This is a genomic window from Vibrio sp. 1CM24A, assembly GCF_023161725.1.
Lineage (GTDB): Bacteria > Pseudomonadota > Gammaproteobacteria > Enterobacterales > Vibrionaceae > Vibrio > Vibrio coralliirubri.
Window position 1 is genome coordinate 57,672 of record NZ_JALNTS010000001.1, and the last position, 461,373, is coordinate 519,044.

At 44.0% G+C, this 461,373-nt stretch carries 376 protein-coding genes, 11 tRNA genes and 2 pseudogenes (2 of these 389 running past the window's edge); 209 read left to right on the plus strand and 180 right to left on the minus strand.

The window, feature by feature from the left end; genetic code table 11:
• Nucleotides 1-1,642, plus strand: partial view of a transporter substrate-binding domain-containing protein gene (locus tag MSG38_RS00275; protein ID WP_348983498.1) — the 3' end only. Its footprint begins 3,320 nt before the window's first position; the window shows 1,642 of its 4,962 coding nt (coding positions 3,321-4,962); its start codon lies off the left edge, out of view; its stop codon occupies nucleotides 1,640-1,642.
• A 94-nt stretch (nucleotides 1,643-1,736) separates the two neighbouring features.
• Here the strand turns inward: MSG38_RS00275 and MSG38_RS00280 are convergent, their stop codons facing one another.
• Nucleotides 1,737-2,627 (minus strand): LysR family transcriptional regulator, encoded by an 891-nt coding sequence (locus tag MSG38_RS00280; protein WP_050650832.1) that lies wholly within the window; start codon nucleotides 2,625-2,627, stop codon nucleotides 1,737-1,739.
• A 291-nt stretch (nucleotides 2,628-2,918) separates the two neighbouring features.
• Here MSG38_RS00280 and MSG38_RS00285 point away from each other — a divergent pair, with 291 nt between their 5' ends.
• A complete protein-coding gene (locus tag MSG38_RS00285; protein ID WP_048610925.1) occupies nucleotides 2,919-4,094 on the plus strand; it encodes an MFS transporter in 1,176 nt (391 codons plus the stop codon).
• A gap of 226 nt (nucleotides 4,095-4,320) precedes the next feature.
• Here the strand turns inward: MSG38_RS00285 and MSG38_RS00290 are convergent, their stop codons facing one another.
• The 3 genes from MSG38_RS00290 to MSG38_RS00300 form a co-directional block, all read right to left on the minus strand.
• Nucleotides 4,321-7,077 (minus strand): immune inhibitor A domain-containing protein, encoded by a 2,757-nt coding sequence (locus MSG38_RS00290; RefSeq protein ID WP_248400686.1) that lies wholly within the window; start codon nucleotides 7,075-7,077, stop codon nucleotides 4,321-4,323.
• Between the two features lie 47 nt (nucleotides 7,078-7,124).
• Nucleotides 7,125-7,451, minus strand: a complete 327-nt coding sequence (locus tag MSG38_RS00295; protein WP_248400688.1) for a hypothetical protein — start codon at nucleotides 7,449-7,451, stop codon at nucleotides 7,125-7,127.
• Between the two features lie 501 nt (nucleotides 7,452-7,952).
• The gene (locus MSG38_RS00300) at nucleotides 7,953-8,918 is read right to left on the minus strand and encodes a hypothetical protein (RefSeq protein ID WP_248400690.1); all 966 of its coding nucleotides are present in this window, start codon (nucleotides 8,916-8,918) and stop codon (nucleotides 7,953-7,955) included.
• Nucleotides 8,919-9,071: 153 nt separating this feature from the next.
• On the opposite strand from MSG38_RS00300, the gene MSG38_RS00305 reads away from it, so the two are divergent.
• Nucleotides 9,072-9,539: an Lrp/AsnC family transcriptional regulator gene (locus MSG38_RS00305; RefSeq protein ID WP_048606174.1), complete on the plus strand. Its 468-nt coding sequence runs from the start codon at nucleotides 9,072-9,074 to the stop codon at nucleotides 9,537-9,539.
• Between the two features lie 165 nt (nucleotides 9,540-9,704).
• A complete protein-coding gene (locus tag MSG38_RS00310) occupies nucleotides 9,705-11,267 on the plus strand; it encodes a PAS domain-containing methyl-accepting chemotaxis protein (RefSeq protein WP_248400692.1) in 1,563 nt (520 codons plus the stop codon).
• Nucleotides 11,268-11,375: 108 nt separating this feature from the next.
• Here the strand turns inward: MSG38_RS00310 and tkt are convergent, their stop codons facing one another.
• Together tkt and tal are read right to left on the minus strand one after the other, a co-directional pair.
• Entirely contained in the window at nucleotides 11,376-13,367 is a 1,992-nt protein-coding gene (tkt, locus tag MSG38_RS00315) for a transketolase (RefSeq protein WP_102530387.1), read from the minus strand.
• An 87-nt stretch (nucleotides 13,368-13,454) separates the two neighbouring features.
• Nucleotides 13,455-14,405: a transaldolase gene (gene tal / locus MSG38_RS00320; protein ID WP_009845571.1), complete on the minus strand. Its 951-nt coding sequence runs from the start codon at nucleotides 14,403-14,405 to the stop codon at nucleotides 13,455-13,457.
• Nucleotides 14,406-14,864: 459 nt separating this feature from the next.
• Between tal and MSG38_RS00325 the strand changes: the two genes are divergently transcribed.
• Both MSG38_RS00325 and MSG38_RS00330 read left to right on the plus strand, forming a co-directional pair.
• Nucleotides 14,865-15,872 carry a sugar-binding transcriptional regulator gene (locus MSG38_RS00325; RefSeq protein ID WP_017061711.1) on the plus strand — a complete coding sequence of 336 codons (1,008 nt, stop codon included), beginning with the start codon at nucleotides 14,865-14,867 and terminating at the stop codon, nucleotides 15,870-15,872.
• A 169-nt stretch (nucleotides 15,873-16,041) separates the two neighbouring features.
• The gene (locus MSG38_RS00330; RefSeq protein ID WP_248400694.1) at nucleotides 16,042-17,409 is read left to right on the plus strand and encodes a glycoside hydrolase family 18 protein; all 1,368 of its coding nucleotides are present in this window, start codon (nucleotides 16,042-16,044) and stop codon (nucleotides 17,407-17,409) included.
• Nucleotides 17,410-17,487: 78 nt separating this feature from the next.
• Here MSG38_RS00330 and MSG38_RS00335 read toward each other — a convergent pair whose 3' ends face one another.
• From MSG38_RS00335 to moeA, 7 genes are all read right to left on the minus strand, one after another.
• Nucleotides 17,488-19,782 carry an EAL domain-containing protein gene (locus MSG38_RS00335; protein ID WP_248400696.1) on the minus strand — a complete coding sequence of 765 codons (2,295 nt, stop codon included), beginning with the start codon at nucleotides 19,780-19,782 and terminating at the stop codon, nucleotides 17,488-17,490.
• 386 nt (nucleotides 19,783-20,168) lie between these two features.
• Nucleotides 20,169-21,017 (minus strand): sulfurtransferase, encoded by an 849-nt coding sequence (locus MSG38_RS00340; protein ID WP_248400697.1) that lies wholly within the window; start codon nucleotides 21,015-21,017, stop codon nucleotides 20,169-20,171.
• A 123-nt stretch (nucleotides 21,018-21,140) separates the two neighbouring features.
• Nucleotides 21,141-21,455 (minus strand): hypothetical protein, encoded by a 315-nt coding sequence (locus MSG38_RS00345; RefSeq protein ID WP_248400698.1) that lies wholly within the window; start codon nucleotides 21,453-21,455, stop codon nucleotides 21,141-21,143.
• A gap of 207 nt (nucleotides 21,456-21,662) precedes the next feature.
• Nucleotides 21,663-22,298, minus strand: a complete 636-nt coding sequence (locus MSG38_RS00350; protein WP_248400699.1) for a hypothetical protein — start codon at nucleotides 22,296-22,298, stop codon at nucleotides 21,663-21,665.
• 11 nt (nucleotides 22,299-22,309) lie between these two features.
• Nucleotides 22,310-24,445, minus strand: coding sequence for an LruC domain-containing protein (locus tag MSG38_RS00355; RefSeq protein ID WP_248400700.1), 2,136 nt, complete (start codon nucleotides 24,443-24,445; stop codon nucleotides 22,310-22,312).
• Nucleotides 24,446-24,700: 255 nt separating this feature from the next.
• Nucleotides 24,701-25,450: a molybdopterin-synthase adenylyltransferase MoeB gene (moeB, locus tag MSG38_RS00360; protein ID WP_172378845.1), complete on the minus strand. Its 750-nt coding sequence runs from the start codon at nucleotides 25,448-25,450 to the stop codon at nucleotides 24,701-24,703.
• A gap of 12 nt (nucleotides 25,451-25,462) precedes the next feature.
• Nucleotides 25,463-26,698, minus strand: a complete 1,236-nt coding sequence (moeA, locus tag MSG38_RS00365) for a molybdopterin molybdotransferase MoeA (RefSeq protein ID WP_086968280.1) — start codon at nucleotides 26,696-26,698, stop codon at nucleotides 25,463-25,465.
• 216 nt (nucleotides 26,699-26,914) lie between these two features.
• Between moeA and folE the strand changes: the two genes are divergently transcribed.
• Nucleotides 26,915-27,568, plus strand: a complete 654-nt coding sequence (folE, locus tag MSG38_RS00370) for a GTP cyclohydrolase I FolE (protein ID WP_017061725.1) — start codon at nucleotides 26,915-26,917, stop codon at nucleotides 27,566-27,568.
• 441 nt (nucleotides 27,569-28,009) lie between these two features.
• On the opposite strand, the gene MSG38_RS00375 is transcribed toward folE, so the two are convergent.
• The 4 genes from MSG38_RS00375 to MSG38_RS00390 form a co-directional block, all read right to left on the minus strand.
• Entirely contained in the window at nucleotides 28,010-28,648 is a 639-nt protein-coding gene (locus tag MSG38_RS00375; protein WP_248400701.1) for a hypothetical protein, read from the minus strand.
• Nucleotides 28,641-29,180 (minus strand): YaeQ family protein, encoded by a 540-nt coding sequence (locus MSG38_RS00380; RefSeq protein WP_017061727.1) that lies wholly within the window; start codon nucleotides 29,178-29,180, stop codon nucleotides 28,641-28,643. Before MSG38_RS00380 ends, MSG38_RS00375 begins: the two co-directional genes overlap by 8 nt.
• A gap of 117 nt (nucleotides 29,181-29,297) precedes the next feature.
• Nucleotides 29,298-29,507: a cold-shock protein gene (locus MSG38_RS00385; protein WP_010430417.1), complete on the minus strand. Its 210-nt coding sequence runs from the start codon at nucleotides 29,505-29,507 to the stop codon at nucleotides 29,298-29,300.
• 448 nt (nucleotides 29,508-29,955) lie between these two features.
• The gene (locus MSG38_RS00390; protein ID WP_248400702.1) at nucleotides 29,956-31,041 is read right to left on the minus strand and encodes a PQQ-dependent sugar dehydrogenase; all 1,086 of its coding nucleotides are present in this window, start codon (nucleotides 31,039-31,041) and stop codon (nucleotides 29,956-29,958) included.
• A 270-nt stretch (nucleotides 31,042-31,311) separates the two neighbouring features.
• Here MSG38_RS00390 and MSG38_RS00395 point away from each other — a divergent pair, with 270 nt between their 5' ends.
• Nucleotides 31,312-32,505 (plus strand): multidrug effflux MFS transporter, encoded by a 1,194-nt coding sequence (locus MSG38_RS00395; RefSeq protein WP_248400704.1) that lies wholly within the window; start codon nucleotides 31,312-31,314, stop codon nucleotides 32,503-32,505.
• A 130-nt stretch (nucleotides 32,506-32,635) separates the two neighbouring features.
• On the opposite strand, the gene MSG38_RS00400 is transcribed toward MSG38_RS00395, so the two are convergent.
• Both MSG38_RS00400 and MSG38_RS00405 read right to left on the minus strand, forming a co-directional pair.
• A complete protein-coding gene (locus tag MSG38_RS00400) occupies nucleotides 32,636-33,421 on the minus strand; it encodes an ABC transporter ATP-binding protein (RefSeq protein ID WP_048614161.1) in 786 nt (261 codons plus the stop codon).
• 77 nt (nucleotides 33,422-33,498) lie between these two features.
• A complete protein-coding gene (locus MSG38_RS00405) occupies nucleotides 33,499-34,260 on the minus strand; it encodes a siderophore ferric iron reductase (RefSeq protein WP_248400706.1) in 762 nt (253 codons plus the stop codon).
• 264 nt (nucleotides 34,261-34,524) lie between these two features.
• Here MSG38_RS00405 and MSG38_RS00410 point away from each other — a divergent pair, with 264 nt between their 5' ends.
• The 7 genes from MSG38_RS00410 (at nucleotide 34,525) to MSG38_RS00440 (ending at nucleotide 43,819) form a co-directional block, all read left to right on the plus strand.
• Nucleotides 34,525-35,433: an AraC family transcriptional regulator gene (locus MSG38_RS00410; protein ID WP_052878624.1), complete on the plus strand. Its 909-nt coding sequence runs from the start codon at nucleotides 34,525-34,527 to the stop codon at nucleotides 35,431-35,433.
• 206 nt (nucleotides 35,434-35,639) lie between these two features.
• Nucleotides 35,640-37,787 carry a TonB-dependent siderophore receptor gene (locus MSG38_RS00415; RefSeq protein ID WP_248400708.1) on the plus strand — a complete coding sequence of 716 codons (2,148 nt, stop codon included), beginning with the start codon at nucleotides 35,640-35,642 and terminating at the stop codon, nucleotides 37,785-37,787.
• Nucleotides 37,788-37,878: 91 nt separating this feature from the next.
• Complete coding sequence (locus MSG38_RS00420; RefSeq protein WP_248400710.1) at nucleotides 37,879-38,832, plus strand: iron-siderophore ABC transporter substrate-binding protein; 954 nt, start codon at nucleotides 37,879-37,881, stop codon at nucleotides 38,830-38,832.
• Nucleotides 38,832-40,826 carry a Fe(3+)-hydroxamate ABC transporter permease FhuB gene (gene fhuB, locus MSG38_RS00425; RefSeq protein ID WP_248400712.1) on the plus strand — a complete coding sequence of 665 codons (1,995 nt, stop codon included), beginning with the start codon at nucleotides 38,832-38,834 and terminating at the stop codon, nucleotides 40,824-40,826. Before MSG38_RS00420 ends, fhuB begins: the two co-directional genes overlap by 1 nt.
• A 237-nt stretch (nucleotides 40,827-41,063) precedes the next feature.
• Nucleotides 41,064-41,876, plus strand: a complete 813-nt coding sequence (locus tag MSG38_RS00430) for a crotonase/enoyl-CoA hydratase family protein (protein WP_248400713.1) — start codon at nucleotides 41,064-41,066, stop codon at nucleotides 41,874-41,876.
• A gap of 93 nt (nucleotides 41,877-41,969) precedes the next feature.
• A complete protein-coding gene (locus MSG38_RS00435) occupies nucleotides 41,970-43,130 on the plus strand; it encodes an outer membrane protein transport protein (protein ID WP_248400714.1) in 1,161 nt (386 codons plus the stop codon).
• Nucleotides 43,130-43,819, plus strand: coding sequence for a hypothetical protein (locus MSG38_RS00440; protein ID WP_050633008.1), 690 nt, complete (start codon nucleotides 43,130-43,132; stop codon nucleotides 43,817-43,819). Before MSG38_RS00435 ends, MSG38_RS00440 begins: the two co-directional genes overlap by 1 nt.
• A gap of 113 nt (nucleotides 43,820-43,932) precedes the next feature.
• Here the strand turns inward: MSG38_RS00440 and MSG38_RS00445 are convergent, their stop codons facing one another.
• The 3 genes from MSG38_RS00445 to MSG38_RS00455 form a co-directional block, all read right to left on the minus strand.
• Entirely contained in the window at nucleotides 43,933-45,531 is a 1,599-nt protein-coding gene (locus MSG38_RS00445) for a bifunctional aspartate transaminase/aspartate 4-decarboxylase (RefSeq protein ID WP_050633009.1), read from the minus strand.
• Nucleotides 45,532-45,679: 148 nt separating this feature from the next.
• Nucleotides 45,680-47,398 (minus strand): aspartate-alanine antiporter, encoded by a 1,719-nt coding sequence (gene aspT / locus MSG38_RS00450; protein ID WP_017082038.1) that lies wholly within the window; start codon nucleotides 47,396-47,398, stop codon nucleotides 45,680-45,682.
• 147 nt (nucleotides 47,399-47,545) lie between these two features.
• Nucleotides 47,546-47,806 carry a hypothetical protein gene (locus MSG38_RS00455; RefSeq protein WP_050620726.1) on the minus strand — a complete coding sequence of 87 codons (261 nt, stop codon included), beginning with the start codon at nucleotides 47,804-47,806 and terminating at the stop codon, nucleotides 47,546-47,548.
• Nucleotides 47,807-47,978: 172 nt separating this feature from the next.
• Here MSG38_RS00455 and MSG38_RS00460 point away from each other — a divergent pair, with 172 nt between their 5' ends.
• The 4 genes from MSG38_RS00460 (at nucleotide 47,979) to MSG38_RS00475 (ending at nucleotide 54,192) form a co-directional block, all read left to right on the plus strand.
• On the plus strand, nucleotides 47,979-49,202 hold the full coding sequence (locus MSG38_RS00460) for an efflux RND transporter periplasmic adaptor subunit (protein WP_059020804.1): 1,224 nt from the start codon (nucleotides 47,979-47,981) through the stop codon (nucleotides 49,200-49,202).
• Between the two features lie 9 nt (nucleotides 49,203-49,211).
• Nucleotides 49,212-52,259, plus strand: coding sequence for an efflux RND transporter permease subunit (locus MSG38_RS00465; RefSeq protein ID WP_248400716.1), 3,048 nt, complete (start codon nucleotides 49,212-49,214; stop codon nucleotides 52,257-52,259).
• A gap of 126 nt (nucleotides 52,260-52,385) precedes the next feature.
• On the plus strand, nucleotides 52,386-53,066 hold the full coding sequence (locus MSG38_RS00470; RefSeq protein WP_248400717.1) for a DUF3313 family protein: 681 nt from the start codon (nucleotides 52,386-52,388) through the stop codon (nucleotides 53,064-53,066).
• 4 nt (nucleotides 53,067-53,070) lie between these two features.
• Nucleotides 53,071-54,192 (plus strand): phospholipase A, encoded by a 1,122-nt coding sequence (locus MSG38_RS00475; protein WP_248400718.1) that lies wholly within the window; start codon nucleotides 53,071-53,073, stop codon nucleotides 54,190-54,192.
• 96 nt (nucleotides 54,193-54,288) lie between these two features.
• Here the strand turns inward: MSG38_RS00475 and MSG38_RS00480 are convergent, their stop codons facing one another.
• Nucleotides 54,289-56,217 (minus strand): winged helix-turn-helix domain-containing protein, encoded by a 1,929-nt coding sequence (locus MSG38_RS00480; RefSeq protein WP_248400719.1) that lies wholly within the window; start codon nucleotides 56,215-56,217, stop codon nucleotides 54,289-54,291.
• Nucleotides 56,218-56,448: 231 nt separating this feature from the next.
• Here MSG38_RS00480 and MSG38_RS00485 point away from each other — a divergent pair, with 231 nt between their 5' ends.
• The 6 genes from MSG38_RS00485 (at nucleotide 56,449) to MSG38_RS00510 (ending at nucleotide 64,884) form a co-directional block, all read left to right on the plus strand.
• Complete coding sequence (locus MSG38_RS00485; RefSeq protein ID WP_248400720.1) at nucleotides 56,449-57,084, plus strand: SDR family oxidoreductase; 636 nt, start codon at nucleotides 56,449-56,451, stop codon at nucleotides 57,082-57,084.
• Nucleotides 57,085-57,362: 278 nt separating this feature from the next.
• On the plus strand, nucleotides 57,363-58,475 hold the full coding sequence (locus tag MSG38_RS00490; protein WP_282450244.1) for an NADH:flavin oxidoreductase: 1,113 nt from the start codon (nucleotides 57,363-57,365) through the stop codon (nucleotides 58,473-58,475).
• Nucleotides 58,476-58,894: 419 nt separating this feature from the next.
• Nucleotides 58,895-59,530 carry a CatB-related O-acetyltransferase gene (locus MSG38_RS00495; RefSeq protein ID WP_102499846.1) on the plus strand — a complete coding sequence of 212 codons (636 nt, stop codon included), beginning with the start codon at nucleotides 58,895-58,897 and terminating at the stop codon, nucleotides 59,528-59,530.
• A gap of 152 nt (nucleotides 59,531-59,682) precedes the next feature.
• Nucleotides 59,683-61,329, plus strand: a complete 1,647-nt coding sequence (locus MSG38_RS00500; protein ID WP_248400721.1) for an ABC transporter ATP-binding protein — start codon at nucleotides 59,683-59,685, stop codon at nucleotides 61,327-61,329.
• Nucleotides 61,326-63,578, plus strand: a complete 2,253-nt coding sequence (locus MSG38_RS00505; RefSeq protein ID WP_050650796.1) for an ABC transporter transmembrane domain-containing protein — start codon at nucleotides 61,326-61,328, stop codon at nucleotides 63,576-63,578. Before MSG38_RS00500 ends, MSG38_RS00505 begins: the two co-directional genes overlap by 4 nt.
• A complete protein-coding gene (locus MSG38_RS00510; RefSeq protein ID WP_248367632.1) occupies nucleotides 63,571-64,884 on the plus strand; it encodes an HlyD family type I secretion periplasmic adaptor subunit in 1,314 nt (437 codons plus the stop codon). Before MSG38_RS00505 ends, MSG38_RS00510 begins: the two co-directional genes overlap by 8 nt.
• 96 nt (nucleotides 64,885-64,980) lie before the next feature.
• Here the strand turns inward: MSG38_RS00510 and MSG38_RS00515 are convergent, their stop codons facing one another.
• The 3 genes from MSG38_RS00515 to MSG38_RS00525 form a co-directional block, all read right to left on the minus strand.
• Nucleotides 64,981-76,350, minus strand: a complete 11,370-nt coding sequence (locus tag MSG38_RS00515; protein ID WP_248400722.1) for a VCBS domain-containing protein — start codon at nucleotides 76,348-76,350, stop codon at nucleotides 64,981-64,983.
• Nucleotides 76,351-76,630: 280 nt separating this feature from the next.
• Complete coding sequence (locus tag MSG38_RS00520) at nucleotides 76,631-78,652, minus strand: FAD-dependent oxidoreductase (protein ID WP_248400723.1); 2,022 nt, start codon at nucleotides 78,650-78,652, stop codon at nucleotides 76,631-76,633.
• 154 nt (nucleotides 78,653-78,806) lie between these two features.
• Complete coding sequence (locus MSG38_RS00525; RefSeq protein WP_061038141.1) at nucleotides 78,807-79,835, minus strand: AraC family transcriptional regulator; 1,029 nt, start codon at nucleotides 79,833-79,835, stop codon at nucleotides 78,807-78,809.
• Nucleotides 79,836-80,072: 237 nt separating this feature from the next.
• Here MSG38_RS00525 and MSG38_RS00530 point away from each other — a divergent pair, with 237 nt between their 5' ends.
• From MSG38_RS00530 to MSG38_RS00570, 9 genes are all read left to right on the plus strand, one after another.
• A complete protein-coding gene (locus tag MSG38_RS00530) occupies nucleotides 80,073-81,380 on the plus strand; it encodes an acetyl-CoA hydrolase/transferase C-terminal domain-containing protein (RefSeq protein WP_048606246.1) in 1,308 nt (435 codons plus the stop codon).
• Nucleotides 81,381-81,389: 9 nt separating this feature from the next.
• Nucleotides 81,390-83,543 (plus strand): fatty acid oxidation complex subunit alpha FadB, encoded by a 2,154-nt coding sequence (gene fadB, locus MSG38_RS00535; RefSeq protein WP_248400724.1) that lies wholly within the window; start codon nucleotides 81,390-81,392, stop codon nucleotides 83,541-83,543.
• Between the two features lie 15 nt (nucleotides 83,544-83,558).
• Nucleotides 83,559-84,719, plus strand: coding sequence for an acetyl-CoA C-acyltransferase FadA (fadA, locus tag MSG38_RS00540; protein WP_248400725.1), 1,161 nt, complete (start codon nucleotides 83,559-83,561; stop codon nucleotides 84,717-84,719).
• Nucleotides 84,720-85,003: 284 nt separating this feature from the next.
• Nucleotides 85,004-85,573 (plus strand): hypothetical protein, encoded by a 570-nt coding sequence (locus MSG38_RS00545; RefSeq protein WP_248400726.1) that lies wholly within the window; start codon nucleotides 85,004-85,006, stop codon nucleotides 85,571-85,573.
• Nucleotides 85,574-85,673: 100 nt separating this feature from the next.
• Entirely contained in the window at nucleotides 85,674-87,101 is a 1,428-nt protein-coding gene (locus MSG38_RS00550; RefSeq protein ID WP_248401072.1) for a TolC family protein, read from the plus strand.
• A gap of 10 nt (nucleotides 87,102-87,111) precedes the next feature.
• Nucleotides 87,112-88,824, plus strand: coding sequence for an efflux RND transporter periplasmic adaptor subunit (locus tag MSG38_RS00555; protein WP_248400727.1), 1,713 nt, complete (start codon nucleotides 87,112-87,114; stop codon nucleotides 88,822-88,824).
• Nucleotides 88,821-91,964 (plus strand): efflux RND transporter permease subunit, encoded by a 3,144-nt coding sequence (locus tag MSG38_RS00560; RefSeq protein WP_248400728.1) that lies wholly within the window; start codon nucleotides 88,821-88,823, stop codon nucleotides 91,962-91,964. Before MSG38_RS00555 ends, MSG38_RS00560 begins: the two co-directional genes overlap by 4 nt.
• Nucleotides 91,965-92,071: 107 nt before the next feature.
• Nucleotides 92,072-92,641: a cupredoxin family protein gene (locus MSG38_RS00565; protein ID WP_248400729.1), complete on the plus strand. Its 570-nt coding sequence runs from the start codon at nucleotides 92,072-92,074 to the stop codon at nucleotides 92,639-92,641.
• Nucleotides 92,642-92,753: 112 nt separating this feature from the next.
• Nucleotides 92,754-93,239, plus strand: a complete 486-nt coding sequence (locus MSG38_RS00570; RefSeq protein ID WP_004731489.1) for a hypothetical protein — start codon at nucleotides 92,754-92,756, stop codon at nucleotides 93,237-93,239.
• Nucleotides 93,240-93,400: 161 nt separating this feature from the next.
• Here MSG38_RS00570 and MSG38_RS00575 read toward each other — a convergent pair whose 3' ends face one another.
• The 3 genes from MSG38_RS00575 to MSG38_RS00585 form a co-directional block, all read right to left on the minus strand.
• Complete coding sequence (locus MSG38_RS00575) at nucleotides 93,401-93,658, minus strand: hypothetical protein (RefSeq protein ID WP_061038148.1); 258 nt, start codon at nucleotides 93,656-93,658, stop codon at nucleotides 93,401-93,403.
• Between the two features lie 324 nt (nucleotides 93,659-93,982).
• Nucleotides 93,983-94,057, minus strand: a tRNA-Gly gene (locus MSG38_RS00580).
• A gap of 38 nt (nucleotides 94,058-94,095) precedes the next feature.
• Nucleotides 94,096-94,170: transfer RNA gene (locus tag MSG38_RS00585), tRNA-Gly, on the minus strand.
• A gap of 525 nt (nucleotides 94,171-94,695) precedes the next feature.
• Here MSG38_RS00585 and MSG38_RS00590 point away from each other — a divergent pair.
• The 6 genes and pseudogenes from MSG38_RS00590 (at nucleotide 94,696) to MSG38_RS00615 (ending at nucleotide 100,164) form a co-directional block, all read left to right on the plus strand.
• Entirely contained in the window at nucleotides 94,696-95,859 is a 1,164-nt protein-coding gene (locus MSG38_RS00590) for a threonine/serine exporter family protein (protein ID WP_004731486.1), read from the plus strand.
• Nucleotides 95,860-96,039: 180 nt separating this feature from the next.
• Entirely contained in the window at nucleotides 96,040-96,378 is a 339-nt protein-coding gene (locus tag MSG38_RS00595) for a zinc ribbon domain-containing protein YjdM (protein ID WP_004731484.1), read from the plus strand.
• A gap of 72 nt (nucleotides 96,379-96,450) precedes the next feature.
• Complete coding sequence (locus tag MSG38_RS00600; RefSeq protein ID WP_248400730.1) at nucleotides 96,451-96,945, plus strand: GNAT family N-acetyltransferase; 495 nt, start codon at nucleotides 96,451-96,453, stop codon at nucleotides 96,943-96,945.
• An 89-nt stretch (nucleotides 96,946-97,034) separates the two neighbouring features.
• A complete protein-coding gene (locus tag MSG38_RS00605; RefSeq protein WP_248400731.1) occupies nucleotides 97,035-97,466 on the plus strand; it encodes a GNAT family N-acetyltransferase in 432 nt (143 codons plus the stop codon).
• Nucleotides 97,467-97,606: 140 nt separating this feature from the next.
• Nucleotides 97,607-98,968 (plus strand): annotated as a pseudogene (locus MSG38_RS00610) (DUF1800 domain-containing protein).
• Between the two features lie 8 nt (nucleotides 98,969-98,976).
• Nucleotides 98,977-100,164 (plus strand): DUF1501 domain-containing protein, encoded by a 1,188-nt coding sequence (locus tag MSG38_RS00615; RefSeq protein ID WP_248400732.1) that lies wholly within the window; start codon nucleotides 98,977-98,979, stop codon nucleotides 100,162-100,164.
• Nucleotides 100,165-100,233: 69 nt separating this feature from the next.
• Here MSG38_RS00615 and MSG38_RS00620 read toward each other — a convergent pair whose 3' ends face one another.
• A complete protein-coding gene (locus tag MSG38_RS00620) occupies nucleotides 100,234-100,845 on the minus strand; it encodes a LysE family translocator (protein ID WP_248400733.1) in 612 nt (203 codons plus the stop codon).
• Nucleotides 100,846-100,947: 102 nt separating this feature from the next.
• On the opposite strand from MSG38_RS00620, the gene MSG38_RS00625 reads away from it, so the two are divergent.
• The gene (locus tag MSG38_RS00625) at nucleotides 100,948-101,832 is read left to right on the plus strand and encodes a LysR family transcriptional regulator (RefSeq protein ID WP_248400734.1); all 885 of its coding nucleotides are present in this window, start codon (nucleotides 100,948-100,950) and stop codon (nucleotides 101,830-101,832) included.
• 66 nt (nucleotides 101,833-101,898) lie between these two features.
• Here MSG38_RS00625 and MSG38_RS00630 read toward each other — a convergent pair whose 3' ends face one another.
• From MSG38_RS00630 to MSG38_RS00655, 6 genes are all read right to left on the minus strand, one after another.
• Nucleotides 101,899-102,843, minus strand: a complete 945-nt coding sequence (locus tag MSG38_RS00630; RefSeq protein ID WP_248400735.1) for an ADP-ribosylglycohydrolase family protein — start codon at nucleotides 102,841-102,843, stop codon at nucleotides 101,899-101,901.
• A 192-nt stretch (nucleotides 102,844-103,035) separates the two neighbouring features.
• Nucleotides 103,036-103,962, minus strand: a complete 927-nt coding sequence (locus tag MSG38_RS00635) for an amino acid ABC transporter permease (protein WP_248400736.1) — start codon at nucleotides 103,960-103,962, stop codon at nucleotides 103,036-103,038.
• A gap of 128 nt (nucleotides 103,963-104,090) precedes the next feature.
• A complete protein-coding gene (locus tag MSG38_RS00640) occupies nucleotides 104,091-104,900 on the minus strand; it encodes a transporter substrate-binding domain-containing protein (RefSeq protein WP_248400737.1) in 810 nt (269 codons plus the stop codon).
• A 12-nt stretch (nucleotides 104,901-104,912) separates the two neighbouring features.
• The gene (locus MSG38_RS00645) at nucleotides 104,913-105,710 is read right to left on the minus strand and encodes an amino acid ABC transporter permease (RefSeq protein ID WP_248400738.1); all 798 of its coding nucleotides are present in this window, start codon (nucleotides 105,708-105,710) and stop codon (nucleotides 104,913-104,915) included.
• Complete coding sequence (locus MSG38_RS00650) at nucleotides 105,710-106,456, minus strand: amino acid ABC transporter ATP-binding protein (protein ID WP_048606287.1); 747 nt, start codon at nucleotides 106,454-106,456, stop codon at nucleotides 105,710-105,712. Before MSG38_RS00650 ends, MSG38_RS00645 begins: the two co-directional genes overlap by 1 nt.
• 224 nt (nucleotides 106,457-106,680) lie before the next feature.
• Nucleotides 106,681-107,829, minus strand: a complete 1,149-nt coding sequence (locus tag MSG38_RS00655; RefSeq protein WP_248400739.1) for an iron-containing alcohol dehydrogenase — start codon at nucleotides 107,827-107,829, stop codon at nucleotides 106,681-106,683.
• Between the two features lie 193 nt (nucleotides 107,830-108,022).
• Here MSG38_RS00655 and MSG38_RS00660 point away from each other — a divergent pair, with 193 nt between their 5' ends.
• A complete protein-coding gene (locus MSG38_RS00660; protein WP_017067592.1) occupies nucleotides 108,023-108,907 on the plus strand; it encodes an AraC family transcriptional regulator in 885 nt (294 codons plus the stop codon).
• A gap of 83 nt (nucleotides 108,908-108,990) precedes the next feature.
• Here MSG38_RS00660 and MSG38_RS00665 read toward each other — a convergent pair whose 3' ends face one another.
• Complete coding sequence (locus MSG38_RS00665; RefSeq protein WP_050648334.1) at nucleotides 108,991-109,515, minus strand: hypothetical protein; 525 nt, start codon at nucleotides 109,513-109,515, stop codon at nucleotides 108,991-108,993.
• Nucleotides 109,516-109,527: 12 nt separating this feature from the next.
• A complete protein-coding gene (locus tag MSG38_RS00670) occupies nucleotides 109,528-109,962 on the minus strand; it encodes a glycine zipper family protein (protein ID WP_061038173.1) in 435 nt (144 codons plus the stop codon).
• A 780-nt stretch (nucleotides 109,963-110,742) separates the two neighbouring features.
• Here MSG38_RS00670 and MSG38_RS00675 point away from each other — a divergent pair.
• From MSG38_RS00675 to MSG38_RS00695, 5 genes are all read left to right on the plus strand, one after another.
• A complete protein-coding gene (locus tag MSG38_RS00675) occupies nucleotides 110,743-111,990 on the plus strand; it encodes a RidA family protein (protein ID WP_248400740.1) in 1,248 nt (415 codons plus the stop codon).
• Nucleotides 111,991-112,204: 214 nt separating this feature from the next.
• Nucleotides 112,205-112,561 carry a hypothetical protein gene (locus MSG38_RS00680; protein WP_248400741.1) on the plus strand — a complete coding sequence of 119 codons (357 nt, stop codon included), beginning with the start codon at nucleotides 112,205-112,207 and terminating at the stop codon, nucleotides 112,559-112,561.
• Nucleotides 112,562-112,655: 94 nt separating this feature from the next.
• Nucleotides 112,656-112,805, plus strand: a complete 150-nt coding sequence (locus MSG38_RS00685) for a hypothetical protein (protein WP_248335957.1) — start codon at nucleotides 112,656-112,658, stop codon at nucleotides 112,803-112,805.
• 118 nt (nucleotides 112,806-112,923) lie between these two features.
• Nucleotides 112,924-113,388, plus strand: a complete 465-nt coding sequence (locus MSG38_RS00690; RefSeq protein ID WP_248400742.1) for an acyltransferase — start codon at nucleotides 112,924-112,926, stop codon at nucleotides 113,386-113,388.
• Between the two features lie 65 nt (nucleotides 113,389-113,453).
• The gene (locus MSG38_RS00695) at nucleotides 113,454-113,972 is read left to right on the plus strand and encodes a GNAT family N-acetyltransferase (RefSeq protein ID WP_248400743.1); all 519 of its coding nucleotides are present in this window, start codon (nucleotides 113,454-113,456) and stop codon (nucleotides 113,970-113,972) included.
• Between the two features lie 116 nt (nucleotides 113,973-114,088).
• Here MSG38_RS00695 and MSG38_RS00700 read toward each other — a convergent pair whose 3' ends face one another.
• Nucleotides 114,089-114,535, minus strand: coding sequence for a DUF417 family protein (locus MSG38_RS00700; RefSeq protein ID WP_050651721.1), 447 nt, complete (start codon nucleotides 114,533-114,535; stop codon nucleotides 114,089-114,091).
• A gap of 281 nt (nucleotides 114,536-114,816) precedes the next feature.
• Here MSG38_RS00700 and MSG38_RS00705 point away from each other — a divergent pair, with 281 nt between their 5' ends.
• On the plus strand, nucleotides 114,817-115,179 hold the full coding sequence (locus MSG38_RS00705) for a RidA family protein (RefSeq protein WP_017062654.1): 363 nt from the start codon (nucleotides 114,817-114,819) through the stop codon (nucleotides 115,177-115,179).
• 129 nt (nucleotides 115,180-115,308) lie between these two features.
• Here the strand turns inward: MSG38_RS00705 and MSG38_RS00710 are convergent, their stop codons facing one another.
• On the minus strand, nucleotides 115,309-116,895 hold the full coding sequence (locus MSG38_RS00710) for a BCCT family transporter (protein ID WP_048606304.1): 1,587 nt from the start codon (nucleotides 116,893-116,895) through the stop codon (nucleotides 115,309-115,311).
• 451 nt (nucleotides 116,896-117,346) lie between these two features.
• Between MSG38_RS00710 and MSG38_RS00715 the strand changes: the two genes are divergently transcribed.
• Nucleotides 117,347-120,514: a glycosyl hydrolase family 18 protein gene (locus MSG38_RS00715; protein WP_248400744.1), complete on the plus strand. Its 3,168-nt coding sequence runs from the start codon at nucleotides 117,347-117,349 to the stop codon at nucleotides 120,512-120,514.
• Nucleotides 120,515-120,809: 295 nt separating this feature from the next.
• Entirely contained in the window at nucleotides 120,810-122,273 is a 1,464-nt protein-coding gene (locus tag MSG38_RS00720; RefSeq protein WP_248400745.1) for a sensor domain-containing diguanylate cyclase, read from the plus strand.
• Nucleotides 122,274-122,408: 135 nt separating this feature from the next.
• On the opposite strand, the gene MSG38_RS00725 is transcribed toward MSG38_RS00720, so the two are convergent.
• A complete protein-coding gene (locus MSG38_RS00725; RefSeq protein WP_017068159.1) occupies nucleotides 122,409-122,663 on the minus strand; it encodes a YgjV family protein in 255 nt (84 codons plus the stop codon).
• A gap of 268 nt (nucleotides 122,664-122,931) precedes the next feature.
• On the opposite strand from MSG38_RS00725, the gene MSG38_RS00730 reads away from it, so the two are divergent.
• The 3 genes from MSG38_RS00730 (at nucleotide 122,932) to MSG38_RS00740 (ending at nucleotide 125,351) form a co-directional block, all read left to right on the plus strand.
• Nucleotides 122,932-123,519 (plus strand): DUF4136 domain-containing protein, encoded by a 588-nt coding sequence (locus MSG38_RS00730; protein ID WP_248400746.1) that lies wholly within the window; start codon nucleotides 122,932-122,934, stop codon nucleotides 123,517-123,519.
• A gap of 178 nt (nucleotides 123,520-123,697) precedes the next feature.
• A complete protein-coding gene (locus MSG38_RS00735) occupies nucleotides 123,698-124,882 on the plus strand; it encodes a D-alanyl-D-alanine carboxypeptidase family protein (protein WP_048606313.1) in 1,185 nt (394 codons plus the stop codon).
• Between the two features lie 175 nt (nucleotides 124,883-125,057).
• A complete protein-coding gene (locus MSG38_RS00740; RefSeq protein ID WP_081090056.1) occupies nucleotides 125,058-125,351 on the plus strand; it encodes a YkgJ family cysteine cluster protein in 294 nt (97 codons plus the stop codon).
• A 51-nt stretch (nucleotides 125,352-125,402) separates the two neighbouring features.
• Here the strand turns inward: MSG38_RS00740 and MSG38_RS00745 are convergent, their stop codons facing one another.
• Nucleotides 125,403-126,299: a LysR family transcriptional regulator gene (locus tag MSG38_RS00745; RefSeq protein WP_248400747.1), complete on the minus strand. Its 897-nt coding sequence runs from the start codon at nucleotides 126,297-126,299 to the stop codon at nucleotides 125,403-125,405.
• A gap of 117 nt (nucleotides 126,300-126,416) precedes the next feature.
• Between MSG38_RS00745 and MSG38_RS00750 the strand changes: the two genes are divergently transcribed.
• Nucleotides 126,417-126,797, plus strand: coding sequence for a DoxX family protein (locus MSG38_RS00750; RefSeq protein ID WP_048613424.1), 381 nt, complete (start codon nucleotides 126,417-126,419; stop codon nucleotides 126,795-126,797).
• 79 nt (nucleotides 126,798-126,876) lie between these two features.
• Here the strand turns inward: MSG38_RS00750 and MSG38_RS00755 are convergent, their stop codons facing one another.
• The 6 genes from MSG38_RS00755 to MSG38_RS00780 all read right to left on the minus strand — a co-directional run bounded on the left by MSG38_RS00755 (nucleotide 126,877) and on the right by MSG38_RS00780 (nucleotide 132,495).
• On the minus strand, nucleotides 126,877-128,553 hold the full coding sequence (locus MSG38_RS00755; RefSeq protein ID WP_248400748.1) for an RluA family pseudouridine synthase: 1,677 nt from the start codon (nucleotides 128,551-128,553) through the stop codon (nucleotides 126,877-126,879).
• A 150-nt stretch (nucleotides 128,554-128,703) separates the two neighbouring features.
• The gene (locus tag MSG38_RS00760) at nucleotides 128,704-129,324 is read right to left on the minus strand and encodes a glutathione S-transferase (protein WP_048606327.1); all 621 of its coding nucleotides are present in this window, start codon (nucleotides 129,322-129,324) and stop codon (nucleotides 128,704-128,706) included.
• A gap of 44 nt (nucleotides 129,325-129,368) precedes the next feature.
• Complete coding sequence (locus MSG38_RS00765) at nucleotides 129,369-130,391, minus strand: NADP-dependent oxidoreductase (RefSeq protein WP_248400749.1); 1,023 nt, start codon at nucleotides 130,389-130,391, stop codon at nucleotides 129,369-129,371.
• Between the two features lie 143 nt (nucleotides 130,392-130,534).
• Complete coding sequence (locus tag MSG38_RS00770) at nucleotides 130,535-131,125, minus strand: TetR/AcrR family transcriptional regulator (RefSeq protein WP_050654287.1); 591 nt, start codon at nucleotides 131,123-131,125, stop codon at nucleotides 130,535-130,537.
• 193 nt (nucleotides 131,126-131,318) lie between these two features.
• A complete protein-coding gene (locus tag MSG38_RS00775; protein WP_086775967.1) occupies nucleotides 131,319-131,792 on the minus strand; it encodes an FKBP-type peptidyl-prolyl cis-trans isomerase in 474 nt (157 codons plus the stop codon).
• A gap of 76 nt (nucleotides 131,793-131,868) precedes the next feature.
• The gene (locus tag MSG38_RS00780; protein ID WP_004731367.1) at nucleotides 131,869-132,495 is read right to left on the minus strand and encodes a thioredoxin domain-containing protein; all 627 of its coding nucleotides are present in this window, start codon (nucleotides 132,493-132,495) and stop codon (nucleotides 131,869-131,871) included.
• 258 nt (nucleotides 132,496-132,753) lie between these two features.
• Between MSG38_RS00780 and MSG38_RS00785 the strand changes: the two genes are divergently transcribed.
• Nucleotides 132,754-133,389 carry an OmpA family protein gene (locus MSG38_RS00785; protein WP_017631828.1) on the plus strand — a complete coding sequence of 212 codons (636 nt, stop codon included), beginning with the start codon at nucleotides 132,754-132,756 and terminating at the stop codon, nucleotides 133,387-133,389.
• A gap of 109 nt (nucleotides 133,390-133,498) precedes the next feature.
• Here MSG38_RS00785 and MSG38_RS00790 read toward each other — a convergent pair whose 3' ends face one another.
• Nucleotides 133,499-133,858, minus strand: a complete 360-nt coding sequence (locus MSG38_RS00790; RefSeq protein WP_017062638.1) for a glutaredoxin — start codon at nucleotides 133,856-133,858, stop codon at nucleotides 133,499-133,501.
• Between the two features lie 89 nt (nucleotides 133,859-133,947).
• Nucleotides 133,948-135,540: a nitric oxide reductase transcriptional regulator NorR gene (gene norR, locus MSG38_RS00795; RefSeq protein WP_017072223.1), complete on the minus strand. Its 1,593-nt coding sequence runs from the start codon at nucleotides 135,538-135,540 to the stop codon at nucleotides 133,948-133,950.
• 368 nt (nucleotides 135,541-135,908) lie between these two features.
• On the opposite strand from norR, the gene hmpA reads away from it, so the two are divergent.
• Nucleotides 135,909-137,105, plus strand: a complete 1,197-nt coding sequence (gene hmpA, locus MSG38_RS00800) for an NO-inducible flavohemoprotein (RefSeq protein ID WP_048606333.1) — start codon at nucleotides 135,909-135,911, stop codon at nucleotides 137,103-137,105.
• 157 nt (nucleotides 137,106-137,262) lie between these two features.
• Here the strand turns inward: hmpA and MSG38_RS00805 are convergent, their stop codons facing one another.
• Together MSG38_RS00805 and clcA are read right to left on the minus strand one after the other, a co-directional pair.
• Nucleotides 137,263-138,210 (minus strand): TDT family transporter, encoded by a 948-nt coding sequence (locus MSG38_RS00805; RefSeq protein WP_248400750.1) that lies wholly within the window; start codon nucleotides 138,208-138,210, stop codon nucleotides 137,263-137,265.
• 239 nt (nucleotides 138,211-138,449) lie between these two features.
• Entirely contained in the window at nucleotides 138,450-139,856 is a 1,407-nt protein-coding gene (gene clcA / locus MSG38_RS00810) for a H(+)/Cl(-) exchange transporter ClcA (protein WP_248400751.1), read from the minus strand.
• A gap of 551 nt (nucleotides 139,857-140,407) precedes the next feature.
• On the opposite strand from clcA, the gene MSG38_RS00815 reads away from it, so the two are divergent.
• The 3 genes from MSG38_RS00815 (at nucleotide 140,408) to MSG38_RS00825 (ending at nucleotide 143,647) form a co-directional block, all read left to right on the plus strand.
• Nucleotides 140,408-141,391 (plus strand): GTP-binding protein, encoded by a 984-nt coding sequence (locus MSG38_RS00815; RefSeq protein WP_248400752.1) that lies wholly within the window; start codon nucleotides 140,408-140,410, stop codon nucleotides 141,389-141,391.
• Nucleotides 141,392-141,573: 182 nt separating this feature from the next.
• Nucleotides 141,574-142,860: a DEAD/DEAH box helicase gene (locus tag MSG38_RS00820; protein WP_019821956.1), complete on the plus strand. Its 1,287-nt coding sequence runs from the start codon at nucleotides 141,574-141,576 to the stop codon at nucleotides 142,858-142,860.
• A gap of 166 nt (nucleotides 142,861-143,026) precedes the next feature.
• Nucleotides 143,027-143,647 (plus strand): LysE family translocator, encoded by a 621-nt coding sequence (locus MSG38_RS00825; protein WP_248400753.1) that lies wholly within the window; start codon nucleotides 143,027-143,029, stop codon nucleotides 143,645-143,647.
• 256 nt (nucleotides 143,648-143,903) lie between these two features.
• Here MSG38_RS00825 and MSG38_RS00830 read toward each other — a convergent pair whose 3' ends face one another.
• Entirely contained in the window at nucleotides 143,904-145,940 is a 2,037-nt protein-coding gene (locus MSG38_RS00830) for a PhoX family phosphatase (protein ID WP_248400754.1), read from the minus strand.
• A gap of 254 nt (nucleotides 145,941-146,194) precedes the next feature.
• Here MSG38_RS00830 and MSG38_RS00835 point away from each other — a divergent pair, with 254 nt between their 5' ends.
• The 6 genes from MSG38_RS00835 (at nucleotide 146,195) to MSG38_RS00860 (ending at nucleotide 150,561) form a co-directional block, all read left to right on the plus strand.
• A complete protein-coding gene (locus tag MSG38_RS00835) occupies nucleotides 146,195-146,536 on the plus strand; it encodes a YggL family protein (RefSeq protein WP_048606344.1) in 342 nt (113 codons plus the stop codon).
• Nucleotides 146,537-146,801: 265 nt separating this feature from the next.
• A complete protein-coding gene (locus tag MSG38_RS00840; protein WP_162926777.1) occupies nucleotides 146,802-146,942 on the plus strand; it encodes a hypothetical protein in 141 nt (46 codons plus the stop codon).
• Nucleotides 146,935-147,618 carry a spondin domain-containing protein gene (locus tag MSG38_RS00845; RefSeq protein WP_248400755.1) on the plus strand — a complete coding sequence of 228 codons (684 nt, stop codon included), beginning with the start codon at nucleotides 146,935-146,937 and terminating at the stop codon, nucleotides 147,616-147,618. Before MSG38_RS00840 ends, MSG38_RS00845 begins: the two co-directional genes overlap by 8 nt.
• 9 nt (nucleotides 147,619-147,627) lie before the next feature.
• The gene (locus MSG38_RS00850; protein ID WP_248400756.1) at nucleotides 147,628-148,308 is read left to right on the plus strand and encodes a spondin domain-containing protein; all 681 of its coding nucleotides are present in this window, start codon (nucleotides 147,628-147,630) and stop codon (nucleotides 148,306-148,308) included.
• 81 nt (nucleotides 148,309-148,389) lie between these two features.
• Nucleotides 148,390-149,121: a response regulator transcription factor gene (locus MSG38_RS00855; protein ID WP_248401073.1), complete on the plus strand. Its 732-nt coding sequence runs from the start codon at nucleotides 148,390-148,392 to the stop codon at nucleotides 149,119-149,121.
• A gap of 66 nt (nucleotides 149,122-149,187) precedes the next feature.
• Nucleotides 149,188-150,561: a HAMP domain-containing sensor histidine kinase gene (locus tag MSG38_RS00860; protein ID WP_248400757.1), complete on the plus strand. Its 1,374-nt coding sequence runs from the start codon at nucleotides 149,188-149,190 to the stop codon at nucleotides 150,559-150,561.
• 49 nt (nucleotides 150,562-150,610) lie between these two features.
• Here MSG38_RS00860 and MSG38_RS00865 read toward each other — a convergent pair whose 3' ends face one another.
• The gene (locus tag MSG38_RS00865; protein WP_248400758.1) at nucleotides 150,611-151,075 is read right to left on the minus strand and encodes an exoribonuclease R; all 465 of its coding nucleotides are present in this window, start codon (nucleotides 151,073-151,075) and stop codon (nucleotides 150,611-150,613) included.
• A 158-nt stretch (nucleotides 151,076-151,233) separates the two neighbouring features.
• Nucleotides 151,234-152,163 (minus strand): DMT family transporter, encoded by a 930-nt coding sequence (locus MSG38_RS00870; RefSeq protein ID WP_248383220.1) that lies wholly within the window; start codon nucleotides 152,161-152,163, stop codon nucleotides 151,234-151,236.
• Nucleotides 152,164-152,312: 149 nt separating this feature from the next.
• Here MSG38_RS00870 and MSG38_RS00875 point away from each other — a divergent pair, with 149 nt between their 5' ends.
• A complete protein-coding gene (locus tag MSG38_RS00875; protein ID WP_017062622.1) occupies nucleotides 152,313-152,771 on the plus strand; it encodes an Lrp/AsnC family transcriptional regulator in 459 nt (152 codons plus the stop codon).
• A gap of 169 nt (nucleotides 152,772-152,940) precedes the next feature.
• Here MSG38_RS00875 and MSG38_RS00880 read toward each other — a convergent pair whose 3' ends face one another.
• Together MSG38_RS00880 and MSG38_RS00885 are read right to left on the minus strand one after the other, a co-directional pair.
• Nucleotides 152,941-153,183 carry a hypothetical protein gene (locus MSG38_RS00880; protein ID WP_248382430.1) on the minus strand — a complete coding sequence of 81 codons (243 nt, stop codon included), beginning with the start codon at nucleotides 153,181-153,183 and terminating at the stop codon, nucleotides 152,941-152,943.
• Between the two features lie 269 nt (nucleotides 153,184-153,452).
• A complete protein-coding gene (locus tag MSG38_RS00885; protein ID WP_248400759.1) occupies nucleotides 153,453-154,028 on the minus strand; it encodes a hypothetical protein in 576 nt (191 codons plus the stop codon).
• Between the two features lie 96 nt (nucleotides 154,029-154,124).
• Here MSG38_RS00885 and MSG38_RS00890 point away from each other — a divergent pair, with 96 nt between their 5' ends.
• The 5 genes from MSG38_RS00890 (at nucleotide 154,125) to phaC (ending at nucleotide 159,697) form a co-directional block, all read left to right on the plus strand.
• Nucleotides 154,125-154,808, plus strand: coding sequence for an SH3 domain-containing protein (locus MSG38_RS00890; protein ID WP_017069149.1), 684 nt, complete (start codon nucleotides 154,125-154,127; stop codon nucleotides 154,806-154,808).
• A gap of 530 nt (nucleotides 154,809-155,338) precedes the next feature.
• Entirely contained in the window at nucleotides 155,339-156,079 is a 741-nt protein-coding gene (locus tag MSG38_RS00895) for an SDR family oxidoreductase (RefSeq protein WP_048613548.1), read from the plus strand.
• A gap of 26 nt (nucleotides 156,080-156,105) precedes the next feature.
• Nucleotides 156,106-157,317 carry an acetyl-CoA C-acetyltransferase gene (locus MSG38_RS00900; RefSeq protein WP_050620678.1) on the plus strand — a complete coding sequence of 404 codons (1,212 nt, stop codon included), beginning with the start codon at nucleotides 156,106-156,108 and terminating at the stop codon, nucleotides 157,315-157,317.
• 130 nt (nucleotides 157,318-157,447) lie between these two features.
• The gene (locus MSG38_RS00905; protein ID WP_017062616.1) at nucleotides 157,448-157,795 is read left to right on the plus strand and encodes a phasin family protein; all 348 of its coding nucleotides are present in this window, start codon (nucleotides 157,448-157,450) and stop codon (nucleotides 157,793-157,795) included.
• Between the two features lie 75 nt (nucleotides 157,796-157,870).
• Nucleotides 157,871-159,697, plus strand: coding sequence for a class I poly(R)-hydroxyalkanoic acid synthase (gene phaC, locus MSG38_RS00910; RefSeq protein ID WP_248400760.1), 1,827 nt, complete (start codon nucleotides 157,871-157,873; stop codon nucleotides 159,695-159,697).
• Between the two features lie 127 nt (nucleotides 159,698-159,824).
• On the opposite strand, the gene MSG38_RS00915 is transcribed toward phaC, so the two are convergent.
• The 6 genes from MSG38_RS00915 to napF all read right to left on the minus strand — a co-directional run bounded on the left by MSG38_RS00915 (nucleotide 159,825) and on the right by napF (nucleotide 164,466).
• Complete coding sequence (locus MSG38_RS00915; protein WP_010430103.1) at nucleotides 159,825-159,962, minus strand: TIGR02808 family protein; 138 nt, start codon at nucleotides 159,960-159,962, stop codon at nucleotides 159,825-159,827.
• Between the two features lie 11 nt (nucleotides 159,963-159,973).
• Nucleotides 159,974-160,555, minus strand: a complete 582-nt coding sequence (locus tag MSG38_RS00920; protein WP_009845456.1) for a NapC/NirT family cytochrome c — start codon at nucleotides 160,553-160,555, stop codon at nucleotides 159,974-159,976.
• A 29-nt stretch (nucleotides 160,556-160,584) separates the two neighbouring features.
• The gene (locus tag MSG38_RS00925) at nucleotides 160,585-161,046 is read right to left on the minus strand and encodes a nitrate reductase cytochrome c-type subunit (protein ID WP_017062614.1); all 462 of its coding nucleotides are present in this window, start codon (nucleotides 161,044-161,046) and stop codon (nucleotides 160,585-160,587) included.
• A 125-nt stretch (nucleotides 161,047-161,171) separates the two neighbouring features.
• Entirely contained in the window at nucleotides 161,172-163,661 is a 2,490-nt protein-coding gene (gene napA, locus MSG38_RS00930) for a periplasmic nitrate reductase subunit alpha (RefSeq protein WP_248400761.1), read from the minus strand.
• Nucleotides 163,658-163,963 carry a chaperone NapD gene (locus tag MSG38_RS00935; protein WP_019824440.1) on the minus strand — a complete coding sequence of 102 codons (306 nt, stop codon included), beginning with the start codon at nucleotides 163,961-163,963 and terminating at the stop codon, nucleotides 163,658-163,660. The genes napA and MSG38_RS00935 overlap by 4 nt, the downstream gene beginning before the upstream one ends.
• A 23-nt stretch (nucleotides 163,964-163,986) precedes the next feature.
• Nucleotides 163,987-164,466 carry a ferredoxin-type protein NapF gene (napF, locus tag MSG38_RS00940; RefSeq protein ID WP_248400762.1) on the minus strand — a complete coding sequence of 160 codons (480 nt, stop codon included), beginning with the start codon at nucleotides 164,464-164,466 and terminating at the stop codon, nucleotides 163,987-163,989.
• Nucleotides 164,467-164,719: 253 nt separating this feature from the next.
• On the opposite strand from napF, the gene narQ reads away from it, so the two are divergent.
• A complete protein-coding gene (narQ, locus tag MSG38_RS00945) occupies nucleotides 164,720-166,450 on the plus strand; it encodes a nitrate/nitrite two-component system sensor histidine kinase NarQ (protein WP_048613535.1) in 1,731 nt (576 codons plus the stop codon).
• Nucleotides 166,437-167,069, plus strand: coding sequence for a response regulator (locus tag MSG38_RS00950; protein ID WP_008219279.1), 633 nt, complete (start codon nucleotides 166,437-166,439; stop codon nucleotides 167,067-167,069). Before narQ ends, MSG38_RS00950 begins: the two co-directional genes overlap by 14 nt.
• A gap of 192 nt (nucleotides 167,070-167,261) precedes the next feature.
• Here the strand turns inward: MSG38_RS00950 and dcuC are convergent, their stop codons facing one another.
• From dcuC to MSG38_RS00965, 3 genes are all read right to left on the minus strand, one after another.
• Nucleotides 167,262-168,629 (minus strand): anaerobic C4-dicarboxylate transporter DcuC, encoded by a 1,368-nt coding sequence (gene dcuC, locus MSG38_RS00955; protein WP_017062608.1) that lies wholly within the window; start codon nucleotides 168,627-168,629, stop codon nucleotides 167,262-167,264.
• Nucleotides 168,630-169,091: 462 nt separating this feature from the next.
• Entirely contained in the window at nucleotides 169,092-169,598 is a 507-nt protein-coding gene (locus MSG38_RS00960; protein WP_050634228.1) for a hypothetical protein, read from the minus strand.
• A complete protein-coding gene (locus tag MSG38_RS00965) occupies nucleotides 169,591-170,295 on the minus strand; it encodes a winged helix-turn-helix domain-containing protein (RefSeq protein ID WP_248400763.1) in 705 nt (234 codons plus the stop codon). Before MSG38_RS00965 ends, MSG38_RS00960 begins: the two co-directional genes overlap by 8 nt.
• A gap of 358 nt (nucleotides 170,296-170,653) precedes the next feature.
• Between MSG38_RS00965 and MSG38_RS00970 the strand changes: the two genes are divergently transcribed.
• From MSG38_RS00970 to MSG38_RS00985, 4 genes are all read left to right on the plus strand, one after another.
• A complete protein-coding gene (locus MSG38_RS00970) occupies nucleotides 170,654-172,885 on the plus strand; it encodes a lipase (RefSeq protein ID WP_248401074.1) in 2,232 nt (743 codons plus the stop codon).
• Complete coding sequence (locus tag MSG38_RS00975; protein ID WP_248400764.1) at nucleotides 172,875-174,068, plus strand: outer membrane protein transport protein; 1,194 nt, start codon at nucleotides 172,875-172,877, stop codon at nucleotides 174,066-174,068. Before MSG38_RS00970 ends, MSG38_RS00975 begins: the two co-directional genes overlap by 11 nt.
• A 194-nt stretch (nucleotides 174,069-174,262) precedes the next feature.
• Complete coding sequence (locus MSG38_RS00980; protein ID WP_248400765.1) at nucleotides 174,263-175,600, plus strand: efflux RND transporter periplasmic adaptor subunit; 1,338 nt, start codon at nucleotides 174,263-174,265, stop codon at nucleotides 175,598-175,600.
• Nucleotides 175,587-178,664, plus strand: coding sequence for an efflux RND transporter permease subunit (locus MSG38_RS00985; RefSeq protein ID WP_248400766.1), 3,078 nt, complete (start codon nucleotides 175,587-175,589; stop codon nucleotides 178,662-178,664). The genes MSG38_RS00980 and MSG38_RS00985 overlap by 14 nt, the downstream gene beginning before the upstream one ends.
• A gap of 96 nt (nucleotides 178,665-178,760) precedes the next feature.
• Here the strand turns inward: MSG38_RS00985 and MSG38_RS00990 are convergent, their stop codons facing one another.
• The 4 genes from MSG38_RS00990 to MSG38_RS01005 form a co-directional block, all read right to left on the minus strand.
• Nucleotides 178,761-179,672, minus strand: coding sequence for a 2OG-Fe(II) oxygenase (locus MSG38_RS00990; RefSeq protein WP_248400767.1), 912 nt, complete (start codon nucleotides 179,670-179,672; stop codon nucleotides 178,761-178,763).
• A 235-nt stretch (nucleotides 179,673-179,907) separates the two neighbouring features.
• Nucleotides 179,908-180,672 (minus strand): DUF481 domain-containing protein, encoded by a 765-nt coding sequence (locus MSG38_RS00995; RefSeq protein WP_248400768.1) that lies wholly within the window; start codon nucleotides 180,670-180,672, stop codon nucleotides 179,908-179,910.
• A 197-nt stretch (nucleotides 180,673-180,869) separates the two neighbouring features.
• Nucleotides 180,870-181,766: a hypothetical protein gene (locus tag MSG38_RS01000; protein WP_086968140.1), complete on the minus strand. Its 897-nt coding sequence runs from the start codon at nucleotides 181,764-181,766 to the stop codon at nucleotides 180,870-180,872.
• A 232-nt stretch (nucleotides 181,767-181,998) separates the two neighbouring features.
• On the minus strand, nucleotides 181,999-182,715 hold the full coding sequence (locus tag MSG38_RS01005) for a GntR family transcriptional regulator (protein ID WP_009845448.1): 717 nt from the start codon (nucleotides 182,713-182,715) through the stop codon (nucleotides 181,999-182,001).
• A 317-nt stretch (nucleotides 182,716-183,032) separates the two neighbouring features.
• Between MSG38_RS01005 and mngA the strand changes: the two genes are divergently transcribed.
• The 4 genes from mngA to manA all read left to right on the plus strand — a co-directional run bounded on the left by mngA (nucleotide 183,033) and on the right by manA (nucleotide 190,260).
• On the plus strand, nucleotides 183,033-184,967 hold the full coding sequence (gene mngA / locus MSG38_RS01010) for a PTS 2-O-a-mannosyl-D-glycerate transporter subunit IIABC (protein ID WP_248400769.1): 1,935 nt from the start codon (nucleotides 183,033-183,035) through the stop codon (nucleotides 184,965-184,967).
• Between the two features lie 236 nt (nucleotides 184,968-185,203).
• Nucleotides 185,204-187,858, plus strand: a complete 2,655-nt coding sequence (gene mngB / locus MSG38_RS01015; RefSeq protein WP_248400770.1) for a mannosylglycerate hydrolase — start codon at nucleotides 185,204-185,206, stop codon at nucleotides 187,856-187,858.
• 45 nt (nucleotides 187,859-187,903) lie between these two features.
• The gene (locus MSG38_RS01020; RefSeq protein WP_248400771.1) at nucleotides 187,904-189,070 is read left to right on the plus strand and encodes a glycerate kinase; all 1,167 of its coding nucleotides are present in this window, start codon (nucleotides 187,904-187,906) and stop codon (nucleotides 189,068-189,070) included.
• A gap of 2 nt (nucleotides 189,071-189,072) precedes the next feature.
• On the plus strand, nucleotides 189,073-190,260 hold the full coding sequence (gene manA, locus MSG38_RS01025) for a mannose-6-phosphate isomerase, class I (RefSeq protein WP_248400772.1): 1,188 nt from the start codon (nucleotides 189,073-189,075) through the stop codon (nucleotides 190,258-190,260).
• 225 nt (nucleotides 190,261-190,485) lie between these two features.
• Here manA and MSG38_RS01030 read toward each other — a convergent pair whose 3' ends face one another.
• From MSG38_RS01030 to MSG38_RS01040, 3 genes are all read right to left on the minus strand, one after another.
• Nucleotides 190,486-190,776 (minus strand): putative quinol monooxygenase, encoded by a 291-nt coding sequence (locus MSG38_RS01030; RefSeq protein ID WP_050634215.1) that lies wholly within the window; start codon nucleotides 190,774-190,776, stop codon nucleotides 190,486-190,488.
• Nucleotides 190,777-190,979: 203 nt separating this feature from the next.
• Nucleotides 190,980-192,350 (minus strand): endonuclease/exonuclease/phosphatase family protein, encoded by a 1,371-nt coding sequence (locus MSG38_RS01035; protein ID WP_050634214.1) that lies wholly within the window; start codon nucleotides 192,348-192,350, stop codon nucleotides 190,980-190,982.
• Between the two features lie 279 nt (nucleotides 192,351-192,629).
• Nucleotides 192,630-193,772, minus strand: a complete 1,143-nt coding sequence (locus tag MSG38_RS01040; protein WP_059018370.1) for a fatty acid desaturase — start codon at nucleotides 193,770-193,772, stop codon at nucleotides 192,630-192,632.
• 167 nt (nucleotides 193,773-193,939) lie between these two features.
• Here MSG38_RS01040 and MSG38_RS01045 point away from each other — a divergent pair, with 167 nt between their 5' ends.
• Nucleotides 193,940-194,485 (plus strand): GNAT family N-acetyltransferase, encoded by a 546-nt coding sequence (locus MSG38_RS01045; protein WP_050651679.1) that lies wholly within the window; start codon nucleotides 193,940-193,942, stop codon nucleotides 194,483-194,485.
• A gap of 169 nt (nucleotides 194,486-194,654) precedes the next feature.
• Here MSG38_RS01045 and MSG38_RS01050 read toward each other — a convergent pair whose 3' ends face one another.
• From MSG38_RS01050 to MSG38_RS01100, 11 genes are all read right to left on the minus strand, one after another.
• Nucleotides 194,655-195,680: a GGDEF domain-containing protein gene (locus MSG38_RS01050; RefSeq protein ID WP_248400773.1), complete on the minus strand. Its 1,026-nt coding sequence runs from the start codon at nucleotides 195,678-195,680 to the stop codon at nucleotides 194,655-194,657.
• 282 nt (nucleotides 195,681-195,962) lie between these two features.
• Nucleotides 195,963-196,898 (minus strand): ribosome biogenesis GTPase YlqF, encoded by a 936-nt coding sequence (gene ylqF, locus MSG38_RS01055; protein WP_029405588.1) that lies wholly within the window; start codon nucleotides 196,896-196,898, stop codon nucleotides 195,963-195,965.
• A gap of 255 nt (nucleotides 196,899-197,153) precedes the next feature.
• A complete protein-coding gene (locus MSG38_RS01060) occupies nucleotides 197,154-197,843 on the minus strand; it encodes a response regulator transcription factor (RefSeq protein ID WP_248382390.1) in 690 nt (229 codons plus the stop codon).
• 95 nt (nucleotides 197,844-197,938) lie between these two features.
• The gene (locus tag MSG38_RS01065; RefSeq protein WP_248382389.1) at nucleotides 197,939-198,820 is read right to left on the minus strand and encodes a hypothetical protein; all 882 of its coding nucleotides are present in this window, start codon (nucleotides 198,818-198,820) and stop codon (nucleotides 197,939-197,941) included.
• On the minus strand, nucleotides 198,810-201,194 hold the full coding sequence (locus tag MSG38_RS01070; protein ID WP_248401075.1) for a fimbria/pilus outer membrane usher protein: 2,385 nt from the start codon (nucleotides 201,192-201,194) through the stop codon (nucleotides 198,810-198,812). The genes MSG38_RS01065 and MSG38_RS01070 overlap by 11 nt, the downstream gene beginning before the upstream one ends.
• A gap of 91 nt (nucleotides 201,195-201,285) precedes the next feature.
• Nucleotides 201,286-201,972, minus strand: a complete 687-nt coding sequence (locus tag MSG38_RS01075; protein WP_248400774.1) for a molecular chaperone — start codon at nucleotides 201,970-201,972, stop codon at nucleotides 201,286-201,288.
• Nucleotides 201,973-201,974: 2 nt separating this feature from the next.
• On the minus strand, nucleotides 201,975-202,700 hold the full coding sequence (locus tag MSG38_RS01080; RefSeq protein ID WP_050651675.1) for a molecular chaperone: 726 nt from the start codon (nucleotides 202,698-202,700) through the stop codon (nucleotides 201,975-201,977).
• 95 nt (nucleotides 202,701-202,795) lie between these two features.
• The gene (locus tag MSG38_RS01085; protein WP_017080976.1) at nucleotides 202,796-203,293 is read right to left on the minus strand and encodes a hypothetical protein; all 498 of its coding nucleotides are present in this window, start codon (nucleotides 203,291-203,293) and stop codon (nucleotides 202,796-202,798) included.
• Nucleotides 203,294-203,370: 77 nt separating this feature from the next.
• Nucleotides 203,371-203,895, minus strand: coding sequence for a hypothetical protein (locus MSG38_RS01090; protein WP_248400775.1), 525 nt, complete (start codon nucleotides 203,893-203,895; stop codon nucleotides 203,371-203,373).
• Nucleotides 203,896-204,685: 790 nt separating this feature from the next.
• Nucleotides 204,686-205,690, minus strand: coding sequence for a low-specificity L-threonine aldolase (gene ltaE, locus MSG38_RS01095; protein ID WP_248400776.1), 1,005 nt, complete (start codon nucleotides 205,688-205,690; stop codon nucleotides 204,686-204,688).
• Between the two features lie 39 nt (nucleotides 205,691-205,729).
• Nucleotides 205,730-206,245: an NUDIX hydrolase gene (locus MSG38_RS01100; RefSeq protein ID WP_248400777.1), complete on the minus strand. Its 516-nt coding sequence runs from the start codon at nucleotides 206,243-206,245 to the stop codon at nucleotides 205,730-205,732.
• Nucleotides 206,246-206,533: 288 nt separating this feature from the next.
• Between MSG38_RS01100 and MSG38_RS01105 the strand changes: the two genes are divergently transcribed.
• From MSG38_RS01105 to MSG38_RS01130, 6 genes are all read left to right on the plus strand, one after another.
• On the plus strand, nucleotides 206,534-208,189 hold the full coding sequence (locus MSG38_RS01105; protein WP_050651673.1) for an ATPase RavA domain-containing protein: 1,656 nt from the start codon (nucleotides 206,534-206,536) through the stop codon (nucleotides 208,187-208,189).
• Between the two features lie 11 nt (nucleotides 208,190-208,200).
• Nucleotides 208,201-209,646 carry an ATPase RavA stimulator ViaA gene (viaA, locus tag MSG38_RS01110; protein WP_122080996.1) on the plus strand — a complete coding sequence of 482 codons (1,446 nt, stop codon included), beginning with the start codon at nucleotides 208,201-208,203 and terminating at the stop codon, nucleotides 209,644-209,646.
• A 199-nt stretch (nucleotides 209,647-209,845) separates the two neighbouring features.
• Nucleotides 209,846-209,919, plus strand: a tRNA-Cys gene (locus MSG38_RS01115).
• 46 nt (nucleotides 209,920-209,965) lie between these two features.
• Nucleotides 209,966-210,041, plus strand: a tRNA-Gly gene (locus MSG38_RS01120).
• Between the two features lie 80 nt (nucleotides 210,042-210,121).
• Nucleotides 210,122-210,208, plus strand: a tRNA-Leu gene (locus tag MSG38_RS01125).
• Nucleotides 210,209-210,272: 64 nt separating this feature from the next.
• Nucleotides 210,273-210,346: transfer RNA gene (locus MSG38_RS01130), tRNA-Cys, on the plus strand.
• A gap of 75 nt (nucleotides 210,347-210,421) precedes the next feature.
• Here the strand turns inward: MSG38_RS01130 and MSG38_RS01135 are convergent.
• On the minus strand, nucleotides 210,422-211,210 hold the full coding sequence (locus tag MSG38_RS01135; protein ID WP_248400778.1) for a lipase: 789 nt from the start codon (nucleotides 211,208-211,210) through the stop codon (nucleotides 210,422-210,424).
• A gap of 349 nt (nucleotides 211,211-211,559) precedes the next feature.
• Between MSG38_RS01135 and MSG38_RS01140 the strand changes: the two genes are divergently transcribed.
• The 9 genes from MSG38_RS01140 (at nucleotide 211,560) to cobA (ending at nucleotide 217,723) form a co-directional block, all read left to right on the plus strand.
• Nucleotides 211,560-211,646: transfer RNA gene (locus tag MSG38_RS01140), tRNA-Leu, on the plus strand.
• Nucleotides 211,647-211,713: 67 nt separating this feature from the next.
• Nucleotides 211,714-211,787: transfer RNA gene (locus MSG38_RS01145), tRNA-Cys, on the plus strand.
• Nucleotides 211,788-211,832: 45 nt separating this feature from the next.
• Nucleotides 211,833-211,908, plus strand: a tRNA-Gly gene (locus MSG38_RS01150).
• 80 nt (nucleotides 211,909-211,988) lie between these two features.
• A tRNA-Leu gene (locus tag MSG38_RS01155) sits at nucleotides 211,989-212,075 on the plus strand.
• Between the two features lie 66 nt (nucleotides 212,076-212,141).
• Nucleotides 212,142-212,215, plus strand: a tRNA-Cys gene (locus MSG38_RS01160).
• A gap of 617 nt (nucleotides 212,216-212,832) precedes the next feature.
• Entirely contained in the window at nucleotides 212,833-215,391 is a 2,559-nt protein-coding gene (gene nirB, locus MSG38_RS01165; protein ID WP_050646228.1) for a nitrite reductase large subunit NirB, read from the plus strand.
• A 15-nt stretch (nucleotides 215,392-215,406) separates the two neighbouring features.
• Nucleotides 215,407-215,730 (plus strand): nitrite reductase small subunit NirD, encoded by a 324-nt coding sequence (gene nirD / locus MSG38_RS01170; protein WP_017066844.1) that lies wholly within the window; start codon nucleotides 215,407-215,409, stop codon nucleotides 215,728-215,730.
• Nucleotides 215,731-215,853: 123 nt separating this feature from the next.
• On the plus strand, nucleotides 215,854-216,669 hold the full coding sequence (locus tag MSG38_RS01175) for a formate/nitrite transporter family protein (protein WP_017062558.1): 816 nt from the start codon (nucleotides 215,854-215,856) through the stop codon (nucleotides 216,667-216,669).
• A gap of 277 nt (nucleotides 216,670-216,946) precedes the next feature.
• Nucleotides 216,947-217,723, plus strand: coding sequence for a uroporphyrinogen-III C-methyltransferase (cobA, locus tag MSG38_RS01180; protein WP_017071487.1), 777 nt, complete (start codon nucleotides 216,947-216,949; stop codon nucleotides 217,721-217,723).
• Nucleotides 217,724-217,774: 51 nt separating this feature from the next.
• Here the strand turns inward: cobA and MSG38_RS01185 are convergent, their stop codons facing one another.
• Nucleotides 217,775-218,326, minus strand: coding sequence for a DUF4174 domain-containing protein (locus MSG38_RS01185; RefSeq protein WP_248400779.1), 552 nt, complete (start codon nucleotides 218,324-218,326; stop codon nucleotides 217,775-217,777).
• A 270-nt stretch (nucleotides 218,327-218,596) separates the two neighbouring features.
• On the opposite strand from MSG38_RS01185, the gene MSG38_RS01190 reads away from it, so the two are divergent.
• The 3 genes from MSG38_RS01190 (at nucleotide 218,597) to MSG38_RS01200 (ending at nucleotide 221,198) form a co-directional block, all read left to right on the plus strand.
• Nucleotides 218,597-219,070 (plus strand): NYN domain-containing protein, encoded by a 474-nt coding sequence (locus MSG38_RS01190; RefSeq protein WP_004731130.1) that lies wholly within the window; start codon nucleotides 218,597-218,599, stop codon nucleotides 219,068-219,070.
• Nucleotides 219,071-219,150: 80 nt separating this feature from the next.
• Entirely contained in the window at nucleotides 219,151-219,816 is a 666-nt protein-coding gene (locus tag MSG38_RS01195; protein WP_017062555.1) for a response regulator transcription factor, read from the plus strand.
• Nucleotides 219,813-221,198 carry a sensor histidine kinase gene (locus MSG38_RS01200; protein WP_248400780.1) on the plus strand — a complete coding sequence of 462 codons (1,386 nt, stop codon included), beginning with the start codon at nucleotides 219,813-219,815 and terminating at the stop codon, nucleotides 221,196-221,198. The genes MSG38_RS01195 and MSG38_RS01200 overlap by 4 nt, the downstream gene beginning before the upstream one ends.
• 185 nt (nucleotides 221,199-221,383) lie before the next feature.
• Here MSG38_RS01200 and MSG38_RS01205 read toward each other — a convergent pair whose 3' ends face one another.
• Nucleotides 221,384-222,688: a dicarboxylate/amino acid:cation symporter gene (locus tag MSG38_RS01205; protein WP_248400781.1), complete on the minus strand. Its 1,305-nt coding sequence runs from the start codon at nucleotides 222,686-222,688 to the stop codon at nucleotides 221,384-221,386.
• A 559-nt stretch (nucleotides 222,689-223,247) separates the two neighbouring features.
• On the opposite strand from MSG38_RS01205, the gene MSG38_RS01210 reads away from it, so the two are divergent.
• The 7 genes from MSG38_RS01210 (at nucleotide 223,248) to MSG38_RS01240 (ending at nucleotide 230,442) form a co-directional block, all read left to right on the plus strand.
• A complete protein-coding gene (locus MSG38_RS01210; protein ID WP_248400782.1) occupies nucleotides 223,248-225,344 on the plus strand; it encodes a TonB-dependent siderophore receptor in 2,097 nt (698 codons plus the stop codon).
• A 178-nt stretch (nucleotides 225,345-225,522) separates the two neighbouring features.
• Nucleotides 225,523-226,290 (plus strand): DUF3450 domain-containing protein, encoded by a 768-nt coding sequence (locus tag MSG38_RS01215; RefSeq protein ID WP_050622345.1) that lies wholly within the window; start codon nucleotides 225,523-225,525, stop codon nucleotides 226,288-226,290.
• Nucleotides 226,290-227,666, plus strand: coding sequence for a MotA/TolQ/ExbB proton channel family protein (locus MSG38_RS01220; protein ID WP_050647179.1), 1,377 nt, complete (start codon nucleotides 226,290-226,292; stop codon nucleotides 227,664-227,666). The genes MSG38_RS01215 and MSG38_RS01220 overlap by 1 nt, the downstream gene beginning before the upstream one ends.
• Entirely contained in the window at nucleotides 227,666-228,226 is a 561-nt protein-coding gene (locus tag MSG38_RS01225; RefSeq protein WP_004731144.1) for a MotA/TolQ/ExbB proton channel family protein, read from the plus strand. The genes MSG38_RS01220 and MSG38_RS01225 overlap by 1 nt, the downstream gene beginning before the upstream one ends.
• On the plus strand, nucleotides 228,223-228,627 hold the full coding sequence (locus tag MSG38_RS01230; protein WP_004731145.1) for a biopolymer transporter ExbD: 405 nt from the start codon (nucleotides 228,223-228,225) through the stop codon (nucleotides 228,625-228,627). Before MSG38_RS01225 ends, MSG38_RS01230 begins: the two co-directional genes overlap by 4 nt.
• 19 nt (nucleotides 228,628-228,646) lie before the next feature.
• Nucleotides 228,647-229,267, plus strand: coding sequence for an energy transducer TonB (locus MSG38_RS01235; RefSeq protein ID WP_048608210.1), 621 nt, complete (start codon nucleotides 228,647-228,649; stop codon nucleotides 229,265-229,267).
• Complete coding sequence (locus tag MSG38_RS01240) at nucleotides 229,264-230,442, plus strand: hypothetical protein (protein WP_248400783.1); 1,179 nt, start codon at nucleotides 229,264-229,266, stop codon at nucleotides 230,440-230,442. Before MSG38_RS01235 ends, MSG38_RS01240 begins: the two co-directional genes overlap by 4 nt.
• 164 nt (nucleotides 230,443-230,606) lie before the next feature.
• Here the strand turns inward: MSG38_RS01240 and MSG38_RS01245 are convergent, their stop codons facing one another.
• Nucleotides 230,607-230,927, minus strand: a complete 321-nt coding sequence (locus MSG38_RS01245; protein ID WP_248400784.1) for a hypothetical protein — start codon at nucleotides 230,925-230,927, stop codon at nucleotides 230,607-230,609.
• Between the two features lie 451 nt (nucleotides 230,928-231,378).
• On the opposite strand from MSG38_RS01245, the gene MSG38_RS01250 reads away from it, so the two are divergent.
• The 9 genes from MSG38_RS01250 (at nucleotide 231,379) to MSG38_RS01290 (ending at nucleotide 238,104) form a co-directional block, all read left to right on the plus strand.
• Entirely contained in the window at nucleotides 231,379-232,008 is a 630-nt protein-coding gene (locus MSG38_RS01250) for a PepSY-associated TM helix domain-containing protein (RefSeq protein WP_050646237.1), read from the plus strand.
• A gap of 97 nt (nucleotides 232,009-232,105) precedes the next feature.
• On the plus strand, nucleotides 232,106-232,624 hold the full coding sequence (locus MSG38_RS01255) for a DUF2271 domain-containing protein (RefSeq protein ID WP_248400785.1): 519 nt from the start codon (nucleotides 232,106-232,108) through the stop codon (nucleotides 232,622-232,624).
• 111 nt (nucleotides 232,625-232,735) lie between these two features.
• Entirely contained in the window at nucleotides 232,736-233,572 is an 837-nt protein-coding gene (locus MSG38_RS01260) for a DUF4198 domain-containing protein (RefSeq protein ID WP_052879538.1), read from the plus strand.
• A 116-nt stretch (nucleotides 233,573-233,688) separates the two neighbouring features.
• Nucleotides 233,689-234,024 carry a hypothetical protein gene (locus tag MSG38_RS01265; protein ID WP_052879539.1) on the plus strand — a complete coding sequence of 112 codons (336 nt, stop codon included), beginning with the start codon at nucleotides 233,689-233,691 and terminating at the stop codon, nucleotides 234,022-234,024.
• On the plus strand, nucleotides 234,021-234,617 hold the full coding sequence (locus tag MSG38_RS01270; protein ID WP_248400786.1) for a hypothetical protein: 597 nt from the start codon (nucleotides 234,021-234,023) through the stop codon (nucleotides 234,615-234,617). Before MSG38_RS01265 ends, MSG38_RS01270 begins: the two co-directional genes overlap by 4 nt.
• A 16-nt stretch (nucleotides 234,618-234,633) precedes the next feature.
• Nucleotides 234,634-235,569 carry a zinc ABC transporter substrate-binding protein gene (locus MSG38_RS01275; protein ID WP_248400787.1) on the plus strand — a complete coding sequence of 312 codons (936 nt, stop codon included), beginning with the start codon at nucleotides 234,634-234,636 and terminating at the stop codon, nucleotides 235,567-235,569.
• Complete coding sequence (locus MSG38_RS01280; protein ID WP_248400788.1) at nucleotides 235,569-236,303, plus strand: metal ABC transporter ATP-binding protein; 735 nt, start codon at nucleotides 235,569-235,571, stop codon at nucleotides 236,301-236,303. The genes MSG38_RS01275 and MSG38_RS01280 overlap by 1 nt, the downstream gene beginning before the upstream one ends.
• Nucleotides 236,303-237,178, plus strand: a complete 876-nt coding sequence (locus MSG38_RS01285) for a metal ABC transporter permease (RefSeq protein ID WP_065206162.1) — start codon at nucleotides 236,303-236,305, stop codon at nucleotides 237,176-237,178. Before MSG38_RS01280 ends, MSG38_RS01285 begins: the two co-directional genes overlap by 1 nt.
• A gap of 2 nt (nucleotides 237,179-237,180) precedes the next feature.
• Entirely contained in the window at nucleotides 237,181-238,104 is a 924-nt protein-coding gene (locus MSG38_RS01290) for an ABC transporter substrate-binding protein (protein WP_248400789.1), read from the plus strand.
• Nucleotides 238,105-238,219: 115 nt separating this feature from the next.
• On the opposite strand, the gene MSG38_RS01295 is transcribed toward MSG38_RS01290, so the two are convergent.
• Nucleotides 238,220-238,429 carry a DUF2986 domain-containing protein gene (locus MSG38_RS01295; protein WP_248400790.1) on the minus strand — a complete coding sequence of 70 codons (210 nt, stop codon included), beginning with the start codon at nucleotides 238,427-238,429 and terminating at the stop codon, nucleotides 238,220-238,222.
• A 97-nt stretch (nucleotides 238,430-238,526) separates the two neighbouring features.
• Here MSG38_RS01295 and MSG38_RS01300 point away from each other — a divergent pair, with 97 nt between their 5' ends.
• Both MSG38_RS01300 and MSG38_RS01305 read left to right on the plus strand, forming a co-directional pair.
• Nucleotides 238,527-239,042 (plus strand): GNAT family N-acetyltransferase, encoded by a 516-nt coding sequence (locus tag MSG38_RS01300; RefSeq protein WP_248400791.1) that lies wholly within the window; start codon nucleotides 238,527-238,529, stop codon nucleotides 239,040-239,042.
• Nucleotides 239,043-239,044: 2 nt separating this feature from the next.
• A complete protein-coding gene (locus tag MSG38_RS01305; RefSeq protein WP_248400792.1) occupies nucleotides 239,045-239,440 on the plus strand; it encodes a nitrous oxide-stimulated promoter family protein in 396 nt (131 codons plus the stop codon).
• A 102-nt stretch (nucleotides 239,441-239,542) separates the two neighbouring features.
• Here the strand turns inward: MSG38_RS01305 and MSG38_RS01310 are convergent, their stop codons facing one another.
• On the minus strand, nucleotides 239,543-240,940 hold the full coding sequence (locus tag MSG38_RS01310; RefSeq protein ID WP_248400793.1) for an MATE family efflux transporter: 1,398 nt from the start codon (nucleotides 240,938-240,940) through the stop codon (nucleotides 239,543-239,545).
• Between the two features lie 50 nt (nucleotides 240,941-240,990).
• On the opposite strand from MSG38_RS01310, the gene MSG38_RS01315 reads away from it, so the two are divergent.
• The 3 genes from MSG38_RS01315 (at nucleotide 240,991) to MSG38_RS01325 (ending at nucleotide 242,874) form a co-directional block, all read left to right on the plus strand.
• Entirely contained in the window at nucleotides 240,991-241,884 is an 894-nt protein-coding gene (locus MSG38_RS01315; RefSeq protein ID WP_050650368.1) for an AraC family transcriptional regulator, read from the plus strand.
• 148 nt (nucleotides 241,885-242,032) lie between these two features.
• Complete coding sequence (locus MSG38_RS01320; protein ID WP_048608241.1) at nucleotides 242,033-242,365, plus strand: winged helix-turn-helix domain-containing protein; 333 nt, start codon at nucleotides 242,033-242,035, stop codon at nucleotides 242,363-242,365.
• Nucleotides 242,366-242,538: 173 nt separating this feature from the next.
• Entirely contained in the window at nucleotides 242,539-242,874 is a 336-nt protein-coding gene (locus MSG38_RS01325; RefSeq protein ID WP_048608244.1) for a winged helix-turn-helix domain-containing protein, read from the plus strand.
• A gap of 151 nt (nucleotides 242,875-243,025) precedes the next feature.
• Here the strand turns inward: MSG38_RS01325 and MSG38_RS01330 are convergent, their stop codons facing one another.
• The gene (locus MSG38_RS01330; protein ID WP_029235229.1) at nucleotides 243,026-244,177 is read right to left on the minus strand and encodes an MFS transporter; all 1,152 of its coding nucleotides are present in this window, start codon (nucleotides 244,175-244,177) and stop codon (nucleotides 243,026-243,028) included.
• Nucleotides 244,178-244,439: 262 nt separating this feature from the next.
• On the minus strand, nucleotides 244,440-245,471 hold the full coding sequence (locus tag MSG38_RS01335; RefSeq protein WP_248400794.1) for an AraC family transcriptional regulator: 1,032 nt from the start codon (nucleotides 245,469-245,471) through the stop codon (nucleotides 244,440-244,442).
• A gap of 368 nt (nucleotides 245,472-245,839) precedes the next feature.
• Here MSG38_RS01335 and MSG38_RS01340 point away from each other — a divergent pair, with 368 nt between their 5' ends.
• Both MSG38_RS01340 and MSG38_RS01345 read left to right on the plus strand, forming a co-directional pair.
• Complete coding sequence (locus MSG38_RS01340; RefSeq protein WP_248400795.1) at nucleotides 245,840-247,447, plus strand: long-chain fatty acid--CoA ligase; 1,608 nt, start codon at nucleotides 245,840-245,842, stop codon at nucleotides 247,445-247,447.
• Nucleotides 247,440-249,089: a GMC family oxidoreductase N-terminal domain-containing protein gene (locus tag MSG38_RS01345; RefSeq protein ID WP_248400796.1), complete on the plus strand. Its 1,650-nt coding sequence runs from the start codon at nucleotides 247,440-247,442 to the stop codon at nucleotides 249,087-249,089. The genes MSG38_RS01340 and MSG38_RS01345 overlap by 8 nt, the downstream gene beginning before the upstream one ends.
• 132 nt (nucleotides 249,090-249,221) lie before the next feature.
• On the opposite strand, the gene trxC is transcribed toward MSG38_RS01345, so the two are convergent.
• Complete coding sequence (gene trxC / locus MSG38_RS01350) at nucleotides 249,222-249,656, minus strand: thioredoxin TrxC (protein ID WP_248400797.1); 435 nt, start codon at nucleotides 249,654-249,656, stop codon at nucleotides 249,222-249,224.
• Between the two features lie 122 nt (nucleotides 249,657-249,778).
• Here trxC and MSG38_RS01355 point away from each other — a divergent pair, with 122 nt between their 5' ends.
• The 5 genes from MSG38_RS01355 to MSG38_RS01375 all read left to right on the plus strand — a co-directional run bounded on the left by MSG38_RS01355 (nucleotide 249,779) and on the right by MSG38_RS01375 (nucleotide 253,834).
• Nucleotides 249,779-250,876 carry a ketoacyl-ACP synthase III gene (locus tag MSG38_RS01355; RefSeq protein ID WP_248401076.1) on the plus strand — a complete coding sequence of 366 codons (1,098 nt, stop codon included), beginning with the start codon at nucleotides 249,779-249,781 and terminating at the stop codon, nucleotides 250,874-250,876.
• Between the two features lie 22 nt (nucleotides 250,877-250,898).
• Complete coding sequence (locus tag MSG38_RS01360) at nucleotides 250,899-251,363, plus strand: GNAT family N-acetyltransferase (protein WP_248401077.1); 465 nt, start codon at nucleotides 250,899-250,901, stop codon at nucleotides 251,361-251,363.
• 109 nt (nucleotides 251,364-251,472) lie between these two features.
• Nucleotides 251,473-252,705 (plus strand): glycosyltransferase, encoded by a 1,233-nt coding sequence (locus MSG38_RS01365; protein ID WP_248400798.1) that lies wholly within the window; start codon nucleotides 251,473-251,475, stop codon nucleotides 252,703-252,705.
• Nucleotides 252,706-252,917: 212 nt separating this feature from the next.
• Entirely contained in the window at nucleotides 252,918-253,403 is a 486-nt protein-coding gene (locus MSG38_RS01370) for a YeeE/YedE family protein (protein ID WP_248401078.1), read from the plus strand.
• A complete protein-coding gene (locus MSG38_RS01375; protein WP_248400799.1) occupies nucleotides 253,403-253,834 on the plus strand; it encodes a YeeE/YedE family protein in 432 nt (143 codons plus the stop codon). Before MSG38_RS01370 ends, MSG38_RS01375 begins: the two co-directional genes overlap by 1 nt.
• A gap of 101 nt (nucleotides 253,835-253,935) precedes the next feature.
• Here the strand turns inward: MSG38_RS01375 and MSG38_RS01380 are convergent, their stop codons facing one another.
• Nucleotides 253,936-254,811, minus strand: a complete 876-nt coding sequence (locus MSG38_RS01380; protein WP_248400800.1) for an endonuclease/exonuclease/phosphatase family protein — start codon at nucleotides 254,809-254,811, stop codon at nucleotides 253,936-253,938.
• 303 nt (nucleotides 254,812-255,114) lie between these two features.
• Between MSG38_RS01380 and nrdD the strand changes: the two genes are divergently transcribed.
• Complete coding sequence (gene nrdD, locus MSG38_RS01385) at nucleotides 255,115-257,235, plus strand: anaerobic ribonucleoside-triphosphate reductase (protein WP_048613547.1); 2,121 nt, start codon at nucleotides 255,115-255,117, stop codon at nucleotides 257,233-257,235.
• Between the two features lie 154 nt (nucleotides 257,236-257,389).
• A complete protein-coding gene (nrdG, locus tag MSG38_RS01390) occupies nucleotides 257,390-257,860 on the plus strand; it encodes an anaerobic ribonucleoside-triphosphate reductase-activating protein (protein WP_017058260.1) in 471 nt (156 codons plus the stop codon).
• A gap of 153 nt (nucleotides 257,861-258,013) precedes the next feature.
• Here the strand turns inward: nrdG and MSG38_RS01395 are convergent, their stop codons facing one another.
• Entirely contained in the window at nucleotides 258,014-259,441 is a 1,428-nt protein-coding gene (locus tag MSG38_RS01395; RefSeq protein ID WP_248400801.1) for an MATE family efflux transporter, read from the minus strand.
• 135 nt (nucleotides 259,442-259,576) lie between these two features.
• Between MSG38_RS01395 and MSG38_RS01400 the strand changes: the two genes are divergently transcribed.
• The 4 genes from MSG38_RS01400 (at nucleotide 259,577) to MSG38_RS01415 (ending at nucleotide 264,439) form a co-directional block, all read left to right on the plus strand.
• The gene (locus MSG38_RS01400; RefSeq protein ID WP_248400802.1) at nucleotides 259,577-260,413 is read left to right on the plus strand and encodes an AraC family transcriptional regulator; all 837 of its coding nucleotides are present in this window, start codon (nucleotides 259,577-259,579) and stop codon (nucleotides 260,411-260,413) included.
• Nucleotides 260,414-260,624: 211 nt separating this feature from the next.
• Complete coding sequence (locus tag MSG38_RS01405; RefSeq protein WP_048612657.1) at nucleotides 260,625-261,809, plus strand: amino acid aminotransferase; 1,185 nt, start codon at nucleotides 260,625-260,627, stop codon at nucleotides 261,807-261,809.
• A gap of 11 nt (nucleotides 261,810-261,820) precedes the next feature.
• Nucleotides 261,821-262,507 carry a RimK/LysX family protein gene (locus MSG38_RS01410; RefSeq protein ID WP_050622371.1) on the plus strand — a complete coding sequence of 229 codons (687 nt, stop codon included), beginning with the start codon at nucleotides 261,821-261,823 and terminating at the stop codon, nucleotides 262,505-262,507.
• Between the two features lie 324 nt (nucleotides 262,508-262,831).
• Entirely contained in the window at nucleotides 262,832-264,439 is a 1,608-nt protein-coding gene (locus MSG38_RS01415; protein WP_282450262.1) for an ABC-F family ATPase, read from the plus strand.
• A 168-nt stretch (nucleotides 264,440-264,607) separates the two neighbouring features.
• On the opposite strand, the gene MSG38_RS01420 is transcribed toward MSG38_RS01415, so the two are convergent.
• Both MSG38_RS01420 and MSG38_RS01425 read right to left on the minus strand, forming a co-directional pair.
• Nucleotides 264,608-265,132 (minus strand): hypothetical protein, encoded by a 525-nt coding sequence (locus tag MSG38_RS01420; protein WP_019822713.1) that lies wholly within the window; start codon nucleotides 265,130-265,132, stop codon nucleotides 264,608-264,610.
• A gap of 98 nt (nucleotides 265,133-265,230) precedes the next feature.
• Nucleotides 265,231-265,608 carry a NirD/YgiW/YdeI family stress tolerance protein gene (locus MSG38_RS01425; RefSeq protein WP_048608277.1) on the minus strand — a complete coding sequence of 126 codons (378 nt, stop codon included), beginning with the start codon at nucleotides 265,606-265,608 and terminating at the stop codon, nucleotides 265,231-265,233.
• 278 nt (nucleotides 265,609-265,886) lie between these two features.
• Between MSG38_RS01425 and MSG38_RS01430 the strand changes: the two genes are divergently transcribed.
• From MSG38_RS01430 to modC, 4 genes are read left to right on the plus strand one after another with little or no spacing between them, the layout of a single operon-like run.
• Nucleotides 265,887-267,353, plus strand: a complete 1,467-nt coding sequence (locus MSG38_RS01430) for a cobyric acid synthase (protein ID WP_248400803.1) — start codon at nucleotides 265,887-265,889, stop codon at nucleotides 267,351-267,353.
• 56 nt (nucleotides 267,354-267,409) lie between these two features.
• Complete coding sequence (gene modA / locus MSG38_RS01435; RefSeq protein WP_172378998.1) at nucleotides 267,410-268,168, plus strand: molybdate ABC transporter substrate-binding protein; 759 nt, start codon at nucleotides 267,410-267,412, stop codon at nucleotides 268,166-268,168.
• Nucleotides 268,169-268,867 (plus strand): molybdate ABC transporter permease subunit, encoded by a 699-nt coding sequence (gene modB, locus MSG38_RS01440; protein ID WP_172378999.1) that lies wholly within the window; start codon nucleotides 268,169-268,171, stop codon nucleotides 268,865-268,867.
• Nucleotides 268,864-269,970 carry a molybdenum ABC transporter ATP-binding protein ModC gene (gene modC, locus MSG38_RS01445; protein ID WP_248400804.1) on the plus strand — a complete coding sequence of 369 codons (1,107 nt, stop codon included), beginning with the start codon at nucleotides 268,864-268,866 and terminating at the stop codon, nucleotides 269,968-269,970. Before modB ends, modC begins: the two co-directional genes overlap by 4 nt.
• 312 nt (nucleotides 269,971-270,282) lie before the next feature.
• Here the strand turns inward: modC and MSG38_RS01450 are convergent, their stop codons facing one another.
• Nucleotides 270,283-270,720: a DUF3069 domain-containing protein gene (locus tag MSG38_RS01450; RefSeq protein WP_017069091.1), complete on the minus strand. Its 438-nt coding sequence runs from the start codon at nucleotides 270,718-270,720 to the stop codon at nucleotides 270,283-270,285.
• Between the two features lie 131 nt (nucleotides 270,721-270,851).
• On the opposite strand from MSG38_RS01450, the gene MSG38_RS01455 reads away from it, so the two are divergent.
• Both MSG38_RS01455 and MSG38_RS01460 read left to right on the plus strand, forming a co-directional pair.
• The gene (locus MSG38_RS01455) at nucleotides 270,852-271,823 is read left to right on the plus strand and encodes a diguanylate cyclase (RefSeq protein WP_193840422.1); all 972 of its coding nucleotides are present in this window, start codon (nucleotides 270,852-270,854) and stop codon (nucleotides 271,821-271,823) included.
• A 78-nt stretch (nucleotides 271,824-271,901) separates the two neighbouring features.
• Nucleotides 271,902-272,912, plus strand: a complete 1,011-nt coding sequence (locus tag MSG38_RS01460) for a Solitary outer membrane autotransporter beta-barrel domain (protein WP_029235605.1) — start codon at nucleotides 271,902-271,904, stop codon at nucleotides 272,910-272,912.
• Nucleotides 272,913-273,055: 143 nt separating this feature from the next.
• Here MSG38_RS01460 and MSG38_RS01465 read toward each other — a convergent pair whose 3' ends face one another.
• Nucleotides 273,056-274,297, minus strand: a complete 1,242-nt coding sequence (locus tag MSG38_RS01465; RefSeq protein ID WP_248400805.1) for a GGDEF domain-containing protein — start codon at nucleotides 274,295-274,297, stop codon at nucleotides 273,056-273,058.
• A 394-nt stretch (nucleotides 274,298-274,691) separates the two neighbouring features.
• On the opposite strand from MSG38_RS01465, the gene MSG38_RS01470 reads away from it, so the two are divergent.
• The 9 genes from MSG38_RS01470 (at nucleotide 274,692) to MSG38_RS01510 (ending at nucleotide 283,313) form a co-directional block, all read left to right on the plus strand.
• Entirely contained in the window at nucleotides 274,692-275,060 is a 369-nt protein-coding gene (locus MSG38_RS01470; protein WP_017060104.1) for a late competence development ComFB family protein, read from the plus strand.
• Between the two features lie 39 nt (nucleotides 275,061-275,099).
• Nucleotides 275,100-275,381, plus strand: coding sequence for an HlyU family transcriptional regulator (locus tag MSG38_RS01475; protein WP_004731023.1), 282 nt, complete (start codon nucleotides 275,100-275,102; stop codon nucleotides 275,379-275,381).
• A 300-nt stretch (nucleotides 275,382-275,681) separates the two neighbouring features.
• Nucleotides 275,682-277,229: a Re/Si-specific NAD(P)(+) transhydrogenase subunit alpha gene (gene pntA / locus MSG38_RS01480; RefSeq protein ID WP_248400806.1), complete on the plus strand. Its 1,548-nt coding sequence runs from the start codon at nucleotides 275,682-275,684 to the stop codon at nucleotides 277,227-277,229.
• 10 nt (nucleotides 277,230-277,239) lie between these two features.
• The gene (gene pntB, locus MSG38_RS01485; RefSeq protein WP_017064580.1) at nucleotides 277,240-278,637 is read left to right on the plus strand and encodes a Re/Si-specific NAD(P)(+) transhydrogenase subunit beta; all 1,398 of its coding nucleotides are present in this window, start codon (nucleotides 277,240-277,242) and stop codon (nucleotides 278,635-278,637) included.
• 289 nt (nucleotides 278,638-278,926) lie between these two features.
• Entirely contained in the window at nucleotides 278,927-280,399 is a 1,473-nt protein-coding gene (vxrA, locus tag MSG38_RS01490) for a sensor histidine kinase VxrA (RefSeq protein ID WP_048608294.1), read from the plus strand.
• Nucleotides 280,374-281,033 carry a response regulator transcription factor VxrB gene (vxrB, locus tag MSG38_RS01495; protein ID WP_017060099.1) on the plus strand — a complete coding sequence of 220 codons (660 nt, stop codon included), beginning with the start codon at nucleotides 280,374-280,376 and terminating at the stop codon, nucleotides 281,031-281,033. The genes vxrA and vxrB overlap by 26 nt, the downstream gene beginning before the upstream one ends.
• A complete protein-coding gene (locus MSG38_RS01500; RefSeq protein ID WP_248400807.1) occupies nucleotides 281,033-281,920 on the plus strand; it encodes a DUF2861 family protein in 888 nt (295 codons plus the stop codon). Before vxrB ends, MSG38_RS01500 begins: the two co-directional genes overlap by 1 nt.
• Before the next feature lie 50 nt (nucleotides 281,921-281,970).
• Nucleotides 281,971-283,119, plus strand: coding sequence for a conjugal transfer protein TraF (locus tag MSG38_RS01505; RefSeq protein WP_248400808.1), 1,149 nt, complete (start codon nucleotides 281,971-281,973; stop codon nucleotides 283,117-283,119).
• 41 nt (nucleotides 283,120-283,160) lie between these two features.
• Complete coding sequence (locus MSG38_RS01510) at nucleotides 283,161-283,313, plus strand: YoaH family protein (RefSeq protein ID WP_004731009.1); 153 nt, start codon at nucleotides 283,161-283,163, stop codon at nucleotides 283,311-283,313.
• Between the two features lie 717 nt (nucleotides 283,314-284,030).
• Here MSG38_RS01510 and MSG38_RS01515 read toward each other — a convergent pair.
• From MSG38_RS01515 to MSG38_RS01530, 4 genes are all read right to left on the minus strand, one after another.
• A complete protein-coding gene (locus MSG38_RS01515; protein WP_248400809.1) occupies nucleotides 284,031-285,299 on the minus strand; it encodes a GGDEF domain-containing protein in 1,269 nt (422 codons plus the stop codon).
• A gap of 708 nt (nucleotides 285,300-286,007) precedes the next feature.
• Nucleotides 286,008-286,268, minus strand: coding sequence for a hypothetical protein (locus MSG38_RS01520; protein ID WP_248400810.1), 261 nt, complete (start codon nucleotides 286,266-286,268; stop codon nucleotides 286,008-286,010).
• A gap of 322 nt (nucleotides 286,269-286,590) precedes the next feature.
• Nucleotides 286,591-286,902 (minus strand): stress response translation initiation inhibitor YciH, encoded by a 312-nt coding sequence (gene yciH / locus MSG38_RS01525; RefSeq protein WP_008221404.1) that lies wholly within the window; start codon nucleotides 286,900-286,902, stop codon nucleotides 286,591-286,593.
• 3 nt (nucleotides 286,903-286,905) lie between these two features.
• Nucleotides 286,906-287,274, minus strand: coding sequence for a DUF3319 domain-containing protein (locus MSG38_RS01530; protein WP_052879566.1), 369 nt, complete (start codon nucleotides 287,272-287,274; stop codon nucleotides 286,906-286,908).
• A 100-nt stretch (nucleotides 287,275-287,374) separates the two neighbouring features.
• Here MSG38_RS01530 and MSG38_RS01535 point away from each other — a divergent pair, with 100 nt between their 5' ends.
• Nucleotides 287,375-288,343 carry a tyrosine-type recombinase/integrase gene (locus tag MSG38_RS01535; RefSeq protein ID WP_248400811.1) on the plus strand — a complete coding sequence of 323 codons (969 nt, stop codon included), beginning with the start codon at nucleotides 287,375-287,377 and terminating at the stop codon, nucleotides 288,341-288,343.
• Nucleotides 288,344-288,500: 157 nt separating this feature from the next.
• On the opposite strand, the gene MSG38_RS01540 is transcribed toward MSG38_RS01535, so the two are convergent.
• Nucleotides 288,501-289,496, minus strand: coding sequence for a D-alanine--D-alanine ligase (locus tag MSG38_RS01540; RefSeq protein ID WP_248400812.1), 996 nt, complete (start codon nucleotides 289,494-289,496; stop codon nucleotides 288,501-288,503).
• A 179-nt stretch (nucleotides 289,497-289,675) separates the two neighbouring features.
• A complete protein-coding gene (locus MSG38_RS01545) occupies nucleotides 289,676-290,239 on the minus strand; it encodes an SPOR domain-containing protein (protein ID WP_017069919.1) in 564 nt (187 codons plus the stop codon).
• 216 nt (nucleotides 290,240-290,455) lie between these two features.
• On the opposite strand from MSG38_RS01545, the gene MSG38_RS01550 reads away from it, so the two are divergent.
• Nucleotides 290,456-293,137: a bifunctional acetate--CoA ligase family protein/GNAT family N-acetyltransferase gene (locus tag MSG38_RS01550; protein WP_248400813.1), complete on the plus strand. Its 2,682-nt coding sequence runs from the start codon at nucleotides 290,456-290,458 to the stop codon at nucleotides 293,135-293,137.
• Here the strand turns inward: MSG38_RS01550 and MSG38_RS01555 are convergent.
• Nucleotides 293,129-294,016, minus strand: coding sequence for a LysR family transcriptional regulator (locus MSG38_RS01555; protein ID WP_048612676.1), 888 nt, complete (start codon nucleotides 294,014-294,016; stop codon nucleotides 293,129-293,131). The two genes, MSG38_RS01550 and MSG38_RS01555, sit on opposite strands and share 9 nt — an antisense overlap.
• Before the next feature lie 225 nt (nucleotides 294,017-294,241).
• Between MSG38_RS01555 and MSG38_RS01560 the strand changes: the two genes are divergently transcribed.
• The gene (locus tag MSG38_RS01560; protein WP_048608313.1) at nucleotides 294,242-296,389 is read left to right on the plus strand and encodes a TonB-dependent hemoglobin/transferrin/lactoferrin family receptor; all 2,148 of its coding nucleotides are present in this window, start codon (nucleotides 294,242-294,244) and stop codon (nucleotides 296,387-296,389) included.
• A 339-nt stretch (nucleotides 296,390-296,728) separates the two neighbouring features.
• Here MSG38_RS01560 and galE read toward each other — a convergent pair whose 3' ends face one another.
• The 4 genes from galE to MSG38_RS01580 all read right to left on the minus strand — a co-directional run bounded on the left by galE (nucleotide 296,729) and on the right by MSG38_RS01580 (nucleotide 302,387).
• Nucleotides 296,729-297,742 (minus strand): UDP-glucose 4-epimerase GalE, encoded by a 1,014-nt coding sequence (galE, locus tag MSG38_RS01565; protein ID WP_248400814.1) that lies wholly within the window; start codon nucleotides 297,740-297,742, stop codon nucleotides 296,729-296,731.
• Nucleotides 297,743-297,824: 82 nt separating this feature from the next.
• On the minus strand, nucleotides 297,825-299,801 hold the full coding sequence (locus MSG38_RS01570; RefSeq protein WP_248400815.1) for a diguanylate cyclase: 1,977 nt from the start codon (nucleotides 299,799-299,801) through the stop codon (nucleotides 297,825-297,827).
• Nucleotides 299,801-300,334 (minus strand): YfiR family protein, encoded by a 534-nt coding sequence (locus tag MSG38_RS01575; protein WP_248400816.1) that lies wholly within the window; start codon nucleotides 300,332-300,334, stop codon nucleotides 299,801-299,803. Before MSG38_RS01575 ends, MSG38_RS01570 begins: the two co-directional genes overlap by 1 nt.
• Nucleotides 300,324-302,387: a TonB-dependent receptor gene (locus tag MSG38_RS01580; RefSeq protein ID WP_248400817.1), complete on the minus strand. Its 2,064-nt coding sequence runs from the start codon at nucleotides 302,385-302,387 to the stop codon at nucleotides 300,324-300,326. Before MSG38_RS01580 ends, MSG38_RS01575 begins: the two co-directional genes overlap by 11 nt.
• A gap of 170 nt (nucleotides 302,388-302,557) precedes the next feature.
• On the opposite strand from MSG38_RS01580, the gene MSG38_RS01585 reads away from it, so the two are divergent.
• The 3 genes from MSG38_RS01585 (at nucleotide 302,558) to MSG38_RS01595 (ending at nucleotide 305,173) form a co-directional block, all read left to right on the plus strand.
• Nucleotides 302,558-303,301, plus strand: a complete 744-nt coding sequence (locus tag MSG38_RS01585) for a 5-oxoprolinase subunit PxpA (protein WP_248400818.1) — start codon at nucleotides 302,558-302,560, stop codon at nucleotides 303,299-303,301.
• A 176-nt stretch (nucleotides 303,302-303,477) separates the two neighbouring features.
• Nucleotides 303,478-304,230 carry a carboxyltransferase domain-containing protein gene (locus MSG38_RS01590; RefSeq protein ID WP_050650400.1) on the plus strand — a complete coding sequence of 251 codons (753 nt, stop codon included), beginning with the start codon at nucleotides 303,478-303,480 and terminating at the stop codon, nucleotides 304,228-304,230.
• Nucleotides 304,223-305,173 (plus strand): biotin-dependent carboxyltransferase family protein, encoded by a 951-nt coding sequence (locus MSG38_RS01595; protein WP_050650401.1) that lies wholly within the window; start codon nucleotides 304,223-304,225, stop codon nucleotides 305,171-305,173. Before MSG38_RS01590 ends, MSG38_RS01595 begins: the two co-directional genes overlap by 8 nt.
• Nucleotides 305,174-305,353: 180 nt before the next feature.
• Here MSG38_RS01595 and MSG38_RS01600 read toward each other — a convergent pair whose 3' ends face one another.
• The 3 genes from MSG38_RS01600 to MSG38_RS01610 form a co-directional block, all read right to left on the minus strand.
• Nucleotides 305,354-306,808 carry an FAD-dependent oxidoreductase gene (locus MSG38_RS01600; RefSeq protein WP_050650402.1) on the minus strand — a complete coding sequence of 485 codons (1,455 nt, stop codon included), beginning with the start codon at nucleotides 306,806-306,808 and terminating at the stop codon, nucleotides 305,354-305,356.
• Between the two features lie 532 nt (nucleotides 306,809-307,340).
• On the minus strand, nucleotides 307,341-309,779 hold the full coding sequence (locus MSG38_RS01605) for an ABC transporter permease (protein ID WP_248400819.1): 2,439 nt from the start codon (nucleotides 309,777-309,779) through the stop codon (nucleotides 307,341-307,343).
• Between the two features lies 1 nt (nucleotide 309,780).
• Nucleotides 309,781-310,455 (minus strand): ABC transporter ATP-binding protein, encoded by a 675-nt coding sequence (locus tag MSG38_RS01610; RefSeq protein WP_004730959.1) that lies wholly within the window; start codon nucleotides 310,453-310,455, stop codon nucleotides 309,781-309,783.
• Between MSG38_RS01610 and MSG38_RS01615 the strand changes: the two genes are divergently transcribed.
• The 5 genes from MSG38_RS01615 to mrdA all read left to right on the plus strand — a co-directional run bounded on the left by MSG38_RS01615 (nucleotide 310,454) and on the right by mrdA (nucleotide 318,489).
• Nucleotides 310,454-311,071, plus strand: a complete 618-nt coding sequence (locus tag MSG38_RS01615) for an arylesterase (RefSeq protein WP_048608336.1) — start codon at nucleotides 310,454-310,456, stop codon at nucleotides 311,069-311,071. The two genes, MSG38_RS01610 and MSG38_RS01615, sit on opposite strands and share 2 nt — an antisense overlap.
• Before the next feature lie 81 nt (nucleotides 311,072-311,152).
• Nucleotides 311,153-312,352 (plus strand): enoyl-ACP reductase FabV, encoded by a 1,200-nt coding sequence (gene fabV, locus MSG38_RS01620; protein ID WP_248400820.1) that lies wholly within the window; start codon nucleotides 311,153-311,155, stop codon nucleotides 312,350-312,352.
• Nucleotides 312,353-312,530: 178 nt separating this feature from the next.
• Nucleotides 312,531-314,438: a GGDEF and EAL domain-containing protein gene (locus tag MSG38_RS01625; RefSeq protein WP_248400821.1), complete on the plus strand. Its 1,908-nt coding sequence runs from the start codon at nucleotides 312,531-312,533 to the stop codon at nucleotides 314,436-314,438.
• Nucleotides 314,439-314,558: 120 nt separating this feature from the next.
• Entirely contained in the window at nucleotides 314,559-316,214 is a 1,656-nt protein-coding gene (locus tag MSG38_RS01630; RefSeq protein WP_248400822.1) for an ABC-ATPase domain-containing protein, read from the plus strand.
• A gap of 376 nt (nucleotides 316,215-316,590) precedes the next feature.
• A complete protein-coding gene (gene mrdA, locus MSG38_RS01635; RefSeq protein WP_248400823.1) occupies nucleotides 316,591-318,489 on the plus strand; it encodes a penicillin-binding protein 2 in 1,899 nt (632 codons plus the stop codon).
• Between the two features lie 125 nt (nucleotides 318,490-318,614).
• Here mrdA and MSG38_RS01640 read toward each other — a convergent pair whose 3' ends face one another.
• Nucleotides 318,615-319,235, minus strand: a complete 621-nt coding sequence (locus tag MSG38_RS01640) for a DNA-J related domain-containing protein (RefSeq protein ID WP_048612688.1) — start codon at nucleotides 319,233-319,235, stop codon at nucleotides 318,615-318,617.
• A 576-nt stretch (nucleotides 319,236-319,811) separates the two neighbouring features.
• Complete coding sequence (locus tag MSG38_RS01645; protein WP_004730947.1) at nucleotides 319,812-320,651, minus strand: 2OG-Fe(II) oxygenase family protein; 840 nt, start codon at nucleotides 320,649-320,651, stop codon at nucleotides 319,812-319,814.
• Between the two features lie 201 nt (nucleotides 320,652-320,852).
• Here MSG38_RS01645 and MSG38_RS01650 point away from each other — a divergent pair, with 201 nt between their 5' ends.
• Nucleotides 320,853-321,461 (plus strand): DUF2238 domain-containing protein, encoded by a 609-nt coding sequence (locus MSG38_RS01650; protein ID WP_248400824.1) that lies wholly within the window; start codon nucleotides 320,853-320,855, stop codon nucleotides 321,459-321,461.
• Between the two features lie 125 nt (nucleotides 321,462-321,586).
• On the opposite strand, the gene MSG38_RS01655 is transcribed toward MSG38_RS01650, so the two are convergent.
• The 5 genes from MSG38_RS01655 to MSG38_RS01675 all read right to left on the minus strand — a co-directional run bounded on the left by MSG38_RS01655 (nucleotide 321,587) and on the right by MSG38_RS01675 (nucleotide 325,434).
• A complete protein-coding gene (locus MSG38_RS01655) occupies nucleotides 321,587-321,838 on the minus strand; it encodes a hypothetical protein (protein ID WP_248400825.1) in 252 nt (83 codons plus the stop codon).
• Between the two features lie 21 nt (nucleotides 321,839-321,859).
• Nucleotides 321,860-322,765, minus strand: coding sequence for a DMT family transporter (locus tag MSG38_RS01660; protein WP_248400826.1), 906 nt, complete (start codon nucleotides 322,763-322,765; stop codon nucleotides 321,860-321,862).
• Nucleotides 322,766-322,833: 68 nt separating this feature from the next.
• Nucleotides 322,834-324,525, minus strand: coding sequence for an SgrR family transcriptional regulator (locus MSG38_RS01665; RefSeq protein WP_248400827.1), 1,692 nt, complete (start codon nucleotides 324,523-324,525; stop codon nucleotides 322,834-322,836).
• A 154-nt stretch (nucleotides 324,526-324,679) separates the two neighbouring features.
• Nucleotides 324,680-324,913 carry a DUF3389 domain-containing protein gene (locus MSG38_RS01670; RefSeq protein WP_017064605.1) on the minus strand — a complete coding sequence of 78 codons (234 nt, stop codon included), beginning with the start codon at nucleotides 324,911-324,913 and terminating at the stop codon, nucleotides 324,680-324,682.
• 95 nt (nucleotides 324,914-325,008) lie between these two features.
• The gene (locus tag MSG38_RS01675; RefSeq protein ID WP_248400828.1) at nucleotides 325,009-325,434 is read right to left on the minus strand and encodes a hotdog fold thioesterase; all 426 of its coding nucleotides are present in this window, start codon (nucleotides 325,432-325,434) and stop codon (nucleotides 325,009-325,011) included.
• A gap of 140 nt (nucleotides 325,435-325,574) precedes the next feature.
• Here MSG38_RS01675 and MSG38_RS01680 point away from each other — a divergent pair, with 140 nt between their 5' ends.
• On the plus strand, nucleotides 325,575-326,363 hold the full coding sequence (locus tag MSG38_RS01680) for a M48 family metallopeptidase (protein ID WP_017060066.1): 789 nt from the start codon (nucleotides 325,575-325,577) through the stop codon (nucleotides 326,361-326,363).
• A 137-nt stretch (nucleotides 326,364-326,500) separates the two neighbouring features.
• On the opposite strand, the gene MSG38_RS01685 is transcribed toward MSG38_RS01680, so the two are convergent.
• Nucleotides 326,501-327,583: a site-2 protease family protein gene (locus MSG38_RS01685; RefSeq protein WP_048613669.1), complete on the minus strand. Its 1,083-nt coding sequence runs from the start codon at nucleotides 327,581-327,583 to the stop codon at nucleotides 326,501-326,503.
• A 357-nt stretch (nucleotides 327,584-327,940) separates the two neighbouring features.
• Here MSG38_RS01685 and MSG38_RS01690 point away from each other — a divergent pair, with 357 nt between their 5' ends.
• From MSG38_RS01690 to MSG38_RS01700, 3 genes are all read left to right on the plus strand, one after another.
• The gene (locus MSG38_RS01690) at nucleotides 327,941-329,200 is read left to right on the plus strand and encodes an outer membrane protein transport protein (RefSeq protein WP_248400829.1); all 1,260 of its coding nucleotides are present in this window, start codon (nucleotides 327,941-327,943) and stop codon (nucleotides 329,198-329,200) included.
• 13 nt (nucleotides 329,201-329,213) lie between these two features.
• Nucleotides 329,214-331,646, plus strand: coding sequence for a VolA/Pla-1 family phospholipase (locus MSG38_RS01695; protein ID WP_248400830.1), 2,433 nt, complete (start codon nucleotides 329,214-329,216; stop codon nucleotides 331,644-331,646).
• A 223-nt stretch (nucleotides 331,647-331,869) separates the two neighbouring features.
• Nucleotides 331,870-332,427: a PhnA domain-containing protein gene (locus tag MSG38_RS01700; RefSeq protein WP_017060062.1), complete on the plus strand. Its 558-nt coding sequence runs from the start codon at nucleotides 331,870-331,872 to the stop codon at nucleotides 332,425-332,427.
• An 82-nt stretch (nucleotides 332,428-332,509) separates the two neighbouring features.
• Here the strand turns inward: MSG38_RS01700 and MSG38_RS01705 are convergent, their stop codons facing one another.
• From MSG38_RS01705 to aspT (MSG38_RS01735), 7 genes are all read right to left on the minus strand, one after another.
• Complete coding sequence (locus MSG38_RS01705) at nucleotides 332,510-333,661, minus strand: BamA/TamA family outer membrane protein (RefSeq protein ID WP_059018532.1); 1,152 nt, start codon at nucleotides 333,659-333,661, stop codon at nucleotides 332,510-332,512.
• 307 nt (nucleotides 333,662-333,968) lie between these two features.
• Nucleotides 333,969-334,883, minus strand: a complete 915-nt coding sequence (locus MSG38_RS01710) for a LysR family transcriptional regulator (protein ID WP_059018535.1) — start codon at nucleotides 334,881-334,883, stop codon at nucleotides 333,969-333,971.
• A gap of 158 nt (nucleotides 334,884-335,041) precedes the next feature.
• A complete protein-coding gene (locus MSG38_RS01715; RefSeq protein WP_059018537.1) occupies nucleotides 335,042-335,467 on the minus strand; it encodes a hypothetical protein in 426 nt (141 codons plus the stop codon).
• Between the two features lie 17 nt (nucleotides 335,468-335,484).
• Nucleotides 335,485-336,657 (minus strand): patatin-like phospholipase family protein, encoded by a 1,173-nt coding sequence (locus tag MSG38_RS01720; RefSeq protein WP_248400831.1) that lies wholly within the window; start codon nucleotides 336,655-336,657, stop codon nucleotides 335,485-335,487.
• 212 nt (nucleotides 336,658-336,869) lie between these two features.
• The gene (gene pdxY / locus MSG38_RS01725) at nucleotides 336,870-337,727 is read right to left on the minus strand and encodes a pyridoxal kinase PdxY (RefSeq protein ID WP_248400832.1); all 858 of its coding nucleotides are present in this window, start codon (nucleotides 337,725-337,727) and stop codon (nucleotides 336,870-336,872) included.
• Nucleotides 337,728-337,933: 206 nt separating this feature from the next.
• A complete protein-coding gene (locus MSG38_RS01730) occupies nucleotides 337,934-339,532 on the minus strand; it encodes a bifunctional aspartate transaminase/aspartate 4-decarboxylase (protein ID WP_248400833.1) in 1,599 nt (532 codons plus the stop codon).
• A 154-nt stretch (nucleotides 339,533-339,686) separates the two neighbouring features.
• Nucleotides 339,687-341,402: an aspartate-alanine antiporter gene (gene aspT, locus MSG38_RS01735; protein ID WP_248400834.1), complete on the minus strand. Its 1,716-nt coding sequence runs from the start codon at nucleotides 341,400-341,402 to the stop codon at nucleotides 339,687-339,689.
• A 472-nt stretch (nucleotides 341,403-341,874) separates the two neighbouring features.
• Here aspT (MSG38_RS01735) and MSG38_RS01740 point away from each other — a divergent pair, with 472 nt between their 5' ends.
• From MSG38_RS01740 to MSG38_RS01765, 6 genes are all read left to right on the plus strand, one after another.
• Complete coding sequence (locus MSG38_RS01740; RefSeq protein ID WP_059018547.1) at nucleotides 341,875-342,087, plus strand: DUF1656 domain-containing protein; 213 nt, start codon at nucleotides 341,875-341,877, stop codon at nucleotides 342,085-342,087.
• A 10-nt stretch (nucleotides 342,088-342,097) separates the two neighbouring features.
• Entirely contained in the window at nucleotides 342,098-342,958 is an 861-nt protein-coding gene (locus MSG38_RS01745) for an HlyD family secretion protein (protein ID WP_248400835.1), read from the plus strand.
• 13 nt (nucleotides 342,959-342,971) lie between these two features.
• Entirely contained in the window at nucleotides 342,972-344,327 is a 1,356-nt protein-coding gene (locus MSG38_RS01750) for an FUSC family protein (RefSeq protein ID WP_248400836.1), read from the plus strand.
• A gap of 326 nt (nucleotides 344,328-344,653) precedes the next feature.
• A complete protein-coding gene (locus MSG38_RS01755) occupies nucleotides 344,654-346,315 on the plus strand; it encodes a hypothetical protein (RefSeq protein ID WP_248400837.1) in 1,662 nt (553 codons plus the stop codon).
• Nucleotides 346,316-346,528: 213 nt separating this feature from the next.
• Nucleotides 346,529-348,628, plus strand: coding sequence for a carboxylesterase family protein (locus tag MSG38_RS01760; protein ID WP_248400838.1), 2,100 nt, complete (start codon nucleotides 346,529-346,531; stop codon nucleotides 348,626-348,628).
• Between the two features lie 84 nt (nucleotides 348,629-348,712).
• Nucleotides 348,713-350,170, plus strand: coding sequence for a phospholipase D family protein (locus MSG38_RS01765; protein ID WP_248400839.1), 1,458 nt, complete (start codon nucleotides 348,713-348,715; stop codon nucleotides 350,168-350,170).
• 137 nt (nucleotides 350,171-350,307) lie between these two features.
• On the opposite strand, the gene MSG38_RS01770 is transcribed toward MSG38_RS01765, so the two are convergent.
• The 7 genes from MSG38_RS01770 to MSG38_RS01800 form a co-directional block, all read right to left on the minus strand.
• Nucleotides 350,308-351,189 (minus strand): amino acid racemase, encoded by an 882-nt coding sequence (locus MSG38_RS01770; protein ID WP_248400840.1) that lies wholly within the window; start codon nucleotides 351,187-351,189, stop codon nucleotides 350,308-350,310.
• A gap of 111 nt (nucleotides 351,190-351,300) precedes the next feature.
• Nucleotides 351,301-353,019, minus strand: a complete 1,719-nt coding sequence (locus MSG38_RS01775) for an autotransporter assembly complex family protein (protein WP_248401080.1) — start codon at nucleotides 353,017-353,019, stop codon at nucleotides 351,301-351,303.
• Between the two features lie 232 nt (nucleotides 353,020-353,251).
• Nucleotides 353,252-354,541 (minus strand): DEAD/DEAH box helicase, encoded by a 1,290-nt coding sequence (locus MSG38_RS01780; protein ID WP_248400841.1) that lies wholly within the window; start codon nucleotides 354,539-354,541, stop codon nucleotides 353,252-353,254.
• Nucleotides 354,542-354,742: 201 nt separating this feature from the next.
• Nucleotides 354,743-355,483 (minus strand): DUF1223 domain-containing protein, encoded by a 741-nt coding sequence (locus tag MSG38_RS01785; RefSeq protein WP_248400842.1) that lies wholly within the window; start codon nucleotides 355,481-355,483, stop codon nucleotides 354,743-354,745.
• A 175-nt stretch (nucleotides 355,484-355,658) separates the two neighbouring features.
• Nucleotides 355,659-355,847 carry a hypothetical protein gene (locus MSG38_RS01790; RefSeq protein ID WP_017059812.1) on the minus strand — a complete coding sequence of 63 codons (189 nt, stop codon included), beginning with the start codon at nucleotides 355,845-355,847 and terminating at the stop codon, nucleotides 355,659-355,661.
• A 313-nt stretch (nucleotides 355,848-356,160) separates the two neighbouring features.
• Nucleotides 356,161-357,162, minus strand: coding sequence for a TerC/Alx family metal homeostasis membrane protein (locus tag MSG38_RS01795; RefSeq protein WP_048612514.1), 1,002 nt, complete (start codon nucleotides 357,160-357,162; stop codon nucleotides 356,161-356,163).
• Nucleotides 357,163-357,723: 561 nt separating this feature from the next.
• On the minus strand, nucleotides 357,724-359,463 hold the full coding sequence (locus MSG38_RS01800; RefSeq protein WP_248400843.1) for a bifunctional UDP-sugar hydrolase/5'-nucleotidase: 1,740 nt from the start codon (nucleotides 359,461-359,463) through the stop codon (nucleotides 357,724-357,726).
• A gap of 238 nt (nucleotides 359,464-359,701) precedes the next feature.
• Between MSG38_RS01800 and MSG38_RS01805 the strand changes: the two genes are divergently transcribed.
• A complete protein-coding gene (locus MSG38_RS01805) occupies nucleotides 359,702-361,468 on the plus strand; it encodes an ATP-dependent endonuclease (protein ID WP_248400844.1) in 1,767 nt (588 codons plus the stop codon).
• A 171-nt stretch (nucleotides 361,469-361,639) separates the two neighbouring features.
• Here MSG38_RS01805 and MSG38_RS01810 read toward each other — a convergent pair whose 3' ends face one another.
• Both MSG38_RS01810 and MSG38_RS01815 read right to left on the minus strand, forming a co-directional pair.
• Nucleotides 361,640-362,134 carry a DUF1097 domain-containing protein gene (locus MSG38_RS01810; protein ID WP_017059817.1) on the minus strand — a complete coding sequence of 165 codons (495 nt, stop codon included), beginning with the start codon at nucleotides 362,132-362,134 and terminating at the stop codon, nucleotides 361,640-361,642.
• Nucleotides 362,135-362,339: 205 nt separating this feature from the next.
• Nucleotides 362,340-363,245: a LysR substrate-binding domain-containing protein gene (locus tag MSG38_RS01815; protein ID WP_010429535.1), complete on the minus strand. Its 906-nt coding sequence runs from the start codon at nucleotides 363,243-363,245 to the stop codon at nucleotides 362,340-362,342.
• A gap of 273 nt (nucleotides 363,246-363,518) precedes the next feature.
• Between MSG38_RS01815 and focA the strand changes: the two genes are divergently transcribed.
• Complete coding sequence (focA, locus tag MSG38_RS01820) at nucleotides 363,519-364,970, plus strand: formate transporter FocA (protein WP_061038301.1); 1,452 nt, start codon at nucleotides 363,519-363,521, stop codon at nucleotides 364,968-364,970.
• Nucleotides 364,971-365,244: 274 nt separating this feature from the next.
• Here the strand turns inward: focA and MSG38_RS01825 are convergent, their stop codons facing one another.
• The 3 genes from MSG38_RS01825 to MSG38_RS01835 form a co-directional block, all read right to left on the minus strand.
• Nucleotides 365,245-365,814, minus strand: coding sequence for a YceI family protein (locus MSG38_RS01825; protein ID WP_017059819.1), 570 nt, complete (start codon nucleotides 365,812-365,814; stop codon nucleotides 365,245-365,247).
• Nucleotides 365,811-366,350: a cytochrome b gene (locus tag MSG38_RS01830; protein WP_017059820.1), complete on the minus strand. Its 540-nt coding sequence runs from the start codon at nucleotides 366,348-366,350 to the stop codon at nucleotides 365,811-365,813. Before MSG38_RS01830 ends, MSG38_RS01825 begins: the two co-directional genes overlap by 4 nt.
• 153 nt (nucleotides 366,351-366,503) lie before the next feature.
• Nucleotides 366,504-366,749 carry a DUF2164 domain-containing protein gene (locus MSG38_RS01835; RefSeq protein WP_017059821.1) on the minus strand — a complete coding sequence of 82 codons (246 nt, stop codon included), beginning with the start codon at nucleotides 366,747-366,749 and terminating at the stop codon, nucleotides 366,504-366,506.
• A gap of 252 nt (nucleotides 366,750-367,001) precedes the next feature.
• Here MSG38_RS01835 and MSG38_RS01840 point away from each other — a divergent pair, with 252 nt between their 5' ends.
• The gene (locus MSG38_RS01840) at nucleotides 367,002-367,637 is read left to right on the plus strand and encodes a hypothetical protein (protein WP_052879599.1); all 636 of its coding nucleotides are present in this window, start codon (nucleotides 367,002-367,004) and stop codon (nucleotides 367,635-367,637) included.
• Nucleotides 367,638-368,214: 577 nt separating this feature from the next.
• On the plus strand, nucleotides 368,215-368,952 hold the full coding sequence (locus tag MSG38_RS01845) for an EAL domain-containing protein (protein WP_082152295.1): 738 nt from the start codon (nucleotides 368,215-368,217) through the stop codon (nucleotides 368,950-368,952).
• 182 nt (nucleotides 368,953-369,134) lie between these two features.
• Here MSG38_RS01845 and MSG38_RS01850 read toward each other — a convergent pair whose 3' ends face one another.
• Genes MSG38_RS01850 through MSG38_RS01860 form a run of 3 tightly spaced genes read right to left on the minus strand, consistent with a single transcriptional unit; the run spans nucleotide 369,135 to nucleotide 374,334 of the window.
• Complete coding sequence (locus MSG38_RS01850) at nucleotides 369,135-372,194, minus strand: efflux RND transporter permease subunit (RefSeq protein WP_248400845.1); 3,060 nt, start codon at nucleotides 372,192-372,194, stop codon at nucleotides 369,135-369,137.
• Nucleotides 372,191-373,246, minus strand: a complete 1,056-nt coding sequence (locus tag MSG38_RS01855) for an efflux RND transporter periplasmic adaptor subunit (RefSeq protein WP_248400846.1) — start codon at nucleotides 373,244-373,246, stop codon at nucleotides 372,191-372,193. Before MSG38_RS01855 ends, MSG38_RS01850 begins: the two co-directional genes overlap by 4 nt.
• The gene (locus MSG38_RS01860; protein ID WP_048612522.1) at nucleotides 373,246-374,334 is read right to left on the minus strand and encodes an efflux RND transporter periplasmic adaptor subunit; all 1,089 of its coding nucleotides are present in this window, start codon (nucleotides 374,332-374,334) and stop codon (nucleotides 373,246-373,248) included. Before MSG38_RS01860 ends, MSG38_RS01855 begins: the two co-directional genes overlap by 1 nt.
• A 150-nt stretch (nucleotides 374,335-374,484) precedes the next feature.
• Between MSG38_RS01860 and MSG38_RS01865 the strand changes: the two genes are divergently transcribed.
• On the plus strand, nucleotides 374,485-375,228 hold the full coding sequence (locus MSG38_RS01865) for a TetR/AcrR family transcriptional regulator (protein ID WP_248400847.1): 744 nt from the start codon (nucleotides 374,485-374,487) through the stop codon (nucleotides 375,226-375,228).
• Nucleotides 375,229-375,343: 115 nt separating this feature from the next.
• Here MSG38_RS01865 and MSG38_RS01870 read toward each other — a convergent pair whose 3' ends face one another.
• The 3 genes from MSG38_RS01870 to MSG38_RS23960 all read right to left on the minus strand — a co-directional run bounded on the left by MSG38_RS01870 (nucleotide 375,344) and on the right by MSG38_RS23960 (nucleotide 377,618).
• On the minus strand, nucleotides 375,344-376,615 hold the full coding sequence (locus tag MSG38_RS01870; RefSeq protein ID WP_248400848.1) for a DEAD/DEAH box helicase: 1,272 nt from the start codon (nucleotides 376,613-376,615) through the stop codon (nucleotides 375,344-375,346).
• Between the two features lie 57 nt (nucleotides 376,616-376,672).
• A complete protein-coding gene (locus MSG38_RS01875) occupies nucleotides 376,673-377,284 on the minus strand; it encodes an ACP phosphodiesterase (RefSeq protein ID WP_248400849.1) in 612 nt (203 codons plus the stop codon).
• Nucleotides 377,285-377,489: 205 nt separating this feature from the next.
• Nucleotides 377,490-377,618 (minus strand): hypothetical protein, encoded by a 129-nt coding sequence (locus MSG38_RS23960; RefSeq protein ID WP_017059831.1) that lies wholly within the window; start codon nucleotides 377,616-377,618, stop codon nucleotides 377,490-377,492.
• A 447-nt stretch (nucleotides 377,619-378,065) separates the two neighbouring features.
• Between MSG38_RS23960 and MSG38_RS01880 the strand changes: the two genes are divergently transcribed.
• Nucleotides 378,066-379,289: an aromatic amino acid transport family protein gene (locus tag MSG38_RS01880; RefSeq protein ID WP_248400850.1), complete on the plus strand. Its 1,224-nt coding sequence runs from the start codon at nucleotides 378,066-378,068 to the stop codon at nucleotides 379,287-379,289.
• Nucleotides 379,290-379,437: 148 nt separating this feature from the next.
• Nucleotides 379,438-380,862, plus strand: coding sequence for a methyl-accepting chemotaxis protein (locus MSG38_RS01885; protein WP_248400851.1), 1,425 nt, complete (start codon nucleotides 379,438-379,440; stop codon nucleotides 380,860-380,862).
• Between the two features lie 407 nt (nucleotides 380,863-381,269).
• Here MSG38_RS01885 and MSG38_RS01890 read toward each other — a convergent pair whose 3' ends face one another.
• From MSG38_RS01890 to MSG38_RS01900, 3 genes are all read right to left on the minus strand, one after another.
• The gene (locus MSG38_RS01890) at nucleotides 381,270-381,995 is read right to left on the minus strand and encodes an HAD-IA family hydrolase (protein ID WP_048612527.1); all 726 of its coding nucleotides are present in this window, start codon (nucleotides 381,993-381,995) and stop codon (nucleotides 381,270-381,272) included.
• Between the two features lie 305 nt (nucleotides 381,996-382,300).
• Nucleotides 382,301-384,109 (minus strand): HD domain-containing phosphohydrolase, encoded by a 1,809-nt coding sequence (locus MSG38_RS01895; protein WP_248400852.1) that lies wholly within the window; start codon nucleotides 384,107-384,109, stop codon nucleotides 382,301-382,303.
• Nucleotides 384,110-384,169: 60 nt separating this feature from the next.
• On the minus strand, nucleotides 384,170-384,664 hold the full coding sequence (locus tag MSG38_RS01900; protein WP_248400853.1) for a hypothetical protein: 495 nt from the start codon (nucleotides 384,662-384,664) through the stop codon (nucleotides 384,170-384,172).
• 248 nt (nucleotides 384,665-384,912) lie between these two features.
• Between MSG38_RS01900 and MSG38_RS01905 the strand changes: the two genes are divergently transcribed.
• The 4 genes from MSG38_RS01905 (at nucleotide 384,913) to MSG38_RS01920 (ending at nucleotide 391,007) form a co-directional block, all read left to right on the plus strand.
• Complete coding sequence (locus MSG38_RS01905; RefSeq protein WP_017059837.1) at nucleotides 384,913-385,389, plus strand: CreA family protein; 477 nt, start codon at nucleotides 384,913-384,915, stop codon at nucleotides 385,387-385,389.
• Nucleotides 385,390-385,517: 128 nt separating this feature from the next.
• A complete protein-coding gene (locus tag MSG38_RS01910) occupies nucleotides 385,518-386,822 on the plus strand; it encodes an inosine/guanosine kinase (RefSeq protein ID WP_086967973.1) in 1,305 nt (434 codons plus the stop codon).
• Nucleotides 386,823-387,116: 294 nt separating this feature from the next.
• Complete coding sequence (locus MSG38_RS01915) at nucleotides 387,117-388,865, plus strand: formate--tetrahydrofolate ligase (RefSeq protein WP_248400854.1); 1,749 nt, start codon at nucleotides 387,117-387,119, stop codon at nucleotides 388,863-388,865.
• Nucleotides 388,866-389,102: 237 nt separating this feature from the next.
• Nucleotides 389,103-391,007, plus strand: a complete 1,905-nt coding sequence (locus MSG38_RS01920) for a diguanylate cyclase (RefSeq protein WP_248400855.1) — start codon at nucleotides 389,103-389,105, stop codon at nucleotides 391,005-391,007.
• Nucleotides 391,008-391,043: 36 nt separating this feature from the next.
• On the opposite strand, the gene MSG38_RS01925 is transcribed toward MSG38_RS01920, so the two are convergent.
• Nucleotides 391,044-391,649: a beta-phosphoglucomutase family hydrolase gene (locus tag MSG38_RS01925; protein ID WP_248401081.1), complete on the minus strand. Its 606-nt coding sequence runs from the start codon at nucleotides 391,647-391,649 to the stop codon at nucleotides 391,044-391,046.
• Nucleotides 391,650-391,736: 87 nt separating this feature from the next.
• Here MSG38_RS01925 and arfB point away from each other — a divergent pair, with 87 nt between their 5' ends.
• Entirely contained in the window at nucleotides 391,737-392,147 is a 411-nt protein-coding gene (gene arfB / locus MSG38_RS01930) for an alternative ribosome rescue aminoacyl-tRNA hydrolase ArfB (RefSeq protein WP_050620793.1), read from the plus strand.
• Between the two features lie 207 nt (nucleotides 392,148-392,354).
• On the opposite strand, the gene MSG38_RS01935 is transcribed toward arfB, so the two are convergent.
• Nucleotides 392,355-392,996 (minus strand): outer membrane beta-barrel protein, encoded by a 642-nt coding sequence (locus MSG38_RS01935; protein ID WP_248400856.1) that lies wholly within the window; start codon nucleotides 392,994-392,996, stop codon nucleotides 392,355-392,357.
• Between the two features lie 417 nt (nucleotides 392,997-393,413).
• Nucleotides 393,414-393,731, minus strand: coding sequence for a helix-turn-helix transcriptional regulator (locus MSG38_RS01940; RefSeq protein ID WP_248400857.1), 318 nt, complete (start codon nucleotides 393,729-393,731; stop codon nucleotides 393,414-393,416).
• A gap of 201 nt (nucleotides 393,732-393,932) precedes the next feature.
• On the opposite strand from MSG38_RS01940, the gene MSG38_RS01945 reads away from it, so the two are divergent.
• Nucleotides 393,933-394,259, plus strand: a complete 327-nt coding sequence (locus tag MSG38_RS01945) for a hypothetical protein (RefSeq protein ID WP_086969399.1) — start codon at nucleotides 393,933-393,935, stop codon at nucleotides 394,257-394,259.
• 101 nt (nucleotides 394,260-394,360) lie between these two features.
• Here MSG38_RS01945 and MSG38_RS01950 read toward each other — a convergent pair whose 3' ends face one another.
• The 3 genes from MSG38_RS01950 to MSG38_RS01960 all read right to left on the minus strand — a co-directional run bounded on the left by MSG38_RS01950 (nucleotide 394,361) and on the right by MSG38_RS01960 (nucleotide 397,908).
• On the minus strand, nucleotides 394,361-395,422 hold the full coding sequence (locus tag MSG38_RS01950) for a trypsin-like serine protease (protein WP_086967965.1): 1,062 nt from the start codon (nucleotides 395,420-395,422) through the stop codon (nucleotides 394,361-394,363).
• 280 nt (nucleotides 395,423-395,702) lie between these two features.
• A complete protein-coding gene (gene gcvT / locus MSG38_RS01955) occupies nucleotides 395,703-396,836 on the minus strand; it encodes a glycine cleavage system aminomethyltransferase GcvT (RefSeq protein WP_061038316.1) in 1,134 nt (377 codons plus the stop codon).
• A gap of 448 nt (nucleotides 396,837-397,284) precedes the next feature.
• Nucleotides 397,285-397,908, minus strand: a complete 624-nt coding sequence (locus MSG38_RS01960) for an XRE family transcriptional regulator (RefSeq protein ID WP_017064652.1) — start codon at nucleotides 397,906-397,908, stop codon at nucleotides 397,285-397,287.
• Between the two features lie 441 nt (nucleotides 397,909-398,349).
• On the opposite strand from MSG38_RS01960, the gene MSG38_RS01965 reads away from it, so the two are divergent.
• From MSG38_RS01965 to gcvP, 3 genes are all read left to right on the plus strand, one after another.
• On the plus strand, nucleotides 398,350-399,642 hold the full coding sequence (locus tag MSG38_RS01965; protein WP_017064653.1) for a serine hydroxymethyltransferase: 1,293 nt from the start codon (nucleotides 398,350-398,352) through the stop codon (nucleotides 399,640-399,642).
• Between the two features lie 51 nt (nucleotides 399,643-399,693).
• Nucleotides 399,694-400,074: a glycine cleavage system protein GcvH gene (gene gcvH, locus MSG38_RS01970; RefSeq protein WP_017064654.1), complete on the plus strand. Its 381-nt coding sequence runs from the start codon at nucleotides 399,694-399,696 to the stop codon at nucleotides 400,072-400,074.
• An 89-nt stretch (nucleotides 400,075-400,163) separates the two neighbouring features.
• Nucleotides 400,164-403,043 (plus strand): aminomethyl-transferring glycine dehydrogenase, encoded by a 2,880-nt coding sequence (gcvP, locus tag MSG38_RS01975; RefSeq protein ID WP_048608445.1) that lies wholly within the window; start codon nucleotides 400,164-400,166, stop codon nucleotides 403,041-403,043.
• Nucleotides 403,044-403,382: 339 nt separating this feature from the next.
• Here gcvP and MSG38_RS01980 read toward each other — a convergent pair whose 3' ends face one another.
• Nucleotides 403,383-403,643, minus strand: a complete 261-nt coding sequence (locus tag MSG38_RS01980; protein ID WP_059018611.1) for a hypothetical protein — start codon at nucleotides 403,641-403,643, stop codon at nucleotides 403,383-403,385.
• Nucleotides 403,644-403,996: 353 nt separating this feature from the next.
• Between MSG38_RS01980 and MSG38_RS01985 the strand changes: the two genes are divergently transcribed.
• The gene (locus tag MSG38_RS01985) at nucleotides 403,997-405,346 is read left to right on the plus strand and encodes an MATE family efflux transporter (RefSeq protein ID WP_248400858.1); all 1,350 of its coding nucleotides are present in this window, start codon (nucleotides 403,997-403,999) and stop codon (nucleotides 405,344-405,346) included.
• A gap of 144 nt (nucleotides 405,347-405,490) precedes the next feature.
• Here MSG38_RS01985 and MSG38_RS01990 read toward each other — a convergent pair whose 3' ends face one another.
• Nucleotides 405,491-406,054: a type II secretion system protein gene (locus MSG38_RS01990; protein ID WP_122080890.1), complete on the minus strand. Its 564-nt coding sequence runs from the start codon at nucleotides 406,052-406,054 to the stop codon at nucleotides 405,491-405,493.
• Between the two features lie 415 nt (nucleotides 406,055-406,469).
• Entirely contained in the window at nucleotides 406,470-407,525 is a 1,056-nt protein-coding gene (locus tag MSG38_RS01995; protein ID WP_122080889.1) for a DUF1254 domain-containing protein, read from the minus strand.
• A 403-nt stretch (nucleotides 407,526-407,928) separates the two neighbouring features.
• Here MSG38_RS01995 and MSG38_RS02000 point away from each other — a divergent pair, with 403 nt between their 5' ends.
• Genes MSG38_RS02000 through MSG38_RS02030 form a run of 7 tightly spaced genes read left to right on the plus strand, consistent with a single transcriptional unit; the run spans nucleotide 407,929 to nucleotide 414,470 of the window.
• Nucleotides 407,929-408,897 (plus strand): MoxR family ATPase, encoded by a 969-nt coding sequence (locus MSG38_RS02000; RefSeq protein ID WP_193840373.1) that lies wholly within the window; start codon nucleotides 407,929-407,931, stop codon nucleotides 408,895-408,897.
• Nucleotides 408,898-408,911: 14 nt separating this feature from the next.
• A complete protein-coding gene (locus tag MSG38_RS02005; RefSeq protein ID WP_248400859.1) occupies nucleotides 408,912-409,844 on the plus strand; it encodes a DUF58 domain-containing protein in 933 nt (310 codons plus the stop codon).
• A gap of 19 nt (nucleotides 409,845-409,863) precedes the next feature.
• Nucleotides 409,864-410,403 (plus strand): DUF4381 domain-containing protein, encoded by a 540-nt coding sequence (locus MSG38_RS02010; RefSeq protein WP_248400860.1) that lies wholly within the window; start codon nucleotides 409,864-409,866, stop codon nucleotides 410,401-410,403.
• Nucleotides 410,396-411,421, plus strand: a complete 1,026-nt coding sequence (locus tag MSG38_RS02015) for a VWA domain-containing protein (RefSeq protein ID WP_248400861.1) — start codon at nucleotides 410,396-410,398, stop codon at nucleotides 411,419-411,421. Before MSG38_RS02010 ends, MSG38_RS02015 begins: the two co-directional genes overlap by 8 nt.
• Nucleotides 411,414-412,394: a VWA domain-containing protein gene (locus MSG38_RS02020; RefSeq protein ID WP_248400862.1), complete on the plus strand. Its 981-nt coding sequence runs from the start codon at nucleotides 411,414-411,416 to the stop codon at nucleotides 412,392-412,394. Before MSG38_RS02015 ends, MSG38_RS02020 begins: the two co-directional genes overlap by 8 nt.
• Nucleotides 412,388-413,107, plus strand: a complete 720-nt coding sequence (locus MSG38_RS02025) for a hypothetical protein (RefSeq protein ID WP_248400863.1) — start codon at nucleotides 412,388-412,390, stop codon at nucleotides 413,105-413,107. The genes MSG38_RS02020 and MSG38_RS02025 overlap by 7 nt, the downstream gene beginning before the upstream one ends.
• Nucleotides 413,094-414,470: a BatD family protein gene (locus MSG38_RS02030; RefSeq protein ID WP_248400864.1), complete on the plus strand. Its 1,377-nt coding sequence runs from the start codon at nucleotides 413,094-413,096 to the stop codon at nucleotides 414,468-414,470. Before MSG38_RS02025 ends, MSG38_RS02030 begins: the two co-directional genes overlap by 14 nt.
• A 77-nt stretch (nucleotides 414,471-414,547) precedes the next feature.
• Here MSG38_RS02030 and MSG38_RS02035 read toward each other — a convergent pair whose 3' ends face one another.
• Together MSG38_RS02035 and MSG38_RS02040 are read right to left on the minus strand one after the other, a co-directional pair.
• Entirely contained in the window at nucleotides 414,548-415,498 is a 951-nt protein-coding gene (locus MSG38_RS02035) for a LysR family transcriptional regulator (RefSeq protein ID WP_248400865.1), read from the minus strand.
• Between the two features lie 149 nt (nucleotides 415,499-415,647).
• A complete protein-coding gene (locus MSG38_RS02040) occupies nucleotides 415,648-416,535 on the minus strand; it encodes a LysR family transcriptional regulator (RefSeq protein WP_248400866.1) in 888 nt (295 codons plus the stop codon).
• A 153-nt stretch (nucleotides 416,536-416,688) separates the two neighbouring features.
• Between MSG38_RS02040 and MSG38_RS02045 the strand changes: the two genes are divergently transcribed.
• Nucleotides 416,689-417,294, plus strand: a complete 606-nt coding sequence (locus tag MSG38_RS02045) for a short chain dehydrogenase (RefSeq protein WP_048608466.1) — start codon at nucleotides 416,689-416,691, stop codon at nucleotides 417,292-417,294.
• 76 nt (nucleotides 417,295-417,370) lie between these two features.
• On the opposite strand, the gene MSG38_RS02050 is transcribed toward MSG38_RS02045, so the two are convergent.
• The 4 genes from MSG38_RS02050 to MSG38_RS02065 form a co-directional block, all read right to left on the minus strand.
• Nucleotides 417,371-417,997 (minus strand): LysE family translocator, encoded by a 627-nt coding sequence (locus tag MSG38_RS02050; protein ID WP_248400867.1) that lies wholly within the window; start codon nucleotides 417,995-417,997, stop codon nucleotides 417,371-417,373.
• Between the two features lie 109 nt (nucleotides 417,998-418,106).
• Nucleotides 418,107-418,748: a trimeric intracellular cation channel family protein gene (locus tag MSG38_RS02055; protein WP_248400868.1), complete on the minus strand. Its 642-nt coding sequence runs from the start codon at nucleotides 418,746-418,748 to the stop codon at nucleotides 418,107-418,109.
• Nucleotides 418,749-418,841: 93 nt separating this feature from the next.
• Entirely contained in the window at nucleotides 418,842-420,410 is a 1,569-nt protein-coding gene (locus MSG38_RS02060) for an amidohydrolase family protein (RefSeq protein ID WP_248400869.1), read from the minus strand.
• Between the two features lie 319 nt (nucleotides 420,411-420,729).
• Nucleotides 420,730-421,494 carry a hypothetical protein gene (locus MSG38_RS02065; protein WP_248400870.1) on the minus strand — a complete coding sequence of 255 codons (765 nt, stop codon included), beginning with the start codon at nucleotides 421,492-421,494 and terminating at the stop codon, nucleotides 420,730-420,732.
• Nucleotides 421,495-421,781: 287 nt separating this feature from the next.
• On the opposite strand from MSG38_RS02065, the gene MSG38_RS02070 reads away from it, so the two are divergent.
• Entirely contained in the window at nucleotides 421,782-422,267 is a 486-nt protein-coding gene (locus MSG38_RS02070) for a DUF3299 domain-containing protein (protein WP_248400871.1), read from the plus strand.
• A gap of 147 nt (nucleotides 422,268-422,414) precedes the next feature.
• On the plus strand, nucleotides 422,415-423,332 hold the full coding sequence (locus MSG38_RS02075) for a LysR family transcriptional regulator (protein ID WP_048612554.1): 918 nt from the start codon (nucleotides 422,415-422,417) through the stop codon (nucleotides 423,330-423,332).
• Nucleotides 423,333-423,433: 101 nt separating this feature from the next.
• Here the strand turns inward: MSG38_RS02075 and MSG38_RS02080 are convergent, their stop codons facing one another.
• The 11 genes and pseudogenes from MSG38_RS02080 to MSG38_RS02130 form a co-directional block, all read right to left on the minus strand.
• A complete protein-coding gene (locus tag MSG38_RS02080) occupies nucleotides 423,434-425,500 on the minus strand; it encodes a carboxylesterase family protein (protein WP_248400872.1) in 2,067 nt (688 codons plus the stop codon).
• A 198-nt stretch (nucleotides 425,501-425,698) separates the two neighbouring features.
• Nucleotides 425,699-427,333 carry a hypothetical protein gene (locus MSG38_RS02085; protein WP_248400873.1) on the minus strand — a complete coding sequence of 545 codons (1,635 nt, stop codon included), beginning with the start codon at nucleotides 427,331-427,333 and terminating at the stop codon, nucleotides 425,699-425,701.
• A gap of 280 nt (nucleotides 427,334-427,613) precedes the next feature.
• Complete coding sequence (locus MSG38_RS02090; RefSeq protein WP_248400874.1) at nucleotides 427,614-428,801, minus strand: BamA/TamA family outer membrane protein; 1,188 nt, start codon at nucleotides 428,799-428,801, stop codon at nucleotides 427,614-427,616.
• A gap of 203 nt (nucleotides 428,802-429,004) precedes the next feature.
• Entirely contained in the window at nucleotides 429,005-430,186 is a 1,182-nt protein-coding gene (locus MSG38_RS02095; RefSeq protein ID WP_052879631.1) for a C45 family peptidase, read from the minus strand.
• Between the two features lie 315 nt (nucleotides 430,187-430,501).
• On the minus strand, nucleotides 430,502-431,365 hold the full coding sequence (locus MSG38_RS02100) for a delta-class carbonic anhydrase (protein ID WP_248400875.1): 864 nt from the start codon (nucleotides 431,363-431,365) through the stop codon (nucleotides 430,502-430,504).
• Between the two features lie 357 nt (nucleotides 431,366-431,722).
• Entirely contained in the window at nucleotides 431,723-432,184 is a 462-nt protein-coding gene (locus MSG38_RS02105; protein ID WP_248400876.1) for a hypothetical protein, read from the minus strand.
• 136 nt (nucleotides 432,185-432,320) lie between these two features.
• Nucleotides 432,321-432,698, minus strand: a complete 378-nt coding sequence (locus tag MSG38_RS02110) for a VOC family protein (RefSeq protein WP_248401082.1) — start codon at nucleotides 432,696-432,698, stop codon at nucleotides 432,321-432,323.
• Between the two features lie 124 nt (nucleotides 432,699-432,822).
• A pseudogene (locus tag MSG38_RS02115) lies at nucleotides 432,823-433,011 on the minus strand (hypothetical protein); the annotation flags it as partial.
• A 47-nt stretch (nucleotides 433,012-433,058) separates the two neighbouring features.
• On the minus strand, nucleotides 433,059-434,087 hold the full coding sequence (trpS, locus tag MSG38_RS02120; RefSeq protein ID WP_050650473.1) for a tryptophan--tRNA ligase: 1,029 nt from the start codon (nucleotides 434,085-434,087) through the stop codon (nucleotides 433,059-433,061).
• Nucleotides 434,088-434,338: 251 nt separating this feature from the next.
• Nucleotides 434,339-435,139, minus strand: a complete 801-nt coding sequence (locus tag MSG38_RS02125; protein WP_248400877.1) for a hypothetical protein — start codon at nucleotides 435,137-435,139, stop codon at nucleotides 434,339-434,341.
• A 253-nt stretch (nucleotides 435,140-435,392) separates the two neighbouring features.
• The gene (locus MSG38_RS02130; RefSeq protein ID WP_248400878.1) at nucleotides 435,393-436,724 is read right to left on the minus strand and encodes a D-serine ammonia-lyase; all 1,332 of its coding nucleotides are present in this window, start codon (nucleotides 436,722-436,724) and stop codon (nucleotides 435,393-435,395) included.
• A 255-nt stretch (nucleotides 436,725-436,979) separates the two neighbouring features.
• Here MSG38_RS02130 and dsdC point away from each other — a divergent pair, with 255 nt between their 5' ends.
• Together dsdC and MSG38_RS02140 are read left to right on the plus strand one after the other, a co-directional pair.
• Complete coding sequence (dsdC, locus tag MSG38_RS02135) at nucleotides 436,980-437,921, plus strand: DNA-binding transcriptional regulator DsdC (RefSeq protein ID WP_248400879.1); 942 nt, start codon at nucleotides 436,980-436,982, stop codon at nucleotides 437,919-437,921.
• 151 nt (nucleotides 437,922-438,072) lie between these two features.
• Nucleotides 438,073-439,266: a CynX/NimT family MFS transporter gene (locus MSG38_RS02140; protein ID WP_050654411.1), complete on the plus strand. Its 1,194-nt coding sequence runs from the start codon at nucleotides 438,073-438,075 to the stop codon at nucleotides 439,264-439,266.
• A gap of 30 nt (nucleotides 439,267-439,296) precedes the next feature.
• Here the strand turns inward: MSG38_RS02140 and MSG38_RS02145 are convergent, their stop codons facing one another.
• A complete protein-coding gene (locus MSG38_RS02145) occupies nucleotides 439,297-440,094 on the minus strand; it encodes an AraC family transcriptional regulator (protein ID WP_248400880.1) in 798 nt (265 codons plus the stop codon).
• 57 nt (nucleotides 440,095-440,151) lie between these two features.
• Nucleotides 440,152-440,685, minus strand: coding sequence for a YbhB/YbcL family Raf kinase inhibitor-like protein (locus MSG38_RS02150; RefSeq protein WP_248400881.1), 534 nt, complete (start codon nucleotides 440,683-440,685; stop codon nucleotides 440,152-440,154).
• 243 nt (nucleotides 440,686-440,928) lie between these two features.
• Here MSG38_RS02150 and MSG38_RS02155 point away from each other — a divergent pair, with 243 nt between their 5' ends.
• The 4 genes from MSG38_RS02155 (at nucleotide 440,929) to MSG38_RS02170 (ending at nucleotide 446,301) form a co-directional block, all read left to right on the plus strand.
• A complete protein-coding gene (locus MSG38_RS02155; protein WP_248400882.1) occupies nucleotides 440,929-442,338 on the plus strand; it encodes a DUF3404 domain-containing protein in 1,410 nt (469 codons plus the stop codon).
• Complete coding sequence (locus tag MSG38_RS02160; protein WP_248400883.1) at nucleotides 442,316-442,963, plus strand: response regulator transcription factor; 648 nt, start codon at nucleotides 442,316-442,318, stop codon at nucleotides 442,961-442,963. The genes MSG38_RS02155 and MSG38_RS02160 overlap by 23 nt, the downstream gene beginning before the upstream one ends.
• Nucleotides 442,963-443,775 carry a DUF2861 family protein gene (locus tag MSG38_RS02165; protein WP_248400884.1) on the plus strand — a complete coding sequence of 271 codons (813 nt, stop codon included), beginning with the start codon at nucleotides 442,963-442,965 and terminating at the stop codon, nucleotides 443,773-443,775. Before MSG38_RS02160 ends, MSG38_RS02165 begins: the two co-directional genes overlap by 1 nt.
• Before the next feature lie 102 nt (nucleotides 443,776-443,877).
• Nucleotides 443,878-446,301: a glycoside hydrolase gene (locus MSG38_RS02170; RefSeq protein ID WP_248400885.1), complete on the plus strand. Its 2,424-nt coding sequence runs from the start codon at nucleotides 443,878-443,880 to the stop codon at nucleotides 446,299-446,301.
• Between the two features lie 68 nt (nucleotides 446,302-446,369).
• Here MSG38_RS02170 and MSG38_RS02175 read toward each other — a convergent pair whose 3' ends face one another.
• Nucleotides 446,370-447,272, minus strand: coding sequence for a LysR family transcriptional regulator (locus MSG38_RS02175; protein WP_050650481.1), 903 nt, complete (start codon nucleotides 447,270-447,272; stop codon nucleotides 446,370-446,372).
• A 128-nt stretch (nucleotides 447,273-447,400) separates the two neighbouring features.
• On the opposite strand from MSG38_RS02175, the gene MSG38_RS02180 reads away from it, so the two are divergent.
• The 5 genes from MSG38_RS02180 (at nucleotide 447,401) to MSG38_RS02200 (ending at nucleotide 453,520) form a co-directional block, all read left to right on the plus strand.
• Nucleotides 447,401-448,465, plus strand: a complete 1,065-nt coding sequence (locus tag MSG38_RS02180) for an HlyD family secretion protein (RefSeq protein WP_017066726.1) — start codon at nucleotides 447,401-447,403, stop codon at nucleotides 448,463-448,465.
• A gap of 3 nt (nucleotides 448,466-448,468) precedes the next feature.
• Nucleotides 448,469-450,019: a DHA2 family efflux MFS transporter permease subunit gene (locus MSG38_RS02185; RefSeq protein ID WP_248400886.1), complete on the plus strand. Its 1,551-nt coding sequence runs from the start codon at nucleotides 448,469-448,471 to the stop codon at nucleotides 450,017-450,019.
• 276 nt (nucleotides 450,020-450,295) lie between these two features.
• A complete protein-coding gene (locus MSG38_RS02190) occupies nucleotides 450,296-451,885 on the plus strand; it encodes a response regulator (protein ID WP_248400887.1) in 1,590 nt (529 codons plus the stop codon).
• Nucleotides 451,879-452,211 (plus strand): Hpt domain-containing protein, encoded by a 333-nt coding sequence (locus tag MSG38_RS02195; RefSeq protein ID WP_048660260.1) that lies wholly within the window; start codon nucleotides 451,879-451,881, stop codon nucleotides 452,209-452,211. The genes MSG38_RS02190 and MSG38_RS02195 overlap by 7 nt, the downstream gene beginning before the upstream one ends.
• A gap of 412 nt (nucleotides 452,212-452,623) precedes the next feature.
• A complete protein-coding gene (locus tag MSG38_RS02200; protein ID WP_050620843.1) occupies nucleotides 452,624-453,520 on the plus strand; it encodes a sigma-70 family RNA polymerase sigma factor in 897 nt (298 codons plus the stop codon).
• Between the two features lie 194 nt (nucleotides 453,521-453,714).
• Here MSG38_RS02200 and MSG38_RS02205 read toward each other — a convergent pair whose 3' ends face one another.
• Entirely contained in the window at nucleotides 453,715-454,068 is a 354-nt protein-coding gene (locus tag MSG38_RS02205) for a hypothetical protein (protein WP_017072193.1), read from the minus strand.
• Nucleotides 454,069-454,280: 212 nt separating this feature from the next.
• On the minus strand, nucleotides 454,281-461,373 hold the 3' end of the coding sequence (locus MSG38_RS02210; protein ID WP_248400888.1) for a tandem-95 repeat protein. Its footprint extends 16,145 nt past the window's final position; 7,093 of the gene's 23,238 nt are visible here — the last part of the coding sequence; the start codon falls outside the window, past its right edge — the gene reads right to left on this strand; the stop codon is at nucleotides 454,281-454,283.

The window sequence follows — 461,373 nt, forward strand, 5'->3', positions numbered from 1 at the left end:
CATCCTTGATTTTTCAAAGATAGAAGCAGGGCAACTTGTTATTGATAACATCCCGTTTGATCCCGTAACGACCTTTAAAGATGTGATTGAGTTGATGGAGTCGAAAGCGGCTGAGAAGCAGCTCAATTTGTCGATGGTCATAGACCCAGAGTTAGACACGCCATTGCAAGGCGATCCCTTGAGGTTGTTCCAAGTCATACTCAACCTTGTGGGTAACGCGATTAAGTTTACGGAAAAAGGCAGCGTAGCGTTAACGGTGGAGCATGTTGACTCGAACGATAGCAGTCTAACCATGAAGGTGAGTGTGATGGATACCGGGATAGGCATCTCGGATGAGAACCGTCACAAGCTGTTTGAAGCCTTTAGCCAAGCGGATACCACAACAACACGTCGGTTTGGCGGTACAGGGCTTGGGCTCAACATTAGCCAGAAATTAGTGCATGCGATGGGCAGTCAAATTACGGTGGAGAGTGTTTACGGGCAAGGCAGTGAGTTCTCCTTTGTACTGACATTGCCACGATCAAGCTCGGATGCGTTAGCCGACTTCAAAGCCCAAGAGCTGCAACTGGATTACCAGATAGAGTTCAAAGGCCAAAGGGTGCTATTGGTTGAAGACAATGATCTGAACCAAGATCTAGCCTTAGCATTTTTCAGTCGTTCCAAATTGAATGCCGATCTTGCTGAAAACGGAAAGGAAGCGCTGGAGTTAGCTAAAAACAACGACTACGAAATAATCTTCATGGATCTTCAAATGCCAATTATGGACGGCTTTGAAGCAACCCGCTTGATTCGTGAGTTCGATACAGATGTACCGATTATTGCAATGTCGGCCAATGTTTTTGCTGATGCGAAACAACGAGCGAGGGCGTCGGGCGTCACGGACTTCTTGGATAAGCCAATTGTTATTGATAAAGCGATGTCTTTGATTACTCGATACATTGTTCCTGAGGTATTAGTTGAAGGTCGAGCGCCATCAGACACGTCTTCAGATGCGATCCAGACAGGTGATTCTGTTGAGAGTGCGGAATTACACTCCGATACTCACATAGAACCGCCTGTTTTCTCTCAGTCGAGGTTTGAGCAACTGACTTATCATGATGTGCAGCTGCAAGCCAAAATGCTTGATAGGTTCTGCCAAGGCTCGCCAGACATGATGTCGGAAGCTTTCGATAATTTAGTACAAGGTGAATGGGAGACGTTAGAGCGTAATCTTCATACCTTAAAAAGCATGGCAGCTGCGATTGGTGGATTGCGATTGGCAGAGTTACTCAGTGATTTAGAAAGCAAAGCTCATAACAAGGCGTGTGATGAAGAAGATCTTAAGCAAGGTGAACTTAGGTTAATCGAACTGACTAAAGCAGTTGAGATCAGCTTTGATGTGTCTGGTGTTGAGGGATTCAATACGACAAGTACTGAAGAAGCCGATGCGAGTCTTGCTGATACCTCTGATTCACCGAGCATCACGTCAGAACAGCATGCTCAGTTGCTATCACTGTTGGAAGCTTATGATAACGATGCAACGCAATATGTGACTGAGTTACTGGCACAGTATCCAGATTCTGCGGTTCTCAAAGATGTTCAAAGTGCTTTAGATAATTACGACTTTGAACGAGCCAAAGAGGGGCTTGGCGCTTCTGAGTAGTTGTCTTTTAAAAATATCACTTCAACATTAAAGCCTTTAGCTCTTACAGCGAAATAACGAGCTAGCTAAAGGCTTTAAATCTATTTATACCGAACTAACCACTCACGTTCTGTTTGATCAATTCAACAACCGTATCGTATCTGTGCGGCAGTTTTCGGTTTCGTTTTTGAACCAAATACAGCGTTTCCTCAACTTCTACCTTTGGCGGCACAACGTGTAGCTTGTCTCGTTCTGGGAAGTGCTCAACCGCGCCAGCCGGTAACACGGTAAAACCTAACCCTTTTGATACGGGTAGCAAGATCTGGTGAAGCTGATTGATGTAGCCAGATCTTGGTATCTCATTAACGTTGATGTTCGCTAAGTCTTTATCTCCGCACAGGTCGAAATACAAAGACAGATAGTGTGCAGAATCTGGGTGCGCAATTAGGCCAATGTCATGAAGTACTTGCGGCGTTATCTCTAAATCAGCAAGGCTGTGATGGACAATAAGACACAGTGCTTCTTTGCCGATGACTTGGCTTTGGTAGTAGCTGTCGTTCGGGGAATGCCTAACAATGCCGATATCGGTAGTGCCTTCGCTTAGGTCATTCAATATCTTTTTGTTTGGAGCGGCTTCTAAGTTAATGCTGAGCTCTTGGTGTTGCTGTTGAAGTTCAAGAAGCTTGGGATATAGACGTAAAGAGAGTGAGCCAGAGCAAGACAAGTGACATTGCCCAGCATAAGGATTATCAAAACTCAGAGACTCAAAAAGATCTTCTTGGTCTTTCTCTAGCTTGAGCGCATAGCGATACATAATCCGACCCTGTTCGGTCAGCTCGAAGCTCTTATTTTCTCGAGAGAGCAGGTCACAATTACAAGCTTGTTCAAGCTTCTTGATGTGTTGGCTGACTCCTGGTTGTGTCATGTACAACTTTTCTGCCGTTTGGGTGAAATGTCCAACTTCAACCAGAGTCTTAAACGTATTGAGCCAAAGTGGATTAATCATACTCACCTTCAAATGCTAAAGCCTATAAACAACAAAACTTATAAGTAATAAAGTCTCGAAGTAACAAAGCTTATAAATAACAGAAAATTATTATTATCTTAAGTAATGATAATTTCAACTCTAGCGTCTTAAGTAACGCTAATCAAAGTCATATGGTGGTAACACTTTATATTGGTCTATTGGTCTATTGGTCTATTGGTCGCTTTGTAGAGTTGCTATGAGTAACAAAGTGTTGCGACTTTGTTGAATTTTTGGTCTATTGACCAACTGTGCTCATATTTAGGAACGAAGATGAATAGAAATGTTTGGCTGCTTTCACTGTGTCAGGCCTTGTTGATGACGGGTAACATATTACTGATCTCTGTGATTGGTTTGATCGGTAAGCAGATTGCGCCCAGTGTCAGCATGATCACCTTGCCGGTTGCACTGCAGTTTTTGGGCTTAATGGCAGCCACTATTCCTGCATCTTTAATTTCAGGCAAGTTAGGGAGAAAGCGAGGATTTAGCATTGGTAATGTGGTTGGTATTACAGGAGCTAGTCTTGCCACCTACGCACTGTCTCAGCAAAATTTCTATCTGTTTTGTTTCGCGACGTTCTTACTTGGGATAGGCATAGGTTTTGGTACGCTTTATCGTTTTGCTGCAATCGAGGTGTGTGATGAAAATGCCCGTCATCGAGCGATATCTATCTCTATGGCTGGTGGCGTTCTAGCAGCAGTATTAGGGCCAAATTTGGCGATTATGTCTCAGCAATGGTCGCAAGATGGTTTGTACATTGGTGCTTTTGCTTCTTTGATTGGATTGAACATTCTTGCGTTACTCATCTTACAAACCATTCAGTTTCCTAAAGTCTCTTTTAATAGTCAGGCGCCTAAATCCGATCCTCTCAGTGTGATAGTGAAAGCGCCTAACTTTATTGGCGCTGTGTTCGCTGCCATGGTCGCTTATGCGGTGATGAATATCCTGATGACAGCAACACCATTGGCAATGATTGGTTGTGGCTTTGACTTTACCAAGGCGGCGGGTGTGATTGAGTGGCATGTGTTGGGGATGTTTGTTCCTGCATTCTTTACTGGTTCACTTATCGAGAAGTTTGGCTCACGAATGATGATCTTGGCGGGTGGGGTGCTGTTCGTTGTCTGTATTGCGATTAACATTCATGGCGAATCTATTTGGCACTTCAGAGCGGCCTTGGTCGTGCTGGGTGTCGGTTGGAACTTCATGTTTATCGCAGCCACGGGTTTGTTTAGTCAGTCTTACCAGTCGCAGAACAAAGCCAAGGCACAAGCGTTTAATGAGTTTGTTGTCTTTGGGTGTGTGACGATTACCGCCATGCTTTCTGGTTGGTTAGAATCGACAGCTGGATGGCAGAACCTCAATATCTATGTATTACCATTCGTGTTGGCTGTTATCTTGTTGTTCGCGTTCAGCGCACGTAAATCACACATTCAAAAACAACCGGTTTAAGGAGTAGTTGAACCGCTGAAAATTGAACATAGTGCTACGGTAACCGGTTTACAGTGCTAATGATGCTATCCAAACACAGACAAATAAAAAGCCCTACCAATAAGGTAGGGCTTTTGCTTACGGCTTAAATAATAACGTTTTCTTAAAACTGCTGTCTTGGCTTATATCCTGTGACAACAGTACTTAAGCTTGTTTTGTAAATACGCATGACAGAGCCAGCGATGATTTACAGGTCGACCAAAACTGTCTTAGTGGTAATCCCACCTTGGTCATCGATTATCTTCAGTGTCACCTCGTGCTTTCCGTATGAAGGGAAGATTGACGTGAATGTGCGACCTCGTTTGACCTTTCCATTTGGAAGTGTCCATTCGGTATCAACAATACGGCCATCGCTGTCTGAACTTGTAGACCACATGGTTACCCAACGACCCAAGTGAATGTACTTTGCGCTCGCTTCTGGCAGGGCGTTTGGAGATTCAACACTCACTACGGAGCTAAATGAATCGGTAGCGCCTTTGTCGTCGACAACAGTCAAGCTCACCGTGTATTCACCGGCTTGCTCGTAAGACCAAGTTGGTGCCACTTCGTTACTTGTTGTGCCGTTGCCGAAGTCCCATAGGTAACGGGTGATCTCACCGTCTTGGTCTGAGCTGAAGTTGTTTACAGAAACACTCAGGCCTGTCACATTAAGCTCGAAGTTCGCGGTAGGAGCGACGTTGTGTTGGCTTACTTTAGATAAGCGAACCACGCCGTATTCGTTGTTATCACTCTGATTCACAATATCGACAGCTAAACCAAACTCCGTCAGGATGCGTCCTGAATCTGGTGCTTGAGGCGATGTGTAATCTTGGTCATCCGAGAAGCTAGCATTGCCAACCAAACTGGTATCTTCGAGTACATCATTGTCGCTGTTTACAAGACGCATTGGAGTATGATCTTTGAGTGAAAACGCTGCGTCTCGAACTTGGTAGCGTGTTTGAGCCACTTCACCAGAGTTCGCCCATACCATGGCATTTTGGTCTGCATCGACCACGCCTAACCAACCTTCACCAGGGTGTTTACCTACCCAGTTGTCGGTTAGTGATTCGTTGACGTACCAAATGATCAAGCCTGGGTCGAATGACATCAGTTGTCCCATGCGTTTGATGTTCGCTAGGCCTTCATCAACATCCATGTGGCTGCGCCATTGCAATAGATAATAGTGCTGCGCTTGATGGAATCCATTACTCAGCTTGTAACCATTAAGGGCGAAGGTGGAGTTGCTCTCACCATCATCTATATTGTTCACTTCACCATCGACAACCACAGCAAGGTTATCCAAATAGAAGCCTTCCATTGCTAAGCCACCATCGGTGATGTATTCAAAAGACAGTTCAACTTGTTGGCCTGCCCATTGTGAAACGTCGAACTCAGCGTCAACCCATCCGCCAGATTCGCCGCCAATAGCAGGAACGAGGCCCGTGTTGTATGGGTCGTCCATTGAGGTAATGTTGCCTGCAATGGCTTGTCCGTTGATTAGCACGCGCGCAAAGTCGTAGTCTTTTTCAATCTCATACCAAGTTTTGAAAGACAGAAGTGCAGAATCACCCGCTGGGATCACCAACTTGCGAGTCATACTGTTTTTCAGATCATCGCCTTTTTGAGAGTGGAATGAATACTCGCCCTCAAAGGGTTTCAGACTTTCAATTTGCTTTTCAGGAAGATCCACTTTAATCATGTTCGGACGACTGTTATCCGTTGTTTGGAAAAGCGTATACACTTGTGGATTGTCTTCTAGGTCATCAATCGAGATCTGATCATCGTTAATCCAACGGCCACCAATCGATTTCTGTAGGAAGTGTTTTGCCCAAGAGCTGAATGCCGTTGGTTGTGTACCGCCAATTTGGCCAGCCCAACTCCCCGAAGACATGATTGACCAGTAAGAAACCGGTTCGCCTTTGCCTGTGTATTGCGTGTCGTACTCGTCTGGTAAGCCCAAATCATGGCCATATTCGTGGGCACAAACACCTGCAGCCGCATCAATCGGTTGAATGGTGTAATCGAACGCCGCGTATTGGCCACCAAATCGATCTGGAAGCGAGCTAGAAGTACCTTCCAGTACATGAGTGCGACCAAGGTTGAATCGGTGAGACCAAATCGCATCAGGGCCTAACACGCCACCACCGGCTTCTTCGCCTACCGATGCATGAAACACCATCAGGTGATCAATCACACCATCGGGTTCGCGGAAATTTCCGTCACCGTCGTAATCGTAACGATCTTCGATGTCGTAATCGGCAAGGTTGATACTCGGATCTTGAGCCAGTTGATTCAGCGCTTCACGAACCAGTTCTTGTGCGTTTAAGTCGTTGTCGGTGGTAGGGGAGTTGCCACCATAGAATGACGCAGGCTTAGAGGCGCGATACCAACCTGCCGCTTGACCTGCAACGCTGTAACTGTCACCTGATTCGCTTTGGTAATATTGGCGCATCGAGATTAGGTTCTCGCCGTTGGGCCCTGTGTAGCCAGAATTTGAGAACAACAGCTCTTGATAATGCTCTGGGTTGTAGCTCTCGTAGAGCATCTGCGTGTGCTCTTCGGTCAACTTGTTGTCATCCCAGTTCAAATCAGGGAAATCGACCAACAGAGCGAGCACTTTATCGGTGCGCTTGGTGCCGACTTCTAAAGCAAAGACACTCGCTTTTTTAACGCCAGACCCTTTTTCTATGGCTTTGAGTATTTTCGCGCGTTGCTCAAGTGCTTTTTTTCCGAATTGAGCATCGCCTTTGAAACCGGAATTGATTTTATTTTTCAAGTAACGGTCAAGCGCATCGTGCTTTGCCGCATCGGTTGCATCTTGGTCGACTAAGCCTTGTCTAACTAGCATTTCAATGAGTTTGTCTTCATTAACTACGCCTAAATCAATAGGTGTTTTTGCATAACCACTGACGCTAAATAGAGTAAGCATTGCTGAAGCCAACAATGTTTTTCTCATCATTTTCATTATATTTCCTTTTTATATTTCCATGTCGATATCAGTATCAACTTGCCTTATTCGGATCTGTTGTCCGAGTTTGGCCTAATACACTCTTGTGGTGTCTTATTTAACTGACGTGTGTTTGTTGTATGTTTTTTACCTTCTATCTCTTTTGCATTGGTTGTCTCTTTTCTATTTTTTGAATCAAACGGAGTGCTCTTCACTTTTTTAGCGTTGAGATAGATACGCAAAGCTTCTTGATTTTCCTCATAGGTTAAGCCTGAACAGATAAAACCTTGTTTAATCAATGACTTCAGCAATAGTTCGTCGTTCTCAATAGTGGAAGCCTGTGACAGTGAGGAAAAAATTAGAACCATTAAAGCCATTGTTTTGTGTGACATTCTTATATCAAGCCATCAGTTTTGATTATGTAACAAAATATATTTATAAAATTTACCAATCAAATGGATAATTATTACAATTAATTATTCGTTCCGGTTTCAACATTTAGAGTTAATATAAAATAAGGAGCATTATTTATTATATTGTCAGTTATTTAATGGTTTTTGTTGAATGAATAGTTGATAGTTTAGATGTTTAATAACATTGATTAGGTCGTGGTTATTATTCTGGAGGGCGCTTTATACAAGGCGTTGGGTTCTAACTAATAAGATAATTTTTTATTATCGGTGTTTTAAAATACGCATGTAATAACTGAGTCATTAGTAAATACCCATGCTCAAATTATTTTTACTCAAAATATCAATAATTAGGGTATTGAGAGTAACTTTCATTGTTCCAATGACGTGAAATTTAACAATAGCGGCGGTGATAGGATCGACGAGTAGCAAAAAGAGCCCGTGTTTGAGCTCTTTTCCTTTTAGTCTCGTTGGTATTTTTACTTATGACTGAGAGACATCGCGATAAAAGTAACGTTCGCAAGTGCTCGGATTCATGCGCTTAATGATGTTGGATATTAAAGCGATAATCAGCACTGAGAATACTAACCTTCCCCAAAATATGGTGTAGAAGTCTGCCCCAATGAGCATGATCAACAACGTATCTTCAATCAAGCTGTGGAGCAAGTTGAGTAGCATGATTGCGGTGAATACATCCCTCGCGGAGATATGTCCCTTCTTGGCTTCGTTGATCAATAAGCCGCCGCCAAACGAAAGCCCAAGCGTGATTCCGATGATCGTTAAGTTGGTTGCGTCTTTGCTGATTCCTAGCAGTCTCAAGAATGGTCTTAACAATATTGCCATGAGCTTTTCAATGCCCAGAATCTTTAAAACCTTGAGTAACAATAGTAGAACTGAAATAACCATGAAGATAACCGCAAAGCTCTTGAGTTGCTCAATAGCCCAACCCAAATAGCTTGTGTCTCCTGATACTTCAGGCTGCCAAAGCACGGTTGCTGGGTAGTTGAGCAAATCCCCGTATTGATAACTGAGGTTGAGTAGCCATGCCAGCACCAAGCTACCACCGACTCGTACTGACAGGGTAGCCAACCAGCTCACGCCTGCCTTTTTGGCTATTGCTCCTTCAATCGGCAGTGAGTGGGCGAGAAGCATCATGCTGCCTAAAACCGAGGCTTGAGCAACCGTTAAGGAAGCGTCGGAATTGATGAGAATAATCAGCCCCGCATAGATGTTAGTGAGTATGGTGGTTGCCCATACCAAGCCCATTTCTTTCGGTAAGCCGACGCTTTCCATTATTGGGCTCAGCCATTCGCTAAGAATCACGATGCCGCCGAGCTCTTCAACGACCTTTATCACGATGATAATTGGAATCATGATTCGGAAAAGAGTCGAGGTGACATCGAAAATCTCTCTAAGGAGTTCTTTAAAAAATTGATAGGTTGATTTCATAGTTACGACCATGGTTCGATTGTTTGGTATGAGAAGATCTTACCGTGATTGTTGTGATTCAGATTTCTAAATTGACCAATAAAGTTGCGATAGATTTTTTAATTATCGTAGTATTAAAAATTATGAGTCATAAATGTATTGGTTTAAGAAATTATGGTGATTGACCGTATAGATAGAAGCATTTTGGTTGAACTGCAAAAGAACAACCGAATCCCTAATCAGACATTGGCTGAGCTGGTCGGTTTGTCACCGCCTGCTTGCTTAAAGCGAGTGAAACGGCTGAGAGAAGAGGGCGTGATAGTCGGTGATGTGTCCATCATTAATCCAGAACTGACCGGCAGTAAGATGACTTTGGTTGTGTCCGTGGAAATGGAGCGTGACCGAGGGGATATTTATCAAATCTTTCGCCATTCTATTTCAAAGGCAGAAGAGGTCACGCAGTGCTATCAGATATCAGGCAGCTTTGATTTCATGCTGATTGTGACGGTCAAAGACATTCAAGCCTACGAAGACTTTGTGGAGCGAGTACTACGCAAAGATCTGAATATTCGTAAATTCCATACCTCTGTCTCAATGAGAACCGTGAAATTTACCACTGCAGTAAACTTAGATGAGTCGTGACTGTTGGCATGAGAAGATAGTGAAGTTATTAGCTTTGTGAGGTACTTAGCTAATATTTGTATAAATAGCAGGCATTTACACAAAATGTGACGTTCACATTTTGTCATAACTTTAATAATTGTATATATTCCTCGCCTAAAATAATAATTAACCTAAGTTAATATAATGACTGTCAGCTCATCTACTCAATCTCGTGAAACGCTTCTCAGCGAAAACGAACAACTTGTCTCTACCACTGATTTAAAAGGCGTGATTACGTACAGTAATGATGCTTTTTGTCGCATAGCGGAATACAGCCAACAAGAATTGCTAGGGCAACACCACAATATCGTCAGGCATAACGATATGCCGAAAGCCGCTTTTGCTGATATGTGGGTTAACTTAAAGCAAGGTAAAGCTTGGCGTGGCATCGTAAAAAACAAAACCAAATCTGGTGGGTTTTACTGGGTCGATGCTTATGTAACTCCAATTTACGACAATGGTAAGGTGAGTGGCTACCAATCTGTTCGTGTTAAGCCAAAGAATGAATGGATACAAGTTGCAGACAAGGCTTACCAAGGCCTCTTGAAGGCTGAAAAGTCGGGTCGTCAATGGTCATTAAAGATCAGTGACAGTGTTCGTTACGCCGTGTTGCTAGGCTCTTTGGCTGCGCCTCTGATTTCAAACCTCGTTGAAGTAGGGCAAGTATCACAATGGTTGTTGAGTCTACTTCCTGTTTCAGCATTAGCACTGCTTTTCCGACAAGAGCTGATTGATACTCCACTGCAGTTGAAAAAGCTGCAATCTAAATTCGATAGTGTCAGTCGCCTGGTCTATTCAGGTAATAGTCAGTTCTCTATTGCCGACTTTCACTTAAAACTATTGTCTGCAAGAATCCGCACCGTATTAGGTCGTATGACAGACTCTGCCAAGCCGTTACAAGATTTGGCTGACAACCTGAATGCCACGTCATTTGAAGTATCAGAAGCCTTAGATCAACAAACAAAAGACATTCTTCAAGTACGAGAGGCGACTGAAGAGGTTGAAGTCACCGCCAATGAGGTCTCTTCTCGCACCGAAGAAGCGCACCAGATTGTCGATGTGACTTTGCAAACTTGTGCTGGCGCTAAAGATAGCATTAATCAAACTCATCAAAACTTAGAGAGCCTAGCTTCTCAGGCCGAAAAGGCGACTCAAACGACTTACCAACTGAGCGACCAAGCGCAGAGCGTAAGTAAGATAATGGAAGAGATTGGTGGAATCGCCGAACAAACCAACTTGTTGGCCCTGAACGCTGCGATTGAAGCGGCGAGAGCGGGCGAGCAAGGACGAGGCTTTGCTGTCGTTGCAGATGAAGTGCGTGCATTGTCGGGTCGAACCTCAAAGGCTACGGTTCAGATCAAAGAGAGCATCGATACCATGCTAACGACGATTGAAGGCTGGCAAAAAGATATTCTGGCTAACAGAGAGCAGACAGACGCATGTGGCGATGTAGCAAAGGTAAGCTCACAACGTTTATCGGAAGTTGAGAACCTGATGCAATCGATGAACGAGTTGATGCAGTCGGTAGAAAGCTCTGCGCATAAACAGCGTCAGCTATCGAGTGATGTAAACCTTCATATGCAGTCTATCGCTTCAACGGCTGAGCAAAACCTGGTTGCGACGCATTCTGTGAAAGACCACTCCACAGAGCTAAAAGAACAAGTCAATGAGTTCTACCAACTAGCGAAGCGTTTCGAAGAAAAATAGCCGTTAGATTTAATCCGAATGAGAGAAAAGACAAAAAAAGCCCCGCATTTTCATGCGGGGCTTTCTGTATGCATCAACCCATTTAAGGGCGAGACAATGTATTCAAGATTAAGCTAGAAGCTCTTTCGCTGTGTTTACTACGTTTTCAGTAGTGAAACCGAACATCTTGAATAGCTCACCTGCTGGTGCAGATTCGCCGAACGTTGTCATACCGATGATCTTGCCACCGAAACCAACGTACTTGTACCAGAAGTCAGCGATGCCAGCTTCTACAGCGATACGTGCAGTTACGTCAGATGGAAGTACAGACTCACGGTATTCAGCATCTTGCTTGTCGAACGCGTCAGTTGCAGGCATAGAAACTACGCGTACTTTCTTACCTTCAGCGGTTAGTTCAGCAGCAGCGTTAACCGCTAGCTCAACTTCAGAACCCGTTGCGATAAGGATAAGCTCTGGCTTACCTTCACAATCTTTCAGGATGTAACCACCCTTAGCGATGTTTGCTACTTGCTCAGCGTCACGATCTTGTTGTGCAAGGTTTTGACGAGAGAAGATAAGTGCAGAAGGACCATCTTTACGCTCGATTGCTAGTTTCCAAGCAACAGCAGATTCAACTTGGTCACATGGACGCCATGTGCTCATGTTTGGAGTTAGACGTAGAGAAGCGATCTGCTCAACTGGTTGGTGAGTTGGACCATCTTCGCCAAGACCGATAGAGTCGTGCGTGTAAACTTGGATGTTCTGAGTTTTCATCAGAGCAGCCATACGCATAGCGTTACGAGCGTATTCCATGAACATTAGGAACGTTGCGCCGTATGGTACGAAACCACCGTGCAGAGCGATACCGTTCATGATCGCCGTCATACCGAATTCACGTACACCGTAGTGGATGTAGTTACCAGAGAAGTCGTTTGCCTCAAGAGACTTAGAACCAGACCACATAGTCAGGTTAGAAGGCGCAAGGTCAGCAGAGCCGCCCATGAATTCAGGTAGCATAGCACCGAACGCTTCTAAAGCATTTTGAGATGCTTTACGTGATGCGATGTTTGCTGGGTTAGCTTGAAGATCAGCGATGATTGCCGATGCTTTCTCTTCCCACTCAGCTGGTAGGTCACCGTTTACGCGGCGTTTGAATTCAGCTGCCAGCTCAGGGTATGCTGCTTCATAAGCTGCAAGTTTCTCGTTCCACGCTGCTTCCTTAGCTGCGCCTGCTTCTTTCGCATCCCACTCTGAGTAAACTTCCGACGGAATTTCAAAAGGACCGTGCTCCCAACCTAATTCTTTACGTGTTGCTGCAATTTCTTCAGCGCCTAGTGGTGCACCGTGACAGTCGTGCGTACCTGCTTTGTTTGGAGAACCAAAGCCAATCACTGTTTTAGTACAGATTAGAGTAGGGCGAGGGTCTGCTTTAGCTGCTTCAATCGCTGCGTTGATAGCGTCAGAGTCGTGGCCATCTACTGATGGGATTACGTGCCAGCCGTAAGCTTCGAAACGCTTAGGTGTATCGTCAGAGAACCAACCTTCCACTTCACCATCGATAGAGATACCGTTGTCATCCCAGAAAGCAACCAGCTTACCAAGACCTAGCGTACCCGCTAGAGAACATGCTTCGTGAGAGATACCTTCCATCAGACAGCCATCACCCATGAATGCATAAGTGTAGTGGTCTACGATGTCGTGCCCTTCTTTGTTGAACTGAGCAGCAAGCGCTTTCTCAGCCATTGCCATACCAACAGCGTTCGTGATGCCTTGACCTAGAGGACCAGTCGTTGTCTCGATACCAGGAGCGTAACCGTACTCTGGGTGACCTGGAGTCTTAGAGTGCAGTTGACGGAAGTTTTTCAGGTCTTCAATTGAAAGCTCGTAACCTGCTAGGTGAAGCAGAGAGTAAATCAGCATTGAGCCGTGGCCGTTAGACAGGATAAAACGGTCGCGGTCAGCCCACTCTGGGTTTGCTGGGTTGTGGTTTAGGTGAGAACGCCAAAGTACTTCAGCGATGTCAGCCATACCCATAGGTGCGCCTGGGTGACCAGAGTTTGCTTGTTGTACGCCGTCCATGCTTAGAGCACGAATAGCGTTAGCTAGATGTTTGCGATTCATAAGAACTTCCGAATAAAAATTAAGAAAAACAAAATTGATAAAAGTAGGGGAACTGAACGTTCCCCTATTTGAATTTGGTAAGAGTGATTACAGCTTAGCTGCGATCATGTCTTCTAGTTTGCCTTGGTCAACGGCGAAGTTGCGGATGCCTTCAGCCAGTTTCTCAACAGCCATTGCATCTTGGTTGTGGTCCCATAGGAACTCAGCGTGAGTCATCGCTGCTGGACGCTCTTTAGTACCGTTAGAGTCGATAAGCTTCTCTACTACTTCGCCTTCTGCTGCTTCTAGGTCTGCTAGAAGTTGAGGAGCGATAGTTAGACGGTCACAACCAGCAAGTTCAAGGATCTCGCCGATGTTACGGAAGCTCGCACCCATAACAACAGTTTTGTAGCCGTGGTCTTTGTAGTAGTTGTAGATATCAGAAACTGAGATTACGCCTGGATCTTCTGAAGCTTCGAAATCACGACCTTCTTTCGCTTTGTACCAGTCCATGATGCGACCTACGAAAGGAGAGATTAGGAATACGCCAGCTTCAGCACAAGCACGAGCTTGAGCGAAAGAGAATAGAAGCGTTAGGTTACAGTTGATGCCTTCTTTCTCTAGGATTTCAGCAGCACGGATACCTTCCCAAGTAGAAGCCAGTTTGATAAGGATGCGGTCGTTAGTGATGCCAGCGTCGTTGTACATTTTGATAAGTTGACGAGCTTTAGCAACGCTGCCTTCCATGTCGTAAGAAAGACGAGCATCTACTTCAGTAGAGATACGGCCAGGTACAACTTTCAGGATTTCTTTACCGATGTTCACGTTAAGCATGTCGCAAGTATCTTGAACTTGCTGTGCTTTATCACCGCTTTGCGCTTTTGCGTATTCGATAGAAGCATCGATTAGAGGAGCGTACTCAGCAATTTGAGCAGCTTTAAGAATTAGAGATGGGTTAGTTGTTGCATCTTCAGGAGTGTACTTGCTGATAGCTTCGATATCGCCAGTGTCAGCTACAACAGTTGTTAGTTTACGAAGTTGCTCTAATTTATTGCTCATTTTGATCATCCTATGTATCGCATAACACCTCGTTAATGGGAGAGGTGTGGGCATTTGCAAGCTAACTAATGAAGTTCTCAATGGTTGTACCAGTGAGCCAAACTTACATTAATTTAAATTTTTCTCCGAACGAACATTTGCACAGAACATTTGATCGCTCGATGAGTAAATGATGTAGCCATATTTATCCGATCTAGCCCCAAAGTCAACGGTAAATAGTGCTGTATGGTGACTTCAGTCAAATATATTTCGCTCTAGTAATCATGGGGTATGCAAGCAAACGTTTAACGAGCAAAGTGAGGTGAATTAATCAACAACAAAACCATGGTTATTACGATGAGCAAATGTACCTTGCTGTTACATATGTTCGGAGTGTAAACTTGTGTATCACTTGCTTAAGCATCGAACATTTGTTCTTCAAGCAGGTAAAATAATTGTTAAATATTGGTTGAGTGGTATATGAGTAAGAATATCCAAGATGTTTCCGAAGAAAACACTGATCTCCTCACTGAAGTAGCGGTTGCTTATTATCAAGATGGTGCCACGCAAGAAGAGATATCTAAAAAGTACTCTATCTCCCGTGCAAAGGTTGGTCGAATGCTCAAGCAAGCCAGAGATGAGGGCATTGTTGAGATCACCGTGAAATACCACCCTGTCTTTAGTGCGAAGATCGAGCAACGTCTGATCGAACGATTTGGTGTAAAGCGAGCTCTTGTGGCACTAGACCAACCAAATGAAGAGAAGCAGCGATTACAGGTTGCTGGTTTAGTGTCTAACTATCTTACCAGTACACTGAAAAACGGCATGGTGGTGACAGTAGGACAAGGGCGAAACGTATCGTCTGTTGCTCACCACACTGGCGTAATTACGCCACGAGACTGTAAATTCGTGTGTGGTATCGGCGGTATTCACCCAAGAGGCGGTATGTTTAATGCCGACCATATATGCAGGCAACTAGCCAAAAAGTATGGTGGCTCCTCTGAAACCTTGTACGCGCCTGCTTATGCCGAGAATAAAGCGCAAAAAACCGCATTCATGGAAAACAGCACCGTTAAGCAGACCCTCGATCTCGCTCGAAAAGCCGATGTTGCATTAGTGGGTATCGGTGATATGAGTGAAAACAGCTATATGGTCGATTTAGGCTGGTTTACCGCAGGTGAGGTCGTTCAATCTCGTTTATTACAAGGTGTCGTCGGTGACTTTGCGGGTTATGACTTTTTCGATGTTCACGGTAAAACAGCAAATACAGTAATGAGTGACCGTGTAATTGGTTTGGCCTTGGAAGAGTTCCGGCCAATAGCGGAAGTTATTGCCATTGCAGCCGAGAACAGTAAGCCATTAGCTTTACTAGGCGCACTAAGAACCGGCGTGGTAGACGTGATCGCAACCAGCGTAAGCAATGCTTTGACCGTTTTAAACTTGGACGAACAACTTAGCGTGAATAAACCAAACAGCAGTGAATCGTAAGATACTTAAGCTTCGTTGAATTCACTATTTGAGTAATCATGGAAATTCCGCCTAATGAAACCAGTGCAATAAGGGGGGTAACTATTAGACATGACTCGAATAGTGAATTTGTTCAGCGGTTGAAAGAATTATCACTCTTTAATGTTAAGCCACACTAAAGGAGATAATTATGAAACTGTCATGTATCACACAAGCTATTTCTAGCAACAGTGACCAATCAAGTTCTATCTTTAAATCTATTTCTATCTTTGGGCTTAGCTCAATAGCCGCGGCTTGTATGCTCACACCTACAGCACATGCCGATGATAAAGTCGTCGCAGGGTATTTTGCGGATTGGCAATATCTGAATAAAGACAACTCTTATACCGTTGACGACATACCGGCAGACAAGCTCTCACATATTATTTACGCCTTCTTGAGTATGTGTGGTCCTCATAGCGGTGCCGGTGAGCCCGTCCAAAAACAAATTCAGCAGCAATGTGCAGACAAACAACCATATACCGCGATTATTGTGGATAGAGAAGCTGCGTTAGAAGTCGATTTCGGAGACGTGGATGTTGATGTTGCCTATAAAGGTCACTTTGCCCAGTTAGCTCAATTGAAGGCCGACAATCAAAATATCAAAATCTTGCCATCATTTGGTGGGTGGACAATGTCTGAACCTTTCCATGCGATGGCGAAAGATCCTAAAGCCATTGCGCATTTTTCAAAAACTGCTGTTGAGTTGATCCAAAAATACGACTTTTTTGATGGTATTGATCTTGATTGGGAATACCCAGGAGGCGGCGGCTTAACCACTTCCCCTTGGAACCCAGAGACGAAACTAACGGATGAGCAGAAAGCGCAAGAGCGTGAAGCTTTCACACTTTTAGTAAAAACAATCAGAAGTGATTTGGACGCTCTATCAAAGACGACTCAAAGAGATTACGAGCTTTCAACGGCTGTCGGTGTTGGTGCTAAGGCCGCTCAAATTGACTGGAACGCAGCTAGCCCATATTTGACGAACATGTTTGCGATGACGTATGACTTCCTCGGAGGCTGGGGAGCTCAGACTGGTCACACAACAAACTTACATGCCACAGAGCGCAGTTGGTGGGGAATGGGAGCTGATGTCTTCATTAATCAGATGATAGAGCAAGGTATTCCTAGCGAGAAGCTCGTGATCGGGGCGGCTTTTTATGGTCGAGGCTGGCAAGGGACAAAAGACTTTGCTGGAGAGCTACCTAAAGGTGACCTAGTTTCTGAACAAGGGGCGCAGTTTGGTACCGGTGAAAACGGTTACTTTATGTTCTGGGATCTTATGAATAACTACAGCAGCAAACAAGGTTATGAGTACAAGTATGATGAGCAAGCTCAAGCACCTTATTTGTGGAACCCAGATAAAAAAGTATTCATATCTTTTGAAGATCAGCGCTCTATTAAAGCAAAGGCAGAATGGGCTAAGAAATCAGACCTAGGCGGCATTTTTACTTGGGAATTATCAGGAGATCCTTCCGGGCAGTTGATCGATGTTATGCATAGTGAAATGAATAAATAACCGATCAGAAAATACCTAGAAAATAAGGTAGGTGTTTATCCGCCTACCTTATTTAGCTCCTCTATTTAACTCGCGTTCTTAAACAGAACATTCCGCGTGCTCGGTCACTTGCTTGTTTAGGTGAGTAGCCAGCTCATCGTAAGGAATAGGGCGAGAGAAGTAATAGCCTTGCATTAAGTCACATCCACATGCCTTTAGAATTGCGAAGTGTTCGTTTGATTCTACGCCTTCTGCCAATACCACCATGCCGAAGTTCTTACCGATTGCGATGATGTTTTGCACCATTGTGAGTGACTGCTGATCGACAGCAATGTTCTCAATAAAGCTCTTATCGATTTTAAGCTCATCGATAGGCAGTGCTTTCAACATGCTCAGTGATGAATAGCCTGTCCCGAAATCATCTAAAGAGATCTTTATATTCTTCTCTTTGAGGGCTTCAAAAGTCGGTTTCACCAAAGTTACATCTTCAATGAACAAGCTCTCCGTAATTTCTAGCGTTAAACAGCTAGGGGAGAGTTGATACTTTTCTAGTGTCGCGAACAAGTGTTCAGAGAAGGATTGATGAGAAAACTGACGCACTGATATGTTGATCGACAGCCCGATCTTTTGTTCCGTTGTTCGGTGCAAGTGGGCGATCTGCATAATGCTGGACTCAATAATAAAAGTCCCCAGCTTTTGCATTAAGCCTGTGTTCTCAGCTATCGGTATAAAGACATCTGGCGGAACAAAACCCAATTCGTCATCAATCCAGCGAACGAGTGCTTCTACACCGTGAATACTTTCATTTGCACGAACCAGCGGTTGGAAAACCATGAACAGCGTTTGTTTCTCGATAGCGATGCGTAGCCTTTGTTCTACTTTCATTTTGTAGAGGTGCGCGTCTTGCATTTCCGTTGTGAAAATACTGTACGAGTTTTGCTGTTGTTTCGCTTTGTACATCGAAATATCGGCAGAGCGTAATAGGCTATCCAGATCTTTTCCGTGTTCAGGGAAACGCGCTACGCCGATGCTGCAACCTAACAAAAACTGAGCGCTTTCAACTTCATAAGGTTGAGAAAGCACTTCAATAATGCGCTTGGCGAGTCGTTTAATTTCAGCTTCATTCGACAAGGGCGTTAAGAACAAAAACTCATCACTGGATTCACGTACCAATAGGCTGAGGCGAGATCGGAACCTCATCAAACGCAAAGCGATCTGTTTGAGAACCTTGTCTCCAAAGTCGTGCCCGTGGGTGTCATTGACGCATTTAAAGTTATCGATATCGATAAACAACAGCGAAAACGGCTCTGACTCATCGTCTATCCATTTGCTAATATTTTTACGCATGTACAAGCGGTTTGGCAGAGAGGTTAAAGGGTCATGGTTCGCCTGATAAATGAGTTGGCTACGAGTACGCTGTTCATTCTTGGCAATCGACTTAACCAAAAAGTAGAAACCGAACTGAAGAAAAATAAAGGCAACGAAAAGAATGCTGAACTCTTGTATGAATATACTATCGACGTGAGTTAGATCCGTACGTCCCACCACCCATAATTTGTAGTTAGGGATGTATTTTGCGCTCATTAAAGAGTGGTACTGTTCATCGTCGACGACAAAAGAGTAGGTTTCTTGCCCATTCATCGCTTCTTGTACGCTAATTCCGAAGTGGTCGGTAAAGGTGCGTGCAATACGTTGTATGACATCTTTGCCGACTGGAGAGGAATAGGCACTCTCAGATTCAATATCACTTGAATAAAACTGGCGATAGCTGTCTTTTCTGATCAGGCTTAGTGTATTGAAACTTCCGGCGTGAGCATTATTTTCAAATACGATCGTTGCGTCTAGTCGTAGCCCTGCGGTCATTACTGCATCGGTTTTCTTGCCATCGATTGAAATGGATTTTCTCAGCGGGATAACTAAGCTATTCAACGATTCTTGAAAATAGGTACGGCCAAGCACCATGCTACTGCTTGATAGGGCGTCTAGGAAGGAGCCTCTGGTTGGCGCGTATTGCAGCAAGTTCCTTTGATTCGCAAGTTCGAGATTTGAGCTGATCGAGAGGTAATCACCGTCGGTGTTCAACAAGCCAAACGCTGCAATCGCAGGGTGAGTTTCAAGTAGCTTGTCTAAAATTGGCCTAATCTGGATAGACGCAGTACGTGTGAAATCAGACTGTTGAGCCAGTTGATGGCCAACCACTTCTAACAAGGCTTCTTGACTGGTCAGCAGCGAGTTGACGGAGCTAGAAAAAAGCTCAACCTGAATGTGTTGCTGCTCTATGAAGTCGTCTCTGTTCGCTTTCCAGTTTGTTATTCCCAACGCGGCGAAAAGTATCAGGGTCAGTAGTACGATAAAAGCGTACAGCGACCAGATATTTTTCTTAAATAGAGCCATGAGATGCCTTTTGTTGGTTACTACTTTTAACAGACTGCAAATGACAAACTATTGGGTTGTCAGTGCGATTCATGCAACGAAAGATACAAACACAAATGGTGAAAGTATCAATGATTAAATAGTGTAACGACTATGAGCAGAGATTCTTGAGTGAAAAATTAGTATTCATAACGTCGATAACGATTAGTTTATGATTAATCACAAATTATCGTTAGCAACTTAATGTGGGCTATAAATCAAACGGCGTGAATCGAGTCTTGGTCTCAAACGAACATAGCGTTAACTGCGACATAAAGGCTTACTTCATGAGACGAGAGGCCATCATTATCAGTAAGCTCTTTATGCATGCGCAGTATATTCTAACAGTGGCAGTAAGCGAAGTTGAATTACTTTTTAGTCACGGCGATAGGCAGTTTGTCGTTAGCACCCCATTCCGTCCATGAACCATCGTAAACGCCCATGTCACCTTTATAGCCAGCGAGTTTAGCGGCTAATAATATGATGCAGGCTGTTACGCCAGAGCCACAGCTAAAGAACATAGGTTGAGAAGGCGTTAATTCTAACGTTGAAAAGATATCAACAAGCTCTTCTTGAGGCTTTAACTTGCCGTTATCGAGTACTTGGGCAAACGGTAGGCAAATCGAATTCGGTATATGGCCACTACGTAAGCCTTCACGAGGTTCAGGAACTTCTGAATCAAAGCGAGCTTGAGAACGCGCATCTACAATGTTTGCGCTCCTCTCAGTTGAGTAACCTTCAACCTGCTGAGCACTGACAAAGTAGTTGTCTTGAATATGGCCTTCAAAATTGCCCGCCTTTACTTCGGTGCGATAGTCAGTCTCGGTCGCGTAACCGGCTTCGATCCAAGCGGGCAAACCGCCATCTAAGATGAATACGTCGTTGTGTCCCATTGCCATAAACATCCACCACGCACGGGGAGAAGCGAAGGTTCCGGAGTTATCGTAAACCACAATCGTACTGTCTTGATTGATGCCAATTTCTTTTGCGCGAGTGTTGAAATGTTTTTCGGTCGGGAACATGTGAGGAAGCAGAGTATGCTTGTTACAAAAGTCTTTGTCGTAGTCAAAACGAATAGCACCAGGAATCATTTGTCCTTTGATCTTCCCTGACTCGCTTGGAATTTGAAACTCGATACTGGCGTCGAGGATGATGATGTTGTCTTCTGCTAGCAAACGTTGTTGAAGTTGTTCTGGTGAGATGAGTGGCTGATTCATTATTGTTATATCCATTCTTGTTGTTTTAGCGATTCTTGCTGTTATAGCAAATACAGTGTTAGAGCGATTACAGTTGCTTTGCGAATACAGTTGCTTTTACGAATACCGTTGTTGTATCGATGGCTACTGTGCAGCTCGACAGTGTATGAACTGATAACTGCTTTGTCCGGTTATTTGATTGTTTAATGTATCAAGCGCGACCACAGAATCAATAGGGCAGTCTGTGGTAGGAGCAATAGAGACCCGAAATACGTCATTATCTTTTGTCTGAACCGTAAGATAACGCCTTTGTCCATCTAAGGATTGAGTAAGCGTGTTCGAAATGACTTTGGCTTGAATGCGTTGCCCCGTCTCTGATGTTAGCGGGAAATAGGCAAGGGCAACTAACACGCCTACGCCACACATTAAGATAAATAGACCTATTTTTAACTGTTTCATGAGAGTAAGTCTTTGAAGGTTATGTTGAAAATATAAGTGAGATTGGTGGTAAAGTGAATGCTACTCGCTAAGAAAGCTGAATTAACCGCTCTTCGAAGAAAACAAAAGAAGTGAGCATTTCTGCTCACTTCTTACTTACAAACAATCAACTTTGAATCTATTTCGTCAGAGATCTCGCTAACGACAAGTTACCTGCTGCTAAACGACTTACTGCCAGACAATCTGAGAGTCACCACTGGAAACCACTTGTTGTAATGGAGGTTGACCATCGTAGAACCAAATCTCTATCAAGAGTGCTTCATGGTTTACCGGTGCTGCAAAGTTCGAGGCGAATACGCCATTATCTAATGGACCTGCAATGACCTTGCTGGAGTAATCCGGCTTCAAGGTTGAGTCATCTCTTGTGCTAAATCGGCTATAAACGGTCACAAAAGAACGGTCTGTCGAAATGCTGCTGATGTCGATGTCGAGATCAAACTGTTCAACAGAGTTGTAGTCAAACCCGTCAGGTACCACCAAATCACTCATCGTATAGCTTTGCGCTGCTACCGCACTTGTCGCGGGAGACGGCGAAGGCGTTGCTGTTACCGGAGTCGTTGCTGTTACGGGATTCGACGGTGTTGCAGGTGTCGAGGGGGTAGATGGTGATGCCGTAGATGTACTTCCGCCCCCACCGCCGCCGCCCCCACAACCGGCTAATACTAATGGCGCTGCAGCTAAAATAACGGCTAGTGACTTCTTCATATTCCAAGTGTTTTGTACAGACATACGTTTTTCCTCAAAGAGATTGCGACTTGAATTAACGCAATGATTGTCTCGATATTGTTTAGTGTGAATAGTCATAACGCCTCTCCTTATGGTTCGTAACGTTGGTTGTCTGCAGGTGATTGGTACCATGTTTGGTTCGTTTCACCGCCGGATTCTGCGTATTCTTTAAACTCTGGGTAAGCGGTAACAATATCGACGTACTCTAGAGGCCACTCCCATTCGTCATCCGAAGTCACTATTAGTGCCCAAGGGTGGTTTTCTACTGTTTTGAAGTATTTACCTGTTGATGGATTACTGTCATCAACGCCTAATCCAGCTTCAAAGAGGTTTGTAGTATCAAATGCTTCTGTTGGAGCTTGGTCTGGCAAGTGAACCTCCCAGCTGCGTCCTGGATGTAGAGGTAGGTTTTCACCATGATAATACCCAGGCGTTGCGAAGATGAACGGGTCGTAAGGCATATCGGTCCAGCTGCCAGTACTCACACCGTCTCCGGCTAAAGTAATACCAATTTGGAATGAGAACTGCTCATCCTCTTTACATCCATTACTGGTGCGGTAGAAGGTGCAGCCAGTGCTGATTTTTTCTGTCAGGTCATTGGCGATAACAAAGATTGCTTCGCTACGTCCATCTTCTAGGTCAAGGTCAGTGAATACACCGTTGTGTTTCATGTAAGAGCTGCCACTACTCACCAAGCTCGGGTCTAGGTTAGGAAGTCGAACAGCAAAACCATTTCTGTACGATGCTCCGACAGCAGCAAGGCGGCCGTCAATAGTGGACTTAACGACTTTTCCATCTTTAAGGATTTCGGTAATGCGATACATAAGAACAGCATCGTTCATGTCGTAGTCGGCTTTATATGGCCAGTTATCTTCGTATGCGAGCGTTGCGTAACCGGAAGCACTTGGGAAGTAACGAGCGGTGGCACCATCGTTAAGAACATCGACTTGAATATCGACCACCTCACCAGAGGTTGAACCGCCAAAGTAACTTAGGTTGGTTTGTTGACTGAATCTAAATCGAGCCCACGTTGTACCGGATAGTGCGTTGATATCAACATTAAGGAACAGATCGTTTTCACCCGCGTCTAACAGGTAATCGGTAAACACTTGCTCGTTGGCGCCATCGAAGCTGCCATCTTGGTTCCAGTCTATCCAAGCTGAAAGGTAACCGGTTGTTGAAGCTTCAATCACCACTTTTGAATCAAGACCAGCTTCAAGTGCGGTCACAAAACCGATACCACCGTTCGCCCACTCATCATCAATACCCACACTTTCATCCGATTGCGGAGTTACATAGCCGTCAAGGTCGGCGTCGGGCGCATCTGTACCTAACCAAGTCACGCCATCCAGTTCATGTCGAGGGCCGTTACTTGCTAATAACGTTAGGTAAGTATCTGGAGCGTCACCGAAGTCGATGTTGGAATCTTCATCCACAACAGGCGCATTCGCACAGCGAGCACCATCATTTTGATTAGAAGAAGGGCCATTGGATACAAACTCTACAGCAGGAACGACACCTGCAGCGATGTTTGCAGCGTTATCTGGGGACAGGTTGATACGGTAGATCTTACCGTCTTGATTTCGAGATACGTAATAGTAGCCGTTTACATCGAAATAACCTGCGCCGAATGTCCCCGTTTCTCCAGTGTCACCGATGTAGGTTTCTGCGCCTGTAGTTGGGTTGAATTGGTACAAGCCACCAGAGTTATTATCGATACCATATAAAGAGCCATCACTTGGGTGGAAGGCAAAGTCGGTCAACCTCACAGTTGCTGGACTACCAGCGATTTTGTTGACCGTGACGGTCGCATTCGGATCAGAGTCTAAAGGAGAGAGGTCTACGGTGAATAAGCCTTTCCCTGTGCGGTAAAGGTAATACACATGGTCATAGACGTCGCCGACATAGAAAGTGTGGTCAGTTGGTAAGCCACTGGTATTGATAACTTCTGCTTGGAAGTCTTGGCCAAGACGCACTAAGCGTTTGTTGGTGGTGTCATAGCCATAAATATAACGATCCTGGAAATCAAAACCAACACCATTGATATTGGCATTCATACCCGTATCGTCTTCTAACAGAGTGGTTGAGCCGGTTACTAGGTTCACGCCCCAAACTTGCACTGGGGTGGATTGAAAGAGATACGCCTTACTTGGACAGGTATCGAATGGCGCTGCGTTGGCGACTAGGGGGGCACTTAATAGCACACTTAACGTTGTAATTCTCATATCTACATCCTTGTGATGGAAGGTCTAGATACTTTTACAAGTTACGTGCCATTTTTAAGTTGTTGATTTTTATGGTTTATATTTTAAGGCGTTAGGTTTCTCATTATATTCTCAAAATGAGAATTCAAATGAAACTAATCACTCATAGAGTATTTCAAATTGATAAAGCGATTTGAGACGCTTATGTTGAGACCTAAAAAAGCCCTGATTTTTAGTCAAGGCTTAGGTTTTCGATAAGAGGGGATATGATTCAGTCTATCCACACACCGAACAATTAGGCATCTTCATTAAATTCATTTCACGCCAGCTGTGAGACATGGCATCGAGAATCAAAAGTTTGCCTTGCTTTGGTTGTCCAAACTTGGCAATAACCTTGATAGCTTCCAAAGCCTGAGCCGCGCCTACCATGCCAACAACAGGTGCCATCACACCGGCTTCAACACAGCTTAGTGCAGCGTTGCCGAATAGAGCGCTTAAACACTGGTAACAGGGTGCGTCAGCATCTTGATAAGTGAATACGCTAATCTGACCTTCCATGCGAATTGCAGCACCAGATACGAGTGGCGTTTTTGATGCGTAACATAAGCGGTTCAACTGATTGCGCGTTTCGACGTTGTCACTGGCATCAAGAACAAGAGAGTGCGCTTCAATCAACTTGCCAAGTGCCTCGTCGTCAAGCCTGTGATCGACGGTTTCAATCGTCAGATGAGGATTCAATACTTGCAAAGACTCAGCGGCAGAATCGACCTTCTTCTTACCAATATCAGCATCGGTATGAAGCACTTGTCGCTGCAAGTTTGAAAGCTCGACAACATCATCGTCGATCAGCGTTAGCTTACCAATGCCCGCCGTCGCAAGGTATTGAGCAGAGGCACAGCCTAAACCACCTGCACCTAACACTAAGATTGAACTCTGTTTCAGCGCTTCTTGGCCTTCAAAATCAAACTGTTTGAGAATGATCTGGCGATTGTAGCGAAGCATCTCTGCGTCAGACAGTATTTCCATCAGCAAGCCTCGTTAGTAAAGCGTCGAGTTAAACAGTTGAATCTGAACCGTTTCACCGACTTCAACACGGCCACGTTCGCGCTCTAGTACCACAAAGCAGTTTGCTAAGCTCATTGAGCGGAAAGCGCCTGAACTCTGGTTACCTGTTGTTTCTACTACAAACTGACCGTTTTCAATCGAGTAGATGCCACGTTGGTAATCAGTACGGCCTGGGCCTTTTTTGAATGCAGATTTAGTGATAGCAGGAATCGACTCTGGTGCTGTCCATGCTGTGTGACCAGCTAATTTAGCCAGCATAGGCTGAACTAACACATACATAGTCATCATTGCTGATACTGGGTTACCCGGTAGGCCACAGAACCAAGCGTTGTCTAGCTCACCAAATGCGAATGGTTTACCGGGTTTGATTGCTAGTTTCCAAAAGCCAATTTGACCGAGTTCTTCCAAAATATCTTTGGTGTAATCCGCTTCACCAACACTCACACCGCCAGAAGTCACAACAACATCTGCGAGTTCTTGAGCTTTCTCGAAGGTTTCTTTAAGCGTTGCAGGGCAATCAGGGATGATGCCTAGGTCAATCGCTTCACAACCAAATGCTTCAATCAGCGGTTTAATGCCATAGCGGTTGCTGTCGTAGATCTGACCATCTTCAAGAGGCTGACCTAGCGGTTTTAGCTCATCGCCAGTAGAGAAGAAAGCGACTTTCGGTTTGTGTGCCACAGTTACATGACTCACACCGAGCGAAGCAATCATTGGAATGTCACGAGGTGTTAAACGTTCGCCGCGGCTAAGAACGATATCGCCTTGCTTGATGTCGTCACCAGTAGGGCGAATATTATTGTTCAGCTTGATGTCATCTTGTTGAATCTCAATACCAGCGTCAGTTTCAGCCGTGTTTTCTTGCATGATTACGGCGTCACAACCTTCCGGGATCTTTGCGCCTGTCATAATGCGAATACAGGTGTTTGCTGGCCATTCACCTTCAAATGGTTGACCTGCAAAGGACTTACCCGCTAGAGGCAGCACTTTACCGTTCTCTAGGTCTGCTAAGCGCAGTGCATAGCCGTCCATTGCTGAGTTATCAAAAGGAGGAACGAAAATTGGGGATAGAATATCTTCAGCAAGTACGTAACCCAATGCCTCTGCCAATGGCAGTGATAAGGTCGTTTGAATAGGTTTAATTGGTGATAGCAGCTTATCTAGTGCTTCTTCAATTGGCATCAAGCCCGGAGCGTCGCAACAGCCCATAATTGAAATCCTTTGATAGTTATTATTTTGATTTGGTGGTTGGCAATAGGGATTCAATAATTATCAAATCATGATGGTTCGCCAACGAAATTGCAGCCACTTTATCATAGTTTAAGCCCCGTAAATAATGACCTCCCTTAAAATATGGGTGTATTTATTCAAAATTCCGAGTATCCTTGTTTGCCATCCAGAAGGGGTAATAAAAGAGGAAGTTCAATGTCAGGTCTTAGCGAATCAGCGAAGTTGGTTAAAGATGCGCTAGCAAGCCGCGGATTAGAGACACCAATGAGTCCTAACCAGGTTAGCCGAGAAGAGAAAAAGGAACGAATCGAACACCATATGCGTGAGATTCTCACTCTCCTTGAACTTGATCTTACGGACGATAGTCTGGAAGAAACACCGCAACGTATTGCTAAAATGTACGTGGATGAAATTTTCTCTGGTTTGGATTACGCTAATTTCCCTAAAATTACCGTAATCGAAAACAAGATGGGCGTTCGTGAGATGGTACGAGTAAAAGACATTACTGTGACCAGTACTTGTGAGCACCACTTAGTGACGATTGATGGTAAGACTGCGGTCGCTTATATCCCTCGTGGGAAAATTATCGGCCTTTCAAAGATTAACCGTATTGTTCGATTCTTTGCTCAGCGTCCACAAGTTCAAGAGCGTATGACTCAGCAGATCCTGGTGGCATTGCAAACGCTACTCGAAACTGATGACGTTGCTGTCACCATGGATGCGGTTCACTACTGCGTGAAGTCTCGTGGTGTGATGGATGCAACCAGCGAAACGACAACCACGGCTCTGGGCGGTATATTCAGATCAAACCCAGCAACGCGCCACGAATTCTTACACGGCCTGCGTTGATTCACTGCATTATTAGATGAATTCAATTTAGCCTCTGTAAATTGATGTTCATTGAAATATATTCTAAGCCTCGCTTTATGCGGGGCTTTTTTACGCCTGTAATGACTACGAATGTCGTAACTCCCTAAAGTAAGGAATGGACGTAATAGGGAATCTGTTTTGATTAGGCGTTTATTAGTGTGGTTGGTATGAGATCCGCGACTCAGTCGTTCCTTCTTCTTGAGGATGACGGCGAGAAGGAGGAATTGGCTCAATAGTATTTCACCTAAAGCGGTTTTTTGTTTCTGTCTAGGCAAACCGAAACGTTGAATCGAAGTAACACGAGTCCGTCATTCCCTAAAGTGAGGAACGAACGTAATAGGGAATCTCTGGCGGCTAAGCAGAAAAAGCACGCTCTATAAAAATATAGAGCGTAACTAGAATCAGTCGCTGGTGTAGTGCTTAAGAAAGGTTAAACAAACGCTTTAAGTGGTGAACAATACCTGATGGTTTGTTCTCAGCTTGATAGATGTTCAAGCCATCATAAAAACTCGCCATGAACTCTACGCGAATCTCATCATCACTGCTTCTCGATATGCGAGACAGTAGCGTAGCGGCTACAGCAGCATGATCATTGGCTAGGCTGTAATCCATTCCTAGTCGTCCTTGAATGAACAACCACAAATGCGTGACTAGTTTTAACTGTTGAGCGTTAGAGTTTTGAAACTTGTCGCTGTGTTCAGTGCCCACTGTATTATCGAATACATTTTGCATCGCCTCATTCGCTTCTTTATTGCTTTCAAAGCGATAGCTTGCATCGATATGTACCTTGGTTAACAGGCCAAGTAACGTCTGACGTGCAGAGTTGTCCGGCTTGTTCTCGCAGGCGTGTTTAAACAAAGCATGGTTTTCATCAATAAATGACGACAGCTCTTTCTCATAGCCTGTCGAAAGCGCTTTGACTGAGTCTAAACCTGCTTCTTTTAAACACTGGTGAAGCTTGGTTCTAGCTTGTTGTTTAGCTTTGATTTCTTGCTGCGTGTCTTCTTCTAGCAGGCTAGCTTCTGTTTGCGAACTATTCGGGGTTGGACGCTCAGTCATTACTCTGTAGCTCTTCCCACGTTACTTCTGCAGATTGAGTATCGCTGTTAATGAAAGCAGAGTTACCCGTCAGCATGACTGAAAGATCCATCGTGCGTTGTGTCATCGCTGCTAGCTGCTCAATACCATCGTTGTCTAGACGAACGATCTGAGCTTTTAGGTAACCGAATTTACCTTTGTTCTGCTCCCACCAAACGTTTGATTTAGTGTTGAAGCTGAAAACACGCACTGATTTAGATAGGCGAGTTGCCTTCTTAACACGCTCTGGATCAGGTTCGCCAACATCGACCCATTCTAGGATTTGATCGTCTAACGACTTCTGCCATAAATCGGGTTCTTCAATGCTAGACAACCCTTTAGTGAACTCAAGTTCAGGAGATGCATTGATACAGAAAGCCATGATTCGAGCCATCATTCGCTGTTCTGTTTCAGAAGGGTGTTGTGCAACCGTTAGATTAAAAGAGTCGTAATAGTCGCGATTCATATCAGTTAAAGAGATACGAAACTTATAGATTGTCGGTTTAAGAGCCATTGAGAGGGTGTCTTAGGTAGAAATAGTGAAGGGGAATATTACCTTAAATCTCTGAATAGCGGGTAAAAAAATAGCCAGCAGAGGCTGGCTATTTTTAGAAAGCTTTAAAATACTAAATTAAAGTACTTTGATGCTGTCAGCTTGTGGGCCTTTTTGACCTTGAGATACTACGAACTCAACTTTTTGGCCTTCAGCAAGAGTTTTGAAACCGTCGCCAGTGATAGCAGAGAAGTGTGCGAATACGTCTGGGCCGTTTTCTTGTTGAATGAAGCCGAAGCCTTTAGTTTCGTTGAACCATTTTACTGTACCAGTAACTGTGTTAGACATGATGATATCCTAAAATTAAATTTTTATTTTGAGCCAATTGTGGCACTGATAGCGCGGAAAAGTTTATTGCTATTGCGTACAACACAACGGGGTTACTAGTAATCCAACGAAATGTTTATATACAAAGAACTTTCTTTCTAGCCGGAGTGAAGTCTAAATCAAATCAGGGGATAGTCAATCGAATCCATAGTGAAAGGTTGCAGAAACTTGGGGGTAGTCAAACTTTGCATTCCTTAAATATCATGGAGTTACAGTTGTATGGTGATTTGTTGTAGTTTTTGTGAAAAAGGTGGTCGAAATTGATGACGAATTTGGAGTAATTGCACTGTTTTAGCGCATTCATTTTTGCAAATTTAAAGCCGCTAACCGGGCGTTGAGCACACTTTTAACGGCTTATATTTATAAATGTCGTTGTAAGGTAAATGCCTTTACTTGAACGAGGTCTCGGCTACTTTTTCAAGCGGTACAGGTTGCCATTATCGGTGCTGAAGAAGATGTCTCCGTTTGGTGAAGTTTCGATGTCTCTTATCCTTTCGCCCAAGTCCTCTAAAATGCGTTCTTCCTCGATTGCCTCACCTTGTTCATTGACTGTCACAATATTGATGTGAGTAAGTTTTAGTGCGCCAGCCAGCAGCTTGCCTTTTAATTCTGGGTATTTGTCTCCTTGGTAAACAATCAAACTGCCCGGAGCGATTGAAGGAACATAGACTTTTTTAGGCGCTTCAATACCATCTTTGGTTTCAGATTCGCCAACGCTGATAGGGCCCCAATACTCTTTTCCGTGTGAGGTGACTGGCCACCCATAGTTGGCACCTGCTTTTATTAGGTTGATTTCATCACCACCGCGAGGGCCGTGTTCAATTGACCAGAGTTTTTGAGTCGGGAAATCGTAATACAGACCTTGTGGGTTGCGATGGCCAAAGCTCCAAATTTCATTGAGCACCTTGCTGTTATCCGAGAATGGGTTATCGCTTGGTGTACTTCCATCGGCATTCAATCGTAATATTGAGCCAGCATGAGTCATGGTGTCTTGGCCGTTGTCTCGATCACCGCGGTCGCCGATTGAAAAATACAGGTGGCTATCATCAAAGGTGATACGGCTACCAAAGTGACGTCCGGTGTCCGTTCTGGATTTAGATACAAACACATCTGTCCAATTGGTGACTTCATTATTGCTGTAATTAGCAGAAGCCAGTGTCGTTACGCCTTCATCATCGATGTCTTTACTGTAAGTGACGTAGAACTTTCCGTTTTCAAAAGGAGATAGTGCGATATCTAATAATCCACCTTGGCCTTTCGCCCATACATTGGGCAACCTGAACAGTGTGTTTTGATCGCCTGTTTTTAAATCGACATGTTTAATGACGCCTGATTTTTCTGTGACTAGCATCGACTTATCGTTGACATAAGCCAGCCCCCAAGGGATCACGAGTCCGTCGGTGATCTTCTCTGCCTGCCACGCAAAGGCTGACGTTATAGGACCAGAGGCAAGCAGCGCCAAAGCACATGAAAAAATACGGTGATGAGTGTTCATTGAAGTCCCTTGATTATGAGCATCTAGTATTAGTCTAGCGCTTGTGGCCGATAGGCGAAAAGCCGAGGTTGCTGAAAAGTGACTATTCACATATTTAGTTGAACGACTATTGTATGATTATACAAGCTCACGTATGTTTACTGTGCCTTTCTCTATTTGATCCCGTCGGAGCATTATGAACAACTCGTCAGCAGCATTTTCGCTATTTTCTCAGTTTTTATGTTGTGAGTTAGATACGCACGATTTTTCTTCAAATGGACCTATTAAACGATGAGTCGTGGATTTGATTTTAAATCGATCTTACTTGCGTGTTTGGTCATCAGTATCGGCCAGCTCAGTATGGGCTTGGTGTTTCCTTCTTTACCTTGGATCGCAAAAGATTTTGATGTCTCGCTAGAGCAAGCTCAGCTTTTGGTGAGTGTGTATTTATTAGGCTTTGGCCCTTCCCAGTTTATTTATGGCCCTATCTCTGATGCCCTCGGGCGCAAAAAGGTACTGCTAAGCGGCTTGTTGATCGCCATGCTTGGCCTCTTAATGATCATCTTCTTCAGCCACTCGTTTACTAGTATGGTGATGGGGCGATTCCTGCAAGGTTTAGGAACCGGTTGTTGCGCGGTACTTGCTCGTGCTTCCACGCGAGATAGATTCAGTGGGGCAGATTTGCCGCTCGCGATGTCTTACATTGCTATGGTTGCATCTATTACACCTTTGATCGCGCCCGTTATTGGTGGGTTTATCAACTTCCACTTTGGGTGGAGCATGGTGTTTATCTCACTACTTGGCTATGTCTCATTAGCTTGGGTGGTATTGGCGTTCAAATTTAAGGAAACCGTCACTCAGGTTTCGGCGATCCCTTCGCCTAAGAAAATGGTTTCTCAATATAAAGAGCTACTCACTTCTCGTTATTTTATGAGCTTTGCGAGTATCGGTTGGCTTAACTTTAGCTTGATGATCACCACCGTATCAGTGATGCCGTTTATCATGCAAAACCAGATTGGTATGACGTCAGATGAATACGCGATGTGGGCGGTGATTCCTGCATTAGGCATGCTGGGCGGAACAAGCTTATGTAACCGTATTCGCCCTATGCTGGGCAACAAGAAAACTCTGTTATGCACGCCTGTATTACACGTTGCTGCGGCCTTGTGGCTTTTCTTCTGTCCACTCGAACCTTTGTATCTGATGCTTGGCCAGTTCTTGATGATTCTTGGTAATGGTATTGCATTACCTTGTGCTCAGGCGTTAGTGATGTTGCCATATAAGAAGAATGCAGGCGCGGCTGCTGCGATGTCTGGCGGCGGGCAGATGGTAGTCTCTTCAATGGTGAGTATGGGGCTGGTTCAGCTAGGGCTAGGGGAGGCGTGGCATTTATCGCTCGTCATTATGCTGTTCACATTGATTACCCTGTTTAACATTTTGCGTGGTTTCAGTAGCCAAGAAGCGAAAGAGTCTCAGCTTAGTTAGTTGTTTAGTTAATTAGCTAGCTGCCTGGCTAGTAGAAACGAAAAGGCCATTGAAGTTCTACGATTTCAATGGCCTTTTTATGCTTAGAGCTTAGAGCTTAGAGCTTAGAGCTTAGACTCAGATACCCGAACTATTCACAGACAACGGCGACCTTTTCGCTTGCTGCTGTCTTAGCGGGAACTGGATGATCGATCAATCGGATAGGGGACTCATACAAAGCCGATAGTGCTTGTTCATCAAGTAACTTATCGGCGCTGCCTTCAAACGCAATCTGACCTTTTTTGAGCGCGACAATATGCGTGGCGTAACGCAGCGCTAGGTTCAGATCGTGCAAAATAACGATCACCCCAACATCTTCCTTTTTGTTCAGTTCAGACAGTAAGCCCATTAGCTGAAATTGATGATGTACGTCTAGTGCAGAAGTCGGTTCATCAAGGATCAGTACCGGTGACTGTTGAGCCAGCAACATAGAGACCCACGCTCGTTGACGTTCACCGCCAGATAAGTCATCCGCTAATGCTTGTGAGAATTCAGTAACACCGGTTCTTTCCATTGCTTGCTGGATGATCGACTTATCTTCTGAATTCCAACGGCCTAGTGCGCCTCGCCATGGGAAACGCCCTAAACGAACCAGTTCTTCGACAGTTAAACCAGCAGAAGCGGGGAGCTTTTGCGGTAAATACGCAATCTTCTTGGCTAAGTCTTTGCTTTTTAATGTAGAAAGAGAAGTGCCGTCCAGTTCAACGCTGCCATGATCCGGTGACATCTGCCCTGATAGCAAATTAACGAGTGTAGATTTACCTGAACCATTATGGCCAAGAACGACGGTCAGTTCATTGGTCGGAATTGCAAGGTCTTCAATTGAGAGAATGGTTCGTTCATCACGAACAATTTTGATGTTTGAAAGCTGAAACATGTCAGTCCTGTGTCTAGACCAATAAAGCGACTTAATGAAATCAAACGAGCTTTATTGGCCTTTAAAAATAGAGGGTGTTATTGCGCTGCTTTTTTGTTGTCGGGATGTCTTGGACAATCGTCGCAATACTTTCCTGATTCGCATTTGTAAACTAAGCAGCAGCTGACTCTGATTAGCTTTAGCATGCCTGAGTTTGCATCAACCTTCAGGCTGTCCAAATGACTTTCCGACAATTGGCATGCCGCTAACCATAGCTTGGCTTGTTTAGTGATATAGTCGTTGGTCAGGCTTGGTTCGTGCTGCTGAAGCTTTATCAAACTGCCTAGCAGTAGATCAGCCAATAAATGATTGGTAAACCCTGGGCGAATGCGTGTCCACTCACTAATCTGGCTTCGATAAAACTCGGTCAGTGCAAGAATAGCTTCACCCGCATATGGAATCAGCTCTTCTGGTGAGCCGTGTTGATGGTCACCATTAAAGAAACGGTAGCCTGTGACAAACTCTTTATATCTAAACTGGCCGATGTTCTTAATATCCGGCAGTGAGTGAAGGCCATAAATGGAAATGAAGGTCACATAGATAGGTTGCCAGCATACTAGATCCCACGTTCGGGTTAACCAATAGGCTTTGCCCGCTTCAGGGTGGTTTTGTGCGAGGCCATCGTAAACGCGTTTGATCTCTTTGTGGCTATCGTCATTAGTTATTGCAATGCTCTTACTATGCAGAGCACCAAAGCTTCCGCTTAAATAAGGGGTAACTTGCTTTGAGTAAGCGAAAATTTTCTGATGTAGAGACGGCGCTCTCCTACGAGTGACAATATTGTGGAGCTGGGAAAGCATCTTAAACCATTAAATGAGAATCAGTTGCGTTATCATAGCGAACCTAATTAAGGATAACCATACAAAATGGAGCATCTACGTTGGGCTTTTGCTGTTTTGGTTAATTTATAAATTGTACGCGGCTTAGCCTTTTTTAAGTGATCAAAGCCTTTTTAAATGATAAAAGTATTGCTGAAACCAATATGTTTTAGATCGTGTTGAGCTTTATTCAACCCCGAAAGGTCAACACGCCTTAGCCACCACCGAGAATATGAAAGCTTGAATATGAACACACCTGCATTTGACCGTATCAGCCGCGTTTTGGCTTATATCCATGCGAACCTTAGTTCTGCGCTATCTCTAGAAGATATTGCAAAGCAAAGCTGTTGGTCTCGCTGGCAACTGCAAAGAGTGTTTCAAGCCGAAACTGGGCTTACTGTGGCTAACTATGTGAGAGAGCTAAAACTGAGTCAGGCAGCAGAAGAGCTACTTGATGGAAGAGAGCGTGTCATTGATGTTGCACTCGGGCTTGGATTCAACTCAGAAATTAGTTTTAGTCGTTCCTTTAAGCAGATGTTTGGGGCAAGCCCAAGCCAATATAGAAAAGCGGGTAAAAGAGTAGGGCTAAGGAAGCCGATACAAGTGTCTGAAACCGTCAGTGCAGAAGAGAAAGGCGCTCTGAGTTTTGTTGAAGTTCGAATCGACGAAAAAGAGTCGTTTCTTGTTAAAGGCATGACGTCAGAAATCAGCGGCTTGTTTTCACTGACCCAAGATTTTGCACAAAAAGTCCCTCAGTTATGGTCACGCTTGGAAAGTGAGGTGAGTTTACCCGATGACAACGCACTGCAGTTTATTGGCGTTGTCGATCTCACTCAGTCATGCTTTGACGGGACTAACATTCATTATTGGGCAGGGGTAGAGCTTCATGACGAAGTTTCAATTCCGCAACTACCGAGTCTAATTTCTGAAAAGTTAGAAGTGCTGACCATCCCCAAGCAAACCTATGCCGTGGTGAAGCACTGCGGGCCTATCGAGAACCTGCGACATACCTTGAGTTGGTTTGTTCTTAATTGGTTACCGAGTTCGGGTTATCGCGGTGTCGATGGCTATGAACTTGAAGTATACCCATTTGGCTATCAAGCTCACGCCTCTGACGCTGAGATGGAGTATTGGGTTCCTATTATTAAATCGTAGTCATATCCTCGTCATTCCCTTCCTAGTAAAGCCTTGCTACTGATGAGGTTAATTGTATTTTTAATCATCAATTGACCTAATTTCGTTATAAATAGGCCAAGTTCTTTTTGAACTTGCACCAAATTGTTAATTATCCCATTCATAGATACATACAATGCAAATGAGATTTATTATTATTTATGTTAAGCATTGGTACCGAGGGAATTATGACCACTCACACTCGTTTTAAGTATTCATCATTGGCAGTTGCTTTGTTGACTGCGTTCTCAACGCAAGCGTTGGCGGAAGAAACCGTTACTGCGGCAGATTCGAATGTAGAAACTGTCACAATCATGGGCAAAGCGTATCGTAATACAGCAACGAAATCGGCACTTGAGCCAGAAGAAACGCCTCAAGGTATTACGGTTATTGATGAAGAACAGTTAGAGCAACGAGGTGTGAAGTCCCTCAATCAAGCGCTGAGATACGCGCCGGGTGTGGTAACCGAGCAGAAGGGCGCATCAGTAACGATGTACGATACTTTCTCGATTCGTGGTTTTAGCAATAACCAAAGCTACTATGATGGCTTGGTACTTCCGTTCCTAACAGGTTGGAACCTACAACCTCAAATAGACCCTATTGCGATTCAGCAAGTAGAAGTATTTAAAGGTCCTACATCAGTGTTGTATGGAGCAATGCCACCGGGTGGTATGGTCAACATGATTGCGAAGACACCTCAAGAAGACGGGTCTACAAAAGTAGGTGTATCTACAGGTTCAAGAAACCTTATGGAAGCGTCAATTGATACTACAGGTCAATTAGGGGACAGTGACTTTTCTTACCGCTTGGTAGCACTTGCTCGTAAACAAGACAGCCAAGTAGATCACGCCGAAGAAGAACGCTATGTAATTGCTCCTTCATTAGATTGGCAGGTATCTGATAGAACACTTATTAACTTCAATCTTTACTATCAGAACGATCCATCAATGGGTACTAACTCTGCAATGCCGCTTGAAGTGCTGAAGGCAAGTGATCCATCTGTGTCGATGGGCGACAAGAACTGGAGTACATTTGAACGTGAAGTCCTGATGTTAGGCTATAAGATCAATCATCAGATCAACGATAATTGGACTTTCCTTCAGAACGCTCGCTATACCGATGCGTCTCTGTATCAGGAGAATACTTACCACACTGCGACTAATTTCAATCCTGCGACAGGCAGTTTAATTCGAAATGCTTACAGTACGGATGAAGAGTCCCAAAGCTTTGTTATTGATAACCAAGTTTCAGGTCGTGTGGAAATTAGTGGCTTAGAGCACAACTTACTATTCGGTGTCGACTACCTAAAGCTAACAGGTGATTCTCTGTACAAAGAATTCACTGCGAATGCAGGCTTCTATGGGTTTGATGCTTACAATCCGAACAATGACCTGTTGGATAAAAGCCAGCTTCAAGAGAACTACCGTGAATCTCACGACATTACGACCGAGCAGCTAGGATTATATTTCCAAGACCAAGTTCGATACGACGCGCTTGTTTTACTGGCTGGTGGTCGCTATGACATGTTCAAGGCAAGCGATGATAAAAATAGCTCTTATCCAACTTATGATGGAAAAGAAGAAGCCGATCATAATCAGTTCTCTTACCGTGTAGGCGCGTTGTATGAGTTAGATAATGGCATCTCTCCATTTGTAAGTTACGCGACGAGTTTCGAGCCAGCGGCAGGTACTGATATCAACGGTAACTCGTTGAAGCCTCAGTTGGGTGAGCAGGTCGAACTAGGTGTGAAATACCTGTCTGCTGATATGGCGCAGCAACTTACAGCATCATACTTTTACATTACTAAGAAAGACTCAATTGCTGCAGATCCATCAGATCCAACATATCGCTCTAAGATTCAGTTAGGTGAAGTACGTTCTCAAGGTGTCGAAGTCGAAGGCCGATGGTTTGTAACGGAAGATTGGGATGTTAATGCGAGCTATACGTATGTAGACATGGAAGTGACTGAAGATGCGAACCCAGATCTAGAAGGTACTACACCAATCTATGTACCGACACATGCCGCTAATCTATGGAGCAATTACTATGTCTATGGTGGTGCTTTATCAGGAACTCGCTTCAGTGCAGGTGCTCGTTACATGGGTGAAATGGAGATGGATGCAACGAATACTCAAGGAAAAGTACCATCATATACGGTTGTCGATTTATCCGTGGGTTATGACTTAGGAGAGGCGAGCGACACACTATCTGGCGCAACCGCTAACTTGCTAGTGAATAACCTATTCAATGAAGAGTACTACACCTGTTACGACCAATCGAACTGTTGGTTCGGTGCTGAGCAGTCTGTAGAGCTAAGCGTGAACTATGAATTCTAACTAGGTTAGGGTGATCAATTTTAAAGCAGCCTTCACTGGGCTGCTTTTGTCGTTTGAAGAAATATAGAATTTAGATTGAGTAGGCAACAGTATGAATTTACAACGAATAGCTTCCCATTTTTCTAAAGTAAAGAGCTTGAATACAAAGCTGGTGGTAACCGTATTAGCGAGCGCTTTATCGTTTAATGCGATGGCGGATTTTCAAGTTGAAGACAGTGAGGGCGTTAAAACCCTTAAAGCTCAGCCTGTTAGAGTGGCAGCGCTGAATTGGGACATAGCTGAACAAGTGATTGAACTCGGTGTCACGCCAGTAGCAGTACCTGATATTGCAGGTTATACCGATTGGGTTGTTCAACCTGCAATTCCAGAAGGCGTGGCGGACATTGGCACTCGAACTGAGCCTAATTTTTCTGCTTTGAAGAAGCTAAGCCCTGATGTGATTCTTATCGCTTCTCCTCAGAAAGATCTTCAGGAACGACTATCCGAAATCGCGCCCGTGCTTTACTACCAAACGTACAGTGATCAGCACAGCAATGCAGCGGTTGCTATCGAGAACTTCAAGAAGATAGGTCAGGTGCTTGGCAAAGAAGAACAAGCGAACCAAAAGCTGGCCGCAATGGATGAGCGTATCGCAGCTCTTAAAGCTGAATTAGATAAGGCGTACCCAGGCGACAAGCCGAAAGTGACCTCTTTCCGTTTTGCGAGCACCAATTCGGTATACATTTACGGCGATAACTCGATTCCACAATATGCACTTGAGCAACTAGGCTTTGATAATGCGATGGATCTGCCTGCAAGTCAGTGGGGTATCAGTCAAAAGCGTATGACCGAGCTTAAAAAGGTGAAAAAGGGGATTGCACTTTACTTTGAACCTTTCCCATATCAAGACAAGCTAGATCGTTCTCCGGTTTGGAAGAGCATGCCCTTTGTTCGCAATGGTCAATTTAGCCCAGTCTCGGCAAGTTGGAGCTACGGCGGTGCTATGTCGATCTTGTATAACGCAGAAGCCATGGCGCAATCGCTATTGACGTTAGCGGAGCAGTAATGAAATCCAGTGGTTTTATGATGGGGGCTGCGCTACTTTGTGCTGCCCTTGTTCATTTATGGTTAGGGCAGTCGGAATTTGGCCCTATTGGTGAGTTGCTTCAACAAGCCTCACATATCAGTGACATCGCTACATTCAACTCAATGGTTGATGATTCATTCGAGTTGATGGCGTTAGCCTATGTCAATTTACCTCGCTTGGTGATGGCAATCTTGGTTGGCGGGACACTTGGCACTATCGGCACCTTGTTTCAACAATTGACGCAGAACCGCATGATGTCCCCGTTAACTTTGGGTACATCATCAGGGGCGTGGCTTGGTCTGGTTATTCTGAATGTGGTCGCACCGATGTTGGTCGCTCAGTATTCAGTTTGGTTCGCGCTAATCGGTGCGCTGCTTGCGATGGGGCTGATTGTTTCGATTGTTGGCATCAAAAACATGAGCGGCTTACCAATTGTATTGGCGGGTATGGCGGTCAACTTGTTGCTAGGGGCATTTGCAACGGCGATTATTCTGCTTAACGACCAGTACGCACAGAATCTGTTTGTATGGGGAGCGGGCGACCTAGGGCAAAATGGCTGGGAACAAGTGCTGTGGCTGATGCCTAAGCTGTTGCCGATTTTTGCCATCTTCTTGTTGGCGCCACGAGTTCTAACTTTGCTTTCGATTGGTACTGAAGGGGCAGCAGCGCGTGGCCTTAACATCGGGGCAACCTTCTTTGTGTTAATGGCAATTGGCGTTTGGTTGGTCTCAGCGTCGATTACTTCGGTGGGCGTGATCAGCTTTATCGGCTTGATTGCTCCGAACATTGCTAGGCATCTCGGTTTTCTAAAGGCGAAATCTGAACTTATCGCAAGCTGCGTATTAGGTGCGCTATTACTTTGTGTCACTGACAGCTTGGCGATCTTCTTGGCACAATGGTCTTTGGACATGATTCCAACAGGAACGGCAACTGCGGTGATCGGTGCTCCTGCGTTGATTATTATTGCGAGAAAGCAGTTATCTGCTCAAGATAAGTTGTTTTTCTCGATGCCTAAAGGGCCAAAATTTATTTCACCTGTGGCTTACTTCTTATTGGGCACAATGATCTTCGGTTTGTTGGCGTTAAGCACGTTGTCACAGCCATCTTCTGATATGGGCTACTTTGTTATCCCAGACGCATTTGAATGGTCTATTCGTTGGCCGAGAATGTTAACCGCGATATTCGCTGGTGGCGGCTTAGCGGTGGCGGGTGTGATTTTACAAAGATTGGTCTACAACCCGCTCGCAAGCCCAGATATTCTTGGTGTGTCGGCGGGTGCGGTTCTGGCGTTGATTTTCAGTAGCCTGTTTATGGGGTACTCAATTCACTCGCTAAGTCCGTGGGTTGCATTTTTAGGTAGTGCGATTGCGCTTTGTTTATTGCTGTTCCTTGGCAAGAAGCATCAGTTTGCTCCGTCTATTCTAATTTTGACAGGTATCTCGCTGACCGCGGTATTGGAAGCTTTGGTGCAATTCTCTTTAACGCGAGTGGGTGAGGGGAAATACACATTATTGGCTTGGTTGGCAGGGTCTACCTATCGTGTTGAACCTGATTCAGCAATGATTATGGCCATAGTGATAACGGCTTGTATTGGTGTGGCTCTGCTGTTGAGCCGTTGGGTGACCTTGATTGCGACTGGCCGACAGTTCGCGAGTGCCAGAGGGTTGAATATCAATATCGCCTACGTGGTATTGTTGTGTATTGTTGCGATCTTATGTTCGGTCGTGACAACCACCATGGGGCCTGTTGCGTTTGTCGGCTTGTTAGCTCCTCATATCGCTGCAATGGTGGGGGCTCGTTTGGTTCGAGAGCAGATCATCTTGTCGTTTTTAATTGGTGCTGCACTCATGCTATTTGCAGACTGGTTAGGGCAAGTGGTGGTGTTCCCAGCGCAGCTTGCAGCAGGGACGTTAGTTTCCATTATTGGTGGCAGCTATTTCATCTTCTTGTTACTGAAATCGCGAAGAACATAGCTTCTGATCATGACCTAAAGCCATTGGTAATCGACGCTACTGGCAATCAAAGCTATTGGCAAAAAAGCTACGAATGAAAAGCAGTGAATGGAGCGATCCATCACTGCTTTTTTATTGATGTCACTTGTATAAGGGGGCGGCGTTAAGCAACACAGGTCTCGCTTCTTAATGTGCAAGTTTGGCATATGTTAATAAAATGTATAACCTAAAGGTCTGACCACTGATAAGGTAGCCACCATGCCAAACCTCGATCGTATTACTTGTTCTATCGATGAAAACCAAATTGCGACGGTTGTGTTGAATCGCCCCGATAAGCTCAATGCTATTGATATGGCAATGTTCCAAGGCGTGAGTAGCATGGTGACTCAGCTGAAAAAGAACACCGAGATTCGTGCCGTAATAGTGAGGGGCGAGGGAGCTGATTTTTGTTCAGGGCTTGATGTTAAGTCTCTTTTGACCAGTAAATCTGGGGCGATGAAGCTCTTGTTTAAATGGCTACCGATATTGCCTAACGCTGCACAACGCTTTTCATTGGGTTGGCGAGATATTCCATGCCCAGTCATTTTTGCAATTCATGGTCGTTGTTGGGGAGGTGGTCTGCAACTGGTCAGTGGTGGTGATTTTAGAATTGCTAGCCCGGATGCGAACTTCTCAATATTGGAAGCAAAGTGGGGTCTGATTCCAGACATGGGAGGCGCTATCGCCTTTAGAGAGCTGATGCGTAAAGATCACACCCTTGAAATGGCGATGACGGCCAAAGTGATCGACTGTGAAACCGCGAAAGAATATGGGTTGGTGACCAAGATTGCCGAAGATCCTTACGCTGAAGCCTATGCGTTGGCACTTGAGTGTGCGAATCGGTCGCCAGATGTCGTCGCTGCTAACAAGAAACTCTACAACAAGACCTGGTGGTCAAGCCCGGGCATGGCTGTGTTCTACGAGACTTGGTATCAGATAAAGGTTGGGTTAGGTAAGAACAGGGCGATTGCTGCTCAACGTGAAATTCATCAAGATAAACCACGCCCTTACGTTGCCAGAAAGTTTAAATAGCGTTTGTACAGGAATAATGGATATTCCCTTTGTTTATAGGGCTTTGCGGTAACCTTAGAGCAATTTAATGTCTAAGGCTAAATGAGCGCTCTGATGAACAAAACTTTTACTTACTCTCTAGCTGCCACTGCAATTTTTACTAGCTTAAATGCATTCGCAAGTGGCCTGTTTTTGCAAGAAGCTGTCGTTGCCAACGCGGGTACTACTGGCGCTGGTGACGGTGTTTACACTCGCTCTGCGGCGGCGATGTGGACTAACCCTGCCACTATGTCTCACATGGGTGAAAGCAAAACGACTATCAATACCATGGCGTTTGATCTTGAGATGCAATATCAAGACAACGGCGACAAGCAAGACGGTAAAGCACATACAGTCATGCCTTCATTTGGTGCCTTCCACGCTCATCAAGTCACAGACAAATTACACCTTGGTATTGCGCTTGGTGCTGTTGGTGGTTCAAGCCTTGATTACGGCAGTGAGTGGGCGGGTGCTGCACTTCTAGAAGATATCACTCTCACTGCAATGCAAGTGAACCCATCACTGAGTTATAAGCTGAATGACCAATGGTCAGTAGGCGCGGGTGTTCAATTCAGCTGGGCTGCATTTCAACAAACAACGTCAATGCTTACTGCTAAGCAAGATACTGACTGGGCATACGGTTATAACCTTGGCGTAATGTACACACCGACAGACAAACTCAAATTAGGTGCGAGCTACCGTTCTAAACTCGAGCATGAATTCAACAATGATGTAAACGGTAAGCTAGGTGCTGACGCTTTGAATTCGTTATCGACAGATATTGCTTTACCTGAAATTATCGATGTCAGTGCGAGCTATGCATTGAACTCTCAGTTAGATTTATTGGCAAGTGTTCAGCTACACCGTTGGAGCGAATGGGACACAACTGTTTTAGATTTTGGAACCCAAATTGGGGGGCTCCAGATCGATCGCGATTGGGATGATGTGTGGAAATTCGCGGTTGGCGCAGATTACCAACTTAACTCAGACTGGCGTTTGAAAGCGGGCTTCTCTTACGAAACTTCTCCACAAGACGATCCAACAATGCAGTATGTTGATCTACCTGTAGGTGAACAATATCGTTACTCAGTAGGTGCATCTACCTACTGGGATGACATCTTAATTGATGTGTTCTATGAGTACGCAGATTTGGGTTCAGTTGATATGGACCGATTTATGGTTGATGGTAGCTTCGATGGCCGTATCCACTTCGTTGGCGTTAGTGCTACTTTCTAATGACATTACGTAATCTATTACTTGTTGCAGTGGCAATGCTTGGTTCGATGGGTGCTTTTGCTGAAGAGAAGCACCCTGATGATCCGACTAAAATCGTAACCAAAGCTGGCGTTGCTTATAACGAAGATTTGCAGTTCTCTGGATCTATTGGTTTAGATGAAGCGCGAATGATCAATGCTCGTGTCAATGCAGACGGCGAAGAGTGGCGATTAGGCGGTTCATGGCTGTTGCCTATGGGTATCGTGAACTTCAACTTTAGCCGCTCTGAGTATGACAACGATGCTTATAAGAACAACTACAGTATTGGTACGTTTATCCCACTGAGTTATTTCGACATTGAGCCGTTCGGTTGGCAAATTTTCCCTATGGCTGGCTACAGTTATAATGATGGCGAAGTAGCGGTTTTCGATGATGATAACGTTGGCTCTGATTATGTATTGATGCCGAGTGCAACCCACGGTGGTTACATTGGCGCGTTTGGCTTAAAAACGATTACGGATGAATGGTCTATTATGGGGTTCGGTGGTGGTTCAATGGGCTCTGATGATTATTCAGGGTATTGGGCTGGCGTCGGTGCTAGCTACAAGTTGAGTGATGCTCAATCATTCAACTTCTTCACTATTTTTGCTGAGGACGATTTCGGTGAGAATAACAGTGTTGGTGCGTCTTACACCTATGAATTCAAATAGTTATTCTCATATATCGTCTTAGATAAAAAGAACTGAGTGTAGGCTCACTAATTTAGTGAATCTACACTCAAAACTTATCGCTTTTCTATGATCTTTCTAGTGTTGAGGCGGTGCTAGCAAGCCGCTTCGTAACGTTCAACATAGCTTTGCATTACCGCGTTCATCGCTTTAGTGATATTGGCGTATTGTGCTTCCTCTAGATTCGCGAGAGACACACGTAGAGACCACGTTGGCGCATCAAAACCCGCACCCGGCATCACAATCACGCCATGTTCTTCTGCAAGGCGAACCAAGAAATCCAGCGGCTCATACGTTTCTTCTAACCATGCGAAGAAATCGTTGCTGTGAATCGTTTGAGCAATCTCTTTTAGATCAATCTCCACGTAATAGAATGCACCGGTTTGATCGCCTTCAGCAACGATTGGCGCGGCTAAGTTCTTCTGCATCAGAGTGTGGTAGCGACGACGCACAATTTGTTTTGCGAGTCGTTTGTACTCTTCGCCATCCTTCATCAAAGACAGCAGCGAGAACATGGTCATTTGGATCTGCTGAGGTGTTGAAAGACCGGCAGTATGGTTCAATGCCACTGCACGGCTGTCTGCCACCAAACGATCAATGAACTTAATCTTACTTGGCTCAAGTGCAATGCCTTGGTATCGCTGGGTTAACGTGCTTCGAGTGTCTTCTGGAAGATCTCGAATCATGCGGTCGAAATTATTGTCTTCGTGTACGCCAATCACTCCTAAACGCCAGCCTGTAGCACCAAAGTACTTAGAGTACGAATACACCAAAATAGTGTTCTTCGGAGCCAGCATCGCTAGTGATGTAAAGTTATCAGCGAAAGTGCCATAAACATCATCTGTAAGAAGGATGAGGTCAGGGCGGCGGTTAGCAACCTCTGCAATCTTATAGAGTGTCTCATCGCTTAATCGAACCGAAGCAGGGTTGCTTGGGTTAACGAGGAAGAAAGCTTTAACACTTGGATCGTTCAGTTTTTCTAATTCAGAGTCTGGAATTTGCCACGCAGACGCTTCATCCGCCATGATTTCTACTTTGTTGAGCGCGTAATCTTCTAGCTCTGGCATTTCGATATACGGAGTGAAAATCGGCGCACCAATCGCGATGGTGTCTCCAGGGTTCAATAGTCGGTTGCTCTTTAGCGTGTTAAAGATGTAAACCATGGCCGCTGTGCCACCCTCAACGGCGAATAGGTCAAACTTCCCAGCAGGTAATGGCTGCGACCCCGCCATTTCTTGCTCAATGTATTTACGAGCAATGAGTTCCGAATATTTGAGCATGCGATCAGGCACTGGGTAGTTGTTACCTAGAATCCCCTCAACCCATTCATAAATAAGTGCATCACCGTCTACTTGATATTGATCCGTAATAAACTGGAAGGCTTCAATGAGGAATTGCACACCTTCTTGGTCTTCGTATTTTTCACAAAACTGAAGAAAGCGCAGGCTAATATCTTGTTGAACTCCCATCCCACCAAAGCCTTCATACCCTGAGAAATTCGATTTTGATTCTTCTAGTGCAAACATACCTAATTGGAAAAAGGCTTCACGTGGCGCTGTCGCGACCCAGTTTGGGTTACCACGACCAGCGTTGATCATGGTTTTTTCATGTGAATGCTGAGCAAGGTCGATCAGTGTGTTTTTTACTTCGAATGGGCTTAGTGTTTCTAGGCGTTTTTCATCTGTGCGTTTCATAGTCGTTTCTCTTTAAATTTGTTTAAGATCCAAGTTTGTTGGATAGATAAGTAAGTTAATTTCTTTGAGCAGCTAGCCTGCTTGGCTAGCTACTGTGTTAAATCGTTAATGAATAAGTTGAATCATCAATTGGCTGATTCGGTGTTGATTACGAAATTTTGGTAATTAGGTTGATGATGATCGGACCCCATAAGGTGAGGAAGATATTGGCAACCGCATAAGTCATCGTGAAACTCGGTACTGGTGTGCTGTTTTGTGTTTTTTCTAGTAGCGATGCGAATGCAGGGTTTGCACTGCGACTACCCGCGATAACCGCTAGCGCTTCTACTGGATTTTTGATTTTGAGTACGTAGTAGTTGAATAGGAACGTCAGTACTTGAGGAATTAGAGTGACCAACACACCTAGCAGTAAGAGCGTTACGCCATTCTCTTTGATTGCCGTCAGCGCTGGAGCGCCTGCATTAATACCAACAACCGCAACAAATACTGCAAGGCCGAATGTCTGCATAAAGTTGGCTGCGCCATGGTTAACACTGCCTAAACGAGGTGTGCGCATTCTTAAGTAGCCCACAAGTAAGCCGGAAACCAGACAACCTAAACCTGAACCTAGAGCGATATGAGAACCACCGATAGTGAAACCAATCTCGCCAATCAGATAGCCAAGCACCATGCCGAAAGACATTGTTACGAAGTCAGTTACGCTTGGAAGCGGGCTGTTGTAGCCAATTTTTTTGATGACTTTAGCTATGTCTTCTTTTTGTCCAACTAAGGTGATTTCGTCACCAATGTGCAGTTCAGTTTCTGGCAATGTCGAAATATCATGGCCCATGCGTGATAGCTGAGTGATATAAACACCACGACGAATACGTGCGTTCGTTTCATCGTGAAGCTTACGTAGCGTAATACCCGCTAGTTTCTTATTCGTGAGTACGACCTTCTGTTGTGTTTGGACAACATTGCTTTCTTCACTAAATTCACCGAGTTCGACACCCAGCGAGGTCACTTTAGGAAATGCCTGAGTCAGACCAGTAAGGTAAACTTTGTCATCCGCCGCTAAAATAGGGTTCTTTGCCAAATCTAACGTTGATTCTGTGTCTTGGTGTGAGCGGTAAATAGCTTCAATTGTGAGGTCGGCATCGAATGCTTCTTCTAACTCGACAACACTTTTACCAACAAACATAGAGTTCGCGGTCACTTGATAAGCACGAGAAGATACGCGGTTCAATGCCGAGAATTCACCCTCGTTTAGTTGCTTGCTGCCAGCGCCCATTTTTTCCGCAAGCTTCTTCGCTTCTTTGGTTATGTTCCAACCCATTACCATTGGAATGAGTGACATCATTAGAATCGGACCGAGAGAGCCAAAGATGTAGGTGATTGAATAACCCACAGCAACATTTGTTTTAAGTGTTGAGGTGACATCTGGTGCTAGGTTCAGCTGATCAATAGCATTACCTGCAGTACCTATGATTGCCGATTGTGTTAAGCCACCAGCCGCAAGGCCCGCCGCTAAACCTTTATCTAGTCCGGCCCATTTAGAGAGCAACACAACCGTGATTAATCCTACAAACGTCATCACAAACGAAGCAAATAAACGTGTGAGTGAAGAGAGACGGAATGACGAGAAAAACTGAGGACCGCCGTTGTAACCCACCATAAAAATAAATAAAGCAAAGAAGATGCTTTTCACTTCATTTGAAATCGCGATACCGCCGATCTGACCAAGTGCTACAGCAACAAGCAGTGAACCTGCGATTCCACCTAATTCAAACTTACCGATTTTAATTTTACCGATTAAGTAACCGAGACCGAGTGATAAAAAGAGCGCTATAAATGGATAGTCTCTAAGTTGTTCAATAATAAATGACATAGTAATCCTTGAATGAAATAGCAATCATTATTAACTCGCTATTTCATTTTTTAATTTGGTTTAACGTTTTTGATTAAGCATTAATCATATTTGAGTGATGAATTGATCTAATGCTTATTTTTAATGACCTGGAATTAACCCAGGATTCTATTTTTTATGATGTAGTCGCGATGACTTTTTGTGGTCATGCATTTTATCTTTGTGGTGTTTCTGATGATGTCCATCAGAATGGTGGTTGACTAAATGCTTATGACCTTCTGGGTCGCCACCATGTTGACCAGAATGAGAAGGTTGATGCTCTCTATATTCTAAATGGTCTTTATTATGCTTATGGGCAACATCTTCTCCATATATACGTTTCATCTTCTCTTTAATAGCGACTTTAGTGTGATTAATTTGATTCGACATAGTTAACTCGTTTAATTGTTTAAGGAACGATGAGAATTATATCGATCGAGAAAATAGATAAATCATTTTCAAATAAAATAGCAATAAAACAAAAATTGAGTGTCGATTGGTGGTTTGTGTGTAAGCTATTGATTTGTAGGGTTTGATTTTTATTTTATATAAGATTTTGTGGATGTTATATGAGTTTGATTTATTGGCAGTGTCGATAGATAGAATGACCAGACTTAAAAAACAAGGTGAACACATGAGTAAGTATAAAGGCGTTATCGTCGGGTCAGCTCTTTTTATATTACTGTCTTTTGTATTTGGCTTTCATTATGTAAAAGGTGAAATGATCAAAGAGAAGGTCGCTAATTTTAAAATGCCAGCCATATCTGTAACAACGGAAAAAGTAAATCAAGATACTTGGGATAAAAGTTTGAAAGTCATTGGTAACATTCACTCTAATCAATCTATTGATGTGACGAGCCAAATGTCAGGCCAAGTAAAAGAGATTCTCTTTACTTCAGGTCAACAAGTAAATAAAGGTGATATTCTTGTTAAATTGGATGATGCGTTATTGAAGTCCAACTATAAGAGCCAGCAATCCAAAGTTGAATTGGCAAGAGTCGAATTGATGAGGAATAAATTGCTCCTTAGAAATAACAGCGTTTCAAAAAACTCGGTTGATAAGCTACAAGCTCAATTTAATGCTGAAGGTGCAAAGCTGGAATATATTGCTACGCAAATTGACTACATGAAAGTGAAAGCGCCATTTTCTGGCAGTGTTGGGATTCGCAATATCGATGTAGGTGATTTTATTAATTCGAGCACTGCGATTGTCGAGCTGGAAGACAAATCAAAGCAGTATGTCGACTTCTCTATTCCAGAGCTTTATTTACACGATGTGAAGGTAGGGCAGGATTTACAGTTTTATTCAGAAGCAACCAACGACGAAGTCTTTCACGGCACTATTTCTGCTATTGAACCGAGCTCAGACAGCAACACGCACAATATCGAATTGAGAGCCATGGCTAACCAAGCTGTGCCGTTAGAAGCGGGTATGTATGTCGACGCTACGTTAATCACATCGGAATCGGACACCATCGTGGCGGTGCCTTCTGTTGCGATCAGTTACACCTTATACGGGAATACCGTGTTTGTGTTGGATACGTCGACCAAAAAGGCCAGCGAACACACAAGCAAAGATGCATCACCCTTCTATGAATACAAGGTTGTGCAACGCACTGTCGAAGTCGGCCCTAAACAAGGTGGCTATGTTGGTGTGGTTTCGGGCTTGAAAGCAGGAGATGTGGTTGTGACTTCAAACCAACACCAACTTAAGAATGGTGGATGGGTTCTGGTTAACAACCAACATCCGCTGATCACTGACAAAAGCACTAAGCAAAGTAACTAGGAAACTCCCATGACATTTACTGATGTATTTATCAAACGTCCAGTTTTGGCTACGGTATTAAGCCTTGTGCTATTGGTGTTAGGTCTTAAAGCCTTTACCTCACTGCAAGTGCGTCAATATCCAGAAATTGAAACGGGCGTTATTACCATTACAACGAGTTATCCAGGTGCCAGTGCATCCAGCGTTCAAGGGTATGTGACGCAACCACTGCAGGCAGAAATTGCCCAAACAGCGGGCATTGATTACATGACATCGGATAGTGCTCTGGGTAAGTCGGTTATTACGGTTTATTTGAAGCTAGGGTATCCATCGGACAGTGCTTTGACTGAGATTTTGTCTCTCGTGCAGCAAGTAAAATATAAGCTGCCATCGGGCGTATTGGATCCAAGTATTCTTAAGTCGACGTCTCAGTCTCCGATCTTATATGTTTCATTTTCGAGTGACACATTGAAGACGGAGCAAGTCTCAGACTATGTGAGCCGTGTGGTTAAGCCGACTTTCTCTACTGTTGAGGGGGTGGCAAAGGTCGACATGTTGGGGCAAGAAGATTTTGCAATGCGAATTTGGCTGAACCCTCAACGACTGGCTTCATATGGTTTGACGGCTGAAGATGTTCAAAACGCGCTTCGTGCAAATAACATTGTGAGTGCGGCGGGCAAGTTGCAAAACCCTTATATCGAAGTTGATATTAACGCTCATACCGATTCAAGTTCAGTAGACGATTTCAAGAACATGTCTTTGAAAGCGCACGACGGGCAACTGGTGCACTTGAAAGATGTGGCGACGGTTGAACTAGGCGCAGCAAACTATGACTCAGACGTTGAGTTTAATGGTGTGACTACCGTATCAACGGCGATCAGCAATACGGCAACATCGAATCCATTAACCGTTGTTGAAGGCATTTACGAATTGCTTCCGCAGATCCAAGCAGGCCTACCTGACGGTATTAAAGCGGACGTAATCTATGACTCAACTAAGTTTATCGAAACCTCAATTGATGAAGTAGCGAAAACCTTAATGGAAGCTGCGCTGATCGTTGTCATCGTTATCTTCGCCTTTTTGGGTTCAATGCGAGCGATGTTGATACCACTTGTAACGATTCCTTTGTCATTGATTGGCTCTATGTTCTTCATGTTGAGCATGGGTTTCAGTATTAACCTGTTGACGCTGCTTGCTATGGTACTGGCGATATCGCTGGTGGTTGATGATGCCATCGTTGTTGTAGAAAACACATTTCGTCACTTAGAAGATGGCACTAGCCCAATTAAGGCCGCAATAGACAGTGCACGTGAAATTGCAGGCTCGGTTATTGCGATGACCATTACATTGGCCGCAGTGTATGCGCCTATTGGTTTCATGGGAGGGCTCACCGGTAAGTTGTTTACGGAGTTCGCATTCACGTTGGCGGGGTCAGTATTAATTTCGGGTTTCATCGCCTTAACGCTAACGCCAATGATGTGTTCAAAACTGCTTAACAAATCGGTTCTCGATGGAAAGCTGGTTAAGAAAATCGATGCGGTAATTGAAGGCGTAACAGAGCGCTACCGTAAAGTGCTCGAACATGTGTTGAACAACCGTGTTTATATTTGGCCTGTGGTAGGAACGCTGCTGATCAGTTTGGTGTTCATGTTTATGAATACTTCATCTGAACTGGCACCTGAAGAAGATCAAGGCGTGATGATTGTGATGGGACAAGGTCCTGCACAAGCGAATACCGATTACATTCGCCACTTTACTCCGGCTCTGATTGACTCTATCAGCAAGAACGATGAAGTCGAAATGACCATGCTAGATAACGGTTACATGAACAACAATGCGTTCTTTGGCTTGGGTGTTTTGAAAGATTGGGATTCGCGTGAAGCAACGGCAAAAGAGGTAATGCAACGTTTCGAAAAAGAGAGTTCTGTATTACCGGGTTTGCAGGTGTATACCTTCTCTCCACCTGATTTGCCAGGCACACCGCAAGGCTTGCCATTCCAGATGGTTCTGAAAACGCCAACGGGTTCTTATCAGGATCTCTATCAGTACGCTGAAAAACTGAAAGAGTACGCGCAGAAGAGTGGCAAATTCATCTATGTACAAAACGACCTGAATTTTAATAAACCACAGGTAGAGATTCGTATCGACCGCGATAAAGCCGCTCAGATGAACGTGAACGCTCAAGACATTGGTACCGTGTTGTCTCGCTTTATCAGTGAAGGTTTCGTGAATTACTTCTCGATGGATCAGCGCAGCTACCAAGTTATCACTCAGGTACCTAACGAGAACCGTAACTCTTGGGATGATTTGAAGAACTACCACGTACGCTCTAACACCAATGAGATGGTACCGCTGGCGTCATTGATTGAAATTAGCCAATCAGTGCAGCCATCGAAAGTGGATCAGTTTCAACAGCTTAACAGCGCCATGATTGAAGCGAAAATGATGCCGGGAATCAGTATCGGTGAAGCCTATAAAGTGATGGAAGAAGGAGCAGCGAAGATATTGCCTAAGTCTTATACGACGGATACTTCAGGCCAATTGAGACAGTTCCTACAAGAAGGCTCTTCACTGGTTACGACGTTCTTCCTAGCGCTTGTGATTATCTACTTGGTGCTGGCGGCTCAGTTTGAAAGTTTGCGAGACCCGCTAGTGGTATTAACCAGTGTTCCATTGTCTATCTTTGGCGCCCTGATGCCACTGTATTTAGGCATTGATACGCTCAACATATACACCGAAGTGGGGCTGGTGACCTTGATAGGTTTAATCAGTAAGCACGGTATTTTGATTGTGGAGTTTGCCAACCAAATGCAACAGGAATTGAAATGCAGCCGACGCGAGGCCGCTATTCGTTCAGCGACTGTTCGAATGAGACCAGTATTGATGACCACAGCTGCGATGGTTGTCGGTGTCGTACCGCTGCTTATTGCAAGCGGAGCCGGTGCGCAAAGCCGTTTCTCTATTGGTTTGGTCATCACGGTGGGTATGTCAGTGGGCACATTATTCACTCTGTTCGTTGTACCAACGATATACACCTACTTGGCTGCGGATCACCGCGGGCAAGAACAAGAAGTTTAGTCCGTTATCTGGCTGGTTACTTTAGTCGGCCAATACACATAGAAGTTTAATCAACACGAATCCCAATTTATGAGCCTTATCGCTTAGGGGTTCGTGCACTCAAAATTTAGAAAATTAGAGGTTCACATGAAACTACATTACCTATTCCCATTGATCGTTTTATTCACTGCTGGCTGTTCAAGCAACATGCCAAATAAACAAGAAATCCAGAGCGTCGACTCAAACCACTACTTCATTGATAGCCAGTTTGATGACGACATGAAAGGGGTGTCATGGATAGCCAAAGACAGCCGTTCACTTCACTTTAATGAGTTTGAATTTACTACCGTTGGCATAAAAAGTTCGGGGATTGACAAGCGAGTATCAAAGCAGGTTCAGTCTCAATTCAAAACACAGCTCCACAAGAAAATGGACGAGAAGCTGGCGACTAAATTACAGGGCTACAAGAACGTATTGTTGGAGAATAAGGAACTCGATATAAGCGTGATGCTCTATGACATCAATGATATTCCAGAAGACATGCGTGTGACTGAGTTTATCCCTGTGGGCTCTGTTATCGGCGCCATTAAATATGCGGCAGGTACTCGTGACCGTTCGATTCGTATATTGGCGAGTGTGGATTTGAAAGATCATGATTCATCTCAGCTCATTGGTCGCCGTATTTTCGTTGTGAACGATAATGGCGTACTTGAGAATGAAAAATCAGAAATCACCATTGAGATGCTTGATAAAAACGTTGAGCAAATTACTCAGCAAGCGGTCGACTTTGCGTTTGAAGTGACTTACCAAGATAAAGACCAAGGGTAGAGTTATGCGAGATCGTAAACAGAACAGCGCGAGTAAACGCCTTGGGGTTGGTGAAAAGCTAGCTGGACACAAAAACATGCTTGCTCTACTGGCTATTGGCCTCGCTGTGAATGCTTCAGCGTATGCCAATACTATCGGTGTTGATGAACGAGCAAGCTATGAGCAATGTATTTTGTCTTCATTGGCCAAAGCAACCAATCAACAAAGTATTGAGTGGTTAAAGCAGCAATGCGCATCCCAAGAAGCCGTTACATCAAACAAAACACCCGAAAATAAGTTCTCGGGTGAAACCAGCGAAGTCGGTTTAGACTCAATCAGCGAAAGTGCACTTGAGTCTAAAGTCCCGCGATTGAAGATGGAGTACACAACTGAAGATAACCCGTTTGTTATAACGCCTTATCGTTTGAACTACATTTTGCCAGTGACTCACATGACTAACGTGAATACACAGCCATATGGGGATGAGCGATTCGAAGGTAAAGCGGATGACCTCAGTGATGAAGAGATCAAACTGCAATTAAGTTTAAAAATTCCGGTGGTCGATGATGGTGTGTTTAATCAAGCAGACAAAATCTATTTTGGTTTTACGCTCAAATCATTTTGGCAGGCGTACTCTTCTGATATCTCGGCACCGTTTAGAGAGACCAACTATCGCCCAGAACTCTTCTATGAAACGCCTTTGAATATCGAGTCAGCTGATGGTGTTTGGTTCTCGCGTTTGGGTTTAGAGCATGAATCTAACGGACGAACGGCAGAGCTTAGTCGTAGCTGGAACCGCGCTTATGTTGGGCTAGGGTATACCGAAGATGATTTTGCGGTTTACTTCCAGCCTTGGTACAGAATCCCAGAGTCGAGCAGTAGCGATGACAACCCTGATATTCAAGATTATCTCGGTCACTACGAATTGTCTGGCGCTTACAAATGGGATGGTTTCGAGGTTTCAGCATTGGGTCGTTATAACTTTCAAACCGGGTATGGCGGAATACAGACTTCACTCAGCTTTCCTCTGTATGGTCGGTTACAAGGGTATGTCCAGTACTACAAAGGCTATGGAGAAAGCTTGATTGATTATGACTACAACAGTGAAAGGATTGGTGTCGGTATTCTGCTAACCAATGCGTTGTAGCTGTTATCGCTTTTTTATCAAAGATTTAGCGATTAACGATTTCTGTGAGAACCATAAAACACACCGCTTGAGTAAGCGGTGTGTTTGCCTTATTAATCATTGGTTGATACCCAATTTGGATTCAATCTCGGTGACGTTACTTTTGAAAAACATGGTTTGGGCGACTTTCAAAACCACAGAGTGACCAGATTCCAATATCGCTTCATAGTAGTATTCTTCCGCCATTGAAGGGTTGCCTTGAGATTCTTCTATTTTTGCCAAGATAATCATAGACATCACACTGTACTCATTTCTCGGTATCAAGTTCAGGTAGTAATCGGCTTGGTCTGGATCATCTTCAGTGAGGAAGTAGGCTGCTAACGCGTCATAGACTCGGTAGGAGTTGGCGTTGTTCTGAGCGTTTAGTAACTGTTTTTTAAATTTCTTGTTGAGCGCTTCAACCTGCTTATTCTTATGTTTCGATCTCAATATAAAAATATCAGCAAGCTCATACATGTAGCGACTCGACATAACAAAATGGTTGTCGGGTTCTAGCTCATTGGCTTGGGCTATCTTAGATAAGGTGTCGGTTCTGTCTAACGTCATGAAGGTGAGCCCGAGCGCTTCAAGGGTAAGTTTTAAGGCTTCTTCTTGTTTGGGCAACTCAGAGATTTGCTGCTTCAATATCGATTTTTGAATATCCAAATTAAATGAATCCAACAGGTCATCAAGCATTGAACGCATGGTCGTGTGGAGTGAGGCTGGGTCAATCAGGTAATCTCGACCTAGGTGTCTGAAGTTAGAAATTCGGTTGAAGTAGGTGATATCAAGGTATTCTCTGTCGCCATCAATTTCGCTCTTGAAACTGATCACATTGGCTGAATTCGGCACCAAGGTTTCATCGACTACGACACGAAAATCGCGATAGGTGGTCAAGTAGCTCATTAATTTATGGATAATCCCACGCTTAAAGGCATCCGTCTTCAAGTTGTCATCGATACTTACGTAGATATATCTAGGTTCTAAAGATAAGTAGTGAACAGATTCGTGTGCTTTATGGGCATCTACATTTTGACTGCTTGCCGTCTGGTTAGAGCGACTTTGTTCCGTTAACTGATTTGAGCCAGCGAGTGGTTGGTTTGATTCATTAGCGGCGGTATTTAAACTGCTCAAATCGAAGGCGTCCGATGTAGGGCTGGTCGGCTTTAACATCCACCAAATTAGCCCAAGCGCGATAACTAAAACGCCGCCGAGCATTAATGCACGTGAAGGTGTTTTCTGAGGTTTATTTGCTGCGATAGGCGCTTGTTTGTCGCTAGCCGTTTTATTTACGGGTGAGTGTTGAACGGCCTTAACTGTACTCGAATCGGTATGGCTTGGTTCGACATAGCTGGAATCGCTAGGTTTCGAAGCGCTAGGTTGCGGATCAACAGGCTGAATAGGCTCTTGTGAAGCAGGTTTTTCTGAGGTTGCATCGATTGAACTCTCTTCAGATTCTTCGAGTACGGTTTTGGCCTCTGAGCCTTGATCGCTTATTAGGTTCTCACCAGTAACCGATTCTGCTTTTGGTTCAACTTGTTGTTTTTTATCCTCATCCAAAACTGGCGATGTATCTGGTGCGTCTGATTGAGTTGAAGGAAAGGAACCAAAAGCATTAGGTGCATGATTCATGTCTGCAACTGACACGGTATTTGTGGTGACACTTGCAGGCACCAAGATGGTTTTGTGAACATCAACATCCAATTTATAACCGCGTTTGGGCACGGTGATGATGTGTCCCATGGAGTGTCGTTCAGCCGCTTTGAGTATTTTGCGCAGTTCAAAAATGGCTTGCGTGATCACTTGATCCGTCAAGATTGAGCCATTCCAGACTTCATTAATCAGCTCATCTCGTGAGAATACGATCTTAGGATTTTGGCAGAAAAAGTTGAGCAGCTTAGACAAGCGATTGTCGATAATCACGTCTTCTTCGTTCATGATGAGTTTGTCTTCATCAGGAATAAATAACCACACGTCGAAAGAATATTGAATGCGTTCTTTTTTCATAACCACCGAGACTAAGTCATTGTATTAAAATTACTTTAGTAGACATGTTGGGGCAATTCAATTAACCAATGTTTAAATATGATACGTGGTCGTGCTTTTGAGTAGATTAGTGAGAACCAGCAAAAAATTAAAAATAATATTGAGACTTATTCTCATTTATTGATCTCGATAAAGGAACGGTTTAAATTGTCTGGTTAGTATCACTAGAACATGAATATTATGAGGTTTTTTATGAGTACGGTCGTTGTATGGGGAGCAGGAAGTGGTCTAGGTGCTGCAATTGTTGAGCATTTTCACAAACAAGATTATCAAGTGATAGCCGTTGCGAGAAACCCAGAGAAGAACACGCGTTTAGCTGAACTTGGTGTCACCACACTTCTCTGTGATGCTACCGATAAAGAACAAGTTGAATCTGTGGTCGCTCAGTTACCTAAATCTGCACTTATCGTTTCTAGCATGGGCAGTTTCAGAGCTGACATTCCTGTTGATTACATTGGACACCGACATCTAACAGATGCGCTTGAAGCCAATGGTATCGCTCGATTTGTACTGGTAACGTCGTTGGGTTGTGGTGACTCTTGGCAGTATTTGTCGGAGCGATCTAGAAAAGGGTTTGGCGCAGCGGTTCGTGAAAAGTCGTTAGCTGAAGCTTGGTTAGCCTCGAGTTCTCTAGATTACACCATCTTACGTCCGGGTGGCTTGTTAGACGGCGAGTTAACTGGCAATGGTGAACTTTCTCAGCAGGTAGAAGTTCATGGTGTGATTTACAGACAAGAAGTAGCGCGCCTTATCGAAGCCTTGTTAACCAATGAAGCGAGCATTGGGCAGATCTATCAGTGTGTTGATCCTACGGTTAAATATGGATAACGCTATTAAGTCTGATTTTTAGTAAAGCCTTCAGCTATAAGCTTATAGATCTGTGAAGCCGTTTAGCTAAACTAAGCGGCTTTTGTTTGCTTCCTTTGTTTTCTCTAGTTCCTGCCTTTCTGATCTTTTGCTGTCTCTTTCTGCCTTTTTCTCAGATGAGAGTGCCGCTCTCTTAATCTAGATTAAGTTATACATGCCTTATTCTCTGTAGTATCCGCCTGAATCAGTGCCCATGCTTGATGGGTAACTCGCGTAACACGATTTTGAGAGGAAGACACTTGAGCACTTTGTTTACAGAAACCCACATTGGCAAGATGACACTAAAGAACCGCTTCATGAGAAGTGCAACGTGGGAAAATATGGCCACCGAAGATGGGCATATGACAGATAAACTGTACGCTATCTACGAAGAGTTGGCTCAAGGTGAAGTCGGCCTGATCGTGACGGGTTACGCGAACATCGTGGAAGAAGAGAAGCCTAATGCAGGCATGATGGGCATGTATAACGACTCGTTTATCGAAGAGTATCAAAAGCTCACTCAATTGGTTCATGACAACGACTCTAAAATTGTCATGCAATTGGCTTATGGTGGCACCAAAACCACGCATGATCTTGGCGAACGAGTGATCTACGCACCAAGTGAGGTTCTAGAAAAAGGCACTCAAACACTAGGCAAAGCGATGACTAAAGACGAGATCGACTACATTGTTGATGCCTTTGCTCAAGCGTCTTTGAGAGCACAAAAATCAGGCTTTGATGGAGTTGAAATTCATGCCGCTCACACTTATCTGATTAACCAGTTCTTAAGCCCTTATTACAACCAACGTGAAGATGAGTACGGCGGTAGCTTAGAAAACCGCATGAGATTTTTGTTAGAGATCTATACAGCGACGCGCAAGCTGGTGGGCGACGACTTCCCAATTTTAGTTAAGCTCACGGCATCTGAATTTTTTGAAGGTGGCGTGACCTTCGACGAAACACGTATTGTGTGTAAGAAGCTTGAACAAGTGGGCGTGGATGGCATTGTCGTGTCAGGCAATATTCATGGCAAAGCAGACACTATGATTGGCGAGTCGCACGATGGTTTTACCATTCAAGCTGAAGGTTACTTCCATGAGTATGGTCACGCGATCAGCCAAGACGTTAATATCCCAGTGATCACGGTTGGTGGTCTAACGGATTTCGATGCCATTGAAGCCATCGCAAATAACACGGGCATTGAGTACTTCGCGCTTTCAAGACCGCTGCTTTCTGAACCCCATTTAGTTAAGCGATGGAAGGAAGGGGATAGAAGCCCTGTTGAATGCGAACGATGCTCTAAGTGTCGCACTAAGCGCGGCAACTTCTGCGTGGTGAATAAAGACAGAAAAGTACAGCTTGCTCGCATGTAGTCGCTGAACCCAGCTTCAAGCGAGAGCCGAAATTTATAGCCGAGTCTAAGTTTGAGCCTGTGTAATCGCGCAGGCTCTTGTTCATTCCGTATTCCACGAAACGAAATTTGAAACCTTATTAATCACATCTTCCTGTCAAATTGGCGCGACTAAACAGTTACACTACGCCTGTAAATTATCCAACCAAGTTATCGATAAAAACTGAGCAAACTTTGAAACTACTTCCTCTTCTTAAGCAACCTCGAATCCACTGACGCCTCTTTAGTTTTAGCGACATTGCTATGATTTAAGCGTGATACTCACTATTAGTCCCAGTGAACGCTGTGTTTATAGGGCGTTAGTTTGTGCACCTTGGATTTGCATCGTCGAACATTTTGATAGTTAACGAATAAAACTAAATAGATCATTCAGAGGTAAAAATGCAAAAGAAGCATTGGTCCAAATTCGAGTTGCTGCATGAAGTCGTAACCAACCCCAATATTCACGTAAAAGGTCAACACAGTTATTACAGCGATTGCTGGGACAACGGTTTTGAACAATCGGTAGTGCGTTATTTACACGGCGACGAAGTCAGCCGCCAGTGGGAGCCTCGATGGGAAATCGACGAACTCTATATCGGTGATTATGTCTGTATTGGCGCAGAGGTCGTGATTTTGATGGGTGGCAACCATACCCACAGAGTTGATTGGTTTTCACTGTATCCATTTATGGATGTCATCGACGACGCCTACATTGGCAAAGGCGATACTCACATTGAAGATGGGGTGTGGTTAGGCATGAGAGCGATGGTGATGCCCGGTGTGACGATTGGCGAAGGCGCTGTAGTTGCAGCGAATAGTGTGGTGACTAAAGACGTCGCTCCATACAGCATTGTCGGTGGCTCTCCAGCTAAAGTCGTCAAATACCGCTTTGATGAGTCTGTTATTGACGAGCTCATTTCATTCAAAATATACGAGTGGCCCTCAGATAAATTTGAAGCGCTGAAACCGTATTTATGTAACTCAGACTTTTCAAAGTTAAAGCAGGCGATAACGGATTACGACAATTGTTTGTAAGGAGCGTTTTTAAGGTACGGGTTTAGCCACAGATTTGTGTAAAAAGATCTGTGTCATATTTATATTGAAAAACACGTTAAATCAGTCCGTTACCTTGCAATACTGAACATGGTGTACCAATCTTATTTCATAAGCATGGATAAGGATTGTGTATGCCCGCAAGTTCAATGAAAAACAAAGGGGTGGTGGGGAAAGTCCTACTGCCTTCTTTACTCATAAATCTTCTCTCTCTCGCCGTTCCGTTAACGGTTTTACAAATTTACGATCGTATTTTACCTAACCAAAGTTACGGTACTGCCACTTTGTTGTTGGCGGGTGCAGCGTTGGCTGTTGCCATGGAAGCATTGATCCGGTTTGTGCGTACTTGGCTTTTGTCAGCCGCGGCCAGCAATACCGAGAAAGCGACCTATCAAACCTTGGTTGAAAGAGTAACAACGGCTTCATCAGGACATCTTCGCCACATTGGTGTTGGCGGCGTGGAAGAGGGGCTGGGCTCAGTATCAAAAGTCAAAGATTGGTATTCCGGTGGTGTGATTGCAGGCTTTATTGATTTGCCTTTTGCCTTGATCTTCTTGGGCTTGGTGGCTTACATCGGCGGTGAGCTGGTGGCGATACCTTTGGCAGTTTGGCTGATTACTCTTGGAATCGTTTGGTTATCTTCTATTCGTGTTAAAAGCTTAAGTGAAGAGGCTTCCCAAGATGAGCAGGAGCGAAAAGCGTTTTTGATTTTGCTAAGCCAAACCATTCAGGGAATCAAACGCCAGGCCGTTGAGTCTCGAATCTTTAATCAGTTTAAATCCCTCAATAATGTTCGCTCTCAGTCTAAAGCGAGAGAAGAAGAACAGAACGCCTTCGCCCAAGAATGTATTCAGCTTGCTGCACTAGCTACGTCAGTTTTACTGGTGATCACGGGCAGCTTATGGGTGTTGGATGGTCAGTTAACTACTGGTGGCTTGGCGGCATGTTCTATCTTATCTGGCAGAGCGGTTGCGCCTTTGAGTGCTCTGGTTGGGGTTAGAATCAAGCTTAATTCAATACACAGTGCCAATCAGGCAATAGAAAAATTGAGTGACTTATCATTATCGGAATCTTCAGATTCTGAGCAAGTTGAGAACCACTTATCTGACTTTGAGACGTTGGAAATCAAGCAAGCGACCGTTGAAAGATACGGTGAACTCTTTCATGCAGATGTCACACTGAATAAAGGTGAGTTGATATTGTTAGAGAGTGAGGATCGCCACACTAACAGTCATTTATTGTCGTCGATTGCAGGTATTGATGATCTAAAAGCAGGTGAGTGCTTCATTAACGGAGCTGCAGTTTCAATCGCATCCGTAACCAATATTGCGGCCTACTGTGGCGTTAAAGGGCAGTTGGTGTCGGGTACTATTCTCGACAACTTGTGCGGGTTTGACCCTGAGAAAACGCAAAGCGCCAGTGACTATGCAAAGCGTTTGGGTTTAACCAAAGAGATTACTCGATTACCCGATGGACTAGAGACACAAATTGGCCATACGAGTGCTTCTTTGTTGAGTATGGGTAACGTGAAAATGCTCAATATCGCGGCTCAATTGGCAAGTGATAAACCCATAATCATGCTGGAAAGGCCGGATTCTTCACTTGATTTAGACGCCCTTGGGAATCTAGCTAAGGTGTTGGAAGAAGAAGTAACGGCAGGACGCACGATACTGATGGTGAGCTACCATTCGAAGCTTCGCGAATTTGCTAATCGAATCATTACAGTGGAAAGTCGAGCTATTACGGTCGACAGCGAGAGCAATCAGGAGGCTGTCGTATGAATCGTTTAGATATTGGTAACCCTTCAGGTACGAACAACCGTGCAGATACCAGCGGTCGACAAGAGGTGATGAATCATTTAGAAACCGAGAGCCTTTCCGTTCTTAAGCAGCTGGAAGTTAATGCTAATATCCAGTTGTTCGCACATCAATGGGTCGATGAAAATGGCATTGAATCAATCGACGATATGTTTGCCTTGTTCGACAGGCTTGCACTGCCTTATCGCTTGGTTGCCAACCTAGATGAAGTTGGTGAACATAAATTGGTCTTACTGGTACTTGGTGAACATGAGCTGGTCTCTGGTCATTTAGAATCCAAGCAATTTGTTGCCTTTAATGCCAATGACGACATCACCGATATCCCTCAGTTTTGTATTGTTATCGAAGGGCCACCATTAGAGAAGGCCTCTCCTGATTGGGTTGGCGAAAGGTTACATGCGTTTCGTCCCATCATTCCTAAATTGTTATTGGTCAGCTTTATCACTAACTTATTTGCGCTTGCTGTTCCCTTCATCACTATGTCGATTTATGACCATGTGATTGGTGGTGATGCAGGGCATGAGTTGCAAGGTATCGCCATTGGCGCGGCGTTGTTGTTTGTGATGATGGGTTGGTTGAGAACATTACGTAGCCGAGTGTTTGCTTCAGTTTCCAACCGAGTAAGTCGTGAGATTTCTCAATCCCTCGTGCAGCGTCTGCTTCGTAATAGCTATGCTCAAAATCAGCAAACAGCTTCTTCTAGTCAGCAAAACCAAGTGATGTTGTCAGAGCGTATTTCAGGTGTGCTATCGGGGCCATTAGGAAATGCGTTATTTGACTTACCATTCATTCTTATTTTTGTACTTGCGATAGGTGTTTTAGGTGGATGGTTGGTACTGGTTCCAGTCGTCTCTTTAATCCTTTATTACTTGCTAGCAAAACGTTCAATACGCTCTAGCAGCAAGCGCTCGATGCAATCGACAGTGGCAGGTACGAATCGTCAAAACATGACTAATGAGCTGTCATCCAAGCTTGCCTTTATTCGCAGTGCTGGATTCTCAGAGCACTGGATTCAACGCTTCAAAAAGGCCAATCTTCTTGCTTCAACAGTGACCTTTAATCAATCGGTTCTCCAGAGTCGGTACACCTCGATTTACTATTTTATTGGTGTGGGATCGACACTCGCCGTGATGGGGTTAGGTATAGGACTTATTTTTGAACAAGTGATGACCCCTGGTGGTTTGATTGCTTCAATGATGTTGATATCTAAGGTGACGGGTCCTGCTCAGGTGTTGGCAAACAGTGCGATGCGTTTTAATAGCTTTAATCAATCCAAGCTGCAAGTGAACCGTATTTTGTCTCAGCCGTCTGAGCGTGAATTCAGTTACCAGCATCACCCGTTACCCGTGGTAGCGCCTAACTTGAAATTAGACCAAGTGACGCTGCGCTATCCCAAACAGAGTCGCCCGGCCTTGAATGGTGTGAGTTTTGATATTGAAGCCGGTGAAATTGTCGCGATTACCGGCCCTTCTGGGAGCGGTAAATCAACATTAATTGAAGTGCTGTCTGGCTTGCAGCCTATCCAAAACGGTATGGTCGAGCTTGAAGGCGTTAACCTCGTTCAATACGATCCGCAGCTTTATCGCCACTGGTGTTTCATTCGAGCCGCATATCCTGATTTGCTTACGCTGAGTATTCGAGAGTGGCTAAACGACGGTCACAAAGTCGAAGATCAGAAAATGATCTCTGCAATTGAAATGGTCGGCGGAAAGCGTTGGTTCGAGACATTATCAGGTGGGCTCGATACTTCCATCAGCAGTATTCAGCCGGACAGCCTTTTTGACATGTTGTCTGGCAGCGTCGCGCAGATCCTCATTGACGCGAAAGCGCTGGTTTATGACTACCCAATGTTCTTAATGGATAATCCTGTGCCTGATGCTCACCCAAATGCTAAACGTATATTTGGTGAGTTTGTGCAATCGAAAAAAGGAAAAGCAACGGTGATTTACACGTCCCACGATCCGGATTTAATCAAGCTTGCCGATAAAGTGGTGGTATTAAATGAAGGTGCAGTGGTTTATGCAGGCCCATTAGAGCCGGAACAGTCTTCGAAACAGGGACAGCCTTCAGAGCCTCAAGCTTCTCAAGAACCGCAGTTATCTGAGCAACCGTTATCTCAAGAGCTACAGCCGTCAACTCAAGAGGCTTCTGCTCAACAAAATGCAGCCCAACAAGAACAATCAGAGTCTAAGCAAGGAGTCGCTAATGACTAAACAATCTATCGAGAAGGGCAAGCGCTACGGTGAACTTGTTGAATCACAAAATACGGCTCGTACATTGGCGCTGGCCACATGGTCGGTTGCCTTATGTGTTATTGCTTTTGCCACTTGGTCTGTAGTCACTCAAGTTGATGAAATAGCCAAAGCCAAAGGTGCTGTGATTCCGGAAGGCGAGAAGCAAGTATTACAAAGCGCGATTGGCGGGAAGTTAAAGCAAATTCTCGTTAAAGAAGGGCAGTTGGTTGAGAAAGGCCAGCCGCTTGTTGAGTTTGATGCCACTTTCCAGCGTACCGCCCTTGAAGAGCTAAAGTCCCAACAAGTGACGCTTCTAGCCAGTGTGGAACGTATGAATGCGCTGCTTGAGCAACGTGAGCCTAACCTTGCTGAGTTTGAGGTCGATTACCCAGAGATCGTCAGCCAACAAAAAGCGCAGCTGAACGCGCAAAAAGCCCTCTACTTCCAAAAGCGTGTGGTGCTTGAGAAAGAGAGCGAGCAAATTGCGGAGCAACTTCGTAGCGTGGAAAAAGCCTTACCGAGTTACGAAAAAGAGTTGAATGCGACTAAGCAAGAGTTAAACATATTAGAAAAGGGCTATAAATCAGGCAATATTTCACGTTTACGCGTGCTTGAAATGCGCCAAAAGCTGGCCAGTATCGAACAGAAAATCGAAGAAGCTCGTGGTAAGAAAGCGGTGCTAATCAAACAAGCAGACAGTACTGAACAAAAAATTGAACAGCTTCTTGCTGAGGCAAAGGCGAAAGTGAGTGCTGATCGTTCCAAAGCCGTGTCAGATTTATCTGCATTGAATGCCAGAGTTCGTTCAAGCCAAGCGAAATTGACCAACACCATGTTAGTGTCGCCGCTACAAGGTTTGGTGCAAAGCCTGCCAAGCACGCAAAACGGTGGTGTTATTCAGCCGGGTGGGACAGTGGTTGAAATTGTTCCTGTTGGTGGGAAAGCCGACTTTAAAGCTCGTTTGTCGCCAAGAGATATTGGTTTTGTGAGTGTAGGGCAGCCGACTCGTATCAAAATTGATGCGTTTGATTACAGCCGCTTTGGGGCGCTAAAAGGGGAGGTTGAGAGTATTTCACCGACCACGAGTCAAAGCGAGCGTGGCGAGATCTATTATGAAGTCATCGTCTCGGTGGATGTTCCTTATTTCCGTGATAATCCTGAAAGTTTCTCTATTTTACCAGGTATGACGGGCGAGGTAGATATTACTACTGGTGAGAAATCTGTATTCCAGTACCTGTGGAAGCCAATTTACACCAATGTCAGTGTCGCATTTGGTGAAAGGTAGTCGTTATAAAGAGTCGCTGAGAGTAAACGAATAACAACAGAAGATAATAAAAAGGGAGCACATTATGTGCTCCCTTCTGTTTGGTCTCGTTATCGGTTAACTATTAGGATCAATGTCCGGCAGCCCGTCTACGTCGTTGTGATGATGGTGCTCATCATCTTGGTTATGGTTGATGTTCGCATCATGGTGTTCCAGCGCGTCTGACATATCCAAGTGCGCTTGGTCATGTGTTGCTACATCTGGTTGGTCGACTTGTGCAAGTATGATATCCATATCCGCAGGTTGATCGTGAACCGTTGTCGATGTTGCATCGGGTTTAATGCCCAATGCATCCAGATAAGCGGCTGCACCATGGTGGCTGGTTTTCTGATCGGGTTCTTGATGGGTCTGCAGGGTTAAATCTAGATTACTATCATCGCTTAGTGTGACCGTAAAGTCGGCTTGCGAAGCCATGTCTGGCTCGTCATGTTGTACAGGAGGCGGTGGTGGGGGAGCTGGGTGTGATGTATGGACCAAAGGTGTGATTGTCATATCAACCACTTCAGTTCCAACTGTCAGCTTTCCACTATGTCCAGGCCCATGACTGAGTATCTGGATATTCACATGGGCGACAACTTCATCTTGATTTGTCCCTTGCAATGCTACTTCAAATTTATCTTCATGTTGACCTATACCAGAAGCGCTGCCATGAGGGCCCGTGTGAACTTGGGCTTGCTCTTGATAATGTAAATGACCAGTCTGAGGGTCAATGGTTAATGTACCGTATTGGCCATGATGGCTAGTGACGTACTGTCCGTTAGGTAAATGGATTCGCCAACCGCTTTGTGCTGTTGGTACCGGAGTTAATGAAGGTAATAGTGGTGGAACCCCAAGCGTGCCAGATACTTGGTGGCTTCCGGATGGTGGTCTGACAATGATAGGTTCAGGAATAGCGCTTGCAGCGAAACCTTGGCTACCTGCGGTATTACCGTGTTCGTCAGTCATTGTTGCTTGTACATTAGAACCGGGATGAACTTCAATTTGTATTCCATGCTGAAGAGTATGAGCATCTATTACATGATCCTGACCGTTAACGACAAGATGCTCACCGATTTTTGCATCACCGGGAGGCGTAACGGTTGCTGTGATCGTGTTTGCCTGTCCTCGGGCGATTTCAGCTTTACTGTATAAGTTGTCTCCCCCTGCGTTTTCAAAAGTAATCGTAGGAACGCTAACCTGTGTATCGACTTGGTAAGTAACATCTGCAGTGGCATGAGCGCTATTACCTGCGGTATCTGTTACCGCTACTGATGCCTCTATTTTTTGGTCAGCATCAGCGATGAGTTCACTGCCAGGTATGGTAATTGAATAGTGTCCTTTTGTATCTACCGTGCCTGTATGTTGTGTCCCATTTACATTTAAAGTCACAATGTCGCCTGCATTATAATCGCCAGAAACGGATCCGGTGATGTCAATGGCGCTGTTGGATTCTTGAGCATTAATCACATTGTCGGCGGTAATCGGGTCTGTTTGAATACCGACGTGTACTTGCGTATCAATATGGACAGAAAGAAGCGAAGACGTAGCTGGTAGCACTGACGAAGGAGCCAGTGCTTTGGCTGATAGATTATGATCGCCGTCCGATAAGCTACTTACCGCAACACTATATTGCCCAGATGCATCAGACAGCGCGTGTCCAACGGGTGTTGAACCATCGTAAACGGTCACTTGCGAATACGGAATATCAGTGTGTCCGGTAATCGTTGGGGTAGTGTCGTTGGTAAGGTTGTCAGTGTTCGATGAACCTGAATCGCTTGTTGATGCAAGATCCAGAGTGACGGTGTTCGTTGGTGCGACAGTGTTGACCATCAGCAAGGTTGGTAGTGTCGTTGTAACTGTAGGTTGTTGAGGCACTGTGGTTGATGTGGTCAAGCCACCTGTTGGGGACATGGTGACATGTCCTGAGGCATCAAAGGTGATGAATTTCGAATCCTCAGTATGGCCGTCGCTGACTTTTACTTCGAACACATCAACACCATGATAGGTGTTGGTGGCAGAGTTATAACTCATCCCTGTGATAGACGTATTTGGTGTGTAGACGTAGTCACCAGTGTTTGGATCTACCGACAATGAACCGAATTGACCCGCAGAGCTGACGACAGAGAACGTATGAGTGTCATTAACGTCTACATCTGTCTCTGTTAATGTGCCTGTCGTTGATGATGTTTGGTTAACGCCGAGAATCGGTGCGTCATTGGTTCCGGTAATGGTAACCACGATATCATGGTGCGTGCCATCTGCAGATTGAACCGTGATGGTTTCAGTGTCTGTCTGACCTTCGCCAAGCTGTTGAACTATAGGATGGTTGTTATCAAGGTCGTAAGTCCAGTGACCATTTACATCGATATGAACGTGCCCATAGCCTTTGCTTCCGGCTATTCCAGCTCCACCCTGTACCGCGGTAAACCCTGCTGTTCCATCAGGATCACTCGCCGTCAACGTACCTGAAGCTTGAAGTGTTATGTCTTCTTTGGCCACTCCTGTGGAGTCTCCACTGAATGTTGCAGGGTCAGCGACACTCGCTATATTAATGAGTATTGACCCTTCTTTTGAATCAAGATGACCATCGTTTGCGGTAAATTGCACCCCTCCTAATCCGCTGACACCAGAACTAAAGTAGTTGTGAGTTGGGGTGAAGATGAGTGATGAAACGTCGGAGGCGCTGACGTCATCACCAACATTCACTGTGGTGCCATTCAGCGATAACACGCCATGGGCGACATTGGTAATCGTGATGTGGTTTAACGCATCTCCATCAATATCAGAATATTTAAAGTCTGCGGTGGTGAACGCATGAGGCTTATCTTCTAAAGAACTAATAAAACTCGATCCAACGATAGGTGCATCATTGACTGCACTAACATCCACTACCATCGTTGCGCTTGCCGAATTTTTATGGCCATCATTCGCAGTAAATGTAAATTGCGCATAGTTGGCGCCGTTTTCATTAGTGATCGGCGTAAAGGTTAAATGGCCTGCGTCTAAGTCAGCCTTGCTGATTTGCTGGTTGGCGGTTACGGCGTTACCGTTTAGAAGTAATAATCCATGGCTCGGTATGCTGCTAATAGTCACGAACTGTAACGTGTCGCCATCTTGATCACTGTAACCAAATTCACTGGTTGTAAAGGTTCTGGTGATGTCTTCATTTGTAGAAACGGTTTGCCCTGTCACCGTTGGCGCATGTTGTAGAGGAGGGGTGACTTCAATAGAGAGAGAATTTTGAGAAGAATCTCCTATTGGGTTACCACCATCATCGCCGACACGATAAACCATACTTGGCACTTTACCTGTAAAGCCAGCTTCCGGGGTGAAGGTATAATGACCATTCGCTTCGATCGCGAGTGTACCGATACCGGCCATAGTATGTGGTTGCCCCGGCCTTACCGCGACATAACCTGACACGGGATCTTTTATTTGAATATCTTGCAACACCAGGTGTGCGTTGGAATCGGTGTCTGTTGCTGCACCACTCAATCCTTGATCCGTCCCAGAGCCAGTAAGTAGATTCCCTTCAACTGGACCACTATGTTGAACACCAGAATCACTAAGGCTGTGAAGAACAGGATCATCGGTGGTCCCATTAATCGTGACGGTTATTGAATGCTTGGTACCGTCTTTTGATGTGACTTCAATGCTATCTGTGAGTGTTTGTCCATTGTCTAAGTCTTGAATAGGCACACTATTGTTGTCTGCTTTATAAACCCATCTCCCACTGCTAGTGATGTCGAAATGACCATAGGTTCCATCAAGAGATATTTTCTGTTGCCCCTTAAGATCTAATGCAGCTTCGCCATGACCATCAGCGTCAGAAACAATCAGGTGCCCATGACAAAAAAGGGCATCTGGAATGGTTGCTGACCCGGTGGTATGCAAGTTGTGGTGAATGTTTGTATCTTCTCTTATGCTGCCGGAGTCACCGGTAAATGTGGCGGCATCATTAACTGCTGCAAGGGTTGTGATTGCCCCTGTATGAGTCGTTCCGCCATGCGCATCTGTCACATCATAGCTAAAATGAATCTGACCGTTATAGTCTTTGGTTGGGGTAAAAGTGTATGTTCCGTCTTGATTATCTAGAATAGAACCATGATCAGCGTGAAGATTCGCAACGGTGAGTTTGCCTAGGTCGTTGCCATCCACGTCTATAGTGTTTGCTAAGAGTTCGGTGGCCGTGATGGTTTGCGCGAGGTCTTCTTTACCGCTGTTGAGCTGCACTTCTGAAGAGCAGTATGGACGGTCGTTGTCGCCATGAATGGTGATAACAATATCATGAGTAGTACCGTCTTTACTTTGTATCGTTATCGTATCAGTGAGTGTCTCATTTGCACCAAGTTGATCAATCGTCGATCCTACCTTTGTTGTTAATCCACCATTTACATCAGCAGTGCCGGTCGCAACACCATAAAACCATTTACCATCTGTATTAAGAATCAAATGGCCATATTTTCCATGATAGGTATAACCAATACCTTTAGAATCAAAACTATTCTCGCCGGTATCTGGATCGATGATTGTTAGTTGCCCCTCAACATGAATCATACTATTAGTTAAATGCGCCATACCTGACTGGGCAAAGTCTGGCGACATATCAGGGTTTCTGTTTTCATAAACATCGCCAGTATCCACACCTGATATAACGGCTTTATCTCCCACCGCATCAATATGAAGTGTGTTGGTAGCCTCTGCAGAGTCGGTATGCCCATCGTTAACAGTATATTTAAACTGAACATCGCCATTAAAATCTTGCGCAGGAACGAACTGAAGCTTACTGATGTCAGCTGTAGGGATCTGTTGTCCTGCTGTAACATCGTGTCCATCAAGTAAAAACTTACCTTGTGTTGCTGGCGGAAGATCTGTGATTGCTATGAAATGTAGCGTATCGCCGGAGTCGATATCATTGAATCCAAATTGGCTGGCTTGCATTTGGTAGTGCGTGTCTTCACTGCCATGTGCAAGTGTTGTCGCAATGATGGTCGGCTGATCATTGGTGCCTGTCACCGTTATTGTTATATCGTGGGCAGTGTGGTCTGCAGAATAAACACGATATACAACCTTTTCTACTTCACCTTCAGCTAATGATTGCAAGCGACTGTTTGAAACCTCATACCCCCAACTTCCAGCTGGAGTTATTCTTAGATCTCCACCAAAGGGGTCATGTATCGCTTTCTCACCAAATTGGTTAAACCGGAAATGATCTTCGCCTGTGTCAGGATCAGTTACAGACAAAGAGCCTGATATTGCAATCTTTTGAGCTGAGCTGTGCCCGACATTATGATCTTCAATAATCGTTCCTGCATCATTGCCAGAAATCACAGCAGAATCACGGGTGGGAGTGAGAGTTATTGAGGCTGATGTAGCGACACTTCCACCATGTGTATCCTGCACATCATAGGTAAAGGAGACTTTGCCGTTGTAATCTTGTGTAGGATGAAAGCTGAAGGTTCCGTCATGGTTATCGGTGATATTGCCATGGTCGGCGGTGAGATTGGCCACAGAGAGTTGCCCTGCATCATTATGATCAATATCTGTCGCATTGGCTAACAAATCAGACGCGTGTAGTACAACATCCGTATCTTCAGTTCCAGCCGTAAGTGTAACTGCGGAGCTAACAACTGGAGCATCATTGTCACCTTGGATAGTGACTTGAATTTGATGAGGCGTACCATCAGCAGAACGTACAGTAACAGTATCAATTAACGTTTCACTACTACCGAGAGATTGAATCTTTGCGAGGCTATTATCAATTTCATAGCGATATGAACCATTGGATTGAAGAATGAGTTTTCCACCTTCCTGTGTTGTATATCCGGTATCCCATGTGCCTGTTTGTTGGTTTTGATGAAGATTCCCATCAAAATGATCTTCTCCAGCATCGGCGTCAGTAATGGTCAATTGGCCGTTGTATATAATCGTATTACCTGAGTTTAGAGTAAGGTTATGATCTTCTTGAACAGTAAAGGTGTCTTGCCCGCCAATTGTTGCACTGTCATTCGTTCCGTGTACAACTAGCGTAAGAGTCTTCGTATCCGTACCACCATTATGATCATCCACTTTTACCTGAACATGTATAACTTGGTCATTGTTTGCTCCCAAGTTTTGATAACTTGCATGGGAGGGGTCAAAAGTGTAACTACCATCATTGTTAAAGGTTAAGCCATCTACAGCTTTGTCAATAGTGAAGGTATGCGTGTCTTTTGTATCCACATCCGTGGCATGCATCTGGCCAGATAAAAGGGTCCCCCCTTCTGTTATTGATTGCGTCTGAGCGGTGAGTACTGGTTTATCATTAGTACCTTCAACGGTAAACTCCACTTTGTGTTGAGTTCCATCAACGCTGTGAATGGTATACTCCTCTTTGAGTGTTTCTCCCTCTGAGAGATGTTGTACTAAATAATTACTTATATGATAGTAATAGTTACCATTACTATTCACCTGAAGATCTCCACCATGAGACCCTTGATAAATACCACCATAAAGGACATCTGGAAACTGTGACTGTGCGGGACCATCAGGGTCAACAACATGGAACACACCAGAAGCTCCAAGGAGATGCCCACTGGAGATATCCACATTGATATCCTCTTTAACCCCAGAACCGGAGCCTGTAATAACCGCCGCATCACTGGTTGGTGCTAACGTCATACTCGCTGAAGTCGCTGTACTGCCAGCATGTGCATCTTTTACATCATAGCTAAAAGAGACTTTCCCATTGTAATCTAGGGCAGGATGAAAGGTAAAAGTACCGTCATGATTATCGGTGATTTTGCCATGGTCGGCGGTGAGGTTGGCCACTGAGAGTTGCCCTGCATCATTGTGGTCGATGTCTGTAGCGTTGGCGAGTAAATCAGAAGCGTGTAGAACGACATCTGTATCTTCAGTTCCTGCAGGAAGAGTTGTTACCGAAGAAACCTTAGGGTCATCATTTGTACCGTGGATTGTGATCTGAATTTCATGACTTGTTCCATCGACACTGTGGATTGTCACCTTATCGACAAGAGTCTCTGTTGACCCAAGATTTTGAATTTCTGGTTTACGATTATCAATTGTATAAGTATAAGTACCATCTTGTTGTAAAAGTACCCACCCACCCATTTTTGTATCATAGCCAATTCCGTGATAGGTGTGGCCTCTTTGAATATCAAACTGAGCTTCACCTTGGTCGGGGTCAACAATATCTAATTTTCCATCAAAATGAAGATTATATTGTGTATCAATATAACCACGATCTTCTGTCACATTCCCTTGATCAATTCCAGTAATAGTCGCAGCATCGCCAGTTGCTTGTAAGTGTAAATTCGCGCCTGTTGCAGTGATACCACCATGCGCATCTGTCACGTCATAAGTGAAGTGCACTTGGCCGTTGTAGTCTTTGGTTGGTGTGAAAGTGAAGGTACCGTCTTGATTATCTAGAATAGATCCATGATCGGCATGAAGATTCGTAATCGTCAGTTTGCCTAGGTCATTGGTATCTACATCTATGGTGTTTGCCAATAGCTCAGTTGCAGTGAGGGTTTGGGCAAGATCTTCTTTTCCGCTGTTGAGCTGCACTTCTGAAGAACAGTATGGGCGGTCGTTATCGCCATGAATGGTGACAACGATATCGTGTGTGGTGCCATCTGCAGATCTAACGGTGACAGTATCGGTTAGTGATTCACCTTTACCCAGATGATCAATAGCTCTGCCGGTTGCATCTTGGCCGATGGAAGCATAGTAGGTCCAGTCCCCGTTAGTTTGAAGTATGACACGACCATGAGTGCCGTAATAAGTGCCTGTTTGGGCATAGCTTTCACCGGCATCAGCATCCACTACCGATAGGTGGCCATCGGTATGGATTTCATCGTTCCACAATTTCCCTATGTTTCCGTGCTGATGATCAGGTGAACGGTCATCAACATAACCGCCAGTCATACTGCCGTCTGGCGCGGTAAAAGTGTGTCCTTCATGGACATCGCCTGTCGATGTCCCCATTATCACCGCAGTATCATTGGTGCCATTCACTGTGATCGTTACTTGATGTGACGTCCCATCAGCAGAATGAACGGTAATAGTATCGGTGGCGGTTGCTCCTTTTCCTAACGCTTGAACTGTAGGATTTGTGTTATCGAGGTCGTAAGTCCAAGCACCAGAATCGGTCAGATGTAGAGTCCCTAAGCTGCCTGCAACATCTGTGTTTGAGAAGTGTGCTTCGCCAGTATCTACATCAGTGACAGTCAACGTACCGGATGTTTGCAATTGAGATTCTTCGGTTACCACGCCGGTACTTGTTCCGCTTATCACAGCTTTGTCATTGGTTCCGTTAATCGTGACCTTGATGGTCGAGGATGTGCCATCAACAGACGATACAGTGAAGGTTTCTTCGACTTTATCGCCGATGTTCAATTGATTAAATGCGCTGTTGGCAGTGAATACCCAGTGGCCACTGGCATCAACAGTTAGGTCACCGTTGGTGCCTGAAATAGAATCCGGCGTAAACGTGTTGTCTGGGTTATCCACATCGGTACTAGTCAATGTTCCTGATGTCGTTACCGCTTTATCAGTCTCATCCACACTGACTGTTGCGGTACTGACTGTCGCTGCATCGTTGGTGCCATTAATCGTCACTTTGATGGTCGAGGGTGTGCCATCGACCGACGATACCGTGAAGATTTCTTCTACTTTATCGCCGACGTTTAATTGGTTAAACGCACTGTTGGCGGTGAATACCCAGTGACCATTAGCGTCAATAGTCAGATTACCGTTGGTGCCTCCAATGGAATCCGGTGTAAATGCATTATCTGGATTATCAACATCGGTACTGGTCAACGTTCCTGAAGTCGTGACTGCTATGTCGGTTTCATCGATGGCAACGGTCGCACTGCTGACAATAGCTTTGTCATTAGTGCCATTTACTGTGATAGTCACTTGGTGCGGTGTACCGTCAGCAGAATGAATAGTAATGGTGTCGGTAGCGGTTGCTCCTTTGCCCAACGCTTGAACGTTAGGATTTGAATTATCAAGATCGTACGTCCAAGAACCAGTATCGGTCAGATGAAGCGTACCAAACGAGCCTACGATATCGGTGTTGGAGAAGTGTGCTTCGCCAGTATCTACGTCAGTGACAGTCAACGTACCGGATGTTTGCAATTGAGATTCTTCGGTGACAGATCCTGAGTTTGTTCCACCAATAATTGCTTTGTCGTTAGTGCCATTCACCGTGATCGTAACTTGATGCGGCGTGCCGTCAGCAGAATGGACAGCAATAGTATCAGTGGCTGTTTTATTCACGCCTAACGCTTGAACTGTAGGGTTAGTATTATCAAGGTCGTAAGTCCAAGCACCTGAGTCGGTCAGATGTAGAGTCCCCAAGTTGCCTACTATATCTGTGTTGGAGAAATGTGCCTCGCCAGTATCGATATCAGTGACAGTCAACGTACCGGATGTTTGCAATTGAGATTCTTCGGTGACAGCTCCTGAGCTTGTTCCACCAATAATTGCTTTGTCGTTAGTGCCGTTTATCGTAATCGTTACTTGATGGGTGGTGCCATCTGCAGAGTGAACGGTAATAGTATCGGTAGCTGTTTTATTCGCGCCTAACGCTTGAACGATAGGATTGGTGTTATCAAGATCGTACGTCCAAGCACCAGAATCGGTCAGATGTAGAGTACCTAAGTTGCCTACGATATCTGTGTTGGAGAAATGTGCTTCGCCAGTATCTACGTCAGTGACAGTCAACGTACCAGAGGTCTGAAGCTGAGATTCTTCAGTCACCGCACCTGAGTTTGTCCCACCGATTACCGCAGCATCATTGGTGCCATTTACTGTGATAGTCACTTGATGCGGCGTGCCATCAGCAGAATGAATGATGATGGTGTCGGTAGCGGTTACTCCTTTGCCCAATGCTTGAACGTTAGGACCTGTATTATCAAGATCGTACGTCCAAGCACCTGAATCGGTCAGATGTAGAGTACCTAAGTTGCCTACGATATCGGTGTTGGAGAAGTGTGCTTCGCCAGTATCTACGTCAGTGACAGTCAACGTACCAGAGGTTTGAAGCTGAGATTCTTCGGTGACAGATCCTGAGCTTGTTCCACCAATAATTGCTTTGTCGTTAGTGCCATTTATCGTAACCGTAACTTGATGCGCTGTGCCGTCGGCTGAGTGAACAGTGACGATGTCTGTCGCAGTTGAGCCTTGGCCAAGCCCTTGAACTACAGGGTTATTGTTATCTAAATCGTATGTCCATGCACCGTCTTTGGTGATGCTTAGCGTACCGAAACTACTAGTCACTTGTGAGGCTTGAAAGTGGTCTTCTCCAAGATCAGAGTCCGTTACTGAAAGCTGTCCTTGAACTTGTGTCGTTAAATCTTCAGTTACTGTGCCAGCATCCACGCCTGTGATAACAGCATTGTCATCGTTGCCACCTATCGTCATATCGATCGTTTGCGGTGTGCCATCTTTGGTGTGAATAGTGAAACTTTCGTGCAGTGAAGTGGCTGCGGTTAACGCTTGAACGTTAGAAAGAGAGTTATCAACTTGATACTGCCAGTGTCCATCAGCATCGATAGTTAATGAACCATACTTCCCAGAGATAACTTCCGGCTTCACCGAACTTTCATTTTGATCAGGGTCTATGACATCAATTTTACCGTTGGCATGTAACAAGCCTTGTGAATCAATATTATGATCTTCTGTTACAACACCAGTTAAGTCTCCAGAAATACTTGGCGTGTCTTGCTTACCTGTGACCGGAACTTGAACAATGATGCTCGAGCCATTAGATAGATGTAACGCAAAATGGTCAGTACCTGGTTGGTGCTGATTTAACAGTATGTATTGAGGAGAATTTGGATTCAATACGAATGTGTATTGACCATTTGCATCAACATGAAGCTCTCCGTACGTACCTTTTATGACTTCTGGCATAAAGGTGACGGGTAAAGCGGGCGTCGTAGGCGCATTCGAATGAGTCGGCTGACCGTTACTCCCTGAGGAGATAGTAGGCATCGATACCGAAGGAATGTAATGGACTTGCGGGTGAGAAAGCGTCGATAAATGATGAGAAGGAACCAAGTGAGAGCTCGAACCATGGGGAGTGTGGCTTGCACTTAAGGTTGAGTTTACGTCGTTGTCACTCGTCTGAGCTTCTTGGAGAGCAACCGCTGATGAGTCCGCCTTACTATGGTCATCGGTGACATCTTTTTCGGTCACGTTATTTGCGGTTACTTGATCTGCAGCGTCACTGGAATTGTCTATGCTCTCTGCAGCAGCGTGTTTAGCCAATGATGGCAAAATCATCATGAGTGACTGAAAAAGTGGGATATTCACTTTTAGATGTGAATGCAGTCTGCGCTTCTTTTTTTGTGTTGGTTTCTTTTGTTCTAGCTCGTTACTTTTCTTATTTTTGATTTCTGTATTTTTCTTGTTTGCTTCGACGTTTTTTTTGTTAGCCATTTTTCTCATCCGTGAATCGTGGTTGCACTATTTTAAGTAAAATACACAGATAGAGGTTTCGCTAGCTAATTGGATAATTTTTAAAGAAAAAACTGTAAAGTCGAAGAATTATCTCGTTTTGATGTAACGAGACGAAAGTGGGGAGGGCACTTAAGGAAAGATACAGTGAGAGGCAGGAACCAAACGTCCATGTTTGGTTTCAGTGTTTTAACTGAGTGGGACTAAATTACCAAGTACAACTAACTAAAAGCGTACAGCTAACTTAAAGCGCAAGATTATCTTAAAGCGTACGACCCACTTCAAAGCCATCCCAGATTGCGGCCATGATCGTTCTCGCTTTTTGGCTGTCACCGATATTGAATACTTCATCAACGTCCAGTTGATTCGCCAGCTCTTCATGCAAGTGATCTTCAGCCTTGTAGCCAAGCGCTAGCACAACGTGGTCGGAAAGCATTTCGACACTGCTGTTTTCAATGTTTAGACATACACCAGTATCAGTGATTCGCTCTAATCGTGTTGAAGTAAGAACGTTCACTTGTTCTTTCGCTAGAAGCTCTTTCAACATCTGGTAGTTAGCAAAACAGGTACCGTGAGGGCCGCCAATGATATCGTCTGATGCCTCAACTAAAGTGACCGCTTTACCTTGTTGAGCCATCCATAGAGCGGCTTCTGCGCCAACTAAACCCGCACCAATCACACAGACTTTGTCGCCTGTAATTAGTTCAGGGTTCATCAACATATTTTCGGCAACCAAAACGTGCGGCTTATCTTTTCCTTCCAACCAGTTAGGTTGAGTTGGGCGAGAGCCTGTAGCGAAAATAACACTGTCTGGCTTTTCGCTTTCAATTGATGCTTTGTCTGCCGCTGTGTTGAGTTTTACGTCTACCTTGTGTCGAGTCATTTCACCGCTGAACCACGCAATCAAGGCTTTATCATCATGCTTGAATGGAGGTTGGCTACCCGGGATAACATTGCCACCCAGTTGGCTTCCTTTTTCGAAAAGTACAACGTCATGTCCGCGCTCAGAAGCAATTCTAGCGGCTTCCATTCCCGCGACACCACCACCGACAACGACGACCTTTTTGGTTTTGTGCGTTGGTAGTAATCTGAACTCTTCTTCTCGTCCACAGCTTGGGTTAACCGCGCAAGATAGGTTACCCACTTCAGCCATACGACCTAGACAACCAAGGTGACAAGATAAGCAAGGACGAACTTCTTCAAAACGACCTCGTCGGATCTTATTCACCGTGTCTGGATCGGCGAGCAGAGGTCTACCCAGTGACACACCATCACAAATGCCATTTTGAACAGCATGCGAAGCGAGGTCTGGGTTTTCCATACGGCCAGCCATTAATACGGGAATATCGACCACTTCTGAAACGGCTTTGCAGTATGGTTTGTACATACCCGGTTGGAAGTAGTTTGGCGGGTGATTCCAGTACCATGAGTCATAGGTGCCGGCATCAACGTTCAAGGCATCGAACCCTGCGCTTTGCAGGTACTCAGCCGCTTTAAGGCCTTCTTCCATATCGCGACCCACTTCTTCAGCGCGCTCGCCCGGAAGGATACCTTGGCCGAAACCTTTCATGTTGCCTTTAACGGAGTAGCGCAGTGATACTGGGAAGTCTTTGCCACAAACGGCTTTGATACCTTCAACAATCTCTACAGCAAAGCGGTAACGATTTTCGAAGCTGCCACCGTATTGGTCTGTACGTTGGTTGAAAAACTCCATCGTGAATTGATCAAGTAAGTAGCCTTCATGAACCGCGTGTATTTCTACACCGTCAAAGCCTGCTTTTTGGGCAATAGCAGCCGACTCAACAAACTTAGAGATGAAGTATTTTACTTCTTCAGTGGTCAGTTCACGGTGTGTGATTGAAGGGTCGAAGCGGTTCGGCGCTTCAGAAGGCGCAATGGATTTGTCTTCAGGAGTGAAGCCCGGAATGCAAGAGCGTCCCCAACCAGCGGTAAGCTGTGCGAATATTTTAGTACCGTAGGTATGAACTCGCTCAGTCATCTCTTTGGCGCTGCGGATATAAGCGGTTGGATGGTTGGTTGGGCATGGAAGGGAAGGCATAGGGAACTGTTCAAGTTCATTTTCTACCATTTGCACACCGGTAATGATCAGGCCAACACCACCACGTGCACGAGCAACGTAATACTCAACGCCACGGCTGTTATACGCACCATCGCCATCGACACAACCTAAGGTACCCATCGGGGCCATAGAGTAGCGATTCTTTAGCTTTAAAGAGCCGATCTTCATCGGTTCAAAAAGCACGTTATGCTCTTGTTTTAACATAATCTAATCTCCAATAATTGAATGCATTGGGTGTTAACCAAAGCAAGTACTGGTGATATTAAAGCAAGGGACGAACGTGCTAACTTTGCATTTTAGGACAAAAGTTTTGCCGGATATGCCATCGAAAGTAACGTTGATTTAGATCAGTCTTTACCTAGGTGATATTCTGACTTCGCCTTAATTTTATAGGACTTAGCCCTGTCCATCTCTTAAAAGCACGTGAGAAAGTGCTCAAATCAGCAAAGCCGAGTTGGTAGGCAATCTCGGTCATGTTGATGTGTTGGTCTTCTAATAAGTGCAGTGCTTTTTCTAACTTGTATTTTTCGACTACGCCTCGATAGTTTGTGTTGAGTTCAGCAAGCCTTCTATTCAACGTTCGGATGTTCATGTTGAGCGACTGAGCAAGGCTCTCACCCGAAACATTCTCCAAGTTATTCGCTTGATTGAGCGCATTGTAGATCTGGAGAATTAGGTCGCCTTTCTTTAGGGACTCCGCGTCTTTTCTCAGCAGATTCAGTGCCGAAAAATAGATCCCCTCATCGTAATTATCTAAAGGCTTATGCAGATGCTTTTTGTCGATAGCGATCTTTCTTATTGGATGTCCGGCGGTAATTTTTACTCCAGTTAACTGCTCGAGTTGTTTGGTGCGCTCTGGAGAGAATTTGTGCTCAATCAGCTTGACACTCACATCGATGTCTTCGCTGAGGATCACATGCTTGATGATGTAAATGAGTGTGGCGATCAGCATCGTTACGCCAAGGTAGGTGACGTGGCTTTCTTGGCTGAAAGGCTCGCTGTTGAGTACCCATAACTCGGCGCTACCTTGTTTATTTTCTCGATATTGAAGCCGGATAGGTGACGCAATAATGAACGAGAATTCAGCCGCAGTTTTTAGCATCGCCTCGAGGTTTGGAGCGGTCCATAGTGCTAGGGAGTAACTGCCAAAGGTTAAGGGAGTAACGTGCTTCGCGGCTCTTACGGGGATAAGCTCATCATCGGTATATTCACACAGTTTTACTAATTCTTCACGAAGGTCGTGGAAATGCAATCGGCCATCTGAATTCTTACGCTTTGGCGGAAAAAATTGACTCTCCACTTTATGCTCTTTTGCTGTTAAAGCGAGCAAGGCTTGCCAGCCAGCGTGAACTGAAAGGGAGTTATGAAAGCGTTGTTCCAATGCCATTTGATGACCTTATAAATCGGAGATGTGATCAAAAACACAAAGTGATTAATTGTCCAGAATAGTGAATTTCTTGTCCTAAATTGCCAAGTTAAAGCCTAGGGAAATTGTATTCTGAATGCCGTGAAAAGGATATTTACCTGTACCCTACGTTCATGCATAACATACAAGTTTTGGTTTTAATGGAAAAGTAATATTCAAAATTTAGCCTGTTATGCAAAGTATAATGAGAACTACATAATGAATAATTGGCAAGAGATCCATAGCGAAAAACTACTCTCGTTAGAGTCTGCGGTAGGCAAACTCGCATCAGGTGACAAAATCTGGGCAGGTGGCTTACTGTCCATTCCAGTTGTTTTTCTAAAGGAATTGGATAAACACCTCGACCTATTCAGTGATTGTGAAATCTACACAGGTTTGATGACGACTCCCTTCGAGTTTTTGAAGCCTCAATATCGAGATAACTTCAAGCATATCAGTCTCTTCATGGGGCCAATTGAAAGAAAGCTGCAAAGCACAGGCAACGTAGAAGTGACGAACTTTCATTTCTCTAATTTCGAAAATATTTTTGAAAAACTGCAGCCGAATACGGTTGTCGTTGAAGTGACACCACCAAATGCAGACGGTTTTGTGAGCTTAGGCGCGTGCGGCGGCGTAGCAACGAAGGTGGCACTGAAACATGCTTCTAAAGTAATTTTTGTTGTTAATGAACAGCAACCTTTTATCGGCAATGAAGACAATATCGTGCATGTCGATTGTGCGGACGCATTAGTCGAAGGCCATCATAGTATCGCGTCACCTAAAGCTGGTCAGCCTTCAGAGCTAGAGACCGAAATTGCAAAACACGTTAGCCCATACATTAAAGATGGAATGACGGTGCAAATTGGTATTGGAACCATCTCAAATGCGATGGGTATGGCGCTTCGAGACCGTAAAGACCTAGGTGTTCATACAGAAATGTTTACGGAATCTCTCATGGAGATGTGTAAAGCCGGTGCGGTGTCTGGCACTAAAAAGAATCACATGCCAAACAAGATCGTCGCGGCGTTCGCGGCAGGCCCGCAAGAGGTCATGGACTTTCTGCACAATAACCCAGACATTGAGATGGGCTCAATGAGCGAAGTCGTTAACCCGTATGAAGTCGCTAAGAACGATAATTTTGTCTCCATTAATACGTGTTTGATGATCGACCTTGTGGGTCAAGTGGCATCTGAAGGAGCGGGTTTTAGCCAGATTTCAGGCTCTGGTGGTCAGTTAGATTTTGTACGAGCAGCTAACATGGCGAAAAACGGCGTCAGCATCTTAGCCTTGGCAGCAACGCGTGAAGGCAAAGACGGCTTAGAGTCGAATATTCGTTTGTCATTGCCAGTAGGCACGCCGATTACCACACCTCGTAACGATGTACATATCGTGGCGACGGAATACGGCTCAGTAAACCTGCGTGGTATGACGGTCTCTGAACGCGTTCATGCGTTAGCGAACATCGCACACCCAGATTTTCGTGAGTCGTTACTGGCGGAAGCAAAACAACATGGCTTAGTGAAGTAGGAGGTAATTATGTTTACAGGACAATTTTTCAAACTCGCATTTATCGAAGATTCTAATCGTATTGTTGAATTGGTTTTCAACGCAGAATCAGATTCGGTTAATACACTCACTAAGTCGGCGTTAATTGAACTTGAAAGCTGTGTCGAGCAACTTGAAAACAGTGATGCTGCCGGTCTGATCATCCGTTCAGGCAAAGCGTTATTTAGCGCGGGTGCGGATGTAAAAGCCTTTCGCTCTCTGTTTAGTGACGGTGATGCGGCCATTACCGATTACTTATCATGGGCGCACTCCATTTATAACCGAATCGAAGATCTTAACCTTCCTAAAGTCGCGATCGTTAATGGTGTCGCGGCTGGTGGTGGAGTCGAGCTTTCACTGCTTGCGGATTATCGTCTTGCGACGACTGATCTAAAAATGAGCCTGCCTGAAGTTAAGCTTGGCATTATGCCAGCATGGGGTGGGGTGACTCGATTACCGCGCATCACAGGTGTGGATACGGCTCTGCAATGGCTAACAACGGGTAAAACTTTTAAGGCGCAGCAAGCGTTAGAACATCACGTTGTTGACGGTGTGATCGATGCGAGTAAGACAAACCCAATCGAAAGCGCGTTAACCATGCTTGAATCGTGCATCTCTGGTGACTTTGATTGGCAGCAGCGTTATGCAGAAAAACAAGCGCCACTGACTCTGAATGACGCGGAACTGGCGATGTCGATTAATGTGGCTAAAGGCATGGTCGCGAAAGCAGCTGGTCCGCATTATCCGGCACCGGGCATTATTCTGAACACGATTTCTAAAAGCGCTCGTTGTTCTCGCGATGAAGCCTTAAAGCTTGAGCAAGCGGGAATCATCAAATGTGTCGCAAGTGGTGTAGCAGACGCATTGGTGAATGTTTTCCTGAGCGACATGGCAGTAAAAGCGACAGCAAAGAAACACGCTAAAGGCGGCAAGAAAACCGAAGAAGTGGGTGTGGTCGGCGCGGGTATTATGGGCGGTGGTATCGCTTATGTTACCGCGGATAAAAAGCTGGATGTGGTACTTAAAGACATCAACAAACAGGGCTTAGCGTTAGGGCTAAATGAAGCCAATCAACTGCTTTCAAAGCAAGTGATTCGCGGTCGTAAGAGCCCAGAGGCGATGGGTGAAGTGCTTAATCGTATCGTGCCGACTTTACACAATGCAGCGTTAGACAGCTGTGATTTGGTGATAGAAGCGGTCGTTGAGAATCCAATCGTTAAAGAAAAGGTGCTAGCTGAGCTTGAACAGGTTGCGCCAAATGCAATGATTGCCTCCAATACCTCTACTTTGATGATCAGTGGCTTAGCGCACTCATTAAAGAACCCAGAGAACTTCTGTGGCATTCACTTCTTTAACCCGGTGCATCGCATGCCGTTGGTTGAAGTGATTAAAGGTGAACAAACATCATCAGAAACCATTGCAACCGCAGTCAACTACGTTTTGGCACTTGGCAAGACGCCTATCGTGGTGAACGACTGTGCTGGCTTCTTGGTTAATCGCTGTTTAACGCCTTACTTCTTGGCGTTCAACCAACTGTTGGTTGCGGGCGGTGATATTGCTCAAATCGACAAAGTGATGAGCAAAGGGTTTGGTTGGCCAATGGGGCCAGCGCATCTGCTTGATGTGATTGGACTCGATACCGCGGATCACTGCATTGATGTGATGAGCGAAGCGTTCCCAACGCGTTTAGCCAAGCCTGAAGCTAATCTGATCGCGGAATCTGTGGCGAAAGGACGTTTAGGACAAAAAACAAAAGAGGGTTTCTATCTGTACAAAGCGGATCGCAAAGGTCGCTTGCAACCAGAAAACCATTTGGAAACCACTGCGCTAATTGACAGCCTTTGTGATGCACCAATCTCAATGGAGCCTCAAGACATCACAATGCGAATGATGTTACCGATGATGTATGAAGCGATTCGCTGTTTAGATGACGGCATTATTTCTTCTGCTGCCGAGGGTGATATTGCGTTTATCTACGGCACTGGATTCCCGGCATTCCGTGGCGGAATCTTCTACTACATGGATAGCATGGGTCTAGATAAGTTGCTAGAGATTGCCCAACAATATGAAGACTTAGGTTCTTTATATGCTATCCCTCAAGGTCTTCGTGACCGTGTTGAACTGAACCGTAATTTTTACGCGTAACTTGGAGCAAGAAATATGAAAAACGTAGTGATTGTAGATGCGATTCGAACTCCAATGGGGCGTTCAAAAAATGGTGTATTTCGACATGTTCGAGCCGATGATCTTTCGTCTCACTTAATGAGCGCGATGCTGAAGCGTCAGCCAAAGGTTGAATCCACTCTGATTGATGATGTGATCTGGGGTTGTGTACAGCAAACCGAAGAGCAGGGCGTTAACCTTGCGAAGGTAGCAGCACTGCAAGCTGGGCTGTCTGAAAAAGTACCAGCAACAACAGTGAACCGTTTGTGTGGATCGTCGATGGATGCTTTGCACATGGCAACGCGCTCGATCAAAGCAGGTGATGCTGATGTTGTCCTCGTTGGTGGTGTTGAGCATATGGGTCATATCCCGATGACAAAAGGCATCAACCTAAACCCATACAACCGCAATATGGCACAAGCTTCTGCCATGATGGGTTTAACGGCGGAAGCACTTGGGCAACTGCATAACGTTTCGCGTCAAGAGCAAGATGAACTGGGCGCTCGTTCACATCGACTCGCGCACGAAGCGACACTTGAAGGTCGCTTTGATAACGAGATTGTCCCAACCATGGGTCATGACGAAAGCGGTGCGCCAACCTTGGTTAAGCATGATGAGGTGATTCGTCCTGAAACCACCGCTGAATCTTTGTCTAAGCTTCGCCCTGCGTTTGACCCGCGAGGAACCGTAACGGCAGGTACGTCTTCGGCCTTGTCTGACGGCGCATCTTGTTTGCTGGTGATGAGTGAAGATAAAGCGATCGAGCTCGGCATTAAACCAAGAGCTAGAGTTATCTCTTCTGCCTCTGCGGGAGTCCCAGCGGCGCTTATGGGTTATGGACCCGTACCGGCAACCCAAAAAGCGTTAGCGAAGACTGATCTAACGATCGCAGATATCGATTTTGCTGAAGTGAATGAAGCCTTTGCAGCGCAAGCAATCCCGTGTTTAAAAGATTTAGGCTTGTGGGAGCAGCGTGAAGATAAAGTGAACCTGCATGGTGGAGCGATTTCACTGGGTCATCCTTTAGGATGTTCGGGTGCTCGCATCGTCGGTAGCCTTATCAATATTATGGAACAGCGTGGTGGTCAATACGGGCTAGCAACTATGTGTATTGGTATGGGGCAAGGTATTGCGACGATTATCGAAAGAGTGGAGTGAGTCACTTAATGGTTCGAGATGAGCTCGTCATCTAGGTGACCAAGACAATAAATTAGGGTAACGATTCAAGCCTTCAACCTGTGTTGAAGGCTTTTTTAGTGAGTTGCACTTTTTGCTTATCCAGAACTATCATTGAAGGACACACATGCCTTAAGTTCAAATAATCGACAAACCATGGTTATGAATGAATGTTTTTTCAACGGTCAGGCAAATATCGGCACAATGGCATTGACCTTACCCTAAGGGTAACGTTTATAGTTGCGGTGTAAATTCAAAGGTAAGCTATGACAAACACATTCCGAAAAACTTGGATTATTGTTTTCAGCATCATTGCGATGTTGATGTCTAGCTATGCCTCAAGCTCTTCAGCCATGATGGCTAATATCATGGCAACGCAGATGATGTCGAATAAGTCTATCTGCCAGCACAACGATTCGCCGAGCGATCCTGATGCCGCAAATCAATTTGCTGCCGGTTGCCATGTGACCGTTACCGATTCAGACATGAGCGATCATGTTCATGCAAGCACGCCGAATGGCGACCAGTCTGTTCATGGAGATCACTCTGCCCATGATGAGCACGCTATTTATGTTGAGCTGTCTGCTGATGACAAGATGGCTTCGCATCAAGAATCAATGGATGCTCACGGTGAGCATGTAATGGGCAACAACTGTTGTGGCGGTTCGGATTCTGCTCATATCTGTTGTTATTCTGTTTGTTCTACAGCATCACACACAATTCAGGCGCTCCAAGCCAACTACCAAATTTCCTCTTCATTCGCACCTCATCACTCTGTGACCATTGGTCAAAAAGTGACTCGTGCACAATCTTTGCTACGCCCACCTTCCGCATAAATCTATATCTAAAAATACAGCTCTATCAGTTAGAAAAAATCTGATAAGCCATTCTTTTTTATGCGCTAATTAGCGCTAGATATGGACATTCATTGTGAATATGAAACCAACAACCTCTGTGTTTGTCATGAACACGAGCTTAGTGGTTGCTGCTACCTTGCCTATGGCCTTGTTTTCAAGTGCTACGCTCGCGGCTACCACGGCGTCAGCTTCAAATGCTCAACACATTTCAGCACATGACCAAGCAAGCTCGACGCAGCAACTCAATACACTGATTGAGATCGCGTTAAGCGAAGATGGAAATCGCAAGCAGTACTTTGCTCAGTCTCAAGCGATGCGAGAAACGGGCATTGCCAGCTCGACTTTAATGGACCCGAAATTGAAAGTTGGATTTGGCGGTTTGCCTGTCGATAGCTTTCAATTTGACGAAGACCCGATGACCAATATATCGGTAGGGTTGATGCAGCAGTTTGAGCGTGGCGATACGCTTAACCTTCAACAGAAAAAGGCAAGCCAACAGGCAGATGCTTTAGCTTTGCAGGTGCAAGCAAGAGAATTGACGGTTGCGAATAGCATGACGCAGCTTTGGCTTGAGTTAGGTTATCAGCAAAAGGCTGAGTCGGTGATTCGTCAAAACCGTCGTTTGTTGGTTGAACTTGAAAACTATGTACAAACCAATTACTCAATTGGTAAAAGTGAAGCGCAAGATCTGCTTAATGCTCAGCTTCAAGTGAGCAAGCTTGATGAGAAACTTCAGGCAAACCAGCAAGTTCAGCGCCGCTTAATCTCTCAGCTTTCTGAATGGTTGGGATCTGATTGGTTAGGCTCTCAGGTTCTTGATTCTCAGGGCACACTGAATGCAACTAACCAAATTGATTGGTCGTTGTTGGAAAGCAAATTAGCGACCAACATCGATTCAACCAAGCACTACCAGCTACTGACTGACCATCCTTTGGTTAAGATCTCCGATGTCAGTATTTCCTCCAATCAAACTCAGGTTGAGTTAGCCGAGCAAGCTTATACCCCGCAGTTTGGGGTGGAAGTGATGTATGCACACCGTCAAGCCAATAACATGGCAGGTGAACCTGCTTCTGATCTGGTGAGTGCCTATCTGACTGTCGACATCCCGCTGTTTACGGGGAATCGACAAGATAAGAACTTATCGGCTGCTCAGTATCAAGTTGGTGCGGCTAAATCTCAAAAAGACACCTTACTTTCCCAAATGAACGCGCAAGTGAACGCATTGCTGGTGGACAGATCAAATCTGATCCAGCGATTAGATCGCTATCAAACGTCCTTGCTTCCTCAAACCGCAGCCCGAATCAGCGCGGTTGAGAGGGGCTATCAAAACAACACCGCCCAGTTTAACGATGTCATTTCAGCAACGACCGATGAGCTGGCGCTTCAGTTAGAGCAACAACGTTTGATCACCGATCTCAACATCGTTAATAGCAAACTGGCGGCGTTAGTCAGTGGCTTTGAATACCAAGTAAACCAACCACAACTTGCAACCACAGAGAATCAGTAAGGGATACATAATGAGTTCAGTAAAAGTAGCAACAATCGCTTTATTGGTCGGTGGTGCATTGGGTTTTGGGGTGAACCATTTTCTGATTAATCCAGCACACGACATGTCAGCAATGGCAACCAGCACAGAAGCCAGCGATGAGCCACTGTATTGGGTGGCTCCGATGGACCCAAATTATCAGCGTGATAAGCCGGGCCAGTCGCCAATGGGGATGGATCTTATCCCTGTGTATGCTGACGATGTGAACGGCGGAGCCAAAGATAAGCCCGGAACCGTGTTTATTGATTCTTCTGTGGAAAATAACCTTGGCGTGAAAACCGCACAAGTCACACGAGAACCGCTGTCACCGCGCATTGAAACGGTTGGCTACGTGGCATTTGATGAAAGTGCGTTATGGCAAACCAACGTCCGTGTTTCTGGTTGGGTGGAAAAACTCTCCATCAACGCAGTGGGTGAGAAGGTAAACAAAGGTGATGTGCTTTTCACACTCTATTCTCCAGAGCTTGTTAAAGCACAAGAAGAGTTGATCAGTGCTTATAAAACGGGTCGTAAAGGTTTGATCAAGGGTTCGACTGAACGCTTAATTACCTTGGGTGTTGATAAGACTCAAATCCGCGCTATTACGCGCAAAGGTAAAGCCTCGCAAACCATTGAAATCAAAGCGCCAGCCGATGGTGTTATAGCAAGTTTGAATATCCGAGAAGGTGGTTATCTTTCACCTGCACAAGCGGTGATCAGTGCTGGCCCATTAGGCGAAGTATGGGTTGATGCAGAGGTGTTTGAGCGCCAAGCGCACTGGATCTCGTCAGGCAGCAATGCAGTGATGACGCTAGATGCCATTCCCGGCAAAGAGTGGTTGGGGAATGTCGATTACGTATACCCAATCCTTGATCCAAAAACTCGAACCTTGCGCGTTCGTTTGAAGTTCTCCAATCCAAATGGCGAGCTTAAGCCAAATATGTTTGCCAATATTGCGTTGAAACCAATCAGTGATGAAGCCGTTCTTACTATCCCAAGATCTTCGGTGATTCACTCCGGTGGTATGACCCGAGTGGTGATGTCAGAAGGTTCTGGCAAGTATCGTTCTGCTCGTATTGAGGTTGGTCGTGAAGCTGGCGAAAAAATAGAGGTGCTTCAAGGGCTGGAGCAAGGCGAAAACATTGTCACTTCTGCGCACTTCATGTTGGATTCTGAATCGAGCCAATCTGCTGATCTGTCACGCATCAATGGTGTTGAGGAAGAAGCTGAAACCGTATGGGCGAACGGTGAAATTTCCGATGTTATGCAAGGCAGTCGCATGGTGACGATTAACCATCAACCTGTTCCAGAATGGGATTGGCCGGGCATGGTGATGAATTTCACCTTTGCGGAAGGCTTGGACATGAGTGACGTGCAGCGTGGTAAGGCAATTGACTTTGAGATGCGAAAGACAGAGTCAGGGCAGTACGAGGTTGTGGATTACAAGGTCAACAAACACAAGATCGCCGGCGAAGTTTGGGTAACGGGTGACATTACCATGTTGATGGCAGATTTTGGCATGATCACCGTAAAACATCAGCCAGTCCCTGAGTGGAATTGGAAAGCAGGTGAAATGAATTTCCAAGCCAGTGATGACCTTGATTTATCTGAGTTTGCCGAGGGTCAAACCATTCGGTTTCTAGTGGCGAAGCAGGGTTCTGATTATGTGCTCAAATCTTTAGAAGCGGGTGAGGGCGAACTATGATCAATGCAATCATTCGCTGGTCTATTAGCAACCGCTTCTTAGTGCTGGTTGCCACTGTAGCCATCGTATTTGGGGGCTTATACAGCGTTAAGAATACACCGGTCGATGCTATTCCTGATCTGTCTGATGTTCAGGTAATTATCAAAACCAGTTATCCGGGGCAAGCGCCACAAGTGGTTGAGGATCAGGTGACTTATCCATTGACCACCGCCATGTTAGCTGTACCGGGTGCTGAAACAGTTCGTGGTTACTCGTTCTTTGGTGATTCCTATGTCTATATCATCTTCAATGACGATACAGATATGTACTGGGCGCGTTCACGAGTGTTGGAGTACCTAAGCCAAGTTGCACCTAACTTGCCTTCGAGTGCTAAGCCAACACTAGGGCCAGATGCTACCGGTGTGGGCTGGGTTTACAGCTACGTGTTGCAAGATAAAACCGGTCAGCACGACTTAGCGGAACTTCGTAGTTTGCAAGATTGGTTCTTGAAGTATGAATTGCAAACCGTAGAAGGCGTGTCTGAAGTGGCGACTGTTGGCGGCATGGTGAAGCAGTATCAAGTACAGATTGATCCTGCCAAGTTACGTGCATATGACCTAACGCTTCAGCAAGTCAACAAGGCAATTCAAGATGGTAATCAAGAAACCGGTGCATCTGTTGTCGAGATTGCCGAAGCCGAGCACATGGTTCGTACGACGGGTTACCTGACAAGCATCGAAGATATTCAATCTCTGCCGTTAAAAGTGACAGACAAAGGTACACCGCTACTATTAGGTGACATTGCTGACATTAACCTCGGCCCGCAAATGCGTCGTGGTATCTCGGAGCTCAACGGTGAGGGTGAAGCGGTTGGCGGCGTTATCGTGATGCGCTTTGGTGAAAATGCCAGCGAAGTGATCGACTCGGTGAAATCCAAGCTCGCTGAGCTGCAAGCTGGCTTACCTGATGGTGTCGAGATTGTCGCGACTTATGACCGTTCTACTTTGATTGATTCAGCCGTTGAAAACCTTTGGAAGAAGCTGGCTGAAGAGTTCATCGTGGTCGCCGTGGTGTGTGCGCTGTTCTTGTTCCATATCCGCTCATCACTGGTTATCGCACTAAGCCTGCCAGTTGGTATCTTGGGTGCATTCATTGTGATGCATTGGCAGGGTATTAACGCCAACATTATGTCTCTTGGCGGTATAGCGATTGCGATTGGCGCCATGGTGGATGGTGCCATCGTGATGATCGAGAACGTTCATAAACACATTGAACGGACTCCGCTCACTGATAAAAACCGTTGGCAGGTGATTGGTAAGGCAGCAGAAGAAGTCGGCGCACCGCTGTTCTTCTCTCTGATTATCATTACCTTGAGTTTTGTGCCTGTGTTCGCGCTAGAAGGGCAAGAGGGCAAGATGTTCTCGCCACTTGCGTTTACCAAGACGTATGCGATGGCCGCTGCCGCTGGTTTGGCTATCACGCTTGTGCCTGTGCTAATGGGTTACTTCATTCGCGGCAACGTGCTACCTGAACATAAAAACCCAGTCAACCGCAGCCTAGTGGCGATGTACAAACCGCTTCTGAACCTCAGCCTAAAATATCCAAAGGTGATGATTGTTATCGCACTTGGCTTAATGGCGTCTGCTTATTACCCAACCAGTAAGCTTGGCAGCGAGTTCATCCCTCCTTTGGATGAAGGGGATTTGATGTACATGCCAACCACGTATCCGGGCATCTCAATAGGTAAGGCTCGTGAGTTGTTGCAACAAACCAACAAGCTCATCAAAACCATTCCAGAAGTCGAAACCACGTGGGGCAAAATTGGCCGAGCAGAGACGGCAACCGATCCTGCACCGTTAACCATGATTGAAACCGTGATTCAGCTTAAACCGCGAGACGAGTGGCGTGACGGTGTCACCACTGAGTCTCTGCGTAAAGAGTTTGATGATCTGATTCAATTCCCAGGTTTAACCAATGCGTGGGTTATGCCAATCAAAACCCGTATCGACATGTTAGCGACCGGAATCAAAACCCCAATCGGCATCAAAATCGCTGGCCCAGAGCTGAGCGTAATTGAAGATATTGGTTCGCAACTTGAACCCATCCTCAACAGCGTGAGTGGCACGGCTTCTGTCTACGCAGAGCGTGTTGCGGGCGGTCGTTACGTCACAATAGACATTAAACGTCGCTCGGCTGCGCGATATGGCTTGAGCATTAAAGAAGTGCAACAGGTTATCTCGACTGCGGTTGGTGGCATGAACGTGGGCGAAACCGTTGAGGGGCTAGAGCGTTACCCAATCAATGTCCGTTACCCACAAAGCTATCGTGATTCTGTCGTTAAGCTGCAGAACCTGCCGTTAGTGACACCAAATGGAGCGCGAATTGCTTTGTCTGATGTTGCAGACATTCGCTATGAAGATGGACCACCAATGATTAAGACGGAGAACGCGCGTCCTAATGGTTGGGTGTTTGTTGATATCGAAGGTCGCGACCTTGGTTCTTATGTGGCAGAGGCGCAAAAAGTCGTTACCGATCAAATCGTCTTACCTGCGGGTTATTCACTGGCGTGGTCTGGTCAATACGAATACATGGAGCGTGCAAAGGAGCGTTTGAGTGTCGTTGTGCCAATCACAATCGCCATCATCATGTTGTTGCTCTACCTCAGCTTCCGCCGTGTCGGTGAGGTGATGATGATCATGCTGACATTGCCACTCGCGATGGTTGGTGGCCTATGGCTGATGCATGTCCTCAATTACAACTTCTCGATTGCGGTGGGTGTGGGCTTTATCGCCCTTGCCGGGGTTGCTGTTGAGATAGGTGTGATCATGTTGGTCTACCTAAACCAAGCATGGCACTACAAGAAATTGGATGCGGAGCAGAACCAGCAAGCACTTCAGAGTGAAGACTTAACGGATGCGATTCGTGAGGGCGCAGGACTGCGTGTTCGCCCAGTGATGATGACGGTACTTACGGTGATTATTGGCCTCATTCCAATTATGTATGGCGAGGGAACGGGCTCTGAAGTGATGCAGCGAATTGCAGCGCCGATGATAGGCGGAATGGCTTCTGCACTATTGCTTACGCTACTGGTGTTGCCTGCAATCTTTAAGCTCTGGAAACAGCGTGAGATTACGGGTAGCCAAAACGAGACAAACAAATAACGTATTGATTATTAGCCCTTACTGACCAAAAACAGAGTGAGTACGGGCGTATCACATGAACATGTGAAACTAACAAATAAATAACTGAATTAATCTAAGGAACGATCATGAAAAAGACACTTATTGCGATTGCACTGACGTTAACTACTGCAACGGCTTTTGCTGAAATGGACCATTCGAATATGGACCACTCAAATATGGATCACTCGATGATGAAGAGTGGAGAGATGGATCATTCAAAAATGGATCACAGCATGATGAAGGATGGAAAGATGGACCATTCGATGATGAATATGGAAGGCATGTCTGAAGTGGGTATGCCTGCGACAGGCGCAAAGCCGGATAAAGTGGTTCATGTTCTGCTAAGTGACGATATGAAAATCACATTTAAGAACAAGGTTGATATTGAGCCAAACGACGTGGTGCAGTTCGTTGTGATGAACACGGGCAAGATTGATCACGAATTCTCGATTGGTTCTGCTTCAGAGCAATTAGAGCACCGTGAAATGATGAAAAACATGGGTAATCACGCTCATGACTCGGGCAGCACAGTGACAGTTAAGCCGGGCAAAGCGAAACAGATGCTTTGGCATTTCCATGGTGATAATAACGTAGAGTTCGCGTGCAATATTCCTGGTCACGCTGAAGCGGGTATGGTGAAGTCGTTAACGCTATAAGGTGATACACAAGCCATATCTAGTTCAAAGGGATGAGTGCTAGGTATGGCTACCTTGTTTTAGTGCTATTTAGGTATTAGCTTTGAAAGACTATAGGAATAGGAGTTTAAGGATGAATAAGACAGTTCTAGTACTTGCAGTAACGGGTGCTTTAATAACGTGGTCGACCCACAGTATTGCTGCTAAACCTGAGTGGGCTGGTAAAGGTAAGCCCGATTTAGAAGAAGTAAAAACGCTCGCTGAGGCTAAAAAAGTTGAAGGCGAAATTGATGATCGTGAGAAGCAGCTTGATTCAATGATCGAAGAGAAAAATAAGAAAGCGAAAAAAAGTAAGAACAAAAAAGATAAGCAGAAACTAGATAAAGAACTCGACGATTTGGAAGACGAGAAAGAAGCCCTCGAAGAGAGTAAAGAGAAGCTCAAAGATAAGAAAGAAAAGCTTGAAGATGATATGGATAATGACGAAGAAAAGTCGGGATTAGAAAAGCAGAAAGACAAGAAAGCGGAACAAGAGCGTAAAGAAGAAGGAAAAGGGTCAGAGAAAGGCCAACAGCAGCGTGAAGAAAACAGCAAAAAGTGGTGGAACTTCTGGGAGTAATGCGAGGGCCTAACATCACCAATTCATTTCAACCTATCAGCACAGCTTTGTGTGACCGCTAAGTCATTGGTTAAACATTATGACCAGTTAAAGATAAGTCTCAACCTGTTCAGGAATACATGAACTAACTTGTATTGGCTGAGGCTTATCTGTAGTTAGAATCACTGTAGCAAGATAGAAGTTTCAAGCAGGTGGTGTGCTTCGCCGCTTAGGTGCGGTAGCTCTGTCATGATCTTTTTAAACTTGTCGTCGATTGATTCTGCTTCATTCAGCGATCGAAAAGCCAGTACAGCCTGTTCAGGCTCGCTGTTCACATAACCTTTCAATGTATCTAGCTGAATTTTATTGGCATTTTCTACTTTTGCTAGCGCGACATTAATTGCTTCGATGCTAATTGTTAACTCATTGTTTTTAAACATTTTTTATTATTTATGGGTTGTTGCTAATGCGCGCACATTACCACAACTGTTTTTCCAGATATTGACCAAGATTATTAAATTGGAACAATTTTGAAAATCATTAAAAGCTGAACTGCATGTGTGATTTGGATAGGTGTCAGAAATACGAAGCGATTTAAGGAGTTAATAGCTTTGGTTGGTCACTTAGCGTTGATTGGTCAATCTAAACTTAAACAAAATAAGTTTAATCAGTATAGATTTAATGACTATGGATTTAACTAACGGAGAAAGGTTTTGAATAGTGTGTCGCTGGAACAAAGTACATCATGGATCTTAAGGAGAAGTTGGAGCGTGCAGCGGGAATCGAACCCGCATCATCAGCTTGGAAGGCTGAGGTAATAGCCATTATACGATGCACGCACACTGTCTTATGAGTAAGACTGAGGCGTTAAGAGACTTGGAGCGTGCAGCGGGAATCGAACCCGCATCATCAGCTTGGAAGGCTGAGGTAATAGCCATTATACGATGCACGCACATCGTCTTAACGAGTTTGATAATGCCACATCTAACTGAAAACGAAACCTTTTTCTTTCATTTTTATTCTAAGTGCTCGCATAACCACCACTCCGCTAGTTTTTCCATCATGTTCGGCGTTTTCAGAGTGAATAAAATGTGACTAAAATCTCTAAAAAAGGAGGGCGAGAAATAATAGTAAATGTCATGCTGTTTTTTGCGATAAATCCGCCTTAATTTATAAACCTGTTTTAGTGGTACTTGGCTGTCATAAATCTCATGAAAATTAAGGAATTTGGAGTGTTAACATAAACTGATTTTTATTTGTGTTTTGGCGTCCACTAATAACAATCTGAATGCATAAATTTAACTTATCAGCCTGTCAAAACATTCAGTAAACTAATCCCAAATGAGTAGAGTTATAGGCACTTCTAAGGCTTTGCAGAAAAAAGTAACGAGTTCAGTTGATAATTCACGCAAAAGTCTCGTCATTCCGTCTATCGTTTGGTACATTTGCCGCACATTTTGTCTCCCCTAAAATACCCATGCCTTCTCAGTTCCGAATTAACAAAATTGTTGAAATTGGTGACACTCTTCACCGCAGTGGCTGTGCCCCTTACAAGCTAGAGAAATACACTCAATTCTATGCAAAAAAGCATGGTGTTGATGTGATGATCCAAGCTACGCCAACTGCGATTAACTATCAATTTCCAGACGATAACAACGCCGTGATTCTTAAGCGTCTAAAGCCTGCGTCAATTAACCTGAGTTTGTTGGCCAATACGATCATTCGTATTAACCAGCCAAGCAGTGAGCCTGTACCAGAACCTGTCGGTTACTCTAAATTCGTGACGGCACTTGCCAATATGGGTATTCCGCCTGCTTATTTGATGCTGGTGGGCAGTACGTTGGAAGCGGTGGGCTTTTCTGCGTTATTGGGTTTGATGGTTTGGGTATGTCAGCAAGTTCTTCATTCACGTCGCGCTATCGCGGTTGAATTCATCTCGGCACTGTTAACGGGTATCTTTGTGGCGTTTCTGGCGAGTACAGGGTTGCCGATTCCGGTGTGGGCGTTGTGTATCGCCTCGATTGTCTTGTTTGTCCCCGGGTTATCCATAGCCAACGCATTAGAATGTTTGGCCTTTAATGACTTGGTTTCTGGTACCAGCTTGCTAGGGCAGAGTGCCTTAACGCTGATTAAGCTGTTTGTCGGGATTATCATGGGGCTTAATATTGGCGAAGCGATATGGGGACAAGCGGTCTCCATCGACTATACCAATGCGGTACCGATGTGGATGCATATATCTGGCTTGGTGCTGATCTCGGTGTCTATCGGTGTGATGTTCAATGCACGTCCTAAAGATATCTTGCTTGGCTTGCCAGTTGCCGTTCTCGGTATGTGGGGCCCATTCTATCTTGGTTTTGATAGTGGTTGGGTTGTCGGCACTTGGGTGACGACGGTTCTTATTACTTTGTACGGAACTTGGATCGCCAAGAAGATGGAACTCACGGGCTCTATTTATATCGTGCAAGGGATCATCATCTTGGTTCCGGGTAGCCGAGTATTAGTGAGTGCCAGCCAGTCGGTGTTTGAACAATCGATTTTGCCTATCCCGAGTATCGGTTTGTCGGCGTTATTCATGTTCTCGGCAATCGTGGCAGGGCAAATCACCGCTTACTCGATTTACTCACCAAAAGTCGAACGTTAAACCTTTCCGCTTCTCAAGTTTTTAAACAAACACAGCTTAGCGGCTGTGTTTGTTCGTTTTAGGAATGGCTCTTTTTTTAAAGACAATTAGCTCTCCGTAAAACTTGTTAGATTTATGCTCGCTAAGCCTGACAAGAGTCATTAAAATGGAACAAATTCTATTTAAATGAAGTATTAACGTATGTCTCTACCTCCTTGTCCGCAATGCCAATCTGAATATGTCTACCCAGACCAAAACAACCTAATCTGCCCTGAGTGCGCCTACGAATGGAACCCAGAAGAAGAGCGTTTAGAAAGAGAAGCCGCGCGTGTTAAGGACGTGAATGGCGTTGTATTGGAAAGTGGCGATAAAGTTACCTTCATTAAAGATCTAAAAATTAAAGGCAGTTCTAGCGTATTGAAAATCGGCACTAAAGCCGTGATTCGACGTATAAACGAAGGCAAAGATCACCAACTAGATTGCAAGTTGGATGGTGGCGGTGAAATGCTGGTTACGGCGAAGTACGTTAAGAAGCAATAGTCGATAATGGGTCAAAATTGCGAGTCGCTCCTGAACTAAATAGTGTAGAAGCCGTAGGAGAATCAACATCATATGGACATGGTTAAAGCTGCTCTTTCGCATTCAACTGCCTTTCATCACTATGTGAACGCCTGTGTTGAAGATGGGTTAGATATTTACACGGGTATTTCTGATGGCAGTGATGCCTATTTAGAAAGACGAATTGCTTATTCAAAAGGTGAGGGTTTGCCAGAAGGGTGGACGCCTGCTTCTACTTATTTTTGTTTCGAGTCTGGGCGTATTCTTGGAGTGATAAGAGTTCGTCATGGTACCAGTCCGTACATCCACGATGTCATTGGACATATCGGATATGAGACGCTGCCGCAAGCCAGAAGGCGGGGTATCGCAAGTCATATGTTGTCTTGGGTTCAACGACACGTATTGACCGAAAGCGCTATCATTACCTGTGAGAGGGGCAATATTGCTTCGCAAAAGGTGATAGAGAAGTGCGGTGGAAAATTCCTGAATACCTTTTATTCAGAGCAAGATAAACACGAAGTCTTACGTTACCAACTAGAACCAAAATGAACATTTAGCGTGGCATTTAGTTTTATCGGGGTGGTCGAGTTCCGGGTTAAACGAAAATGAAACCATAGCCAATTATTGTTGGAGGTATTTTGAAGTATTCAACAAGATCTGCTCAGTCATCAGATTATGAATTTCTGTTTGAGCTTAAGAAGGCTGCTGAGTTTGAACCTATCAAGGCCGTATTTGGTTGGGATGAACAAATTCAACGAGATATACACGCCGAAGAGTGGGCAGAAGAACGGCCTGAAATCATTGAATATCAAGGTAAAGCGATTGGCAGTGTGTTGTTGCAAGACAAAGGTGAGCACTTCTATTTTTGCCGATTCTTCTTACTGCCTGAGTATCATGGAAAGGGCATTGGCAGCCAAGTATTGAAAGATTGCTTAGTTAAGGCTGACAGCCTCAATAAACGCGTCGAACTTTGTTACCTACAAGGTAATCGAGTTGGGGGGTTGTACTTGAGGTTTGGCTTTGAAATCACCTCGCAAAACGACCAGTTTGTCTATATGTGGCGTAAATAGACATTCATTCAAAATAATCACACCGTGTCGGTAACTTGATAGGTACCTGACACTCATCTAACGTAAAATCTTTTAAAGCTCCCTATGCTTGATGACTAAGCGATTACACTTAGAAAAGATCGAGCGTAAGGGAGTGTGCAATGAATTATTACCCGACTTCAAAAATCGTGGGTGAACAAAGGTTTGGTTTAGGGCCTAGATTAGGTCAAACAACCTATTATTCTCCTTTAGAACAGTTGGATAAAAAGCCATTCGTTCACCAAGCTATACAAGATTTACCGAGTACCGAATCTACTCTGATTAAAGTAGGTGAGAATCGTGTACAACGAATGAAGGCCAAGGGTGACGAACAACAGATGCAAGCCACGAAGAAAGAAGCGCAGTCTTTTCTTCGAACGCAGTATCGACAACAAGCTCAAGCTCGCCACCTACAAAGTGTTGAAACGCCTTATGGTTTTCAAGAGCGCATCATTCAGTTTTGGAGCAATCACTTCGCCATCTCGGTCGATAATCGAAAACTGATGCCTTTGGCCGCTAGCATTGAAAACGATGTGGTTCGCCAGCATTGGAATGGTAACTTTGGCGACATGCTGATGGCTTCTTCTAAACATCCTGCGATGCTTCTGTATCTCGACAATCAACTCTCGATTGGTCCTAATTAAAAAGTCGGAAAGCGCCGTAATAAGGGACTCAATGAAAATCTCGCTCGTGAGATCTTAGAACTCCACACTCTTGGCGTTGATGGTTCTTACACTCAGCAAGATGTTATTGCTTTAGCAAAAGCCATCTCAGGTTGGGGCATTAAATTCAAATCTCCTGATGCTGGGTTTCGATTTGCTAATAACCTGCATGAGCCAGGAAGTATCACACTACTTGGCAAGTCTTATTCTCAATCCGGCGTCTCGCAAGGAGAGTCTTGTTTACAAACCTTAGCGACCCACAAAGACACTGCTACGCACTTGGTTGGTAAGCTATGCCAGCATTTCATTGGCGACACGCCTAAAGAACTCTCAGAGCAAATGGTTGCTGAATATCTGAAAGGCGAGGGAGATTTACTGCCTATTTATCGACTGTTATTGAACAGCGCTGAGGCGAATAAACCTAACCCCAATCGTTTTAGACCGCCGAAGGAGTGGTTGTTTGCCGTCCTTCGTAGTGCCGATATTTCTTTAAATGAGAAACAGGCATTCAATGCACTCAACAATTTAGGGCAGCCTCCTTTTAAACCGGGTTCACCAGCAGGATGGTCGGATCAAGACAGAGACTACAATAGCCCTTCGGCGTTAACTCAACGTATGCAAGTTGCGAATAGGCTTGCGTCTGCTGCAATAAAATCGGCTAAAGCGTCAGGAGTTAAGCCGAAAGCGGTAGTGGATAAAGTGATCGCGGGTTTATATGGCGATGCTATTAATGAACACACCCAAATTGTATTGAACAAAGCCGACAGTGCTGCAATGCAACTTTCCTTGTTGTGGCTAAGCCCGCAGTTTCAATATCGTTAGGAGTGGGTATGAAAAAGCCAGATTGTTCTCAGAATAAAGTGCCACATAGCATTAACCGCCGTCAGTTCATGGGCATTGCGGCGGCTGTTGGCGTCAGTGCGATGGTGCCATTTCCAAGCTTTGCCAAAACAGCTTCAGACAATATCTTCATTTGGGTATCACTGCGTGGCGCGATGGATGGTTTAAATGTTGTAGTGCCGCATGCCGATCCGGATTACTCTAATTTGAGACCCTACATCGGATTAAAACCAGAGCAGCTATTGAAGTTGGATGATTTCTTTGGGCTTCACCCATCCCTAAAGCAATGCCATCAGTGGTATGAGAGTAACGAACTCAGCTTTGTACACGCTTGTTCAACCGCTTATCGCGAGCGCTCACATTTCGATGGACAGAAGATATTAGAGAATGGCACTTCCGACCCGTTTAACACCGTAGGGTGGATTAACCGTTTACTCACGTTGAGTTCAGAAAAATACGATGGAATCGCAATTGATTCGGGTTTACCACTCATCATGCAGGGCGAATCGACCGTGGCAAGTTGGTACCCAAACCGCTTGAAAACACGTGATAAACAAACAGAACTGCTGGAAGAGTTGTTTCAAAGTGACCAAATGCTGTCTTCAAACTTCGAAAGTGTCATGAAGATAGATCAACTTGTGGGAGACCAAGGTGTTGGCAAACAGTTTAAATCATTGATGGGTAAAACAGGCGATATCTTATCGGCTGATAACGGACCAAATATCGCAGCGTTAGAATTGGGTGGATGGGACACTCATGCCAATCAAGGTAGCGTAAATGGGCGGTTGAGTAATCAACTTAAAACTTTGGATGTTGGGTTAGCGGCTCTCAAGGCGTCACTAGGTGATCGTTGGCAGAAGACCGTGATCATCGCGGCCAGTGAATTTGGTCGAACAGCAAAAGAAAATGGCACTAAAGGCACCGATCATGGCACCGGCAACGTCATGTTTGTTGAGGGTGGTGCGCTGCCATCGTTGAAAGGAGCGGGTGGTAAGGTTATTGCCAATTGGCCGGGCTTGAGCCAAAGCCAACTATATGAAGGCCGAGACCTTAATCCAACGACTGATATGCGTTCGGTTATCAAGGGCGTGCTCAACCAACATTTATCGATAGAAGTGAAACAACTCAACACTATCTTCCCTGATAGTGCCGATATTAAACCGATGAATCTTGTTTAGAGGTTTACCAAGACCCAGTTAGATGCGATTCAGTCGTTTTGAATCGCTTTCTATTTCTGACTCGCTTGTTTACGATTTGATCGCCAACAGTGCTCCGAACGTCAGTAAGCCAAATCCACACGCTTGATTAAGCCTTTTCTTTGCTCTCAATAGATGCTTTTGCAATGTATTCGAAGTAAACAGCATAGCGACAATTCCAAACCATAAGCCGTGAAGAACGATCATATAAAGCCCATAGCCGAGTGCGACATGCTGGTTTTCTGCATCAGGTGAGATAACTTGGCTGAAGATGCTCAAGAAGAACAACATGGTTTTTGGGTTGAGCACGTTACATAAAAAGCCTTGGGCTAAATAGCGCCAAACACTGGTGCTTTGCTTTGCATCTTCCATAGGTGCAAGCTTGTTGTCCGCACTCAAGATACCTTTTAGCCCTAGATAAATAAGGTAGGCTGCGCCTGCGTACCTGATCATATCAAACAGCTGCTCATTCTGTGAGATTAAGTAACTGATCCCAAGCATTGAGTAACTGATGTGAACACAAATGGCTAAACTCACACCTATTGCAGTCCAAATCCCTGCTTGTCTTCCTTGATTGACACTGTTTTTCAAAACTAAAACGAAATCAGCTCCTGGGCTGATAACAATCAATAGTCCCAATACTGCTAGGCTTAACCACTCCATAATGACTCCAACTCTTTATATTTGATGAGCCAGCATTGTATGGTTTTTTATTGCTGTCTATAATCGAAATGAATTCCACCTATCTGTGAGGAAAAGTCACACATGAGACATTTGAAAGCATTTCATATTTTCCACGTAGCAGCGCATTCGAGCAGTTACAGTGAAGCGGCGGATAAACTCAATATCACACATGGCGCAGTGAGTAAGCAGATCAAGGTATTGGAAAATCACTTATCCCAAGTTTTATTCTACAAACAGGGCAGGAATGTGTGTCTCACCAAAGAGGGGAAATTACTCAAAAGTTACACAGAGCAAGCGTTCCAAGCATTGGATACTGGAGTCCACAAGCTTAATCAGCTGAATCATCAAGCGTTGGAAGTTTCATGCGAACCCACATTGACCATGCGTTGGTTAATGCCTCGACTCGGTGATTTCTATAACGAATCGGGAATTGATGTTCGATTGTCTACCGCAGGTGGACCTGTGACATTAGGCGCAACTGGATTAGATATGGCCATTCGCCGAGACGACTTCAACGTAACCGAGCATTACAAACAGATTCCGTTAGTCGAAGAATGGGTTGGCCCGGTGTTCTCGCCTGATTACTGGCAACAGGTCAAAGACAAGCTAGCCGATGTGAAATTACTGCACAGCAGCACGCGACCAAACGCTTGGAGCCACTGGACATCTATCACCAAAGGTAGTGAATTTGATCGCCGAATGGTGCCGCAAGCTATTTCAAACCAGACCTTTGCACACTTCTATTTCTGCTTTCAAGCGGCCGTTGATGGGCTAGGAGCGGCTCTTGGATCTTATCCATTGGTGGTTGATGATTTGAATAGGGGCAACTTAATCGCACCGTTTGGCTTTGTACCTTCCGGTCATCAGTACATATTGCTCACACAAGATAGCAACCATGATGAGCCTGAAAGCCCGTTTGTGGTTTGGCTGAAGAATGAGTTGTCACAGTGTGTTCCAACCTTATAGGAACGACAGCCTCCGACCTAGAAGTGTGCTTGTCTTATGTCAGACTTTAGTTCGTTATTGTGGAAATCACTCAATAGGCAAAGACAGCACGCCACCATTGAATTCAACTTGTTTTAGCCATTCGGTTGGAATTTCGCCATCTCCTTCGTAGAAACACGCCGCTAATACCGCGCCAATTACAATCGCACGCCCGCAGCTGTCACCACCACATAAGATATTGTCGCGAATGCCTTGTTGATAACTCTGAGCACCCGCAATGATGCGTATCAGCAAGGGGAACGCAGCACTCAGTTCGCAATGTAATCCGAACTTCTTCGCGGCATCTGTAATCGAAAGCTCAGGATCAGCCAGAGCTTCGTCGATTTGATCGTGTATGAACTTGCTACAAGTTTGTCGTACCATTTCTACCGATTGCAGTGGCGAGTTGCCTTGAATTGCCGCTTGAATCAGTAGGGTGATAGCTTGTGCCCATTCCACGGCTTTGTCGTTGTTGTTGGTCACTCGTACCGCGCTCTCTACCATCGCTGGCAAAGTGTGAGAGGTATAAGTACACGCCACTAATGGAATGATCTTTGAGACTGCGGGGAGCTGTGTATCATCCGCGCCACAGGCTGTAATTGGGGCGTTTGCCAATTCTAATTGATGGATGTTCAACAAGCTCATACGAGTCGCTTTATCAATATAGCCTCGCCAACTACCACCGAAATCAAACCAGAAGCGGAAGTGCTTGATGTAGCTCGCTTCATCGTACTGTTGGTTGTCGACTAAGCTATCGACCATCGCCAATAGCTGAGCACCATATTGCGATTGCTCGCCTGCGGTTTTACCTTGGTGCGCAAAGTAGCCCTTGTCTTGGTAATCGAACTGATTCGGTGAACGAAATTCTGGCTCAAAACCCGCTACGTGTAAGATCCTCTCTTGGTCATACAGCCAGTGTAGCCCCATTGAAGCGGCGTCTCCAACCAATGCGCCAACAACGGCGTAAAAAGCTCTTTCTTTATGATTGTCCATGTTGAGTGATGTCCTTGAGAAGAATCAACGTAGTTCGATACTTTAAGTATAGTGATTAGGCGAGCATTTTGCTGTGTTTCTGAGAAGAAATATGAAGGGATAAATCCTGATTGGTCAATAGCTTAAACCAATCAGGTGAAATTGATAAGGGCGATGAATAGTCTGGTGAATTCGTATTTTTGATTGGTGGTGTTATTGATGGTTGAGATAGGCACTAGAGCGTTGCTCAATCATTTTGAACAGACGTGAAAGCGCAAAGCACAAAGCAAAATATACGAAGCCTACAATTAACCAGATCTCGAAGATCAAACCTGAAGAGTTTGCCATTTCAGTACCAACAAACGTCATCTCTTGGATCGAAATCAGAGACACAATCGACGTGTCTTTAACCAAAGAGATGGCTTGGCCAGCCAAAGGTGGTGTGATGGCCGTTAATACTTGCGGGCCAACCACAAATCGATACTTAGACAATGCCGATAAGCCGAGTGAATCGGCCGCTTCCCATTGCCCTTTAGGAATACTTTCTAAGCCAGCTCGAATCACTTCAGCAATGTAAGCAGAAGAAAGCAAACCAATACAGATAACGCCAGACGCTAAGTTTTCCCAAAGGTTAGCAGGACCAAACAGAAAGGCTTGAACAGCGTTAATATCGCCGTTGTGTTCACGCAAGATACTTTCTAAACCAAGTAATGGAATCAGTTGGTTAGAAACGAAAAAATAGAATATGAAGACAAAAACCAGTGGTGGAATATTTCGAACCAGCTGGATAAAAATCAGAGCAGGGGTACGAAAGAAAGTGATTTTAGAGTGCCTAGCAACGCCAAGTAATGTGCCAAAAGAAAGTGCTAATACCATGCTCCAAACACTCAAGCGCAGCGTTGCGATCAAGCCTTGGAAAAAGTAAGGAATATTACCTTGAGAAGGTGGAATGAAAATCAGGGTAAACGCATCTTCCCAACGCCACTGGTAGTTAATACCAACAGCGGAACGATAATAAAGCCAGCCTGCAAATACACAAATGACAGCGAGTAACACGCCATCTAAAAGGTTAAGGCGTTGATACCAAGGCTTCATATGAACGTTGGGCTTAGGTGTTGTTAATGCGCTAGTACTACTCACGTCATTCCTGTTTAAACGATAATAATTGATGTGTTGTGAGAGGTGGCTATGAGGTTATAGCTTTCTCGTTGTGTTTAACAAGGCAGCGCAAACACTGCACTGCCTCGATTCACTAGCAATAGTTTTGATTACTGACCTTGAGCAATCTGGTCTTGCCAATCTAGAGTAGAGAACCAGTACTCGTAACGCTCTTTCAACCAACCGTCTTCAGTACGTGCTTTGATCCACTCGTTGAAGAATTCGGTCTTGTCAGTTTCACCTAGGCGAACTGCAAATGCTTCATTACCTTTTGATAGGCGTTCTTCGAATGGAATAAATAGCGTGTCTGCGTTTTTAATCGTTTCATGTTCTGGTTTCGGGCTAGACGCGATCACCGCGTGCGCGTTGCCGTTTAATACTTCTTGGAATGCTTGAGCATCGTCATCGAACTGTAAAACTTTCGCTTTAGGGAAGGTTTCACGAGCTACTTGAACCGTGAATGCACCACGACGAGCGGCAATTTTCACACGGCGAGAATCAAAATCAGAGATTTGTGTAAAACCTTCTGCTAGCTCTTTATTCGCCGCCAGTTGAACGCCAGAATGCGAGTAAGGTTCAGTGAACAATACGCTTTTAGCGCGAGCTTCAGTGATAGACATACCGCCGATGATCACATCAAACTTGTTCGAAAGTAGAGAAGGGATGATGCCGTCCCATGCCGTGGGAACGAACTCGACTTTCCAGCCCGAATCTTCGGCAAGGCGTTTCGCCACGTCGATTTCGAAGCCTACAAGATCGCCTTGCTTGTTACGCATCGCCCAAGGAACAAACGTCGACATGCCAACGCGTAGAGAGCCACGTTCGTTGATTTTGTCTAGGTTAGGCGTTTCAGAAGCAAGTGCAGGCAAACTGACGGCAAGCGCAAGTAGGGCTGTAATTGCGGTTTTAAATAGCTTCATGCTGATAAATCCTTATTGTGTTCGCCAGTTAGCTCCGAGCTTATGCTCGAGCCAAGCTGCAACGGCAGAAAGTGAAAGTGTAAGTGCAAGGTAAATGATCGCCACAGAGAACCAAATCTCAAATGGCATCGCGGTTTCAGAAACGATGTTTCTGGCTTCGGTTGTTAGGTCAAAGATAGCCATGACACTGACAATCGAAGAGTTTTTGATAAGAGAGATCACTTCGTTAGTCAAAGGTGGCAAGGTGCGTTGCACCACCTGAGGAAGAATCACATCCCAGTAAGTATAGGTCTTTGATAAGCCCAAAGATTGAGCTGCTTCAAATTGTCCTCTTGCAATACCGTTTAAACCAGCACGGAAGATTTCGGCGGTGTAAGCACCTTGGAAAAGTGCCAAGGCTAAAACGGCAGTGCTAAAACGATCGAGCCCTAATACGGGGCCAAACACAAAATAGAGCAAATAGATTTGTACTAATAACGGCGTGTTACGAATCAACTCAACATAGCTGGTGGCTAAGGTGCGTCCAACTACAGAATTTGAGTTTCTCAATAGCGCCGTCGTTAAGCCGATGATCAGTGTCGCGACCAAAGAAATCAGAGAGATATTGATGGTCACCAGTAGCCCTTCAACTAATTCAGCAGGCCACCATTCGCCATCTTCATAGAAAGCAATATAGTCCGGCACGCGCTCCCATTGCCAGCTGTATCCCATTGTTTGTGCGCCAGAATCGAGAATCCAAACAACAGCAGCCACCAGTACAACAATTTGTACTAGAGCGGAAAGGGCGGGTTTAATAAATCGAATCAACATCAATAAGTCAGGATCTGATTTAGGAACGCTTGAGTACGTTCATGTTGAGGGTTTTCAAAGAGCGCTTGTGGAGTATTCGATTCCACAATTTGTCCTTCATCCATGAAGATAACGCGGTCGGCCACTTGTTTTGCAAAGCCCATTTCATGGGTGACACACACCATCGTGATGCCTTCGCTCGCCAGTTCAACCATCACATCGAGCACTTCGTTGATCATCTCCGGATCAAGCGCTGAAGTGGGTTCGTCAAACAAGAGTAATTCCGGCTTCATGCACAGAGAACGGGCGATAGCCACGCGTTGTTGCTGGCCGCCAGAAAGTTGCACTGGGTATTTGTTGGCTTGTTCTGCAATGTGCACACGCTCGAGATAGTGCATTGCTATCTTTTCGGCTTCTTGTTTGCTTTTTTTAAGCGTACGAATTGGAGAAAGAGTAAGGTTCTCAAGCACGGTAAGATGGGGGAATAAATGAAAGTGCTGAAACACCATTCCGACTTGGCCCGGTGTGTTGAACTTACTCGGGAGTACTTGCTCTAGCACGGAAAGTTCGCCACTTTCGAAAGGTTCTAGCTGATTGATGCAACGGATCAAGGTTGATTTACCCGAACCAGACGGCCCGCAAATCACCACTATCTCTCCTTGTTCAATATTTAAATCGATATCCTTTAGGGCATGAAAATCACCATACCACTTGTTAAGTGACTTAAACTTAACCATTTCCTTGAGATTGTTCAAATCGTTGTTCATACCTAGTAAAGAGACAGGTTTACCTTAACAATATAGAAATATGATTGCACATAAAATTAGGGACTTATGAGAATTTAATAGCATCTTGTAGGGCAAATTAAAAAGCAGCGCTCAAAATGAACGCTGCTTCTGTTGTACGAAAGAAAAAAGTAATGGGTTCAGTCAGATGTGAAAATTCATCGTTGTATGACCACTATCTTTGTTTTCATTCTTTTTCCCGATTTTTAGTGAATCGCAGACTCTAGAATTTCACGTGTTTTCTCAGGTGTGATTGCTTGGTTTTCGCCAAGTTGCAGGTAACCGTGTGATTCAAGTTGAGCGACAACGTTGTTAATCGCCGTTGCTTTGTTTGTTTCGTAGCCGTCGAACATGGTTGCTACGTCTAGGCTGTGGTAGAAGGCTTCGATTGCAGCGATTGTGCGTTCTGCTAAATCAGTACCCGCTTCTAGGCCAAATACGTTACGACCCATTTGCTCTAGCTTGCCACGTTTCGCTTCGATTTGGTTACGAAGTAGTGAAGGTTGAACAATCGCAAGTGAGCGCGCGTGGTCTACGTGCCATAGTGCAGTGAATTCGTGACCAATCATGTGAGTTGCCCAATCTTGAGGAACACCCGTACCAATCAGGCCGTTAAGCGCTTGGTTTGCTGTCCACATTAGGTTTGCGCGCCATGCGTCGTTGTCACGCTCGTCGTATTGCTTACCCAGTACAAGCAGGTTCTTAAGCAGTGTTTCTGCGTAACCGTCCTGAACCATCGCGTCTGTTGGCATCGTGATATATTGCTCACATACGTGAACCCACGCATCAACTAAACCGTTGATCAGTTGGCGCTCAGGTAGAGACTTCATTACATCTGGGTCCATAACCGCAAACTTAGGCTGTACTGCAGGGTTAAGGAAAGCAAGCTTCTCTTGAGTCGCTTTACGCGTGATTACCGCGCCCATGTTAGATTCAGAACCTGTCGCAGGAAGTGTCAGTACCGCACCGATAGGCGTCGCTTCAGTTACTTGGTGTTTGCCCGTTAGAATGTCCCAACCGTCGCCGTCATATTTAGCCGCTGCAGCAACGTACTTAGAGCCGTCGATTACTGAACCACCGCCAACAGCGATAATGAACTCTACGTTTTCTTCTTTAACAAGAGCGACTGCTTTGTCTAGCGTCTCTTTGGTTGGGTTTGCTTCAACGCCAGAGAACTCAATCCAAGAGTGATCTTTTAAAGATTCTACAACTTGGTCGTAAACACCATTGCTCTTGATTGAACCGCCACCATAGATGACTAGTACTTTCTTTGAAGTATCAACCGCTTGGCTGATAGCATTGATTTGGCCTTGACCGAAATGGATAACAGTAGGGTTAACGTAAGTAAATTGCATCAGAGATTCCTTGTGTAAAGCGAAATTTGTTATTTTGGTTTATTGCTCAATTTCTATATTTGCATATTAGTACAGTAATCTAGGTCACTGAAGAGCTGTTCCTCCAAATAAATTGCCTATTTCTACAAACTTGATATTCTTCCTCTGCTTTAGCTTACTTACTCTTAGCACTTGGAATGGAAAGTCGCCACTTATGAAAACACTCGCTCAGTTATTACAGTCTTATGTAGAACACAAAGGTTGGGATGATCTCGAAGGGATCAGAGAAACTGAAATTAGCGGCGTGTGGTTGTATAGAAGCAGTGGCGGGAATCAGCGTCAGCCATTTACTTACCAGTCTGGCATTATCATGCTCGGACAGGGTAAAAAGAACATCTACATTGGCGAAAGGCCAGTGACTTACGCTGCAGGTGATTATCTTGTGGTGGGTGTGCCAATGCCGTTGGAGTGTGAAGCCTTACCTGTTAATGGCGAGCCATTGCTTGGCTTGTCGATTAGCATTGATTCTCAACGCTTGCATAGCTTAGTAAAAAAGCTCGAAGACCAGGGCTTTTTAGAGAGCTACTGCAACAAGCACAAACAGAACTCGAGTGGCTTAGAATCGACGCCAATGGAAGAGCAAATGCTAGAGAGCTTTACTCGATTGGTCAAAACGCTACATTGCGACATTGAAGCCAACATCTTGGGCGATGCTATGGTGACAGAGATTGTCTACCGCGCATTAACCGGTTCAGAAGGGCGTGTGCTGTTTGATTTAGCTCATCATGATGGCCATTACGCACGTGTCGCCAAAGCGCTGTCTAAAGTGCATGAAGAGTACGACCAAACCATCACCGTTCAATCGCTTGCTGACGAAGCCAACATGAGCGTGTCTGCCTTCCACAATGCATTCCGTAATGTCACGTTTGAATCACCTCTTCAATACTTGAAGAAGGTCAGGCTCAACAAAGCCAAAGAGCTGATTCAACTAGAAGGCCTGCGAATTAGCGATGCTGCTCGTCGAGTCGGTTATTCTAGCCCATCCCAATTCAGTCGCGAATTTAAGCGCCACTTCAATACTACTCCAAGAGCGGTGTAGTTCTTTATATTGTTGACTGGCGGGAGAGGAAGTAGAAGGCTTCACTGCTCTAACGAGTTTGTTTAGCCCCATAAAATCAATCGCTAGAATGCCATGCCAATAGACACGTTAAACGTATCCTCATCAATGTCATAAGGTAGATCCTCACCCTCTGACTCGCCGCTGTCCACTTGGTAGTTTCTCCATTCCATTTTTAGCTCTGCAAACTTCCATTTAGTCGATACACCGAGGGCGTTGAAATAGGTTGCGTCAGGGTTGGCCGCGTCATCAACCTCGTCGCTGAGCTGAGCGCCACCTATGCCGAAATTATAATAAGGGCGAACCGTGATGCGTTTAAGCGGGAAGCTGTAACCTGCGCCTACCTTTAAAAACGCCATGCCTTCACTGATCGCGTCTTGGTCGTAGTCTTCTAGTTGGTCATCACGCTTTCTGTTCTGGTACTCACCGCCAATCTCAAGTAGGTCACCACGAAACATCAGGTCGACGTATTGAGATGAGAGTTTATCACCCTCCTGATACCCCAAGCCGAACGCAATATCAGCCATAGAGGGAGCTGAAAACCCTGCCAATAGAGCCGCTAACACTCTTGTTTTAATGAGTTTTGTCATTGCCGAATCTCCTTAGTTCAGGGCGTTATATTTCTTATCAGTCATGCAGTTTCTCAACACCGTCGCATACATGGCTTTGTTATCTTCTTCAGCCTGAGCCCCTGATCGTCGGCCGCTAACTCTACCGGATACAACACCAATCGCCGCACCAGTCTTGGCTGCGTCAGATCCAGAGCCACCAGAGATCGCGCCAACAGCAGCGCCAGCGGCCGCCCCTTTCGCTGCGCCTTTTACGCCGCTTCCTTTTTTGGTGTCTGTAGGTGCTGTCAGCGTTGACTCAGCAACACCTTGGCATGTCGCAAGCTCTTGCTGAGCAACCTCAAGGGTCACGTTGTCGTAATTGAATGAAATGTGAGTGGTTGGGTCTGTGATGTAGCCACCACCAGCAAGAGCAGAGAGGGAGGTCATAACTAGGCTCAGGCCTAACAGTTTCGTTCTTTTGTTCACTTTCTAATCCTCAAGTTGACCAAACAAATTCGTTTAATCATTGATATTGAACTCTCTTCGAGGTCGACAAATAGCTTTAAACGTAATGAAGCGATAAGTGATCTTCATGTTTCGTGCATACTATCTTGGCGTGCATATGTTGGATAATGACCTTGAAACATAAGAGTTATTTGTCTGATGCATAACATGTTTCAGCTATGAGCTATTTACTCAGGCTGTTGTGAGAGAGCAGGCTTAGAAAAGGGACAACTTATGAGAACATCACTCCCTTGTTAATCAAGATGAGCAAATGTATTGAATTGTAGGTAATTTCAGTATGTTGGTATTTGAATTTCTAATTTATTATTAATGTATTTATATAGTAAAAGCGCTCTAAAATAATTAGTTATTTAGGTTAAGACTTTATGCACGTATATAAGAATGAAAATCAAACAATACAGTCAGTAAGCGGTTTTTAAGAACTTTAGTGTGAACGATCTATCAAATTCTTTCTAAATTACTAAAATTATTCTTCACTCTATCTGAGAGAGTATTCATGATTGTTGAATATATTCAAAAATAAAAAGAATTTATTACTCGGTTAGCGACCGTATTGCGGATAATTAGTCGTGTTGTGACTAATTATTCTGTAACGTGCTGATTTATAGTAAAGTGATAGCCTGACGGTTATCACGTTTCTCCTAAAACAATTAAACTAACATGGCGCTACTTTAATCATTCTTCCAAATACGATTGTTAAATATAAATACGTATACCTATTTTATTAAAAGGATAATACCGATGAGTAGCGATATCATTAAAATTTCAAGAAACACTGAAAACGCACCAATAAATTCTGTATCTACACAAACGGTCGCTTTTTCTCATTATAATAACTTTTCTGCGCAACTTCCGATTGATCCTAAAACGGGTGAAATAGTCATCGGTGATATTAAAGATCAAGCAGCACAATGTTTGAATAATATTAAAGCGATTGTTGAAAGCATCGACCATGTTATGGATGATGTCGTGAAGATTAATGTTTTCGTTAAGAATATTTCTGATATCGATGCTATTGATGAAGTTTACAAAAGCTTCTTCCACAACAGCCTGCCAACACGTACTGTCGTGGGTGTCGCTGCACTGCCAAACAGCGATGCGCTAGTTCAAATGGATGCTCTCATTTCTAACGGTGAAGGCACTAAACCACAAGCACCTTGCGCGCTAATTAAGGTATCAAGAAATACGGATAATGCGCCTCAAAGTGCTGTGTCCACACAGACTGCCGCCTTTTCTCACTACAACAATCTTTCAGCTCAGTTGCCTATAGATGTAGCCACAGGTGAGTTAGTTGATGGTGATATCGAAGCACAAACAGCACAATGTCTATCAAACATTAAAGCTATTCTAGAAAGTATCGGTCATGTCATGAATGATGTGGTTAAAACGACTATCTACCTAAAAAATATCGCAGACGCGGAAGTGGTAAATGAAGTATGTGCTAAATTCTTCCCAAGCTATGTCCCTGCTCGTACCGTTGTTAACGCAGCTGAATTACCAATGGGTGCTTTAGTGCAAATCGATACATCAATTTCACATGGCGACGGTACACCGCCACAATTACCTGAAGACACTCGTTTACTGGTAATAGAAGCCAATAATACCGATGCTGCACCATTTATGCCTTATTCGCACACAGTGGCTTTCTCTCACTACAATCATATTTCAGGACAATTACCTTTAGATCCGAAAACAAATGAAATTGTTGCTGGTGGGGTAAAAGAACAAGCTGAACAATGTTTAAACAATATTAAGACGATAATTGAAAGCGTTGACCATAGCATGGACGATACGGTGAAAATTAATATTCAACTTAAGGATATTTCAGATATTGATGCGGTAAACGAAATCTACACCACATTCTTTAGCGCTGAGCTGCCTGCAAGAACGGTAGTCGGGGTTTCAGAAATCCCAATGAATGCTTTAGTACAAATTGATGCTGTCGTTTCTAACTGTGAAGGGACACCTCCACAAGACGTTGTTGCTTAAATCAATTGAACCCTTCTCGATAATATCGATCAGATCTCGGCTTTAGTTTCCAAACAGGGAGCAAATTCAACAGGCCGTGATCTGATCCGTTCACCTCATTACTCAAATCCATCGAAGCGACACACCTAAGCTTATCCCGTAAATATGGTATTTATAAGGTTGAAGTGTTTTAATAAGAAAAACAGACGCTTGACGTAATAAAGAAAACCAGCTTATGCAATTTCGAGTCATTTTACTGCTATGCCTTACCTTAATAGGGTGTTCGTCCAATCAAGAATTGGTACCCGACCCAACAACCATTACGCTATTTTATGGTGATACATCCATCTCCGCAGGTGTTTTAGAGGATAAAACATTCAATTCAGTCCTTGCCGATAGGGTTGAAAGCGTTACGTTTTCGGGCTCAATATCAAAGCAAGACTCAGGTTATTTTGTCGATATGTTAGTGATTCGAGAAACAAAAGAGCCACGTTCAACACGACAGCTGAACACCTCGCTTCTAATGAAACCGGGAGAGTTAGTAGATGTTGGCGGCGTGAATAACGATGTGTTCAGGGTAATCCTTGAGTAACAAAAATAAAGTGTTCAATTAATCTGATTTTTTGCTTTACCTCAACCTAACTTCAAGTCTTAAGCTTCTCTTACTGATTAAGAAGGAGCTTATTATGCAAAATAATTACGTAAAAGAACTCGCCGTTAAAACTTACCAAGAAGACCTTCAGAAAGAGTACATTAAATCTCGGGCTCGGCCATTCCACGCCCCGAGTTTTATTAGCGGGGTGTTGTTGTCAGTTGTGCTGGTGGGACTGTTTTAATTTATGCAGAATCTTTGATCCATTACCAACTCTCAACACATCTATTTGATGCACTTTAATGCATACGGCACAATCGCTTAGGTTGAATTTTGACGCTAATGTCGAGAGGAAGTGAAGTATGGCAAGTCCAAGAATATTAAAGTCACGGATTACTGATATTACCTGTGGCGAGAATGTCACTATTATCGAACCAAGTAACGTTTATGGCTGTGAGCTTAAAGATGATGTGTTCGTTGGCCCCTTTGTTGAGATTCAAAGGAACACCGTGATAGGTGCGAGAAGTAAGATTCAATCTCACACCTTTATTTGCGAGTATGTGACCATTGGAAGTGACTGCTTTGTTGGTCACGGGGTCATGTTTGCCAACGACTTATTCAGAGAGGGCAAGCCAGATCCTAATCCTGAAAGCTGGGGTCGTACCTTGATAGCTGACAACGTCACGATTGGTTCTAATGCCACGGTTCTGTCTGTGAGCATTTGTGAAGGTGCAGTAATCGGCGCGGGCAGTGTGGTAACGAAAGACATCACTGAGAAAGGTATCTACGCCGGCAACCCAGCCAAGAAATTAAGAGACTTACCGTAAATTAATAAGCCGTGGTTCATGAATCATAAGGTGCGGCTTTTTAGGGAAACATTAGAGTATTTGTCATGGATGTATTTTTACACTTACTTCAACCGAATGACGCAAGTGCGCTCTTGGATTTTGAGGTCGAAAATAGAGAGTGGTTTGAGCAATTTGTTCCAGCTAGGGAAGACCGTTTCTATTCAAATGCAGGTGTGGCCGAGCAAATCACCGACTTTCTGGCTGAATATGAAAACGGCGAGATGATTCCTATGTTGATCAAAGACGCTAATGGCACTATTTGTGGGCGAATCAACGTTCGTGATATCGACCAGAACGCTGAAAGTGGAGAACTGGGTTATCGAGTAGGTCACTCCTTTGCCTCAAAAGGCATTGCGTCTAACGCAGTAAAGCAGTTTCTAGACTATTTGACGCAGCAGACCAACCTTAAATATGTTGATGCTTATGCGCTAGTGGGTAATGTTGGATCAAATAAAATCTTATCCAACACAGATTTTGAATTGGTCGAGCATATCGAAAGCTACGCGGTGTTCAAAGGAGAACATCAAGATGCTAATTATTATCGTAAGGTTTTACCTGACTAGGTGACTATCAGTGCCTTATACATTAGAAGCTGGCAGCGTCCTTCTAGCCAGCTTCGAGCCTTTTTATTTCAAGGTTTAAGGTTACTTCTAGGTTTTGGCCACTTCTAGATTTACAGTTATTTCTGAGGTTTATTCCGTTCGATTACGCTAATTGCGATCGCTAAAAACAGGATGTCTTTCACTAAAAAGAAGTTAGTGACTAAGATGCCATCCGATACTTTCCAAGCGTTTGGCGTTGTAATCAGGAAGCTAAGTGTCACAACAAAGATAGCCGCTGCCGCAATGCCTGAATAGAAAGCTACTGTCGGTTTCTTAAATCCAACGATCAGTCCAACCGCGACAATGATCTCCGCGCCACCCACCATGTTAGACACAGCTTGCACTGAGAACAGATTGTAAAGCCAGTTCATTGCTGGATGATTTGCGATTAGCGGTTCAATGAGCATCGCTTCGGTTGGCGTAAACTTATAAATACCAATCCAAGCTAACACCAATGCTACGCCAATCACGCCTAGGTTGTATCCGACGTTACTCTGTTTTAAATCATAGGTTTGAACATGCATAAAAGTACTCCATTTAATAAAATCCCTGAATATGACCGCAATAGCTCAGATTAAATTTCGCGCTGTGAATAATACTTAATATATTTATCTAAAAACTTAATAGGTAACGACTTATTGTCTCGATAGGAACTTAAAGGCTAGTGACGTTGAGAACCTAAAGAGTGTGTAGGCGATAGTGCTGTTCAAAAGGTGCCGCGAGTTTTCCAATTTTTGTTTTCAATATTCATGATTTGGATTAGATTACGCTGATGTTCACCCTAATTATAAGAAGAGTATAACCAGTGAAAATCCATAGAATTAACCCGACCAAGCGTTGGTCTGATGTGACTGTTTTTAACGGTATCGCAAGCTTTGTGGAAGTGGCAGAGACGGATACAACAGCAGGAATTAAGAGTCAGGTTCAGCAAATCTTCGAACAAGCTGAAGAAATGATGAGTTTGGTAGACAGTGATAAATCTCGCGTATTGTCGGTGACTATTTACCTAACGGATTTCGCTAACTTTGATGCACTGAATGAAGTTTGGGAAGCGTGGTTCCCTGAAGGTTGTGCGCCAAGCCGTGCATGCGTGAAAGCAGAACTTGCTAATCCTGAACTATTGGTCGAGATGTCATTCATGGTTGCTGCGGGTGAAAAGTTTCAATAAGCTGAATTATCGGTAGAAATAAGCATTCGTCGATACAAGTAACGAACAGATAAAACAAAGCCACTCAGGTGAATCACTTGAGTGGCTTTTTAGTGTTCTAGATTATCCGAAACTAAATCGGATTAGGTATTAAGCGAGACCTTGATCTCTTGCCATCTGTTTCGCGATCTTCGGAGCGTGCCATAAGCATGGCAGTAAGATGAACGAAACAGGAACCGCAGTGATTACAATGAACGACTGTAGAGCGGAGATGCCGCCAGAGCCCATTGAGATGAGTGCGATCGCTACCGCACCCATGATGATACCCCAGAAGGTACGTACGGCTGCGTTTGGCTCTGTTGTTCCTGTCATTACCACACTGATTGTGTAAGTCATTGAGTCACCTGTTGTCACGATGAACGTGGTCGTCAGGATCAAGAACAAAATCGCAATCAAAGTAGGAAACGGCAGTTGTGCTGTAATTGCTAGAAGAACAGCTGGAAGGTTAAAGCCTTCGAACGCGCTAGAAATCACACCTGGGTTCTCTAATTCAAACGCTAGACCACTACCACCAACGATGCTGAACCAGAAACACGTTACAAGCGGTGCAACGATGCTGATAGAAACGATCATTTGGCGAATAGTACGGCCACGTGAGATGCGAGCAATGAAGATAGCCATCATTGGGCCATAACCTAAGAACCACCCCCAGAAGAATACCGTCCAGCCGCCTAGCCATGCTGTATCTTGGCGGTATAGCGCCATTGGGATGAAGTTATCAACCATTTCGCCCATACCTTGCAGGTAGCCATCAACGATGAAGCTCGTTGGGCCTACTAGCAGAATGTAGCCGATTAGGCACACTGATAAGATGATGTTGTAACGGCTGACCAGTTGGATACCTTTGTTCACGCCACTCAATGCAGACAGTGTGTACATTGCGATAGCAAAGATAATAACAACACTCTGAGTTGCAAAGCTGTCTGAAATGCCAAACAGTTCGCTTAGCGCGTAGCTGATTTGTAGGCCAAGGAAGCCGATAGGGCCGATAGTACCTGCGGCTACAGCCACGATGCTGCATGCGTCGACAACGTTACCAACCCAGCTGTTAATCGCTTTGTCGCCAAGTACTGGGTAAAGCAGAGTGCGAGGCTTAAGAGGAAGGCCTTTGTCGTAATGCAGGTGCATTAACACGATGGAAGACAAGCCACCTAAGATTGCCCATGCAAGGAAACCCCAGTGCATGAAAGATTGTGATAGAGCATTGAACGCCATCGCTTGAGGATCTGCGTTGCCATACAGTGGCGGAGCTGAAACAAAGTGAGCAATAGGCTCTGCGGCTGCCCAGAACACACCACCGCCGGCTAGCAGCGTACATAGGACGATAGACATCCATTTAAAGGTGGTCATTTCAGGTAGGGCAAGCGTTCCTAAGCGAACGTGGCCGGTGCGACCTAGTGCAAGCACTAAACCGATAATGAAGTTGAGAAGTAGTAGGACTTGCCAGAAAGCACCGAACCATTTAGTTGAATAACTAAAGCCGATGTTTACAAGTTCGGACAACACGGAGGTGTTGGTGAAGGCTAGGATGACAAAGAGGGTTAAAAAACTGCCACTAAGCCAAAAGACTGGGTTTCCGAGTTCCAGTTTTTCACCCAAAGATTGAGCTTTATTGAAATCGATAGAAGTAGATTCTGCGTTGATGTTTTCGTTGGCGACTTGCGTCAAGTTGGACATTATTTCTTCGCTATATTTGGCTCTTTCAAGCCTATGTATTTCTCCCACACTTGCATAGAAATGTGAGGTTCGTCAAAAAAGCCGCCGATACTAACACATTTGTTATCAAAAAGTGGGCGAATTCCCAAAAGAATCCCAAATCGCCTTTAAATCACTACTTTTTGGCTAGTTTTGATACGAATTTTTTTCTCGAATCCAAATCACATTTCTGATTTTTGAGACGTTATTTTTTAGCTTTCCGAAATAAATTAATATTAGTTGTTGGTGCAAAATAAGTGTCGACTCATTGCATGCTATAAACAAATTAATGCGAGTCATTTTATAAATACTGAATATTTTAGGTGTTAAATTGGCGCTGTTACCTACAGTTGTTTTGCGAAGAGATTTAAGTGGCGAGGAAAGTCCCATTTAAATTAAACATCTTGAAACAACAACTTAAGGGATAGCTAACATGCACCTAAATCAAGGAAGAGTGGCCAAGAAGGTTTTTACACTCAGTACGCTCACCGCGTCATGCTTAATGGCGTTCAACAGCTATGCGGCTGTGGATTGCTCAACGTTAGAAACGTGGGACTCTGCCACTGTATACACAGGTGGTGATCAGGTTTCACATGACGGCAGTGCTTATACGGCAAATTACTGGAATCAAAATAACAACCCAAGCCAATTTGAAGGCGACTACGCACAATGGAAGAAAGTCGATGTGTGTAGCGGCGACGGAGGTGGCGGTACGCCGAATGAAGTGCCAACAGCTTCATTAACGGCACCCTCTGCTTCTGACGTGATCACTGAAGGCGATAATGTTGTATTGAGTGCAACAGCATTAGATTCTGATGGCAGTGTGGCTTCGGTTGAGTTCTTTGTTGATGGCGCATCTGTTGCGTTAGTCACAGCGGCACCTTTCGAAGCGACTTGGGCTGCAACGTCGGGTAATCATCAGGTTTCTGTTGTTGCAACGGATAATGAAGGCGCAGCAAGTGTTGCAAGTGCGGTTTCTGTCTCTGTTGATTCAGCACAACCAGGGAATGAAGCGCCGACAGTTTCAGTTGCACTTTCAGTGACATCTGTTGATGTTGGTGGTGTAGTCACACTGACAGCAACGGCAGCAGATAGCGATGGCACGGTTGATAAGGTTGATTTCTACGTAGCGGGTGCTCTTGTGGGTACAGCAGCAACGAGCCCTTACACGTTAGATTACACAACGACTCAAGCGGGTTCTTTAGCGGTTTACGCAAAAGCAACAGACGACCAAGGTGCGACTGCAGATTCTGCGTTGGCATCGTTGACTGTGAATGGCGCTCCAACAGTGAGCACATGTCGCCCTGATGGCTTATATCAAACTCAAGGTGTCGATGTTCCTTACTGTACGATTTACGATGATGAAGGTCGTGAGAAAATGGGCGCGGATCACCCACGTCGTGTTATTGGTTACTTCACAAGTTGGCGTGCAGGGGATGACCCACAAGCGGCTTACTTAGTAAATGACATCCCTTGGGAACAACTCACACACATTAACTACGCTTTTGTGAGCATCGGCTCAGATGGCAAAGTAAACGTCGGTGATGTGAATGATCCTGAAAACGCAGCGGTTGGCAAAGAGTGGCCGGGTGTGGAAGTTGATCCTGCATTAGGCTTCAAAGGTCACTTTGGTGCATTAGCGACAGCGAAGAAAAAACATGGCGTGAAAACGCTAATCTCAATCGGTGGTTGGGCAGAAACCGGTGGTCACTTCGCGACTGACGGCAGTCGAGTGGCTGATGGTGGTTTTTACACAATGACAACCAATGCCGATGGCTCTATCAATCATCAAGGTATCGAAACATTCGCCACTTCCGCGGTTGAAATGTTGCGTAAATACCAGTTCGATGGTCTGGATATCGATTACGAATACCCAACCTCAATGGCAGGTGCCGGTAATCCATACGACAAAGACTTCATGGAGCCGCGTCGTCAATACCTATGGGCTTCGTACCAAGTGTTGATGAAAGTGCTACGTGAGAAGCTTGATGCAGCCTCTGCGCAAGATGGCAATCACTACATGTTAACGATCGCGGCGCCTTCTTCTGGTTACCTGTTACGCGGTATGGAAACATTCGATGTAACCAAGTACCTCGATTACGTGAACATCATGTCTTACGACCTTCACGGTGCGTGGAACGATCATGTTGGTCATAACGCAGCCTTGTTTGATACAGGTAAAGATTCAGAGCTAGCGCAGTGGAACGTATACGGTACTGCGGCTTACGGTGGTATTGGTTATCTGAACACGGATTGGGCTTACCATTACTTCCGTGGTTCTATGCCAGCAGGCCGTATTAACATCGGTGTGCCTTACTACACGCGTGGTTGGCAAGGCGTAACGGGTGGTGAGAATGGTCTTTGGGGCCGAGCAGCACTGCCAAACCAATCTGAATGTTCAGCAGGTACAGGTGAAGGTGAGAAGAATAACTGTGGCCATGGCGCTATTGGTATCGACAACATGTGGCACGATACCGATCCAAAAGGTAACGAAATGGGCGCGGGTTCTAACCCAATGTGGCACGCGAAGAACCTAGAGAAAGGTATTTGGGGTTCTTATGCTGACGCTTACAAGCTTGATCCAGTGAATGATCCTTCAGATGTTCTAACGGGCACTTACACGAGAAACTACGACAGCGTGGCGGTTGCGCCTTGGTTGTGGAACGCAGAGAAGGGCGTATTCCTTTCAACAGAAGATAAACAGTCTATCGACGTGAAAGCGGACTACGTTATCGACAAAGAGATTGGCGGCATCATGTTCTGGGAACTAGCAGGGGATTATAACTGTTATGTACTCGATGCGAATGGCAACCGAACCTCTATCGATACGACTGAGCAAGCGTGTAATAGTGGTAACGGTGAGTTCCACATGGGTAACACCATGACTAAAGCTATCTACGATAAGTTTAAGTCTGCGACTCCATACGGAAACAAGGTAGCGACGGGTGCTATCCCAACAGAAGCGCTAGATATCGCGGTATCGGTTGGTGGCTTCAAAGTCGGTGACCAAAACTACCCAATCAACCCTAAGATCACGTTCACGAACAACACAGGGCAAGCTCTTCCGGGTGGAACTGAGTTCCAATTCGATATTCCTGTGTCTGCGCCTGATAACGCGAAAGATCAATCGGGTGGTGGTTTGACCGTGATTGCTTCAGGTCATACTCGTGCGGATAACATCGGTGGGTTAGATGGAACCATGCACCGAGTGGCATTTACTTTACCTACATGGGAAGAGCTTCCAGCTGGTGGTGTGTATGAGCTAGACATGGTGTATTACTTGCCAATTTCTGGCCCTGCTAACTACGCGGTGAATGTCGGTGGCGTTGATTACGCGTTTAGCTTTGAGCAGCCAGATCTACCATTAGGTGATATCAGTTCAGGTGGCGGTAACCCTGGCGATGGTGGCACCAACCCAGGTACATGTGATACAGCAGGTTTAGCGGTTTACCCAGACTTACCTCAGAAAGATTGGGCGGGTAACCCAAGCCACGCAAACACAGGCGACCAAGTGGTTCATAACGGTAGTGTTTATCAAGCAAACTGGTGGACAAGTTCTGAACCGGGTAGCGACGGTAGCTGGACTCAAGTTTGTTCTTAATTTAATGCTAAGTAATCTCTTTATAGACAATAGAGCGTAGTAATAGGTAATAAATGCGAATGCTTTTAGGTCTATTTATCAGGATGTTAGTATAAATTAAGTCATCAATTTAAACGTAAAATTAAAACGCCGAACTGAATCCAGTTCGGCGTTTTTGTCATAAGTCACAGATTGCGTATAGAAACCCTTGAAAATATCGACACTCGTTCAGTAAAAAATAAAAACATGATATAAAACAGTCTGTATATAAGAGAAGTCACAGCGTTACCTGAAATTATAAATCTACGGGGTAATCTTGAAAGTCAGACGTAAATACATTCTTAATTTTTCAATTGCGCTCGCCGTCGTGTCGATGATTCTTTCTGCCTTTCAATTTAATCGAACTGAAAGGTCATTGTTGGAATCTAACCAACTGTTTTTTCGTACGATTGTGAACGCGAGTTACGATATTGTCGACACCACAGTGAATGAGGCGATAAAGACATATCTTAAAGGAATTACGGATACCGTTGCGTCTCATGTATGGCATACCACGCCAGAACAAGAAGTTGAACAGGTAAGCCAAATTGCCCGTGAATTGCATATTGGACAATCGGGTTATATCTATTTGATGTCACCCCAAGGCGTCCACCTTTATCATCCATTCTTGCAAGGTCAGAAGCGCGGACATCTTACTCATATCCAAAAACAGCTCACTATTGACTCTGGCATGATCGAGTACTTTCACGCTAATCCTCATGAAATAAGCCGTAGAGCCAAAGTCGCTTATTCGATGAGGCTCCCGAGTGGCAACACTTTGGTTGCGACGACCTATAAAGAAGAACTGATGTATTTGGTCGATCTTGAAGGTTTAAAAAACAAACTTAGAAAGTACGCGTTTGGTGATAGCGGATATGTATACATTGTCGATCTGCAAGGTAACTTAGTGCTTCATCCGGATTATGAACATAAATCATTGAAATCCTTAATAGGCTACTCGTCTGAACTGCTTATTGATCGAATCGCCACCAAACCAGAAGGTCAATTCAGTTACTCGATTTCCAGTGATAGTGGCACGACCAACAAAAAAATCTTCTATAAGTTTTACCCTTATCTTAATTGGGTCATTTCTGCAGGTATCTTAGAGCAAGAGCTTAATCGAAACCATAGCCTGTTGTTTATTAGTTTGATGGCTTTGGTTGTAAGTTTGTTGAGCATTATTGTCGTGTTGGTTCTTTACCTGCGGCATCGTCATCTCAAAATCTTGGATGTGGCAAGCCTAGATTACCTTACTGGGCTTCCTAGTCGACGGAGTTTTATCGAGCAGCTAAAACTGAAAATTACTCAGAATTCACCTTATCCGATAACGAATGTCGGCGTCATCTTGCTTGATATTGACCATTTCAAACGGGTCAACGATCAATATGGTCACGCTCAAGGCGATCGAGTTATCTGTGCGGTCGCAAAGTCACTTAAGAGATTTGTTAACCGTCGTCGTTTGATTGCACGCTATGGCGGTGAAGAGTTTATTTTGGTGACGTTTGATTGTGATGAACATGAGTTATTCGAATTATCAGAGGCGTTACGGCTATGTGTTGAGCAACTTCAAGGCTTAGTGTCGCCAGTAACAATCAGCGCTGGTTGTTGCCATGCTCAAGCACTGACTGACATTGAAACCGCTATCGATAAAGCCGACAAAGCGCTTTATCAAGCAAAAGAAAGCGGACGTAACAACACTCAAGCGTATCGAGAGAACGAATATCACGTTGCTTACATGTGATCGGTTGAAAGCCTCATTGAATTGAAAAGTTTTGTTCACACAAATCGAGCTCTTGAGAACGACAAACACAAAAAAGCCCAAATAGATCGCTCTATTTGGGCTTTTTCAGAATTATTTGAAAGGCTAATCGCTAATTTAAGCTTTCGCTGCTTTCATCGCTTCCGTTTTTTTTTCCTTTTGCATTTTTGCAAGGAAGTAGATGTTTACACAAGCGATAAAGCCGTTGGTGGCTGCAACTGGCCATGCGTCAATCATGATGCCGTATGCTGTGAAGAGTGCACAGCCAATAAAGTTAAGGACACGCAGACGAACGATATCTTTCATTGTTAATGAAATTGCGACCATAATAGACGCAGCGTAACCTAAAATTTCAACCATATTGAATTCCATTGTTTGACCCTCTTAAATTTGCCGATACTTTGTCGGTACCAATTCTTCTCTTCATGAGATGATTGAGGAAGCTCCGTGCCTCGAATGGTCTGGTTTTGTTTAACGGGGTGAACTATACCAACTCTGTTTTTGTGATTAAACCCCCAAAACGGACAGAAGTGAAGGTTAGCGATTACGCAAACGTTTAATGACCTTTCTATTAACATAATTACTATTTATGTTGGAGGTTGAATTGATAGTTATTCTTATATAGGTAAGGAAGCCTCGAATGATAAAACGATCCATTTGTGCAACAAAAAGCATAAAAAAAGTAGTACTGTTGGCTTTGATGGCTATTGGGGTGATTGCATGCACTTCGCAAGAAATACCACCCACACACAATTATGGTGTGGTCACTAGCGGTGACTTTGATTTCATGAAACACGGCGTGATGACGTACTCCTGGCACCCTGAGTCAGAAAAGGTTTACCTTTCTCAAAAATATGATGAAACCGTGGTGACCGACTTAGTGCGGGACTCGATTCAAGAACAACTCTCAAGTAAAGGTTACCAGTTAAAGCAGAATGGTGTCGGCGATGTTGTTGTAGGCTTTGGATTAGCGGAAGAATCGGAACTGAACGATGAGTCTATCTTCGATGCGATTAAGCTATCTACTGGTGTGCCATTTTACGATGGTGAAGGTAAAGTCGCGGAGAAAGGATCGTTGTACATTGCGTTTTTCGTACCTAACTCAGAGGTCGTACAATGGCAAGCATTAGCACAATCTGGCATCCAACCTGATTTAGATCCAAGCGAGAGCAAACAGCGCATTACCGGCTTTGTTGAAATGTTATTTAGACGCATTCCTGAGCGATAGCATTAGGCGTTGAATGCATTCGTGGAGTAAATATTAGTTGTTGAAAATATGGTCAGATCGCAGATTATACTTTTTTATTTGTAACGAATGGTACAAATACGTAAAGCAACGTAAAGTTCGCGCTTCTTTTGCTAGCATTTGTCTATACTGCTCAAAACGTTAACTTAGGTTTGATTCAATGAAACTGTTTTCCAAATACTCTCTCCCTCTATTAAGTATATTCATTGTAAGTAACGCCGCGATGGTAAGTAATGCAGCTATCGCAGCACCTTCTATAGTACCAAGCCCACCTAGCCTAGGCGCAAAAGGGTATGTGTTAATTGATTTTAATTCTGGTGATGTGCTGGTAGAAAAAAACGCACACACGAAGTTAAACCCAGCGAGCTTGACCAAACTGATGACCAGCTATGTGGCAGGTCAAGAGATGAAGCGAGGCAACATCTCTGCTGATGATCAGGTACGAATCAGCGAAAATGCGTGGGCGAAGAACTTCCCAGACTCTTCAAAAATGTTCATCGAAGTAAATACCGATGTAGCAATGATGGACCTTTATCGTGGTTTGATTATTCAATCCGGTAATGATGCTAGTGTTGCGATTGCAGAGCATGTTGCAGGCTCACAAGATGCATTCGTTGACCTGATGAACTCTTGGGCGACCTCTCTGAAGCTAGAAAATACCCATTTTGCCAATGCACATGGTCTAGATGCTGACGATCTCTATTCGACTCCTTATGATATCGCGTTACTCGGTCGTGCCATTATTCGTGATTTACCGGATGTGTATGGCTTATACAGCGAGCGCTCTTTCAGTTACAACGGAATCACACAGCATAACCGTAATGGCTTGTTGCGTGATAGAAGCTTAACCGTTGATGGCATGAAAACGGGTTACACCTCTGGTGCTGGCTACAGTTTGGCGAGTTCAGCGACACAAGGTGAGATGAGACTTATCGCGGTTGTGATGGGCGCATCAAGCGTTAAGAGCCGTGAATCAGACAGCAAACAGCTGTTGAGCTACGGTTTCCGTTTCTTCGATACACTAAACCCGCACAAAGGCGGCGATCAAGTAGCTGAAGAGAAGGTATGGTTTGGTGAACAAGACACATTAAAACTAGGTGTTGCAGAAGATACGTTCATCACGTTGCCTAAGTCGGACAGTAAAAAGCTGACTGCATCTATCGAGCTTAACTCTGAACTGAAAGCGCCAATTGCAGAAGGTCAAACTCTAGGTGTGGTTCATTACACTGTTGATGGTGAAGATGTTCAAACTCAGCCTTTGATCGCGCTTGAAGCGGTTGAACAGGGCGGTTTGTTCAAACGTTTAATGGACTACGTTAAGCTGTTCTTCGCGAGCCTATTCTAGACAGAGCTTGTGGCGATAAGCCGCGCTGAAAAGTCGAAATATTATGGGCGTTGTGAGTGAATCACAGCGCCCATTGTTATTTCTACATCAATGAAAACCCCGCGCCGCACTATCTTTATTAGCCGTAGCGGGCTGTTTCGATTACTATACGCAAAATTTAGCAGTGTAGTCACTTATGACGATAGAGATAAAGAACGTAACCGAACCCGAAGTAACCTGTGCCAATTGTCAGGCATGCTGTTGTCGTTTAGAAGTTATGATCATCACAGATACGGGCGTACCTGAAGAGCACATCGCTTATGATGAATGGGGCGGTGAAACCATGAAGCGCTTAGATGACGGTTGGTGCTCTGCGGTAGATAGAGAAACACTGATGTGTACTATCTACGAAAACCGACCATGGATTTGTCGTGAGTTCGAAATGGGCTCTTATGAATGCGTTGATCAGCGCAAGGATGTAATGGGCTAAGAATTTATTTTAGCTATCGATCTCAGTTGAGCTCTAGCTGTTCTTAGAGCTTTAACTATTTCTTGAACTCAAATAATCCGCAAGAAAATCGATAAACACTCGGATTCTTTGGGGCAAATAGTCGCTCGCATGATACACCGCGTACATTGGTAGCTGGTCGTTACTCCAATCTGCCAATAACCGTGTTAATTCCCCTTTCTCAACAAATTCCTTACCCATCCAATTCGGCAAAGCAACAATACCTAAACCTTGACGAGACATCTTAAGCAGCATTTCTGGGCTGTCTGAAGTGAATATTTGATTTACTCTGATACTGCTGGCTTTGTGGCTCTTGTCGGTAAAACGCCACTCATTCGTAGGCGTCATCAGTGAGTAGGTTAAGCAGTGGTGTTTGCTCAGTTGTTGTGGCTGTTGCGGTGCTCCGTGTTTCTCTAGGTATGCGGGTGATGCGAAGTAGTGAACTTTGTTATTAAACAGCAAGCGCGCTTTTAGGCCTGAGTCTTTCAGCTGTGATGCGCGGATGGCGACATCAATATTGTGTTCATTGAGATTAACGATACGGTCGTCAACACTGAGATTAATCCGTATCCCCGGGTGTTGTTCAATGAATGCTTGAAGCGGTTCACTGAGTAACATGGTTGAAAAGGCACTAGGAGCGGATATTTTCAATTCACCTTCTACAGACTCGGTTTCTCGCTTGAGCTGACTTTCTATTGCGGACATTTCTTCTAGGAAGCGGACACAATAAGTGAGGTAGTCTTTACCTGCATGGGTTAGGGATATTTTGCGACTGTTTCGCTGAAACAACGTCATTCCTAAATCACTTTCTAACCACGCAATCTTTTTACTGACGGCACTTTGTGTCATGTCGAGTTTATTGGCAGTAGCAGTAAAACTGTTCAGCTGTGCAGTTTCCACGAAGATACGAATACACTCAATTTTATCCATTCTACTTGCCTTATGTCTGCTATCTAAACTCAATCATTCCAAATTGGAATCTTAACTATCATAAAATTAGCATTTATCGTTCGATTTATGAATGATTAAATAATCCCATTGACGTTAATAACTCTTAAGAAAGGTGACAATATGATTTCAGTGGTGAGTGTATTACTGGTGGTGTTCTTTTTATTGGCAAGCTCAATTAAGACACTTGCTTGGCAGAGTAAAGTGTTTGAAATCCAACTTAGTTTTTTTAAAAGCTATGGATTAAACCGAGTGATCATGTTTCTAGTTGGCATGGTTGAGTTTTCGGGAGCCGTATTGTTGCTCTGTGCTTTGGTTGGTTTAGCACCTGAACATACGCAACTGATGGGAGGTTTGATATTAGCGAGTACTTCACTAGGGGCGATTTACTTTCATTTGAGATTCGATACGTGGAAGGATGGTATTCCCGCTATGGTGACTCTGTTGGGTTCTGGTTTCTTGGTCATTGCATCGTACTAAGTGTATTCGACATGTAGCGATAGCAATGGGGGCAAAGGAAATAAGAGTAGGGCACGAAGCCCTACCAAATGGAAACGGTTTAGAACTCAGAAGGCACTTCAAACTCAATCCATTCACCGGTTGTCGGGTGAATCAACTTTAAGTAGCCAGCGTGCAGGTGTAAGCGCTCGCGTTTGTATCCGTATAAGTCGTCACCACGAATAGGCACGCCAAGCCCTAATGGAGAAGCACAGTGCACTCGCAGCTGGTGGGTTCGCCCTGTTTTAGGGTACAAGTGAACCTTGGTTTTGCCATTATTAGTGCTCACCGCCTGCCAGTAGGTTTCTGCATTTCGGCCGTGTTGGTGACAAACCAGTTGTCTTGGTCGGTCTGTGATGTCGCCGCGTAAAGGAAGGCTGATATCGCCAGATTCGCCCGTTATCTCACCATCTAACAAAGCGGTGTAGCGCTTCTCTACGGTTCTATCAATGAACTGCTTCTGAATGTGCTTGTTTGACTCTGCCGTGAGCGCCAAGATCAACAAACCTGACGTCGACATATCCAATCTATGAATAATCAAAGGGCCGGTCGCATCTGGGTAACGCGCTTTTATGCGAGTATAAACAGAATCTTCAATGAACTTACCGGGAACCGACAAGAACTCTTCAGGCTTATTGACGACCACGATCTCGTCGTCTTCATAAACAATATCAAAAGACTTGCCTACAGCAGGGTTCACGATAAGTGGGTTATCTTCTAGTTCAATACCACTCAGCTGGTGGTCGAGGATCTCAAAGCTTTTACTCTGACAAACCGGGTAGAGGTTTCCGTGTTGTCGAATGATATCTGTAGGCGGTAATCCCCACCAAAACTCAGATAATGCTAGCGGCTTAAACCCGTGTTCAAAGGCGAAGTTAAGCAGCTTAGGTAGGCAGCAGTCACCAGAGCCTTCAAGTGCGTCTTTACCATCGAGCAACTCCAGTAAACTCTTAGATTGCTTGGCTTGATTGATAAAGCGATAGTGAGAGAGGCGTTGAGTTTCCAACTGTTCTGATATTGCTTGGTGATCTTGCTTACGGTTTTTCAGTTCGCTTTCAATCAAATCAACGTGTGATTGGCGCTCTGCGATCTTCTGTTTCCACTCAATACGAAGTGCTTTTAGGTCACGTTTCTCTTGGCTACTTTGATTACCCAGTTGTTTGAGCAAGTTTGCCGCTGACTCTAGATTCCCTAATGCTTTTTCTTGGTTTGCTTGCTCTCTGAGTTCGCTACGTTGGGCTTTGTTCGCGGCCATTGCTAACTGAAAGGCTTCGATAGCTTGTGCTGATTCGACTTTTAACCCTTCAAGCTCGGCCAATAATGCGTCTAGATTGTGCGACTGTTGCAGCTTTTCAATGTCGTCCGCGAGTTGCAACTGTCGAGCAAGGTTCGCACTGTTCTGAGATTGAAACTTTTCTGAATCGAAGGCTGGTGGAACAAAGTGAATGTTGTTTAACTGAGAGACCAAAGCCGGATCTAACTGCAAGCCTGAAAACGCAGAAAGGTAGCCTAACTCTTGTGTTGTTGGATTCTGCACAAGAAGCACAGCGTAGAGATTACCTTGCGAGGTTTCATTCACACCACCGTCGATAAGTGACTGTTGAAGCTGCAACATAGCGAGTTCACACACAGGGTGCGGCGTATAGTAATACGGGAACGTAAAGCGTGTCGGTAGCTCTAAATCGACATTCGTGTTTGTTAGGTGCAGAGGTGTGTATTGAGCGAGGTTTGCTGGCATTAAAATCAAACTCTATGGCTGTTCAGTTAGAGTTCGGTATTGTTGTCGAAATGAAGACAAATGAGAAGCCAAAGCAGAAGATAAATCGGCTTTGGCTTCATTTAGTTTCTTGTGTTTACCCTAGCAAGCACGTGTTTGAGTGAAACTCGATCAGTTCGAGTGTTCTAGCTCTACTTGCTCAGCTTTTTTGTAAGCAGGGTGGCTTGTTAAAAGTTCACCGTATTTAGCGATGTTTGGGTAGAGCGCAGTTGCACCAAAGTTCCCAACGATTTCTACGATGAAAGACATCATAAAATCTGCACCTGTTAGTGTGTCTGCAACCAAGTAGGTTTTACCTTCAAGTGCATCATTCACGTAAGTTAAGATCTTTTGGTTTTCATCGTCTGCATAACCGCCTAGGAAGTTAGTTTCACAGCCGTCTTTCATCACAAAGATCTTAAGCAACATTGGTAAAATACCTGAACTCTCAGCGAAGTGAAGCCATTGCGAATACTCGACGTAGTCTGCGGTGCCGCGTGTAGGTGCGAACTTACCCTGACCGTATTTGTCGATTAGGTATTCCGTGATAGCACCAGATTCAGTGATCACGACGCCATCGTCTTCAATGACAGGAGATTTACCCAATGGGTGAATGGATTTGAGTTCTGGTGGTGCAAGAAAAGTGACACTGTCTCGTTGGTAGGGTTTGATTTGGTAATCTACCCCAAGCTCTTCCAATAGCCAGATGATGCGCTTTGAGCGCGACTTGTTCAGGTGATGCAAAGTAATCATGATTCTACCTAGTTAACGGGTTCAGTTTATTGAATTTATTTAACTTAGTTCGTTTTGATAACAAGCTTACCGAAGTTCTGACCTTCCAATAGGCCCATGAATGCTTGTGGCGCATTCTCTAGACCTTCAACCAGGTGCTCACGATAGTGCATCTTGCCTTGAGATAGCCATTCTGTCATTTGAACAGCAAACTCGTTGTAGCGGTGTGCGTAGTCATCAAAGATGATGAAACCTTGCATCTTAATTCGTTTAACCAACAGCATACCCATCAGGCTAGACATACGATCTGGTCCTTCAGGCAGTGAAGTCGCATTGTATTGAGAGATAAGGCCACACACAGGAATACGAGCACCTGTGTTAAGCAGAGGCATTACTGCATCGAATACTTTGCCACCAACGTTTTCAAAGTAAACGTCGATGCCGTTGTCACACGCTTTAGCCAATTGCTCCGCGAAGTCGTCAGCTTTGTGGTCGATACATTCATCAAAGCCAAGAACCTCTTTTGCGTATTGGCACTTCTCTTGACCGCCTGCAACGCCGATAACACGACAGCCTTTTAGTTTGCCGATTTGTCCAACGGTTGCGCCTACAGCACCTGTTGCTGCTGCAACGACTAGCGTGTCACCTTCTTTAGGTTGGCCGATATCAAGCAAGCCCATGTAAGCGGTAAAACCAGGCATACCCATGATGCCAAGCGCGTAAGAAGGGTGTGTTGGTTCTTTACCTAGTTTGATTAGGCCTTCACCGTTAGACACACCAAGATCTTGCCAACCTGTGTAAGCCAGTACCCATTCGCCAACTTCGTAATCAGTGTGGTTTGATTCTTCAACCTGACATACGGTTGCTCCTACCATCACTTCATCAATTGCAACAGGGTCTGCGTAAGATTTAGCATCGCTCATACGACCACGCATGTATGGGTCTAGAGAAAGGTAAACTGAGCGAAGTAACATCTCGCCGTCTTTGATGCTTGGCGCAGCTACTGTCTCTAAACGGAAGTTGTCTTGAGTCGGTGCGCCAACTGGGCGAGAAGCCAATACGATGCGGCGATTGTCTTGTTGAGTCATTGGATATCCTTAATTTATGTTTTATATATTTAGAATTAGACCAGTCGTCTAGTCTTGCTATCTAAAAATCCCGCCGTCATCAAATTGATAAGAGGGCGGGTGATTTCTTTTAAGTTAAAGCCAATAAAGCGCGCTGCGCGTTACTAGCTTTCACCTTTTAAAATGCGTTCGGTAAGGCTCAAAGCCGACTGTAAGCTATGAGAACTTTGGCTCAGCTTGCTCAATAAGCTCGCGCCTAACCACATTGAGTATAGGTTCTGAGCGGCTTCTTGGCTGTCTTCAACCTTTATAGATCCATCTTCGATACCGCCGACAATGCACTGTTCGATGGTATTCGTCACTTTTTCTGCACCCTTTAATAGCGCTTGGCGCATAGGATCAGAAAGATCAGAAACTTCCGCACTGAGTTTAACAACCAAGCATTTATGAGCATTACAGGTGCCGTTTTCGGTCTTCGCCCATAGCGAGAAATAGCTCAAGATTCGCTGATAATGATTACCTTCACCGTGTACTAAAATTGCTTCAATCTTAGTGATGTAGTTTTCAAAATAGTGCTGAATTAACGCCTCGCCAAATTGCTCTTTAGATTTAAAGTAGTGGTAAAACGACCCTTTCGGCACGTCCGCTTCTTTAAGCAATTGCGATAGGCCAACGCCGTTAAAGCCGTTGTTTACTATTAGTTGATAGCCAACATCTAAAACATGCAGGCGTGTGTCATTCGTTTTTTCGTTCATGGGCGGTACTATAAGTTAAATTAGACCAGTCGTCTAGTGGTCGGTTTTCGAGGTTATATTTGGTCGTTGTTAAAGTAGCTAAGTAGCTAAGTAGCTAAATAGCCAAAGTGCTTTCAAATGTTCAGATATAAAAAAGCCCCAACATGGTGTGCATATTGGGGCTTAAATCAGAAGCTTATTTATAGCGATTCGATTATTGGATAGAGATTAACTCAACATCAAAAATTAGAGTCGATGATGGTGGGATAGGGCCTGAACCGCCTTTACCATAAGCTAGAGTGCTTGGAATGAATAGACGAACTTTTTGGCCTTCAACCATGTAAGTCAAACCTTCTTGCCAGCCTTTGATTACTTGCTTAAGAGCAAATGAGATTGGCTCGCCACGCTCAACAGAGCTGTCGAAAACAGTGCCGTCGATCAGCGTACCGTGGTAGTGAACTGTTACTTTGCTGTTCTTTGTTGGGTGCTCTGTGCCTGTACCTTCTTCAAGAACAAGGTATTGAAGACCGCTTTCAGTCGTAATCACGCCTTCTTTAGTGCCGTTTTCAATTAGAAATTGTTGGCCTTGTTCGAAGTTTTCTCCGCCAGACTTATGATTCGTCCAAGTACGGTAAATCATGAAACCCGCCAAAAGAAAGACAATGACCGGGATGACAAATTTAGACATAGTAAAACCTATTTATATTGAGTGCTGAATTTCGTAGTTAATACAAAATGTGTTAATCAGTTGACTAAAGCCGTGATTATGGTTGAGTCAAAAGGTAGTTGATCGTTTTTGCAATGCCAGCAACGTCTTGGTGACCTGCTGTTAGTACTTGGTATTTACCGTTGATGATAAAAGTTGGTACTGAGTTGATCTGACCTTTTACTGAGATCTCTTCTGCTTTTTTAACGTAGTCAAAAAGAGCGACTTGCTGTTCTTTGTTCAGCTGGTATGGGCTAACCAAACCACGAGAAGTAAACGCTGTCTCTAGTGCTTGTTGACGCTGCTCTGGTGTTGCATCTGCACCCATTTGAACCGCACCAAATAGGTCATCCATGAACGCGTGGTCAGGCGTCGCATCAAGCTGCATCACTGCTGTGTAGTAGATCATTGCGCTGATTTGAGCGCTTTCGTTGAACGTCACGTGCATCTTGCCAATCGTTTGGTCTGTTAGAGATTCAATCTCTGGGATGGCACTTTCCATTTGACGGCAGTGACCACAGTTAAGAGAGAAGATTTCAGTGATCGGAGACAAGTTAAATTCTGTTAGAGCAGTTGGAAGCGCTTCGTATTGAACGCCTTTTTGTGGCTCGTCTGTTTCACTACAACCCGCGATAATAAGTACGGCAGCAAGTGCTGTGATGAATTTAGTAAATGGTTTAAACATAATGTTTGCTCTAGCGTTGAGAAGTCGTGAGATTCTAACTATTTAGTACGAATTGGAAAACAATTATAAGGTAAATAAATGCAAACAGTTCGAACTAGCGGCTGAAGACAGGCTAGTAGACGGTTAACTGTGATCAACAGCACTTTTTTGGGTTCTGCTTTCTTTTCGTCTAAAGTTTTTCCCTCGGTGCCGATATAGACATTAGTGAATGGTTTATCTGCATGAGTGGTTGGTGAAGTAATGAGATATTTAGCGATAATGTTGAGCATAGCTTTGGCTGGGTGTGAAGCCACGTCACCAACTGACTTACTTGGCGGTGACATGCTAGAAACTGCACCACAAACCGATTACGACTTGATGCATCCTGAATGGGGTGTAGTTCAAACGACTCATGTAGCAAGCAATCGTGGCTACTCGATTCAGAGTAGCACTCATCAACAAAGAACCATCACGACTAACTACGGACGTGGCGTGTCGACTAACGATCCACTGGAAGTCTTTTTAAGACAAAACCGTATCGATTTTGAAGTGTTGCCGGGCAACCATGTGATGGTAAAGCTTGAGCAGCACGTGAACTTTAAAACAGGTTCAGCATTCCCTGAGCCAGCGTATAATCAATGGCTAGATACACTAGGCAGCTACCTTGCTCAACGCCAAGATATTGATGTGGTGATTGAAGGGCATACCGATAACACGGGCACAGATCGAATTAATGATCCGCTTTCAGAGCAGCGAGCAAAAGAAGTGAAGGCTCGATTAGAGAGTAACTATGTGTCGAGTCGTTCTATTTATACTCGTGGATTTGGCGAATACGTACCAGCTTGCACCAACGCTTCAGCCCAAGGCAAGGCGTGTAACCGCCGTGTTGAATTGATGCTGATTGTAGCGAAGTAGTGGTTTGAACTTTCGCTCCCAATTTGAAGCGATTAACGCCAAATAACAGACATAAAAAATCCCTCACATTAGAGGGATTTTTTGTATCTAGATTTTGTCGCTTTATTGCTTATGCAAACTGCTTTTCTAAGTAAGTTACGATATCTGAAGATTCGTACATCCACTCAGTTTTGCCGTCTTTTTCGATACGTAGACAAGGCACTTTCACACGACCGCCGCCAGCTTCAAGCTCAGCACGGTGTTGTTCGTTGTTTTTTGCATCACGAAGTTCAAATTGAACCGACTGACGTTTCATCGCGCGGCGCACTTTCACACAAAATGGGCACGCTTCGAATTGGTATAACGTGTGCGTTTTTGCCTGCTCATTCACTTTGCTTTGTTCTTCTTGAGAACGCTTCACACCACGTGGGCTGAAAACAAAATTCAATAACAAGATGACACGACCTAAGAACCAACGGATAAACTTCATAACTCTCTCTACATATTTAAAATTAGCGTTACAATTTGCAGCATTATATACACAAGTTTTGTCAGATGCTCGCAACAAACCGCTAATATCTATTTTGTCCGTTCGATCGTGTGAGACTTAGCCACATTTAGCCCTAAACGCTTAGACAGTCGAGTCAGATTTGCTCGGTCTGTTTTCAGAACTCGCCCTGCCTGTGCCCAGTTAAAGTTGGCATCTTCCAACACCTCAGTAATGATACTGCGTTGAAAATCGTCCGTTGCACCACGTAGCCCTGCAGAAAGGTCGATCGTTGGTGTCGATAACGGTGTGTTCTTCACCTGTGTCGTCGCAATAGGTTGATCTTGGTCTAGAGGACCACAATCTTCTTTGGTGATTGTCACCAGGTTTTTATTGGTGCTACGCGCTAACGCTTTCAATGCGGAACGACTGATCACGTGCTCAAGTTCACGCACGTTACCCGGCCAACCATAACGGTTTAGGAAAGAAAGAACGTCGGAGCGGAACTTAACTTGGTTGATACCAAGCTTACGACGCGCTTGTTCTAAGAAGAAACCCGCCAATAAGCTGATGTCGTCACCACGATCTTTCAGTGCAGGCACCGCGATAGGATACACACTCAGTCGGTGATACAAATCGGCTCTGAATCGACCGTCTTCAACTTCTTGTTTTAGATCTCGGTTTGTCGCTGCCAATACTCGCACATCAATAGTTTGAATGTTGTCTTGACCAACAGGTTGAATTTCGTTGTTTTGTAGGGCGCGTAGAAGTTTACTTTGCGCAGCTAAAGGCAATTCACCAATCTCATCAAGGAACAATGTGCCACCATCGGCTAAAGCAAATTTACCTAAGCGGTTTTTGTCTGCGCCAGTGAACGCGCCACGAACGTGACCAAACAGTTCACTCTCTACTAAGTTTTCAGGAATTGCAGCACAGTTTACGTAGACGAGTGGGTTACGTTTACGTTGAGATTGGTGGTGCAGGGTACGAGCCACAAGCTCTTTACCAACCCCGGTGTCACCATGAATCAGGATGTTGAATTCAGACGGCGCGACAACGGCGATGTCGTTCTTAAGCGCGACCATGGTGTCACTGTTACCAATCAACTCACCGCCGTCACGTTCCCACGCTTCTACGTTCAACTCTTCGAGTAATTGCTTTGACTGTTTTGCTTGATGTTCAAGTTGCGAGAAGGTCAGTGCCATCTGCATGGTTGAGGCTGCAATAGCCGCCAGCACTTCAAGGTTACGCGCCGGAATATTCGCGAAGACATCAGGTTTCAAGCTGTCTAGAGTCAGAATGCCTAAGAGCTTATCGCCAAATAGCAAAGGCAAGCCCATACAAGCATGCATTGGTAAATCGCCATCATGGTCAATAAGCAAACCATCGAAAGGATCGGGTAGGGAGCTGTCAGCATCGAAACGAACAGGAGAGCGAGACGCGCAGATCTCTTCAAATCGTGGGTGTTCTGAAATGATAAAGCGACGACCGAATGTATCTCGGCTGAGCCCTTGCATTGCGATAGGTACTAGCGTGTCGCCTTGAAGACTTAAAAGCGCGACACAATCACACGTTATGGTTTTGCGAATGGCATCGATCAGGCGATTGAAACGATCTTGATCGTTGACACCACTTGCGAGGCCAATGGTCATTTCCATGAGGGTAGATGCGGAGATATCTTGCATAAAAAACTCTAACTGTGTGTGTTTATAAACATAATAGAGTCTTATTGACTTAAAAAAAAGGTCTTTTTGACATTTTTATAAGATGAGTTTTGAGAAGAAAACCAGTAATGACGGGGATTGATAAAGTTGGCACTGATTGTGCAAAAGATACAGCGAAGCCCAATTATAGCGCTGATTAAACAGACTATTCTTGATCTCAATCAATCAGGTGGCATTAATCAGGTTTCGCGATTTTTTGAAATGAAAACGAGTCAAAATAACTCAGTTTCTAAAAATAACTAAGATTTCAGAAAATCGATAAGTCATTCTTATTTTTAAGTAGTCAAAATGACATATAGGTCATAAGGCTCAGTGTTCGGAGTAAATTCATGCTTAACAATGCACATATCGAAATCATCAAATCTACTATCCCTCTACTTGAGAGCGCAGGCCCAGCTTTAACTCAGCATTTTTATCAACGTATGTTCACGCATAACCCTGAGTTGAAAGATATCTTCAATATGACTCACCAAAGAACAGGTCGCCAAGGCGTAGCACTGTTTGAAGCTATCGCAGCATATGCAAAGAACATTGAAAATCTAGCAGCGTTAACAACAGCTGTTGAACGTATTGCTCAGAAACACACAAGCTTTAACATTCAACCAGAGCACTACCAAATTGTTGGTTTGCACCTGATTGAAACATTACGTGAACTAGCTGCTGACGCGTTTACTCCAGAAGTGGAAGAAGCATGGACAGCCGCTTACCTATTCTTAGCGCAAGTATTCATCGATCGTGAAGCTGAACTTTACCTACAGCGTAAGCAAGCTGTTGGTGGTTGGGAAGCGGCACGTGCGTTTGTGATTGCAGACAAGATCGAAGAGTCAGCGCTAGTAACTAGCTTTATCCTTCAGCCAAAAGACGGCGGTGAAGTTCTGGATTACACACCAGGTCAATACATTGGTATCGAAGTGAAACCGGAAGGCTCTCAATACAGCGAGATTCGTCAATACTCACTGTCTGATAAGCCAAACGGCAAGCAATACCGTATTTCTGTTAAACGTGAAGGGCAAGGTCAAGAGACACAAGGCGTTGTATCTAATCACCTACACGATACGGTTGCTGTTGGTGATGAGGTTAGCCTATACGCACCAGCAGGTGACTTCATGTATCAAGAGCGCAGTAAGCCAGTAACGCTTATCTCTGCTGGTGTTGGTGTAACGCCAATGCAGTCTATGCTTGAGTTCCTAAACACGGAAGATAAAAACGAGCCAGTACTTTACCTTCACGCTTGTGAGAACGTAGGCCAACACTCTTTCACGACTCGTGTTAAAGATATTGTTGCCGACAAAGGTTGGGAAGCGAAAACGTGGTACATGAACAAAGACGAATCTGCATGTGAAAACACGCATCAAGGCCAAATGGATCTAGCGTCTATCTCTGATACTAAAGGCTTTGAAGAGAGCGATTTCTACATCTGTGGTCCTGTTGGTTTCATGAAGAACATCGTGGAACAACTAGACGCACTTAAAGTTGATCGTTCACGTGTACACTACGAAGTATTCGGCCCTCACGCTAACTTCTAATAGTACTCGAGAGTTCTATTAACACTCGCCTGAACTATTAATACCTTGCCTATTCAAAGGCCTCACAGTGTGAGGCCTTTTTTGGTTTGTTAGTTAGTGTGACATCATCGACTACTACAGATCAGGATGGTTGAAGCTAGGATCTTTTAGCTTTTATCTAAGAACGTTTAACCTTCTTAGACATGTAATCAGAATCGAAAAACTCAGGCCAGTACATTTTCACGTAACCGCCTGCCACCCAAATCACTAGAATGGTGGCGATGGTTAGCTCAAAGAACCCGAACTTGTGCAGCCAGTACCATTGTGGGTATTCCGCGCCGAAAAATGTGGTTAGACGATGCATGGCAATAGCGCTGATCACAGATGGGAAGGTGACGGCAGCAATCGAAGGTTGGAACTTCAAACGCATTAGGCGGATGTAACACAAGTAAATCAACAAAGTCATGGTGATGGCAATGCCCGCCAATGCACCTGTTAGAATCGGATCTGGGTTATCGAAGTTAACCAAGTAAGCAGCTAAAGATAAGTTAACCGGAGCGGCCATGATAGCGAGTGTTGGTCTTGCTCGGCGAGGAAGATTGCCTTCGAACACCAAGCGGTACAACACCACTGGCAACATAAGGAAATAGATACCAATACAAGTGACCGCAAGTGTTTCTGAAAATACGGTGTGCCCGAACTGTGTGCCAGCTAAGGAACTGCTGATCAAACCGACTGGATACAGAAACCAACTCGGTACAATGTTAGACATTTTGAAGTTGATGATCTGAAAACTGAAGAACAACACCATCATGGTAAAGTGCAGCAATAACGCGCAGAACCAAACTGGGTAAGCTATGGCGGGCGATATCTCGGCTAAATAGTCGCACAGAATCAGTAAAGCCATGCTCATTGGCGCCATCAAGCTTCCACTTAACGGGTGACGAATGTCATTAAGGAAGGTATTAAAGCTCGTTAAATAGCGCAGTAAAACAGGCAGCAATAATAGTGCGCCGAATGAAGCGAGGTAGGGACGAATGATCTCACCAATGCCCGGGATATATAACGCCCAAGCTTGTCCTAATCCAATAACGCCAAGTGCTAAAGACGCCTGAGATGGCGGCACATTTTTTACTTGGGTTAATCTTCTCCAGTTCAACGACTTGCTCCGACTTAGTTAATTACAGAATATTGGACTATTTGCTTTAGTTAGAGCGTGTAGGTCATCCTTCAATAGATTTTGAGGGCACTCAACTAATTTTGAGTGAATGATACCAAGTTTAACGTTTGCTTTTTTGATTTTGATACGGAATCGGGAGATTAAGCACGTTGAATGTGTGCTTTTGTTTCATGAGTCATTTGTAATTAACGTACTTCCTCTTGCTGAGGGAGATCTTGTTGTCTTAGTTTTTCGTTTTTCAGCGTACGGTTAAGCAGTTGACTGTAAATTGGCTGCCCACCTAACATTTGAGCAATGATTACCGCACCTAAGCAGGTGATGATTAACGGCAGGATAAGGTAGTAGTTATTGGTCATTTCAATAACCAACAGTATGCCAGTGATAGGCGCTCGAACAGTGGCAGCAAATAAGGCTCCCATGCCAGCAATGGCAAACATACCCGGTTCAATATTCAGTTCCGGAAAGAATGCCGCCGCGATAAGCCCGAACGCATAACCAAAGAGTGTTCCTAGCGCAAGCATTGGTGCAAAGATACCGCCTGGCGCACCAGAGCCGAAACAAAGCAGGGTAGTGAGGACTCGGCCTAAGAAAATCAACAGCAACACATTGGCGCTGTAGCTGCCATTCGTGATGTTCGGGATGATACCAATACCACCACCAGTTAATTCAGGTATATAGAGCAGCAACAAGCCAAAGCAACCACCAAGTAGGGTACCTGTCATCAAGTAGCGTTTACGGTCATTCTTGTGGATCGCCACAAACAGGTCTTGGGAAAGTGTAATCAGTTTATTGAAAATCACACCAAATAGGCCGAACAACACACCTAACAACAAGAACAACCAAAGTGCGTTGAGTTCAGGTGGCTGGTACTGAGGCATTGTGATAACGGCAGATTGTCCATTGATAGAACGAAACACAATGTTGGCTGAAATCGCTGAGATGATGACGGCTTTGATTGATATGAGTGAGTAGCGAAACTGCGGTCTCATCTCCTCGACCACAAACATGATTCCTGCCAGTGGTGCATTGAATGCGGCGGCTAAACCACCTGCGGCACCCGAAGCTAATAGTGAATGACGAGTGTCGTCATCTTTGACTCGAAAGATATCAGTGACCATACGACCGATACTGCCGCCCATTTGAACAGTTGGCCCTTCACGGCCTAAAACCATACCAGAGCCTAACGCGCCCATGCCGCCAAAGAATTTTACGGGTAATACTCTCCACCATCGAACAGGACGCATTCCGTCCATTGCGCCTTCGATTTCAGGGATACCTGAGCCTGCAGCTTCTGGAGCAAATCGGTGAACGAGGAAATAGCCAATAAAGGCGAATGCCGCACTGATAAGGAAAGCAGCAAGCCACAGTGGTAAATGGCTACCGATTTCATCTTTCAGCCAATCGGTACGAGTTTCTGTTATGAAATGAACCGCAACTTCGAAATAGGTACCCACTACACCCGCAAGTACACCCACAATACAAGAAAGGAAGAGAACCGAAGCTGGGGTCTTATCTCTTGAGAGAAATTGATTAATAGCATCCCTTGGCATTTTGGCTAGTAAGGACTGCTTAATTTTCTCTCTTCTGGTCATAGAGATAAGTTTCCTGAATGAGTTAAGGCGAGGTTGCATTAAATTATACGCTTCCTCTGCATATCCTATAGCAACAAAGATGAAAAGTTGAATTTCATTTATGGAATGTACGTGTTACATAAATGGAATCTATGGTCAATAGTGGAATCACCGTCACAATTTTGATCGATTCTCTGGCGGCGGCTTGAATATCCCCAAAAATGAACCATAGTTAAATCGTAAAGCAACATAACGAACCGCAAGGAGAAGTGAGGTTTTACACACAATTTGGATGGATTCAGAACAAAGTTTTAGTTCCTCGTTAAATGTTCAGGTCGATATTTAAGGCTTCCTGATTCGCGAACTCACGATTGAGTAACGAGGGTGAGGCGTACTGAGTAAGTACGCCTTTAGTTCGTCTGGAGCATCCCATTTCCACATTCCGCTTCTACTGCTTTATCTCTTCTGATTATTTTCGTGCCAACCTCTATTAATGAATCTCAGTATAAACAATCGATTGGGGTCAACTTTTTGGTGATTGAGTATATACTCCCTTAAAAAGGAGAACTGATATGACTAAAAAAGTTCCTACAAACATCATTACGGGTTTCTTGGGTGTTGGTAAAACGACAGCCATCTTGAACCTGCTAAAAAATAAACCTGAGAATGAAAACTGGGCTGTTCTGGTTAACGAGTTCGGGGAAATCGGTATTGATGGTGCATTGATGACAGATCAAGGCGCTTTGATTAAAGAAGTGCCGGGTGGCTGCATGTGTTGTACTGCGGGCGTGCCGATGTCGGTAGGTATTAATGCCTTACTTCGCCAAAAACCAGACCGTTTATTGATTGAGCCGACAGGGCTTGGTCACCCTAAACAAGTGATTGCGACACTGACTTCAGATCAGTACACACCATATGTCGATTTAAAAGCGACGCTTGGTTTGGTTGACCCACGAAATCTATCTAATGAAAAGTACACCTCGAATCAGAATTTTAATGATCAACTAAACAGTGCAGATGTGATTCTTGGTACTAAGGTTGACCTTGTTCATTCTGAAGACATCGATGTGTTTAACGATTGGGTGACGGATCAAACGCCAGCAAAAGTCTTCCACAAGCTAATCCATGACGGTGAAGTACCATTGGAAGTGTTAGATATTGAAAGAGTATACGGCAGTGCTTCATCTCATATTGAAGCGCATCATCACGATCACGCTGAACAAGAGCCTCAATTCCAACTTCCTCCTGGTGAAGCTTTCATCCGTAAAGAGAATAAAGGACAGGGCTATTTCAGTTGTGGTTGGTTGTTTGGCGCAGAGCATAAGTTCGACTTCGATGCGCTATTCTCAATGTTGTCGTATCTAACGGCTGAACGTGTAAAAGCCGTCGTGAACACCGACCAAGGTTGCTACGCATTCAATGTGGCGAATCAAGTCGTGTCTGTGAACGAAATTACGCTTGATGGTTTTGAATCTCGATTGGAAGTGATCGACTCGCAGCTCATGCCATGGGGTGATCTCGAGCAGATTCTACTCAAGCTGTGTGGTATCAAATAGCCCAGTTTTTGCTGTTTGAACCAAGGATCTTGGTGTTTACCTCGTTGAAGGCGGGATAAACACCAGATTAAATGAGAAAGTTTGCGTTATATCACGATAAATGTGAGATAAATCACTCTAATTACTTTATAGTGCTCGGCTGAAATAAGAATGTAGGCTGTCTGCTTAAGGAACCCGTAACAATGTCATTTTCCTCTCAAGGTTTTGCTCCTGAATTAGTCAAAGCGTTGACTGAGTGTGGTTATGAAAAACTCACTCCAATTCAACAAAAAGCGATTCCAATGGCTCGTAAAGGCCATGATATTTTTGCTACTGCTCAAACCGGTACGGGTAAAACAGCGGCATTTTCATTGCCTGTAATCCAACACCTTTTGAACAGCGGTAAAAAAGCGTCTAGAGGAACGGCTCGCGGCCTTATTCTTGCTCCAACTCGTGAGCTTGCTGCGCAGATCGCTCAAAACATTAAAGACTACGTTAAATACACGGATCTAAGCGTTTCTGCGGTTTACGGTGGTAACAAGATGTCTTCACAAGTTCGTCAACTAGAACTGGGTGTGGATATTTTGGTTGCAACACCTGGCCGTTTAGAAGAGCACTTAGAAGCGGGTAACGTGTCTATTGCTAACCTAGAATTCCTAGTATTTGATGAAGCTGACCGTATCCTTGATATGGGCTTTATCAATGCCGTTCGTAAGATCATGTTGGATGTAGAAACATCACCGCAAATCATGATGTTCTCTGCAACGACTTCTACTCAGTTAAACCAACTGTCTGTTGATATTCTGCGTAAACCAAAACGTATTAGTGTTGAGCGCGAAAACTCAACGGCTGCTACTGTCGGTCACGTGGTTTACCCAGTGGATCAAGAACGTAAAACTGAACTGCTTTCTGAGCTTATCGGCCGTAAAAACTGGCGCCAAGTGCTTGTGTTCGTGAACTATAAAGAAACAGCGAATGATGTAGTTAAAGAGCTTAAGCTTGATGGTATTAAAGCGGTACTTTGCCACGGTGATAAAGCACAAAGTGCTCGTCGTCGTGCTTTGGATGACTTCAAAGAAGGTAGAGCACGTGTGATGGTAGCAACCGACGTTGCGGCTCGTGGTCTTGATATTGAAGACTTACCACACGTAATTAACTACGACATGCCTTTCCTAGCGGAAGATTACGTTCACCGCATTGGTCGTACAGGCCGTGCTGGTAAACAAGGTCACGCAATCTCTTTCGTTAACCGCGAAGAAGAGCTGACTGTTGTACAAGTTGAAAAACTGATTCAACAACGTATTCGCCGTGTTGAACAACCGGGTTATGAACCGAAAAAACGTGATGCTTACATCGAGAAGCTGAACACTAAATCGGCTTACAAAAACCGTCAGGGTCGTAAGAACAACGCGAACGAAGAGCCACAAGATCAAGCAAGCGCTGAACGTCGTTTGACTATGATGAAGCGAATTAAAAACCGTCGTAAGTAAAATTACGGTTGGTGATTGAAAAGAGCCACTGTTATGTGGCTCTTTTTGTTTGTATTGATCGCAATATTGTTTATTGTCATCACTGCTTCGTTTCAACCTCGCTTCATTTCAAGCCCGATCAAGAAACAAGAACTATTAAATAAAAATAAGTCGATAAGGTAATAATATGGATAGCGCACTACTTTGGGCTTTTATTCCCACGTTTTTCTTTGTGTCAATCACGCCCGGTATGTGTATGACTTTAGCTCTGACACTGGGGATGAGTGTTGGATACAAGCGTACATTATGGATGATGATCGGTGAGTTGGCTGGTGTCGCTGTGGTTTCTATTGCTGCGGTATTGGGTATCGCTTCGATCATGTTGAATTACCCATGGCTATTTACGGGCTTTAAATTTGTTGGTGCGGGTTACCTATTTTATTTAGGCGTTCAGATGTGGCGTTCGAGAGGCAAACTGGCGATCAGTACTGACAACCAAACAACAAAAGTCAGCAATGATTGGGACTTGGTGGTTCAGGGTTTTGTCACTGCAATTGCGAATCCAAAAGGCTGGGCGTTTATGATTTCGTTATTGCCTCCTTTTATTAACAGCAATAAAGACTTAGTACCGCAGTTACTCATTCTCGTGTCGATCATTCTGGTTTCTGAGTTTGTTTGCATGACCTTATACGCGACCGGCGGAAAGAGCTTAAAGCATATGCTGGGCAAAGCCGATAACGTTAAGTTGATGAACCGTATTGCAGGTACGTTGATGATGGGCGTTGGTGTTTGGTTGTTCGTGAGCTAATTCTGGTTAGACTACAACGAGCAGAGATCCCCGACTCAGTCGTTCCTCTTTCTCGAGGATGACGCGTACTTGGGATGATGACTATTTAGGATTACGGTGAGTTTTGAAAATTCGGATTCTTACTTAAACCGAAGAATGCATAGAATATAAAAAGAGCGATAGGGCATTTGGCCTTATCGCTATTTTTGATTTTACTTAGCTAGCGAACAGAAACTAGATAACAGAAATGTTTCTGCGCTTAGCCTGCGTTGTATATTTAAACCGCGATTTCACCGCCGTCTTCACGACGAATCACAACCGTTGCTGCTCGAGGGCGAACTGACATTCCTGATGGAGTCTCTTCTGCTGCGTTGTCGCTGTATGGCCAATTACCGGGGTGCTGAATGTTTACAAACAGTGACTTGTAATCAGGGCTAATGGTAAAACCAGTTACCTCACATCCGTTTGGACCAACAAAGAAACGCTTAAGTTGCGCTTGGTTGCCTTCATCAATCACCGCACTGTTACCATTGTCGTCTATTAGCTTAGAAGGAACGACTGCTAACATTTGGTCGTTGGTGTAACTTGTCAATTCATCTGCACCGTTGTCCGTCTGAATCCATAATATGCCACGTGCATCGAATGCTAATCCATCCGGGCTTGCGAACTGGTTCATATCAGAAAGGCTAGAACGGTTAGTGTCTGCATCGCCGTTGGCAGGTGAACCGAATACGAAAATATCCCAAGTAAAGTCAGTTGCACTTTGACCTTCATCCCAGCGAATTACATGACCAAACTTGTTGTTCAAACGTGGATTTGCCGCGTTCGTTTCATCGGTGCGTGCAGTGTTATTGGTGAGTGTTAGATATACAGAACCTGTGTATGGATCCACCGAACACCACTCTGGACGATCCATCGGTGTTGCACCAACAAGGTCGGCTGCACCTGCTGTATTTAATATTATTTCAGCTAAAGAGTTGAAATGGTCTGCCAGAACGCCACCTGATAACGTTACACTCTCTAGTGTCAATGGTAGCCACGTGCCAGAGTTGTCTTCATTGAAGCGTGCTACGTAAAGAGTGCCTTCATCCATATACTTATCGCCTGTTGCTAAGCGGTTTGATGGGCTGGCATCTGCTGGATCCCAACCAGCAGCCGATTCGAATTTGTACAAGTACTCAAAGCGAGAATCGTGACCTGAGTAGAAGACAACCGGCTGACCTTCCTCTAGCTTGCCAAAAGTACAGCCTTCGTGACGGAAACGACCAAGCGCAGTGCGCTTTTTCGCTCGAGCATTCTCCGTGTACGGGTCGATTTCAACAATATAACCATGGCCATTTGCTTCGTTACGATAATCGTCTATTGAGCTTGCGCCAGTGGGCTCTATGTTAAAGCGAGTAAATTCATCTAAACGTTCTTCAGCATTACCAGCCAATGTTTCCCACAAGTAACGCGTGCTGCTATCGTCGATACCAATGCGGTCTTGTTCTTCCGTTCGAACGCCCGCATTAACGAAATAACCCGGCCAGTTTTCTTCACACGTTAGGTAAGTGCCCCATGGCGTGTAGCCATTACCACAGTTGTTCAACGTGCCACGAGCTTGGCTGCCGTCAGGGGAGAAGCGAGTTACAGTAAGATAGGTATGTGCTAAAGGGCCAGACAAGTCCATTGCAGTCGCGCCTGTATAGCGGCGGTTAAGTGGATCGGTATCAACCAATTTCCACATGTTGTTTTCCAATTGAATACGGACAACCGACACACCATGAGCATTAATTTCTTTTCGTACTTCATCAACAACAGTACGAACACCACCTACTATGGTCTGACCGCTAGGGTGTAGAGCATTCGTATCAATGTACTCATGGTTAATACACAATAAACCGTCTACGTTGCTGTCATTTAATGGGAAAAAGTGCATCCCGTCGTGGTGCATCCCCAACGCATTCAACTGTTCTTCGCTTGTGTTACTGCCGTCATCTTTCCATGCACTACCATGAGCATTAAGCGGTGTCCCCCATGGCACCAAAACTTGTGCCATGTAACCTTGTGGAACAGAGACTGCATCGGTTAGTGAGCCCGGAATTGAATCAAAATTTAGTACCGCACTAGAGACACCTGACCCATTACCGACTGAAGTATCTGGACTAGAAGAATTACATCCAGAGAGTCCAAATGCTCCAAATGCAGTCATTGCACTGATGCCTAAACCGCCTTTGAGAACATTTCTTCTTGAAAGGTTCGCATCTAAAACTTCTTCGAAGGGTTTGTTTTTGCTCTTGTTAAAACGAGTGCTATCAAATGTTTCCTTGCTCATCTCGACTGCTTCCTATTGGCTGATTTTATTATTCGTTATTCATGACTAACCCACTTATTAACCAATGGGTTAATAAGTTGGGTCAATGTGTGACTAATCGTGAAGCAGTTAAGTGACAGATTTTTATAGATTTGATTAAAGTTTTGTTTCTGTAGCACGAATTTTGCCATTAACACTCTCGTGCAAGACAAAACTCTTGGGGATTAGGGTAGAACTGTGTATAAATGCTTTATCAAACGAAAAGAGAGACAGTTATGAAATTAGATAAAATCGAAAACAAAAATCGCCGCCTACGCAAAAAGCTATACCTAGGTGAATTCGCGATTCTGGGTTTTGAAGTAAGCTGCAAGACTTCGATTGCTGATTTTGACCAATACGATGTGTTCATTGACGAGTTCATTGATTTCATCGACAGCATCGGTCTGTGCTTTGGTGGCGGCGGCCTTGAGCTGTTTGAAGGTTTCTTATGCTCAATTGAGCGCTACCGTTCAGTAACAGAAGCAGAGCAACTGCAAGTCGCACAATGGCTTGAAGCTCGTGCTGAAGTAAGCAAAGTGGAAGTTAGCGAGCTGATTGACGCAAATTACGCGTTCTAATTTGATGTTGTGTTGTTAGCTCGATTGAAAGGCCAAATACGGCTTAGGAAAGAGTAACAACAGTACGCCAGAATAAAGGCCGAATCGTTAAATCGATTCGGCCTTTTTGCGTTTAATTCGCTCCATTTCTATTCTTTACCTTCTTTTCTATCCATTCCACGTAAATGATTAATCAATAACTTTCTTCTAGATATGAGTACCTTATCGCTACTTTTATTGGCAGTAATAAGTTTGGATAAACTTGTGAGAGTTTTATGAGAATTCAATGAAGTTGCTGATAGATTTGAACGCCATTCTTAGAGTCAACAACACCACAGTTCGTTCTGGCAAAGGTAACGGTATATCGCTGTTATTCGTGTTGTCGGTAACGATAGGACTCGATAAAGGATGGAATCAAAATGAATAAACGTACTCAAATCAGCTTAGTGATCAGCTCGGCTATGTTGACCTTCGGAGCGGCTCAAGTTCAGGCTGCTGAGCTTGAAGTCACTGTCACTAATGCAACGAAAGGGATCTACTTTACGCCTATCTTAGCGGCGGCTCATGACTCAAGCCTGTTCATGTTTAGAACGGGTGAAACGGCTTCTGCGGAACTAGAATCCATGGCCGAAGGTGGCGATATTTCAGGTTTATCTGGTGTCATTGCTAACGCGGGTGGCGTAGTCGTTGAGAATCCAGCCGCCGGAATTCTCAATCCGGGTGTCGCAACTACGTTTGATATCAGTACTGGCGATTTAGAGTACCTATCATTGGGTGCCATGCTACTGCCGACCAATGACGGTTTTGTTGGTCTAGATAGCTGGAAAATCCCAACTCAAGCGGGCACCTACAAAGCGACTCTAAATGGTTATGACGCGGGTACAGAAGCCAATGATGAGCTGGCGGGCAGTATGCCGAACCCTCCATTCATTACCTTTGGTGCTGGTGGCACTGGTGTAGAAACGGCAGTATCAAACGCTAAGGTTCATATTCATCCGGGTAACATTGGTGATAGTGACGCGGCGGGCGGCATCAGTGACCTCGATAGCAGCAGCCATCGTTGGTTAAACCCTGTTGCAACTATCACCATTGTTGTGAAGTAAGGGGGATGTATGAAAGCTAGAATTCTATTTATCGCTGCATCAGTAGCTGTGTTAGCGGGTTGTCCGGACGATGACGACGATTACTATCGCTATGATGTGAGTGTTACTAACCTCACCCCCAATCAACCAATGTCACCACTCGCGGTGTTGACTCATGATACGAATTTTGACCTTTTTGAAGTTGGGCAAAGTGCCTCTGTTGATCTGGAATACTTGGCGGAAGGGGGCAGTAATGCACAATTGCTTGCGCTCAGTGACAGTGACGCCAATGTTTATCAAGGCATCTCAGGCAATGGACTGATTCTTTCAGGTGAGCAAGACACGGTCTCTATTCGTGTCGACCCAAATCAAGAAGGGTATATCTCCGTCGCTTCAATGTTGGTGAACACCAATGATGCGTTTGTCGGCGAATCCGGTTTATCGCTCAAGTCCTTGGCGGTGGGTGATACCTTTACCATGAACATGAATGTGTGGGATTCGGGAACTGAGCTGAACGATGAGCTTGCTGCAACGATTCCAGGACCAGCAGGCGGTGGTGAAGGGTTTAATACCACACGAGACGACACCGATGTGGTGAGTTTCCACTCTGGCGTAATTAGCCAAGATGACGGCCTTACGACTTCTACTTTAAGTGCCAATCATCGTTTCCTTAACCCCGGTGCAAGAATCACCATTACTCGAACTGAGTAACAGGGTCAAAGTACGATGAAAGAATTCCTGCTCTGTTCCGGTCAATTGAAAGGTGGGCAGACTCAGAATAGAGCAGGGATCATGAATAGTGCTGCGGTAAATTTGATGGCAAACATATTGTTGGTTGAAGACGATGATGACTTGGCTGAACTGGTGCAGATGCATCTTAAGTTCCAAGGGCATGACGTAATCAGAACCAATGTGATTGAAAAGGCTCAGGCGCTCTATAAAGAGGGTCATTTCGATTTGATCGTACTGGATCGTGGCTTACCAGACGGTGACGGACTCGATTTCTGTCGAATGTTGCGTCAGCAAGAGGATTGGACGCCAGTACTCATGCTAACCGCAAGAGACGTAGAGTTAGATAAGGTGTCAGGCTTAGAAGCCGGTGTTGATGACTACATAACGAAACCTTTCAGCGTTCTTGAATTTCAAGCAAGAGTGAGGAACGTACTTCGCCGTTTAAGTCATGTCGAATCAGCCACTCAAGAGGTTGTGACAACAGAATCAATTATGAATTTTGGCGGGCTCACTATTCAACCTGAACGCCATCAGGTGTCACTCAATAATCAAGACGTACCGCTGACTGCTACCGAGTTTACCTTACTTCATTTCTTAGCAAACCGCCCGGGACGTGTGTATAGCAAAGACGAGCTGCTCGATCATGTTTGGAATACTCATCACTCTGGCTATCACCATACCGTGTGTAGCACAGTCAACCGTCTAAGAACCAAGCTTGCGATGCCGAATAGTGATGATGATTTCATTAAAACCGTTTGGGGTGTTGGTTATAAGTTTGAGTCAAAAGCTTAGGTCTATGTGTCGCGTCCGAAGTTTACTAAAAAGCCAGTAACACCTAGGAGCCATCGAGGAGAGAACATGAGTTTCAAATCGCGTTTAGTGTTGTTCACCAGTTTGTGGTTTCTGCTCGTGAGTGTGGTGATTGCTTACACCTATCATTGGCAAAAAGAGACTATAGAGCGAAGAACTAAGCAGAGCCTACACAAAGAGCTCGCCGTTCATATGCGCGACGATAATCCTCTGATGATTGGTACCGACTACAACCCTAAAGCGCTCAAATCCATATTCCACACCTTGATGTTGATAGGGCCAGATTTCGATATCTATTTCCTCGACAGTCAGGGCAAAATTACGACTCATGCTGCGCCGGAAGGCACTGTGTTAGCCAACCAGATAGACTTAGCGCCCATTCAACAGTTTTTAAACGACGAGCCTTATCCCATTCTGGGGGAAGATCCGATCAATCCCGGGGCTCGTAAGGTGTTTTCCGTGGCAGCGATTGAAGAGCTAGGTTCGACCGTTGGTTATCTGTACGTTTTGATTGGCAGTAATCGTCACACTGTGATTGCCAATTCGCAGGTCGACACGCCATACATCGCGCTAGCGGGGCTCATGCTGATCTCTATCTTAGGTTTTGCGGTTGGGGCTTATCTGTTGGTCAAACGTAGCCTGTTAAACCCAATAGAAGCAGTAACCAACAAGCTACAACAGCAAGCAGAGCAAGATTTTCGATTGGATCCGAACTTCATTCATCAAGTACCAGAATTGGTGCCGATTGCGCGCTCGTATCAGTTAATGGCGAAGCACATTCAACAGCAATTTTTGCAACTTGAATATCAGTCATCACACCGCAGACAAAGCTTATTACAGCTCAGTCATGATTTGAAAACGCCATTGTCGAGTGTGTTGGGTTATTTGGAAACGTGGAAGATTCAAAACCCACATTCGGATCCACTCATAGATGTGGCATATCGCAATGGCAACAAGCTTTCGGAACAACTCCATTCGCTACTAGATAGTGCCAAGAATGATAATCCTGTTCCCACATATCAATACGCTTCAATCGATTTGAATGGGCTGATGAGCGAATGTTTAGAAACGATTCAAAGCCAGTATCGCCATAAGAATGTTGAGTTGAACGTTCATATGCCTAATGGCATCAAGGCTGTGGGCGATGGTGATTTGCTTGAAAGGTTGATTTTGAATCTGTTAGATAATGCATTGAGGCATAGCCCAAGTGGCACCGTGGTGTCGTTAGATGTTGATTTTGAAGCGGATTCAAAACGGGTGAAGGTGGTGATTCATAATGAGGTTGAACTGGAAGCGCCGAATGGTTCTTTGGGAATAGGAACCAAGATCGCGCAGTCGATACTGATGTTGCATCACAGCGTGCTAGAAACAACAAAGGCAGAGAACTCCTTTCAGCAAAGCTTTTACTTGCCTTCGGTATAGCTCTGTCTGCCTTCGGTTTAGCTTGATGTGTTCTTACGTAGAACTAACGCTAAGCGTCTTTACTGTCTTCGTTGCCTTCGTTCACTTTCGCGTAGAAGTGAAGTAGATCAGTTAATTCTTTAACCCAGCCAAACGCATCGTTAGGTGCGTTCTTTAAGATCTTCTCAACTTTCTCACAGTGCACTTCGATTGCGATTGCTTCTTCAAGGTTGAAAGAGATCGAGTAGAAGTGCCAAAGCAGTAGGCGAGTCATACGCTCGATGTTCTGTTGCGAGTTATCTGACTCTGAGAAGGCTAGGTTCACTTCACCAAGCGCGATAGCGGTCATTCGAAGCATTGCGTCAAATTTCGCTGATTGCATGCGTTCTTCGCTGGTGACTTCTTCTTGCTCGAACGTAAATAATTCCGTCATTGCATCTTCAGGAACAAGGCGATGAATCATTCTTAAACTAAATTCTTCTAGTTCATGGCGAGGCATGGTAATTAAGCAATTTAAGGTGTAGTCGCGTTGCATGGTGTTCTCTTGGATCTGCAAAAAGGTCGGACAGTTTAATGGAGAAGCGAGTTTAGAAAAAGCAGATTTTAGATAAGCCTACGTTTGTAGGCTTATCTGTGTACTACAAGCCCTAAAATCGATGCTTAGGGGAACTGTATTTAGGTTTGAACCCAGTATCAGGCTTTGCTATGGCTTGGCGGTTGGTACTGCATCGACTGGTCGTTTCTCATGAATATGTTGCTCGCGACCAAACTGCCGATGCAAATAGAACCAAGGGCGAGCCAAGTCATCGCATCAGGAATCTCGTTGAATAGTGGGATCGCCAACAAGGTCGCCACTGCGGGTGTTGCACTGCCAAAAGCGGCAGAGCGTTCAGCCCCTAAGGTATTAACCGCATAAAGGTAAGTGAACGCCGCGATTAAACCCGCCCCAACGCCTTGTACTGCTGAATGAATGGCAAGCTCTGTGAAGGGCCAATTAGCGATTGGTGTGTCCATTAGGTGGCTTGGGAGGGTTCCAGTCAGGATTAGGACGAGTAAAAGCAAAGTAGAACAGAGAGAAATAAAACCGGCACTGACTAACGCATTAAGATTCGCGACACGGGCTGAGATGGTGAACATCGCCCACATTAAGCTTCCGCATAAAAACAACAAATGACCTTTGGTGTATTCGAAGTTGAAGCTGCTTAAGCTACTCCCTAAAAACAACAGTATGCCGAGCAAAACCAAACCTAAACCAACAACACGATGTCGGCTGAGTGGCTGCTTAAAAAAGAGTACCGCAATTCCTGTGACGAACAGAGGAAGCGTGCCCGGAACAAGAGCACTGCCATGTGATACCGGAACAAACTGCATCGCCGTTCCTGCAACAAGCAGATAAGGCAACCCGCTACCCACCAACATACCCGTTAGATATCGTTTAGGGACTTGAACAATCGTGCTGCGTGCTTTCCACATCAAAGGCAATAACACCACAGCCGGTATGAGAAATCTTGTGAGAGCGATATCGGCAGGTGTTAAATCTGAATTTGCGCCGCCTTTAAGAGACAGGAAAAAGCTCGCCCAAATGAGTAGGGTGACAGTAATAGATAAGTAGCCAAGATTCATAATATTGAAGGAAAGTGAGTGATGACTCATTATGGAATAGTTGTTGTGCCACAGGTTGGCAAGTTTTGGCCTAACTTGAACTATCGTTGATGATTTCTGCTAACATTCGCCAAATAATTAACGGATTTAACTAATGTTTGGCATTTACTATGGATAGAATTGATAGACATCTTCTCGAACTGCTACAAAAAGATGGCAGGTTAACCACGGCTGAACTTGCTGATGAAGTGGGTTTATCACCTTCGCCTTGTGCAAGACGAGTCAAAAGGCTAGAAGAAAAGGGCATTATTGACGGTTATCGTGTGAGCTTGTCACGAGAACAAGTCGGCATCGCAATGAGTGTGTTTGTTGAGGTGAGCCTAAACAACCACCAAGAAGTGTCGATAGATAAGTTTGAAGCGGCTGTTGTAGAGATGGAAGAGGTGATCAGTTGCCACGTTGTATCTGGGGCTTATGACTATTTGCTAGAAGTGGTTAGCCCGAACTTGATGGCCTACGAGGCATTTACAAGAAAACTTCAAAGGCTCTCTAACGTGAAAGATATTCATACTCACCTTGCGATAAGACAAGTAAAAGGCAATGCACCACTGCCAATTTATACCGATTAAGCCAAACTCTGAGCAGTAACACGAAGGCAGAATGAGCTGAAAACGAAATGGTTTGCTCCTGAAGTAGAAGCGCGGTCAATATCAAAAATCATCCATTAAGTGTCAGGCTTCAGGCAATAAAAAACGGAGCACCTCGTGAAAGGTACTCCGTATATGATAGGTGCAAAACTTAGTGATACTTAAAGTTAGAGATCGAACAATCCCCAGTTTGTGTATTAATTCTGAATGAAAAAGCATGTGAATGATAATCCACGCCGTCATTCCAAATTGTCTCTCCAAATATCTTACATAGCTCTAGCTCACTTACTGAACCGAACTCTTCCATGTGTTTAGCTACAGATAAAAGTTTACCTCTTATCTCTGCAGTCCATTCCGTGTTACTCAAGCAGTTGAAAGCCATAGTCTTTTGCATATTACCTAGCCAAAATGTTTCTTGTTATTAAGTTATATGAAGATTCATGATAACAATTTTCTGGCGTTTGTAAATCTATTTTGTGATGAATATCTCACATACTCGCTTGCATTGGTCGGAAATTGAACTTCATTGTTGATAGATAGCACATTAATTTTACAACCTATTGATAAAGCTTTGATTAACGAGTTCTTAGAATATTATGAATGGGATTGGGCATATTTATCGGAAAAGTCCAGTCGAACGAGTGAGAGAATCTAATGGTGATTTCAGTTTGATGCATCGTTTACCGGTTGGTTTATGTGGCGCGCTTCATCAATCATCGTCGCTTCTCTGCGGTATTTTGAAGACAGCTGACGGAATTTTTCACTGAGTGTATGGAGATCTCGGGAGAGTGATTGTGAGCTTTGTACGTGCACTTGCGCACTTTCTGTTTGTCTCGGTAGTTTTGCTCTAGCACAATGTTTAGCGACGGCTTGCCAAGAATGTGTGAGAGACTCAGCTCCATCTAACTCGGTAGACACAACGTATGCCTGTTTTAATAGAACCTCAGAGACATCGTAAGCGGTATTCATATGACTATTGAGCTGCACATTAAATCTTTGTTCGTACTTTGCCCAAAGTTCAATGATCTGCTTTTCATTAAAGTGTTTAGATAACAATGTCTGTGACTCATAGGTTGAAAGAACTTGGTTGAACTCTTTGGTGTACTGATTATAGCGACCTTCAAAAGAGAGCTGACGATCCAACAGTGTTTGCCAGTTTTCACGGTCACAATGATTCGCTAGAGCGACATTGGCACTCAAAGTTACGCTTACAATGATAACCTTCCCCCAAAAACTCATGACTTTCCTCTACTTACCGTGCGCTCTATTGAGAGTATAGATGAGCAGCAGCATGAGTTGATGTACACTTGAGACATACCTATAACGGAAGAGCTGGTGGATTTGATGAAAAAAGCGCTGATCGCTTTACTTGTGTTGTTGATATTGGGCGGAGGGGGAGGAGCGGCATACTACTTCTTGGTCATGAATAAAGACCCAATCCCACAAGAGAAAACGGAAGAGCCGGCGTTAGAAGCTACCGAGCAATCTGAATCTGACCTTGTACCCATCATGGATCTTCAGCCTGAACCCGAGCAGACGGAATTTTACGTTTTGGAGAGAAAGCTTGAAGTGGTCGAGCAACCTGAAATTGATGGCTTGATAACAGATTACCTCTATAAAGGAGAAAAGGTGGTGGTACTCGAGAAACAAGGCGAATGGGCACGTATCTCAGACTATATAGTCCTTAAAGAAGGCGGCCCACAGACGGCGGAATGGGTCTCTATGTCAGGCTTATCGAATGATGAAGTCATTATTTCGGAAAAAGAAAGCAAAGAGATATTGGATTCCTATTTGGTTAAGTCTGATGACCTCAAGATCCATCAAGAAAAATTCCGTAATTCGGTGGCTAAACTGATCTCTGAGGGGGAGTGTGCCCCAAGTGATTTTGAAGAATTAGGCGGATGGGTGAAATCTGTTAAGTACAGCAATCGAGATGTCTATTTTATTTATTGTGGTGGGTTGTCCCTTGAAAACAAAATTTATCTTGATGTAAATACAAATGAAATATTTACGAAGTAAGATCCCACGCTCTATTTATTAATGCTATTTACTTAAGCCCACTCATAGATTGAGTGGGCTTTTTTTGTCTATTCATAATGCTCATCTTCCCCATTTAGAACGTTAATTATATTGAAGCTTATATAAAATCATTAGGAACCATTTATTAATGGCTAATAAGAGTTTTGCTATTATTCTCGTGATCAATCATTTCAAATTCCCACATTGCATTATTCTTGAAACAAGCTGAGAGATTTAGATTTATCTCGTATTTACAAAGGCTTATCTGCTTGGTGATAAAAGTAAAATTAAATAAACCTTATTAATATCAGAGTCTTGCGTTGATTTACATATTTGTAACATTTCATTAATTTTGGGATGCAAGTCTAGTTTTTAATCATAATACGAAAATATTTTATATTTGTAATAATACTTTTTGATTTTGAGCTGTAGGGTTTAATTAAAGCAAAACGTAAATTTTAATTATCAACTAAGACATTATCTTATTAACATCATTGTTATTTAATTGCTTGTAAGGGATGGAACCATTAATGAAAAAGCTTGCTTTAATTACAGGGTCAAAAGGCGGTATCGGCTCAGCAATTTCTTCTAAATTAGTTGCAGACGGCTATCGTGTTATCGCGACTTATTTTACTGGAAATTACCAATGTGCCTTGGATTGGTTTAACGAAAAACAATTCACCGAAGATCAAGTGAGATTGTTTGAATTAGATGTTACCAATACTGCGGAATGTGCGCTGAGCTTAAGCAAGTTGTTAGAAGAAGAAGGCACGGTGGATGTTCTAGTCAATAACGCAGGTATTACACGTGATAGCGTCTTTAAAAAGATGGATGCCGAAGCGTGGAAAGAGGTTATCGAAACGAACTTAAACAGTTTGTTCAACGTGACTCAACCTTTGTTCGCTCCTATGTGTGAAAAGGGTAACTGCCGTGTCATCAACATCTCTTCCGTCAATGGTCTTAAAGGCCAATTTGGACAAACTAACTACTCGGCAGCAAAAGCTGGAATGATTGGTTTCTCTAAAGCTTTGGCTGCGGAAGGCGCTCGTAGCGGCGTAACCGTGAACGTAATTGCTCCTGGCTACACAGCAACGCCTATGGTTGAGCAAATGAAGCCTGAAGTACTGGATTCAATCAAGAACCAAATCCCGATGAAACGCTTAGCGACACCTGTTGAAATTGCAGACGCAGTGGGCTTTTTAGCGAGTGAATCTGGCGCGTACATTACAGGCGAAACATTGTCTGTGAATGGCGGCTTGTACATGCACTAATTGGCGAAAGTGAAGGGATTGGAATGATGGAAAAAGTATTTATTGTTGCGGCTAAGCGCACTCCTATTGGTGCATTTACCGGGTCGCTAAAAAACGTATCTGCAGGCGAGCTGGCAGGCGTTGCGATCAAAGGTGCACTTGAGTCTGTCGATCTTTCGTTAGATGCGATTGATGAAGTGATCGTCGGCAACGTGATTTCGGCAGGTCAAGGCATGGGGGTTGCTCGTCAGGCTTCCATCTATGCAGGGCTTCCTGAAGAAACACCAGCATACGGTGTGAACATGATTTGCGGAAGCGGCATGAAATCAGTGATGGACGCAGCGGCGCACATAAAAGCACAAGATGCTGAAGTGGTTATTGCTGCTGGCGTTGAAGTGATGTCCCAAATTCCTTTTGTGGTACCAGCGAGCGTTCGTAATGGTCACAAAATGGGTGACATCTCAATGAAAGACTTACTGGTTGGTGATGGCTTAACCGATGCGTTTAATCATTACCACATGGGCATGACCGCTGAAAATATCGCGAACACGTTGAATATTTCGCGCTTAGCTCAAGATAACTATGCTTTAGAAAGCCAACAGAAAGCCGTTGCTGCGATTGAAGCGGGAAAGTTTAACGAGCAAATCGTGCCTGTAGAAGTGAAGCAGCGCAGACAAACCGTCACTTTTGATACCGATGAGTATCCGAAGTCAGACGCGACATTCGAAGGTCTGCAAAAGCTTCGCCCTGCCTTTGACCGTGAAGGGTCTGTTACGGCAGGTAACGCTTCGGGCATCAATGATGGCGCGAGCGCAATCATCTTAGCGTCTGAGTCGGCGGTAGCGAAATATGGTCTAACACCTTTAGCGGAACTGACCAGCTATGCACAGTCAGGTTTGGACCCAAAGATTATGGGGTTAGGACCAGTAGAAGCGGTTTCTAAAGCGCTTGATAAAGCGAATCTCACTCTAGAAGAAGTAGATTTGTTTGAATTGAATGAAGCGTTTGCAGCACAAGCTCTTGGCGTAATGTACCAGTTGTCAGAGCAGCATGACTTACCGCTTGATGAGTTCAAGCCAAAGGTCAATGTGAATGGTGGTGCAATCGCACTTGGCCACCCTTTAGGTGCGTCAGGTAATCGAATTATTGTTTCACTCATCCATGAAATGCTTGAACAGAAAACGACTTATGGCGTTGCTTCACTCTGTGTGGGTGGAGGAATGGGAACCGCTGTTTTGCTAAAAGGTATTGAAGGTTAGAGCCTGATATATCGGTAGCAAGCTTGAATATCGGATCAGCTTTTCAAAGCATCGTGAGTTAATAGATGAGCGTTGGCTGAAACGATAGTGACACAAATTTATTAAACTATGTATTCATCAGGAGTTACTTATGTACACGGATATTTTCAAAACAATTACTGACCAAACTGAAAAGCAATTTGAACCGTACTTAAAGTTCAACAAGTTGGTTGCAAAGAACGTCCAAACGATGACAGAACTGCAAATGAATGCAATGCAGACTTACACGAACATGGGTCTTGCACAAATGAAAGCAGTGACTGAAATCAAAGATGTGACTAGCCTAACGGCGTTCAACAGCCAACAACTAGCAGCGCTAACTCAACTGTCTCAACAGATGATGAGTGATAGCTCAAAAATGCAAGCTGCTGCAAAAGAGTTCAAAGAAGATGTTGAAACACTAACAACTGAAAACTTGAAAACAGTTACACCTGCATAAATTTAATCGCCATCGAGTTAGCGCAGTGTTTACTGTGAGGCTCGGTGGCGATTTTCCGATTATTGGAGTCATGTTATGTTTCAACACTTCTTTTCGGACTACCTTGTTAAACTTCAACAAACGAACCAGCAATGGTGGGACAGCTTTGAACAAAACAAGGAAGCCGCGCAATCTCCCCTAAACCAAGCGATGCAAGAATTGAACTTTGATGATGCATCAAAAATCTTCGAGCAAGCCGCTAACCAACCCGCCGTTCTACTTCAGTTACAATCTCAATGGTGGGAACAGCAACTTAAGATCTGGCAGAATGCCGCGCTGATGGGCAACACCGAGAGTGTTATCTCAGAAGACCGCAGCGACAAGCGCTTTATTGATGAAGCGTGGAAAAACGACCCGTTCTACAGCTTTATCAAACAATCCTATTTGTTATTCAGTAAAAGCTATATCGACACCATCAACTCGATAGAAGGTATTGACGAAAAAACCAAAGAGCGAGTGGCGTTCTTTTCTCGTCAGGCAATCAATGCACTTTCTCCAAGCAACTTTATTGCAACGAATCCAGAGTTGATGAAACTGACGCTTGAGCGAAATGGTGAAAACCTTCTCGATGGGTTAGAGCAGTTACAAGCAGACGTTGAAGCAAGCGCCGATATACTCAAGATCCGCATGACTAACAACAACGCTTTCCGATTGGGTGTGGATGTTGCGAACACCGAAGGTGATGTTGTCTTTCAAAACGAGCTGTTTGAGCTGATTCAGTACCATCCAAAGACACCGCAGGTTAACGCGACGCCTTTGTTGATCGTTCCGCCGTTCATCAATAAGTACTACATTCTTGACCTTCGTGAGAAGAACTCGATGGTGCGCTGGTTACTTGAGCAAGGACATAGCGTATTCATGATGTCTTGGCGCAACCCTGGTGAAGCGCAGAAAGACACTGAGTTTGGTGATTATGTCACGGAAGGCGTGGTTAAAGCCGTTGCTGCGATTGAAGACATCACAGGTAAAGAGCAAATCAACGCGGCGGGGTACTGTATTGGCGGCACGGTGCTGGCTTCGACGGTAGCTTACTACGCTGCGAAACGCATGAAAAAGCGCATCAAAACAGCGACGTTCTTTACCACCTTGTTGGATTTCTCGCAGCCGGGAGAGGTGGGTGCGTATATCAACGAAACGATCATTAATGCGATTGAGAAGCAGAACGATGGCAAAGGCTATATGGATGGTCGCTCATTGAGCGTGACGTTCAGTTTGCTTCGTGAAAACAGTCTGTACTGGAACTACTACATTGATAACTACCTCAAAGGCAGCAGCCCGATGGAGTTTGATCTTCTGTACTGGAACAGTGACAGTACAAACGTGGCGGCCAAGTGTCATAACTTCTTGCTGCGAGAGCTTTATCTTGAAAACAAACTGGTTCAAGACAAAGGCGTGAAAGTGGGCGGTGTTTGGATTGATCTCAATAAGATAAAAATACCAAGCTACTTCATTTCAGCTAAAGAAGATCATATCGCGCTTTGGCAGGGGACTTACCGTGGTGCCTTGAATACCGGTGGCAACAAGACGTTCGTGCTTGGTGAATCTGGCCATATTGCGGGTATTGTTAACCATCCAGATAAGAAGAAGTACGGGTTCTGGCTGAATGACAACCTAGACGACTCGGCGGACGAGTGGCTAACTAATGCGACTCATAATGAGGGTTCTTGGTGGACACACTGGAATCAGTGGCTACAAGGTTTTGAAACTGACGAAAAAATCGAACCTTTCAATCAAGGTTCAGAGCTTAATCCTGTGATAGGCAAAGCACCAGGCAACTATGTAAAACAGGTGCTGCCGATTGTCGATCAAGAGCAGGTTGATAAAGAGACCGCAGAGAAAGAAGCGCCAGAAAACGAAGCTTAGGGCGTTAAGTCACATTCAATTATAAAGAAACACAACGTCAGATAATAAAAAAGCCACTGAAATCAGTGGCTTTTTCGTATCAACTCATATCAGAATTTACTGGTAGAAGTTGACGTAATCTCGATTGTTAATCGATTTCTTTGTCTTTACCCATAGATAAAATCCAAAGAGATACGGCTGCAACACCTGCGAAGCCGCCAAGAATGATAACTGGCATAGCGCTGTAACCTAGGATGTGCCAAATTACGCTTTCTAAAGTACTCATTCAATTGCTCCTTATTGCCAGCCTTCAACGCCGTGCATGTCTGGTAGTTTGTGTGCAATACCTTTGTGACAGTCTACACACGTTTTTTCACCAGAAGCTAGTGCAGTCGAGTGTTGTTTCGCACTACGAGGGCTCTGCTCTGAGAAGTCCATGTAATCGAACTGGTGACAGTTACGACACTCAAGTGAATCGTTCTTTTTCAATCGAGCCCATTCGCGTTCCGCTAGGTGAGCACGACGTGCTTTGAACTTTTCTTCAGTATTGATGGTTTTCGCAATAAAGTGTGCATATAGCTCTTTAGATGCTTGAACCTTACGAACAATTTTATCTGTCCATTCATGAGGTACGTGACAATCTGAACAGATAGCACGAACACCAGAACGGTTAGAGTAGTGAATTGTCTCTTGGATTTCAGCAACGATAGGTGCGTGACAGCCAGAACAGAATTCTTCTGTGTTGGTTGCCTCCATACCCGTGTTGAATGCACCCCAGAACAAAAGACCACCCGAGAAACCCAAGAACAAAACAACGCCTACGGCTGCTTTACTTGGTGTCGCGAGTCTTTTCCAAAACGCTTTAAGTAATTTTATCATATATAGCCTCTCTTACAGTCCGGCTACGATTAACGCAGTGAATCTACAGGTTTGAACTCGTTCTCAACTAGTGGCTTAGCATTAGCTTGAGGTACGTGACACTGTAGACAGAAGTAACGACGAGGTGATACGTCTGCAAGTACCGCATCTTCACGGTTCATGTAGTGAGTTACACTCACTTTAGTAGCACCCATTTCTTTTGCGTTTTTCCAGCTGTGGCAAGAAAGACACTTGTTAGCGTTAAGAGAAACTTCATAGCTACGAATAGTATGAGGCACTAGAGGTGGTTGGTATACGTAGTCACTCTCAAGTACTTGGTCACGAGGGAACTTTTTGAAGTCATCTGCTGCGCGAGTTGCTTCAAGTTCACTTGCACCACGTAGAGATTCTACGCCACCAATGCCGCCTGGGTTATCCAGTTCAGCTTCAGCTTGAACTGCACCAGCTAGCAAAAGACCAGCTGATAGTAGGGCAGTAATCAGTTTTTTCATGGTTAATTTCTCCGCCTAAAGGCTAATTCTTTGAGTGGACTACTTCTTTCAAAAAGTAACGAAAAAAGTAGTCGCAATATTAAATACGTTAGATCTTGTATCTAGGTTCGAAAAGCGCTTGGCTCTTAAGAAACCTTAGTGATCTTAACTGGACACTTCTTGTAATCCGTCTGTTTAGACAGAGGATCCGTTGCGTCCAAGATCAACTTGTTGATCAGAATTCTTGCGTCAAAGAATGGTACGAATACCAAGCCTTGTGGTGGACGGTTACGACCACGAGTTTCAACACGAACGCGTACTTCACCACGTTTGTTTTCGATAAGAACTTCATCACCACGGCGAAGACCACGAGCTTTAGCATCAGCAGGGTGGATGTAACAAAGTGCATCCGGTACTGCTTTGTAAAGTTCTGGTACACGACGAGTCATAGTACCTGTGTGCCAGTGCTCAAGAACACGACCTGTACATAGCCACATATCGTATTCATCGTTTGGTACTTCAGGTGGCGCTTCGTATGGTGCATTGATGATCAGTGCTTTACCATCTGGTTTGCCGTAGAAGTCCCAATCAGAACCTTTCTTAGCGTATGGATCTGAACCTTCTTTAAAGCGCCATAGTGTCTCTTTACCGTCAACAACAGGCCAACGTAGACCACGAACTTGGTGGTAGCGATCGTATGGTGCTAAATCGTGACCGTGGCCGCGACCAAAGGCTGCGTATTCTTCGAATAGACCTTTTTGAACGTAGAAACCTTGAGCTTGTGCATCGTCGTTAAGCTCTTGAGCTTCAGACAGTGGGAATGCATCAACGTTGCCGTTTTTGTAAAGCACGTCGTACATGGTTTTGCCACGGTACTCAGGCATTTTCGCAACCAGTTCTTCACCCCAAACTTCTTCAATAGTGAAGCGCTTAGAGAACTCCATGATTTGCCATAGGTCAGACTTAGCTTCACCTACGGTTTTCACTTGTTGGTACCATGCTTGTGTACGACGCTCTGCGTTACCGTAAGCACCTTCTTTCTCGATCCACATTGCTGTTGGAAGGATAAGGTCAGCCGCTTGAGCTGTTGCCGTTGGGTACGGGTCAGAACATACAATGAAGTTCTCTGGGTTACGGTAACCTGGCAGACGTTCAGTGTTGATGTTTGGACCAGCTTGCATGTTGTTGTTACACATTACCCAGTAAGCGTTGATCTTACCGTCTTTAAGCATACGGTCTTGAACAACAGCGTGAGCACCTGGTTTCGGTGGGATAGTGCCTTCTGGAAGTTTCCAGATGTCTTCTGCAATCTTACGGTGTTTAGGGTTAGCAACAACCATATCTGCCGGTAGACGGTGAGAGAACGTACCAACTTCACGAGCTGTACCACACGCAGATGGTTGGCCAGTTAGTGAGAATGGGCTGTTACCTGGAGTAGAAATCTTACCTGTAAGAAGGTGGATGTTGTACACAAGGCTGTTCATCCATACGCCACGAGTATGTTGGTTCATACCCATAGTCCAAAGTGACATTACTTTGATGTTTGGATCTGCGTATTGCTTAGCTAGCTTGATCAGGTCGTCTTGAGATACACCTGACATTTCAGACGCTTTCTCTACGGTGTATTCAGCAACAGAAGCTTTATACTCTTCGAAGCTAATATCAGTCATTTTGCCTGAGTTAGGGTTCGCAGCTGCTTTCTGTAGTGGATCATCGTCACGAAGACCGTAACCGATGTCTGTCGTTGCTTGCTTGAAGTGTGTGTGCTTCTTCACGAAGTCCCAGTTAACTGCATCGTTTTGAATGATGTAGTTTGCTACGAAGTTCGCAATAGCAAGGTCAGACTGAGGGTTGAAGATGTAACCAGTGTCAGCAAGCTCGAAAGAACGGTGGTAGTAAGTAGACAGTACGTTTACTTTAACGTGTGGGTGGCTTAGACGACGGTCTGTAATACGAGTCCATAGTACTGGGTGCATTTCTGCCATGTTTGAACCCCACAGTACGAATGCGTCTGCGTGTTCAAAGTCATCGTAACAACCCATTGGCTCATCGATACCGAAAGTACGCATGAATGCGCCTACCGCTGAAGCCATACAGTGACGAGCGTTTGGATCGATGTTGTTAGAACGGAAACCCGCTTTCATCATCTTAACGGCTGCGTAGCCTTCCATTACTGTCCACTGGCCTGAACCGAACATACCAACACCTGTTGGACCGTTCTTCTTAAGAGATGCTTTCCATTTCTCTGCCATCACGTCGAACGCTTTGTCCCAAGATACGGGTGCGAAATCACCATCTTTATGGAACTCACCGTCTTTCATACGAAGTAGAGGAGTCTCAAGACGGTCTTTACCGTACATGATTTTTGAAAGGAAGTAGCCTTTGATACAGTTAAGGCCTTTGTTTACCGGTGCTTCTGGGTCGCCTTGAGTCGCAACCACTTTACCATTTTGAGTACCTACTAGTACCGAACAGCCCGTACCACAAAAACGACAAGGCGCTTTATCCCACGTGATTTTTGTTTGATCAGAGCTAGCAATCAGGTTGGTTGCTGTTGCCGGTAGAGTTACACCTGCAACGGCTGCCGCTGATGCAGCTGCGTTTGCTTTCACAAACGCACGTCTTGTCATTTTCATACTTCACCCTCAAGTTGAGAATTGTTGCTTCCAGTTTCTAAATCCGTTTCGTCCAGTCCAGTTTCGATTTGGTGATAAACCAAAGCTGTCCCTAAAACGTTCGTAATATTATTAATTTCTTCGATGGTATCCGTTACAAAACCTTGGTTTTCGGTTTCTAGGACCACTATGATTTTGCCTTCAGGGCTACTGCCGTAAATCTCTGCATTATCGAACTGTTCGATTTGTGCTTTGATCTCGTCTAGATGCTCTGGGCTCACATGCACGACTAAACTTGATATATGCACTTCATTTAGTGCCATAAATTGCTCTCGTTATTTTTGTTTTATGCATTACTCACAAGAATAGCTGAAGTAGGGCAAACTGCTACGCAGGCTCCACAACCGCTACACTCATCTAACTTGATTTTTGGTAGAGCAACACTGCCTGCTCTAAGTTGAAATTGAATGGCCATAGGTTCACACATGTCACCACAGCTTCGGCATTCAACATTTTGTTGCGCTAAACACTTATCAGAGATATGTGCTTTTGCTTGCCAAGGCTCTCCTTGCTTTGGCTCAAAAATGGGTTCAGGACAAACATCTGCACATTGATAGCAGAACGTACACTCATCAATAGAGAAATCGACAGTGGGAAAACCACCATCGCCTACAATGATTATCTTAGTCTCACAACTTTCGATGCATTTACCGCAGCGAGTACAGTCATCTGTAAAGCTTTCTAGGTTGTTAATCCAAGGCAAACGAATCTGGCTTGAGTCAACTTTTCTTCTAGAGAACAGACGGCGTTTTGATAGATCTACCACTTAATACCTATAGATGTTGCTAAGATGTTGTAATTGTAGGTCAATATTCTATTAATATCTTGTAATTTGTCCTCATAAGTAGTGTAGTTTTAGAAACAATTGTATAAATACCCCCTAAGGGCTAATTGGGGGCATATATTGTCTTAGATCAATAAATTACGGAGCGAGTGATCACATATTGAATGGAGCTATGATTTTTGATGTGTGACAATACGATATCGCTGGCAAGTCATTTATCAATAGGAAGGCACTTTTGCTTATAAAACCGGTTTCATCTGTAACAAGTACGATAGCAAAATCTTTGCTCTCTATACTGCTGTTGTCGGTTGCTACGACTGGCTTTGCCATCTTTACTTTGGCTTCAAGTTTGAATGATGCGGAAGCGGTTAACGTGGCCGGTTCAATGCGAATGCAAAGCTACCGTTTAGCCCATGATATTCAAATAGAATCTGTCGATTATGAATCTCATATTCGTGAATTCGAAAGTTCTCTTTACTCGCCATCCATGACCAATTTAGTCAGTTGGAATGTTCCGACAGACATCACAGAAGATTACTATTTAATTATCGGCCGTTGGCATGAGCTGAAACAGGTCTTGAATAGCGAAGAGCGCGATCACTATCTCGTGTTGGTTGAAAACTTCGTGGCTGAAATCGATGGCTTCGTTTATAAGCTGCAAGAGTTCTCTGAAGACAAGTTAATAAAGTTAGCGTGGGCTGGTGGTATCGGCCTTGGTGGAATTCTGGTCATATCTCTTTTTGTTGTTCACTTTGTACGTAAACAAGTTGTTAAGCCACTCCATGCGCTCGTTGGTGCCAGTCAGCGGATCAAAAACAGCGACTTTGAGGTAGAGTTAAAAGTCACTAATAACAATGAACTCGGCATTCTGACTAAGACGTTTAACTCGATGGCCAAAGATTTGGGGGTGCTCTATCGAAACCTTGAGTCGGTTGTCGACGCTAAGACGGTCGAGTTGCAAAACGCCAACCAATCTTTGCAGGCGCTTTATCACTCTTCACAAGAACTTACGGTTACACGTATCGCCCCAGAAAACTTCCGAGCTATTCTGCAGCATCTAGTCAGTCTAGAAGGAATAGAGTCGTTAAGGCTTGAGATTGCCGATAGCTCGGGTCGTTCGCTGATTATGGACGAAGGGTATGATTCGAACTTGGACTATGAAAAGTTTGAAATGAAGTTGGATGATAACGAACTTATCTTGGGCTATTTATATTGTTCTTATCATCATGGTCATTCAACCAAGACGCTGATTGAGAGCTTTATCCAACTGTTATCACGAGCGATCTACTATAATCGTGCGCAAAAAAAAGCTGAGCAGCTTATTATTATGGAAGAGCGTGCAACGATTGCCCGTGAACTTCATGATTCATTGGCTCAATCACTGTCGTATTTGAAAATCCAAGTAACGTTGTTGAAGCGCGTGATTGGCAAATTGCCAGAACAACAGCACCGAGAGCAATCTGAACAAATAGCGTCGGAAATCGGCAACGGTTTAGCAGATGCCTATACTCAATTACGAGAGTTGCTCACAACCTTTAGGTTGACCATAAAAGAGGGCAACTTTGGAGATGCTTTAAGCACCATGCTTGAAGAGCTCAGTGAAAGAACAGATGCAAAGATTAACCTCACCAATAATCTTTCATCCATAGAGCTTGATGCACACAGTCAAGTTCACTTGCTTCAATTGATTCGTGAAGCAACAATAAACGCAATAAAACACGCCAATGCCGACTTGATAGATGTATGCTGTATCGATGAGGAAGGTGAAGTATTAGTCGTGATTAAAGATAATGGAGATGGCTTTGACTCAAGTAGTTCCAAGACGAACCACTACGGGATGAGCATTATGCAGGAGCGTGCGGCAAGACTGAATGGCGACTTAACGATTGAAGCGGCTCAAGGTGAAGGCTGTACAGTCATATTGAAATATAAAAGTTTGAAGGAAGTTAAAGTTGACGATTTGTAAAGTAATGCTGGTTGATGATCATCCATTGATGCGCAGAGGTATAAGCCAATTACTGAGCTTTGAAGATGAATTCGAAGTGATTGCAGAAGCAAGTAACGGTACTGAAGCAGTCGCTCTTGCCCATGAAGAAGAACCTGACTTGATCCTTTTGGATCTTAATATGAAAGGCATGTCTGGACTTGATACGCTGAAAGCACTTCGTACTGATGGCTCAAGCGCTAACATCGTTATTCTAACGGTTTCTGATAGCCCTGCAGACATTGAAGCGATTGTAAAAGCAGGCGCTGATGGCTACTTGTTGAAAGACACAGAACCCGATGAGTTAATCGAACTGCTTAAGCAAGCACACAGCGGTGACAAGGCCTACAGTAGTGTGGTTGCTCGTTACCTAAATGATGCTGGTAGCCGTAATGATATCTTCGACCAACTGACTGAACGCGAAATGCAGATCCTTCAAGAAGTCGCAAAAGGTTACCGTAATAAGCAGATCGCCGATCACCTGTTTATTTCTGAATCGACAGTTAAGGTACATATGAAAAGCTTGTTGAAAAAGCTGCAAGTGCCTTCCCGTACCGCTGCAACGGTTCTGTATCTAGAACGCTATGGTGAAATGAAGTAGGGCTTGTTCCTTTGAGATAACACTATTTCAAGCCTGATTGCTTATACATATCTCGATAGTTTTAACGACGTTGAGAAAGTGATATTAAAAAAGGCGCTGAACTTATTAGGTTCAGCGCCTTTTTGTTTACGCATTTTATATCAGTATTGGTGTTCGTTTGTTCTTGGTTCTTTGAGAATCGAAATTTAAGGCTTACGCCGACATTGGAACCAATACAAGCGTACCGAAGATAACCGTAATAAGACCACAGATTACAGGTACAGACGTACGTTTTACTACTTCAAATGGGCTGATTTTACCCATACCAGAAGTCGCTACAATTACACCAGATACTGGCGAAATGGTACGGCCTAGGTTCGATGCTTGAAGCATTGGGATGATTAGGAACGCTGGGTTCAAGCCCATTTTTGCCGCTAATGATGGAGCTAGCTCTACGAATGCATAGAATGGCGCGTTACCAGAACCTGTCGCGATAGCAGCAGCCACCGTTAGACCCGTCAGAATAAGCATTAATGCGATACCGCCTGCGCCTGCAGATTCAGCAAGACCGATTAGGTTATCAATTGCACCGATAGACATTAGACCTTGAGCAAATACGCCCGCCGCAACCAACAGCATTACCACGCCTTTGAACGCGTCAGCCATGCCTTGGTAGCAAGAGTCTAAATCTTCTAGTGTTTTTTCGCCGTCAAACTTCTTAACAACGTAATCGATAACTGCGCCCACGAAGATAGAACCTACCACAATAGTATAGATATCAAGTGACAGCCCTGGAATCGTACGACCGTTGAATAGGAAAACGCCGATGATAGGTAGGAATGGAAGTGCAGCGTAGAAAGCCGGAGCCGTTGTTTCAATTTCAGAAACGTCTACTTTTTCCATTGGTGTGTTTTCTTTCTTATCTAGATATTTGTTCCAGAAGAAAGCTGCACCTGCCATCACGATGATCGCACAGATAGAAACAGGCAGTACCGTTTGAACAGCAAACACATCAAGAGACATGCCTGACTTTTCTGCCGCGATAACCACATCACCAGAGGTTGGTGAAAGAATGATGGCTGCAGGTGAAGCACAAACCGCAACTGCTGCTGGGCGAGAAATACCCATTGCCGTCATCATTGGGAATAGGGTTGCCATCAATAGTACACCAAGACCCGTTGCAGAACTTACTGCTAGAGACATCAGACACGCTACGATGTAAGCCGCAACAAGAAGTACATAGGGAGATTTGATCGCAGCAAGCGGTTTAGAGAACTGTTTCACTACCACGTTGTTAGCACCAATGTGCGTCATGTAAGAAGCAAAACCACAAAGAAGCATAATTTGCATGCCTAGGCCGCCCCCGCGATACTGAAGCATGTATTTAACAAATTCTAGTGAGTCGGTAACCATGTTACCTGTTGAAGCGACTTTAGCTGGTAAGACTGTGTGACCAATAAGGCCGGTGATAAGAAGTAGGGCAAGGCCAGCAGTTAGTAATACGCCCGCCGCTTTATAGCCTTTTACAATAAAGTAACCAACAGCAATAGTAATCACTAATCCGATCAAGAGCTCTAACATAGAAATCTCCACAAAGTTTAAAAAATATAAGAAAGTGTTTCAGAATATGACAATGAATGTACAGAAAACTGCACTGTGGCACGAGGCATAGTTGAGGTTGATATGATCTAAGACAAACATTTTTTTCGATGTTAATTGTGGTTGTAAATCGTGATTAACTACTGTTGTTTAGATGTTAATAAACAAATTTTGTGGCTCGTTAGAATATAACTTGGATCACCTTTGATTGTTCTAGTTGCATATGGAGGTGTTGTTTTATAAATAGTGAGTGTTTTTTGTACTTTGGAAGGAAACGTGTAACGAAGTGGGTATTTATCGGAGTAAAGAGGTGAGAATCTTAGCCTTTAAGCTTACTTACATTTAAAGATTACTTATGTTTAACGCCTACTTACTTCCCATAAGTAAGCGCTAAAACACAAGCTGGTACTAAAATATAATTAGGTTTAAAAATAGCGAGCGAGTTTAGTTTATATCAACGTCAGGAGTGTCATTTGAATACGTTGGCAGCTCAGAACAGATAACCTTCTTACAAAAATGAATCATCCCATAGCGAGTAATGAGTAAAAACTCTTCTCTATTCAATGGAATGTAAGGCATGGCGTCAGAAGATAGGGTAGACCCTTCACTTATCATCACCTTTTCGTAAAACGACAACTCGCGATTCGGGATGATTTGTTGGTGTTGGTTCTCATCCAGTGAGATGTCGTGTTGAGTGACAGAGTAAGAGCCCGACGACGTAAAACCGACTTGTTTAGTCGATACATACAATAAGTCATAACTGTCATTCTTCTTAAACTCGATGTTAATAGCAGACTGGTTATGAATCATATTATTGGACGGGTTAATAATCGATGCTGTATTCGCTAAATAATGCCCTTCAAGGTGTGACTTGGGAATAAAGGTAGAAACCCAGCCGACTAATACGCCAAGCAGTACCACAAAAATTGCTGTATTCGTTTTATTATTCACAAGTCACTCCTTTAAATCCGGCAGGGAAGCTCAGAGATTTTCCTGAATTATCGATGATGATGTTTCGTCCCTTATATTCATATAGCGTTACGTTGAATAACTCATTAAATGTGAATTCATCGGATTCGATTTTACATGAGATAAAATGCTGACCCACGAGATCTTCGCCTAGGCTATTTCTATCTAAATAAGAAAAAAAATAATGGGATAAACCTGCAGCCACTACAAATAATGCAACCAGTGCTAATAGACTGTTTGTTTTTTTCGTAGCGGCCGTTGTCTCGGTTGCTGAGCTTTCAGGCGCTGTGTTGCTTTCAGGTTGTGTCGTTTCTTGCTTTGGTTGCGATTGAATTTTACTCAGCGCGCGTTCTTTGTCTTGTGTCACTTGTCCTGCAAACCGGTAACCTTTACCGCGCTCAGTGACGATGATCATCCCGCTCTTATCTTCTAACGCTTTTCGGCAAATCGAGATGGTCTGCATTAGGCTGCCATCTTCAACATATATACCTTTAGACACCCACACCTGTTCAATAAGAACTTGGCGAGTGATCACCTCATTAGGTCTCGAGATAAAAAACTTAAGTAGCTCTGATTCATTAGAACCTATTGGGTAGGTACGGCCCGTCTTAAAGTGATGGATTTCACTCTCTTCTAAATTGACCTGTATATCATCATTGATAATAAATTCAGCAGACATCTGGGTTCTCATTGTTATAAGCGTTCTAACCTAAATATAACAAATCTTACAACAAACATAAACTTACTGATTTCATCGTCTTTGATGTTTAAGTATTTGAATTTATGTTGATTATTAACCTAATTAGATTTCCTTATATACCTTTTTGAGGTTGTTTAATGCGGTTTCAGGTGCTTGCCGTTAGTAGCTATTGGATCATTAACGGGTGACGCTGATTTAGTGGGTGTGGGTTAATTGCTCAAATTTCTTACGTAGTTTTATCAACGTGTCATTCCAACTCTGTGTTGCCTTGCTCTCTACGAATAAAAAGTCGAGCTTACCTCCGACTCAATCGGCAACTCAAATAACGATAAATCGCATGACCACACCAGTTAAATGCGAAAGCTACGAAGGAGCTGTTTTGAAAGATTTCAATAAGCCATATATATGTGGACTAATTACGCTTGCCTTACTCGGCTGTCAGTCTGAAGACTCGACTCAAGAGGCCGTTTCGGTATTGGTTCCCTACAACATTAATGAACTACCAAAACCAAACGATGGTTATGGTTATGACGACGATGGAACAATATCGGGTGTCGGTGAAGACGTCGCCGCAATGTCATCGACCAATGATGCTTATTATCAGGATTACAACAATTCATACGCAGCCCTAGACGGTTGGGGACTTTGTGCAGAACCGATTTTAATTCCTCTACAAAGTGTTAATTCGGACAAACGTTATCCACTCAATAACGAAACCTTAGCCGGGAATGTTGTATTAATTGATGACGTAACAGGTGAGGAAGTTGGTACTCAAATATCCGCTGATGGTTCCAATATTAAAATTCAATGTGAATCAGGCTTAGTAGAGAATCGTACTTATTCGCTTGTAGTAACGGATGGGGTAAAAACTGAATTTAATGAACCGTTAAAAGCAGACACTAGTTTTGATGAATTGATTTATTCAGAGGTTCCATTAAATAGCGAAAAAGAAGAAGTTCTTCATGCTCAGATAATTAATGCCATTAGCTCATATGAAGCGTTATATCCGGGTGACGCTCTTCCTGTATATGCTGCTCAATTTAAAACTCAGAGCGCTTATTCCCCTCTGGATGCGATGAGAAGAAGCCATTTATTGTATGGAAGTTCTTTCTCTAGTGCACTTCCTGAACTTAAAGAGGAAAAACGCGGGTACAACCTATATACAAAAGTGCTCAAAATTCCGTCTTACTTACCTTTTACAAAAGAGAGGGAGGCGGAATGTATCGTTGATGAGTTTGATCCGAAAGAAAATTGCCCGCCACTTTATGAATGGATCACCAACACTGACGGTGGTTTCCCTACGGCTGGTAACCCGATCCCCCAAATAACTGAAGAACTCGAGATCACAGCAGACATATACGTACCAAAGAGCTTTAGCTGGGTTATACCTAAACAACTGCCTACAGCCATCTTTATACATGGTGTTACAGCCGAGCGAGGCACTGCTTCTTTAATGGCTGCAGAATATACGGATAAAGGCTATGCCGTGGTTGCGATTGACATGCCATATCACGGGGAACGCATGCGTTATGACTCAAGTCCTGAACATGTAGAAATAAGCGCTAGAGCAAACAAAGCGTTCTTCATCAATATTGATTCCCCTTTAGCACTTCGTTCTAACCTCCAGCAGTCTGTTTCAGATTTTCTGGGTCTACGCTATGCGTTGAGCCAAGAAGGTTGGGTTGATAACGATAACGTTCATTTAATTGGACAATCGCTGGGTGGAATTATGTCGGTAATGGTGAGTGAGTTTAGTCAAGCAATCCCTGATTTTCACTCGGATACCAATACCAATTTTGAATTTAACACGGTTAATTTTGTTGTTCCGGGACAGGGGCTAACTAACCTGGTTCTGTCTTCTCAAACCTTAGGCCCTGAAATGTCTGAAGGTGTTAAGAAGTCTCCAGATGTTCAGCGTGGTATTGCTGAAACTGTCATACCAGATACATGCACAACAGAAGCAACGAATAAACAATGTATTGAAGCACTTAGAGAGTTTGTCGAACTTTCATCTGATAACGCGCTGCTTGTTAGTCAGTTAGAGGATGACATCTTCGATCTAGTTGTTACAGACCTAAAACAAGGGGTCCAAGCCACAATTGATAGTGCTGACCCTGCTAGCTTTATCTCGAGACAAGTTGCGGCTGAGCAACCAACTCTTTTGTTGGCTGCCGTTGGAGATTGCGGGGAGACTTGTGACGTTGGCGTTGACTATGTCCCAGATAGCGTAATTCCAAACACCGCGCCAGATAACATTCGTACTGGTACTGAACCACTGATTACTGCGCTTGGCTTAGACCCAATTACAGGTACATCAGAACATATTGATGAAAAGCGCGGAGCCGTGAGAACAACTACCGGCGGGCATGGTACGTATTTGTTCCCGTACGAAGGCCCTGTTGATGAAGATGGACTGCCGGGTATGCCAGGTGAAAACATGTCTGATGTACTTGAAGCTGTGGGCACTCAACAAATTGCTGTTGCTTCAATGGTAATGAGTGACGGTGCAGTAGTCGTCATTAATAACGAAGATCATATCGAAACAGAGGTGCCTCAAGATGAAAAATAAACTTTTATTGGGCACTGCCGCTGCTCTTGTTCCTTGCCTGACTAATGCGGCTGGATTTCAACTTAACGCGCAGTCTGCAACAGGCTTAGGCCGTGCATTCGCCGGTGATGCTGTGATGGCAGATAGCGCTGCGATTGTTGCTAAGAACAGTGCTGCGATGGCTTACATCGAGCAACCAACACTCTCTGTCGGCGCTATCTATATCGATAGTGGTATTGATGTCTCTAATGTGAGCTACACGCCGATGAGAGGGGATACAGAAACATTCGATGATCAATCACTAGATGCCGGAACATTAGTTCCGAACCTTCACTATGTTCATCCTATTCAAGGCTCTAAATTTACCTTAGGTGCCACCGTGCATTCTAACTTCGGTACCGATGTGGAGTTTGATGATTCGTTCGAAGCGGATGAATTTGGTGGGAAAACAGCGTTATCGAGTATTAATGTAGGTTTTGCGGTTGCCTATGAGCTGTCTGAGAAAATCAATTTAGGTGCTGGGCTCGATGTCATCTACGGGGAAGGCGAAATTCACAGGAAAAACCTTCTAGATGTTGATGCTGATGGTTTTGGATTGGGCGCCAATGTAGGTGCTACTTACCAAGTTAATGAAAACAACAGGTTTGGTATTACTTATCGATATAGTCCGGATATAGAAGTTGAAGGGGATATTACGAAAGGCGGTGTCTCTGCCGACAAAATGAATGTACCTCTACCAGACACTCTAGAGTTTTCCGGTTGGCACCAGCTCAACGAACAGTGGGCTTTTCACTACAGCCTGCAGTGGGTGAACTGGTCTGAATTTGATTCGCTAACTTCTGACTCTTATGACGACTCAATTAAAGAGTATCAATGGAAAGACGCAGGGCATATTTCTGTCGGTGGTACGTACACCATGTCGAAAGACATCGTTCTACGAGCGGGTTACATGTACGACATTTCCCCAACTGACGAACTCACATCGTTATCAATTCCTGATGTTAACCGTCATTGGCTCACGGTCGGAGGAGCATATAACTTCACGGCTGCCAGTTCTGTGGATATTGGTGTCGGATTTATCATCGGAGAATCACAAGATATTGACGAAAGCCTGACGACGATCCCAGGAACGAGTTCCAATATAACTGCTGATGTGACTGCCGATGCTCTCTTGCTCGGTGTTCAGTATCAGCATCGTTTTTAACTTTTACTTTGGAGTTCAGAACGTAAAAATTTAGGAATCATATAAAAATTGCAGGGCTCGACAGTGAGTTGAGCCCTTTTCTCATTATTAGCTGTTTTAGCATTATTTAAATAGCTGGAAGCTCATTAAGTAAGAAATAGCTGCTTAGAAAAACGTTTTAATTCAGACGAATTCAACGGTTATGGTTATTAAAAATGAAATTTACAAAGCTTAGTAAAACAATCTGTTTGGCACTGTTTGCCTTGCATATCTCTCCATCGTTTGCCCAAGACTCAAACTTGATTCCTGTGACTATCGAAAAAGCTCACAAACAAGCATTCACTTCTTCAATCAACGAGGTTGGCAAAATCAGGGCAACGGACTCTGCTGCATTGACATTTAGTGCCTCCGACAAAATTCTCAACATCCATTTCAAAGATGGAGATTCAGTTAAAAAAGGCGAACTGATCGCTCAACTGGACAATACCAAAGCAAAAGCCGATTTAGACAAAGCAAGAAGCTCCCTAGCGTTAGCAAAGTCGAAATTAAAGCGTGTACAAGAATTACTAAAGAAACAACCTGACTCTATGTCTCAACAAGATGTGGAAGAACTGGGCGAACAGGCGAATCTAGCCGCAGCTGATTTCCGTCAGAAAGAAGCGCTGATGAATGACTATTTATTGGTCGCGCCATTTGATGGGCAGCTAACTAACTTTACCCACTCAGTGGGCAGCAAGATTGATAGCGCTACCGCGTTGGTCAGTTTGATCAAGCTCGATCCTGTCGAAGTTCAGTATTCTATTGGCCAGTCGGATTTAGGAAATGCAAAGCTTGGGCAGAATGTTTCCATCCAAGTTGATGCATTTGTCGATGAAGCATTTTCTGGTGTGGTGGATTACATTGCGCCAGCGGTGGACGAAAGCTCAGGCCGCGTCGAAGTACACGCGCACGTGACTAACCCAGAGCATCGCTTAGTTCCGGGTATGTTTGCCAAAGTAAGTCAGATGACGAGCGAAGATTCAACGCAGATGGTGGTTTCTCAAAACTCCGTTCAAGCCAAAGATACAGAGCGTTTTGTTTGGGTCGTGAATGGTGAAAAAATCGAGCAACGCATTGTCGAATTAGGCGTGAATACTAACGATGGTTACGTTGTTGTAGAGAAAGGCTTGAAGCTTGGCGATAACGTCGTTGTGACGGGACAACAGAACCTTAAGAAAGCGTCGTTAGTTAAGGTCATGAACCCAAATGCTGAACAGAAAACCGTTGAGCTAATCACGGAACCGACAAGCAAAGAGAACGTTCAACAGACCGCTGAGCCTAAAGTAGAAAATACCGTAACACAGGTGGACGAAGCACATCCGATTGAACCTTCGGTTGATTGGACGGAAGCATCGAAAGGTGTAGATGAAGCGATCAACGAAAACAGTGAGCAAGCAGAGACTAGCGCGACTGTTGAGGATTCATCAAGCGAAGCTCAAAGCAAGGAAGCTCACAGTAAGGAAACACTAAGCAAGGAAGCTGTAACGAAGGAGAGTCTGAATGAAGCTTCCTGAGATTTGTATTAAGCACCCCGTGTTTGCCTCAGTTCTGAGTATCACCATTGTTTTGCTTGGGCTTTTGTCGTTTCAAAAGCTCTCAATCCAATACTTTCCAGAACATAAAACACCGTCAGCAACGGTAACGGCTGCGATCAATGGCGCTAGTGCTGAGTTTATGTCGCGCAATGTGGCAGATAAGCTCATTACCGCAGCAACGGGCCTCGACAGCGTGAAAACCATGACGACGGACTGTCAGGAAGGCACGTGTAATCTAAAAATCATCTTTGAAGATGACATCAATGACGTCGAATACACCAGCTTGATGAACAACCTGCGCAGCAGCGTCGAAGCGATTGGTGATTTCCCACCGAGTATGACGGATAAGCCAACGGTCACGGATGATTCTTCTGACACCAGCATGCCGAGTAACATCATCACGTTTGTGAATACTGGCAAGATGTCTAAGCAAGACATGTACGACTACATTAGCCAGCAAGTCGTGCCTCAATTTAAGCATATCCAAGGTGTGGGTGGTATTTGGGGGCCGTATGGTGGCAGCGAGAAAGCGGTGCGTGTTTGGTTGCAACCGGATCGCATGATGGCGCTCAATATGAGTGCATCCGATGTGGTTGGAACATTGAGCTCATACAATGCAACGTTTACCGCAGGTACCATCAAGGGGCAGGTGCGAGATTTCTCCATCAACCCAGTCAACCAAGTAACCAGCGTTGATGATGTACGAGACTTAGTGGTTCGTGTTGATAACGGCAAGATCATTCGTATAGGTGATATTGCTGAAGTCAAAATGGGTGAGGAGAGCCTTACACCAAGTATTCTGCGTGTAGATGACAATCTAGCGATGTCGATTCAGGTGTTGCCACTGAAAAGTGAAAACCCAGTAACCGTTGCGAATAAAGTTAAGAAACAAATTGATCTGATTCAGCCTCAGTTGCCAGAAGGCATTGAGATGAAGATGGTTTATAACCAAGCTGATTTCATTAAAACCGCTATAGATGAAGGCTTCATGACTTTAGTTGAAGCGATAGTTTTGGTTTCAGCGGTTGTGGTTCTGTTCCTTGGCTCTTTTCGAGTTGCTTCAATTCCGATCATCACCATTCCTGTGTGCGTAATAGGCGTATTTGCCGTCATGCATTTACTTGGATTTAGCATCAACGTACTGACGATTCTGGCTATCATTCTCGCCATTGGTTTGGTGGTTGATGATGCGATTGTTGTGGCTGAAAACTGTTACCGTCATATCGAAGAAGGTGAAACGCCGTTCAATGCTGCAATTAAAGGGTGTCGAGAGATCGTCTTTCCAGTGATTGCGATGACGCTGACTTTGGCGGTTGTTTACTTACCAATTGGCTTGATGGCTGGCTTAACCGCCGATCTATTCAGGCAGTTCGCGTTCACGCTTGCAGCTGCGGTGATCATCTCTGGATTTGTGGCGTTAACACTCTCACCAATGATGAGTGCTTACTTAATGAAGCCAGTATCAACCCCGGTGAAGTGGTATCAAAAGGTTGATGCGAAACTGAATGTGTTATCGGATTTATACACCAAAGAGCTAGGCAAATGGTTTGATCGTAAAGCTCTGATGAGTGGTATTGCTTTAGTGCTGATCGCTTTATCGGCCTTAGCGGTTTGGAAAATGCCTCAAGTGTTACTTCCAACCGAAGATACCGGTTTTGTTGAGGTGACTTCTACGCCACCAACAGGTGTTGGTCGTCAGTATCATCTAGATAACAACGAGCAACTGAACAGTGTGTTCAAAGGTGATAGTTCAGTAGAAGCGAACCTATCTTACATTGAAGGTACACCGACCAATCACGTTCTATTGAAACCATGGGGCGAACGTGACCAGTCAGCGGATGAATTGGTAAACGAGTTTATCGCTAAGGCACAAAGTTCAGTCTCTGCTTACGGCATGTCTTTCAAGGTTCGCTCAGCAGATAACTTGAACATCGCTACCAATATGATCCTCGAACTGACCACGGTTAACCGTGATACCACTGTGCTGTCTGAAACTGCGAGCGAAGTCGTTAAGGCGCTTGAGGATTACGAGGGCGTGACCAACATTAAGAACTCGATGTTGCGTGACCAATTACGTTACGACTTGTCGATTGACCGAAATGCGATTGTATTGTCTGGTGTTGATTACGGTAACGTAACCAATGCGTTATCGACATTCCTTGGTTCTGTTAAAGCCGCAGATTTGCAAGCAGACGACGGTTATACATACCCAATTCAAGTTCAAGTGAACCGAAGTGACCTTGGTGATTTCAAGGTACTCGATAAGCTGTATGTGGATTCACAGTCGGGTCAAAGGCTTCCTTTATCCCAGTTTGTATCCATCAAACAAGTGACATCGGAATCTAATTTCAAGACGTTCATGGGTAAAGACAGCGCTGAAATTACGGCTGACTTAATGCCCGGATACACGGTGAGCGACGTGAAGGCATACATTGATGACACGGTACCAAGCCTGTTGAAACCTGCTCAGAGCTACGAATTCAATGGCATCGTTAAAGATCTAGTTGATTCAACCGCCGGCGCACAAGTGCTGTTCGTATTGGCGTTGATTTTCATCTTCCTGATTCTAGCGGCGCAATTTGAAAGCTTTGTCGACCCGATGATCATCTTGCTGACGGTTCCACTGTGTATTGTGGGCGCGATTTTGACGCTGTCGGTATTTGGTCAAAGCCTGAATATTTACTCGAAGATAGGATTGCTGACACTGGTTGGTCTTGTGACCAAACACGGTATTTTGCTGGTGGAGTTTGCCAACGAGAAACGCAAATCTGGCGCGAGTGCCAAAGAAGCTGCGATCAGCAGTGCACGTTCAAGGTTACGTCCAATCTTGATGACCTCACTGACGATGATCCTCGGTTCATTGCCATTGGCATTGGCGGATGGCCCTGGTTCATTAGGTCGAATCAATATTGGTTTGGTATTAGTCGGCGGTTTGACAGCCGGAACTTTCTTTTCATTGTTCTTAGTGCCAGTGGCTTACGTTGGCATGGCGAATCTAAAACAGATGGATATATTGACTCGATTGAGAACGAAACCCGCATAACTCGCCCTATAGATTGACCAGTCAATTGAAGTGAAAACTAAAACGCGCCTACCATGAACAATGGTAGGCGCGTTTTGTATTTATTCTCTCAATCGCCTAGAACGGCGCAAAATTGTCATGTACCACTGTTGGTACCGTCCAGCGTTGATGCGCATCTATAGGCTCTAGTACCGAGTTGTGGTGTGGTATTTGTCCACGGTCGCCATACAACCACAATACCAAGTTCGAACGTTCACCACTTGTTATCGGCAGCGCCGCATGGGCAACGTTTCCTCGATGAATCATAGCGACACCGGGCGTGAATGTTGTTTGGTTCATCTTACCCGTAGCAGGGGCATAAAAGTTAAGTTCTGACCCTGAAAACTCTTCATCTGGCATATTTACGTTAATGTTGAGCGTGACAGAAGACGCATCAGTATGAAGGCGCAAAGACGTATCTTTGTTCGCTTGATACTGAATCGAGAACCCAAAAGTTTGCGTGTCGTAACCCATGATTTCAGGGAACAATAAGCGAGCGATAGGGCGCATGTAACTGTCGAGTAAATCTTGGTAAAACGCTTGGAAACTTGGCGCGGCTAAATACCCTTCAGATCGGCTGTCTAACATTGCTCCACCACGGTTAAGCACTATACCATATGGTGGGCGCAGCGGGATTTGAGCGTTAGAGACCGCTTCCAAGTAATCACGCAACTCAGCGAGACGTTCAGCATCAAAGAACTGAAACTTAAACACCCCAGGAGAGATCTCTTCGAGTAAATCTTTTACCGCGATTTCTTTCGTTGGATCTTGCCAAGCTTCTCTAACAGCCTCACGAAGGCGGGCATCTAACAGCGAATCATCAAAATCTAATTGGCTGCCTTCCGCACTTGCTTCCCATTCTTTCCAAGCCTCGCTGAACAAGCCCTTATTGTTGTCCCAAAACTGTTGTACAGAAGGAGCTCGTTGAAGCATCGCTTCTCGTGTCGGTAAATCGATGGCGCGTGCGCGCTCTAGTTGACTAGATAACATAATGTGTTCGCTCCTTTTGTTTGCTTGCGAACAATCTATTACACCAAGGTTTGTAGATAAACGGGGTGCTGGGCAAAACAGAATTAACCTTTTCTATATAATCAAATAGCGGCTTAGCGGTTCTGCTTAAGTAAATAAGCGTCAGGAATAGTTAGTGACGAACAAATTACGGAGTGATGGAGAAGCTTAGACGATCATGCAAATCCTTTTGCATGTTCGATGGGGGAAGCGTTATTTAAAAGTCGTAGTTAAGGTTCATTGAGCTGTAGATTTCGGCGTTACTTTGGTCTGATGCGACAGTGGTGTTGTAGATGTATTCGGTATCAAAAGTCAGCGCCAAATTACCCATCAAGATGTTCTTTAGATAGCCTTTGAGGTTGTAATTGGTGTTCTCTTCACCGTAAGCCATGTTAGCCGTTGCCCCCATAGAAAACGTTTCTGTGAGCGTCAGAGAGCCATCAACATTGGCATTGACGATCAGCTCATAGTTCTCTTTGTTCGGGAACTCTTCATCGGAGGATTGGCGTTGACTGATTCGATAACCCGGGCCAGCGGAGCCTTGAAGTTTGATTCTTTCAGTATCATAAAAGTGGCGACCCAATCCTGTAGCCGTTATGAATTGCTTACGATAAGTACCAAAGTGGTCGTGTTCAAAACGTGTTGTTGCGACCAAATAGGTGACTTCGTTCAGGTCATAGCTGATGCCATAGTTGGTGGTATAGCGATTGGTGCCGTCTTCGTCGTTTTCAGCATCGGTATAGTAGGTATCAAACTGAACTCGTTGGCCCCAGTTCTCTTTTTTGTATCCAACAGAGATTCCAGAGTTGATCGACAAAGATGAGCTGGTGTTTTGCGAGTAGATAAACCCGAGCTTGGTCAGGGTCGTAAAAGGAGATTCTTCAGCTTCTTCTTGTAACTCGGAACCTTCGCTTAATACGACGTCGTCCTCAAGTACCACTTCTTCAACCTCTTCTCCAGCCTCTTTTCCAAATATAGGCATAGAGAACGCGATGAGAAATAGAGGCAGTTTTGCTCGGGATCGTGTGTATGAAACTGTATTGGTTAATGGTAATGGGCGCGTTGTTTGTGAGATAGCGTGTGTCGACATAATGGTTTGGTATATAAGGTGATTGGACACGACGAACGCAAGGCTAGTCGTGAAGAGCCGTCAATGATTGAATCGAAAATGCGCGTGAGTTATGACGCCATAGGTAAAGGCGAAAAAATCGTTTTTATCGCAGAGAATCCGTTACCTCGATGAGGATTGAAATCTTCAATGTGGACAAAGAATTCAAGTATCTCAGAGGGTTTATCGTCTTCGATTAACAAGAACTCAAGTAGTCCTTGTTCGACATGGCATGAAACTATGGTCTCGCTCGCTCGATCTGCTGAAATCTGTTCAACATTGATCACAACGCTCGTCTCGGGTAACACATTGAAAGCATCTTGCGCGCACTTAAGAATACAGCTGCAGACATACTCTCGATATAAGGCATTACTTTCAGAAAGAGACATCGTTTCAAGCTTCACTTCGCCTTGGCGCAATACCTTTTTTTCTTTAGGGATCACGTTGTGCTTATTAACCTGAATATTGATTTCTAGCAGGTGACCATTCTTATAGGTATTGAAGTTATGGTTAATCAGCTTAGTGTCGACTACCGCAGCGTTAATCGGGTTCTGTTGAGCTTCGGAAAGGGCTGATAGTTTTGCTTCACTATCGTTGTTTAATATACCTTTCGATAATTGGTTGCCCTTTGCCCAGTAGCTGTAGCTTTGAACCCAATGTACAAACTCTGTCTTGTATTGCTCGATGTCTTGTTCGGCGGCACGCTCGATATTATTGGTGAGGGTGTACAACTTCGACTTGTTGCCTAGCAGCATATCTAACCAGTTAGGCTTGTACTCATCGAGTGCTTCCATGGCTTTGACTTTATGATCGAATCGAACCGTTGGCATTGCCGGTGCAGGTTCCATCGCAATCGACTCCCAATTCATTTTTGGGGTCGGAATGGTATGCACGGATTGGATTAAGTGGAGGTGCTGATTGAATAAGCTCACTTCACTTACAGCGTCCTCAAGTTGTTTGGTATTCATCTACATTCCTGTCGACTGTTGTTCTTGTAATTTGGCGCTTAGTTTATGGTCAAAGCGCCAGAACAGTATTTAAATGAATGTGAATGATCTTTCGTGAGGTTACTTGATATTGGTTTAGGAATATTTGGGGAGGAAAGTTGGGTTTACGATTGAGATAACAGCATAGAAACACAGAGAGCAAGGCGCTCTCTGTGTTGGTCATTTTGCTATTATAGAAACTCGTTGAAGAGTATTACCTCTGGCGTCTTGCGACCAAAGTAAATCGGTAATCGTTAGACGTGAAGTAGTTTCGGCTGTATTCAAATACCGTGTTATTGGCGAGGTAACCGCGAGTACGTTTTTCAATGATAGGCTGAGCTGGGTCAATGCCTAACTGTTTAGCAACGTCTTCAGGCGGAAGAATCGGTACCAATTCCTGCTCACTTCGATCAATCACCATGCCTTTGGTGTTCTCAATAAAGTCGTATTTTGATGTCTGCATCACTTGATAGGTTAGATCTGGGAATAGGGCAACAGGTAACCAAGTTTCTTCAACCGTGATTGGATTGTTGTCTATGAAACGAACACGTTTTACGTAGAAAACCAATTCGCCTTCTTTGATATCTAAATGTTCAGACATCGCCAAAGAACACGGCTTCATTTCGAAGGCCAGAACTTCACTGTGTGTGACCACATCCAAATGCGCCCACTTTTCTTGAAAGCTCGACTGTTTGTAGATGTCGTAATTGATCTTGTTCTCTTTGACGTAAGTGCCGCTGCCTTGAACGCTTTCAAGCTCATCGTTTTCGATCAGTAGTTTCAGCGCCTGTCTAACCGTTACACGGCTTACCGAGAATACTTCACGCAATTGCGCTTCTGTTGGGAGTGCTTCTCCAACTTTATATTCTCCAGAACTGATCTTTTCTCTTATTGCATCGGCGATTTGGCGATACATAGGGAGTCTTGCCATTTTTGCCTCATTTGTGCGCTAGGACAACTAGACTTTGATTAAGAACCTGTACCTTAAATACGTAAATTTGCTCTATATAAGCCTTGCTTTAAAGGTTAGTGTGAGCATCGTATCGGCGTTTTGTAGTACATATAATACAAATTAAACGATACATAACAAGCTTTCTTAAAGGATTTACCAATACGATTTAAATACAAATTAAATACAAATATGTATTGATGAGATCGTGATCACGGATTAAATGTCTTGAAGTTGTATTATTCTTCTCGTCGACAGGGACGACTGTCGTACTAATCCGTGACTATGGGACAAAGGTTATGAAACTTACTACTCTAACGAATAAGTCGCTCGTAAATCTGCAGACTACGTTTAGCAGTCGAGAAGAAGCGATTTACGCACTTGCTGACCAACTGGATCAGCAAGGCAAACTGCATAACAAGCAAGAGTACCTTGATGCAGTATTTGCTCGTGAAGAGCAAGGCCCGACAGCGCTTGGTGAAGGCCTAGCAGTACCGCATGGCAAGACTGACGCGGTTAAAGAAGCTGGCTTCGCTGTAGCAACGCTTAAAGAAGACATGAAATGGAAAGGCTTGGATGAAGACGAAGATGTAAATCTTATCTTCCTAATTGCGATTCCAAATGCAGAAGCGGGTTCTACCCACATGCATCTGCTCACTGCATTGACAACTACATTGGTTGATGACGATGTTCGCGAAGCGGTATTAAAAGCGACAACCGCTGAAGAAATCTTTACGCTTCTTGATGGCGACAATCAACAAGAAGAAAAACAAGACAACTTAGATACAAATGCGCCGACAATTGTATGTGTTACTGCTTGCCCTGCTGGCATTGCTCATACCTATATGGCGGCAGAATATCTTGAAAAGGCGGGAAAAAAGCTTGGCTATAACGTGCATGTTGAAAAACAGGGCGCAAACGGTATTGAAGATCGCTTAACGGCTGAGCAATTAAACAATGCAGTGGCTTGTGTATTTGCTGCTGAAGTTGCGATTAAAGAATCTGAGCGCTTTAACGGCATTCCTCGTGTAGAAACGCCAGTTGCAGAACCGATTAAACACGGTGAACGCATTTTAAACGAAGCGATCGAAGAGTCGAAAAAAGGCAACGGTGCAGAGCGTAAAGTAGCTACTGATGATAAACCGAAGAAACTGCCGTTGAAAACTGAGCTTAAACAAGCACTGCTTTCTGGTATTTCTTACGCGGTTCCTCTTATCGTTGCTGGTGGTACTGTTCTTGCGGTTGCTGTTCTTATCGCGCAAATTTTTGACCTGCAAGAGCTCTACGCAACAAAAGATTCTTGGCTATGGATGTATCGCAAACTAGGTGGCGGCCTACTGGGTACATTGATGGTGCCAGTACTGGCAGCTTACACAGCTTACTCATTAGCAGATAAACCGGCACTTGGTCCTGGTTTTGCCGCAGGTATTGCAGCAAACATCATTGGCTCTGGTTTCCTAGGCGGTGTTGTTGGTGGTTTGATTGCTGGTTACGTGATGCGTTGGGTAAAAGAGAATGTTCGCTTAGGCCCTGCGTTTAACGGCTTCCTTACTTTCTACCTTTATCCGGTGATCGGTACTTTAGTGGCAGGTAGCTTGATGCTATTTGTTATAGGTAAACCTGTAGCGTTCCTAAACCAAGGTCTAACGGACTGGTTGAACGGTATGTCAGGCACCAATGCGCTGTTATTGGGTGCGATTCTTGGTCTGTTTGTATCATTCGATTTAGGTGGTCCGGTAAACAAAGCCGCTTACGCATTCTGTTTAGGTGCAATGGCGAACGGTGTTTATGGCCCATACGCAATCTTTGGTTCAGTAAAAATGGTATCAGCGTTCACCGTAACGGCTTCAACCATGATCGCTCCACGCCTATTTAAAGACTTTGAGATTGAAACCGGTAAATCTACATGGCTACTTGGCCTAGCGGGTATTACCGAAGGCGCAATACCAATGGCGATTGAAGATCCAATCCGTGTAATCGGCTCATTCTTACTAGGATCAGTGGTTACAGGTGCGATGGTTGGCGCGGCAGGTATTGGTCTATCAACTCCGGGTGCAGGTATTTTCTCTATCTTCTTGTTACACGATTCAGGTTTAGGCGCATTCTCTGCTGCTGCAATCTGGTTCGGTGCTGCGATTGTCGGCACAGTGATTTCAACTGTTACTCTTCTGATGTGGCGTGGTCATGCTGTAAAAAAGGGTAAGTTTGAAGCAAGTACTGCAACACAGAACTAACTGAATTTTGAGTTAGCTCCTAACTCACTGCGAAATCAATATATAAAAAATAACAAACAACTGGCTGTCCTAAATACCTGTGCTCCTAACGGTTTTATTCACACAGATTCTGGGCGTGGTTTTCTGCACCCTAAATTTAGTGGCAGCCAATTTTAACCCCTTGAAAAACTTTAATTTAGTCGTATTTGGGTTCGAACTTTAGTTTTACTCGAAGCGACACATTTAGGTAAATGATTATGACTACATCACGCGTACATATTACTCCACACATGCACTGGGATCGTGAATGGTATTTCACAACAGAAGAGTCTCGCATTCTTCTTGTGAACAACATGGAAGAAATCATGAACCGTCTGGAGAGTGATCCAGAATACAAATACTACGTTCTAGATGGTCAAACCGCTGTTCTAGAAGACTACTTTGCGATCAAACCAGAGAACACAGAACGCGTAAAAGCATTGGTTGAAGCGGGCAAGCTTATTATTGGCCCTTGGTATTCTCAAACCGACACAATGCAAGTTTCTGGTGAGTCGATTGTGCGTAACATGATGTATGGCATTCGTGACTGTATGAAATTTGGCGATGCAATGAAGATCGGTTACCTACCAGATTCATTCAGCATGAGCTCACAGCTGCCGATGATCTACAACGGTTTCGACATCACGCGTGCAATGTTCTGGCGTGGTTGTTCAGAGCGTCATGGCACGAATAAAACAGAATTCTTATGGCAGTCTAATGACGGCAGTGAAGTGACTGCACAAGTGCTTCCACTGGGTTACGCGATTGGTAAATACCTTCCGCAAGATGAAGAAGGTCTACGCGCTCGTTTAGATAAGTACTTCCCAGTGCTAGAAAAACCATCGGTAACGAAAGACATCCTATTACCGAACGGCCACGATCAAATGCCGATTCAGAAAGACATCTTTGAAGTAATGGACAAACTTCGCGAAATCTACCCAGATCGCGAATTCTCAATGAGTCGCTTTGAAGAAGTGTTCGAAAAAGTAGAAGCGGCACGCGACCAACTCGACACAATCAAAGGCGAATTCAACGACGGCAAATACATGCGTGTTCACCGTACGATTTCTTCTACGCGTATGGACATCAAACTGATCCATGCAGAAATTGAAAACAAGATTGTAAATATCTTAGAACCGCTAGCATCTATCGCTTGGACATTAGGCTTTGAATACCACCACGGTTTGATTGAGAAAATGTGGAAAGAGAGCATGAAGAACCACGCTCATGACTCGATTGGTTGCTGCTGTTCAGACAAGGTTCACGCTGAGATCCTAAACCGCTACATCCTTGCGGACGACATGGCGACCAACCTGATTCATTTCTACAAGCGTAAGATTGTTGACCACATGCCAGATCGCGAAGGTTGCGACAAACTGGCGATGTTCAACCTCTCACCATACGAGCGTGAAGAAGTTGTTAACACCACTATCACTATCCGTGCTCAAGAGTTCTCTATCTTTGATGAAAACGAAAACCCAGTTGAGTACTTCATCCAAGACAAGCGCCAAATTGACCCGGGTAAAGTAGACCGTCAAATCGTTCACTACGGTAACTACGACCCGTTTATGGAGTTTGATATTCAAATCAAACGCACTGTGCCAGCAATGGGCTTCACCACGTTGCACATCCAAGGTAACGAGAAGGGTGCAGTAAAAGTTGCAGAACAAAAAGACTACTTACTAGAGAACGAATACTACCGAATCAATGTAAACGACAACGGTACTCTGACTATTTTCGATAAAGAGACAGAGCAAGTATTCGACCAAGTACTTCGTTTGGAAGACGGTTCTGATGACGGCGATGAGTACGATTACTCTCCATCTCGTCAAGAATGGTTACTGTACTCAGACGAGTTCCCAGTCGAAACATCGATTGACCACCAAGGCTTCCAATCGGTAGCGAACATCGCTTTCCGAATGAACGTACCTGCAAACCTTGCAGAGCGTGAGGAACGTATGGGTCAAAACGGATTCGTTGAAGCGCTATGCCAAGTGGTATTGAAGCAAGGTTCTCGCCGTATTGAAGTACGCATGGAACTAGACAATCAAGCCGACGACCACCGTGTACGTGTGCTAGTTCCAACGCCATTCGTTTCTGAAACTGTGGTTGCAGATAACCAGTTCGGTTGTATTACTCGACCAACCAATGACCCTGCTATGGCGGTTTGGGAAGAAGAAAAGTGGAAAGAAGCGCCAGTTCCGGTTTATCAACTGATGAACTTCGCTGCGTTAGAAAACGGTAACGCGGGCATCGCAATCATGTCGAATGGTCTACGTGAATTTGAAGTGATTGCATCTCAAGGTGACGAAAACCGAGATACCTTTGCACTGACACTATTCCGCGGTATCGGCGTGTTAGGTAAAGAAGAGCTATTGCTTCGTCCGGGTCGTCCTTCAGGGATCAAGATCCCGACACCAGATTCACAAGTGCGCGGCAAGTTAGTGTGTGAATTCACGCTGTGTGGATTCTCTGGTAACCACATTGACGCGAACATCATGGCGCAAGCACGTGACAATGTCACTCAAATCGAATGCTACAACAAGATCCCTTACAACGCGATGAAGCTGAATGTGGGTGAGCAAAACCTACCAATGAGCTTTAGCCTTCTGTCTAAGCAACAATCAGGAGCGGTACTGAGTGTACTGAAGAAAGCGGAAGACGAAGATGCACTGATCATGCGTGTCTACAACCCGGCAGAAACAGGTTCAGTGTCAGATTCAATCTCCTTCACTCAAAACGTTTCAAGCTGGAAAGAAACAAGTATGGATGAGCGTGTACGCGAAGGTGATGTAGCAACTGAAACCTTTGGTGACTTGTCTTTTGGTGAATTGGCATCTTGCCAAGCGAAAACATTCCAAATCAAATTCTAATTTCAATCACCCGCTCACCTTGGTGGGCGGGAATGGTGAACGACAATGAAAATTGTAATTGCCCCCGATTCATTTAAAGAATCACTCGACGCTCACCAAGTTGCGTCTTGTATTGAGCGTGGATTTGCTGACGTTTTTCCTCACGCAGAGTTTGTGAAAATGCCACTCGCCGATGGCGGTGAAGGCACAGTAGACGTGTTGCTAGAAGCGCTCAATGGTAAGAAGCAAGGGCTGCAAACGACGGATCCAATCGGTCGCGAATGTACGGCTTATTGGGCTTCACTTGTACAACAGGTTGATGGCAAAAGCGTAAACACTGCCTTGGTAGAGTTTGCCCAAGCGTCGGGTTTAGACCGATTAACCGTAGAAGAAAGATCACCTCTTACAGCATCATCTTACGGAACAGGGTTGCTGATGAGAGATGCGCTAGATAAAGGCGTGGAACAAATCATTATCGGCTTGGGCGGTAGTGCGACCAATGACGCGGGTGCTGGCATCTTACAGGCGTTGGGAGGCAAGCTATTAGACAAGCAAGGCAACGAGCTATCTGGTGGCGGTGCTGCACTAAGTCAATTAGCAAGTATCGATCTTGATGGACTGCACCCGAGATGCAACGAAGTGACGTTCGTTGTCGCATGTGATGTGAATAATCCTCTATGTGGTGAAAACGGAGCCAGTGCCGTGTTTGGTCCGCAGAAGGGATCATCAAAAGTTCAAGTTGAACAACTTGATACTGCGATCGGTCACTTTGCCGATATCGCTCAAACACATACGGGTACCAATCATCGCGACACAGCTGGTTTTGGTGCTGCTGGTGGCACACCTCTGGGGTTAAGTCTTGCATTCAATATCCAAATTAAAGCGGGTATTGAGATGGTATTAGATGCTTTGGATGCAGATAAGGTTCTTGAAGGTGCTTCACTGGTCGTGACCGGAGAGGGACAGATGGATAACCAAACCCTGCAAGGTAAAACACCTTTCGGCATCGCTCAGCGAGCTCAAAAGTTGAGTATTCCAACCATTGGAATTGCGGGCTCTTTGGGGCAAGACGTTGAAAAGCTTTACGGTTCAATGTCTAGCTTATTTGGAACCGTACGTTCACCTCAGTCTTTAGATCAAGTTTTATCAGAAGCGAATCAAAACCTGACTCGCACTGCCCGTAATATCGCCGCCACGCTCAAGCTTGGCAGCCAGATTTTTAATGAGAAGTAATTATGTCTCTATTTAAACTCGACAACGTTATTCAAAACTACGCATGGGGAAGCAAAGACTCCATCAACCAACTGTTTGGTATTGTGAACCCAAACCAAGAACCGCAAGCAGAAATTTGGATGGGTGCTCATCCTAATGGTTGCTCAAAAGTAGGTGATACCGGTGAGTCGCTTTCTCACATGATTGATGAAAACAAAATCGATGTCTTAGGCGGGTACACGGCGGCACGTTTTGGTGAATTACCTTTCCTGTTTAAGGTGTTGGCCGCTGAAACACCATTATCAATTCAGGTTCACCCGAACAAGCGAAAATCAGAATTAGGTTTTGAGCGAGAGAATGCACTTGGCATCCCTTTGAATGCGTCTAATCGTAACTACAAAGATCCAAATCATAAACCTGAGTTGGTTTATGCGTTGACCTTTTACAAAGCGATGAATGGCTTTCGTCCAATCGTAGATATTATTGCTTTGTTCGAAGAAGCGGATATTCCTTCGTTAGCGATTGAACTTAATGTACTAAAAGCCAATGTCGACAGTGATTCTCTAAAGTCGTTCTTTAGCGCAATTATGTCTCTTGAAGGTGACCGCAAAGCGTCTGCGCTTAATGAGCTTTATGCTGCACATGCGCGACCAGCAAAAACGGTTATGGGGCGTGAAGCTCTGCAATACAGCATTGAATTCAAACAGCACTATCCGGGTGATATTGGTTTGTTTGCCCCATTGATGCTCAACACGGTTGAATTGGCGCCGGGTGAAGCGATGTTCCTGTTCGCAGAAACCCCACATGCTTATGTTCAAGGCACAGGCTTGGAGATCATGGCAAATTCAGACAATGTGCTGCGTGCTGGCCTCACACCAAAGTACATAGATGTTCCTGAGCTTATCGATAACACGATCTTTGAGCCGATTAAGCCAGAAGATATTCGCCTTAAGCCTGTATTAAAAGAGGGCAAGATGAGCTATCCGATTCCAGTGGATGATTTTGGCTTTGATATCTTGTCTGCGACTGATGAGAGTAAGTCACAATATTTACGTAGCGCGGAAATCTTGTTCTGTGTAGAAGGAGAGGCGAGCGTCACTTCAGAAGGACGGTCAGTTTCTCTTAAGCCCGGAGAATCGGTCTTTGTAAGTAGTAATTCAAGTGTTTACCAATATCAAGGGAATGGCATTTTGGCTCGTGCTTTTAACTAGTGTCCCCGTGCTAGCGATCAGCAAAAGAAATGTCAGAGTGCCATTGTAAAGTGGCACTCAATATTGATGGTTGTTACCTATCTGTCTTTGACAGCATTAATTATTGACCATACCCGCTACTCTGGCGGGTTTTTTCATGATTAGAATGAGCAAATATAAGCCTGAAGAAAAGACAAACCCTGCGATCAGAGCAGGGTTTTTATTGAATCATTAATGAGTGACGGGTTAGGCAATGTGCGTCATTTTATTAAGCACAAAGGTTTCAATACAACCTTCAGTCGCAGCCATGTAGTCAGCGATATGTTGGCTCGCTAAGTGTTTCTCTAGATGAGCTTCAGACTCCCAGTTCTCATGAAAAACGAAGTGAGCAGGGTTACTGTTATCTTGGTGCAGATCGTAGTTAATACAGCCGTCTTCAACACGGGTTTTATCGATCAAACTAATCATCTCAGCTTTTACAAACTCAGTTTTGTCTTTTTTAGAGACGATTGTTGCAATAATAGTCAGTTTGCTCATTTTCAATTCCTTCGCTTTAAACTCGATAAGTTAAAGTAATATAAGTATAAATTTAGATTGAAGAAAGAGTTCTGAAATCCAATAACTATGGTTCTTAGCATCCACAATTCAAACTCGAGAGCATAGAGTTAAGGGCTATCGGTTACGCTCCGAAAAAAGCCCTCATAGCAATATGAGGGCTTCTTGGGTCTCAATTGAATGGGTTAGTCACTGAAATCAGCTTTGATCCAAACCATACGGTGATCTGAAGAAACATCTTTTCCGTTACCATAATCACCAATTCGTGAGTCATTGAATAGCTTGCGTCCTTCTTCGTACGAAGCTGACCAATAAACACCAGATTCAACAATGTTCAATGAAGCGGATGGAAGTGCGTAATCTACAGCAAGTCCAAATGTCGAAGTGATACGGTTTGGCTGTGGGTGAGACGATGATTCATCTACCGCATGTTCAGCAGCACCATAACTTGTCGGATACAAGCTGCCATTGGTGACATCTTGGTTAACTAATGCATCATTGTGTAAGTCCTGCATTACAGAACTAATACCGTCGCCATCGACTGGGTCTAGGTTTTGATCGCCCATCATGACAAAGTGTTTACCTTGCTCTAAGCCGCCAGTTTTTCCTGAGTCGTCATAGATGAATGACTTGTTTTGGATGTATTGGTGCCAGAAGTCTACTTCTGCTGCGTTTTGTTCAATGTTCTTACCTACATCGAAAGCGGGTGGAGTGGGGTGTGACATCAATAAGTGAACAGTTTCTGTACCATCTTTGGTAGGGATTAGGATTGGTGCATCAACGTGGTTCTTTGAAGATAAACGAACTTCTTCCCATTCTTCAGCTGAGTACCATTCATCGCCGCAGTTCATGCCTGCAGGGATCGTATTTGACCCATCACAAACAGTGATTGTTGGAATAGTTGCACCTTCAAGATCTTTCCATTTGAACTCTTGGAATGTACGCGTGTTGGCAGTGTCTATCTCATACTTAGACATTAGAGCAAACGCGTATTGACCATGGTAGAAACCGAAGCCCCATGCATCTCCGGGCAGTGTTCCAGCGTTACCATCATTATCTAAATCAAAACCAAATTCGTTTAGTAAACCTGTATTGGTAGAGTAGCTTTCAAAATATGGGTAAGAAATTGGCTCAAGGTTCGCGTCGCCACCTGCGCCTTCAATACTTTGAGCAACAGAAAGGTAGTTCTTTTGAAAACCTTCTAGCGCTGACTTATCAGTACCTGTCCCGTCGTTGTTAAACTCAGCCATCATTAGCACATCAGGACGATTCTTTTGAATCACGGCTGCGACGTTGCGGATTTGAATAACTTTCGCTGCTGTTTCTTTGTCAGCGTCATCAATCGTGTTATCCAAATAGTCGGTCACTAATTTTGTTTGAGCGCTTGGTTCAATCTGCATTTCCGTTACAAGGTCTTGGAAGGTGGCACGATCAAAAGACAAGTTGTAAGTCGCGATCTTTACTTCTTCAGGTTGAACGTAATCTGTGTCACTGCTGCACCCGATCAAAAGTGCAGAAGAGATGGCGAAAGCGATAGATGTTTTTAACAATTTCATAAAGTGGGTCCGCTATTTGCTGAAAGAAATTTGGGACGCGCATGTTATGAGATGGATATCATTCTGTAAGTGACAACTGTCACAGGTAAGGATCCAAAGTGACATGTTGTTGCATTGAAAGTGTGATATTTGGAACTAGTGTCTTTTATTAGAGTAAAGACTTAAAATTCATGGGTTTAATTAGAGCTTTGAATTAAAAAAGCCCTCATAGCAATATGAGGGCTTTTGAATAAGAATCAAACTGTGTTGTTACTGGGGTGTTAAGCGTACTGTTTTACCTTAAGCGTATTGCTCAACCGTCATTGCCCAATTTTTCTTCTGTCGTTCGAAATTCATTTTGATTTGCTGATAACGAACCTTAAGAACAGAGTGTTCGTACTTCTTCACAACGTCTTCGCGCTTGCTTTCAAGTAGCTGTTTTTTAACTTCGTAATACTCGTTCATGTTTGATACTAGAGCATCAAACTCTTGTTGAAGCTTCTCTGCGATTTGTTGCTTGTCGGCACGATGCATGATTTTTTGCTGGGTGCGTTTAAGTAACATTGACGCTTCAGCTTTCTCAATACGAGCTTGAGGGGTTTTCTTAAGCTTACTTGCTAGTCCCATCAAAGAAGCACTCTTGATCAACCACTTTGTTGGATCGTATTGCCACCAGTAGATACCGTTACGGTAGTCGTTCTCAAAGATGTGGTGGAAGTTATGGTAGCCTTCGCCAAAAGTTAAAACCGCTAACACACCGTTATCACGGGCCGTGTTTTTATCGGTAAAAGGTTGGCTACCCCAGATGTGAGCAAGAGAGTTAATGAAGAATGTTGTGTGGTGATTAAGTACCAAACGAACAGCGCCTACGATTAACAACATGCCAATTACGTCACCGTAAATAACACCTAAAGCGATAGGAACACCGAAGTTCATTAGTAATGCCAACAGAACATAGTGTTTGTGCTGCCACATAACAATCTTGTCTTTTTTAAGGTCACGGCAGTTTTCGTAGTTTTCGTACATTGAAGTGCTGTAATTACGAATCATCCAGCCAATGTGTGAGTACCAAAACCCACGTTTTGCAGAGTATGGGTCTTTGTCGTTGTTATCGACATGCTTATGATGGACACGGTGATCAGAAGACCAGTGTAGCGCGCTGTTCTGCAGGGCAAATGCGCCACCTAAAGCAAACAGGAATCTTAGGCTTGAATGCGCTTCAAACGCTTTGTGTGACCATAAGCGGTGATAACCCGTCGTGATTGAAAGGTTACAGAACGTAAAGCAGATTGCTAGCCATATCCAGTGCTCCATGCCATAGCCAAAAAAGTAGCCATAAACGGGAGCTGCTACAACAGCAAGCAGCATACTAAAAGAGAACACAAAAATATTGAGCCAGATTAATGGCGGCTTTTTTGTAGATTGTTTGTCGGCACTATTCATTAGCAAATTTCCAATTGGGCTTACATCTGTGCGCTAGAATATCAGCGTACACGTGTAAGTCAATATTGAAAGTGTAAACGTGTATTAGTATGTTTTGCTTAAATATTGTATAAAGGTAGTGTGAAATGTAGTAGCAAGTCATAAATGGAAGTACTAAGGGCTAATAAATGGAAATTAAGGTAGCTGAATATAAAGATTATGAGCGGATTGCCCAATTACACGCGGATAGCTGGAAGCTATATTACCGTGGCATTCTTGCTGATGATTACTTAGAAAATGATGTTTTGGAGGACAGATCTGTTATTTGGCAGACTCGTTTGATTAATCCTCCTTTCAACCAACATGTTTTATTGCTTGAAGAAGGCGGTTTACTGGTTGGTTTCGTCTGCGCGTTCGGTAATCACAACTTTGAGCGTGGCACGTTCATTGATGCGTTACACGTAGACAATAATTATCGCGGTCGAGGTGTAGGCAAGCGTCTGTTGTCTGAATTATCGAAGTGGTTGCAGCAATACTATTCGGACTCAGGGCTCTACTTAGAGGTGATGTCTGAGAACCATCAAGCGATAGCTTTTTATGAAGCGATTGGTGGTAAAGAAGAACTAGAGCAAGTTTGGAACGCGCCATGCGGCAGCCAAGTGAATGAAAAAGTGATTTCTTGGAGCTCTCCCGTTGAACTTGAACAGAAAACAGCGAGCGTTGTGTATTCTTAGTCGATTCTTGTTGAATACTGGTTTTTTGCTGAGTAGCAGGTTCTTAACGAAGCTATTTTAAAGCAGAAGAACAAAGACAAAAGCCCCGAGTATTAAGTTGCTCGGGGCTTTTTTGATTGAATTAGTGGTCGTTTTAATGATTCGCAAAGATGCGTGAAATATTGGGCGATTAATCACACCATGTGATCTTATTCCTACCGCCTTTTTTCGAAATGTAGAGTGCTTGGTCAGCGTCGTCGATAAGCTGCTCGACAGAACCAAGGGCTTGAGGGGCATGTTTCACACCGATTGAAATTGTTACTTCTAATCTAAGGCGAGTAGGGGATTCTAAAAGGGCATTAACCAGCGATTCAATTGAAGCCTCGGTTTCTCCTTGGACCAGCACCAAAAACTCTTCACCGCCGTATCGAAAGCAGTTACTGCTAGTCGGTAGTCGTTTTTGAATTTCATCGGCCAGTTCTTTAATCACCATGTCACCCATTTGATGGCCGTAGGTGTCGTTAATCGATTTGAAATGATCAATATCTATCATGACCGATGTAATGGATCGCTGACGGTCTATGCTCGGTTCTATCACCTGATGAAGATAAAGGCGGTTGTAGCAGCCCGTTAGTGCGTCTTGATAGGAAAGGGCCTCGAACATATTAGATTGCTTGCGAAGCTGAATCGCTTGTTTGCGGAGTTGCTCGGATTGAGCGAAACGCTTGTGTACTTCCAAGTCACGTCTTATACAAGCCGCTGAGATCAGGATGTAAGCTGAAATATAAACGGAAATTGTTTCTATTTCATGCTCTGGCTCCACTTCATAAAGCAGTGGCGCAAGGCCGATGAGATAAGCCAAAAAGATAAACGACAGCGTAGATATACTGTATCTGGCTGACAATCTTGAAAACGTACCAATGTAGATCATCACTAAAATGATGCCACCTTGGTAATCGAAGTTGTTCAGCTCGATGGCTAGTCGACCGACATAGACCAAGAAAAGTGAGCTAATTACAAGGAAGGCACTTTCTACGAGTTCCAATACGTTGGGTTTGTTTGTAATACAGTATCTGGCGGCGGCCATCATCAATAAAAAAAGTATGACTCGGAAAATGATAGGCGTAATGCACTCGCTACCAAAGTGGATGTAGTCGGTGACGATAAAAGCACAGAATATTGAGATAGGGATGTAGATGAAATTTATGTACGGCAAATAAATTTCATTATCGAAATAGGTTTTAAATCTTTGATTCTTGAACCCAGAATAAGAGCGCATTGAGAAATTAGCCGAGATTGATACACAATAATTTGCGTAGTATGTCACAGTCTTTGGGATTGTAAACGACCATTTCTATAGATTTGTCAGTATGTTAGCTAGATCAACAAACGGTAGCGGGCAATATTCACGCTCTATTATCGATAGAGCGTGAATATCTAGAGGCTGGTGTAAGAGTGGTAAACAGAAATTAAAGCAGATTATAAAAACTAATCGCGATTAACGCTTGTTCTTCAAATAACGCTTACGACGCTCTTCTTTTTTCTTGATCTGTTGTTCGGCTTTCAGCGCAGCCGCTTCTTCAACTTCGATCAGCTCTTGTGTGATCATTTCTGGCAACTCAAGCGTTACCTTACCTAAAGTGCCATTACGCAATTCGTGAAGCAGGATTTCTGAACATTTGTGAATGTCGATATGTCCACCGGCACGAAGTGCACCACGCTTACGACCAATCGCTTCCATCAGTTCGATGTCAGACTCAGGCAGCTCTTCAATTTGGTAGCGCTCTTGCAAAAGGTTAGGGTACTGTTTTGCTAGGTACTCTACTGTGTAAAATGCCACTTCATCGTATTCCATTGCTGTATCTTTTACAGCACCTGTTGCAGCCAAGCGGAAGCCACTGTGTGGGTTTTCTACTTTAGGCCAAAGGATTCCAGGTGTATCAGAAAGGATCACGCCATTCTGCAGGTTGATACGTTGTTGACGACGAGTTACCGCAGGTTGGTTACCAGTAACTGCAATCGTACGTCCAGCCAAGCAGTTGATGATAGTCGATTTACCCACGTTCGGGATGCCCATGATCATTGTACGAATGTTTTTGCCCATCTGTTCACGGTGCGGCGCCAGTTTGCGTACTAGCTCCATAACGTGGTTAACTTCTTCTTTTACGCTAGTCGTAATCGCAATCGCTTTAACGCCTTGCTCTTTCTCGAAGTGCTCAATCCAACGTTGAGTCAGTTCAGGATCTGCAAGGTCACGCTTGTTCAACACTTTTACACAAGGCTTATCGCCGCGCAGTGAGGAGATCATTGGGTTTTCACTACTGAACGGAATACGAGCGTCTAGTACTTCGATGATCACATCAACTTGTGGGATAACTTCTTCGATTTCTTTGCGGGCTTTATGCATGTGACCCGGAAACCATTGAATAGACATAGAGATAAACCTTGATAAATATATTTGCTGCACATTGTAAGGGTTGGATGATACGTGTAAAGGTATATCTATCCCGACCTTCAATGAGCTCAGTGAGTTTGCTTGAAGTATAGGCGACTTGTTGATGCGCAGTTGTTGGATCTCAGAACAGAAATTTGTTCACGGGAAACTTGGATCAAGCTTTGAAAGGGGACTTTCCTCAACTGCCATAGTGCTTGTTGGTAACTCTAATTTACTATTATCTTTGTATTGTGTTTATACTTTGAGCTTCATATCAGGTTGTATAATAGTCTCTAAACTATTGATAAAATATGCTTTTCTTATCGCTTCTTTGCGGTTTGTGACATTTATTTTTTTATATATATTGTATACGTGCGTCTTTACCGTACTTTCTGAAATAAATAGTTCGTTTGAAATTTCTAAATTTGAATCGCCTCTAATCACGCGCTTAAATATTTGAACCTCTCTTTTCGTAAGGCTAGATAGTATTACTTTCGACTTGAAAGTGTAATCGTGTCTATTAGATAGAATATGTGACATTAACTTTCTCGGTAGCCACAAATCGTCGTCACACACTGTTTTTAAACAACGGGTAAGGTGATCAATAGGAGCGTCCTGATAGATGATTCCTTTTATATTAAACAAGTTGAATAGTTGCATTACGGTAATACTTTGTCCGGTAATGTCAGCAGGAACATCGTAGACTACCCATTTATTTGATTCTATTTTTGATAAAATGATGTTGATATCTTCGATATTTACCAATAGTAAGTAGCTAATAAGGACGACATCGAAAGTCTTATGGTTACTCGAACGCTCAATGCTTGTCATGCATTCTCTGCTAAAAGAAAAATCACTGTATTTTTCTATTTCGCGCTGAATAAACTGGTTGTTAATACCGTTGTCACCAATTAGGAGCATGTGCTTTAAATTATTTCTATGCATAACTTATCCCGAGCCTGGTAAATCAAGTTTTGATTCTATGACGTTGTGCTTTATAAAATTGAGCTCTGCGGCTTAATTTTTACATAATTGCATAATTATGGTTGCTGTGAAAGTCGAGGTTCAATAGAAATTTGTAATATATCGTCATATTTCCCTCCTGGTTTGTTCTCTGTTTCACCAATGACAAAATTCAAAGGAATAGGTTGACCAATCGTAGCGGAAAGACGTTGAATTCTCGCATCCAGTTGCTCAAGGTTTATTCTGTCGCTATCGAGGGAAAGTTGGTATGGAATATCCCACTTAGTCTCATTAGATTCATGACGTAGCACTCCTTGATGGGATGATTCGAATACGATGGTATAAGCTGTATTGCTTTGAACCCATAGGTTAGGTGCAGAGCGAATAATCTTGTTTGAATATAATGTCCCTAGATCAAGGTCATAATGTTGTTGGGTTAATCCATAAAAATGAATTTTCGCAGCAGGCGGAACGTTAACCGATACCGGGATGGAGCTAGGGCTAATTTCTACTTGTTTACTATTAGAGGTATAAGAAGGCGAAACTTCTAAAAGCCCTCGATAGGTTCCTGACGCTAACCATTGCTTGCTCGGAAATCGCATTTGTATCGTTGCTGAAGGGTGGCTATCGGTTAATGATAAGTGCCATTGATTAGCCACCGGCATGCCAATCTGCCCTGACCACTCAAAGTTGAGTTTGTCTTGGCTCGACCCTTTTAACGATCGACTGGTATCGTTAAGCTGCAAAATTAAGCTTAACTCGCATGGTTCGCCAATTATGTTCGCATCTATTCGGTAAGTGTTAATTGTTGCGAATGAGCCTGCGCTAAAAACATCATATTGCGATTTAGATGAGACGGGTTGAATAGTCAACGCATTAGCTTCACACGCAAATGCATAAGGTAGATGGTTTATGGCGATGAGGAACAGGGATCCCAAAAGTACTTGTTTATTCAACATACACATCTCCAAGTCTTATCAAGTTGTCACTGCGTTCACTAAGGGAAATGATGACTGACTCTTGTTCTTTAGTGTCTAGTACCAATTGATATTTACCTGGCTTTAATCCAGAGATTGCAAATATGCCGTTACGATTGGTAAAGAAGTCAATGGGCAACTGTTTTGCCTCACCAAGGTAATGTGCTACACCAGCGACAAGTGAAATAGGGTTGTTACTTTGACGATCGAATAGCTTGCCAATAACGGTTAATACAGCATCAGATCCAATCTGGAGTTGGAAGCCCCGTTTATAACCCGGCTTAATCCAAAAAGCGCCATCACCTAAGTCATACCCTGGCGGCAAGTTATCGACCTCGTAACTGATTACTTGGCCATTGTAAGCAACAAGGTCTGGGACCATAGCACTTGCATCTCCTTTAAGATAAACGCGTGCGTACTCACCGTCCCTTGTGGGATCGATAGCCACGTCATTCTCTTTCAGACTCTTATGTTTAGTGACAATCGCAAACGCTTCGCGTACTGGTCTGCCGACTGCCACAGATGAACCTGCAAAAGCAAGTGAACTAGTAACAGTTACGTCGGTACTGTGGTTTCGTGTTTCACCACTAATTTCTTCAAGCCGCGAAGCGTGGGTCGCATTCAATTCATAACGGTTGGCCGTGTAGTTAATCCCAGCATCCATATCGGCATCCGTCTCTTCGTTAGTAATAACACTCGCAAACGCCGACACCCCTCCTGTGTTACCAATATTATTCTGATAGCTGTAATCTAAGGCGGCTTCATTGAGCTCTGTGGTGTAACGACCGACAACACGAGTTTGTCGACTAAGAGGCCAACTTATGGTGACAGTCGTGCTGATGTCATCGTCTTCGCTTGCGTTATGTCGATAGTTAACGCGTGCACTCCAGGTAGCGGGAGTATCAAACAGTCCGTCCGATAAACTCGGGCTAATCAGCCAATAATCGTTCTCTTTGTCTATTCCTGATCGGTAATTGAGGGTCATGGCGGCACGTAAAGACTGACCAAGGTAAATGGAGCTGAATGCAGACACATAATGAGTGGTTAAGTTGATATCGATATCGGAAGCATCAAACCCTGAGACCCCAGTAAAATTGTTGGCCAGATATTCATAACTAAAACTCAGTTGTGGGGACAGAGTGTTGGTATTGGAAAACTCCGCGTCGAATGCAAATTTGTAAGCGTAGCCAGTTCCAAATGTAGGGTGTTCGCTACGAGAGGCAGTGAGTTCAGTGACGCCCCATATAGAAGCGAGTAACGCGGTGGCACCATATTGATAAAGATCTTCACGGGTTTGAAAGTTCGTACCCAACGTTAACCAAGGGCTAATACCCACATCAATATAACCATGGAAAATACGCTCGTCGGTTAGGTACTCTAGTTGTCCATTTTGTAATTCAGAAGGCGCTCCATACATGATGCTATATTCAAACTCACCGCTATTGAGCAAGTCGTTACCGGTTGCAATAGAAAACTCGATACGTTCTTCATTCCCGGAGCGGTCGGTGATGACGAGTACAATATCATTGCTACCTTGCGCCAGGGGGATATCACTAAGGTTATAGCTACCAGCGCCGAGGGTTAATCGTTGGACTGCGATCCCATCTATATAGACATCGACATTTGATGCCCTTTGAAGGGTGAATGATTGATTGGCTCGTGGTCGCGCATTTCTGGTTGGAATGAGTGTGAAATCTCGCGTTAACCCAATACCAAGTATGTCGGTACTGTCCTGAAAAGATTGACCACTGTTGTACATATCGCCGAGGACAAGTCGTGTGCCTTGCTCTGCAAAGTCAATATTAAGACGAGATCCTTCTCTTACGTATCTCGAATCTTGTGATGAGCTGTTTTCTAAATAGGATTCGTACTCAAAGTTTAGAAAACCAATGTTAAGTGCGGAGTCGAATTGACCGCGATAGAGATCTTGCCTTGACGAATTCTGGTCCACATATTGGGTCTCATTGGCCGAAAGGGCAAAGTTAACGTACCCACTTAATAAACTTGGTTCGGCATAGTTATAAAAATCATCTGCGCCGTTCATAGACAGTTGTTGGGTTAAGCTAAATTCAGGTGGTACCGTCACGATGCATTCTAATGATGAGAAATCGAAACTCAGATCTAATCCTACGCTCTCAAAATGATGCTGAGACAGCATCTCATCGTCTGTCGTGTCATTGAGTCTCGCAATACCTTCATGAGTTACGACGGAAGAAAGGAGAGAAAGCGTACTTTCCTTCGGTAACAAGATCTCGTTGTTTGCGGTAATGATAATGTCCGCTTCCCCCAGTATGGTGTCACTTATCCTCAGTAAAGAGGTAAGTTGAATATCTCGCCCTGTTGGATTCAAGACCATTTCCTGGCCCCAAGCTGCAGGGCTTAAGGCGGCACAATATAGAAGTACTAATCCCAAGACATACAAAACTCGCCACATCTTGTGATGGGTTTCAGTTTTCATGCCCATGGTAAGTGCCCATTGGTAAGTAATTTAAAGAAGAAGGAAAAGTAATAGTGGAGTGTGGTGGAATAAATTGCTCACCTAAAGCCGCATGTACTTTTTGGCTCTGAGATTCGAGCCCCGTAAAATGAAGTAACGATGTATAGGTAAATCGTGACCCTGAATTAGTAAGTGTTAGCTTGCCTTGTTTATCTACGTGCAATTTCACGTCAGGTTCTAACGAGGATGAGTGAATGTGCAACAACGCATTGTAGTGAACTTGCAAATTGATACCGCTGGTTAAACCGATGGGCTTATCTATTCTCGCGTTGTTCTGTCCAATATTCACGGTACTGAAACGAATGAAATAACTTTGAGAGGTTTCGAGTGTTCTGTTTCCCAACCATTGTATACGGAATACTTGACGTTCTCCGGGTGCTAACATCGCGGCTGGTGGAAACACAAACATCTCTTCACTCGCTAGATCAGATGTCTCGAACGTGCCATCTGATAAGAAGTTCAAACGACGAACGTTAGCTTCAAGTGGGAGAGCTTGTGTTGAGTTGTTAGTCACAACCAGTTGAGATGCTGCCCTGTGATCGGTATTGAGCTCAATGACGGTTGGAAACAGTGTTATGCCAAACGCTTGTGTGCACAGAAAGCAAGAAATGAGCGCTCCCCAAATATAACGTCTCATTACTATTGATCCTGCTCTATTTCAATCGATAGGGTGTTTACGTCATAATTTTTAAGAGGCTGCATTTCAAAAAAACGCGTGGAGTAGGGAAGGACCAAAGTACCCGGAATACGTTTAGCGATTTCTACGCCTTTTAAATAGGTTGAATTTTTACCATCAGATATCTTCCATGTTGTATTGGTTAATCGACCATAACTATTACCACTGTTAAGTACTTCAAGAACCCATTTGTTCTTTTTGTCATTTTGCTCGATGCTTTTAATTTCTAGCTGGGAAGTTGTGTTCTGAGGTCGCACGTTGATAAGCGTATTAAACTGTAGCAAAAGGCTTACTTGCCCTTGATTACTGCTCGCTCTTTGAACTTTTACTTGCTTAACAGCAATGCGATACGCTTTAGATTCTGTGATTGAAGGATCGCCCAAATACCGCACCATAATGGATTGCGATCGTCCAGGTTCTATTATTGCGGTCACTGGAATCACTAGTAACTCGTCATCCGCAGGAGTGGTGGTCTCTTTGCCATAATTGTCCATTGTCATGTAGACCGGAGAAAGCTCAACCGTGAGTGGTTCTTGAGATGAGTTCTCAACCCTCATGGTCATTTGAGCTCTTTTGCCAAGCGGTGTCATTTCCATAGACATCGGTTCTACTTTGAACGCATGAGCGGACAAACAAGTGAATGACAATAGGAAAAGAACGATCCATTTATGCATGATCCATTTATACATAGCGAAGAGCTCCAAATTAAACTTATATCGTTGAGACTGAGACTGAGACTGAGATTAAGTCGGAGGCTGAACAAAAGCCCCCGACTTGTTAGCCTCTAATTCGAGGTGATATTTACGGTTAATGTATCTGAGTAACCACCTGCCCACGGCGAGGTTTCTGTTGTAACAATATCAATGCTTGCGGCAACACCAGTAGCTAATGCCCCAGAACCACCATAAGAGTTACTGACTGAAACGTCATTTAGACCTGGGCCCCCTGGTGCATTAAGCGTGAAAGGAGCTAAGCCTGACGGGTTGAATGTTGCATCATATGTAAGAGCGTAGTCTTCGCTATCGTCTGACTCTAGACCACCTTCAGCACTTGTCAGTGTTACCGTTGCACCATCGACGTCATTACACTTCATGTTAAGGCCACTAACAGAAAGGTTTTGAATTTGAGATACGTTACCAAAGTCCATCAGTTGCGTTGAAAGACCAGTAACCTCACATACAGGTGAAACAAATCCAACTAACTGGACATCACCAGGAGCGGCTTGGACTTGAGCACCAAAAATAGCTGTGACTGTTGCTGCGTAGAGTGTTAGCTTTTTCATTAGAAATTCCTTTATCTTAAATGATTGGCTCGAATACTGCTGAGCGTATGTTGTTCTGCAGATACATTGCAGAGTTTTCACTTTGTTACGCTATGAATCGAAGGGTAAACTTCGATCTCAATAACGTCTTGATAATAACCTGCGTAATGCAAGCTATTTTCGAGTGCTACCCTAAGATTCCCCTGTTGAGAGAACGGAATAACACCAGAACTGTCTATCATTACTGGTGAAGTAAGTTGGCTGCTGTGCCTATTTTCATAAAGACGAATTTCGTCTATTTGTAATGACAAATTGTAACTCTCAATAATATCAACCCCTTGATGTTGATATTTTAAGCCTCCATGTTTTGAGTTGATCGTTATACCCAACGGACGGTTACAATAGATATTAAAAGGCAACGATTGCACATCACGGTGTTCTGTAAAATTCATAATATTGCCAGAAAAAAAGTTTATTTCGCATCGATCTTTGATCTGACCGCTAATTCCTAACGTTAAGGTATTAGCACTGGCGTAGAATGAAAGTGATAGAATCAAGATTAATACGGAGACGGTGAAGTTATGAAGGTCTCTAAATACTCTAACCATAATTTCACCTCTCAACGATTGAATGTAACTTGTTGCTTAACTTTGAAAACTATATGTGCTTGAGAAAATAGTGAAGTAGTAAAAAAAGTTTATTATTTAAGAGAAGTATGAGTTTTAGTATGATTTTAACCTGAGGAGTAGAGGCTGAATAATTAGATAATAATATTATATTCAATTAGATAGGTTGTTTTTGTTGAAGGTTCTGGATGATGAAAGCTTTTTATTTAATTGATAAAAGTAGGGTTATGGTCTACCGATGATGATTTGTATTGAATTTTCCGATGAGCCACTGTTTTAGGTATCATAAAATTGACAGTGTTATTAAAGAAATGCGAATTTGATAATTTAATTTTTAAGATGAATGTAGTAATTAAGATTTTTATTAACGGAGAGTAAACACATAGGCTGCTGGAAATTTATCAATTAAAATTAGATGTTTACAGAGAAGTATTTAGGAATGATGTGATCTGTTTTTAATTACCGCATGTGTCTTGACCGAAAAATAAACTTTTGGCACTGAATTATTTACCTTTACCGACCATTCAATGTTTTACGTCACTAATACAAGTCAAACTTAAGCGATAACAGAATGCTGAAATATAGGGGATGATTCTTAGAAGGTATTCACATAGGCCAAAACGAGATCGCGTTCTGTTCCAGTCAATTTAGTGTGCTTATTAGAAAACTAGTCTGTGTCGAGAAGGTGATTTGCTGTGGAATTGGTGAATGAATTTTTTGAAAGACTAAAGCTTCTCACAGGAAGCTTTAGTTTTAATTACGGTAGAGGCTAATCTCGTTAAAAGAGTTAAAGCGCATTTTCCAACTTAGTTAGGAAAGTAGCGATGTCTTCTGAACTGATATCTCTATGAGTAACAAATCGAACAGGGTTCCCTGGTGACATCGTAATGCCCTGTTCGCCCAGTTCGCGTGCGATTCGGTTGATATCCACAGACTCATCTAACTTAGCAAATACAATGTTAGTTTGAATGAAATCAGGGTTAACAGAAAAACCTTCTAGCTTGCTTAAACCAATCGCTAGGCTTTTTGCGTTCTCATGATCAGCTTTAAGTTGAGTGACGTTCTCTGTTAGAGCCATTTTCCCCGCAGCGGCAAGAATACCTGCTTGGCGCATGCCACCACCGACCATTTTACGCAGTCGACGTGCTTTCGCGATGTATTCTTTGCTGCCAAGCAGTAGTGAACCTATTGGAGCACCTAAACCTTTTGATAAGCAAATAGTCATAGAGTCGAAGTGTTGTGCGATCTCTTTAATGTGCACGTCTAATGCCACGGCTGCGTTATAGACGCGCGCGCCATCTAGGTGCATTTGAAGTCCGTGTTGGTTTACGAACTCACGCGCTTCTGCTAGGTAAGACATTGGTAGCACTTTACCATTGATCGTGTTTTCTAAACTAAGAAGCTTGGTACGAGCGAAGTGGCTGTCGTCGGGCTTAATCGCAGCGGCAAGCTTTTTAAAGTCTAAAGTCCCGTCTGGGTTGTTCTCGATTGGTTGAGGTTGGATAGAACCAAGTACCGCAGCTCCGCCAGCTTCGTACTTATAGTTGTGCGCCTGTTGGCCACATAGGTACTCATCACCACGCTCACAGTGCGCCATCAAACCAAGTAGGTTGGCTTGCGTACCTGAAGAGGTGAACATTGCCGCTTCAAAGCCCGTTTCATTTGCTGTCCACTGTTCTAGCTCGTTGACGGTTGGGTCGTCGCCATAAACATCATCGCCCACTTCTGCGTTTGCCATTGCGTCACGCATAGCTTGCGAAGGTTTAGTTACGGTATCAGAACGAAAGTCCATGTTTCTCTCCTAGAGTACTTTAGGTAGCCATATAATTGGCTATAGATGGCCACATAATTGGGCTTTGCTTAAACAAGCGATAGTTTTGGTATCGGTGATTTGATCGTGTCGTATTTTATCGTGCAGTTCTTCTAAACTCAGTTCGATCACTTCTATTACTTCATCTTCATCGCATTCAAAGCGGGTAGTGAGGCTTAAGTCTTTCGCGACAAACAGATGTTGTATCTCATCACAGAAGCCAGCTAAAGGGGTGACTTGCCCTAAGCTTTGAAAAGAAGTTGCACTGTAACCTGTTTCTTCTTCTAGCTCTCGTTGGGCACATTGAAGAGGTGTCTCATCTATTTCCATCGTGCCTGCGGGTAGTTCTAAAAGCCATTTCTTAAGAGAAGGGCGAAACTGGTTAATGAGGATGATTTTTCCAGACGAAGTGATAGGAAGAATAACTGCCGCGCCAGGGTGGTTGATTGTTGTATGTTTTACCACGACGTTCGTAGGGAGCGTCACGTTCTCTTCGATGAGAGAAATACTGTTCCATTGATGGATAACTTTACTCATGCAATTTGGCCACATTCCTTGCCAATTTTTCGTATAACTGAAGACGTTTACCACCATAACGTCTATGGTGTCGAAAATAAAAGAAAAATTCGGTTTCGCAATAGATTTAGTTTCACGCCGTACGTGATGTTACTCTCATAATTGGAATCTATGATTGCGCCAAAATTACCGACGTAACCATCTGATATAAATGCAACTCAATAATAAAATACACTTGTAACAAAGTGCTAACAAATGTATAAAAACAATTCTACACTCTCAACTGTTCAAAGATTTTCGGAGTAACGCATGAACCCTTCTATTTCTTCACATGCTGACAAGGCGCTACTCTCTGAAAGAATCAATAAATTAGCGCATGCTCTGTCTGATGGTGTCTATGAAAGAGAAGACACGATTAAGCTGTGTTTACTGGCTGCTTTGGCTGGTGAAAGCGTGTTTCTATTAGGCCCTCCGGGCATCGCGAAAAGTCTTATCGCTAAACGTCTCATTCAGGCTTTTGACAACAGTAGTTACTTCGAATATTTGATGACTCGCTTCTCTACTCCAGAGGAAGTGTTCGGCCCACTAAGTATCCAAGAATTAAAAGACAACGGTCGTTACGTAAGACTGACCGAAGGCTACCTACCAACTGCACAAGTCGTATTCCTTGATGAGATCTGGAAGGCCGGCCCTGCAATCCTAAACACGCTACTTACTGTCGTTAACGAAAAGACTTTCAAAAACGGCAGTGATATTGAACGTGTACCGATGCGTCTACTCGTGTCGGCATCCAACGAACTTCCAGATGAAGACAGTGGCTTGGAAGCACTTTATGACCGTATGCTGGTTCGCGTGTTCGTGAACCGTATTCAAAACAAACAAAACTTCAAGTCGATGCTGACGACGGGTACTTCTCAAGAAGCGGTAATTCCAAAAGGTTTGGCGATTACGGATATTGAATACCATCAATGGCAGAAAGAGCTCGATAAGCTAGAACTGACAGACAATTCGTTTGATAAGTTGTTTGAACTAAAAACCATGCTTGAAGAGACGGTTAAGAAGCAAGGCTCTGCTTCAGAGTCAGAATTGTATGTATCAGATAGACGCTGGAAGAAGGCCGTTAAACTATTGAAAGCGAGTGCGTTCTTTAGTGGTCGCGATAGCGTGAACCCTCTGGATATTATGCTTCTGCAAGATTGTTTGTGGCATAGCCCAGAGTCACGTGATGTGGTTCGTAGCGTGGTGAAAGACTTTGCATTGAACCGAGCGTTTGATCAACAAGAGTCGAAAGCTCAAATTGAAATGTCTCGTGAAGAGTTAGAAGAGATTCAAGACGATGTTGAATCAACGTTGTCGGTGTCGCTTTCTATGGAGTCAACCAGTGGCTTGCTACGTAAAGACGTTTACCAGAATGACATCAAGAACGCGAAAATGTACAGCGTGGGCAGTGCTTATAATCTAGTGAAACTGGTTATGCTGCAAAGCAACATGTCGGTGTCTGAATCTGAGAAAGGCGATAGCCGTTGGGTATACGTAGCCAAAGATGATTTTGATCGTGTTCTTAAAGAAGGTCACGGTGATATTTACGGTTACGTAAACGAAAATAAAAACCTATGCCGTTTAAAGCTCGACTTGGATGCATCAAACCAATTAGTGATTAAAGACATCGCCAATCGCTCTGTATTGGTGAGTGTGGTTACTACTGACGGTTTAGACCAAGAACTGTACAACAAGTGGTTGAGTGGTGCTGAGAAAGCCTTAGAACAGTTAACTGAAGCTGAATTCAAGTTAAAACGCGTTCGTACTGAATTCCATGATGCGCTGCCTCATAACTATATTGATCCTGATTTACCGAAAGCGATGGAAGCAAGTTTGCAGGCGGTAACGCAAGATCTTGAAACAACGAAAGTGAAGAGTGCCAAGATCGCTCAGCGTATTAAGTTTATGAGCCAGTACTTCGAGTAAGAGGAGAGCATATGTTAGGAGCAGACGGCTTAAACCTCGCTTTGATGGTGGCTGATTCAGGAATTATTGATACGGCGATGAACGATCTCATCGCTCGTTCTCAAGTAATGATGGCTGCAGAGAACAAAGGCGTGAAAACCTCAGTGAAAAACCACTTAGTTAAATGGCGTGGTAAAGTTAAAAAACGCGTCACTAAAGTGTGTGAAACTGATCGATTCCAAGAGGAAATCGCACTTTACCAAGAAGTGATTTATTGGAATGAACCTCAGTTCTTTGATGAGATAGACAGTGTTATCAAAAAGCTGGAGTGGCACTCAGCGTTTTATCTGCAAGCTCGACGCCTTATGGAGAACAACAAGGGCGTTTATAACGCGATGTTTCCACACTACTTTTGCGACCAATGGTACCAATCACTGTCTGATGCGATTAAACAAGCTCAAGTAACTGAACTTGAAACAAGCAAAGAAAAAGTCTTAGCCGATCTTTATCAGCGCATGGAAACCATGAAAAACATGGACAAAGTGACTGAGTCGGGTGATGAAGGTAGTGTAGGGCGATTGTGGGACATGGCATCTGCCAAGTTAAGCAAAACAGACCTTACCATCATGAAACGTCATGCTGAGTTCTTGAATAAGCACAAGGGCTTGCAAGAGATCGCTGAAAAGCTAGGCCGTATGGCTGGTGAGGAAGATGATCCTTCGCTACACAAAGCCCCTGTAGAAGAATTGCAGATGGTTGAAGAGAAAAGCGATGAAGCGGTCGATGATATTGTCGGGATTCATGAAAGTGATGACCTCAACAAGATGCTGCCAAACGAAACCATGTTCTTAGCTTATCCTGAACTTGAGGTTATCTTTTACAAGCATTTGGCCGACAAGCGCTTACTTAGCTATCGCTCGCAAGGTAAATCACGCACGTTACGCAAAGTGAAGGCGCAAAAACCAGATAGCAAGAACATTGATATTGAAAAGGGCCCGTTTATCGTCTGTGTCGACGCTTCGGGCTCTATGAGTGGTTTCCCTGAGCAGTCTGCTAAAGCAATGGCTTATGCCTTAATGCAAATTGCTCTTGCAGAAGAGAGAGACTGTTACGTGATTCTGTTCTCTTCTGAGCAGATTACCTATGAGTTAACAAGGCAAGATGGCTTACGTGAAGCGAGCGACTTCTTAAGTTACTCATTTCACGGCGGTACGGATTTAGAACCTGTTCTTATGAAGTCGATTGACTTGATGACGGGTGATAAATACAAGAATGCCGATTTAATCGTACTTTCTGACTTTATTGCACCGAAACAATCAGACGAAATGATTGCTCAAGTTGAAAAGTTGAAAGAACACAAAAACCGTTTCCATGCGGTTAGTCTTTCTAAGTATGGTAACCCTCAACTTATGACGATGTTTGACCACTGCTGGGCGTATCATCCGAGTCTTGTCGGTCGTTTCATGAAGAAGTGGTAGCGCTAGAACATCTTGTTTAACTCGATTTTGCTGTGTGTTTTTTGATTGAAGAGATCGAACATGCAGCAATTTGATTTAAATGTCAGCAAACGGAATTTAAATTCACTTTTTTGTTTGACTATCTCCCCTCAATCCGTAAAGTAGGCACCCGAACACAGCGGTGCGGCTTACTTAAGTCCCTAAAGTGTTGAATTAAAAAGGCGCCTTGGCAGAGTGGCTATGCAGCGGATTGCAAATCCGTGGACCTCGGTTCGACTCCGGGAGGCGCCTCCATTCTTTCTCTTATTTTGATAAGTTAAGAGATAATAAGAATGAAAATGCGATACTAGCTCAGTTGGTAGAGCGCAACCTTGCCAAGGTTGAGGTCATCGGTTCGAACCCGATGTATCGCTCCAAATTTTGTAGTGTTGATTCATTTCGACATTAAGATGGTGTTTTACTTTTCAGTAATCGGCATCGCAATAAAGAATTGCGTGCCCTGGTGGTGGAATTGGTAGACACAAGGGATTTAAAATCCCTCGACGTTCGCGTTGTGCCGGTTCAAGTCCGGCCCGGGGCACCATCTATTTGATTATTACCTCGCTTGGTAGTAATCAAAAGAGTTGTTCTCTTAAAACACTATTGAAGGCGCCTTGGCAGAGTGGCTATGCAGCGGATTGCAAATCCGTGGACCTCGGTTCGACTCCGGGAGGCGCCTCCATCATTCAGAAAAAACCAGTCCTAGTGACTGGTTTTTTCGTTTCTGGCCTCGCTAAAAGCTTCCTACTTACCCATTTCAATGCTTATCAAAGAAATCTTTGTTACGGATATACTTGCTCATTAAGTGGTAAGAGAAAGGCCTTATCAACCAACTAAAGATAGAGCGACCAAGGCGGATTAAGGTTGGGGTGTTCTCGTAGATTCGTCCGTTATAAAGCCAAAGCACTTTGCCTACATGCCAATAGACTAAGGGTACCGGTGGCATGAAGGTCACGATGTCGATATCACAACAAATTCGGTAGGTCTTCTTACTCATGCGATAGTGCTTTCGAAAGCTCCAGTCACCAATGGCGGGTTGGCCAAAGGTCACTATTCGCTTAATACAGCCAGGGTACTTTTGATCAAAGTAATCAGCGAAGACACAACCGATAGCGCCTCCGGAAGAGTGGCCAGTAATAGACACTCTTTTGCCTTGTTCGATGAGAGGAGTGAGCGTGGCTTCCAAGCGTTCAATAACGGTTAAACCAAGCTTATCTTCATTACGACTTGGCTGGCTCTCTTGAAACATTAGATGGTAGAAGCCTGCATGCACACGATAATTGAGTCCAATTCTCTTGCAGCTCCTTGTCCATAGAGCAAAGGTCAGTAGCCAATCTGAGATACTGTGCGATCCTTTGATTACAACAACCACTTCATCTTTGTCGCTACTCCACAACACTCGAATCATGGTTTTGCCAAACTGGTTCTTGATGATGCGTTGTCCATTGGGGTCAAAACCATAGCGAGTTTGTTTAAAAACTCTAGGGTAGGCGAGGTTACAAAGAACGGCATAGCGCTCATATTGATATCGTTTTAGTGGCTTCACATGTTTACTTCTTAATAATAGTTACTTAAAACTCTAGTCGTTGAATGTGAAATGCACATGAAAACGCCATTTGCTTGGTTTAAAACAATAAAATCACCGCATTGAATTGGTATTTGAATCAATGATTGTCTGTGAGTTGCCCGTTTAAATCAAAAATCCAAGTATAAGAACCGTACAAGCTGCACTAAATTTATTCTTTTGAGTTCGATAATTAATCACTTGAATTAAAAGATAAAATTTATTGTTGACGAATTTTTTCCTTCCGTTAAAGTACACCTCGTTCTCACGGCTTAGGCCGCTGAGAGATGGTGTTTTTACTTTTCAGTAATCGGCCTCGCAAGATTGCGTTGCCCTGGTGGTGGAATTGGTAGACACAAGGGATTTAAAATCCCTCGGCGTTCGCGCTGTGCCGGTTCAAGTCCGGCCCGGGGCACCATCTATCTAGCTTCTACTTTTTGAGTAGAGTGATGAACAAAGAGTTGTTCTCTTAAATCACTATTAAAGGCGCCTTGGCAGAGTGGCTATGCAGCGGATTGCAAATCCGTGGACCTCGGTTCGACTCCGGGAGGCGCCTCCATTCTTTCTCTTATTTTGATAAGTAAGAGATACTAAGAATGAAAATGCGATACTAGCTCAGTTGGTAGAGCGCAACCTTGCCAAGGTTGAGGTCATCGGTTCGAACCCGATGTATCGCTCCAAATTTTGTAATGTTGGTTCATTTCGACATTAAGATGGTGTTTTACTTTTCAGTAATCGGCATCGCAATAAAGAATTACGTGCCCTGGTGGTGGAATTGGTAGACACAAGGGATTTAAAATCCCTCGACGTTCGCGTTGTGCCGGTTCAAGTCCGGCCCGGGGCACCATCTATTTGATTGTTATCTTTTGCTTGGTAATGTTCAAAAGAGTTGTTCTCTTAAAACACTATTGAAGGCGCCTTGGCAGAGTGGCTATGCAGCGGATTGCAAATCCGTGGACCTCGGTTCGACTCCGGGAGGCGCCTCCACTATTCAAAGTTGAAAGGCCAGCAGAAATGCTGGCCTTTTTGCTATCTGAAATTCTAAACTCTAATGCTATCTCCAAACTCCCACGTATGCTCTTTAATCAGTAGGACCTCTAGGAACAAGCCTTATCTGATCACTTTCATTGCCGGTCTTTTCCTTATGTAAGCCTATCATTTGCTAAACAACCAACAGCATCTGTTAACCAATTGTGCCGTTTGTGAGTGGGATGAGTAGGGAACGGAAAAGGGCGACTGTCTTTTGCGTCATTAAGTTCTTCATATTTATACATAGTTGCTCATGATCCTGTAACGCTTTCATGAGTTATTACACTTATTATGACTACAAATGAAAATGATTGTCATTTAACTACGTTACTGCTAACCTATTGTGAAAATTTACAACATCTTATCTACTGCACGAAAGTGTATATAAAACCCCGCTAAACCTTATTAAACCTACGGTTATTCGTTTGCTATGGCTTAAAATTAGCCACTTCTACCTCTTTTGTTCTACCCCTTTTGGGTAGTTCGATTTCGTAATTGATTTACATCATATTTTCATTTTCTTTCATAATTCATTATTCGCTCAGTTAAGAAATATATAACCTTCAGGAATTCTTATGAGCAAGATGAAGCTAGTCGTAATCGGTAACGGGATGGTCGGTCATCGCTATATCGAAGATTTAGTCGAGAAGACAGATGTTGCTAACATGGACATTACGGTGTTCTGTGAAGAGCCTCGCGTAGCCTATGATCGTGTACACCTTTCTTCTTATTTTTCACACCACACTGCAGACGAACTTTCTTTAGTTAAAGAAGGCTTCTACGAGAAACACGGCATCAATATGCTGATCGGCGAACGTGCTATTAACGTTAACCGTGAAAAGAAAACAGTTTACTCAAGCACTGGTCGTGAAATTCAATACGACAAACTTATCCTTGCTACCGGTTCTTTCCCATTCGTACCGCCAATTAAAGGCAACGAAGGTAAAGACTGTTTCGTTTACCGCACAATCGAAGATCTGAAAGCTATCGAAGCAACCGCTAAGAACTCAAAGTCTGGTGTGGTAGTTGGTGGCGGTCTACTTGGTCTTGAAGCGGCAGGCGCACTAAAAGCACTTGGCGTGACAACACACGTTGTTGAGTTCGCTCCTAAGCTAATGGCTGAGCAACTTGACCAAGCGGGTGGTAACCAACTTCGTCAAAAAATCGAACGTATGGGCGTAAACGTACATACAAGTAAGAACACGCTTGAGATTGCTCCTGAAGGCACTGAAGCTCGTAACGTAATGCGTTTTGCAGACGGTACAGAGCTAGAAACTGATTTCATCGTATTCTCTGCTGGTATTCGCCCACAAGACAAACTTGCTCGTCAAATGGGTCTAGGTATCGCGCCTCGTGGCGGTATCGAGATTAACGATCACTGTCAAACGACGGATAAAGATATCTACGCTATCGGTGAGTGTGCGTCTTGGAACCAAACGTTCTATGGCCTTGTTGCTCCTGGCTATAAGATGGCGACAGTTGCTGTTGACCACGTTGTCGGTAACGAAAGCACATTTGAAGGTGCGGACATGTCTGCGAAGCTTAAGCTTCTAGGCGTGAAAGTAGGTTCTATCGGTGATGCAAACGGCCGTACCCCTGGTTGTAAGAGCTACGTTTACCAAAACGAAGAACAAGAAGTTTACAAACGTATCATCGTTTCTGAAGACAATAAGAAGCTTATTGGCGCAGTGATGGTTGGTGATACGTCTGACTATGGTGATCTTCTTCAGTTAATGCTGAACGAAATCGACCTACCAGAACACCCAGATGCATTGATTCTTCCTGCTCACGCGGGCGCTGAAAAACCAACACTTGGCGCGGATTCTCTTCCTGAGTCTGCTGTTATCTGTTCTTGTTTTGATGTAACCAAAGGCAAGATTGCTCAAGCGGTTGCTGAAGGTCACCACACCATTGGTGATATCAAAGCAGTGACTGGCGCAGGTACAGGTTGTGGTGGTTGTATCCCACTTGTGACTTCAGTACTGAACGCTGAACTTGCTAAAGCTGGTGTAGAAGTGAAGAACGACGTATGTGAGCACTTTGCTTACTCTCGCCAAGAGCTTTTCCACTTGATTCGTATCGAAGAGATCAAAACATTCGACGAGCTACTAGAGAAGTACGGTAAGGGCTACGGCTGTGAAGTATGTAAGCCTCTAGCGGGTTCTATCCTTGCTTCTTGCTGGGGTGAGCACATCCTTAAGCCTGAGCTAGTGAAGCTGCATGATACCAACGATAACTTCCTAGGTAACATGCAAAAAGATGGTACTTACTCTGTTATCCCTCGTATGGCGGGTGGTGAAGTAACACCTCAAGCACTAAGTGTTCTTGCTGATGTTGCGGCTGAATACAACCTGTACACCAAGATCACGGGTGCACAACGTATCGGTCTATTCGGTGCTCAGAAAGATGACTTACCAGCAATCTGGAAGAAGTTAATCGCTGCAGGCTACGAAACGGGTCAAGCTTACGCAAAAGCACTTCGTATGGCGAAAACATGTGTAGGTTCCACTTGGTGTCGTTACGGCGTGCAAGATTCAGTTGGCCTAGGCGTGATGATCGAGAACCGTTACAAAGGCATCCGTACTCCTCATAAGATGAAGTTTGGTGTGTCTGGCTGTACTCGTGAGTGTGCTGAAGCTCAAGGTAAAGATTTAGGTATTATCGCGACTGACGCAGGTTGGAACATGTATGTATGTGGTAACGGTGGTATGAAACCTCGTCACGCAGACTTACTTGCAAGCGACCTAGACCAAGAAACGCTAATCAAGTACATCGACCGTTTCATGATGTTCTACATCCGCACGGCTGCGCCACTACAACGTACTTCGGTATGGATGGACAACCTAGAAGGTGGTGTTGATTACCTACGTGAAGTGATTGTAGACAACAAGCTTGGTATCAATGACCAACTTGAAACTGACATCGCTGGCCTAGTTGATAACTTCGCTTGTGAATGGACAGATACAATCAACGACGAAGCTCAACTTAAGCGCTTTGCACACTTCATCAATGCTGATGACCGTGATGATAACGTTGTGTTTGTTGAAGATGGCCGTGAACAACACCGTCCAGCAACATTCACCGAGAAACACCCTGAAGCGAAGGGCGATATCCTTCACGTTGAACTGGTTTAATTGGGAGACGACATTATGGCATTTACCAAAGTTTGTAAGATCGAAGACATTATCCCAGGTACAGGTGTTTGTGCATTGGTTGGTGGTGAGCAAGTAGCAGTCTTCCGCCCAACTAAGGCTGAAGAAGTATTCGCGATTAGCAACACAGACCCTTACTTCCAGTCTAACGTGTTATCACGTGGTCTGATTGTAGAGCACAAAGAAGAGCTTTGGGTGGCAAGCCCACTTAAGAAGCAACGCTTTAACCTGACAACAGGTGCGTGCATGGAAGACGAGAACTTCAACGTGAAAGCGTACAAAGCTCGTGTTACCAAAGGTGCTGTAGAAATCTCTGCTTAATCTTTGGATGAGTAAGATTTGATAGTTCAAGGGTTCTAGTTCTCGATATTGCCTTAACTCGGCAACTAGAGCCTTTTCCTATCCAATTTTAACTTTTAATTTTACTTTTTTAAGGACAACATTATGTCTCCTGATTACAAACCAGCTGAATTCGTTCAAACGATGATCGATGTGGGTGAAGCGAAAACTAAAACAAGTACTCGCGATCTTCTGATTCGAAGCACTATGGCTGGTATCATCCTTTCTCTAGCGGTTGTTGTTGCTATTACAGCAATGGTACAAACAGGCATTGGTCTTGTTGGCGCACTCGTGTTCCCAGTTGGTTTCGTTATTCTAAGTGTTATGGGTTACGACCTAGTAACTGGCGTTTTCGGCCTTGCTCCTTTAGCGAAATTCGACAACCGCCCAGGCATTACTTGGGGCCGTATCCTACGTTGTTGGGGTATTGTTGGTCTTGGTAACCTTATTGGTTCTTTGATTGTTGCTTTCCTAGTGGCTGTTTCATTAACAGGTAACTTCTCTCTAGAGCCAAACGCTGTTGCTCAAAAATTCATTGCTGTTTCTACAGGCCGTAGCTTAGGTTTTGAAAACATGGGTATGGACGGATGGATCACGTGTTTCGTACGCGGCATCTTCTGTAACCTAATGGTATGTCTAGGTGTGATTGGTAACATGACAGCGCGCACTGTGTCTGGCCGTGTAGCAATGATGTGGTTCCCAATCTTCATCTTCTTCGCACTAGTGTTTGAGCACACAGTAGTAAACATGTTCCTATTCCCACTGGGTATGATTCTTGGCGCTGACTTCGGTATCGCAACATGGTTGAACTTCAACCTTATCCCAACAATCCTAGGTAACATCGTTGGTGGTCTGCTAATGACGTGTGTTCCTCTATACCTAACTCACGCTAAAACTGCGCCTTCTTTAGGTGCTAAGTAATCCTAAGTAGGGTGAAACATAATTTAGTATGAGATTAAGAGCCCCAACAACATGTTTGGGGCTTTTTTAGTTCGAAAGCCCTTATATCATTGCGCAAATTACTCGCAATAGACTGTTTTGTTATAATTACTTCTATCTTCGTTAGTATTTAGACTGAATATTTATAACAACACCTGATAGTCTAAGGGTTAAGGATTTGGATAAGTCATCATGAATACAGTGACTTATCACATAGATTTAAGCTTGAGATAAAACAAGCAAACCTTCGGAGCGCAGAATGTCAGAAGTATCGTCATCGAATGTTAAAGAAGTAAACAAAGGATTTGTTTCATTGGTAGGTGCAGGTCCGGGCGACCCAGACTTACTTACGCTAAAAGCCGCACGAGTGATTCAACAAGCAGACGTGTTGGTTTATGACCGCTTGGTATCAAAAGATATTTTGGCGATGGCTAACCCAGAAGCAGAAATGCTGTATGTGGGTAAAAAGCTTGATCATCACTGTGTACCGCAAGACCAGATCAACCAATTGTTGGTCACTAAAGCGCAAGAGAACAAGCACGTAGTACGCCTAAAAGGTGGTGACTCGTTTATCTTTGGCCGTGGTGGTGAAGAGTGTGAAACGTTAGCTGAGAATGACGTGAGATTTGAAGTGATTCCGGGCATCACAGCAGCTGCAGGCGCAACGGCTTATGCGGGCATTCCGTTGACGCACCGTGATCATGCACAAAGCGTGCAGTTTATTACAGGTCACTTGAAGAAAGATGGCGAAGATATTGACTGGCAATCTCTTGCTCAGCACAACCATACGATCGTGTTTTACATGGGCTTGAAAGAGAGTCCAAACATTCAGAAAAACTTACTGGATAACGGTATGCGAGCTGACATGCCGGTTGCGATCATCGAAAACGGTACGCGTCAAGAACAGAAGGTGTTTAGAGGTGGGTTACGTGATTTAGCTGATCTTGCTAGCGTCGCAAAGAGCCCAGCGCTAATTGTTGTAGGCAGCGTGGCTCAGCTCCATGAAAAGCTTGCTTGGTTTAACAAACAAGCTTAATCGTTTGACCTTCTAGTTGGCTCTCTAAGCCACTACTGAGCTCAGCAAGAATCAAATACTGCAGCGGCTGCCTTGTCGCTGCATTTCTTGTTGGCGCATCGGCATTTCGTCAATGATATTGGTGATCTGTTTCCAATCTGTTTTGCCACTCCATCGGTGCTTCTCTTTTCCGTCTTTACCAATCAAAACCGCGGTGTGTGATCCTTTCGGGATCTCATAAATGCTGGTGACTGCCTCTAAGTTAAACTCTTCTTCTAGCCAAGTCGGAACTGTGTATCCACTCTCAGCAATAACCATAATGACGACATCTCGTTCGTCCAATTGACAGTTATTGAGCAACACTTCATTCAGAAACTCTTTAACGACTGAATCTTCCTTTGGAGCGAAATAAATCACACTGCGGTGCGGCAAAGGCTTTGAGTGAGAATAGGCGGGGTAGGCGAGTACAGAATTGATGGTTAAGCTCATGATTAATACCGTGCTGATGGTCAGTAGTTTAAGCAAATTAAACCAGATACCAGAGTTTGATGGTTGATTTAAAGTTTGCACCGTTTTGGTTGTGTCGATGCTTACGTTCGAATTGTGTGTTTGTCGGTGCAGCATTGCCAACCTCCCTTTAAAAGCTCTAAGCCTGAGTACGATTTGAATGCAACGTAGAACAGAAGGTGAAGATCAGAACCACCTAAGAAACGTTCAAAACAAATCCACTTACGATAAGCATAGTTAGGATTACGTTAAAGACACTTAGCTTTACGCTAAAGATATTAGGTTTACGTTAACGATAGCAGGCAGGTTCATTTTTATTGAGTAAAGCGGCTCGCATTTTACAATTGAATAGAATAGGGTATACGGAAAATCTAAAGGTATGAATTTATGGAAAACATAGCAATTTTGGTCGACGTTCAGAACGTTTACTACACGACGCGCGACAAATACCGTTCTAACTTCGACTATAACCAGTTTTGGTATGTTGCCACGGAAGGGCGTAACGTTGTTGCAGCTAATGCTTACGCAATCTCAAGCCAAGATCCAAAGCAGCGTCAATTTCACCATATCCTTCGTGGTGTGGGTTTTAATGTGAAGTTAAAGCCGTTTATTCAGCGTCGAGATGGCAGTGCAAAAGGCGATTGGGATGTGGGTATTGCGTTAGACGCGATAGAACTTGCTGAGACGGTTGATACGATTGTTTTGGTATCAGGAGACGGTGATTTCGAAATCCTTGTAGAGCGAATCAAAGAGCGTTTTGGCAAACCTGTTGAAGTGTATGGTGTTCCGGGGTTAACTGCTCAAAATCTTATCGATTCTGCCTCAAAATTTGTACCGATTGAAAAAGATTTTCTTCTATAGAGGAAATCGGGCACTTTATAATTGAAATCAATAATAACGATAATTAGAATGCAAACAGTTCTTATTTATCGGTGTGTGCAATGTCTCGCGTTTTAGTTGTTGATGATGATATTCAGTTGTGTGAATTACTGGGTGAAGTGTTAGAAAATGAGGGGTATCACGTTGATACTGTTCATTGCGGTGAATCCGCGCTTGAGTTTATTCAATCTCACCCTGTCGATTTGGTTCTACTCGATGTAATGCTTCCGAACTTAAGCGGCATTCAAGTAGCAAGACGTATTTGTCAGCGTTTTGCTACTCCCATTCTTATGCTAACCGCGCTTAACGACGATGCCTCAATGCTCGATGGCTACCAAGCTGGGGCCGACCAGTACATCGCCAAACCTTTCAATGTTCCTGAACTCTTAACCCGTATTAAGGTGATCTTGCGCCGAGTGGGTTTTGAACGCCAAAGACAATCTTTAGCTTCGTCTAATCACGGCTTGTGTGAACAACTCTCCCGTTTGCCATTAACTGGCACTGAAAAAGACTTGCTTGATTATTTGGTCAAAAATGACGGTATTGTTGTATCCAAATCTGATCTGCAAATCCATGTACTCAAGAAAGAATTGTGTCCCTTTGATCGTAATTTAGATATGCATATCAGCAATATACGTAGAAAGCTCGTTCAGGCCGGTTTGTCTAAACAACATATTAAAACCGTTCGTGGTAAAGGTTATAGTTACCTAGAGTCGGTAGGAGCATGAGTAAAAAACTGCTGCGTTGCCCAGATTTAATTGCTAAGCGTAAAGACGGACTCACTTTCCAACTGTTCAGTTACCTGACCGTCATTTTGGTGAGTATTTTGATCCTGCAAGGGGTAGCAGAAAGAGCCTTGATGAAAGCGCTGCTTAAAGTGCCTGAATCGGTTAAAGCGGAAATGCTCGACCTTGCTTACCAAGCGAATGTGTTGATTGAAGAAGGGGACATGGATGAACTCGCGGACTGGGGCAATGCTCAGCAGTATTATCTGTTCGTCATCGACAAAGACAATCGCCCGATCACACATCGTCACATGCACCCGCATTTTGAATTTAAGCTCAAATACTTAAGAACGTTAGATCACCAACTTAGTGACCGTGTGAGTAAGCCGATCTTCGGTCTGCCACTGGATAACGGTAAAACGCTGGTTATCCAACTACCGCACCAGTTTCACCCCGCTAAATCTTTTGCGCCATACTCCTATATGCTTAAAGCATTGATTGCGTTGGTCGTATTGTCTCTGTTCTCAATTATTATGGCCAAAAGCCTGCAGCAACCGTTGGATAGATTAAGGGAAGCGAGCCGCAGACTGGCTCAAGGTGACTTTACGGTCAGTGTGGTGTCGGAGTTAAATTCCACCACGCGTGAATTCAACGAGCTTGCACACGATTTTGATCATATGACCTTTGAGATTAAATCTCTGGCTGAAAAGCAACGTCGTTTGATTCGTGATGTCTCACACGAGTTAAGAACACCATTAGCAAGGCAAAACCTCGCACTACACCTGCTGCGCAGCAAGGTTGATGATAAAAGCATTGGTTTGCTAGAACGAATGGAAAATGAAACAGAAGAGATGAATAAGCTGGTGGGTGAGATACTTGAATTTAGCCGCTTAGAAACCTCTCGTTATGACTCTAAGTTAAGCTTAATGCACCTAGAGCACTATTGCTCGATGTTGATAGCGCAGATGCAAAACGATTTAAAACCGAATCAAACTTTGATTGGCTCCCTAGAGACACCGACATCAATGGTGAACGTTGATGAGAGGCTACTGCTTCGAGTGATTGGTAACTTGGTCGGGAATGCCATTAAATACGCGGGCGAGAACGCTCATGTTGTCGTGACGACATACGAACAGGTCATAGATAAACGTTACAGTGTCATATCTGTAGAAGATGACGGTGATGGTATTCCTCATAACAAGATTGCAGGTATATTCGACCCGTTTACACGAATAGAATCAGCCCGAGACAAACAGTCTGGTGGTTACGGTCTAGGCCTTGCGATTGTTAAAGAAGCGATGGGTGTGATGAATGGACATGTGACCGCTGAGAATAGAGAAGGTGGGGGGCTGAGAGTGAACTTGATGTTCCCAATCGGTGATTAGCTTTCTCTATTGAGAAGAACGCTAAATAGATAATTGTCCCAACTCAGTTGTACTGACTTAAGCGATACCCAATAAAAAACGCCACTGCATCTTCAGTGGCGTTTTTCTTTATGCGCTTTGGTGTGGGCTAGGCGTAGCCATTAATTACGCCTGAGCTTGAAGACAAGAGCATAAGATAAGCGAGACTATGCCTGTTGGTGAGCTAGCTTAACTTCTTCTTCTTTCTCACCTGCTGCTGGGTCGTTGAAGCGAGACTCGTCTAGAGCGTCTTCAGACTTAGCAACGATGATAGATACGGCACTATCACCTGTGATGTTTACAGCGGTACGAATCATATCAAGAAGGCGGTCAACACCCATGATTAGAGCAATACCTTCAAGCGGTAGACCCACTTGGTTCAATACCATCGCTAGCATAACAAGACCAACACCAGGGACACCTGCAGTACCCACAGACGCCAGTGTCGCCGTTAGGATAACCATTAGGTAATCACCCATTGAAAGGTCGATGTTGTACGCTTGCGCGATAAACGCCGTCGCAACACCTTGCATGATTGCAGTGCCGTCCATGTTCACAGTTGCACCTAGTGGTACTGTGAAAGAAGCGACTTTGTTGTCTACACCCATGCGGTTCTTAGCTGTTTCCATTGTTACTGGAATTGTTGCGTTCGAAGATGCCGTTGAGAATGCAAACATGATTGCATCTTCCATCTTACGTAGGAACGTAATCGGACTAAGACCTGTGAATCCTTTAAGCATCGCACTGTAAGTCACCAAGCCATGCAACAGCAGGGTACCAGCAAGCACTAAGAAGTATTCTGCTAGGTTCCAAATTGCACCTAAGCCAAGGCCAGAGAACAGTTTCGCCATCAAGAAGAATACGCCGTAAGGAGCAAGGTTCATTAGTAGCGCAACTAGCTTCATGATCACTTCGTTTAGATCAGAGAAAACGGCAGCGATACGTTCGCCGGGTTTGCCCGCTGCACTGATTGCGATACCAAACAACACTGCAAATACGATAACTTGTAACGTTTTGCCCTCAGCCATCGCCTGAATAGGGTTGGTTGGGAACATGTCGATGATAACTTGGCCCAAAGATGGGGCATCCGCTGATTTGAAAGAGCTCGCAGCAGTAAGATCCGCACCAGCTCCAGGTTGGAACAGGTTACCGATAGTTAATGCTAGAGTGATGGCTACGGCAGTAGTACCGATATAAAGTGCAAGCGTTTTGCCACCCATACGGCCAAGAGTTGATAAGTCTTTAAGAGAACTTGTACCGCACACTAGTGAAACGAAGACTAGAGGCACAACAAGCATTTTTAAACTGGCGACAAAGATTTGTCCGCCTACTTCAAAGAGTCCGTTAACGATGTAGTTGTTAACAAATCCGCTGTCTGCAAAAAGGGATTGAATGGCAAATCCCGTTAATATACCTACGACCATACCGAGGATTACTCGACCAGTCAGTGACATAGGTTTCTTGGTATTCATTTAGAACACTCCTTATTATTTATAACTTTGATACCTTTTCAAAGTGAGCAGGAGATTAGCAGTCGGTTGTTCAAATCGAAAAACAAAAAATGAGTTTGGAATTATAGATGTGATCAAAATCACTGATAATTCCGTCAATTAAACAAAATAAAACAAAACAATTCACCATAAATTTACATTTATCGAGAGTTTTATACATAAAGCTGCCGTTTCAAAGGTAGTAAATAAGAAGAGATAATTTTCTTATCAATTTGGCCATCTTAAATAGCCCGAGCTAATAACGCTGTTTCAAAAGATTTGACGTCGACAACTACTTTTTAGCGTAAATGCTCTCTAACCATTTGTATTGAATTGGTTTTGTTTAACTTTATAAAAACGTCTCCCCGACACGCCTTTACAAAACTTTACGAATGCAAAGAATGTAAATTTAATGCAAATGGTAATAGTTATCACTTATATTCTCTCCCGAAATGATTCAGTGGTACCGGAAACGGTTCAGCGAGCACATCGAATAAATAACAAAGTGCTCGTCTAAAAGAATAAAAACGGAGTAAAGGACATGTTTTCAAAGAGCCCATTGGCTTTAGTGATCGGCGCAGTATTAGCTTCACCAGCAGTATTGGCAGAAACAGTAAAAACAGACGAGCATATGGTTGTTGAAGGTCGTGACTACGGTTATAAAGCCGACACGAACACAACAGCAATGCGCATGGAGGCGACTCAATTAGAGACTCCGGGACAAGTTTCAGTAATCGATGAGCAAATCATCGATGAACAGCGTGCAACAACGCTTGGTGACGTGCTTAAAAATGACGCGAGTGTAAGTGCTGGCGGTACAAGCCGTAACCGTGAACGTTTTTCTCTACGTGGTTTCTCGGTAGAAAGCTCTTCGGGCTTCCTTAAAAACGGCCAGCAACATTGGTCTCACTACCGTCAACCAATCGAACTGCTAGAGCGTGTTGAAGTACTTAAAGGACCTTCTGGTCTTCTTTACGGTATTTCTGCACCAGGTGGTTTGATCAACATGGTAAGCAAAAAGCCAACTTACGATACGCAAGTAAGTGTTAGCCAAGATATTGGTTCTAATGACCATTCTCGTACAACGGTAGACGTAAGTGGCGCTTTGAACGACGCTGAAACTCTACGTGGTCGTGCGATTCTATCTAAAGAAAGCTACGGCTCTTGGAGAACTTACGGTGACGGAACTGAACCACAAACAGAACGTTTTGTTGGTGGTGTATTCGTTGATTACGATGTAACTGAAGACGTGACAGTTTCTGTTCATTACGACAAAACTAACGACGAAGGTAGCGTAGATTCTGGCGCTTTATACACGCTAGACGGCAACCGAGTAGGTAGCGACAAGCACATCTGGGACGCACAGTGGTCGCAGATCGAGAACGATGTCGAGAACGTTGGTTTTGATATTGCTGCTAACCTGACTGATACATGGTCAATAAAAACAGGTTTCAACTACCAAGATTTCGAACGTATTGATATGGAAAGCTACCCAAGCTTTTCAAATATGAATCCTGATGGTACTGGCACCGTGACACAAGGCGGTAACTACCGTCATGATAAATGGCGTTTCAGAACGGCTTACGTTGATCTAACAACAACAGCTGATCTTGCGGGCACAGAGCACCAACTATTATTCGGTGCTAACTGGTTAGGCTACAGCTATTACCGTGGTATGGATCGCTTCAGCAGCGCTGAATACGCACCAGATGCAACAGTACCAGCGCCGTCAGTGGGTCCAACATCGCTAGGTAAGATGAGTACTTACGATACTTGGGGCTTCTACATCCAAGATTTGATTACTATTAATGATGAATGGCAAGTTCTTGCGGGCGCTCGTTTCGACCGTAAAGTAAGTGATGGCGTTGCAGAAGAAAACGTTGCACCTAAGCTTGGCGTAATTTACCACCCAGCATCAAACGGTAGTATCTACGCTTCTTACTCTGAAAGTTTCGAACCACAAGGTGTTGTTTCTAGCGGAAGCCGCAACTACACCAATGATGGCGAACTTCTTGACGCAGCAACGGGTGTTTCTTACGAAGTCGGTACTAAGTGGGAACTGATGGACGAACGTCTATTCGTTTCTGGTGCGGTATTCGATATTACCCAAGAAAACATCTCAATGGATGTAGAAGACACTTCATCAGGCGATTGGACGAAGACACAAGGTGGCGAACAAGTTCACCGTGGCGCTGAGCTAGCCGCACAAGGCTTTATTTCAGAGCGCTTCTCAATGTCTGGTTCTGCAATGTACTTAGATGCTGAAATCACGAACCATGAAACATATGAAGGTAACCGTCCTGTAGACGTACCTGAGTTTGCAGCAAGCGTTTGGTCTACTTATGCAGCAACAAACGAAGTGGATGTGAACCTAGGTCTTATCTACGAAGGTTCTCGTTACGGTGATAGCGCGAACACATTCAAGAAAGACGGCTACGCTCGTGTAGATATGGGTGCTGCATACACGCTTAAGTACGACGATTCTCTTGATTTCGTAGCGCGTCTAACAGTCGAGAACGTATTTGATAAAGAATACCTAGCGGGTGGCGGTTCAACGTCTTCAAAACACCAGTTTGCTGAAGACGTAGTAATTGGCGAAGGCCGTAACTACATGGCGACTTTACAGGTAAAATACTAATTTGTTAGTAGGGTACTATTGTTAGCCTAAATACTAAGGGGAAAGTTTCGGCTTTCCCCTTTCGTGATTCTGCTATTCAGTAAAAATATCCCTAGTAATGAGAGTGACTTTTAATGATAATGAGAGTGCTTATCAATAAAATTCATTTGACCTTCTTCTATAGTAAATGACTACAATTATGAATCTTTTAAAAACTAGCCTAGCGCTTGCCATCAGTTTGGTTGCAACGTCTTCTATGGCAAACAGCTTAGATCAAGCTCAATCAATTCAAAACAAGACCAATAACGCGTCGGCTTCGAGCCAAAAGGTTATTGATAAAAGCTCACAAGCGACGTTAATGCTGCAAGCTGAGATTGAGCGTCTGCAAGAAGAAGTGAAAAATCTAGAAATCTATCACGATCACCTTGCTGCATTGGTTGAGAGCCAGAATCAAGAAGCTCAGAGCATTGAAGGGCAGATCGACGAGATCAAATACACACGTCAAGGTGTTGTGCCTTTGATGTACCAGATGATTGATGGCCTTCAGCAGTTAGTTGAGCAAGATGTGCCAATCAGGAAAGAGCAACGTCTAGAAAGAGTTGAAAAGCTGCAAGCAATGATGACTCGTGCTGATGTGAGTGATGCTGAGAAGTATCGTCGTATCTTAGAAGCTTACCAAATCGAGATGGACTACGGCATCAAGCTCGGTGCTTACCAAGGCCGTGTTGCATTGAGCAGCGACAGAACGATTGAAGCAGACGTGTTGCACCTAGGTCGTATCTCTTTGGTGGCTCGTAACTTAAATGGCAGCCAATACTGGTCTTGGAATCAAACACAAAATCAGTGGCAAGAGCTTGATTCTTCAATGAAATCTGAGCTAGATAAAGCTTACGACATTGCAAGCCAACAAGCGGCGCCAAGCCTCATTACTTTACCTGTTTCTTTAACTGTTGCGGAGGTTAAGTAATGAACTTAAAACCATTAGCAGCATTGCTTTGTATTACTTCAATTTCATTTTCTGCTTTCTCAGCTTCTGATACGACTGCTCAGCTAGTTAATAAAGCAAAATCAGAGAGTCGCACTCAAGCTTCTCACAACGTAGTGCGTGAAGCTGATTTCAAAAAGACAGAACAAGAACTGAAAGCGATCAAAGCGCAACTTGAAGCGAAACGTACCTCTATCCAAGGTGCGACAGATGTTCTGACTCAAACCTTCAGTGATAACGAAAACAAGCTTGCTCGCTTAGAAGAGAAGCTGCGTTTAGAAACCGGTAGTTTAGGTGAGCTGTTCGGTGTCGTTCGTCAAAACGCAAAAGAACTCGGCGCAGAGCTTAGCTCAACCGTAAACAGCGTTGATCGCGCTGAACACACTGCAACTGTTGATCAAATCATTGATGCTAAATCACTGCCTTCAATGCCACAGCTGACCGGTTTGTGGATGAGCATGGTTGAACAGATCCAAGCGAGCTCTGAGCTTAGCAAATCTCAAATTGCATTCATCAATGGTGAAGGCAATACACAAACTGTCGACGCTTATCGCTTAGGTTCAATCGGCCTAATAACAGACCAAGGCTATGTTAGCTGGAACACTCAGCGTGAAGATGCGATTGCGTATCTGAAACAACCATCGAATGGTCCAACTTTAGCATCGCTATCTACATTAGCGAATGGCGACGTGTCTAACGTGGTTGTCGATCCTTCTCGTGGGTTCATGCTAGAGCAACTAGCGCTAACACCAAGCCTAACTGATCGCCTTCAAGCGGGTGGTGTGGTTGGTAAAGTGATTCTTGGATTGTTGGCTATAGGCTTAATCATCGCATTAGTTCGTGGTATTTCTTTGGCTATCGCTCGCCAGAAAATTCGCGCTCAACTTAAGAACCCAGAGCAAGCGGGTGATAACCCTCTAGGTCGTGTTCTTGCGGTTTACAATAAAGAGCAAAACCAAACCGTTGAAGCACTAGAGCTACGACTTTTAGAAGCGGTAGTGGATGAGCAGACTCACCTAGAGAAAGGCTTATCGATGCTTAAGCTATTGGCGGCACTTGCTCCAATGTTAGGTCTTCTAGGGACTGTAACCGGCATGATCGAAACATTCCAAGTGATCACACAGTTTGGTAATGGCGACCCTAAAGTGATGGCGGGTGGTATTTCGATGGCGCTGGTAACAACCGTACTTGGTCTTGTTGCAGCAATGCCTCTGCTATTAGCACACAACATTCTTAGCACTCAGGCTGAAAACATTCGCAACATTCTTGAGAAACAAGGTATTGGCCTTGTTGCTGAACAGGCAGAAAAAACGGTTGAATCAAAAGCTGTAGTTTCACCAGTTGGGACTGCTGCGTAATGGATATTTTGTCGGGTTCTCTATTACCAGCGAGTTGGTTAACGAGTGACTGGCTGCTGTCTTTATCAAGCTTTATGGAGCAGGGCGGTTTCGTCCTGTGGTGGCTCGCGGCTGTCGTCCTAGTTTATTGGGTGCTTGTAGTCGAACGTGTGCTTTATCTTGCGTTCTACTTTCCAAAGCAGCGCCAAGCTTGGATTACTAAGTGGCATGAAAGAGAAGATCACTCTTCTTGGCATGCCAAAGCCATTCGTGAAGGTTGGTTGGGGCAAGCGAGTATCTTACTTAACCAAAACTTGAACTTTATTAAGCTGTTAGTCGCTATTTGTCCGATGTTGGGTTTGTTAGGTACCGTCACCGGTATGATCTCTGTTTTTGATGTCATGGCGACTCAAGGAAGCAGTGACCCTAAATTGATGGCCTCAGGTATCTCGTTGGCAACACTGCCAACCATGGCGGGTATGGTTGCTGCATTAGCGGGCATGTTTGTTCACGCTCGTTTAGCGAAAGTGTGTAACCGCTTAGAATTGAAATTAGAAAAATCTTTAAGGAGTCAACGATGAGACTCGGTCGACGTCATTCAAAAAACGAAGAGGCTCAAATAGACCTTACTTCGATGCTTGATATTGTATTTATCATGCTTATTTTCTTTATTGTGACCAGTTCATTTGTTCGTGAATCAGGGGTTGAAGTCAATCGCCCACAAGCGTCTAACGTAGTAAGCCAAAAGGATGCGGGCATCTTTGTTGCGATTACATCTGCGAATGACATCTTCATCGACAAACGTGTTGTTGATGTTGAACGTGTTCAAGCAACGTTAGAACACTTGTTGCTAGAGCAACCTGATGCTTCTTTGGTTATTCAAGCGGATGAACACGCTTACAACGGTACCGTTGTTAAAGTGATGGACGCCGCTAAAGGTGCGGGTGTTAAAAACATCGCGCTTGCTGCTGAAAAGCGATGATCTTGGAGGGTCTTCATAAATGATTCGCCTATTTCTTGCTTTACCGCTAGCGGGTGCATTGGGCTTAGCTCTGTTTTCTTTTATGGCTTGGATGGTCGATAATGGCCATCAACGTTCACCAGACAACAGTGAGACGTTAAGTTTCAACATGGTCATGGTGGAACAAGAACAAGAAGTCCAAAGAAGACAACGTGCAGTCCCTGAAAAACCAGAAATGCCAGAGCCGCCACCGGAAGCGCAAACGTCTCAGTCACAAGCTGAAGTTACGCCTCTGAATTCGATGTCTTCACTGCCTTCTTTGGATTTGAATACATCGATTGACGGCCTAGCGATTAACGCTCCGACATTTTCTGATTTTGGGTCAAACCAACAGGCAATGCCTCTGTATCGAGTAGAACCTCGTTACCCAGCTAAAGCGCTGAAGCGTGGCGCTGAAGGCCATGTGATTATGTCTTTTACCATCGATGAAACGGGACGCCCAATTGACATTCAAGTCACTGAAGCAAACCCACGTCGTATGTTTGAACGTGAAGCGATGAGAGCACTTAAAAAATGGAAATATCAACCAAAAGTCGTCGATGGAAAAGCGATAGCTCAGGTTGGTCAAACCGTGAAACTAGAGTTTAAGTTGGCAAAATGATGAAACAGATATGGATATTAGTGGGCTTGCTGTTAATGCCCCTTACAACACAAGCACAAGAGCTATCTCAATATACTGCCATTCGTGTTCAAAAGGCGCATAAGCTTGCTCAAGATGAACAGGTTAAACAGGCGATTGATGTACTTGCTGGTTTGGAGCTTTCTAAGGGTTACGACAAAGCATACGTAGCTCGTATGCTGGGTGTGTTTTACTGGCAAGATGGCAAAACTGACGCGGCGATTAAGCAGCTCACTTATGCCGTCGATACGAATTTGTTAGTCGATGAGCAAGCTTGGATAACGAAGCGCATGCTGGCTGATTTGTTGTTGAACGTTCAGCAGTTTAAAAACGCGCTTCCGCACTACTACGAGTTAGTGAAAACAGCACCTGAAAAGGAAAAGAAAGACACGCTTTGGATGCGAATTGCACAAGCTGAATACCAAATTGAAAACTGGTCGAAAGTACTAGTGGCCATCGGTAATCACGACAAGTTCAATTCAAAACCAGAGTTATCACCTCTATCGCTAAAACTGGGCGCACAGCTTCAGCTAAAGCAGTGGAAACAGTCTATTCCTACATTGGAAAGCCTGATTGAACTTCAACCAGAGAAAGATAACTGGTGGCGTCAACTTGTGGGTATTCAGTTAAGACTAGAACGTAATCGTGATGCATTGAACACGTTAGCACTGGCTGATCTACAAGGTGTTGAGCTGAAGAACTCAGATCGCCGTTTGTTAGCGCAGCTTTACGCGAAACGTGGAATTCCAGAGCGCGCAGCACAAGAAATCAGTAAGCTAGATGATGCGAACAGCGACGTTCAACTTCTAGCAGAGCAAGCAACCTACTGGCAGCTAGCGAAAGAGTGGGACAATGCGATTGAAGTGTGGACGTTAGCGTCTAAAAAAGACACTCAGTATCATTGGAATGTGGCTCAACTATTGGTTCAGCAAGGTTACTACGACCGAGCTCTGGTTGTTTTAGATAAAGTGAAAGACAAAAACAAACAAGCCGATGTTGCGTTAGCGAAAGTGCGTTCATGGTACAAGCTAAAGAATCTTGATAACGCCCTTGCTCAAGCCAAGCGTGCGAACAACATTGAACCCTCTTCTGAAGCAAAAGGCTGGATTAAGTATCTGACTCAGCTAAGAACTGTGAGTGATAACGGAAACGTCTAACTGCTTAATAGTAAACAGAAGACAAGAAACAGCACACAAGAAATAAGATAAGCAAAAGGGTGTCATTTGATCGTTCAAATGACACCCTTTTTCAATTTATCTCGTAATTTGTCTCATAATTTAGTCGGCTAGAGTCCATCTAGTTTTGTTATAGGATTAATCGATTACGGATCGCACATCGCCCCACTAGACGTTGCACTTTTAATTATTCCATTGCTGTCAGCGATCCAGTTAATAGTGCAGTCACGATAAGGGTTCTTAAAGGCATGTAAAGTGTAACCATTGTCTAATGGTTTCTTTGTCTCAACCCAAGCATAGTTTCGAGACGCCCAAAAGCTAATAGGGCGTGAGCGTTCGGTTAGATACTGCTCTTGTGCATCGGTTATGTCTGAGCCGATGTATTCTTGGACGTGCTCTTCTGTGTTGCTCATTTGGCTACTGCACGCTGTTACGAGCGCTGTAAAAGCCAAAACAATAATACGCATTTCAAAATCCCTTTAAGCCTTATTAGCTATCGTTAAATCGGTTATTAGTCTGTATTTAACAAACCGCATCAACCGAAGAGTCCGCCGTTTGTGTATGATCTTCAAAATGTTTCAAAGATCAAATAGCCCCAAAGGTTAATAGTCACGAAGCTTAAATAGTCCCAACTTTCATTCCTTAAAGCCACAACTGCTACCTTAAACCAACCTCAATCAAGCATGTTGATATTGAGATTTTTTGAGGTTTGACCTTACTATCGATGACCTCAAATACAAGCTATCCATTCCCTTTAGTACAAGTTAGCAAGAATATGCATACAGTTCGATTACTTCCCATGTAATGTTATGTAAATTTCCTTACGCCGCTCGGCAAACGTAAACAATGTAAATTGAATGCCAATACGAATGATTATCAACTAAATTGACGCCATAAAATTTATAGGTATTGGTTTGTATGTCGTTAAAAAGTAGGGCGGTTCAATCATGGGCTCGTCGACTTCATGTTTATATTTCAATGGCACTTCTGTTCGTTGTTCTTTTCTTCTCAGTGACAGGTATCACCCTGAATCGACCTGAGTTATTTGAGTCAAGCCAACCTAATATCCAACGCTCTACTTTAGAGCTTCCTACGAGTTTGTTCACGATCCAAGACGGGCGATTAAAAGCCGACGAAAGTGCCTTCGAAACATTTCTGTTTGAAGAGGCTAATTTGTCTGGCGTTCCTTCTGGTTTAGACATCTACGCCGAAATTGAAGACGGTGAGTTGCTGATCGGTGAAGTGTCCATGGACTTTAAAGGACCAGGTTACAACGCGTCTGTATTTGTTGACGTGGCATCTGAAATGGTCGAGGTCGAAACCACGAACTACGGCGCGATTGCACTGTTGAACGACCTACACAAAGGCCGTAACAGCGGTGAGGTGTGGAAATGGTTCATCGATATCACAGCACTACTGATGGTCTTCTTTGTACTTACCGGCGTGTGCTTACTGTTACCTAAGAAAAAAACACTCAATACCTCCATTAAATGGACGGTATTTGGGTCTGCAATCTCACTTGCTATCTATTTTGTCGCCGTACCTTAACCCTTAATTAGCTTCATGAATCAGGTTTATGAGTCGGTTTGATGAATCAGCTTGAAGAACGAATTAAAGGTTAAACGGATTTAAAAGGTTGTTAAACATGAAAAAAATAAACTGGAGCAAGGCGCTTCTTGCTTTATCTCTTTTGCCAAGCCTAGGTATGGCACAAGCGATTCCTGATACGGCCAAACTTGATGTGAGCTTCGAGCTTCCAAAGATTGATACCTCTATGTATGCGCGTCCTTATGTGGCGGTGTGGGTAGAGAACAGCGAACGAAAATCAGTGAAAACCATTGAACTTTGGGTCGGTAAAGATGAATGGCTGAAAGATCTACGCAGCTGGTGGAGAAAAGTTGGACGTTACGATCGCGAACTCGTTGACGCCGTGACATCCGCAACGCGTCCTGCTGGCAAGTACCGCTTTGTTTGGGATGGTAAGAGCGATGACGGTCAAGATCTAGAGCAAGGCGAATACACGGTTCATATCGAAGTGGTTCGTGAACACGGAGGCCGTAACTATCTTCGTCAAAAAGTATCACTCACAGATTCAAACGCTTCTTATCAGCTAAAGGCAACAGAAGAGACGGGTGAAATCACACTGAATTACGTAGCTAAATAGACAATGCAGCAGTGAACGCCGATTGGTTTAAGAATCAGAACAGAATCGATAGTAGTCATCGTAGGCTCAGATTGAGCGACACGGCTAAAAATTATAAATAATGGAATGAACATGATGAAACAGACAAAAATAAAGGCACTTGCTCTAGCGGGTGTTATGGCGTTCGGCCTAGCGGCTACGACAACAGCACAAGCGCACCCACGCTGGATTTTGCCATCGCACTTTACCGTATCGAAAGAAGGCGGTGATTGGCTAACGTTCGACGTGACTGCGTCTCACGGTACGTTTGTTTTTGATAAGCCTGCAGGCAGTGAAAATGCACATGTCATCATGCCTGATGGCCGTAGCGAGCGTCCTAACTTTGTTGTTCGTGGCAAACGTCGTTCAATCTTCGATTTCTACTTTGAAGAAGAAGGCACACACAAAGTTGCGATTAACAACCAGCCATCTTACTACACACAGTACAAAGCGGGCCGTCGTGACACTGTGAAATGGATCAAAGCAAACAAAGCGGAACGTGACTCTATACTTCCTGAAAAGTCACGTGACGTGGTAACACAAATCAGCTTCACTCGCGCTGAAAGCTACATCACAGTAGGTAAGCCAACGGATTCAGTATTCAAAATTGAAGGAAAGCTTCTAGAAATGAAGCCTGTGACACACCCTTCAGACATTGTTGAAGGCGAACCAGTCACGTTCCAATTCTTCTACAACGGTGAAATTCAAAAAGACGTGAAAGCTGAGATCACTCGTGAAGGCACGCTTTACCGCAACCACCAAGAACAGATTGATGTAGTGAGCGACGAGAACGGCGAAATCACGTTCACTCCAGATGTAGCGGGTCGTTACGTAATGAAAGCGAACTACAAAGGTGAGTTGATTGACAACCCACTGGCAGACAAAGCAAGCGCGAACGTTCACCTAACGTTCGAAGCACTGCTTCAATAATCTGTGATGTCGGGGCTAGATCCCTGATTAAGCAACCAAAAAACTAAAGGGCTCATTTGAGCCCTTTATCGCTCAGTTTACTACTGAGAATTTTCACTGTGGCTAGGGTACGAACCATGACAATAAAAACAAAACTTAACACATTAATGACTCCTTGCTTGGCTCTGGGACTTGGTTTCGCTGCATTACCTGCGCAAGCACACTTTCCATTGATGAGCTGCTGGTTTGAAGGCAAAACTGTGGCCTGCGAAGCGGGCTATTCAGACGGCAGTAAAGCGATTGATTACGCGGTTGAGATGTACGACTACGAAGACAACTTGATTGCAAAAGAGATGACAGATAAGCGCTCGATCGTTGAGTTTCCAAATCCAGACACTGAGTTCTACCTTGTGTTTGATTCTGGCCACGAGTTTCCTGTTGAAGTAGACGTTGTTGAGATCAGCGAGAAATGATGATTCAAGGTGTACGTGCTGACACGGGCGGCAGAGAAGGCAAATGGGTAGGGCTGATCATTGTGTTCATTCTGAGCTTTGCCTCGGTTGCTATCCCATTTCATCAAGCAGAATCGCATATCGAAGCGGTACTTGATCATCAAATCTTAGTGACTGATGTCGAGCAAGAAAACTTGGCGATGTTATCAGAGCTGCGTTTGGCTCATGAAGAGATTCGCGACCTTCGTATGGACTCTGACGGCGAATGGCCGAGTGTCGCGTCACTTAAAGATGAATGGGTTGCCCCGTTTGTAGATGATCAGAGTTGGAAGCGCAAAGGCTCTCATACTTGGTTATTGGACGAGCGTGGTTATTACTTTTCTACGCCAAGTGAAGATACTGCACCAAGTGAACAAGCTACGCCAACCGAACACGGCTTCGCTGATTCCTTTATTTTGAACGCGAACAGCGTTTCTCCTGAAATCTGGATTTACCTGGGTGGCGTAGCAAGTCAACCGACTAATTTTGATGAGAACACACTCGAATCTGCTGGCTGGAAAATGGTCGTCAATGAATCAGAAATTGAACAGCATCATGAAATCGATGCTCACTAATAATAAGAGAATTACTATGCGAATTATGACTCTATTGGTGTCGTTATTAGCGGTGTTAATGACACCCAATGCATTGGCAAAAGAATACAAGATCGACAGCAATAAGCTGACGATTGGCATAACCCTTCAGCCTTATTACAGCTACGTAAAAGCCGTGGTAGGTGACAAAGTGAACATCCTTCCTTTGGTTGATGCTGGCTTTAATCCGCATAATTACTTGCCACAACCGAACGACTTGAAGCGATTGAGCCAGATGGACGCTATCGTGGTAAACGGTATTGGCCATGACGACTTCGCACTAAAAGTAATCTCAGCTGCGCAACGTGATGACTTAGTGGTGATCGAAGCGAACAAAGAAGTGCCTTTACTTCCAGCATTAGGCCAGTCTGTGGGTCAAGGCGCGGTGAATCCGCACACGTTTGTTGGACTTTCGACAACAATTCAAAAGGTTTACACCATTGCGAGTGAAGTCTCTAAGCTCGACCCAGACAACGCGGCTTTTTATCGTAAGAATGCACGTAAATACGCAAAGCAATTTCGCTTTATGAAGCGCGATGCGATGTTGTCATTAGGTGAGCTAGATACATCAGGTATGAAGGTAGCGACCACGCACAATGCTTATGGCTATATTTTGCAAGAGTTTGGTGTGGATGTTGCGGCGGTGATTGAGCCTGCACACGGTGTTGAACCAAGTGCGAGCCAGCTGCAAGAGACGATCGAAAAGATCCGCGCATCGGGCATTGATGTTCTGTTCTACGAGCTAAACATGCCAAACCGTTTTGTTGACACGATTGAAGCGGAAACAGGTGTTCAGCTTTACCGTTTTTCTCACATGACGCACGGCGAATATGAAGACGATAAAGTCGAAGTTGAGATGAAAAAGAACCTAGAGACGTTAATCGAAGCCATGAAATTTGCGGCGGCGAACCAAGCTAAAAGCGGGAACGCATAATGTTAGGTCCATCGATTTCAATCAATCAACTTGGTCTGCAATACGACAACAACGTCATTCTTGACGAAATTTCACTAGAACTTAAAGCGGGTGATTGCCATGTAATCATGGGGCCAAACGGCGGTGGTAAAACCTCTCTGCTACGCTCCGTTCTTGGTTTGACGCCTTTCTCTGGTCAAATCAATATTCATTGGCCAGAAAAGCCAAGCATCGGTTACGTTCCACAAAAAGCGACCTTTGAATCAAGCTTACCTTTGACGGTAATGGATTTTGTATTGCTTAACCAAACTCGAATTCCTCTATTTTGGCGTCGTAAGTCTAAGCAATTGGATCTCGCAATCGCGCAATTGGATCGAGTGGGTATGGCGACACGTAGCGATCGCCGTATGGGGCAGTTGTCGGGTGGTGAGCAACAACGTGTGTTGTTTGCTCAAGCGCTATTGGATAATCCAAGACTACTGGTGTTGGATGAACCTACGACCGGTATGGATGAACAAGGCGTTCGTTATCTTGAATCGCTGATTCGTGAATGTGTTAATGAAGGTCGTACGATTCTTGCGGTTCACCATGATGTCACCGCAGTGCGTCGCCTTGAAGCCAATGTACATGTTGTGAATCGATTCTTGGTGGATAGTGGACCACACGAACAAGTACTACACCCAAGTAAAATCGAGAGCCTATTTCAGCATTACAGCAGTAGCTCTGCGATGGACAAACCGAAGGAGGTTGCGTAATGGATTGGTTACGACAACTTGCCATAAGCGGCGTTGAAGCGGGTTGGCTGTCAGACAGCTTCATGTATGCCTTTATGGTCAATGCTTTGGTTGCAGCGTTACTACTTGGTCCTCTGTTAGGTGGTCTTGGTACTTTGGTGATTGCTAAGCGTCTGGCTTTCTTCTCTGAGGCCGTAGGTCACGCAGCGTTAACTGGTATTGCTATTGGTGTTTTGCTTGGTGAGCCGCCAGAAAATCCAATTATTGGTTTGTTTAGCTTCTGTATGATCTTCGCTCTGCTGCTTCACTTTGTAAGAAACAGGACCAACGTACCATACGATACCTTAGTAGGTGTGTTTCTAGCATTAGCTCTAGCGGTAGGCGCGGCATTGCTGATGTACGTTGCTCGTAAGATCAATATCCACATGCTTGAAAACGTACTGTTTGGCTCGATTCTTACCGTAACAGACCAAGACTTAGCGATTCTCGCAGGTAGTTGCGCGATCATCATCTTGCTCTTGATACCGACATTCAACCGCATTCTCCTGACTTGTATCAGCCCTGATATAGCTAAGGTTCGTGGTTACAACACCAGCTTTTACGATTACTTGTTTGTCATGATGATCACCTTAGTGACAATTGCGGCCGTGAAGATCGTAGGTGCAGTTCTAGTGGGTGCGTTATTGCTGATTCCAGGTGCGACAGCTCGATTGTTAACTAAACGTATGGGGAGCTTTGTTCTCTTGTCGGCATTACTCGCAACCATCGCATGTTTGGTTGGAACTGTGTTGCCTATGGAACTCAAACTGCCAGTGCCATCGGGCGCTTCAATCATCATCGTTTCTGCAACGTTTTTCCTAGCAGCAACGCTATACCGAATTGTAAGAAAGGCGTAATTATGGCTTGTTTAATGAATCGTATCGCTAGCTCAGTAAAAGCAACGGCTCAAGTGAGTGTGCTTGGTAGCGTGTTAATGGCTGGTTCTGTGCTGTCACTGAACGTGAATGCAGAAGATATCCTAACCAGTACACCTGTAACTTATGCATTGGCGACAGAGCTAACCAAAGGCACGGACATTACCACCGAATATCTGCCACCAAAACGCTACGGCATTGATCGTCTGCCAAATTGGTTTGGTACAAAGGGCGCAAGCAAAGTCCTTCAATCAGGAGAAAAGGCGACCGTAGCATTAACGTTGTCATCCATCTGGCAAGCTGACCCAACTTTTGTTTACGCAAGACAGGGCAATATCCGTTTGGTTGAAGTGGATGCTGCTCAAGCGATCACACCGCGTGCTCAAGGTGTTGCCGCGCTGACGTTATCAAATGGCGTTGTGTCTAAATACGCATGGTTAAACCCAACCAACTTAACGCGCATGGCGGTGATTGTTGCTGATGACTTTAAGTTATTGTGGCCAGCGCAAGCTGAGACCATTGATAGCAACCTACAGCGTGTAATGCTTGATGTGCGTGAACTGATTAACAAGCAACAAGCAGTCTTACTGGATAACGATGTAGATTCAGTATTGTTGCTTTCAGAAAGCTTGGAAGATTTCGCTTCAGGTACTCAACTGTTTGTTGAAGAACGTATGTTCAAAGCTGAACTGGAATGGACAGAACAAGACAAAGCTAAACTCAAAGCGATGTTTTCAGAAGACGATGCACTATGGTTAGTCACAGCGAAAAAGCCAACGAACTTAATTAAGTCTCTAGTACCTAACGAGCGTATCTTAGTAGTTGATTCCGTTGACCGTTGGGGACGAGCGGGGATTAATGAAAAAGCGCCGTTTGCACGCTGGGAAGTTCGGCCTTTTAAAGGCTAATCAGCGCGATTAAAAATGGTAGGATCAAAAAAGCAGCCCATTTAGAGGCTGCTTTTTTTGTTCTTGTCTGTTGGCTCTTGGAAGAGTATCGACAAGAGAACTGCGAGTTTACAACTTACTCTGCAGCTTTTGTATCTTCGGCTTCAACAGTCGCTTCAACTGTGCCTTCAGCTTGCTCTTGAGCGGCTTTAGCCTGTTCTTCAGCTTCCATTTTTGCACGGTCAGCTTTAGAAATGTAGCGAGGCTTGTTGCTACTATGCAGTTTAGAATTCGCCTGTTTCTGCTTCTTTTTTAGAATTTGATTGATTTTTTTCTTACGGTTCATTGCTGCATAGCCTTGTATTTAGTTTAGGCGGTGGAGGATAATCATTTTAGCTCTAGAACTCAATATTTACATGGTATTCAGCAAGGAAAATATCACTATGCAGGCCGTCGAGACCGAACGTTTACGATTAAGAATGATCACGCCTCAAGATGCGGCGTTTATTCAGCGATTATGCAGCTCAGAAGATTTCCTGCGTTACATTGGAGACAAGGAAATCAGCGACACTGACAAGGCAGTTGAATACATCAAAAACAACATTCTTAAGATGCATGAAGAGAAGGGTGTTTGCCTATTGATGGCCGAAATGAAGGGCTCATTAACCCCAATAGGTATTTGCGGATTAATTAAAAGAGATACCTTAGACTCGCATGATATTGGCTATGGCTTTGTTCCTGAGGTGTATGGACAAGGTTTTGCTCAAGAAGCGGCAAAAGCAATAATTGAACAAGCTAAGCAGAATGCTGATATCGATCATTTAGTCGCCATCACTACCTCTGATAACATTCGAAGTATCGCATTACTGAATAAGTTGGGTTTTGTGTTTGAGCGAGTCGAAGACGTATTAAGTGAAAGCGTCAACCTCAACCTGTACGGTTTATCTCTGGGCAATTAATCATGTTTCAACATAACAACCTTCTACAAGGCGAACTCGCAACGGAGTACAAAACCGTGATTGCGATGGTACACATCTACTGTAAAGATCACCACGGTGCAGTGCGTCAGAATAGCGCGTTATGTGAAGAGTGTGATCAACTGTTACGCTATGCCGAAACACGACTTGACCGTTGCCCTTATGGCGAAGCCAAACCGACCTGCAATAAGTGCCCGATCCATTGCTATAAGCCCGATCCTAAAGAGCAGATGCGTGTAGTAATGCGCTATGCTGGGCCAAGAATGTTACTCAAGCATCCGATTTTAGCGATCAGACATTTGATACATGAAAAAAGAAAGGTGCCTGAGAAGCCGTTGCCGAATGTGTCGAACCGTCATATCCGAATGAATAAGAAGTAACTGGCGTTTAAAGTGGTTGCTGAAGAAACGAAAAAGATCTGATTGCTCAGACCTTTTTGATGTAGATACGCTTCTATCTCAGCTTGAATCTAGCCAAGTAGCCTATGCCGCTTGAGGCTCGTCATAGGTCACTGTGAGGTTGTTGATCCAGCGTCGGCTTAGGTAACGATGAGAACAAATTGCCAGTTTCACCACTTCTTCTACCAACATCAAACCATAGATGTATTTGAAATCCCATCCAGCGACAAACGCGCCGTAAACACATACTGGAATACCCACCATCCACATCGCGATGAAATCCATACGCAGGCAGAACGCATTATCACCACCAGCGCGAATAATACCGTTGATGATCACCATGTTCAGCATACGAATCACCACAGCAAAACACATAATGGTCATTGCAGGTGAAGCGAGCGGGTAGAGCGCATCTGTAGAAAGGTTCAGCCATGTTAGAACATGCCCTTTGCCCATAAACAGTAGCAATCCAACGACCGCGCCGAATCCAACGACGGCTTTAATGAAGGTCAGCCCCATACTCATTGCGTCATCAAACTCATCACGGCCTAATGAATGGCCAAGCAACACTGAACACGCTACCGAAATACCAAAGAAAATCGAGTAACACAGCGATTCAAACGGCGCGAGCATAGAGAACACGGCAAGTTCGGTTGTGCCCATGTGGCCGAAGATCATTTGGTACGCCATAGTGCCCATTGCCCATAACACCGCATTCATCGTTAGTGGCAAAGCAATACGACGGTAAGACAACCATAATGACGGACGATGTGGTGAGCTAGGCGTGGTTAACAACCAGTGTTTACGCATGCGCATGTAGCCGTACATCAAGCCCACTTGAATTGCGCGAGCGAGTGTCGTCGCCAGTGCTGCACCTGCTACGCCCATAGCAGGAATACCAAAAGCACCTTTGATTAGAACGAAGTTAAGTGCAATGTTGAGTGCAATGGTCACCGCGCCTAATAGTAGTGGGGTTACGGTGTCACCTGATGAGCGCATGCTTGCTTCTACCACGACAACAATGTGAGTCAGAAGTAGAACTGGGAAGCCATACCATAGGTAAGTCGCGCCAAGTTCAATCACGGTTTGATCGCTGGTTTGCAACATCATTAAAAACTGAGAACCAAGAGTGATGATTGCAGTAACAGGCAACAGAACTTTTAAACCAAACACCATCGCGATAGATGATACTGTTCGCGCGCTTTTTCGGTCATTCTTTCCCCAGTATTGAGCAACTAATGTTCCGTTTGCTGAGGCCAACCCTGCCATAATCATAATAGCAACGAAGTGCCATTTTGATGCAATTCCCACAGCCGCAGCTGCTTCCATACCATAATCACTGACCATTAATACGTCAGCAAGGGCAAGAATAGCGACAAGCGCACTTTGCAAAGCAACAGGCAAACCCAGTTTAACGATACGAGGTAAGATGCTCTCTGGCTTGTTATTCATAGATGAGTTAGGGTTGATGTTAGTTGTCATAAGCTCTCCGATTTATGGCAGAACTATAGTGATTTGAGCGAAGTAACAACATGTTTAAAAAACAACAAAACCTGTGCGAATCCGTCATTGATTCAATGAGACCAAAATCAACGTGGCATGATGATGTTTTTCTCGCTGAACAGTGCAAAGAACGTTTTTTGACCGTTGAAGATATTCCAGAGATGAAAAGCTTTGGTGTCTATATGGGTGGCATGGCGAAGCTATATGATGGCTACTGGGTTGAGCGCGAATCCGTTAATGTTCATACGTTGATTTTTACTATGGAAGGTGGCGGCATTCTAACAACCGCTACATCGGTCCAAGCGATTACGCCTTATACACTCGTGGTGCTTCCTGCTGAAACCCCATTTCGTTTTGAACTCGATCCTCAATATAATTATTGGAAAATGGCGTGGATGTTGACGCCTGACACTAAGCAGTGGCAGCACATAGCAAGTTTAGGACAGGGGATTGTGCCTTTTGGAGAGTGTGAGCAGATCTGGTCATTAATGAACTTGGTTTACTTTGAGATAGGCGGCAGAGCCAGTTACCGTAAGTTACTCTTGAGCGAAATTATCCGAACATTAACAGGGTTTGAGCCTAAGTCGACCAGTACCACAGCACGTGTTCAAGCGCTCTATAATGAGATTGAAAGTAGTCTGCACCAGCCATGGACCGTCGCTGGCATGGCACAAAGGGTGTTTATCAGCGAAGAGCAACTTAATCGAGTCACCAAGACGCTATTCGACCTATCACCACGCAGCAAATTGATTCAGTTGAGAATGGATAAAGCCACCAGTTTGTTGAAGCAGCAAGATTGGTCAGTCTCTATGATTGCTAATCGCTTAGGCTACAAAGATCCCTATAACTTTTCGCATCGTTTCAAAAAGCATTTCGGTTTGTCACCCAGTCAATATCGAAAGAGCCATCGACTTCCTGGTTAGCCTTACATGTTTCCTCGATCAATTACGCAAGATCAAACTTTTCAGTAATATTACTGTATTGAGCTATCTATCAATTTAGTATTTTTGCTCTATTCGATAGTATTGGAAATATCTCAGAAGACGACTGCTTATGCAACATGAGGAATTAATGCAACAAGTTATCAGCGAGACGGATGATTTAGATCTCCCGTCAAAGCTCATTTTAAACAACAAAGAGTTTCGTTCAGGCACTAAAATCGTACGTAAGCAGGGCTGTGGTTCGATTGTAGGAACGCTTTCAGGGCCTCACCGTAAAGTACTTTTTTATCTTTACCAGAACAAAGGCCAAGTAGTCAGTAAGCAAATTTTGAAGCGTGTAGGTTGGGCCGGTAAAGCGGTGACATGTGCTTCTGTATTGGTGGCTATTTACGAGATCAGAAGAGTTCTTGATTGTCGTTGTATTCAAACCGTTTCCAACGAAGGGTATGTTATGGCGGACTAAATAATCCTCTATTTATATCCTGTTAATATCTTAATAATAAAAATTTAATCTCTTTACCGTACGAATTCCATTGATTATCGTCAAATCTAAAACGTCCAGTTATAAGCGACGTTATATAAATACGACTGAATCTGACTTTGTCGCTGGCTATATAGTAAGGGAATGATATAAAAATGGACTCCTATCCTGTAATAGAAACGAACCACTCTGAAAACAACGTAATACTTGAATTAAACGGTAAAATTGTTGAACTCAACACCAAACTTATTCGCAATGTAGAGAATGGCTACGTACTGGCTACCATGCCTTTGGCGTACCGAAAGATCATTTTATTTATGAATCGACATCGAGGTGAATTGTTCAGTGTTGGTCAATTAAAGAAGATTGGCTGGGAAAGTGAAAAAGTAACTAACTCTTCGGTGATTGTTGCGATATCTGAAATAAGATCATTATTCGGAGATGGACTAATCATTACCATTACTGGTGAAGGTTACGTATTTCAACCTTAACGTTCAGAGGTAATCGATTTTATTTTCTGATTGTTGATGTTTATTGTCGTTATTTCCTCCAGACGACATAAACAATAAGGGCCCTTCGTTTAGATATAAAAACTTAACTCGGAGCCCTAATGACACGCATCTGGTGTCTGTCTATTTAAGCTTACTCGCCTGCAATCTGTAGGTGAGAGCGCTTTAGGCTAGCAATCAACATGTAGATCGTTGTAGCAAGCAGAGACGCGAACAGGTATGTGAACAATCCTGCTTGTGAATCCATAAAGCTGTCTGCAACGATTGGTCCCGCAACAGAACCGATGCTGTAGCAAAGTAGCATGATTTGAGTCACTGACACCAAGTAGCTTGGGTCAAGGTTACGGCAACCTAAGTTAATCGCGATTGGGTATAGCGCAAATGTCGCCATGCCTAATACGAACAAGCTCATGCCTAGTACGTAGAAATCGTGATTGATAGTCAGCACACCAATGCTTGCAACCCCTAGCAAGCAGAACAGAGCCATTAATAACACTTGTCCTACGTGGTGAGATAACCAAGTCACCATAGGCTGTACAGCCATGCCACCCATGATAACCAAAGCCATCAAACCACCAATGTCTTCGTGTGCAATGTTACGTTGAGCAAGTTCAACTGGCATCAAACCGTAAATCGCACCTAGCGTTAATCCAGACACAATGCAGCCAATTAGTGCGCTGTGGCTTAATTTGCTGATCTGCTTTAAAGACAAAGATTGCGCATCGTGGATCTGTGGTGGTGTTGCTTGTCCGTACATCAACACAATGATCGCACCAAACAAAAGAGTGAACATTGCGATGAAAGGTACGCCACCAGTAATACCTAAGTAACCGATACCAAGCTGACCAACTGCAGAACCGCCGTACAGTGAACACATGTAGATAGCGAGGCGTTTTGCGCGTTGTGACTCGTCACCGCTCATTAGCCAAGACTCTACAATCACGAAGATACCTGCAACCGCTACACCAGCTACAAAGCGAGCTAATAGCCATACTGCTTGATGTGGGATCAATGGCAATACAAGGATCGTTGCGATGAATACACTCAATGCGATGACAAACGCGTCTTTGTGACCAACACGCGCAATGGCACGTTCAATCAATAATGTACCAGCCAGTAGACCTGCATAGAATGCACTCGCCAACCAACTCGATAGATCTTTGTCTAAGCCATACTCAGACAGCATTAATGGTAATGAACTCATTAAGTAGCCTGAAGCGATCGCGTAAAAAGACAATGCAATAACAGGAACCGTTATGCGAGTTGTTGGTTGGATGTTGTCCAATGCAGGAGCCTCTGATAGTAAAAGAAACGATGAATTTTCCGCGACTATGGGGGAGAAACTGAATTGGGTAAAACGAATAAAAATGGTCGTTAAGATAAAAGAAATTTATCAACTAACGAAACTAAAATACCGATGCGAGATTTGGTCATTTCACGAGATTTTATGTGGTCAAAAAGCCGTTAACCCCTTGTTCATTGGCTATTTAATTAAGAGGGTGAAAACAAATTTATTTGTAGCGTTGAAATTAAATTTGAAGTGCAGTTTACGATAAGAGCGCTTCTTTTCGGTATTGGCGTGGCGAGTTACCACTCCACTTACGAAAGGCATGACGAAAGTTAGCGCTATCAGAAAAACCAACGCGTTCAGATATCTCTTCAATACTCATTCGAGTTGAAGAAAGGTAGTGCCGGGAAAGGTGAAAACGCACATGATCCAGTATCTTCTGATAACTCGTATCCGCGGCTTTTAGGTGGCGACGCAGAGTTCGAGAAGACATGCCCAGTTCTGAAGAAATGGATTCTATCGAAGGGTAACATCCCGGCCTTTCTATCAGCATCTGGGAGACTTTCTCTTTGAGGCTGGTGGGTGCGCTGACTTTTGCCAACATGTCATCACACGATTTTAAGCACATCTGTAAAGTGATGGTATTGGCGGTAGGAAGAGACGAATGCAAGGTGGTTGCGTCGAACTCCCATTCAAGACGGTCACTATTGAATTCAACCGGGCAGCGGAAAATCTCTGTGTATAGATCGCCGTATTCAGGTTTTGGATAGGGGAAGCGGATCACTTGAGAAGGAAAGGGTTGCTGTAAGACCTCTTCGCACAAACTGTGTATCGCGGCAAACCAGTATTCACAACAAAAGGGCAGTAAAGAATCGAGTTCGATAAGTTGCTCTGCGCGAAAGTAACCAATGTTGTCTTCTACAGACATGGTTTTCCTGAGGACAGGGCCAGCAAGTTGCAGATACTTGAACCCAATTAAAAAGGCATCGAGTAGTGTCTCGCTGCTAAACACCGCATAACCGAGCACGCCAAAATCGCTGAACCTGGCTTGTTGGCCGACTTTAAGCCCCAATCCGTCTTCGTTGGAATTCGCTAACGCATTACTGAACACAGCAAGCTTTTGCGCCAAAGTGATGTGTGTATCAGGTGTGTTGAGTTGGAGTGCATCGATGTTACTGCCTTCGAGCAACTCCTCGATACTGAGAACAGGCGACAAATAACGATGCAGCAACTGAAGATCCAGAATGCCGAATGCTTGCATATCGGGTTCGTAAACTGCGGTGTATTCCATAAGCTGCCTCTTGTTGAATATCGGTATCTTAACCGAACTTTTAACATTTATGCCTGTTGCTTGTTCTCACTTTCGCAAGCTTGTTCCAAATTTTGGTTTATGTGTGCAAGGTTTTATTGGGCTTGCGCAGGTCGTGTCCGAATATCACCGGTTTTTGTCTTTTTGAAACCTGTTCGAAATGTTATCAAGATGTTGTAATTTGTTGGGTTGCACATTGGAGCGTCTCAAACATTTTGCTCACTAACGACTCTTATATATGACACACCAATGTGCAGGCTCTGATAGCAACAAAGACAACACTTATTACAACGATTAAAACGTCTAAGGCGAATGTGACCGCTAGGTCTAGCCAAATAAGGAGATCATGGATGCACAATCTTGCTGTTAACTTGGAACGTAGCGCTTCGCTGTTTCCAACTAAAGCCGCTCTGCGTATGGGCACGGATGAAGTCAGCTTCGCTCAGTTGGAACAACTTGCTGGAAAGGTAGCGACGAATCTAGAGAGACTTGGCTTAAAAAAGGGCGATAAGGTCGCGCTGTCGTGTCCCAATGTGACTTATTTTCCCATTGCTTATCACGGCATTCTAAAAGCAGGCTGTGTCGTAGTGCCTTTAAACGTGTTGTTTAAGGCCAGAGAGATCGCTTATCACCTCAATGACTCTGACGCGAAAGCTTATTTATGCTTTGAGGGCAGTGAAGAGTTACCTATTGGGCGCTATGGATTACAAGGTTTTGCGCAGGCCGATAACTGCGAACATTTCGTGTCTATGCCAATACCAAACGGCGCAGCATCCACGCTCTCAGAAAACCACGAGCAGCAAGAAACGATTGCAGATTGGCTAGCACAACCTTTGGATGCGTATGAGTCTGTAGCGTGTCATGGCGATGATACCGCGGTAATTCTTTATACGTCAGGTACCACAGGCCAGCCGAAGGGCGCTGAGCTTTCCCACACCAATATGCAAACCAATGCGATGTCGTCACAGTATCTAATGAGATTGGAATACAGCGACACGACCATGGCTACGCTTCCTCTGTTCCACAGCTTTGGTCAAACAGTCATGATGAACGCGAGCGTGTTGACGGGGTCAACCATGGTCTTAATTCCTCGTTTTGAGCCGTCTCTAGTGATAGAACAGATCATTAGCCACAAAGTCAGTGTCTTTGCTGGCGTCCCTACTATGTATATCGCGCTATTAAAGGCGGGAGAAGAGTCTGCTGATACTTCAGAAAAAACAAGCAAACGCTCTGAGCAGGTCAAACACAGCTTAAGGCTTGGTGTGTCTGGTGGTGCTTCGATGCCGCTTGAGGTTATTCGTCAGTTTGAATCTCGCTTTGAGTTACCGGTATTGGAAGGATATGGGCTATCTGAAACGGCGCCAGTCGCGACTTTCAATCACATTGATGGTGATCGTCTCTCGGGCAGTGTTGGTCAGCCGTTGTGTGGTCACCTTATCAAGATTACTGATGTACAAGGCAACTCGGTGGCAATGGGAGAGCTGGGCGAAGTTTGTATCAAGAGCCCAAGCGTTATGAAAGGTTACTATCAACGACCAGAAGCCACGGCGGAAGCCATCAGAGATGGTTGGTTTTTAACGGGTGATATCGGACGCGTCGATGAGCACGGTAACTTGTTCATTGTTGATCGTGTTAAAGACATGATTATCCGTGGTGGTTACAACGTCTATCCAAGAGAAATCGAAGAAGTATTGATGTGTCATCCTGATGTGGAAATGGTGGCAGTGGTGGGTGAACATCATGATCAGCTAGGTGAGGAGATTCATGCTCATGTGGTGCTTCACGAACATACGCAATGTGATAGTGCCGCCTTGATAGCATGGTGTCGTGAGCAACTCGCCGACTACAAATATCCGCGTAAGGTATTCATTCGTAAAGCCTTACCCATGACAGCAACCGGAAAAATCTTGAAGCGAGAGTTACACCCACTAGAAATAGCGGAGATGGCAAATGGATAGTTATGATTTTATTGTTGTAGGCGGTGGTTCGGCTGGATGTGTGATGGCTTCTCGGTTGTCGGAAGATCCTAATGTGACGGTTTGCTTGTTAGAAGCGGGCGGTAAAGACACGAGCCCCTTTATTCATACTCCAGTGGGTGTTGTGGCGATGATGCCGACTAAGCTCAATAACTGGGCTTTCGAGACGGTTGAACAGCCAGGCTTAAATGGTCGTAAGGGCTACCAGCCGAGAGGTAAGACACTCGGTGGCTCAAGTTCTATCAATGCCATGATGTACGCCCGTGGACATCGTTATGACTACGATACATGGGAAAGCTTAGGCAGTGCTGGCTGGAACTATGAGTCATGTCTGCCTTACTTTAAAAAAGCAGAGAATAACGAAGTCCATCAAGATGAGTATCATGGCCAAGGTGGTCCTTTGAATGTGGCGAATCTTAGGTCGCCAAGCCCAATGTTGGAACGCTATTTAACGGCGTGTGAATCGATAGGTGTGCCTCGCAATGAGGACATTAACGGCGCTGCTCAGTTTGGGGCGATGCCGACGCAGGTAACACAACTGAATGGCGAACGGTGCAGTGCTGCCAAGGCTTACTTAACGCCAAACCTTTCGAGATCGAATCTCACGGTCGTGACTAAAGCCACCACACATAAGGTCTTGTTTGAAGGCAAGAAGGCGATTGGCGTTGAGTATGGTTCTAGCGGGCAGCGTTATCAGATCCGATGCAACAAAGAAGTGATTCTATCCGCTGGTGCGTTTGGTTCTCCCCAGTTGCTATTACTGTCTGGTGTCGGTGCTCAAACTGAACTAGAGACGCATGGCATCAAACAAGTTCATGAATTACCTGGAGTGGGCAAGAACCTTCAAGACCATATCGACTTAGTACATTCGTACAAATGCAGTGAAAAGCGTGAAACTTTTGGTATCTCGTTGCAAATGGCCTCTGAAATGACCAAAGCTTTACCGCTCTGGCACAAAGAACGCCGCGGTAAGATGAGCAGTAATTTTGCAGAGGGGATAGGCTTTCTCGGCTCCGAAGATCATATCGCTGTACCGGATTTAGAGTTTGTATTTGTGGTCGCTGTTGTAGATGACCATGCCAGAAAAATCCATACCAGTCATGGCTTTACTTCTCATGTCACCTTATTGCGACCGAAGAGCCACGGCACCGTAACGCTGAATAGTAATGATCCCTATGATCCGCCTAAGATCGATCCTGCGTTTTTCAGTCATCCTGAAGATATGGAGATCATGATTAAGGGCTGGAAGAAGCAGTATCAAATGTTAGAAAGTTCTGCGTTTGATGATATCCGTGGCAATGCTTTTTACCCTGTGGACGCCAGTGATGACAAGGCTATCGAGCAAGATATTCGCAATCGTGCAGACACTCAGTATCACCCGGTCGGTACCTGTAAAATGGGACCTAGTAGCGATTCATTAGCTGTGGTGGATAAAGATCTTAGGGTTTACGGATTGGATAATTTGAGAGTCATTGATGCTTCTGTGATGCCGACTTTGATTGGGGCAAACACCAATGCACCAACCATTATGATTGCTGAAAAAGTCGCAGATCAGATCAAACAGCAATACGGGGCTGGTAAGCAAGAATCTGACATTCAAGCGAAAGGCGAAGCTGTGGTTTAATTCAAGAAGTTAAGTGATAACCATAAATAAAACAGTAGGTTAGAGAGTCTTGGTTTGATAAGACTCTCTAACCTATTTTTGTGTGCTTACTTAGAATTAATTAATGCTAAATCAATAGCTTAAATAATAGAGTTATTTGGTTAGAGCTTGATTAAGCCACTGATCAAATTGACCTTTTGGCAGTGCACCGTTAATCGTATCGACACGTTTACCGTCTTTAAACACCATCACGGTCGGAATGCTTCTGATTTGATACATTGCTGCGAGCTGTTGCTGAGCTTCAGTATCAATCTTAACGAATCGAACATCTCCAGAGCGTTCTTTTGCAACGTCGCTGAACACGGGCGAGAAGCCCACACATGGGTTACACCATGTTGCCCAGAAATCGACAACTACAGGTTGTGAACTGTTCAAGATCGATTGAAAATTAAGTGACGTTCCCTCGATAGGAGCGCCATCGAGCAGCGCTGTTTTGCACTTACCACAAGTTGGGCTTTCTGAAATTCTTTCTGAAGGAACTCGGTTTACGCCATTACAAGAAGGGCAGCGTGTGTTGAATGTAGACATAACTTTCTCTTTTTATTGCAACTCCGTGGCTAACGCGATTTACGAATCACGCACAGAGCGCTTATACTGTTTAAAACAAGAATACGATACTTAAATAAAAACAAACAATAAACAGGTAAATGATGACAAAATTTTACGCCGAAATTACTGGCTGGGGAAAGTGTCTGCCACCAGCCGTGCTGTCCAATGATGATCTAAGCACTTTCATTGATACGTCTGACGAGTGGATTCGAACTCGAACTGGTATCGAAAACCGTCGTATCAGTCATGTAAATACCTCTGAGTTAGCGACTGTTGCTGCTCAACACGCAATGGCGTGTGCTGGTCTAACGGCTGAAGACATCGACCTCGTTATCATCGCAACGTGCAGCCCAGATTCTCTTATCCCAAATACTGCGTCTAAGGTTCAACAGAACTTAGGCATTAAAAGTGCAGCGGCTTTCGACCTTAACGCAGCGTGTACTGGCTTCATCTACGGTGTTGAAACAGCAACTCGACTGATTCAAGCGGGCAACTACCGCAATGCAATCGTTGTGGGTGCAGAACGTCTTTCATTCTTCATCGACTGGACCAAGCGCGATACTGCAGTTCTTTTCGGTGACGGCGCTGGCGCTGTGGTTCTATCACGTACTGAAGAGCAAGTGGGTTTACAAGAAGCTCAAATCGGTTGTGACGCAGAGGGCCGTGACATTCTAGCAGTACCAAAATTCGGTACGTCTATGGACCGCTTCGCTGCTGATAATGGTTACTGGGACTTTGATTTCGTAGGCAAAGAGATCTTCAAGCGTGCAGTGAAAGGCATGGGCGCTGCAGCACATACAGTATTGAGTCGCACAGGCATCTCAACTGAAAACATCGATGTTGTGATTCCACACCAAGCGAACATCCGAATTATTCAAACTCTGTGTGACATGGCGGGTATTGAGCGCGAGAAAGCATTTGTTAACATTCAAAACTACGGTAATACATCAGCAGCTACTGTGCCAATCGCACTGTGTGAATCGTTAGAGCAAGGCTTCGTGAAGCCTAACGACAACATTCTTGTTGCAGCATTTGGTGCTGGTTTAACTTGGGGTGCTGGTCATATTAAGTGGGGCAGCCGCGTTGAACCACTAGGTCAATCGGATGCTAAGCTTCCGGAAGCTGATAAATCGGCGTTAGAGCTTCTAGAAAGAGCCATTTTACACTGTAAAACGCGTCCAAATTCTGAGAACGAGTAGCAGCATGGTGCACGTTCGTTTAATGACAGAAGCCGACCTTGATGGGGCGGCTTTAGTTCACCAAGCTACTTTTGTACGACAGCAAGGCTCGAAATATTGGTTACAATGTAACTTAAACGCTTCACCACGCTTTCTTAACTTTGTTGCTGAAAGCGATGGCGAGATTGTCGGATACATTATTTGGGTTCAAAAGAGTGGGTTTAGGCCTGAAGCTGTTTTGGAGCTAGAGCAACTTGCTGTGTTACCGAGCGCGCAGGGGCAAGGATTGGGTAAAAAGCTGATTCTAGACTCTTTGCCGCAAGTGAAGCAGAAGCTAGCAGAGCAAGGCTCGACACTAAAACATGTGCTAGTGACGACCAGAGCGGATAACTTTGCACAAAAGCTCTATCAGTCGACATTAGGCGCTGAAGTCGAAACTACGATTTCAAACCTGTACTCTGCTGATGAAGTGCTTATGATAGCTCGCAATGTAGGTGAGCGAATCTGATCGCTGAGTGATTAGAACTCATTATAATCAGCGATATAAGTCGACCACGATCGATAAACGTTTTATTAGGGGCTAAGTTAGTCCCTTTTGTTATTTCTTAGGAAGTGTTTTGAAGAAAGTTTTAGCAATTGGCTACGTTTGGCCAGAACCGAATTCATCGGCGGCTGGCAGCCACATGATGTCTCTTTTACGTCTATTTAAGAGACAAGGTTGGTCAGTCGAATTTGCAACACCCGCTCAAGAAACCGAGCACATGATTGATCTCTCTGAAGAGGGCATCACGAGCCAATCTATACAGTTGAATTGCGATAGCTTTGACCAGTACATTGAAGAGCTGCAGCCCGATGTCGTGATGTTTGACCGTTTTATGATGGAAGAACAATTTGGCTGGCGTGTTGAGAAGGTATGTCCGAACGCGTTTAAGCTGTTGGATACCGAAGACTTGCAGTTCCTGCGTAATGCGCGCCACGAAGCCGTTAAGAAAGAAACTGAACTGACTAAAGCACACTTATACAGTGACTTAGCCAAACGTGAAATTGCCGCGATTCTGCGCTGTGATCTTTCGTTGATCATTTCAAGTTACGAGATGGAACTGCTTCAATCTGAGTTCAATATCGATCCCAAACTGCTTCATCATCTGCCTTTCATGGTTGATCTTAATACGCTGCCTGAAAGCACGAAAAGCTTTGAAGAACGTAAGCATTTCATGACGATAGGTAACTTTAGACACGCACCGAATTGGGATGCTGTGCTTCAGTTACAGAAGATTTGGCCGAAGATTCGCAAACAGCTGCCTGACACCGAACTTCATATTTATGGATCGTACCCGCCGCCAAAAGCGACCGCATTACACAACCCTAAAACCGGTTTCCATATCAAAGGTTGGGCGAAAGACGCTCAAGAAGTGATGGAGCAAGCTCGTGTGTGTGTTGCACCACTGCGATTTGGCGCGGGCATTAAAGGTAAATTGCTTGATGCGATGAAGCTACAAACTCCGAATGTGACGAGCGAAATTGGTAGTGAAGGCATGTTACCGCAAGGTGAGTTGCAATGGCCGGGCGCGGTTGCTGATGATATCGACGAGTTTGTTGAACAAGCTGTTGCTCTTTATAACGATGAAGAGAAGTGGCTCAAGGCTCAAAGTCAGTGTCATTCAATTCTTGAAACGCACTACGAACAGAATCAACTGGGCGATAAATTGGTCGAGCGATTGATTGCGCTAGATTCTGAGCTTGAGTCGCATCGACTGGATAACTTCTTTGGTTCGATGCTGAAGCACCACAGCATGGCAAGCACTAAGTACATGTCGCAGTGGATTGCTGAGAAGAACAAGATCAAATAGCTGCTCTTTTCCAAAGACAGAATAAATCGTAAGCCCTTAGGTTACTGCCTAGGGGCTTTTTTCATGGGGGAAGCTTTTCGATTTTTCACTTTAGACTTTCCAACCGAAACATAGTGGCATTACATTAGCATTGACTAATTTATATTTATTAGTAAACTCTAATTTAACTTGTGGTGAGTTAGATTAGAGTTTGTGTATAGGAGAGGTCAGTGATTAGTTTTATACCTTGGGATGCGTTTTTCGGCGGCATGCTGCTAGGCGCGTCGGCAATTATTCTGATGTTGGGCATCGGGCGAGTAGCAGGAATCAGCGGAATCGTTAGTCGCTTATTGCCGTCTAGAAAGAATAAAAGCTTAGAATCTAGATCTGAATCCAGCTCGGACACCCGTATTGAGAAAACCGAGAAAACCGAGAAATATTGGCGACTTGCCTTTGTTGTCGGAATGGTTGTGAGCGGTTGGTTGTTGATTCCGACTGGTTACCAACTTCCGCAATTAGAAGAGATCAACTTCGCAGTGGTTATCATAGCCGGACTATTGGTGGGCTTCGGCACTAAGGTCGCGAATGGCTGTACGAGTGGCCATGGCATTGTGGGAATGGCACGTTTGTCTAAGCGTTCAATTGTTGCGACTTGTGTGTTTATGGGTGTGGCAATGGTAACTGTGTTGGTTAAGAATCTGATTGGTTTGGGGGCGTAATGAAAAACTCTTCGTTTACTATCGTTATTGGCTTGCTCGCAGGTCTTCTTTTCGGCTCTGGTATGATCATTTCAGGCATGGTTGACCCGAACAAAGTACTTGGCTTTTTAGACATTACTGGTGACTGGGATGCCAGCTTGGCATTCGTGATGGGTGGCGCGTTATTGGTCTTCGCACCGTTTTATCACTTAGTCATAAAAAAGCGCGTTCAAGCCATCAATGGCGAGTCGTTAGACAGCCGTAACAACCCGATAATCGACAGAAAGCTGATTCTAGGTTCAACAGCGTTTGGATTAGGTTGGGGGCTTGCAGGATTTTGTCCAGGGCCTGTGGTGACGAGTCTCAGTGGCGGTAACCCAACCGTGTGGGTGTTTATGATAAGCATGCTGGCGGGAATGTGGTTAGCAGGTCGAACGAATAAAACTTGCTAGTGCTAAACTTATCGCTTATCGAATAGGCTTGATATGAGCATTTGAGAGGCTGACGCGCTTTAGTTACAAAGCTAGTCGGCCTCTTTTTACATCTCTATCTACTATTTGATGGTCGTTGATACTGGGCAGTGGTCGCTGAGTTTGTAATCAAGCACATCTTGCGTTTCAAATACCGCCTGTTTCGCAGGAGAAGCATTTAGCGACTTACTCACTACAATATGATCAATCACAGAGCGGAACTGGTGCGTGCGATGGTTATTGCGGTTAGATCGCACCTTACAATCTGCTCGAGTTTTTCTTGTTGCCAACTGAGCATCGGTATTTTGCGTCATATCTTTCCACATCCAATCTCTTGAGTAGGATAGGTTATGGTTGAAGTCGCCTAGTATCGCGTAATCCTGACCGTTTCTTTCTCTTTGCTGTATCCACTTATTAAGTTGTTGTGCTTGGTCTTTGAGCCTTGAACAATCGCGGTTCGACTTGTAAGCGCCGCTGCAACCCGCCTTTAAATGCACAGACAACATGTGAATAGGCTTGGTTTCCGTTTCTACAACCATGTAACTGGCAAACCTAAGCTTGCTGTTAGCACTCGACTCCAGTGGGAAGTCAGCGTAGTCGGTGAGTGTGATTCCTCTACGAACCGCGAACCCTGTGTATCGGTTCACTTCTTTGAACTGATGGTTACTGTTTTCTGGTAATGCTCGGTCAGACATCAATATCTTGTATTGATCGCCGGCGATGCGCTGAATGGCATTTACGTCATCGACTTCTTGAAAGGCGACCACATCCGCATCTAAGGATTGAAAATATTCTTCAAGTTTGTCGAAATCAGCTTGATCACGTTGGGCAGAAAACTTATTCACAGCCTCGTTAGTTGATAACCATTCGATATTCCAACTGGATATGGTCAAAGGTTCAGCAAATGTCTGGCTACTGAGTAAGCAACCTAACATTATCCAGTTTTGAAGTCGTTTCATCCCAAATATCCCTAATTTTGTCGTCCAATATAGTTGAGCCGTTATCCTACAACACTTACCAAAAATTCAACTCTTTTTAGCAGTTTTTTTATTGTTACATTGTTTCTTTTCGACTTGAGAACTAGCGTAATAATATTGAATTGATCTTAGTCAGCGTGAGAGTTTTATTGATCCAAATCAATACTCGAAGTTGGTGGTTCTCGTTAAATACGCCACAATATCTAGTGTTAGTTAAACGATAAATCGCTCTATATAGTGTGTTTGTGGATAAGTCTGTGAATACCTCAAGAGTAAGGAGAAGTGGTGAAATCAATCGTAATCAAGCGTGATGGCTCAAGAGCTCCATTCAGTAGAGATCGCATCCAAGCTGCAGTGGAAGCAGCATCAGACAAAGCCGATAAGGAAATTGCTATTTATGCACTGAATGTGGCATTAGCAGTTGAGTTGAAGCTCGAAGACTACGATGAAGTTCATATCTCTGAAATTCAAACCATGGTCGAGAACGAGCTAATGCAGGGGCCATACAAGTCTCTGGCTCGTGCCTACATTGAATATCGTCATGACCGCGACATCGCCCGTGAGAAGCAAAGCGCTTTAACTCGTGAGATCGAAGGTTTGATCGAAGAAAGCAATGTTGATCTGATCAATGAGAATGCCAACAAAGACGGTAAAGTTATCCCAACTCAGCGTGACTTGCTGGCGGGTATCGTGGCTAAACACTATGCAAAAACTCACATTTTGCCGCGTGACATCGTACAAGCTCACGAGTGTGGTGACATTCACTACCACGACCTAGACTACGCACCGTTCTTCCCAATGTTTAACTGTATGCTTATCGACTTGAAAGGCATGTTAACGCATGGCTTCAAGATGGGTAACGCGGAAATCGACACACCTAAGTCGATTTCTACAGCGACAGCGGTAACGGCGCAAATCATCGCGCAAGTGGCAAGCCACATTTACGGCGGTACAACGATTAACCGTATCGATGAGGTTCTAGAACCTTACGTGATGGCGAGCTACGAAAAGCATTTATCTCTAGCAAAAGAGTGGGACATTCATAGCCCAGAAGCTTTTGCTATCTCTCGCACTGAGAAAGAGTGTTACGACGCGTTCCAGTCTTTGGAGTACGAAGTAAACACGCTACACACGGCTAATGGTCAAACACCATTCGTTACGTTTGGTTTTGGTCTAGGCGAAAGCTGGGGTTCGAAACTTATCCAGCAATCTATCTTGAAAAACCGTATTGCAGGTTTGGGTAAGAACCGCAAAACAGCGGTATTCCCTAAACTGGTGTTTGCAATCAAAGATGGTTTGAACCACCAGAAGCAAGATCCAAACTACGACATCAAGCAATTAGCGCTTGAGTGTGCGTCTAAGCGTATGTACCCAGACATTCTTAACTACGACAAAGTAGTAGAAGTGACAGGGTCATTTAAAACGCCTATGGGTTGCCGCAGCTTCTTGAATACTTACGAAGAAAACGGTGAGTTAATTCATGAAGGCCGTAACAACTTAGGTGTTGTGAGCCTAAACTTGCCACGTATTGCGATTAACGCAAAACAAGATATGACTAAGTTCTATGAGCTGCTTGATGAAAAACTGAAGCTGGCTCGTCGTGCGTTAGAAACTCGTATTTCTCGTCTAGAAAACGTGAAAGCGCGTGTTGCTCCAATCCTATACATGGAAGGTGCGTGTGGCGTTCGCTTGAAAGCAGATGACTCTATTGCAGATATCTTCAAGAACGGTCGCGCGTCTGTTTCTCTTGGTTACATCGGTATCCACGAAGCGATGACGGCACTTTACGGCACAGACGTTCACTTGTACGACGATGGCGAAATGCGTGCTAAAGCGCTTGAGCTGGTGGAGTACATGAAGCGTGAAGTGGAATCTTGGACGAAAGAGACAGGTTACGCATTCAGCCTATACGGCACACCAAGTGAAAACCTATGTAGCCGTTTCTGCAGCATCGACACTAAAGAATTTGGTGTGATTGATGGTGTAACAGACCGTGGTTACTATACCAACAGCTTCCACCTAGATGTGCAGAAGAAGGTGAACCCATACGACAAGATCGATTTCGAGATGCCTTATCCAGAAATCTCTAGCGGTGGTTTCATCTGTTACGGCGAATTCCCGAACATGCAGAAGAACATCGAAGCGCTAGAAAACGTCTGGGATTACAGCTATACACGCGTTCCTTACTACGGTACGAATACACCGATTGATGAGTGTTACGAATGTGGTTACAACGGTGAGTTCGACTGTACAAGTAAGGGCTTTACGTGTCCTAAGTGTGGCAACCACGACTCAACTAAAGTATCGGTAACACGCCGTGTTTGTGGTTACCTTGGTAGCCCGGATGCACGACCATTTAACTTCGGTAAGCAAGAAGAAGTTAAACGCCGAGTGAAGCATCTTTAGTAAGCTCTAAGATTATTAGCTAGCTTATTTAGAAAAGCTACGTTTCAGAAATATGATTGGTATCGGCGCTATGTCGATACCAATTCATTTGTTTCAACTCTCGCTACTTTTCGAGTTAAACCATTAAGCCATCACGAGTTCTCAATACTGCCTTATGAATTATCACCAATATCACCCAATCGACGTTGTAAATGGCCCAGGAACACGCTGCACTTTGTTTGTGTCGGGTTGTGTACATCAGTGTCGCGGGTGTTATAACCAATCGACGCAAAGGTTGGATTCTGGGCATTTGTTCACTCAAGAGCTGCAAGACCACATTATCGCTGATCTCAATGATCCACGAATCAAGCGTCGTGGTTTGTCGCTTTCTGGTGGTGATCCTTTGCATCCTGCAAACGTGTCTGAAGTGCTTAAGCTTGTTCAGCGCGTAAAAGCAGAGTGTGAAGGTAAAGATATTTGGATGTGGACTGGCTACGAACTTGACGAGCTTGATGAAAAGCAGAAGCAAGTGCTCGAATACGTTGATACCTTGATTGATGGTCGTTTTGAACAAGATAAAGCAGATCCAATGTTGGATTGGCGTGGTAGTTCAAACCAAATCATTCATCGATTCACTGACTTATAGGTTTACTGACTGATAAGCTTGTTCTGATTTAGTACTCTCGCAAACAGAAACCGAAAAAAGGGCATCATCGTTAGCGCAATGCTACAAATCAGCCCTTGGGTGTGAGTTCTTTTGAATCGATCGCCTGTACGTCACTGTCAGTTTGGCGCTTGCTTAAATAGGAATGTGCTCAGGCTCGTCGATTAGGTTGTTTATCCATTTCTTAGATTGAATCCTCTGACTGGTCAGAACTATTTTGGCGAGCTCTTCCAGCAGTACAATCATCAAAACCCATTCTAGCGGCCAACCCAACACCAGCGCAGTAAAGTAGGCAAGGGGAATACCAATCGCCCATTGGCCAAACAGGTCGATGAAGATGCTGTAGTTGATGTCTCCACCACTTTTCAGCACGCCACCAATACCGACCATATTGAAGACTCTTAGTATCATGCCGAGTGCCATGACTAAGGTGACGTTAACGGCCGTGTCTTTGAGCTCTAAGTGAGTAAGGCTGATCATGTATACGATCGCGGGTTTAGCAAACCAGCACATCAAGGCTAGCAGAGCCGCAAGCCCACAGCTGACCAAGACATAACCCCAAGCAGTATTCTCAACACGTTGATAGTTCTTCGCGCCGATCTCGTTGCCTAAAATGATCGAAGCCGCGACTGCAAATCCCATGAACGCCGAGATCAAGATGCTCTCGACTGGCGATAACAGTGAGATTATCGCAAGCTCGCCAACACCCATCTGACCAACAATAACGTTATAAATCAGTATTCCACCCGCCCAAGCCGTATCATGAACCAGCATCGGAATAGCTACCTTGAAATACTTCTTTCTATACTTGGGCAGTATTGCATCGCGCCAATTAGCCAGTGTTGGGAACAAGTGAGCGTAGTGTCTCTTCGCCATCACAAGTAGGGCTATTGTTTGAAAGAATCGAGATATGGTGGTGCCAATTGCCGTGCCAACCACCCCCAGTTCTGGGAAGCCAAATAAACCGAATATAAGCAATGCATTGAGAATCGCATTAACGATGATCGCCCAAATACTGATTTTGGTTGGTAGCTTGGCTTCACCTACAGATCGAAGTGCACTTTCTAGCGGCACAACTATAGCGGTACCAATAAGGCTGGCTCCTGTTATCCAAAGGTAATCCGTTGCCAAGCGGACGTAATCAGGGTCTGAGGCCACCACAGACACGACTGATTCAGGAGCCAATGTATAAATCAACACAAAGGGGATGATGGCAAAGATCGACAATGCCCATGATTGCGCTAATGTGCGTCTAATTCCGTTGAAATCTCCCGCACCGAAATATTGCGAAGCTAGCACACTGACGGCACCGCTAATCCCGGATACCATGATCAAGTTGAAGAAAAATATACGGTTACCCACGCCAACAGCTGCGGTTGCAGAGTCACCCAGTTGGTTAACCATAAAAATATCGACCACGCCAAGCAATGAAAACAACATGGTTTGCAGCGATACAGGCAAACCGATGTGTAGAAGTTTTTGCCAAAAATCTTTGTCTAGATCACGATATGTCGAGCGCATCGCATTTCCCCTGTGGTTAATATGCGAGAAGTTTATCGGCATTTGTTTTGGCTGTATTGTTCAGGTTCATCACAAACTTTTGCCAAACTACCTATTTTCAAAATCATCTATTTCAAAACTATCGAATGACTAAAGTGGCGATTTAATTGCGGGCAAACCTAATGAGCGACCAGTGAAATGAGTGAGAAACACGAACGGTACGAGATCTCAGATAAGACACATCAGGAGTTTGTCGATCAAAGCCATGTATTGGCATTCGAAGAATTGGGTATCGTTCAGTGTGGGACGGCGTCGTGCCGAGATTTCTTTTCGGTACATCGGAAGAATCCCCAGAAACACATGCTGCTGTACACGGTTAGGGGCAAAGGGTGGTTAGAAAGCGGGGCGTGTCGCTATCTTCTAGAGCCAGGGTCGTGTATTACCGTGCCAGCGGGCACAGAGAATGGCTTTGGGATTGAAGAAGAGACATGGCAAATCGCATGGATCTTTCTCTCGCCAGATAAGCAATGGGATAAAGTGGTGAGTGATGAAGTGAGCTACACGCTTTCGCCAGCAGCAGAGGTGGTGTCGTCGTGCGTTCATACTCTATTGAGGAGCATTGCCTTACCCATTGATTTGGGAGGAGCGATCGCCAATCACAGTGTGGCTCAAATAGAGTTCATGATTAATGCGCCAGTCCCGCAGCAACAATCCCGCAATTTGATTCGTTTAAGACGCGTGTTCGACAACGTACAAAAACAACTCCATAAAGAGTGGAACGTTCATGAGCTTGCGAGCTTGTTCCCGTGCTCAGAGCCGCATTTCCATCGTTTGTGCCAGCGCTATTATTCACACAGCCCAATGACTCATATCATGCGTATGAGAATGGAATACGCAGCTCGTTTGTTGAAATCGAGTGATTGGTCGATTCAACATATTGGCGAGATCGTGGGTTACCCGAATGCAGCTAACTTTAGTACTCGATTTAAGGCTTGGTCGGGGATGACACCAAGGCAATTCAAACAAGGCATTTAGCTGAGAATCAACAAGGTACTTCTTAAACAAGCTACTGATCTTTTGATAAAGCACTAAAAGTGTTCGAAATTTGCGCTGTTTCATGACGTAAAATGACCAATCTCTGATTACTTATTCTAACTAAGCGCTTCTATTAAAAAATGTTTCTGATTTGTCTACGATAATGTTAACGTGAAACTCATTACTTGAATTTCAAAGGGTTGTGACTTTCATGTTTTCACATCTACCAAAACCAACTTTAGATCCAATTCTATCTCTTTCTGTTGCTTACCGCGGCGATACTCGTACTGATAAAGTCGACTTAGGCATTGGCGTTTACAAAAACGATCAAGGCGAAACTCCGATCATGAAAGCCGTTTCTATGGCTCAAGATATCGTTGTTGAAACGCAGAAAACCAAAGCTTACGTTGGCCTAGCAGGCTGTGAAGAGTTCAACCAGAGCATGGTTGATCTGCTGCTTAAAGGGACTTCTGCAATGGATCGCGTTGCTGCGATTCAAACACCAGGTGCAAGTGGTGCACTTCGTATGTTGGGTGACTTAATGAAAGTTTCTCAACCAGACACCACGGTTTGGATTTCAAACCCAAGCTACGTTAACCATAAACCGGTGATGGAAGCGGCAGGCTTAAAAGTTCGATACTACAATTACTTCAGTCCTGAAACGAAGCAAGTTGATACTGCAAGAATGTTGGATGATCTTTCAAAAGCGGGTCCATCAGACGTGGTACTGCTGCACGGTTGCTGTCATAACCCAACAGGTGCGGATATCAACTTTGAAGCGTGGCAGGAAATCACCAAATTATCTCAGAAGAATGGTTTCTTGCCGTTCGTTGATATTGCCTACCAAGGCTTTGGTGATGGCCTAGAAGAAGACGCAAAAGGTCTTCAACACATGGCTAACAACGTCGAAGAGATGTTGATTACGACATCTTGCTCGAAGAACTTCGGTTTATACCGTGAAAGAACGGGCGCTGCTATCGTGATTGGCAAGAACAGCGAACACGTTGGCAATGCTAAAGGTAAGCTTCTTACGCTTGCTCGTTCAACTTATACAATGCCGCCAGATCATGGTGCAGCTTTGGTTAAAACAATTCTTCAGAATCAAGAGCTAACATCGATTTGGAAGCAAGAATTGAGTGAAATGCAGCAACGTTTGTTAAATCTGCGCCAAAGTTTGTGTGATGAATTGCGAAATACTTATAACACGTCACAATTTGACTTCATTGAAAGCCATAAAGGCATGTTTAGTGTACTAGGCTTTAAAGAAACTCAAATGAATCAATTACGTGAAGAATATGGAGTCTATGGTGTTGGTGACGGACGCATCAATATCGCAGGCCTTTCCGAATCTCATATTCCTTATGTAGCTAAAGCGATAGCCAACGTTTCAAAATAGAAGGTGACTGAATGTATAACTGGAAAGCGATTGTAGTTTTAATGCTAAGTGGTGGCCTGTTTGCTTGTTCGACGACGACTCAAGTTCCTGTCGAGCCAGAGCAAAAGCCTCAAGTAGAACAACCTGTTGTGGATGACTCTTCAAAGACTGACGCAACTGAAGGCGAGAAAGTAACGGAACCTACGGAAAAGCCTGAAGAAGTAAAACCGACTGAGCCAGAAGCGAAACCAAAGCCTGAAGAAAAGCCAGCTCCAAAGCCGACTAAAACAAGCGATGGCAAACTGATTCTTGGTGAAGAAGAGTGGGTGTTTGTTCCTGGTTTGAAAGAAGCGTTTAAAGCACGTGTAGATACAGGTGCAACAACATCTTCAATCAGCGCGGTTGATATTGTTGATTTTGAACGTGACGGAAAAGACTGGGTTAAGTTCAAAATCGAACATGACGGCATCACAACGGAAGAGATCAGCTTACCGGTAGAGCGTTGGGTTAAGATCAAGCAGTCGAGCGCGGAAGGTACACAACGACGTGCTGTGGTTGTCGCTTCAATTCAAATCGGTGATCTGAAAGACAAAACTGAGTTTACTCTAGCGGACCGAACGCATCTTTCTTTCCCACTACTGTTGGGTAGAAGCTTCTTTAGAGATGTTGCGGTAGTAGATGTAAGCCAAAAATACGTTCAAAAGAAAATTACTAAATAACATTTCTGCTCGTCATCAAAGCTTTTCGTTTTGAAGAGCTATAGTTTCAAAAGTGACGAGATTGAAAGACTTTTAGTGTTGATAAATGAAATCCCTACCAGTTCTGCTGGTGGGGATTTTTCTATTTACACCCCAATAACGTATGAAAAGCATCTAAATGGTCTATGTTTACTATTCGTTTACTGTTTAGCCTCGACAACGTGATCGAGATCTCTATATAATCCGCGCTTCGATTTTTGTTTAATCCATACTTTCGTACTTCTTATTTAGGTTCTTGAAATAGCCTAATAATTATCTGTCAGTACACGCTTAGGAATTAGTTCTTTGATATCTACCGCGAACATCACAATGCAATTTGGCGCAGAGCCGCTGTTTGAAAACATCTCTGCTAAATTTGGTAACGGCAACCGTTATGGTTTGATCGGCGCCAATGGTTGCGGCAAATCAACGTTCATGAAAATCCTAAGTGGCGCATTAACGCCAAGCTCGGGCAACGTTTCTATCACTCCAGGAGAAAAACTGGGTGTGCTAAGCCAAGATCAGTTCGCTTTCGAACAGTACAGCGTTATCGACGTTGTGATCATGGGCGACAGAAAACTTTGGGAAGTAAAACAAGAACGTGATCGCATTTACTCTCTGCCTGAAATGAGCGAAGACGACGGCATGAAAGTTGCGGAACTTGAAAGCGAATTCGCGGAAATGGATGGCTACACTGCAGAAAGCCGTGCTGGCGATATCCTAATTCAAGCGGGTATTGAAGAAGAGTTCCATTTCGGCTTGATGCAGCAAGTCGCTCCAGGTTGGAAATTGCGAGTGCTATTGGCACAAGCGTTGTTTGCAAACCCAGACATCCTGCTTCTTGATGAACCAACCAACAACTTGGACATTCACACGATCAACTGGCTTGCTGAAGAGCTAAACCAGCGTAAATGTACAATGATCATCATTTCGCACGATAGACACTTCCTGAACTCTGTGTGTACGCACATGGCAGATATCGACTACGGTGAGCTGCGTGTTTACCCTGGTAACTACGAGTACTTCCTAGAAGCATCTGGTTTGATTCGTGAGCAACTTCTAGCAAGCAATGCTAAGAAAGCGGCTGAAATCAGCGAGCTTCAAGATTTCGTAAACCGTTTTGGTGCTAACGCATCTAAAGCAAAACAAGCAAGCTCTCGCGCTAAGAAAATGGATAAGATCACGCTTGATGAAGTGAAATCATCGAGCCGTATGAGCCCATCTATTGATTTTGGTGAAGGTAAGAAACTGCACCGTCAAGCGCTTGAACTTCAAGATCTTGGTCACGGCTTCGATGGCGAAACATTGTTTGCTGGTGGTAACTTGCTACTTGAAGCAGGTACTCGTCTTGCGGTTATCGGTGAGAACGGTGTAGGTAAAACCACGCTGCTACGTTGCCTAGTTCAAGAGCTAGAGCAAAACCAAGGCATCGTAAAATGGTCTGAAAATGCTTCTGTAGGTTACTGCCCACAAGACAGCACTAAGGATTTTGATAACGACCTGAGCATCTTCGATTGGATCTCACAATGGCGCACAGTGAAGCACGATGACCTTATGGTACGTGGCATTCTAGGTCGTCTATTGTTTACTGCTGACGATGCGAACAAAAAAGCGCGCAACTGTTCTGGTGGTGAGAAGAACCGTCTGTTGTTCGGCAAGCTAATGATGCAAGACATCAACGTGCTGGTAATGGACGAACCAACCAACCACATGGACATGGAAGCAATCCAAGCCCTGAACGATGCGTTGAAGGTTTACACGGGCACGCTAATCTTCGTCAGCCATGACCGTGAGTTCGTTTCTTCACTGGCAACACACATCATCGATGTAAAAGACCAACAGTTAGTGAGCTTCCAAGGTACTTATGAAGAGTACTTAGATCACCAGAAAAAGATGCTGATGGTTAATTTATAAAGCAAGTTGCTGGCTCAGGTCGTGAATGACTAAAAGCCAGCGAAACTAACAAACAAAAAAGCCCCGAACATTAATATGTTCGGGGCTTTTCTATGTAATATGTTTAGCTATCTATTACTCAGTAACTAAACCTAAGCTTATCAATAAAACCTAGGTACGAAATCTAGATTAGAATCCGAATCGAGCCGACATTAAGATTTGGTGGCCGTATGTGCCGTTATTGCGCATATCAAGACCAACAGAAAGTTGATCAGTTGAATGGAAACGAGCACCGATACCAACAATAGAACGAGTGTCATCGTTGTCGATCAGTTGACCAAGGCGTGCGTTAACTTCAACGTTTGCCATTAACCAAGCTCTCAAGCCAATGTTAATTTCTGTTTTGATGTGGTTGTCGTCATTACGTTCAATGTTGTGCAGTAACATTTGGCCAGTAACGTCAGCAAATTGACTGATTGGGCCGTTGAATCCCATACCTACTGCTGCATCCCAATCACTTTCAAATTCTGAATCGATACGAGCAACAAAGTGAGAGTTCTGAGTGAACATTGTTGTGACTTCACCACCGAAAGTACTTGGGCTAGTACCCATGCGCAGCTCGAATGTGTTGTAGTTAAAGTTGTTTGCAGACGCAGAGAATGAACACAGTGCAGCGAGTCCTAAAAGGACAGTCTTATTCGTGCAACCTAGCATGGTGACTCCATATAAATTGTATTTTTCGGCAGTATAATACAAAAAAGCCTGCAATATGCAGGCCAATTATTTGAAGTCAGTATTTTTATATTAATCGCTTATAGAACCTGGATGTGGTCCACTTCGATTTCCGGTGTCTTGCCGCCTTCATATTCGCCGAAGATACGAACTTTTGTATCAGCGGTCAGTGGTTGTGCTAGGCGGATATCATCATCCAGTTCGATTTGAATTTCACTCTGGCCATCAGAGAAGACAAAAGTGTCATTCTTTAGTTGACGAACAATCTTGCCATCCACAATTGCTTCTTGCTCTGCGAACATGCTTGTGTCGGCAAGTAGTGTCGCAACAGAAACGGTTTCAATCGGCCCAGTGTAAGCAATAGCGCTTTCGTGCTTGTTGCTGTTGTGATCACTAGCCATTGCGAAAGTAGGAGCAAGGATAATAGTAGATGCGATAGCTAATACAGTCTTTTTCATGGTGAATCCCTTAATGTTGTTTTTAGTAGAAACGTTTTTCTGAATTTGAAACGTTTCTTTTCGTTAGTACGTTTTTTGTTGAGTCGCCTGTTATCGTTCACAAGCTTCGTTTCGATGGAGCTATTAAACAACACTGGGGTTGAATCCAGAGTGAGTAACACATTCATTTTCCATTCATTTTATTGAGCATCTACTCGGCAATGACGTTAAGATGGTCGCAGAGAAATATTGCCCATAGCTATAAATTGAAAATTAAGAAATTAAGGATTTAAGTACGAATGCGAGCACCATTAAGTGCCCTTATGGTTCAAGGGACAACGTCAGATGCCGGGAAAAGTGTTTTGGTGGCAGGTTTATGCCGTGTTTTGGCAAGGAAAGGAATCAAAGTGGCACCTTTTAAGCCACAGAATATGGCGTTAAACAGTGCTGTGACAAAAGATGGTGGCGAAATTGGTCGTGCTCAAGCAGTTCAGGCGCAAGCTTGTAATATTGAGCCAACCGTTCACATGAACCCTGTATTGCTAAAGCCTAATTCAGATACCGGCGCGCAAGTGATTCTACAAGGCCGAGCGCTGAGTAACATGGAAGCGACGGGCTATCATGATTACAAGAAAGTCGCGATGGATACGGTTATCGATTCGTTTGACCGACTTTCTGAAGAATATGAAAGCGTGATGATTGAAGGTGCGGGTAGCCCAGCCGAAATCAACCTTCGCGAAAATGATATCGCTAACATGGGATTTGCTGAGAAAGCGGACATCCCAGTGATCATCGTTGCCGATATTGACCGTGGTGGCGTTTTTGCGCACCTCTACGGCACATTGGCTCTATTGTCTGATTCTGAACAAGCTCGTGTAAAAGGCTTTGTGATAAATCGTTTTAGAGGCGATATCGCACTTCTTCAATCTGGCCTAGATTGGCTAGAGGAAAAAACCGGTAAGCCAGTCATTGGTGTTTTGCCATATCTGCATGGTTTTAACTTAGAAGCGGAGGATGCCATTACCTCTGCTCAAGAGTCTGACGGAGAAGCTAAGCTTAAGGTGGTGGTGCCAGTGCTAACCCGAATCAGCAACCATACAGATTTTGATGCGTTAAGGTTGAATCCTTCAATTGATTTACGTTATGTCGGTAAAGGTGAACGTGTAAACAACGCTGATTTAATTATCTTGCCGGGTACAAAGTCGGTAAGAGCAGATTTGGATTACCTAAAACAACAAGGCTGGGATAAAGATATTCAACGCCACCTGCGCTTAGGCGGCAAAGTGATGGGTATCTGCGGCGGCTATCAAATGTTAGGTAACATTATTCACGATCCTGATGGCGTTGAAGGGGAACCCGGCAGCAGCGAAGGGTTAGGGTATCTGGATACTGAAACGACCCTTACACAGCAGAAAACCTTAACTAACGTACGCGGCACCATGACGCTGGATGGCAAAACAGCAGAGGTAAAAGGGTATGAAATCCACGTAGGTAAGACTGATGTCAAAGAAACAGCCTTACCGGTTCAGTTAGAATCTGGCAGCCTAGATGGCGCTGTGAATCAAGATAACTCGATTTTTGGTACTTACCTGCATGGCGTATTCGATAACAGTGATGCGTTATCGCTTATTTGCGAATGGGCAGGAGCCAACGATGTGACCGCGATTGACCACGAACAGCTTAAAGAGCTGGGTATTAATCGAATCGCTGATGCCATCGAAGAGTACTTAAATCTTGACCTGCTTTGGCCTGAATTAACTGCTTAAGCCGCCATTTAGAAGTTAGCTAAAGAAACTAAACGAACAATAGATAAGTGATAACAATGAAAAAGCGAGTCTTCCTTTTAACCATGGCCTTAACTTCGGCACTGACTTCTACTCATCTTTTTGCTGCCGAAAAGCTACGAGTTTACGCTGCATCGTCGATGACCAATGCGGTTAATTTGCTGGTTGAAGAATTTGAGAAAGACCATTCTGTCGATGTGATTCCTGTGTATGCGAGTACGTCGTCTTTGGTGCGACAAATCGAAAGAGGAGCACCAGCAGACATTTTTATCTCGGCAAATGAAAAATGGATGACGCATTTAGTCGATCGCAAATTGGTTTCTAGTGACAATGTCACAAATCTATGTGAAAACGAATTGGTACTGATTTCACCGAACGAGACATCGGTAACATTAGACCTATCAAAAGGTAAACAATGGGCTGAACTGCTTACTAATGAGAGGCTTGCAGTGGGTAACACCATGTCGGTTCCTGCTGGTATCTATGCGAAAGAAGCGTTAGAAACGTTGGGTGTATGGGATGATGTGAAGACTCGATTAGCTCCAAGTAACAATGTTCGTATGGCCTTAGCCTTAGTCGAGCGCAGTGAAGCTAAGCTTGGCATTGTCTACAAAACGGATGCGTTGCTTTCTAAAGAAGTAAACCTAGTGTCGACCTTCCCATCAGAACTGCACACACCAATACGTTACCCTGTAGCTAAGTTGAGTGATAAAGTTGTGGCAGAAGAGTTCTATACTTTCCTAAAGAGCGAAAAAGCGAAAGACACCTTGAACAGTTTTGGATTTGAAGTGCGTTAGATGATGTATTTATCGGAATACGAATACCAAGCCTTAATGCTGAGCTTAAAAGTCGCTGGGTTTGCCATATTATGGCTTATTCCTATCGGCATTGGTTTAGCATGGCTGCTTGCTAAGAAACAATTTGTAGGCAAAAGCATTGTAGAGAGCATTGTCCATTTACCCTTGGTACTTCCACCTGTGGTCATCGGCTATTTACTGCTAGTGATGATGGGCAGGCAAGGCATTATAGGCTCGTGGCTCAATGACGTGTTTGGTATTGTATTTAGCTTTAGCTGGAAGGGCGCGGCACTCGCTTGTGTGGTTGTGGCGCTGCCGCTGATGGTTCGCTCTATCCGACTGAGCCTAGAGACCGTAGACAGTAAGCTTGAAGAGGCGGCTGCAACATTAGGCGCTTCACCTGTTCGTGTGTTTTTCACGATCACTTTACCCTTGATGATCCCAGGGATCATCACCGGCACCATGCTTTCATTCGCAAGAAGCTTAGGGGAGTTTGGCGCGACCATCAGCTTCGTTTCAAATATTCCCGGTGAAACTCAAACCATTCCTTTGGCTATGTATACCTTTATTGAAACCCCTGGTGCGGAAATGGAAGCTGCGCGTTTGTGTGTCATTTCTATTGTGATAGCTCTGGGATCATTGATGCTTTCTGAGTGGCTCAACAAAAAGTCAGCACAACGTTTGGGAGGCAATGCATGAGTGCTTTGATCCTCCAATATCAACAACAACTCGGTGAAACCTTCTTTGATATCGACTTGGAATTACCAAGTAGTGGCATTACGGCAATTTTTGGTCGTTCTGGCGCGGGTAAAACCTCACTTATCAATGCGATCAGTGGCCTTAAACAGCCCGATAAAGGTTTGATCAGCGTATCTGGCACGACACTGTTCGATAGTCAAAATGGCATTAATTTGCCGACTCACAAACGCAACGTCGGTTACGTGTTCCAAGAGTCGCGATTGTTTCCACACATGAAGGTGGCAGCGAACCTTAAATACGGCATGAAAAGCGTCGATAAAGCACACTTTGAGCAAATAGTCTCGCTGCTGTCTTTGGGTTCATTGCTTGACCGATACCCAGCTCGTTTGTCTGGCGGTGAGAAGCAACGTGTGGCGATTGGCCGCGCGTTGTTATCCAAGCCGAGCATTTTGTTGATGGATGAGCCTTTAGCGTCTCTCGACTTGCCTCGTAAGCGCGAAGTGATGCCATTTCTGGAAAACTTATCCGAAACCGTCCAAATCCCGATCATTTATGTCACTCATAGCCTCAATGAAATTTTACGCTTGGCAAATCACCTTGTGATTATTGACCAAGGCAAAGTTATTTCGTCGGGCGTGACGGAAGAGGTGTGGGCATCGAGAGCTATGCAACCTTGGCAATCTTTTTCAGAGCAAAGCTCGTTGTTTGAAGCGAAATTAGCTGAACACAATGACGATTATGCGCTGTCTCGCCTGATGTTAGGAAAGTCGACGTCGTTATGGGTTCAGAAAGTATCGAGTGAGCTTGGTACTACAGTGAGGCTACAAGTTAGGGCAAATGACGTCTCTATCACGCTAGAACAGCCGAAAGGAACTTCGATACGTAACATCCTTCCTGCCACCATTAAAAGCGTAGAGACGCACCAACAGGGCACAAATAAGCAGAGTGTCGCTGTCGAGCTAGAGTTAGAGTCTGGGTGCTACCTATGGGCAACCATTACTTTGTGGGCGCTGGATGAGTTGAATCTAGAAATCGGGCAGCGTGTTTACGCGCAAATTAAAGGTGTGAGTGTCGCTCAAAGAGATATCGCGGTAACGCATTAAATCTGAGAAGGTCAGCTTTTCGATATTGTCGCGATACTGCCGATTCTAGGTTCTGAAAATACGATCTTGATTCCATGAATGGAGACATGCGTCATTTTTATACGGTATAACTGCCAGTTTTGCTCCACACTGTATGACTGTTAAGGCATATTATTTGTCGAATAATATGAACGTTCGTAACAAGAACATACAGGCGTAACGATCGAACTACAGAAAATAGCGGATATAAAAAAGCCGCGTGTTTAAAGCAACATGCGGCTTAATCTTAAGTATTACTGTTAGCGCTTAGCCTAGTTTTAGGCAACGAGCGACTTACTTAGTAAAAACTTCTTTGAAATCACGCTTCAAGATTGCATCACGACGAGCTTTCTTGATTTGTTTAACCATGTCTTTAACACAGTTGTGTAGAACTTGGTCTAGCAGTTGAGCACGGTACTCTTCTTTTTCTTCGTCAGTCATGTCTTCTGGAAGTTTAAGAGTAGGGAACTCTTCCATCACGTTAACACCAGCGAAAGCTTGGCTAACTGAGATTAGAGCGTGGAACTGCTCGAAGTTGTCTAAAACATTTTGTGCGCTTGCTGGAAGGCTGTCCCAAGCTTCGCGTACTGCTTCTTCAGACACTTCGTGAATAGAAGTAACCATAAAGTGCATCTCTTTTGGCACGCCATCAAATTCGATAACTTGACGAAGTTCTGGTGAGATGGTGGTTAAATCGATTTCTTGTTGTTCGTTGTTTGTAGCGTCTGACATAGTATTTCTCTTTAAAAAGAAACAATGCTAAAAAGATCTGTAAAAAAGTCAATATAATATAGAGATTAGGGCATGATTTAAGCCTAAATTTGAGCTACTTTGAATATTCAACACTAGATAAAGGTGATGTGATGATAGAAAAGGGATCTTCGATGCGCATATTGCTGGTTGATGACGTTCAACTAGATAGGATGCAACTTGCTATCCGACTCAAGCAACTGGGTCATATTGTAGAAGCTGTCGGTAGCGGAAAAGAAGCCCTGAGTGTTTATTCTGATTTTGATCCTGAACTCGTGTTACTTGATATCAGCATGCCTGAGATGGATGGTTTCGAAGTGGCTAATGAGGTTCGAAGCCGATTCCCAGAATGGGTTCCCATCATCTTTCTTAGTGGTCACGAAGAACCTGAGATGATCGCAAAAGCGATTGACGCTGGTGGCGACGATTACCTGATCAAACCGGTGAACAAGGTCGTTTTAAATTCTAAGTTGATTGCGATGCAACGTATCGCGCACATGAGACGAGAGCTAAAACAGAGCACAGCCAAACTCGAAGAACTGAACATCCTTCTGCAGCAACAAGCCAACGAAGATGGCCTGACCAAATTGTATAACCGTCGATATATGGATACTAAGCTTGAAGAGAGCATAGCGTGGCACGGAAGACGTAATATATCCATGACAGTTATACTTCTAGATGTAGACTTCTTTAAGCCTTACAACGATAATTATGGTCATATTCAAGGGGATAAGTGCTTACAAGGGCTTGCTAATACCTTGAAACAGCTGTTTGTGCGTGCGGGAGAATTTGTTGGTCGTTATGGCGGTGAAGAGTTTGTTCTGATTCTTAGCGATACAGACACTGAAGGCGCTAAGGTACACGCGACTCGAGTTAAAGAGGCATTGCATGAGATGAACTACGCTCATGAACACTCAACGGTATCGGATAGAGTGACAGCGTCACAAGGTGTGTTGTCATTTGTGCCAGAAGGTAGCGAATCTATTGCGTCTATTTACGAAAAGGTCGATCAAGCGCTTTATCAAGCGAAGCAAAGCGGCAGAAATACATTTGTACAACGCAACATTTTGGAGCTTGCTCGTTAGTTGGCGAGCTCTTTTAGATATTTGAATTTATACTTCTAATAGCGTTTGAGCTAGGAAGTGCTTTAAGTGATAAAAGAAATGCCACATTCGAAGTCATTTTCTATGACTAACACATCTTGGACGCTTGCGGTTCCTCTATTTTTTACCGCTTTGCCGACCACGGTTAATGCCAATACGCTATCTGATCTTTTCCGAAAGGATCTAGAGCAGAGCTTTGCCACCAGTGTATTGCTCAACGACACCGATGTTTTCACTTTTGGCATCAACAACTTTGATCCCAATAAAGTATTTAGTTTGGACAATGAAGACATCGGTTCGAATGATTCGGTGAGTCGTCGACAAAACATTACCTCCCTGAGTTTGCCTTACACATTTGAACTACCCAGTTACATTGAAGACAACCATCAAGAGGTGACTCTGCGCTTGTCTGCATTGCGGATCGAGAATGATGTTGAGTACGCGGCAGCAAATAGAAACGACTTCCAAAAAGAGTCGGTAGTGTCTGGCTACGTGGAATTCGCGAATGTGTCCCAGTTAGACGAATATTGGAGCTTCAGCTCTGCTATCGGTAACCATATCTCTTACTACCGCAATGATTATGAATATCGCGCTTCATTGCTAAAGCCTATTCAAGACCAACTGGATGGCGTATATCTCAATACTGATGCTTGGGCTTACATCATCGAGCCTAAAATCAAGCTGATGTACGAAGATAAGAATGACTGGGGAAAGTATAAATTGAGCACCAGTTGGCATTACTTTAATGGCATCGGCTGGGGCGAGGCGAATAATGGCAATGTCGGTCATCCTGAAGGGTGGTATATCGCCAATGAAGCCAAGGTTTTCTATGATCTCGTGCGTTGGGATAAGAACATCACATCGATGTACTCGAGTATAAGACGAATTGATATTGGTGGTGACACGGTGGCATCTATGGGCACCACATCTTACTACGAGGGCAGTGTTGGTTGGTTGCTTAACCCAAACCTGTTTAATGAGTGGGTCGATAACGTGGGAATAGGTTTTACGATTAACTACGGAAGTAGCTTAAAAGGTGGCAGCTTGGTTATATTCTTCAACCAAGATTAAGCTCTTTTTTCCAGTTAAGCCCCTACGGCCTCAAATCAATGAGGCTAGTTGAACTTGGAAGTGATAGTTATTGAAGCAGTTCGCTATTAATGGCTTAAGCTATTTAGATCTCTAGCACTCAATATCTTCGCTATCAACTATTGTTAACGGTCAATACACAGTTTGTTTCGACCGGTTTCTTTCGCTTTATACAGCGCTTGGTCAGCAAGCTTCAACACCTCTTCAGGATGTCTGGTGGTTGTGCTATCAGCCAATCCAATACTCACCGTCACATTCACCACTTCCGATGGTTTACCGTTCTTGCCACGCTTTTTCATACCCACTTCATGATCGTCAGGGCGCTCGTGACTATTCCGAATCGTCATGTCGTAGTTTTGAACCTCGGAAATCAGAGCTTGAAGGTGCTCTTTAACTTGTTCTGAATGTTTGCCTTTGAAGATAATCGTGAACTCTTCTCCACCATAGCGATAAGCTTTAGCGCCGCCTGTGGTTTCCCTCAGAATGCGCGCCACCAGTTTTAACACATCGTCGCCAATGTCATGTCCGTAGGTGTCGTTGAATTGCTTAAAGTGATCGATATCGACCATCGCCATCGAATACTTCCGCCCCAAGTGCTTCATATCGACTTCTAAGGCGTGTCGACCGGGGATGTTAGTCAGTTGGTCATTAAAGGCCATATCATGACTGGCAGACATCACATAGACGATGATCAACGTGCCTGACAGCGAGAACATGGTGCTCGAGATGTACTGAACGTCAAAGAAGATGAACGTACAAGAAGAAAGCAGGATAGCGCTATAAACCACAACATCGATAGAGCGGTTATACACCAACACGAGAATGGCAGTAAGGCCAAGCAAGCAAAGGCTATATAACACTAAAACAAAAGGCAGTTTGGAGAAGTCTCTGACAATAAACAAAAGACCTTCACTCCATGATTCAAAACCGCCGGCATGGAAATGAGAGACGATTAATTGCGCCCACACCATAAATAGAATGAGAACGATGGCGTAGAGCAGCATCGACTTTGAGTTTACGCCGTTATCAGGGAAGGCATAAACAAGTAAGCAAGTGACCGGTACTAATGCTGCCAGTAACGACAGCTCTAATAGCGTTGTGCCAGTATTGAGAGGCGTTTGTAATCGAACTTGGATGATCAGGTAAGCGACAAGCATGGTCACCGATACCATCGCCATTCGACCTTGTCTGAATGTGTGGCATAGCAGAACCGCAACGCTCAATAAAATGTAAGGGAGGTTGCTAGCAAACCCTAAGTTTGAATCTGTCACGAGAATGACGTTGTTCATACCTACGAATAACATTGCTAATAGAAGTAAGGGAAAGCAGAATCGAAACATGCTCGACGTTACAAAAGAAGATGCCATTTATGTGGTGAGCCTAACTATAATGATTTTCTTATTAATTAATACTATACGTAGGATACGGTTAAACAAGCAATTGCCAAGCATTTTGCTTAAATGAGAGCAAAAACATAGCCATAGCTCGCTATTGGTGCAACCATTTTTATATGTATTTGAGTTGCTATTAACCATAGAACGAACTAAACAGTATATATGAGAAATTAATTAGTCGTTATAGATACTTAGCAAAATCTAGGTGGTTTGTACTTAATGGTTACATGATGACCAACAAGCGAGAACTGTAAATCTGTAATGAAGTTCGAGTAAGGTCTAGAACGGAATTAATGTAAGTTCTGGGATAAGGTTGTTGATTGATCAAAACTAGGTCATAAACAACCGCTACAAATGGAGGTATGGTATGCAAATTAGTGTTGATGTACATAACTATATGGAAACTCTGGTAGGTCATGTTTTGGCTACGGAGGAATATGTGTCTAGTTATACCAATGAACAGTTGGCCGACCTCGCGTGCTTGGCTTTAGGTCAGCTAAAACCTATCTATATTCGTTTTGATATCGATTTTCTCTCAGCATTGCCAGAAGACAAATTGGTGCTCTATAAACGCAATAGCGAGATCGCGGTCAAAAATGCTGAAAGTATGATCATTGACGATCGAAGACGTGAACGTGACGACAATGTGCCCGTTATATTTAGTCAACACAATTTTGATGATGACGTAGAATTGCAATGGTATGAAAAGCCGTTGTTGAACCGTAAACAGTCATGATAGTTTAGGGTGAATACGGTCATTTAAGGAGTAAAAAACGTGGGATTCTTTTCTAGATTATTTGGTGGCAAAGAAAAAACCGAACAAAAAGTAGAGATTGAGCCAGTCGAATATAAGGGTTTCAATATCTATCAAGATGCCATTGCAGAATCTGGTCAATACCGTGTTGCTGGGCGAATCGAGAAAGAATTCGATGGTGAAATCAAAACTCACCGTTTTATTCGTTCAGATGTTGTTTCAAACAAACAAGATGCCGATGAATTGATGCTCAAAAAATCGCAGATGTTCATCGACCAAATGGGCGACAATATATTTAGCTAACCAATTAGGGTTAGAATTGATGTTGGTCATAATTTAGAGAGCTTTCAGTGTATATGCTGAAAGCTCTTTTTAGTTTTAGGGACAAAGAACAGCTAGTAGGTTGTTATTAAAAGGATTATTTGCAAGTGGTTTGACCTCTTCGTTCTAGACGGTCGTCATTTTTTCAAATGAAGCGCTCAAATTCCATCCAAATCGTTATAAGTAATAACTTTTCCTGTTCTTTGAACAAAACGCTTGAAGTATTAGTTGTCGTTAGATACAAACGAATAAGTCATTCGTGCCAATAGTCAAGGAATAGCTATGCAAATTGGTGTACCAAGAGAAACGCTCGCAGGTGAAACGCGAGTCGCTGCTTCGCCGAAATCGGTAGAACAGCTTCTAAAATTAGGGTTTGAAGTTTGTGTTGAATCACAAGCAGGTGCGTTAGCAAGTTTTGAAGATGCAGCTTATGAACAAGCTGGAGCAAAAGTTGTCGCCGCAGATGAAGCTTGGAAATCCGATATTATCTTTAAAGTTAACGCTCCGATCGTTGACGAGTCTAAAAATGAAATCGATCTTCTTAAAGATGGCGCTACATTGGTCAGCTTTATTTGGCCTGCTCAAAATCCAGAATTAATGGAACAATTGTCCAGTCGTAACATCAACGTGATGGCGATGGATTCTGTACCACGAATTTCAAGAGCTCAGGCGTTAGATGCATTGAGTTCTATGGCAAACATCGCGGGTTACCGTGCTGTTGTTGAAGCGGCGCACGAGTTTGGTCGATTCTTCACGGGGCAGATTACAGCTGCGGGTAAAGTTCCACCAGCAAAAGTACTGGTTGCAGGTGCTGGTGTTGCTGGCCTAGCGGCAATTGGCGCTGCGGGTAGCTTAGGTGCGATCGTTCGTTCATTCGATGTTCGTCCTGAAGTTAAAGAACAAGTTGAGTCGATGGGTGCTGAATTCTTGGAAGTCGATTTCAAGGAAGATACCAGTGCTGGTGACGGCTACGCAAAAGAGATGTCTGAAGCATTCAATAAGAAAGCGGAAGAGCTTTATGCAGCTCAAGCGAAAGACGTTGATATCATCATTACAACCGCGCTGATTCCAGGTCGTCCTGCGCCTAAACTTATCACCAAAGAGATGGTCGATAGCATGAGCCCAGGCAGCGTAATTGTGGACCTTGCGGCAGCCAATGGCGGTAACTGTGAATACACGGTTGCGGATCAAGTCATTACAACGGCTAACGGCGTTAAGGTGGTTGGTTACACTGATATGGTTGGTCGACTGCCGACTCAATCATCTCAGCTGTATGCAACGAACCTAGTTAACCTGTTGAAACTACTTTGCAAAGAGAAAGATGGCAACATCAATATCGACTTTGAAGATGTTGTTCTGCGTGGTGTTACTGTCGTTAAAGAGGGCGAGGTCACTTGGCCAGCTCCACCGATTCAAGTTTCAGCTCAACCACAACAAGCTAAGCCAAAAGCGGCCAAACCAGAGCCTAAAGTTGAAGAATCTGTTTCTCCAATTAAGAAAGCGGCAGGCATGGCAATTGCTGTTGGTGCATTCGCTTGGGTAGCTTCGGTTGCTCCTGCTGCGTTCTTATCTCACTTTACCGTTTTTGTTCTCGCTTGTGTGGTGGGTTATTACGTAGTTTGGAATGTAAGCCATTCTCTGCATACGCCTTTGATGTCCGTGACTAACGCGATTTCAGGCATCATTGTAGTAGGTGCACTGTTACAAATCGGACAAGGAAGTGGCGTCGTCACGTTCTTATCATTTATTGCCGTATTAATTGCAAGTATCAATATCTTTGGTGGCTTTACCGTGACCAAACGTATGCTTGAAATGTTCCGTAAAGACTAAGGAGTAACAGATGTCTGAAGGATTAGTACAAGCAGCTTATATTGTTGCTGCTGTATTCTTTATTATGAGCTTGGCTGGGTTATCGAAACAGGAATCTGCGCGTGCAGGTAACTATTACGGTATCACGGGTATGGCAATCGCGTTGATCGCAACGATCTTTGGCCCTCACTCTGCAGGTATTGTGTGGATCATCATTGCTATGGTGATCGGTGGTGGTATTGGTATCCACTACGCAAGAAAAGTAGAAATGACTGAAATGCCAGAGCTGGTTGCAATTCTGCACAGCTTCGTAGGTATGGCTGCAGTACTTGTAGGTTACAACAGCTACATCGATCCACCTGCTGCTGTTTCTATCAACCCTGCAGATATTCATGCAGAGCACGTTATTCACCTTGTGGAAGTGTTCCTTGGCGTGTTTATCGGTGCGGTGACGTTCACGGGTTCTATTGTTGCGTTTGGTAAACTTCGCGGCGTTATCTCTTCGTCTGCATTGAACATCCCTCATAAGCACAAGTGGAACCTAGCGGCTATCGTAGTTTCTACGCTACTGATGATCATGTTCGTTAAAGCGGACGGCAGCATGTTCGCGCTAATGGTGATGACACTTATCGCATTCGCATTCGGTTACCACCTAGTGGCATCGATTGGCGGCGCAGATATGCCAGTAGTTGTCTCTATGCTTAACTCGTACTCTGGTTGGGCAGCAGCCGCGGCAGGTTTCATGCTTGCAAACGATCTGCTTATCGTAACTGGTGCATTGGTTGGTTCGTCGGGTGCGATTCTGTCTTACATCATGTGTAAGGCGATGAACCGCTCTTTCATCAGCGTTATTGCTGGTGGATTCGGCCAAGAAGTGGTTGTGTCTGATGGCGATGAAGAGCAGGGTGAACACCGCGAAACATCAGCTGAAGATGTGGCTGATATGCTGAAAAACTCAAAGTCAGTAATCATCACTCCTGGATACGGCATGGCAGTAGCTCAAGCTCAATACCCAGTACATGAGATCACTGAGAAGCTACGAGCGCAGGGCATTAATGTTCGATTTGGTATCCACCCAGTAGCGGGTAGGTTACCGGGTCACATGAACGTACTGCTTGCTGAAGCTAAAGTGCCTTACGATATCGTTCTGGAAATGGACGAAATCAACGATGACTTCGATGAGACAGATACTGTATTGGTAATTGGTGCGAATGACACCGTAAACCCTGCAGCACTTGAAGATCCAAACAGCCCAATTGCTGGTATGCCAGTACTCGAAGTTTGGAACGCTCAGAATGTTATCGTATTCAAACGTTCGATGAACACAGGTTACGCCGGTGTGCAAAACCCACTGTTCTTCAAAGAGAACACACAGATGCTGTTTGGCGATGCTAAAAAGAGCTGTCTAAGCATCTTAGAACATCTATAGAGATCACCTCTAAGCAATCTGTAATAACTCGATAAGGAGCTCATTTGAGCTCCTTTTTTTATCTTACGAAAGCGACTCTATGTGTGAGATCAGTTGCTAAGAAGTTAACGAAGCTTATGCAAAAACTTGTCGCAATTGAGGTTGGGCTGGTCAATCAGTCTACTAGTACGTCTGTATAGTATGGCAGTAATATATCGGACTTTATCTCTGTAACTCGCCATTCTCACTGTTTTTCATGCGGTTAAAAATTTATCTTTGATAGCGAATGGTATATATTTGGTTGATCTATATGAATTTGCGTTGGTTTGTGATCATCAAAAGAACATTTACTCTTCTTATCGCTACGTTGTCTGTGTCTGCAAACGCATTTGCTGACTCTTTACCTGAGCGTATCGATAATTTCACCAAACTCTTTGATCATGAAACGGCAATCGAATCTTACGATATTCGAGTGCTACAGGCTGATTATCCAACACGTTTGATCATGCCGTCTTCTATGCTGCCACAAACAGCAGAGTATCCATTAAAAGACATCCAGCGCTTATACCAGTTATCAAAAACCTGTAGCGGTAAACTGCCGTTAAGCCCGTTGATTACTGAGCCTTTAGTTTTTACTCGTGCAATGTGTAAAGGCACCAAGCTTTCTGACCGTTGGTTTAGCCGTAGTGGTTTAATTCACCCTGGTGGTGGTTCTTATGCTGCACGATACGTTGAGAAGTACCCAGAAAAGTTCGACTCTCTGAAGCGCTTTATGCATATTCAAGAGCGACCAAATACCGAACACGACGAACTGCTGTCTCGCTTGCAACAAATGGATAGCGAAGCCATCACCGCACTGCTTGCTGGTGCGAGTATGTTTGTTGAGCTCGATGAGATGTGGGTAAAACGTGGCGACAGATATTACCTGTATAAAGAATCAGTCTGGAACGAAAACGCTACGCTTGCAGGGTTATCGTTTAGCTTGTCTTCAGAAGGCAATAGCTGTTTTGTCCAGCGTGGTAACGTGTGTTGGGAAATAGAAGATCATTCAGAGCTTCTGCAAGTCGCCATGTTTATCTTGGTAATTGCCAACATAATGCTTGTCTTAGGTTGGGCGATTTACCGCTGGAACAGTAAGAAACAAGAGATGAAGAGTCGCATGCTGGTTCTTCAAATCCTAACGCACGAATTAAGAACGCCGATTGCGAGTTTGTCATTGACGGTGGAAGGGTTCAGACGTGAGTTCGAACACTTACCAGAATCGGTATATGATGAGTTCCGTAGGCTGTGTGAAGATACACGCCGTTTAAGACAGTTGGCGGAAGCAAGTAAAGATTACCTGCAATCAGATAACCAACCGCTCGCAACAGAGTGGGTGCCAAGTGTTGAAGAGTGGCTCCAATACAAAGTTGAAGAAGACTTTGCACCGGGGATTGAGCTACGTGTAAACAAAGATATAGCTGCAAAAGTGAACGTATATTGGTTAGGAACGTGTATCGATAACCTAATCAGAAATGCCGTGAAATACGGCGTGGCTCCAGTAATTCTAGAACTGAATACTTCTGACAAGAAGCTGACATTCAAAGTTATAGATAATGGAGACTTGTCTCGCAAAGACTGGGGGCAACTAAGAAAGCCATTCGTAAGTAAGAGTGGACTCGGTTTAGGTCTGACGATAGTGGAATCTATGGTTGGAAAAATGGGCGGTCACATGACGCTTATCGGCCCCCCAACAACATTTATTTTGGAGATACCTTGTGAAACAGACATTGCTTCTCGTTGAAGATGATAAAAATTTAGCTGACGGTTTATTAGTTAGCCTTGAGCAAGCTGGATATGAATGTTTGCATGCAGAACTGATCTCTGAAGTTGAAGGCTACTGGGAACAAGCGGATCTAGTGATTCTAGACCGTCAACTTCCTGATGGCGACTCAGTAGATTCACTTCCAGGTTGGAAGAAAAAGAAAGATATCCCAGTGATTTTGCTGACGGCTCTCGTGACAGTAAAAGACAAAGTAGCGGGCCTAGATTCGGGTGCAAACGACTACTTAACAAAGCCATTCGCAGAGGCTGAGCTGTTTGCTCGAATTCGGGCTCAACTTCGCCTGCCAGATTCTGAAGAACAAGATGCATCAAAAGTTATCGCTCAGAATCTTGTTATCGATAAAGCGACACGTGAAGTGTTTTTCAATGAACAGGAAGTAACGTTAACGCGCACTGAATTTGACCTTCTACTGTTCTTGGCAAGTAACCTTGGACGTGTGTTTACACGTGATGAACTGCTTGACCATGTATGGGGTTACAACCATTTCCCAACAACACGTACGGTAGACACGCATGTTCTGCAACTAAGACAGAAACTGCCGGGTCTAGAAATTGAAACGCTGCGTGGCGTTGGTTACAAGATGAAAGCGTAATGAGAATAGCCTTACTTCCACTATTAATGTTCTCTTGCGTAGCGAATACCGCGCAAGCAACGGATTGGTTTAAGAGCAGCGATGCTCTGACTCAAGTTCATAAACATCTGCTAGATAATGATTTACCTCAGATGTTTGATTCATTAGTGGAAGTTTGGCAAATCAACTCTTCTCAATCACGAGAAGATCACCTCAATGAACTTTTCGATCAAGCATTGAACAAAGATTGTGGTAAAACCCTCACCAGAAAAACACTACCGGATTGGATCAGTTCAGTCGTCGTTAAAAGACACATCATTCAAAGCCCTGGTCGAGATACCTTTCGAGTATCGATTAATGTCGAATCTGAAAACAACATTCAAGACATTACCTTCGAGAAGTGGGTCGATAAGATCGTTTCTTCGGACAGTGAGCTAACCAAAGACAGTGAAGTGGTTAACAACGCATCGGTGAGTCTATACCGAAAGCGTTACAATTTAGCCTCTCAACTTGAATCCGGTTTATATCGTTTAAGCGTAAAAGACGATGGCGGGAAGTCTTGGAGCACTTGGGTTGTTTTGGGTGAAGTCGCCATGCGTCAACAAGTTCGCTGGGCATCAAAAGACACTTGGCGAATCGATAAAAAAGAACTACTCAATCCTTATTGTCCGCTCCCTAAGCTCGAAATCGGTTTGTACGATTACGTTGATGAACACTATGAGCAGGTGTGGGGCAAGAGCTACGAATCTGATTATCCAATGAACCTCACTGGCGAAGAACTTCCCAATGATCGCTATGTTTTGGCGGTTTCAATGGTGCATTCACGCTGGCAAGGCGACATAGCGATAGAACAAGCACAAACTATCAGTAAAACTTATGATATTTCTAGCGAAGAAGAGTTAAAGTAATTTAAAATTGTGCCGTTAACTATGTAAGGGATCTAACAAAGATAAACGGCATGAAAAAAACTACAAAACTACTCGCAGCGTCAATTGCATTCGCCAGTCTTCCTCTTTCAGCAGCAAACTACGCCATTGAAGCGCGTGGTGATGCGATGGGTGGTGTTGGTGTTGTTTCAGCAAACTTCCTAACAGCTCCATTCTATAACCCAGCACTTGTTGCGATTTATCGTCGTAATGATGACATGGGAATGATCACGCCAAGTTTCGGCGGTAATTATAATGACCCTAAGGACATGAAATCGAATATCGATAGTGTCGTTGATGCGTCAAACACCGCAGACTTAGATGCAGCGCTTAACAAACTTGATGGCAACCAAGCTAATGTAGAATTGGGTGGTGTTGTCGCGTTTGCTCTTCCTAATCAGTTTGTCGCGGCAAACCTTTTCGCTAAAGCCTATACAGAATCATTTGCGACTCCTAACGTTTACACGACAGGTTCAGATGAAGACAAAGTAGAACTGTCTACTGTTGAAGCAGTTTCAATCGGTGTAGCAGAAGTTGGCCTTTCTTTAGCAAAATACCAAACTTTTATGGGGCAACACATCTCATTTGGTATCACACCTAAGATCCAACGTATTTACACGTACAACTATGTTGCGTCGGTTAATGATTACGATTTGTCTGACGTTAGAGAAAACAGCGATGGCGACACAGCGTTCAACATGGATGCCGGTGCACTTTGGTTTTTCGGCCCGTTCCGAGTGGGTGTTGCAGCAACTAACTTGATCTCTAGAGACATTGAAACCAAAGACACGACAAGAGTACTTAACAGCAGCACAAGTAGCGCGACCCACCAAGTTGGTGGTAAATACACTTACCAACTAGAGCCGGTATACACAGTGGGTGCAGGTATCGTTTCTGATTACTTTACGTTAAGTGTTGATTACGACCTAAACGAGACAGAGAAGTTTACTTCGTTCGAAGACAATGAACAGATGATTCGTGTTGGTACTGAAGTAGACCTGTTACGTCAGCTTAAGCTAAGGGGAGGGTATTACAAGAACCTAGCTTACTCTGATTCAGAAGGAACAGTGACAGCTGGTATTGGTATCTCGCCATTGAACTTGTTTCAGTTAGATCTAAGTGCTAACTACACAAATGAAAATGCAATGGGTGCTTCAATCAATTTCCTTGCTAGTTACTAACAGTCCTTATATAGTTCTGCTCCTAAATAAAGGAGCAGAGCATGCTAAACGACTTACCAACCCTTTCTCACGAAGAACAACAGAAAGCTGTTGAACGAATTCAAGAAATGATGACCCAAGGCATCAGCACAGCACAAGCTATCAAAATCGTTGCTGAGCAAATTCGCGAAGAAATGAGTAATAAAGAAGAGTAGGGCATCAGCCCTTCTTTTTTAACACTTTAGTGCACTATAACTAAATATTTTACCCTCTAGTATATTATCTCGTACATACCTACTCTTTAGTTACCCTAAATTCCGACCTGCCAAAAACTCTTAAATACTACTTATTCAATAAGTTACGTCAGAGTAATTAACTTTTCAGGTTTTTCTTAGCCTTAGGTTGTAATTAAATTACAGCAAGATCCGAAAGTAAAACAACCGTCACTTTAGGTGTCAGCATTCTTGTCGCTATAGCTAAGTCACTAAATATATAGCGTTTTTTAAGGCTAGTGACGTTGTGACTTGTATTTTTAACGGATGAGAATCCATGAATGTTCAGAAGAAGACAAATGAGGAGTTCATCGAAGAACAGGGCGAGACAAGCCACAGCGGTAATGTCCAAAATAAGCTTCGTTGGTACATATGTGCTTTACAGAACAAATATTTAGGTAGCTTACGAGGCGTAAAGGAGTTGTGTAGAAGTCGATTAAGGAACGACGCGTATCAATTTGAGAAAGCTAATGATGGCGGTATTACGGATAGTGTGTGTGCGAATCGATTAGAATTCTGATGAGAGAGCAAAACTTATGGGCTTGTTTAGTCAGCCGTTAAAAATGTAATTGCTGACTAAATAGAGAGTAGATATCGACAGGGTATTGATGCGTGTTGATAGAGCATTGAATATTGAACTGCAGGCCAGTCTGATGAGGCTTAGTCAAACGTAACAACTTGGTTTCGCCCGTTATCTTTAGCTTGATAGAGTGCCTTGTCTGCACGCTTAATGGCTGAACGAATCGATTCATTCTGTGTAAGTTGGGTAAAACCAACGGATGCGGTAATGTGAAGCCCTTTGGGCCAAGTGGTTTCGTCCATTGAAGAGTAGAGTTTGGCAATCGTTTCGTGACACTGTAGCGTTGTTTGTTCTATACAAACTAACAAGAACTCCTCACCGCCCCAACGATACAATAAGTATTGCTCACCAAGGTTGTCGATCACCGTTGAGACAAACAGAATAAGAACTTGATCACCGGTTTCATGACCGTATTGGTCGTTTACCTGCTTAAAATGGTCCAAATCAAACAGAGCAATGTGAATTGTCTTTCCTTGTTGTGCAAGACGCTCAAAGTCATAAAAGGTATCTAACGCTTCGGTTCTGTTACGACAGCCAGTTAGAGGGTCGGTAGTCGCCTTTATTTTTAACTCTTCGATTTCTTGGGCTAACAAACGCTGTTGGTTTACTGAAAACATTCTCGCTCGTCTAGCTACGTATGATGCCCCACAGACATAGCAGACCGCGTAGATTACCCATAAGCTAATTAAGATCTTCCATAGCATAACCTTGTTCATAATCTTACCGTGGAAAACAATGCTCTCGACTGTCAGAGTATGGTGGCCATCGAGCGTGCTAGCTCCCAGCCCCAATTCAACTGAAACAGCGTTAGTAATATCGACCGCGCTGTTGGTTATCGGGTGGTTGTAGTAGTCAATCCACCATAAAGGGACATTGAAGTAATCTAAATCGATATGTTTTCTATCGGGAAATGAGAAGTCTAAGCGATTGAACTTGTTAGAAATAGGGTCGCCTTGGACGCTGTAGTTTTCGTCGTGGTTACGTATGTAGAATCGAAACCTTGGATCCTCTTGACCTTCATATTCCATATTGATGGTGACAGAATCAAATGTGGAGAGATCTAAGCCTTTACCTTCAGTAGAGAGAACAAATTCAACCTCACAGAAAGGTGAACTATAGGTACGATTAAAGTCACACTGTAACTCAATTTTGTCTTTTGACTTGTATAACGACCCTATGGTGCCGCCATCATGGTCTCTGTCTGTATTTACGCGCGTAGGGTATCTGTCTGGTGTGATTATGTAATTCTTATCCATGATGGTATGGAAAGAGATCAGCGACAGCACGGTCATTGCCAGGCAAAAAACAGAGAAGAAGATGTTGAGTTGTCTGAATGCTTTGTCGCTCATAATATATTTCGTACGTAAACCTGTAACATTATGCGTGATGGAGTATGTAGGCGCAACTAGGGATTCGACTTTGGATTGAGTTTGGCTAGTATCGTTTGGTTAACAAGCCAGATACAGTCGTTCTTCACCAAAAAATACGCGCCCAGCGATCGATATATGCCTAAATAGCGTTGTTTTTGTTCGGTATTTATACGAAAGGTGACGTTTTTAAGGGGTTAATAATATAACTGTATAAACATACAGTTCTTGTTTGGGCTCTTTATTTTGTGTGTTCCATAGGACCAAGCTTTACCTGTACAGCTAGATACAGTGTCACTTTATTTGTTAATTACATAACCAATAAACGCTTTCTAAGTTTTTTAGTCTCAGGCGGTAACACCATTGCGACTTCAAAAGCGGGCATATCAGCTAGAGAAAACAGGTAAAGCAAAACAAAGAGCAATGGGTTTCAAGCAACTCTTAGGTTTATTACCAAAGCTACCTAAATCCGATTGAACGTAATTTTAGGGTAAACCGTGATTATGGATCTACCAAGTCTCGGTGTTGTGTACCAGCGTATAAGTGTAATGAATCTATGCAAACATGTTTGCGGTAGCTTGGCATGGTGTTTCAAACAACATAGGACAAGCATTGCCGTTTAATAAGCTAGCTGAACACAAAGTACTAACTCTAGAGAGAATCGTTAAGAAGGTTTGAAAAATGTGTGTGCTAATCTACGTAAGACACAGGAACTTTATTAGCTGATGGATTTAAACGAAAGCTCAGCATGTGCAGTTGATAGGAAACATTGGTCGCGTGTGTGAAATCTGGAAAATAAGCAACAGCAATGCTCACCAGAATCACACACAGCGCGGCGCGGTTCGTTAGTGCAAACAGAGAAGTGGGGAGATAAGTTAAACCAGATGGACAAAGTTTCTCGTCAATTAGGTTTGCTGAATGAAGGTTGGATTGTGTAGATGTTGGCCGCACATATAATTATTTGATTTCAAATGCGCTAAGAAAACTCTGAACGGCGCAAGAAGCGTGAGAGTCAGTTGAAACTAGGGTTTTAAGGACAAACGATGATAATACTACCTTTAGAATTAACTATACATGACTGCGTATTATGTACGTTATGTTAAATGTGTTTTGGTGTTTATAAGGCAGGTATCTTTGTGTGATGCCCTGCCTTTGTTTAGTGTCGATATTCTCTAAATTATACTGTGTATTTAACCATATTGGCTATTTACCATAAAATACCTAATAACCAGTGATAATAATCTTCGATTTTAACCCTGGTATTAGTTAGAGATTAACCGCCAGCAAATTTAACTTTGTAGCCTTTCTTTTCAAGGTGCGCTTTGATCTTGTCACGAGCATCACCTTGAATTTCGATGTTGCCATCTTTTACTGAGCCACCGCAGCCGCAAACTTTTTTGAGTTCTGCTGCCATTAGTTTTAATGGTGCGTCATCTAGGTCTAAGCCAGTTACGACAGAAACACCTTTGCCTTTACGGCCTTTGGTTTCTTTTTGGATTCGAACGATACCATCGCCTTTAGGACGTTGGACTTTCTCTTCTTCAGGCTTAATGCGACCTGTTTCTGTTGAATATACTAGGCTCATAATTTACTTCTTTTGTTGCTCTGCTTTTTGTTTTGCGAGTAAGTAAGCTTCTATATGGCGTTGAATTGCAATCTTGCCGCCTTTGATTAAGCGACCGTTAAACATGCAATACCACGCATTAGGCTCACCGGTGTCATTCTTGATTTGGTAGCCGTTGAAGTTTTCAGTCGAGCCACCAGTTCCTCTCGACTTATTTAATGACATGAATTCTTTTGGATCAATAATAGATGCGGTATCAATCCACCAATCAATACTCTTTTTCACGGCAGCTAGGTTGCCCTGAATAACGTTGTTTTTTAACTTAGCACGCCAAACTGTGTTGTTAGCATCTATCGATTGAAGATGGACGCTTCGGTAAATTGAATTAGCCATATCTATTAATCATCTTTCTGTTTTCACTGCATTAATCATAAGTATACTAATAATGATATCAAGCATAATATGGTAAAAACACCTGTCGAGGTATGGTAATTTGAGAAAAAAAGTCCCTATTTTAACCGACTCTGTGATAATTAATTCATTTGTTGAAAAATTAAACAGCAACGCGACAATAGAAATTATAGATGAGTTGACAGGATTTCAATACTCTCGCAATTCACTGTTGGGCATTTACAGTGATTGGAATCGCTATCATGCGTTCTGTACCAAACATCGGATTAACACACTTCCCGCATCTATAACTGCTGTTCGTCGTTTTCTTGAAACGGAGTCTAACGATAGAAAATACGCATCCTTAAAACGTTACACTGCAACGCTTAGCATGTTACACACTGTGTTGAGCTTTGCTAACCCGATCAAGCATAGGCAAGTTCGCTTTACCCTGCTCCACTTACAGTCTCATATGGCCGGTGACGCTAAACAAACCAATGCTATGACATCTGTGCATCTCACAGATTTAAATACGTTGCTCTCCCATGAGAAAGCAAACCTGAAAGAGATCAGAGACATCGCAATTTATAACGTGATGTTCGAGTGTGCTTTAAAACGCTCAGAGCTTAAGGTGTTATCGATGAGTGATGTTGAGTACGTTGAAGATCATTACCAAGTAACAGTCAAAGATTCGGCTTATCAGTTATCACAAGTAGCCAGTGTTGCACTTCAACGTTGGCTTTCGTTTAGTGGTATACAAGATGACTTTCCAGTATTTCGTGCGATAGACAAGCATGAAAATATTGGTTTGCAGCCTTTGGATGATTCGTCCATCTATAGGATATTGAGAAGAGCTAGCGACTTACTTCAACTGCCAGAAAATCACCATTTCTCTGGAAATTCGATTCGTGTTGGTGCCGCACAAGAGTTGTCGAAACAAGGTCTTAAGGTTAGAGATATTCAGGACTTTGGTCGTTGGCTCAGCCCTGCAATGCCAGCCCAATATGTAGGTTTCACGGGAACGGCAGAGCGTGAGAAGATGAAGTTTAAGGCGTTAATACCTTGGCAATGACGGTTCGCAGATTACTTGGATATTCTTACTTGGGTATAAGTTGTGGCTAAACGAAACATTCGTAAAAACGGTTAGCCTTAAAAATAAAAAGTGCCTTGGCAGAAAGCTCAAGGCACTGGTTGGTTCATCTCTAAGTGAACTAAAACGAGTTAGAAACCTAAGAAAGGCTTGTTCTCACGCAGTTCTCTAAGAACTGGCTGAATTTGTGACCGTCATGTTCTACCATTTTAGGGAACATGGAGATTGGCGTCATGCCTGGGAAGGTGTTGACTTCGTTCAGGTAGATTTCGTTGTCTTGCGTTAAGAAGAAGTCGATACGAGACAAATGACGAAGCTTCATCTGAGTGAAGACTTTTCGAGCGCTGTCTGCAATTAATTCACGCTGTTCGTCTGTTAAGTTACTTGCTTCAACTTCAGTAATCGAGTGACTGTCTGCACTGTACTTCTCTTCGTAAGAGTAAAATGCGCCATTCGGTGCAATCACCTCACCCGGCTTGCTGATATGCAGCTCGCCATCGATTTCATAAGCAGCAATTTCTAGCTCTCTAGGCACCACTGATTTCTCAACCAATACTTGGTCCGAGAAAGTGAACGCCTTGTTGATAGCCTCGCTTAAATCTTCTACTTGGTTAACTTGGTAACAACCTACAGAAGAACCTTGACGAGCCGCTTTCACGAACACTTTACCCCAATTTTCAAATGCTTGAGTTGCTTGTGAGTGAGCTTTGTCATTGTTGTCTGATAAGAACAGGTACGGCGTGTTTGGAATGCCGAGTGCGTCGTACCAAAGCTTTGACGTGATTTTGTTAAAGCTGTTGTTACTCGCTTCTGAACCACAACCTAGGTATGGAATTTTAGCCATTTCAAACAGGGATTGAATGTCACCTGTTTCACCTGGGAAGCCGTGGATGCAAGGCACAATGAAATCGACTTTAGATGCTAAATTGTCACCGCGTAAGGTTTGGTCGTTAATATCAAGATAAACCAATTCACCTGAATCAAGACACCAGCCTTCGTTTTTAATTTCAACTCTTACAACGTTAAAATCTGCAACGCTATTCAGTTGTTCAAAAAGGTAATTGGCTGAAACTAAAGATACTTCATGCTCTGAAGATCCACCGCCACAAAGTAGAAGGATGTTAATGGTGTTCATGGGTAAATTCGGTCCTTGAAACTAGGAATACTGACTTCAATGATAAACAAAAGTCGAAATAGGTACAGTGTTTTGAACGTTAAAATTGTGTTCGAAAGATCGAGCGATTAACTATTAAACAAAACTGCTTGTCTTAAAACAAAAGAAGGAGCATTTGCTCCCTCTTTCTGAATTAAAACTTAGTTCAACTTGTTAAGCGTTGGGTATTCAGAGTTCTTGATGTCATCAATGCTCTTAACGAACGGTTTCAAGTTTTGGAAAGTATTCGGCAGTGTTGAGATTGCCTTTTTAGCTTCTAAGCGCGTTGCGTAGTCACCATAAAGTACTGTGAACCACTTAGTGCCGTTAACCATTTTGTAATTTTCCCAAACTGGTTGAGAAGTCGTAGGTAGCATTTTCACGAAAGAATCGACTTTACTTTGGCTGCCAACAGCAACAACTTGAACTGTGTAACCAAAACGTTGGTTCATGTCTTGTTGTTTCTTGGTTGGGCCTGTCACTACTGCAACTGGCTTAGCTTGAGTCGTTTGAGCGACTTTCTGTTCAACAGGTTCGGTTCTGATAACGTTGACAACATTTTCTTCAACAACGCTTGTTTGCTCAGATTGAGATACAACTGGAGCTTCAACTTTTGCCGTTTTGTACTCTTCTTGATAACTATCTGAAGTGACATTGGTAACGTAGTCGTCAGATACACATGCAGCCAAGAGCAGTGGCAAAGTCACAATTGCAAATTTTTTCATGGAAAGCTCTATATCCTTAATAATAATTACTATAAATCATGCCGATACGTCGGTTTAGAATCAAGTTAACTTTGAGATTATACACCATTAGTGGGTGACCTATTTCACAAACTTTATGCAGTGTTTGCTTATTCATCTGAATTCGGTGAATTTGCCATCAACCCGTGAGTGCAAAGTAAGTTACGATGAACTTACGTGCATTGCTAGGATATGTCTATGAATCATCTTGATCCCCTACTTAAACCCCGTTCAATCGCTGTTGTTGGTGCTTCTCAACGAGAAACGCGCGCAGGGTATATTGTTATGAACAACTTATTGCACGGGGATTTTAAAGGTGCGGTGATGCCGGTTACGCCGAAATATGATTCAGTGGCCGGCGTGCTTTCTTACAAGAACATTTTATCGTTACCGATTGTTCCTGATCTCGCAATCTTGTGTACCAATGCGACCCGCAATGTAGCCATTTTTGAAGAGCTGGCTGAGAAAGGTATAGCCTCTGTTATTGTGCTTTCTTCAGACATGCAGCAAGAAAGCGATAATGGTGAGACGTATGATGAACGATGCCTAGCTATTGCCAAGAAGCACAACATTCGAGTGTTGGGTTCCAATAGTTTGGGGGTAATTGTTCCTTGGTTAAATTTGAACGCCTCATTCTCTCCAGTGACAGCATTACCCGGTAAGATCGCCTTTGTTTCTCAGTCGGCAGCTGTGTGTACCACTATTCTCGATTGGGCTAATGACAAAGAGATCGGTTTCTCGGCTTTTATCTCTATAGGCAATGGCAGCGATATCGAATTCTCGGAGTTATTGGATTATCTGAGCACCGACTCTCACACCGAAGCGATATTGCTCTATGTAGACAGCATTACTGATGCGAGGCGCTTTATTTCTGCAGCGCGTGCGGCTTCGCGCAACCGACGAATTCTGGTGTTGAAAGGCGGTCGAACGGCGAAAGGCAGAGCCGCAGCAATGGCTCACACTGGCGGAGCCGACACATTAGATATTATTTATGATTCCGCAATCCGACGCAGCGGCATGCTACGAGTTAAGAACTTACATGAACTGTTTGCTGCGGTAGAAACACTGACTCATTCAGTCCCCTTGCGTGGTGAGCGTTTAGCAATTGTTACCAACGGTGGCGGTCCTGCGATTATGGCGGTGGATACCCTATTTGACCGCGGTGGTAAGCTCGCAGAGTTTTCAGAAGAGACACTTGATAAGTTGAACAAAGTGTTGCCATCGAGTTGGTCTCATAGCAATCCTATCGATATTGTTGGAGACGCTGGTGATCAGCGTTATATCGACACCTTAAACATCTTACTCGATGGTGATGAAGCGGATGCGATTCTTATCATGCATAGCCCTTCTGCGGTTGCACATTCAGCTAAAACAGCAGAGCGAATTATTGAAGCGATTAAAAAGCACCCTCGCCACAAGCGCTTTAACATCCTGACGAATTGGTCTGGTGAGCTAACAGCAAGGCCTGCACGAAAGCTGTTTACCGAAGCGGGTTTCCCTACCTATCGAACCCCTGAAAGCTCAGTGGTCGCATTCATGCACTTAGTCGAGTACAGACGTAACCAACGTCAGTTAATGGAAACGCCGACTACTGCAGAAAAAGTACACATTGAAGATCTAGCAGATGCGAAAAATTGGATAGAACGACAATTACTGGATAAAGATACAGTAAGTCTTGATACTCACCAAAATAGCCAGTTTTTCAAGAGCTTCAACCTCGATGTGTTACCAACTTGGATCGCTTCTGACCCAAGTGAAGCGGTACACATCGCCGAAACGATTGGTTATCCCGTCGCAGTAAAATTACGCTCGCCGGATATTGCACATAAGTCAGACGTTCAAGGCGTAATGCTTAATTTAAGAAACAGCAGTGAAGTCGCTAATGCGGCTCAAGCGATTCTCGATCGTTCTCAGTTGTCGTTTCCTACAGCGCACATCCATGGCTTGTTGATTCAAGGTATGGCCAAGCTCGCGGGCGGCCAAGAACTGCGTATTAAGGTTACAACAGACGAAACCTTCGGCCCAATCATTTTACTTGGACAAGGTGGTTCGGAATGGGATGAATCGATTGATGCCGCAGCTGCTTTTCCACCGCTCAACATGACACTGGCGCGTTACTTGATTATTCGAGCAATAAAAAGTGGCAAGATTCGTCTACAAAAGCTTCCTAACCCGATTGATATAGAGGGCCTTTCTGAATTATTGGTACGTATATCGCAGATGGTCGTTGATTGCCCTGAAATACATGATTTGGATATCCATCCAGTACTCGCCAACGGAGACAAATTCACGATATTAGATGCTGATATCATATTGAAAGCCTACGAAGGGGATCCGCAAGAAAGGTTGGCCATTCGCCCTTACCCAGTCGAGCTTGAAGAACGTATCCAGCTAAAAGATGGAACCGAAGTGTTGTTACGCCCTATTCTTCCCGAAGATGAACCGCTGCATGCTGACTTCATTAACCGTGTGTCTAAGGAAGATCTCTATAAGCGTTTCTTTAGTGATGTCGGTGAATTCAATCATGAGGCGTTGGCGAATTTCACTCAGATTGATTTCGATAGAGAAATCGCCTTTGTGGTCGTTCGCGAGGAACAAGGCGTTCCAGCGATCATCGGCGTGTCCCGTGCGCTGATTAACCCTGAGAACACGGACGCCGAATTCGCAATATTGATTCGTTCTGACCTTAAAGGTGTCGGTTTAGGTCGCATTCTTATGACCAAAGTTATCGACTATTGTCGTGCGAAGCAGACTAAACAGATGTCGGGTATGACAATGCCAACCAATAGAGGGATGCTGACACTAGCTCAAAAGCTCGGTTTTAAGCTAGATATCAGTTTTGAAGACGGTACTGCAGATATGGTGTTACCGTTACTTTAACGCCCATGTCTTTTTAAGATGTTGGATACACCAAGACTTGGCGTCGCCCATTTTATTGCGTCGCCAAGCCATAACGATATCAATAGGCTGCGGCTCTGTACCGGAGATCTGCTGTAGTACGCCAGATTCAATCAAAGGTTTAGCGACACTATTCGGCAAAGTGCCAATCCCTAGTCCTGACGTCAAAGCCTCTACTTTCGCAGGAAAGCTCGTCACTGTTAAACGTGGCTGTTTTTCTAGAATATTGATGCTTAATGCTGGCTGATCGCGCGCGGTGTCTGCAATGGCAATAACCCTGTAACTTTCTCTCGCCTTTTGGTCGAATTCACCAGAACGTTTGTGAACATAGTGGTTCGATGCCGCTACCCAAACCATTTCCATTTTACCGATAACGTCACTTTTCATGTCGTTTGGGATAGTGTCAACCTTTGGGCACACCAGTAAATCTGCTCGGCCGTCTGAAAGGGATTCCCAACACCCTGCTAAGATCTCTTCTTGCAAACGAACACGTGTTTTACTGATTTTTCCTAGTTCATCTACCAGAGGGAAAAAGTTAGCAATCGGGATAATACCATCAAAGGCGATGGTCAAATCGAGCTCCCAACCATTGGCTAGAATGCTTGCCTCGTTAACAAGGCGTTCTGTTGCTCCAAGAATTACCCTACCTTGCTCAAGTATCAACTGGCCCGCTTCTGTGAAGTTTGCACGATGTCCAGAACGGTCAAAAATCATGATGTCCAGATCTTGTTCAAGCTTCTGTATTTGATAACTGAGTGATGAAGGCGCTCTGTCCATTTCATTGGCCGCAGCGGCGAAGCTTCCTCGTCGGTCGATGGCGTCTAGGATGTGTAACGCTTCAAGTGTTATTGGACTATGCATCAGTTTCCTACTTTATAAATGAGAGGTTAATCACAAAAATGGAAGCATTCACCAGATAAATGGAACCATTAAAGGTCTTTTAATACAATGAGTTATACGGTCTAGGCGTGTTTTTAATGACAAAAGTACAAATAAATTGAAATGCAAATAATAGTAATTATCATTTAGATCCAATATTATCTTTCGCAAATCAAGATAATACTATGGAATTAAGGTAACTATCAGATGTATAAGCAATCCCTACTCTCTGCTTCAATCGTTTTAGCGCTTTCATCAACATCAGCCTTTGCTGAAGATTATGCCCTATTTGACGAGGTTGTTGTATCTTCGACTCGTACTAATCAAACACTTATCAATACAGCAGCTTCTGTTACTGTTATCTCGGATAAGCAAATTGAAGAGAATATGGCGAAAGACGTGAATGAAATCTTCGAATACACTCCAGGTGTAACGATGAACTCAAGCTCTCGTCAAGGTGCACAAACCATCAACATTCGTGGCATGGAAGGTAAGCGCGTCAAGATCCTAGTAGATGGCTCATCGCAACCAGGTTCATTTGATGGTGGTCCTTACGCATTTATTAACTCCAGCGGTATCTCAATCGACCCAGATATGCTGAAAAGCGTTGAAATCATCAAAGGCGCTGCTTCAAGTTTACACGGAAGTGACGCTATTGGTGGCGTTGTTGCTTTCGAAACTAAAGACCCTTCTGATTTCTTGAAAGATGGCGAAGACTTCGGCGGCCAAGCGAAACTGTCGTACTCTTCAGAAGATAACTCTTTCAGTGAGCACGTTGCGTTAGCTAATCGATTCGGTGATTTAGAAACATTAGTTGCTTACACTCGCCGTGACGGTGAAGAGCTTCAAAACTTCCGCGACTCTAATAACTTAGAGAATTACGCAGTAGAAGATCAAGATACATCTGCAGATAACCTATTGGTAAAATTGCAATACCAATTGAACGAAAGCCACCGTATCGAGTTTCTAGCTGAGCTAATTAAGGATACTTCTGACTCTGATATTTATCACTCAAGCTACGATAGCTACACGGGTGCAGATGATACAGAGCAAAATCGATTTGCGATTAAACACATTTGGTTCGCTGATGGCGCTATCGCTGACACAGTGACGAGCAAAGTGTCATACATCTCTAAAGAAGAAAATGGGGTGACGAAGCGCTTTAAACCGGCAGGTCCTGGTTTCCCACCTTATGTCCCTGCTAACAATGACAATCTTCAAACAAAAGACTATGAATACACCGAAGATAAGCTTGAGATCGAAACTCAGCTAGATAAAGAGATTAACAACCATTACCTAGTTTATGGTGCAACATACACACATAGTGATATTAGCAATACAAACATGGAGTACAACTCTGATCCTGATACTGATGATCAGCTTTATGTATACACTCCTGATGCTAAAGAGCAGAAGTTTGGTCTGTTTGTACAAGACGAAATTAGCTTAATGAACGACAAACTTGTTGTTACTCCAGGTGTTCGTTTCGATTACTTCTCTACAGACCCTGGTAAAAATACGGGTGAGTCACTTACGGACTTCTCTGATTCTGCGGTAACTGGACGTTTAGGCTCAACATACAAACTTACTGATACAGGCACCATTTTTGGCCAGATTAGCCAAGGCTTTAGAGCCCCTTCTTTCGATGAACTGTACTACACGTATGATAACCCAGGACATGGTTACGTAAACGATCCAAACCCGGACCTTAAGTCAGAAACCAGTATCTCTTACGAGCTAGGTTACCGTCATAATACACAGGCTTCATCGTCTGAAATTGCGGCTTACTACAGTGATTACGATGACTTCATCGAAACAGTGGTAACGAAAAAAGTTGGCGGAACGACACACTACTCTAACGTCAACCTAGATTCGGCAACAATTAAGGGTGTTGAATTCTCTAACACGTTACTATGGGATGTTTTGGTTGGTGCACCTAAGGGTATTTCAACTCACTTCGTTGCTTCATACACAGAAGGTGAAGATGGAAACGGTAATGCACTAAATAGTGTTAACCCTTGGAATGCTGTATTAGGTCTTAACTACGATGCTCCAAACCAAAACTGGGGTACTAGCCTTAAGTTAAACTACACGGCTAACAAGTCTGGTTCAGACATCAACTTCGATGACGAAAGCGGCGGTAACGCTGGTCAAGCTGAGCTTCCGAGTGCAACGGTTGTTGACTTGACGGCTTACTACAAGCCAATGAAAGATCTTACTATTCGTGGTGGAGTATTCAACTTAACTAACGAAGAGTACTACCGTTGGAATGATATTCGCGGCGATGATGAGCTTTACAAAGAGAACTCTCAAGCAGAAAGAAACTACGGTATTTCAGCTAAGTACGAATTCTAATTCGTTAAAAACCTGAATTGCAGATACTAAAAAGCCAGCTAAATGCTGGCTTTTATTATTTCACTAAAAATTGTATCAAAAAGGGATAAAGTGAAATTACTTCTCTGCCATTTCTTTCTTAACCATTACTGCTGCAGCAATGATGAAAGTGATGATTAGGCCTAGTTCCATGATTAACTCCAAAGAAAATTAACATTAAACATATAATTCGCGTGCATGATAACACAACAGATACAGAATGATACTTTTTAACCACTAATTTACTTTTTATTCGATTTAGATCAAAAAAGATGCCCTAAAGCATCTTTTTGTAAGTTAACTATTCATGAAACAACTAGATTAACCAGGGAAACCATCAGGATTGGTTGACTGCCAGCGCCATGTATCCTCAGTCATTTCAGTCAGTGTACGTGTTGCATTCCAACCAAGCTCTTTCTGAGCTTTAGCAGGGTCTGCCCAACATTCTGCGATATCACCTGGGCGACGATCGACCAGTTTATAAGGGACTTGTTTACCGCTCGCTTTCTCAAACGCTTTAACCATGTCTAATACACTTGAACCGTTACCAGTGCCAAGGTTGTAGATATGAAGACCGTCTTTGCGCCCTACTTTCTCAAGCGCTGCGATGTGGCCATCAGACAGATCCATTACGTGGATGTAATCGCGAACGCCAGTACCATCTTTTGTTGGATAATCGCTACCAAATACAGATAGGAATTCACGGCGACCTACTGCTACTTGAGAGACAAATGGCATTAGGTTGTTTGGGATACCTTGCGGGTCTTCACCTAGCTCACCACTTGGATGTGAACCTACTGGGTTAAAGTAACGCAGCAGTGTAATGCTCCAATCCGGATTGGCTTTTTGGAAATCGGTTAAACACTCTTCAACCATTAGCTTACTACGGCCATAAGGGTTGGTTGCACTTGTCGGGAAATCTTCAGTGATTGGAACACTGGCTGGATCGCCGTATACCGTTGCTGAAGAACTGAATACCAAGGTTTTTACACCCGCATCACGCATTGAATCAACAAGAACTAAAGTGCCGTTTACGTTGTTGTCGTAGTATTCAAGAGGCTTTTCCACAGACTCTCCGACGGCTTTCAGACCAGCAAAATGGATAACCGCTTCGATGTTGTGTTGCTTCATGGTTTCAGTCAAAAGCGCTTTATCACGAACGTCACCTTCAATGAAGTTGGGACGAACGCCCGAGACTTTTTCGATGCGCTCTAGAACGCTTGGTTTGCTGTTGTACAAGCTATCAAAAAGTACAGGTGTCATACCTGCGTTGATCATCTGGATACTTGTATGGCTACCAATGTAACCCATGCCACCTGTAACTAAAACATTCATGCTTAGCAGACCTTTTAATTAAAAATATTCAACCTATCACTTATGATACAACAACTTAGGGTGAGCTCACAAACACCGGTGCCTATTTACCCTCACGAGCGAACACAAACTGACCTTTTCCTTTGCGTTTCGCTTGGTACATAGCCTCATCAGCAACTTTTAGAATCACGTCAATATCACGCTCTGGGCCATCAGCTAAATGGATACCTAAGCTCGCTCCAACATGAAGTGAACGCTGTTTATAATTCACTTCTTGCCCGATCAGATCCAACAATCGTTCGGCTAACTTAGCTAATAAGACTTTGTTTGTCTGTTTAATAATAAGAACAAATTCATCACCCGACAAACGTGCAACCAAATCCCCCGCTCTTACCTGAGATAACAATCGGTTTGATACTTCTTTAAGGATTTCGTCACCTGCATCGTGTCCATAGCTGTCATTCACTTCTTTGAAACCATCCAAATCCAAGTAGATAACCGCGAAATGCTGATTTGAATAGTGGCTCGACGTGACAACATCATCCATAACCTTATACAGTTGCGCTCTATTCGCTAACCCGGTTAATGCATCGTGATGAGCCAAGTGTTCGAGTCTTTCCATCTCTTTAACGTTGGATAAATCAGACAGCGTTAATACCATATCAAACTCGTCTTTCTCGTTGTCTGAGGCAATTCGATTCACTTTGACAAACATTGGAACTAACGTGCCGGACGCGCTTTTCTCCCACACTTCGCCTTGCCATTGACCATAGTTGTCTAACGAACTGCGAATTGTCGGCATCAATGATGAAAATTGCTGCCACGAAAATACTTCAAAGGGTGTTTTGCCCACCAGCAGATCAGAGTGATAACCGAGAAGTTGTGTGATCGCCGGGTTAACCATGGTTATCACATTGGCCGAGTTGAGCACGATCAAACCGTCTTTACTGTTTTCGAAAACACCCGCAGCAATACGCTGGCGACTCATGGCCGTTTCTATGTCGGTGACATCTTGGATTGCATAAAGAATACGACCATCTTTTGTCAAAGAACGACTGCTCACACGAAGCCAGCGTTTTGATTGAAAGAGATCGGTGGTTTCCAGTAATTCGTCATTGAGTTCGATATTGGCATCAATAACATCTTGTAAGTAACCCTTTTGCTTGGTCGCGATCAACTCTTGGATCAACAAGTTCTCAAGAAAAGCTTCCGAGCATTTAAAAATATCCCGAGTAGCTGCGTTCGCATGAAGGATGAGCCCTTTTTCATCCACTACCAACAACGAGTGCTGAACGGTTTCAATGACCTCATTTGCGAACGATTTTTCTTCTTGTAACTTGTCTAACGTAAAATTGATTTGGTTATCGCGATGTTGAAGCCTTTCTAACATGGTATTGAAAGCTCGAACGAGATCACCGATTTCATCGCGGTTCGTTACGACTAATTTAGGCTGCTTCGAACGACGCTCTACAAAGGCTTGCATCGCCTCATTGAGGTCAAACATCGGTTCGATAATTAAGCGTTGCACCAATTTGACCAGTACTCCGCCTAACATCACCAGAAACAACAGGTAGACGACCGCAACCTTGAAAATATTCGTTAAGATCGAATTAAACGTCTCTTTCGATATTGTCACTCTCAAGTTCGCGATCACTGCGCCATCCAGCATCACTGGAACGAGCAAGAAGATGAAATTCTCAGAGATGGCAAATTGATGATCAGCGATATCGTCTAATTCTTCTGTGTTTGGCCTTGGAACCAGAGTGTTGCTTACCTGATAGCTGGCAAAAAGCTGTTCGTTGATGTCATAGAGCTTCACTCTAACAATATCTTTATCTGCGACGAAAGCTGACAAGATTTCCTGAGCCGATGACTTGTCTTCAAATAAAATCGCGGCTTGCAGGTTATAAGCAACACCTTGTGCAAGCACTTTAACACGCTGAATAAGACTCTCTTTCTCCCTCTCAAACGTGACAGTGTAATTTACTGATTGAATCGTGACAAAAGTGACTGCGATGAAGATGATAATGGGTAATATCAGTTTGTTTTTAATCGATATGTTATTAATGAAAGACAACATTATTGGCCCTCCACTATAGCAATTCGTAACAGGTTTGAGCCAATGACGTAGTCACCGCGTGCGTTCTCTAGATTGATCTTAGGTTTGAGCTTATCATCGATGTGCGTGAGTTCAATGACTCCACCTAGGTCCGTAAAGTTAGGAATGTCGCTGATTGTCACAGTATGTGGCGAGTGCTCTTGACTGCGGAATTGGTCATTTTCACGGTCAGACAAATACGTAATATCGCACTTAGAAGTAATCGACTGTTGAACTTGGATATCGAGTGAACGAATAGATTTTCCCTCTGTAATTGACGTTAGCACTTGGCTTACCTTTTCATCGCCAATCACACAAAAGTTCACAGCGTTCATAGAGCTTTCATCATTCCAACGTATAAAATTCGCAATTCTAAAAAGGTACACCGCTTTCACTTCATAAGGTTTGAAGCTAGCCGCTGAGGTGTTCAACGGCGCAATAAGCATCGTTAAAGCAGCTAAGGCTAGTTTAGAGAAGCCGAGCTTAATGCGATGCTTAAGCCATTTAGAATCCATGAGAGATCCTCACATACACCGACTCTTGATTGACGCTTTTCTGAGATGTGAATTCAGCTTGATAGCCGTCACTCTTACCTATGTTTTCAACAACCACTTCAATTAAAGGTGCTGCGGACGATTTTTTCCATGCGAGACGCGCATCAAAGGTTATTTCATGTGGGTAAGACTGCCATTCATATTGAGTGCCATCGCCTGCTACCCAATAGTCTGGGTAATTCACATTAATGTACTGGCCTATCACATCGAATTGCCAACTTTCGGTGATATTCCACATCAACTGTGCCGTGGCTAAATGTTCATTATCAATATCGTAATAAACACTCGTTTGAGGGCTAGATTTAGGGTCATTACCTTTATTCTCACCTTCTAACGTCGTATAGGCGTAACTCAGGTAACTGGCTAGATCTGCGGTGAGTTGGTAACTCGCGCCTAACTCTAAGCCATAAGTTTTTGCTTTATAATCATCAGACAACGCCCCGATATAGACATGATCCGCGGGGATATCATTCGGGTCATAACTGTGGAAGCGAAGGTTGTCATGTTCACTCAGATAAATCGTTGCATCGAGTTCGAAATTTGAATTGTTTGAGTAGCGATAACCCATTTCCGCCGTTACGACGTTCTCTGTTTCAAGACTCGAGCTTGATTTATATACATCTAGGTAGCTGTTGTTTGAGTCAGCATTGTAACTATTGAAATAATAGGTGGAATTGGAATCCATATAAGATGGTGCAACAACTGCACGGCTAAGCCCCGCCCATACGGAATGACGTTGAGTTAACTTATATAAACCGCGCAATTGAGGTGAAAGCTCAGTTGAATCATTCTGTGTAAAGTGTTCAACCTTGGCACCAAGAGTAATAGACAGCGCTTCCGTCATTTGAATTTGAGACTGTATAAAAGCGTTCGCAATATAATCGTTGGCAGATTGGATGTTGTAGGCTCGACCGTAGTAATCAGGATTGTACCAATCCACATCCGAAACTTGGCTAGAGGAGAAATCAAGATACATATATCGCAAGCCACCACCGAGTGTTAGCTGATGGTTTGCCGATAGTTGGTTGATATAAGTAGAGTCAAAATCAAGGGTCGAATAGCTTCCCGGAGCGTCTGGCGCATTATCCTCATTATATTCACCCCATAACGAATATGAGAGTGTCGAACTTTCATCAAAATGACGAGAGTCGTTGAATTGGACGTAAACAGATTGACTCTTGTTATCGAAATCATTGGCTTGTGACCCGACAAACGACCCTGAGTTATCATATTGGAACGTATACAACTCCGACTCATAAAAGCTTTTCTCACCACCAATACGTAATGACCAATTTTCTTCGGCATTACTTGGCTGAAAAACCATCCCTGCAGTTTGTGCTTTCCATTTTTCAGACGCGTTTGTGCGATACGTGGGTTCTTCTCGGTACTTATAAAAGGCACGAGCATTCACACTGTCGTTTAGGCTTAATCCCTGACGAACACTAAATTCATAGTTATCAGTATTAGACGCGACACCGGAGAGATAAGTCCCCTGCGTATCATTGGCAGACTTGGTAATGATATTGACTACACCATTAACCGCGTTACCTCCCCAAATTGTTCCGCCGGGGCCTTTTAGTACTTCGATGCGTTCGATGTCGGCAAGCACATAATCAACGTCGCTCCAATACGTACCGCCATAGACTGGGCTAAACAAGCTTCGTCCATCCATCATCACGAGCATCTTGTTATATAGCCCATCATGAAAGCCGCGTGTCGAAACAAACCATGAGGTTTCATTGAATTTGGTGACTTTGAGTCCGGGTACAAGCGTTAGGACTTCAGCAATGGTTTTCGCCCCACTACGCTGAATTCGCTCATTAGAAAGCACATACACCGACGAAGGAATGTCAGTGAGTTTTTGTGTCACTTTCGAAGCCGTTTCCATTTCGACATCTAACATAGACAACTCTTCAAGGCTCATCGACATGAGCTGGTCTAGAGAGTTTTCTTGAGCAGAGACAAAAACAGGTGTCGTTAATGCTAGTCCTAAGCAAACCTGGCGGGATATCATGTGCTCACCTAATATACAGATAGATATTAATCCTTTAATCAATAGTTCAACTATATATGAAATGCCATACTGGTAAATCTACGGTGTCGAAAGTTTGAGTTAGGTCACTGTTTATTTATGGTATTTATAAGACCGTCATTACTTACCTCAACGTAAAGGATTAGCACCACGTGACAACGAAGATTTTGCTTAATTGCGACATGGGAGAAAGTTTCGGCAATTGGAAGATGGGCGATGACGAGTCGGTCATGGAATGGGTCGATATGGCAAACATCGCTTGTGGCTTCCACGCGTCTGATCCGCACGTTATGTCCAAGACGATAAAACTGGCGCAGCACTATCACACCCAAATTGGTGCTCATCCCGGTTATCAAGATCTCGTTGGTTTTGGTCGTCGGTCTATTCCACACACCATGGACGAGATCAGTGAACTGGTGTGCTATCAAGTCGGTGCATTACAAGCCCTTTGTCGCTACCACCACACCTCTGTTGGCTATGTGAAACCTCATGGCGCCCTTTACAACGATATGATGGCAAATATCGATGTGTTTAACGCGGTAGCCCAAGCCGTCGCTGAATTTAACATCCCCTTGATGATTCTCTCTTCATCAGACAATCAACAGTATTTGGATATTGCTGACGATCATGACCTGCCTCTCTTGTTTGAAGCGTTTGCCGACCGTGCTTATTTAAATAACGGACAATTAGCGCCACGTACTCAAAAAGGCTCGGTTTACGTCAATCAAGACGATATCTATAACCAAGTTATGCAAATCATTAACTATGGCTCGGTTACGACTTTAGAGGGCGAAAGACTGCCTATTGAAGCCGATACCATCTGTGTTCATGGTGATAATCCCCAATCTATCGCATTAATTAGAAAAATCAGACAAGACCTCAACGTTTATAACTAATATGAAGCGTGTGATTGGTATGGCGCATGGCCTTATCGCTCGCCTTACGAGCATTTAACCAATTGCTCGTAAGGTCTAATTGCTTTGTATTGGTTTAGACACGGATGTTAAAAACGCCAAATAAGCAAATAAAAGGCAGTAAGTAAATCAAAGGCAAACAAACGTATGGAAACGAAATGACGACGAATCAGATTGAATTCAATATAGCGCCAGTCGCGGAATGCAGCGTTTTGGTGACTTTGACACTATCGCCTTCAAATAATCAATCTAGCGCCGAATATGCGCAGTACATGGCTCACTTTTCCAATGCCATTCGCCAAAATTTAGCATCGGTGTTGATGAATGTGACGCCGGCTTACCAAACAATATTGGTCGACTACCTCCCTTATCGAATATCAGAACAGCAGCTCATTGAACGGCTCAATAATTTGTTGAATCATGCTCTGTCGTCCTTTTCTAGTGTTAGTAAAATTCGTAATACGATTGAGCTTCCTGCCTATTATTCACCAGAAACGGCGCTCGATTTAGACAGGTATCAAGACAAAGGCTTATCGCTGGGAGATATTATTCAATATCACACCTCACAGACATACAGCGTCAGTGCTATTGGGTTTATGCCTGGCTTTGCGTTTATGTCTGATGTGGTTAATGAGCTTGCTTTGCCCCGTCACTCTACACCCCGCTTAAATGTGCCCAAAGGCAGCATCGCCATCGCGGATACGAAAACAGCGGTGTACCCTTCGGATTCACCGGGCGGCTGGAATATTATTGGCAATTGCCCGCTTCCGTTGTTCGATCATAGCCAATTGAAGAACGTCGATATCACGCAAAGACCGCTGTCTCTGCTTAATGTTGGTGATACCGTCCGTTTCATCGCGATTTCAAAACAAGAGTTTGTAGAGTTGGGTGGAGGCATCGTAAATGGCTAAGACAAAAGCTAAACCAACACTGACGGTGATTAAGCCCGGTCCGTTGAGTTTGATTCAAGACTTCGGGCGATTTGGTGTTGCTCATCTTGGATTAACGCAAGGTGGACCGGTTGATGATTACTCTTATAGCTGGGCCAATCATCTATTGGGTAACCCAGTAAACCAAGCAGCATTGGAAATCACGCTTGGGCAATGTGCGTTACGAATCGATTTTGATTGTGAGATGGCACTATGCGGGGGTGATTTACAAGCGAAACTCGATGGTAAACCACAGCCTAACTGGCGTACTTTTCAAGCTTTTAAAGGGCAAGTTCTCTCATTTGGTTTGCCTAAAAATGGTCTAAGGGCGTATTTAGCTATTAAAGGCGGTTTCGATGTTCCATCAACTCTTGATAGCTGCTCTACAGTAACTCGTGAAAAGATTGGAGGGTTAACGCAAGATGGAGAGCCATGCCAGCAAGGGCAACAAATAGCTTTTACCCAACACCAACTATCACATCCATTTAAAGCGGTAAGTGTTACCTTCCGATACACGCCTGATTATAATCTACCCGTGAACCTACGAGTGATTGAAGGCTATCAAAGCGAGCTATTCTCCGAGTCAGCAAGAGAGACTTTGTATAACGCTGAATATCACGTTGACCAAAACTCTAATCGGATGGGTTATCGACTCAGTGGCGAGCCCGTAGACTCGCCTGACATTTCGCTATTGTCAGAAGGCATTGCCCTAGGTGCGATTCAAATCCCCCAAGACGGACAACCTATCGTGCTGCTTAATGACAGACAGACCATAGGTGGTTATCCGAAGATTGGATGTGTCGCAAGAATCGATTTACCACGCTTGGCACAAGCAAAACCTGGACATGCGATATCGTTCAGCAAGGGTGATCGCTTAGGCTTACAAGATGTTTGGTGCCAATGGGCTCAGTTTTTCGGCTATTAGTTTTTGCGATGTGTTATGTGCTAAATGCTATGTAGCTAAGAATAATTAGCTAGGAAGATGCAGTTTGGATGAGTTTCGGTATGTAAGTTGGCGTTTGAATGAAGATTCGGCTTACCTATTACAGTAAGCCGAATTGAAGAAGTTAAGCGCAGTCGATGATGATCGGCTAATTATAAGCTATTAAGCGTGATCTTGACCTGACACCTTTGCAAGCGCTTCTGGGTATCCACGTTCTTGTGTCAAATCTATCGCTCTGTTTTCAATATCATTCAGATTAAGTGACACTGTCACTGAGTGCGTATCTTCAATAGATACCGCCTCTGATACATCAAACCATTGCTCAGCGACCTTTTGTGCCGCTTCTAATGTTGAAGATGCTTTCACGACTTCAAGTCGAGCATAGCGTTCACCACAGAATGAAACGTCTGAAGCTCTTAAGCTTGGATCGGTTCCCGGAATCTGTTGTGCACCAAACAAAGGCTTACCACCAACCAGTGCAGAACTGAAACTTGGGATGAACTGAGACATATGCGTTATTGCCGCGCGAGTTCTTAATTCAAGCTGCTCTTCACTCCAACCCGATACGATTTTCTTAAGCAGCTTCGAAGGCAACTGTGGCTGTGACGAGTCTGTTGAAGATGAAACAAGCCCACCCTCAAACAGAGTAATCCCTTCTGTCATACCGTGAAGTTGGAACACACCATCAGCATACGGCGTTAATTGCGCCATGCCTTGCGGTGTGCCTCTCGGGCCATGGAAGATAACCTCTGGCCACTCTTCCTTACATTCTTGCGAATACGGCCACTCTGTAACGTATGCAGCTTTAAATTCAACAAGTCTTTGCTGCTTAGAGCCAACAAAGTCGTCCACGATACCCGTTTCAAACCCACTCGCATTAATCAAGTAATCGGTCGTTAGTTGGCAGCTTTGGTTTTCGGCATCGGTATAAGTCAAAGACCAACCTTGACCTGTCGACTCAACAGATCGTAATCGACTGTTGGTTAACACGGTACAGTTAGCTTGTTGCCCCAAAGAGAGTTGAGCGGTTGCAGAAAGTCGGAATACGCTCCAACCATACTCTTGGACCATCGCAACAGGATACTTAAGAGTCTCTAAATCCGTATGTTTGGCAAAAGGAATGCACCAATCATCAAGCGATGTTGGTTTCAGAGGCTGTGTTTTCGCAGAAAGTGCTAACAAATCTTCTTTGCTGTACAGCTTGTAATACTCTTCCGGATCACCAAGCACTTGGTTGCTTTTATCTTGTTTAACAAGATCGACATAAGCGCTTTTGATTATCTTGAGACGAGGAAGAAGATCTAATGGCTCTCCACCATCACTGTGTGGAACGGCGATGATTGTCGGGCGAATATTGATCGTATGGGGATATAAGCGGACGGTATCAATTGACTGCGAGAGCAACTGAAGACACTGCTCTACAGAAATATCTCGATACAAATTGCCGCCAGCGTGCAGGTGGCAAATTGGTGGGCCATTAACCAAACTCGGCCCTTTTTCTAAGATAGTGACCTTGAAACCCAACTCACTAAAGTGAATCGCGCTCGTTGTTCCGGCAATACCACCACCAACAATGGCAATAGAAGGTTGATTTGTATCCGTTTTGTTGTGGTTCATCGTGTTCTGTAGAATAAGATTAACTGCATCTATTCTACTTTTGTTCTGCGATGAATTAAAACACATTTTTATCAAGGTCTTAGATAGGCGGGATTTAATATCTATGTAAAAAATATAAATAATCTCTTGACTCAATAACTCCAGATAGAGTTTTAAAGGTTATTCTAACAGTCAAATTTGTCCTAAGTGACGCCACATAAAGGCTGCCTCAGTACTCTTAAAACATAGCGGTTAACTTATCCCTAAAGTTATCCACCGTTTTTGTGGATAACTGTTGATAACGTGCTTGCTAAGTTGCGCAAACCCTTTGTTTACAGGGACTAACCGCTGTTCATTAAATCGGCATTATTGGGCAATTAGTTTTAAAAAATGCTAAAAAGAGTGGAATATAAGGTGCGATATTTTTTACTTATGCTACCGGTTGGTCAAATAAAAAACGGTCTAAAGCGACGTATTATAAATAGTGCATGACTAAGTATAAATAATCTCACTTTTAGACCGTTTTAAGCGCTTGGCTAGATCTCGCTAGCGACTAGCCAAAATCCTTGTTTACTGGTGCCAACAAACGCTTAATTAAGCTATTCACTACCGCGGCCAATGTGATGAACGTTAGCACGGGTAGCGCTATCCACAGCATCGGGTGAAGTGAAGGTTGTAACTCGAAGCCAAAGTTCATAACGCCTGCCACGCTCAGCTCAGAACCGAGCGCTGCAATTGAGCCTGCGACTAACGCCATTAACCCGTACTCGCACCAAATAGTATTGAGAATTCGCTTCCTACTCGCGCCTAATGTTCGATACAAGCGTATCTCTTGTTGTCTTTGAGATAAGCTTAGTCGCAATAGAGTGAAGATAAGCAACAGCCCCGCCACCACACCTAACGCCGCAAGTACCGTTATCGACCAAACAATCTGTTTGAGCAGCTCTTGGATCTTGCTACCCATCTTGCGAATATCCATCAAACTCACGGTTGGGTGATTTCGAGAGAGTTCGTTGAGCATCTGATTGTGTTGTTCTTCTAACCTGAAGCTCACGAGCCAAGTAGAAGGAATTGAACTCAAGACATCTGGAGTAAAGATGAAGTAGAAGTTCGGCTTCATTTCACGCCACTCTACTTTGCGGATGCTATTCACCTTGGCCGAGACATTCTGGCTGTTGATTGTGAATGAAAGCTCATCGCCAATCTTTAGGTCAAGTTGCTCCGCGACATCCGATTCCACAGATACGCCCTGCTCTTGTGTCCAACTGCCTTCTAACACTTCATTGTACTCAGGTAAGGTATCTCCCCAAGTGAAGTTGATCTCTCGGCTTAATGCGTCTGTTTCGCCAGAGGTATCGCTGTATTCCGATGCTTCAACACCGTTTATCGTCGTCAGTCTTCCTCGGATAATTGGAAACGCTTGAGTACGCTCTACTTCGTTTGCATCAATCGTCTCGAGATAACTGTCTTTTTCATAGCTTGCAATGTTAAGTGCAAACGCATTTGGTGCGTTCTCTGGTAAGGTTTGCTGCCAATCTGACAGTAAATCACTTCTTACCAACCAGATGATAGACAGCAACATCAGTGAAAGCGCTAAAGAGCCAAATTGAATCCCAGTTGCTAAAGGTGTGCGATTAATTCGGCTTAATGCCAAACGCATTGATGTCGATGTTGGCAGCTTACCGACTAAACGCAGAACAAACGTACTGACAATCGCAAGCACTAAGAATAGGCAAGCGATACCCGCTAGAACTATCCACACCAATAGATTGTCGCCATACATCAACATCATTGGAATAATAGGTACTAGTAACAAAAGGTATTTATTGTAACTTTCATTGGACTGGTGACTTGATTGAATAACGCTAATTGCCGAGGTGTTAACCAAGCCAATTAGCGGGATACCAAGAGCAGGTACACCAATTAAGATGCTTGATAAAATCGCCAAGATAGCAGGTTCAATACCATAACTAGGAAGTGGCGTTGGTAATAAGTCGCCCAAAGGTATACGAAGCAAAAACTCCAAGCCGATACCGATGGTTATTCCCAGTACTGCACCGATAACCACTAACAGAGATACCTGTACAGACAACCATTTAACGATCCACTGCTTGCTTGCACCTAAACTCTTAAGCATCGCGATGGTTTTACGGCGACTCGCAACATAATGTTGGCAAGTGAGTACCAAAGTGGTCGCAGCCATGATCACAACAATAGCCACAGTTAAAGAAAGATATTGAGTCGTGCTTTCGAACATGTCGTTAGTACGGCTCGCAGAATCTTGAGTACGCCAGCGATCGCTTGGTGTTAATTCTACGCTGTCTTGCGCGGCTTGCAGTTTTGTATCATCACCGTTAAGAAACAGCCTAAAACTAACACGACTGCCCGGTTGAATCGCTCCCGTGGCATCGATATCACTTGTATGAATCAGCACGGCTGGCATCTGTTGGAACGGGTTAAAGCTTAAGCCTGGTTCTTGAGTGATTCGTCCAGTTATCGCTAAATTGGCATCGCCAATAGTGACAATGTCACCAACTTCAACCTCTAACTGTGCAAATATACGCTCGTCTAGCCAAAGTTCACCCGGCTCAACATGGTTACTTGATGCTTTATCTGCGCCCTCTAAGATCATTTCACCGCGTAATGGGTAATTACTTTCAACTGCTTTCACCGTCACTAACTGCATTGAGTTGTCACTGAATGCCATGGTTGAAAAACGAGTCAACTGAGAGCTTTCTAATTGTTCAACTTGAGTAAGGTCTAACAAGGATTGCGGAATTGGGTTTGCTGAGATAAACACGCTATCGGCAGTAAGCGCATCTTTGCCCTGCTTAACAATTACCTGCTCCATACGTTCGGCCAACGCCGACAATGCAAATACACAAGCAATAATAAGCGTTAAAGCGATTGAAACTGGCCACAACTGACCGTGTCGAATCTCTTCGATACTCCATGAAAACAGGCGTTTATTCAGTCCGTTTGATGAATTCAATTTAGACTTCCTCTATCTGACCGACATGCATCTTAAGTGTTCTTTGGCAACGTTGTGCAAGCTTAGGATCGTGTGTCACCAAAACTAACGTTGTGCCGTGGGATGAGTTCAATTCAAACAACAACTCGACAATTTTGGCAGCAGTTTGTTGGTCTAGATTGCCTGTGGGTTCATCGGCAAAAAGAATTTTTGGCTTAATCATAAATGCGCGCGCCAACGCGACTCTTTGTTGCTCACCACCAGATAGCTGCGACGGCAAGTGGTCAAGCCTGTCTTTCAAGCCTACTGATTCAAGCAGAGCCGTCGCGCGTTCGATGTCTTCGTCTTCTCCCTTCAACAAACAAGGCAACGTGACATTTTGCAGCGCAGAAAGGCTTGGAATTAATAAGAAGCTTTGAAATACAAACCCTACCGATTCACTGCGGATCTTAGCCCTTGCCTCATCATCAAGCTGTGAAAGTGGCTGCCCTAATAAACTGATTTCGCCTTTCGTTGGTACATCAAGACCAGCAAGCAGCGTCATTAAGGTCGACTTACCCGCGCCAGACGTGCCGACAATCGCGACAGTTTCGCCTTCACGAATATCGATATCGACGTGCTCTAGGATTGTTAAATGTTCTTGATTAGTAGACACTGTCTTCGAAACAGCTTCTGCTTTAATGATGGATGTATGCATGACTCGACTAATTTCCTTTTTATTCTTTATTTTATTTTCAACCGCTTCTTTGGCTCAAGATACCGACTTAGATTCTAAGTTGCTGGTCCTTGGTGATAGCTTGAGTGCTGGTTACAACATGGACATCAAACAGAGTTGGCCAAGCCTGTTACCAGACGCGTTAGCAAAGCATGACAAAACGGTAACCGTGGTTAACGGAAGTATTTCTGGTGATACAACGGGCAATGGTTTAGCTCGCTTACCACAATTGCTTGAAGAACATGCTCCAGACACCGTTCTTATCGAACTTGGTGCGAATGATGGACTTCGTGGTTTCCCACCTAAGCTGATGTCTGCGAATCTTGATCAAATCATTGAGCAGATAAAAGCTGCGGGCGCCAAACCTATAATGATGCAGATTAAAATCCCACCGAATTACGGTAAGCGTTATAACCAACAGTTTGAATACGTTTTTGCAGCGCTTGCTGATCAACAAAACGTGCCACTTTTGCCGTTTTTCCTAGAGCATATCATCCTCAAACCTGAGTGGATGATGAACGATGGACTGCATCCAAAACCAGAAGCTCAACCTTGGATTGCTGAATTCGTCGCCGAAGAATTATATCAGTATCTTTAAGTTTTAATGGTCTAGCTCAATAAATTTTACACAGCTTTACGTTAGCCTGAGTGCATATCACCGTTAACTGTAAGGTTATTTATGCTGATCGAACCTGTTATCAAGGGTGTGGTAGCCAAAAGCGCTCACCCTCTTGGCTGTCAAGAAGCCGTAAAGCAACAAATCAAGTTTGTTAAGAGTGCGCCGCAAATCAAAGATGGCCCTAAACGAGTACTGATTATCGGCGCTTCCTCAGGCTTTGGCCTTGCCGCTCGTATTGCCCTTACCTTTGGCGGCGCAAAAGCTGACACTATCGGCGTCTCATTCGAGCGCGGTCCAAACGAAAAATCCCTAGGTAGTGCTGGTTGGTACAACAACATCTACTTCAAAAAAGAAGCCGAACGAGAGCAACGCACTGCTATCAACATCGTTGGCGACGCATTTTCGCAAGAAACACGTTTACAAGTTGTCGAAGCCATCGAAACCTACTTCGAAGGTGAAGTAGATCTGATTATCTATAGCTTAGCTGCAGGCGTTCGTCCTAAACCAGATTCCGATGAGTTTTGGCGCTCTGCCATCAAACCTATTGGTGAAAGCGTGACTGGCGCGACCATTTCTCTGGAACACGACAATTGGGTGACCAACACACTTGATGCTGCGACGGAAGAAGAAGCCGAAAGCACACTCAAAGTGATGGGCGGCGAAGATTGGGAACAATGGATAGATGAGCTTATCAACGCTGAATCTATTGCTCCGGGTTGTAAGACAATCGCGTTTTCTTATGTGGGTCCAGAAGTCACACACCCTATTTATTTAGACGGTACATTGGGACGCGCTAAGATCGACCTTCACCAAACCAGCCACGCTCTTAACCTAGAGTTAGCTAACTTTGATGGCAACGCTTACGCGACCGTCTGTAAAGCCCTAGTCACTAAAGCGAGCGTTTTCATTCCGGGACTCAGCCCTTACTTACTTGCTTTGTATAAAGTGATGAAAGAGAAAGAGACCCACGAAGGTTGTATCCAACAAATGCAGCGTTTGTTTAGCAGTAAACTCTATGGTCAATCAAAAGTACCGCTTGATGGCGAGCGATTGATCCGTATGGATGACTGGGAACTAGACCCAGAAATCCAAGCACACGTGACTGAGCTACTAGAACAGATGGACGAAAATAACTTCCAAACCTTAGGGGATTACCAAGGGTTTAAAGAGGAATTTCTTCAATTAAATGGGTTTGCTCAACCATCGGTAGATTATAGCCAAAAACTTAATACAGAAGATTTTATAAAGTTAAAGCCTTAATCGAAAATTATCTCATTACTGAGACCCGGATTCACATTTGAAAACCTCTGCATAATTGCGGAGGTTTTTTCGTGCAACATTTCTTATACTTACTAAACGTAAGGTTCATAGTTTATTTGGTTCATCATAATTAACACAGGATGTGTTGATGCATTTAGCATAATTGACTCGGAGTCATATGAAGAAAATAAAAACGATAGACTTAGATATTCCAGACGATATGGAGTCCGGTTGGCAGAACATTGTTGACCTTTTAGCTCAAATCACTCAAGTGCCTGCCGCGCTCATCATGCGTGTTCACGCCAACTACATTGAAGTATTCTCTACTAGTCGCAGTAAAAACAACCCATACAACAAAGGCGATTCTGAAACCTTAGGCAATGGGCTTTATTGTGAAACAGTCATGGAGTCCCAACAACAACTTGTTGTGCCTAATGCCCTGGCCGATCCTGCTTGGGAAAATAACCCAGACATAAAGCTCGGTTTAGTCTCTTATTGTGGCATTCCGCTGCTTTGGCCAAATGGTGAATTATTTGGCACTATCTGCATTTTAGACTCGAAAGAAAACCACTACACCCCTACCTATATCAAGCTTTTACAGAGCTTTCGCACCTCGATAGAATCTCAGCTTAAAACCCTGTTTCAGCATGCTAAGCTCACTCAAATGAATAGAGACTTAAAAAACCGTGTTTACACTCGGACTAAAGATCTTGCGAGTCTTAATTATTCATTAAATCAAGAGATTGATAAGCGAAAAGCAGCAGAGCAAAAGATCAATTTCCAAAAGAATCATGATCTCGGTACGGGCTTTTTAAACCGAAACGCATTTGAATCTCGCTTAAACCACAAGCTACTGTCACAGCGAAGGCTGACAGACAGCTCATTTGCCGTCGTTCATATTGGTTTTACCAACGGCAGACGCATTCAGGCTCGATACGGCTATAATGCGTTAGACCAAGTGCTTGTTGAATACCGAAAACGCATCGACAGTATTTCTGATATCGATGTATTAACTGCACGCCCTACTTCGGTTGATCTCGTGCTGGCGTTTAGCGTTAAAGATTTGCACCATCGCCTTGAAGAGCTTTGCCAGACGCTTGTTAAAGTTGGCCATTCAGAATTCGAGATAGAAAGTGACAAAGTGCATTTGCACGCGTTTATTGGGATTGCAATTACGAACGACGAAGATGACGCGGAAAGCATTCTGCAGAAATCTTCTGAAGCGATGTTAGCGTGTAAAGATTCAGGACAAAAGTTCGCTTACTACTCTCAATCTCATACCGAAGAACAAACCCACATCAATAAGATTGAAGGCTACTTGCTTCAAGCAGTTCGTAATGATGACCTTATGCTCTACTTTCAACCCAAAGTTTGTCCGTTGACGCATCGTTGGGTTGGTGCAGAAGCTTTGCTTCGTTGGCGACATCCTGTTTTGGGCGACATATCTAACGAAACCCTGATCCACATGGCTGAACAAAACGGTTTGATTTTCGAAGTGGGCAGCTTTGTTTTGCGCAATGCGATTGAAAAAGCTAAAGAGTGGTCCGAATACGTCGACGATTTTAAAATGGCCGTCAATGTGTCTGCGATTCAACTTAAGAACATACACTTTGCGGAACAAGTGGTTCACCTACTCGAAACCTATCACCTAGAGCCTCGTTTCTTAGAACTTGAAGTCACAGAGAGCGGCCTGATTGCTGATGAAGTGGTTGCCAAGAATACCTTGGAATCTTTGCACGACATTGGCGTTACATTGTCACTGGATGACTTCGGTACGGGCTACGCCTCTTTCAGTTACCTGAAGAAATTCCCATTCGATACTATTAAGATTGATAAGAGCTTCATCGACCAAATGCTTAACTCACACGAAGACTCGGAAATTGTTCGCTCTATTGTCCAAATTGCCAAAAAGCTCGACCTAAAAGTGACGATTGAAGGCATAGAATCTGAGGTTCAGGAGCAATTTATTATTAATGAGGGCTGCGATGTGGGCCAAGGTTACCTTTACGGAAAGCCAATGCCGAGCCAAGAATTCGAACACAGCTTAATCAATCAAAACTATTTGGGGTCAACTCGTTACGCTTAAAGCGAAAAAGAGCAGTTAGTTTTGGATTTAGGCCTACTTTCTCTTTACTCTAAAGGTGGTGATTTTTATAATCGCCGCCTTTCTGTTTTTATCTTTCCCCTTATATAGGCATTCCTCGTTATGGATCAGTTGACTGCAAAGCTTAAAAAGCTCGAAAAACAAAACTACCGTGCATATCAACAAATTAAAGGTCAATACGACTTTGCTGATTTTGAATTACACATCGACCACATCCAAGGTGACCCATACGCGTCAGCTTCTCGTTTTCGTGCAACGCGCGCGTGGTCTTTGACCGGGTTAGATTGGCTGAAAGAAAAATCTTACGAATACCAAGTAGCCGCACGTGACTTTATCGCACGTAGCTTCTCTGAGTTCGCGAAACAAGAATCGACCGTTTCTATCGCGCTGACGGGTCAAACCGTATTAGACAACACAGCTGTTGTATTCACAGACCACGGCATCGAAATTCGTTTCCGTATTAATCTACCAGCTGATGGTCGTAGCATTCTTGCTAAGAAAGCGAACAACATCATCACTTTCTACTTACCGAAATTTATTCGTCGCGCGACGCTTGCGCGTGAGTTAAACATCGATGCAATGATCAAACATTGTGAAACGATTGAAGACCAAGAAGCGCTGCGTGCTCAATTGGATGAAAACAACCTAGCGGCGTTCGTTGCAAATGGCAGTGTGTTACCTCGTATCGCGGGTAACTGCGACCTTCCGATGAAAGACGCGGTACCTTTCGCGGCTCCAGAATCATTGAGTGTTACTTTAAACACTCCAAACCAAGGTGACGTGACTGGCCTAGGCATTCCAAAAGGCATTACGCTGATCGTTGGTGGTGGTTTCCATGGTAAATCGACACTGTTGAACGCCGTTGAACGTTCTATCTACAACCATATTCCTGGTGACGGTCGCGAAGGCATCGTAACTGCGATTGATACGATGAAGATCCGTGCTGAAGATGGGCGATGTGTGCACAGCTTGAACCTGTCAAACTACATCAACCATTTACCAATGCAGAAAGACACATCTGACTTCAGCACACAAGATGCGTCAGGCTCTACGTCTCAAGCGGCTTGGTTACAAGAATCGATTGAAGCCGGCGTTCAAACTCTACTTATCGATGAAGATACGTCAGCGACTAACTTCATGATTCGTGACGAGCGTATGCAAGCACTAGTGTCAAAAGGCGATGAGCCAATCACACCACTTGTCGACCGCATTGGTCAGCTTCGTGAAGAGATGGACATCTCTACCATTGTTGTAATGGGCGGTTCTGGTGATTACCTAGATGTCGCGAACACTGTGATTCAAATGCACGACTACCAAGCGGTAGATGTGACTGAAAAAGCAAAAGACGTGATTGCTCAGCACCCTACTCAGCGTACTAACGAATGTGAAACTGCTTTAGAAACGTTTGTACCACGTTCATTGAACCGTGCTTCACTCATGAACATTCTGACTGACGGTAAATTCCGTGTTAATGCTAAAGGCAAAGAGTCACTGCGTTTTGGTAAAGAGTTCGCAGACCTTTCTGCACTTGAGCAATTAGAGTCGCCGTCTGAAGTGAACGCGATCGGTTGGGCTTGGTTCCAATTCGCACAAACTCCAGGTTGGTCAAACAACCCTGCTAAAGAGTTTAACGCTATTTTAGAAAATGAATGGCACGCTAACATGCCTAACTACGGTGACCTAGCGAAACCAAGAACATTAGATGTGATGGCTGCTCTGAACCGTATGCGTAAATCTCAGTTCAAGCCTTCGAACTGATTTCGTTAAATATCGGAATTATTGTGCTTCTAGGCTTTTGAAGTTCTAAGCTTCTAGTTTACTAAAGCTTCTAAGCCACTAAATAAGCAAGTTAACCTTCTACGGCTCTCATTCTGAGGGCCGTAAATTTATCTAATCTCTAATCACCTAACCTCTAGTGTCGTCAAAACTCTTGAACTTTAGAAATTCATAAAACCAATCTTTACATCAATTACTTATCATCTTGTGCAATAAGAAAACTATAGGCGCTGTTTACTGCCATCTAATACTGTCGATCCCAAAAATCATGACATAGCTTTTACAAAACCCTAGTGATATTCAGATAAAGTCCCGATTCGACAGGTGTAACCAAATGTAACAAAACCTTGAGGCTTCAATGAATCATAAACGCGTTAAGATGCGTGACCATAAAATCGAAGTGAACCTATTCAAAAACCGCGTAATCGTCGCGTTTTGTGGGATCTTGATGTTCACTCTTGTCTTAGTCGGTAATCTATACCGACTTCAAGTTGATAACTTTAAAAGCTATCAAACTCGTGCCGATGGCAACAGAATCAAAGTATTACCTATCGCCCCTACTCGTGGACTTATTTACGACCGTAACGGCGTGTTGCTTGCAGAGAACAAGCTTGTCTTTGATCTGACCATGATTCCAGAGCAAACCGATGATGTCGATGCAATGCTCGCCAAGCTCGACAAATATGTCCCCCGTGATGCTGAGCAGATCGCGCGTTTCAAAAAACGCTATCACAACACCCGCCGTTTTAAATCTGTAACTATTCTAGAGAACTTAACGGAAGAAGAGATTGCTAAGTTCTCCGTGCACCAGTACCAGTTCCCCGGCTTATCTATCGATACCAGCTTAAAGCGTTTTTACCCGAATGGTGAAGTGCTTACCCATGTTCTTGGTTACGTGGCGCACATCAATGATAGCGATCTCAGAAAGCTTGAAGAACAAGGGATAGAAGCGAATTATCAAGCTACAACAATCATAGGTAAGCTCGGCGTTGAACGTTATTACGAAGATATCCTGCACGGCACCAAAGGTTATCAAGAAGTCGAAGTAAACAGCCGTGGCCGAATAGTCCGAACCATTGAGTACGTGCCGCCTGTAGCTGGCAAAGATATCGTGTTAAATATCGACCTTGAGCTGCAAAAATACGTCTTTGAGCAACTTGATCACAGAACTGGAAGCGCGGTTATTCTCGATCCGAAAGACAACAGCGTGCTGGCAATGGCATCCAGCCCGAGTTACGACCCTAACCTATTTGTCGACGGCATTTCGAGTAAGAACTATCAACGCTTATTGAATGATCCTGCTCACCCGTTGGTCAACCGCACCACTTTAGGTGTTTATCCACCTGCATCAACCGTTAAACCATTTATGGCTGTGGCAGGACTGCAAGAACATGTCATCTCTGAAGATACCATTCGTAACGACCACGGTGTTTGGAGAATTCCTGGCTCTAAACGAAACTCTAAATCGTGGCGAGACTGGAAACGTTGGGGGCACGGACCTGTCGATGTCACTCAAGCCATTGAAGAGTCGGTAGATTCATTCTTCTATCAAACTGCTTTTGATTTAGGTATTGACCGAATTTCAAGTTGGATGAACCGATTCGGGTTTGGTGAACCGACAGGCATTGATATCTATGAAGAAAGTACCGCCAACATGCCGACTCGAGAATGGAAGATGATGCGTTATCGCACCCCTTGGTATCAGGGTGACACAGTTCCGATTGGTATTGGCCAAGGTTATTGGACATCGACACCTATGCAACTTGCTAAAGCAACGTCAGTATTGGTTAATCATGGTAAGGTGATGCCCCCTCATATCTTGAGAGCCACCTTAGATCACGGCGAAGATTTCAGTACACAACAACTTGTCGAACCGGAGCCAATGCCTTCAATCACCGAAGTACCGGATAGAATTTGGGATGTGCCAATCAACGCGATGCGACTCGTAAACCACGGTAGTCGAGGCAGCGGCAGACGAGCATTTAAGGGAACTGACTACACGAGCGGCGGTAAATCAGGAACTGCACAAGTCTTTGATCTTGCGAAAGATCAGGTCTACAACTCGAAGAAACTCGCTAGGCATTTACTTGACCACGCGCTTTACACGGCTTTCGCACCGTATGAGCACCCTGAATATGTCGCAACTGTGGTTATTGAACACGGTAACGGTGGTTCAAAAGTCGGTGCGCCTTATATCCGTAAAGTACTCGACTATGCCTTTGAACATAAAAGTGGCGAGAGCAAAGATCACTCCTAGCACCAACAACTTAAGTCGCCGCAGCACATAGCGTAATGACGAGAAAGCCCCACTAGTGTCACTCACAATGTGGGGCTTTCTATTTTAAAGTTCCATTCAACTAGGCAACTAAAAGTGCCTATCGATTATGAGCTTCTTAATACATGCCATGCTTCACAGAGCGTCTGAAATTTTGCGGTGTTGCCCTCGTCTCTGTCTGGGTGCCATCTCAACGCCAGTTGCCGCCAACGCTTTCTAATCTCATGGTGAGTGGCGTCTAAAGGTAGCTCAAACAAGTTTAACGCTCGGCTTCGATCCATATCGAGCTCATCACCACCAACAAACTTTCTGTACCGAGTCCAAAATTCGTTCAATAGCCTTTTGACTTCGCCTTCATCCGCTTCATAGTTAACCCAATTAATATAGTACTCTCGAAGTGGGTCTTGATGATCGATGCTGTGACTGCTTCCGTGATAACGACCATTCATCAATTCGATGTCCATAGCTTGGACTTGTAGCCAACCATCAGGGTGTAAGGTTTCTTGAAGCTGATAAAGCGCATTCATGATAAGGAAGTTCTTTTTAAACAACTCTTTCTCAGGCACTGCATCTAATACTGGCACAAACCCAAGGTCGTTCAGGTGAGCCGCCAATGTGTGTACTTTCCATCCGCTTGGCTTTTGCTTAAGCACTTCCATTATCGGCCAAAGCAATGGGTTTTCCATATGGCAATGAAAGTTTGCTCTCACATCTTGATGATTCGACATAGTTGACTCAGTTAGCTTCTCTGAATTAATGGATTTCTAGAACAGTCGATACTATAAGTGACCTATTTCACATCCGTTGCGTATCTTCTTTAATTGAAAGCGATTTTCTACGATTTGTCGAGCTTAAGGACAAACAACTTTCTAACGCTTGGCTTAAAGGCACCTTTCATCGTCAAAAACTGAGTACCATTTCGTTGAATACAACCATTAGGGCGTGTTGACCTTTAGCGGTTAAATTTTGTTCGAGATAAAAGCGTTTTAATCGCGGCGAGGGAGAAGTAGCCTAGTCATTCTAAGCAAATCTCCCTCAACAAAGAGTAAAACGCTTTTAGCCGAACCCTTCGGGCAGCGTTTGCTGGTCATTTCTACTACGTTATCGGCTTCTCATGTAGGCTAGCTACACATCGATGCCTCTGCCTTGTATAAATACCCAGCAACTCGCTGCAAAAATCAGCTCGAAAGATCAACACGCCCTAGTAATAAAGCCGCTCTTCTTTGGCACGGATACAAAAAAGGTCAGCAATTTAGCTGACCTTTCACATCTACCCCAGTTTTAGGGACGAAGCATTGAACTTACTAGATAACGCCAAGCTCTCTTAGACGTTCCATTAGGTATTCGTTTGCTGTGTACTTTTCAGATAGCACTACTTCTGGTTTCGGGTGAAGGAATAGAGGCAAAGAGATACGAGACTTCTCTTGGCGTTCACCTGATGGGTTGATTACACGGTGAGTTGTCGATGGGAAGTAACCACCTGACGCTTCTTGAAGCATGTCACCGATGTTGATGATCATGTTACCGAAATCACATGGAACATCTAACCACTCGTCATTTTGAGCTTTAACTTGAAGGCCCGGTTCGTTTGCAGCAGGAAGAACTGTCAGTAAGTTAATGTCTTCGTGTGCCGCAGCGCGGATTGCACCTGGCTCTTCATCACCTTGCATTGGTGGGTAGTGAAGAACACGAAGCAGAGTCTGTTCACTGCCGTTAATCATTTCTGATAACGCAATAGAGAATTTCTCTTGTACTTCTTTAGGAGCATGAGCTTCAACCCAACCTAGCAGCTCTTGAGCAAAAGCATTCGCACGTTGGTAGTAATCTAGAATCTGTTCTTTCAGCTGCTCAGGGATTTGGCCCCAAGGGTAAACGTGAAAGTACTCTTTGATGTCTTTTACAGTGTGGCCCTTAGCAACTTCAGACACTGAAGGTGGAAAATATCCATCTTGTGTTTCAACATTAAAGTGGAAGTTCTCTTTTTCTTCAGAGATGAAGAATTGGTACCAGTTTTCGTAAATTGACTCAACAAGCTCTTTCGGGATTGGGTGGTTCTTAAGAACACCAAAACCAGTTTCACGTAGAGAGCGAACAAATTGTTCTGCTGCGTCGTCAGCAAGGTAATCGACAGTTTCCAGTTTCATGACTTTCTTTCTTGTTATGTAGTAATAGAGCGATTTTAAGGATCGCTTTGTTGTAAATCAAACTTTTGTGAAACTCTAGCAACCGTTTGTCTAGATACTGGGCGATAACGCTACTTTTCAACAAAACTGGTGATTAAAGCCCAATTGAACACTGTTCATTATTGTGTAACACTAATAAAAACTTCGACGAGAGATCTTGATATGACAATCACGCCACTTGCTCAAAATCGACCATTACTGTCATTGACGACGCTGTATCTGATTGTGTTTCTATTTTCAGCGTTTGCTCCCTCTTCAAGAGCGGTATGGATTGCCGAAATTGTCCCAGCGCTTGCGATATTGGTGGGAATCTGGTGGTTATCAACAAAGCTCACCTTCACTAAGACAGCTTACGTTTTAATGTTTATCTGGCTAATTTTGCATACGATAGGCGCGAAATATACCTTCGCAGAAGTGCCATTTGATTGGTTCAACAACATGATAGGTTCAGAACGGAATAACTTTGATCGTGTCGCGCATTTCTCAATTGGCCTTTATGCTTACCCACTCGCTGAGTACTTAATTCGTAAAAAACTGGCTCAACCGGTACTGGCATGTTTCTTTGCGCTATTTGCGATCATGAGTGTGGCGGCAGGTTATGAAATTATCGAGTGGTGGTACGCGGAGATTGCAGGTGGTGATGAAGGTATCGCGTTCCTTGGCTCACAAGGTGATATTTGGGATGCACAGAAAGATATGCTGTGTGATACCACGGGCGCAATTGTCTCGCTATTACTTCTTAAGCTTCAAGGGCGTATCAAAGCTTACTAAGCTTACTTATTTACTCTGAGTATCAAAAGCAACGTTGAAATGCCACACACAAACCGTGCTGTGGCATTTTTAGTTTCAGCCTTGTTTGCTCGTTTTAATATGACTGGTCGTTTCATCGTGACAGGTTATTTCATCGTTACCTTGCCACCAACAAACTTGTAGGCTGGCGTACCTCGAACCAAAGTGTCTCGCGCAAATTCAATCCCGCATTCAGGGCATACACATGGCTCTGTCGTGAAATCTTCAACGATACGCTCCTTAAAACATTTCACGAGCGCACCTTTGCCACCTTTCCGATACTTAAAAAGCTGCGTTTTGCATTTGGAACAGAAAATCTGAACCGTCTTGGTCGGTTGTTTCTTGTTTGGTTTAGCCATAGAAGTTAATGATTGAACTCTTTATTTCTTAAGTTTAGGGGCGACAAGAACCAAGCTTATCCCAAGAAGTATAACGGTTGATGAGACTATAAATTGCATGGTGACAGGTTCAGATAAAAGTAATACGCCACCAAGTGTCGCGATAACTGGAACAGAAAGCTGTGCAATAGACGCAACCACGGTATTCAGTTTTTTCACTACGTAATACCACAAACTATAACCCACACCAGAAGCCACAGAGCCCGATATAACCGCGTAAATCAAACCTTGCTCAGTGATAGACACTTGCGTTAACGCATTAGGTATCAAAATTAATAAGCTTAATACCACAAGGATAACTAGCGAACTGAATCCAAAGTTAGCGGTGGTCGATTGCAATGCGTTTGACGATTTCTTCCCTGCCAATGTGTAAATGCCCCACCCAATTCCGGCCAGAGACATCAAGACGATAGAAACTAAGTCGGGTGCCTGTGCCGATTCCGTTGGCATTAACAAGTAAACAAGCCCTGCCACAGATAACAAACATCCGCCCCACTCGATTAGTGACATTCTGTTTCCAGAAAACAAGTGCGTGGCAATCATCGTAAATTGCACTGCGACAAACAACACCAGCGCACCAAGACCTGCGCCAAGCTCTAAGTAAGCAAACGAAAAACCAAACATATACACGAGCAGTGACAATATTGATGTGAGTTGAAACTGTGATTTGAGCTTTGTGTATAGCGATGTGTTGTTTGCTAACTCACTTTTAGCTTTAGATTGGGAAGATAAAGCTAATAAAATAAGAAGAGTAAGCGCACCCGATAAGATACGCACGATCGAGAAACTCAAAGGATCAATCGCTTGTTCCATCAAGGCCCAACGACACAATACTGAATTAGCGGCGAATGCCACCAGCGTAATAAATGTAACCATCAGAGTTTGCATCGTTTTATCCTAAATGAGTTGTTTGGTCCTAAATGAGTTGTTTGGTCCTAATTGAGTTTTGTTGGATTTCAATCAACGTCAGGCTTCACCCAAACTTGGCTAAAGTCGAACCAACCTAATGCATTACATTTCGCGTTTTGCAACGTACCACATTGATCCTTATTAACGCCTAACCAGCAATGAAACATTGGAATCAATTGATTGCTTTGGACCAGTTGTTTACCTAACTGTCGTGCTGGGAATTGCTCGAATTCACCAGAACGCCAACGGTCAATCATGTGACACCATTGGTCGAAGTCTTCTGCCGGGCTAGATTCATCAAGAAAACTGTAGTCCATTAGCCAACCGGCTAAAGCGTCGTCTCTGTTATTGGCGATGCCCATAGGGTTAATCCAAACATCAACATCATCGGCGTGCGGAGGATCGGTTTCGTAACCATAAAGATCAACATCAACGTTGTATTGCTTCAGCACCGTGACAATCGCCTTGGCAAGCGTTGGAAACATTGGATGTTGGCATTGATACGCCAATCTTATGGTTGGTCTGGTATTTGCTGGTGGACAAACTGGCACCTTCAATTTTATGTCATACCAACCAGGTTTTATGCCATAAGCGTGCAACACGCCCAAATCGATAACGGTCTCTTTTGGAATATGAACAAACAGATCCGCCGCATTCAACGCGTTAGATAAAAACTGTGCCCATGCAGGATCTTGTGCAATACCTTTCTTTCTATTGAGCAGTAAATACGTGCAGCCAGGATCGAGTTCTACTTCATCGCTATCGCCACGGTCGGCCATAACAGGCTTAGATAGGCTTGGGTAAACCATTGAAGAATAGGCCTCATCCACCACCCAAACTTCAACGCGATCAATTAACGGTCTGAAACCAAAGTACCCATTGAAAGCCGTTAACACGAGTTGTTTCTCGTCGTTCTTTTCAATGCGATAAGGTCCCGTTCCAATCGGTCGAATATCGTAATCTTCACCACGTAACGTGATCGGTAAAGTGACTTTGGCGACCGACTCCGTTAGCGCGAGCGGAAAATACTTGTCTGGGCGTGTTAGAAAAACATCTACTACACAATTTGCAGGTGAAGAGACATCTTTGATATGCGAAAACATGTTGAGAGGTTCGAGCGCAAGAAGTGTATCCACAACATGATTGGTTAACAGAGGTTCCCCGTTATGAAAGCGAACACCGGGTCTCAAAAAGAATCGCCATTGGTAATCGCTGATTTTTTGCCATGAGTGAGCGAGATCGGGTTGAAGTTGGTCATTCTCATCTAGACGAGTCAACCCACTGAATACCTGACAAGCGATATGCTGCTCTGAACGACGCATCGATTTGGTTGGGTTAAGCATTGAAAGCGGTCGGTAATAAGGCAAACGAATAACTTGTTCGCCTTCTTGATACTGTACACCCAAGTAGTTTTGAATAACTTGGGTGAGTTTGGCAGCATTGTGATCAAGCACTGACAGCGCCTGTCCAATTTTTCCTTCCTGCAAGTAGCGTCTTGCTAGGTTCTCGCTGACATCACAACGATTCTGTTTAAAGATAAGTTGAGATAACTTCCCTCGACCAGCTGCAGGTAACCATTCTACCCACCCTTCTTCTTCAAGCTTGTTGAGTACCATTCGAGCATTACGACGGGTACAACAGAGTACATCCGTGATGTCGTCGAGCTGAACATCAGAATCTTTACCATCGAAGTATTCAAACAGGGTTTCAAATTGAACGCGAAGTCTTGGGCTGCTCATAAAGAGGAAAACTTATTCAAAGGACATTGAATTCAGTTTCCCTATTTTATGGCGTAAAATCAATATTACTGACACGATTTTATTGTGAATTATTGAGTACGACATCCTAAGATGTTATTCAATCTGAAGGGTTAAGTGCTTTTACCGTAAAGGATTACATTACATCGCAACCAATTTCATTGGCGATTTCACGAAGCTGCTGTTCATCGTCTAGTTTTATCGACCATTTACATTCAGAACCGTTAGCTGAAATGACATTTGCCCCTTTTCCGATCAATTGAATTGCATCAACTTGGGCTTGCAGCGTGACTCTATGCTCACCATCTAAACGAACAACCAATTCATGTGCGGTTGCGATGACTTTTCCACTTTTAAACGTTATGACCATGGGCTTCTCGGGTTACTTCTTTAAATACTGATTGCTTGTTCTAAGTACTGATTACTTCTTCTAAAGACAAAACCAGCGTACGACTGCCTAATCTGTTATCGCTTATGTTTCTTCACGGCAATGGTTAAGCGGCTGGTACAAACTAAGCGTTGACGCTCATCAGTGATATTGATCTGCCATACTTGAGTCGAGACGCCCAAGTGAATAGGCTCAGCAGTACCGATGACGTGCCCTTCGCGCATTGACCTTACGTGGTTCGCATTGATATCGAGCCCAACGCAATAATAGCCTTCTGGTACGCAGAAGTTTGCAGCCAATGAGCCAAGCGTTTCTGCTAGCACAACCGATGCGCCGCCATGAAGCATACCCAGTGGTTGGTGCGTAAAGTGACAAACCGGCATGGTTGCTACCAAAGAGTTGTCATTTACTTCAGTGTAAACAATGTTGAGGTGTTCAATTAAGGTATTTTTTGAGGTCTCGTTGAAGGTATCTAGGTCAACGGGCTTTTTCCAAATACTCATGTGGGTTCCTTAATTATTGATCTTGTTATCGCGTGCATAGCTTTTTTCTATATTACTGGCTGTTAGTTATCTTACAGCCCTTAGTTATTACGCAAGTTGATGTTAACATGCATAAAAACCGAATACACAGAGGATATTGTATGACGTCATGGATGAAGTTTGCCTCGCTTCTCACACTTGCAGGCCTAACCGCGTGTAGCGCTTCTCCGACAGGCAGAAACCAATTGCTGCTTTTTTCAGATAAAGACATGTCTCAGCTTGGAGCCCAGTCTTTTGAACAAATGAAGAAAGAACAACCCATCAGCAAAGATGCCAAAACTAACGCTTATGTGCAGTGCGTAGCGAACAGCATCACTCAATATATTCCTAAACAAGGTTTTAGTGAATGGGAAGTTGTTGTGTTTGATAGTGACCAAGTTAATGCATTCGCCCTACCTGGCGGAAAAATCGGTGTATACACAGGGTTACTAAAGGTTGCAGTCAATCAAGACCAACTCGCAACGGTTATTGGTCACGAAGTGGCACACGTTCTAGCGGACCACAGTAATGAGCGCCTGTCTCAGTCTCAAATCGCTAATACTGGCTTATCTATTACTAACGTCGCGTTAGGCGCATCTGAGTACAAACAGTATCAAGGTATGACGATGGCCGCGTTAGGATTAGGCGTTCAATATGGCGTTATTCTGCCGTATGGGCGAACTCAAGAGTCTGAAGCCGATGTTGTTGGTTTAGAGTATATGGCTCAAGCAGGGTTCGATCCAAACCAAAGTGTCAACTTGTGGCAAAACATGGCCAAAGCATCAGGTGGCAATCAACCGCCAGAATTACTTTCTACGCACCCTTCCCACAGTACGCGTATTAAAGATCTGCAAGCGACGATAAAAACGCTTCCTCAATCAGGTTCACCAAGACCAAATTGCAAAGCGTAATCTAAGTAAGAATCGCCTAGCTGGTGTAAATACAAAAATGCCCTATCCATAATGGTTAGGGCATTTTTAGTTTCTTGCTTGCTAACAGTTCAAGTGCACTAAGCAGCTGGATAATTCCAACAACAGAAATTCACAGGTTAAGTACCAAGAATTTGTAATGGTAGGCTTAATAGCTGGTCACCGGTCGATGCAAAATACCAGATAACACCGATCAAACTACTTACTAAACCTACATACCAAACGAACGACACGACTTGCCCGTATTTGTCTAACGGTAACAAGTGACTGTGATGACGTCCTTTCCATTCGAACAGTATTTCAACACTGCCCATAATCAATAAGAAACCAAACAGGGTTAAATTCAACTGATAACTCAATACCACACCAGCAACGGCAGCCGCGACACACAACACAATACCAAGCACACTGTTCATCGAGAAGCTGATACTTTTAAGAACATGTCCGCCATCGAGAGGCAAAATCGGCAATAGGTTGAACAGGTTTAATAGAGCATTAAATACCGCAAGGCCGGCAAAGAACATTTCTCCAGTCGCCCAATACAGCACCATAAATACTAACGACAATATCAGGCCGAACAATGGCCCCATGATTGAGATAACCACATCTTGCCAACGCGTATTAATCTTTTCATCGGATAACGCCAAGCCACCAAGAAATGGTATCAAATAAATGCCTTTGGTTTTCATGCCGAAGTATTTCATCGCTCTAATATGACCGTACTCATGGAACATTAAACAAGCGATTAAGGCCAAAGCGAACTGAATTGAAAACAACCATGAATAGGCCGCTAAACTCGCAGAAGCAAGTACGACCTTGATTAGCTTGGCGCTTTTTAGCGCTTTCATACCAAGCGACACCAACCCAATTAGGCTAAAACGCTTCTCTGGTTTAGGAGCGATAACAGGAGTTTGTTGTTCGATATCTTTGGTGTTTCGATTGCCTTCGGTAATGGTTTGGCCATTGACTAATGCTTTATACGTCATCTCAAACGGTTGCCATTGAACGGTCGACTCAACGTGACACTGCAACGTTTCTTCGCCAGCGCGTAGTGTAAATTCGTGTGTTCGTGCGTCTTCTTGGTCTGTGGTCGCATCTAATTGAGATACCAAAGTGTTATCCCAATACAACTGTTGCCACCCTGCCATTGACCCTTCTAAACGAAGCGGTTTACCAAGAAACTCTATCGCGAGTAATTCCAAACTTTAATTCCAATTTAATGACTTCTAACGAGTGTCGATATTATGCCGATTTAGCGATCGGCGGTAAACATAAACAAAGTTGTTACATATTGAGCAATTGAACACTATTTGTACCAATAGCTAACATAAACATTCTGGTCACACCTCCAACCATGAATAAACTATTGATTGTAATTATATTATTAGTGTTAGAGTGCCGCCCCTCAAAAATATAACCTCTCAAAATAACAACTATTTCTTTGACTTTATATAAAACATGAATTTAACATGCTGTTTACATTAGAGCTTCAACACCAACAATGCTCAGTGTGTTTTCAAACAATAATAATGAAATTCGATGCCCTAGGAGGGTCAAGGATGAAAACAATACAACGCTCTCTCGTTTCGCTTTCTGTGCTATTTGCATGCAATTCACTTGCGGCTGGCTTCCAAGTTGCTGAGCATTCTGCCTCAGGTCTTGGTCGCGCATTCTCAGGTGAAGGCGCTGTAGCCGATAACGCGAGTGTACTAGCGAGAAACCCCGCCGCAATGACCCTATTTGATACAGCCCAATTTTCAGGCGCGGTTTCTATCGTTGATCCAGAAGTGGATATTACTCAAAACAATGTTCCAGGTTCTGGCGGACAAAGCCAAGTATCTAAAGACGTAGCGCCACTGCAAGTTGTCCCTGCCGCATACTACATCAGCCCTATCAACGATAAATGGGCTTGGGGCATTGGTATGTTTTCTAACTACGGCGTTGCTACCGATTACCCAGATGATATTTATGCGGGTGATCTTGCAGGTGATACTTCACTAGTGTCAGTGAACTTAAACCCCAATGTGGCATATCGAATTAACGACCAGTTTAGTGTTGGTGCGGGTGCAAACCTTGTTTACGCCGAGGCTGAACTAAATCGTCATCAAGGCTCTATTTCGAACATCACTGGAGATCCTGCCTCAACAAAACTGATCAGTATGACAGGTGAAACATTTGCATTTAGTTGGAATGTAGGCGCGTTATATGAACTGAATGAAAACAACCGATTCTCTATCGCTTATCGTTCAGAGGTCGACCTCGACTTTGATGATGGTGACTTTACTGATTACACGGGCGGTATCGTGCAAGGCAGTGCTACGACAACAACAGGCCGTTTAAAAATCACGTTGCCTTCAATTATTGAAATTTCAGCTTTCCACCAATTGACCGACCAATGGGCAATTCACTATGGCTGGCAACAAACTGGATGGAGTAGCTTTAAAGAGCTTAAAGCGACAAGTTCAGATTGTGTAAGTGGCGAGTGTTTTAAAAAGACCGAAGACTACGACGACAATAACCGTTACTCATTGGGTGCAACTTACCAGTTAAACCAAGAATGGACCTTAAGAGCTGGTTTAGCTTATGACGAGCAAGCTGGTGAAGCGACATTAAGCATCCCTGATAGCGACCGTTTCTGGTACAGCGCAGGTTTGACTTATCAGTACAGCCCAAACCTTTCAATCGATGCTGGTTTCGCTCTTGTTCAAAGTAAAGAAGGTGATTTCACTGAAACCAATGAACTTGGTCAGGAACTTGAATTCTCTGGTGATGCAGTCGCTTACCTATCTGCAATTCAAATGAACTACACCTTCAACTAAACGGAATTAAAACATGAAAAAGTTATTTAATGTTTCGCTGCTCGCTTCAGCAATGTTTCTTGCTGGTTGTGGTGATGACTCTTCGAGTTCAGGTGCTTCAACAGCGATTCAATATGAGCAATACATTCAAGATTCACTCGCACAAGCGACGAGCATCAAGTTTCAATTAACGGGTGCGGATATTGCGGTTCCTCTTCCTAGCTTCGCGTTAATGGATACTAGCGACGGTACACTTGGCTTACCAACTGGCGGTGATGATTCATTAACCAACCCTATCGCAGCAATGAATACAATGGATGGTTGGTCTACCTCAATGCCAATCATCATGGATTTTGAAGGTACAGGTTTAGCTGACGGCTTGGCTACTGGTGGCGTTTATCTACTAAAACTTAGTGGCTCACTCACTTCTGAAACGGCACCAAGTGTTACTGGCGTATTGGTACAAGGAACTCATTTTAATGTTCTATCTAGTGCCTCAACTGACACATTCACCATTGTATTCAACGAATCCCTTGATGCTTCAAGCGAGTACGTATTGGCGCTGTCGAATGAACTAACCGATGCCAATGGTGATCCGGTTGGTATGTCACCAAGTTATGCGGCTTTGAAATCAAGTGTAGTAACCTATACCGAAGGTAGCATTGCTCAAGCTCAACAAGTCACTCAAGGGGTTGAAAAGATCTTTGCTGGAGCGACTGCTGCAGGTGCGATTAACCTTGATACTGAAAACATCATTTACTCGACTTGGTTTACTACAGAGTCTGTTGGCGATTCCCTTTTCGCGACAAAAGCCGCAACGGCAACAGGATTGGCTGCGACAAATCTAAATGGTGTTTGGAAAGATAGCGCAAACCCTAACTCAGTTGACCTTACGGCTGCCTACACAATGCAGTTCGGCTCAACAGAACTGTTCACAACAGCACTAGCAAACGATACTGACTTTGATAAGTATGTTGCAGGCGACGACGCAACAACTATCGCAACACTTAAAGGTGCGATTAATGGATTGTATGGTGCTACTGACAACGTTGATGTAACCCAAGGTTTTGTTCAATTACCTTATTACCTAGAAACAAGTGCTACTGAATGGAATTCACAGCCATTCGAATCGGGTATGCCTAGCTTAGCAAAAGTTTCAAGTGCTTTAAGTGATAGTGCCGAGCAAACAAATATGGCTACTCAGTTAGCTGCTGCTGGTATCGACACAAGCATATTAGCGACAGAGCAAACCGAACAACTAAAGTTAATCGGATTAAACTTAACAATGGCCGATGGTTCTCCACTTGATAGCGAAAGAGTTATTACGAAATACTCTCCAGTTCCTCAAGTTAAATCATTAGAATCTGTCGAATTCTTGCTATTTACGCCTAATGGTACAGATCCTACTGATATAGTCATTTACCAACACGGCATCACCTCTGCAAAAGAAAATGCTTACGCGTTCGCTTACAACCTAGCGAGAGCTGGAGTTGCTGTTTTGGCTATTGACTTGCCAATACACGGTACTCGTAGTTTGGATGACCAACGTTCTGCAAATGCAGATGTCTTAGCTTATTTAAATCTCACTAACTTGCCTGTAGCGCGTGATAACGTTCGTCAAAGTGCACTAGATGTAATGGGTTTAAGAGCTTCATTAACCGCTTCTTTGCAAGCTGGTTTACTTGCTAGTTCACCTTTGAAGGGATTTAACATAGCTACTGGCTCACAAGTTAAGTTTCTAGGTCATTCATTAGGAGGTATTGTCGGAACGACAGCTGTTGCGTCTTCTAACCGTACGTTAGGTAGCACAACTGCTGATGCGCTTTATTCATTCAGCGCTGCTGCTATCGAAAACTCTGGTGGTCAAATATCTAACCTTTTGTTGGGTTCACCTTTCTTTGGCCCACAAGTTAAGCACAACGTAGCCTTGGGGGCTTCGACAGAGTACGCAAGCTATGCAGCTGCTAGCTGTACAAACAGCTCAGATAAACTGTGCTACGAAACATTTGAAAGCAGTGCAACCACAGCACAACTAGCTGCAATGACTGCAGCATTTCAACAGTTCGCGTATGCGGCACAAACCGTGTTAGACACTATTGATCCATACACTAATGCTGATTATTTGCTAGAAGCTTCTACTCAGATGCCAATTTACATGGGTCAAGTGCAAGGTGACGAGACGGTACCAAACACCGTTGCGGATGCTCCGTTTGCAGGAACAACACCACTTGCGACAAAACTGGGCTTAACCGTTGTAGATGCAAGTAATACAACGCCAAACGGAACCAATGATTTTGTTAAGTTTAGCAAAGATGCGGTTCACAGCACATTTGTGGCTCCGCAAGATGACAGTACGCCTCTACCATTAGATTTAAGCCACCACGTTAGCATGCAGACACAAGCGGTAGACTTCTTATTAGATAATGCTTTAACCGCAGCATCTATCGATGGTTCTGTATTGGAATAATTATAAGTTCTAATTGAAACCAAATGCCAGCCTAACCGCTGGCATTTTTGTTTCTGTGACTAACTAACTCTCCCTAGTTAACCGTTTGCATAAAACTTTAAAACACAAATGGTTGATCTCAGCTAAAATTAATCAAGACAGAATACCGTACGACCTCTTTCTTTATTGTAAATAAAGTGGATAATAGCCCCGTAATTTAATACCTAATAAATGTGAGTCCATTATGTCTTCTGAAGCTACTATGCTAGAACGCTGCCAATCTAAATGTGAACTATGTGGTTCTGATTCTTCTCTTACTGCATACGCAGTACCGCCACACAGCCACGTAACAGTGGATCACGGCATCATGGTATGTGACAAATGTCTTGGTGAGATTGACGATCCTAAAGATATCAACCACTGGCGTTGTCTGACTGACAGCATGTGGAGCCAAGAAGCGCCAGTTCAAGTAACAGCATGGCGTCAACTTACTCGTCTGAACACAGAAAGCTGGGCTCAAGACGCGCTAGACATGATGTACCTTGAAGAAGAAACGTCAGTTTGGGCACAAATCGGTATGTCTGCTGATGACAAACCTCTTGACGTGAACGGCGTTGAACTTAAGAAAGGTGACGACGTAACAGTAATCAAAGACCTGCCAATCAAAGGTACTAACCAAGTGATTAAGCAAGGTACTGTTATCCGTGGTATCAGCGTTGGTGACGATCCTAAGCTTGTTTCTGGTAAAACAAACGGCGGTCAATCAATGTACGTAATCGCTGAGTTCTGCCGTAAGAAGTAATCTTACTGTAAGAAAGTGATAGAAAACGAAAAGGCGCTAATTAGCGCCTTTTTTCTTGGAAAATTTACCCTATTCCGTTGTTCTAGAAACCACTACCGACGTTAAAGTAGATAGCGCGTTCTTCATGGCTTTGCGCATAATCCATCCCAAGGTGCAAACCGTAACGTCTCGCGATTTGGTATCGAAAGCCGACACCTCCAGCATTGACGGTACTGTCGTGGCTTATGCCGTTATCTTGCTTTGCAACCCCTGAACCGTAAAATCCAGACACCTTCCAACGATGAGTGATGCTATACGTCAATTGGCCTTGGATTGTTTCAATCTCATCTCCTTGGTACCGATAAGATGACACCCCGCGTAACGACACGTACGGTTTCGCTGTGGGTGATACAAACAGGTCTTGCTGTTCGAAGCTTTGATAATTTGCGGCCAAGCCTAACGTCCATTTACTGGTAATTGGGATATAGGCTTCGCCATCTATGTTCAAATTTCGGTAATTGTAATCACTGCCAATCGCATCGTCGTACACCATGTAATCTGCAGACAATTTGTAACCTTTGGTTGGATAAAATAAATTATCTCTTGTGTCATATTCAGCCTCCAACCCTAATCCAGACGTAACCGATTCGTTACCCAAAATTCGGTCTAAAACCATGTTATCAAATTCAATCTCAGACTTAGCTAATAACTGCTTTATCCCCAACATCCAAGGCGTATGCCCAATCCGGAACTGCACCTTTTGTGAAAGTACGGCTACCGAAGTTGACGTGCCTATTCTAAGGTCATGATCTATGGGGCCCCAGTTGATTGATGTGTACAAATCCAAATTCGCAACGCCAAAGCCGCCTCCTCCTGTGTAACGAATGGAATCATTCATCCAAGATCGTCTATGGCCACCAAACACAAACCAAGTTTCATTCTCTGTCCCTACTGCGCCCACTACTGACATTGCTGAGGGTACTAACTGTGCACCACCATCTATGGCAGAAAGAGCAGCTTGCTTTCGTTGTCGCTTTTCCTCATCCGTCTCATGTAAAAACAAACCAGCCACACCGCCGCCATATCCCACCGCAGGTTCGGTAATCAAAATTGGGATAGGCAAAAAGCCATGTGCGTTTTCCGCAAGGTGATGCCCCATATCAAATTGACCATCAACAGGATCATAAAACGATGCGAAAGAAGATGTTGTAAACAAAAAGCAGGAGAGAAGAACAATGCCGCCGCAGCGAATCATAAAATTGGCCTCATAAAAAAGGCCGGGTAACGAAACCCGGCCGAAAGTTTGCTTCCTTGCAATAAACATAGAAATTAAACACTTATTGCCAATAAAGGGGGTCCTTAATCGACGGGCATAGAATAGGCCAAATAGTGGTGTTGCCCTACTCCTATATAGAGGGTCAAACCCATCAAATATTTAGTTTCTCTAACGAGATAAGACTCAAAAAGCGGGTACAAAAAAGGCTCTAAGTGAGCCTTTTTTAATAATACAGTATGGATAATGGTTAATATGAATATTGCAAATCATTGCAATAGACCAAAAGCTACAGCCGATAGTTGCTGATTAAACGCTCTCGGTATTCTGAAATCACTGAAGTCAAAGAGCCCTTGATATCACTGACCTGTTTCGAATGAGGGCACCACAGGGCGAAACCAAATTTGAACCCTTCAAATAACTCAGCCGCTTGAATAGGTTCAATTTCGTGTTGAGAAAATTCTGGGTCAGAGAAAAATGATTTAGGTAAAAGTGCCCAACCCAAGCCTTTTTCAACCATTTTGATCATCAACGCAAGTTGGTCAATCTCTTCGTGGTCTGAGCTTACGACTATTTTTTCCGACATCCCCTCTTCGATAAGGGCTCTCAACACAAACTGTTTAGAGTTTCTTAAAGCTACAAGCACATCTTCTTTGTCTAGATTACTAAATTCACCGCCCTTTTGTACGAACGGATAGAACTCAATATGACCTAGAAAAGTTGCGTCTAAACTGTGCATCGCGCGGCTATCATGAACATTCACCAAACCAAAGTGATACTCACCATCCTGTATCCCTTGCTTGATCGCTTTCTTGTTACGAACCAGAAAGTTCACTCGCATCATTGGGAAGTCACGTTTGAGTTGCTTTCGAATATCGACAAGGACACGCTGAGGAATCACGCTCGAATACGCGATTGTGATGTTTTCTAATCCACCATAAGAGAGGCTCAACGCTACCTTGTCGAAGGTACGAGCTTGCTCAATGGTTTGCTTGGCATAATGGTAAAGAAGATGCCCGTCTTCTGTGGGCTCTACCGAGCGACCTATTCTTTCAAAAAGGTTTACTGCGAGCTGGTCTTCAAGGTTAGTGATCACCTGCCCGATTGTTGTTCTGTGTTTATTGAGTTTAACGGCGGCTTTGCTGAAGGAAAGCTGGTCATAAACGGTAACGAACGCGAGAAGTTGTTCAATGCTGAAATTCATTTTGTTGTGCTTACTTTTAATCGTTATGTATTTAAATTATCACAGGTTGACGAAATATCTACTTTGTCAGAATAATATTAGTGAAAATAATTCGTCGATTTGAAACAAAAAAACCTACTTAAGCCAGTAGGTTTTATCATTGATGTTAAACGAATAACTTAAATGTACTCGATAACTCGAGCCAAATAGTTAAAGTCGCCTGAATCACCGTGGTAATTACGGTAAACATCGACACTAAAATATCTAGGTTGGTCCACTTGAATATGCTCAGCAATTCGTTGCTCGATGGATTCTAAAGTTTCACCTGTTTGCGAGTAGATGTATTTCTTGGTGGTCTTTTGAAGCTGGCGTTCTTTGGCTTCTTTGTGTGTGACGTAATTGTTCACGTCAACCCACTGACCAATGTAGTCAATCGCCACGTAGTCTGAATTTTCTTCAACCATGAACAACGCCGCTTCTTGTTGAACGTCGGCCAGTTGTAGCATGTCGCTATCGACTTTTTGCTGTTCCATTGAGGTCACATTTTGTGCCATGGCAGCGCTAGACGTTGCCATGATAAGTAGCGTTAAAGCTGTTTTATTCATTTTACGGTATCCCTAAATTAAGGTAATTCTGTTACCCAAGGTTTGCCCTGAGTTGCTTTGTGATAACCATATTCGTATATGGTCAATAAGTAGTGTTCATCAAACATGTCTTTAGTTCGTTTGGCGTAACCAAAATCGTGCTCGATGTAAGTAAATTTCATATCAATGTTGTTGATTTCACTGATGTATTTCATTCGATATAAATCACCACGTGTTTGAGCAAGAGTCAGGCTTGATACGCTCTTTGCTACTAAATCTAGACCCTTATCTCTCAGCGAGTGGTACGGCGCTTTCAGTGCTCCATTTCGAATAACATCGAGCTGTGGTGGCTTTTCTAACCCAAGAGCATCTGAGATCTGCTGATAGTCGAAGTTAGATGGATTGAAAAATACTTGAGCGGCTAAACCACCATCGACGTGAAGTTCTTCATAACTTTTACCCTCATGTTCCACATTGATAAACTGCGGTGGGAAGACTCCAGGAATGGAAGCACTTGCTGCTAAAACCTTATATATAAGTTCAGACTTATCTGGCATGTCACTATTTGCAATTGCGCCCACATTCCAAATGACAAGCTCTCCAGAATCAAAGTGTGTGCTACCAATAAACAAACGCTTACCGCTGCGGTGTCGCGCAGCAATTTGCTCGATCATCGGTTCAGGGAACGCCTGAGCGATAAATTGATTCAAGTTTTTTCCGTCAGTAAAAGCATCTTTAAACACGGTGTTTAAAAAGTTCTTTTTGCCAAGCACTGATTTGTCATTGATGTTTAACATCACCTCCTTCATCTTCGGGAATGCATCTCCGCCGATGAATACAAATGGTGCCATTAGCGCTCCTGCACTGATGCCAGTCACTATTGAGTAGTCTTTCAATTGGCCTGATTCTTCCAGCCCTATCAAGATACCGGCTCCAAAGGCTCCGTTCGCGCCACCTCCTGACAAAGCTAAGATATTCAGTTGCTCACCTGACACGCTAATTGGCGTCGTTTGATCGGTTGGAGAGTATAAGAAGTCTGGGTTCTCACTCGCCCACATACGCAATGGCTCTTTTACTGATATCGCTTCTTCTACAACCACTTCTTTGTAATTATCTTTGTGTACGCGTACATCCAACGTGTGGGGTGAGTTACATGCCACTACAAGTAATGACAAAGCAACGGTAAAACCCGAGGAAATTAGACGGTTCATAATTAGGCTCATTTAATGTTCTCTAAAATGATTCAGAGACTCTGTTTAATAAAAAGAACAGCTATAAACAGAGAAGTTAATAAATAGGGATAAAGTGAAGTCCGTCTCTTTCTGGCGGTAATATAGCTAAGTTTAGGTTTAGCTCGTAATCTCGTTTGTAGGACGCTACCCATCGAATAGGTACACCCTCACCACTATCGGAGTTAAACGCTCTACCCGATTTTGACCACGTTGAAATCGTGGGTAGGCTCTACAAATTCATATTGTGCATTGATCGTTTGTAGCTCCCAAGTCCCATAACTTTTAGTTAGCTCCAACACACCGTAGACCGCGTTATTGGCATGTCGGAATGCAGCAACGGGAGACATTCTCTTTATTAACCCTGCTGTAAAAAGGCCAGAGATAAGGTCACCGACACCAACCGGTTGTTTATCAAATTCAATGTTCGGTCGTTGGGCTAAATAACATGCCTTTTTCGTTGCCAGGATCATACTGAATGCGTCATCGGGTAATGAGTGAAGATGCTTCACAAGCACCATCTTTGGCCCAAGCTCCAATGCTTTCTTACAAGCTGTAACCGCGTCATAAAGGGAGAGGATTTTAATGCCGGTCAATTCACTTAGTTCAAATTGGTTTGGCACGATGACATCGGCAATAGGCAGCAAGTGTTTGGTAATGGCGATTTTAACGCCAACCTCAACGATACAACCTTTATCTGGGTCACCCATTACAGGGTCACAGACATAGAGCGCACTGTGGTTCTTTTCTTTAACTAGATTAACCGACTCGGCAACCGCTTTACATTGGTCTGCATTTCCCTGATAACCCGATAGGATCGCACCACAGTCTTTCAGTACGTTGATGTCGTCTAAGCCTCGAATCAAGTTTCTAATATCATCTGAGCCGAACGTTTGCCCAGTCCAACCTTGTTGATATTGATTGTGATTAGAGAACTGAACAGTGTGGATTGGCCACACATCGAGTCCCATTCTTTGGATTGGAAAAACCACAGAACTGTTTCCTGCATGCCCATAAACCACGTGAGATTGAATAGAAATAATGCTTTTCATGCGTCGCTCTTTCAGTTTGAAATGGATTTGAATACTTGGATAAGACGACTAAATAAACACAACGGAACATCAAGACAGGCATTTTTATCGGTCTAACCACTGTGCTTATTTGGTCGGAATAGCCTCGACATCGCCGAGGCTTATTCTTAACGATTTGGACGTTATCGGCTTAAAATCATGTATTCGATTCTAAGCCTCACTTGAACTTATGCGCCTTGAAACTCGGCGAAGTGCTCGTCCAACACCTTGCGAGTTGCACGGCCAATCAGTTCGTACTCATGGTGAGTCAGGTTAGCTAGTGATACACGAACAGATGCGTGTACTACATCGAAGCCTTTTCCTGGAAGCAAGATAACGCCAGTTTCGTGTGCAAGTCGGAACAGGAAGTCTTTGCCCTTCTCGTTCGCTTTGAACCATTCAACGAAAACTGGGCCGTACAAATTGCCACCCAAAGTGTCGAGCTCAAGCAATGTGTAGTAGTCTACACGATCTTTGTTTTCTTCAATTTCGATACCCATGTTTTTGTACAGAGTTTTGTAACGTTCGCGAATAATGCGTTTGCACGATTCTTTGTAGTTTTGCTCTGAATCCATTAGGCAGTTCAACGAGAACAGCGCCATTTGAACTTGTTGTGGTAGTGAAAGACCAGCAGTGTGGTTTAGTGCAACACTGCGGCTGTCTGCAACGATGCGGTCAATGAACTTAATACCACGCGGTTCTGGGTCTAGCGTTTTGTAACGATCATCCAATTCCAGTTGACGTGATTCTGGTAGGCTGCGCATTGCATCATCGAACACGTTGTTGTGCTGAATCGCAATTGAGCCAAGGCGCCAGCCTGTCGCACCGAAGTACTTAGAGAATGAGTAAACACAAAGCGTGTTGTATGGAAGTTTGGCAAACAGAGAAACGAAATCGTCTGCGAATGTGCCGTAAACATCATCGGTGATAATGAACAGATCACTACGTTGTATGTTGACGAAGTCTGACAGGTTATTCAGAGTCTCATCAGAGAACTTCACTGAAGCCGGGTTTGCTGGGTTCACCACACACAGCAGTTTAATGTCTTTGTCTTCAAGCTTCTTGATTTCAGACATAGGTAGCTGCCACGTTGTCTCATCTAAACGAAGCTCTACAATCTCTAGCTCGTATTCTGAAAGCTCAGGGATTTCTAAGTAAGGTGTGAAGATTGGTGTGATTAACGCAACCTTATCGCCTTTCTTCAATAGACCGTTGTTAAACATGGTTTGGAACGTGTACGTCATTGATGCCGTACCACCTTCTGTCGCAAACAGATCGAAATCCGTCGTCATTGGCATTGGGCCGTACATCTCTTCTGCAATGTATTGTTTTACAACACTTTCGATATTCGTCAGCATGCGAGGCGGTACTGGGTAGTTACACGCTAAGTACGCGTTCACTAGTTCATTCAAGAACACTTGCTTTTCGATACCTAAGCGATCTTTTGCGTAGCTCAGAGCTTTTTCAATGAATTGAACACCTGGGTTCTGCTGATTGTTGTTTGCGTAAGAATCAAAACGCTCAACAATACCCACACCATCTGGAATGCCACCAAAGCTACCATCTAAATATGAATACGTGCGCTCGGCTTCCATTACTGCGAATTCACCCAAGCGAATAAATGCTTTACGTGGCAATGTTGCTAGGAAATTTGGATTACCACGACCTGCATCTAATAAAGCGCGGTCTGGCACTGCTTGAGCAACTTCAATTAATTTGTCTTTTAATTCAAATGGGCTTAAATCAGCGAATTTTGAAAAGTCGATATTTGTATTTTGTGTAGTCATAATATTTACCTAATTAAATCTTGAAAACTATAATTATTAATTCGTTTTACTTAAGTGTGGTTATTCAGCCCTATCCAATGAGGTAATTGACTAGGACTTTTAATAAATTTAAATATTTCTGGTTATTTAACTTATAACGAGTTTGTGGTTTTAATTACATACCAGCATTAACAGTAATGATCCCGACGATAATTGGGCCCCATAGAGTCAGTAACACGTTGGCTACGGCGTAAGTTACAGTGAAAGAGAATACTGGCGTTGCATTGCCTGTTTTTTCCATCAATGCAGCGAACGCTGGGTTTGCACTTCGACCACCGGTTACACAACCTAAAGCTTCTACTGGGTTCTTAATCTTCAATACAAAGTACGAGAAGAAGAACGAAATAATCTGTGGAATAATGGTGACCGCCATACCCAAAAACAGAAGTGACATGCCGTGTTCTTTAATAGTGTCAACTGCTTGAGGGCCGGCTTCTAGGCCAACAATGCCAACAAACGCTGCTAAACCAAAATCACGAATGAAGTTTGCTGCACCCGCTGGGAACTGAGCCACATGTGGGTTTCGGCTACGTAACCAGCCAACAAGCAGGCCAGAGATCAAACAACCTGCACCAGAACCAATCGTTACGGGAATACCTGCAATCTTAAAGCTGATTAAGCCGATAAGTAGACCCAGAACCATACCGAAACCCAGTACGATGAAATCAGTCATGGTTGCTGAACCCATGCGCTTACCGATGTGTTTTTCAACTCGGTTGATGTCTTGAGCGGTACCTGTTAATTGAATAACGTCGTTTTTCTGAACAACCAGATCATCAGTAATGGCGACTGAAGCACCTTCGCGGATGTAATCAGTCACATACACGCCACGGAATGAACGTTCGTTTGAGCTGTCTTTAATTTCTCTTAAAGAACGACCAATCAGCTTTCGGTTATCAGCGATAAGTTGACGATTTTCTTCAATAACTTCATAGCTTTCCGGTAATGCTACTTCATTGTTTTGAGCCTTGTCCTGTAACTCATGAACCGCATTTCTACGACCGGTAACCACAACAAGATCGCCCGCTTTAAGTGCTGTGAACTTGTCTGCATTCAGCTCTTTTCCGTCGCGCTCAATAAGTTCGATACACGCAGCAAGTGATGATTGATTCAATTGCGCTAGTGTTTTTCCAACCAGTTTGTCGTCGTTAGTTACTTTAAAAGCACGTGTCACTAAAGCGGTAACTGCGTTAAATTCGCCATCTGCTAAATCGCGTTTACCGTTGGAGTTTTTTTCCTCTAGTGCGATAGCTTCCGATCGGATATCCCACTTCATCAGTGTTGGGAATACCCAAGTCACCATCAAGATTGGACCTAATGAACCAAAGATATATGTTACAGCGTAACCAACAGCAACATTAGTTTGCATCAGGTGTTTGGCTTCTTCAGACACACCACCCAAACGTGCGATCGCATCGCCTGCAGTACCAATGATCGCAGACTGAGTTAAACCACCAGCCGCTAGGCCCGCAGCAGTACCTCTGTCTAGGTCAAATAACCAAGCAGCAGCAAGTACACACAATAAGCCTGAAACCGTCATAACAACCGCAGACAACAGTATGTTGATGGTTCTAAAGTTAAGCGCTTTAAAGAATTGTGCGCCGCCTTGATAACCAACAGCATAAATAAAGAGCGCAAAGAAAATACTTTTTACGCCGGGATCAATCTGAACACCAAATTGCCCAATAATTACGCCCATTAATAATGTTCCGGCTACACCGCCTAAAACAAATCGGCCGATAGTAATTTTACCAACCATATAACCCAATGAGAGTGTAATAAATAGTGCGACAAATGGTGCCATGTCAAACAGATTAGAAATAATGTCCATGACAAATTTACTCTTGTTACTAAATATAAGGAGTAAATAATCTAACGAATAACTTAATAATGATATTTGTTGGATTATTCAAAATAAATAAAGCATCTCGTTGCTTCGAACCGAATATTAAGAACAAAAGGTTTTATTATGTAATCTCATTTGATGGATCAAATCATCACTTTAACGGTTTGGCGCGTTCTTGAAGTACAATTAACATATTAAGTCATTGTTTTAAAAAGAATTATATTAAACTAGAAAAAGTTGATAATTTTCGAAATCAATTTCAATTAAGTGTTTTTCCACCGAAAGCCTAAACCTACCTTTCCTTTTTCTACTGGCTTAAGGCACTAAACAAAGGCGTGCTTAGCATAGCCACCAAGTTAAGACGGATTTTTGATGGATCCGATCCTCTATAAGCGATTATCACAATAAATGTAACTCCGCTATCGTTACATTCATCAAACAAATAGAGAACTAAACCATGAATAGCATGCCGCATGAGCTTGTATGGGGAGAGGTTTACTTTCCACCGCTGTTACTGGTTGTCGCATTGGCTTACGTGTTGACGATATTAACCGGCTCAATTGCAACCAGACTAGGGCTTCATAAATATGTCGCGCTTCCTGCATTAGCTGAGTTAAGCCTAATCGTCATTTTTACTGGCATCATCGGCCAATTCATTACCATTTTTTGAGGCAATTCCTGTGATAAAACGTTATCTCATTACACTACTATTATTCTCAGCCGCTGGCTCTGTCATTTATGGTTATTACCAATCTTATTCAAGCAACCCTTGGACTAGAGACGGCCAGGTGAGTGCTTATATTGTGTCTATAACACCACGTGTCACAGGCCAAGTAACGAAAGTCCATGTTAATGATAACTCTCAAGTGGCCAAAGGCGATATTCTGTTCGAAATCGACCCAAGCCTTTACCAAGCGACCTATCACAAGGCCTTAGCTTCTCAAAAACAAGCATTTGCATTACTTGCAAAAGCAAAGAATGAAGAGCAACGCGCACTGAACTTAGAAAAAAGAACGCCAGGTGCTATTCCAGTTTTAACGCTAAACAACCTCAGTAATGCGGTTGAGACTTCGTCTGCGAACGTTCAACTGGCTAAAGCAAACGTCGAAGAAGCACAACTTAACCTTGAGTATACAAAGGTGTATGCGCCAACTAATGGTTATATTACTAATCTAAGCCTACGTGAAGGCTCACAAGTAGTCGCAAACACGCCCGTTGTCGCGTTAATTGATGAGGATAGTTTTTGGATTGAAGGTTATTTCAAAGAGACAGACTTAGTCGGAGTCGACGTTCAAGACACTGCCTATGTGACACTGATGATGCATAACAATGTTCAACTAAGAGGACATATCAAAAGTATTGGTTTTGGTATCGCCAAGCAAGATGGGAGCACAGGTAATGACTTATTGCCAAATGTGAATCCAAACTTCCAATGGATACGCCTAGCTCAACGCATTCCTATCAAAGTGACGTTAGACGAAAGACCAGAAGATTTACAACTGCGCGTTGGCATGACTGCCTCGATTAAAATAATCAAATAGTTAGGTGATATTTATGCTCACTGCATCGACTAAAGAAGCGATCAAAGCGGCGCTTTCTATCGTTATTTCTATATGCCTGGCCTTATGGTTCGGATGGGAGAAGCCATATTGGGCAGCGATTGCGGTTGCAGTGATGGCATTGAATGAGAGTTTTGCTCATGCGATAAACAAAGGTCATAACCGGTTAATGGGAACCTTGTTAGGGACCGGTTATGCCTTTTTCCTCATTGCGATGTTTTCACAAGATCGATTTTTGTTTCTAACATTTTTTACCGTGTTCTTAGGCACTTGTATTTTCATGTCTAGTGATGAGAAGTATGGTTATGTGTTTTCAATTGGTTTCGCGGTCTGTTCGATTATTTCTTGTATGGGTGGGTTTGATAGCCAAGTGACCTTCCATTTTGCCGTACTACGCATACAAGAAACCGTACTTGGCATCGCGACCTTTTCTGTCGTCTATCGTTTAATTTGGCCGGTTAACACTGAACAACAGTTCTTAGACCGCTTCGATAATAGTAGAGCGGTACTCATCCGTGCTATGAAAGAAACAGGTACCATTAATGTAGAAGACTTAGAAAGTAATACTGCCAACATAGACAAACTTTTTCAGTTGGCTGAACTTCCTTTGACGGGCAGCTATCACCTAAAAGAAAACATCCAACATTGGCGACTTCGCATCAATGAGATGGCTCACCTACAAGACAAGCTGTTACAGCATGTCTCAGGCGAAAATCAAGATACAACAAATTGGTCTACAGTCCTTGTAAGCATCGAGAGCTTTAGCGTATCTACACCAAGTGATTCTTTAATCGGGGACGATCTTTTAGGCATGGAATTGAACAATGAGGTGTCTTGGCACCATGAACACCGTACATTTGTTCAACACTTGAATGAAGATGCGCGCAAGGTACTTCAGGGTGTGTTGATGTTCGTCACCTCTTTACTGATTTGGATTTATCTACCCGTACCTGGTGGGTTTATTTTCCCTATGATTGCGGGCGTATTTTCTTCTATGGTGCCAACGATGCCACCGAGCATAATCAAAGATGCTTTTTTTGGTGTTTTAGGTACAGGCACTGTCATTTTATTGCAGTACATTTTTGTTATGCCCTTGATGACAGAACTAGGGGAGCTCGCCCTATTTTACTTCGTCAATACTGTCGTGATTTGGAAAGTATTCAACACACCAAAACTCATGGTACATCGAATATTAGGGATTAACTTGCTGGTTGTTCTCACGTCAGGTGCACTCAACCTCACGCCGGTTTATAGAATTGAAACGCCACTTTTGATGCTCGTAAACATAATGATTATTCTGATGATAGCGAAGTTGTTTACTGATCTATTTAGAGTGAAGGTCACTGCTTAGAACTAAATACACTCAACAATTCAAAACAAAACGGTCTGCCAAGTATTTTTACTTCGCAGACCTTTTTTATATCCATTTAAAGGTAGACAAATCATATAGTTAACTATAAATTTCACTAAGTGAGGATAGCATCCATCAAACGCGATTAACGACTTTTCCCCTCTCATTTTAGAATCCTCTCATTGATTGAAGCGATGCATACCCAAGAGAAGCATTCACCAATTTAATTCTCTCGGATAAATACATTACAAACTGCACACGAAGTTCAGTACAACATTGTCTGTTTGAGTCTCCAAGGTTTGAGACTACTCAGCGTGGAAACCGTCATGAGTTTTTTTGAAATGAGCAAAAGCGCCTGTAAGAACTATCCTCTTTCTGTCCTAGCGAGCGCCCTATTAGTTACAACCCCTTTTTACGCTTCAGCGACAGAAGAAGCCACAACTTACAGTCAATCTATGGAGCAAGGCCGTGCCCTATTTGACAAATATGGAATTAGTCATGATTTACCAAAGCTTGCAATCAGCTCTCTTGTTCAAGGCGAACATTTGGTTGAGCACGCGCAGCGTACGATTAAGGTAGGCGACGACATTCGCGAGTCATCGGTTTATCTGATCAAAAATACGGACAACAAAGGCAACATTGATCTGCGCATCAAATACAACCCGCAAGAGCTGGATGAAAACGAAAAACTGATCGATGAAATTGAAGAGTTTACGCGCACTGAGTATCGCCTAAGAAATTATGCAGAAAGCTTCGATCCATCGTCAGTGAAAGTCAATGAAAAAGACAACGGCGACGTGACCATTAGCTTCAACTATTCGAAATACGGCTTACCACAAGACATCGCCTATTTCCGTTTCTTGAATGTTGATATTGACCTTGTAGGCGGCACACCAAAACGCATGGTAATCACCAACGACAAGCCATTTAATCTTGGTAAGTCCAAAGTCGACACCTATTACCAAGTGATTGATTTCCAGACGTTAGACTCTGGTAAAGTCGTTATTGAACGTAAGACAACTAACATTGAGGGTACGTCTAAAAAGAAACCGATGACCATGAGCACTGTAACTGAACCAGTCGCAATTTATGAAGACGACAACGGCGTTAATGTCCTGCATGAAGAGCGTCTAGAAGAAGTTTCAGATCCTCGTATGCAAGAAGCGAGTGTTAAGTTAGATCGAGTATTCCCTTTAATGGGCGACATGGTGCGTCGTCAAGGTATCGATTTGCCATTACCATTCGGTGTTTCAGTTGCTTATCGCAATCAAGACATGAACCTTCCTATGACCGATTATGTGATTGGCGGTGTGCGCTTGAATGACCTGTTCGACCCTGAAGATAGCGTTGCTACGGTTAAAGCAGAAAGTCTTTCAATACGTGGTGATGTGAATATTCTGCCGTTCTGGAATGTATTCGGATATGTAGGAAAGGTAAACGTTGACGCGAATGTTGATGCCTCTTACACCGGTGCTGCGGGAGAATATCTACAAGATAAACTCAATAACAAATTACCTGGTCTAGGTGACAAACTGTGCGAGGGCGTATCAGCACTGTGTAGCAGTGGGCGTTTAAATGTACCACTGCATCTCGAATATGACTTACGCGGTGCGGGTACAACATTATCTGTTGGTTATAAAGAGTTCTTTGCATCACTGACCGGCACCTATTCACAAACGCGTCTGAAAGGGATGGATGATTGGGGCGACGGCATTGTCACGGTTCAGCCAATGTTGGGCTATCAATTAGTTGATTATCGAGCTCAATTCTTCGTTGGTGCTGAATACCAAGGTTTAGATTCACGTATGCAAGGTACTGTAAAGACAGACGATATTGAATTTGATTACGACGTTGGCGTCGACATTAACCAGTGGGCATTCTTAACCGGATTCAATAAGCAGATTGGCAAGCACTACAACATGACCATGTTGTACAACAAAGGTGAAACTCGCTCTGCTGTGACATTGAACCTTGGCTACCGATTCTAACGGTCAAACCATCGCTCTATTTTGAATATAGATTCGTTAGAGCGATATTTTCATACGAGCCTCTGAAGCTCAGTCGTCCAGCAAGATGACAACTCAAATATATGCCATGTCGATGCTCCATAGATGGAGCGCAATACCCAATGGAACTGCAGGATTGTCGATACAAGTGCGTTTGATCGTAACTATACCGAATATTATTGTGGAAAATTAAATATGAATATTGCATACCGCTCACTTATCGCATTGTCTATTGCTACTGCCCTTATAGGTTGTGGCGACGATAGCCAACCAACGGTTCCAATGCCAGACAAGCCTGAGCCTTTAATTCCGGCTCCTGCGGAAATCTTTACTGCTCAAATCGGCGACGCGATGATCACAGCATCTAAAGAAGAGCTGGTGATTACGTCGAATACCGAAGACGACAAACTGGATTCCGTTGAGTCTTTTAAAGGCATTAAATTTGCCGACGCAGAGCGTTTTAAGCACAGTGAAATGGTTGATCTTGGGAGTGACATTGATGCCACTTCGTTTGGTGATGCATGTCCTCAATTGAAGACCGTTTCACAGACACAATCTGAAGACTGTTTGAACCTGAACATTTGGCGCCCAGTAGGCGTAGATGCTGATGCAGACCTACCGGTTTATGTATTCATCCACGGTGGTGATTTCGAATACGGTTCTGGTGCAGAGCCGCTCATCCAAGGTGATACCGTGGTTGCTCAAGGAAGCGACGATGGTAAGCCTTTCATCTATGTAAGCTTGAACTACCGTCTTGGTCAGTTAGGTACTCAATGGATTAAAGGCGCGAACAAAGATGGCAATTATGGTCTAGGTGACCAGAAGCGCGCCTTAGAGTGGGTACATAACAATATCGCTGACTTCGGTGGTAACGCTCAAAACGTAACCGTTATAGGTCAAGGCTCAGGTGCTATGTCTATTGGTTTCTTGCAGCAAGATGACGATATCGCAGGTCAATATTTCCAACGTGCAATCATGCAAAGCAACCCTTATGGGTTTGAGTATCCAAGTTATGACGTTGCTAAGAGCCGCAACTATAACTTTGATGCAGACACTTCGGTCGACGAGATCATGGCGTCGCAAGAAACAGCTTTGGATGGTATTGAACAGCTAAAAAATTGGTTGTTAGGTTCTTTGCAAATCCCAATTCTGAGCCCAGCCGCAGATGAGACGCCAATGTCAAACCTGATGCCTTTTGCTCCATACATATTGTGTGAAAAAACGAGTCTCCTTGGTAGCTGTAGCGAATCAGCTGAGTCACCAATGAAAGCAGGCTTCTCAGTACCAACTGTCCTAGGTGAAAATGCACATGAAGCGAACAGCTTTGGCATGCTATTTAGCGCTACGTTCTTAATCCCGACGGTCATCGAGTTATTAACAAATGATGAACCTGAACTGCTTACTAACGAAGATCCAACAAAGCTAGCTCTAGCTATGGTTAATTGGTTAGAAGATGAAAACAACATCGTTCTTCTGCAGCAAAAACTATCTGAGCAAGCAAGTGATGAAGTTTCAGCAGATCTTGTATTGCCAAGCAGTGCGTACAGCGCAGTAACGGGCTTATTTTATGGTGCCAAGCTAGAAGGTGATCTACTTGAAATGACTGGATGCATTGATACCAACGATATTACGGGTACCGTAGGTTGCTTGGTCGACATTGTTGAGATCACTAGCCACCAGCAAACCCAAGATATTCTGGCTCTAACGGATTTCTACCCTAACTCAGAAGCCGGCATAGGTGGTGCTCTTGACAACATGAAGCAATTTAAAAACCTGCTAAATGACACCTTGTTCAATGGCCCGGCTCGTTATATGGCAGCAAACAGCGAAGTTGAAGCAACGCTATACCACTTTGAGCACAAACCAAGCTTTAACATGTGGAACTTTAAAACAGGTCTAAATGAAGAAACGGGCGAATACGACCAACTGTCAATCATAGATCTATTCAAAACGATTGGTTGCATCAGCGGTGCATGTAACGGTTCAGAACTGCCATTTATGTTCAACAAAGCTGTACGTTTTGATGGAAGCGAAGTAAATCCATCAAGCAAAGAAAAAGCACTAATGAACGAAATGTCGCGTCTTTGGTTTAGCGATGAATTGTTCCAGAGCTACCAGTACAGCGATGCTGCCGACAATGTGCTTGTAATTGATGGTGCAGGATTCAGCGACAACAGTACTACCTTCGACTGGGACTATGTCACAAACCCAGGTGTTGATCCTAAACTTCGTGAAGGTCGCTTAACGGGTCTAGCAGAGCAAGGTCTTATGCCTTGGGACTGGTACCTAAACTAAATATATTCAACACCTCTCCTACTTTAACGGCCAGTTCGCTGGCCGTTTTTATATCTACATTTTATGTTTAAACGCAGGTTAGTTATGACACTTAGCAAACTAAAAACAGCATACACAATAATGTTGATTGCTTTGGTCACAGGATGTGCCCAACCTTACCCCGATGTTGAACCCGACTTCGAAGCTAACTGGCAAAGCACAGAACATCAAGCCCAAGTGTATTTAATCCCCACCGCACCCGAAGCCTTTGCTCGCCGCATTGCTCTGGTTCGCCACGCCCAAAACTCCATTGATATGACCTACTTTTCTTGGGAAAGCGATACACTCGGCCTAATGCTGTTAAACGAGCTAAAACACGCCGCTGATCGCGATGTGGCCGTACGTCTCACACTGGATGATTTGATGGTATTCAATGACAAATGGTTGGCCGAGCTAGACTCACACCCCAATATTGAGATTAGACTGTTCAACCCTTTTGAGTCACGCAAAGCTGGCTGGATAGGACGTGCGTTTAACTTCTCTACTCATCAAAAACAGTTAGATAATAGACTGCATGAAAAATACTTTAACGTTGATCACCAATCGATGATCCTCGGTGGGCGCAACATCGGTGATGACTACTTTGGTTACAGTGAAAGTGCCAACTTCTTTGATATGGATGTGCTGTTTAAAGGCGACGTGATTGCTGCATTCGACCAAAATTACCAAGCGTTGTGGAACAGTGAGCATGTAGTGCCAATTCAAGAGCGCATTAAAATCAAAGAGAAAGAGCAATACCAAGCGTTCACCAAAGCGTTGAACAAAGGTGAAAAGAATAAAGCGTTGATCACGTCTGAAGTCGAAAGGCAGATAAAGAGCTTAAACCAACCGAAGTTTATTTCGGCCTCTGTCACGCCGGTATTTGACTCACTGGAGAAACTCAATGACAACAAGCCCTACTTTCGCCAACGTATCGAACACTTGATGAAACAGAAGGTGCCATCACCATCAGAAGCGGTGATTTCAACCCCATACGTAGTACCAAGTGACCAACAGTTTGTGTTTATTGATGCATTGACCGAACAACAAGCTCAAGTGACATTAATCACAAACTCTTCGGCGTCGAATGACTCTGGGTTTATACCCGCCTACTACGAACAACATCGTCAAACTTTGTTGGACAAAGGGGTTGATATTTTAGAATACAAAGCTGATGCGATAAACGACGACCATTATTTTCATGTTGATACTTACTATCACAATAAGACCGTCATTTTAGACGAACGTGTTACGTATATTGGTTCATCTAACTTCGACCCGAGATCGGACTTCCTTAACATTGAGTTTGGTGTCTTGATTGAAAGCGAAGAGTTTGCAGAGCAAGTGATTCACTACTTAACGCGTCAGAGAGAGGAATTATTCTGGACGGTATCACGTGAGCAATCAGGAGAAACGATATGGGCTTCAGGAGAAAAGAAACATGTTAAGAACCCTGACTACAGTGCATGGAACAAGCTACCGGACTGGTTGTTTCGAAAAATGAATGGCGAATTTGAACTTTGAGCTCAATCACCAAGGCTGCGCTAGACGCACAATAAAGTTATTTGCTTGTGATTCGTTTTAATCTGTCACTCACCCAAATGCAAAAAAGCCGCGTCACATTCGCGGCTTTTTCGTGTTTCACATAAGCGTATCTTAGCTTACGAGCGATAAGTCATCGCTCTCTTCGCTACATAGTTCACCATATCAAGCGTTGTGAAGATCGAATCAACATTGTTAATGTCGTAATCCACATGTCCACGCTCCACATACTGTTCTGCGAGACGATAGATATCGACAACACGTTCAGCTACCGCTTCCATAGGATCAATAAAAGTAATGGTTGGAAATGCGGTCTCAAGTTGGTTTCTAACCAGAGGGAGTTCAGTACATCCCAAAATAACCGTATCAACGCCCTTCTCTACGATGGATTGAATCGCTACAGCAAGCAGTGCGGCATTACGCTCAAACTCGCCCGCTTTGATCCCGTTGGTTTCTCGGATTGCTTGTCCACACTCTGTCATCTCACCTGTTACTTCACCATAGATAGCACTATGCACGTTATGCTCTTGCTCAAAGGAATCTGGCTTAACAAACACCAGATTTGCGTCCGTTAGGTAACGATCATAGATTCCCGAATTGTATGTGCCGTTGGTACATAAAATACCAACAACAGATTCAGAGTTCTGCTCTTTGATTTGATCAACGGTGGTTTGAAGCATGTCGACAATATAAACGTTGGTGTGCTTTTGTACTTCAGGTCTAAAGTAATGAGCGGTGTTACAGGTCATTACGCCAAACTGAACATTGGCATGTTCTAAAATGCACGCTGACTCAATCAGTTCAGGCACAGGATCGGTACCGCCTTCGTTAATCGCTTCAGATCGATCGGGGATATCTGAGTTTTTCACCACTATCATGGCCATGTGGTCTTGGTCTTTAAGTGCGCCGTGTTCAATTTCTTTCTTGGCGACGATATCTTGGAACAAAGCATCTGCTTCAGGGCCCATATTACCAAATACACCGAATCGTACCTTTTTCATTGTTTTTACCTTTGTGTTTGTTAGAGCACAAAGGTTATTACGCTCTTTCGATTTACTTGAATCCTATTAGATGGATCGCATCCTCGCGAGTGCATAAACAGCGTACAAAAATCAAAATTGAGTACCCAAGGAAAAATGAATACGAAACTCGTCGCCTTCAGGCGCATCCAAGCCGTAAGCAAAATCGAGCTTAACTGGCATTAACTGTGAGTTCCAAATCAAACTCACGCCCGTCCCACGCTTCCAATCCGCTTGTTGATCAAATGCATCACCCACATCAAGAAAGGCGCCCAACCAAATTGAACGATAGACTTGATGCTGATATTCGAGCCCAGCAGTTAACAGATAACGTGCCCCCGTTAGTTCACCATTCTCGTCTTTAGGGGAGATAGATTCGTAACCATAACCTCGTAGGTTTCCATCGCCACCCGCAAAATACCGCAGTGACGACGGCACATCAGATAATGATTTGGCAATGTTGATGCCTACGTTTGAGCGGAAATGGAGCTTCTGCCTGTCACTAATATCCCACGAAAGGACACTGTTTCCTTCCAACCGCAACAGCCTTAAGTCAGAGAACAGACTAGGGTCAGAATACTCGACAGAATAGATGTGTCGATGATTGAGCTCCAACTGATCATTTTTACGATCAACCTGAGAAAAACTGATGCCAGGTAACAGCAATTGCGATTGGTCTTCCTCAGACGCCTGACGGTACTGTTCGTGCAAGTATTTGACATAAATGGTGCTTTGCCAATCACTGTCTAATTGCCAGTAACGTTCGAACTTAAGATCGTTTCTAAAGCTATTGGTGTCTCGATGATCAATTCGTTTCGATTCAAACTGAATACCAAAGTAATCCGTTGTGACTTTCTCTGTGGGGATTTTGTACCCCAACTGAAGTGATTGCTCCTGTTCAGACAAATATGTCTGTGTTTCAAAGCTGTGGCCTCTCCGGTTATACCAAGGCTTTGACCAACTGAGAGAGGCGCGTAAACCGAGATCAGTAGAATAGCCGCCACCGACCTGCACAATATTACGAGAACTTGGCTCGGCAATGATTTCAATTGGAACTTCTAGGTTGTCATCAAGTTTGTCAAAGTCACCATGTACGATGACACTTCTAAACCATTGAGTGTCTGACAAATCAGATTGCAGTTCACCTAACTTGATGGTGTCAAAGTCATCACCTTTTTTAAAGGTGGGTATTTTCTCGATACGAGTAGGGTCAACCCCATCATCAGGAATACTTATAGAACCGAACTTGTAGCGTGGACCACTTGCAAAATACAAGTGTATATTCGCGATGTTCTCGCTAGGAATAACCTCAATCTTTGACTCGATAAACCTGCCGTCAAAATAACCTTTCCGCTTTGCTAAAGAGAAAATCGCACGCTTAGTTTGGTCGTATTCTTGGTGAGACAAAGTTAGACCTGAGCCTAACTTGCTTTGATTGAGTATGTTGATGAACTCTGCATCTAGGCTAGCTTCACCTGTAATTTTTACTATCGATTCTGCGATGCGCATGACAGGACCAGAATCGACGTTAATGATCACTTTATCAGAATCATTGAGGTTGATATCGAGCTGTGGGTGATAATAACCATAAGGGTTGAGTGCATCTTGAATACGCTTAGATAGCTTCGTTTTTGATAGCTGTGATGAAGAAACATCGGCTAAAGGTTCTAAATATAATTCTACATTTTCGGTGAGAGTTTTATTAACCCCTTTAACCTCAAATTCAGCAGCACTAGAAGGGTGTTGGGTAAACAGGAAAAATGAAGTAGCCAGCACTAATTGTTTAATCGAGGTCTTCACGCGGTTACCCAATTGCTCAAAACCCGAACAGGTTATGAGCAAAGCGTTAAATCGCTGAATCTCTTATGGAGGACGCTATCCTTCGAACGGCTTATCGGGTTGTTTAACACCGTAGCAGTCGTTTATTAACGACTCAAATCCCCCTTATTACAGACACAAAAAAGGCGCAAATAAGCGCCTTTTGAATGTCTATTACTTACTGATTTATATAGCTTGCTGACTCATATAGTTTACTGACTCAAGATCAGTTTTTGTTCAGCCACACATCTTGGTTTTGTGGAGCTTTCTTCTTCTTTTTCTTCTTGCCTGTACCAGCCGGTGGCGCAACAGGTTTTAGTGCTGCGATCAGTTCAGCCGTCACTTCTTCATCCACTTCAAAGCCTTCAATTTGCTCACGTTCAAGACGAATCTTGTTCTTCTTCTCGATGATTTTGAAGTGGTGGTAATCTTCGTGATCGATCAAAGATAGCGCAAGACCAACCTCACCTGCACGACCACTTCGGCCGATACGGTGCATGTAGTCTGATGGGCTACGCGGCAAGTCAAAGTTGATTACCACAGGAAGCTTCTCAATATCCAGACCACGTGCCGCGATGTCTGTCGCGATAAGAACATCGATCTCGCCAGATTTGAAATCTTCTAGGATACGAGTACGTGAACCTTGCCCTTTATCACCGTGGAATACTTCAGCGATGATACCGCGCTTGTAAAGCTTGTCTGCTAGGTGCTCACAGCTGTTCTTCGCATTAACGAAGATCAGAGCTTGACGCCATTCGTGTTGTTGAATTAGGTGTGCGAGTAACGCTGTCTTGCGACCTTTTTCTACTTCAAATACACGTTGAACCAGTGTGCTCGCATTGGCACTTTGAAGTTGAACTTCAATTGGATCATTCAGTAGTTCGTGAGTCAGCGTTTGAACTTGCTCAGGGAACGTTGCAGAGAACAACAAGGTTTGTTTCTTGCTCGGCAAGAGCTCCAAGATTGCATCAAGTTCTTCGGTAAAACCTAGGCTTAGCATTCGGTCAGCTTCATCAAGCACTAACGTTTTTACTTTGTCTAGCTTGATAGCGTTGCTTGAAATAAGGTCAAGCAGACGACCCGGTGTTGCCACCAAGATATCAGTGCCGCCACGTAGCGCCTGCATCTGAGTGTTTACCGATACACCACCAAACACACAAACCGTTTTAATCGCGCCATTGAAATGCACAGCGTAAGACTTAACGCTGTCAGCCACCTGCTTAGCAAGTTCACGAGTAGGAACCAAGATAAGGCCAGAAACAAAGTTACCTTTGCCTGAACGACGGTCCAGAGGTGCATCTTCATGAATCTTTTGTAACAGTGGAAGTGCAAATGCTGCGGTTTTACCTGAACCGGTATTTGCGCCTGCAATTAAATCGCGTCCTGCTAACACACTTGGAATAACTTGCGCTTGGATAGGCGTTGGCTGTTGGTATTCAAGCTCTGTTAAACGAGCCATCAAAGGAGAGATTAAGCCAAGATCAGAGAAGTTGGTTGGTGTCGTGGTGTTAGTCATTAATTGCAGGAACTCAAAGCTAAAATAATAGCGCGCTATATTAACGTATTTCAGCAGTATTACGTAACTAAATCGCCCTTTCGCTTCTATTTCACTGATTAATACCCGTCAGAAATGAAGTTATCGATGTGAGAACCTCGATACTCGCCGTACCAACTTCGTCTAAGAGTATTCCAGCTAATCAATTGTCGTGGGTGGCAGTTAGTTCAGCCATCCTGCTACCGTTTGTTCCGGTGCATACGAATTCGGTTCGGTTAACCAAACGGCTACTGCGTCTGGTGTAGCGACGAGTGGCTCAAAATTGATGTTAAATTGCCATTCAGACTCACCACGTTGGTAACCGTCGTAAACCACAACAAAATCATGCTCGAGTTTCTTACCCCTGTTCTCGCCCGCCTTAACACTGGTGACTTCGTTCATCGCCAGTAAAGCTATATGAGCAACATAATCACCTTTGCCTTCGTAACTTACGCTGAACGTATCGCCTTTATGGTTGACCGTTAGCTTGGGGTTATTTTGTTGTTTAAGCGAAGGTAACGTTCTGTCTAACCAGTTAAAGTAACCGCGCCACTCTTTTTCATCGACAACAAAGCCCGGTGTGTAAACCCCACTTGTTAAGCCGTAAGCTTTATACAGTCGTTGCTTCTGACTGAACGCCTTACTCGCGAACTTGTCGCCCCAACCTAGGTAATCCCAATAATCGACGTGATAGGCAAGCGGAATAACTTGTGTCCACAGTTTTGGATGGTCTTCAAAAGTACTGAGGTAGGCATCTGCAGGCGGACAACTTGAACAACCTTCAGATGTGAAGAGCTCGATAACCTGTGCGGGCTGGCCTTCATTACTCCAAGTTTGTGCAAGCGACACTGAGGAATAGAAGCCGATCGGTAAGGCAAATAAACAAAGTTTGATCAATGATGAATTGCGTTTGGCGTGTGACATACCGAGATCCTTGTACAAAACGAATTGAGTGGCGCTCAAATACAGACCGTGATGCCTAGGTTTTTCTTTCAGGTGCTTAATTTGCGAAGAGATAGAGTTTATTTCAGATACAAAAACGCCAGCTTTAGAAGCTGGCGTTTTCTTAAAGTTCTATATTTACATGTTAACGCTGAGATTAACGGTTGATACCGATATCGCGTTGCATGTGACCAGATAGGTCGCTTGCGTAGTAACTACGTGGAGAGTTGTCTACGAAAAGAATATCGAAAATGTGTGCAATCAATCCTTTGAAGTTAACCGAGTAGGTCTTCTTATCCATAGAGTTAGGAACAGCGATAGTATTCATTTGTACTGCTTGAGCCATGATTGCCTCTCTATAAATTTATTAATGTGTTTCGTTCTGATGACAAGAATAATAGGTGATCTTTTGCAGGTTAAAAAATGACTAAAATTAGATTTTGGGATTAGTTTTTCTAATAAAACAAACCATTAACAATACCACAAAATAGATATGCAGGCTATGTGAGTATAAATTCAATATAGTGTTTAAATCATGCATTTAGTACAAATATCCCGCAAACAACAGTGGCCAATGTCACAGAAAATTTACATAAATAAATTTTCCACTTCATTAGCCACGTGTTCATTATCGACTTTTCGATAAGTTATATTTGTTTTTAATTTACTTGTTCAATGCCTGGCTTCTTCGCATAAACCGACGCTATAACCGCAATCGTCATAGTCGAAATCAGTACAGCAAGCGACCAATAAGTTGGGATAGCCCACTCACTGTCAACCAATAGCATTTTCACACCGATGAACACCATGATGAATGCCAGTGCTGGTTTCAAGTAGATGAACTTGTCCATCATACCTTGCAGTACAAAATACAACGAACGAAGGCCAAGTAACGCAAATACGTTTGCCGCTAATACCAAGAACGGTTCTTGTGTTACCGCAAAGATCGCAGGGATAGAGTCCAATGCAAACATCACGTCCATGACTGCGATCGCACCGATAACCAACATCATTGGAGTGAATGCCCATTTAGCACCCTGTTTAACCATTAATGCAGGGCCATGGAAATCTTCGGTTACCGGCATCACTTTACGAAGTAGCTTTTCAGGCAGTGTATTCACACTCTCCTCTTCGCCCTTGTCTAATGCCAGCTTAATACCTGTACCAATCAAGAACGCAGCGAACACGTAAAGTACCCAGTGGTATTCCGCCAATAGCTGTGCGCCTAGTGCGATCATAATTGCACGAAGCACCAATGCACCAATTACACCCCAGAGTAGCGCACGAGGTCTTAGATGCTCAGGAACTTGGTATTGAGCAAAGATCATCGCAAAAACAAACAAGTTGTCTACGCTAAGGGATTTTTCTAACAAATAACCCGTAATGAATGACACGGTTGCTTTTTGCGCTGTGTAGTCACTGTTCGGCGCATAAATGTCCCAAAACAGGTAAATAGAGCCAGCAAACAAAAACGCAAGTACAAACCAGAATACACTCCAGATTGCCGCTTTCTTGATAGTAACGTTACCGCCACGAGTCTGATAGATATCAATAGAGACGAGAATAACCGTCAGCAGGAAAAAGCCCGCATAAGTCGTCATGATTGGCGATGAAAAAAAGGATTCACTATTTGTAGATAATAGAGATTGAGTTGAGTTCATTATTCCTCCGGGCGGAAGAACTGTACAAAGACCTTCCGCAAACAAAGCATATCAAGCTCCATTACGGATCTTGACTGTGATTGCGTTGGTCTCGTTGAAGTGAAATATGGGATTTCACCTTTACATACCGGATAGACTCTTGGCCTAACGAGATGACGATATGTAAACTTGCGCTAACTACTCCCCAAACGCGTGGATAATAATCCTCTGATTATGTTTCGTCTATATAAATTTGCACGGGAAAAGCAAAAAGGAGCAATCTGCTCCTTTTTTATTTCTTTCACTTACGCTTGGTATAGCGTGTATTGATAATAAGAATACTGCGACTGTTCAAAAGCTAGTCTTATCCAGCGCGCAGAGCCATTACAAACCTGTAGTCGGCACCAAATACACTAACGCTGACCAAACTGATACCCAACCAACAACCGCTACCGCATCTAACCAATCTTTCTTATCCATGCATATCTCCACAAGAAGGCGACCTGCAGAGATGAAGCATAAACAATGCCAATTTTATAAATAACCCAACGTAATAACATTAAGCATCAGCATCAGTAGTGATTATCTAAAGCATTCCATGCAATTTAACGGTTCATTGTGTTGAAGCGACTCTGGGTGGTCTTGCAGAAACTCGATGAAGCAGTCTGCCATAGAGTCAGTGGTGACCGTGCCATCACCTATCATATCCAACACAGCGTTATAACCCTCTTTCCCTTTCATTGTGTAGGCTGACGACGCGCCACGGTAAATACGGTTGCGAGAAACAGTCTGCCAACCCAATTCATCAGAGTGGATTTCTAGATGGTGAATCCTGTGTCCTAGAGGCGCTTCTTTATGGTAACAAAACCTCAAATTATGCGTATAAGGAAAGCTACCTGAACCTGTGCCCACGACACCATTATCGATCGCGTTATTGATTGCACCTTCAAGCATGCCAGCGATCGTTTCACCTTTTACTTCATACACACCAATGGGTACGGCAAACGGTAGTAGTTTTCCGGCAATATCGGCAACAGAAACATCGCCGCTATTCAGTGAATTTCTAACACCACCTGCGTTGTGAATGGCAAAGTCAACCTGATGCCCTTTCTTGTTCATTAGATGGTGAAATGATTGAGCAACCAAGGGCGCGAGTTGGCTCGGGCCTTTATCATCTGGAATACGTACATGGCGAAGTTTTGTGTCTGCATGAGCAATCACTTGTTGCTGAAGCTTTCGAACTCGCGGCTGGTATTTATCCGTCAGAATGCTCTGCAGCTCAGGATCTTTCTTACACACTGCAATATTAGGGTGATTGTTTAAAAACTCACACGCCATATCGTGGGCATCGTCTTGCCCTACTTCACTCAGTTTCGCGTCTATAAAGAGTCGACGGCCTAATAACAGTTCGTTCTTACCATTGAAGTGCGTCACTTTACCTTGAGAATCGAACTCAATTTCGCAGTGTCCTAGGCTCATGGCGTGGAAACCCGCTTGCACAACATAGGTATCGCCAATTTTCACACCGTATTCATCATCTTTAACTAAGCCGATATCAGAGAAATCACCTTGTAAGCGATGACTATGACCACCAACGATGACGCCAATACCTGATACGTTAGCTGCTAACTCTAAATCAGCTTCGTAACCAAGATGGCTAAGTAACACGATCTTGTTGATGCCTGCTTGATGAATTTGCTCAATGGTCGCTTTTGCTGTTTCCAAAGCATTTTCAAACGGTGTATCGATATCTGGGTTAGCGATGCCTGCCATCTTGTCGATGCTTAAGCCGAATATTGCGACCTTCTCGCCGTCAAATTCTTTCGTTATAAAAGAAGCACTTCGTGTTTCAGGCAGATAAGGCTTAACAATGTCGTTGTCCGCTAGCGTATGAGTTTTATTGATATACTCATTCGATAGATTCCAGTTACCGGCCAACAGTGGGAATTTGATTCTTTTCGCGAAAATCGCAACGGGCTCATTACCCATGTCTAACTCGTGATTACCGAGAGTCATGGCATCTATATTAAGGGCATTCAACAAATCGGCGTTGGCTTTTCCTTTGAATAAAGAAAAGTACAAAGTGCCCTGGAAGCAGTCGCCAGCGTGCAGGAACAAGGTTCCAACCTTCTGACGCTGGGCATCTTGTTCTATTTGTTTGAAGCGTGTTGAAATTCGAGCAAAGCCACCTGCACTGACATAAGGTTCAATGATGTGGTTGTTCATTTTAAGTGATAGCTGTAACGAGGTTGGTTCAAAGTATGAGTGGGTGTCGTTGATGTGTGCCAACACTATTTTTGCCGGCTTATTCTTTTTAGTCATATTTTCTTCTCTCTTTGTCCCTTCATACTAGGTCGAGAATCATGACAGAATCGTGAATTTTATGAAACTGCACTGCAAAAAAATACTCGAGATAGATCAAAAATCTCATTTTGCACCGTATTAATAAACAACGGGTTTTGTGACAGGTGAGCATACCGGATTTGGATTATTCGATTATGATTAAAGATATCTGTTAGCTTTCAAATAATTAGCAGAGCCTTCCGTTAGGAGTAAGCCTATGCAACTAGAAAGAATCGAGATTTCTGGCTTTCGAGGTATCAAGCGCATGTCACTCGCGTTTGACGAGCTAACCACGCTTATTGGTGAAAATACTTGGGGTAAGTCTTCATTATTGGATGCCCTTTCCGTCGTTCTGCCCTCAGACGGTGTGCCATATCACTTTGAAATGACCGATTTTCATGTCGATTACTCTGTTTCACACCCGCAGTCTCAACATCTTCAAATTGTTCTCGCATTAAAAGCTAACGATAAGAGCGAACTTAACGCAGGTCGTTATCGCAAACTCAAACCTATTTGGGTTCAGGATGAGTTTGGCGCATTTCGCATCTATTACCGAATCAGCGCAACATTAGAACAGTATGAGACAACCACACACTATGCATTTCTTGGTTTGGACGGTAATCCGCTCAAGCTTCATCATTCTGAAAAGCTCGCTCAAGAATTAATGACCTTACATCCCGTCATCCGTTTGCGTGATGCAAGGCACTTTGATCGTCCTTTCAACGGCAAGTCCCTTAACCACAATGCTCACCTTCCTAGCAATGGTCACGCTAATAATGCAAATTCAAACGGGAACGGGAACGGGAACGGGAACGGGAATCATCACGCAAGCAATGGCACAAATGGAAACGGCGCCAATAACGGGAATGGTCGACAAGCAAGAATAGAAAAACGAATCGACAACACCTGCCGTCGTCTAATGGCGATTCCTGGTCATGTGAATAAAGGTGAAATGCGCAGTAGCCTAGAGTCGATGCAAAGTTTGATTGAGCACTATTTTTCTTTCAAAAGTACTTCTCGTCGCAACCCTAGAAAACAGCGAGACGGATTACTTTATTCTGCTGGCGCCAATGATCAGAGCATTCATCAACTCGTCGAAGAGACCAAAAATAAACAAACCCGCTTATTATTCATGGGGTTACTTAACGCTTATCTACAAGCTAAAGGGCCAAACGACCTAAGACGATGTGCGCGCCCTCTTTTGATCCTTGAAGATCCAGAAGGTCGATTACACCCAACGCACTTGGCAAGGGCTTGGAGCTTAATGCAGAAATTGCCCATGCAGAAAATCCTCACCACCAACAGTGGCGACCTACTTGCAGCTGTTCCACTTCAATCTATTCGTCGCTTGGTTCGTCAGTCAGATAAAACCATCGCCAATCAACTCAACATGAACCATTTCAGTAAGGATGAACTTCGTCGAATTGGTTTTCATATCCGCTTCCACCGCTCTGGGGCACTATTTGCTCGCTGTTGGCTATTAGTAGAAGGTGAAACTGAGGTTTGGTTGTTCAATGAACTTGCCAACCAATGTGGCTATAACCTAGCAGCGGAAGGTGTGCAGATTATTGAGTTCGCCCAATCAGGACTTAAGGCGCTGATTAAGGTTGCACAAGAGTTTGGTATTGATTGGCATGTGGTGACTGACGGCGATGCCGCCGGTAAAAAGTATGCCGCGACAGTGTTATCGAAACTCGGTAATGATCAGGAAAGACACAGACTCACCGAACTGCCAGATAAAGATATCGAGCATTACCTTTATATGAATGGGTTTGAGAGCTTTTTCCGTGACATGGTTAAGATTCCATACGATCACCCTATCCCTCCGAAGAAAGTGGTTGCCAAGGTATTGAAGAAACATGCAAAACCCGACCTTGCACTCGCCATTGTTTCTCATTGTGAGAATCAAGGACAAGAATGCATTCCGCTTTTGTTAAGGTGGACATTAAAACGCGTGATCACCATGGCCAACGGAAATACCTAAGCATAATTTGTTTTATAGAAGCTATCAGTTGCTCTACTGATGAAATATTTAGCTAGTCACCTTAACCAAAAAAGGCACACCAAACGGTGTGCCTGTATAAATCGATATACAAATTAATTGGGGGTTATCTTGCAAGAGTTCACAGTGACTAACTAAGGTTAGGTTAACGAATTAAGCCTTTGCCTGTTTAGCGTGTTGTTCAACAACTTCCGAAGATTGAGTCGATTTCTCGTGAAGCCATAACCCTGTTGCTTTCATCAAGTATCCAAATACACCACCAAGCAGTAAAGATGGTACTACAAGTTGCCAATCGCCACCTGCAGCAAACGTCGCACAGCAACCAATGAAGGTGCCTGGGATATAACCTAGCCACGCTTGTTTCGCTTGAATACACATAAAGAAAGCCACAATAGCAGTAATCATGTAGCCTAAAATCTCTAACCCTGCGAAGGTTGAGCTTTCGATAATCACCATTGCCCAGAATACGCCAGTCATGTTGGTCAATAAGCTACCTGCTAGTCCTTTAACACCGCCTGTTGGCGAAGCAAAGTAACTGGTGCAACCTAAGAAACCTGCCCATGACAACAAGCCAAAAGAGATAGCAATCCATCCCCATAGACCTGACAAAATACCTGTTGTTAATGAAATCGCGACTAATGTACTCATACTATTTCTAAAGCCTAATTACGTAATTGAACGCAACCGGATTTAGCCTCACTTAAAATCAAGTAAGCATACTATGGGAAGATAGCCCTTATTTAGCCGATCACGATCACATTAATAATGTATGAAGTTGTGCATTTATCACTAGATGGAGACCGGAATCGCTTATTCAACACATTTAGTTATTAGCATTGGTGTTGAATAGCGACTAAAGAACCGACCGTTTGCCTTTCATCATGCGCTTACCTTCACGCTTGATACATTCAGCAAGTGGGTTCTCTGCCATGTCAGCACGCCAAATAAAGGACAAGGTTCTTTCCATTTCGAGCTCAGGAACATTCAACGTCACCAGTTGGCCTGACTCAACAAACTGTTCGACATCTAGATAAGGTAAACACGTTAAATATGGGCCGTTTGCAACCAAACTTCTTAAAACAGGAACGTGTTCATACTCTCGCCAAACATCGAGATCGCCAATTAAATGGTGAATAGAGCTATCAAAAACTTTGCGAGTACCCGAACCATGTTCGCGTAATACCCACTTTGCTTGTTCTAATTGCGCCAAGCTGACTCGTTCACGCTTCGCAAACGGGTGATGAGCCGATGCAACCACCGTTAAATGGTCGGTACACCACACTTCTTGGTGAACTCGGTTGTCATCACAACGACCTTCAATAACGCCCAAGTCATATTGATAATCTAATACACCATCAATGACAGCATCGGTACTTTGCACGCCGAGCGAGATTCGCATCTCAGGAAAGTCGTTATCAATAATACTGATGAGATCCGGAACGAGGTGTTCCGCTGGAGTTTGGCTAGCACCTAATTTGAGTTCGCCACTCAACAAATGCTGCTCGTAAAAACCCATCTCAATTTGCTGCGCATCTTGCAGTAAACGCTTCGCTTTTGGCCTTAACCACATGCCCCAATGAGTCAGGGCCATTTGCTTGCCCTGCCTTTCAAACAAAGGCCTGCCGAGCATTTTTTCCAACTGTGCAAGAGACATACTTGTCGCCGACTGAGTCAACGCCAATTTGTCTGCTGCCTGACTAACGCTCCCGGAGTCTGCTACTGCATCAAATACCGCGAGTTGCTTTAATGAATAACGCAAAATTCATCCTTAATGCTTTTAATTATTTGTGTCCTGATGCTCGTTTTTTATAAAGCCAATGAGCAATTAATTTCATTCTACGCGTAACCAAATCTATATCAATAAATTTGATGTGGTTTCTAAAAATTATCAATTTTACCTCTACCCCTCAACGCCCTAATCTGGAATGGCAGGACACAACGAGCCCTGCAAAACATTACTGATTAACCATTACGGATTAACCAGGTCATTAACACTAGGAATTACACATGACGGATTGTTCAAGGGGGGGATATGGCAACCAGCACTTCTGAAAATCATCAACTGTTCTCACCAACAGAAATGATGGCGGAAGCAGAGAAGTTTGCATTAAGTAAAGCAAATAAAACCAGCAGCATGACATTGAGTTTGGCAATCATGGCTGGCGCATTCATCGGGCTTGCTTTTTTATTCTACATCACGGTAACCACTGGCAGCGCTGATGCTGGATGGGGACTGAGTCGCTTAGCCGGCGGTCTTGCCTTCAGTATGGGTTTGATCTTGATTGTGATTTGCGGTGGTGAGCTATTTACCAGCTCAGTGTTATCAAGCATCTCATGGGCTAACAAGCAAATCACCTTCACTAAGATGCTGTCTATCTGGGGCAAGGTGTATGTCGGCAACTTTATCGGTGCCATGTTCCTATTGGCTTTGGTAAGCGCAGCAGGCTTGTATCAACTGGATGGCGGGCAATGGGGCTTAAACGCTCTAAACATTGCTCAACACAAGCTACACCACACCCCAGTTCAAGCGTTTGCTTTGGGAGTACTTTGTAACTTGTTGGTGTGTTTAGCGATTTGGTTAACGTTCAGCTCTGCTAACGCAATGACTAAAGCAATGATGACCGTGTTACCCGTTGCAATGTTCGTAAGCTCAGGCTTTGAACACTGTGTGGCGAATATGTTCATGGTTCCGCTAGGCATCACGATTCAAGCATTCGCACCAGAAAGCTTCTGGATGCAAATCGGCGCAACACCAGCACAGTACGCAGACTTAAACATCATGCAATTTGTCACCGCAAACTTGGTACCAGTGACAATCGGCAACATCGTAGGTGGTTCAGTATTGGTCGGCTTAGCTAACTGGAGCATCTACCGTCGCCCACAACTTAAAGCAGCAAAAATTACCGCTATTACACAAACAACAGAAATTACGTCAGTTAAGGAAATTACTATGAACACAGCAACTACTATCAAGCAAATCATGAACACTCAACCAATTACACTGAGCGTAGAAATGCCAACATCAGTCGCGATTGATACACTTTTAGACGCGCAACTTGTTAGCGCTCCTGTTTGCGATGTTGAAGGTCGTCTAGTGGGTATCTTCTCTGTTCATGACGTAATGGTTGACCTTTGGTGCCAAGATTACATCCCAACTAAAGGCCAAAAAGTTGTAGACCTAATGAGCCGTGACGTTGTGGCAATCGATGCAAACGATAAGCTAGTAGACGTTGCTGAGTTCCTATGCATCGACAAAGAGCAACTGTACCCGACGACAAGCATGGGCTTCGCTACTCGCCTGACATCTCTTTCTCTAGAAGAGCGTGCAAAAGCGATGAAAGTTAGCCAACCACATATGCTTCCAGTGTTAGAAAACGGCGTAATGGTGGGTGTGTTGACTCGCATTGAAGTGATGCAAGCGCTACGTCCAATCTACGGTGACCGACTAAACGTGGTTCCACAAGCTGAACTAGAAACGGCTTAACTAATCTTAAGTTGAACTATTAGGGATTAGTAGTTCAATTAGATAACTCAGTCATGGCAACGTTGACTGGCTAGAGGTAAATGGTGGCTTTTAACGTACTAAACGGTTTGACACAAAACAGACCTAAACGCGTTGCCATTTATCTCAATAAAAAAGGCGCAAAGTGAAAACTTTGCGCCTTTCTCTATTTCTAAATACTGACCTATTTAGTATCGACCAAACTTTTGATGTTTCTAAAAAATGTTGATACCTGTCAGAGAGCTAGAAAGCTAGATTACTTCTTTACACCTTCAACGTGTAGATCCATATCTACATAGCTTGAAGCGCCCATTACTGGAATGTTGAAGTCAGCAAGCTCTAGACGAGTTGTACCAACGAAACCTGCACGCTCACCGCCCCATGGGTCTTGACCAGCACCGATGAATTCAGCTTCGATAACGATAGGCTTAGTTACGCCGTGAAGTTTCAGGTCACCCATAACTTCAAGTTTGCCGTCACCTTTATCAACCACTTTTGTGCTGTTGAATGTCGCATCAGAGAACTTACCAGCATCGATGAAATCACCGCTACGGATATGCTTATCACGTTCTGCGTGGTTTGAATCAAGGCTTGTAGTATCAACCGTTACGTTTACTGTAGACGCTTCAACGTTGCTTTCATCAAATGAGAAGTCACCTGAGAATGTGTTAAAACGACCTTGGATAAAGCTGTAACCCAGGTGGCTAACTTTAAAGTTAACAGAAGCATGCGCACCTTTTGTATCAATCACGTAATCAGCGGCGTTCGCAGCGAAAGGCATTGCCATTGCAAATGCTAATCCTGTAGCGATAATTGACTTTTTCATTTTGAAGCTCCTATCATTTTTCGTAGCGTATCGTCTTTGTCGATAACGTGGTGTTTTATCGCCGCTAAGGCGTGTACTGATGCCATGATGATCAGTACCCATGCAGCATAGTAGTGAATCGTTCCTGCGAGATCAGATTGGTTTGCAAACAGTTCACCCATACTTGGTACAGTGAACCAGTTGAACACGTCGATCCCGCGGCCATCTGATGTTGAAATCAAATAACCTGAAATAAATAAAACCGCTAAGTTAATGTACATAAAGCCGTGAGCGATCTTCGCTGCTGCAACTTCATAGCTTTTACCTTCTACTTTAGGTGACGCGGTAACTAGTTTCCAAACCAAGCGGATAACAGTAACAGTAGCCAAAAGAATGCCTACCGATCGGTGATAGTCTGGCGCTGTTTTGTACCACTCGCTGTAATATGAAAGATCAACCATCCACAGGCCTACACCAAATAAGCCAAATACTGCGAGAGCTGAAATCCAATGCATCGCTCTAGCTAAAGGGTTGTAATTTCTAACGTTGTTGTCCATGCATCTCTTCCGAATGTTAACGAATCGTGTAGTTTTGAAAAGCGTACCCTACACTAAGTTTGTGTAACATATTATTTACCAAGCTTTACAATAGTTACATCATTGCAAATTAAACGAGTTATTCAAATTATTTGAACAAGTTTGGGCTAAACGTTAAATTTCAACAATTTGCTCGATTTCGTAGAGCTCATCTGAGATGTCTAACATTTTGCGTTCCATCACTTTCTGAGCGTCTTCTATCCCCTTGTTGTAGTAAACAGCACCAAACTTTTTGCTGATGAAGTCGACCAAGAATTCCGTGTCGAACTGACCAAGCTCCACATCAAGTTCATCTTGCAGGTACTTTTGGAGCGTATGAGTAAGCTCAGATTTTTGTTTCGAATCTAATTGAATGGTCATGAATGTTTCCAAATAAAGAGTAAGTAGATCAATTGTGATTTGCTGACTAGACTATAGTCGAGGTAACTAGCTAGAATTCCTCATAATTTAGAATACAGACCAGTAGAGCGCCAGTGCTATCCATAAAATCGCTCAGCAATGGTTAATTTTGATAGAGAGATCAAGAACTCGCACTTTGACGATAGGTAACGGAACCGCAATTACCGTACTATTGCCCATCAATAAGATAGTAACCGTGTATAAGGGACTTCATTGTTATTAGATCTAGTGATTAAAAGCGTTAATCAGTTTCAAGACGATTGCCTAAAGCTCTGTGAACGCCACTACCCTACTGTACACAATCAAGGGATCAGTGAGCATCATATAGGCAAGGCATTTGCCCGCCGAATGGAGCACACCTTCGTTAGCTTTAATCATGCAAGCAACATCAGCCCACTTGAAATGCTTTCCTCTAGAGAAACGCCTCGACACTTCCGAATATCTTCCGAAATCGGTACCGTTTGGATGATCAGTCATCATATGGTGAGCGCCGGGAAAACCTGTCGTAGAAAGTTGATGTTGGACATCCATAATTGGCAACAAGAGTATGGATTTTCCATTCAACCCAATGACGTTTTGATCATTGTCTCCGACCATTGGATTAGCCGAAGCAAAAACAGTGGTGAATTACTCCATTGGTGGATGGGTGAGCTCCCAGACGAGGTTACGGAATATAGCCAACAAGGTATCACGCTAAGAGAGAGTGATTCTCAATTCGCCACTGAGTTAAATAACAACTTTAAAATCAGCCCTTGCTTTATTAAATTTGGACACCCTTTAAAACGTTCAGGAAATCAACAACTGGTTCGTAAATACCTGCAACTTTATGCGGTACTTCAATGGCAGTAGGAATACGGGTCAACTTTTTCGTTCAGTTTTGAAAGTACATTGTTAGACCTCTATCCCAATATTTTATAAAAACACATATCAAGCCCTGCCCAATAATCAATCAAAGTTTATCTTCAATAAAATAATAACTTATCAGATCATCATTCATATTTTGAGAAGTAGATATCATTTATATGCAAACGGAGCTGCTTGTTGATATTGCAACTTTGACATTCCCCCATAACCTGGGGCTTTGTCCCTACTTTTAACTGGTGTATTTACGCTGAAAGCTTATATTGATTGATGTTGATATGAGATAGATTACTCAGAGATTAAATTCACAATAATCATTATTAATGGTGAATGATAAGTAATTTTAATGACTAATATCAATTATCATGCTGTTTTTTCGTTAATTATATTTATTTAAATATTGGCTCTACAAATGAGTTTTTATTAATTGACAATTTACTTACACCTGTCAATATTGTGACAGCCGCGACATGTACGTCCGCCATTGAATAAGCCCTCTTTACTAGCGACTATGATTTTATCAGACAGAAGTGAATTTATTAGCTGTATATCCGTAGATGCTGATATGCAGTTTATTGCGAAATACCAAGACCTGACGCTTAGGAGCGTCTATCAACCTATATTCGACTCTTCTATGACTCAAATAGGTGTTGAGGCTTTGGTGCGTATTTCAAATAACAAAGGTGATATTGTTCGTCCTGATCACTTCTTCCATTCCGACGAAACCTCAAGCACAGACAAAATCAATGTCGAGAGGCTGAGTCGAGCGATTCATATTCGTAACTTCGCACAATCTACAATCCGTCATTTACACCTATTTTTGAACGTTCTTCCAAACGTTGGGGAGTTGTTTGCTGCAGAAAAGGTCAGCGATAGCTTGTTAGCTAAACGCCTTCACGAGCTTAACCTTTCATGCGAACAGATAGTGATGGAGTTGGTAGAGTTGAATGCAGAAAGTGAAGAGCGTTTGAAAGATGCCGCCCTTTCGCTTGCGGATAATGGCTTTCAAATAGCGGTCGATGATTTTGGAACACAAGCATCAACCGAACAGCGCGTTCGTCACATTAACCCTCATATCATCAAGATAGACCGCTCGGTTATGTTGGACTTTGAACAAGGCGACACTCGAGAAATGGAGTTAGTGCTTGATCTTGCAAACCAAATTGGCGCAAAGACTGTGATTGAAGGCATAGAAACCCAACAACAACTCGAAGCGATGCAAAGCTTAGGCTTCAATATGTATCAAGGCTACCACTTGGCCATGCCAAAGCCGATTGAGTTGGACATACGCCTAGCAATCTAAAGCCTCCCCTCAACTTACTTAAAGCCGCTTGCCCATTGGGTAGCGGCTTTTTTAATGCTTATCTATTCGTACCCTCTTGCCACTTTCACTTGTTAAGACATTTCAGGAAGGGACAACACGTATAAAAAAGCCCAGTCAAAACTGACTGGGCTGGCTTTAAAGAATCTGTTTTATATCAATCCCTAATAACCCGCAGTGGACGGTTTGATTCTATATAGAATAGCGAACATCACTGGTACTACTATTAGCGTTAGTACGGTAGCAAAGCCTAAGCCTGCCATGATGGTAATCGCCATTGAGCCGAAAAATGCATCGAATACCAAGGGAATCATGCCCAAGATAGTTGTTAGTGCTGCCATAGATACCGGTCGCACACGACTGATCGCGCTGTCGACAACCGCTAAATATGGGTCTTTACCTGTTTGTAGCTCACTGTTGATCTGGTCAAGCAGTACGATACCGTTCTTCAAAATCATGCCACTTAGACTCAATAGACCTAAGAACGCAGTGAAGCTGAATGGCATATTAGTACCTAACAGACCAATTGAAACACCAATGATAGAGAGTGGCACCGTAAACCAAATCACAAGTGGCTTACGAACCGAGTTAAACAGAAGCATAGTGATGATAAACATCAGCAAGTAACCCATTGGCAGTGAACCAAATAGAGATTCTTGTGCATCTTTAGAACTCTCGTACTCACCGCCCCAACTAATGTTGTAACCTGCTGGTAAATCGAGTGCTTCAACCTTTGGTTTTACGCGAGCAAACAAGCTAGCTGGTGTTTCATCACCCAATACATCGTGATCAGCCAGAACCGTTAACGTACGCTTTCTGTCACGACGTTGAATCAGTGGCTCAGACCATTTAAGCTCAACCCCATCGATCACTTGTTCTACAGGAATGTAGGTTTGCAGTGATGGGCTCCAGATCTTCACATTGTTGAGTGATTCAAAGTCAAAACGCTCTTCTTCAGGCAAGCGTGCCACGATAGGTAACATGTGCGTACCATCACGAAGTAATCCGATGTTGTAACCACCAAACGCCATCTGTAGCGTCTCAGACAGATCTGTCTTTGAAATGCCAAGGCGACGTGCCTTTGATTCGTTAAACAGTGGCACGAGCTCTTTGGTGCGTTCACGCCAGTCGTGACGCACATTTCGAGAGCCAGGGTCCGCCAACAGGATATCTTCTACCTCAACAGCTATGCTGCGAAGGATCTGCGGGTCTGCACCGCTAATACGAGCTTCGATTTTTGATGCTGGCGACGGGCCAAACTCAATCAGTTTAAATTGGAACGTAGGTTGTTCAAATTTATTGGCCAAGTCCTTGTCTAGCGCTTCTAGGACTTTAAACATGGTGTCTCGGTCAGTCGTTCGTACCTGCAGCTGACTGTACGCTTCGTAACTTTTCTCTGGTTGGTATGTCAGCGCAAAACGTTGCATGCCCTGTCCAACCGTTGTTGTCACAAACTCAACGTCGTCTTGCTGGCGAATGTAACTTTCAACTTTTTCTGTCTGCTTGATCGTTTCACGCACATCGGTACCTTCCGGCATCCACATATCTACGTAAAACATTGGCGTGTTTGACGGCGGGAAGAACTGCTGCTTCACCATACCAAAACCGACCACAGAAACAGCTAATAGCGCAACCATACTAACTACAGTAAGCCATCTAAATCGAAGTGCTACTTTCAGACACGCACCGAATACTACAAACAGGATGCCTTTGTATGGGTCTTCGTTCTCATCAACCTTGTCTTCTTCTTTAAGCAACATCTCGGCAAGGAATGGCGTTAGTGTTAGTGCTGTTACCCAACTCAAAAACAGTGAGAAACACAGTACCCAGAACAACGAACCCATGAATTCGCCTGTCGCATCTTTCGACAAACCAATCGGTGCAAACGCTGTGATAGCGATAATGGTCGCACCTAACAGAGGCCATTGTGTTTGCTTCACGATGTCTTTTGCTGCTTGAAGCTTGGTTTTGCCTTTCTTCAAGCCAACCAAAATACCTTCAACGACTACAATCGCGTTATCCACCAGCATACCTAGCGCGATGATCAAAGCACCCAGCGAGATACGGTGCAGTTCAACATCGTTGTAGTCCATCAAGATGAACGTACCGAACACCGTCAGTAGCAGTATTAAACCAATGATCAAACCACTGCGTAAGCCCATCGCGAACAGAAGTACGATGATAACAATTGCCACCGCTTCCACTAGGCTGATCAAGAAATCAGCAACAGACTTGTCCACTTCTTGTGCTTGGTTGTAGAAGTAATTCAACTCAACACCAGCTGGCTTAATGCTTTCTAAGCGATCAAATTCTGCATCAAGCGCATTACCGATTTCCACCACGTTTACGCCCGATGAGAACGCAATGCCAAGGTTGATGGCTGGTTTGCCATTGTAAGTTAATACGTTACCTGGCTTTTCTTGGATTCCGCGAGTGACCTCAGCGACATCTTTTAAGCGAATTAGGTTACCCGTATCTCGGCCATGAATGATTAAGTTTTCTAACTCTTCAACCGTGCTCAGCGTGCCGTTAGGTTTGATGGTTAGGCTTTGACCATTGAGCATGACCTCGCCAGCCGATACCACACTGTTTTGCTGTGCGAGCAATGATGTCACTGTCGACATGTCTAGGTTTAACGCCGCTAAACGCTCAAGTGACATCTCAACGAACAATTGCTCTTGTTGGTCGCCTGCGATACTAACCTTGCCTACGCCTTCAACCAGTTCGATTTCACGTGTGAGATAATCAGCATACTGTTTGAGTTCGACGTAATCGTAGCCATCCCCAGTAAGCATAATCATCACACCAAACACATCACCAAAATCATCGATGATCTGGACAGAGTTAACACCACTAGGCAGCGTTGGCTGTAGGTCGTTGATCTTACGACGCATTTCATCCCAGATTTGAGGTAGCTCATCCGGACCATAGTCCATCTTCATGCTCACCATAATTTGAGACATGCCATTCGACGAGGTTGAGGTAATCTTGTCGATATAAGGCAGCTGTCGTATCTCTTTTTCAAGTGGATACGTCAACTCCTCTTCAACTTCCATTGACGTAGCGCCAGGGTAAGTTGAAATAATCATTGCATCTTTAATGGTAAAAGCCGGGTCTTCTAAACGGGATAAGTTGCCAAAAGACGACACACCACCAATGGCTAAAATGACTAGAAACAGCCAGCTGATTACTTTGTTTTTTATTGAATATTCTGCGATGTTCATTCTGCTTTTCCTGACAATTGGATTCCGTCACGGAGTTTTCTTAGATTCGAGTTTACGAGTCGATCACCTTGCTCAACGCCATGAGCGATTAATGCGCCTTGGCCACTGATCTTGTCGACTTCTACTTCGCTTTTGAATGCTTGTCCGTCTTCCATTTTCCACACATAGAACTGATTCGCTTCAGAGCCCGCTTCTAGCGTTGTCATTGGTAATTGGTAGCCTTGAACATCGCTCAGGCCCGCTTTCGCCATATCTACATTGACCGTAACGCTCGTGCCCGGCAGAATTTCACTTTCAGGCTGCTGCATCTGCATCCAAAATTCGTAAGTACGAGATTGTGGGTGCAGTTCACTGGTGTGTTCTAGATACGTCAGTGGATATTGGCCGGTGTGACCGCCAAAGGTCGCCTCAGGACGATAGCTATTTGAACGCATGTCTGGGCTAATTGACGCCAAGATCGAATCTGATACTTGAATTCGCACATACACTTTGTCGTTCTGGTACACACTCAGTAGTGTTTCTCCAGGCGTCGTATTTTCGAATCGTTGCTTATCGACAGTTGAAACTGTTCCTGAGAACGGCGCTAAAAGATCTGTGTAACTTAGCTTGCGTTTCGCCGCCGCCAAATTCGCCGATGCGAGCTTGTAGTTAGCCGTCAGTTGGTCGTGTTCTGATTGCGATAACATTTCGCTGCCAAACATCTCAGTACCACGAGCCAGCTGTTTGCTCGCCAGTTTAAATTGAGATTGAGCATCAGTCAGATCTTGTACGTACGTTGCGTTATCTAAGGTGGCTAATAACTGCCCTTTTTCGACATTGTCGCCCGCTTCTACTAATACTTGTTGAATCTCGCCTGCTAGCTTAAATGCCAAGGGAGTCAATTCGGCTGGCATCACCTGGCCATTAAAACTTCTGAACTGATTAGTAAGCGGTGCGCCAACTTCAAAGGTAGAAACCAACAAAGGCGGTTGCTCACGGTGCACAGCTTCATTGTTACAGGCTTGAAGTAACAGAGCCGACGCGACAACAACTGATAATTTTGAAAGGTTCATTAAATACCGCCCTCACGAAGCCAAGCTTTTACTTGTTGTCCGTCTGATAACACATCCACACCCGCTTCAACGATAAGGTCGCCAGACGACAATCCGTCGATAACCTTGCCTTGCTCATCTAGAAGGACTTGTACTTTAGAAATCAGTTGAGAGTCAGGGTTATAACGCCATAGTTCACCATGGCCTGCGTCTTTGTTTAACCAAGCTGAATCCACAATACCAATGCCGTAGTCAGATTTACTTTTCTGAACTTCAACTTGCGCTGTCATACCAGAAAGTAGATTGATGCCTTCTGGCTTTTCGATAGACACAACCGCTTGGTAGCTGTTGGTGTCTTCATCTGGTTGCGTTGAGATTTCTTTAAAGCGAGTCGGGATACGAATGCCGCGGTGGCTGTCCATCACAACCCACATGTTTGAGCTCGTTAGGTCTTGAATAGAACGGTCTTCCAGCTTTGATACTGGAATTGAAAACGTCACATCCATTTCACTGTGATTCAAGATATTCAGTACAGGCTGCTTTTCTGCGATCAATTGATATTGCTTTCCAAACACCATCGATACCACGCCATCGAATGGAGCAACTAAGGTAGTGTAGCCAAGGTTTGTTTTTGCTTGGTCCAACTCAACTTCAGCGGCAGTAAAGGTGTTCACGGCTTGGTCGTAGTAATCGGTACTGACCAGTTTTTTCGCATATAACTCAGAAGCTTGTTTGTATTGGCTGTTTGCCAGATCAAATTTAGCTTGGGCAGCATCAACGGCAATACGGTAATCCGTCGCGTCTAATACAGCTAACACCTGACCTTTCTTCACTTCTTGTCCCATACGAACATCGAAGGTTTCTATATCACCACCCACTTGGAAAGAAAGTGCCGCACGGTCAGTTGCATCAACCTTTGCAATGAAGCTATCAAGATCAATATCAGTCTGTTGCGGGATTTCGAACAGCTTGACTGGCTTGATTACCTGCTCATTTTCCTCTGACTGAACTTTGTCACATCCAGTTAGAGAGCCTGCGAGCAATAGTGCTGCAATAACAGCTCCCATGCGCTTGCTCGATATGGCATTGATAGACAAATTGGACTGCATGATGTCTCTCCATTTAATTATTATGATTTATTACACAGGTGGGCAGTATATTTAATATTAAATAATTCTCAAGCTTTACTTTCCACTTGTGCAGTATTTTTTATTTCAGTAAAAACAGTGTAGAATGTGGTAATCAGGTAATTATGTGAAATGAAGATGACCGAAAAGAAGCAAGGTAGAAGAAGTGCAAAAGACGCCGAAGAGACGCGTTTTTTGATCATGAGCGTTGCCGCAGACATGTTCTGTGACTTTGGCTACGATCGTGTATCACTGCGAAACATCAGTGAAAAGGCAGGCGTATCACATAGCCTTATCCGCCATCACTTTGGTAGCAAAGAAAAGATTTGGCATGCGATAAGTGATTGTTTGCACGATTATTTTCAGTCTTACATCAGTAAGATTATGGAAGAGCTGCCAAAAGATGTTGCGCCAAATATCGCTATCTACCTGTTTAGCATGCGTCTGTTCACCAACATGATTCACTCACGTAGGCCAATGCAGCTTATTTCTGACTCTGTTCGCCAAGAAGACAACCTTGTCGATTACTTCATCGACAATGTCGGCGATGTTGAAAAAGAGATTAACGGCCTTGCCTCTGAGTACAATGCAGCTAACCCAGACAAAATGATCAACATTTATGAAGTTAAATGGCAAATGATCATGTACGCAAACGGCGCTGTATGCCTCACTCCCTTTATGGAAAGCACTTGGAATGAAGGCGATATGGTTACCTCACCGGAAGATGCCCTACTTAAGCATTGGCAGCTTTTCAACACGCAGATGGTCAGCAAGTTCAATATTGATGAAGAGTGGGTTCTAAACCCAACCTCGATTGAAGAGCTGATTTACGAAGTACCATGTGAATGGAAGTGTAACCAGGAACATAAAGCTTAATCGGCTTCATACCTATTAAGAGCTTATAAGATACAAAAACGCGCCGTTACAGAAGTCACTGTAACGGCGCGTTTTTATATGTATAGATCTTTAAACTGGAGCTTTGTCCAGCTTGTTAACGACGGGCTTTACCGCGATTTTGATGAATCTTAAGCTTTGCTTTCATCTTACGTTTTTCTGATGAACGGCTCTTGCTGCGACCACCACGATCGGGTGCTAGATCTTTTTCTAGGCTTGGTTCAAAGCCCTCTAGCCACTCTTGAGGCAAGCGCGTATCAAGTAATCGCTCAATATCACCCAGTAGGTAAGCTTCTTCCTGACTCATCAGAGAGATCGCTAAACCGCTGTTGCCCGCACGACCAGTTCGTCCGATACGGTGAACGTAATCTTCTGCTTTGAATGGCATGTCATAGTTCACAACTTGTTCTAGCTGCTGAATATCGATACCACGGGCTGCCACGTCGGTTGCGATCAACGCGCGAACTTTACCTGACTTGAAATCGTCTAGAGCTTTTTGACGCGCACCTTGGCTCTTATCGCCATTGATTGATGCCGCTTTAATGCCGTCTAACTTAAGCTCTTTAACGAGAGCATCAGTACCCTGCTTAGTCTTAGTGAACACCAACACTTGTTGCCAGTTTTTTGAACCAATCAAATACGCTAATAGCTCACTTTTACGTGACTTATCTACCGGGTAAACCATCTGTGTTACGGTTTCAGCAGTGCTGTTTTTTGGCGTAACTTGGATTTCACTTGGCTTTTGCATCATACGGTGTGCAATCGCTTTGATTTTGTTATCAAACGTTGCAGAGAAGAACAGGGTTTGACGCACTTCGTTCATGCGAGAAAGAATACGCTTGATGTCAGGCATGAAACCCATATCTAACATACGGTCAGCTTCATCCAGTACCAGTACTTCCGTTTGGCTCAACATGATGTTTCTAGTGAACATGTGATCAATAAGGCGACCAGGCGTCGCGACAAGAATATCTGCGCCACCGCGTAGGTTATCAGTTTGAACCTTCATGCTAACGCCGCCGTAAGCCACCACGACTTTAATGTCGGTGCCCTTTGCGTAGCTAGTTAAGTTATCGAAAACCTGTTGTGCCAATTCACGAGTTGGTACTAACACAAGCGCACGAACGAGCTTAGGGTTCGGAATAACGTTGTCTTTTGTCTCGATTAATCTTTGAATAATCGGTAAACCAAACGCGGCCGTTTTACCTGTACCCGTTTGAGCACCAGCCAGTACATCTTTGCCTTCTAATACCAATGGAATCGCTTGTTCTTGAACACTGGTAGGAGCCGTAAAATTAAGCTCTGATAGCGTGGCAAGAAGATGCTCAGATAATCCTAGTTGGTTAAAAGATTTTGTAGATTCAGACATAGTATGATGCTCAAAGATTAAATAGGCGCGGATTGTAGCAAACCTGCATTACGCTGTTTACCCTTCCTTTTGATTTTTCTTCATTTGAAGCGCATTAAACTGCTTCGCTTCTTCTAAAACGTTGGGATAAAGCTTATTAAAGTGACACTGCAACGTATCGTAGTGACGTTCGAGGTCATCGTAACATGCCTCGAGCATACCGAGCTTGGGCCTTCTCATCGCCATTCGCTGCAATACCACCTCTATAGACGACATGTCTTGATAGCTCTCTAACCATCGATGCTCAGCCATTTTCTGATGAACCATAACGAAATTTTCTGGCCAGTGCGGCTCTTGATGTTCAAAGATCTGCTCATGGCTATCTAAACAAAAACGCTCTAATGTCTGCTGTGAAAACTGAGCCCAATGATTAGCTAAGCAGTGGTCCCAAAATACATCGAGTGCGATAGGCGCAAAGCGTCGTGTTTGGTCTGAGAAAAGTGATTTTGCAGAACGAGATACATCATGACGATCAGTGTAGCTATCAACAAATCGATGAAGCCTAATGCCGTCAGAAAGGGAATCAGAATAGTATTTATTAGGGTCGCCTTTAACAAAATCACCTAACAGGTTACCTGCTAAGTTGCTGTTACAGTGCTTGGCGATGTGGAGGTGTGCGAGAAAGTTCATTGAACCTCATTAAAGTATCGAGAACTAAGTAACATGGTAAACGTACTCGTTTATCTTCGCGAACTTTAATGAGGATAGTTTTGGTATGACGTGTGAGCGAATAAGATTTGCTCAGTTTAGAATTGTTTGCTTTGAGAAGCTTTAGCTAAGAAAACTTTTAGCTTTAAAACGTTTCAGTTGAAACTGAATTAACGATTTTAAAAGCTTAGTTCGAAGACTTGAAAAGCTCTTCAGCTAACTGTTTCACTGTCTGTTCATAGTCAGACAAATCAATGCCAATTTCCATAGCATCTAACAACTCTAGACTTTCGTCATTATAAGATTGGTCACTCATTGTGCCCCCTCTATTCCTTGATGTGGACATGATGTCCTATTAACTAGTGCACCATCTTGGACTTATATTATGTCACTTTGATGAACGCACTCTACTCTACCCATTCCATATTCATAGCTTAAAGCTACTCGCGATCATTAACGCTTTTTTACGCTAAAGGGGTATACGCGAACGACATATGTACTGCCACCTTACACCAAGTACAACAAATTACTCTATAAATTTTGAAGCCGATCATGGTCAAACGTTTGCTTTGGTCATTTCAATGCTGCTAGGCCCTCTTGGTGTAAATATTAATTTACAGTGGATATTTTTAATTACAATATGCATTGCATTTGGAATTAAACTCAATCAGAATACTTCAAAATCGAGATATTCTTTGGGTTTATTCGCTTAAGCTAGAAGAATTACAATGAAAACACACCCTAACGTAAAGAATTATATACAATGAATAAATCAAAGGTTTTTGGTAGTACTTTGATCATTGCAGGCACAACCATTGGTGCTGGCATGCTCGCTCTTCCACTTGCTTCTGCAGGTATTGGCTTTTCAACTTCACTTTTCTTGATGCTGGGTTTATGGGCGTTAATGGCCTTTACGGCACTATTAATGGTAGAGCTTCACCAATTCGCAGAATCTGACGCTACCCTACACACGTTAGCTCATACCATTTTAGGGACAAAAGGAAAGTGGATTGCGAGCTTCGCGGTAATGTTTCTTTTCTACGCTCTGTGTGCGGCATACATAGCTGGCGGCGGTGCGCAATTTAACCAACGAATTTCGGATATCGCGGGTATCGAACTCAATGCTCAAATCACCACGCTTCTATTTACCCTATTAGTTGCCGGCGTTGTGACGATTGGTACACACAGTGTTGATAAAGTTAACCGCGTTTTATTTGGCTTGAAGCTTATCGCGATGGTGTTGGTACTTAGCTTCCTAGCGCCAAACATTACCTCTCAATACTTAATGAGCATGCCTTTACAACAAGGCCTGATTGTGGCGGCGATTCCGGTTGTGTTTACCTCTTTTGGTTTCCACGGCAGCATCCCATCAATTGTTCGATACCTAGATGGTGACGTTCGTTCTTTACGTAAGGTAATGATTATTGGCTCGGCACTGCCTCTGGTTATCTACGTTTTCTGGCAAAGTGTTACTTTGGGTGTGATTAGCCAAGAGCAATTATTGTCTGATACAAGTTTAGGCGCGCTATTAGTCTCACTATCGCAAACTGTTCATCAATCCAACCTAAGCGTGATCGTCGGTGTGTTCGCGGACCTTGCACTGCTGACATCTTTTATTGGTGTGAGCTTAGGCTTATTTGAATTCATGGGCGACTCACTGAGCAAGAAACTTGGTAACGCGAAACGTGTTAAGACAGCCGCTATCACCTTTTTGCCGCCACTGGGTTTTGCCTTATTTTACCCACAAGGCTTCATCATGGCTTTAGGCTACGCAGCCATTGCACTTTCAGTGCTCGCGATTCTGTTACCAACAGTGATGGTCTACAAGGTTCGTTACACTGATTTCTCTGTCAAACCTCAATCTGCAGAAGCCAGTTACCAAGTGTTAGGCGGTAGCAAAGCGTTGTTTTTAGCAGGTAGCATTGGCGTATTTATCATTGCCATTCAAGTTCTTATTTCAGTCGGCTTACTGCCTTCTTTGGGTTAATAAACCTATACAGAACTAATTTACTCGATACAGATCTCATAAATAACATGTCACTATCATTAATTTTCACAATTAGTCGATTGAAGTCACATTTTTATTGAGGTCGGTTATTTAGAGTCCACGGTAAAGGATTTACCGTGGAGTTTTTATGAAAGAAGTACAATTTCGAACGATAGACAAACTGTTTATCAAGATGTCGATCAACGACAAGTTTTGGGTCATTTTCTTAATCTTTTTTGCCGCTTTGGTAAGCCTGGCTGGACTGAACTACGCCAACAAAATGGAACACATTGACGTAACTGCAAAACAGCAGGTCGAGTATCAACTGCAAGGCATTTTATCAGCATCAGATTCCCCTGCTTCTGTTCGCTCTGTTAGCCAGCAAACTCGCGCTCAACAAACCACTATTTCAAACAATGGTTCGGTGACTGCCACTGCACTCGCACAAGATGGCAACTACTACTCACTTACCGTTTCAACTAACGATATACAGAATCAAAAGCAGCAAGCACTGTACACTTTATTACTGAGCTTTTTGTGGTGTGTGCCTTTTGGTCTTTTCTGTTACTGGGTAGCGACTTTCCTAGGCGGCGCACTTTGGGTTCTTTACTCAACGACTCAAAAGATTGGTGATGGTGACTTAACATCACGCCTTGGCTTCCACCCTGGCCGTGATGAGTTCGGCACGATTGGTTGTGCGCTTGACCGTTCAATGGACACGCTTAGTGAGTTAGTCAACAACGTAAACCACAGTGCAGCAACGCTAAGTGAAACGTCGGCTTCTTTCGAAACAGAGATGAAGCGCAGCGAAACACAAATCATGAGCCAAAACGCCTCTCTAGACTCTGTAGCGACAGCAATGGATCAGATGACAGCTTCGGCAAATGAAGTCTCTAACATCTCTGCACGCTCAACTGAACAAACTGAACAAGACGCGCAGCAAATCAACGATAGCCACGCGAAGGTTCAACAGGCAATCTCGGAAATCACCACCCTTTCTTCTTTGATTGAGCAAACCTCATCTTCTGTTACTAGCTTGAATGTGAATACAAGCCAAATTAACGAAGTCATCACGACGATCAACGCTATTTCAGAGCAAACTAACTTACTTGCTTTGAATGCCGCTATTGAAGCCGCTCGTGCGGGCGAACAAGGCCGAGGTTTCGCTGTCGTTGCTGATGAAGTAAGAACATTAGCAAGCCGTACTCAGTCGGCTACGGTAGAAATCCAAGCGATGATTGAGCGCTTACAGCAAGAGAGCCAAAATATCGCGAAGATCACCGAACAGACGGTTGATCAAGCGCAAACCAGTAGCCAACTGATTTCGGACATTGGTCACGATGTAAACTCGATTGCAGATTCAGCTCAAGCACTGATGGACATGAGTATCCAAATCGCAACATCAGCAGACGAGCAAAGTAACGTTGCCAATACGATTGCAGCAGAACTTAACGATATTCGAAGCCAATCCGACGTGATTAAAGACGTCGCTCAGAATTCTTCAAATGGCGTATCTAGGCTAACAGAAGCGTCGGTTTCTCTGTCTCAGACGTTGGCACGCTACCGCACTTAAGGCTCAACTGGCGAACTAGCGGCGTGAATTGAAAATAAACTAATGAGGACTCGTAATGGGTCCTTTTTTTTGGCTGTTGTTTAATAACATTACAAGAGACATGGTCAATAACGATGACATTATCAATTACCATGAAGCAAGTCGCAAAGGAGAGATTAAGAAGTGTCAGAACTGTCTAATATTCGAGCTTAGGAGTAATCTAATTGAACGGGTCTTTTTTCGCTTACCCTCTTGCTGCAGGTGACACATAATGAATAAAACAGAAACACCAAACACCGACGACATTACATGCCCTTTATGCCAACACGACGAGTATCTGCTTTCAGAAAGTGGAGAGAAGTTTACTTGTGCATCTTGCGGTTTCCATACCAAACAATTTAGTAAGGTAGTCAGCCTCCAACTAAGCTCTACCCCACCAAAGCTGCAGAATTCGATATACCACCATTTGAGCAGTGCTTGCCATTAATCCAAACTGAAATTTCTTCTAAACTGTAGATATCCTGAGCCGCGAGTTCTGCTGAGTCGGCTTCGGGATCTACGATTGCTTCATCAATACTCGGGCGTAATCGAAACGATTGGATACCCGCGCGAACACCAGCCTCAATCCCTTTCAACGTATCATCCACGTAGATGCACTCATTCGGTAGAAAGCCCATGTTCATGGCCGTGTACATGATTAGATCAGGCTCTGGCTTCCAACTATTAGCATCAAAAGCCGAGAACACTTTGCCTTTGAAGTCGTCAAGCATGCCTGTCATCGCCAATGAAGATTCAACTCTAGATTTCGGTGCATTGGAAGCGATACAAAACTCGATATCTTGTTGTTTTAGGAATTCAATAAGTTCGATAGCACCGTCCATCGGTTTTAAATGACGCTGGAACAGTGCTTCTAATTCAGTGCGATATAATGGTTCAAGTGTATCAATCGAGATAGATAGCCCAAGACGTTCTTGTGTATCCATTAAGATGTCGGCTAGCTTCCCGCCTTGGAAATGCGCATAGCAGTCGTTGACGTTTAGCTCCGCTCCAAAGCCAGTGAAAACGTTCACCAAAGCTTGGCAGCACAGCTTTTCACTATCGATAAGTGTTCCGTCACAATCGAAAATCACACATTTAGTCTGTTCTAACCGCATAGGTATCTCACTTAGATTGAATCCAAGTTTTATCCTATAGTGTTCTTTCAATGGGCGAGATGATTGAGGTAACAGTTTGCGGATACAGGCTTATTTCTCTTCGCGAAATATGGAGTTGATCACTTTATCGCTCGACATAAGCAACAGTTTTCATCAAATTAACACAGATTCTACGAAACCAAATACTTCGAGGTTTACATAAGTGACTCAATTTCAGTGGAAAATATAAATCACAAGTTCCTAGTCGGCTTGGGGCGAATTGATAAAGAAGCCAAGACGTATAGGCAACTCAAAGAGAGCGACGGTTAGCTAACAACCGACTCTTCTAATACCTTTGCTTCAATAGTAGGTGCAGACGCATATTCTATAGTTCCAGTATCGGGATACGAATCTCGGATAGCGACAAACTCGGGTAAGTGTTTCAGTAGCAATTTAGTAAGCTGAGGATCAAACTGGTAACCACACTCTCGCTCGAACAAATCGACCACCATATCTAACGGCCACGGTTCTTTGTAGCAACGTGCACTAAGCAGCGCATCAAACACATCGGCTACGGCAGTGATACGAGCAAACAGGTGTATTTCATCACCTACTTTGCCATTAGGGTATCCTGCTCCATCCCAACGCTCGTGATGTTCGTTAGCAATGATTGCTGCGAGGTTGGTAATATCACCGGATCCGCTCTTCAATAAGTTATAGCCAGCCGTAGTGTGAAGTTTCATAACTTCCCACTCTTGGGAGGTTAATTTCCCAGGTTTATCCAAGATCGATTCAGGGACAGAGATCTTACCCACATCGTGCATTGGGCTGATGATCTCAATCATCTCGACTTCGCGATGGCTCAAGCCACGATACTTAGCAAGCAGTGCAGATAACTTGGCAACACGCTTAACGTGATTGCCTGTTTCGCCAGAGCGGGTTTCAATTGCTTCACCGAGAACATGAATCATATCCTTTTGGATATTCAAGGTCTGTTTCTGAAGCTTTAAGATTCGTTTGTTCTTATTGGCCAACTCTTTCTTTTGGCGCAGAGTGACAAATTGCATCAAGATGATCAGGCTCAAACCCGCAATCACCATCGACAGCCCTAATAACAACTGGAAGTTTTTACGAATAAAGGATGAAGGCTCATTAATGAAAACCGCTTCGTCAGGTAACGCGCTTGCGCTAATCCCGTATCGCTTCATTGCGGGGTAATTAAATACAAAACGCTTGTTGTCTCCTGGAGTTAGCTGTGTCGTAAAACCAAGAGGAAGATATTTATCCAATGCATCGACAGCCTCTTCACCCATGCTTTGTGAGTGATTAACGTAGCCACCGAGTACATCACCCGAAATATAGAACTGCCACAAAGCAAACACCGGAGCGGCACTCGCTTTTGACAAGGTATCCGCAATCTCTTGGTAAGTGTGGTAAACCCCTTGCTTTAACTCGGTGTTGTAATGACTGAGCAATACCGCATCGTCCGCAGAGATCCCTTCCAAAAACTGGCTCGTATGCTCTAGCGACAAGTCGCGAATTTCTACGAGATTGATATTTGGGAACTCAGCCATCATTCTGTTCATTTCTTTATGAATCAATTCAGACGTGACACTGTAATCATTTACAAAATAGAGGTTCTTTAGATTAGGTCTTAATTTGGCGATCAACTTAATGTTAACGTCTATCTGATCGTTTTCATAAAGCACGGTTGCTCGGTCAGACACCGCGTACATGTCGGTGCTGAAATCATTGATGCCGGCTGCAACGACAGGTGTTGAGCGATCAATCAAATTAGGCAGAGATTCAAGAAAATTGGCCGCGTTATCGTCCGTCGCGATTACGCCATCAAACTTATAACCTGCATATTTCGCACGTAAGTAATTCGCGAGAGAGTCGTAGTACTCTGGGCTGTGGACACGCTTTGAATCCAAATACTCTATTGAGAGTTTAACTTCGGTTTGAGACTGGTTGAACGCACTGTCTATCCCTTTTTGGAAGTCAGCAGTCCATTGATAAGAAGGTTCGTATGAGTGTAAAACTAGGATGCGTTTTATATCCCAGTCGTTAGCAAAGCTGAGTGAAGAATAAGCGCTAACACACAATACAGCGATTGATATCAATAGCTTGTACATACAATACCCTTTAAATAAGACGGGGTATTGTACTTAGATTAACGCTTTGTCAAAGAATCTTTAGTTCTCGATCCACACTTTATCGCAAGAAGCATGATCTTGTGCCCAAAAACCGTGTAACTGCTTAGCAAAGTTGTTGATACTTTGACCATTTCCAGCAACGACATCCGAGATCAATAAGGAGCCATCCGCTTCTGTGACGATAGCGCTCGCCACAACTTCACCATTTTGAGTACCAATATATAAGACATGATCGTCAGAAAGCATAATTTGGCTCAAGAATTCAAGCATGTGTGCCCTTTCCGTTTCATCTTGGTAAACGCTTGCTTGGTTAAGTGAAAAAAGCACGGTCAATTTATGGAAATCGACTTTATGCAGTTCATCAATTTGGGAAGGAGTTTGATCTTGTGCTAGGAGTTGGTATGTCTTGGATGTGAGTTTGCTTTGATAAAGTTCACGGCCGAGGAGGCTCTCTTTTGCGGGGTAAGCAATATCGAGCTGACTAAACAGCCATTGGTTTTTCTTGTGTGCAATTTCAGGTATTTCGTTATTCATTCTTTTAGTACCTACGGTTAGTATCCCCAAATATCGCAGTTATTTGGAAGACATACGGTCGGCTGAGGTGCCGAGCTACAAGCGGAGAGCATACAGAGCATGACCAAGGCCAACAAGTACTTTAAATGCTTCATATTTTTCATTATCCAACAACATCCTTTAAGAACTTAACGAAAAGCTCTACACTCGTATTCAAGCTTTCAATATCCTTATAGTAAACAGAACTATATAAATAAAAAGGACTTCTTATGAAAAAAGCCTTAATAGCAGCAGGTATCGTGACAATGTTAGCTGGCTGTTCGGACAACGAGGTTGGCGACGTCTCATTGGGTTTCTTCACAATGAAGGATATCAAGATGTCTTCATTAGATGACGATAAGATCGCAGGTGTTACCTGTCATATCGCATCAATCGAAGCAAACCTTAGCCTTTCTGATCCAAGTGATAGCTCTATCTCTTGTCGTCAAACAGGTGAAATTACGCCAGAAATGATTGCTCAAATTGACAAGAGTAAGTCTGGCGAAGTGGTATTCAAGCAATCGAAAAGTATCTTCTTTAAAACAATGAAGGTTCGTCGTATCTACGATGCAGAGAATCAATCGCTGCTTTATTTGTCTTACACCACCAAAGAAACGGAAGGCAGTTTCAAACATAGCCTTTCAACTGTTCCGCTTTGGGGTACAGAGGCTTACGTAGATCCAGCAACACTTGTTCCTGCTGAATAGCCTTAAGCACAAGTAAGCCTAATCACCTGTACAGACTTTGTGCAGGTGATTCAAAATGTAATAAAAATGAAAGAAACAGAAACAAAATGTGATATCATGCGGCAAAATTTTTTCACTGTATTTTTCATATGAAGTTTCCTGGACAGCGTAAATCTAAGCACTACTTTCCAACTCACGCACGTGATCCGTTGGTCAACCAAATTCAACAAACGCCTAAGCTTCACCGCGCAACGATTGTCGGTGTTGGCCAAACGATTGTTGATATCGAAGCCCGTGTTGACAACGAGTTCCTAGAAAAATACGATCTGAGTAAAGGTCACTCACTGGTATTGGAAGAAAGTAAAGCAGATGCGCTGTATGAAGAGTTAGTTGAGCGCGGTTTGATCACGCATCAATACCCAGGCGATACTATCGGCAACACACTGCACAACTATTCCGTACTTGCAGACAGCAAATCTGTCCTGCTTGGCGTAATGTCTAAGAAGATTGAAGTTGGCTCATTTGGTTATCGTTACCTTTGCCGCACTTCTTCTCGTATGAATCTAAACCACCTTCAAACTGTTGATGGTCCAATTGGTCGTTGTTACACGCTGATTTCTGAAGATGGCGAACGTACGTTTGCAATCAACGAAGGCCATATGAACCAACTTCTTCCAGAGAGCATTCCTGAAAAAGTGTTCGAGAAAGCTTCTGCATTGGTTGTGTCGTCATACCTAATGCGTGGCAAACCTGAAGATCCGATGCCAAAAGCGGTACAAAAAGCGATTGAATACGCGAAAGCCCACAATGTGCCTGTTGTACTAACACTTGGTACTAAGTATGTGATCGAAGGTAACGCTGAATGGTGGCAAGAATACCTGAAAGAAAACGTAACCATCGTCGCGATGAACGAAGATGAAGGTGAAGCGCTAACGGGTGAAAAAGATCCTCTATTGGCTGCTAACAAGGCACTTGAGTGGGTTGACCTAGTTCTATGTACTGCTGGCCCTATTGGTCTATACATGGCAGGTTACACTGACGAACCAGCGAAACGCGAAACCACATTGCCATTATTACCGGGTAACATCCCTGAATTCAATAAATACGAATTCAGCCGCGCGATGCGCAAGCAAGACTGTAAAGACCCAGTAAAAGTGTACTCTCACATTGGCCCTTACCTAGGCGGCCCACTTGAGATTAAGAACACCAATGGCGCTGGCGATGGTGCACTTTCAGCACTACTTCACGACATGGCAGCAAACAGCTACCACCACGTGAATGTACCAAACTCAGAGAAACACGAGCACGCTTGTCTAACTTACTCTTCACTGTCTCAAATTTGTAAGTACGCAAACCGTGTGAGCTACGAAGTGTTGACTCAGCACTCTCCTCGCCTTTCTCGTGCACTACCTGAGCGCGAAGATAGCTTAGAAGAAACATACTGGGATCGTTAATCGACCATATTAGGCAGTTAACTCTTAGAGGTTAACGCCACGTTAGATTACCCATTCCTTGAAGGGCTGCTATATGCAGCCCTTTTTGTATTCAACGCCAATATAACTGCAGCTGACGGTAATCAGAACGAATATTTTGCTCGTTTAAGATTTGATCTCGCGCAATGACTCTTTAGATCTGTTATCTTCCAGCACATAATTCGTGTGGTTTGCCTTTACTTGGCAAATTTATACAGTACTATCGCCACGCAAACGTTTACGTACCACCTTTCGGTTCTGATATAAGGATCAAATATGTTGTCTGATATTGATATTTGTCGCTCTACTCCCCTTAAAAACATCAGTGAGGTTGCCAAGCAAGTTGGCCTGCACCACAACGAACATCAGCCATTAGGGCAATTCAAATCTAAAGTGTCTCTCACATCACTTGAACGCCTCGCCAACCAACAAGATGGTAAATTAGTCGTAGTCACGGCGATCACACCTACACCTCTTGGTGAAGGTAAAACCGTCACTACTATCGGATTAGCACAAGGCCTCGCAAAGATTAACCTGTCGGCTATGGCCTGCATTCGCCAGCCTTCAATGGGTCCGGTATTTGGCGTAAAAGGCGGCGCTGCGGGTGGTGGTTACTCTCAAGTTGCCCCTATGGAACAATTAAACCTGCATCTGACGGGCGATATTCATGCTGTTACGGCCGCTCACAACCTCGCCTCTGCCGCCATTGATGCACGTTTGTATCATGAACAGCGTGAAGGGTTAGAAGCCTTTGAAACGCGCTCAGGCTTAAAAGCACTGAATATAGACCCAAGCAGAATCGTTTGGCGACGTGTACTTGACCATAATGATCGCGCATTACGCATGATCACGGTTGGCAAGAACGAAGCAGACAAAACGATTAATGGCTTTGAACGCGAAGATGGATTTGATATCTCAGCCGCTTCAGAGCTAATGGCCATTCTTGCTCTAGCTGATGACCTTCAAGATTTGAGAAAACGCATCGGACGAGTGGTACTTGCTTACAACAAACAAGGCTTGCCGTTAACCGCAGATGACTTCAACGTTGCAGGCGCAATGACCGTAACCATGAAGGATTCTATTGAACCAACATTGATGCAAACCCTTGAAGGCGTTCCGACCCTAATTCACGCCGGGCCTTTCGCGAACATTGCACATGGTAACTCTTCAATTATTGCCGATAAGATAGCGTTAAAACTGAGTGACTTTGTTGTGACCGAAGGCGGTTTCGGGTCAGACATGGGCTTTGAGAAAGCGTGCAACATAAAAGCGAAAGCGTCAAACAAAAAGCCCGATTGCGCTGTGGTTGTTGCAACATTACGTGGATTAAAGGCCAACTCTGGTTTATACGATTTGAGACCGGGCACTCCATTACCAGATTCTATTTTTAATGATGACCAAGACGCACTAATTGCAGGCTTTGAGAACCTTAAATGGCACATCAATAACGTTAAGCAATACCAAGTGCCTACAGTAGTTGCGATTAACCGATTCCCACAAGACTCAGCTCAAGAGCTCGATGCTTTGAAACAGATGATCACCGACTTCGATCCAAGCGTTAGCGTTGAAGTAAGTGAAGCATTTGGTCAAGGTGGCGAAGGGGCGACTCAACTGGCTCACGCTGTAGTAAAAGCTTGCCAAAAACAGAGTGAATTTAAGCCTTTGTATCACTCAGAGCAAAGCCTAGAAGAAAAGCTAATGGCAGTCGCTGAAGTTGGTTATGGCGCGGCAAGTATTTCGCTATCTCCACTGGCTAAAAAACAACTGGCTGAATTCAAACTGCATGGCTATAGCGACCTATCGGTTTGTTTGGCAAAAACACCACTATCGATCTCGACAGAAGCACACGTAAAAGGTGCACCCACCCAATTTGACGTGCCTGTTAGAGAACTAAAACTGTGTGCTGGTGCTGGCTTTATTTACGCGTTGTGCGGCAATGTGATGACCATGCCAGGCTTGCCTGACAAACCGGCGTTCATGTCGTTAGATATTGATAGTAATGGAAATATCGTCGGCCTAAGCTAGATGCTCTTAGCTAGATAAATGGCAATTAATCGCGATTAATTTGGCTCAATTTTCAGACCGGTGTTCTATATTGAGCAATCATTCCCTTACGAAGTGATTGCTCAACAATCAAGCTTAAGTGCAAAAAGTTGCACTAAAATCGTAGTTATATGCGAATCTTGTCTTAACTTCTGGGTCAAGATCACATTAAAAACCTTATAAAATATATAGTATTGCGCTGATTCTTTGAGGACAGTGATGAATACAAGTATAAAAAAACTAGTCAGCCAATTTCTATGTACCATCTTTGCCCTAGGACTAGTCCCTGCCCTCTACATAAACTCTGAATTTGACAGGGTTGAAGCTCAGCACACGCTAAATATCAAACAGTCCAGTCAGAACCAGATCGAATACAGCTTTCATGAGCTCGCTGTTATTGTTGAGCAAATATCTAACTCTGTTCCTTCTATCGCTGACTCTCAAACACTACTCCGAGCGATTCAAGAACCTTCTATTATCCATAAAGAAACCCTGCAAGATCTTTGGGTGATGTTAGCTCGTGGCCAAAAATACTATTCTCAGCTTCGTTATCTCGATCTAGCTGGAAACGAAGTGTTCCGCGTTAACTACAAAGACGGTAAAGCAACTGTCGTCCCAGAGAACCAACTGCAAAACAAATCCTCTCGAGATTACTACAAGATGCTACAGAAGTTAGAGATTGGCGATGTCAGCTCTAGAGGCATTGACTTAGAAATGGAAAATGGAGAAATCATCCACCCATTAACGCCGGCGCTTCGCATTATGACGCCAGTCGCTGAAGGGAATCGAATTATTGGTTACTTCATTGCAAATCTAAACATGCTTGAGATTTACAAGCGTCTTCATTACCAAATCGGAGACTCAGCTGCAGTCCCGGTCATTCTAAACAAAACAGGCCATGTCATCATGGGCCCCGACCCGGCTGAATCATTTGGACATGTTCTAGAGTCACGTTCAGACAAGACATACGCAAAGCTATATCCGGCGCTTTGGAAAGACATTCAAAACAACTCTTCGTCTAGCTATTTCGATGGTAAGAACTGGTATTTCCACTCTGACATCAGCCCAAAGATAAAGCAGTTTGAAGGCCCTATTTACATGGTTCTTCACATTGAAAATCAGCAGTTCAGCAGTCAATACCGACAAGAAAAACAAGCGATTGTCGTTCAGATCATCACCTTATCTTTCTTGATTTCGATGATCTCCGCTGGCTTCGTATTGTGGAACAGCAACCACAAGAAGAACAGTATCGAGAGCCAACTTGCTAAGGCCGTGATGAATGGTATGTCTGCCTTGGTGATTACCGACAGAAACAACCGAATCATCAAGGTAAACCAAGAGTTCACCCGTGTGAGTGGCTACGAGTTAGAAGACGTAAAAGGCCGCCAACCGTCCATGTTTGCTTCTGGTCGCTACAACGAAGAGTTCTACATCAAGATGTGGAGCATCATCAAAGAGAAAGGCATGTGGGAAGGCGAAGTGGTTAATCGTCGTAAAGACGGATCTTTGATCACGGAAATACTACGAATCCAAACCATCAAAGATTCGAAAGACGTGATTCAGTTTTATGTCGCTTCATTTGTGGATATCAGTAAACACAAAGAGCTAGAAAACAAACTGAGAAACCTGAGCGAAAAAGATGCCTTAGCTGGGTGTTGGAACCGCCGTAAGTTCGATCTTGAACTGCGAGATGAGTGCTCTCGTGTGAATCGTTACCCTACTCGCGAACAGTCTTGCTTAGCGATCTTGGACATAGACCACTTTAAACGCATCAACGACAGATTTGGTCACGATTATGGTGATCGCGTTATTCAAACCGTTGCTCAGGTGCTACAACGTGAATGTCGAGAAACTGATTTTGTCGCTCGTATTGGTGGTGAAGAATTTGGCGTTATTCTGCCTCACACCACAACTGAAGAAGCCGAATATGTTCTCAACAGACTGAGAATTGCTGTCAGCCTTGAACTCGATAACGTAGTCACTGTGAGTGGCGGCATTACCAACATCACCAATGATCCAGCGCTGAACTACAAGTGCGCTGATCTAGCGTTATACGAAGCTAAAGCAGCAGGTAGAAACAATGTATGCTTATTCTTAGACAAAGAAATGAGTGAAATAGCCTAACAATAGATAGTACAAGCACTCTTGTTAGGCACTCGATCAGCTTGGCACGGGAAAGAACTCTAACTTGTTCCCTTCTACCACCAGAATACAATCCATGTTCGCAGCATGAGCAGCCTGCTTACCTAGGTTAGTATCTTCAAACACAACGCACTGCTTTGGCTGCAAACCCATACCAAAACACGCATCCAAGAAAGTATCCGGATTTGGTTTGTGATTCTTCACATCTGTTGCTGTCACTAGGATATCGAGCTTACTCAAGATATCTGTCTTATTCAGTAACTGTTCGGCACTTTTACGTTGACTGCCCGTTCCGACTCCAATCTTCTTATTACCCAGATGCTCTAACAACAGAGAGTGAGTACAAGGGATAACGTCTCCTTTGTCTTCAATAGCCGCAAACGACGCCATCTTAAACGTAGAGACCGCTTGTGGGTCGAGCGATAAACCGTATTTGCTGTTCACCTCACCGGCTATCTTATAACTCGGCATGCCACCCAAGCTATGCAGCCAAGACGCTTCAAAATGAAAGCCGAACTCTTCAGCCGTTTGCTGCCAAGCCTTTACATGTGCAGGCATTGTATCGATCAACGTACCGTCCATATCAAAGATTAATCCTTCATATGCCGTTAAATCTATTTTCATCACTACTACCACTCTTTAATAAAGTTACTGATACCATAACCAATATTCAGTATCATGGCGCCATATTACCGTTCAAAATGGATGTTTATGTTACAAATATCTAACTCTGTTTCGATTCAAGACTGGGAACTCCAGTTAACAGCGATCAGAGCACAAGGAGCCGGCGGTCAGAACGTCAATAAAGTATCGAGCGCGATACATTTACGTTTTGATATCAAGCACTCTACCCTACCTGACTTCTATAAAGAAAAGCTTCTCGCACACAAAGATAGCCGCATCACTAAAGATGGCGTGATTATCATTAAGGCGCAGCAGTATAGAACGCAGGAACAAAACCGAGATGACGCTTTAGTGCGTTTGAAAGAACTTATCTTGGAAGCAACAAAAGTTCAAAAAGTGAGACGAGCGACTAGACCTACACGCAACTCCCAAAAGCGAAGAGTCGATGCCAAGAAACGAAAAGCTCAGACTAAATCCTTAAGAGGTAAAGTTCAGTAGTTTGTTTCTTTTCGCTATTGATTTATATGCCTACCAAAAAGGCGAAGAGTTCTGGAAGCTAGATATCTCTAAATGACATTTCGGTCTTATTTAGTTAGCTTTTCACTAAAGTAAGCTTAAACCTAAAACTCAATTCTTGAAATTGCCTAAACAACAAGGCAGCTAGGCGTATCCCCCAGCTACCTTAAATAGATTTCGAAAGTTCAATTAGAACTTGTAGCCAACAGTTAGGCGAGTTTGAACCTCGTTGTCTAGACTGTTATCAGCATCGTATTTAAGCGCATTAACGTCTGCGTAGATGCCGTTGTTAAATGTAGTACGAACACCAACACCAGCAAAACCTGCTGTATCACCAGCAGTACTGCTATCGCTCTCTGTTTCTCCAATAGCGCCATCAGGAGATAAGCCGTAATCAATTTCACTAATATCAGTACTGTTAACAGCTACACCGAATTCAGCATAAGGCTTTACATCTAGATACTGAGTTTGGAAAGTGTAACCAATATCCGTAGATAGTGTCATCGTTGTTGATTCATAGTCGTTGTTATCAACGTAAGTGGTTCCATCAGGGGTTACTTTATTGCTGGTAGATTCAGCCGTACCTTTACTTATTGAAGCTTTGACACCAACGATCTTGTTAATATCATAACCAGCTTCGATGACAAAAGACTGACCAGCCTCAGAATCAAAACTTTTAACATCACCATCTTCTTGTGTAGTTGTACCGTTCTGTGTAGAAGTTAGAGAGTTAAGGCCTACACCAGCCCCCAAGCGCCAGCCTGAATCTTCAGCCATTGCTAAGCCAGATGTCAGACCAAGAGTAAGAACGATCAAAGTTATCTTTTTCATAGTAAGTTGCCTTAAGTTGTAATTTACGAATTTAAGCAACATCCCTGCGCTTCAGTATTTGTAGGTTATCAACCACTATGAAATGAGCACAAATGATATAGTTCTATAACAGTAATGCGTCATACACATATCATAAATAAGCTATTGTTTAATCTTTACTTGTTGAATCTTAATTCTCCACCTTCCTTTATTTACACAACCAAAACCATTGCACGACCCTTTTATCAAAAACTAAAAAGCCCCATAGGCAAACACCTTGGGGCTTAAAATCTCATTAAGTAGTAATACGTTTCCCATAACTCTCTATGAAATAGCACTACCAAACAGCTGCGTGGAAGAGTGAACTGATTGTTTCATGTCCCCCAGTGAGCGCATCACCCATGAAACAACCGTTCTAACTCTGTTATCAGAAACAGACTACTTCTGTTTTTTGACCGATAAGATCAGTTTAATCAACAACATTCTCTCTTCGCTGGTCAGTAAGCGACTGACCGCTGCTACATCTTCTGCAGTCGCTTGCGATGCACCCACAATATCAAGCACGACATCCAAATCAGTCACTTTCAGAGTTCTTGTGATCGAACGGTACTGAGACATTTTGATGTCCGCTTCTCCGCGCTCAATACGTTGGTAAGTCTTTAAGCTCATTCCTGCACTTGAGGCCAGCTTTCCTTGCGACAAATTAGCTTGCTTTCTGCGCTCAATCAGCGCCATGACTATGGGCTCTTGTGACATTAGCTTTTCCTCATTAGACAGTTATGACCTAATTTCAGCAAGAAGCAGACCATATTGACTTGTGATGGTTTACATAAGCCATCAAAGGCATATTATCCAATTATTAAAAAACGTTACGTATCATAAACTTTCACGCTTTGATTGGTCGTGGGCGTAAAGGCTAGAAAACTTGAAGACTCAAGTGTTGGGAAATTAAGAAAATTGCATATTGCGAATAAGAAAAACGTCAAATTGGAAATTGCGAATCACTATACATTGGCATTTCCTTGCATTAGTAACGCATTAGAATCAGACAATCCCCGCCCAGAAATTATTGCAATACAACATAAGCTACTCACTTACAAAGAGGTGTTGCTACACGGGAGCATGTTGGAAGGTAAGGAATTAAAGCAGGCTTTTTCTGCATTGAACGAAAATGAAAAAGGTGTAGCGCAAGGTGGGACTAAAAGCATCAATGCTGCGATAAAAGAGATGGATGAGATTCTAGAAAGATACAGCCGTAAAGCGGTTGTAGAACTAAGCAGCTAAGTACCTAAGCGGGTAAATGACTAAACAGATAAACCTGCAGAAATAAAAAAGTCGACGCTATCGTTAGATAAAGCGTCGACTTGTTCTAACATTTTGAAGTTCTAACGTTTAACTGCTTTTCTAACACTAGCAATCAACATCAGCATACCTAGCAAACCAAATGAAACACTACCTCCGCTGCTGCCAGAACCAGATGAAGTTCGCGCATTCACATAAGCTGTTCGCTTAGCGTCAGTAGAAACAAATTTAGCGGTTTCAGTTCCAGCAATTACGCTATCAATCCAGACTTTATAGTCAAGGATTTCAGTAAATACAGATGTCACCGTAGAGTTTCCACCACATGTGTCTGGCCCAAAGCTAGTGATACCAACCTGTCTATAGTCAGTACCATCTTTCCAATAGACTGGACCACCAGAGTCACCTTGACAAGTACCATTAAAGAGCCCGCTAAATGGGCTGTAATCACCGTTAAAACATATTTGGTTATCAGTTAATGCAGAACCATCAATAAAAGCAGTTGCACAAGTCGCATTGTCTACATAATTAAGAGATGCTTTTTGCAATAAGGTCGTACTGTCAAAACCTGAACGTGTATCGCCATGGCCAACAGCAACGAAGTCATTAACACCAATTCGATAATCATCGTTTGAAGGACGCTTAACAACATCATTGATTGAGTCGACATTCAGTGCGCTTTCTAACTTAAGTATAGCAACGTCATTGCGTAATAGGTCGCTCAACGCATTTGAATAATCACTGCGATAGTAAACTTCGGATACACGTGCTTTTTGAATGTTACCGTTAGGAAATTGAGACGAATCTTCAAGTTGAGGGACAACAGTAGTAAACAATTGACCTTCTTCGTTACCGTAAATACAGTGCGCTGCGGTTAGAATGTGGGTCTGGTCTAAAATGGTTGCGCCGCAATAAGGGCCTGTTGAGTAAACACCGTCATAATCAATACGATCAATGAATAAGCTCGCCATCGAAGGAAACTCAGCTACTGTGGCGTCGCTGCCATTCACAATATAAGGTGTTACACCCACATCAGGAGTACTTTCGTCCGTGTTTTCCGTTGCCATAACACTTGATGTGTAAATCAATGGCGCTAAAAGCCCTAAAACGGCTTTACGAACCGGACTCATTGTATGGTTTACGTTCATAGTTAACTCCTTGTAACCCCTACTACTTATTTACAAAAATGATGAATCGTCACCATAACACGTCACAACCGTGATTATAGTAAGTATTTGTAACGATATCGCCACATATCTCATTTTATAAACGAATTTTAAGTAACCGTTGTTAGTGGGTAACGCTAAACCTAATACGATCACAAAAACATACGCTACCAAAAACAAAAAAGCCTACCGTTAGGCTTCCCAATAAAGAGAACCAAACAATAGGCTTTCGTTAAACTTGGTGTTTTTCTCTTAAAAGAGATTAGCCACGGTAGTAACGCTGAGGTACGAATGGCATTTTTTCTACTGTCATTGGTAGCTTCTTGCCACGAACTTCAGCGAATACTTCAGTGCCAATAACCGCTAGGTCAGTACGAACGTAAGCCATAGAAACAGGCTTGCCCGCGTTAGGACCCGCAGTACCACTTGTTACAACGCCAATCTTGTTGTCTTCAGCATCGAACAGCTCAGCGCCTTCACGTACTGGTGCTTTAGTCTGACCAACAAGACCAACACGCTTGCGCTGAACGTCTTTAGTCGCGATTTGCTCAAGGATGATATCAGCGCCAGGGAAACCGCCTGCACGTTCACCGTCAGTACGACGCACTTTTTGGATACCCCATAAAAGGCTAGCTTCTACCGGCGTTGTTGTTGTATCTAGATCGTGACCGTACAGACATAGACCACACTCAAGACGAAGTGAGTCACGAGCACCAAGGCCAATCCACTCAACTTCAGCTTCTGAAGTCAGCTTACGCGCTAATGCTTCAGCGTGATCGTTCGGTACAGAGATCTCGTAGCCATCTTCACCCGTGTAGCCACTACGGCTCACGATGCATTCAACGCCATCAATATCGACTTTTTGAACATCCATGAACAGCATGTCTGCAACGCTTGGTTGGAAACGAGCAAGAACTTCAGATGCTTTAGGGCCTTGAAGTGCTAATAGAGCGCGGTCATCAATCACTTCCATCTCTACGTCAGCTGGTAGGTGCGCAGTAAGGTGGTCGATATCTTGTGTCTTACAAGCCGCGTTCACAACAACAAATAGGTGATCGCCTAGGTTTGCAACCATAAGGTCATCCATGATGCCGCCCTGATCATTAGTAAAGAACGCGTAACGCTGTTTACCAGAAGGAAGGTCGATAATATCTACAGGAACCAAAGATTCTAAGACAGCAGCTGCGTTCGCACCATGTAGACGAAGTTGCCCCATGTGAGAAACATCAAAAAGACCGGCAGCGTCACGAGTGTGTAAGTGCTCTTTCTTTACACCTAGTGGGTACTGAACTGGCATATCGTAGCCAGCGAAAGGAACCATTTTCGCACCCTCTTCAACGTGAAGTGCATGCAGTGGTGTTGTTAGTAGGTCTTGATTAGCGTGTTCTTGAGTCATTTTATTCTCCATGAAGCGTTGCAGGCTGTCCAAAATCGAGTCTGCCGCTTATATCTCTATTTAGAGTCGCCTCTAACGATACGGATTAACGTTAGAAACAGTAGATAGTAAAAAGTGATGTCTTTTATATAGGCTTATATTGTTAGCTTTATAAATCTGAATAGCTGTACAAATCCCATACAACTCACTTTCTAAGAATTCACTTCAGTAAACTTCAATCAACATGAGTAAACCGCGTTCACTATAATAAACAAGCCTGAGTGAGTTTTACACCCTTAACAAGATTAAAACAGCTCAAAATGTGACATTTAACAATTTAAAAACAATTTATAGATACATACAAAAACGCGATATTGATGATTTTCACATCAATATCGCGTCTGTTGGCAAACGTTCGAAACAAAAGCAAACGTTTGCATTCACTATAAGAAATTTTAAATTTGTTAACTTATTTTGCAGTCACCCACAAAATGAGTGCATCTTCTGTACTGGTAGAAATCAGCATGTGGCCCATATTGGCATCGTAATACATGCTATCGCCTTCGCTCATTGGCACAGGTTCGTAGAATTCTGAGTAGAACATCACATCGCCAGAGATGATCATTAAGAACTCTTCACCATCGTGACGAACCCAATCATTATATTCCTCAAAAGTACGCGCTCTTACGCGGCTTTTGAACGGCATCATCTTCTTGTTAGAAAGCTCTGTCGCAAGCAATTCATGCTCATAAGTCGGTGTCGGATGAGGTTTGCCTTGGCCTGCTTTAGTTAAGTCACGACGTCCTGTTGCGACTTTTTTTCTAGGTGGCTCAAAGAGTTGTGGCATATCAATTTGCAAACCCATCGCTAATTTTTGCATAGCTTGAAAGGTTGGCGAGATTTGTTCATTCTCGATTTTGCTCAGCGTAGAACGCGCCAAGCCCGTTCTTTGGCTTGCTTCTTCTAGCGTGATCCCAAGCTTGCCGCGGATATCTTTGATACGCTGGCCAAGCCTAAGTGGTTCTATATTCTGGTCTAACGTTTCTTTCGCCAACGTTAAAGATGGGTACTCATCATAAATGTCTTCTGACATAGGTCCCTCATTATTTTCTTACTTCCTGTCTATTCATTTCATTGTTGCATGAAGCGGTTTGTTGATTAAAGAGCACACACAGAAATAAAGCGTGCTCCCTGTAGCAAAACGAGAAAAGTTGTTTCCTATTGGAAATTTTTGTTGAAAATTGATTTTATCGGAGCTATGTTATCGACTTGTTAGATGAAGAGATGCTACTTCAGCTTGCAGCAAATGATAGATTTAACATTTGTAAGAGCTGTTTTTTACCCGAACTTTTTGGGAAACAATTCGTGCTGCATTGACCCTACAACGATCGCTTAGACGCTGTAAGAGTATATTTATAACGCAATTCACGTTTATCTATACCTATATAGCGCAAACGATACCGATGCAGAAATCAACGTAAGACCTAATGGACTATAAAAACAATCACCATTAGCTTAATGAAAGGTCTCGACAATGAACGCTTACCAAAACCATAGCTTAGACAGTTTTTTCTCTACGAACCTATCTGCGACTGACGACGCAGTATTTGCTGGAATCCAAGCAGAGAACACTCGTCAAAACGAACAAATCGAACTTATTGCTTCTGAGAACATCGTTTCTAAAGCAGTAATGCAAGCTCAAGGCACTTGCCTAACCAACAAATACGCAGAAGGCTACCCAGGCCGTCGCTACTACGGTGGTTGTGAGCACGTAGATACAGTTGAAGCTATCGCGATTGAACGCGCTAAACAGCTGTTCAAATGCGAATACGTAAACGTACAGCCTCACTCAGGTGCTCAAGCGAACGGCGCAGTTAAACTTGCCCTACTTCAACCTGGCGACACTATCCTAGGTATGTCTCTAGACGCTGGTGGCCACCTTACACACGGTGCACGCCCTGCAATGTCTGGTAAGTGGTTCAACGCAGTTCAATATGGCGTAGACCGCGACACACTTGAAATCGATTACGAAGCGGTTCGCGCTTTAGCAATCGAAAGCCAACCTAAAATGATTATTGCTGGTGGTAGTGCTATCCCACGCGTTATTGATTTCGCTAAGTTCCGTGAAATCGCTGACGAAGTTGGCGCTATTCTAATGGTCGATATGGCACACATCGCGGGTCTTATCGCGACAGGTGCTCACCCTAGCCCACTACCACACGCACACGTTGTGACTACAACAACGCACAAAACACTTCGTGGCCCACGCGGCGGCATGATTCTTACTAACCACGAAGACATCAACAAAAAGATCAACTCTGCAGTGTTCCCTGGCCTTCAAGGTGGCCCACTAATGCACGTTATCGCGGCTAAAGCAGTGGCGTTTGGCGAAGCACTTGGCCCAGAATTTAATACTTATATTGATTCAGTGATCGACAACGCAAAAGTTCTTGCTGAAGTGTTGCAAACTCGCGGTTGTGACATTGTGACTGGCGGAACAGACACGCACCTAATGCTGGTTGACCTTCGTCCTAAGGGCTTGAAAGGTAACGTAACTGAAGAAGCATTAGAGCGTGCAGGGATCACATGTAACAAAAATGGCATACCATTCGACTCAGAGAAGCCTATGATTACTTCTGGCATTCGTTTAGGTACGCCAGCTGGAACCAGTCGTGGTTTTGGCACTGAAGAATTCAAACTTATCGGTGAATGGATCGGCGATGTTCTTGACGGCTTAGTTGAAAGCCCTGAAGGCAACGCTGAAGTTGAGCAACGTGTTCGCAAGCAAGTTAAAGAGCTTTGCAAACGCTTCCCTCTTTACCGTTAAACCGTTTTTAAGATTTAAATTAAAACCTCATAAATTTTTGGAGAATAAGCAATGGACAATACACTAAAGTTTGCAGACAGCCACGAGTGGGTAAAAGACAACGGTGACGGTACTGTGACTATCGGTATTTCTGAGCATGCTCAAGAGATGCTAGGTGACGTTGTGTTTGTTGACCTGCCTGACACTGATGACGAAATTGAAGCTGGCGAAAGCTTCTCTCTAGTTGAATCAGTGAAAGCTGCTTCTGATATCTACGCACCAATCTCTGGCGAAATCGTAGAAATCAACGAAGAATTAGAAGATAGCCCAGAGCTAATCAACGAAGAACCTTATGAAGGTGGTTGGATTGTTAAAGTGAAGATGTCTGATGCGTCTGAACTAAACAACCTTAAAGATGCGGAAGAATACCTAAGCTCTATCGAAGAAGACTAATAGGTAACCTCATTACGATAAAGCTGCTCTTTTGAGCAGCTTAATTTTAGGGGCTAGCTCACGGCTCCAGAGAGAAAGTAGAACATATCATGACTGAATTACTTCAAAGCCAATTACTGAAAGACTTGGGTACGCAAAACGAGTTTGTTGCTCGTCATAACGGCCCTAATAAAGCAGACCAGCAAAAAATGCTTGAAGCGATCAACGCGACTAGCTTAGAAGCACTGATCGACGAAACGGTTCCTGCACAAATCCGTCTTGAAAAACCAATGACACTTGCTGCGCCACTGAGCGAAATGGACATGCTGACCTCTCTTAAAGAGATCGCTAACCTAAACCAAGTGAAACGTACTTTCATTGGCCAAGGCTACTACAACACATTCACTCCAAACGTTATTCTACGTAACGTTTTAGAGAACCCAGGCTGGTACACAGCTTACACACCATACCAACCAGAGATTTCTCAAGGTCGTCTTGAAGCTCTACTGAATTACCAACAAATGGTAATGGACTTAACTGGTATGGAAATCGCGAACGCGTCTCTTCTTGATGAAGCGACAGCGGCTGGCGAAGCAATGACACTGTGTAAGCGTGCTGGCAAAAGCAAGAGCAAAGTATTCTTCGTTGCTGATGATGTTCACCCTCAAACACTAGAAGTTGTTAAAACTCGTGCTGAGTACATCGGTTTTGAAGTAATGGTTGGTGCTCTTGAAACACTTCCAGAGCAAGACGTATTTGGTGCGTTGGTTCAATACCCTGGTACAACAGGTGAAGTTCGCGACCTAACAGACATCATTGCGAAAGCTCAAGCAAACAAGACTCTTGTAACGGTTGCAACTGACCTACTTGCTTCTGCTCTACTTAAGCCAGCTGGCGAAATGGGCGCAGACGTAGTAATCGGTTCAGCACAACGTTTCGGTGTTCCTATGGGTTACGGCGGTCCACACGCTGCATTCATGGGTACTCGTGAAAAGCATAAGCGTACAATGCCAGGTCGTGTAATCGGTGTTTCAATCGATACTCACGGTAACCAAGCACTACGTATGGCAATGCAAACTCGTGAGCAACACATCCGCCGCGAGAAAGCGACGTCGAACATCTGTACAGCTCAAGCGCTTCTAGCAAACATGGCGTCTTTCTACGCGGTTTACCACGGTGCAGAAGGCCTTCGTACTATTGCTCGTCGTACACACCACATGACAGCTATCCTAGCAGCTGGCCTGACTAAAGCGGGTTACGAGCTAACGAACAACAGCTTCTTTGATACCATCACGCTGAACACAGAAGACAAGACAGATGCACTGTACGCAAAAGCGCAAGCAGCAGACATCAACCTTCGTCGACTTGTTGGTAAAATCGGTATCAGCTTAGATGAAACAACTACAGTCGACGACGTGAATGCCCTATTCGCTATCTTCGACGTAAAAGAAGACGTTCAAGCGCTATCTTCTGACATTGCATCAAACGAGTTTGCAGCAATTCCAGAAAACTGCCGTCGTGAATCAGAGTTCCTAACTCACCCAGTATTCAACACGCACCACAGCGAAACGCAAATGATGCGTTACCTAAAACAGCTTGAGAACAAAGACTTCTCACTAACTCACGGCATGATCCCACTGGGCAGCTGTACGATGAAGCTGAACGCTGCTGCTGAGATGATTCCAGTAACATGGCCTGAGTTTGGTTCAATTCACCCATTCGCACCTCTAGAGCAAGCGGCGGGCTACACAGCACTAGCAAAAGATCTTAAAGAGAAGCTATGTGAAATCACCGGTTACGACGATTTCTCACTACAGCCTAACTCTGGTGCATCTGGCGAATACGCGGGTCTGATCGCGATTCAACGTTACCACGCAAGCCGCGGTGAAGCTCACCGTAACGTTTGTCTGATTCCAAGCTCTGCGCACGGTACTAACCCTGCAACAGCGTCTATGGTTTCTATGAAGGTAGTGGTTGTTAAGTGTGATGAAGATGGCAACATCGACATGACAGACCTAGCAGCGAAAATCGAGAAGCACAAAGAAAACCTATCAAGCATCATGATCACTTACCCTTCTACGCACGGCGTATACGAAGAGCAAGTGAAAGAAGTGTGTGAACAAGTACACGCAGCGGGCGGTCAGGTTTACCTAGACGGCGCGAACATGAACGCTCAAGTAGGTCTAACTTCACCTGGCTTCATCGGTTCAGACGTATCTCACTTAAACCTACACAAAACATTCTGTATCCCACACGGTGGTGGCGGTCCGGGGATGGGTCCTATCGGTGTTAAATCGCACCTAGCACCTTTCCTACCCGGTCACATCGAAAACGGTGTACAAGGTTCTGACTACGCGGTATCAGCAGCAGATTTAGGCAGTGCTTCAATTCTACCTATCTCTTGGGCTTACATCGCGATGATGGGCGAACCTGGCCTAACAGACGCAACTAAAGTAGCGATTCTGAACGCGAACTACGTGATGGAGAAACTACGTCCTCACTACCCTGTTCTTTACCGTGGCACTAACGGCCGCGTAGCGCACGAATGTATTATCGATATTCGTCCGCTTAAAGAAGACACAGGCATCAGCGAAGAAGATATTGCTAAGCGTCTAATGGACTTCGGTTTCCACGCACCTACTATGTCTTTCCCAGTAGCAGGCACGCTAATGGTTGAGCCAACTGAATCTGAAGATTTAGAAGAGCTAGACCGTTTCTGTGAAGCGATGATCGCAATCCGTCACGAAATGGCAGCAGTGAAAGCCGGTGAATGGCCACTAGACAACAACCCTCTAGTGAACGCACCGCACACTCAAGTTGACCTTTCAGGCGCAGAATGGGACCGCCCTTACTCTCGCGAACTGGCTTGCTTCCCATCGAAAGCAACCAAGAACTCGAAGTACTGGCCAACAGTTAACCGTGTAGACAACGTATACGGCGACCGTAACCTAATCTGTTCTTGCCCAAGCATCGATAACTACGAAGATTAATTCGTAGCGGCGCGAAGCAGCGAAACATAACAAAAGGCGAACCAAATGGTTCGCCTTTTTGTTTTCTGAAATTCGAGGTAAACAAATGCATTGACCTTACCGTAAGGGAAAGGTTTAAGGTGAAGTAAATCCAACGATGAATGAGGAAACAAATTATGGGATGTTGCAATAAAGCGCCAAAAGGTGGAGCCCATCTTGGCTTACTTCTAAAAGTCACGCTTGGGATTGGGTTATTTGTGTTTCTGTTGGCTTTGTGGCAGTAGAAAGCTCTCTAAACCCAATCAAACAGAATATGGTACATAGCGTTCAAATTAACTATGCGCGTCGCCGATCTGCTGGCTATCTCTCAAGCTCAATTTTATTTCGTATGTAAGTAGGAATAGCGAGCTTGTCGTCTAGACTTTCAAATTTTGACTCGGTATTAGCGCCAACAATCTCGTTAAGCTCATCAAAGCTAACTCCGATGACTCTCGATGCCGTCATAATACCATTAATAAATGACTTCTTTTCACGCTTTTTCTGGACTTCACTCACTGGTATTTCGCAATAGTCACAATATTCTTGAGTGAGTAATGCCAACAACTCAACTTTCGATTCCATATCTATACCTTTAATAGAAATATATCGCCCTATTATCAGACAGTTAAAGAATAAATTCTAGGTAATAGATATAAGCGTAATTTGTGATGCTCATTTGAAAAATTGACAGGTAAATGTCGAAATTTATTATCTAGTTTTATTTATATTAAAATCAGTTATTTACACACATTAAACTAGTATTACAACCATTAGAACCTATCCCTATCTCATAGTAAGTGAAACTCTATAAATCCAATGCTTGACCCTATACGGTAAGGTGTTTATATTGTCGCCCGCCCAACGGGGCACATCCTAAAATGCACACCGGCCATCCTGCCATCATTCGTGTATTTATATTGGTGTTGTGAACTTCCATGCTAACGAAACTTCGTCCTTTTACTCGTGAATCGGGTGCGCTTATGCATCTTTCGGTTCCAATCATTTTGACTCAAATAGCTACCCAAGCGATGGGATTTGTCGATACGACAATGGCTGGCCAAGTAAGCCCTGCCGACCTCGCCGCTATTGCACTTGGCACTAGCCTTTGGATCCCAGTGTTACTGCTATTACGTGGCGTGATTATGGCGCTAACGCCTGTTGTCGCTTACCACCGCGGCGCACGTGACTTCCAGAGTATCTCTGTTGAATTCTTCCAGATGGTTTGGCTCGCATTAATTGCTAGCGTGCTGCTTATCGCTTACTTAGTGAGTGCGAAACCGATCCTAGAATGGATTGGTGTTGCCGCTGAAATCATCCCTATCGGCAGTGACTATGCGTTTGCCCTAGCCTTTGGTGTTCCGGGTATTGCCCTGTTTTATACCTTGAATGGCTTCTGTGAAGGTATGAACAACACCAAAGTGCCAATGATCATTTCGGTGGTTGGTTTGTTGGTAAATATTCCGGTCAACTACGTGCTTATCTACGGTAAGTTTGGCTTCCCTGAAATGGGCGCTGTGGGTTGTGGTTGGGCAACAAGCTTGGTGTATTGGTTAATGTCGGGAATGCTGTATTCCTACATTAAAGGTCATCACCACTATAAGACCATCATCAACTTTTCAGATGCGAAGCCAAAAGCAAAAGAGATGCTTCACCTTCTAAGATTAGGTTTACCTATCGGGATGAACATCGCGGTATGTGGCAGTATCTTTGCGGTAATCGCATTGATGATTGGCCGTATTGGTGCAGAGAACGTGGCAGCCGCACAAATTGCACTTAACATATCGAGCCTAACTTACGTGATTCCGATGAGTATCTCTTTTGGTATTACGATTCGTGTTGGGCACGCTTTGGGTGAAAAAGATGAACTTGGCGCGATTGAGCGAAGTAAAGTCGGTATCTTGGTTGCGGCGTTGATTTCATTACTTTCGGTTGCGATGTTCCTTCTGTTCCCTGAGTGGATCATCAGGCTTTACACCACCGACCCAGCAATCAGCGCAACAGCAGCGGTATTGTTGACCTTTACGGCGATGTACCAGTTCAGCGATGCATTGCAAACGTCTGCTAACGGCGCACTTCGTGGCTATAAAGATACTAAGATCCCGATGATCTTAGCTATCGCTTCATACTGGGGCTTAGCATTACCACTGGGCATGGTATTGGGCCTAACAGACCACATTGTGCCTGCAATGGGTGAAGAAGGCTTTTGGATTGGTATTCTGACGGGCTTGAGTGTGTCAGCCGCTCTGATGTTACTTCGTTTGCGGTACGTAATTAGGAAGCGTTAATTGCCACCAGCAGATGCTGCGTTAGCAAACTAAAATAAACCAATAAGCTAATACAAAAAGCGCGTTATTGCCATTTGGTAATAACGCGCTTTTTATTGAATTCGAATAAGCTTTAATCTAAATAGAATCGTTTAGCTGCTCTGGTTAACATTCGTCGTTTACTACACGAACGGTACATTCACAACCACCAGCAGGACATTCATTTCCGGTAACTCGCCCACCAAAAGAATCATAGATAACATAACACCCAGCAGGCAAAGCATCGTCAATTAGATTGTTGCTATCAAGGTCTGCTTGACTAAATGAATGAGTGTACCCAACGACAGTGTGTCGGTTTCCAACAGCCGATGTTAAATTATCATCTTCAGATAGCGTCAGAAAATCAATCATATCAAGTTCATCACCTTTGTCCCCTTCACTTTCAGGGCAAAGCGTCCCCCAATCTACTTCAACGCGACCGATACCGAAATCGATAACATAGTCACCTTGGTCATCTGGGTTTTCTGCACTAGGGTTAAGCCCAGCAATAATCGCCTTAGAGGTTACTTGTGTGATCACCCCTTCCATCGCACCCGCAACACCTTCAAGTACCGCTTCTCTCGCTGACTCTTGGATATTAAGAAACCTCGGTGCTGCCGTTACAGCTAAAACACCGAGTATCACGATGACAACGATTAATTCCATTAACGTAAAGCCGTTTTTCTTCATGACATCCGTATCTTTTGATAACTTAAATATTCGATAAACCAATGAATTACCTATAACTATACACCTCAAATAGGACTCATAACACTCCATTACTATCAGTTTTTATAACACTGGTATGTGGTGTTTGTTCTATCTAGAGGCTGCAAAGATAACTGGAAGCGTTGTCACATAAGGTGTCAGCGGGTTTAAATTCGATCAAATGCTTGGGGTAACTGAAAGTATCGATGGAAGAAGGTTTAATTGATTTATTTGAACTGAGACACGCTGCGTATAACCAAAGTTAGACCATTTTTTGACTCGCCCTTTGTGTTTCTCCACTTAAGAAAGCAAGAAATGAAATAGAACCCATAAAAAAACGCGCTACTACCACGGGTAATAGCGCGTATCTATCAATTGTTATACGACTATCGCAACATTAGTTCACAGCTTTAACGTAAGGAAGCACTCGGTATCCATCACGTACTTTTTGGCTTGGAATGTAATGGCGGAAAGCTAAATTAAACACACCAGAGTCGTTTTCTGTTTTGATGTTGTTTACAGCATCATCACCACAACCAAAGCTTACTGTGTAAGTGCCGTCTGCATTTTTCTCAGCCGTGTTTGAGCTTACGTTCGCCACTTCACCAAACATGAAGCCTTGCTTGTTGTAGACAGTTACCGACCAAAACGCTTGGTTTTTAGGGTCATCAAAGGTTGCCTGATGACAAGTGTCTGCCGGGAAGTTGCCAGAGACTTCATAAATATTGTCATCTAACTGCGCGCCACCCCAACCGATAGCCGCACCCACTGCGTACTTCTCTTTGGTAAACATCTCTTTTGAAGCATCTTCAGGGCTGGTAAACATACCAAACGTCGCCTGAGCACCATCGCGTTTTAGTAGTTTTGGCATTTCCATCTTAAGGTTTTTCTCTACCTCATCGAATGATTTCTCATCCACTTGCATTGCCATGAATTCGCCATCTGCTTTTGCATCAATGCTCATCTGATCTTGGATTTTATGAACTTCATCTTTGGTGAACGTCGCATCAGTACGAACGATGACATACACGTGGTCACCACTGTGAGTAGAAAGATCAAACGTACCAGAACCGTATTGCATTGGCTGAATGCGGTGGTCTTCTGTAATCACCTCCATCGACATGTATTTGCCTTCAGGAATCTCAGGTAGCGTAATCGTCGCGCCTTGTGAAACGTTAATCACAGCCATTGAGTAGTAAGTGTCTCGGTTCATTCGAACCACAGGCTGTTTATCGGTTGGCGTGAGTTCGCGTTTGTGTAGGAATTTATTAACGCCAACAAGCTCTTGGTTTTTCAAATATTGGCGTGACGTTTCGTACACCGCGTAATTGTCGACGGTAGTCACTTCACCATCGGCATTGAAGAACTCTGTCAGAGTTGAAACTTCTTCAGCTGCGTAAGAAGAAAGAGAAACTGCGCTTAAACCTAAAACTACTAATGCTAATTTTTTCATTGTTGACCTCTAATAAAATCGATAACGCTAAATCAATACATAGTCCATTTGTTTTTGTTCGAACAGTTAGTTCGTTAACCGCTCAACTTGTGAACAATGTTATCAAGGCAGCATAAATTAACAAATGACATCGCCGTATAAGAGATATGCAGCGAAGTAATGTTACTTATCAACCTTTATACTTGATTAAAATGCAAACAATACAGTAGCCTATTTATAGACCATACAATTCAGTATTTCCAAGGTGAGTCTTTAACAAAGATATGTTGATCGCGTATGTCGAAATTATTTTCGACTACCCTTAGCAAAGGTGATTTAAATAGTTGCTTTAACTAACAATATTTATCTTTTCGCCATCTGGTGACCTGAATCTCACTTGATTAATTAGTCAATAGGTAAGCAAATGAACCCAACTTTAGACTCTATAAACCAACTAAAGCAGCAGATGGAATCCTCGGTAATAGGCCAGCAGCATATGGTCGACACATTACTGGTTGCGCTACTTACAAATGGTAATGTTCTGCTAGAAGGATTACCCGGAACAGCAAAGACTCGTTCTATCAAATCATTGGCTTCTGCCCTGCAGGTTGACCTTGGTCGTGTTCAATTTACGCCGGATCTTCTGCCTTCTGACGTAACGGGCACAGAGGTATATCAAGACGTAGATGGCAAACCGACGCTTACCTTCCAACCGGGCCCAGTTTTCAACAACCTATTACTGGCGGATGAGATCAACCGATCTCCAGCAAAGGTACAAGCTGCGTTGTTAGAAGCAATGGAAGAGCGACAAATCACTGTAGCTGGCAAGACTTACAAACTGCCTGACCTATTCATGGTTTTAGCGACACAAAACCCGGTTGAACAAGAAGGGACATACCCACTGCCAGAAGCGCAAATGGACAGATTTATCATGAAAATAAATCTCGATTATCCAGATGCGGATGCCGAAGAGCAGATCATTAAAATGGTTCGAAGTGAGGAAAAACCAAGCACTGAGAAGCCCGCCCCCATTGATCCTCAATGTATTTTTGATGCTCGTGATCAACTGCGCGACGTACATTGTAGCGACGCGGTTCTTAAATACATTGTCGCAATTGTGGTGGCAACAAGACAACCCGAGTTGTACCCAGAATCACCCCTTTCACAATGGATTGGTGTTGGTTCAAGCCCGCGTGCAACCATCGCGTTAGACAAGTGTTCAAGAGCGATGGCATGGCTAAACGGTAAGGACTTTGTCGACCCTGATGATGTTCGTAAAGTGGTTCATGGGGTGCTGCGTCACCGTCTGATTCTGTCTTACGATGCACTGGCTGAAGGCGTCAGTTCAGACAGAGTTATCGATGAGATTTTGTCTCAAGTTGCAGTAGCGTAACGCGAGAGGTCACCATGGAGACGAAACCAACACTTGATCCCGATATCTATACCGATCTAAAGGCATTGCGATTGTTGAAATACAAGGCGCATGGCTTTGACTTTCTACCTAATCAGCCAATCAACAGTGCGTTAACGGGTCGCCACGTTTCAAAGCTACGTGGGCGTGGATTGAACTTTGAAGAGATGCGTCACTACCAAATTGGTGACGATATTCGCACCATGGATTGGAAAGTGACCAATAGAACGGGCAAGCCACACGTCAAAATATTCTCTGAAGAACGAGAGCGTAACGTTTATGTCATGGTCGATCAGCGCACAAGCATGTTCTTTGGCAGTACTGGTCGAATGAAATCTGTAGTTGCTGCAGAAATCGCAGCTTTGATCGCTTGGAAAGTCATAGACAGTACCGATCGTGTGGGTGCCATTGTTTATAACGACAGTACTGCTCTGCCCCTTTCGCCACAACGCAGCGCAAATCACGTACTCAAAATACTCAATGAGATTGCGAGTAAGAATCAGCAGCTCAAAGCGGGAAAGGCGCAAGACACACAATCCAATTCGTTCGCTAAATTGTTTCATCAGGCGCAAAGGTTGGTTAAGCATGATGGCCTAGTGATCTTAATTACCGATGGCTACGGCTATAACGAGCGTAGCGAAGAGCAAATCAAGGCTTTGTGTCAGCACAACGATGTAGTGTTGTGTCATGTTACCGACCCACTAGAGCATGATTTAGCCACGCTGAATAAGATGGTACTCAGCGATGGGCAATTGCAATTATCCGTATCAGGCCAAGAAGCACAGTTACGCGATGCATTTGCCAAAGATGTGGTTCAAGCCATAGATAATTTCACGGCAGTGGCGAAAAAATATCGAATCCCTGTATTGCCATTCAACACCGTCGATCCAACCGATGTTCAGCTTAGAATAGCACTCGGCGCGAGTTAAATAACTGAGAATGCAGACTATGACGACTAACACTGGGCTTGAGCCTTTACAACCAGAGAACGTGAATCCATTGATGGCCTCTTTGTCTGAGCCTTCTTTGCCAGAAAGTATCTCGTGGCTACCGAATGCACCAGGCTGGTACTGGCTGCTCTTGTTGCTGTTTTGCTTCGCTTTATATCGTGTCTATTTAGTTATTCAAAAGTACCTAGCAAACACATACAGACGCGCTGCCTTGGTAGAACTCGAGCAACTCTCTTTAGAGGCTCAATCCGGTGACGTTTCATCATTTCAAAAGCTACCACAACTGCTACGAAGAACCGCATTGTACGCCTTTCCTCGTGCAGAGGTCGCCCCTTTAACTGGTACAGATTGGGAAAAATGGTTAGACGACCATTGCACTAATCGCCAATTTTCAACCGAGTTCTCTACATTAGAACTTTCAGGCGTACTTGCTCAACTCGCCTACTCTTCAGCAGCGACATTAACGGAAGAAAAACGAAACGCCATCATGGAGAACGTTGCACTTTGGATAAAGCATCACGAGGTGTCACATGATTGAATTTGAATACCCGATAGCGTTTGCACTGCTCTGCTTACCCTTTGCCGTGTATTGGTTATTGCCTGTTTACAAAGAGTCAAAAAGCGCGATTCAAGTGCCCTTTTTCGATCGCCTGATTGCCGTGTCTTCACAAGAGTCCTCTGAAACCGCGGTCAAGATGAGCCGCCGTAAAGTGCAATGGCTATTGGTCATTATCAGCTATCTTGCTCTTATCGTTGCGATTGCCAAACCGATGTGGGTAGGCGAACCCATTGAACAAAAGAAATCCGCTCGTGAAATTATGGTCGCACTTGATCTATCAGGTTCGATGTCAGAAGAGGATTTTGCCGATAAAGAAGGCAACAAACACGACCGTTTAACCATTGCAAAGCAGGTGTTGCGAGAGTTCGCAGCCCAGCGAGAACATGACCGCTTGGGGTTAATCTTGTTTGCCGACTCTGCGTATGTTCAAGCGCCATTTACTGAAGATATTGACGTGTGGCAATCGCTGCTCGAAGACGTTGAGCTTGGCTACGCCGGGTTTCAAACCGCTTTTGGCGATGCGATTGGCTTATCAATTGCCGTATTCGAACAAGAACAGAGCCGCCAAAGAGTGATGATTCTGCTAACCGATGGTGATGACACAAGCTCGAAAATGCCTCCTGTCAAAGCCGCCGAAATCGCCGCCAAATATGGCGTTAAGATTTACACCATTGCAATTGGTGACCCGAGTACCAAAGGTCGCTACAAGATGGATCTTCCAACATTGGAGAAGGTATCAGCCACAACTGGCGGGCAGATGTTTCATGCCATGGACCGAAAGCAACTCGAACAAGCTTACGCAACGATAGATGAACTAGAACAGCAAGAGTTCGAACTTTTATCTCACCGTCCGAAACACAGCTTGCACCACTATGCATTTGGCGTGTGTCTGGTGAGCAACCTATTCGCTGCCTTAATCGTGTTTGGTGCAAATCTGCGTCGTAAAAAAGAAATAAAGCGCGTTATTCGTCGTAGAGAGGAGCTAACCAATGACTGATTTCAATACATTGTTTGGTGGCGATATCACCCAGTTTCATTTCATGCGCCCATTATGGTTGTTTGCACTGGTCCCGTTCGTGTTGTTTTATCGCGCACTCGTTCAACAAGACGATTTGGTCGCGCAGTGGCAACCTGTCATGTCTAAAAACATGGTGGAACATCTGTCTCTCAACCAAAATCGAGCGCGTATGGTTTCTCCTAATCGATTGTTTTTGGTGTTTGCGGTTCTCGCCACGCTCATTATGGCGGGTCCAACGTGGCAGCAACAACCTTCACCTTTTTTTGAAGACAATTCCGAGCTGGTGATCGCCTTGGATGTCTCTGATTCAATGAATAAAACCGACATTCAGCCGTCACGATTAGAGCGCGCTAAACAGAAGATCAATCAGCTTGTTGAACTGCGCGGCGACGCAAAAACTGGTTTAGTCATATACGGCGGCAGTGCGCATGTCGCTATGCCTGTCACCAAAGACAAAGAGTTAACGCGATACTTCCTCGATGTATTGGATGGAAGCTTGTTACCAGATAACGAGAGCAAACCGGCTTCGGTGTTAAAGCCAACGCTCGAGCTAATCTCACAAGCAAAAGCACCATCAACGGTTTTGATACTGACGGACAAGACCAATGACCAAGCGATAGAAGAATTCACTAAAGCGTTTGAACAACAGCAACACCAAGTGATCGTTTGGGCGATGGGTGAAAACCCACAAAGTGGCGGAAATGGCACAGCAGGTTTAACAGAAACTCAACTCGCTTCACTGTCACAACTCGCGCAAGCAGGTCATGGAAACATGGTTTCATTCACCCACGACGCTAGCGATGTAGACGCGGTTTATCAAGGCATTCAAAACAACCTGTTTGCGGTCAGCGATAGCGCCCTACCTTGGTTAGACGTGGGCTATTGGTTGCTGTTCTTGTTGCTGCCGATTCAATTGATGTGGTTTAGAAAAGGGTGGACGCTACAGTGGTAAATAATAAACAGGTAGTGAATCATGAGTTCGGTAATCTGACGAAGCCAACCTCTTCGACTCCGAACCAATCCAGTCGTTTAGCTTGGTTATCCAAACTTAAGCCAATGCACTTGTTGCTTGTGCTTATTGCAGGAAATCTGATTTGGGGAATTGCCGATAAGCACTCATTTTTTGATTTTTGGCTATCCAACGATCAACACGCTTATGTTGAATTCAAGCAAGGCAACTACGCGCAAAGTGCCGCTCTGTTCGATGATCCAACATGGAAAGCCTACAGTCGTTATTTGTCAGGCGATTTCCTTGGCGCGATTGACCAATTAAGCCCACAAAATAGTGAACAAGGTGGCGAACCGGCAGCGCTGACTGATTTCGCTAAGTTAATCGTCGCAAACAGCTACGCTCATACAGCTCAATTTGATAAAGCCACGGCGCTTTACAACGAACTGTTGAACAACGAAACGTATTCAGAACAAGCGACAAACAACCTAGCCGTTGTGGAAGCTGCGATAGAGAAAATCAAGAACACACCACCGACAAAGCAAGATTCAGAAAAAGTCATTGATGATAGGAAATTGGTCGACGACGAACCAAAAGAAGGGAGTCAGAAGGAGCTCGTGATCTCTGACCAAGTTTGGCTAAAGCAAGTCAGACAGAATCCATCTAAGTTTCTAAGACAAAAATTTCAACAGGAATACAGCAATGAACAAAACTAAATCGACAGCCCGAGCATCCGCCCTTCTGAAATGTTGGTTTACTGTCTTATCCGCGATGGTGCTTTTAACTTCAATGCCTGCAAGTGCTAATGACATAAACCAGCTTATCAGTGACGGTGAATTGAAGCTAAACGTTGAAATTAAAGCTCAAGATGTCGCAGTGAAACAACAAGTCGCACTCGACGTTGAAGTATTGAGTACCCGCCCCTTTCAAGAAGAGTTGGCATTACCTTACTTAGATATACCCAACACGGTCGTAAAGAAAGATGATCAGAAAGTCGCTCGTTCAGCACGCACAATTGAAGGCATTAAGTGGTTTACACAAAAAGCACGCTACTATTTGTACCCAATGCAAGCTGGCGAGTTTACTGTTCCTGAATTGAGCATCCCCGTTAGTGTAGAGCTGACCAGCGACAACGTTGTTGAAGGTGCGATTCAATCTCAACCCATTAACTTTACATCCAAAATGCCCGTGAGCAAGATTGATACAGACGCGTTGATTGTTAGCCCAAATGCTGAGCTTTCGATATCAACCGATCGTCCGTTTACCGACGAATTCGAAGTTGGCCACGCTGTCACTGCAACGTATACATTAAGCGTGGCAAACTCACACATGATGTTGCTGCCGGAGATCAACATCCCAGACATTTCCGGCATTGAGTTGTATCGCAAACCAGCAGTCAAAGAAAACGTATTTAATCGCCTGAATAAAAGCAATACCGCGACACTCAAACAACAGGTAACGTTAATTCTTCAAGAACAAGGGAAAGTCGTCTTACCAAAACAGACTATGACATGGTGGAACACAAAAACCAATCAGCTGGAATCGTTGACTGTAGTGCAGCAAACGCTTCAAGTCGGTGACGCAAAGTTATTAGACTCGCTAAGTAACACTTTAGGATCGAGCGACGGGGCTCAAACCTTATCGAATTGGCTGGGTCAATATTGGCATTACTTGGTCATCGCTGGAGTATTCCTTGCTGCGATTGCTCGCCTGATCGGAAATCACTTCATTGATTTAAAACGTTATTTTGTCGTACGCCAGCAATTGAATACCAAAAAGTTGAGTATTCAGTTCTGTCGACACGTTGAAGAAAAGCAGTACAGCAAAGCGGTGCAAACTGTCTATGAAATTACGGGGCGAAAAACCTTGTCGAAAGGCACGCTTCAACTGCCTCTAGATTCTGAATCAAACGACATTTGGAAGAAGCTATTGAAGCTTGGCTACGCAAAAAATACTGAAGGGCCAGTTTCAGCTTCCCTCTCAGTTTCACTAGCAGAAGCCAAAACACTGTTAAAAGCCATCAATGAATCGCCCAAAACCCGAAGAACACCGTTTAGGTTTAATTGGAATCTGAACTAAGCGGTCAACTTAACTAATCGGTCTACTTAACTAATCGGTCTACTTAACTAAGCTGCGGTGTTAACAAAGATGTTGGCTCAACTGTCACAAACAACGTCTTCAATCACGGACACGACTAAGTTCTTGAACCATTGATGTGCTGGGCTGGTAACGGTTCTTTTATGCTCAATCAAAAACAGTTCGAACATTAACTCGGGAACATTATCTAGAGAGAATATTGGCACTATCTTGTCGCCTATTCCCTCTAGTTCCGTCAATTTGTGGGTCGCAACCAAAATTGTATTCGAACTCTGCATCACTTCCACCAAAGTAAGAAGCTGTCCGCTTTTAAATGCAATATCTCTCTGCATTCCATTCTTAACTAAGTAAGTATCTACAGGGTGTTGCAGCCCGTAATTCGAGCGAATATCGAGCGTGAGATCGACAAAACGAGATTCGAGGCACTGCTCAAGAGTGACATTTTTCGCTTTCGCTAAAGGGTGATGTTCAGAAACATAAAATACCGGATAGATCTGGCCAAGACTCACGTATGGAAATTCGATTGGATTACTCGGGGCTTCGATGTGAATGGTAAAATCCACATCTCGTGACAGCAGTTGGCTAGTAGGCGTTTTTGCAATCGGATATTCGATAAGACTGGCGTTTGGCGCATCGTGCATGAAGCATTCAGCAAGGGGCACAGAAAGCATCCGACTCATTAATGGCGGTACAGAGACAACAAAGGTTTGAACACATTCAGCAGGATCAAACGCAGATTTCGTTACTAGGCTTCGCATCGCCAATAGCAACTCTTCTAAAGGTGCTTGCAGTTCTAACGCTTTTTGCGTGGGCACTAGGCCATTAGACTCTCGATAAAACAGTGGGTCATCAAACAATTCTCGCAAACGACTTAACGTACGACTCATCGCAGGTTGAGACAGATACAAGGTGTTGGCAGCTCGCGTTACGTTCCTCTCTTTGATTAAAACACTTAACGACACCAATAAGTTTAGATCCAGCCGAGAAAGCTGTTGTTCGATAGTCATCATAAGACATGCATCCGAGTAATATCACTCGTTAAATAATTGCACCATTGTGACTAACAAACAAGTAGTGATGATAACTGGCTAAACGTTTCGTTCAATAATTCGAGCTATTCAGTCGATGCGCCCTACTTTACTGTCATTTTTAATACCCGTTATTCCTCTATCTTGAGCAAGGATGTGACCCATTTTTGTAGTGGGTCTTCGTTATATCTCGGGTGCCAAGCAGCCACCACATCAAAGCTTTCTGGGGAGTGCTCCATTGGGATCGTCACCAAATTGAACCCTTCAATAGCTCTGGATGGCAAAAACGCAATAGAATCTGTGGTGTTTAAATACATGGGTACAATGGAGAAACACGGTGCGGAGACCACGACATTGCGCTTTAACCCAAACTGACTGAACCATTCATCAATCGACCCTTTAAAGTTTGGGCGAGATGGTGAAGCGATGATCGTGGGATAACTCGCGACTTCCTCTAATGAAGGTGTGGTTTGTGCTATTGAAGAATGAGGTGATGCAACACACACATGATGCTCTTCAAACAACTTAATGACTTTGTAGCTATCAGGAATATAGTCCGGAAACGCGATAGCTAAATTGACCTTCCCGCTTTCCATTAGCTCATGCAAATTATCAATTTCAAAATCGCGCACAATCAGCTTTAAGTTCGGTGCTTGTTCCCTTAATTGCGCGATTAAGCTCGGCAAAATGATCTGCTGAGCGTAGTCTGTTGCCGCAATAACGAATGTCCCTTTGGCTTTTTGTGGTACGAAGTTTGTTTTAGATAACAACAAATTGAAGTCGATCAGTAAACGATCGACACCGACAGATAACTCTTGTGCGAAGGTGGTCGGAACAAAGCCATTGGTTTTTCTCACAAACAACCTATCATCAAACACTTCTCGCAGTTTCTTCAAATGCTCACTGACAGCTTGCTGAGTCATCCCCAATTGATTCGCAGCTTTGGACGCGTTCTCTTCACGGATTAAAGCTTGGAAAACTCTAAGCTGCTTAATGTCTAATCGGTCTAGTTTGCTCACACGCACTCGCTTCGGTGTAGTTGGATTCCATGTCAGTGTAACACTCAACAAGAAAAACCAGTAACACTCACAATTAGACTTTGTTTCTACTTGTTTAGAAGTTTAGTTAAAGTTCTTCCATCGAAACGAAACATATACAGATCGGAGAACAACATGAAAACAATCATTCTAATTGGCGCACGTGGCAAGATGGGTCAAGCAGCATTAATGGGACTGGGCAATCACAACGTTATCACTGCGGGTCGCTCTGGCGATGTCGACCACATCGTTGATATCACTGACCCGCAATCAATTGAGGCACTTTACAAAAAAGTCGGACACTTTGATGCAGTTGTTAACACCGTTGGCTTGTGTGAATACAACACCTTTGCGGATATGACTGAAGATCAATGGATGACCACGGTAATGAGCAAAATGATGGGACAAATCAACCTTGTTCGCATCGGCCAAAAGTACATTGCTGATGGCGGTTCATTTACTCTAATTAGCGGTATCTTGAATGTTAAACCTATTCCTTTTGCGATTGCTGATGCTACCACTAGCGGCGCAATTGATACCTTCGTTAAGACTGTCGCTTATGAAATGCCAAGAAACACACGTATCAATGTGATTAACCCGACCGTTCTTGCTGAAGCGTGGGATGTTTACGGTGAAATGATGCCAGGTTTTGAACCTGTACCAAGCAAACTTGTTGGCAAAGCGTTTGAGCGCTCGGTCGATGGCTTTCTTACTGGTGAAGTGATTTTCGTAGACGCGTAATGCACGAACATTAGTTACTTTCCTGCAACTAAAAAGGCGAACCCATCGGTTCGCCTTTCTGTTTAAAGAATCGTATTTATCGATTTATCGCCAAGTATGATCCAGCTGCAATCATTATTCCACCAGCACTTTGGTTTAACCTTTTATGTGCGCGTGGCGTTTTCAACAAACCGGCCATTCTGCCCGCGCCTACAGCGATAAGCATTAAACCGGACATTAGAGCAACAGATGCTAGCGCAGAAACCAAGACAATATCTTGTGAGCGCAGAACAGTCAGATCAATGAAAGTCGGCAAGAACGAAATATAAAACAGAATCACTTTAGGGTTTGATGCTGAAATCAAAAAGCCTTGCGCGAAACTCGCGAGTTCGGATTTTTGACTCTGTTTGGCCGCAAGTTCCGCAGAGCCTTGCATTTCAGGCAGACTCTTAAACATCTTGTAGCCCAAGTAAATCAAATAAGCTGCACCAACATAGCGAATCACCTCAAACGCAATCGACCAATTCTCGGCAATCGTTGCTAGACCAAAACAGGCAAGCGCAAGATAAATAAGATCACTGCATATCATACCTAACGAAAGCGTGACGCACTTTCGCCATCCTTGAACCATAGCACGAGCTAAAATGGCAAATACGCCAGGCCCCGGAGTAATACCAAATATAAACATGGCAATAAAGAATGTAATCGCACTTTCTAATGACATTGGACTGTCCTTTTCTATAACCCTACATAATTGATCATGAACGTATCATGCTGTCTTGAGTCGAGTAAAGAAAACGATCAATGCCAGTGAAATAAAACGGAAACTGGTTTTAAACTGGATTCAATGTCGCCCATTTTGGAACAGCAAGTTGTTTACTAATCGACAGGTGACGTATGTAAATCACAAGGGCAATAGAAACAATCGCACTCACATCGGTATATTGTGGAAGCAACGCCAGTGTAGTCGCATGTAATGTACACCCTAATGCTACAGGTATGGCATAAAGCTCTTTTGATAACAGTAGCGTCGGACGTTGAATCAAAACGTCCCTGATAACCCCTCCTCCCACGGCCGTAATAATACCCAACATGATTGGACCTAGCGGTAGCCCGAAACCTAAGCTCCATGCTTTTTCAGTACCTTGAATCGCAAACATGGCGATAGCAATCGCATCGACATAAAGGTTAATCGTATGAAACCACCGCTTCTTCAAAAACGAAACACAGATAAAGCCTATTAAGCTACTCACAACCGCAATCCAGACATAATACAGTTCCTTTGACCAAAACACGGTCACATCGAGCAATACATCACGTGTGCTGCCTCCCCCTACAGCTGTGATTACACCCAATACCACCACCGTGAAAATATCCGTCTTTTTTTCACTCGCTGCCAATACCGCAGAGAACGCGAAAGCAGCAGTGCCAAGGACAGAGATAGTATTTATGAGTTCCGTTGTTGTTACGAACATTTGATGACCCTTTAGATGCTAATTTGGTGATAAAAAACAGACGTGAAACCGAAGTTGTCGCGTCTGCTTCTATTAACGTTTGTTTAAGTAGCTTTACTTAGTAACGCTATTACGCACCGCTTTACCTGGGTAAACATTTGGCAGCACTTTAGAGTCTTCTACGACTACTGTACCGTTAACCACAACATAAGGGATACCTGTTGATGGCAAACCTGGTTCTTTAAGTGTCGAGTTGTCCGTTACCGTTTCAGGATCAAACATCGTGATGTCAGCATCGGCGCCCACTTGAATACGACCCTTTTGGCTCATTTGATCAATACCATTGTCTTGCAAGAACTTAGCTGGCATGTAAGACATTTTAGAAACCGCAGACATCAATGGCATCAGGTTGTCCTCACGAACCATTTTCAATACTCGAGCTTGAGTACCAGCGGCTCTTGGGTGTCCTTGTAGACCTTCATAAGACGTATTCCAGCTGTAAGCCATCATTCCATCCTCTTTCATCAGTGGGAAAGCATCACTACCGACAATTGTAGACTCATGAGCGAGCGCGTTTTTAAGGTCTTGATCCGTTGCACCGTAGAACATGACACTCGCTTGAGGGTTCTCTTTTAGCAACTGCTCGTATCGCTCTTTGGTTAGAGGTTTCATTGTTTCTGTTTCAATAATGTCTGAGTAATCTCGTGCCATATTGCGCTGGTAGTTTTCTGGCTCTAGGTAGTCCGCCGCTGCAATGGTTGCACCATAGTTATATGGGTAGATCTCTGCTGCAACGTTCATGCCTTTGGCTTTTGCATCGTCCAGCATCTTAAGTGCGACCGGTGTTTCATTGAGAGTTTGCTGGTGCATGTGCTGAACCAACAAACCACCACCATAAATACCCACTCCAGATAGCATCTCTTCAATACCAATTAAGCCTGATGTTGGTGGAAGTTGGCTTGAGAATCGACCGTGCAAAAACGTTGGAACACCGTATTCACCCGCAAGTCTCTGCCACTCTTTAGTTTCGATGGTCGTCGCCGCTTTAGACATGTAACCTACTGGAACACCGATACCTAAACCGCCATCTTTGAGCTCCTTGTCGACCATTTCAGAAATCGTCTCTATTTGCTCTCTAGATGCAATCTGAGTCATTGAATCACCAGAAATCTTCGACGCTTTTGCCTCTTCGGTATCAAAAATATCGTTAATCATTGTACCCGTGCGTGTGTGGTAGTCGTCGTTAAACACTTTGGTACGAATACCCGCAGATGACACGCTCGCACCAAAGTTCGTTTGTGAACTGCCGTCCAATCGTTGATACCAATCACTCACTGGATAAGCGCCAACTTCTAGAGCCAATGGCGTTGTAACACCACTACGTAGCTGTAGCTTTTGCATGACAGGAATCGCAACAACGTGTGAGTGAGTATCAATAAAACCAGGTGCGACAACCAGCCCTTCAGCATCAATCATTTTATCGCCTTCGATAGCATCGCCAGTGATAGCGACGATCTTTCCATCTTCAACCGCGACATTGGCAACTTGGTCATAGCCCGTTTCAGGGTCCATAACTCGACCATTCATGATAACGAGATCGTAAGCGAAGACACTTGGTGACATTGCCACCAGCATTGCTAGGGCCGTACGTTTGATTTGAGTAGCTTTGATTTGCTTGTTCATAATGTTGACTCCAAAGGTAAATAAGTAAATTAAGTCAGCGTTGTCCGCCTCTTTGATTCGCATTATTGATGAACTTTGTCAGTCTGATAAATCACTTAGGACGGACTCAACACATCCAAATCTCATCAAGTAAAGTAAGTTATTGATATTGTTAAGAACCCACATCTAAACACGGCTTACTTTGATGATAGTATTTTTGAAATTATTTAATTTTCTTAAATTCGTGTGAAAGTTAGTGGGTTAAGCGACTCAATTAGTCACGCCACAAACGAAAAAAGGCAGCGCTATTAGCGCTGCCTTTCCGGTTATACATCAAAAGTTAGAAATAGAATTTGTAGTTAGCCCAAACAACCGTATCGTCGATATCAATAGCGCGAGTTTGGGACTGCATATAACCTGTGGTGTTATCGACTCTTAGCTGCCCCCATCGAGTTTTATCGTTAGAGAAAGGCGTCGCAATCATTAATGTTGATTTAAGCATCGACGTTTCAATATCACCGTTTAAGTAATTGTACTCTGGCCACGCACCGATGTAAGTACCATCTTCACCCAACTGATACATCATATAGAAAGCGGCTGATCCGCCGATCGCTTCTTTCTTGTCAGCATCAAACGACAACACTGACGCATCAGAATATTCACCTGCCAATACGCCTAAGCGCGGGAATAGCTGGAGTCCTTTCACCCCGGTATCAATCGCTGCAACTCCGCCCAATGACGCAGAAGTAAACATCGAGTTATCAATAACGTCGAGCGATAGCGCAGCTCTTGGAACAATTTTGTTCTCTGTTGAAAAAACATGGAAATACTGAACTCGACTGTCAGAATATTTCCCTTGTTGAGTCATAGTTCCTTCGACGGTGAGCATGCCTGTCTGCCCATTATCAAAATGAAAGTCGCCAGATATTGAACCCTTTACATCGCCTTGGTTACTCATACCAAAATACGCTGAAGTGCTCGTTTCCGTTAAGTCTGACGGGTTCGGCTCAGACTCTGCAGCGAATAGAGGCGCTGCTGCTAATAAAGGCGCTGTCGCTGCAATTGAAAGAATAGATAGTGAAAGTGTTTTGCGGTTAATCATCATATATACCTGTGTAAGTTAAGTTATCACCCTCCTATGAATGAGCGAACTGTTCGCCCTCGTTTCCGTACACCGATATTATTGAATGGAACTGATCTATCTAAAACTCCACTTAGACGGATGTAACACGTCCAAATGATAAATTCAGTTGCTCTGTTGATATTTCCTAATCCCCTCGATGAAAAACCACAATAAGGACGAGTTTGATCCATCATTGATGATTCGTTTGATGATCCATACCACTTTAATATCGCCTGCATCCCCAACAGCAAAGATATTAAAGAGGCAACATGAAAAAGCTAACAACACTTGGACTATCAGTCGCACTTTTTAGCGCGTTCTCCGTTCACGCAGACACCGAGGAAATAGAGTGGATTGATCTTGTGCCAGCGCAAGAACAAGCCATGATCAGAGAAGCGACACAGCCTTTCCTCGCCGAACATTCTTGGGATATGCCAGAACAAAATAAGTTAGGCTCAGTAAGAAAAGAGCTTGATGGGCAACGTGTTAAGATTCCGGGATTCATCATTCCTCTTGAAGGTGATGATGAGATCGCTACTGAGTTTTTGTTGGTTCCTTATTACGGTGCCTGCATACACGTACCGCCACCACCGACCAATCAAATCATCTATGTAAACTCTCCTAAAGATGTGAGCGCACAAGGGTTATGGGATACGGTGTATTTGACGGGAACCCTGAGAACGAAAGATACCTCGACAGACGTTGCCGATACGGGTTATCAAATGATTGATATCGAAATCGCACCCTATCAATAACAAACTCCTGTACCGCTGCGCTCCAACCTCCCCCCAAATACCTATTCTGCCCAACTACGACGCACATCATAGTTGGGCATATGAATTACCTAATCCTACGAATATCTGATACGTTATACTTAATGGACTAACAATTGAGTACAACGTATGAATTTTAGTATTGAACAGTTACTCGCCTTTGTGACCGTTTACGAAGAGCGTTCATTCAGCAAGGCTGCTGCCCGATTAAACAAACACCGTACAACCACTGGCCAAGTCATCAATAACCTTGAAGACGTGCTTGCTGTTGAGCTATTTGAGCGCATAGGTCGCACAGTAGAACCGACCGAAGATGGTAAGCTTCTTTATCACTACGCTAAGTCTGCGATAGAGCAATCTCGTATCTTCGATAATATCGCGCTAAGCCTCTCTTACGGTGGACTGGAAAGCATCAATTTTGCCTATCCAAGCATGACTCCACATCGCCTACTCTCTTCCATACGAGCCCAACTCGACCAAGACTTTCCAAACATGAAGGTTAACTTTCTGGTGAGAACAAAGAGCCAGATTGAACAAGGCTTAGCAAGTGGTGATATTCACTTTGGCTTGGTGATGATCGACAAAGGCAAAGGTATGTACAGTAAGGACTCGACCTTTATTGGCCATATCGAGTTTTTGCCGTTTGTGAAAAAAGGAGGCAAACTCTCTCAGCTTTCGCCAACAGAAGCATTAACCGCTTTACGCAGCACACGTCAGTTCGTTTTGAGTGCGTTTAAAGATGAAGGTCTCAAAGAGAAGCTCTTAGTATCAGCGATACACGAAGAAGTTGATCAACTTGCCTTGGTTATAAAGTTGGTTCAAGACGAGCTCGGTTGGGCGTGGTTACCTAAGGTGTTGTCAGAGTCACCCTATGTAACTGAAAGCTTGGAAACACTGGAGTTAGACCAACTGAAGATGGGAATGAAATTCTCGTTTGCGCTTTGGAATCCACATTCAAAACAGATCATGGAAGTGAAAAAGTCGATCATGACAGCGACAGATGCCTACGTTGAACGCTTTATCGCACTGCAGAATCCATTGAATTAGAAGCACTAAAGCAAGCATGGCATTGATGCATACTAGCTTATGATACAAACAAAAAAGTGATCCTAATGGATCACTTTTTTGTTTGTTGGTTAGTTAGTTAGTTAGAGATAATTGGCGATGAGATTAAGGTCTTCTAGGCCATCTAACCGTCCATTTCGCAATACCGGGTCGACACCTTGCTGGAAGTAATTATCCCAGTTTAATTCTAGGTGGATACTGCCTTCATTATCTATCGACATAACACTGTCGGTCGCTTCACTATATTGGTAATCACTAAACAGCGCATCACTGAACCAAATTCGTGACAACTTGTTCATCAGTGCTTTGTCTTTCTTCGACGGCGATACTTCTTCACCATCCAATTTAAATGACTTGTTGAACACAAATGGCAGCTCTGAACCATTACACGCTCCACTAATACAAGAGACGGTTTTTAATGCATCTGAAATATCGACGCTTCGCTCTTCGCCCTTGGTATTGTATGCCCAAACATTGAAGCTCGGTTTGTAGTCAAACTGGTAAAACGTGACGGGTTGTTGAGATTGCTTTGCTTTAATACGTGATGGACCACTAAAGAGCATGTCGTTCATCATCATTTTGAACTGCCCCATATTTCGCATTGCATTATCGAGCTCACTTTCGTCATTTGGATAAAAGTCGGTAAGCGACAGTAGCTCGCTTGTACTGTTTCGATTTTCAAGTCCAAAATACAATTGACTCACCGCTTCGTAAGCCGATTTAGGCAACACGGCAAGCAGATCTTCCAGTTCAAGTTGTATGGTGGCTTCGCCATCTGCCGATGCAAATAGCGAATCAATATCTGTTGATGCCTCATCACTTTGCACCCAGTTTTGAACCGCATTAATCCAGTCTTGAGAGGTGGCGTTATCACTTTGCAGCTCTGGTGATTGTTCCAGCACCAAATCGAGTATTTTAGGAATGAGAAACGTCAGAGTTGGCAACATACTCATCGTGTTCGAGTCTTTTGCGTTAACGCCGATTACCGTTGGAACGATAAAATCGGACTGGTACGGTTGTGCCGCATTTTGACTGCACGCCCCGAGTAGAGATGTCTTTTCACACGCCAAATAAGGCGAGAAAGGCATTAATGTCCCCATAGGTGTATGGTCTGCCTTACCTAATGATATTGGTGAATATTCATTTACTAATGGCAGAATACTTTTAAGTAGCCAATCTTTGATACGCGTTGTCGGTGACAATAACGACTCTTGAGTGAGCAATACTTCTTCCAAAGATGCGTCAACAAGATCTAGCTCGTCGTCTTGGCTCTTCGCAACATCGTAGCTTCGGTATTCAAAACCATACGGATTACTTTGCATGATACTACGTTGAAAATAGTCATTAACCTGCCCTTCTTTCTCAGCTTGCTGCTGCAATATCGATACAGACATCGCGCCTGATCCTTGCCCCATCAACGTGACATTCTGAGCATCTCCACCAAATGCTTCTATGTGTTGGTTTACCCACTCTAGCGCAGTTTGTTGGTCACCAATGCCGTAGTTGCCACTGTTGTTTTCACCTTTAACCCAATGACTTCCCAGTACGCCCAATCGATAATTGAATGTAATGAAAATAAACGGATTAGTCTCTGCCGATCCTTGAGCCACAATCGTGTCTCCATGAATAAGCTTGGCAGACCCCGAGCCGTACTCAAAGTCTCCACCGTGTATAAACAGATAGACAGGTAAACCATCCCCGCTTTGTGTTCCCTCTGGGCGCCATAGGTTCAAGTTGAGACAATCTTCAGACTGCGATTGAGCTGTCGCCTTTAACTGTGGGCACGCGTCACCAAACTCGGTTGCATCAATCGTGCTCTCTAAATAAGTCAGTTCACTATGGGCAAAACGATTTGCATGGCCAAATTGAACGCCTTTAAAAGCTTCAATATCAACCAAGCTCTCTTCGCCTTGATTGTCTTGAATCAAAACGGATTCTTGCAATGCCTTTAGTGTCGCGTTGCCAACATTCGCGGTGATTATTTTCGCAGGCAGCGGCATCAGTTGTGGTTGTTCTGGCGTGGTTCCTGAGTCTGAACTTTTGTCTGAACCACACCCGATAAGAAGTGAGGTAATGCCGAGAGTTAGTAACGTTTTATTATTAAAATGAGAACGCTGATTTCGCTTAACAGTTGGAAATTTAAAATTCATGGTTGAGCCTGCATTTGGTTATGTTTATTGCTTCACAATGCGAACTCCCTGCGCGTTATACTTTCCATTGAATCGTTGTTTAGTCGGTATTCAGTTATCAGTGTTGGGTTAATGAAATGAGTTTATGTCATAAAAACACATCCAGTTAATCTCCTATGACGGATGAAACCCTCTCCATTAACGCTCAACATCTCATGCTTAAAATCGATAGCCAAAATTGACCGTCATCGAATCTCGCGTTTCACCTTTGTTATAAAGAAAGGTCAAATTGTAGTTCTTACCTAATTGTTTATTCACACCCACCAAATACGCCCACTGAGATAAGCTCACGCCAATGTCATAATCAAATTCCAAGTCACCCGCAACCACATGCCCTGCCATTCTTGAATCCAAACCTTGGTACTCAGCACCAACAAATAGCTGAGTACGATAATCAACGAGTTGATAGCCAAGCATAGGCTGAACAGTCACAATGCCATCTCCCCAATTGTCAGTGTCTTTTAAACGCGTTTTTGTATAACTGCCCGATACAGAAGCAAAAAATTCTTTATATCCCACGGACAAAGTTGTCCCTAAGCCCACGATGTCATACTCCAAACTCAACGGAATTTTCACACGACCCGTTTGGCAAAGTGCCGACAACTCACTACAAAATGCATCCCCAAGGTGTGGTAGTTTGTTGTTTAATTTATCTCGGAGAAACTCACCCGCCTCACCGGTGTATTCCGCATCAACTTGAGCATCGACGTTGATTTTTCCAACCAAACCATAAACATTCCAAAACGGTAATATATTGAGATCAGCTCTAAGCGTTAAACTTTCAGCATTAACAGCTCCGATGCTAGCGTAAGGGTCGAAAAGATCATTCAAGCCCACACCTTGAATCACGAAATCAGTGAATGGGATGTCCATGTTCTGGTTCCTGTACGCGACAGACACACCAAAAGGCAATGGCAAATCGATTCCTTGACGGCGAACCATATCGCCCATCAAAGGAAACACTCGGTCTAGCACAACACTCTCTTCTCTCATTCGCGGATCCGATACTTGCTCAAGCATTTTGTGGTCTAGGACTGTCACCTCATTTTGCTCATCATAAATAGCAATTGGACGAATCATCGTGTTCATACGCACTGGCTTATCGCGCTTCTTACCTTCAACTTCGATGTGCTTACTGTCGATAATAAGCTTTCCTGACTCGAGTCTTTTAAAATCAAGTCGTTGTAAGTAACTCTCGATTTGATATCCATTGAATTTAAACGGCTGATCGTTATAGATACTCATCGTCTGTGGCTGCCCATTAACGAGTTCAACTTTCACGCTTAAATGACGGAAGTACGAAATATCCTGCGGTAATGCATACTTTGAGTATTCAAAGAAGATATCGACACGACCATTACCATGATCCTTAGCTTTAACTGAATACGGGTCGTAGCTCTCAGCGTAATGCCTCAGTCGATATTCGGTTCTGACAAATGCTTCAATTTCATCGATAATTTGCTCTTGTTCATCAAGGTCATCGGGATTGTATTTAATTCGCAGATCAATGTTGCCTTTGGTATCGGTGTTCTTCACTAAGAAGACTTTTGATTCACGAACATTGTCTCCAACTACAATTTTACGAGTCGCATATTCAACCAAGTGCTCTCCTTGCATGAGAGAACTCATGGCCAACTTAGGAATGTCTTCACTGAGCGAATAACGTTTGAAAATCTCTTTACCAGGATGGTCAGCTTTCGACTCAGCTGATAGCACTGAAAACGAAGCCCACCAAAATAACGGGGTTGCGAACAAAACGAGGGTTCTAAAGCTGAACAGATTAAATATTTTCATTATTTGAGTGCCAAATACTTCCACCAAATACCTAAAGCCATAGATAAGGCAGATTAAATTTAATGAGTGAACCCTCCTGTTCACCAAATCATAACGACCATCAAACCTTCGATATCAGAATGAAGCTTCTTTGGTATGGCTACATTTTACGGCCTATTTTCCCATCCCTTGAATCATGTATGATGGATCAAACCCATCACTAAAAATGGAAGCTGCTGTTAATAACCGTTATTAGCCGTTAGTAAAAAGAGTCTTAGACTTAGACTGGTATTTTGAATATTTAAAAACCACTCCCTAAGCTAATATAGAAAGCGTTTTCGTCGTCGCTTCGAGCCAAGTCCATACCAATTCGTAACCCATATCGGCGAGCTATCTGATATCGAAACCCGACACCATAAGCTCCTACTGTTTGGTCTTGGCTAAGTTCTGCTTCTTCTTTCGCCTGACCGTATCCATAAAACCCAGACACATTCCAACGATCATCAATGTCGAAAACAACTTGAGATTGGAGAGTGGTAATCTCATCCCCTTGATATCGATAGGAAGACACGCCTCTCAATTGGATATACGGTTGAGTGGTTGGCGAAAGAAACAACTCATCTGATTGAAAGTTTTGATAATTGGCCGCAAAAGCCAGCGTCCATTGTGTTGCCAATGGGACATAGACTTCCCCTTCGACATCTAACTTTCGGTATGCTTGATCACTGCCTAGCTTTTCATCGTAAACCATGTAATCAGCTGAAAATTGATAGCCACTGGTTGGGTAAAATAAGTTATTGCGCGTATCGTAATCTGCAGTCAATCCTAAACCCGAAGTCACGATGGTTTGACCTAAGGTGTACTCCATCAACTTATCAACGATCTGACTGTCAGAAGTTATCTCGGTATAAGAAACGAACTGTTTAACGCCCAACATAAGAGGCGTATCAGCCACTCGAAATTGGACTCCTTGCTGCAAAACAACACCACGAGTCTCAGTTGAAAACTCTAACGGTTGGATGTCCGTAGACTTGTTATTTGGGAGCTCTAGTGACAAATCTTTATAGATACTAAGATTCATTTGCCCAGCCCCAACACCACCCGTGTAACGAATGGTATCGTTCAACCATGTGTGTCGATGCCCGACAAAGGCAAACCACGATCCGTTTTCTGTACCCGCTGCGCCCAATACTGTTATCGCGCCAGGAACAAGCTGTGCGCCTCCATCGATAGCATTGAGTGCCGCTTGTTTTCTTTGCTGTTTCTGCTCGTCAGTTTCATGCATGAATACGCCGACAAGCCCCCCGCCATAACCAACAGCAGGTTCGGTAATCAAAACCGGTACAGGCAAGAAACCCACGGCGTTTTCTGCTATGTGGTGACCCATATCGAATTGGTCGTCCATAGCATCGAAAAATGAGCCATAAGAAACGGAAGAAAAAAGAGCGCCGATTAGCGAGACAGAATGAAACAATTTAGATTTAATCATTTTTGCACTTTGGTTTAATGGCAGAGTTTACGCCTGCTGGTTAAGCTTCCATGCAATGATCGGATTCGTCTATTAAAGTCCGACGAGGAGTTTGATAAGCGATTGATTACGTTTTATTGAGGCCGGTTTAAGAGGTGAGCCTACAAAAAAGGAAGGCTATGTGCTTATACAAACACATTAGCCCTACTCACTGAGTGATAACGTTACTTGTTGTTAAACAAAGACTTCACATCAATATGAGCCCAGTTGGTGTCGCTGCCAAGCGCAGGAAGTTTCACCCACATTTGCAACTCATTTAAGTCAGCAACGACTTGGTAGTTAGTTAGATCCACATCTTGATTAGTTGGCTTAGTCACACCACCATTTTCTTTGAAGCTGCCATCTTCGTTATACAGTGGTAAGTCAAAGATGTTACGCATTGCCTCAGCATCAATGTGACCGCACAGGTCATCATGACGTGCATTTAAGTTATCAAAACGTTTTAGTGAAAAGCTTTGAGTTTCACGGATACCCAAACCCCAATCTGGGTTTAAGAACGTATTAACCGTCGCAAACGAGTTAGCGTCTTTACCGCTGACGCGTTTTCTGTTTTCTTGGATTGTGTTCTCGTAAGCACAAGCCTGACCGCTTTTATCCGCTAACATCCAGATTGAAGCAATATCAGTACGTGACGCTTGGAAACGTGAGCTAAGAGCTTCGATCGAATCAGATTCCGCCATGTAATCGACCACTGAGTTTAAGAAAGATGGCTTCTCGACCGATACAATATTGCCGCCCATTGATGTACCGTCATGCAGATCGGTATACACACCCTTGTCGTTAAAACCAGTAACCATCCATTGCCAACCAGGCCAGCTCACATTCACTAATGCGTTTGAACCATCTGTTGGATTATAAACCGTTGTATAGATTGGGAAGTCTAGGAACAGATCACTCCAGTCCATATTACGACCAACAACCGAATGACCATCGACCGTGCTTTCGCCCCAAGTCGCTAACGAAGAACAACCAGAGAATGAGTGTAGCTTTCCAAGGTAAATTGCCATTGGACCGCTTTGGTCTAGCACGATGACTTTTTCCAGTGGCCAGCCTAGACCATCTGCTACACCTTGGAAGTATTGCTTACGACGTAAAGAAAGTGCTGCGAAAACGCGAGTGCCAAACAATTCATATGCTTCTTTTTGGCTGATTAGCCCTTTATCAAATTCAGGCTGAACAATAACGTCGTACATCGCTTGCATGTGCTCTTTTGACAAGTTTCCGTACTGCTTGCCCATTTCATACCAGCTGCCGTTAAGCTGAAGGACGTAAAGCATTTCCTCGCCAGTTTCAAACATTGTGCCGTTTTCGAATTGTGCTTTAGTAGTAAGTGTTGAAGTGTTCATAATGACCTCTATTTATCTAAGTAAGTTGGTTTGTTTCTTTAAGATGGGCTCATTATATGGACGATTTTTAAATACCAACAATTCGATATGACGGACGAAACTCATCCAAATATATAAGTACGAGTACATGAGATCAGAGAACATGCTTATAGAGAACACGCATTGGAACTCAAGAAGCAGTAAAGAAAGAGAAAGAGAAAGAGAAAGGATATAGCTAGGCGTGAAACATAAAGGGCATGTCATGCACAAAATACTGAGCCAAACAAAAAGGCGAACCTATTGGCTCGCCTTGATCATTTTATTGGTCAGAATCGTTTAGTCGTTACGAATAGGTGATAATAGCTCAGGGTTAACCACCAAGTTTCTCACACCGTGGGCGTGGTCTTCGTTAAAGTCATTGCCTTCACACCAGCTCCCCACTGTCGCGATGTTTACTTTCGCTACTTGTGGACGAACGCTCCATGTTACTTGGAAAGGTGAACCTTGCTCATTATAACCAGGACCCGTTGTAGAGCCTGCGTATTGAATCGCTGAGCCCGTATCTTGTGGGATGTTTGGTGCTTGGTGTAAGCCGTTCACTTTTGAATGTTTAGCGAGCGCTTCAAAGTCGAGTGCTTTGTCATCATTCACTAATACGTAAACTTGGGTTTCTACACGCAGTTGCGGGTTGGTAATCGCGTCGTTAAAACAAGCGCCCAATGTTTCACCCGGTTCAACTTGCGCCGTTGAATAAACATAGTGAACTTCAATTGTGTCACCCGAATGCAAAGAACCATGCTCGCTCGGACAAACCTTGCCCTCAAATGGTTTCAGCTCAGCAGAACTCAGTTTTCCTGTGTATTTAAAGCCACTCTGGAATCCCTTACCATCACCGTTACCAGCGTATTGAGTAAACTCGCCGCCTTTATGCTCAGCATTTTTATGGAAGTGAATATTACATAAGTTCATCGCTGTTGAATCAGGGGCATCCGAAAACAGTCTAGTATTTGTACCTTCTAATGAACCCAAATCTCGAGGAGCTTGCGGTCCAAAACCTTGTCCTTGGGTATTTTCAGAAAGCTTCTCTCTTTGTTCTGCGATAACACCATCTGATACAGACTCATGGTTCGCATCTGATGCATTTGCATGAGCTGACAACATCACCATCGCGACACTTAAAAACACACTCTTATTCTTCATTTTTCTTCCCTAGAATATTGATAACTAAACCTAAACCGACTTAACAGCAAACATCTTACTATGCTCGTAAGTGAATATAAGACTTGTCTTTGTAAGATTAGATTTCATTGCTTGCTTTGGGATGAGTATTAGAACCCTTGATGCATATAACAAGTAAAACAGGGTAAATTCGGCGAGTCCCTTCCAGAACTAATAATTTCCTATTTTCGTTAACCGTCGCCTGACTCAGCGCTCAGATAAGTGAACACGTTTCTTAGGAAGAATGGTGGCCAGATTTAGAAGATCAAAAAAGGCGAACCACCTGGCTCGCCTTCACGTTTCATTCTATCTATTAGGTTGTCGTTCTAGGTTAACGATTTAACCGTTACCGGTGGCAAATATCCCAAACGTCATGACGTTCAATGCATCTGTCACGCCCTCTAGTGATTTAATCACGGTCTTAGTCGGTTTATTATGACGAATAAAATAGCTTCCGATGCCTTTTTCACCGCCACTCTTAGCATCGCTTTCCGTTGTTTCTGTCGCTGCTACTTGAGAAGGTTCCACTGATTCTGGCTCTGCATTAGCGTGAGCTATCGTGTCTTTATTTGAATCAAGGTTAGTGAGTGGTTGATGATTAACGATTGAATCATGGGAAGAATCAACGCTGGTCTCAGCGTTTGTATCCTTTGAAGTCTCGAGATTACTCTCTCCCTCTACACTTTTCGACATAGCGTCTTCGTTGCTTAATGTCTCTTCGTCTAGCTGATGATTACTCGTTGAAGAACAAGCTGTTAAGAAGAACAGGCTAACGATGAATATGAGTAAATTTCTCATCATAATGATAAAGCACGAATTAATAAAACATTGTTCGATTGTATTTTATTTGGGTGGCGACATCCAGTGATAAGCGGAATAAACACGAAAAGCCGCGTTCTTGAAGAGTAAACAAAAGCGTACGGTTTAGTGCTTAAGACTAATAATTCGAGAGCTCAATCAGGTTGCCATCAGGATCTCGGATATAAACAGAGACAATTTTTCCTATTGCACCTGTTCGTGGTACGGGCCCTTCTTCTATCACGACGTCTTGCGCTTGGATATGTTCGACAACTTCAGCAATTGGTGTATTGGTAACAAAGCATAGGTCTGCACTTCCGACCTGAACACGCCTTGCCTTTGGATCGAACTCGCTGCCACTTAGGTGTAAATTGATCTTCTGCGTCCCAAATGACAACGCTAACCTGCCCTCACCAAATTCGATGGGCTTCATTCCAAGCACCCGTTGGTAAAAGTCGACCGTAACTTGTAAATCACTCACGGTTAATACCAAATGATCCAACTGACTGATTTCCATCATTACCTTCCTGTAACTAAGAGTGATAAGGGCTTATTGGCGGTGACTAGGCTTTGTTAGGTGAACAATGTCATTCGGCAACCCACATAACTCATAACAGACATGTAGGTTGGAATGACTTAACTTAGCCTTCGCGCTTACTGAGCGTGTAGGAAACTAAACTATCATCACCTACCTTGAACACCCAAACATTCTCGCCATCTACAAATTGAAATTGATTGGTTGATTCAGTCGGCTTTAATTTACCAATAAATTCAGACAATACTGGCCCGTTGATAATAAAGCTTCCTTCTGAAATATTCGCATCCAGATCGCCCTTCCACTCTCCCGCAGTTTGGCTCGTCATTGATACAGCCAGTGCTAGATAATATTCAGACCAAAGACGTCTTTTACATCGAACAACACCTTTTGCGTTCTTTCCCTAGAGACTTGGGTGCCATTGCGTAAAATTTCGATGAGTTGCGCTTTGTCATCCAACAGATCAGCTCTCCTTTCACGAATAGGACGAAGCATCTCTTGCAGGCACTCTTCCAACACTTTCTTAGTTTGTCCATCGCCTAGCCCACCTCTTTGGTAATGCTCTTTTAGTTGACTGACATAGTTAGTGTCTGTGTGAAAAGCATCAAGGTAAGTGAACACGATATTGCCTTCTACCTTGCCTGGGTCTTCAATTCGTAGATGATTTGGATCGGTATACATGGATTTGACTGCAGCTCTGATCTCTTTCTCTGTCGCACCCAGATTAATGGCGTTACCCATCGATTTAGACATCTTACTTTTACCATCGGTACTAGGGAGGCGAGATGCATTGCTGAGAAGTGGTCTGCATTCATTCAAGATTGGTTTGCCAGCGAGCGAATTAACCTTTCTTACAATCTCATTGGTTTGTTCTAACATCGGCAGTTGATCATCACCGACAGGCACTAAAGTCGCGTTGAAAGCGGTGATGTCTGCCGCCTGTGAGATGGGGTAAGTGAGGAAGCCTGCTGGAATTGAACGTCCAAACTCTTTGTTCTGAATTTCGCTTTTGACTGTTGGATTCCGTTCTAAGCGAGCGATAGAAACAAGATTACTGTAGAACATGGTGAGCTCAGCTAACACCGGCAACTGTGATTGCAGACAAATCGTGGTCTTGGTCGGGTCGATACCCACCGCAAGATAGTCAGCGACTACATTGAGAATGTTGGAAGAAACCTTCGAAGGATTATGGGCGTTGTCGGTAAGCCCTTGCATGTCGGCAACCAATATCGTTTGGTCGTGAATATGCTGTAAAGAGACTCTTTGTTTAAGTGAACCGACATAATGACCCAAATGCAAAGGCCCAGTTGCTCTATCGCCAGTCAGAATAATCTCAGGCTTGTTGGTATGGCTGTTTGAGTTGGTATTCATGGTGTATCTCCAAGTTAGAAAGGCTACTGGAGATAAAAAGAGGAGACATTTTTGATGACATTCTTAGCTACCGTCCAGCAGCTAAAGAATGTGAGTATTCCGTGCTGCTCTGTTAAGAGCACCACCAAAAGAAAATTGAAGTTGAAGCAGAATTAAATTTCATGGTTAAAACCTATCAACAATACAGACGAGCGACAACTGTTATTTACGCGCACCAAGAAAATAGGTTTTAAGATTAACAGGTTATAAGCTTAATCTTTACTGGAACACAGTTCAGTGATTCGGTCACACATAGCTTGGTTGACTGTGAAGTGGGAGTTAAGGAAAGTTAGTTGGGCAAGTGCCGACTCAACGGTGCGCTCGTAGCCTTGGGTAAAGGTTGGTAGCAATTGGGCAAAATTAGGAAAGCGTGCTTCTAGCCTTCTATCCGACATAAATTCATCAACGAATTCAGGCTCAGATTGTTCAGTTTGATCCACAAGATCGATCAAACGATCGAGTGCGTAAGATTGAACGAACCGACTGCCCGACAGCTTTTCGCCTCGGTTATAACGAGACATACCCACATAAAGATTGGTGAGTGCCTCACCAATGATCCACTCTTGGGAGTTTGCGTGTGCCTCGCCTTTTGCTGGTGGAACACAACACTGCGTATCAAATTCAGGTTGCTGCCAAACAATGCGCCCTTCAGCAAATGGGATTTGCGCTAACTCGTGGGGTTCAAACACTGCAAACTCACAAAAGATTCCGTCAGTGTATAAGACTTTATAGCCATCGACGGTATTTCTCACTGCGTAGTCGATTGAGTGAATATCAGATAGCCAATGCAAACTGTCTAAGAAATACTGCTTGTGCCCTGTTTGCACTATTGCGAAAAAATCGACATCTGAATACTGATCAAGTCGTTCCGTTTCAATGCCTACTGAGCCCAAACCCAGCAAAGCATGAGCCTTATCCGATGCTTCCAAAGACTCCCCAATCGCATCTAAACGCTGGAGTAATTTTTCTGGTGTGTTTATGTGTCTTGTCTGAATATCTTTATCCGTTTGCATTGCTCAATCCCTATCAAGTTGAATGCCACTCAACCTAACTGATAGTTAGAACATCTAAGAAGCTTAATTTATAAAATGTGTGTTTTGGATAACGATCTGCGCAAGTTATTGTTTGAATTACGGTGGGATTTAAAGATGAGAAAGAGTGTGTTTAAGCTATAAACAACACTCTTCTGTCATGACTTATCTTTTGAACAGCTTATATTTACAACAACTGATATTTACAAACAATTAAACGATAAAAGCTTTAGGGTTAAACCGATGACTTCGCTAAGTAAGCTGCCATTTCTTGTGGTGGCACCATGCCTCCGCCTGTCGCCCATACAAGGTGTGTTGCATTCGCTAGCGTCGACTCATTAATCTGTAAACGAGCAAGGTATTCACTATTTTGCTCAACATGAACCGCACCTGGCATACCCGCTAATGCTGAAGGCTCAAGTTGAATGCCCTCTGCTTGATTCAGTTCACCTAACAATTGGTACATACGTTCATCGGTTAATGTGTAATAACCATCAAGCAAACGCTCCATCGCGCGACCCACGAAACCTGAAGCCCGACCCACCGCCAAACCGTCTGCGGCGGTGAGGTTGTCGATACCAAGATCTTGCACCGCAATCTCATCATGCAATCCAGTATGAACACCAAGCAACATGCAAGGTGAATGAGTCGGTTCAGCAAAAATGCAGTGAACATCATCACCAAAGGCCATCTTCAAGCCAAATGCGACACCACCGGGGCCACCACCTACTCCACATGGCAAGTAAACAAATAATGGGTGTTCTTTATCTACTGAAATGTGTTGTTGCTCAAATTGCTGTTTGAGCCTTTGCCCTGCCACCGAATAACCAAGGAACAGGGTTTGCGAGTTTTCATCATCAATGAAAAAGCATCGAGGATCTTGCTCTGCTTCTTTACGTCCTTGTTCCACCGCAACGCCATAATCTTGTTCATATTCAACAACGTTGACGCCATGCTCACGAAGTTTGCTTTTCTTCCAAGCTCTCGCATCTGCCGACATATGAACAGAGACAGTAAAGCCCAATTTGGCACTCATGATACCGATCGACATGCCTAGATTGCCTGTGGAGCCAACCGCAATGCTGTATTGTTGGAAGAAGTCACGAAACTCAGGTTCGAGCAACTTACTGTAGTCATCACTCTCACACAGTAACCCGGCCTCAATCGTAAGCTTCTCGGCATGCGTTAGTACTTCATAAATACCACCCCGAGCTTTGATTGAACCTGAAATCGGTAAATGGCTGTCTTTCTTCATCATCAAACGCCCTTTTATAGGCTGCTGATAATGCGCTTCCAATACTGCTTTCATAGATGGAATGTCAACAAGCTCTGACTCGATGATGCCATTGGTCGCTTGAGTTTCAGGAAACGCCTTGGCTAGATAAGGAGCAAACCTTTGCAGCCTCATGCTCGCATCGTGAATATCTTGTTCGCCTAATCCCACATAGGGTAAACCTTGCTCCAAAGTCGTGATGTTTGGGTTAAACCAAGTCACTTCATCGAGTGCGACTAATTGTGCAAGCAGTGGGAAGTCTGAGATGAGCTTGTCGAAATTCAATACAGTCATGGGTGACCTTTTCTGGCTAAGCGCATACAGCGCAGGTTCAATCATTGGTAAACCTATTAAAACGGGATTTTGGTGTTTGTTCAAACGACGAAAAATCACATTTACATGAACTGAATTCATCTATTAATTAGAATTTCGGAAATTAACGCAACCAAAGCAACTTATGATTAACTATGAGTCATAGATAGAGCTATGATATGACATTGACGATGTGTATCGAAATCCTCTTGCTTGAATCAAGGTGCCTTTAACGAAATGTATAGCGAAGACAACCTGTACTCTAAAAATCAACGCTTAAACAGCCACCAGCTGTCAAAACTGCACACGTTTGAAGTGGCCGCTCGACATGGTTCTTTTTCACTTGCAGCCCAAGAGCTATCGATGACACCAAGTGCGATTTCTCATCGTATCAACAAGCTCGAAAGAGAGATGGATATACAGCTGTTTGAACGTGCGCACCGCAGAATCACACTGACAAGCGAAGGCAAACGCATCTATGCCGCATTGAGCCGCACCTTGAATGCTCTAAACCAAGAGATTTTAGATGTTAAGAACGAAGAAATATCGGGCACACTTACGATCTATTCACGACCGACATTTGCGCAGAGTTGGCTAGTACCTCGGATAGCGAACTTCAAACAACGTTACCCATCAATCACATTGAAACTGCTGACTGGTAATGAAAATATCAGCTTTCAAGGACACAGTATCGATATTGCTATCTATTTCGATGATCTTTTTCCCGATAAACTTTTCTGCCAAGCATTCATGCACGAGAGCATGACTCCGGTTTGTACCGCTCAATACGCTGAGTTACACGGGCTTAGTCAACAACCAGAGAACCTCAATCGAGCAACTTTACTGCACGACAGCCAAGCATGGAACTACGACTCAAACCGCAATGAATGGGAAGTGTGGGCACAAGCGAACCAACTCGGTACTGTACAGTCCAGCTCAAATATGGAATTTGACCGTTCAGATCTCGCGATCCTGGCAGCCATAAACAATGCCGGTATTGCCATTGGACGATATAGCGTTGTATCGAAATATCTTGAAGACAATACGCTTATCGCGCCATTTAACGAACCACCCGTCACGTGTAAACAACAGTACTATTTTGCGACGCCTTCAGAACACCAATCACCAAAAGTTAAAATGTTTATTGAATGGGCTTTTGAGCAAAGAGATCAGATGTAGCTGCTTATCTTCGGATCTTGCGGCTTATGTGGAATATGTGGAATATGTGAATTCTTGGCTCAACCAGCTCTTTTTAGCAGCATTAATTGTTTATACATTCAATGAACTGTAGGCTAGCCTGTCTTCTCATAAGCAAACAGTAGAACAACCTATGAGCGCCTCTCTTCGTAATAGCATTTTCGTCATGTTAGGAATTTTATTCCTAGCACTTAACCTTCGCGGGCCTTTTACGAGCTTGGCTCCTGTGCTTTCTCAGGTTATGGAAGGCCTCAACCTTACGTCGTCGGCTGCTGGCTTCTTAACGGCTTTGCCACTTCTTACCTTCGCCTTATTCTCACCATTAGTCACCAAGATATCTCAACGAATTGGTCTAGAGCCTAGCCTGCTATTAGGCTTAGTTCTGATCACGACCGGAATTACACTGCGCTCTGCTGGGTTAATCCCAGCCTTGTATGTCGGCACAGTGATGATCGGGCTTGGTATCGCGATTGGTAATGTGTTGTTACCTGTAGTAGTGAAAATTAGCTTCCCGACACGCATCGCTACTGTTACTTCTTTGTACATCTTTACGATGGGCATCGGCTCGACGTTAGGCTCAAGTTTGATGGTGCCATTTTCAGAACTCACCTTGTTCACTATGACAGGTTGGCAATTAGCGCTGTTAATGAACTTGGTATTTCCAATATTAGCTTTGATGATCTGGTTGCCTAAAATCAGAAAACGTTCATCTTCTGCTAACGATAACAAGCAACAAGACAAACCTCTGCCGATGAAGAAGATGATTAAAAGCGGCGTTGCGTGGCAAGTAACGTTGGCGCTTGGGCTTAACTCATTTACCTTCTACTCTTTGGCGGGCTGGCTGCCACAGATATTGAACGATCTTGGTTACAGCGAAATCGATGCAGGCTACATCTACGGCTTCCTGCAATTTTCGACTATGGTTCCGGGGTTGCTGTTACTGCCATTCTTAGCCAAAAGTGACAATCAACAATGGCTCATCACTCTGTGTGCATCGAGTGTGTTTGTTGGATTGATTGGCCTGTTGTATTTACCTGAGTTTGCGATCTTTTGGGTGGGACTGTTTGGATTAGCTAACTGCTCGACGTTTATTATCGCGCTCTCTTTTGTTGGCCTGAGAACATCAAATAGCAGTCAAGCCGCATCATTGTCGGGTATGGCTCAGGGAATCGGTTATGCGTTGGCAGCCACTGGTCCAACGCTGGTGGGTAAGCTTCATGCTCAGACAGATTCTTGGAGTGTTCCTATTCTGCTGATCGCATCTGTTGCCTTTGCGTGCACGATTTTCGCGGCATTGGCAGCACGAGATAAGAAAGTGAGCGTTTAGGCCAAACAAAATGATTGTGGCGTCGCGACTTTATTTGCTCGCGACACTATGGCTGACGACGGTTTTGATGTATTCACTTGGCGACAAACCAAATTTACCTTTAAAGCGCTGACTAAAACGCCCTTCCGATTGATAACCGCAAGACTGAGCCAACACCGCAACATTTTGTTGTCCGTTTTGCATCAGATAAAGCGCGTGACTCAAGCGAACTTCAGCCAACACCTCTCGATATTGCATACCTTCCAGTTTCAATTTACGGATAAGCGTGGCTCGGCTCATCGCAAAACGCTCCGCCACCGACTCTAATGGATGCTTCTCATCTGGTGAATGTGAAAGATAATGGCTAAGCTTTTGGCTAAACGAGACGTTGGCACTGGCAAACAGTCGATGCAATACCCCTTTTTCAGCTAATTGCTGGTACAAGCCCTGCAACCAAAACTGTTGAGTCTCTTTGCTCATGCTCTGTGTATCAAACGAGAACAGAGCATTGAGTGAGTCTTGTAAGTTTCGATCCGCTTTTACTGTAGGCAGCCCCAGATCATTCGAACGTTCCTCACTAAAATCAAGCATCGCCTGAGAGGGCTGGAATTGAAAGCTGAATACTCGCGACAAGAAACGCCCTTTGTGGGGCATGTTCTCAAAACTTAGTGAAGCTGATGCCTCACACAACAGCAGCTCAGAATGTGAGAGCTCTGCCGCTGAATCTTTCCAAAACAGGCGCTTACTGCCTGTAATGATCTGAATGATACTAGGGGATAGAATCCTAACATTACGCAGCTTTTGTAACTGCTCTGCACGAAAGATCGTCACTTGATATTGATGATTCATCTCATCCCCTTGTTTACTTATTATGTACGTGTATAAACTTTTAACGTACACAAGCTATTAACGTGTATAAGTTGCGGTCAGTTTCGCTTTGTCTAAAGCCATACTGTTCAACGTGAACCCAACCACTGCCGATGGCGTATTTTCGTCGAGGCTAAGTTTGTCCGTTGGTAATGCCCAAACCGTGAACTGGTAACGGTGCATGCCATCTTTTTCTGGAGGACAAACGCCACCGTAGCCAACTGTACCGTAATCAATGCGACCTTCTTTGCCACCGACTTTAGAGATGTCGACACCGCGAGGTAGCTCGTTCACAGTTGCAGGGATATCAAACGCAACCCAATGCCAGAAGCCACTTTCAGTCGGTGCATCTGGATCATAAGCTGTGATAGCAAAGCTTTTGGTGCCTGCTGGTGCATCTTTCCACATCAATTGTGGTGATTGATTATCGCCGTCACAACCCCAACTAGAGTATTCAAAAGTCTTCGCCATTGGGTGACCTTCTTGAATATCGTTGCTGGTTAATTCGAACGCCTGAGCAGAGCCTGCAGCCAAAACACTGATTGCCAATACTGATTTGATGATGAGTTTCATAATGGTTCCTCTTATTAGGTATGAGCCCAGTATAGTCCTCTCGATTCGCCCAATAACGACAGTAAGTACATAATTATCTAATTTACTTCAAACAAATGATACTTACTGTATTTTTACTTTATTATTTAAAAGCATGACCCACTCGACAATTTGTTGTTAAAGGAACACTTGTTGACATTCAGGTTACAAATCGCACCCAAAACTCTTTAGACTCGCCCCACGACTTTTAACGAGAATGATTGGATGCGCAGGTTTACATTAGCTCTTTGCTTGATCTTTTGGCTCCCAACTCTAGCCAATGCCCAAAGTTTGCAAGATAAGTGGCAAACTCTGTATCAACTGAGCTGGCAATCATCTCCAATCTTAGTATCTCAACAAGAGTTGGCTCAATATCCGAAAGTTCTGCTTCATGAACGTAGCCGCTATCCTGATTTCAACCAATTCAGTTGGGACGACATCGCAGCGTTAGCGTCAATACAAGATCGCTGCCGAACGATTGAAAGCAATAACCCTTCATTACATGACGCCATCGAGTTTGAGCTCGCTTTGTGTCAGCAACAAACATTGGATTCGATTTGGTTTGCTGCACACTCCAAACGACACCCTGCCGGTGGCAGTTTTGCTGATCGTTATTTAGCAGCTTACCCAGACGTAAGCGAGCAAATACGCCCGTTTTTGAGCATTACCAACCCACAGCACCCTCTATATACAAAGCTAGAAGCGCTAACTGCTCAAGGCAGAGAGGCATTGCTCAATGGATACCGCGCTTGGCAACAAGATGATGTGCTTTGGTTAAGTGGCGAACAAGGCTGGAAAGCCATTCCCTTAGATGTTTGGCAACCTATCGCAGAGCAACAAGAGGTATCTTTGGCAGGTGAAACCTGTACTTTTCGTTACAGCAACGTGTGTTTAAGCGAGCCTAGCAATGACAACCTGATCATGAAAACCTTGATATTTTCATTGCTGTTAACGTTGCTTTCTGGCCTCGCTAGAGTCTTATACCTAAGAACAAAACAACGAAAAGAGAGGCAGTTTGTCTTACAGCTTCTTACTCATGAACTGCGCACACCCATTACTAGCCTAGGCTTAACCGTCGAGATGTTCAGAAATCGCTACGATGACTTTTCGGATGAAACTCAAAGTGCGGTTTGGCGTTTAATATCTGACTATCAAAGGCTCTCTCAGCTCACCGAAAACAGCAAAGTGTACCTAAGTTCGGATCAGTCAGAGCCTTTGTTAAAGCAAAATGCATCATTAGAAGAGTGGCTCGATCATGTATGTGAAAAGCACAATATTTCTTATCAATGTGAAGCGCGTGAAGTTGAACTGAACCTTCCCTATTACTGGTTAACCATCTGCTTGGATAATCTAATCAAGAATGCCAAACAACACGGTAAAGGTAAGGTTTTGGTAAAGGTCGAACTCGGAGACAAGCTGACTATTGAGGTACAAGACGAGGGGCACTTCCCTTCGCCGATACAACGACTCATGTCTCGTGTCACGCCAAGTGAAGCGCTCAAACTGGATAACATGGGCATTGGCCTAACTATTGTCGAACACTTGATGAAACAAGCGAATGGCCGCCTCATTATTCTTCGTAACCCAACCCGATGTATTTTGGAAATTGCTTATGAACACCCTACTGCTGATTGAAGACGACCAACTGCTTGGACAAGGCCTCGTCAGCTTCTTTGAATCCAATGGTTACCAATGCCTTTGGGCGAAGGATTCAGAGAGTGCCAGTAAGCAATGGTTTCGAGCCGATCTTGTGATACTGGATCGACAGCTTGAAGATGGTGACAGCTTACAACACCTTCCAAACTGGTTACTCCTCAAAGCACTACCGGTGATTGTGTTAACCGCTAAAGTAGAAGTTCAACAACGTGTTGAAGGCTTAATGGCGGGAGCCAAAGATTACGTGACTAAGCCATTTTCGAACGACGAATTACTTGCTCGAGTCATTACCCAGCTTCGTCCGTCAGGTGTGAGCCTCTTAAATTACGCAAATATCCAAATCAACTTGTCGGAACGGAGCGCTTATCTGGATGAAAGCCCAATCACGTTGAAACCTAAGGAGTTTCAGCTATTGGTACTGTTTGTTCAGAACCAAAGCCGTGTGTTTCACCGAGATGAGTTACTCAATAAGATTTGGGGTTATCAGGCCTTTCCTAGTACCCGAACTATTGATAATCACATACTGCGCTTACGCCAGAAGCTGCCAACATTGAATATCGAAACACATCGCGGCGTTGGTTACCGCTTGGCCGGGGAATCATAATGAAAGTTACTTCGTTAGCCGCACTGCTCTGCACATTGCCGCTCGCAAGTCATGCGGCATGGTTTACTGACACGCCATTGCAGCACACCTATCAATCGTTGCTTGATGGTCAACCTCAAGTTGCGTGGCAAGAGCTACAAATCGCACTCGATCAACAAACACTCGATAGTGAGCTTTGGCTGCCAGTCAAACAAGAGATACTGAGCCAGACTCAATGTGGAACCTCACTAAAACAAAGTGCTGAGCCGAAACACCACATCCAAGTCAGCTTCATTCGACGCTATGGCCTGTCGTCGCACGGTTATCAAATCAAAGTCTCTGCCGAGCAACTCAACAAACGCTTAGAAACCCAAACTCTTTCTTTGGTATCGCCTAAAGGTAAAGCCCTTCTCGATGGGCAACTCACTTACAACAATGAGTATCAGGAGATTGAAACCAATGAAATGTTCATCAAACCCGAATCCGGTGTTTATCAACTAAAGATAGGTTCAAACCACTACCCTATTATTGTCGCTTTAAATGACGGTAATCGATGGCTGACGCTCGAGAATAAACTCAGCGAACCACATATCGTGCTCTCGCCTCCAAAGGTGATCGACAACTGCCCTGACGCTAATGTGAGTTGGCAATGGTTTGATGAAGACTACAACCTGCTGGGTTACAAAGTGCCAATCAAAACAGCGCAAGCACCCGTACCCACAGAAAGTCCACTTGGAACCAAAGCCAAGCACTTAAGTGCCTCGGTTGAAATGTTTGAATACCAAGGCGCTATTGAAGTCCAATATGTGCAACGCGTCGCCGTGCCTTTCTAATGGAACACACTAAAGCCAAACAGAAAATAGAGACATATAGGTGACAAAGCACTAGCGCTACTTAGGTGTAATAACCGTACTTACCCTTTACGGAATCTAGATATGCTCAGCGTACGTCACCCACTCAATCTTTCTACTTGTGCCATTGTGGCTCTAACAACAGCTTGTCTGTTTTCATCCAACGCACAAGCGAGTCAAATAACGCTCACCAGTAATAGCAGCGTTAGCGGCAGCAGTATTCGCGACAACGCTAACGCCACTAGCAGCAATACCGTCTCTATATCATCGAATACTCTAGAGATAGATTGGAACGGCTTAAGCGTTAACAGCGCTGCTCTCACTGTTGATAGTAAACCACAGAAAGCGACCAATCTGGTTATTGGCTTTTCCGATAAATCTGACTCAGCAAAAATCGCCACTTGGACCTTAGTACCCAGCGGGATAAACGTTGAGGCAGAGCTTAATCAAGACCAGCTCACTTTTCAGTTCAGCTTGCCTTCAAATATTCAGGTGAAGCGAAACGATCCCATCGAGTTGACGTGGTTTGATCTTGCAGAACAACAAACTCAGACACTATTTCTTCCGTTTAGTGAAGGCATGCGCGTGCCTACTGACAACAAACTTTGGGCAAGTTATCTCGTCGGCAACCATTCTGGAAGCAACACTACTCAAGACTTAAAGATGCCTTTTTGGACGGTACAGCAAAACAATCATTTCATTAGCTATCAAATGGTTAATGCAACCAATAATCAACTGCTCTTTTCAGAGGCATCCTCTGATACCTCATCTCATTCAAAGGCCAAAATTGATATGAAGGCATCACACCAATTTACGATGCTCAATCAATCACAGCCTTTTATTGTACGTATCACCCTTGGAGATTCGTGGTTAGATGGAGCGAAACACTACCGCGATTGGCGCATCGAAAATGCCCTTTCTGAAACACTGGTTGCTAAACAAAAACGCAATCCAGATGTGAGTAAGCTAATCGGCGCGAGCCACGTTTATTTGTTTGGCAAAGATCCACTAAGCGTCCAAGATGTAAGCGACTGGTGGGGATTGAAAAGCTGGTATCTAAAGGGCTCTAAACTCAACGTTTCCAAGGAAGCAAAAAGAGAGCTTTCATCACTCTCCAAGGGTAAAGATTGGTTCAGTCAGTACCACAAACAGTTATTGTTGGACTCTATTAGCCAGTCGTTGCAGGTGTTATTTCCAATCGGTAATCCGACACTCGAAAACAACACGATTAAAGCTCAATACGTGGCAGTGCAGAATAAGAAAAATTGGTTGGTTGAACACGCCTCCCCCTACCTAAACTCGTCAGACACTTGGGGACAAGCGTTGTCTTCAGATATGGTCGCCAATCTAAATAAGGCAGGTTTAAACAAACTGTGGCTAGGATTCGATAATTGGACGCCAGCATTCTATCAACCTAACGCCGTGGCTATGGCAAAACAGTCCGGATATCTGGTCGGTACTTACGATTCCTACAACACCGCCATTCCTGCGAAGCTCAATGACAACTGGCTAACCGCTCAATTACCAGAGCCAATGCGTCAGAGTTGTGCCATTGAACTAGCGGATGACAGCCTAAAAAAAGGGTTTCGAGGTAACGGATTCTATCTTAATCCGAGTTGCCATTTAGATTACGTAAAACAGCGCGCTCAAGACATTATGAGATTCGGCAACTTCAACAGCTTGTTCTTAGATGTTGATGCAACCGCCATGGCACGTGAAGATTACAGCGGCTCTATGGACAATCATATCAATAGTCATAGCTACAGCAATGGAAATGGCAATACAAACGAGTCGGACATGCTTTCTGCCTTCAACAACCGAATGCAGTGGCTAAGCGAGCAACCATCGTTAGTATTAGGATCTGAAGACGGCAACAGCCTAACAACAAAAGGCATCGCGTTTGCGCACGGCTTAGAAACGGTTGGTTTTGGCTGGACAGATAAAGACATGAAAGAGAATCGCCGATCTCCCTATTACTTAGGTCGTTGGTACCCAGACCACAAGCCTGACTTCTTCTTTAAACCCGCCGAGGTTAAAGAGCCCTACAAGTCGCTAGTGTTTTCGCCACAATATCGAATTCCGTTATACCAAGCCGTTTTCCATGATGAAGTAATCAATACACACCATTGGCATTCAGACAGCCTCAAGTTCACTAATGTGAGAGCAAATCGAGACTTAACCGCCATGCTGTACAACACGCCTTCGATGGTTCACTTGACCAGAGACGAAGCTTTATCAAGTTCAAGCCCAAGAATCAAAGCACTCAAACACTATCAAGACGGCTTTGAACCAATGCACGAACAGTTATGGGATAAACAGTTAGTCGATTTCGACTGGTTAGATAAAAACGGCGATGTTCAACAAACTAAGTTCAGTGACGGGAGTACAATCATTGCCAACTTCTCTAACAAGGCATTTCGCCACAACGGTATCGATATTGCTGGCCTATCGATCAAAGCTATATTGGCGAATGGGCAAGTCGTCGACTGGCAGCCCGATCATAGTTAGCTTCGATACGGTTTAGACAATAACGAATAATAGGAAGCCTAAGCACTTAACTGCTAAGGTTTACCCCGTTACTTTTGCTTCCTATTTTGAAAGGCAGTCAGTAGATAGTCGATAAAGACCTTCTTACGTTTCGGCATCAACTGCCTGTCTGCATACACTAGGCTTACTGAAACTTCCGGCATCTCATATTCAGGTAACAAACGAATCAGCTTACCTGTCTTGAAGTGTTCCCGACAAATGAATTCAGGAAGCACTGCCAAGCCGAGCCCATCCACACACGCTGTTAGACATGCCGTGATGGTATTCACCCGCAACTGACACGGCAGATCGATCAAAATCGACTCTCCGCCTTCTAATTGTAAATGCCACTTGGGTAAACGCGCCGCCTTGTTCACCACCTCAATCATTCTGAATGGCGGTTTAAGATCATTGGGCGAAGAGATTTCATCGAACTGTTCTAAATACTCAGGGCTGGCTGCCAATACACGCTTTGATGTTGTGAGGTAGCGAGAAACCAAGCTCGAGTCCACTAGCTCACCAATTTGTGCGTAAAGATCGATCCCCTCCGCAATGATGTCGACTTCTCGATTCGACAGTTCTAAGTTCAAAGTCACGTTTGGGTGCTCTTTTAGGAAGCTGTGGATGTATTTGGCTAATACTTGATGCCCCAATTCGACAGGCAACACAACATTCAACTGCCCTCGGATCAAATCCTGATTGGCTGAAACCTCTAGCTCAGCTTGGTTCATGATCTCTTGCATCTGCATACTCGACTGATAAAAGCGCTCCCCCTCTGGCGTTAAGACTAAACTTCGTGTCGAACGAGTGATCAACCTCACACCTAGGTGCTGTTCCAGCTCGTCTAGCTTTCGGCTGACGGTCGACTTGGTCATGTTCAACGCTTCGGCTGCGTGCGTGAAACTCCCACAATCAACAACTTGTGTAAAAACAGTCACAGCATTTAAGTCCATCGTACTTCTCCCAAAGCGCTATTAGTTAGATTCTTGCAACAGTGTTTCCCTTTTTTCCTATCTTATCAATCAATCGAATTCATTTACAATTCGTTACATCTAAATAAAAACAAAATGAGAAAGAAAAAATGACAGAGAACAACAACGCTTCGCAAACAGTAAGCACAAAAAAACGTAAAAAAGCTCCGCTTATTGCTACTGCGATCATGCTGTCATTGGGTTTAGCCGGCGCTGGATACTGGTACGGCTATGGTCAGTACTTTGAATCTACCGACAATGCCTACCTACAAGGCGACATCACTAATATTAGCCCTAAGGTCTCTGGCTATATTGTTAAGTCTTACGTGAGTGATAACCAATCGGTTAAAGAAGGTGATTTGCTGGTTCAAATCGATGACCGTGATTACCAGTCAGCACTCGCTCAAGCAAACGCCCATTTAAGCGTCGTGCAATCAGACGTCAAAAATCTAGTGGCACAACAAACGTTACAACGTAGCAAAATTAATCAAGCAGAGAGCCGCGTTGATTCTGCACAAGCTGAATACGAACGTGCGATTCAACAAGTGGTACGTTCTCGTAGCTTACTAAAACGTAACTACGCATCTCAAGATGAAGTCGACAGCATGGTCGCACAACAAAAAGTGACTCAGGCAGATTTAGAAGAAGCAAAAGCAAACCTCGTTGCAACCAATGATCAATTAACCGTTATCGCTAGTGAGATTGAGCAAGCAAACGCATCAGTGACCGAAGCTCAAGCCCAAAGAGATCAAGCACAACTTAACCTTGATTACACCAAGGTTTACGCGCCAGCAGATGGTGTGATTGGTAAACGCAGCGTACGTGAAGGCTTGCTGATTCAAGCAGGCGCACCACTTATGAGCTTGGTACCAAACAACCAAGTGTGGATTGAAGCCAACTTCAAAGAGACACAGCTAAGTGGTATTCACAAAGGTCAGACGGTTGAAGTAGAGCTGGATGCGTTCCCGGGGCAGCCGCTTGAAGGTGTAGTAGACAGCTTCTCCCCTGCGACTGGCGCTAAGTTTGCGCTCTTACCACCAGAAAACGCGACCGGTAACTTCACTAAAATCGTTCAACGTGTTCCGGTGAAAATTACGATTCCAGATCAGCAAGAGTTGAAAGGTCGACTGCTCCCTGGTTTGTCTGTGGTAGCGACCATCGATAAACGAGGCTAGACCATGAGTAACGCTGGTGTTGTCACCCAAACTAATGATGATGACGAGGTTTCGAGACGCCATTGGATCGCCCTATTTGGCGGCTTGATTGGCGCGTTTATGGCGATCTTGGATATTCAGATCACCAACTCGTCTCTCAAAGATATTCAAGGTGCGCTATCAGCCACCTTGGATGAAAGCTCGTGGATCTCTACGTCTTACCTAGTCGCAGAAATGATCGCTATCCCACTCAGTGGTTGGCTTTCTAAAGCGCTCGGTAAGCGCCGTTATATCACCTGGACGACGGCCATTTTCACCATTTCATCTTTGTTGTGTTCGTTTTCTTGGAACATGACCTCGATGATTGTATTCCGCGCGATGCAAGGCTTCAGTGGTGGTGCTTTAATCCCGCTTGCTTTCTCGTTAGTGATTCAGTTATTACCTGTTAACAAACGTGCTGTGGGTATGGCACTGTTTGGCGTAACCGCGACCTTTGCTCCATCGATCGGCCCTACCTTTGGTGGTTGGCTGACGGAGAACTTCTCGTGGCACTATATTTTCTACATCAATATTCCGCCTGCTTTGCTCGTGATCACCATGATCAGATATGGCTTGGACGATGAAAAGCTCGACCTTGGCACGCTTAAAAAAGCAGACTGGTTTGGTATCGCCACCATGGCATTAGGGCTAGGTTGTTTGGAAGTGGTACTAGAAGAAGGTAACCGTGAAGAGTGGTTCAGTTCGAGCTTTATTGTTGGCTTGAGTATCGTCTCTGCTGTGAGTTTGGTTTACTTCGTGATAAACGAACTTCAACACAAGAAGCCATTGGTTAACCTGCGGCTATTGCGGGATGGGCAGTTTGCGATGTCCTGTATCGCCTATTTGATTCTAGGGATGGCGTTGCTTGGCTCTATCTATGTTCTGCCGATGTATCTCACTCAAATTCAGCAATATAACGCGATGGAAATTGGTGAAGTATTAATGTGGATGGGTTTCCCACAGCTTCTGATATTCCCAATTGTGCCTAAGCTAACACAGATTATTAAGCCTAAGTACTTGGTTACCTTTGGCTTCGCGATGTTCGGTTTTAGTTGTTACGTAAATACACACATGACAATCGATTTTGGCGGACAACAGCTGATTTTATCCATGGTTCTGCGTGCTATTGGTAGTCCGTTCATCATGGTTCCGCTGTCTTTGGTTGCCATGAAAAACATCAGTAAAATGGATACACCAGACGCATCAACGTTAACCAACGTGATGCGAAACTTAGGTGGTGCTTTCAGCATCGCGATTATCGCTACGCTATTGGATAACAAAACCCGTGAGCACTTGGCACACATCAAGGAATCGTTACCTTCCGTGAATCAACTTGGTTGGCAGACGCTTCAGCAACAACAAGCGTTTTTCATTCAGTCAGGAAGTGATGCGGCAACGGCGATGCAACAAGCGCAAGCAACCTTGCTCGGCACAATGCAACGTGACGCTGCGATCATGGCTTACAACGATGTGTTCTTAATGATGACAGCGTTCTTGGCCCTAGCCGCAGTCTTGATTCTAAACATGCGTGATTAGCGCAGGAGTTTCAGTAAATAAAGCTTCAGGCAAATAAAACCATTTCGAATAAAAACTCGATTAATAAAACAGAGAGGTGAGCTTATCGGCTTGCCTCTTTTTTATTTCTAAAACACGTATAACCCCACAAAAATCAGGTAAAAGTAACCTCCGTTTGAAGGATTTCATAAATGTTTTAATTACCAATAGTTTATTGAGTGTTTGTATGTGATATAGGCACCTTGACAATGTGCAACTTGACACCTAGATTAAAAATAACATTTGGTATTGAGGAAAATGGATTTGACCTTACCACCTGACCTACGAGTTTTAATTGTCGACGACTCCAAGAGTGCAACTATTCTTATAAAGCAGCAACTCTCGAGCTTGGGCATTTCACATGATTGCATCTTTATTGCGACCGACTATCGAAAAGCCATTAAAGCGGTCGAGACGCACTCTTTTCATGTACTCCTCATTGACTACCACTTAGAACAGTCTTTTACTGGCTTTGAGCTGTTGGGTATTCTGTATCGAAATCGCCTGATAGACCATACTGTGGCAACAATCTTACTCTCTGGGGATATGCGTCAGGAAACAGTATTAACCGCCCTTTCAGGTGAAGCACACCACTTCGTTTCTAAACCGATTAATACTCAAACGTTGGGTAAAAAGATCCAAAGTGCCGTGTCCGTTTCGAAGAAGCTCACGCAACTGAATGATTTATATCCAATTGCCAGTCAAGAGAGATTAACTCAAGCTTTGGCAATCTCCCCTAATGGCACTAGCGTCCAGTTCGAGGCGACATTGATTGAACATTTAATTGCCGGTAAGAAATGGCAGTTACTCTCTAGCGTCATTAACAACTCGAAAACCAACATGCACCCAACCAAATTGGTGGCTGAGGCGCTCATTCTCGACAGCTTAGGCAAGCCCAATTTAGCCATAGATAAGCTCCACAATTTTCTGATAGCGCAGCCACTCTCATTGAGCGTTATTGATTGCTTAAGCTGTATCTATGAAAAACACAAAATGCTGCTGCCTGCTCTTAAATTAGCGATTCGTGCATTTGAGATGACACCGAGTATAAGCCATCGTGCAATCAGGGCCATCGACTTAGCTGAGAACGCAGATAACACACATATGATCATAAAGTTAGGTGAAATGTATGCTACCCACATTTCAGCTGCTGATATTGATGTCATCCATTCCATTGGTGCGCACTTTAATTCGTTAAAAGCAACGTATCAGCGCGAGACGCAGCTAAAGTACAAACGTATTTTGCTTGAGCACGCCAACCAATTCACTGAGTTGGTAAACCTGAAACTTCCGGTAAAACAACAGCAGCAAGTTTTGGCCAGCCTTGCCCTATTTCAGAGCAGCATATTGCTCATCGAAAATAGCCCTCAGGTTGCCCACAAAAAAGTGATTAGAGCTTCGACCCTGTTAGCGAATAATTTCCACAGCCAACCGACTTACTTGCTCGCTCAACTATTACCACTGCTCGTCCACTTTGGTGAGTACTCTCTTTATCACTTAGCAGTGGAATGCCTAAAATCTCGGGGAGAAGCAGTAAGTCACAAACTTGAGTCCAAAAATGTCGACCCTTCAACGTGTATAAACATTGAAAACTTTGGGTCGATCCAGGAATTAAAGGACTATATTCACAGTTACCCATATTCAGTTGCCGCCAAACTTGACTATATATATGCCGTCCATAAAGCTCATATAGATGAGAAACTTAGCGACGACTATTTAGAAGAAATCTTACAATTAGAACTTCCTCCAAAATGGAACCAATGGATTAGTGATTCATCACGGTATGGTTTTTCCACTAAGCCGCCTAGCCCATTTTCAACATGCAGCCGACAGGAGTCCACATGCTAGACTTTGATGCTTTAAACGCCTATTTAGACAACGACAGAGAAGTCATTTACGCCGTTTTGTCTACATATCAAGAAGACCATGGCAATTCGCTACAAGAAATCGAAGAGTTGGTTCAACAACAAGATTGGGGCAAGCTTCATTTTACTGTGCACACCTTAAAAGGCATCTTAGCCAGTTTTGGGGAAGAAACGGCGACTGTTGCATTAGAAAGAGTAGAACAAAACACACTCAATAAGCTTGCGCCGCAAGCTGATGATCTTTCGGTTATCTACAGCGAAATGAAGATCATTAATCAACAAATTGATGAGGTTCTTAGCACTTATTAGTCGATAGAATTAAGACGTGCGTGGCGATACTTAATAGCCGATACAGCTAAAAGAGTTGAGGTACTTGGAAACATTGAACCTCGACTCTTGCCATTTTTTTCATCATACCCCCTCTCAATTATAGATCTAACCCACACCTATAAATTCACAGTATTTATCTAGACAAAGCAATGCATAACACATGCTTTATAAACCAGTCATCTTGATGTTTTAAATGAAAAACCAACACACTGGATGAGATGCAAAATAGTTAAATATTTGTAGATCTTTTTGTGACATAAACATACGAAATTGCATTTTATTTATTGGTAAAGAAGAAACTGTTATCTACACTCTAATGAAACCAAGCGTTAATCACTTGGTGGCATAATAATAAAATAAAACGTTCAGTCGGCTAGATAAGGACAAGGAAATGAACAACGATAGTTTTGCTGCGTTTCAGGGGCTCACGGATGAAACACCCATTACCGAATCATTTTCTACGAGTGCAGACCCTTATGCTCATTATCTGAAAGATATTGTTGGCATTGATCTGCTGTCGCGTGAAGATGAAGTGTATTACGCAAAATTGAATCGCGCGGGTGATAAAAAAGCGCGTGATGTTATGATCGAATCAAACCTGCGCCTTGTTGTGAAAATCGCAAAGAGTTACCTAAAGCGTAAAGGCAATAATTTCACCCTGCTCGACCTGATCGAGGAAGGCAACATTGGCTTAATTAAAGCCATCGACAAATACGATCCAGAACCAGGTTATCGTTTTTCAACCTACGCTGTGTGGTGGATACGCGAAAACATTGAAGCCGCACTCATGAACACGGGTCGAACCGTTCGATTGCCAGCCCACGTATGTAAAGAAATAAACAGCCTCGCCTCAAAAAAGCTCGATGTAAGCAAAAAAATGAGTAAAGAGGTTTCAATTTCTGAGCTATCAGACAGTTCAGGTGTTAAGGCCAAACGCGTCGATCAACTGGTGGCGTTAAGCGGGTTTATTGACGTGACGACAACGGTTGGAACTAGCCATGCGCCTATGGTGCTTGATCAATGCGAAAGTGAATATATCCCCGACCCTCAGCAAGATTGTGAAGATCAATCCTTTACCCAAGCTCTAGAACAAATCATCCATACACTTCCTCCAAAATTACAAAAGGTGCTAATCCACCGTTTTGGTTTCTTTGATAACAACGTGAAAACGCTGTCTGAGGTCGGACAAATGTTGGATGTGAATGTTTCTAATGAACGTGTTAGACAAATGCAGAAAGAAGCGGTCGAGAGAATTCAAAAACGACTCAAATTTGATGGTTGGGTGTAAGTCGTAACCCAGTTGAGAATTAGTTGAAAATAACGTAAGTAAAACAAAGATCCTTAAGGGTGAGCCTCAAAGCTTGCCCTTTTTGTTTGCCTGATTTGCTAGAAAAACAAAAAGATCGTAAGCACACGAACCCTAAGTCGCTAATGGCTAATGGCTAATGGCTAATGGCTAATTACAAGTACCAAAGCATTAACTTACCTTAGAGAAGTGACTCGCTCACTGCGCAAAATGAGATAATTGATATAAGTGGTTTCAAGACAATCTTGTTCCCACACTGATAAAATCCGTTTGGCCGCAAAATAATAATCTTTGTTTCTCAACAACATCCCAACGGTGCGGCTAAGCTTTTCGAATCGAACGTGATCGCTCGCAGAGATGTAGTCATCTTCACTTTCAATAATGGGTGCTAAACCATCAGCAAACCAATTATTCAATATTTCTCGCATCTCCAATTCGGACTCAGGCACATCCACACTCGACAACTCTCGATGTTGAGGTGGCGGCACTATGTACTTCGACGCTTGCGGTGAACTGACATAACGATACATGCCCTCACTCCTTTTCAACTCTCTCTATAATAACTAAGAACATTCTTGTGGATTCTCAAGTTTTTTGAAGCCAAAGAATGAATCTCAGCGACAAATAAGAAAGCCATGCAAAGGTCACTCTACATGGCTTTGCTCAGGGCAACTTTACGCTGCCCTATCTACTTGTTGGTTTACACTAAATGTCGGTTTAGACTAAAACTAAGCTCTCTCGATTAAATCGAGCTTTGGTCGAAGTCGTTGCCTTGATCAGTTCCAGTTTGAGAATCTGAATCGAAGCTTCCAGAGTCGTCCGTGAAGTCAACACCTTGGTCTTGACCTCCCGCACTTGTCCAGTCGCTGCCACCAGATTCCATACCCGCCATGTCCGGTTGCTGCTCTTGCGTAGAACCTTGCATGGTGTATTGGTCATCGACTTCAACTTCAACAGAACCGCTAGCTCCGTCTATTGAGCTACCCAATTCGTCGTAACCTTGGAATTGGATCTCGCTAGTACCTTCGTAACCTTCTGGTAGTTCGACAGATACAGGCTGCTCTAGGTTGCCACTGATTGTGAAGCTACCATCACCGTTATCCAGTGCGTTACTCACAGTAGCGCCCTCAGGTAAGCCAGACATATCAGCGTAATCAACCGATTCGTTACCACTCACCTCATCAGGAATCGAGATAGAGATGGTATCGCCCGGTGCCGCTGTTACATCTGCTGTACTGTCTTCAGTTTCAGCATCTTGAGCTTGGTCATCAGCTTGTTGAGCCACTTCCACTTGTTGCTCTTCTGTTGCTTGAGCAGCTTGGACTTGTGGTTCATCACTTTGTACTGAATCATCCTCAACTTGGATACTTAAGCTGTGACTTGATACTTCACCGCCGTCGTTAACTTCAACATTCATCGCTAAATTGCCATCGAAGTCTTCGTTCGGCCAGTAAGTCCACTCACCTTCGCCTGATTGGGCAAAGAAGCCAGCATCGTTCGCGTCTGCAACATCAACAACTTGTGCAGAATCACTCACGCCCAACTCATCCACCAGCTGTGCATCCGTGATAGTTAATGAACCATCATCAGCTAAGGCATAACCTTCGCTCGCCGCTGCTTCATCGCCACTTTGGATATCCACATTGAAGAAGCTTTCGATGCGATTCTCGCCATCGGTCGCTATAAATCCAACTTGAACATCGCCGGTGTAGTCTTCAGCAGGAGTGAATTGATAGTTACCTTGGTTATCGCTCTCAATTACGCCCTGACCTTCCATCAAGCTTACTGACTCAATGCTCAAGCTATCGCCTTCTGCATCGCTCAGGTTCGCTAACATGTCTTCGTCAGTGAACGATAAGGTGGCATCCGCTGCGATTTCCGTAGTCGTGATGCTGTTAACTTCTGGTGCTGCATTCTCTTGTGAGTCGCCTTCTTTCACGACTACGCCAGTTTGCTCATCATGAAGCACGCCATCTTTATCAACAACGTAAGCAATGTCTGCTTCACCAGTAAAGCCTGGTGCTGGTGTGAACGTCCAAGTGCCATCGCCATTATCAACAATCTCACCTTGGCTGCGGTCGGCAAGATGAACCAGTTTCACTTCATCATCGCTGTCTGCATCCACATTCTCAGCCAAACCAATTAGGTCGTCCGCCGTCAGGATGATGGAATCACCCGCCACAGTTTCGAAATCACCCGTATCGATGCCATCATCAAACGCTTCTGGCTCATCTCCGTAATCAACCGTTGTTGCGCTTACGGTCACGAAGAACTCACCATGGAAGTCTTCAGGAGGCGTCATTTGAATGTTTGAGATATCCCAGTCGAACAGGTCGATGTATTGACCCGGCTCGGTGATCATCACGGTATTCACACCATCGGTTACCTCGAATCCAACAGGGAAACCTGTCATCACCAAGTTACTTAGTGTTTCTGAATCATCGACTAAACCAACGTTCAGTCCCAAGTGACCCGTTTCATCTTCGCCGAAGACTAATGGACCATCATGGTCAGTTGAAATAACCGCGCCATCTGCGACAGGACGTACGAACACAGGAACATCAAGAACCGTTTCAAACTCACCGTCACTCACGACAACTTGCAGGTCAGAAACACCCGCAAAGTCGCCTGTTGGTGTGAATGTCCAAGTACCATCACCGTTGTCTGTTACTTCTCCGCCATCTTCACCGTCTGCGGTGATAATGCGAGAAACAACAAGGTCAGCGGTATCAATGTCACCGAACAAGTTCATCAAGTCGCCAGCATCGAAGGTGAACGCGCCATCTTCGTCTGTGGTCATCATTGCGTTGCCGACATTGAATGGTGCATCGTTAACCGGAATGACATCCACATTCAGCGAGCCATCAACCACTTCTTCACCGTCAGTAGCTTGATAACCCAGTTCTACTAAGCCATTGAAGTCTTGAGTAGTCACTAAGTGATACATGCCGTCTGGTTGCTGAGTTAAGGTCGCGTTCGCTGGAGCTCGAACTGTGATGCTTTCAATGCTGATTTCGTCGCCATCAAGATCTGTAACTTGACCCGCGATGTAAGCAGGGTCAATCACCATGACCACATCTTCTTCGCCTTGCATCTCAATGGTTGGCGCTTCAGGTGCATCATTCACTGGCGTAACATCGATGTTGCCGTCGACTGAAATAGTCTCTTGACCGTCGCTAACGTTAAACGTCATCGGCACATCGCCATTGAAGTTTTCGTTTGGCGTAAATGACCAAGTACCATCTTCGTTGTCTAGCAACTCACCTAAGCTAGGGTCGATTTGTAGACCAGAAGCCGACAGCTCGTCTGCGGTGTTATCGATGTCGGTAGCTTGAGCTAACAACATGTCTTGTGTGATAAGAATGGTGCTGTCTTCGGCTGTGGTTAGTTTCACATCCTCAGACTCAGGTCCATCATTCACAGCCAGAACTTCGATTCCTGCCGTTGTTGTTGCAGTTGCACCGTCATCATCGGTTACAACCACATCTAGGCTGATATCACCATTAAAGTTCTCGTTTGGCGTGAAGGTCACAGACCCGTTATCGTTTTGAACCAAGGTGCCGTCAGAGCCTGAGTAAGTCACGCTTTCAAGCGACACTTCACCATCAACGTCAGAGCTATTAGCAATTAACTGCTCAGGGCTGATTGTGATGGTGCCATCTTCGTTCATTTGGTAAGACGTAGAACCCGCTACCGGCGCATCGTTAACATCCGTTACCGTCACACCAATATTGGCATCGACTGTCTCAGTGCCATCAGTCACTGTGAAGCCTAGGTTGACATCGCCATTGAAGTTCTCGTTCGGAGCAAAACTATAAGTGCCATCACCGTTATCCGTGAATACACCTTCTGCGCCCGTGTAAGACACATCCGTGATAGACAAGTCATCGCCGTCAATGTCTGCAGAACCTGCTAATAGGTCTGCATCCGTGAAGATTAGCGTTCCATCTTCCTCAACGGTAAAGTTTTGGTCTTCTGCTGTTGGTAGGTCATTGACTGGGTTAACCGTTAGGTCGACGCCAGCTTGAACAGTTTCAAGGCCATCTGACACATCGAAGCTCAAATCAATGTCACCGTTGAAATCAGCATCCGGCATGATAGTAAATGAACCATCTTCGTTTGCTGTTACGGTTGCATTGTCACCCGCGGATAGGTTGCTTGCGGTCAGTGCATCACCATCAACATCCGATGCGTTCGCCAACAACTGCTCTTGAGATAGCGTAATTGAACCATCTTCATCAACCGAGTAAGCCACGTTTCCGGCCACTGGTGCGTCGTTAACTGCAATAACTTCAATACCAGCGGTGGTTTGAGCCGTTGCACCGTCGTCATCAATAACCGTCACATCAAGGTTGATGTCGCCGTTAAAGTTTTCGTTTGGTGCGAACGTTACCGAACCATCTTCATTTTGAACCAAGATACCGTCTGCACCTGAGTAGCTCACGCTATCAAGCGACACTTCCCCGTCCACATCGGAACTATTAGCAATCAACTGCTCAGGGCTCAATGTGATGGTGCCATCTTCGTTCATTTGGTAAGACGTTGCGCCTGCCACTGGTGCATCGTTAACGTCTGTTACCGTTACGTCGATGTTTGCATCGACTGTCTCTGTACCATCAGATACTGAGAAGTCCAGGCTTACGTCACCATTGAAGTTCTCGTTCGGTGCAAAGGTGTAAGTGCCATCACCATTGTCGGTGAACACACCCTCTGCGCCAGTGTAAGACACATCGGCAACTGAAAGCTCATCACCATCAATATCAGAAGCACCCGCTAGCAGTTGCTCGTCTGTAAAGGTAAGTGAACCGTCTTCTTCAATGGTGTAAGCGACATCTTCTACAACTGCGATGTCATTCACTGGATTCACAGTAAGGTCGGCCGTTGCAACAACCGTTTCAGTACCATCAGAAAGGTCGAAGCTTAGGTCAACATCGCCATTGAAATCGGCATCCGGGGTAATGGTAAATGAACCATCATCGTTTGCCGTAACGGTCGCGTTATCACCCGCGGTTAGGTTGGCAGCGGTAAGATCATCGCCGTCCACATCCGATGCTTGAGCAAGCAGTTGCTCTTGGCTTAGCGTGATTGAACCATCTTCATCCACTGAGTAAGCCAAGTCACCTGATACTGGTGCGTCGTTGACTGCGATAACATCTATTCCCGCAGTCGTTTGAGCGGTTGCACCGTCTTCATCTGCAACGGTTACATCTAGGCTGACATTGCCGTTGAAGTTTTCATTTGGTGCGAAGCTGTAAGTACCATCACCATTGTCAGTGAAGATACCGTCTGCGCCTGAGTAGGAAACGTCGCTAACGGATACATCACCTTCAATATCTGAGCTGTTCGCAAGAAGCTGCGCTTCATTGATGGTAATCACGTTATCTTCGTCAACGCTGTAGGTCGTTGAACCTGCAACTGGCAAGTCGTTAACAGCAATGACGTCGATACCTGCGGTTGTTTCAGCGGTTGCGCCATCTTCATCCATAACAGAGACATCAAGACTGATGTCACCGTTAAAGTTTTCGTTTGGAGCAAAGGTGTAAGTACCATCACCATTATCGGTGAATACACCATCAGTGCCGCTGTAGCTTACATCGCTGACAAACACTTCCCCTTCAACATCCGAGCTATTCGCTAGAAGTTGTGCATCGCTTAGGGTGATGCTGCCATCTTCTTCAACGCTGTAAGTTGTAGAACCCGCTACCGGTGCGTCATTGATTGGAACAACTTGAACATCAATATTCGCCGATACAACATCAGTACCATCACTCACATCGTAAGTTAGGTCGACATTACCATTGAAGTTCTCGTTTGGCGCAAAGGTGTAAGTACCATCGCCATTGTCCGTGAACACACCGTCAGTGCCTTCGTAGTTAACCGACTCGACAGAAAGGTCATCGCCGTCAATATCCGTTGCACCAGCCAATAACTGTTCATCGGTAAAGGTCAGCGAGCCATCTTCATTAATGGTGTAGTCGTGGTCGTAGATTACAGACAGGTCGTTAACTGCTGTTACGGTCACGTCTAGTTCCGCTGGAGTAACCCCACCGTTGCCATCGTCTACGTTGTAGCTAATCGAGAATTCACCGTTGAAGTTCTCTTCCGGTGTAATGGTGTAAGTACCGTCACCATTGTCAGTGATAAGCGCGTTCTCAATGGAAACATCTCCAACACTTGGTTCGTTTCCGCCCGTATCACCAGAGTCATCACCTTCATCGCCGGTTAGCAATTCAGAGATATCAATGCCGTTTTCATTCGCAAGCGCTTCTTCTGCCGTTGGCAAGTCGAACGCATTTTGAGTGCCCACATCTTGGCTTGGAACAATGATGCCATTCACGATATCGAATACATGCCAGTGGTCACCTGATGGGTTATCAGATAAATCTGGGCTGAAGGTTTCAACCAATGTATCACCTACAAACACCTGAACTTGTACATCTTCAACACCATCTACATCCCAACTTCTGTTGGTGTAGTTGTGTACTGAATAGTGCATGTCAGCATCTTGGTAGTTTGGAATGGTAATGGTTTCAGGACCATGGCCATTTACATCATCCACATCTTGTTGAACAACGTTACCTTCACCAAGATCATGGCTCATGTCGCGGTAGTAAATATGGTCTAGCTCATTGCCATTCTCTGTATCGTATAGCCATAAGTGGTTGTCCATATCTCGAGGACTTTCACCCCAAGTCACCACGATACGCATATCTGTTTCTTCAAGTACTTCAGATATAGCGGTTACGCCACCATTCACATCTTCGCCCGCAGGGACAAGGAAGCTACTGGTGATTGAACCTTCTTGCTCAATGGTAACCGTGCCTTGGTCAACGACTGAACCTGTAACAGAGTAGTTACCTGAATCATCCGTTACTGTGGTGTAGCTATTGCCAGCACTGTCGGTCAGGGTGACTTCTGCACCAGACACTGGACTACTGGTTTCAGCGTCTAACACAGTACCGGTTACGGTTGTTTCATCGCCCTGCTCTCCAATAATTGCGGTCATGTCATCGTCTTCGATGTCAGTCGCGAATTGTAGGAGCTCTTCTTGAGTAATGGTGTATGAACCATCTTCTTCAATGGTTATCGCCACATCAGCCGAAACAATCGGCGCGTCGTTAACTGGGTCAACGGTTAAGCCTAAGTTAGCGGCAATTGGAGTGTCGCCATCGCTGATGCTGTAGGCAACGTCGATGTAGCCATTGAAGTTTTCGCTTGGAGTGATAGAGAACGTACCATCGCCATTATCGACAATCGTTGCGTCGTCACCCACTAAGGTTAAGTCGGAAGCGACAAGGTCATCTCCCTCAATATCAGCGGCATTCGCAAGTAACTGCTCCTGCGTGATAGTGATGACATTATCTTCATCAACGTTCGCATAAACATCAGATGTCGTTGGCAAGTCATTGGCTGGGTTTACCGTCAAATCGGCGTTCGCCACAATTGACTCAGTGCCATCCGAAATATCAAAGCTTAGGTCGATATCGCCATTGAAGTTCGCATCTGGCGTTACCGTAAAGGTGCCATCGCCATTATCAACAACAGTTGCATTATCGCCTGCGCTTAGGTTGCTTGCGGTCAGGTCATCGCCATCCACATCAGAGGCTTGAGATAGCAACTGCTCTTGAGTCAGAGTAATCGAACCATCTTCATCAATGCTGTATGCCAATTCACCCGATACTGGTGGATCGTTAATTGGAAGAACATCAATACTTGCGCTGGTGGTTGCTGTAACGCCATCTTCATCTGTCACCACTACATCGAGGCTAACATCGCCATCGAAGTTTGCGTTCGGTGCAAAGCTGAATGTGCCGTTACCGTTGTCAGTAAAGATA

Excerpts from the sequence above, each read along its gene's own strand:
- MSG38_RS00280 (WP_050650832.1), bottom strand. The coding sequence starts at position 2,627 with ATGATTAATCCACTTTGGCTCAATACGTTTAAGACTCTGGTTGAAGTT.
- MSG38_RS00285 (WP_048610925.1), top strand. The coding sequence starts at position 2,919 with ATGAATAGAAATGTTTGGCTGCTTTCACTGTGTCAGGCCTTGTTGATG.
- MSG38_RS00290 (WP_248400686.1), bottom strand. The coding sequence starts at position 7,077 with ATGAAAATGATGAGAAAAACATTGTTGGCTTCAGCAATGCTTACTCTA.
- MSG38_RS00295 (WP_248400688.1), bottom strand. The coding sequence starts at position 7,451 with ATGTCACACAAAACAATGGCTTTAATGGTTCTAATTTTTTCCTCACTG.
- MSG38_RS00300 (WP_248400690.1), bottom strand. The coding sequence starts at position 8,918 with ATGAAATCAACCTATCAATTTTTTAAAGAACTCCTTAGAGAGATTTTC.
- MSG38_RS00305 (WP_048606174.1), top strand. The coding sequence starts at position 9,072 with ATGGTGATTGACCGTATAGATAGAAGCATTTTGGTTGAACTGCAAAAG.
- MSG38_RS00310 (WP_248400692.1), top strand. The coding sequence starts at position 9,705 with ATGACTGTCAGCTCATCTACTCAATCTCGTGAAACGCTTCTCAGCGAA.
- tkt (WP_102530387.1), bottom strand. The coding sequence starts at position 13,367 with ATGAATCGCAAACATCTAGCTAACGCTATTCGTGCTCTAAGCATGGAC.
- tal (WP_009845571.1), bottom strand. The coding sequence starts at position 14,405 with ATGAGCAATAAATTAGAGCAACTTCGTAAACTAACAACTGTTGTAGCT.
- MSG38_RS00325 (WP_017061711.1), top strand. The coding sequence starts at position 14,865 with ATGAGTAAGAATATCCAAGATGTTTCCGAAGAAAACACTGATCTCCTC.
- MSG38_RS00330 (WP_248400694.1), top strand. The coding sequence starts at position 16,042 with ATGAAACTGTCATGTATCACACAAGCTATTTCTAGCAACAGTGACCAA.
- MSG38_RS00335 (WP_248400696.1), bottom strand. The coding sequence starts at position 19,782 with ATGGCTCTATTTAAGAAAAATATCTGGTCGCTGTACGCTTTTATCGTA.
- MSG38_RS00340 (WP_248400697.1), bottom strand. The coding sequence starts at position 21,017 with ATGAATCAGCCACTCATCTCACCAGAACAACTTCAACAACGTTTGCTA.
- MSG38_RS00345 (WP_248400698.1), bottom strand. The coding sequence starts at position 21,455 with ATGAAACAGTTAAAAATAGGTCTATTTATCTTAATGTGTGGCGTAGGC.
- MSG38_RS00350 (WP_248400699.1), bottom strand. The coding sequence starts at position 22,298 with ATGACTATTCACACTAAACAATATCGAGACAATCATTGCGTTAATTCA.
- MSG38_RS00355 (WP_248400700.1), bottom strand. The coding sequence starts at position 24,445 with ATGAGAATTACAACGTTAAGTGTGCTATTAAGTGCCCCCCTAGTCGCC.
- moeB (WP_172378845.1), bottom strand. The coding sequence starts at position 25,450 with ATGGAAATACTGTCTGACGCAGAGATGCTTCGCTACAATCGCCAGATC.
- moeA (WP_086968280.1), bottom strand. The coding sequence starts at position 26,698 with ATGGGCTGTTGCGACGCTCCGGGCTTGATGCCAATTGAAGAAGCACTA.
- folE (WP_017061725.1), top strand. The coding sequence starts at position 26,915 with ATGTCAGGTCTTAGCGAATCAGCGAAGTTGGTTAAAGATGCGCTAGCA.
- MSG38_RS00375 (WP_248400701.1), bottom strand. The coding sequence starts at position 28,648 with ATGACTGAGCGTCCAACCCCGAATAGTTCGCAAACAGAAGCTAGCCTG.
- MSG38_RS00380 (WP_017061727.1), bottom strand. The coding sequence starts at position 29,180 with ATGGCTCTTAAACCGACAATCTATAAGTTTCGTATCTCTTTAACTGAT.
- MSG38_RS00385 (WP_010430417.1), bottom strand. The coding sequence starts at position 29,507 with ATGTCTAACACAGTTACTGGTACAGTAAAATGGTTCAACGAAACTAAA.
- MSG38_RS00390 (WP_248400702.1), bottom strand. The coding sequence starts at position 31,041 with ATGAACACTCATCACCGTATTTTTTCATGTGCTTTGGCGCTGCTTGCC.
- MSG38_RS00395 (WP_248400704.1), top strand. The coding sequence starts at position 31,312 with ATGAGTCGTGGATTTGATTTTAAATCGATCTTACTTGCGTGTTTGGTC.
- MSG38_RS00400 (WP_048614161.1), bottom strand. The coding sequence starts at position 33,421 with ATGTTTCAGCTTTCAAACATCAAAATTGTTCGTGATGAACGAACCATT.
- MSG38_RS00405 (WP_248400706.1), bottom strand. The coding sequence starts at position 34,260 with ATGCTTTCCCAGCTCCACAATATTGTCACTCGTAGGAGAGCGCCGTCT.
- MSG38_RS00410 (WP_052878624.1), top strand. The coding sequence starts at position 34,525 with ATGAACACACCTGCATTTGACCGTATCAGCCGCGTTTTGGCTTATATC.
- MSG38_RS00415 (WP_248400708.1), top strand. The coding sequence starts at position 35,640 with ATGACCACTCACACTCGTTTTAAGTATTCATCATTGGCAGTTGCTTTG.
- MSG38_RS00420 (WP_248400710.1), top strand. The coding sequence starts at position 37,879 with ATGAATTTACAACGAATAGCTTCCCATTTTTCTAAAGTAAAGAGCTTG.
- fhuB (WP_248400712.1), top strand. The coding sequence starts at position 38,832 with ATGAAATCCAGTGGTTTTATGATGGGGGCTGCGCTACTTTGTGCTGCC.
- MSG38_RS00430 (WP_248400713.1), top strand. The coding sequence starts at position 41,064 with ATGCCAAACCTCGATCGTATTACTTGTTCTATCGATGAAAACCAAATT.
- MSG38_RS00435 (WP_248400714.1), top strand. The coding sequence starts at position 41,970 with ATGAACAAAACTTTTACTTACTCTCTAGCTGCCACTGCAATTTTTACT.
- MSG38_RS00440 (WP_050633008.1), top strand. The coding sequence starts at position 43,130 with ATGACATTACGTAATCTATTACTTGTTGCAGTGGCAATGCTTGGTTCG.
- MSG38_RS00445 (WP_050633009.1), bottom strand. The coding sequence starts at position 45,531 with ATGAAACGCACAGATGAAAAACGCCTAGAAACACTAAGCCCATTCGAA.
- aspT (WP_017082038.1), bottom strand. The coding sequence starts at position 47,398 with ATGTCATTTATTATTGAACAACTTAGAGACTATCCATTTATAGCGCTC.
- MSG38_RS00455 (WP_050620726.1), bottom strand. The coding sequence starts at position 47,806 with ATGTCGAATCAAATTAATCACACTAAAGTCGCTATTAAAGAGAAGATG.
- MSG38_RS00460 (WP_059020804.1), top strand. The coding sequence starts at position 47,979 with ATGTTATATGAGTTTGATTTATTGGCAGTGTCGATAGATAGAATGACC.
- MSG38_RS00465 (WP_248400716.1), top strand. The coding sequence starts at position 49,212 with ATGACATTTACTGATGTATTTATCAAACGTCCAGTTTTGGCTACGGTA.
- MSG38_RS00470 (WP_248400717.1), top strand. The coding sequence starts at position 52,386 with ATGAAACTACATTACCTATTCCCATTGATCGTTTTATTCACTGCTGGC.
- MSG38_RS00475 (WP_248400718.1), top strand. The coding sequence starts at position 53,071 with ATGCGAGATCGTAAACAGAACAGCGCGAGTAAACGCCTTGGGGTTGGT.
- MSG38_RS00480 (WP_248400719.1), bottom strand. The coding sequence starts at position 56,217 with ATGAAAAAAGAACGCATTCAATATTCTTTCGACGTGTGGTTATTTATT.
- MSG38_RS00485 (WP_248400720.1), top strand. The coding sequence starts at position 56,449 with ATGAGTACGGTCGTTGTATGGGGAGCAGGAAGTGGTCTAGGTGCTGCA.
- MSG38_RS00495 (WP_102499846.1), top strand. The coding sequence starts at position 58,895 with ATGCAAAAGAAGCATTGGTCCAAATTCGAGTTGCTGCATGAAGTCGTA.
- MSG38_RS00500 (WP_248400721.1), top strand. The coding sequence starts at position 59,683 with ATGCCCGCAAGTTCAATGAAAAACAAAGGGGTGGTGGGGAAAGTCCTA.
- MSG38_RS00505 (WP_050650796.1), top strand. The coding sequence starts at position 61,326 with ATGAATCGTTTAGATATTGGTAACCCTTCAGGTACGAACAACCGTGCA.
- MSG38_RS00510 (WP_248367632.1), top strand. The coding sequence starts at position 63,571 with ATGACTAAACAATCTATCGAGAAGGGCAAGCGCTACGGTGAACTTGTT.
- MSG38_RS00515 (WP_248400722.1), bottom strand. The coding sequence starts at position 76,350 with ATGGCTAACAAAAAAAACGTCGAAGCAAACAAGAAAAATACAGAAATC.
- MSG38_RS00520 (WP_248400723.1), bottom strand. The coding sequence starts at position 78,652 with ATGTTAAAACAAGAGCATAACGTGCTTTTTGAACCGATGAAGATCGGC.
- MSG38_RS00525 (WP_061038141.1), bottom strand. The coding sequence starts at position 79,835 with ATGGCATTGGAACAACGCTTTCATAACTCCCTTTCAGTTCACGCTGGC.
- MSG38_RS00530 (WP_048606246.1), top strand. The coding sequence starts at position 80,073 with ATGAATAATTGGCAAGAGATCCATAGCGAAAAACTACTCTCGTTAGAG.
- fadB (WP_248400724.1), top strand. The coding sequence starts at position 81,390 with ATGTTTACAGGACAATTTTTCAAACTCGCATTTATCGAAGATTCTAAT.
- fadA (WP_248400725.1), top strand. The coding sequence starts at position 83,559 with ATGAAAAACGTAGTGATTGTAGATGCGATTCGAACTCCAATGGGGCGT.
- MSG38_RS00545 (WP_248400726.1), top strand. The coding sequence starts at position 85,004 with ATGACAAACACATTCCGAAAAACTTGGATTATTGTTTTCAGCATCATT.
- MSG38_RS00550 (WP_248401072.1), top strand. The coding sequence starts at position 85,674 with ATGAAACCAACAACCTCTGTGTTTGTCATGAACACGAGCTTAGTGGTT.
- MSG38_RS00555 (WP_248400727.1), top strand. The coding sequence starts at position 87,112 with ATGAGTTCAGTAAAAGTAGCAACAATCGCTTTATTGGTCGGTGGTGCA.
- MSG38_RS00560 (WP_248400728.1), top strand. The coding sequence starts at position 88,821 with ATGATCAATGCAATCATTCGCTGGTCTATTAGCAACCGCTTCTTAGTG.
- MSG38_RS00565 (WP_248400729.1), top strand. The coding sequence starts at position 92,072 with ATGAAAAAGACACTTATTGCGATTGCACTGACGTTAACTACTGCAACG.
- MSG38_RS00570 (WP_004731489.1), top strand. The coding sequence starts at position 92,754 with ATGAATAAGACAGTTCTAGTACTTGCAGTAACGGGTGCTTTAATAACG.
- MSG38_RS00575 (WP_061038148.1), bottom strand. The coding sequence starts at position 93,658 with ATGTTTAAAAACAATGAGTTAACAATTAGCATCGAAGCAATTAATGTC.
- MSG38_RS00590 (WP_004731486.1), top strand. The coding sequence starts at position 94,696 with ATGCCTTCTCAGTTCCGAATTAACAAAATTGTTGAAATTGGTGACACT.
- MSG38_RS00595 (WP_004731484.1), top strand. The coding sequence starts at position 96,040 with ATGTCTCTACCTCCTTGTCCGCAATGCCAATCTGAATATGTCTACCCA.
- MSG38_RS00600 (WP_248400730.1), top strand. The coding sequence starts at position 96,451 with ATGGACATGGTTAAAGCTGCTCTTTCGCATTCAACTGCCTTTCATCAC.
- MSG38_RS00615 (WP_248400732.1), top strand. The coding sequence starts at position 98,977 with ATGAAAAAGCCAGATTGTTCTCAGAATAAAGTGCCACATAGCATTAAC.
- MSG38_RS00620 (WP_248400733.1), bottom strand. The coding sequence starts at position 100,845 with ATGGAGTGGTTAAGCCTAGCAGTATTGGGACTATTGATTGTTATCAGC.
- MSG38_RS00625 (WP_248400734.1), top strand. The coding sequence starts at position 100,948 with ATGAGACATTTGAAAGCATTTCATATTTTCCACGTAGCAGCGCATTCG.
- MSG38_RS00630 (WP_248400735.1), bottom strand. The coding sequence starts at position 102,843 with ATGGACAATCATAAAGAAAGAGCTTTTTACGCCGTTGTTGGCGCATTG.
- MSG38_RS00640 (WP_248400737.1), bottom strand. The coding sequence starts at position 104,900 with ATGAAGCTATTTAAAACCGCAATTACAGCCCTACTTGCGCTTGCCGTC.
- MSG38_RS00645 (WP_248400738.1), bottom strand. The coding sequence starts at position 105,710 with ATGTTGATTCGATTTATTAAACCCGCCCTTTCCGCTCTAGTACAAATT.
- MSG38_RS00650 (WP_048606287.1), bottom strand. The coding sequence starts at position 106,456 with ATGAACAACGATTTGAACAATCTCAAGGAAATGGTTAAGTTTAAGTCA.
- MSG38_RS00655 (WP_248400739.1), bottom strand. The coding sequence starts at position 107,829 with ATGCAATTTACTTACGTTAACCCTACTGTTATCCATTTCGGTCAAGGC.
- MSG38_RS00660 (WP_017067592.1), top strand. The coding sequence starts at position 108,023 with ATGAAAACACTCGCTCAGTTATTACAGTCTTATGTAGAACACAAAGGT.
- MSG38_RS00665 (WP_050648334.1), bottom strand. The coding sequence starts at position 109,515 with ATGACAAAACTCATTAAAACAAGAGTGTTAGCGGCTCTATTGGCAGGG.
- MSG38_RS00675 (WP_248400740.1), top strand. The coding sequence starts at position 110,743 with ATGAGTAGCGATATCATTAAAATTTCAAGAAACACTGAAAACGCACCA.
- MSG38_RS00680 (WP_248400741.1), top strand. The coding sequence starts at position 112,205 with ATGCAATTTCGAGTCATTTTACTGCTATGCCTTACCTTAATAGGGTGT.
- MSG38_RS00685 (WP_248335957.1), top strand. The coding sequence starts at position 112,656 with ATGCAAAATAATTACGTAAAAGAACTCGCCGTTAAAACTTACCAAGAA.
- MSG38_RS00690 (WP_248400742.1), top strand. The coding sequence starts at position 112,924 with ATGGCAAGTCCAAGAATATTAAAGTCACGGATTACTGATATTACCTGT.
- MSG38_RS00695 (WP_248400743.1), top strand. The coding sequence starts at position 113,454 with ATGGATGTATTTTTACACTTACTTCAACCGAATGACGCAAGTGCGCTC.
- MSG38_RS00700 (WP_050651721.1), bottom strand. The coding sequence starts at position 114,535 with ATGCATGTTCAAACCTATGATTTAAAACAGAGTAACGTCGGATACAAC.
- MSG38_RS00710 (WP_048606304.1), bottom strand. The coding sequence starts at position 116,895 with ATGTCCAACTTGACGCAAGTCGCCAACGAAAACATCAACGCAGAATCT.
- MSG38_RS00715 (WP_248400744.1), top strand. The coding sequence starts at position 117,347 with ATGCACCTAAATCAAGGAAGAGTGGCCAAGAAGGTTTTTACACTCAGT.
- MSG38_RS00725 (WP_017068159.1), bottom strand. The coding sequence starts at position 122,663 with ATGGAATTCAATATGGTTGAAATTTTAGGTTACGCTGCGTCTATTATG.
- MSG38_RS00730 (WP_248400746.1), top strand. The coding sequence starts at position 122,932 with ATGATAAAACGATCCATTTGTGCAACAAAAAGCATAAAAAAAGTAGTA.
- MSG38_RS00735 (WP_048606313.1), top strand. The coding sequence starts at position 123,698 with ATGAAACTGTTTTCCAAATACTCTCTCCCTCTATTAAGTATATTCATT.
- MSG38_RS00740 (WP_081090056.1), top strand. The coding sequence starts at position 125,058 with ATGACGATAGAGATAAAGAACGTAACCGAACCCGAAGTAACCTGTGCC.
- MSG38_RS00745 (WP_248400747.1), bottom strand. The coding sequence starts at position 126,299 with ATGGATAAAATTGAGTGTATTCGTATCTTCGTGGAAACTGCACAGCTG.
- MSG38_RS00755 (WP_248400748.1), bottom strand. The coding sequence starts at position 128,553 with ATGCCAGCAAACCTCGCTCAATACACACCTCTGCACCTAACAAACACG.
- MSG38_RS00760 (WP_048606327.1), bottom strand. The coding sequence starts at position 129,324 with ATGATTACTTTGCATCACCTGAACAAGTCGCGCTCAAAGCGCATCATC.
- MSG38_RS00765 (WP_248400749.1), bottom strand. The coding sequence starts at position 130,391 with ATGACTCAACAAGACAATCGCCGCATCGTATTGGCTTCTCGCCCAGTT.
- MSG38_RS00770 (WP_050654287.1), bottom strand. The coding sequence starts at position 131,125 with ATGAACGAAAAAACGAATGACACACGCCTGCATGTTTTAGATGTTGGC.
- MSG38_RS00775 (WP_086775967.1), bottom strand. The coding sequence starts at position 131,792 with ATGTCTAAATTTGTCATCCCGGTCATTGTCTTTCTTTTGGCGGGTTTC.
- MSG38_RS00780 (WP_004731367.1), bottom strand. The coding sequence starts at position 132,495 with ATGTTTAAACCATTTACTAAATTCATCACAGCACTTGCTGCCGTACTT.
- MSG38_RS00785 (WP_017631828.1), top strand. The coding sequence starts at position 132,754 with ATGTTGAGCATAGCTTTGGCTGGGTGTGAAGCCACGTCACCAACTGAC.
- MSG38_RS00790 (WP_017062638.1), bottom strand. The coding sequence starts at position 133,858 with ATGAAGTTTATCCGTTGGTTCTTAGGTCGTGTCATCTTGTTATTGAAT.
- norR (WP_017072223.1), bottom strand. The coding sequence starts at position 135,540 with ATGCAAGATATCTCCGCATCTACCCTCATGGAAATGACCATTGGCCTC.
- hmpA (WP_048606333.1), top strand. The coding sequence starts at position 135,909 with ATGCTTAACAATGCACATATCGAAATCATCAAATCTACTATCCCTCTA.
- clcA (WP_248400751.1), bottom strand. The coding sequence starts at position 139,856 with ATGACCAGAAGAGAGAAAATTAAGCAGTCCTTACTAGCCAAAATGCCA.
- MSG38_RS00815 (WP_248400752.1), top strand. The coding sequence starts at position 140,408 with ATGACTAAAAAAGTTCCTACAAACATCATTACGGGTTTCTTGGGTGTT.
- MSG38_RS00820 (WP_019821956.1), top strand. The coding sequence starts at position 141,574 with ATGTCATTTTCCTCTCAAGGTTTTGCTCCTGAATTAGTCAAAGCGTTG.
- MSG38_RS00825 (WP_248400753.1), top strand. The coding sequence starts at position 143,027 with ATGGATAGCGCACTACTTTGGGCTTTTATTCCCACGTTTTTCTTTGTG.
- MSG38_RS00830 (WP_248400754.1), bottom strand. The coding sequence starts at position 145,940 with ATGAGCAAGGAAACATTTGATAGCACTCGTTTTAACAAGAGCAAAAAC.
- MSG38_RS00835 (WP_048606344.1), top strand. The coding sequence starts at position 146,195 with ATGAAATTAGATAAAATCGAAAACAAAAATCGCCGCCTACGCAAAAAG.
- MSG38_RS00840 (WP_162926777.1), top strand. The coding sequence starts at position 146,802 with ATGAAGTTGCTGATAGATTTGAACGCCATTCTTAGAGTCAACAACACC.
- MSG38_RS00845 (WP_248400755.1), top strand. The coding sequence starts at position 146,935 with ATGAATAAACGTACTCAAATCAGCTTAGTGATCAGCTCGGCTATGTTG.
- MSG38_RS00850 (WP_248400756.1), top strand. The coding sequence starts at position 147,628 with ATGAAAGCTAGAATTCTATTTATCGCTGCATCAGTAGCTGTGTTAGCG.
- MSG38_RS00855 (WP_248401073.1), top strand. The coding sequence starts at position 148,390 with ATGAATAGTGCTGCGGTAAATTTGATGGCAAACATATTGTTGGTTGAA.
- MSG38_RS00860 (WP_248400757.1), top strand. The coding sequence starts at position 149,188 with ATGAGTTTCAAATCGCGTTTAGTGTTGTTCACCAGTTTGTGGTTTCTG.
- MSG38_RS00865 (WP_248400758.1), bottom strand. The coding sequence starts at position 151,075 with ATGCAACGCGACTACACCTTAAATTGCTTAATTACCATGCCTCGCCAT.
- MSG38_RS00870 (WP_248383220.1), bottom strand. The coding sequence starts at position 152,163 with ATGAATCTTGGCTACTTATCTATTACTGTCACCCTACTCATTTGGGCG.
- MSG38_RS00875 (WP_017062622.1), top strand. The coding sequence starts at position 152,313 with ATGGATAGAATTGATAGACATCTTCTCGAACTGCTACAAAAAGATGGC.
- MSG38_RS00880 (WP_248382430.1), bottom strand. The coding sequence starts at position 153,183 with ATGCAAAAGACTATGGCTTTCAACTGCTTGAGTAACACGGAATGGACT.
- MSG38_RS00885 (WP_248400759.1), bottom strand. The coding sequence starts at position 154,028 with ATGAGTTTTTGGGGGAAGGTTATCATTGTAAGCGTAACTTTGAGTGCC.
- MSG38_RS00895 (WP_048613548.1), top strand. The coding sequence starts at position 155,339 with ATGAAAAAGCTTGCTTTAATTACAGGGTCAAAAGGCGGTATCGGCTCA.
- MSG38_RS00900 (WP_050620678.1), top strand. The coding sequence starts at position 156,106 with ATGGAAAAAGTATTTATTGTTGCGGCTAAGCGCACTCCTATTGGTGCA.
- MSG38_RS00905 (WP_017062616.1), top strand. The coding sequence starts at position 157,448 with ATGTACACGGATATTTTCAAAACAATTACTGACCAAACTGAAAAGCAA.
- phaC (WP_248400760.1), top strand. The coding sequence starts at position 157,871 with ATGTTTCAACACTTCTTTTCGGACTACCTTGTTAAACTTCAACAAACG.
- MSG38_RS00915 (WP_010430103.1), bottom strand. The coding sequence starts at position 159,962 with ATGAGTACTTTAGAAAGCGTAATTTGGCACATCCTAGGTTACAGCGCT.
- MSG38_RS00920 (WP_009845456.1), bottom strand. The coding sequence starts at position 160,555 with ATGATAAAATTACTTAAAGCGTTTTGGAAAAGACTCGCGACACCAAGT.
- MSG38_RS00925 (WP_017062614.1), bottom strand. The coding sequence starts at position 161,046 with ATGAAAAAACTGATTACTGCCCTACTATCAGCTGGTCTTTTGCTAGCT.
- napA (WP_248400761.1), bottom strand. The coding sequence starts at position 163,661 with ATGAAAATGACAAGACGTGCGTTTGTGAAAGCAAACGCAGCTGCATCA.
- MSG38_RS00935 (WP_019824440.1), bottom strand. The coding sequence starts at position 163,963 with ATGGCACTAAATGAAGTGCATATATCAAGTTTAGTCGTGCATGTGAGC.
- dcuC (WP_017062608.1), bottom strand. The coding sequence starts at position 168,629 with ATGTTAGAGCTCTTGATCGGATTAGTGATTACTATTGCTGTTGGTTAC.
- MSG38_RS00965 (WP_248400763.1), bottom strand. The coding sequence starts at position 170,295 with ATGTCTGCTGAATTTATTATCAATGATGATATACAGGTCAATTTAGAA.
- MSG38_RS00970 (WP_248401074.1), top strand. The coding sequence starts at position 170,654 with ATGACCACACCAGTTAAATGCGAAAGCTACGAAGGAGCTGTTTTGAAA.
- MSG38_RS00975 (WP_248400764.1), top strand. The coding sequence starts at position 172,875 with ATGAAAAATAAACTTTTATTGGGCACTGCCGCTGCTCTTGTTCCTTGC.
- MSG38_RS00980 (WP_248400765.1), top strand. The coding sequence starts at position 174,263 with ATGAAATTTACAAAGCTTAGTAAAACAATCTGTTTGGCACTGTTTGCC.
- MSG38_RS00985 (WP_248400766.1), top strand. The coding sequence starts at position 175,587 with ATGAAGCTTCCTGAGATTTGTATTAAGCACCCCGTGTTTGCCTCAGTT.
- MSG38_RS00990 (WP_248400767.1), bottom strand. The coding sequence starts at position 179,672 with ATGTTATCTAGTCAACTAGAGCGCGCACGCGCCATCGATTTACCGACA.
- MSG38_RS00995 (WP_248400768.1), bottom strand. The coding sequence starts at position 180,672 with ATGCCTATATTTGGAAAAGAGGCTGGAGAAGAGGTTGAAGAAGTGGTA.
- MSG38_RS01000 (WP_086968140.1), bottom strand. The coding sequence starts at position 181,766 with ATGAATACCAAACAACTTGAGGACGCTGTAAGTGAAGTGAGCTTATTC.
- MSG38_RS01005 (WP_009845448.1), bottom strand. The coding sequence starts at position 182,715 with ATGGCAAGACTCCCTATGTATCGCCAAATCGCCGATGCAATAAGAGAA.
- mngA (WP_248400769.1), top strand. The coding sequence starts at position 183,033 with ATGAAACTTACTACTCTAACGAATAAGTCGCTCGTAAATCTGCAGACT.
- mngB (WP_248400770.1), top strand. The coding sequence starts at position 185,204 with ATGACTACATCACGCGTACATATTACTCCACACATGCACTGGGATCGT.
- MSG38_RS01020 (WP_248400771.1), top strand. The coding sequence starts at position 187,904 with ATGAAAATTGTAATTGCCCCCGATTCATTTAAAGAATCACTCGACGCT.
- manA (WP_248400772.1), top strand. The coding sequence starts at position 189,073 with ATGTCTCTATTTAAACTCGACAACGTTATTCAAAACTACGCATGGGGA.
- MSG38_RS01030 (WP_050634215.1), bottom strand. The coding sequence starts at position 190,776 with ATGAGCAAACTGACTATTATTGCAACAATCGTCTCTAAAAAAGACAAA.
- MSG38_RS01035 (WP_050634214.1), bottom strand. The coding sequence starts at position 192,350 with ATGAAATTGTTAAAAACATCTATCGCTTTCGCCATCTCTTCTGCACTT.
- MSG38_RS01040 (WP_059018370.1), bottom strand. The coding sequence starts at position 193,772 with ATGAATAGTGCCGACAAACAATCTACAAAAAAGCCGCCATTAATCTGG.
- MSG38_RS01045 (WP_050651679.1), top strand. The coding sequence starts at position 193,940 with ATGGAAATTAAGGTAGCTGAATATAAAGATTATGAGCGGATTGCCCAA.
- ylqF (WP_029405588.1), bottom strand. The coding sequence starts at position 196,898 with ATGTCTATTCAATGGTTTCCGGGTCACATGCATAAAGCCCGCAAAGAA.
- MSG38_RS01060 (WP_248382390.1), bottom strand. The coding sequence starts at position 197,843 with ATGCATAGAAATAATTTAAAGCACATGCTCCTAATTGGTGACAACGGT.
- MSG38_RS01065 (WP_248382389.1), bottom strand. The coding sequence starts at position 198,820 with ATGTTGAATAAACAAGTACTTTTGGGATCCCTGTTCCTCATCGCCATA.
- MSG38_RS01070 (WP_248401075.1), bottom strand. The coding sequence starts at position 201,194 with ATGGTCTTGAATCCAACAGGGCGAGATATTCAACTTACCTCTTTACTG.
- MSG38_RS01075 (WP_248400774.1), bottom strand. The coding sequence starts at position 201,972 with ATGAGACGTTATATTTGGGGAGCGCTCATTTCTTGCTTTCTGTGCACA.
- MSG38_RS01080 (WP_050651675.1), bottom strand. The coding sequence starts at position 202,700 with ATGTATAAATGGATCATGCATAAATGGATCGTTCTTTTCCTATTGTCA.
- MSG38_RS01085 (WP_017080976.1), bottom strand. The coding sequence starts at position 203,293 with ATGAAAAAGCTAACACTCTACGCAGCAACAGTCACAGCTATTTTTGGT.
- ltaE (WP_248400776.1), bottom strand. The coding sequence starts at position 205,690 with ATGGACTTTCGTTCTGATACCGTAACTAAACCTTCGCAAGCTATGCGT.
- MSG38_RS01100 (WP_248400777.1), bottom strand. The coding sequence starts at position 206,245 with ATGAGTAAAGTTATCCATCAATGGAACAGTATTTCTCTCATCGAAGAG.
- MSG38_RS01105 (WP_050651673.1), top strand. The coding sequence starts at position 206,534 with ATGAACCCTTCTATTTCTTCACATGCTGACAAGGCGCTACTCTCTGAA.
- viaA (WP_122080996.1), top strand. The coding sequence starts at position 208,201 with ATGTTAGGAGCAGACGGCTTAAACCTCGCTTTGATGGTGGCTGATTCA.
- nirB (WP_050646228.1), top strand. The coding sequence starts at position 212,833 with ATGAGCAAGATGAAGCTAGTCGTAATCGGTAACGGGATGGTCGGTCAT.
- nirD (WP_017066844.1), top strand. The coding sequence starts at position 215,407 with ATGGCATTTACCAAAGTTTGTAAGATCGAAGACATTATCCCAGGTACA.
- MSG38_RS01175 (WP_017062558.1), top strand. The coding sequence starts at position 215,854 with ATGTCTCCTGATTACAAACCAGCTGAATTCGTTCAAACGATGATCGAT.
- cobA (WP_017071487.1), top strand. The coding sequence starts at position 216,947 with ATGTCAGAAGTATCGTCATCGAATGTTAAAGAAGTAAACAAAGGATTT.
- MSG38_RS01185 (WP_248400779.1), bottom strand. The coding sequence starts at position 218,326 with ATGCTGCACCGACAAACACACAATTCGAACGTAAGCATCGACACAACC.
- MSG38_RS01190 (WP_004731130.1), top strand. The coding sequence starts at position 218,597 with ATGGAAAACATAGCAATTTTGGTCGACGTTCAGAACGTTTACTACACG.
- MSG38_RS01195 (WP_017062555.1), top strand. The coding sequence starts at position 219,151 with ATGTCTCGCGTTTTAGTTGTTGATGATGATATTCAGTTGTGTGAATTA.
- MSG38_RS01200 (WP_248400780.1), top strand. The coding sequence starts at position 219,813 with ATGAGTAAAAAACTGCTGCGTTGCCCAGATTTAATTGCTAAGCGTAAA.
- MSG38_RS01205 (WP_248400781.1), bottom strand. The coding sequence starts at position 222,688 with ATGAATACCAAGAAACCTATGTCACTGACTGGTCGAGTAATCCTCGGT.
- MSG38_RS01210 (WP_248400782.1), top strand. The coding sequence starts at position 223,248 with ATGTTTTCAAAGAGCCCATTGGCTTTAGTGATCGGCGCAGTATTAGCT.
- MSG38_RS01215 (WP_050622345.1), top strand. The coding sequence starts at position 225,523 with ATGAATCTTTTAAAAACTAGCCTAGCGCTTGCCATCAGTTTGGTTGCA.
- MSG38_RS01220 (WP_050647179.1), top strand. The coding sequence starts at position 226,290 with ATGAACTTAAAACCATTAGCAGCATTGCTTTGTATTACTTCAATTTCA.
- MSG38_RS01225 (WP_004731144.1), top strand. The coding sequence starts at position 227,666 with ATGGATATTTTGTCGGGTTCTCTATTACCAGCGAGTTGGTTAACGAGT.
- MSG38_RS01230 (WP_004731145.1), top strand. The coding sequence starts at position 228,223 with ATGAGACTCGGTCGACGTCATTCAAAAAACGAAGAGGCTCAAATAGAC.
- MSG38_RS01235 (WP_048608210.1), top strand. The coding sequence starts at position 228,647 with ATGATTCGCCTATTTCTTGCTTTACCGCTAGCGGGTGCATTGGGCTTA.
- MSG38_RS01240 (WP_248400783.1), top strand. The coding sequence starts at position 229,264 with ATGATGAAACAGATATGGATATTAGTGGGCTTGCTGTTAATGCCCCTT.
- MSG38_RS01245 (WP_248400784.1), bottom strand. The coding sequence starts at position 230,927 with ATGCGTATTATTGTTTTGGCTTTTACAGCGCTCGTAACAGCGTGCAGT.
- MSG38_RS01250 (WP_050646237.1), top strand. The coding sequence starts at position 231,379 with ATGTCGTTAAAAAGTAGGGCGGTTCAATCATGGGCTCGTCGACTTCAT.
- MSG38_RS01255 (WP_248400785.1), top strand. The coding sequence starts at position 232,106 with ATGAAAAAAATAAACTGGAGCAAGGCGCTTCTTGCTTTATCTCTTTTG.
- MSG38_RS01260 (WP_052879538.1), top strand. The coding sequence starts at position 232,736 with ATGATGAAACAGACAAAAATAAAGGCACTTGCTCTAGCGGGTGTTATG.
- MSG38_RS01265 (WP_052879539.1), top strand. The coding sequence starts at position 233,689 with ATGACAATAAAAACAAAACTTAACACATTAATGACTCCTTGCTTGGCT.
- MSG38_RS01270 (WP_248400786.1), top strand. The coding sequence starts at position 234,021 with ATGATGATTCAAGGTGTACGTGCTGACACGGGCGGCAGAGAAGGCAAA.
- MSG38_RS01275 (WP_248400787.1), top strand. The coding sequence starts at position 234,634 with ATGCGAATTATGACTCTATTGGTGTCGTTATTAGCGGTGTTAATGACA.
- MSG38_RS01280 (WP_248400788.1), top strand. The coding sequence starts at position 235,569 with ATGTTAGGTCCATCGATTTCAATCAATCAACTTGGTCTGCAATACGAC.
- MSG38_RS01285 (WP_065206162.1), top strand. The coding sequence starts at position 236,303 with ATGGATTGGTTACGACAACTTGCCATAAGCGGCGTTGAAGCGGGTTGG.
- MSG38_RS01290 (WP_248400789.1), top strand. The coding sequence starts at position 237,181 with ATGGCTTGTTTAATGAATCGTATCGCTAGCTCAGTAAAAGCAACGGCT.
- MSG38_RS01295 (WP_248400790.1), bottom strand. The coding sequence starts at position 238,429 with ATGAACCGTAAGAAAAAAATCAATCAAATTCTAAAAAAGAAGCAGAAA.
- MSG38_RS01300 (WP_248400791.1), top strand. The coding sequence starts at position 238,527 with ATGCAGGCCGTCGAGACCGAACGTTTACGATTAAGAATGATCACGCCT.
- MSG38_RS01305 (WP_248400792.1), top strand. The coding sequence starts at position 239,045 with ATGTTTCAACATAACAACCTTCTACAAGGCGAACTCGCAACGGAGTAC.
- MSG38_RS01310 (WP_248400793.1), bottom strand. The coding sequence starts at position 240,940 with ATGACAACTAACATCAACCCTAACTCATCTATGAATAACAAGCCAGAG.
- MSG38_RS01315 (WP_050650368.1), top strand. The coding sequence starts at position 240,991 with ATGTTTAAAAAACAACAAAACCTGTGCGAATCCGTCATTGATTCAATG.
- MSG38_RS01320 (WP_048608241.1), top strand. The coding sequence starts at position 242,033 with ATGCAACAAGTTATCAGCGAGACGGATGATTTAGATCTCCCGTCAAAG.
- MSG38_RS01325 (WP_048608244.1), top strand. The coding sequence starts at position 242,539 with ATGGACTCCTATCCTGTAATAGAAACGAACCACTCTGAAAACAACGTA.
- MSG38_RS01335 (WP_248400794.1), bottom strand. The coding sequence starts at position 245,471 with ATGGAATACACCGCAGTTTACGAACCCGATATGCAAGCATTCGGCATT.
- MSG38_RS01340 (WP_248400795.1), top strand. The coding sequence starts at position 245,840 with ATGCACAATCTTGCTGTTAACTTGGAACGTAGCGCTTCGCTGTTTCCA.
- MSG38_RS01345 (WP_248400796.1), top strand. The coding sequence starts at position 247,440 with ATGGATAGTTATGATTTTATTGTTGTAGGCGGTGGTTCGGCTGGATGT.
- trxC (WP_248400797.1), bottom strand. The coding sequence starts at position 249,656 with ATGTCTACATTCAACACACGCTGCCCTTCTTGTAATGGCGTAAACCGA.
- MSG38_RS01355 (WP_248401076.1), top strand. The coding sequence starts at position 249,779 with ATGACAAAATTTTACGCCGAAATTACTGGCTGGGGAAAGTGTCTGCCA.
- MSG38_RS01360 (WP_248401077.1), top strand. The coding sequence starts at position 250,899 with ATGACAGAAGCCGACCTTGATGGGGCGGCTTTAGTTCACCAAGCTACT.
- MSG38_RS01375 (WP_248400799.1), top strand. The coding sequence starts at position 253,403 with ATGAAAAACTCTTCGTTTACTATCGTTATTGGCTTGCTCGCAGGTCTT.
- MSG38_RS01380 (WP_248400800.1), bottom strand. The coding sequence starts at position 254,811 with ATGAAACGACTTCAAAACTGGATAATGTTAGGTTGCTTACTCAGTAGC.
- nrdG (WP_017058260.1), top strand. The coding sequence starts at position 257,390 with ATGAATTATCACCAATATCACCCAATCGACGTTGTAAATGGCCCAGGA.
- MSG38_RS01395 (WP_248400801.1), bottom strand. The coding sequence starts at position 259,441 with ATGCCGATAAACTTCTCGCATATTAACCACAGGGGAAATGCGATGCGC.
- MSG38_RS01400 (WP_248400802.1), top strand. The coding sequence starts at position 259,577 with ATGAGTGAGAAACACGAACGGTACGAGATCTCAGATAAGACACATCAG.
- MSG38_RS01405 (WP_048612657.1), top strand. The coding sequence starts at position 260,625 with ATGTTTTCACATCTACCAAAACCAACTTTAGATCCAATTCTATCTCTT.
- MSG38_RS01410 (WP_050622371.1), top strand. The coding sequence starts at position 261,821 with ATGTATAACTGGAAAGCGATTGTAGTTTTAATGCTAAGTGGTGGCCTG.
- MSG38_RS01420 (WP_019822713.1), bottom strand. The coding sequence starts at position 265,132 with ATGCTAGGTTGCACGAATAAGACTGTCCTTTTAGGACTCGCTGCACTG.
- MSG38_RS01425 (WP_048608277.1), bottom strand. The coding sequence starts at position 265,608 with ATGAAAAAGACTGTATTAGCTATCGCATCTACTATTATCCTTGCTCCT.
- MSG38_RS01430 (WP_248400803.1), top strand. The coding sequence starts at position 265,887 with ATGCGAGCACCATTAAGTGCCCTTATGGTTCAAGGGACAACGTCAGAT.
- modA (WP_172378998.1), top strand. The coding sequence starts at position 267,410 with ATGAAAAAGCGAGTCTTCCTTTTAACCATGGCCTTAACTTCGGCACTG.
- modB (WP_172378999.1), top strand. The coding sequence starts at position 268,169 with ATGATGTATTTATCGGAATACGAATACCAAGCCTTAATGCTGAGCTTA.
- modC (WP_248400804.1), top strand. The coding sequence starts at position 268,864 with ATGAGTGCTTTGATCCTCCAATATCAACAACAACTCGGTGAAACCTTC.
- MSG38_RS01450 (WP_017069091.1), bottom strand. The coding sequence starts at position 270,720 with ATGTCAGACGCTACAAACAACGAACAACAAGAAATCGATTTAACCACC.
- MSG38_RS01455 (WP_193840422.1), top strand. The coding sequence starts at position 270,852 with ATGATAGAAAAGGGATCTTCGATGCGCATATTGCTGGTTGATGACGTT.
- MSG38_RS01460 (WP_029235605.1), top strand. The coding sequence starts at position 271,902 with ATGCCACATTCGAAGTCATTTTCTATGACTAACACATCTTGGACGCTT.
- MSG38_RS01465 (WP_248400805.1), bottom strand. The coding sequence starts at position 274,297 with ATGGCATCTTCTTTTGTAACGTCGAGCATGTTTCGATTCTGCTTTCCC.
- MSG38_RS01470 (WP_017060104.1), top strand. The coding sequence starts at position 274,692 with ATGCAAATTAGTGTTGATGTACATAACTATATGGAAACTCTGGTAGGT.
- pntA (WP_248400806.1), top strand. The coding sequence starts at position 275,682 with ATGCAAATTGGTGTACCAAGAGAAACGCTCGCAGGTGAAACGCGAGTC.
- pntB (WP_017064580.1), top strand. The coding sequence starts at position 277,240 with ATGTCTGAAGGATTAGTACAAGCAGCTTATATTGTTGCTGCTGTATTC.
- vxrA (WP_048608294.1), top strand. The coding sequence starts at position 278,927 with ATGAATTTGCGTTGGTTTGTGATCATCAAAAGAACATTTACTCTTCTT.
- MSG38_RS01500 (WP_248400807.1), top strand. The coding sequence starts at position 281,033 with ATGAGAATAGCCTTACTTCCACTATTAATGTTCTCTTGCGTAGCGAAT.
- MSG38_RS01505 (WP_248400808.1), top strand. The coding sequence starts at position 281,971 with ATGAAAAAAACTACAAAACTACTCGCAGCGTCAATTGCATTCGCCAGT.
- MSG38_RS01510 (WP_004731009.1), top strand. The coding sequence starts at position 283,161 with ATGCTAAACGACTTACCAACCCTTTCTCACGAAGAACAACAGAAAGCT.
- MSG38_RS01515 (WP_248400809.1), bottom strand. The coding sequence starts at position 285,299 with ATGAGCGACAAAGCATTCAGACAACTCAACATCTTCTTCTCTGTTTTT.
- yciH (WP_008221404.1), bottom strand. The coding sequence starts at position 286,902 with ATGAGCCTAGTATATTCAACAGAAACAGGTCGCATTAAGCCTGAAGAA.
- MSG38_RS01530 (WP_052879566.1), bottom strand. The coding sequence starts at position 287,274 with ATGGCTAATTCAATTTACCGAAGCGTCCATCTTCAATCGATAGATGCT.
- MSG38_RS01540 (WP_248400812.1), bottom strand. The coding sequence starts at position 289,496 with ATGAACACCATTAACATCCTTCTACTTTGTGGCGGTGGATCTTCAGAG.
- MSG38_RS01545 (WP_017069919.1), bottom strand. The coding sequence starts at position 290,239 with ATGAAAAAATTTGCAATTGTGACTTTGCCACTGCTCTTGGCTGCATGT.
- MSG38_RS01550 (WP_248400813.1), top strand. The coding sequence starts at position 290,456 with ATGAATCATCTTGATCCCCTACTTAAACCCCGTTCAATCGCTGTTGTT.
- MSG38_RS01555 (WP_048612676.1), bottom strand. The coding sequence starts at position 294,016 with ATGCATAGTCCAATAACACTTGAAGCGTTACACATCCTAGACGCCATC.
- MSG38_RS01560 (WP_048608313.1), top strand. The coding sequence starts at position 294,242 with ATGTATAAGCAATCCCTACTCTCTGCTTCAATCGTTTTAGCGCTTTCA.
- galE (WP_248400814.1), bottom strand. The coding sequence starts at position 297,742 with ATGAATGTTTTAGTTACAGGTGGCATGGGTTACATTGGTAGCCATACA.
- MSG38_RS01570 (WP_248400815.1), bottom strand. The coding sequence starts at position 299,801 with ATGTTGTCTTTCATTAATAACATATCGATTAAAAACAAACTGATATTA.
- MSG38_RS01575 (WP_248400816.1), bottom strand. The coding sequence starts at position 300,334 with ATGGATTCTAAATGGCTTAAGCATCGCATTAAGCTCGGCTTCTCTAAA.
- MSG38_RS01580 (WP_248400817.1), bottom strand. The coding sequence starts at position 302,387 with ATGATATCCCGCCAGGTTTGCTTAGGACTAGCATTAACGACACCTGTT.
- MSG38_RS01590 (WP_050650400.1), top strand. The coding sequence starts at position 303,478 with ATGACGACGAATCAGATTGAATTCAATATAGCGCCAGTCGCGGAATGC.
- MSG38_RS01595 (WP_050650401.1), top strand. The coding sequence starts at position 304,223 with ATGGCTAAGACAAAAGCTAAACCAACACTGACGGTGATTAAGCCCGGT.
- MSG38_RS01600 (WP_050650402.1), bottom strand. The coding sequence starts at position 306,808 with ATGAACCACAACAAAACGGATACAAATCAACCTTCTATTGCCATTGTT.
- MSG38_RS01615 (WP_048608336.1), top strand. The coding sequence starts at position 310,454 with ATGACTCGACTAATTTCCTTTTTATTCTTTATTTTATTTTCAACCGCT.
- MSG38_RS01610 (WP_004730959.1), bottom strand. The coding sequence starts at position 310,455 with ATGCATACATCCATCATTAAAGCAGAAGCTGTTTCGAAGACAGTGTCT.
- fabV (WP_248400820.1), top strand. The coding sequence starts at position 311,153 with ATGCTGATCGAACCTGTTATCAAGGGTGTGGTAGCCAAAAGCGCTCAC.
- MSG38_RS01625 (WP_248400821.1), top strand. The coding sequence starts at position 312,531 with ATGAAGAAAATAAAAACGATAGACTTAGATATTCCAGACGATATGGAG.
- MSG38_RS01630 (WP_248400822.1), top strand. The coding sequence starts at position 314,559 with ATGGATCAGTTGACTGCAAAGCTTAAAAAGCTCGAAAAACAAAACTAC.
- mrdA (WP_248400823.1), top strand. The coding sequence starts at position 316,591 with ATGAATCATAAACGCGTTAAGATGCGTGACCATAAAATCGAAGTGAAC.
- MSG38_RS01640 (WP_048612688.1), bottom strand. The coding sequence starts at position 319,235 with ATGTCGAATCATCAAGATGTGAGAGCAAACTTTCATTGCCATATGGAA.
- MSG38_RS01645 (WP_004730947.1), bottom strand. The coding sequence starts at position 320,651 with ATGAAACTGGAAACTGTCGATTACCTTGCTGACGACGCAGCAGAACAA.
- MSG38_RS01650 (WP_248400824.1), top strand. The coding sequence starts at position 320,853 with ATGACAATCACGCCACTTGCTCAAAATCGACCATTACTGTCATTGACG.
- MSG38_RS01655 (WP_248400825.1), bottom strand. The coding sequence starts at position 321,838 with ATGGCTAAACCAAACAAGAAACAACCGACCAAGACGGTTCAGATTTTC.
- MSG38_RS01660 (WP_248400826.1), bottom strand. The coding sequence starts at position 322,765 with ATGCAAACTCTGATGGTTACATTTATTACGCTGGTGGCATTCGCCGCT.
- MSG38_RS01665 (WP_248400827.1), bottom strand. The coding sequence starts at position 324,525 with ATGAGCAGCCCAAGACTTCGCGTTCAATTTGAAACCCTGTTTGAATAC.
- MSG38_RS01670 (WP_017064605.1), bottom strand. The coding sequence starts at position 324,913 with ATGGTCATAACGTTTAAAAGTGGAAAAGTCATCGCAACCGCACATGAA.
- MSG38_RS01675 (WP_248400828.1), bottom strand. The coding sequence starts at position 325,434 with ATGAGTATTTGGAAAAAGCCCGTTGACCTAGATACCTTCAACGAGACC.
- MSG38_RS01680 (WP_017060066.1), top strand. The coding sequence starts at position 325,575 with ATGACGTCATGGATGAAGTTTGCCTCGCTTCTCACACTTGCAGGCCTA.
- MSG38_RS01690 (WP_248400829.1), top strand. The coding sequence starts at position 327,941 with ATGAAAACAATACAACGCTCTCTCGTTTCGCTTTCTGTGCTATTTGCA.
- MSG38_RS01695 (WP_248400830.1), top strand. The coding sequence starts at position 329,214 with ATGAAAAAGTTATTTAATGTTTCGCTGCTCGCTTCAGCAATGTTTCTT.
- MSG38_RS01700 (WP_017060062.1), top strand. The coding sequence starts at position 331,870 with ATGTCTTCTGAAGCTACTATGCTAGAACGCTGCCAATCTAAATGTGAA.
- MSG38_RS01705 (WP_059018532.1), bottom strand. The coding sequence starts at position 333,661 with ATGATTCGCTGCGGCGGCATTGTTCTTCTCTCCTGCTTTTTGTTTACA.
- MSG38_RS01710 (WP_059018535.1), bottom strand. The coding sequence starts at position 334,883 with ATGAATTTCAGCATTGAACAACTTCTCGCGTTCGTTACCGTTTATGAC.
- MSG38_RS01715 (WP_059018537.1), bottom strand. The coding sequence starts at position 335,467 with ATGAATAAAACAGCTTTAACGCTACTTATCATGGCAACGTCTAGCGCT.
- MSG38_RS01720 (WP_248400831.1), bottom strand. The coding sequence starts at position 336,657 with ATGAACCGTCTAATTTCCTCGGGTTTTACCGTTGCTTTGTCATTACTT.
- pdxY (WP_248400832.1), bottom strand. The coding sequence starts at position 337,727 with ATGAAAAGCATTATTTCTATTCAATCTCACGTGGTTTATGGGCATGCA.
- MSG38_RS01730 (WP_248400833.1), bottom strand. The coding sequence starts at position 339,532 with ATGACTACACAAAATACAAATATCGACTTTTCAAAATTCGCTGATTTA.
- aspT (WP_248400834.1), bottom strand. The coding sequence starts at position 341,402 with ATGGACATTATTTCTAATCTGTTTGACATGGCACCATTTGTCGCACTA.
- MSG38_RS01740 (WP_059018547.1), top strand. The coding sequence starts at position 341,875 with ATGAATAGCATGCCGCATGAGCTTGTATGGGGAGAGGTTTACTTTCCA.
- MSG38_RS01750 (WP_248400836.1), top strand. The coding sequence starts at position 342,972 with ATGCTCACTGCATCGACTAAAGAAGCGATCAAAGCGGCGCTTTCTATC.
- MSG38_RS01755 (WP_248400837.1), top strand. The coding sequence starts at position 344,654 with ATGAGTTTTTTTGAAATGAGCAAAAGCGCCTGTAAGAACTATCCTCTT.
- MSG38_RS01760 (WP_248400838.1), top strand. The coding sequence starts at position 346,529 with ATGAATATTGCATACCGCTCACTTATCGCATTGTCTATTGCTACTGCC.
- MSG38_RS01765 (WP_248400839.1), top strand. The coding sequence starts at position 348,713 with ATGACACTTAGCAAACTAAAAACAGCATACACAATAATGTTGATTGCT.
- MSG38_RS01770 (WP_248400840.1), bottom strand. The coding sequence starts at position 351,189 with ATGAAAAAGGTACGATTCGGTGTATTTGGTAATATGGGCCCTGAAGCA.
- MSG38_RS01780 (WP_248400841.1), bottom strand. The coding sequence starts at position 354,541 with ATGACTAACACCACGACACCAACCAACTTCTCTGATCTTGGCTTAATC.
- MSG38_RS01785 (WP_248400842.1), bottom strand. The coding sequence starts at position 355,483 with ATGTCACACGCCAAACGCAATTCATCATTGATCAAACTTTGTTTATTT.
- MSG38_RS01790 (WP_017059812.1), bottom strand. The coding sequence starts at position 355,847 with ATGGCTCAAGCAGTACAAATGAATACTATCGCTGTTCCTAACTCTATG.
- MSG38_RS01795 (WP_048612514.1), bottom strand. The coding sequence starts at position 357,162 with ATGAACTCAACTCAATCTCTATTATCTACAAATAGTGAATCCTTTTTT.
- MSG38_RS01800 (WP_248400843.1), bottom strand. The coding sequence starts at position 359,463 with ATGACTAAAAAGAATAAGCCGGCAAAAATAGTGTTGGCACACATCAAC.
- MSG38_RS01805 (WP_248400844.1), top strand. The coding sequence starts at position 359,702 with ATGCAACTAGAAAGAATCGAGATTTCTGGCTTTCGAGGTATCAAGCGC.
- MSG38_RS01810 (WP_017059817.1), bottom strand. The coding sequence starts at position 362,134 with ATGAGTACATTAGTCGCGATTTCATTAACAACAGGTATTTTGTCAGGT.
- focA (WP_061038301.1), top strand. The coding sequence starts at position 363,519 with ATGGCAACCAGCACTTCTGAAAATCATCAACTGTTCTCACCAACAGAA.
- MSG38_RS01825 (WP_017059819.1), bottom strand. The coding sequence starts at position 365,814 with ATGAAAAAGTCAATTATCGCTACAGGATTAGCATTTGCAATGGCAATG.
- MSG38_RS01830 (WP_017059820.1), bottom strand. The coding sequence starts at position 366,350 with ATGGACAACAACGTTAGAAATTACAACCCTTTAGCTAGAGCGATGCAT.
- MSG38_RS01835 (WP_017059821.1), bottom strand. The coding sequence starts at position 366,749 with ATGACCATTCAATTAGATTCGAAACAAAAATCTGAGCTTACTCATACG.
- MSG38_RS01845 (WP_082152295.1), top strand. The coding sequence starts at position 368,215 with ATGCAGTTTATTGCGAAATACCAAGACCTGACGCTTAGGAGCGTCTAT.
- MSG38_RS01850 (WP_248400845.1), bottom strand. The coding sequence starts at position 372,194 with ATGAACATCGCAGAATATTCAATAAAAAACAAAGTAATCAGCTGGCTG.
- MSG38_RS01855 (WP_248400846.1), bottom strand. The coding sequence starts at position 373,246 with ATGAACCTTTCAAAATTATCAGTTGTTGTCGCGTCGGCTCTGTTACTT.
- MSG38_RS01860 (WP_048612522.1), bottom strand. The coding sequence starts at position 374,334 with ATGCAGTCCAATTTGTCTATCAATGCCATATCGAGCAAGCGCATGGGA.
- MSG38_RS01865 (WP_248400847.1), top strand. The coding sequence starts at position 374,485 with ATGAAGATGACCGAAAAGAAGCAAGGTAGAAGAAGTGCAAAAGACGCC.
- MSG38_RS01870 (WP_248400848.1), bottom strand. The coding sequence starts at position 376,615 with ATGTCTGAATCTACAAAATCTTTTAACCAACTAGGATTATCTGAGCAT.
- MSG38_RS01875 (WP_248400849.1), bottom strand. The coding sequence starts at position 377,284 with ATGAACTTTCTCGCACACCTCCACATCGCCAAGCACTGTAACAGCAAC.
- MSG38_RS23960 (WP_017059831.1), bottom strand. The coding sequence starts at position 377,618 with ATGAGTGACCAATCTTATAATGACGAAAGTCTAGAGTTGTTAGATGCT.
- MSG38_RS01880 (WP_248400850.1), top strand. The coding sequence starts at position 378,066 with ATGAATAAATCAAAGGTTTTTGGTAGTACTTTGATCATTGCAGGCACA.
- MSG38_RS01885 (WP_248400851.1), top strand. The coding sequence starts at position 379,438 with ATGAAAGAAGTACAATTTCGAACGATAGACAAACTGTTTATCAAGATG.
- MSG38_RS01890 (WP_048612527.1), bottom strand. The coding sequence starts at position 381,995 with ATGCGGTTAGAACAGACTAAATGTGTGATTTTCGATTGTGACGGAACA.
- MSG38_RS01895 (WP_248400852.1), bottom strand. The coding sequence starts at position 384,109 with ATGTACAAGCTATTGATATCAATCGCTGTATTGTGTGTTAGCGCTTAT.
- MSG38_RS01900 (WP_248400853.1), bottom strand. The coding sequence starts at position 384,664 with ATGAATAACGAAATACCTGAAATTGCACACAAGAAAAACCAATGGCTG.
- MSG38_RS01905 (WP_017059837.1), top strand. The coding sequence starts at position 384,913 with ATGAAAAAAGCCTTAATAGCAGCAGGTATCGTGACAATGTTAGCTGGC.
- MSG38_RS01910 (WP_086967973.1), top strand. The coding sequence starts at position 385,518 with ATGAAGTTTCCTGGACAGCGTAAATCTAAGCACTACTTTCCAACTCAC.
- MSG38_RS01915 (WP_248400854.1), top strand. The coding sequence starts at position 387,117 with ATGTTGTCTGATATTGATATTTGTCGCTCTACTCCCCTTAAAAACATC.
- MSG38_RS01920 (WP_248400855.1), top strand. The coding sequence starts at position 389,103 with ATGAATACAAGTATAAAAAAACTAGTCAGCCAATTTCTATGTACCATC.
- MSG38_RS01925 (WP_248401081.1), bottom strand. The coding sequence starts at position 391,649 with ATGAAAATAGATTTAACGGCATATGAAGGATTAATCTTTGATATGGAC.
- arfB (WP_050620793.1), top strand. The coding sequence starts at position 391,737 with ATGTTACAAATATCTAACTCTGTTTCGATTCAAGACTGGGAACTCCAG.
- MSG38_RS01935 (WP_248400856.1), bottom strand. The coding sequence starts at position 392,996 with ATGAAAAAGATAACTTTGATCGTTCTTACTCTTGGTCTGACATCTGGC.
- MSG38_RS01940 (WP_248400857.1), bottom strand. The coding sequence starts at position 393,731 with ATGTCACAAGAGCCCATAGTCATGGCGCTGATTGAGCGCAGAAAGCAA.
- MSG38_RS01950 (WP_086967965.1), bottom strand. The coding sequence starts at position 395,422 with ATGAACGTAAACCATACAATGAGTCCGGTTCGTAAAGCCGTTTTAGGG.
- gcvT (WP_061038316.1), bottom strand. The coding sequence starts at position 396,836 with ATGACTCAAGAACACGCTAATCAAGACCTACTAACAACACCACTGCAT.
- MSG38_RS01960 (WP_017064652.1), bottom strand. The coding sequence starts at position 397,908 with ATGTCAGAAGACATTTATGATGAGTACCCATCTTTAACGTTGGCGAAA.
- MSG38_RS01965 (WP_017064653.1), top strand. The coding sequence starts at position 398,350 with ATGAACGCTTACCAAAACCATAGCTTAGACAGTTTTTTCTCTACGAAC.
- gcvH (WP_017064654.1), top strand. The coding sequence starts at position 399,694 with ATGGACAATACACTAAAGTTTGCAGACAGCCACGAGTGGGTAAAAGAC.
- gcvP (WP_048608445.1), top strand. The coding sequence starts at position 400,164 with ATGACTGAATTACTTCAAAGCCAATTACTGAAAGACTTGGGTACGCAA.
- MSG38_RS01980 (WP_059018611.1), bottom strand. The coding sequence starts at position 403,643 with ATGGAATCGAAAGTTGAGTTGTTGGCATTACTCACTCAAGAATATTGT.
- MSG38_RS01985 (WP_248400858.1), top strand. The coding sequence starts at position 403,997 with ATGCTAACGAAACTTCGTCCTTTTACTCGTGAATCGGGTGCGCTTATG.
- MSG38_RS01990 (WP_122080890.1), bottom strand. The coding sequence starts at position 406,054 with ATGAAGAAAAACGGCTTTACGTTAATGGAATTAATCGTTGTCATCGTG.
- MSG38_RS01995 (WP_122080889.1), bottom strand. The coding sequence starts at position 407,525 with ATGAAAAAATTAGCATTAGTAGTTTTAGGTTTAAGCGCAGTTTCTCTT.
- MSG38_RS02000 (WP_193840373.1), top strand. The coding sequence starts at position 407,929 with ATGAACCCAACTTTAGACTCTATAAACCAACTAAAGCAGCAGATGGAA.
- MSG38_RS02005 (WP_248400859.1), top strand. The coding sequence starts at position 408,912 with ATGGAGACGAAACCAACACTTGATCCCGATATCTATACCGATCTAAAG.
- MSG38_RS02010 (WP_248400860.1), top strand. The coding sequence starts at position 409,864 with ATGACGACTAACACTGGGCTTGAGCCTTTACAACCAGAGAACGTGAAT.
- MSG38_RS02015 (WP_248400861.1), top strand. The coding sequence starts at position 410,396 with ATGATTGAATTTGAATACCCGATAGCGTTTGCACTGCTCTGCTTACCC.
- MSG38_RS02020 (WP_248400862.1), top strand. The coding sequence starts at position 411,414 with ATGACTGATTTCAATACATTGTTTGGTGGCGATATCACCCAGTTTCAT.
- MSG38_RS02030 (WP_248400864.1), top strand. The coding sequence starts at position 413,094 with ATGAACAAAACTAAATCGACAGCCCGAGCATCCGCCCTTCTGAAATGT.
- MSG38_RS02035 (WP_248400865.1), bottom strand. The coding sequence starts at position 415,498 with ATGATGACTATCGAACAACAGCTTTCTCGGCTGGATCTAAACTTATTG.
- MSG38_RS02045 (WP_048608466.1), top strand. The coding sequence starts at position 416,689 with ATGAAAACAATCATTCTAATTGGCGCACGTGGCAAGATGGGTCAAGCA.
- MSG38_RS02050 (WP_248400867.1), bottom strand. The coding sequence starts at position 417,997 with ATGTCATTAGAAAGTGCGATTACATTCTTTATTGCCATGTTTATATTT.
- MSG38_RS02055 (WP_248400868.1), bottom strand. The coding sequence starts at position 418,748 with ATGTTCGTAACAACAACGGAACTCATAAATACTATCTCTGTCCTTGGC.
- MSG38_RS02060 (WP_248400869.1), bottom strand. The coding sequence starts at position 420,410 with ATGAACAAGCAAATCAAAGCTACTCAAATCAAACGTACGGCCCTAGCA.
- MSG38_RS02065 (WP_248400870.1), bottom strand. The coding sequence starts at position 421,494 with ATGATGATTAACCGCAAAACACTTTCACTATCTATTCTTTCAATTGCA.
- MSG38_RS02070 (WP_248400871.1), top strand. The coding sequence starts at position 421,782 with ATGAAAAAGCTAACAACACTTGGACTATCAGTCGCACTTTTTAGCGCG.
- MSG38_RS02075 (WP_048612554.1), top strand. The coding sequence starts at position 422,415 with ATGAATTTTAGTATTGAACAGTTACTCGCCTTTGTGACCGTTTACGAA.
- MSG38_RS02080 (WP_248400872.1), bottom strand. The coding sequence starts at position 425,500 with ATGAATTTTAAATTTCCAACTGTTAAGCGAAATCAGCGTTCTCATTTT.
- MSG38_RS02085 (WP_248400873.1), bottom strand. The coding sequence starts at position 427,333 with ATGAAAATATTTAATCTGTTCAGCTTTAGAACCCTCGTTTTGTTCGCA.
- MSG38_RS02090 (WP_248400874.1), bottom strand. The coding sequence starts at position 428,801 with ATGATTAAATCTAAATTGTTTCATTCTGTCTCGCTAATCGGCGCTCTT.
- MSG38_RS02095 (WP_052879631.1), bottom strand. The coding sequence starts at position 430,186 with ATGAACACTTCAACACTTACTACTAAAGCACAATTCGAAAACGGCACA.
- MSG38_RS02100 (WP_248400875.1), bottom strand. The coding sequence starts at position 431,365 with ATGAAGAATAAGAGTGTGTTTTTAAGTGTCGCGATGGTGATGTTGTCA.
- MSG38_RS02105 (WP_248400876.1), bottom strand. The coding sequence starts at position 432,184 with ATGATGAGAAATTTACTCATATTCATCGTTAGCCTGTTCTTCTTAACA.
- MSG38_RS02110 (WP_248401082.1), bottom strand. The coding sequence starts at position 432,698 with ATGGAAATCAGTCAGTTGGATCATTTGGTATTAACCGTGAGTGATTTA.
- trpS (WP_050650473.1), bottom strand. The coding sequence starts at position 434,087 with ATGAATACCAACTCAAACAGCCATACCAACAAGCCTGAGATTATTCTG.
- MSG38_RS02125 (WP_248400877.1), bottom strand. The coding sequence starts at position 435,139 with ATGCAAACGGATAAAGATATTCAGACAAGACACATAAACACACCAGAA.
- MSG38_RS02130 (WP_248400878.1), bottom strand. The coding sequence starts at position 436,724 with ATGACTGTATTGAATTTCGACAAGCTCATCTCAGACTTCCCACTGCTT.
- dsdC (WP_248400879.1), top strand. The coding sequence starts at position 436,980 with ATGTATAGCGAAGACAACCTGTACTCTAAAAATCAACGCTTAAACAGC.
- MSG38_RS02140 (WP_050654411.1), top strand. The coding sequence starts at position 438,073 with ATGAGCGCCTCTCTTCGTAATAGCATTTTCGTCATGTTAGGAATTTTA.
- MSG38_RS02145 (WP_248400880.1), bottom strand. The coding sequence starts at position 440,094 with ATGAATCATCAATATCAAGTGACGATCTTTCGTGCAGAGCAGTTACAA.
- MSG38_RS02150 (WP_248400881.1), bottom strand. The coding sequence starts at position 440,685 with ATGAAACTCATCATCAAATCAGTATTGGCAATCAGTGTTTTGGCTGCA.
- MSG38_RS02155 (WP_248400882.1), top strand. The coding sequence starts at position 440,929 with ATGCGCAGGTTTACATTAGCTCTTTGCTTGATCTTTTGGCTCCCAACT.
- MSG38_RS02160 (WP_248400883.1), top strand. The coding sequence starts at position 442,316 with ATGAACACCCTACTGCTGATTGAAGACGACCAACTGCTTGGACAAGGC.
- MSG38_RS02165 (WP_248400884.1), top strand. The coding sequence starts at position 442,963 with ATGAAAGTTACTTCGTTAGCCGCACTGCTCTGCACATTGCCGCTCGCA.
- MSG38_RS02170 (WP_248400885.1), top strand. The coding sequence starts at position 443,878 with ATGCTCAGCGTACGTCACCCACTCAATCTTTCTACTTGTGCCATTGTG.
- MSG38_RS02175 (WP_050650481.1), bottom strand. The coding sequence starts at position 447,272 with ATGGACTTAAATGCTGTGACTGTTTTTACACAAGTTGTTGATTGTGGG.
- MSG38_RS02180 (WP_017066726.1), top strand. The coding sequence starts at position 447,401 with ATGACAGAGAACAACAACGCTTCGCAAACAGTAAGCACAAAAAAACGT.
- MSG38_RS02185 (WP_248400886.1), top strand. The coding sequence starts at position 448,469 with ATGAGTAACGCTGGTGTTGTCACCCAAACTAATGATGATGACGAGGTT.
- MSG38_RS02190 (WP_248400887.1), top strand. The coding sequence starts at position 450,296 with ATGGATTTGACCTTACCACCTGACCTACGAGTTTTAATTGTCGACGAC.
- MSG38_RS02195 (WP_048660260.1), top strand. The coding sequence starts at position 451,879 with ATGCTAGACTTTGATGCTTTAAACGCCTATTTAGACAACGACAGAGAA.
- MSG38_RS02200 (WP_050620843.1), top strand. The coding sequence starts at position 452,624 with ATGAACAACGATAGTTTTGCTGCGTTTCAGGGGCTCACGGATGAAACA.
- MSG38_RS02205 (WP_017072193.1), bottom strand. The coding sequence starts at position 454,068 with ATGTATCGTTATGTCAGTTCACCGCAAGCGTCGAAGTACATAGTGCCG.